At 36.8% G+C, this 461,373-nt stretch carries 365 protein-coding genes, 5 pseudogenes, 6 riboswitches and 1 other annotated feature (1 of these 377 cut by a window edge); of the genes and pseudogenes, 293 read left to right on the top strand and 77 right to left on the bottom strand.

All coding sequences use genetic code 11. The features are described from left to right. From HZI73_RS25580 to HZI73_RS25570, 3 genes are all read left to right on the top strand, one after another. Nucleotides 1–704, top strand: the 3' end of a protein-coding gene (locus HZI73_RS25580) for an efflux RND transporter permease subunit (protein WP_212696159.1). The gene continues 1,324 nt to the left of window position 1, outside the view; only the last 704 of its 2,028 coding nucleotides appear in the window; its start codon lies off the left edge, out of view; its stop codon occupies nucleotides 702–704. Between the two features lie 5 nt (nucleotides 705–709). Further along, entirely contained in the window at nucleotides 710–2,317 is a 1,608-nt protein-coding gene (locus HZI73_RS25575; RefSeq protein WP_212696158.1) for a methyl-accepting chemotaxis protein, read from the top strand. A 212-nt stretch (nucleotides 2,318–2,529) separates the two neighbouring features. Continuing rightward, the gene (locus HZI73_RS25570) at nucleotides 2,530–3,603 is read left to right on the top strand and encodes a M23 family metallopeptidase (protein ID WP_212696157.1); all 1,074 of its coding nucleotides are present in this window, start codon (nucleotides 2,530–2,532) and stop codon (nucleotides 3,601–3,603) included. Nucleotides 3,604–3,803: 200 nt separating this feature from the next. Here HZI73_RS25570 and HZI73_RS25565 read toward each other — a convergent pair whose 3' ends face one another. Together HZI73_RS25565 and HZI73_RS25560 are read right to left on the bottom strand one after the other, a co-directional pair. Further along, complete coding sequence (locus HZI73_RS25565) at nucleotides 3,804–5,111, bottom strand: helix-turn-helix domain-containing protein (RefSeq protein ID WP_212696156.1); 1,308 nt, start codon at nucleotides 5,109–5,111, stop codon at nucleotides 3,804–3,806. Next, entirely contained in the window at nucleotides 5,096–6,112 is a 1,017-nt protein-coding gene (locus tag HZI73_RS25560; protein ID WP_212696155.1) for a cache domain-containing protein, read from the bottom strand. The genes HZI73_RS25565 and HZI73_RS25560 overlap by 16 nt, the downstream gene beginning before the upstream one ends. A gap of 259 nt (nucleotides 6,113–6,371) precedes the next feature. On the opposite strand from HZI73_RS25560, the gene HZI73_RS25555 reads away from it, so the two are divergent. The 5 genes from HZI73_RS25555 to HZI73_RS25535 all read left to right on the top strand — a co-directional run bounded on the left by HZI73_RS25555 (nucleotide 6,372) and on the right by HZI73_RS25535 (nucleotide 16,359). Next, the gene (locus HZI73_RS25555) at nucleotides 6,372–7,373 is read left to right on the top strand and encodes an ABC transporter permease (RefSeq protein ID WP_246552291.1); all 1,002 of its coding nucleotides are present in this window, start codon (nucleotides 6,372–6,374) and stop codon (nucleotides 7,371–7,373) included. Between the two features lie 9 nt (nucleotides 7,374–7,382). Beyond that, nucleotides 7,383–8,258, top strand: a complete 876-nt coding sequence (locus HZI73_RS25550) for a carbohydrate ABC transporter permease (RefSeq protein ID WP_212696154.1) — start codon at nucleotides 7,383–7,385, stop codon at nucleotides 8,256–8,258. Between the two features lie 100 nt (nucleotides 8,259–8,358). Then, on the top strand, nucleotides 8,359–9,996 hold the full coding sequence (locus HZI73_RS25545) for an extracellular solute-binding protein (protein ID WP_212696153.1): 1,638 nt from the start codon (nucleotides 8,359–8,361) through the stop codon (nucleotides 9,994–9,996). 96 nt (nucleotides 9,997–10,092) lie between these two features. Then, nucleotides 10,093–12,303, top strand: a complete 2,211-nt coding sequence (locus tag HZI73_RS25540) for an agarase (RefSeq protein WP_212696152.1) — start codon at nucleotides 10,093–10,095, stop codon at nucleotides 12,301–12,303. Between the two features lie 456 nt (nucleotides 12,304–12,759). Next, entirely contained in the window at nucleotides 12,760–16,359 is a 3,600-nt protein-coding gene (locus tag HZI73_RS25535) for an Ig-like domain-containing protein (RefSeq protein ID WP_212696151.1), read from the top strand. Nucleotides 16,360–16,595: 236 nt separating this feature from the next. On the opposite strand, the gene HZI73_RS25530 is transcribed toward HZI73_RS25535, so the two are convergent. The 3 genes from HZI73_RS25530 to HZI73_RS25520 form a co-directional block, all read right to left on the bottom strand. Continuing rightward, nucleotides 16,596–19,064, bottom strand: coding sequence for a glycoside hydrolase family 2 TIM barrel-domain containing protein (locus HZI73_RS25530; protein ID WP_212696150.1), 2,469 nt, complete (start codon nucleotides 19,062–19,064; stop codon nucleotides 16,596–16,598). Nucleotides 19,065–19,119: 55 nt separating this feature from the next. Continuing rightward, a complete protein-coding gene (locus HZI73_RS25525; RefSeq protein ID WP_212696149.1) occupies nucleotides 19,120–21,483 on the bottom strand; it encodes a glycoside hydrolase family 2 protein in 2,364 nt (787 codons plus the stop codon). 167 nt (nucleotides 21,484–21,650) lie between these two features. Continuing rightward, nucleotides 21,651–22,868, bottom strand: coding sequence for a response regulator transcription factor (locus HZI73_RS25520; protein ID WP_212696148.1), 1,218 nt, complete (start codon nucleotides 22,866–22,868; stop codon nucleotides 21,651–21,653). A 223-nt stretch (nucleotides 22,869–23,091) separates the two neighbouring features. On the opposite strand from HZI73_RS25520, the gene HZI73_RS25515 reads away from it, so the two are divergent. The 9 genes from HZI73_RS25515 to HZI73_RS25475 all read left to right on the top strand — a co-directional run bounded on the left by HZI73_RS25515 (nucleotide 23,092) and on the right by HZI73_RS25475 (nucleotide 32,745). Continuing rightward, the gene (locus HZI73_RS25515; protein ID WP_246552289.1) at nucleotides 23,092–24,240 is read left to right on the top strand and encodes a CaiB/BaiF CoA transferase family protein; all 1,149 of its coding nucleotides are present in this window, start codon (nucleotides 23,092–23,094) and stop codon (nucleotides 24,238–24,240) included. Nucleotides 24,241–24,252: 12 nt separating this feature from the next. After that, a complete protein-coding gene (locus HZI73_RS25510) occupies nucleotides 24,253–25,404 on the top strand; it encodes an extracellular solute-binding protein (RefSeq protein WP_212696147.1) in 1,152 nt (383 codons plus the stop codon). A gap of 86 nt (nucleotides 25,405–25,490) precedes the next feature. Beyond that, a complete protein-coding gene (locus tag HZI73_RS25505) occupies nucleotides 25,491–26,255 on the top strand; it encodes an enoyl-CoA hydratase/isomerase family protein (RefSeq protein ID WP_212696146.1) in 765 nt (254 codons plus the stop codon). 11 nt (nucleotides 26,256–26,266) lie between these two features. Beyond that, the gene (locus HZI73_RS25500; protein ID WP_212696145.1) at nucleotides 26,267–27,484 is read left to right on the top strand and encodes a CaiB/BaiF CoA transferase family protein; all 1,218 of its coding nucleotides are present in this window, start codon (nucleotides 26,267–26,269) and stop codon (nucleotides 27,482–27,484) included. Nucleotides 27,485–27,831: 347 nt separating this feature from the next. Next, nucleotides 27,832–29,376: a sugar ABC transporter ATP-binding protein gene (locus HZI73_RS25495; RefSeq protein ID WP_212696144.1), complete on the top strand. Its 1,545-nt coding sequence runs from the start codon at nucleotides 27,832–27,834 to the stop codon at nucleotides 29,374–29,376. After that, nucleotides 29,348–30,346 carry an ABC transporter permease gene (locus HZI73_RS25490; RefSeq protein ID WP_212696143.1) on the top strand — a complete coding sequence of 333 codons (999 nt, stop codon included), beginning with the start codon at nucleotides 29,348–29,350 and terminating at the stop codon, nucleotides 30,344–30,346. The genes HZI73_RS25495 and HZI73_RS25490 overlap by 29 nt, the downstream gene beginning before the upstream one ends. A gap of 51 nt (nucleotides 30,347–30,397) precedes the next feature. Continuing rightward, nucleotides 30,398–31,360, top strand: coding sequence for a sugar ABC transporter substrate-binding protein (locus tag HZI73_RS25485; protein ID WP_212696142.1), 963 nt, complete (start codon nucleotides 30,398–30,400; stop codon nucleotides 31,358–31,360). 24 nt (nucleotides 31,361–31,384) lie between these two features. Continuing rightward, the gene (locus tag HZI73_RS25480; RefSeq protein ID WP_212696141.1) at nucleotides 31,385–32,374 is read left to right on the top strand and encodes an ABC transporter permease; all 990 of its coding nucleotides are present in this window, start codon (nucleotides 31,385–31,387) and stop codon (nucleotides 32,372–32,374) included. Between the two features lie 38 nt (nucleotides 32,375–32,412). Further along, nucleotides 32,413–32,745: a Dabb family protein gene (locus tag HZI73_RS25475; RefSeq protein ID WP_212696140.1), complete on the top strand. Its 333-nt coding sequence runs from the start codon at nucleotides 32,413–32,415 to the stop codon at nucleotides 32,743–32,745. A gap of 53 nt (nucleotides 32,746–32,798) precedes the next feature. On the opposite strand, the gene HZI73_RS25470 is transcribed toward HZI73_RS25475, so the two are convergent. Together HZI73_RS25470 and HZI73_RS25465 are read right to left on the bottom strand one after the other, a co-directional pair. Beyond that, nucleotides 32,799–34,433 carry a response regulator gene (locus tag HZI73_RS25470; RefSeq protein ID WP_212696139.1) on the bottom strand — a complete coding sequence of 545 codons (1,635 nt, stop codon included), beginning with the start codon at nucleotides 34,431–34,433 and terminating at the stop codon, nucleotides 32,799–32,801. Beyond that, a complete protein-coding gene (locus HZI73_RS25465; protein WP_212696138.1) occupies nucleotides 34,411–36,207 on the bottom strand; it encodes a cache domain-containing sensor histidine kinase in 1,797 nt (598 codons plus the stop codon). The genes HZI73_RS25470 and HZI73_RS25465 overlap by 23 nt, the downstream gene beginning before the upstream one ends. Before the next feature lie 221 nt (nucleotides 36,208–36,428). Between HZI73_RS25465 and HZI73_RS25460 the strand changes: the two genes are divergently transcribed. The 7 genes from HZI73_RS25460 to HZI73_RS25430 all read left to right on the top strand — a co-directional run bounded on the left by HZI73_RS25460 (nucleotide 36,429) and on the right by HZI73_RS25430 (nucleotide 44,811). After that, nucleotides 36,429–37,589, top strand: a complete 1,161-nt coding sequence (locus HZI73_RS25460) for an ABC transporter substrate-binding protein (protein WP_212696137.1) — start codon at nucleotides 36,429–36,431, stop codon at nucleotides 37,587–37,589. 418 nt (nucleotides 37,590–38,007) lie between these two features. Next, on the top strand, nucleotides 38,008–39,021 hold the full coding sequence (locus tag HZI73_RS25455) for a zinc-dependent alcohol dehydrogenase (protein ID WP_212696136.1): 1,014 nt from the start codon (nucleotides 38,008–38,010) through the stop codon (nucleotides 39,019–39,021). 27 nt (nucleotides 39,022–39,048) lie between these two features. Continuing rightward, nucleotides 39,049–39,810 (top strand): 2-dehydro-3-deoxy-D-gluconate 5-dehydrogenase KduD, encoded by a 762-nt coding sequence (kduD, locus tag HZI73_RS25450; protein ID WP_212696135.1) that lies wholly within the window; start codon nucleotides 39,049–39,051, stop codon nucleotides 39,808–39,810. Nucleotides 39,811–40,437: 627 nt separating this feature from the next. Further along, on the top strand, nucleotides 40,438–41,658 hold the full coding sequence (gene ilvA / locus HZI73_RS25445; protein ID WP_212696134.1) for a threonine ammonia-lyase: 1,221 nt from the start codon (nucleotides 40,438–40,440) through the stop codon (nucleotides 41,656–41,658). 202 nt (nucleotides 41,659–41,860) lie between these two features. Continuing rightward, the gene (locus HZI73_RS25440; protein ID WP_212696133.1) at nucleotides 41,861–42,259 is read left to right on the top strand and encodes a bactofilin family protein; all 399 of its coding nucleotides are present in this window, start codon (nucleotides 41,861–41,863) and stop codon (nucleotides 42,257–42,259) included. Nucleotides 42,260–42,457: 198 nt separating this feature from the next. Continuing rightward, a complete protein-coding gene (locus HZI73_RS25435) occupies nucleotides 42,458–43,993 on the top strand; it encodes a S1C family serine protease (protein WP_212696132.1) in 1,536 nt (511 codons plus the stop codon). Between the two features lie 314 nt (nucleotides 43,994–44,307). Further along, complete coding sequence (locus HZI73_RS25430) at nucleotides 44,308–44,811, top strand: hypothetical protein (protein WP_212696131.1); 504 nt, start codon at nucleotides 44,308–44,310, stop codon at nucleotides 44,809–44,811. Between the two features lie 17 nt (nucleotides 44,812–44,828). Here the strand turns inward: HZI73_RS25430 and mutY are convergent, their stop codons facing one another. Next, nucleotides 44,829–45,908 (bottom strand): A/G-specific adenine glycosylase, encoded by a 1,080-nt coding sequence (mutY, locus tag HZI73_RS25425; protein WP_212696130.1) that lies wholly within the window; start codon nucleotides 45,906–45,908, stop codon nucleotides 44,829–44,831. A gap of 363 nt (nucleotides 45,909–46,271) precedes the next feature. On the opposite strand from mutY, the gene HZI73_RS25420 reads away from it, so the two are divergent. The 10 genes from HZI73_RS25420 to HZI73_RS25385 all read left to right on the top strand — a co-directional run bounded on the left by HZI73_RS25420 (nucleotide 46,272) and on the right by HZI73_RS25385 (nucleotide 57,337). Then, entirely contained in the window at nucleotides 46,272–46,694 is a 423-nt protein-coding gene (locus HZI73_RS25420) for a hypothetical protein (protein ID WP_212696129.1), read from the top strand. Nucleotides 46,695–47,211: 517 nt separating this feature from the next. Next, nucleotides 47,212–48,153, top strand: coding sequence for a 3'-5' exoribonuclease YhaM family protein (locus HZI73_RS25415; protein ID WP_212696128.1), 942 nt, complete (start codon nucleotides 47,212–47,214; stop codon nucleotides 48,151–48,153). A gap of 128 nt (nucleotides 48,154–48,281) precedes the next feature. Continuing rightward, on the top strand, nucleotides 48,282–48,839 hold the full coding sequence (locus HZI73_RS25410; RefSeq protein ID WP_212696127.1) for a GNAT family N-acetyltransferase: 558 nt from the start codon (nucleotides 48,282–48,284) through the stop codon (nucleotides 48,837–48,839). A 97-nt stretch (nucleotides 48,840–48,936) separates the two neighbouring features. Continuing rightward, a complete protein-coding gene (gene rlmD / locus HZI73_RS25405; protein WP_212696126.1) occupies nucleotides 48,937–50,346 on the top strand; it encodes a 23S rRNA (uracil(1939)-C(5))-methyltransferase RlmD in 1,410 nt (469 codons plus the stop codon). A 174-nt stretch (nucleotides 50,347–50,520) separates the two neighbouring features. Then, nucleotides 50,521–51,702: a DUF5780 domain-containing protein gene (locus tag HZI73_RS25400; RefSeq protein WP_212696125.1), complete on the top strand. Its 1,182-nt coding sequence runs from the start codon at nucleotides 50,521–50,523 to the stop codon at nucleotides 51,700–51,702. A 335-nt stretch (nucleotides 51,703–52,037) separates the two neighbouring features. Beyond that, nucleotides 52,038–52,463: a DUF6597 domain-containing transcriptional factor gene (locus HZI73_RS26600; RefSeq protein ID WP_246552287.1), complete on the top strand. Its 426-nt coding sequence runs from the start codon at nucleotides 52,038–52,040 to the stop codon at nucleotides 52,461–52,463. After that, nucleotides 52,417–54,828, top strand: a complete 2,412-nt coding sequence (locus tag HZI73_RS26595) for a M56 family metallopeptidase (RefSeq protein ID WP_246552286.1) — start codon at nucleotides 52,417–52,419, stop codon at nucleotides 54,826–54,828. Before HZI73_RS26600 ends, HZI73_RS26595 begins: the two co-directional genes overlap by 47 nt. 337 nt (nucleotides 54,829–55,165) lie before the next feature. Further along, nucleotides 55,166–56,446: an MBL fold metallo-hydrolase gene (locus tag HZI73_RS26590; RefSeq protein ID WP_246552284.1), complete on the top strand. Its 1,281-nt coding sequence runs from the start codon at nucleotides 55,166–55,168 to the stop codon at nucleotides 56,444–56,446. Nucleotides 56,447–56,831: 385 nt separating this feature from the next. Further along, nucleotides 56,832–56,963 carry a hypothetical protein gene (locus HZI73_RS26790; RefSeq protein ID WP_330619660.1) on the top strand — a complete coding sequence of 44 codons (132 nt, stop codon included), beginning with the start codon at nucleotides 56,832–56,834 and terminating at the stop codon, nucleotides 56,961–56,963. Continuing rightward, nucleotides 56,903–57,337: a KilA-N domain-containing protein gene (locus HZI73_RS25385; RefSeq protein ID WP_330619759.1), complete on the top strand. Its 435-nt coding sequence runs from the start codon at nucleotides 56,903–56,905 to the stop codon at nucleotides 57,335–57,337. The genes HZI73_RS26790 and HZI73_RS25385 overlap by 61 nt, the downstream gene beginning before the upstream one ends. Before the next feature lie 34 nt (nucleotides 57,338–57,371). Here HZI73_RS25385 and HZI73_RS25380 read toward each other — a convergent pair whose 3' ends face one another. The 3 genes from HZI73_RS25380 to HZI73_RS25370 are packed head-to-tail and all read right to left on the bottom strand — an operon-like array spanning nucleotide 57,372 to nucleotide 59,540. Next, nucleotides 57,372–58,004 (bottom strand): TetR/AcrR family transcriptional regulator, encoded by a 633-nt coding sequence (locus tag HZI73_RS25380; protein WP_212696124.1) that lies wholly within the window; start codon nucleotides 58,002–58,004, stop codon nucleotides 57,372–57,374. Nucleotides 58,005–58,006: 2 nt separating this feature from the next. After that, a complete protein-coding gene (locus HZI73_RS25375; RefSeq protein ID WP_212696123.1) occupies nucleotides 58,007–58,573 on the bottom strand; it encodes a hypothetical protein in 567 nt (188 codons plus the stop codon). Continuing rightward, nucleotides 58,563–59,540 (bottom strand): alpha/beta fold hydrolase, encoded by a 978-nt coding sequence (locus HZI73_RS25370; protein ID WP_212696122.1) that lies wholly within the window; start codon nucleotides 59,538–59,540, stop codon nucleotides 58,563–58,565. The genes HZI73_RS25375 and HZI73_RS25370 overlap by 11 nt, the downstream gene beginning before the upstream one ends. 683 nt (nucleotides 59,541–60,223) lie before the next feature. Between HZI73_RS25370 and HZI73_RS25365 the strand changes: the two genes are divergently transcribed. After that, nucleotides 60,224–61,843 (top strand): extracellular solute-binding protein, encoded by a 1,620-nt coding sequence (locus HZI73_RS25365; protein WP_212696121.1) that lies wholly within the window; start codon nucleotides 60,224–60,226, stop codon nucleotides 61,841–61,843. 71 nt (nucleotides 61,844–61,914) lie between these two features. After that, nucleotides 61,915–64,161 carry a glycoside hydrolase family 95 protein gene (locus tag HZI73_RS25360; protein WP_212696120.1) on the top strand — a complete coding sequence of 749 codons (2,247 nt, stop codon included), beginning with the start codon at nucleotides 61,915–61,917 and terminating at the stop codon, nucleotides 64,159–64,161. On the opposite strand, the gene HZI73_RS25355 is transcribed toward HZI73_RS25360, so the two are convergent. The 4 genes from HZI73_RS25355 to HZI73_RS25340 form a co-directional block, all read right to left on the bottom strand. After that, a complete protein-coding gene (locus HZI73_RS25355) occupies nucleotides 64,118–66,403 on the bottom strand; it encodes an AraC family transcriptional regulator (RefSeq protein ID WP_212696119.1) in 2,286 nt (761 codons plus the stop codon). The two genes, HZI73_RS25360 and HZI73_RS25355, sit on opposite strands and share 44 nt — an antisense overlap. 274 nt (nucleotides 66,404–66,677) lie before the next feature. Further along, a complete protein-coding gene (locus HZI73_RS25350) occupies nucleotides 66,678–69,431 on the bottom strand; it encodes a YDG domain-containing protein (RefSeq protein WP_212696118.1) in 2,754 nt (917 codons plus the stop codon). A 58-nt stretch (nucleotides 69,432–69,489) separates the two neighbouring features. After that, complete coding sequence (locus tag HZI73_RS25345; protein WP_212696117.1) at nucleotides 69,490–70,383, bottom strand: carbohydrate ABC transporter permease; 894 nt, start codon at nucleotides 70,381–70,383, stop codon at nucleotides 69,490–69,492. Nucleotides 70,384–70,395: 12 nt separating this feature from the next. Continuing rightward, the gene (locus HZI73_RS25340) at nucleotides 70,396–71,337 is read right to left on the bottom strand and encodes an ABC transporter permease (RefSeq protein WP_212696116.1); all 942 of its coding nucleotides are present in this window, start codon (nucleotides 71,335–71,337) and stop codon (nucleotides 70,396–70,398) included. A gap of 323 nt (nucleotides 71,338–71,660) precedes the next feature. Here HZI73_RS25340 and HZI73_RS25335 point away from each other — a divergent pair, with 323 nt between their 5' ends. Further along, entirely contained in the window at nucleotides 71,661–73,181 is a 1,521-nt protein-coding gene (locus tag HZI73_RS25335) for a sulfatase family protein (protein ID WP_212696115.1), read from the top strand. Between the two features lie 133 nt (nucleotides 73,182–73,314). Here HZI73_RS25335 and HZI73_RS25330 read toward each other — a convergent pair whose 3' ends face one another. Further along, entirely contained in the window at nucleotides 73,315–74,652 is a 1,338-nt protein-coding gene (locus HZI73_RS25330) for an MATE family efflux transporter (RefSeq protein ID WP_212696114.1), read from the bottom strand. 314 nt (nucleotides 74,653–74,966) lie between these two features. On the opposite strand from HZI73_RS25330, the gene HZI73_RS25325 reads away from it, so the two are divergent. The 4 genes from HZI73_RS25325 (at nucleotide 74,967) to HZI73_RS25310 (ending at nucleotide 78,873) form a co-directional block, all read left to right on the top strand. Next, nucleotides 74,967–75,920, top strand: coding sequence for an SDR family oxidoreductase (locus HZI73_RS25325; protein WP_212696113.1), 954 nt, complete (start codon nucleotides 74,967–74,969; stop codon nucleotides 75,918–75,920). A gap of 22 nt (nucleotides 75,921–75,942) precedes the next feature. Next, nucleotides 75,943–76,926 carry an AraC family transcriptional regulator gene (locus HZI73_RS25320; RefSeq protein ID WP_212696112.1) on the top strand — a complete coding sequence of 328 codons (984 nt, stop codon included), beginning with the start codon at nucleotides 75,943–75,945 and terminating at the stop codon, nucleotides 76,924–76,926. 317 nt (nucleotides 76,927–77,243) lie between these two features. Then, complete coding sequence (locus HZI73_RS25315; RefSeq protein WP_246552282.1) at nucleotides 77,244–77,690, top strand: pyridoxamine 5'-phosphate oxidase family protein; 447 nt, start codon at nucleotides 77,244–77,246, stop codon at nucleotides 77,688–77,690. Between the two features lie 91 nt (nucleotides 77,691–77,781). Further along, a complete protein-coding gene (locus HZI73_RS25310; protein WP_212696111.1) occupies nucleotides 77,782–78,873 on the top strand; it encodes a hypothetical protein in 1,092 nt (363 codons plus the stop codon). 143 nt (nucleotides 78,874–79,016) lie between these two features. On the opposite strand, the gene HZI73_RS25305 is transcribed toward HZI73_RS25310, so the two are convergent. Together HZI73_RS25305 and HZI73_RS25300 are read right to left on the bottom strand one after the other, a co-directional pair. Continuing rightward, a complete protein-coding gene (locus HZI73_RS25305; RefSeq protein ID WP_212696110.1) occupies nucleotides 79,017–80,030 on the bottom strand; it encodes an alpha/beta fold hydrolase in 1,014 nt (337 codons plus the stop codon). A gap of 24 nt (nucleotides 80,031–80,054) precedes the next feature. Beyond that, entirely contained in the window at nucleotides 80,055–80,984 is a 930-nt protein-coding gene (locus HZI73_RS25300) for a helix-turn-helix transcriptional regulator (protein WP_212696109.1), read from the bottom strand. 379 nt (nucleotides 80,985–81,363) lie between these two features. Here HZI73_RS25300 and HZI73_RS25295 point away from each other — a divergent pair, with 379 nt between their 5' ends. The 16 genes and pseudogenes from HZI73_RS25295 (at nucleotide 81,364) to HZI73_RS25220 (ending at nucleotide 98,875) form a co-directional block, all read left to right on the top strand. Then, nucleotides 81,364–81,531 carry a hypothetical protein gene (locus HZI73_RS25295; protein WP_212696108.1) on the top strand — a complete coding sequence of 56 codons (168 nt, stop codon included), beginning with the start codon at nucleotides 81,364–81,366 and terminating at the stop codon, nucleotides 81,529–81,531. Nucleotides 81,532–82,052: 521 nt separating this feature from the next. Then, complete coding sequence (gene erm / locus HZI73_RS25290; protein WP_212696107.1) at nucleotides 82,053–82,949, top strand: 23S ribosomal RNA methyltransferase Erm; 897 nt, start codon at nucleotides 82,053–82,055, stop codon at nucleotides 82,947–82,949. Between the two features lie 145 nt (nucleotides 82,950–83,094). After that, complete coding sequence (locus HZI73_RS25285; protein WP_212696106.1) at nucleotides 83,095–84,561, top strand: helix-turn-helix transcriptional regulator; 1,467 nt, start codon at nucleotides 83,095–83,097, stop codon at nucleotides 84,559–84,561. A gap of 639 nt (nucleotides 84,562–85,200) precedes the next feature. Beyond that, nucleotides 85,201–85,875 (top strand): hypothetical protein, encoded by a 675-nt coding sequence (locus HZI73_RS25280; RefSeq protein WP_212696105.1) that lies wholly within the window; start codon nucleotides 85,201–85,203, stop codon nucleotides 85,873–85,875. Between the two features lie 97 nt (nucleotides 85,876–85,972). Further along, the gene (locus HZI73_RS25275) at nucleotides 85,973–86,584 is read left to right on the top strand and encodes a hypothetical protein (protein ID WP_212696104.1); all 612 of its coding nucleotides are present in this window, start codon (nucleotides 85,973–85,975) and stop codon (nucleotides 86,582–86,584) included. A gap of 456 nt (nucleotides 86,585–87,040) precedes the next feature. Next, entirely contained in the window at nucleotides 87,041–87,382 is a 342-nt protein-coding gene (locus HZI73_RS26930) for a DUF3427 domain-containing protein (protein WP_281418839.1), read from the top strand. A 156-nt stretch (nucleotides 87,383–87,538) separates the two neighbouring features. Continuing rightward, entirely contained in the window at nucleotides 87,539–87,715 is a 177-nt protein-coding gene (locus HZI73_RS25265; RefSeq protein ID WP_246552278.1) for a ribbon-helix-helix domain-containing protein, read from the top strand. 120 nt (nucleotides 87,716–87,835) lie between these two features. Further along, nucleotides 87,836–88,126, top strand: a complete 291-nt coding sequence (locus HZI73_RS25260; protein ID WP_212696102.1) for a hypothetical protein — start codon at nucleotides 87,836–87,838, stop codon at nucleotides 88,124–88,126. Between the two features lie 194 nt (nucleotides 88,127–88,320). After that, nucleotides 88,321–88,611, top strand: a complete 291-nt coding sequence (locus HZI73_RS25255) for a MarR family transcriptional regulator (RefSeq protein ID WP_212696101.1) — start codon at nucleotides 88,321–88,323, stop codon at nucleotides 88,609–88,611. A gap of 440 nt (nucleotides 88,612–89,051) precedes the next feature. After that, complete coding sequence (locus tag HZI73_RS25250) at nucleotides 89,052–91,025, top strand: ATP-dependent helicase (RefSeq protein ID WP_212696100.1); 1,974 nt, start codon at nucleotides 89,052–89,054, stop codon at nucleotides 91,023–91,025. 17 nt (nucleotides 91,026–91,042) lie between these two features. Beyond that, the gene (locus HZI73_RS25245) at nucleotides 91,043–91,393 is read left to right on the top strand and encodes a DUF2200 domain-containing protein (protein ID WP_212696099.1); all 351 of its coding nucleotides are present in this window, start codon (nucleotides 91,043–91,045) and stop codon (nucleotides 91,391–91,393) included. Nucleotides 91,394–91,886: 493 nt separating this feature from the next. Next, nucleotides 91,887–94,283, top strand: coding sequence for a WD40/YVTN/BNR-like repeat-containing protein (locus HZI73_RS25240; protein WP_212696098.1), 2,397 nt, complete (start codon nucleotides 91,887–91,889; stop codon nucleotides 94,281–94,283). Between the two features lie 11 nt (nucleotides 94,284–94,294). Then, a pseudogene (locus tag HZI73_RS26925) lies at nucleotides 94,295–94,558 on the top strand (cellulose binding domain-containing protein); the annotation flags it as partial. A gap of 530 nt (nucleotides 94,559–95,088) precedes the next feature. Beyond that, nucleotides 95,089–96,018 (top strand): ABC transporter permease, encoded by a 930-nt coding sequence (locus HZI73_RS25230; RefSeq protein WP_212696097.1) that lies wholly within the window; start codon nucleotides 95,089–95,091, stop codon nucleotides 96,016–96,018. 10 nt (nucleotides 96,019–96,028) lie between these two features. Further along, complete coding sequence (locus HZI73_RS25225; RefSeq protein WP_212696096.1) at nucleotides 96,029–96,952, top strand: carbohydrate ABC transporter permease; 924 nt, start codon at nucleotides 96,029–96,031, stop codon at nucleotides 96,950–96,952. A 486-nt stretch (nucleotides 96,953–97,438) separates the two neighbouring features. Next, nucleotides 97,439–98,875 (top strand): type 2 periplasmic-binding domain-containing protein, encoded by a 1,437-nt coding sequence (locus HZI73_RS25220; RefSeq protein WP_246552277.1) that lies wholly within the window; start codon nucleotides 97,439–97,441, stop codon nucleotides 98,873–98,875. A 90-nt stretch (nucleotides 98,876–98,965) separates the two neighbouring features. Here HZI73_RS25220 and HZI73_RS25215 read toward each other — a convergent pair whose 3' ends face one another. Further along, complete coding sequence (locus HZI73_RS25215; RefSeq protein ID WP_212696095.1) at nucleotides 98,966–100,507, bottom strand: response regulator; 1,542 nt, start codon at nucleotides 100,505–100,507, stop codon at nucleotides 98,966–98,968. Continuing rightward, nucleotides 100,501–102,246 (bottom strand): sensor histidine kinase, encoded by a 1,746-nt coding sequence (locus HZI73_RS25210; RefSeq protein ID WP_212696094.1) that lies wholly within the window; start codon nucleotides 102,244–102,246, stop codon nucleotides 100,501–100,503. The genes HZI73_RS25215 and HZI73_RS25210 overlap by 7 nt, the downstream gene beginning before the upstream one ends. A gap of 214 nt (nucleotides 102,247–102,460) precedes the next feature. On the opposite strand from HZI73_RS25210, the gene yicI reads away from it, so the two are divergent. From yicI to HZI73_RS25080, 26 genes and pseudogenes are all read left to right on the top strand, one after another. Then, nucleotides 102,461–104,788 (top strand): alpha-xylosidase, encoded by a 2,328-nt coding sequence (gene yicI, locus HZI73_RS25205; RefSeq protein WP_212696093.1) that lies wholly within the window; start codon nucleotides 102,461–102,463, stop codon nucleotides 104,786–104,788. 142 nt (nucleotides 104,789–104,930) lie between these two features. Next, nucleotides 104,931–106,916, top strand: a complete 1,986-nt coding sequence (locus tag HZI73_RS25200) for an alpha-glucuronidase family glycosyl hydrolase (RefSeq protein WP_212696092.1) — start codon at nucleotides 104,931–104,933, stop codon at nucleotides 106,914–106,916. Nucleotides 106,917–107,317: 401 nt separating this feature from the next. Continuing rightward, nucleotides 107,318–107,917 (top strand): DUF6273 domain-containing protein, encoded by a 600-nt coding sequence (locus HZI73_RS25195; RefSeq protein ID WP_330619656.1) that lies wholly within the window; start codon nucleotides 107,318–107,320, stop codon nucleotides 107,915–107,917. A gap of 173 nt (nucleotides 107,918–108,090) precedes the next feature. Then, the gene (locus HZI73_RS25190) at nucleotides 108,091–109,884 is read left to right on the top strand and encodes a cache domain-containing sensor histidine kinase (RefSeq protein ID WP_212696090.1); all 1,794 of its coding nucleotides are present in this window, start codon (nucleotides 108,091–108,093) and stop codon (nucleotides 109,882–109,884) included. Beyond that, a complete protein-coding gene (locus HZI73_RS25185) occupies nucleotides 109,877–111,526 on the top strand; it encodes a response regulator (RefSeq protein WP_212696089.1) in 1,650 nt (549 codons plus the stop codon). Before HZI73_RS25190 ends, HZI73_RS25185 begins: the two co-directional genes overlap by 8 nt. A 105-nt stretch (nucleotides 111,527–111,631) precedes the next feature. Next, nucleotides 111,632–112,978, top strand: coding sequence for an extracellular solute-binding protein (locus HZI73_RS25180; RefSeq protein ID WP_212696088.1), 1,347 nt, complete (start codon nucleotides 111,632–111,634; stop codon nucleotides 112,976–112,978). 122 nt (nucleotides 112,979–113,100) lie between these two features. Further along, the gene (locus HZI73_RS25175) at nucleotides 113,101–113,988 is read left to right on the top strand and encodes a carbohydrate ABC transporter permease (protein ID WP_212696087.1); all 888 of its coding nucleotides are present in this window, start codon (nucleotides 113,101–113,103) and stop codon (nucleotides 113,986–113,988) included. Between the two features lie 13 nt (nucleotides 113,989–114,001). Then, nucleotides 114,002–114,841 carry a carbohydrate ABC transporter permease gene (locus HZI73_RS25170; protein ID WP_330619655.1) on the top strand — a complete coding sequence of 280 codons (840 nt, stop codon included), beginning with the start codon at nucleotides 114,002–114,004 and terminating at the stop codon, nucleotides 114,839–114,841. 70 nt (nucleotides 114,842–114,911) lie between these two features. Beyond that, nucleotides 114,912–117,290 carry a GH36-type glycosyl hydrolase domain-containing protein gene (locus HZI73_RS25165; protein ID WP_212696086.1) on the top strand — a complete coding sequence of 793 codons (2,379 nt, stop codon included), beginning with the start codon at nucleotides 114,912–114,914 and terminating at the stop codon, nucleotides 117,288–117,290. 12 nt (nucleotides 117,291–117,302) lie between these two features. Further along, nucleotides 117,303–118,019 carry a hypothetical protein gene (locus HZI73_RS25160; RefSeq protein WP_212696085.1) on the top strand — a complete coding sequence of 239 codons (717 nt, stop codon included), beginning with the start codon at nucleotides 117,303–117,305 and terminating at the stop codon, nucleotides 118,017–118,019. A 33-nt stretch (nucleotides 118,020–118,052) separates the two neighbouring features. Beyond that, nucleotides 118,053–119,033, top strand: coding sequence for an aldo/keto reductase (locus HZI73_RS25155; RefSeq protein WP_212696084.1), 981 nt, complete (start codon nucleotides 118,053–118,055; stop codon nucleotides 119,031–119,033). A 119-nt stretch (nucleotides 119,034–119,152) separates the two neighbouring features. Then, nucleotides 119,153–120,313 carry an AGE family epimerase/isomerase gene (locus HZI73_RS25150; RefSeq protein WP_212696083.1) on the top strand — a complete coding sequence of 387 codons (1,161 nt, stop codon included), beginning with the start codon at nucleotides 119,153–119,155 and terminating at the stop codon, nucleotides 120,311–120,313. 515 nt (nucleotides 120,314–120,828) lie between these two features. Then, nucleotides 120,829–121,737, top strand: coding sequence for an ABC transporter permease (locus tag HZI73_RS25145; protein WP_246552276.1), 909 nt, complete (start codon nucleotides 120,829–120,831; stop codon nucleotides 121,735–121,737). A 29-nt stretch (nucleotides 121,738–121,766) separates the two neighbouring features. Next, nucleotides 121,767–122,654 (top strand): carbohydrate ABC transporter permease, encoded by an 888-nt coding sequence (locus HZI73_RS25140; protein WP_212696081.1) that lies wholly within the window; start codon nucleotides 121,767–121,769, stop codon nucleotides 122,652–122,654. Between the two features lie 38 nt (nucleotides 122,655–122,692). Further along, the gene (locus HZI73_RS25135) at nucleotides 122,693–124,330 is read left to right on the top strand and encodes an extracellular solute-binding protein (RefSeq protein WP_212696080.1); all 1,638 of its coding nucleotides are present in this window, start codon (nucleotides 122,693–122,695) and stop codon (nucleotides 124,328–124,330) included. A 108-nt stretch (nucleotides 124,331–124,438) separates the two neighbouring features. Then, the gene (locus HZI73_RS25130; protein WP_212696079.1) at nucleotides 124,439–126,712 is read left to right on the top strand and encodes a helix-turn-helix domain-containing protein; all 2,274 of its coding nucleotides are present in this window, start codon (nucleotides 124,439–124,441) and stop codon (nucleotides 126,710–126,712) included. 161 nt (nucleotides 126,713–126,873) lie between these two features. Then, complete coding sequence (locus tag HZI73_RS25125) at nucleotides 126,874–128,838, top strand: SDR family NAD(P)-dependent oxidoreductase (RefSeq protein WP_212696078.1); 1,965 nt, start codon at nucleotides 126,874–126,876, stop codon at nucleotides 128,836–128,838. Nucleotides 128,839–128,983: 145 nt separating this feature from the next. Further along, entirely contained in the window at nucleotides 128,984–129,727 is a 744-nt protein-coding gene (locus tag HZI73_RS25120) for a GNAT family N-acetyltransferase (protein ID WP_212696077.1), read from the top strand. Between the two features lie 125 nt (nucleotides 129,728–129,852). Then, nucleotides 129,853–129,933 (top strand): annotated as a pseudogene (locus tag HZI73_RS26835) (methionine adenosyltransferase domain-containing protein); the annotation flags it as partial. Nucleotides 129,934–130,184: 251 nt separating this feature from the next. Next, nucleotides 130,185–131,207, top strand: coding sequence for a LacI family DNA-binding transcriptional regulator (locus tag HZI73_RS25110; protein ID WP_212696076.1), 1,023 nt, complete (start codon nucleotides 130,185–130,187; stop codon nucleotides 131,205–131,207). A gap of 628 nt (nucleotides 131,208–131,835) precedes the next feature. Continuing rightward, nucleotides 131,836–133,098, top strand: a complete 1,263-nt coding sequence (locus HZI73_RS25105) for a uroporphyrinogen decarboxylase family protein (RefSeq protein ID WP_212696075.1) — start codon at nucleotides 131,836–131,838, stop codon at nucleotides 133,096–133,098. 57 nt (nucleotides 133,099–133,155) lie between these two features. Next, nucleotides 133,156–134,226, top strand: coding sequence for a sugar ABC transporter substrate-binding protein (locus HZI73_RS25100; protein WP_212696074.1), 1,071 nt, complete (start codon nucleotides 133,156–133,158; stop codon nucleotides 134,224–134,226). A 7-nt stretch (nucleotides 134,227–134,233) separates the two neighbouring features. Next, a complete protein-coding gene (locus HZI73_RS25095; protein WP_212696073.1) occupies nucleotides 134,234–135,427 on the top strand; it encodes a uroporphyrinogen decarboxylase family protein in 1,194 nt (397 codons plus the stop codon). 80 nt (nucleotides 135,428–135,507) lie between these two features. Further along, the gene (locus tag HZI73_RS25090; RefSeq protein ID WP_212696072.1) at nucleotides 135,508–136,473 is read left to right on the top strand and encodes an ABC transporter permease; all 966 of its coding nucleotides are present in this window, start codon (nucleotides 135,508–135,510) and stop codon (nucleotides 136,471–136,473) included. A gap of 8 nt (nucleotides 136,474–136,481) precedes the next feature. Beyond that, nucleotides 136,482–137,978, top strand: a complete 1,497-nt coding sequence (locus tag HZI73_RS25085) for a sugar ABC transporter ATP-binding protein (protein ID WP_212696071.1) — start codon at nucleotides 136,482–136,484, stop codon at nucleotides 137,976–137,978. Nucleotides 137,979–137,985: 7 nt separating this feature from the next. After that, a complete protein-coding gene (locus HZI73_RS25080) occupies nucleotides 137,986–139,017 on the top strand; it encodes an aldose 1-epimerase family protein (protein WP_212696070.1) in 1,032 nt (343 codons plus the stop codon). 359 nt (nucleotides 139,018–139,376) lie between these two features. On the opposite strand, the pseudogene HZI73_RS26580 reads toward HZI73_RS25080, so the two are convergent. The 3 genes and pseudogenes from HZI73_RS26580 to HZI73_RS25065 all read right to left on the bottom strand — a co-directional run. Then, nucleotides 139,377–139,682, bottom strand: a pseudogene (locus HZI73_RS26580) (CPBP family intramembrane glutamic endopeptidase); the annotation flags it as partial. Between the two features lie 507 nt (nucleotides 139,683–140,189). Then, complete coding sequence (locus tag HZI73_RS25070) at nucleotides 140,190–141,404, bottom strand: MerR family transcriptional regulator (RefSeq protein WP_212696069.1); 1,215 nt, start codon at nucleotides 141,402–141,404, stop codon at nucleotides 140,190–140,192. Between the two features lie 102 nt (nucleotides 141,405–141,506). Beyond that, complete coding sequence (locus HZI73_RS25065) at nucleotides 141,507–141,704, bottom strand: hypothetical protein (protein WP_212696068.1); 198 nt, start codon at nucleotides 141,702–141,704, stop codon at nucleotides 141,507–141,509. A gap of 162 nt (nucleotides 141,705–141,866) precedes the next feature. Between HZI73_RS25065 and HZI73_RS25060 the strand changes: the two genes are divergently transcribed. The 11 genes from HZI73_RS25060 to HZI73_RS26785 all read left to right on the top strand — a co-directional run bounded on the left by HZI73_RS25060 (nucleotide 141,867) and on the right by HZI73_RS26785 (nucleotide 160,767). Continuing rightward, nucleotides 141,867–142,790, top strand: coding sequence for a hypothetical protein (locus HZI73_RS25060; RefSeq protein WP_212696067.1), 924 nt, complete (start codon nucleotides 141,867–141,869; stop codon nucleotides 142,788–142,790). 386 nt (nucleotides 142,791–143,176) lie between these two features. After that, nucleotides 143,177–143,491 (top strand): hypothetical protein, encoded by a 315-nt coding sequence (locus HZI73_RS25055; protein ID WP_212696066.1) that lies wholly within the window; start codon nucleotides 143,177–143,179, stop codon nucleotides 143,489–143,491. Between the two features lie 227 nt (nucleotides 143,492–143,718). Next, nucleotides 143,719–145,299, top strand: coding sequence for a response regulator transcription factor (locus HZI73_RS25050; RefSeq protein WP_212696065.1), 1,581 nt, complete (start codon nucleotides 143,719–143,721; stop codon nucleotides 145,297–145,299). 7 nt (nucleotides 145,300–145,306) lie between these two features. Further along, nucleotides 145,307–147,121 (top strand): sensor histidine kinase, encoded by a 1,815-nt coding sequence (locus HZI73_RS25045; RefSeq protein ID WP_212696064.1) that lies wholly within the window; start codon nucleotides 145,307–145,309, stop codon nucleotides 147,119–147,121. Between the two features lie 497 nt (nucleotides 147,122–147,618). Continuing rightward, nucleotides 147,619–148,530 carry an ABC transporter permease gene (locus tag HZI73_RS25040; RefSeq protein ID WP_212696063.1) on the top strand — a complete coding sequence of 304 codons (912 nt, stop codon included), beginning with the start codon at nucleotides 147,619–147,621 and terminating at the stop codon, nucleotides 148,528–148,530. Next, the gene (locus HZI73_RS25035; RefSeq protein WP_246552558.1) at nucleotides 148,530–149,429 is read left to right on the top strand and encodes a carbohydrate ABC transporter permease; all 900 of its coding nucleotides are present in this window, start codon (nucleotides 148,530–148,532) and stop codon (nucleotides 149,427–149,429) included. The genes HZI73_RS25040 and HZI73_RS25035 overlap by 1 nt, the downstream gene beginning before the upstream one ends. A gap of 92 nt (nucleotides 149,430–149,521) precedes the next feature. After that, nucleotides 149,522–151,135, top strand: a complete 1,614-nt coding sequence (locus tag HZI73_RS25030; protein ID WP_212696061.1) for an extracellular solute-binding protein — start codon at nucleotides 149,522–149,524, stop codon at nucleotides 151,133–151,135. A gap of 102 nt (nucleotides 151,136–151,237) precedes the next feature. Next, nucleotides 151,238–153,325 carry a stalk domain-containing protein gene (locus HZI73_RS25025; protein ID WP_212696060.1) on the top strand — a complete coding sequence of 696 codons (2,088 nt, stop codon included), beginning with the start codon at nucleotides 151,238–151,240 and terminating at the stop codon, nucleotides 153,323–153,325. Between the two features lie 45 nt (nucleotides 153,326–153,370). After that, nucleotides 153,371–157,240, top strand: coding sequence for a golvesin C-terminal-like domain-containing protein (locus HZI73_RS25020; protein ID WP_212696059.1), 3,870 nt, complete (start codon nucleotides 153,371–153,373; stop codon nucleotides 157,238–157,240). Between the two features lie 86 nt (nucleotides 157,241–157,326). Next, entirely contained in the window at nucleotides 157,327–158,352 is a 1,026-nt protein-coding gene (locus HZI73_RS25015; protein ID WP_212696058.1) for a glycoside hydrolase family protein, read from the top strand. Nucleotides 158,353–158,472: 120 nt separating this feature from the next. After that, nucleotides 158,473–160,767: an RtcB family protein gene (locus tag HZI73_RS26785; RefSeq protein WP_212696057.1), complete on the top strand. Its 2,295-nt coding sequence runs from the start codon at nucleotides 158,473–158,475 to the stop codon at nucleotides 160,765–160,767. Nucleotides 160,768–160,872: 105 nt separating this feature from the next. Here HZI73_RS26785 and HZI73_RS25005 read toward each other — a convergent pair whose 3' ends face one another. Further along, on the bottom strand, nucleotides 160,873–161,508 hold the full coding sequence (locus HZI73_RS25005) for a TetR/AcrR family transcriptional regulator (RefSeq protein ID WP_212696056.1): 636 nt from the start codon (nucleotides 161,506–161,508) through the stop codon (nucleotides 160,873–160,875). Between the two features lie 217 nt (nucleotides 161,509–161,725). Here HZI73_RS25005 and HZI73_RS25000 point away from each other — a divergent pair, with 217 nt between their 5' ends. Then, nucleotides 161,726–162,949, top strand: a complete 1,224-nt coding sequence (locus HZI73_RS25000) for an aldo/keto reductase (protein WP_212696055.1) — start codon at nucleotides 161,726–161,728, stop codon at nucleotides 162,947–162,949. Nucleotides 162,950–163,057: 108 nt separating this feature from the next. Here HZI73_RS25000 and HZI73_RS24995 read toward each other — a convergent pair whose 3' ends face one another. Next, on the bottom strand, nucleotides 163,058–164,551 hold the full coding sequence (locus HZI73_RS24995; RefSeq protein ID WP_212696054.1) for an NlpC/P60 family protein: 1,494 nt from the start codon (nucleotides 164,549–164,551) through the stop codon (nucleotides 163,058–163,060). Nucleotides 164,552–164,882: 331 nt separating this feature from the next. Continuing rightward, entirely contained in the window at nucleotides 164,883–165,824 is a 942-nt protein-coding gene (locus tag HZI73_RS24990; RefSeq protein WP_212696053.1) for a helix-turn-helix transcriptional regulator, read from the bottom strand. 91 nt (nucleotides 165,825–165,915) lie between these two features. On the opposite strand from HZI73_RS24990, the gene HZI73_RS24985 reads away from it, so the two are divergent. Further along, nucleotides 165,916–166,332, top strand: coding sequence for a pyridoxamine 5'-phosphate oxidase family protein (locus HZI73_RS24985; protein WP_212696052.1), 417 nt, complete (start codon nucleotides 165,916–165,918; stop codon nucleotides 166,330–166,332). Between the two features lie 175 nt (nucleotides 166,333–166,507). Here the strand turns inward: HZI73_RS24985 and HZI73_RS24980 are convergent, their stop codons facing one another. After that, entirely contained in the window at nucleotides 166,508–167,188 is a 681-nt protein-coding gene (locus HZI73_RS24980) for a glycerophosphodiester phosphodiesterase (protein ID WP_212696051.1), read from the bottom strand. Between the two features lie 208 nt (nucleotides 167,189–167,396). On the opposite strand from HZI73_RS24980, the gene HZI73_RS24975 reads away from it, so the two are divergent. From HZI73_RS24975 to HZI73_RS24905, 15 genes are all read left to right on the top strand, one after another. Continuing rightward, nucleotides 167,397–168,233, top strand: a complete 837-nt coding sequence (locus HZI73_RS24975; RefSeq protein WP_212696050.1) for an ABC transporter permease — start codon at nucleotides 167,397–167,399, stop codon at nucleotides 168,231–168,233. Nucleotides 168,234–168,243: 10 nt separating this feature from the next. Then, nucleotides 168,244–169,197: an ABC transporter ATP-binding protein gene (locus HZI73_RS24970; protein WP_212696049.1), complete on the top strand. Its 954-nt coding sequence runs from the start codon at nucleotides 168,244–168,246 to the stop codon at nucleotides 169,195–169,197. 59 nt (nucleotides 169,198–169,256) lie between these two features. After that, complete coding sequence (locus HZI73_RS24965; protein ID WP_212696048.1) at nucleotides 169,257–170,390, top strand: extracellular solute-binding protein; 1,134 nt, start codon at nucleotides 169,257–169,259, stop codon at nucleotides 170,388–170,390. 15 nt (nucleotides 170,391–170,405) lie between these two features. After that, nucleotides 170,406–171,248: an ABC transporter permease gene (locus HZI73_RS24960; protein ID WP_212696047.1), complete on the top strand. Its 843-nt coding sequence runs from the start codon at nucleotides 170,406–170,408 to the stop codon at nucleotides 171,246–171,248. Nucleotides 171,249–171,366: 118 nt separating this feature from the next. Next, nucleotides 171,367–172,080, top strand: a complete 714-nt coding sequence (locus HZI73_RS24955) for a GntR family transcriptional regulator (protein ID WP_212696046.1) — start codon at nucleotides 171,367–171,369, stop codon at nucleotides 172,078–172,080. Between the two features lie 77 nt (nucleotides 172,081–172,157). After that, complete coding sequence (locus tag HZI73_RS24950) at nucleotides 172,158–172,865, top strand: DUF5131 family protein (protein ID WP_212696045.1); 708 nt, start codon at nucleotides 172,158–172,160, stop codon at nucleotides 172,863–172,865. Between the two features lie 275 nt (nucleotides 172,866–173,140). Continuing rightward, nucleotides 173,141–174,103, top strand: coding sequence for an ABC transporter substrate-binding protein (locus HZI73_RS24945; RefSeq protein ID WP_212696044.1), 963 nt, complete (start codon nucleotides 173,141–173,143; stop codon nucleotides 174,101–174,103). A gap of 51 nt (nucleotides 174,104–174,154) precedes the next feature. Next, complete coding sequence (locus HZI73_RS24940; protein ID WP_408648289.1) at nucleotides 174,155–175,054, top strand: ABC transporter permease; 900 nt, start codon at nucleotides 174,155–174,157, stop codon at nucleotides 175,052–175,054. A gap of 1 nt (nucleotide 175,055) precedes the next feature. Continuing rightward, a complete protein-coding gene (locus HZI73_RS24935; RefSeq protein WP_212696043.1) occupies nucleotides 175,056–175,850 on the top strand; it encodes an ABC transporter ATP-binding protein in 795 nt (264 codons plus the stop codon). 679 nt (nucleotides 175,851–176,529) lie between these two features. Then, complete coding sequence (locus HZI73_RS24930; RefSeq protein ID WP_212696042.1) at nucleotides 176,530–178,761, top strand: response regulator transcription factor; 2,232 nt, start codon at nucleotides 176,530–176,532, stop codon at nucleotides 178,759–178,761. 145 nt (nucleotides 178,762–178,906) lie between these two features. After that, nucleotides 178,907–180,508, top strand: coding sequence for a type 2 periplasmic-binding domain-containing protein (locus HZI73_RS24925; protein WP_212696041.1), 1,602 nt, complete (start codon nucleotides 178,907–178,909; stop codon nucleotides 180,506–180,508). Nucleotides 180,509–180,644: 136 nt separating this feature from the next. Next, the gene (locus tag HZI73_RS24920) at nucleotides 180,645–181,550 is read left to right on the top strand and encodes an ABC transporter permease (RefSeq protein WP_212696040.1); all 906 of its coding nucleotides are present in this window, start codon (nucleotides 180,645–180,647) and stop codon (nucleotides 181,548–181,550) included. 39 nt (nucleotides 181,551–181,589) lie between these two features. Beyond that, complete coding sequence (locus tag HZI73_RS24915) at nucleotides 181,590–182,459, top strand: carbohydrate ABC transporter permease (RefSeq protein WP_212696039.1); 870 nt, start codon at nucleotides 181,590–181,592, stop codon at nucleotides 182,457–182,459. A 7-nt stretch (nucleotides 182,460–182,466) separates the two neighbouring features. Beyond that, entirely contained in the window at nucleotides 182,467–183,432 is a 966-nt protein-coding gene (locus HZI73_RS24910) for a glycoside hydrolase family protein (RefSeq protein WP_212696038.1), read from the top strand. A 105-nt stretch (nucleotides 183,433–183,537) separates the two neighbouring features. Further along, entirely contained in the window at nucleotides 183,538–184,920 is a 1,383-nt protein-coding gene (locus HZI73_RS24905; protein WP_212696037.1) for a sulfatase-like hydrolase/transferase, read from the top strand. Nucleotides 184,921–185,216: 296 nt separating this feature from the next. Here HZI73_RS24905 and HZI73_RS24900 read toward each other — a convergent pair whose 3' ends face one another. Continuing rightward, a complete protein-coding gene (locus HZI73_RS24900) occupies nucleotides 185,217–185,786 on the bottom strand; it encodes a TetR/AcrR family transcriptional regulator (protein ID WP_212696036.1) in 570 nt (189 codons plus the stop codon). A 251-nt stretch (nucleotides 185,787–186,037) separates the two neighbouring features. On the opposite strand from HZI73_RS24900, the gene HZI73_RS24895 reads away from it, so the two are divergent. The 7 genes from HZI73_RS24895 (at nucleotide 186,038) to HZI73_RS24865 (ending at nucleotide 197,188) form a co-directional block, all read left to right on the top strand. Next, complete coding sequence (locus tag HZI73_RS24895) at nucleotides 186,038–187,012, top strand: NmrA family NAD(P)-binding protein (protein WP_212696035.1); 975 nt, start codon at nucleotides 186,038–186,040, stop codon at nucleotides 187,010–187,012. Nucleotides 187,013–187,276: 264 nt separating this feature from the next. After that, a complete protein-coding gene (locus HZI73_RS24890) occupies nucleotides 187,277–188,830 on the top strand; it encodes a DUF4489 domain-containing protein (RefSeq protein WP_212696034.1) in 1,554 nt (517 codons plus the stop codon). A gap of 36 nt (nucleotides 188,831–188,866) precedes the next feature. After that, nucleotides 188,867–189,733: a phosphotransferase gene (locus HZI73_RS24885; protein ID WP_212696033.1), complete on the top strand. Its 867-nt coding sequence runs from the start codon at nucleotides 188,867–188,869 to the stop codon at nucleotides 189,731–189,733. Nucleotides 189,734–189,975: 242 nt separating this feature from the next. Continuing rightward, a complete protein-coding gene (locus HZI73_RS24880) occupies nucleotides 189,976–190,380 on the top strand; it encodes a hypothetical protein (protein ID WP_212696032.1) in 405 nt (134 codons plus the stop codon). Between the two features lie 51 nt (nucleotides 190,381–190,431). Next, nucleotides 190,432–195,345: a DUF4132 domain-containing protein gene (locus HZI73_RS24875; protein ID WP_212696031.1), complete on the top strand. Its 4,914-nt coding sequence runs from the start codon at nucleotides 190,432–190,434 to the stop codon at nucleotides 195,343–195,345. A gap of 116 nt (nucleotides 195,346–195,461) precedes the next feature. Continuing rightward, the gene (locus HZI73_RS24870) at nucleotides 195,462–196,658 is read left to right on the top strand and encodes a macrolide family glycosyltransferase (protein ID WP_212696030.1); all 1,197 of its coding nucleotides are present in this window, start codon (nucleotides 195,462–195,464) and stop codon (nucleotides 196,656–196,658) included. Next, nucleotides 196,649–197,188, top strand: coding sequence for a PadR family transcriptional regulator (locus HZI73_RS24865; RefSeq protein WP_212696029.1), 540 nt, complete (start codon nucleotides 196,649–196,651; stop codon nucleotides 197,186–197,188). Before HZI73_RS24870 ends, HZI73_RS24865 begins: the two co-directional genes overlap by 10 nt. Before the next feature lie 91 nt (nucleotides 197,189–197,279). Here HZI73_RS24865 and HZI73_RS24860 read toward each other — a convergent pair whose 3' ends face one another. From HZI73_RS24860 to HZI73_RS24840, 5 genes are all read right to left on the bottom strand, one after another. Next, complete coding sequence (locus HZI73_RS24860; protein WP_212696028.1) at nucleotides 197,280–198,863, bottom strand: ABC transporter substrate-binding protein; 1,584 nt, start codon at nucleotides 198,861–198,863, stop codon at nucleotides 197,280–197,282. A gap of 80 nt (nucleotides 198,864–198,943) precedes the next feature. After that, on the bottom strand, nucleotides 198,944–200,593 hold the full coding sequence (locus tag HZI73_RS24855) for an ABC transporter ATP-binding protein (RefSeq protein ID WP_212696027.1): 1,650 nt from the start codon (nucleotides 200,591–200,593) through the stop codon (nucleotides 198,944–198,946). Beyond that, nucleotides 200,590–201,441 (bottom strand): ABC transporter permease, encoded by an 852-nt coding sequence (locus HZI73_RS24850; RefSeq protein WP_212696026.1) that lies wholly within the window; start codon nucleotides 201,439–201,441, stop codon nucleotides 200,590–200,592. The genes HZI73_RS24855 and HZI73_RS24850 overlap by 4 nt, the downstream gene beginning before the upstream one ends. A gap of 82 nt (nucleotides 201,442–201,523) precedes the next feature. Beyond that, a complete protein-coding gene (locus HZI73_RS24845) occupies nucleotides 201,524–202,489 on the bottom strand; it encodes an ABC transporter permease (RefSeq protein ID WP_212696025.1) in 966 nt (321 codons plus the stop codon). A gap of 151 nt (nucleotides 202,490–202,640) precedes the next feature. Continuing rightward, nucleotides 202,641–202,818, bottom strand: a riboswitch (cobalamin riboswitch). A gap of 325 nt (nucleotides 202,819–203,143) precedes the next feature. Continuing rightward, on the bottom strand, nucleotides 203,144–203,971 hold the full coding sequence (locus HZI73_RS24840) for a helix-turn-helix domain-containing protein (protein WP_212696024.1): 828 nt from the start codon (nucleotides 203,969–203,971) through the stop codon (nucleotides 203,144–203,146). A gap of 171 nt (nucleotides 203,972–204,142) precedes the next feature. On the opposite strand from HZI73_RS24840, the gene HZI73_RS24835 reads away from it, so the two are divergent. Continuing rightward, complete coding sequence (locus HZI73_RS24835) at nucleotides 204,143–205,936, top strand: arylsulfatase (RefSeq protein ID WP_212696023.1); 1,794 nt, start codon at nucleotides 204,143–204,145, stop codon at nucleotides 205,934–205,936. Nucleotides 205,937–205,967: 31 nt separating this feature from the next. On the opposite strand, the gene HZI73_RS24830 is transcribed toward HZI73_RS24835, so the two are convergent. Next, nucleotides 205,968–206,813, bottom strand: a complete 846-nt coding sequence (locus HZI73_RS24830) for a PocR ligand-binding domain-containing protein (RefSeq protein WP_212696022.1) — start codon at nucleotides 206,811–206,813, stop codon at nucleotides 205,968–205,970. Nucleotides 206,814–206,939: 126 nt separating this feature from the next. Between HZI73_RS24830 and HZI73_RS24825 the strand changes: the two genes are divergently transcribed. From HZI73_RS24825 to HZI73_RS24735, 19 genes are all read left to right on the top strand, one after another. Further along, nucleotides 206,940–208,427, top strand: a complete 1,488-nt coding sequence (locus HZI73_RS24825; RefSeq protein WP_212696021.1) for an FGGY-family carbohydrate kinase — start codon at nucleotides 206,940–206,942, stop codon at nucleotides 208,425–208,427. Between the two features lie 38 nt (nucleotides 208,428–208,465). After that, entirely contained in the window at nucleotides 208,466–209,866 is a 1,401-nt protein-coding gene (locus tag HZI73_RS24820) for an L-fucose/L-arabinose isomerase family protein (protein ID WP_212696020.1), read from the top strand. Nucleotides 209,867–209,926: 60 nt separating this feature from the next. Then, complete coding sequence (locus HZI73_RS24815; RefSeq protein WP_212696019.1) at nucleotides 209,927–210,778, top strand: class II fructose-bisphosphate aldolase; 852 nt, start codon at nucleotides 209,927–209,929, stop codon at nucleotides 210,776–210,778. Nucleotides 210,779–211,064: 286 nt separating this feature from the next. Continuing rightward, nucleotides 211,065–212,654 carry an ABC transporter substrate-binding protein gene (locus HZI73_RS24810; RefSeq protein ID WP_212696018.1) on the top strand — a complete coding sequence of 530 codons (1,590 nt, stop codon included), beginning with the start codon at nucleotides 211,065–211,067 and terminating at the stop codon, nucleotides 212,652–212,654. A gap of 3 nt (nucleotides 212,655–212,657) precedes the next feature. Beyond that, on the top strand, nucleotides 212,658–213,584 hold the full coding sequence (gene nikB / locus HZI73_RS24805; RefSeq protein WP_212696017.1) for a nickel ABC transporter permease: 927 nt from the start codon (nucleotides 212,658–212,660) through the stop codon (nucleotides 213,582–213,584). Nucleotides 213,585–213,597: 13 nt separating this feature from the next. After that, the gene (locus HZI73_RS24800; protein ID WP_212696016.1) at nucleotides 213,598–214,440 is read left to right on the top strand and encodes an ABC transporter permease; all 843 of its coding nucleotides are present in this window, start codon (nucleotides 213,598–213,600) and stop codon (nucleotides 214,438–214,440) included. A 1-nt stretch (nucleotide 214,441) separates the two neighbouring features. Continuing rightward, complete coding sequence (locus tag HZI73_RS24795) at nucleotides 214,442–215,215, top strand: ATP-binding cassette domain-containing protein (protein WP_212696015.1); 774 nt, start codon at nucleotides 214,442–214,444, stop codon at nucleotides 215,213–215,215. 19 nt (nucleotides 215,216–215,234) lie between these two features. Next, on the top strand, nucleotides 215,235–216,050 hold the full coding sequence (locus HZI73_RS24790; protein ID WP_212696014.1) for an ABC transporter ATP-binding protein: 816 nt from the start codon (nucleotides 215,235–215,237) through the stop codon (nucleotides 216,048–216,050). Continuing rightward, nucleotides 216,038–216,865, top strand: coding sequence for a hypothetical protein (locus HZI73_RS24785; RefSeq protein WP_212696013.1), 828 nt, complete (start codon nucleotides 216,038–216,040; stop codon nucleotides 216,863–216,865). The genes HZI73_RS24790 and HZI73_RS24785 overlap by 13 nt, the downstream gene beginning before the upstream one ends. A 14-nt stretch (nucleotides 216,866–216,879) precedes the next feature. Then, nucleotides 216,880–217,677, top strand: a complete 798-nt coding sequence (locus tag HZI73_RS24780; RefSeq protein WP_212696012.1) for an RlmF-related methyltransferase — start codon at nucleotides 216,880–216,882, stop codon at nucleotides 217,675–217,677. A 20-nt stretch (nucleotides 217,678–217,697) separates the two neighbouring features. Further along, nucleotides 217,698–218,834 (top strand): PLP-dependent aminotransferase family protein, encoded by a 1,137-nt coding sequence (locus HZI73_RS24775; RefSeq protein WP_212696011.1) that lies wholly within the window; start codon nucleotides 217,698–217,700, stop codon nucleotides 218,832–218,834. 22 nt (nucleotides 218,835–218,856) lie between these two features. After that, a complete protein-coding gene (locus HZI73_RS24770) occupies nucleotides 218,857–219,864 on the top strand; it encodes an ATP phosphoribosyltransferase regulatory subunit (protein WP_212696010.1) in 1,008 nt (335 codons plus the stop codon). Between the two features lie 123 nt (nucleotides 219,865–219,987). Beyond that, complete coding sequence (locus tag HZI73_RS24765; RefSeq protein ID WP_246552274.1) at nucleotides 219,988–221,367, top strand: MATE family efflux transporter; 1,380 nt, start codon at nucleotides 219,988–219,990, stop codon at nucleotides 221,365–221,367. A gap of 167 nt (nucleotides 221,368–221,534) precedes the next feature. Further along, nucleotides 221,535–222,779: an MFS transporter gene (locus tag HZI73_RS24760; RefSeq protein ID WP_212696009.1), complete on the top strand. Its 1,245-nt coding sequence runs from the start codon at nucleotides 221,535–221,537 to the stop codon at nucleotides 222,777–222,779. A gap of 22 nt (nucleotides 222,780–222,801) precedes the next feature. Then, on the top strand, nucleotides 222,802–223,218 hold the full coding sequence (locus HZI73_RS24755; RefSeq protein WP_212696008.1) for a MarR family winged helix-turn-helix transcriptional regulator: 417 nt from the start codon (nucleotides 222,802–222,804) through the stop codon (nucleotides 223,216–223,218). Between the two features lie 153 nt (nucleotides 223,219–223,371). Continuing rightward, on the top strand, nucleotides 223,372–224,169 hold the full coding sequence (locus HZI73_RS24750) for an aminoglycoside phosphotransferase/kinase family protein (protein ID WP_212696007.1): 798 nt from the start codon (nucleotides 223,372–223,374) through the stop codon (nucleotides 224,167–224,169). A gap of 368 nt (nucleotides 224,170–224,537) precedes the next feature. Next, a complete protein-coding gene (locus tag HZI73_RS24745; RefSeq protein ID WP_212696006.1) occupies nucleotides 224,538–224,864 on the top strand; it encodes a hypothetical protein in 327 nt (108 codons plus the stop codon). A gap of 74 nt (nucleotides 224,865–224,938) precedes the next feature. Next, nucleotides 224,939–225,271, top strand: a complete 333-nt coding sequence (locus tag HZI73_RS24740) for a DUF1475 family protein (protein ID WP_212696005.1) — start codon at nucleotides 224,939–224,941, stop codon at nucleotides 225,269–225,271. A gap of 26 nt (nucleotides 225,272–225,297) precedes the next feature. Then, the gene (locus HZI73_RS24735) at nucleotides 225,298–226,281 is read left to right on the top strand and encodes a hypothetical protein (RefSeq protein ID WP_212696004.1); all 984 of its coding nucleotides are present in this window, start codon (nucleotides 225,298–225,300) and stop codon (nucleotides 226,279–226,281) included. Nucleotides 226,282–226,486: 205 nt separating this feature from the next. Here the strand turns inward: HZI73_RS24735 and HZI73_RS24730 are convergent, their stop codons facing one another. The 4 genes from HZI73_RS24730 to HZI73_RS24715 form a co-directional block, all read right to left on the bottom strand. After that, entirely contained in the window at nucleotides 226,487–227,404 is a 918-nt protein-coding gene (locus tag HZI73_RS24730) for an EFR1 family ferrodoxin (protein ID WP_212696003.1), read from the bottom strand. 8 nt (nucleotides 227,405–227,412) lie between these two features. Further along, entirely contained in the window at nucleotides 227,413–227,904 is a 492-nt protein-coding gene (locus HZI73_RS24725; RefSeq protein WP_212696002.1) for a hypothetical protein, read from the bottom strand. Next, nucleotides 227,891–228,439: a TetR/AcrR family transcriptional regulator gene (locus HZI73_RS24720; protein WP_212696001.1), complete on the bottom strand. Its 549-nt coding sequence runs from the start codon at nucleotides 228,437–228,439 to the stop codon at nucleotides 227,891–227,893. The genes HZI73_RS24725 and HZI73_RS24720 overlap by 14 nt, the downstream gene beginning before the upstream one ends. Nucleotides 228,440–228,574: 135 nt before the next feature. Then, entirely contained in the window at nucleotides 228,575–230,815 is a 2,241-nt protein-coding gene (locus HZI73_RS24715; RefSeq protein WP_212696000.1) for an FAD-dependent oxidoreductase, read from the bottom strand. Nucleotides 230,816–230,998: 183 nt separating this feature from the next. On the opposite strand from HZI73_RS24715, the gene HZI73_RS24710 reads away from it, so the two are divergent. The 10 genes from HZI73_RS24710 to HZI73_RS24665 all read left to right on the top strand — a co-directional run bounded on the left by HZI73_RS24710 (nucleotide 230,999) and on the right by HZI73_RS24665 (nucleotide 243,112). Then, nucleotides 230,999–231,826 carry a helix-turn-helix domain-containing protein gene (locus HZI73_RS24710; protein WP_212695999.1) on the top strand — a complete coding sequence of 276 codons (828 nt, stop codon included), beginning with the start codon at nucleotides 230,999–231,001 and terminating at the stop codon, nucleotides 231,824–231,826. A gap of 118 nt (nucleotides 231,827–231,944) precedes the next feature. Then, complete coding sequence (locus tag HZI73_RS24705) at nucleotides 231,945–232,907, top strand: helix-turn-helix domain-containing protein (RefSeq protein WP_212695998.1); 963 nt, start codon at nucleotides 231,945–231,947, stop codon at nucleotides 232,905–232,907. A 264-nt stretch (nucleotides 232,908–233,171) separates the two neighbouring features. Continuing rightward, the gene (locus HZI73_RS24700; RefSeq protein ID WP_212695997.1) at nucleotides 233,172–234,302 is read left to right on the top strand and encodes an acyltransferase family protein; all 1,131 of its coding nucleotides are present in this window, start codon (nucleotides 233,172–233,174) and stop codon (nucleotides 234,300–234,302) included. 137 nt (nucleotides 234,303–234,439) lie between these two features. Beyond that, nucleotides 234,440–235,039 carry a TetR/AcrR family transcriptional regulator gene (locus HZI73_RS24695; protein ID WP_212695996.1) on the top strand — a complete coding sequence of 200 codons (600 nt, stop codon included), beginning with the start codon at nucleotides 234,440–234,442 and terminating at the stop codon, nucleotides 235,037–235,039. A gap of 27 nt (nucleotides 235,040–235,066) precedes the next feature. Continuing rightward, entirely contained in the window at nucleotides 235,067–235,582 is a 516-nt protein-coding gene (locus HZI73_RS24690) for a hypothetical protein (protein WP_212695995.1), read from the top strand. 232 nt (nucleotides 235,583–235,814) lie between these two features. After that, on the top strand, nucleotides 235,815–238,037 hold the full coding sequence (locus HZI73_RS24685) for a helix-turn-helix transcriptional regulator (protein ID WP_212695994.1): 2,223 nt from the start codon (nucleotides 235,815–235,817) through the stop codon (nucleotides 238,035–238,037). A gap of 222 nt (nucleotides 238,038–238,259) precedes the next feature. Continuing rightward, nucleotides 238,260–239,183, top strand: coding sequence for an ABC transporter permease (locus tag HZI73_RS24680; RefSeq protein ID WP_212695993.1), 924 nt, complete (start codon nucleotides 238,260–238,262; stop codon nucleotides 239,181–239,183). Between the two features lie 12 nt (nucleotides 239,184–239,195). Next, a complete protein-coding gene (locus tag HZI73_RS24675; RefSeq protein ID WP_212695992.1) occupies nucleotides 239,196–240,059 on the top strand; it encodes a carbohydrate ABC transporter permease in 864 nt (287 codons plus the stop codon). Nucleotides 240,060–240,090: 31 nt separating this feature from the next. Beyond that, nucleotides 240,091–241,710, top strand: coding sequence for an extracellular solute-binding protein (locus HZI73_RS24670; RefSeq protein WP_212695991.1), 1,620 nt, complete (start codon nucleotides 240,091–240,093; stop codon nucleotides 241,708–241,710). A 208-nt stretch (nucleotides 241,711–241,918) separates the two neighbouring features. Further along, nucleotides 241,919–243,112 (top strand): anaerobic nitric oxide reductase flavorubredoxin, encoded by a 1,194-nt coding sequence (locus HZI73_RS24665; protein WP_212695990.1) that lies wholly within the window; start codon nucleotides 241,919–241,921, stop codon nucleotides 243,110–243,112. Nucleotides 243,113–243,189: 77 nt separating this feature from the next. Here HZI73_RS24665 and HZI73_RS24660 read toward each other — a convergent pair whose 3' ends face one another. After that, on the bottom strand, nucleotides 243,190–244,119 hold the full coding sequence (locus HZI73_RS24660) for a sugar-binding transcriptional regulator (RefSeq protein WP_212695989.1): 930 nt from the start codon (nucleotides 244,117–244,119) through the stop codon (nucleotides 243,190–243,192). 305 nt (nucleotides 244,120–244,424) lie between these two features. Here HZI73_RS24660 and HZI73_RS24655 point away from each other — a divergent pair, with 305 nt between their 5' ends. From HZI73_RS24655 to HZI73_RS24580, 16 genes are all read left to right on the top strand, one after another. After that, nucleotides 244,425–245,633 carry an ABC transporter substrate-binding protein gene (locus tag HZI73_RS24655; protein WP_212695988.1) on the top strand — a complete coding sequence of 403 codons (1,209 nt, stop codon included), beginning with the start codon at nucleotides 244,425–244,427 and terminating at the stop codon, nucleotides 245,631–245,633. Between the two features lie 163 nt (nucleotides 245,634–245,796). Then, complete coding sequence (locus HZI73_RS24650) at nucleotides 245,797–246,588, top strand: ABC transporter permease (RefSeq protein ID WP_246552273.1); 792 nt, start codon at nucleotides 245,797–245,799, stop codon at nucleotides 246,586–246,588. After that, nucleotides 246,589–247,419 (top strand): ABC transporter permease, encoded by an 831-nt coding sequence (locus tag HZI73_RS24645; RefSeq protein WP_212695987.1) that lies wholly within the window; start codon nucleotides 246,589–246,591, stop codon nucleotides 247,417–247,419. It abuts the gene before it with no gap. Further along, nucleotides 247,392–248,162 (top strand): ABC transporter ATP-binding protein, encoded by a 771-nt coding sequence (locus tag HZI73_RS24640; RefSeq protein WP_212695986.1) that lies wholly within the window; start codon nucleotides 247,392–247,394, stop codon nucleotides 248,160–248,162. The genes HZI73_RS24645 and HZI73_RS24640 overlap by 28 nt, the downstream gene beginning before the upstream one ends. Before the next feature lie 10 nt (nucleotides 248,163–248,172). Continuing rightward, nucleotides 248,173–248,925 (top strand): ABC transporter ATP-binding protein, encoded by a 753-nt coding sequence (locus HZI73_RS24635; protein ID WP_212695985.1) that lies wholly within the window; start codon nucleotides 248,173–248,175, stop codon nucleotides 248,923–248,925. A gap of 34 nt (nucleotides 248,926–248,959) precedes the next feature. Continuing rightward, complete coding sequence (locus tag HZI73_RS24630) at nucleotides 248,960–250,465, top strand: sulfatase-like hydrolase/transferase (protein ID WP_281418836.1); 1,506 nt, start codon at nucleotides 248,960–248,962, stop codon at nucleotides 250,463–250,465. 60 nt (nucleotides 250,466–250,525) lie between these two features. After that, nucleotides 250,526–251,503 carry a thiamine pyrophosphate-dependent dehydrogenase E1 component subunit alpha gene (locus HZI73_RS24625; protein ID WP_212695984.1) on the top strand — a complete coding sequence of 326 codons (978 nt, stop codon included), beginning with the start codon at nucleotides 250,526–250,528 and terminating at the stop codon, nucleotides 251,501–251,503. A gap of 82 nt (nucleotides 251,504–251,585) precedes the next feature. Further along, a complete protein-coding gene (locus tag HZI73_RS24620; RefSeq protein WP_212695983.1) occupies nucleotides 251,586–252,602 on the top strand; it encodes an alpha-ketoacid dehydrogenase subunit beta in 1,017 nt (338 codons plus the stop codon). A gap of 32 nt (nucleotides 252,603–252,634) precedes the next feature. Continuing rightward, the gene (locus tag HZI73_RS24615) at nucleotides 252,635–253,570 is read left to right on the top strand and encodes an NAD(P)-dependent oxidoreductase (RefSeq protein WP_212695982.1); all 936 of its coding nucleotides are present in this window, start codon (nucleotides 252,635–252,637) and stop codon (nucleotides 253,568–253,570) included. Nucleotides 253,571–253,591: 21 nt separating this feature from the next. Next, the gene (locus HZI73_RS24610) at nucleotides 253,592–254,269 is read left to right on the top strand and encodes a class II aldolase/adducin family protein (RefSeq protein WP_212695981.1); all 678 of its coding nucleotides are present in this window, start codon (nucleotides 253,592–253,594) and stop codon (nucleotides 254,267–254,269) included. A 50-nt stretch (nucleotides 254,270–254,319) separates the two neighbouring features. Continuing rightward, complete coding sequence (locus HZI73_RS24605) at nucleotides 254,320–255,753, top strand: FGGY family carbohydrate kinase (RefSeq protein ID WP_212695980.1); 1,434 nt, start codon at nucleotides 254,320–254,322, stop codon at nucleotides 255,751–255,753. 217 nt (nucleotides 255,754–255,970) lie between these two features. Next, nucleotides 255,971–257,500 carry a GTP pyrophosphokinase gene (locus HZI73_RS24600; protein ID WP_212695979.1) on the top strand — a complete coding sequence of 510 codons (1,530 nt, stop codon included), beginning with the start codon at nucleotides 255,971–255,973 and terminating at the stop codon, nucleotides 257,498–257,500. A gap of 86 nt (nucleotides 257,501–257,586) precedes the next feature. Beyond that, nucleotides 257,587–258,459 carry an AAA family ATPase gene (locus HZI73_RS24595; RefSeq protein WP_212695978.1) on the top strand — a complete coding sequence of 291 codons (873 nt, stop codon included), beginning with the start codon at nucleotides 257,587–257,589 and terminating at the stop codon, nucleotides 258,457–258,459. Between the two features lie 194 nt (nucleotides 258,460–258,653). Beyond that, complete coding sequence (locus HZI73_RS24590) at nucleotides 258,654–259,706, top strand: carcinine hydrolase/isopenicillin-N N-acyltransferase family protein (RefSeq protein WP_212695977.1); 1,053 nt, start codon at nucleotides 258,654–258,656, stop codon at nucleotides 259,704–259,706. A 104-nt stretch (nucleotides 259,707–259,810) separates the two neighbouring features. Continuing rightward, nucleotides 259,811–260,052 (top strand) — a binding site (T-box leader). Between the two features lie 204 nt (nucleotides 260,053–260,256). Continuing rightward, the gene (locus HZI73_RS24585; protein WP_212695976.1) at nucleotides 260,257–262,044 is read left to right on the top strand and encodes an alanine--tRNA ligase; all 1,788 of its coding nucleotides are present in this window, start codon (nucleotides 260,257–260,259) and stop codon (nucleotides 262,042–262,044) included. 257 nt (nucleotides 262,045–262,301) lie between these two features. After that, nucleotides 262,302–263,012, top strand: coding sequence for an alpha/beta fold hydrolase (locus HZI73_RS24580; RefSeq protein ID WP_212695975.1), 711 nt, complete (start codon nucleotides 262,302–262,304; stop codon nucleotides 263,010–263,012). A gap of 89 nt (nucleotides 263,013–263,101) precedes the next feature. Here HZI73_RS24580 and HZI73_RS24575 read toward each other — a convergent pair whose 3' ends face one another. The 4 genes from HZI73_RS24575 to HZI73_RS24560 form a co-directional block, all read right to left on the bottom strand. Continuing rightward, nucleotides 263,102–264,001 (bottom strand): glycyl-radical enzyme activating protein, encoded by a 900-nt coding sequence (locus HZI73_RS24575; protein WP_212695974.1) that lies wholly within the window; start codon nucleotides 263,999–264,001, stop codon nucleotides 263,102–263,104. Nucleotides 264,002–264,010: 9 nt separating this feature from the next. Then, nucleotides 264,011–266,275: a pyruvate formate lyase family protein gene (locus HZI73_RS24570; RefSeq protein WP_212695973.1), complete on the bottom strand. Its 2,265-nt coding sequence runs from the start codon at nucleotides 266,273–266,275 to the stop codon at nucleotides 264,011–264,013. Nucleotides 266,276–266,401: 126 nt separating this feature from the next. Further along, on the bottom strand, nucleotides 266,402–267,232 hold the full coding sequence (locus tag HZI73_RS24565; RefSeq protein ID WP_212695972.1) for a helix-turn-helix domain-containing protein: 831 nt from the start codon (nucleotides 267,230–267,232) through the stop codon (nucleotides 266,402–266,404). A 15-nt stretch (nucleotides 267,233–267,247) separates the two neighbouring features. Next, nucleotides 267,248–268,135: a sugar phosphate isomerase/epimerase family protein gene (locus tag HZI73_RS24560; RefSeq protein ID WP_212695971.1), complete on the bottom strand. Its 888-nt coding sequence runs from the start codon at nucleotides 268,133–268,135 to the stop codon at nucleotides 267,248–267,250. Nucleotides 268,136–268,396: 261 nt separating this feature from the next. Between HZI73_RS24560 and HZI73_RS24555 the strand changes: the two genes are divergently transcribed. From HZI73_RS24555 to HZI73_RS24510, 10 genes are all read left to right on the top strand, one after another. Next, nucleotides 268,397–269,221, top strand: a complete 825-nt coding sequence (locus tag HZI73_RS24555; RefSeq protein WP_212695970.1) for an epoxyqueuosine reductase — start codon at nucleotides 268,397–268,399, stop codon at nucleotides 269,219–269,221. Nucleotides 269,222–269,330: 109 nt separating this feature from the next. Next, a complete protein-coding gene (locus HZI73_RS24550) occupies nucleotides 269,331–270,188 on the top strand; it encodes an AraC family transcriptional regulator (protein WP_212695969.1) in 858 nt (285 codons plus the stop codon). 120 nt (nucleotides 270,189–270,308) lie between these two features. Beyond that, nucleotides 270,309–270,797 (top strand): hypothetical protein, encoded by a 489-nt coding sequence (locus HZI73_RS24545; protein WP_246552271.1) that lies wholly within the window; start codon nucleotides 270,309–270,311, stop codon nucleotides 270,795–270,797. Between the two features lie 278 nt (nucleotides 270,798–271,075). Then, nucleotides 271,076–272,371, top strand: a complete 1,296-nt coding sequence (locus HZI73_RS24540; protein ID WP_212695968.1) for an ABC transporter substrate-binding protein — start codon at nucleotides 271,076–271,078, stop codon at nucleotides 272,369–272,371. Nucleotides 272,372–272,449: 78 nt separating this feature from the next. Then, on the top strand, nucleotides 272,450–273,406 hold the full coding sequence (locus HZI73_RS24535) for a carbohydrate ABC transporter permease (protein ID WP_246552269.1): 957 nt from the start codon (nucleotides 272,450–272,452) through the stop codon (nucleotides 273,404–273,406). After that, complete coding sequence (locus HZI73_RS24530; protein WP_212695967.1) at nucleotides 273,406–274,254, top strand: carbohydrate ABC transporter permease; 849 nt, start codon at nucleotides 273,406–273,408, stop codon at nucleotides 274,252–274,254. Before HZI73_RS24535 ends, HZI73_RS24530 begins: the two co-directional genes overlap by 1 nt. 19 nt (nucleotides 274,255–274,273) lie before the next feature. Continuing rightward, nucleotides 274,274–276,193 carry a glycoside hydrolase family 36 protein gene (locus HZI73_RS24525; RefSeq protein ID WP_212695966.1) on the top strand — a complete coding sequence of 640 codons (1,920 nt, stop codon included), beginning with the start codon at nucleotides 274,274–274,276 and terminating at the stop codon, nucleotides 276,191–276,193. Nucleotides 276,194–276,320: 127 nt separating this feature from the next. Further along, nucleotides 276,321–278,090, top strand: coding sequence for a sensor histidine kinase (locus HZI73_RS24520; RefSeq protein WP_212695965.1), 1,770 nt, complete (start codon nucleotides 276,321–276,323; stop codon nucleotides 278,088–278,090). Continuing rightward, nucleotides 278,065–279,660: a response regulator transcription factor gene (locus tag HZI73_RS24515; RefSeq protein WP_212695964.1), complete on the top strand. Its 1,596-nt coding sequence runs from the start codon at nucleotides 278,065–278,067 to the stop codon at nucleotides 279,658–279,660. Before HZI73_RS24520 ends, HZI73_RS24515 begins: the two co-directional genes overlap by 26 nt. An 18-nt stretch (nucleotides 279,661–279,678) precedes the next feature. Continuing rightward, the gene (locus tag HZI73_RS24510; protein WP_212695963.1) at nucleotides 279,679–280,404 is read left to right on the top strand and encodes a DUF624 domain-containing protein; all 726 of its coding nucleotides are present in this window, start codon (nucleotides 279,679–279,681) and stop codon (nucleotides 280,402–280,404) included. Between the two features lie 155 nt (nucleotides 280,405–280,559). Here the strand turns inward: HZI73_RS24510 and chrA are convergent, their stop codons facing one another. Then, a complete protein-coding gene (gene chrA, locus HZI73_RS24505; protein WP_212695962.1) occupies nucleotides 280,560–281,759 on the bottom strand; it encodes a chromate efflux transporter in 1,200 nt (399 codons plus the stop codon). A 546-nt stretch (nucleotides 281,760–282,305) separates the two neighbouring features. Here chrA and HZI73_RS24500 point away from each other — a divergent pair. The 3 genes from HZI73_RS24500 (at nucleotide 282,306) to HZI73_RS24490 (ending at nucleotide 285,454) form a co-directional block, all read left to right on the top strand. After that, nucleotides 282,306–282,740, top strand: a complete 435-nt coding sequence (locus HZI73_RS24500; protein WP_212695961.1) for a hypothetical protein — start codon at nucleotides 282,306–282,308, stop codon at nucleotides 282,738–282,740. A 267-nt stretch (nucleotides 282,741–283,007) separates the two neighbouring features. Beyond that, nucleotides 283,008–284,501, top strand: coding sequence for a methyl-accepting chemotaxis protein (locus HZI73_RS24495; RefSeq protein WP_212695960.1), 1,494 nt, complete (start codon nucleotides 283,008–283,010; stop codon nucleotides 284,499–284,501). Between the two features lie 71 nt (nucleotides 284,502–284,572). Next, on the top strand, nucleotides 284,573–285,454 hold the full coding sequence (locus HZI73_RS24490; RefSeq protein ID WP_212695959.1) for a DMT family transporter: 882 nt from the start codon (nucleotides 284,573–284,575) through the stop codon (nucleotides 285,452–285,454). A 96-nt stretch (nucleotides 285,455–285,550) separates the two neighbouring features. Here the strand turns inward: HZI73_RS24490 and HZI73_RS24485 are convergent, their stop codons facing one another. After that, entirely contained in the window at nucleotides 285,551–286,201 is a 651-nt protein-coding gene (locus tag HZI73_RS24485) for a TetR/AcrR family transcriptional regulator (protein ID WP_212695958.1), read from the bottom strand. Nucleotides 286,202–286,431: 230 nt separating this feature from the next. On the opposite strand from HZI73_RS24485, the gene HZI73_RS24480 reads away from it, so the two are divergent. From HZI73_RS24480 to amrA, 3 genes are all read left to right on the top strand, one after another. Next, nucleotides 286,432–287,214: an SDR family NAD(P)-dependent oxidoreductase gene (locus HZI73_RS24480; protein ID WP_212695957.1), complete on the top strand. Its 783-nt coding sequence runs from the start codon at nucleotides 286,432–286,434 to the stop codon at nucleotides 287,212–287,214. Between the two features lie 141 nt (nucleotides 287,215–287,355). Next, a complete protein-coding gene (gene amrS, locus HZI73_RS24475; RefSeq protein ID WP_212695956.1) occupies nucleotides 287,356–288,201 on the top strand; it encodes an AmmeMemoRadiSam system radical SAM enzyme in 846 nt (281 codons plus the stop codon). 126 nt (nucleotides 288,202–288,327) lie between these two features. Further along, a complete protein-coding gene (gene amrA / locus HZI73_RS24470) occupies nucleotides 288,328–289,758 on the top strand; it encodes an AmmeMemoRadiSam system protein A (RefSeq protein ID WP_212695955.1) in 1,431 nt (476 codons plus the stop codon). A gap of 361 nt (nucleotides 289,759–290,119) precedes the next feature. Here the strand turns inward: amrA and HZI73_RS24465 are convergent, their stop codons facing one another. Together HZI73_RS24465 and HZI73_RS24460 are read right to left on the bottom strand one after the other, a co-directional pair. Further along, on the bottom strand, nucleotides 290,120–291,184 hold the full coding sequence (locus tag HZI73_RS24465; RefSeq protein ID WP_212695954.1) for a serine hydrolase domain-containing protein: 1,065 nt from the start codon (nucleotides 291,182–291,184) through the stop codon (nucleotides 290,120–290,122). Continuing rightward, nucleotides 291,184–293,610, bottom strand: a complete 2,427-nt coding sequence (locus tag HZI73_RS24460; RefSeq protein WP_212695953.1) for an excinuclease ABC subunit UvrA — start codon at nucleotides 293,608–293,610, stop codon at nucleotides 291,184–291,186. Before HZI73_RS24460 ends, HZI73_RS24465 begins: the two co-directional genes overlap by 1 nt. A gap of 371 nt (nucleotides 293,611–293,981) precedes the next feature. Here HZI73_RS24460 and HZI73_RS24455 point away from each other — a divergent pair, with 371 nt between their 5' ends. The 17 genes from HZI73_RS24455 (at nucleotide 293,982) to HZI73_RS24375 (ending at nucleotide 319,017) form a co-directional block, all read left to right on the top strand. Continuing rightward, entirely contained in the window at nucleotides 293,982–295,244 is a 1,263-nt protein-coding gene (locus tag HZI73_RS24455; protein WP_212695952.1) for an acetate/propionate family kinase, read from the top strand. Nucleotides 295,245–295,445: 201 nt separating this feature from the next. Then, nucleotides 295,446–297,749 carry a helix-turn-helix domain-containing protein gene (locus tag HZI73_RS24450; RefSeq protein WP_212695951.1) on the top strand — a complete coding sequence of 768 codons (2,304 nt, stop codon included), beginning with the start codon at nucleotides 295,446–295,448 and terminating at the stop codon, nucleotides 297,747–297,749. Between the two features lie 196 nt (nucleotides 297,750–297,945). Continuing rightward, nucleotides 297,946–299,571 (top strand): type 2 periplasmic-binding domain-containing protein, encoded by a 1,626-nt coding sequence (locus tag HZI73_RS24445; protein ID WP_212695950.1) that lies wholly within the window; start codon nucleotides 297,946–297,948, stop codon nucleotides 299,569–299,571. A gap of 29 nt (nucleotides 299,572–299,600) precedes the next feature. After that, entirely contained in the window at nucleotides 299,601–300,563 is a 963-nt protein-coding gene (locus tag HZI73_RS24440; protein ID WP_212695949.1) for an ABC transporter permease, read from the top strand. 12 nt (nucleotides 300,564–300,575) lie between these two features. Continuing rightward, nucleotides 300,576–301,448: a carbohydrate ABC transporter permease gene (locus tag HZI73_RS24435; protein WP_212695948.1), complete on the top strand. Its 873-nt coding sequence runs from the start codon at nucleotides 300,576–300,578 to the stop codon at nucleotides 301,446–301,448. Between the two features lie 59 nt (nucleotides 301,449–301,507). Continuing rightward, nucleotides 301,508–302,959 (top strand): sulfatase family protein, encoded by a 1,452-nt coding sequence (locus HZI73_RS24430; protein WP_212695947.1) that lies wholly within the window; start codon nucleotides 301,508–301,510, stop codon nucleotides 302,957–302,959. Between the two features lies 1 nt (nucleotide 302,960). Beyond that, nucleotides 302,961–305,171, top strand: a complete 2,211-nt coding sequence (locus HZI73_RS24425; protein ID WP_212695946.1) for an FAD-dependent oxidoreductase — start codon at nucleotides 302,961–302,963, stop codon at nucleotides 305,169–305,171. Between the two features lie 100 nt (nucleotides 305,172–305,271). Next, a complete protein-coding gene (locus tag HZI73_RS24420) occupies nucleotides 305,272–308,079 on the top strand; it encodes a PQQ-binding-like beta-propeller repeat protein (protein ID WP_212695945.1) in 2,808 nt (935 codons plus the stop codon). A gap of 256 nt (nucleotides 308,080–308,335) precedes the next feature. After that, entirely contained in the window at nucleotides 308,336–310,150 is a 1,815-nt protein-coding gene (locus HZI73_RS24415) for a sensor histidine kinase (RefSeq protein WP_246552556.1), read from the top strand. Then, nucleotides 310,128–311,711 carry a response regulator transcription factor gene (locus HZI73_RS24410; RefSeq protein ID WP_212695943.1) on the top strand — a complete coding sequence of 528 codons (1,584 nt, stop codon included), beginning with the start codon at nucleotides 310,128–310,130 and terminating at the stop codon, nucleotides 311,709–311,711. Before HZI73_RS24415 ends, HZI73_RS24410 begins: the two co-directional genes overlap by 23 nt. A gap of 23 nt (nucleotides 311,712–311,734) precedes the next feature. Further along, nucleotides 311,735–313,072: an ABC transporter substrate-binding protein gene (locus tag HZI73_RS24405; RefSeq protein ID WP_212695942.1), complete on the top strand. Its 1,338-nt coding sequence runs from the start codon at nucleotides 311,735–311,737 to the stop codon at nucleotides 313,070–313,072. A gap of 310 nt (nucleotides 313,073–313,382) precedes the next feature. Further along, nucleotides 313,383–314,756, top strand: a complete 1,374-nt coding sequence (locus tag HZI73_RS24400) for an ABC transporter substrate-binding protein (protein WP_212695941.1) — start codon at nucleotides 313,383–313,385, stop codon at nucleotides 314,754–314,756. Nucleotides 314,757–314,802: 46 nt separating this feature from the next. After that, nucleotides 314,803–315,687 (top strand): carbohydrate ABC transporter permease, encoded by an 885-nt coding sequence (locus tag HZI73_RS24395; protein ID WP_212695940.1) that lies wholly within the window; start codon nucleotides 314,803–314,805, stop codon nucleotides 315,685–315,687. After that, a complete protein-coding gene (locus tag HZI73_RS24390; protein ID WP_212695939.1) occupies nucleotides 315,674–316,516 on the top strand; it encodes a carbohydrate ABC transporter permease in 843 nt (280 codons plus the stop codon). Before HZI73_RS24395 ends, HZI73_RS24390 begins: the two co-directional genes overlap by 14 nt. Before the next feature lie 49 nt (nucleotides 316,517–316,565). Then, nucleotides 316,566–317,726 carry a galactonate dehydratase gene (gene dgoD, locus HZI73_RS24385; RefSeq protein WP_212695938.1) on the top strand — a complete coding sequence of 387 codons (1,161 nt, stop codon included), beginning with the start codon at nucleotides 316,566–316,568 and terminating at the stop codon, nucleotides 317,724–317,726. 39 nt (nucleotides 317,727–317,765) lie between these two features. Then, the gene (locus HZI73_RS24380; protein WP_212695937.1) at nucleotides 317,766–318,422 is read left to right on the top strand and encodes a bifunctional 4-hydroxy-2-oxoglutarate aldolase/2-dehydro-3-deoxy-phosphogluconate aldolase; all 657 of its coding nucleotides are present in this window, start codon (nucleotides 317,766–317,768) and stop codon (nucleotides 318,420–318,422) included. Between the two features lie 157 nt (nucleotides 318,423–318,579). Beyond that, a complete protein-coding gene (locus tag HZI73_RS24375) occupies nucleotides 318,580–319,017 on the top strand; it encodes a DUF3788 domain-containing protein (protein ID WP_212695936.1) in 438 nt (145 codons plus the stop codon). Between the two features lie 208 nt (nucleotides 319,018–319,225). On the opposite strand, the gene HZI73_RS24370 is transcribed toward HZI73_RS24375, so the two are convergent. After that, complete coding sequence (locus tag HZI73_RS24370; RefSeq protein ID WP_212695935.1) at nucleotides 319,226–320,296, bottom strand: uroporphyrinogen decarboxylase family protein; 1,071 nt, start codon at nucleotides 320,294–320,296, stop codon at nucleotides 319,226–319,228. A 193-nt stretch (nucleotides 320,297–320,489) separates the two neighbouring features. Here HZI73_RS24370 and HZI73_RS24365 point away from each other — a divergent pair, with 193 nt between their 5' ends. From HZI73_RS24365 to HZI73_RS24330, 8 genes are all read left to right on the top strand, one after another. Further along, the gene (locus tag HZI73_RS24365) at nucleotides 320,490–321,137 is read left to right on the top strand and encodes a hypothetical protein (RefSeq protein WP_212695934.1); all 648 of its coding nucleotides are present in this window, start codon (nucleotides 320,490–320,492) and stop codon (nucleotides 321,135–321,137) included. A gap of 110 nt (nucleotides 321,138–321,247) precedes the next feature. Next, the gene (locus HZI73_RS24360; RefSeq protein WP_212695933.1) at nucleotides 321,248–322,045 is read left to right on the top strand and encodes an AraC family transcriptional regulator; all 798 of its coding nucleotides are present in this window, start codon (nucleotides 321,248–321,250) and stop codon (nucleotides 322,043–322,045) included. 92 nt (nucleotides 322,046–322,137) lie between these two features. Further along, nucleotides 322,138–322,311, top strand: a riboswitch (cobalamin riboswitch). A 187-nt stretch (nucleotides 322,312–322,498) separates the two neighbouring features. Continuing rightward, nucleotides 322,499–323,446, top strand: a complete 948-nt coding sequence (gene nikB, locus HZI73_RS24355; RefSeq protein ID WP_212695932.1) for a nickel ABC transporter permease — start codon at nucleotides 322,499–322,501, stop codon at nucleotides 323,444–323,446. Continuing rightward, nucleotides 323,436–324,251, top strand: coding sequence for a nickel transporter permease (nikC, locus tag HZI73_RS24350; protein WP_212695931.1), 816 nt, complete (start codon nucleotides 323,436–323,438; stop codon nucleotides 324,249–324,251). Before nikB (HZI73_RS24355) ends, nikC begins: the two co-directional genes overlap by 11 nt. 62 nt (nucleotides 324,252–324,313) lie before the next feature. After that, nucleotides 324,314–325,867 (top strand): ABC transporter substrate-binding protein, encoded by a 1,554-nt coding sequence (locus HZI73_RS24345; protein ID WP_212695930.1) that lies wholly within the window; start codon nucleotides 324,314–324,316, stop codon nucleotides 325,865–325,867. Between the two features lie 16 nt (nucleotides 325,868–325,883). Then, nucleotides 325,884–326,666, top strand: coding sequence for an ABC transporter ATP-binding protein (locus HZI73_RS24340; RefSeq protein ID WP_212695929.1), 783 nt, complete (start codon nucleotides 325,884–325,886; stop codon nucleotides 326,664–326,666). Nucleotides 326,667–326,670: 4 nt separating this feature from the next. Continuing rightward, nucleotides 326,671–327,474, top strand: coding sequence for an ABC transporter ATP-binding protein (locus HZI73_RS24335; RefSeq protein WP_212695928.1), 804 nt, complete (start codon nucleotides 326,671–326,673; stop codon nucleotides 327,472–327,474). A gap of 8 nt (nucleotides 327,475–327,482) precedes the next feature. Then, nucleotides 327,483–328,256: a sirohydrochlorin cobaltochelatase gene (locus tag HZI73_RS24330; protein WP_212695927.1), complete on the top strand. Its 774-nt coding sequence runs from the start codon at nucleotides 327,483–327,485 to the stop codon at nucleotides 328,254–328,256. 44 nt (nucleotides 328,257–328,300) lie between these two features. On the opposite strand, the gene HZI73_RS24325 is transcribed toward HZI73_RS24330, so the two are convergent. Further along, the gene (locus HZI73_RS24325; RefSeq protein WP_212695926.1) at nucleotides 328,301–328,666 is read right to left on the bottom strand and encodes a winged helix-turn-helix transcriptional regulator; all 366 of its coding nucleotides are present in this window, start codon (nucleotides 328,664–328,666) and stop codon (nucleotides 328,301–328,303) included. A gap of 156 nt (nucleotides 328,667–328,822) precedes the next feature. Here HZI73_RS24325 and HZI73_RS24320 point away from each other — a divergent pair, with 156 nt between their 5' ends. Next, nucleotides 328,823–329,347: a nitroreductase family protein gene (locus tag HZI73_RS24320; protein ID WP_212695925.1), complete on the top strand. Its 525-nt coding sequence runs from the start codon at nucleotides 328,823–328,825 to the stop codon at nucleotides 329,345–329,347. Nucleotides 329,348–329,430: 83 nt separating this feature from the next. On the opposite strand, the gene HZI73_RS24315 is transcribed toward HZI73_RS24320, so the two are convergent. Both HZI73_RS24315 and dmpI read right to left on the bottom strand, forming a co-directional pair. Further along, the gene (locus HZI73_RS24315) at nucleotides 329,431–330,243 is read right to left on the bottom strand and encodes an AraC family transcriptional regulator (RefSeq protein WP_212695924.1); all 813 of its coding nucleotides are present in this window, start codon (nucleotides 330,241–330,243) and stop codon (nucleotides 329,431–329,433) included. Nucleotides 330,244–330,480: 237 nt separating this feature from the next. After that, a complete protein-coding gene (gene dmpI / locus HZI73_RS24310) occupies nucleotides 330,481–330,669 on the bottom strand; it encodes a 4-oxalocrotonate tautomerase DmpI (protein WP_212698923.1) in 189 nt (62 codons plus the stop codon). A gap of 304 nt (nucleotides 330,670–330,973) precedes the next feature. Between dmpI and HZI73_RS24305 the strand changes: the two genes are divergently transcribed. The 7 genes from HZI73_RS24305 to HZI73_RS24275 all read left to right on the top strand — a co-directional run bounded on the left by HZI73_RS24305 (nucleotide 330,974) and on the right by HZI73_RS24275 (nucleotide 337,006). Then, the gene (locus HZI73_RS24305; RefSeq protein ID WP_212695923.1) at nucleotides 330,974–331,852 is read left to right on the top strand and encodes an SMP-30/gluconolactonase/LRE family protein; all 879 of its coding nucleotides are present in this window, start codon (nucleotides 330,974–330,976) and stop codon (nucleotides 331,850–331,852) included. A 148-nt stretch (nucleotides 331,853–332,000) separates the two neighbouring features. Beyond that, nucleotides 332,001–333,539, top strand: a complete 1,539-nt coding sequence (locus HZI73_RS24300) for a glycoside hydrolase family 43 protein (protein ID WP_212695922.1) — start codon at nucleotides 332,001–332,003, stop codon at nucleotides 333,537–333,539. Nucleotides 333,540–333,636: 97 nt separating this feature from the next. Further along, on the top strand, nucleotides 333,637–334,371 hold the full coding sequence (locus HZI73_RS24295) for a GNAT family N-acetyltransferase (RefSeq protein WP_212695921.1): 735 nt from the start codon (nucleotides 333,637–333,639) through the stop codon (nucleotides 334,369–334,371). Nucleotides 334,372–334,379: 8 nt separating this feature from the next. Beyond that, the gene (locus HZI73_RS24290) at nucleotides 334,380–334,937 is read left to right on the top strand and encodes a CDP-alcohol phosphatidyltransferase family protein (RefSeq protein ID WP_246552267.1); all 558 of its coding nucleotides are present in this window, start codon (nucleotides 334,380–334,382) and stop codon (nucleotides 334,935–334,937) included. A 142-nt stretch (nucleotides 334,938–335,079) separates the two neighbouring features. Beyond that, nucleotides 335,080–335,529 (top strand): pyridoxamine 5'-phosphate oxidase family protein, encoded by a 450-nt coding sequence (locus tag HZI73_RS24285; protein WP_212695919.1) that lies wholly within the window; start codon nucleotides 335,080–335,082, stop codon nucleotides 335,527–335,529. Between the two features lie 62 nt (nucleotides 335,530–335,591). Next, a complete protein-coding gene (locus HZI73_RS24280; RefSeq protein WP_212695918.1) occupies nucleotides 335,592–336,134 on the top strand; it encodes a TetR/AcrR family transcriptional regulator in 543 nt (180 codons plus the stop codon). A 248-nt stretch (nucleotides 336,135–336,382) separates the two neighbouring features. Continuing rightward, nucleotides 336,383–337,006 carry a hypothetical protein gene (locus HZI73_RS24275; RefSeq protein ID WP_212695917.1) on the top strand — a complete coding sequence of 208 codons (624 nt, stop codon included), beginning with the start codon at nucleotides 336,383–336,385 and terminating at the stop codon, nucleotides 337,004–337,006. A 200-nt stretch (nucleotides 337,007–337,206) separates the two neighbouring features. On the opposite strand, the gene HZI73_RS24270 is transcribed toward HZI73_RS24275, so the two are convergent. After that, entirely contained in the window at nucleotides 337,207–337,860 is a 654-nt protein-coding gene (locus HZI73_RS24270; protein ID WP_212695916.1) for a (Fe-S)-binding protein, read from the bottom strand. A 226-nt stretch (nucleotides 337,861–338,086) separates the two neighbouring features. Here HZI73_RS24270 and HZI73_RS24265 point away from each other — a divergent pair, with 226 nt between their 5' ends. After that, on the top strand, nucleotides 338,087–338,878 hold the full coding sequence (locus HZI73_RS24265) for a hypothetical protein (protein ID WP_212695915.1): 792 nt from the start codon (nucleotides 338,087–338,089) through the stop codon (nucleotides 338,876–338,878). A 105-nt stretch (nucleotides 338,879–338,983) separates the two neighbouring features. Here the strand turns inward: HZI73_RS24265 and HZI73_RS24260 are convergent, their stop codons facing one another. Further along, entirely contained in the window at nucleotides 338,984–339,793 is an 810-nt protein-coding gene (locus HZI73_RS24260; RefSeq protein ID WP_212695914.1) for an alpha/beta fold hydrolase, read from the bottom strand. A gap of 12 nt (nucleotides 339,794–339,805) precedes the next feature. Continuing rightward, on the bottom strand, nucleotides 339,806–340,429 hold the full coding sequence (locus HZI73_RS24255) for a TetR/AcrR family transcriptional regulator (protein WP_212695913.1): 624 nt from the start codon (nucleotides 340,427–340,429) through the stop codon (nucleotides 339,806–339,808). Between the two features lie 251 nt (nucleotides 340,430–340,680). Between HZI73_RS24255 and HZI73_RS24250 the strand changes: the two genes are divergently transcribed. The 4 genes from HZI73_RS24250 to HZI73_RS24235 all read left to right on the top strand — a co-directional run bounded on the left by HZI73_RS24250 (nucleotide 340,681) and on the right by HZI73_RS24235 (nucleotide 344,768). Next, nucleotides 340,681–341,310: a LiaF domain-containing protein gene (locus HZI73_RS24250; RefSeq protein ID WP_212695912.1), complete on the top strand. Its 630-nt coding sequence runs from the start codon at nucleotides 340,681–340,683 to the stop codon at nucleotides 341,308–341,310. A gap of 621 nt (nucleotides 341,311–341,931) precedes the next feature. After that, entirely contained in the window at nucleotides 341,932–343,212 is a 1,281-nt protein-coding gene (locus HZI73_RS24245; RefSeq protein ID WP_212695911.1) for an MFS transporter, read from the top strand. Between the two features lie 82 nt (nucleotides 343,213–343,294). Continuing rightward, nucleotides 343,295–344,245 (top strand): effector binding domain-containing protein, encoded by a 951-nt coding sequence (locus HZI73_RS24240; protein WP_212695910.1) that lies wholly within the window; start codon nucleotides 343,295–343,297, stop codon nucleotides 344,243–344,245. 61 nt (nucleotides 344,246–344,306) lie between these two features. After that, on the top strand, nucleotides 344,307–344,768 hold the full coding sequence (locus HZI73_RS24235; RefSeq protein WP_212695909.1) for a GNAT family N-acetyltransferase: 462 nt from the start codon (nucleotides 344,307–344,309) through the stop codon (nucleotides 344,766–344,768). An 88-nt stretch (nucleotides 344,769–344,856) separates the two neighbouring features. Here HZI73_RS24235 and HZI73_RS24230 read toward each other — a convergent pair whose 3' ends face one another. Further along, on the bottom strand, nucleotides 344,857–346,872 hold the full coding sequence (locus tag HZI73_RS24230; RefSeq protein ID WP_212695908.1) for an SPFH domain-containing protein: 2,016 nt from the start codon (nucleotides 346,870–346,872) through the stop codon (nucleotides 344,857–344,859). A gap of 348 nt (nucleotides 346,873–347,220) precedes the next feature. Continuing rightward, nucleotides 347,221–347,352, bottom strand: a riboswitch (cyclic di-AMP (ydaO/yuaA leader). 196 nt (nucleotides 347,353–347,548) lie between these two features. On the opposite strand from HZI73_RS24230, the gene HZI73_RS24225 reads away from it, so the two are divergent. The 3 genes from HZI73_RS24225 (at nucleotide 347,549) to HZI73_RS24215 (ending at nucleotide 351,533) form a co-directional block, all read left to right on the top strand. Continuing rightward, entirely contained in the window at nucleotides 347,549–349,357 is a 1,809-nt protein-coding gene (locus HZI73_RS24225; protein ID WP_212695907.1) for a MutS-related protein, read from the top strand. A gap of 114 nt (nucleotides 349,358–349,471) precedes the next feature. Then, the gene (locus tag HZI73_RS24220; protein WP_212695906.1) at nucleotides 349,472–350,755 is read left to right on the top strand and encodes a transglutaminase domain-containing protein; all 1,284 of its coding nucleotides are present in this window, start codon (nucleotides 349,472–349,474) and stop codon (nucleotides 350,753–350,755) included. A gap of 109 nt (nucleotides 350,756–350,864) precedes the next feature. Then, a complete protein-coding gene (locus tag HZI73_RS24215) occupies nucleotides 350,865–351,533 on the top strand; it encodes a YukJ family protein (RefSeq protein ID WP_212695905.1) in 669 nt (222 codons plus the stop codon). Between the two features lie 194 nt (nucleotides 351,534–351,727). Here HZI73_RS24215 and HZI73_RS24210 read toward each other — a convergent pair whose 3' ends face one another. After that, complete coding sequence (locus HZI73_RS24210; RefSeq protein ID WP_212695904.1) at nucleotides 351,728–352,411, bottom strand: metal-dependent hydrolase; 684 nt, start codon at nucleotides 352,409–352,411, stop codon at nucleotides 351,728–351,730. A 32-nt stretch (nucleotides 352,412–352,443) separates the two neighbouring features. Beyond that, nucleotides 352,444–352,998: an SPOR domain-containing protein gene (locus HZI73_RS24205; RefSeq protein ID WP_212695903.1), complete on the bottom strand. Its 555-nt coding sequence runs from the start codon at nucleotides 352,996–352,998 to the stop codon at nucleotides 352,444–352,446. A 343-nt stretch (nucleotides 352,999–353,341) separates the two neighbouring features. On the opposite strand from HZI73_RS24205, the gene HZI73_RS24200 reads away from it, so the two are divergent. From HZI73_RS24200 to HZI73_RS24180, 5 genes are all read left to right on the top strand, one after another. After that, on the top strand, nucleotides 353,342–354,619 hold the full coding sequence (locus HZI73_RS24200) for a DUF4225 domain-containing protein (RefSeq protein WP_212695902.1): 1,278 nt from the start codon (nucleotides 353,342–353,344) through the stop codon (nucleotides 354,617–354,619). Beyond that, nucleotides 354,612–354,920, top strand: a complete 309-nt coding sequence (locus HZI73_RS24195; protein WP_212695901.1) for a hypothetical protein — start codon at nucleotides 354,612–354,614, stop codon at nucleotides 354,918–354,920. Before HZI73_RS24200 ends, HZI73_RS24195 begins: the two co-directional genes overlap by 8 nt. A 266-nt stretch (nucleotides 354,921–355,186) precedes the next feature. Continuing rightward, nucleotides 355,187–356,194 (top strand): aspartate--ammonia ligase, encoded by a 1,008-nt coding sequence (gene asnA, locus HZI73_RS24190; RefSeq protein ID WP_212695900.1) that lies wholly within the window; start codon nucleotides 355,187–355,189, stop codon nucleotides 356,192–356,194. A 252-nt stretch (nucleotides 356,195–356,446) separates the two neighbouring features. Then, nucleotides 356,447–357,325 (top strand): hypothetical protein, encoded by an 879-nt coding sequence (locus HZI73_RS24185; protein WP_212695899.1) that lies wholly within the window; start codon nucleotides 356,447–356,449, stop codon nucleotides 357,323–357,325. A gap of 205 nt (nucleotides 357,326–357,530) precedes the next feature. Further along, nucleotides 357,531–358,409: a hypothetical protein gene (locus HZI73_RS24180; protein WP_212695898.1), complete on the top strand. Its 879-nt coding sequence runs from the start codon at nucleotides 357,531–357,533 to the stop codon at nucleotides 358,407–358,409. Between the two features lie 86 nt (nucleotides 358,410–358,495). Here the strand turns inward: HZI73_RS24180 and HZI73_RS24175 are convergent, their stop codons facing one another. Continuing rightward, on the bottom strand, nucleotides 358,496–359,041 hold the full coding sequence (locus HZI73_RS24175; RefSeq protein WP_212695897.1) for a hypothetical protein: 546 nt from the start codon (nucleotides 359,039–359,041) through the stop codon (nucleotides 358,496–358,498). Between the two features lie 378 nt (nucleotides 359,042–359,419). Here HZI73_RS24175 and HZI73_RS24170 point away from each other — a divergent pair, with 378 nt between their 5' ends. Next, the gene (locus HZI73_RS24170; protein WP_212695896.1) at nucleotides 359,420–361,051 is read left to right on the top strand and encodes an amidohydrolase; all 1,632 of its coding nucleotides are present in this window, start codon (nucleotides 359,420–359,422) and stop codon (nucleotides 361,049–361,051) included. Nucleotides 361,052–362,297: 1,246 nt separating this feature from the next. Here the strand turns inward: HZI73_RS24170 and HZI73_RS24165 are convergent. Further along, on the bottom strand, nucleotides 362,298–363,203 hold the full coding sequence (locus HZI73_RS24165) for a helix-turn-helix transcriptional regulator (RefSeq protein WP_212695895.1): 906 nt from the start codon (nucleotides 363,201–363,203) through the stop codon (nucleotides 362,298–362,300). 142 nt (nucleotides 363,204–363,345) lie between these two features. On the opposite strand from HZI73_RS24165, the gene HZI73_RS24160 reads away from it, so the two are divergent. After that, nucleotides 363,346–364,824, top strand: a complete 1,479-nt coding sequence (locus HZI73_RS24160) for a sulfatase-like hydrolase/transferase (protein ID WP_212695894.1) — start codon at nucleotides 363,346–363,348, stop codon at nucleotides 364,822–364,824. A 121-nt stretch (nucleotides 364,825–364,945) separates the two neighbouring features. Here the strand turns inward: HZI73_RS24160 and HZI73_RS24155 are convergent, their stop codons facing one another. Both HZI73_RS24155 and pyrB read right to left on the bottom strand, forming a co-directional pair. Next, nucleotides 364,946–365,368 carry an aspartate carbamoyltransferase regulatory subunit gene (locus HZI73_RS24155; protein WP_212695893.1) on the bottom strand — a complete coding sequence of 141 codons (423 nt, stop codon included), beginning with the start codon at nucleotides 365,366–365,368 and terminating at the stop codon, nucleotides 364,946–364,948. Then, nucleotides 365,361–366,290, bottom strand: coding sequence for an aspartate carbamoyltransferase (pyrB, locus tag HZI73_RS24150; RefSeq protein ID WP_212695892.1), 930 nt, complete (start codon nucleotides 366,288–366,290; stop codon nucleotides 365,361–365,363). Before pyrB ends, HZI73_RS24155 begins: the two co-directional genes overlap by 8 nt. 660 nt (nucleotides 366,291–366,950) lie before the next feature. On the opposite strand from pyrB, the gene HZI73_RS24145 reads away from it, so the two are divergent. From HZI73_RS24145 to HZI73_RS24120, 6 genes are all read left to right on the top strand, one after another. After that, the gene (locus tag HZI73_RS24145) at nucleotides 366,951–368,135 is read left to right on the top strand and encodes a sensor histidine kinase (RefSeq protein WP_212695891.1); all 1,185 of its coding nucleotides are present in this window, start codon (nucleotides 366,951–366,953) and stop codon (nucleotides 368,133–368,135) included. A 54-nt stretch (nucleotides 368,136–368,189) separates the two neighbouring features. Next, nucleotides 368,190–368,834: a response regulator transcription factor gene (locus tag HZI73_RS24140; protein ID WP_330619652.1), complete on the top strand. Its 645-nt coding sequence runs from the start codon at nucleotides 368,190–368,192 to the stop codon at nucleotides 368,832–368,834. 169 nt (nucleotides 368,835–369,003) lie between these two features. Beyond that, the gene (locus HZI73_RS24135; protein WP_212695889.1) at nucleotides 369,004–369,954 is read left to right on the top strand and encodes a hypothetical protein; all 951 of its coding nucleotides are present in this window, start codon (nucleotides 369,004–369,006) and stop codon (nucleotides 369,952–369,954) included. Further along, nucleotides 369,927–370,862 carry an ABC transporter ATP-binding protein gene (locus tag HZI73_RS24130; RefSeq protein WP_212695888.1) on the top strand — a complete coding sequence of 312 codons (936 nt, stop codon included), beginning with the start codon at nucleotides 369,927–369,929 and terminating at the stop codon, nucleotides 370,860–370,862. The genes HZI73_RS24135 and HZI73_RS24130 overlap by 28 nt, the downstream gene beginning before the upstream one ends. Nucleotides 370,863–370,889: 27 nt before the next feature. Beyond that, nucleotides 370,890–372,233: an ABC transporter permease gene (locus tag HZI73_RS24125; protein ID WP_212695887.1), complete on the top strand. Its 1,344-nt coding sequence runs from the start codon at nucleotides 370,890–370,892 to the stop codon at nucleotides 372,231–372,233. A gap of 1 nt (nucleotide 372,234) precedes the next feature. After that, on the top strand, nucleotides 372,235–373,398 hold the full coding sequence (locus HZI73_RS24120; RefSeq protein ID WP_212695886.1) for an ABC transporter permease: 1,164 nt from the start codon (nucleotides 372,235–372,237) through the stop codon (nucleotides 373,396–373,398). 101 nt (nucleotides 373,399–373,499) lie between these two features. On the opposite strand, the gene HZI73_RS24115 is transcribed toward HZI73_RS24120, so the two are convergent. After that, nucleotides 373,500–374,357, bottom strand: a complete 858-nt coding sequence (locus HZI73_RS24115) for a helix-turn-helix domain-containing protein (protein ID WP_212695885.1) — start codon at nucleotides 374,355–374,357, stop codon at nucleotides 373,500–373,502. Nucleotides 374,358–374,529: 172 nt separating this feature from the next. On the opposite strand from HZI73_RS24115, the gene HZI73_RS24110 reads away from it, so the two are divergent. From HZI73_RS24110 to HZI73_RS24090, 5 genes are all read left to right on the top strand, one after another. Beyond that, on the top strand, nucleotides 374,530–375,552 hold the full coding sequence (locus HZI73_RS24110) for a Gfo/Idh/MocA family protein (RefSeq protein ID WP_212695884.1): 1,023 nt from the start codon (nucleotides 374,530–374,532) through the stop codon (nucleotides 375,550–375,552). A gap of 68 nt (nucleotides 375,553–375,620) precedes the next feature. Then, nucleotides 375,621–376,472 (top strand): sugar phosphate isomerase/epimerase family protein, encoded by an 852-nt coding sequence (locus tag HZI73_RS24105; RefSeq protein WP_246552266.1) that lies wholly within the window; start codon nucleotides 375,621–375,623, stop codon nucleotides 376,470–376,472. Nucleotides 376,473–376,524: 52 nt separating this feature from the next. Next, nucleotides 376,525–377,685, top strand: a complete 1,161-nt coding sequence (locus HZI73_RS24100) for a Gfo/Idh/MocA family protein (protein WP_212695883.1) — start codon at nucleotides 376,525–376,527, stop codon at nucleotides 377,683–377,685. A gap of 90 nt (nucleotides 377,686–377,775) precedes the next feature. Beyond that, nucleotides 377,776–378,537, top strand: coding sequence for a sugar phosphate isomerase/epimerase family protein (locus HZI73_RS24095; RefSeq protein WP_212695882.1), 762 nt, complete (start codon nucleotides 377,776–377,778; stop codon nucleotides 378,535–378,537). A 605-nt stretch (nucleotides 378,538–379,142) separates the two neighbouring features. After that, nucleotides 379,143–379,727, top strand: a complete 585-nt coding sequence (locus HZI73_RS24090) for a TetR/AcrR family transcriptional regulator (protein WP_212695881.1) — start codon at nucleotides 379,143–379,145, stop codon at nucleotides 379,725–379,727. A gap of 74 nt (nucleotides 379,728–379,801) precedes the next feature. Here the strand turns inward: HZI73_RS24090 and HZI73_RS24085 are convergent, their stop codons facing one another. Beyond that, nucleotides 379,802–380,566, bottom strand: a complete 765-nt coding sequence (locus HZI73_RS24085; RefSeq protein WP_212695880.1) for a transposase — start codon at nucleotides 380,564–380,566, stop codon at nucleotides 379,802–379,804. Between the two features lie 373 nt (nucleotides 380,567–380,939). Here HZI73_RS24085 and HZI73_RS24080 point away from each other — a divergent pair, with 373 nt between their 5' ends. Further along, nucleotides 380,940–381,695, top strand: a complete 756-nt coding sequence (locus HZI73_RS24080; protein ID WP_212695879.1) for an exodeoxyribonuclease III — start codon at nucleotides 380,940–380,942, stop codon at nucleotides 381,693–381,695. A gap of 240 nt (nucleotides 381,696–381,935) precedes the next feature. Here HZI73_RS24080 and HZI73_RS24075 read toward each other — a convergent pair whose 3' ends face one another. Continuing rightward, the gene (locus tag HZI73_RS24075) at nucleotides 381,936–383,372 is read right to left on the bottom strand and encodes an alpha/beta hydrolase family protein (RefSeq protein ID WP_212695878.1); all 1,437 of its coding nucleotides are present in this window, start codon (nucleotides 383,370–383,372) and stop codon (nucleotides 381,936–381,938) included. Between the two features lie 228 nt (nucleotides 383,373–383,600). On the opposite strand from HZI73_RS24075, the gene HZI73_RS24070 reads away from it, so the two are divergent. Next, entirely contained in the window at nucleotides 383,601–384,890 is a 1,290-nt protein-coding gene (locus tag HZI73_RS24070) for a MerR family transcriptional regulator (RefSeq protein ID WP_212695877.1), read from the top strand. 113 nt (nucleotides 384,891–385,003) lie between these two features. On the opposite strand, the gene HZI73_RS24065 is transcribed toward HZI73_RS24070, so the two are convergent. The 5 genes from HZI73_RS24065 to HZI73_RS24045 form a co-directional block, all read right to left on the bottom strand. Continuing rightward, nucleotides 385,004–386,251, bottom strand: a complete 1,248-nt coding sequence (locus HZI73_RS24065) for an FAD-dependent oxidoreductase (RefSeq protein WP_212695876.1) — start codon at nucleotides 386,249–386,251, stop codon at nucleotides 385,004–385,006. A gap of 55 nt (nucleotides 386,252–386,306) precedes the next feature. Then, a complete protein-coding gene (locus HZI73_RS24060; RefSeq protein WP_212695875.1) occupies nucleotides 386,307–386,864 on the bottom strand; it encodes a YeeE/YedE thiosulfate transporter family protein in 558 nt (185 codons plus the stop codon). Nucleotides 386,865–386,938: 74 nt separating this feature from the next. Next, the gene (locus tag HZI73_RS24055) at nucleotides 386,939–387,166 is read right to left on the bottom strand and encodes a sulfurtransferase TusA family protein (protein WP_212695874.1); all 228 of its coding nucleotides are present in this window, start codon (nucleotides 387,164–387,166) and stop codon (nucleotides 386,939–386,941) included. 88 nt (nucleotides 387,167–387,254) lie between these two features. Then, entirely contained in the window at nucleotides 387,255–387,482 is a 228-nt protein-coding gene (locus HZI73_RS24050) for a sulfurtransferase TusA family protein (RefSeq protein WP_212695874.1), read from the bottom strand. Between the two features lie 67 nt (nucleotides 387,483–387,549). Beyond that, nucleotides 387,550–388,248 (bottom strand): YeeE/YedE thiosulfate transporter family protein, encoded by a 699-nt coding sequence (locus tag HZI73_RS24045; protein ID WP_212695873.1) that lies wholly within the window; start codon nucleotides 388,246–388,248, stop codon nucleotides 387,550–387,552. 383 nt (nucleotides 388,249–388,631) lie between these two features. Between HZI73_RS24045 and HZI73_RS24040 the strand changes: the two genes are divergently transcribed. Beyond that, complete coding sequence (locus HZI73_RS24040) at nucleotides 388,632–389,531, top strand: LysR family transcriptional regulator (RefSeq protein WP_212695872.1); 900 nt, start codon at nucleotides 388,632–388,634, stop codon at nucleotides 389,529–389,531. Here HZI73_RS24040 and HZI73_RS24035 read toward each other — a convergent pair. Next, entirely contained in the window at nucleotides 389,528–389,746 is a 219-nt protein-coding gene (locus tag HZI73_RS24035; RefSeq protein ID WP_212695871.1) for a sulfurtransferase TusA family protein, read from the bottom strand. The two genes, HZI73_RS24040 and HZI73_RS24035, sit on opposite strands and share 4 nt — an antisense overlap. Before the next feature lie 185 nt (nucleotides 389,747–389,931). On the opposite strand from HZI73_RS24035, the gene rffA reads away from it, so the two are divergent. From rffA to HZI73_RS24010, 5 genes are all read left to right on the top strand, one after another. Beyond that, the gene (gene rffA / locus HZI73_RS24030; RefSeq protein ID WP_212695870.1) at nucleotides 389,932–391,122 is read left to right on the top strand and encodes a dTDP-4-amino-4,6-dideoxygalactose transaminase; all 1,191 of its coding nucleotides are present in this window, start codon (nucleotides 389,932–389,934) and stop codon (nucleotides 391,120–391,122) included. Continuing rightward, a complete protein-coding gene (locus HZI73_RS24025; RefSeq protein WP_212695869.1) occupies nucleotides 391,094–391,831 on the top strand; it encodes a glycosyltransferase family 2 protein in 738 nt (245 codons plus the stop codon). The genes rffA and HZI73_RS24025 overlap by 29 nt, the downstream gene beginning before the upstream one ends. A gap of 147 nt (nucleotides 391,832–391,978) precedes the next feature. After that, nucleotides 391,979–393,235 carry an ATP-grasp domain-containing protein gene (locus HZI73_RS24020; protein WP_212695868.1) on the top strand — a complete coding sequence of 419 codons (1,257 nt, stop codon included), beginning with the start codon at nucleotides 391,979–391,981 and terminating at the stop codon, nucleotides 393,233–393,235. 4 nt (nucleotides 393,236–393,239) lie between these two features. Next, nucleotides 393,240–394,172, top strand: a complete 933-nt coding sequence (locus HZI73_RS24015) for an ABC transporter substrate-binding protein (RefSeq protein WP_212695867.1) — start codon at nucleotides 393,240–393,242, stop codon at nucleotides 394,170–394,172. 4 nt (nucleotides 394,173–394,176) lie between these two features. After that, on the top strand, nucleotides 394,177–394,941 hold the full coding sequence (locus tag HZI73_RS24010; RefSeq protein ID WP_212695866.1) for an ABC transporter permease: 765 nt from the start codon (nucleotides 394,177–394,179) through the stop codon (nucleotides 394,939–394,941). A gap of 46 nt (nucleotides 394,942–394,987) precedes the next feature. On the opposite strand, the gene HZI73_RS24005 is transcribed toward HZI73_RS24010, so the two are convergent. Further along, the gene (locus HZI73_RS24005) at nucleotides 394,988–396,604 is read right to left on the bottom strand and encodes a phospholipid carrier-dependent glycosyltransferase (protein WP_212695865.1); all 1,617 of its coding nucleotides are present in this window, start codon (nucleotides 396,602–396,604) and stop codon (nucleotides 394,988–394,990) included. 552 nt (nucleotides 396,605–397,156) lie between these two features. Here HZI73_RS24005 and HZI73_RS24000 point away from each other — a divergent pair. Continuing rightward, on the top strand, nucleotides 397,157–398,068 hold the full coding sequence (locus tag HZI73_RS24000) for a sulfurtransferase (RefSeq protein WP_212695864.1): 912 nt from the start codon (nucleotides 397,157–397,159) through the stop codon (nucleotides 398,066–398,068). 33 nt (nucleotides 398,069–398,101) lie between these two features. Then, entirely contained in the window at nucleotides 398,102–399,910 is a 1,809-nt protein-coding gene (locus HZI73_RS26565) for a rhodanese-like domain-containing protein (RefSeq protein WP_246552265.1), read from the top strand. A gap of 240 nt (nucleotides 399,911–400,150) precedes the next feature. Here the strand turns inward: HZI73_RS26565 and HZI73_RS23990 are convergent, their stop codons facing one another. Next, complete coding sequence (locus HZI73_RS23990; RefSeq protein ID WP_212695863.1) at nucleotides 400,151–400,699, bottom strand: 4Fe-4S binding protein; 549 nt, start codon at nucleotides 400,697–400,699, stop codon at nucleotides 400,151–400,153. Nucleotides 400,700–401,026: 327 nt separating this feature from the next. Here HZI73_RS23990 and HZI73_RS23985 point away from each other — a divergent pair, with 327 nt between their 5' ends. The 11 genes from HZI73_RS23985 (at nucleotide 401,027) to HZI73_RS23935 (ending at nucleotide 415,233) form a co-directional block, all read left to right on the top strand. Beyond that, the gene (locus HZI73_RS23985) at nucleotides 401,027–402,502 is read left to right on the top strand and encodes a sensor domain-containing diguanylate cyclase (protein WP_212695862.1); all 1,476 of its coding nucleotides are present in this window, start codon (nucleotides 401,027–401,029) and stop codon (nucleotides 402,500–402,502) included. A 121-nt stretch (nucleotides 402,503–402,623) separates the two neighbouring features. Beyond that, nucleotides 402,624–403,592 (top strand): LacI family DNA-binding transcriptional regulator, encoded by a 969-nt coding sequence (locus HZI73_RS23980; RefSeq protein ID WP_212695861.1) that lies wholly within the window; start codon nucleotides 402,624–402,626, stop codon nucleotides 403,590–403,592. Nucleotides 403,593–403,806: 214 nt separating this feature from the next. Continuing rightward, complete coding sequence (locus HZI73_RS23975; RefSeq protein ID WP_212695860.1) at nucleotides 403,807–405,030, top strand: ABC transporter substrate-binding protein; 1,224 nt, start codon at nucleotides 403,807–403,809, stop codon at nucleotides 405,028–405,030. A gap of 234 nt (nucleotides 405,031–405,264) precedes the next feature. Then, nucleotides 405,265–406,140, top strand: a complete 876-nt coding sequence (locus HZI73_RS23970) for a carbohydrate ABC transporter permease (protein ID WP_212695859.1) — start codon at nucleotides 405,265–405,267, stop codon at nucleotides 406,138–406,140. Then, nucleotides 406,140–406,976, top strand: a complete 837-nt coding sequence (locus tag HZI73_RS23965) for a carbohydrate ABC transporter permease (RefSeq protein WP_212695858.1) — start codon at nucleotides 406,140–406,142, stop codon at nucleotides 406,974–406,976. Before HZI73_RS23970 ends, HZI73_RS23965 begins: the two co-directional genes overlap by 1 nt. A 53-nt stretch (nucleotides 406,977–407,029) precedes the next feature. Continuing rightward, the gene (locus HZI73_RS23960; RefSeq protein WP_212695857.1) at nucleotides 407,030–409,303 is read left to right on the top strand and encodes a glycoside hydrolase family 65 protein; all 2,274 of its coding nucleotides are present in this window, start codon (nucleotides 407,030–407,032) and stop codon (nucleotides 409,301–409,303) included. 1,523 nt (nucleotides 409,304–410,826) lie between these two features. Beyond that, on the top strand, nucleotides 410,827–411,594 hold the full coding sequence (locus HZI73_RS23955; protein ID WP_212695856.1) for a hypothetical protein: 768 nt from the start codon (nucleotides 410,827–410,829) through the stop codon (nucleotides 411,592–411,594). A gap of 28 nt (nucleotides 411,595–411,622) precedes the next feature. Further along, entirely contained in the window at nucleotides 411,623–412,225 is a 603-nt protein-coding gene (locus tag HZI73_RS23950; protein WP_212695855.1) for a TetR/AcrR family transcriptional regulator, read from the top strand. Between the two features lie 28 nt (nucleotides 412,226–412,253). Next, on the top strand, nucleotides 412,254–413,285 hold the full coding sequence (locus tag HZI73_RS23945; RefSeq protein WP_212695854.1) for an amidohydrolase family protein: 1,032 nt from the start codon (nucleotides 412,254–412,256) through the stop codon (nucleotides 413,283–413,285). 250 nt (nucleotides 413,286–413,535) lie between these two features. Beyond that, nucleotides 413,536–413,901, top strand: coding sequence for a BlaI/MecI/CopY family transcriptional regulator (locus HZI73_RS23940; protein WP_212695853.1), 366 nt, complete (start codon nucleotides 413,536–413,538; stop codon nucleotides 413,899–413,901). 6 nt (nucleotides 413,902–413,907) lie between these two features. After that, nucleotides 413,908–415,233 carry a M56 family metallopeptidase gene (locus tag HZI73_RS23935; protein ID WP_212695852.1) on the top strand — a complete coding sequence of 442 codons (1,326 nt, stop codon included), beginning with the start codon at nucleotides 413,908–413,910 and terminating at the stop codon, nucleotides 415,231–415,233. A 178-nt stretch (nucleotides 415,234–415,411) separates the two neighbouring features. Here HZI73_RS23935 and HZI73_RS23930 read toward each other — a convergent pair whose 3' ends face one another. Next, entirely contained in the window at nucleotides 415,412–416,152 is a 741-nt protein-coding gene (locus HZI73_RS23930) for a sugar phosphate isomerase/epimerase family protein (protein WP_212695851.1), read from the bottom strand. An 886-nt stretch (nucleotides 416,153–417,038) separates the two neighbouring features. Here HZI73_RS23930 and HZI73_RS23925 point away from each other — a divergent pair. The 6 genes from HZI73_RS23925 (at nucleotide 417,039) to HZI73_RS23900 (ending at nucleotide 424,312) form a co-directional block, all read left to right on the top strand. Further along, entirely contained in the window at nucleotides 417,039–418,640 is a 1,602-nt protein-coding gene (locus HZI73_RS23925) for a complex I subunit 5 family protein (protein WP_212695850.1), read from the top strand. Between the two features lie 256 nt (nucleotides 418,641–418,896). Next, nucleotides 418,897–420,168 carry a DUF1576 domain-containing protein gene (locus tag HZI73_RS23920; protein WP_212695849.1) on the top strand — a complete coding sequence of 424 codons (1,272 nt, stop codon included), beginning with the start codon at nucleotides 418,897–418,899 and terminating at the stop codon, nucleotides 420,166–420,168. An 8-nt stretch (nucleotides 420,169–420,176) separates the two neighbouring features. Next, nucleotides 420,177–420,521, top strand: a complete 345-nt coding sequence (locus HZI73_RS23915) for a hypothetical protein (RefSeq protein ID WP_212695848.1) — start codon at nucleotides 420,177–420,179, stop codon at nucleotides 420,519–420,521. A gap of 181 nt (nucleotides 420,522–420,702) precedes the next feature. Next, on the top strand, nucleotides 420,703–421,065 hold the full coding sequence (locus HZI73_RS23910) for a DUF2294 domain-containing protein (RefSeq protein WP_212695847.1): 363 nt from the start codon (nucleotides 420,703–420,705) through the stop codon (nucleotides 421,063–421,065). A 125-nt stretch (nucleotides 421,066–421,190) separates the two neighbouring features. Beyond that, nucleotides 421,191–423,065, top strand: coding sequence for a DUF4914 family protein (locus tag HZI73_RS23905; protein WP_330619649.1), 1,875 nt, complete (start codon nucleotides 421,191–421,193; stop codon nucleotides 423,063–423,065). A gap of 11 nt (nucleotides 423,066–423,076) precedes the next feature. Further along, complete coding sequence (locus HZI73_RS23900; protein ID WP_212695846.1) at nucleotides 423,077–424,312, top strand: L-lactate MFS transporter; 1,236 nt, start codon at nucleotides 423,077–423,079, stop codon at nucleotides 424,310–424,312. A gap of 85 nt (nucleotides 424,313–424,397) precedes the next feature. Here HZI73_RS23900 and HZI73_RS23895 read toward each other — a convergent pair whose 3' ends face one another. Next, on the bottom strand, nucleotides 424,398–425,468 hold the full coding sequence (locus HZI73_RS23895; RefSeq protein ID WP_212695845.1) for an FUSC family protein: 1,071 nt from the start codon (nucleotides 425,466–425,468) through the stop codon (nucleotides 424,398–424,400). Nucleotides 425,469–425,697: 229 nt separating this feature from the next. Here HZI73_RS23895 and HZI73_RS23890 point away from each other — a divergent pair, with 229 nt between their 5' ends. The 5 genes from HZI73_RS23890 (at nucleotide 425,698) to HZI73_RS23870 (ending at nucleotide 432,894) form a co-directional block, all read left to right on the top strand. Then, nucleotides 425,698–426,885, top strand: a complete 1,188-nt coding sequence (locus HZI73_RS23890; protein WP_212695844.1) for a hypothetical protein — start codon at nucleotides 425,698–425,700, stop codon at nucleotides 426,883–426,885. Between the two features lie 124 nt (nucleotides 426,886–427,009). Then, nucleotides 427,010–427,708: a response regulator transcription factor gene (locus HZI73_RS23885; RefSeq protein ID WP_212695843.1), complete on the top strand. Its 699-nt coding sequence runs from the start codon at nucleotides 427,010–427,012 to the stop codon at nucleotides 427,706–427,708. Continuing rightward, nucleotides 427,696–429,513, top strand: coding sequence for a sensor histidine kinase (locus tag HZI73_RS23880; RefSeq protein ID WP_212695842.1), 1,818 nt, complete (start codon nucleotides 427,696–427,698; stop codon nucleotides 429,511–429,513). The genes HZI73_RS23885 and HZI73_RS23880 overlap by 13 nt, the downstream gene beginning before the upstream one ends. A 1,004-nt stretch (nucleotides 429,514–430,517) precedes the next feature. After that, complete coding sequence (locus HZI73_RS23875) at nucleotides 430,518–430,868, top strand: ArsR/SmtB family transcription factor (RefSeq protein ID WP_281418833.1); 351 nt, start codon at nucleotides 430,518–430,520, stop codon at nucleotides 430,866–430,868. 43 nt (nucleotides 430,869–430,911) lie between these two features. Further along, on the top strand, nucleotides 430,912–432,894 hold the full coding sequence (locus tag HZI73_RS23870) for a heavy metal translocating P-type ATPase (protein WP_212695841.1): 1,983 nt from the start codon (nucleotides 430,912–430,914) through the stop codon (nucleotides 432,892–432,894). A gap of 230 nt (nucleotides 432,895–433,124) precedes the next feature. On the opposite strand, the gene HZI73_RS23865 is transcribed toward HZI73_RS23870, so the two are convergent. Further along, the gene (locus tag HZI73_RS23865; protein WP_212695840.1) at nucleotides 433,125–434,297 is read right to left on the bottom strand and encodes an AraC family transcriptional regulator; all 1,173 of its coding nucleotides are present in this window, start codon (nucleotides 434,295–434,297) and stop codon (nucleotides 433,125–433,127) included. 373 nt (nucleotides 434,298–434,670) lie between these two features. Here HZI73_RS23865 and HZI73_RS23860 point away from each other — a divergent pair, with 373 nt between their 5' ends. The 12 genes from HZI73_RS23860 (at nucleotide 434,671) to ribH (ending at nucleotide 448,646) form a co-directional block, all read left to right on the top strand. After that, the gene (locus HZI73_RS23860) at nucleotides 434,671–435,756 is read left to right on the top strand and encodes a GHMP family kinase ATP-binding protein (RefSeq protein ID WP_212695839.1); all 1,086 of its coding nucleotides are present in this window, start codon (nucleotides 434,671–434,673) and stop codon (nucleotides 435,754–435,756) included. A 50-nt stretch (nucleotides 435,757–435,806) separates the two neighbouring features. Beyond that, a complete protein-coding gene (locus HZI73_RS23855) occupies nucleotides 435,807–436,541 on the top strand; it encodes a sugar phosphate nucleotidyltransferase (protein WP_212695838.1) in 735 nt (244 codons plus the stop codon). 24 nt (nucleotides 436,542–436,565) lie between these two features. Beyond that, nucleotides 436,566–437,966: a phosphoglucomutase/phosphomannomutase family protein gene (locus HZI73_RS23850; protein WP_212698919.1), complete on the top strand. Its 1,401-nt coding sequence runs from the start codon at nucleotides 436,566–436,568 to the stop codon at nucleotides 437,964–437,966. A gap of 17 nt (nucleotides 437,967–437,983) precedes the next feature. Continuing rightward, nucleotides 437,984–438,997, top strand: a complete 1,014-nt coding sequence (gene galE, locus HZI73_RS23845) for a UDP-glucose 4-epimerase GalE (protein WP_212698918.1) — start codon at nucleotides 437,984–437,986, stop codon at nucleotides 438,995–438,997. Nucleotides 438,998–439,504: 507 nt separating this feature from the next. Beyond that, nucleotides 439,505–440,320, top strand: a complete 816-nt coding sequence (locus HZI73_RS23840) for a divergent polysaccharide deacetylase family protein (RefSeq protein WP_212695837.1) — start codon at nucleotides 439,505–439,507, stop codon at nucleotides 440,318–440,320. A gap of 241 nt (nucleotides 440,321–440,561) precedes the next feature. Beyond that, nucleotides 440,562–440,733: riboswitch (cobalamin riboswitch) on the top strand. A gap of 202 nt (nucleotides 440,734–440,935) precedes the next feature. Beyond that, nucleotides 440,936–442,423 carry a cobyric acid synthase gene (locus HZI73_RS23835; RefSeq protein WP_212695836.1) on the top strand — a complete coding sequence of 496 codons (1,488 nt, stop codon included), beginning with the start codon at nucleotides 440,936–440,938 and terminating at the stop codon, nucleotides 442,421–442,423. Between the two features lie 125 nt (nucleotides 442,424–442,548). Continuing rightward, nucleotides 442,549–443,499 (top strand): adenosylcobinamide-phosphate synthase CbiB, encoded by a 951-nt coding sequence (gene cbiB, locus HZI73_RS23830; protein ID WP_212695835.1) that lies wholly within the window; start codon nucleotides 442,549–442,551, stop codon nucleotides 443,497–443,499. A gap of 9 nt (nucleotides 443,500–443,508) precedes the next feature. Beyond that, nucleotides 443,509–444,582 carry a threonine-phosphate decarboxylase CobD gene (gene cobD / locus HZI73_RS23825; RefSeq protein ID WP_212695834.1) on the top strand — a complete coding sequence of 358 codons (1,074 nt, stop codon included), beginning with the start codon at nucleotides 443,509–443,511 and terminating at the stop codon, nucleotides 444,580–444,582. A gap of 110 nt (nucleotides 444,583–444,692) precedes the next feature. Then, a riboswitch (FMN riboswitch) is annotated at nucleotides 444,693–444,805 on the top strand. Nucleotides 444,806–445,077: 272 nt separating this feature from the next. After that, nucleotides 445,078–446,211, top strand: a complete 1,134-nt coding sequence (ribD, locus tag HZI73_RS23820; RefSeq protein WP_281418832.1) for a bifunctional diaminohydroxyphosphoribosylaminopyrimidine deaminase/5-amino-6-(5-phosphoribosylamino)uracil reductase RibD — start codon at nucleotides 445,078–445,080, stop codon at nucleotides 446,209–446,211. Nucleotide 446,212: 1 nt separating this feature from the next. Then, on the top strand, nucleotides 446,213–446,860 hold the full coding sequence (ribE, locus tag HZI73_RS23815; protein ID WP_212695833.1) for a riboflavin synthase: 648 nt from the start codon (nucleotides 446,213–446,215) through the stop codon (nucleotides 446,858–446,860). Between the two features lie 20 nt (nucleotides 446,861–446,880). Continuing rightward, complete coding sequence (locus HZI73_RS23810; RefSeq protein ID WP_212695832.1) at nucleotides 446,881–448,077, top strand: bifunctional 3,4-dihydroxy-2-butanone-4-phosphate synthase/GTP cyclohydrolase II; 1,197 nt, start codon at nucleotides 446,881–446,883, stop codon at nucleotides 448,075–448,077. A gap of 107 nt (nucleotides 448,078–448,184) precedes the next feature. Beyond that, on the top strand, nucleotides 448,185–448,646 hold the full coding sequence (ribH, locus tag HZI73_RS23805) for a 6,7-dimethyl-8-ribityllumazine synthase (RefSeq protein WP_212695831.1): 462 nt from the start codon (nucleotides 448,185–448,187) through the stop codon (nucleotides 448,644–448,646). 123 nt (nucleotides 448,647–448,769) lie between these two features. Here ribH and HZI73_RS23800 read toward each other — a convergent pair whose 3' ends face one another. After that, nucleotides 448,770–449,216, bottom strand: coding sequence for an Lrp/AsnC family transcriptional regulator (locus tag HZI73_RS23800; protein ID WP_212695830.1), 447 nt, complete (start codon nucleotides 449,214–449,216; stop codon nucleotides 448,770–448,772). Between the two features lie 814 nt (nucleotides 449,217–450,030). Between HZI73_RS23800 and HZI73_RS23795 the strand changes: the two genes are divergently transcribed. The 3 genes from HZI73_RS23795 (at nucleotide 450,031) to HZI73_RS23785 (ending at nucleotide 454,240) form a co-directional block, all read left to right on the top strand. Next, complete coding sequence (locus HZI73_RS23795; RefSeq protein ID WP_212695829.1) at nucleotides 450,031–451,290, top strand: Glu/Leu/Phe/Val family dehydrogenase; 1,260 nt, start codon at nucleotides 450,031–450,033, stop codon at nucleotides 451,288–451,290. Between the two features lie 403 nt (nucleotides 451,291–451,693). Continuing rightward, entirely contained in the window at nucleotides 451,694–451,945 is a 252-nt protein-coding gene (locus tag HZI73_RS23790; RefSeq protein WP_212695828.1) for a hypothetical protein, read from the top strand. A gap of 249 nt (nucleotides 451,946–452,194) precedes the next feature. Beyond that, nucleotides 452,195–454,240 carry an alpha-L-fucosidase gene (locus HZI73_RS23785; RefSeq protein ID WP_212695827.1) on the top strand — a complete coding sequence of 682 codons (2,046 nt, stop codon included), beginning with the start codon at nucleotides 452,195–452,197 and terminating at the stop codon, nucleotides 454,238–454,240. 181 nt (nucleotides 454,241–454,421) lie between these two features. Here HZI73_RS23785 and HZI73_RS23780 read toward each other — a convergent pair whose 3' ends face one another. After that, nucleotides 454,422–455,840, bottom strand: a complete 1,419-nt coding sequence (locus HZI73_RS23780) for an alpha/beta fold hydrolase (protein WP_212695826.1) — start codon at nucleotides 455,838–455,840, stop codon at nucleotides 454,422–454,424. A gap of 229 nt (nucleotides 455,841–456,069) precedes the next feature. Continuing rightward, nucleotides 456,070–456,244: riboswitch (cobalamin riboswitch) on the top strand. Nucleotides 456,245–456,360: 116 nt separating this feature from the next. Between HZI73_RS23780 and cobU the strand changes: the two genes are divergently transcribed. The 7 genes and pseudogenes from cobU to HZI73_RS26915 all read left to right on the top strand — a co-directional run. Next, nucleotides 456,361–456,921 carry a bifunctional adenosylcobinamide kinase/adenosylcobinamide-phosphate guanylyltransferase gene (gene cobU / locus HZI73_RS23775; protein ID WP_212695825.1) on the top strand — a complete coding sequence of 187 codons (561 nt, stop codon included), beginning with the start codon at nucleotides 456,361–456,363 and terminating at the stop codon, nucleotides 456,919–456,921. Between the two features lie 6 nt (nucleotides 456,922–456,927). Next, nucleotides 456,928–457,665, top strand: a complete 738-nt coding sequence (gene cobS, locus HZI73_RS23770) for an adenosylcobinamide-GDP ribazoletransferase (protein WP_212695824.1) — start codon at nucleotides 456,928–456,930, stop codon at nucleotides 457,663–457,665. Between the two features lie 78 nt (nucleotides 457,666–457,743). After that, nucleotides 457,744–458,331 (top strand): histidine phosphatase family protein, encoded by a 588-nt coding sequence (locus HZI73_RS23765; protein ID WP_212695823.1) that lies wholly within the window; start codon nucleotides 457,744–457,746, stop codon nucleotides 458,329–458,331. A 19-nt stretch (nucleotides 458,332–458,350) separates the two neighbouring features. Continuing rightward, complete coding sequence (locus tag HZI73_RS23760) at nucleotides 458,351–459,103, top strand: AIR synthase related protein (RefSeq protein WP_212695822.1); 753 nt, start codon at nucleotides 458,351–458,353, stop codon at nucleotides 459,101–459,103. A 192-nt stretch (nucleotides 459,104–459,295) separates the two neighbouring features. Continuing rightward, a complete protein-coding gene (locus tag HZI73_RS23755; RefSeq protein WP_212695821.1) occupies nucleotides 459,296–459,622 on the top strand; it encodes a cupin domain-containing protein in 327 nt (108 codons plus the stop codon). Between the two features lie 249 nt (nucleotides 459,623–459,871). Beyond that, a pseudogene (locus HZI73_RS26920) lies at nucleotides 459,872–460,798 on the top strand (ABC-F family ATP-binding cassette domain-containing protein); the annotation flags it as partial. A 36-nt stretch (nucleotides 460,799–460,834) separates the two neighbouring features. Continuing rightward, nucleotides 460,835–461,308, top strand: a pseudogene (locus HZI73_RS26915) (ATP-binding cassette domain-containing protein); the annotation flags it as partial. Nucleotides 461,309–461,373: the final 65 nt, after the last annotated feature.

Below are 461,373 nucleotides of genomic sequence, written 5' to 3'. Positions count from 1 at the left end.
AAGCCTTTATACCTGAAGAAGTAATCCATCAGTATACCACCGATCAGTATGCCTATTACATGGTGGAGCTCATTGGTGGTCGAGAAGACCAGATAACCCTTCAGACCATTGATGAACTGGATCAAATATCCCAAAAATATTTCGATGATTATTACATCACAGGTGATACCCAGGCTGTTAAAGACCTGAGTGACGTAACACCTGATGATTTTGTGAAAGTATCCATTGCATCGGTTATCATTATTTTTATTATTTTAATGCTTACCTTTAAGTCCATTAAGTTTCCCATCCTTTTAGTATTGGTTATTCAATTAGGTATATGGATTAATTTATCCATCACTTATTTTATGGGCACCAGCATTAATTTTATCTCCTACATTATCATTAGTGCCATACAGTTAGGGGCCACTATTGATTATGCTATTTTACTGACAGATAAATACCGTCATTTCAGTAAAAAAATGCCGAACATAGATGCTGTAAAACAAGCGGTTCATAAATCTGGGCAATCCATACTGGTCAGTGCCATGATTATATTATCAGCCTGTTTATGTGTTCACTACATGACTTCTAATGTAGCAGTAGGCGAAGTCACCTTACTCATCGGGAGAGGTGCCGTTATTAGTACCATCTTAGTTATTCTGTTATTACCCGCACTATTTGTGATCACCAAGAAAAAGAAACATAGCCATAAGAGAGGGTGAATGAAGTGAAAAAAATAGCTTTTTTATTAATCAGTCTACTATCATTAACCATGATACGTCCAGTGTACGCACAAGTTAGTAAACATGAAAGTATCTACATCAAGTTAAACCATGATGGAACCATGGACCATACAACGGTGGTGAATCGTTTACATGGCAGTACAGATGAAGCGGTCATTGTGGATTACGGTTCTTATAAATCTGTTAAGAGTCTTATGGATGATACGGTTGGTCTAATTGAAGGCAACAGAATCACTTGGCCAGCAGATGTACTGACAAAGGATTTTTACTACGAAGGTGAGTTAGAGGATATTCAACTGCCTCATGGCTATCACATTACCTACTATCTGAATGATGAACCTATACAAGCAAGTCAATTAGCCGGTAAAAGCGGCCAGTTTATGTTAAAAATAAGTGTTGATAAGAATAAAGGGTATCAAGCTGATATGGATTTCAGTACCCAAATACAAGTGGCATTGGATTTGGATAAATTCTCAGATGTACGCATGAATAGCGGTAATGTGGTCACCGTAGGTAAGACATTAACCGTTAATTACATGCTGTTACCAGACCAAACAGGAGAGTTCATCTTAGAGGCTGTGGTTCAAAATCTGGAGCTTAGCCCCATCATCATGACCCTGGTTCCTTTTGACATGACTGTTCCAGGGGATATACAAGAAGGCATTGATGGTATAGGTGATATGGCAGATGGGTCCAATGAATTAGTAGAAAAAACGACAGACTTACAGGAAGGTATCCAGTCTGTTACAGATGCTGTTTATGATTTGTCTAAGGGTGCAAAAGGACTAATGACAGGTGCAGAGCAAGTGGAGGAAGGATTGCAAGAGGCAACAGAAGGTATCACCAGCTTTCAAGATCAGTCTACCCAGATGGTCACATCGGTTCATGAACTGGTAACGGGCATTGGCTCAGCACAAGCAAGTGTGGAACAGCTTACAGGTGGTTACAGCAGTATTAAAGAAAACATGGATAACTTATTAGAAGGTAAAGAGCAAACCTTAGCTTTGGCACAAAACATGATCGCCAGTGGTGTTGAAGACAATATCAACTTAGGTCATCAACTCATCGCACAGATGGAAGCTTATACCCAGATGGCTATATCCATGGAGCAATTGAATGCAGGACTCCATACCTATGTAGCTGGTATAAACAAAGTAGAAACAGGCATGAAAGCTTATCATCAGCAAGTTAGTCAATTGCCAAGTCAAGTAGGTCAATTAACCACAGGATTACAACATTTACATGGAGGAACCCATGACTTATCAAAAGGCATAAAAGCGTTGCACAAAGGTGCCAGTCAGTTAAACCAGCAGACCAAGGAACTGCCATCCCATATGCATCAATTACAGGATGGACAAAAAGAACTGCACAGTGGCATTGCAACCATCCATGAGAAAGTGAATGCTTATGAATCCCTTACAGCCCGAGAGGGAACACGTTCTTCTTTTGTGGATTTAGGTAATCCAATCGAAACAAACACCCAGCTCATTATACAGACACCTCCTATTCGATTGGAAAAGAAAGAAATTATACCTCATGTTGCAGAAGAGAAAAAAACCTTTTGGGACAGAGTCTTAGATTTATTTCGGTAGCATGTGAATAGACTTAGCTCCATGGAACCAGCCCCCTATAAGTTTTCTAGGCGGTTGGTTTTATTTTTGTCAATTTATTAAAATAATTAAATTTTTATTACAAAAGTATTACTAATTATGCTATAATAAGGTTACTGCGTAAAGCTATAAGTTTAAAAATGATAGAGCATAATAGGTTAATGGCTCGTAAATAGAAGGTGGGGATAGCTCGCATGAGTTTCAGGACTAGGAAGAAAAACAAAGAACATAAGCTAAGTTGTAAATCGTATATTACCTTTGTTATTATTTCTGATCCAACGAAAAATCCAATAACCATTAAAATTCCTAAATGGATTAGGTTTCCTCTACTGGCTAGTCTAGTGGCAATGGTTATATGGGTTACGGCTGTTAATGGCAATGTTGCAGACGCTAATAATCAAAAAGTAGCTGCTACACGAAAACTACAAGAAAATACATATGAAAACAGCCATAAGGACGAGAAAATTTCACAGTTAACCAACGAAGGTATTGACAAAGAAACGAAATTACAACAATTGACAGAATCCCAAAGAAGGCTCTTGAATCAGTTAAATACATTACAGCAGAAAAAAGAAGAAATTGATTCAAAACTCAACAATACAGAAAAGACCACGGAAACACAGCCCATAGGGGCTATAGAATTAGATGCAATCGATATAAATACCAAGGAATTTACAGCTGCTAGGAGTCCTATACTTGCTGTAACATCTTTAAGTACAGTGGCAAATGTACCTGTATTGGAACTGGACTTTAATGATAAAGCCGATTCCCTTATGGAACAGATAAAAAACACCACACAAATGCTTGAGGATGAGACAAAGACGTATGCACAATTAGAAGAAAAAATAGATGAGATGATTCCTTATTGGGAAGCTTACCCATCCATATTGCCTCTAAAAAGTACCCGTGTGACGAGTCCTTTTGGATGGCGTAAAAACCCATTTGGTGGAAGAAGTTCCGAATATCATCGAGGTGTAGACTTAAAGGCATCGAGTGGAACAAGTGTGTATGCCACTGGAAGAGGTAAGGTTATTTTTGCTGGTTATGATTCCATATATGGAAGGCTTGTTATTGTGGATCATGGTTATGGTATCACTACAAAATATGGACATAACTCCCGTTTACTTGTTAAACAAGGTGATGTGGTATGTCGCGGCGATAAAATTGCTAAGTCAGGCAGCACAGGTAGAAGCAGTGGACCTCATGTGCATTATGGGGTATTAATTAATGGTGAACCACAAAATCCATTGAATTATATTAAAAAATAATGTTTTATTGAAAAGAGATAGGATCCAGCAGGCATTCATATAAAATGTTAAAAAAGTGAACGCTCTTTGTTTTTCTTACGAACAAAGGAGTGTTCACTTTTTTTATCTTATAGGTGAGCTCTCATATGTGCTAAGGAAACTCTAATCATTACATCCACTTTGCGGAACGAGGCATAGTTCCGTTCGTTACTCTACAAGGGTTATCTATGTAATTTACGATATTCTGTAGGGGTAACGCCTTCAAGGATTTTGAACTTACGTATAAAAGGATGGCGGCTGTTAAAACCTACTTCTTCCGCAATGGAGCTAATACTGTTTTTGGTATTGAGCAGCAACTCTTTTGATTTTTCTATGCGCAATGAAGAGATATAGTCTTGAAATGAAATACCCAATACTTTTTTGATGTATTTGGACATGTATTTGGCACTCTTACCAAAATGCTCTGCAATGGCATCCAGATAGATTTCATGGTTGTAATGGGTATCCAGGTATTGTTTAATGTTGGCTATATCATGGACTTCATTTGATTTTGCGTATAAGTCAATGGTTTTTAAGAATACTTTTTTGATGTAATGGTAGAGTTCATCTACAGGCAAATCACCTACTTGAGAACTGATGTTAATATAATCCTCTCCCATAATATCGTAGATATTCAAATGCTTACGATTAATGACCCTGACGGCTGTGTTATAGAGTTGTAAGTATAGTTCTTTCAGTCCATGACAGCCAATATGCTCCTCTATATTTTTATTTATAATCCGATCGTAATGTGACAGCACTTTTTCCTTATTGCCTTGAAGGAGAAAATTAATCATTTGGTTGTCTTCTTCAATGGAATAATGGGAACTGGTGATATTTTCATCTTGTGGTGAGTAAGTGCGTACCATGGATGTGGTCATGTATATAATCTGGGAATTGGCTTGCCTTGCTTCATTGTATGATTTTTTTAGACCATTAAGGCCTTCGTACAAGTTGCCTACACCACTATGAACAATCATCATGTCATCGTTCACATCTAAGCTTTTATGGTATTTTAGAATACTTGCGGCTAATTTTGATTTTTCACTTGGGGTAGGTATGTTTAAAATAACACAAATTTGATTAACGGCGACAGAAAATACATAGCGGTTTTCGATGGTCGAAAAGGCTTCATTGGCTATGAGGAAACTACCCTGGCAGATGGCATTGTATTCGGCTTTACTATGGGTCTCAAAGAAACCTTCTTGAAAATTAAGGGTGGAATGAATCACAATAAAAAATTTATTTGGAAAAGTGAAATCGTAATGGGATAAGAAATGGGTGACATCATCTTCTCGTAATATCTCATTGTCATCAAATAAACTAAGTAAATAGCGTTCACACACGTAAGGTATAGCAAGGTGCAGGTCTTCTTTTAATTTTTTGTTATCATTAATAATCCTTTGGACACTTTGATTTAAAAAATCCAAATCATTGCGAATAGGTGTATCGTTTTCTAATGTATAATTTTCTCTTAGACGTAACGCCACACTGTGAATAGGTGTATATATTTTCCTACTAATAAGAAGCTTAACAAGATAACAATCACGATACCAATAAAAAAGAGTATCAACGGCACCATTAATACGGAAAAGGATTCACGGGTCAAATCGGAATAAGGTGTTATGGCACAAATGGCATTATTGGTTTGATGATTTTTATTGGTGACCACAAGATACCGTCTACCTTCTATATGGATCGTCGAAATATCTCTCTGAAGATTGGATTCCGACATCTGAATCATCTGTTTGTCTGTTAAGGACAATGTAATGGATGAATCTGAACGAATAACAACTTCATCTGCGCTGTTGTAAAGGAAAATAATACTGTTGTTGGATAACCGATTTTCATTGAAGAGATTCACCATATATGGATTATCCAAATTCACCACCAACAGGTTGTTGTACGTGGTGTCAGGAGAAGAAAATTGGACGATGGGAATGATTTCTCTTCGATTACCATTGACCGTATTGGTGACATAACTGGGGGAGAAAATGGTATATTTCTGCTGCTGATCTTCAAGTTTCAGCCAAAAATCCTTTGGATAATCGTCATAATGGCACACAAGATTGAAATATTCATTGATGGAGCTTGTTCCTGAACTGCTAATGATAAGATTATCTTTCTTATTAATAATAAAAACACTGTTAATGTAGGATTTTGTTCGATGAAATTTTTGTAAGGCATCTACGGATTGGGTGATGTTTGTAAAATCATCGTATTTGAGTCCTCTATTTGTTGTCAGTACATTTTCTAAGTCATTAGAAATAGAAAACATGGCAGTTGTGTGATGGATTTCTTCTAATGTGGTTTCGATGGTCTTTGACAAATTTTTTAATTTATGGTTGTAGGCTTCACGGGTTTTAGATTGCAATACATTTAAATAATAGGTATTGGTTAAGAGTAAAAAAATAAAAGCGGATATAATAGCCCAAATAAAATAGATGAAGATGGTATTAAATAAGTTATTCTTCCTATTTATTCTAAACATGGTGTCCATCTCCTTTGAATGTATCTAATTCTATTATAAGAGAGGGTATAGAATGGGTCAATGGTATAAAATTCGCCTTTTGTTATAATAGTCGTTTGTTATACCAACTATCGCTTTCTTATAAGAAGGTGGAAAATTACAACAATGAAAACCTCACTTATTATATCAAGGTGGAAGATTACAACTTTTCACATAAAAATTATCGTGCTACTATCAAGCCGTACATATGAGGACCTTAATACGACAAGGAGTGATAAAGTTGGCAGTAAATGACAGTATTATCGATTCGAAAACCCAGAGAATCGATCTTGCAAAGGATAAGGCAAAGGTTAAAAAAAAGCGAAATGATAGAAAATTGATGTTTAGACAGATGAAAAAGGATTACCGATTATATCTTTTACTTCTTTTACCGATCATCTATTTTATTATCTTTAAATATGTGCCCATGTATGGTGTAACAATTGCTTTTAAAAGGTTTAAGCCTGGAGGGTCTTTGTTATCAGGTGAGTGGGTAGGTTGGTTATACTTTAGGATGTTGTTAAAAGATTCTTCTTTTTGGACTGCTTTTAAAAACACCTTTATTTTAAGTTTCAGTGCATTAATTATAGGTTTTCCTATTCCCATCATTTTTGCTTTACTATTAAATGAAGTCAGAAACAACGGACGAAAACGTGTGATACAAACCATCACTTATTTACCAAGATTCTTGTCAACGGTTGTTGTTGTATCCATGTTATCAAATCTCTTATCACCATCAACAGGTATTATTAACAAAATGATTGAGTTTTTTGGAGGCAAAAGCGTTTACTTTATGAATGAATCCTCTTGGTTTAGACCCATCTATATTATTTCCGATATATGGCAGTTTATGGGATGGAATGCCATTCTCTATATTGCGGCACTATCAGGTGTTGACCAACATTTATATGAAGCTGCCAAAATTGATGGTGCTAATAAGTGGAAACAAATGATTCATGTGACCCTACCAGGTATTATGCCAACCATTGTGATTACGTTGATATTAGCAGTGGGTAATACCTTAAACATTGGTTTTGAAAAAGTACTGTTAATGTACAATCCGAATATCTATGATACAGCAGATATTCTACAAACCTATATCTATCGTTTAGGTCTTGCTTCATCCATACCAAGGTTCAGTAGTGCAACAGCAGCAGGCTTATTCCAAGCTGTCATTTGCTTAACCATGCTGTGGACAACAAATCGACTAGCCAAAAAATATTCAGATTATAGTTTATGGTAGGAGGAAATCATGTCTAGAATATTCAATTATAAAAACTTTTTAAAATTAAACAGTGGTATCATGCTGTTGCTTGTAGCCATAACGTTGTTCCCTTTTATCTATATGCTAGCGGTTTCTTTTAGTAGTTCAAGAGCTGTCTTAGCAGGAGAGGTTATTTTTTTTCCTGTTGATTTTAACTTCACAGCATACACACACATGCTCAAACAATCCCAATTTTGGACTGCTTATAAAAATACCATTATTTATACGTCTGTAGGTACCAGTTTAAGTCTTGTATTGACCATTATGTGTGCTTATCCTTTATCAAAAAAGAACCTCATTGGTGGAAGCATCATCATGAAAGTGATTATTTTTACCATGTTTTTTTCAGGGGGCTTAATTCCTAACTTTATCTTGATAAGGGATCTGAACTTATATGATAAAATGTGGGCCATGGTACTGCCAGGAGCCATCAGTGCTTACAATGTGATGATTATGAAGACCTTTTTCCAAGGAATTCCAGAAGAATTAAAAGAAGCCGCAAGGATAGATGGACTGACAGATATAGGCGTTTTGATAAAGATTGTTTTGCCTTTATCAAAGCCCATTATTGCAACCATTGGACTGTTCGTAGCCGTATGGTTATGGAATGAATGGTTTATTTCACTCATCTACTTTAAAACGGATGCCAAACGACCAGTTGCCATGTACCTTCGTAACATTGTACTAGGTGCCATGAATACCATCAAAAATGGAAAAGAAGTGGATTCTACAGCTGCAAAAACAGTTCCACAAACATTACAGGCTTCAACCATTATGTTGACAAGTATTCCTATTTTATGTGTCTATCCCTTTGTTCAAAAGTATTTTACAAAGGGCATACTCATAGGGTCTGTTAAGGGTTAATGTATTGCTATTATTTGCTTATATGCCATAAGGCTAAGAGCATTGTATAATAGATGAGATTACACATCTCGGTTATATCAAAAGGAATGGAGGACATACAATGAAAAAAATGAAATGGTTTAAAAAAGGGGGGGCATTGATTTTAGTTTTGGTAATGCTTGCATTAACAGCGTGTGGAACTAAAAACAATGACACAGAACAAGCAGATTCAGGGACATCACAACCTGACACAAATGATAACCAAGACTCATCAAATGACGACACCAATACAGAGCAGCAAGAAGAGGCAACACTTGGTGATAAGCCGTTAACATTTACCATGTTATACGAAGACAATGCCAATTACCCGTATAAAGAAGACTGGTTTGTGTTAACAGAGATAAAAGAACGGCTTAATGTTGATTTAAAGCTTGAAGCTGTACCTGGGTCTGATTATGCTGCTCGTCGAACAGTGGTGTTTAACTCAGGCGAAATGCCAGATATTATATCCAAAACATTTAATTCAGACATATCATCCTACATATCAAGTGGTTTATTTCTACCCATCAGTGATTATGTGGACCGTATGCCTAACTACAAAGCTTTTATTGACAAGTACGATTACCACCCAGACTTAGATAATGCCCGTGAAATTGATGGCAAATACTATATGCTGCCTATTAACTGCAACACCCAGAGAATTAACAGTCATGGATGGCTTATTCGTATGGATCAACTTGATGAATATGGCATTAAGATGCCTACAACCATGGAAGAAGTTTATGAGGCTTGTAAAACTTGGAAAGAGCATAATCCAGATGCTTACCCTATGACCAATCGTTTTGGTTCGCCTAATATCCTGTCTAAAATATCCCAAGCATTCAATACCAATGCAGGCTGGAATATTGGTAACATGTTTAGATACCAAGAAGATAACGATAATTTTGAGTTTGTGCCAACAAGCGATGCGTATAAGGAAATGCTCATGTGGTTTAACAAAATGTATCAAGAAGAATTATTAGATGTTGAATTCACAACCTTAGACAGTACGGTCTATGAAGAAAGAGCTAAAAACGGAGAACAATTTATTATGATCGATTGGATCGGTAATGAAAATCGTTATAACAGAGACGGTCCTACGCAATCTGGTAACGAGAATTTCAACATTCAACCGATGATGCCGCCGAAAGGTCCCTGGGGACATTATTCAGGTGGTGAAGTAGCAAAATACGAACAAGGCTGGGTCATCAATGCTGCTGTTGCTAAGCGTGAGGATTTCCCAGAATTCTTAGCCTTTATCGATTGGTTCTATTCAGATGAAGCAGCTGAGTTATTAACTTTTGGTATTGAAGGCGAAACCTTCAAAGTATTAGAAGATGGTCGAAAAGAGTATATGGATCTTGATTTTGACTACACAGCAGAATATGGTATTAATCAAAACTGTTTAACACCAAGAAGAGATAATGACCAATTCGCTTCTAATAAGACGAAATTTGTGGTTGATTTATTTGCTGAAATGAATGAAAAAGGGGTATTCAAACCTAACCAGCCTTCCATTATTCTATCGGATATGGAAAAAGAAGAAGAAGGTTTCTATCGTTCCACATTAAACGACTACATCAATCAAATGAATGAAAGATTTATCTTTGGTGTAGAATCCTTTGATAATTGGGACGCATTTGTTGCAGAATGTGAAGCCAAAGGTAGAAACGAATTACATGAGCTCTATAACAAAGCATGGGAAAAACAAAATCAATAGAAATACATGAGTTTACTTAAGATGAGACCGTTTTATTAACTAGAATAGATGCGAACTTGAAAAACGTCTACTATAATTAATAAAAGGAGTAAAGGTATGCAATTAAAACATGGAATGAAAAAAGGAGTTACTCTATTTTTGGTATTATTTCTAATCATGGGATTCTATACAGGTCTCATAGAAGTTCAAGCAGAAACAGGTGTCAGTTTCCCAAAGGTTTCATTTGAAACAGGTGAGAATACACCCTATTATAATGGACAATCGAACACCGTATCAGTTGTATCAAACAATGGCAATACCGATGGTACAAAAGCGCTAAAGGTTGACTATGCCACAGGCTCTTACCCAGGTATTCTATTCATGCCTGCATCGGGTACAGCTTGGGATTTTGGTAATGATAAGGGGTTAGCTTTTAGCGTGAAGAACCCCATGACGAGAAATCTGGTACTTTATATCAAATTCAATGCAAAAAACAAGCAGACTGGTGCGGCTCAAGAAACAATTTATAGGGCTACTATTCCTGCTAATCAGCAAACCACAGTTATTGCTGCACAAAATAAACTGCCAGAGTTAGGGATGTTATACAATCCTCCTTATGGAGATGGTATCATAGCGGATTATGGATGGGGAACAGCCAATATGGATAATTGCTACGTGACCCAAATCACATTTTTCTTGATGAACAACACCCAGACATCCACCTTGATCTTTGATCATCTGCGGGCTGTTACCAACCCAACCATTAGTTATGCCTATCTCAATGGTATTTTGGATACTTATGGCCAGTATACCAAGCAAAATTGGTCAGGCAAAATTACCTCTAATAATCAGTTAACAGCTATCGCGGCCAGTGAGCAAACCACATTAACCAATCAGCTCAATGATATGCAGTCCAGTACTAATTTTAGTAAATATGGTGGTTATAAGAATGCATCTTTAAGACAGGCGGCCACTGGACATTTTTATGTAAAGAAAATCAATAACAAATGGTCATTTGTCGACCCAGAAGGCTATCCCTATATAGCAACAGGCATTGATATTATCAGATTAGGTGATGCCAGTACTTGGATAACAGGACGACAAAGTATGTTTTCCAATATCCCAAGCAAAACAGGCAGCTTAGGGGACCACTATACCAGAGTGAATAAAGGTGTGCGTTCTCCACTTAATTTAGCATCTGGGGATGCGTTTAATTTCTATACGGCCAATTTAGAACGTAAATATGGTCAGGATTATAAGAATAAGTGGAAAGAAATCGCTTTAAAACGTTTCAAAGCTTGGGGCTTTACATCCTTGGGATGCTGGTCTGATCCAGATATGTTTTTTGGTAAAGGTAATATCAATCAGATGTCTTATGCGGCCAATGGCTGGACAAAAACCTTTAACCCTGCAACAGACCATGCGGAAATATTTAATGGTAATCCATACTGGGGTAATGTACCAGACCCCTACGATCCAAAGTTCAAAACCAATGCAGAGAATATGGCAACTGATCTGAAAAATAGAGGTGTTAACGAAGACCCTTGGTGCATCGGTGTTTACGTAGATAATGAAATACCATGGGGACATGGCAGTGACCCTAATGGACGCTATTTACTCATAAAAGAGATTTTCAAAATGAACGGTTCAAGTACAACAGCTTATGCCAAAAGAGCCATGGTGGACTTCTTGAAATGGAAATATAACAACAGTATCTCATCCTTAAATACAGCATGGGGAACCAGTATTTCATCTTGGAGTGTGCTGACAGCTGCCTATACAGGTACAATTGGTGATAATGCCGATCTATTGTATCAAATAGCAGATAAGTATTTCAAAATCATACATGATGTATTGGAAGAAAAATTACCCGATAAATTATATCTAGGTGCAAGGTTTGCTAATTGGGGCGTAGGTAATGAAGTGGCACAAGCTTGTGCTAATTACGCAGATGTGGTGAGCTATAATTGTTATAAAGATGATATTAACCAGAGCTTCATAACCACAGGGTCACATGATAAACCCACTATCATTGGAGAATTCCATTTTAATGCCAGTGACCACGGACAATTTGCTCCAGGTTTATGCCCTGTAGGTACTCAAAGTGCTAGAGGTTCATCCTACGATACCTATATGCGAAGTGTTCTTGCCGATTCAAAATGTGTGGGCGCTCAATGGTTCCAATACTATGACCAGCCTACCCTAGGTCGAGCATGGGACGGCGAAAATTCCAATACAGGATTTGTCGATGTAACAGACCAACCTTATGAACCATTAGTCAATGCAGTAAGAAATATTCATAAACAATTGTATCAGCTTAAGTTTTAGCATAGGTTCTATCTGTGAACATATATAACGATGTACAAATGATGTGCATATCACATCCATAGGTGTTTTTAGGAAGGGATTGCCAAGAAATGACTTATTTCCCACAATCCCTTCCTTTACACATTATGGTATGTTTTATACTCACCAGATTTCTTAATTTTACATAATGTCCTTCATTCGCAATTGTTATCTTCCCTAAGGTTGCAGACCATTTCTTATTAAAATATTCTGAATATTTACTCTTGATTGAAAATAACATAAACACATTATTTATTCTTATTGACAGAAATCCAAACAAGAAATTAACATAAACAATGAATCAAATATGGTGGATACATAAGAAAGTATCCTACAATAAAAGCTTAAACAGCTAAGTTTAAGCGAATGTGTTCTACAAAATAATAACCAAATGTTGAAAGATGTGAGGTTAATGTCAATGATAAAGGAGTAAAAAATATGCGTTTAAAAAAAGCAGCCGCACTTTTGTTGGTCATTATATTGATGATCTCAAATAAGGTTATGGTGAGCCATGCAGGGACAGGCAGTCAAATGCCGTCAATTTCTTTTGAACAGAATGAAAACCTAGACTTCATGCGTGTTTATCATGGGGCAACGACACAGTTTACAACACAAGGGGTTATAGGCGGTACAAGAGCATTACTGGTCAATACAGGAACGCTGGATACAAACTATGGAGGCATCAGGTTTGATATGAATGAGCCATTTAATTGGGGAGATAATGCAGTATTCAAAGCGTATCTCACCAATCCCAACCATGAAGATATTCAGATTAGAATCGATGTGAAAGATACTAGCAATAACAGACGAATCAATTATTTTACCCTTCCTGCTAACAGTTCAAGATCAATTACCATTGATAATTTAGGTCCACAAACCCCCAACTTTTCTGGAGCAGATGGCTGGTGGGGAGCTGATAACGGTATCGACCAGGCAAACATTGATTTGTTTGAGATATACCTATGGGAAGAAAGACCCGGATTAACGGCAACCTCATTTATTGTGGATCATATAACGACGCAGGCAGAAATCACCCCAATCGTTACATTAGATCAAACAACAGCAACCATTGATAAGGAACAAGGAACAGCATTACAGTTAACAGCAACCGTAATGCCTGACGCTATTACAGATAAAACGGTCACTTGGTCATCCAGTAATATTTCTGTTGCAACCGTTGATCAAAGCGGTCAGGTCACAGCAAAAGGGAATGGTCATGCTATCATTACAGCCACTTCCAATGAAGATCATACTAAAAAGGCTACATGTGCCGTAACAGTCATTGGTTTTGCAGAAACCATCATACCCTATATGAACCGACTTTCATTTGAGGATCAAGAAACATCAGCAACATTGGTAGAAAACAACAGTACGACGAATAGGGTGTCGAACAATGGGATTACCCATGGTTCAAAAGCTTTAGATGTCCTATTCAACACAGGTTCGTCTTCTATCGATTTTGTTCCTGTTGATGACAAGCCTTGGGTAATCAGCAGCAATGCATGTCTGACTTTCTCAGCAAAAAGCCAAGTGTCAAGTCCTTTTGACCTCTATGTAACCGTTGGCCTTATTGATCCAGAAACAGGTACAACAAATCAGCAGGTCAATAAGATTTCAGTTGTGCCTAATGAACAGATGAAAATCACAACGGCCTACAATATATCACAGGGCGATCTGGCTATTCGGAGTTTTAGTGATATGAATGGCAGTGGTGTGACTGCCACATCCCTTGTAAGTGGTCCTGGAAATATTGGGGGTTATCATATCACAAAGATAACATTCGGGGTTAATCAAGCATCTGCGGGTATGCGTTTCATTCTTGATAGTGTCAAAACCGTGGATGATGCAACACGGGTTAAGCTTGGCAACTACTACTATCTGGATAAATATGGTCAGAGCAATTATATCGATTATGACGAAAAAATACATCATGACCAAGAGCTTCTGGATGCAGAAGCCAACGAACAGATGCAGCTGGATACATGGATAGCAGAACTTGAAGCCAATGCTTCTCGTAACCAGTTCGGTGGCTGGAGAAATGAAGCCCTTAAACAGGCATCAACGGGTAGATTCTATGTGAAGAAAGTGGAAGGTCAGTGGATGATGATTGACCCTGAAGGTTATCCTTACCTTTCAACAGGTCTTGATGTTATCCGATATGGCGACCAGAACACATGGGTAGCAGGTAGAGAACCCATGTTCGAAAACTTACCTGACCGCAATGGCCAATTCTCAGAGCATTTTTCTAACCTTAGTGGATGTCCAGTATCACCGGATGGTTCCAATGAAACCAATCTGGGTATTAACTTCTACACCATCAACCTGGAGAAAAAATACGGTGATGACTGGCTTGAAAAATGGAAGAGCAATGCCATCAAGCGAACCAAAGCCTGGGGATTCACGTCACTGGGATGTTGGTCTCTTCCATCCATTGCTTTTGGTAAAGGGAACCAAGTTAAAACGCCTTATGCCGCTAACTTCTGGGTAACCGGCACCCATGCGAAACTTAGCCTTGATGGTCCAGGATGGGGACATCTATCCGATCCTTTTGATCCTCAGTTTGAGCATGATGTTTATGACGGTGCAATGGCATTAAGAGACGCTGGCGTGGATAGAGACCCTTGGTGTATTGGTGTATTCGTTGATAACGAGATTCACTGGGGCAGTCAAGAAGGTAAATATCTGATATGGTCAACCTTTGTGCATTCTGATGCTTACACCTCACCTGCTTATACCAAGCGTGCACTTATTGATTGGCTGAAAGAAAAATACAACAACGATATCAATAATCTAAATACAGCATGGGGTTCCTCATTGAACAGTTTTGATGATTTCTTACCAAGCTATACAGGACCGGTTGGTGTTCAAGATACAACAGAAATGTTTGAATATATCGCTGAGAAATATTATAAAACCGTACATGATATCTGCGAAAGAGTCCTTCCAAATACCATGTATCTTGGTTCAAGGTTCGCTGACTGGGGTTGCCCACAAGGTATCGCAGCCATAGCAGCTAAGTATTGTGATATTGTCAGTTATAACAGCTACAAGACCCACCCTATTCAAAACTGGATGGAGCTGGATACCTTTGATAAACCAATCATGATTGGGGAATTTCATATGAATACATGTGAACGAGGTGCTATTACGAGAGGTCTTGTGCCCGTTTGGCCCCAAGATAGAGAACGGATGGTTGCAGATTACTTAGACGATATCGAAGATAACAACAAGCTTGTTGGTATTCACTGGTTCCAGTACTTCGATGAACCCATACTCGGTCGTGGATGGGATGGTGAGAACTCGGATACAGGATTTGTTGATGTTACAGACCAGCCATATCCATCACTTGTTAATGCCGCAAGATCAGTCCACAGCACCATGTATGAAAACAAATTCGCAGGTAGTCAAGTGGTCATTAACCCAAAACCTCCGGTGGATCCTGTTTTTCCTGATAAGGAATCTGAAGAACCAGAGCCACTTCCACCAATTCCTGTGATTGTTGTTCCTGAATTTGCAGGACTTACTTTTGAAGGTAATGATACATCTGTTTATCGATTATCAAACGCCACAGCATCATCGGCACAGGTTGTAACAGGTACGGGTGTAACACAAGGCTCCAAAGCCCTTAAATACACCGTATCTAATCTAAACAAAAGCGGCAACGGTGTCTACTCCAACCTTATCCTAGCTTCCCCAGGCGTGTTTGGCCTAAATATGTCAGATGGCATCAGCTATGATGTAACCAATCCAGGCAGTGTACCTGTACAGCTTCGTATCAATATCCACAGCAATGGTGCCATAGCCACTTACTATTATACCGTTGAACCAGGTGAAACAAGACACATTGATATGGTAGAAGCGGGTCCTTGTGCCATGGATGTTTCTAACCCAAGACATGGGTACTGGGGTCTTGATAATGGTATATTCTATAACAGTATGAACGGTGTAAGTTTCTATATTTGGGAAGATTCACCCGGTTTAATCAATGAAACAAGTGCCGCACTTATATTTGATAACATACAAGCCATTAAGAATTAGTCCTCATCATAAGGAGCTGTCTCATCAAAGCAATTATACTGGCTAGAAGTTTTTGCAAACGATAAGAGGTTAAGCTTTTCAGGCCCCTAAACGTCCATGTTTAGAGGGCCTGCGCTTTTCGCTTAACCTCTTATAGTTTCCTACGATATTGACGTTATTTTGCTTTAATGAGGCAGCTCCATTTTAAGACTCATTGACTAAAACGTCATAAGGATATCGTTGCTATAGATATTTAGTTATTGTATATGAAGATCAGCTACCGAGCTGGTAATTCCCTGTGATGATGCCGTTATGCGAACAAGACCTTTTATATCCTGTGCTTGAAGGAGCATTAAGCATCGCCCTTCATGGGTATTGATTTGTGTACTTTGGAAGTTCTGAGTGCTGGCATAATAACCATTATCAACCCCTAAGATGCGGCAATCACCTTCCACATGAAAGTCAATGACAGCTTCTCTACATCGTATGGGATGATGCTGGCCATCCACTAATTGTGCTGTCACATGGACAACATCTTCTTTGTTCGCATGGATGACATCTTTGTCCATCAGCAGTTCAATACCTGTTATGTCACCGGTTGTTATAAGGGATGTATCTGTTGATGGCCCTTTATCATTATAGCCTACAGCAGTTAATTGACCACTGGAAAAGGGTACAGCCCATTTCATAATATGGTCATCGAATGCCTCCAAAGCTTTTCGACCTAATGATGTATCGTTAAGGAACAATTCCACTTCTTGACAATTGGTGTACACTTCCACAACAGTTTCTTCACCTTCGGTGTAGTTCCAATAAGGATTGGTCGTATGCCAATACCATAAACGCTGTTCCCAGCCTCCTTGGGTGGTATCTTCTAATACCCCAGATGCATTAGGCTTAAAAATAGAATTACTGGCTTTTTGGGTATAGATGGCGATAACGGGCTCCTCTAACCATAAGCTTTTCATCATATGGTAAGAAGGTTTTTCAAAACCGGCTAAGTTCAGCAAACCGGAATGGGTGGATTTTTTTGGCCATGCGTTATGGCTTTCTCCAAGATAGTCAATGCCCGTCCATATATAAATACCTGAGATAAAAGGTCTATCCAATACGGCTTTCCATTCGTGCCATTGGCCTAGGTTTTCAGTTCCCATCATGATTTTATCCGGGTAAGCTTCATGTAAAAAATCATACATAATCCGACGGTAACTGTAACCGACCATATCCATAGCATCTGTGGCACCTGCCGCATGACTGCCACTTGGTAAGATACAGTTAGCGATAACAGGTCTTGTGGTATCAAGTGCCTTAGTCCAGTCCGACAGTTTCTGGGCTGTTTTTTCAATGGTATACGTTTCTTTGGAGAGTTGTTGATACCGCTCTTTAATTTTCTCAGGACCATAAGGCGGTTGTGTCCAGAAGTAATTGCCGCTGGCGTCCGCATCAAAATAGCCAGTTGCCTTAATAACAGGGGCATAGGGCCATTCAATTTCATTTCCAATACTCCATTGTATAATACATGGATGATTCCGATCACGAATCATGATATCATGCAAATCTTTCTCAGCCCACTTTTGGAAGTCTTCCGCATAACCTCTTGATATATAGTCATCGTGACGCTCATATGTATTAAGCCGTTTGTCCTTAGGGTTATCCCACTCATCAAAAAACTCATTTTGAACCAACAAACCAAGTCTGTCACATAAGTCAAGGAATTCTTCGGAAGGAGGGTTATGGGCACATCGTATAGCATTGCAGCCGCCTTCCATGAGTTTTTTAAGTCTTCGTTCCCATACGCCCATTGGTACAGCAGCACCGACGATACCACCATCGTGATGGAGACATACCCCTTTAATCAATCTATTGGTACCATTGATAAAGAAGCCTTCATTCACATCAAAACGGATGGAACGTATACCAAATGAGGTGGTGTAGCTTTGAATCTTATCAGCGTCCTTGTATAAGGAAGTGGTTATCTGGTAGACATTCGGCTTTAAAACATCCCATAATAAAGGTGAAGTGACTGTTATATCCATAGCAATGTTTTTCTGGGATTCATGGGGAACATGAAAAGTACCGTTGACTTCAGCAATCTTTTTACCATGAGGGTCCATGATTTCGTGTACCATCTTAAAGGTACTGTCATGGGCAGCATCATTAGCAACAGTTACGTCTACATGGACAGTTGCTTGGTCATGATCAATCACAGGTGTAGTCACATAGGTGCCGCCAAATGGTATGTATAAGGGTTCCACAACCATCATTTTGACTTTTCGGTAGATACCCGAACCTGTATACCACCGACTGTCTGCATAACGGCTATGGTCCACACGAACAGCAATCACATTGTCTTCACCTTGTGGTCTTAGGTAGTCTGTTACATTAATGGTAATAGGTACATAGCCATAAGGTCTATGGGTTACTTCTTGGCCATTAACAAAGATGGTGGCATGGTTATAAATACCGTCAAAATTCAATAACACCGAGCATGGATCACTATCTTCAGGTGTCATGAAATGCTTTCTGTACCAGCCTATACCACCAGGTAAATATCCGGTACAGCCCTCTCCTAAGTCCTCATCAAATGGAAATTCAACACTCCAATCATGAGGTAGATCCATCATGCGCCAATGGGTATCATCAACGGACATTTTTTCTAACGAACTTTCACCAGAAAGCAAGAATTTCCAGTGGTCATTAAAATCCATGATTTGACCTTTCATCATAAAACTCCTTTCTTTCAGCATAACTCAAACATGGGTTACACCCATGTTTGATAGACTAATAGTTAAAATCATTGTCCCATTTTTCAGGGAAATAGCGGTAGAACCCAGGGTATTTTGCCGCACGTTCATCCGCTTCAACACGCATGGCTTTACAGCGGGCTTTGGCTTCTGCCTGATCGCCGATTAATAATGTATAAGCGTTTTCTGATAGTTTGCGTCCCTGTTGATCGGTTAACCATACATGAACGTCAAAGGTACTTCCTTGAGGTGTTTCACATGTGATATCCACGAACTTTTTAGAACTCATGCCATCAATGACTGAAAGTGCTATGGCATCTTCTTTTAGCTTTTGCTGTTGCTCATCATATATAGCATAATGTAGCGTCGTGTTATCATAAGCATGATATAAATCATTAACAACCCATAATGAGGCTTTGAATGTTTCGTTCTGCCATCTGCGTTTCTCAAAGGCTAAACTGACTAAGAGAGGATTATAGGTTCGCTTTACATCCTCAAAGCAGCTTTTCTTTTGACCATAGTAATCCACAATACCCCATTTAATATCTGGCCAATGTGTTATAAAGTGACACAAAGCCACACCGCTGTTATAAGGTTTTCTTCTGCGGTAATGTTCAAGGGCATACTGTAGAATAATACCATGTGCTTGTTGGGTTGCTTCAACAAATGTTTCCAGGGAATCCATTTTCTCATCATCAAAGACTTCCACATTTAATATTTTGAGATAATCAATATCTGCCCAGTGGTAAGCCCAGCTCATACCTATTGGCCATAATTCATCTTCGGGTATGAATTTCTTAAGACTTTCAACATTGGGGGCTGAGGCTGCTGTTAATTCTGGAACGATACAGCAGTCAAGGGATGGGTAAAATTCTTCCATGAATACATGCCCTGCCCCATAATAGTGTTCATTGGCATGCTGTGATTCTTTTGATTTATAGCCCATTTTAATACCTGTTCCATTACTAAGAGGTGATGCTAAGCCGTAAGGTGTATTGGTGTATTTTTTAATTGCTTCACCCAGCATGGCCATTAATTTTTTATTACCGCTTACAGCATGGGCATCTGTAAAGGATACTTCTTCACCGCCCATCCAAAAGATAGCTGAAGGGTGATTACGGCGTTCCTTGACAATGTCCATACAAGCATCAACCATTTCATGAGCAAAAGGTAATTCTTTTCGAATCACATTAGTAGAGAAAGTAAAGTTGGTCCATACGGTGATACCCAGCTCATCACATAATGTATAGAATACAGGGGTTTCTGGTGGATGCCAGCCAAATATTCTTAAGTGGTTGATGTTGGCTTCTTTGACCATATGGAGCAATTTTTCGTATTTTTCATCACTGTTTTTACCATAGAGAAGGGAAGGTTGACCACCCCAGCATGCAGCACGTAAATAAGTCTTTTTACCATTGATAACAAAGGTCCATGGATTTTCTGCCTCATCTTCTGAATAACCAGGGTTCATGGCCATCTCTACCTGCCTTATACCAAAGGTTTCTTTTATTTCGTCCACCAGATAATCTTGCTCATATACTTGTAAGGTGAGGGTATGGAGATGCTGTTCACCCATGTCCCATGGCCACCAGAGGTTAGCATCTTCTATAGGCACTTGAAATGCAATTTTGTTTTCACCAGAACAGATTAACTTTTCGGATGATAGGACGATGGGTTGTGTGTTACAATTCTTGCCTTCTATGATGAGTTGGACGGTTTTTAGGGATGATTCAGCGACTAAATTGTCGATAATGGCGTCAACGGTTACCATAGCGTCCGTGCCATTCACTTGGGATTCAATCCTTAGGTCTTGAAGGGTGACAGCATCATGGGCGATCACATGAATAGGACGCCAGATACCAAAAGGTACGTTACCTGTATGGTAATCCCCATTATAGTTAAATTTCATGCCGGATACCCGTTCAAAATTACGTGGTGGGGGATCCAATTTGATTAATAAGATGTTGGAACCACCATGCCATTGTTCAAAGTTTACATAGCGGTTAATTTGGAAGGAGAAGGGGGAAAACATACCCTCATGACTGCCAAGTTCATAACCATTAAACCAGACAGTACAGCTATGGTCCACGCCTTCAAATAGAATATCGATCCATTGACCTTCCATTTCTTTTGGTATATTAAACTTACACATATACCAGTATTCCTGTTCCTGTACCCACTTTAATTTGTGCATGTTCTGACCATAGAAGGGGTCATCAATTTCCCCTACACGTTGTAAGTCCGTATAAGGGTCTCCGGGAATGGATACATAGTTCCAGTTAAAAGCGGCACCTTGACGTTCACAAGGAATTTTATGGAATTCCTCTTTTATGCCTTGGCCAGGTCGTATATGTTCACATTGCCATTTTTCCTTTGATAAATCTAACTGTATTCTTGCCATATTATCCTCCTTAACTTGTGATAAAACAATCATAACAAGTAATAGGGAAGATAAACATGAAGGGAATGTTGAATATCTTTCTTTTTGTTATTTCCAGTAAGGAAAAAATAAGATAACCTTCAAAAAAATAAAGTTTTTATATAAAATCTTTCTTTTTATTGGATAGACTACCCATTAGTAGGAGGGGATTTTCTGTATTGGGTTGGGGACATGCCCATTTTCTGCTTGAATAATTTAGAAAAATAATTTTCATTTGGATAACCAACAAGCTGTGCTATTTCCACAACATGCAGTGTGGTGGTTGTCAGTAATTCTCTGGCTTTGGTTAAACGGTAATCAATGAGGTAATTCTTATAGGTTTGTCCCGTTTCTGATTTGAAAAATGTACTGAAATAAGAAGGGGTTAGATTCACTTCAACAGCTAAATCATCAGCTTTTATATCGTCAGCATAATGCTTTTCAATGTATGCTTTAATGGTTTTAATATAAATATTTTCCGTAGAATCGTTGTTCTTCATGGGCTTCATGGCTTGTTGATAGTTTTGGAAACATTCTTTATAAGCCGTTGCAATATTAGCAACACCAATGTAGGCATTACTTGCGTAGACAGAAAAAGGTACTTGAAAGTTAACCTCCATTAAGTGGGTCACATGGCTTTTGAAATGATGAATGATATCATGTGGGTTCATATGACGTGAAAAGTCCACATTATAGATACAGACCAACTCATCTAATCCATTTTCACAGAGATAGACATTTTTATTGATAAATTTGTGTTTAAAAAAATGAGCTAATGTTTGTATATCCTCCGTTTGGGACATCCCTTCTAATTTAACCATCAGTATAATGAATTGATTATAGGGAAATTGAATCCCATAGTGCTGTAAGGTAGCAGGAGATAAAACATTTTTTTTATTCCAGCCGCATAACAGTTTTCTTAAGAACTGCTGTTTAGCTGCGTTAAGGATGTCTTTTTGAATGTCGAGTTTAAGGTTGGCGTTTTCTTCAGGAAGGGTAAATAGGGTCTGACTGTAGTGATTCAAGCGGTCGATGAGATCATCGGTTTGAAAGTTTTCCGTTGACATCACATCCAATACCCCTAGGTTATGGAGGAAAGCATGATTAAAAGCATGGATATCAGCACTTAAAATAACCAACTGACAAGGGTAAGATTTTAAGTGTTCTATAACAGAGGTATTATCCTCGGTTTTAAAAGGTAGTTCAACAAACACTAATTTGGGTTTAGAAGCTTCGATCTTAACCAAAGCTTCGGAAAGAGAAGCCGCTTGATCAATAATGGTATAGCCAAACTTTTCCCAAAAAATAGAGTAGCTGATACCCACTCGGGTTAAGGTTTTTTCAGAAACAATCAACACGTGAATCATGTTATCACATCCTGTTATCTAACCGTTACTATCTATAACGTATTATTTTTGAGTGTACAATATTTTACTTTATAAGTCAATGAAAATTGTCTTCATTGAAAGGATATGAAGATAGTTTACAGATAAAGAAAAAAAGTTGAGGTTTTATGAAAGAATGTTCATTCCAATATAACAACGGGTATGCTAGCATCAGGTATAAAAGGTTATAAAGAAAGGTGAATGCATGATGAAAATGTTAGATGGACTCTTGGTCCTTGATTTTAGTCAATATTTATCTGGCCCATGGGCAGCCATGCGATTAGCAGACCTTGGCGCACGGGTTATTAAAATTGAAAGTCCTAAAGGAGGCGATGGCAGCAGGCGGCTAACCCTTAAAAATATCCTTATTGATGGAGACAGCAGTGTGTTTCACTCCATGAATCGAAATAAAGAAAGTTACATAGCTAATCTGAAAGACGAAACCGATTTGAATAAGGTAAAAAAGCTTATTGAAAAGGCGGATATCATGATTTGTAACTTTCGACCAGGCATCATGGAAAAACTGCATCTGGGTTATGAACAGGTGAAGCAGCTTAACCCTAAGATGATCTATGCTGCTATTACCGGTTATGGCAGTGAAGGACCATGGACTGATAAGCCTGGTCAGGACTTATTATTACAGTCTGTTACAGGCATTCCTTACTTGAATGGTAATCAGCAAGATATGCCAGTTCCTGTAGGGCTGGCTGTTGTTGATATGTTTACAAGTGCTAACACGGTCCAGGCCATACTCGCTGCTGTGATTCACCGCTATCAAACAGGAAAAGGTGCTTTCCTTGAAATGAGTATGATTGAGGCGGCTCTTGATTATCAGTTTGAGGTGGTCACCACCTATCTTAATGATGGTGGTGAACTACCGGTCAGATCATCGGTTAATAATGCTCACCCTTATGTGGCGGCACCTTATGGTATCTATCAGACAAAGGATCGTTATCTTGCCCTTTCTATGGGTTCCATTGTACAGCTGGGTGAACTCCTTGAATGTGAAGCATTGACAGCCTACACAGACCCTAAGTCATGGCACACGCAACGGGATGAGATAAAAGAAATCTTAGTGTCCCATTTGATGACAAGGACCACGAAGGAGTGGCTTAGTGTGTTGGAACCTGCTGATTATTGGTGTTCTGCCGTTTATAACATGGAAGAAATATTGCATCATGAAGCCATGACCCATGTGGATATGATTCAAGAAGTAAAACGAGATAATGGCACATGTCTTAGAACCACACGATGTCCTATTCGCATGAATGGCAAAAAATTATTTGCAGAAAAAGCTGCGCCACGTTTAGGTGCTGATACCGATGCCATTAACCAAGAGTTTAGCTTAATATAGGGAGGATTGACCATGAAATTAAAAGGCATGACTTGGTCTCATGACCGAGGCTTGAAGCCGCTTATAAAAGCAGCTAGCGCATTTCAAAAGCTGCATTCAAAGGTTGACATAACATGGGATGCCCGGTCTTTAGCAGATTTTGAATTGTACCCGCTTAACAAGCTGGCAGCAGCCTATGACTTTATGATGATTGACCATCCACATATTGGTACGGCTTATGCACAGAAGCTATTGCTGCCATTAGATGAACTGCTTCCAACATCATTCATCGCCGACCAAGAAAAAAACAGTGTAGGGCTGAGTCATAAGAGCTATTATTGGAAAGGCCACCAATGGGCTTTGGCAGCAGATGCTGCGGCTCAGTTTAGCGCCTATCGCCAAGACTTACTGGATACATGGGATATCCTGCCACCTGTTACATGGCAAGATGTATTGAGGTTAGGGGAATACCTGCCTGATGGATACGTAATGGGGATACCATTTGTACCCATTCATGCCTATTCAAGCTTTTTTTCGCTATGCGCTCAATTATCACCAGAGCCATTCTGGAGTAATGGTCAACCCCTCAGCATTGATGTCGGTGTCCGTGTACTTCAACTTCTAAGAAAATTGATGGGTGTTGTGGACCAAGATTCTTATGATATGGATCCCATTCAATTACTGGATAAAATGGCACATGACGACAAATTGGTTTATTGTCCCTTGGTCTATGGATACAGTACCTATTCCCTAGAAGGCTTTGCCAAGAGGCGTATTAAGTTTAATGCCATGCCTTCGGATACAGGTAGACCTAATGGGAGCATGATTGGCGGTGTAGGCCTTGCCATTTCATCCCAATGCAAACATCCTGAAATAGCTGCACAATTCCTTGGGTTCACGCTAAGTGGGGAATTCCAATGCCATGGTTATGTGGATCATTTTGGACAGCCTGGTTACAGAAGCGCGTGGTTAGATGAACATGTGAATGAACAAGCCATGAATTTTTATCATGATACGCTAACCACCATGGATCTTGGTTCCATGCGTCCTCGATTTGACGGGTACATAGGCTTTCAGGAAAAAGCAGGAAACATGATTCGAGGGTTCTTTATGGATGAAAGAAAAGATGATGAGGCGTTTATCCATACATTGAATGGGTTATTTTTAGACGTGTATACCCATTAATTGGATGATCATGTCTATTGCATTGTTTTCTATCTATAATATAGACGACGTAATATAAAATATGAGAGTAGAGGAAGGTGTATCATATGGAAGGCGATATTGTATATCAGGTAATGGAGCATGTAGGGTATATCACCATAAGCCGTGTTCATAAAATGAATGCCATCACAAAAGCTATGGCTGAGAAGCTGCAAGAGGTAGCAGACAAGGTTAACAAGGATGCCAACGTCAGGGTTGTGGTCTTATCCGGTGATGGTGAAAAGAGTTTTTCAACAGGCAGTGATATCAAGTTGCTTCACCAATACGGGAATCCTTGGGAACTGAGGAACCGTCAAGATTATTGTAAAGCTATTCGTTCCATCAGGAAACCTGTTATTGCAAAGATAAAGGGCTATGCCCTTGGTGGAGGATTCGAGCTTGTATTGGCATCAGACATTCGTGTTGCGGTGGAGGAAGCAAAATTTGCAGCGTCAGAAGTGAAGCACGGCTGGATTTCAGGCAGTGGCCTCATTCAGATTTTAGCCCGCAATATAGGCTATAATAAAGCGGCAAAACTTGTGTTGACAGGTGCAATGGTTGATGCTGTTGAGGGTCAGCGATTAGGTTTTATTAACGATGTGGTCAGTTTGGTAAACATTGATGCCTTTGTAGAGGATATGGCAAAAGCCATGACTGCATTATCCCCCATGGCACTTCAGCTTGCAAAGCAGGATTTAATCAATTCGCAAAATACACCCTTAGACATGGGCTTACAGTATGAAAATGATTTATTTGCTTTCAGTTTCACAACAGAGGACAGTAGAGAAGGTTTACAAGCTTTTCAAGAAAAACGACAACCAAATTTTAAGTAGAGGGATAGCAGATGAATGAGACACATGTTAACGGTGCCTTAAAAGGCATAAAAATCCTTGATTTTAGTCAACTCTTAGCTGGTCCCTATGGGGCCATGATGTTAGGGGATATGGGAGCAGAAGTGATAAAAATTGAACGTATAGAAACCGGTGATCTCTATCGAGGTATGACTTTTGGCAACCAATACATCCATGGTCAGGTTTCGCCAACGTTTCTTGCATGGAATCGAAATAAACAATCCCTATCCATGGATTTGAAAGATCCTCAAGTAAAAGAGGTCATCTATGACATGGTAAAACAATCAGATGTCATAATTCATAATTTCAGACCAGGTGTCATGGAAAAACTGGGTTACGGGTATGATGTTTGTCGGCAGTTGAACAAGGGTATTATCTATGCCAGTAATTCGGGTTTTGGTGAAACAGGACCTTATGCGGAGCGGCCAGGTCAAGATTTATTGGCTCAAGGCTTATCAGGTATTATGAGTTTAATTGGCCGAAAAGGTTCGCCGCCAACACCATTAGGAACAGGTATTGCGGATCATCTAGCAGCCTATCATATGGTCTATGGTATTTTAACGGCCTTGTATTATCGTGAAAAAACAGGATTAGGCCAGAAAGTGCAGGTGAATCTATTTGCTTCCATGTTAGCATTTATGAACCAAGAGATGCTGACCATCATGAATACAGATATCCAAGTGAATAAGCCGAATTCAGGTATTGGGTTACCTTTTTTAGAAGCGCCTTATGGTGTTTATGCATGTAGAGATGGCTACATCACCATTGCCATGAATGATTTTACAAAGCTTGTGAAAGTATTAGGCAACGATGAACTCCTTAAGTATCAAACCCAAGAGGCATTATACAACAACAGAGATACCATCTTTCATGCAATTGAAGCCATAACATCAAAAAAATCAAAAGCCCATTGGCTGAAAGTGATGCTTGATGAAGATTTGTGGGTTTCTGAGGTTAAGGATATTCGGGATGTTGAACATGATCCACAAGTGAAACATATGGAGATGATGACCACCTATCACCATGAAGAAGCAGGTGAAATTAAGGTGGTAGGTCCTGCTGTGACCATGAGTGAAACACCAGCTGATATTACACAGCCGCCACCCATGGTTGGTGAGCATAGTGTTGCAATACTTAAGAGGTATGGGGTTGATGAGCATGTGATTCAGTCCATGATTGACCGGTCTGTGGTATATACAAGTAGATGTTAAGAACCGCTAATTCGTATCATCCCATGTAGCGCCCATTGTCCGTCTACGCCCATATTATAATCGTTGGATAAAGAATAGAAATATAAAAACCAGCAACGGAAGTTGAGTGTATACCATATAGGGTGTTAATCAACTCTCGTTGCTTTTGTCGCTTTCATGCTAAAATGGAGGCGACCCTATCCTACCTATTGATAGGGTTATCTTATGAAAGTATTGTGAATTATTAACTTTCTTTTGAGATATCTTCATTCTTTTTTGTGCATATTGACAATGAATACATTGGGGTCTATAATGTACTTATTGGAAACATTGTTAATTGTTGACAATTAACGAAAGGAGTGTGAGAAATGTCAAATGGTGTAGATCCTCCGATTCTATCGGTGAGGAACCTAAAAAAATCATTTTCAGGAAAAACAGTCGTTGATGGGGTTTCTTTTGATATCTATCCTGGAGAGATTATTGCTTTGGTTGGTGAAAATGGGGCGGGGAAATCAACAACAAAGAATATGTTATGCGGATTGCTCAAACCAGATGCTGGTGAGGTGTTCATTCAAGGTGAAAAGGTGGAGCATATTGTAGGTTATGACCATGGTATATCAGCTGTTCATCAGGAGCTAAGCTTGTTTCAGAGCTTAACGGTTGCAGCCAATATATGCATGACACAGCTGCCTGGGTCGGCTGCCCGTGTGAACTGGAAAGAAGCTGATGACATAGCCCAAGAACAACTGGCTTATTTAGGCATTGATATTGATACAAAAGCCACAGTAGAATCATTGGGAGCAGGGAAGCAACAGGTGGTGGAAATTGCAAAAGCCTTATTAAGAGCAGATAAACTCTTAATATTAGATGAGCCAACCACGTCCTTGACTGCGCCAGAGAGAGCTAAACTATTTCATATTATGGATAATTTAAAAGCAAAAGGTGTATCCATGATTTTTATATCCCACTTTATGGATGAGATTTACAAAGTTAGTGATCGGTACATTGTTTTAAGAGATGGGAAACAAGTGGGGCAAGGAGATATCGATAAGATGCCTAGAAACCAATTAGAAGCCTTAATGGTTGGTCGGACCCTTGCAGAATCAAAAATTGAACTGCATGAACCAGAAGATGAAGAGGCTTTAAGGGTTGAACACTTATCATCTTATGATTTTCATGATATTAATTTTACTGTTAGAAAAGGAGAAATCCTTGGCATAGCAGGCTTAATGGGAGCTGGCAGAACAGAAGTGGCAGAAGCCATCTTTGGTATTAGAAAAGCCAAGGGATGTGTGTACATAAAAGGTGAGCAGATCTCACCTGTGACCATTGCCAATATGATGCATCACCATGTGTGTTACGTGACAGAAGATAGGAAGACCAGAGGTATCTTTTCCAATCGCTCAGTTCGGGAAAATATCACAGCGGCCAATATAGGTGGTTTTGTTAGGCGAAAGATAAAAGGATTGGGTTTTAATAAAGAAACAGAGATGTCCCAAACAGTCATTGACAGCATGAAGGTAGCACTGCCTCACATGGAATCCAGAATAAGTAATTTAAGCGGCGGTAATCAACAGAAAGTACTTCTCGGTAGGTGGCTGGCTACAGAACCAGAGGTCATTATTTTTGATGAGCCCACAAAAGGTGTTGATATTGGGGCAAAATTTGATATCCATAACATGATTGTGGATTTGGCTAAGAGGGGTGCAGCTGTTTTGCTTGTATCGTCTGATTTGCCGGAACTCCTTGACTTAACCCATCGGCTTTTGGTCATGCGAACAGGACATTTAGTGGGCAGTTTTCATCGAAAAGATTATGATGCAGTCAACATAATATCTCTAGCAGCAAGTTCTGCCTACGAAAAGAAAACGAAGGAGAATGCATATGGCGATCATGAAGAATCTGTTGTTTAGAGGTAAGTGGGTTGCTATTACAGCAGCAACCATTTTATTAGCACTTCTGCTGGCTGTTTTATCCCCTGTTTTCCTTAGTGTGTCCAATATTCAAGGGGTCTTAATTCAAGCCAGTGTTACAGGTATTATGGCAATGGGCATGACGTTTATTATACTCACAAGTGGTATTGATATATCTGTAGGGGCAATCTTATATTTTACAGCAGCATTATTTGCTAAGCTCGTTGAAATCAGTACCCCTATTCCCTTGGCTTTTGGGGCGGCAATTTTGTGTGCTTCCCTGTTAGGTACGTTGAATGGCTTTTTAGTGGTAACATTCAGTATGAGTCCATTGATAACAACCTTGGCCACCTACACCATGTACAGGGGAATGGCCATTCACCTTACATCAGCCCAAAACATCCCTGTACCGAGAGCATTTGGCTTTCTAGGCAATGGAAAAATATACGGGATTCCTGTACCCATCTTACTATTTGCCCTTATCTTTTTCATAGGGTTATATCTACTTGGAAAAACAAGATTTGGCATCTATGTGATGGCTCTTGGGAATTCGGTAGAGGCTGCCAGGGAATCCAATCTGCCCGTTAAAAAGATAACCATGGGGGCTTATTTTCTAGGGGGTATTACAACCAGTATCTCCGCTCTTATTCTGCTAGCTCGTGTTGGAGGGTTACAGTCTGGTATGGGTATTGGCATTGAGTTCACAGTCATTGCAGCAGTTGTTCTGGGAGGTACCAAGCTGTCAGGGGGTTCAGGTACGATTATTGGTAGTGCTGTAGGCGCGATTTTTTTAGTACTCATTGATAACGGCCTAAATCTCATCCAAGCTTCCCCTTATATCTATGACATTGTTAAAGGAACGGTACTGTTAACGGCGGTTATCGTTGATAAAGTCTCCATAGAACGACAAAAGAAACAGTTACATCTGCAAAAGGCACTAAGGATTCAGGGTGTTGGTTTAGAGGTTTAATGGTATCAATTAAGACATAGAGATATGTCTATATAAAAGGAGGAGATATGTTTGAAGAAAGTAGTAGCGACAATACTTGTTGTCATGTTGTTCGTAGCAGTTATGGGTGGGTGTAGTAAGAAAGAAACCAAGAAAACCATTGGTATTTCCGTTGACCAGCTATTTGAAAGCAGGGTCGGTGTTATTGACGCTGCAAAAGCTGAACTTGATAAAAATGGTTATTCGTACATTGAAGTCGTAGCCGATGGTGACCCACAAACACAAAATGCACAGATTCAATCACTGATTAACCAGAAAGTAGACGCTATTTTAGTATGTGCTGTAGATCAAAATACCATAGAGACTGCTCTCCTTGCAGCTAAAAAAGCAAAGATACCCGTTGTAGCTTATGATCGGGATTTACCAGAAAGCGAAGCCATTGATAGTTTTGTTGGTCCAGACTCCATTGCTGATGGTGTTGAAGCAGGTACATACATGGCAGAACAACTGAAAGATGAAAATGGTAAAGTGGTTGTTCTGGAATTATTGGGTGCCTTAAATGACCAGAATGGTATTGATCGAAGCAAAGGTTTTAACGAAGCCATGGCGGCATTAGCTCATGTTGAAATCGTGGCCATGCCGACGGATTGGGATTCAGCCAAAGCATTGTCAGCAACGCAAAATGCATTCCAAGCCAATCCTGATATTAAAGCTATCTTTGCCGCAACAGATACACAAATACCCAGTATTGAGACGGTACTCACCGATTTAGGAAAAATGAACAAGGTTGGTGAAGAAGGTCATGTTATTGTATGTGGGATTAATGGCAGTAACGATGGTTATGAGGCAACAGCGAATGGTATTGCAGACGGTATTGTTGTGATGGACCTAAAAACAACGGGTGAAACAGCGGCTCAACATGCAATCGCCTTAATAAAAGGTGAAGAAATAGAGGAAAAAGTTGTCATTCCAGGTATCTTCTATACAACAGAAAACATTGAAGCCAATAAAGATACCATCTGGGGTGCAAAATAGTAAAGGAAATTAGGTGTAATGAACATGGATAGGTATAGCATGACCAACAAACCGCAATCTAAAATCATTCGTTATATAGTATCTGCATTCAGACGTTATCCCACCATCCCTATTATATTAAGCTTGCTTGTTACGTTTTCACTATTAGCTCCTTATTTTTTGACAGGTAGCAATATGAAAACCATCATGGCAACCAATGCCGTCATTATGATTGCAGCCATTGGTCAAACCATGGTATTACTCACAGGCGGCATTGATTTATCCATTTCAACGGTTATCAGTGCCAGCGCTATCCTGTCAGGTATTGTCATGGCAGCTACTGGTCAAATCATTCTAGGATTGCTGACAGCCATTGGGGTTGGATTAACCTTTGGGTTGATTAATGGCATGCTGGTAGGCTATTGTGGCTTAACACCATTCATAACAACAATGGGAACACAATTAGTAGCTCGGGGTATGGCTTTTGTATTATCTCGGGGAATTGCTATTAAAGGAACGCCAAGAGGGATGATTGATTTTGGGTTTGGTGAATTACTGGGTATTCCTTATGTGACCATGGTAAGCCTTATATTACTTGTGGTTAGTTCTATTATGGTAACACAGACCACATGGGGAAGAAAGGTTATCTTATTTGGCAGTAACAGGATATCAGCAAAGTATGCTGGACTAAACACGAAGAAAATTGAAATGAGTGTATATGTTCTATCGGGGGTATTTGCCGGCATAGCTGGTATGATTAGCATAGCTAATCTTGGTAATGCTCTTCCAGGAGTTGGCGATACCATTTTATTAATGATTATCGGCGGTGTTGTTCTTGGAGGAACCAATATGAATGGTGGAGAAGGTTCCATATCACGGACAATTCTGGGCGTTGGGTTATTGGCTATCATGACAAATGGATTAAACATGCTGGGCATTCCATTTTATGACCAGCTCATCATACAAGGTATTCTAATCTTTGTTGGTAATGGTTTAGCCATGAAATTCAGCAGTAAATCTGATTTAGCCCTATAACATTAGATGTAAAATAATAAAGAATGGTGGTGAAATGAGTGAAAGTAAATAAACCGATTATCCATAGTGCTGCATTTATATTAAAACATGACAAGGGATCAGACGAAGAAGCAGCCTTTATGGTTAAAGCTTGGGATATGCTGGCCTGTATTCCTGGGGTGAAGGATTTTAGAATTCTAGAAATTATAAATGACAGCAATCCCTACGACTATGAATTGGAAATGAGATTTGATAACGAAGAACAATTAGAAGCGTATAAAGCCCATCCAAACCATTGGGATCAAGTCAATAAAAAAGGTTTTGTGGAAGAAGTCTGGGTCAAAGAAGTAAAGGATTTTCTCGAAAAAGATACAGTAGTCATCAGAAAATAATCTAAGTGATGTGATTCATAATAAAAACTACCTTTTGGTCATTCCCATGTCCATTAGGTAGTTTTGTTGTTCTTTTTATTCAGGCTGTTCCGGTAGTTGGAAGGTGAAATGCCTGTTTTCTTTTTAAACAAGGTACTAAAGTAGGTAGGCGTATTATACCCTACCATGTAGGAGATTTCATAAGTCATATAATCCGTTGTTTCAAAGAGCTTCTTAGCATGGTGGATCCGTATATCTGTTAAGTAATTAATAAAGGATTTACCTGTTTCTTTTTTGAACATGGTACTGAAATAGCATACTCCCATGTTTACTTTTTCAGCTACTTGGTGCAAGGTTATATCATAAGCATTATAGTGCTTCTCAATATAGACAATGGCTTCTTTAATGCGGGTGTCATAAGACGTTGCGTTTTGATTTTGGAGATAGTCAGCGGATTGCATAAGCAGGTCATATATGGTAGGCTGGATGTCAAAAATATTTTGTGATAGAGCAAGCTTTTTATAGAGTAATAACGGGTCATCATATATATCGCTGATGGATAAATTATAGGTGTTAAGGAGACTGATAATCTCAGTAAATATGGTTGTAGCAAACATGGTGATATAGATGGATAAGTTATAACCGCTATCCACAATGTTGTCTATAATGTTGTCCATATAGGTAGTTATGGCTTGCGCCTCTTCATTTTTCATGTAGTGAACAAATTCATCCTGTTGGAATCCAATGGTGGCATAACGCATTTCTTGGCTGCTGTTTTGGGATATACGTGGCGTCTCCTCATAGGAAATGGTACGATTATAGCCTTTAACAAAACGTTGATTAGCAGCTTGGGAAGCTTGCTGATAGGCAGTTGGCAGACTTTCAAGATGCTTTAATATGCGACTATAGGCAATAGTAATGGTGTGCTTAAATTGTGTATCCAATTTCTGCCTTAATTGATGGATAATCTTGTCCTTTCGCATGACGACTTCGTTAGAGGTTATACCGTTAATAACCAGTATGGCATCGCCTCCATTGCCCTCAAAGATAAATTGTTTTTTGGATGGTGGTGTGACGTCCTTGATTAAACCATAAAAATGACGATGCAGTTCGTTGATTTGGTCAAAGGTATAATCGGCAATGGTAAGATGATAATTGTCAATTTGAAGGTAGATGACAGCATAATGGTGATCTAGAATATCCGTTAAGGCATAAGAGGATAATTTACTGGCTGCATCAACCATAGCCAGTTTATGCAGCATAATGGATTCAATGACCCGTGTCTGTAAATGAAAAAGGTCTTCTGCAGGTATGGACTTGGTGTTTACTTTGTTTAAGGTGTAGTCATACTTTATTTTTGAAAGAATCTTTTGAAAATATTCCAAATCAAAGGGCTTAAGAATAAAATCATAGACACCTAACTGCAAGGCTTTTTGCGCATAATGAAATTCATCATGGCCACTGATGATGATAATAAAAGCATGAGGAAGCATAGGCTTCACATATTCAATTAATTCAAGACCCGTCATAAAAGGCATACGAATATCCGTTATAATCACATCAGGATGTGTCCGTTGCAATAGGCCAATGGCTTCTTCACCATCTTTTGCAGACCCAACCAGTTCAAAACCCATGTCTTTCCATGGAATCATGGATTCTAAGCCTTCTCGTATTAAGTCCTCATCATCAATGATAACTGTTTTTAGCATCTTTTTCATCTCCCATATATTTTGGCAGGGTCACAATGGCAGTGGTTCCTTTTCCCAGTTCACTTTCGTATGTCAGACTATAGTTGTTGCCGAAGTATAGTTTGATTCGGTCATGAACGTTTTTAATACCGTACATGGTGACACCACTGTCTGTATTGGTTTCAAAAGATTGATGAATAGCATGAAGGGTTTCTTTAGTCATGCCAAGTCCTGTATCAGACACTTTGAAGATGATCTTATCCTGTGATGCGTAACCTTCTATGGCTATATGTCCTCCATCTCTTTTTAATTTGATACCATGGTAAATGGCATTTTCTACAAGAGGCTGTAACAACAGCTTTAAGGTTTTGTATTGGTAGATATCTTCCGATACACGAATATCATAATCAAAATGTGTCCGATAGCGATATTTTTGAATCATTAAGTAACTGGTCACATGGTCAATTTCTTCTTCAATGGTAATGATATGTTTGCCCCGGCTTAAACTGATTCGAAATAACCTTGTCATGGAGGTTACCACATCAATAATATCTTTGTATTGCTGCATTCTGGCAAGCCAGACCACCGAATCCAGTGTGTTGTACAAAAAGTGGGGATTAATCTGGGATTGAAGGGCTTTAAATTCATATTTTCTAAGTTGCTGCTGTTCCTGAACAACGGTTTTCATGGACTTGGTGAGATGTTTGGTCATGGTGTTGAACCCTTTGGTTAACGCTCCCATTTCATCGTTATAATAGACCTTTGCATGTACATCCAGATGACCTGATTCCACTGCTTTCATTTGGTGGAGCATATGGTGGATGGGCGTTGTTATGGTTCCTGCTATTCGTTTTGAAACATAGTAAGTCAGTACGATGATAAGAACAACAAGGCATATCAGAAAGATAATAGCCAACGTGTTGTTTGTATCCATAGGGTTAGGAGATACAATGCCAATGATGCTCCAATGGTGGATGGGCAGGGGTTTTCTTAGGAGTTGTTTTTTTTGATCATTTATTGTAAGGGTTATAGGCTCATAATCCTTTGCCAGATCCAAAGCATTCTTGATGGTTCGTGCATCCCTATCATGGATACCATTAGAACCCATCATCATAGTATGGTGATCATCTAGAACAATAATCTGTTCCATGTTATCCATTGGGTATTGTAAGATGTCATCCATGACCTTCATGTCCATGTCCATGTATACGATACCTAGAAGTTCACTGTTTTCTTTATGAACAATAGGAACACCGAGGGATATAGCTATGTTATCATTAGTTTCTATAGCTAAGGCATGGGTAGGTGTGGAGAACCAAGTAGGCTCAGTGGTCTTTTTAATACGTTGATACCACCAGGCCTGTGTAACATCATCATGAGTCCTTTCTTCATGGTGACTTCCATAAGCAGTTAGGTTCTGACTTAGGATATAGATACCCGATAGATGATCATTGTAAGTCTGCTTGTGATGAAGATAAGTATCTATGTCATAGACGTTGCTTATAGCGTCATCAACAGCTTCATGGGTTAATGCATGATGAATGATGGGGTCATTGGCTATTTCCAAAGCAGTTGATTCAGCCATTTCAACAAGGGATTGCAATCTTATGTCTATATGATGCAAGGCAGATTCACTTAATGTTAAATAACTTTCCTTTGATGCGCGTAAGGTGTTAACTATCCATACACTACCAATAATAAGCAAAGGGATAATGCCAGCCATGAGGCAGGAGATGGTTATTCTCTTTTGAATGGATAGGTTTCTTTTACATGTCTTCAGCTTTTTTTTCATCATGTTAACCAACCTTTATGGAGTACGCTATTTGCTCCTATATGTTTGTCCATATATTTGTTCTATTATACGCCATTTAGAAAGTTTTTTAAATACAATGCATAAGAAAACAAAAAAAATTGAAACCATCAAAATAATTTTAATGGTGATTGTGGCCATTGTTCTGTATAATACTATTAAAGGACTTGATATGTTGTTTTAACAGCATGGGATAAGGAGGAGCAATGACCATATTAAAAGGTTTAACTTGGAATAATCATTGGCATACAGATACCATAGCAGCATTATCCAATTTATTCGAAGTTAACAATCCAGATAGTCGAATTGAATGGTGCTATCGCTCATTGGATGCCTATCATAGCGAGTTATTTAGCGCTAATGTGAATCATTATGATATTGTGTTGTTTAAAAACCTGCACATGGCATCCATTATATCAACAGGTATATTGATGCCTCTTGAAGATATTATTCATGAAAGTACCATTAATAACTTAAAGAAACATGCCGTGGGCAATAGTTTTAAAGCATACGCACAAGGCGGGCATCAGTATGGACTGCCTTTTACCGTAACATCTCTCGTTGGTGCCTATCGGGCAGATTTAATGGAGAATCTGGGAATGGATGTACCCAAAACATGGATGGAAGTACTCCATTTTTGTAAAGCACTGCCCAATAAAATGCGGGTAATGATGTCCTTAAAACCTTGGAATCTATATGATGCATTTCGCTGTTATATAGGTGGTTTTCATAGAGGACATGCCGAGGCATTTATAATTGGCGAAACAGAAGTCAGTGAGGCATTAGCTTTTTTTGAAGAACTGATTCACTATATTGACCCAAGCGGTTTTCATATGTCCATGCTTGAACTGTATAGTCGTATGAGCTCTGTAGACGATATTGTTTATACACCTATGATTATAGGGAATGCTAATTATAGTAAGGATGGCTACCGAAAAAACTTGATTGATTTTTGTGATATACCGGCTCATCATGAACAGGTAACCAATGGCATTTTCTATAGCAGTGGCTTAGGTATTACCATAGAATCCAAACACAAAGACATGGCAGCAGATTTTCTGAGGATGATTACGTCAAAAGAGGTGCAAGATCACATGATTGTTGATTTTGATGGACATCCCCTCTATAAAGAACGATGGTTTAATAAAGAAAATAATCAACAAACAAATCGATACTTTATCAACACCTATGAATCGGTCAATCATGCCGTTAATCCTTCCGTCATAAAAGGGGATGATGAAAAAAGGCTGGAAATAGGTACGGTTATTTGGCATTATCTGAAATCAAGAAAAGCAAACCGTCCCCAATTGGTAACAGCATTAACTCAACTGATGAACGCATATGAAAAACAGATTATATGGCATTGATTCTATTCATCTTATGGCTACCATGAGATGATTTTTTTTATCCAAAATTAAGTAAGGTCTCTGAATTAAGCATATAAAACAGAAGTATTTTTATTGGGGTAAGGATGTTTTATTAACGAAAAAAACTTTCCATAGGATGTTTTTCTGTTGAACCATATTCAATAGAAACAGCAGCATATGTATGGAGATAATTTGTCATGCCTAATTTTACCATGAAGCATAGAAAAAAAGTTAAGCATAAAAGAAAAACAATTAATTGTATATTGTTGACAATATACAATTAATATTATATGATAAGGATATGTTAATGATTAACGATACATCGTATAGAATAACTTTTTTAAGTAATGAATGAATAAGTCATGTGATGGATGATATTTAAGGATGACAAAGATAGGATAAAGAAAGGAAAAGATATATGACAGCAACACGATATGAAGGAAACAAAAAGATTTCGGTTGTAGAAGGTTGTAAAAAGGCACCAAAAGCCAATGAAGTAACCGTAGAAATTGCTTATTCAGGTATATGCGGTACGGACTTACATATTTTCCATGGTGTCATGGATGAAAGAGTTGGAAAACCACATATTATGGGACATGAGTGTTCTGGGGTCATTGAGGCTGTAGGAAGTGATGTATCCGGTTTAAGTATTGGTGATAAAGTTGTTGTTAGACCTCTTGATCCATGTGGTGCGTGCTATGCATGTCAACATGGTATGAGCCATATTTGTTACAACTTAAACTTCATGGGTGTTGATACAGATGGTTCCATGCAGTCTTACTGGACTGTACCTGCCTCAACCATTCATAAAATCCCACAAGATATGGATTTAAAAAATGCAGCATTAGTAGAGCCTGTAGCTGTAGCTGTTCACGATGTGAACCGTTCTGGATTAAAAGCAGGTGATAAAGCTGTTGTCATCGGTGGTGGTCCTATTGGGATTTTGGTAGCATTAGTTGCTAAAAGCTTTGGTGCGGATGTGGTTATTTCCGAGATTAACCCATTCCGATTAGGATTTGCTAAGGATTTAGGTATTGATACGGTGAACCCAACTGAGAAAGACTTGGTAACTTATGTCAATACATGGACGGATGGTGTTGGTGCCGACGTATGCTTTGAAGTATCCGGTTCAAAACCAGGTGCTATGGTCATGACAGAAGTCGTTAAAACAAGAGGTAAAGTGGTGCTTGTGGGCATCTACGGCCAACCTGCAGAAGTTAACTTAAAACAAATGTGGTTAAGAGAAGTGGAATTAATTGGGGCAAGAGTATATGAAGATATTGATTATGACTTGGCCATTGATTTAGTGGCTAAGAATGACTATTCTTTTGATAAGCTCATTACAAAAGTAGCACCTTTGGAAGAACTACAAGACATACTTGATGGCATGGATACGGATCAGCAAGGCATGAAAGTGCTCGTTAAGTGTTAGAAAAAATATAAGTGGTGGAGGAAAAACATGATATTAGATCAATTTAATTTAGATGGTAAAGTTGCCATTGTAACAGGTGCAAGTACAGGACTTGGTCAAGGTATGACATTAGGTTTATTGGAAGCAGGAGCCACAGTTGTAGGTGTTGATTATGTGGAAATGACAGATACAGCCAAGTTAGCAGAAGAAAGAGGGGCTGTTTTCCACGGTATCGTTGCCAACTTAATGACAACAGACCCAATAGAAGGCATTATAGCGGAGACAGTTAGTAAATTTGGTCAATTAAACATATTGGTTAACAACGCAGGTATTATTCGTCGAGAAGATGCCATTAATTTCAAGGAAACAGATTGGGATGATGTGTTAAATCTGAACTTAAAAACGGTCTTCTTCTTTGCACAGGCAGCGGCTAAGCAATTTATTAAACAAGGTACACCAGGTAACATCATTAGTGTTGCTTCCATGTTGTCGTTCCAAGGTGGTATTCGTGTACCTTCCTACACCGCAAGTAAATCAGGTGTTATGGGTATTACACGTGCGATGGCAAATGAATGGGCAAAACATGATATTAACGTTAACGCCATTGCACCCGGTTACATGGCTACAAATAATACAGCTGCCCTTCGGGCAGATCAGGCAAGAAATAAGGCGATTCTAGAACGAATTCCATCAGGTCGTTGGGGTAACATTGAAGACTTACAAGGTGCAGTGGTATTTTTAGCATCAGATGCTTCACGATACGTACAAGGTTATACAATGGCTGTTGATGGTGGTTGGTTAGCAAGGTAGTTGATAGGAAGAACATCGTGCTTCATCCTAAGTAATCTTAGGAAATGATTAAGCTTGATGATGGTGATTGTACTTCATTATGCTATGATAAACAGTCACGATAAAAGGAATAGTGATAGTTATAGATGCACCCCTTATATATTGGTGAATAAGCAATATATAAGGGGTGCTTTTCTGTATCTTATATGAATATCGTTGAAATAAGGATATAAACTACAAGTATTTTTATATGAGTTAAGGTACTTCTTAACGAAAACAACTTGGCAAGACGCTATGTCATGGTATTGTTCTATTAATATCCTATCTTAGGTATAATTGCTTAAGGATAAAGGACTAAAACTAAATAATTAGGATAATCCTAAAAAAATATGCTATAATGTATGAAGCAATAAGAAGCATACAATACCAATGGAACATAAGGTTGAGATAGAGATATTAAGATTGAATACAGTTGGGGCCATCTTATGAAAGCAATAATCTCTTTTATCTTCATATTAATATGGATATGATTTGCTTTGATGAGACAGTCCTAATATCAGGTCTAAAATGACCATGCTTACATATTAGAATCTTATGCCATGCATAGGATTCTCTTGTTGAGCACATGATGACTAGGAGGATAACAACATGACGGACTTTAATAGCACAGCACAACACACCATGGATTTTGATGCTGCAAAAGAAAGATTAAAAGGTATTATTTATGAAACAACCTTAATAGGCAGTAAGATTTTTAGTAAGGAATGCGGTAATAATGTTTACATAAAACCAGAGAATCTACAAGCAACTGGCGCTTTTAAAATAAGAGGTGCTTACAATAAAATCAGTAAGTTATCCCTTGAGGAAAGAAACAAAGGGCTTATTGCATCATCGGCAGGGAATCACGCCCAGGGAGTAGCCTTAGCTGCTCATAAGTTAGGTGTTCACGCTACCATTGTTATGCCAAAGTCCACACCCCTTATCAAAATAGAAGCCACTAAAAAGTATGGTGCCAAGGTGATTCTTCATGGTGATTGTTATGATGAAGCTTATCAAAAAGCCATGGCACTTAAAAAAGAAAATGGCTATATTTTTGTCCATCCATTTAATGATGCTGATGTGATAGAAGGACAAGGCACCATTGGTCTGGAGATTATGGATGAGTTAGATGCTGTGGATTATGTCCTTGTACCTATTGGTGGTGGTGGACTCATTAGTGGTATAGCGAAAGCCATTAAAGAGAGAAAACCAGAAGTCAAAATCATTGGTGTAGAGCCAGAAGGTGCTATGGCCATGAAAAAATCCCTGGATAAAAATACCATTATATGTCTGGATGATGTCCATACCATAGCAGATGGTGTAGCTGTTAAAAAACCTGGCGATATGACCTTTGCCATGATTCAAGAATATGTAGACGACATCATCACGGTATCGGATTTTGAGATTATGGAAGCCTGTTTATTATTATTGGAAAAACATAAATTAGTCGGTGAAAATGCAGGGGTATTATCCCTTGCTGCCCTAAAAAAATTAAAGATAAAAGATAAGCATGTAGTCAGTGTGGTCAGTGGTGGTAATATTGATGTACTAACCATGTCTGCCATGATAAATAAAGGTCTCTGCTATCGAGGTCGCATTCTGTGTTTCTCAGTAGATTTGACGGATAAGCCAGGAGAGCTATTAAAAATATCTGAGATATTAGCGGGCATTCATGCCAATGTGATTAAGCTTGACCATAATCAATTAAAAGAAGTGGATCGTTTTATGGAGGTTGAGCTTGAAATTACCGTTGAGACCAATGGTCATGAGCATATCGAAGCCATTTTAAGTGTTTTAAAAGATAAAGGTTATGATGTAAAAGTAAAATAAGAGGTGTTGTTATCTGTGAACAATGGACTATAAACTCCGTCATAGGTATCATGGGAAAGCCATGTGTAATTAGTGTAGAAGTACTAAAAAGAAGATGATATTTTCATGGAATTATGGTATGATATAAAGAAGGAAAAATGTACTTGATCGAATTTTGTTATAGAAATACTTGATAAATATTTGGAATAAGGAGACTATACACATGAAACAAAAGAAAAAAGCTAGCTATGACAAGCCAGCAACCATTATCGGTAAAGAAACCATATTAGAATCAGCGACATTAAAATCTAAGAGTTCAGTACAAGTTAATGGGAAGTTTTATGGAGACATGGAGATCGAAGCCAGTTTAGTTGTTGGGGAAAGTGGTTATATTGAGGGAAATGTTGTGTCAGATTTCTTATTGGTAGCTGGACAGATTCAAGGAAACCTTAACATCACAGGTCAATTGCATCTCACAAAGACAAGTCGTGTTTCCGGCGATATACATACAAGTAGTATCATCATTGACGAAGGTGCTTTAATTGATGGTAATTGTCACATGAAGCATCGCCAGTCTTTACCTCAGCCAGAGAACGACATGTTGGAGAAAAAAAATAAATAAAGATGCCCTATTGCCATCTATATAGCCATTAAGTGTAGATGGTTTTTAATTGTTGTTAAATCATTCAAAATTATTAACAGTGTGTTCATATTTTATTCAAACATAATGCGTATAATCTATAATATAGAAAGCGAAAATAAGTATAAAAGCAGGCCACTTTTATGACTAAGAGAAAAATGAATTTGGAGGATAAAGCGTATGAGTGAATTCAAAGATTATCATGACAACAATTTACATTCTAATCCCAAACCAGAGCCAGATGACAGACCAATTAATGAAACAGTTAATCATACAGGTACACAAACAAATAACTTTACAGATGATAGAGAAGATGACAACATATCAAGAACACAACCTACTTATCATAGACAGGAACAAGAAGCATATAGGCATGATAACAAAGCACATGGCGTAGAGCATGATTACGTGCCTGTACAAAGCAGACAACAAACCTATCAAAGTCATTGCTTTAAAGAGACAGTTAAAAATGACCGAAAGACGCGAAAGCCTTATGTATTTAGAAAAGTTGTAGCATTCTTACTCATTGCTGTGTTATGCGGCGGGGCTTTTCAAGTGGGATCGGTTTTTACCAAACCAATTGTAGAGAAATATCTTGGGTCAGATACCAATGACAAATCCAATGATTCCAATTTTTCTTTTGAAGACGATACAAACCTAACAAGAACCACTACCGATGCAAATGGTGACAATAACTTACAAGAATTAGATAGTAGATTAACGGATACATCCAAAAACTATTATGTATCACCTGTCATTGAGATTGCTGAAAATGTAAGGCCATCCATCGTGACCATTATCACAACGGTGTCATCAAGAGATTGGTTTAATAATCAATTTGATCAACCAGGCGCAGCAGGGTCAGGCATTATTTTCAAGGAGACGGATGAAGACATTTTAATCGTGACCAACTTTCATGTCATTGACAATGCTAAGAAGGTGGATATTTCCTTTAATGAATCTGAAAGTGTCTCTGCTAGTTTAGTAGGGTATGAACCAGATTATGATTTGGCCGTACTATCTGTTGCTAAAAAAGACATGAAAAAAGACATATTAGATAATATTCGTATTGCCACTCTTGGCGACTCAAGTAAACTAAAAGTGGGTGAATTAGCCGTTGCTATTGGTAATCCATTAGGTAAAGGTGATACCGTTACAGTGGGTTATATTAGCGCTCTTAACCGTTCACTGGGCTCTGTTGATAAAAATGTTCAATATATCCAAACAGATGCAGCCATAAACCCTGGTAACAGCGGTGGTGCTTTAGTCAATTCAAAAAGTGAAGTTATCGGTATTAACAGCATTAAGTTAGCATCTACCGAAGTAGAAGGTATGGGATTTGCTATACCTATTACAGAAGCTAAGGATGTTATTGAAGATATTATGAACCAAGTCAAACGTCCTGTACTGGGTATCAGTGGTATAAATATCAATGAAAGTATGGCAGAAGCTTATAACATTCCAATTGGTGTACTTGTTAAACAAGTAGAGCCTAATAGTGGGGCTGATAAAGGTGGTATTCAACCTGAAGATATTATTTTTGAATTTAATGGCGTCACCATCTTCAACTTTGATGAGTTATCCGCTGAATTGGAGAAATATGAAGTTGGTGATACAGTCAGTGTAAAAGTTAACCGTAAACAAGGTAATAAGTTTGTACAGATTCCATTAAAGGTTAAATTATCCGATAGAAGAAGTATTACTTTGCAGCCATAAGGAAATTGTGTGATATAAGACATATCACATGATGGCAAAGTTTATTTATGAAAAATGAGATAGAATAAATGTTATAAGATAAATGAGGGACTGTTGCATAACAGTCCCCTTTGTTTATCTATAGGAAAGTTCTCAATTTAACAAATGAGATAGAATCATTTTCATTTGTGCTAATGAAACTTTCCTAACGGACAAATCCCCTTTGCGGAACGAGGCGTAGCCTCTTTTGCTCGTTGTTTTTTATTTGTCCTGTAGTATAATGATACTGATGTCTTTGTAGCTATTAACATGTTTTTAATATATTGAGGAGCTTTATGTATAAAAAAGTAATCATTAATGACAAAATGCAAAAAGGATATTACCATTTAACAGAACCCATTGGGGAGAATTTTGATCCTATTTTTACACCAGATCTTTCCCCAAAGAAAATGCTGGAATTGGGTGTTTTTGGAGGCAAATACTTAACGGATTGTACGGAGGAATTTCCTTCTGAATGGTTTGATCATGCCAAATTATCACCATCCCATAAAAACGTTCAGCTCAATTACTTTCAAGTTGATGCCTCACTGCCCTTAAGCCATTGGCAACGAAAAGGCTGGATTCACCCTGCTGACCCGAGAGGCTGGTTCCAATGGTATTGCCGTTATTATCATGGACGTAGGCTTCCTGAGGAAGACCAGCGACAAATAAAGCGTTGGAAAGCCATGAAAAGACATATAGGGGCTATTAAAAAGAATTGCATGCCTTATGACCTTACCTGCCGGAAAAAACAACGTCAAGCTTTACTCCACTGGGCTTACGACAGTAGAAAGCTATAGTCATGGGTCTTTTCATATTACATATGTACGATTAATTTTTTAAATGCAGTGGGTAAAGGAAAATCCGATTCTTTGGTGAGGTCGATCCACTCAACTTGAGGAAAGTGGGGTCTAACTTTATGGTCAATGTCAAAAGCATAGAGTGTCATATGCCAAGTACGATGGGAAAATACATGCTTGGCTTTTTTTATTTCCCCAGTGGGTTTAACCTTAACACCAAGAAACTCTTCCAGTTCATCATGAATACTCATACCATCTTGAAGTGCTTCGTCTCTTTTCACAATAGGAAATCCCCATAAGTCAGCTAGGAGGCCTTCACTTGAACGTTTTACAATAAGTGTATGATGATCATGTCGGACCAAAGCCACTTCCATTTCAAGAGGAATATTCTTCTGTCGCTTCTTTTTAACGGGTAAATCTTTTTGCCTTAGTGATGCCTTAGCTCGACATAATGCATGAATGGGACAAGCTTCACACCGAGGATTTTTAGGGGTGCATATCGTAGCACCAAGTTCCATAAGGGCTTGGTTAAAGTGACGGCTATCTTCTGGCAGCAGTGCTTTTGCCATATGTTCAAAAGCTTTTCTGGTTTTCATATCCCCAATATCACGATCGTCATTAAATACCCGAGAAAATACCCGAAGTACATTGCCATCAACAGCAGGTACAGGTAGATTATAAGCGATGCTCATTACAGCACCAGCGGTATAAGGACCTATACCAGGCAGTTTTAATGTTTCAGCATAAGTGGTTGGAAAGGCACCATCATAATCCAGCATCATTACCTGAGCGGCTTGTTTGAGGCGTTTAGCACGAGAATAGTAACCTAAACCTTCCCAAGCTTTTAACACCTGCTCCTCATCTGCTCCTGCAAGAGCTTCAATGGTAGGAAAGGTGACCATGAATCGATTGAAATAGTCAATGACTGTATCCACTTGTGTTTGCTGTAACATGACTTCAGATATCCATATACGATAGGGGTCATGGTTTTTACGCCAGGGCAAATCACGTTTATTTTGTTGATACCAAGTAAGTAGAGCTCCTGCAAGAGCTTTTCCATGTTCTTCTATGTAGGGTAAATGGTCTATGTTTTTCATCAGTTAGTCTCGCTTTCTATGATTATATGTATCACGTTAATTATTATCGATAACCGTCATATGCAATATATTATATCATGAAATAGGTATAAACTCATTCACTAAACTTATCCAAAATCTGCTAAAAAACGCCCATATGTCGTCTATTCAAGAACAAGATTTTGAGTATACAAAAGCATGATTCGTAAACGATCTTATTCATATAAGAACTAGAGGAACTTAAAGATAAAACTAGAAAATAATTAACTTATAAATTTAATATGACATGCTATTGTCATATTGCATCTCCTATAATGAAGATACACTAAAAAAGGAGATGAGGTTAATGGATTATGAAATCAATAAACTAGGAGAATTGTTATTATGGGAATTATGATATTATTTTTGGTCATTGGTGGCGGTATGTCTTGTGGTATTTTTTACATGATCTATGGGAAAAAAAGAAAGCAAGATAAATTGTCTAGCAGCTTATTCATCAAGCTACCGCTTGTATTTGGCATCATTAACTCAATAATGGCTATCAGTTTTTTTCTACTATATTTATATGACTCGACTTTGTTTATAAATGAAGAAAATATAGTCTGGAATTTTGCTACAGTTTTGTTTACATTATTTACAATATATTTTTATATACTAGCACCGCTTATATCCATTGGCGAGTTAATGGTCACAATGCTGTTAAAAAGAGATGGTATAATAAGTTTGAAGTACTTTTATATGAGTATAACAACAAATGCCATAGCTTGTATTACGTTGCTTACATTGACATATATTATATTCAATTAGCAATGAAGAAAGTAATATGGAGATCATAGCAGTAGATTTAAACAACTTCGATTATTACTTTGATGGTTGTTCCCATAGGGATACATATGTCATTGATGAAGAGTACTCAATGAGATAATATGCTATATGAAATAAACAAAATATAGCCTGAAGACTTTAATGAAATGAATAGTTGTATAAAAATAAATATTGGAAGTTAAAAGATGGGGCTGTCTCATTGAAGCAATTTCGTTGGCTAGAAGTTTTTTACAATTATTGACGTATTTTGCTTTGATGAAACAGCCCTATTTTTTGTTTTATAAATTCGAAAGGAAGGAATAAGCGTTGGCTTGATGTTTTTTTTGATACAGTAAGATTATTGGATTTTTCAACTTAAAAACATTGATAAGCTTTTCTTTTTTTTTCAAGCAAAATAGGGTATAATGTAAAGGAAATACAGAAAAAAGGGTTATTTCAATCGATATATAGGTGAAATACTATACTTGGTATAGTTGTTTGGTATTGAAAGGAGTTTTATATGCGTTACATAGCAGACCTGAGAGAAGGCGAACAGGTACAGGAACATTACCTGTGTGTGAATAAGCAAGTTTTAAAAACAAGGGCAGGAAAAACATATTATTCATTAAAATTACAAGATAAAACTGGTGTTGTAGATGCTAAGATATGGGATCTTAATGACGGTATCAATGATTTTAATGAACATGAGTATATTAAGATTGATGCCCTAGTTATTACATTTCAAAATTCAATACAGTTGAATATTCGACGATTACGTAAAAGCAGCGAGGGTGAATATGACCCAAGAGAATACATACCTGTATCCAATCGTGATATCGGTGAGATGTATGAAGAATTACTGGTTTATGTACATGCCATTGAAAATAAATATTTGAGCACCTTAGTGAAGAAATTTTTCATAGAAGACAGAGACTTTATTAGTATTTTTAAAAGCCATACGGCTGCTAAGACCATGCACCACAGTTATCTAGGTGGCCTACTGGAACATACCTTATGTGTACTGAATATGTGTGAGTTTTTGGCTAATCAATACACGATGATTAACAAAGACATTCTCTATACAGCAGCACTCTTCCATGATGTTGGTAAGATGAACGAGTTATCAGCTTTTCCAATTATTGAATACACAGACCCGGGACAGCTTCTTGGGCATATTGTGATTACCATTGAGTGGATTAGCGATGAAATAAGACAGATTGTAGGATTTCCTGATGCATTAGGCAACATGGTGAAGCATTGTATATTGGCTCATCATGGGGAACTGGAATACGGATCTCCTAAGAAACCCCAGACCATAGAAGCATTGGCCCTTCATTTTGCAGATAATTGTGATGCAAAGCTGCGTACATTTACAGATTTACTTGAAGGCAGCGAGGTAGAAGGTAACTGGCTAGGTTTTCAGCGAATCTTTGATTCAAATGTGAGAAGAACAAAATTCTAAGATTAATGTATACGAGAGAATCATAACATAAGAAGTGTCAGATACCAATAGATGTGATGAATAAACCCCTAGCCAAATGCATGCAGTTAGGGGTTTTAAAATACATGAAGATGAGGAGATAGGTAAACATGCTGATTGAAACAAAAAGATTAAAGGTGAGAACATTTAAGCTAGAAGATTGGCAGGATCTTCAAGAATATGTATCCCAAAAATCGGTGATGACTTATGAGAGGGATTGGGACACTTCAGATGCATCTTGTCAGGAGAAAGTTAAGTATTTTTCCGAGGGTGATACCATGTGGGCCGTTGAATTAAAAGATATAGGTAAGATGATTGGGCACGTGTATTTTGGTCAAGTACAGCCCAAGGATTTTATGGAATGGACCATCGGTTATATCTTCAATCCAAAGTTCTATGGTAATGGGTATGCCACAGAAGCCGCCAAAGCAGTCATGCAGTATGGTTTTGATGAACTTGGCGTCCATCGGGTATTTGCAAAATGCAACCCTGATAATACACCCTCATGGAAATTATTAGAGCGTTTATCCATGGAACGAGAAGGTTGTAGTATGAAACGTGTTTGTTTTATAAAAGATGAGAAGGGACAACCTATATGGTGGGATGAATATCAATATGCCATTTTACAAGAAGAATGGCCCGTATTTTCATGCACAGTGCATAAGTAGAAAAGATATTTACTTAGCCTGTTTTATGGATAACGGAATATGTTATGGCGAATGAAGTAAGCCATCAAGCTAAATAAAAGAGTTAAGGATGACAATCATGAAAAAAAATAATCAAGCATTACCTGTTGTAAAAAATGAATATTACCACATGACCATTGATGATTTGGGTATTCATGGTGAAGGTATTGGTAAAATAAACGGCTATACCCTATTTGTTGATGGTGCCTTACCAGGAGAAAAGGTTAAAGTAAAAGTCATTAAAACCAAAAAAAATTATGGTTATGGTAAACTTATAGAAATTGTAAAACCTTCAGAACATCGAAGGGACCCAGTATGTCCCATTGCAAAGCGTTGCGGCGGGTGTCAGATACAACATCTCTCTTACAAGGCTCAATTGGCATATAAGCGAAAAAAGATTGTAGACCTGTTAGAGCGTATCGGTGGTATGAAAGATGTGGTTGTCAACGAGACCATAGGTATGGACGACCCTTACTATTATCGCAATAAAGTGCAATTTCCCGTTGGTGAGGCAATGGATGGGGGTATAGATATTGGTTTTTATGCCATGCGCAGCCATCAGATTGTCACAACGGATACATGTTATATTCAACAGCCTGTTAATGGGACCATTATAGAAACCATAAAAGCCCATATGTTGACTTATGGCATTCCACCTTATAGTGAACATCGTCATCAAGGGCTTGTTCGACATATTGTTACAAGAATAAGCCATCATACCAATGAAATCATGGTAGGTATCGTTATAAATGGTCATAAGTTGCCTCATGAAGAAGAGCTTGTTACCAGCTTACAACAGATTGAGCAGGTATCAGGTATCTATGTGAGTATGAATAAAGAGAAAACTAATGTGATTATGGGCAAAACCATTAGGATGTTATGGGGCCAAGAAACCATAACGGATTATATCGGTGCTATTGCTTTTCGGATATCACCATTATCCTTCTATCAAGTAAATCCGATACAAACGGAGAAACTCTATAACATGGTTTTAGCGTATGCCGATTTAACTGGCGAAGAAGTTGTGTGGGATGCTTATTGTGGTATTGGTACCATATCCTTATTCTTAGCAAAGCATTGCAAAAAGGTTCTAGGAGTGGAGATCGTGCCAGAAGCCATCCAAGATGCTAAGGAGAATGCCAGACTTAGTGGTATCACCAATGCAGAATTCCATGTGGGAAAAGCTGAACGAGTGATTACGGAGCAATTCCAAGATGGTGTGAAAGCAGATGTTATCGTAGTGGATCCTCCTAGAAAGGGGTGCGATAAAGAGTTGTTGGATACGATTATAGCTATGGAGCCAAAGCGTGTGGTGTATGTGTCTTGTGATCCTGGGACTATGGCAAGGGATGTGAGGGTTTTGTGTGATGGTGGATATGCGGTTAGGGAAGTGCAGGGGGTTGATATGTTTCCGCATACGGTGCATACAGAAACTATCTGCCTTTTGAAGAACAGTAAATCGTCAGATTACTTGTATATAGACAATTAGTAATATTCACAAGTGAAAATGTTTTTCTTTAAGTAATATTATTGAAGATTATGACCGTTAAGCTTTGCATTATCTAAATAGTTAGAAGAACATCGCTATGGAAATATTTGACATAATAAGTCGAATAGTGCTATAATTGCTTCGTTAAAAAATAAAGATAGTGAGGAGTATCGTATGAAAAAAAGGTTTAGTTTGGTTATTATTTCATTATTTATTTGTTTTATTTTAGTGGCATGTGGTAGTGAAAAGAAGCAAGAGGTAATGAATAGTTCAGTAAAAGAAACAAATAGCAGACCTGAAGAGACAAAAGTGGAAGATAATGAGACGAGTAAGAAGCAGGATAGTGTGGATAAACAAGTTAGTGATGAGCCAAAAGACAGTGCAAAGACAATGACGCTTCAAGAATTTGGAGAATTATTGAAGGCATTGCCTGTCTCTATAATTTCAACAGAATATGTGGTACAAAGTGAAGAGTATAAGTCTTTATATCCTGATATGTTACAAGCAGTAATAAAAAATAACACTGAAAAAGATATAAGAAATGCTGTAATTGCATTTGTAGCTTGGGATGAAAATGACTTACCGTTAAAGATAAAAGGAGATATGGATTTTAATAATCCAGACTATCTACGAGAAGTTAATTATTCAGATATAAACCTTGTAGGAGGTGCAACATTTGGAGAAGAAAGTGGTTTTTCAATAGATAGTGCGATAGGAGTAGACACATTTGAAGCAATAGTAATAAGTTATGAAACGTTTGAAGGTGAAAAATGGAAAAATCCTTATTATGATGAATTTAAAACAGTATATGAAGGGCAGAAACTTAGTGATGACATGACTGTAGAGGTTGTTATAGAATCGAATACATCACTTGTAACGTCTAGAAAGAATAATTCAGATAAAAAGCCATCTATGGCACAAAATGAATTAGAAGAATTATTGAAGGCATTGCCTATCACTATAATTTCAACAGAATACGTGGTGCAAAGTGAAGAGTATAAGTCTTTATATCCTGATATGTTACAAGCAGTAATAAAAAATAATACTGAAAAAGATATAAGAGATGCTGTGATTGCATTTGTAGCTTGGGATGAAAATGGCTTACCGTTAAAGATAAAAGGAGATATGGATTTTAATGATCCAGACTATCTACGAGAAATTAATTATTCAGATATAAACCTTGTAGGAGGTGCAACATTTGGAGAAGAAAGTGGCTTTTCAATAGATAGTGCGATAGGAGTAGACACATTTGAGGCAATAGTAGTAAGTTATGAAACGTTTGAAGATGAAAAATGGGAAAATCCTTATTATGATGAATTTAAAGAGCTATATGTAAATGTGAAGAGAAATCAATAGTAAGTAATAATTTAAAAACAAGATTTGAGTTTACTGATTTGGTAGTGATAGTCTAGATTCCAATCATTGGAATAATGTTAAATAAATTTTGAGGTAATCTAGGACATCCTAGATTGCCTTTTTTGCAAGGCATGGTTTCAATCTTAAGGATCAAACGGAATTACTCTTTTAATAATCTCATTGATATATAGTAAAATATCCTTACACGAGGGGACAAGTACGCATTCTCGATACATTTACCTTCTACACAAGACATTGTGAGAGCATAGTTCTGTTACAGAGGAAATAAACAAATAAAACTAAATAATTTAATATAATATTAAAGGTAGAAAGACATGTATTATGAAATTAAGCCAAACAATATACTTAAAGATTATATAGAAAGCTATTGGGTAATGAAAGATATAAAAGAAGATTATTCGTCAGTGGTTGAGCCAGATGGATGTTTTGATATAGTTATTTACTTCTTTGATGATAGAAATAAAGTTTTACTTACTGGAATATGGGAAAAGCCTATTATAGTTAATTCATATAAAGATGTCTCTGTACTTGGTGTCAGGTTTTACCATATTAGTATAAATCTTTTTTTCGACTATAAGATTAATGAGCTAAAAATTTTATGGGGTGTGGTGGCCTTTCGCCTTATAATAACATTCTCATTTGAGAGTATGCTTAGTCTTTTGCCACGAAATACAAAAACTGTACCCATCCCACATGATATCATCTATCAGCAAAGTCCACAGATTAATAGAAGCAGTTGATTCATTTGTAAGTCAATCACTTCCCTTACCGACTGTTGGGGCTAGTGCAAATCCATTGCAGATTTATGTGGAAATAGGGGCATATGTTTGGATTTTCGGTATAATAGCATTGCTTGTTTATAGCTTTGTTTCTATTTTGAGCTTATATAAACAGCTTAAAAGCGCACAACTAATTGAGAAGAATATCTTTGAAGCTAACAATTTGAAAATACCTTTTGTACTTGGATTGGTGCGTCCTAAGATATATTTGCCAGTTGGACTTAGTGCCACTGAAAGAAGCTATATTTTGCTACACGAACAGACCCATATTCAACGGAAAGATCATATGATTAAGATATTAGCCTTCTTAATATTGTCCATACACTGGTTTAATCCTCTTGTGTGGGTTTCGTTTATATTGATGAGTAAGGATATGGAGCTTTCTTGTGACGAAAGAGTATTAAAAGAAATGGATGAAGATATAAAAAAGCCTTATGCTAATTCATTATTGTCACTTGCTACCAGAAAGCCTATTTATAATGGAAGTCCACTTGCCTTTGGAGAGGGAAATGTAAAAGGGAGAATTAAAAACGTGTTAAATTATAGAAAACCAAGGTTTTGGGTGATTGTTGTTGCTTTAGTTGTAGCTATAGTAGTTTCCATTGGTTTGTTTACCGACCCAATTACAGTTAAAGAAGATAATAACAGTCTTACCTCACAGCTTTTAAAAAATAAAACCGAGTATGTAGGTGATAACTCAAAGGTTGGAAGTATTATCTCATTATTAACATTTTCTAAAAACATAACTTATGATTCCTTTGAGCTTTTTACTGATAGTAAGCCTTTTTCAATAACTGTCAATCTAAAAACAGATACAGAAACCAGAAATTTATATAGTGGTGAAGCAAATCAGCAACAGTTTCAAGATAATGCTATGATTATGTTTGCTCTGATTGGAAACGTAGAATATATTAATTTCAACCTAGATGATGGATTAATCCCATATTCTATGCAGTACACACGAGAATGGGCGAATGATCAATATGGAAAAAATGTGCGTGATTTTGCCAAAAGCAAAGAAGAATTTAGCAAGCTGATTAATGGCAATATGCTATTGGAAACAAATGAAGACATTAAAAAGTTTGTAGAAGACGATTTAGATAATAATAATATAAACAAACCAAATGAAATTAAATTTGGTTTCTATGAATGTCAGTATGATGAAACCAATTATTGGATAAGGTTGGAAAGAGATTTTACATGTCAATGGGGGATTTTTAACATAAGTTACGTTCATGATGGAGAATATGATATTGTTAATGAAAAAGTGCTGCTACATGTAGAAGAATTTGATCTTGTTTTGAAAATAAACGAAAATAATACCTTGGAAATCATTGAGGCTGAAAATGAAGATTGGATAGGAGATTTGTACATATGGCGTAAAAATAGCCTTGAGCCAACTATACCCATATGGTCGGTTAATCAGAACATAGGCGCTGATATGGCTTTTCTTGACTTTGCTTCTGATGATATTGTGATTTTCCACGGTTATTTCGGACTATTTGTATATGATATTAAATCACGACAAATTATACGTAGCCTAGACTTAAAGCCTTTAAAGTGTAATTACACTCAAGGAGATTATTATTGTGATGTTTCTGTCAGCATGGATGGAAATATAGTGCAATTACACCCTATGAACAGTAAAAATATGTTCGTATATACCGTATCAGATAATACATTATATGAAAAAACATATAAGCCAATGGATAAACCATTTAGCAGTCAGTTTGTTTCCATAGATGAAGTGATTAATTCAAAAAAGTTTGGCAATTATAGTTTTGAAGTTGTAAGATTCGACACAGGCGAGTATGGGTATCTACAAACTTCAGATTGGACGCTTGGCTCACTCACCTATGTACGTGGCGATATGGTTTACACGTTGTTTACTGAAAAAGAATCAGACAAAAGCGATACCTTATCTGATAAAATAACTGACTGGGAACCTACAACATATGAAACGGTCAACAACTTTGATGGCGTTACTATGACTCTAAAGGAGGGGACAGCTTCATCTATTAGTTTGACATTAGTAATTGAGAATAACTCGAGTAGTTACTGTACATATGGTGAATACTTCTGGTTGGAAAAGAAAATTAATGGAAGTTGGTATCAGGTTCCTGTAGCTATTGATGGCGATTACGCATTTCATGATATTGGCTATGATTTGGCTTCTGGTGATAATAGGGAATTGAAAGTTGATTGGGGCTGGCTTTATGGAGATCTGGATAATGGTGAATACCGCATTGTGAAAGATATACTGGATTTTAGAAGCACTGGGGATTATGACAAATACTATTTGACAGCAGGGTTTACAGTTGATTAACTGACCAAAATTAAAAAATGATTGCAAGACTAAATTCAGTTAAGGGGATAAAATTGGGAAGTTAACTTAGATAAAAACCATTAAAGTAGTTCTGTTTGTAGATTCAATAGAATCTTAAAGTTTTACATAGTAAAAATCTTGACAGTCTCATAGACGTTTGTTAAAATTGGGTTAACTCTATAAGGGAGTAGCTATGGGAAACCAAAATAAGATCAACATACTGGAGGAATCCTGGTCTTATTTACTTTAATAACTATTAATGGAGCGAGACTTATGGATTAATTGGTGTTTTACGCCATTTAATCTATAGGTCTCTTTTTATTTGGAAGGAGATCATATGTATAGCGGAAATGTTGAGTTTGTTCTACCTTTAGTGATTTTATTAATCAGCATAACAGGTTTTATGGTGGCAAAACTATTTCAACACAGAAAAAAAGGTATAAAGTCTGCCTATAGAGTAAAAGCACAGCGCTTACAAGACTATTATAAACATTTGAGGGAGGATCTAGATAGTATATGCATGGGCACAGAGTATTGTAAAATTTGCAGTGGTGAATCCTGTATAATTGGACATGCCAAAAATCATATCAATGCAATTATTGAAGAGAAAGAAACAAAGATAACTAATATTGAAGAGATATCAACCATCAAAAGGAAACCTTTTTCACACGAAAAAGCAATGGATAGTCTTGTTGACACATTGTGCTTACTTGGAGATATTCAAGATTATTCAGCAATCGAAACAGTCCACATAATGCGAAAGAAAATGGAAATAATCTTATTTGGCACAGATATTGAAAAGTATGAATACTTTGATGAATATATTGAAAAGGTTATGACGGTTGATAAAGAGTTAGGAAAGGAAGTACGTAGACAGTTCAATTTAAGAAAACCAATTGATCAAAGAATTATAAATGTCGGAAATAGAATTAGTAATGTATATTTAGTTGAATCAAATGAAGGATACATACTCATTGATACTGGTTATAAGGAGTATTTGGAAACATTTAAAAGTGAGCTTAGTAAAAACAATATAAGTCTTAATGACATTGCATATATATTTATCACTCATGCTCATGATGACCATGTTGGATTCCTATATCAGCTGATGGAAGAAACCACAGCAAAAATTATTATTAATCATAAGTCAGTGAATCAGTTAGAAAAGGGACAAAACTCTTTTGATGGTGGTTGCAGTAGTCGATTGGCATGGTTTTTCTGTCAAGTTATGAAGTTAGTAGGAAAGGGTGAACATAGATTTCAACCAATCATAGTGAGCGATAGATTTTTAATCATTGATGACCATAATAGAGAAAAGATTGAAGAACGTCTTTCAGCAAAAATTATAGATCTACCAGGACATACACATGATTCAATTGGTTTGTTATTTGATGACGAAATATTGTTTTCAGGTGATGCTGTGATGAATGGATTGCCAAGTCTTCATCATATAATCATTTGGATAGAAGATATGCTCGAATACAAAAAAAGCTGGCAAAAGATGATGACGATTGATTATAAAAAAGTCTATCCTGCACATGGGAAGCCGATTTCAAAAAATAATATTATTTCAAATTATAAAAGTCTTAAGAAAATCAAATTATACAGATTATCTTGATATAAAGGAGAAGAAAATGCCAATCAATACATGATTAAGGGGTTACTCAAAAGATTTTAACGGGTTTACCAATGAAGAAAATAGGTAAGGTCAAATTTGTAATGATACAATTTGAAGCGTGCATAGAAATGATGTATAATTTTCTATAAGAGAAAATAAGTAAAAATGTTTTAAATATCAGAAACTAAGATATGGTAAAATAGATAGAAAGTAATTTATTTGGTAAATAAACTAACTGGATATAGGACTAAAAACATTGATAATATTAACGGATGTTGCATTACTCAAGTTGTCCAGTGATATATAAAAAAATGGAGTGAGTTGCTTATGACTTTAATAAATCAAGAAGACTATATATCGCTAACGGACATGTTAAGAGCAAAGGATGGAGATTTCTTTATTTCTGACTGGCTTAGAAACAGAAATACAGTCTAGTATCTTGGAATATGGGAAAGAATTCATAACCCAGATTTTAATTATGGCGAATTCGCCACAATTAGAAGTCAAGCAGGATTAAATAGTTATAAAATAAGTGTTAAAGAGTGGGTTTGTAAAACTAATGCAATAGGTTTAATGGCAAAGGCAGGAAGATACGGTGGTACTTATGCTCATAAAGATATTGCATTTGAATTTGGAATGTGGATTAGTGCAGAGTTTAAGATATACCTAATTAAGGAATTTCAGCGACTAAAAGAGCAGGAGCAAATTCAAATAGGATGGGACATAAAAAGAAATATTGCTAAGATTAATTATCGTATACATACAGATGCAATAAAAGAAAACTTAATACCTGATGAATTAAGCAGTAAGCAGAAAAATATCATCTATGCTTCAGAGGCGGATGTACTTAATATGACTTTGTTTGGAATGACAGCGAAGATGAAAAGTTAATATATTCCTAAAATTAATATATCCACCAATCAACTTAGTGCTTTAGTGCGTGGCAAAAGAACTGGATATGCTTTATCATATAAGATCTAATCTGTTCAGTATCTTCATCAGTAACCACATAGTTTTCTAATAATAGATAGTTTTCGTAGTATGAGTATATTTGAAAACTATGGAATTCATAGGCTAAAAATTCTGGGTCGTCATGCTGGATGATATCTTTTTCTATCAGGATGGAGAATAGCTCAATGAGTTTTTGCCGTGCAGTTAAAAGGAATACATTTATAAAATGTTCTCTTATTTTTGGATGACTTAATTGGTTTTGGGATAATATCTTTAGTATTTTTATCATATCCTCTGAGCTGAACATATTTAAAGAAGTTGTAAGAGCCATTTCTAAAATCATCTCTAAGGGTGTATCTTTTGAGATTTCACATGGATCTACACCTGCTATTTTATTGTCATATTCCTTTTCGTTGAAATAATTTTGATACTCTAATATACCACTGAGGATATCTTCTTTACCTGAAAAATGATTATATATTGAGCTGCCTTTTATCCCAACATGTTTGGCTATTTCTCGAATAGTGACATTTGAATAGCCTTTTTCGGCAAATAAGTCAAGGGCAGTGGTAAGAATTTTATTTTTTGTATCATTATCATATATCATAATTAATTCCTTTCTTTTTTCTTAGCTTTGAAGATACTATTTTTAATGGTAGCTATGATTGAAACAAAAAGCCCTAGTGATATCAGTGGGCCAAATATATAGAATTTTATTAGAGTAAAGGCTGTTTTTAAGAAAGCAAGTACTTGGATTTCTGTTGGATATAGTAAGACTAGTGCCAGCATGCTCAAATTCTCCAATATATCTACAACAGCGACCAATGATAATAGATTAAGCTTTTGCAAAGGATTATCCTGCTTAAATCCTCTTTTGGTCAACCAAGAAAATAAATAAGCCAGAAAGAAAAAGTATGTTATAGGCAATGCTAGATCCCAAGTGAAGTGGAAAAACATTTGTTGCCTTTGACCTTCTGTTCCCCACTGATCAAGAATCTGATAGATGTCATCAGATGAGTAAAATTGGAGTTCATCTAGAGAAGCCATGTCTGTTATCTGAAAATAACTCTCAAAAGCCGGGAGCGACATAAATAGCGCAACCATGATGGCTAGGAGAAGAAATATTTTCCATAGTTTACTTTGATTAATTAATGTATTTGATAGTTTATTTAGCATGTGTGCCTCCTATAGTTTGGTTTATAAATTCTTCAATATCGTTCTTTATTAGATCATCCATATTGTATAAAAAATGTCCGGCATCATAATATTGAACTTGAGTATTTGTTAAATGAGATTGCAGATTTAGTATGCCTTCTTCAGGGATACTTGTATCATAGGTCCCTCTTAGGACTAATGTCGGAGTATCGATTTGGTGATCAAAAAAATCTGGTTCATTAATAGCGGGATTAGATTGATAAAAATCAAAGACAATACCATCTAGTTTTGAAGTAATTGGCAAGGAACCCAAAAAGTAATCGTCGATGATATCAGATTTTTGCTCATTGGTTAGTAGATCATATTTTTTTTCACCAACGAAGCTCTTTATAAACAATGCATCACCAAAGGTTCTCAAAGTCCACCAGTACAAAAAGTCATTGCCAAAGATCAGCTTAGCAGCAGCTTTAGGTGGAGCTGACATCACTTCATCATAGGGTAGGTTTGAAGATTGTAAGATAAGCCCAAGCGTTCTGTTAGGATACATATCAGCAAATTTGATAGCAGATGTACCACCGGCTGAATTACCAAACACAAAAACTTCATCTATTGATAAATGGTCAAGAAGCTCATTGTAAATTTCACATTGAATTGCAACCGTAGGACTGTCAGGAATATCAGAATCAGAATATCCCATACGGGAGACGATGATATATTGATAACCATCGGGAAAGTAGCGTTCGACTATTCCAAGACCTTGGTCAACATCACCGGTTACGCCATGAAGAATCAGTATACTTGGTCCGATGCCAAAGGTAGTATATTCAATCTTGCCATAGGATAAATTGAATATTTCACTTTGATGTATATTTAGTTGTTCATTCTCTGATGCATTCTTTGTGAATGAGCGATATTGGATGTAGTTGATCACAAAGTAGATAACAATCAATACTATTAACAAGATGATGAATTTCATTGGTTTTTTCATTAATTCCTCCTTATGATCATATATAATAAAGCCGAGCAGCTCTCAAACTAACACTGTTAGCTTGTAGGTCTATTGTAACTAACACTGTTAGTTTTGTCAATAGGAAATATCATGATATAATAAAAAAAGTCACTTTTATAGCAAGTATAATGTATTTCTGGTCGATGGCGGCTACACAACAGATCAGATCATCCCTGTGGATATGTTCCCGCAAACAGCTCATCCGCATTAATGATTGAATAGTTAAAAAATTAGTGCCAAAGATTAGTTTAATAAGACAAATGTTAGGTTTAATGGCAAAGGCATGAATAGACAACTCATTAAAAACGGCCAGACTCATAATTATATGAGTTTTGTAGGCTGTTTTTTTTTGCATGAAAAAAGATTACGGCTAATTCATCTTCCCCAGTTATAGCCCTGTTAAAGAAACATTAAGATGAACAGTAAACTTTTAAACTTCAAGGAAGTCTAACTAAGATTGCAAATGAAAAAGATACATGTGCTAAAATAATATGCATAGTGCTAAAATCCTTATAAATAGCAATTTGACAGTACTAAGAAAAACGCACATAAACTATAAGTTTTGTACATTTCATTAGTGGCGCAGATGGTCTATGATGAAATAGATAGGTATTGGTATGCACAATACAAGTTTCATAATACATTATATTAGGAGGGCACTTATGAGAAACAAAATGATAGCATTATGTATGGTATGGGCATTGGCTTTAACAATGTTTAGTGGATGTGGTAAGCGTAGTGATACAAATGAAACGGCCAATGGAGAGATAAAGGTTCAAGATAACGATGATAAAGGTAGTGATGAATCTACAGAAGTTAAGGAAAGAGCACCGCTAAATATTGCGGTAGTACTTAGAGATGCAGAAGTTAGTCCAGCTGAAGTAGAATTGTATAAAGAGTTGGAAGCAGAGACGGGTGTAAAAATTAATTGGCAAACATCACAAAACAATGGTTGGGAAGAAAAACGTTCTCTTCTATTTGCTAGTGGTGACTTACCAGATGCATTTTTTGGAAATGGCATCTTAACAGATGACGAAGTGCTTAAATATGGTTCCCAAGGAATGTTAATTCCTATTGAAGATTATATTACTCCAGAATTGACACCTAATTTGGTAGAGCTGTTTAATAAATACCCAGAATATAAAAAAGGTATCACAGCACCAGATGGACATATATATAGTTTACCTCAAATTTCAGGTGGATTTACATGTACGACACAGTTTCCTCTTTATATTAATAAGGAGTGGTTAGAAGCTGTAAGTATGGAGATGCCAACAACAACAGAAGAATTAAAGGCTGTATTGACAGCATTTAAAGAGCAAGATGCAAATGGTAATGGCAACTCAGAAGATGAAATACCCTATTCATTTAATGACGGTTTAGGATATGCATCAGATTTATTTGGTGCCTTTGGTATTCAGGATGATTTCAATACACATATTGATTTAGTTGAGGGTAAAGTTATTTACACAGCAGCACAACCAGAATACAAACAAGCAATTCAGTATTTCAATGGTTTATTTGAAGAAGGTCTTATTGATGAAGAAGCTTTCACCCATGATTCTAAAGCATTCTCATCAAAGCTTAAATCAGAGGAAAGAAGAGTTGGTGTTTTCCAAACTTGGCGAAGTACAGGCTGGGCTAACGATGTGAAGAAAGATGACTATATTCCAGTGCCACCCCTTGTTGGTCCAAACGGCCATCAGAGTTGGCCATTAATGCAATTTGGTCTTACTAGCAAAGGGTCATTTGCAATTACACACTTAGCAGAAGATGTTGAGTACATGATGGCATGGGTTGATAACGTATATGAACCAGTATTCACAATGCAAGCATCAGGTGCTTTAAAAATCGGCATCCACATTGAAGATACAGATGGTGATGGTGTTTACGAGACGAAAGAAAAAGCTACAAGAGAGAATAGAACGGGTCAAGTACCACAAGGGTTTGAACGTATTAGTGCCTTTACAGATGATTTAGTATGGATGCTTAAAGATAAGCCAGCACATATGATAGAAAAGAATCTGTTAGATGAGGCTTATAATGGTTATCATAAGATGGAATATTATCCAAAAGTATTCTTTACCATTGAAGAAGTTGAAGAATTAGCAGTTCTTAAAACCGACATTATTGGTTATACAGATGAGATGTATGCTAGATGGATGCAAATGGGTGGTATTGAAGATCAATGGGATGCTTACCTTAAAAAACTTAATGATATGGGCTTACAAAGATTAATAGAAATACATGAAGCAGCACTTCAAAGATATAATGAAAATTAGAACGGGGCTTTAAAATAATAAAGGTGCTTTGGCTCTGGTCAGAGCACCTTTAATAGTAGGGGTATAAGTAGATGAATAAAGAATTATGGTATAAACAGCCTGCTAAACAGTGGGAAGAGGCTTTGCCAATTGGTAATGGACGACTTGGCGCAATGGTTTGTGGCCATGTTAAAGAAGAAGTGATTTATTTAAATGAAGATTCGATATGGTATGGTGGACCCAAGAAACGTACAAATAAAGATACGAAAGCCTATTTACCCAAAATAAGACAATTATTATTTGATGGCGAATTAAAAAAAGCAGAGTACTTAGCTAAAATGGCAATGACGTCTAGCCCTAAATATCTGAATCCTTATCTGCCTTTAGGAGAATTAAGAATGTTTTTTGCTGAGCACGAGGATCAAGTAAAAAATTATAAGAGAATATTAGATCTTTCTGATGCCACTGTTCAATCACACTATCTGATCAATGGCGTTACGTATTCAAGGGAGATGTTTTCAAGTATAGAGGACGAAGTCATGGTTATGAAGTTGACTGCTGATAAAAAAGGCGCATTAACATTTTGTGCAAACCTAAATAGACGACCTTATGAAGAAATTTTAGAGGTAGTTGCTGAAGATAGTGTTGCTTATCATGGAACTTGTGGCGTAGATGGCGTGACATTCACAGCTTTGTTAAAGATTGTTCCCATTGGTGGTAAAGTTTCTCATATCGGTGATTTTATTTCTGTAGAAGATGCAGATGAGGCGCTGATATTTATTGCTGCAAATAGTACATACCGTGTAGCGGATACGCTAATGGCTTGCGTGAATCAAATAGATGCTGTATATCATAAACCTTATGAACAACTAAAAACGAGACATAAGGACAGTTATAAAAATCAATTTGATCGTGTAGAGTTAGAGCTTGGAAAGATTGAGGCGAGAACGTCAGACTTACCAACAGATGAAAGATTAGCGTCATTTAATGGATCAGATCTTGGACTCATTGAAACTTATTTTAATTATGGGCGATATTTGCTGATTGCCAGTTCACAACCAGGAACATTACCAGCCAACTTACAAGGTATATGGAACCACGGGTATACACCTGCATGGGAATCTAAATATACGATTAATATAAATGCTCAAATGAATTATTGGCCGTCGGAAGTGTGTCATTTATCCGAATGTCATGAACCGTTGTTTGATTTAATGGAACGACTGGTTGTCAATGGACGTAGGGTAGCTAAGGAAGTTTATGGTTGTAGAGGTTTCATGGCTCATCACAACACGAATCACTGGGGAGATGCTGACTGTGAAGGTATATTAGCGAATTCTCCCTTTTGGCAAATGGGTGGTGCATGGTTATGTCTACATCTATGGGAACATTATGCTTATTCCATGGACGAAACATTCCTAGCCAACAAAGCGCTTCCAATGATGAAAGAAGCGTCTCGATTTATTTTGGATTACATGGTAGAAAGTCCAGAAGGTTACTTGGTTACAGGCCCAACGGTGTCGCCAGAAAATGATTATATAGTATCAAATGGTCATTCAGGCGCTCTATGTATGGGGCCTTCAATGGATACACAGATTACAAGAGAACTGTTCAATAAGTGTATGGAAGGGGCATCTGTTTTAGAGGATGAAGATTCGATCTATGAAGAAATGAAGAATGCCCTAAAGAAAATGCCAGACATTAAATTAGGGAAACATGGGCAGATTATGGAATGGGCAGTTGATTATGATGAAGTAGAAGTTGGACACCGTCATATATCACATTTATTTGCATTATATCCAGGGACACAGATTAGTAAAAAGAAAACACCTAAGTTATATGAAGGTGCTAAGAAAACGTTAGAACGACGTTTGTCAGCTGGAGGGGGTCATACAGGATGGAGTAGAGCCTGGATTATAATGTTTTATGCACGATTACATGCTGGTGACACAGCCTATGAGAATATGATTGCCTTATTAAACCAATCCACCTATCCTAATTTATTTGATTGTCATCCACCGTTCCAAATTGATGGGAATTTTGGTGCTACGGCAGCTATAGCAGAGATGTTGATACAAAGTCATGAAGAATACATTGAAATGCTTCCAGGTTTACCAACATTGTGGGAGTGCGGTTCTGTTAAAGGTCTTAAGGCAAGAGGTGGCTATACAGTTGATATAAGTTGGAGTGAAGGGGCGATCACAACAATAAGTATCGTAAGCCTAAAAACAACGGAGTGTAAAATGGTTATTAATGGAAAGCGTAGGAAAATTAAACTTACAGCAGGTGAGACAACTAAGTTATGTCTTGATACAATTCACGATACTGTCCAGGTGTAAGTTCGTGGAACTGTTTAAAACGACGTATAAAACTTGATACATTGGTATAACCGATCTCAGTACATATTTCTTTGATTGGTAGTGTACTATTTATAAGATAATTACTGGCGGCATTCATCCGATAACGCGTTACAGATTCAAGGATGTTTTCGCCAGTATTTTCTTTGTAAAAAGAGCTGAGGTTAGAAGCCTGTTTATGGAAATGGTCAGCCATTAATTGAAGTGAAAAATCAGGTGATGAATAGTTGACGGATATGTATTGTTTTAGGGAGTCTACATATCGTATATGCTCTTTTGTAGAACTTTTGCTCAAAGCAGAACACACATCATAGCTAATTAACGTCACTAATTCAATAATTTTATGAATCGATTCGTATTTGGTTATGGCAATGATGTCTGGGTATTTGTTAAAAAGTTCATCATGATTTTGGCCAAGACTTTCATAGCTATGTACAACAGTACTAATAATCTCATAGCATATGCTTCTGCCTATGAAAATAGGTATGTTTTTAGTTTGTATTTGTGCCACAATATTGTTTAAAGCATTGTCAACATCCTTTGGAAAACCTCTTCTAATAGCTAATTTAAATTGTTCAAGTTCAGCATAAGGATAAGTTGAAGCCTGTTCTATGTTATCAACAAGATTATCGTATTGAATAAGGGACCCATTACCTATCATTAAGCGATAATCTATAGCGGTCGATGCACCCATATATGATCTTGGGAGATTGCTCAAGTTATCTGTTAGAGAACCTAGGCCAAAAGTAATATCACGTTGCCATTTTTCGTTAAGGTTCTTGTGTATTTGATGTAGTTCATCTAAGACATTTTCCTTAAACCCTTCTTGCAAGAGAATAAGGATTGTTATCGTATAACGAATATTGTTTTCGGTGCATAATAACTGTAGGTATGTGCCGCTTTTTTCTTCGATATCATGCATTAAGTCATTTTTTATAAAATGCCAGTCGTCTTGTTCATCTTGACCTATATGAGCCATCACAATAGCATAGTCCGTAATCTGCGGATTCATAATTTTCATGAGTAGCGATCGGTCCAGATGTTCTCTTACCATTGGCTGTCCAGAGATAAGCTGTCCGATAAGATAAGCTTTGGCAGCAATGAAGTTGTCATCAAGGGCTTCATTTAATGCCACATTTTGGCTTGAAAGTGAAAGAATAGCTCCTTCAATATCCTTAAGTTCACTACCATTGGGGTTTGTGTTACCATCGATAAAGTCCTTAGACAATGTTTGTAATTTTTTGATAGGACTATAGTTAAGTGTCATAAAAATAGAAATAGCCAACAACCCAAAAAGTAATAGGCAAATAACAATGATCAGAAATCGTCTTTGTGTATGAATTGCTACAGCTAAAGCTTCATCAACAGGCGTAAAACAATAATATTGCCAACCAGTTGTCTCAGATGTTGTATAGGTCATTAGATAATCATCACCATTAATTTTGTGGATTGTTGAAGGGGCTACTTGATCATGAGATTCTATAAGGGCTCTGTATGTTGTATCACTTTTAGAAAACTCAGGTATAACATGGGTAATCAGTTGATTATTTGAATCCAGTATATAATTAGCGTATATGTCACTTTGAAAAGTGGTTTGAATTTGTGACATGATGCTTTTTTCGTCCACAAAGAAAGCTAGGCTGCCATAATGGCCATAGCCGGAATAAGTAAGCCCACGGACAACAATTGAGCAGTGTGTTGGAATGGTTTCCCCATACAAATTAAGGGTGATACCGGAGGCTGTAATCCCTGTACCTGGGTTTTCCATGGTCTCAATGAGTTCACGAGTTGAATAATTTTCAAATATGAACACATTGTCAAATGTATAATCAAGTACAAATGAGCCGGAAGAAGCGTAAACATACTTGTCATCATTGTAGTGAAGTAGAATGTTATGAATAAATGGATTGACAGCCGTATAGCGTCTAAGTTGGTTAATGCGGTCTTTTGCATAATTGGGATTTTCGATATAGGTAAAAGGAGCAAACTGTGTACCAATATTAACTTGATTAACAACAGCATCTATTTGGTTCATTTCACTGCTAATATTTTTTTCAAGAGAAGTTAACTGAGATTGGCTGTTTCTTATAAGCTCTTCTTTTAATATGGTGTTAAATAAAAACTGATATAAAACTATGAAAATCAAGACAGGTAGAAAAAAGAGAAAAATATAGGAGATAAGATTGCGTTTATAATATGATAAGCGTCTATTAATAGTCAACATAAAACCCCCTTCATTAAAACGTACTTAGGGACGCCATGAATACATTTGAACAATGAAAGTTTATCATAATCTGTTGAGAGAGGCTATAAGTAATGAAAAAATGCTAAGCTATATAAAAAATGTCAACTAAAAAAGAGAAGAGAAATCGGTTATTCACGATACTCTTCTCTTACTTATATCACTATCGGAGTTTGGCTGTGTCGTTACTAAAGAGGTGAATGATTATTATCGTTGCCGCTATTGTCCTAAGTTTGTTACTTGTGTTCGTATCACCTTAATCGGAAGTATCTTCAATAACAACGGGATAGAAGGTTCCACCAATCGGTGCTGGGTATTCATCTTTAGGTACGAAGTTCGTATATTTATCTGCTGGTTTTACATAGAAGGGACCAACATAAACAATATTCTCTTCACTCCAAGGATGCTTAATTGACTGATTGTTTTGAGTCACTCTATTGTTAAGTATGTAGTTAAGTTCTTCGGATATCTGATGTTGAATGGACCAAGGACCCATTATAGCTACATAGCCATCTCTAATACCACGACTACTGAACACGCTGTCTGTACCATCAAGTATTGGAAAATCATAGTATTCTGGATAACCAAGGGATGAGTACTTACCAGTTCGTTCTATTTCATCGTTAGGTCCTGGAAGGTAGATCTCATTATTTTCAATAAGGTTGTTACCTAAATCCTTATGATGAAAGGATACTTCTTGTCGAAATACATTGTCATACACCACATTGTATTCTGCTGTTCCAGCTTGAATAGAGAAGTGTCTTAAGTGTGTTACCAAACATCCTGTCATAAGGTTATTATGACCTGCTATGATGAAGTATGCAGCACCGCCACCACCTTTGTTAAATGCGCCATTACTGTATACATTTGAGAAGGTGTTGTTGTATCCTGAGCAATTGACCGTTTGGCGATATCCGTTGATCACACTGACTGTGTGTAACCAACAGTTATGTGTTGTTTTGTCGAAGAGTAAAATACTTGTATTTGTATCGACTTCAACTAATGCATGGTCGTTCCAGTCTTCTCTTGGCTTTCCAAGACAACCTTCGAAGACAAGATTTTCTAGACCAGCATTCTCAGATCCTACGACGGTATCGCCATCCATTGTTGCAAATAACACGGCATGACCTCTGTAAGGGTCTAACATAGCATCATTTGCTGCAACATAGAGAATAACCTTTCCAGCTTCTTCACCTCTTAGGACGATGTTAGATGGGATAAAGATAGGCTTATCTAAGTAATAATAACCATTCTCAAGGGTAATAATGCCACCACCTGCTGCAGCAACTTCATCGATTTTACTTTGAATGTCATCTGATTTTGTTGCACCTTGAAGGGCAGTATCAGCAACTTGGCCATGGACTTTTGCATCTTTTGCTTCAAAACCAATGGTGTAGCTTCTACTTGGCACAGCTTCTGGTTTCTCTAATAAATCCGTTGTAAGTTTTGCTTTGTTAAGAGCCCAACTATCTGATACAGGTATACCACCTTCAACACCTGCCTTGATCCACTCTTCCATTTGTGGGTATTTGGGGTCTAATTTAGACAAATCAAATGTTGCCCCAGTATCACCAATACCAGGGGTTCTACTTTCTGCTTCTAATGTAATATTTGCTGTCACGGTACATTCCTCTATTTCATATAAGTAGTTACCAGCATCTCTTCCTGAAAGGGTAATGTTGGTGACATAGACAGTTTTTCCTTCGCCTATTTCAGGAGAATCAAATAGTGCATTATAATTGGCAGATACTTGATCACCTGTTACAACACCGTCAAATACAAATGAGACTCTAGCATTTGTTTCACCATCATATACTTTGTTAATACCTTTTACAGTTGCTGTTATGGTAACGGGGTTAATAGTTCCTTGGATGTGTTCTGGAAATACTGCTTGGTATTTGTAAGAATCGGTTCCTGTTATTAAGATATCCTTTATAGACAGAGTTTTGTTTTCACCAACAGCTTTATCTGCAAATTGAGTTGTATAGCTTAATTGTACGTTGTCAGTAGAGTCGATACCTTCTATATGTGCAACTAAATCAGCGACATCTGTACCGTCATAGTTACGTTCATATGCATCAAAAGTAACAGTGATATCTTTGACACTTTCAATGACTGTATAAGTACTGGGAGATACATAGTCTACACCATTAACAGTCATCACAACTTTAAGTGTTTTTCCTACACAATTATCGGTTATAGTAAAATCTTTTTCCTCTGAAACCACTACTTCTTCAGTTCCATTACATGCAATCCACTTATAGGAGACAACATCTTCATCATTTACATGGAATGCATTGGAAGTTAGGGTATTCCCTACAACAGGCACACCCGTCATTTCCACATATGGATCATAATCAACAGCTATGGTCCAATGAATATCATCTATCATGATATTTGGATAGACAACCTTTCCGTTACCTTGGGTATAAGAGTTAGACTCCCCGATGAATTTAATGACAACATCTCCTTCGAATTGAGGCATCTCATCACTAGCTTCCCAAGTGTATGTATAGACTCGAGTTGGCACGGCTATGACCCGATCAAATTGCTCGGCACCTATTTCAACATCATTAATATATACAGAGAATTTTCGGTCTTTACCGCTTCCCCATTTACCTGTTCCGTATGAAAAAGATAGTTTTGATAAGCCATTACTAATGGTATCCGATATAAGCACACCATTATTGGCTGAATCCGGGTCGGATGGTAAAGAGACACTTGTTCCGAAAGCAGGGTCTGCATACGCAAGTCCTGTTCCTGTTATGCCATTAGCCTTACCTTCCAATGTCCATGTAAACCCTGGAATCGCTGCACTAGCATATGTTCCAAGACCACTTGTGGTAAGTTCAGAAAAATCTTCAATAAACTCTCTTTGATATGCATAGGCTGCAATAGATGGATTTGAATGGACAGTTTCTTCAGCAGATACTGTCAACCAATTCCCGACTGCTAGATTAACGAGCATTAATAAACAGATTAAGATGGACGTTACGCTTTTACTTTTCATTTCCTTTCTCCTTGTAAAATTAGGTGGGGGATGAATTCCCCCTGTAGTTTATAAGTTACTAACCTTTAACAGAACCGATCATCACTCCTTTAACAAAGTATTTTTGTAGGAACGGATACACCATAAGAATCGGTAAAGAGGATACAATGATGAGTCCGTATTTGATAAGTTCCACGAGACGTTGTTGTTTAATGACTTCTTCAACGTCAAGAAGTTCCATGTCTGCTGAAGCTTCAACTAAGATTGAACGTAAGAACAATTGTAATGGGTACAGTTCACCGTCCCGTAAGTAAATAAGAGCTCTAAAGTAATCGTTCCAGTGGAACACACCATAATAAAGTCCAAGAACGGCAATAATGGCTTTTGATAGAGGCAATACTATTTGAAAAAAGTATTGAAAATGTGTACAACCATCAATCACTGCTGCTTCATAGAGCTCCTTCGATAAAGAGGATCTAATAAAGGTACGAGCTAATATAATGTTAAAGACACTGACTGAGCCAAGTAGAATCATAATGAAGGGTGTGTTCGTTAAGTTAATCTTCTTCATCCAAAGGTAAGTTGGAATAAGTCCACCATTAAAATAAAGCGTGATCATTAAGAAAAACATAATGAAACGTCCGCTTTTAAAGTCACGAATAGATAGTGTATAGGCCACCATCATTGTGATAATGATACCGATACCAGACCCACTCAATGCATAGATAATTGTGTTGCGATAGCCAATCCATAAATCATTATGATGAAAGAGTAATGCAAATCCTTCAAATGTTGTTTTTTTGGGAAGAAGAATTACCTGTCCTGTGTTTACCATTGTAGGGTCTGAAAAAGAGGCAATGATAATGAAGTATAATGGATACGCAACGCCTAGACCGATAAGGCCAAGGATGATGTAAATCATAATGTCTACGGTTTTATCACTTGCTCCAGTAGATGCTTTTTGTTTTGTCATAAGGACTCCTTTCTACCAGAGACTGGTTTCAGTAACTTTTCTTGAAATACGGTTAACAGTAACAAGTAAAATGATGTTAATGATCGTGTTAAAAAGTCCAATGGCTGCGGAGTAACTATACTGTGCATCAAGGAGACCAACTTTGTAAATATAGGTTGCAATAATCTCAGAAGACTCTAAGTTCAATGGGTTTTGCATAAGGTACGTTTTCTGAAATCCCACATTCATGATACGGCCAACATTCATAATCAGCAAAATGACGGCTGTAGGCATGATGGATGGCATATCAATGTACCTGATTAAATGCCATTTGTTTGCACCATCTATTCGAGCGGCTTCGTAAAGAGATGGACTAATAGAGGAAAGGGATGCTAAATAAATGACGGCGCCCCAGCCTGCACTCTGCCAAACACCTGTAAACACATAGATGGTTTTGAAATAAGCAGGTTCTGCCATAAAATTAATACGTTCTAATCCAGTCCATGCAATCATATGATTGATAATGCCACTTTGAGGTGATAGGAATAGCAGGATGATTCCGACCATAACAACCACAGAAATGAAGTGAGGGGCATAGGTTAAAGTTTGAATGAATTTCTTATACTTTTGGTTTTTTGTTTGATTAAGCAGTAATGCTAAAATAATAGGTGCTGGGAAACCGACTGCCAGTTGGTAGAAACTGATACCCAGTGTATTGGTAATAAGTCGCCCAAATTGGTAAGATGTGAAAAAGCGTTCAAAATGTTTAAAGCCTACCCATGGACTACCCAAGATGCCTTTGAATGCAATAAAATCTTTAAAGGCTATCTGTACACCATACATAGGGATATAATGAAAAATAATAAAGTACACGATGGCCGGTAAAGCCAGTAACCATAACTGATATTTTTTCTTCAGATGCTTGACAAGTTTTGAACCGACACTTGGCTTTGGTTTTGCCTGAGTCATTTCCATAATGTTCCTCCTACATTCCGGTCATAGTGATTTCGTATCCGGATTTCAAAAGTGATTTTTGGATTGTGTTTTATGAATGCGCATTCATTGCCTTGAATTCATCATAACAACAAAGGAGATTGCATGTAAATGAGCATAACTTTTATAGAGTGTGCGATTTTTAAAAGCTGTAGTTGCAAAGGTGAGAGAAGGATAAAAAGAAATATCTATACCGGAAAATAATTACTGTATACCTTTATTAATTATGGTTATTACATTTCTACTTAAGATAGGTTAACATGATTTAGTGAAGGACAAAACATATTATTTAAGGAGTGACAGTTATGATGAAAAAACCAAATATTGTTTATGTATTTCCCGATCAATACAGAATCCATGCTATGGGATTTTGGCGTAAACCAGAATATAGAGATGCCCTTAGGGGTGTATCGGACCCAGTTCACACCCCTAATCTTGATAAGTTTGCTGATGAAAGTATTGTATTAACTCAGGCAGTTAGTACATGTCCTCTGTGTAGTCCTTATAGAGGTATGCTTTTTTCTGGTAGGTATCCAGAGCAAAATGGTGTGAAACATAATTGTAATAACATGAGAACAGATTCACTAAGAGAAGATATCACATGCTTGACAGACGTGTTAGCTGATGAAGGATATAATGTGGGGTATATTGGTAAGTGGCACTTGGATATGCCTGTGCCAAATTGCGATGCAAAAGGAAACTATATGGTAGAGAATGGGACCCATTTTCCAGATGGGTCTAAGCTTGGAGATGTAGACTTAACAGATAGTGCTAATTTATATCATTGCTGCTGGAAGGCTGTTACGCCAGAGAGCAGAAGACACCGGATTGATTACTGGCATAATTACGGTGTAAATGATTGGCGTCAAACCACTCAATATAGAGATACAGATAATAAGCGTTATACAGTGAATAAATGGGCCGCTGCCGCAGATGGTGATTTAGCAGTTTCATATATCCATAATGATCAGGGGCAAAGGAATGAAGATAATCCATTCTTTCTATGTGTTGGTATTAACCCACCTCACAACCCATATACAGAAAAAGAACATACAGATATGGAGATGTTTGATAAATACTATTCTGAAGAAAGAGTTCCGGATATATGGCATCTTTTAAATAGACCTAATGTGCCTGAAAATGCTGAAGCTATAAATTTTGTACGTTATTATTTCTCATCAGTGACAGGTATAGACAGGCAGTTTGGTCGCATTATAGAAGCATTAGAATCAAAAGGAGAACTTGAGAATACGATTGTTGTTTTCTCATCAGACCACGGAGAGATGATGGGTGGTCATAATCTTGGGGCTAAGAATCTCCCTCATGAAGAGTCTTATTTGATTCCATTTATTCTTAGGTATCCAAGAGCTGTAAGTCATAGATTAGAAGATTTGAAGATGGCTGGTCCAGATGTGATGCCAACATTGCTTGGTCTAGCAGGGCTTAAAGAGAGTATACCCATGGACCTTGACGGTACGGATTATTCAGAGATATTTATTAAAGGAGAAGAAGCTAAGATAGAAAAGCCAAAGTCGTCCCTCTATATTTATGATTATCCAGAATGTCAGCGTAAAGGGGTTCGAACGGATCGGTATACTTTTGTCATTGAACGAGATGAACAGGGAAATATGAACAAATCCTATATCTTTGATAATGAAGCTGACCCATATCAAATGAATAATCTTGACTTTGAAGACTTAAGTCATGAAACGTTAGAATTTCTGAAAAAGGAACTTGGATACTGGCTTCAAAAGGCCGGTGATCAATGGTATCAAGATAGAGTGTTCGAGGATTTTATTAACTATGAGTCAGTAGAGATTTCTTAACAAGTATAGGATGCCTCCTATGTACATACAATTAAAAGATAATCAAGCAGTAAAAATACTTTAGTTTATAGAGTAAATTTACTGCTTTTCTATGAATTTAAATATATGAAAATGGTATAGCTGTAAAGTAAAATTACGGCTTGTTATACTCAAGTCTATTAACGACAATTCTATAATAAGCAAAAAATAGTATAGACATAATAAATGAAATTACGGGATACGATAATCCTAAAAACTCTATTGTAGGATTATAAGGGAATATTACAAATATCCATAAAAGTCTAAGCCCTACGCTTCCAAATAAGCCCAGTAACATAGGCATAATCGATTTTCCAAGTCCTCTAACGGCTTGAGAAAGAAGATATTGTGGTATTGTGACAATATACATAGGGATGACAAAAAGTAAAATATTGGCACTCGTTGCAACCACTTCTTGATCTGTTGTAAACATGGATAATAAGGTAAATCGATTAAGGATAAATACAGCAATAATGATTGGCATCATCATGTATCCTATAATGGTTATTTGTTTTACAGACTTTTTAACCCTATCAATTTTACCAGCACCAAGATTTTGCCCTACGAAGGTTATAACAGAGCCAGATAATGCACTTATAAAGGCATCCACTATTCCGTCTAACTTTATATAGGCACTCCATGCTGCAACCGTCATTGTGCTAAATGTATTAACGGTGCTTTGCACTGCCATATTTGAAAAGCTTGCTAATATGCTTTGTATACCAGCAGGAATACCTAAAATAGCTACATCTTTCATCAGAGGAAAATCTACACTTAATTTATAATGCTCTGTATTTTCAAGGGATCTTAATAGCAGTATGAAGAGTAACACAGCGCTTACACCTTGTGAAAAAACGGTAGCAATGGCTACACCAAAAACGCCTAATCCAAGCACTAAGGCAAGCAAAAGATCCAAAATAATGTTTAAAATGCTACAGAACATGAGTATGTATAATGGTCTTTTTGAATCGCCCATTGCACGTAAAATGCCAGTAAATAAGTTATAGATAACACAGAATAGGATACCGTACAAATATGTCTTTAGATATGTATTTGATAAATCAATATTATCTTTCGGAGTACCCATTAGATTTAAAAATTCAAATGAGAACACGATTCCTATAATGGAGAATATAAGACCAAGGCATACAAAAAGTAATGTTCCATTAAATATGATTGCTTTCAGTTTTTTGAAGTTTTTTTCACCATAACTACGTGAAGCATAGGCAGTTACACCTATTGAAATACCAATAAAAAAATTAGTAATCATGGCTATATACTTGGCGGCAGATCCTCCTACAGCAGCAAGTTCTGCTGTACCTAGCCCTCTTCCAACGATAACAGCATCAACGATTGTATATAAATGTTGAAAGAACGTTCCGAAAAGAATAGGTATAAAAAATAATATGGCTTGTTTCCATATTGTACCTTCTGTAATTTTATTGTTCATCATAAGTCCTACTTTGTTATTTATTATTTATGTAGAATGATACGCGTTGCTAGTTTAATCAGATTAGCATAATTAAAATTTTATGTCAATAAAAAAACATGTTATATTGATAATGATAATCATTTATTATACAAAAGCAAATATTGAATCTGCTTATGAAACTTAAAAAAGAGCATCATTTAATGGCATCATTTGATGACATGTTGGCATGGATTGGGGTTAAAAAATTTTCCGAAAGTTGATATACTTAAACCATTATAAGAGACTGGTTAGAAATGAAGCAAAAAACGAGATAAATAAAATGGGAGGTATACAGCATGGCTAGAAAAAAATTATGGATTGATAATACAACTAAGAATAAGAATTTAAAAGGAAAAACATTTATTGTTACAGGAGCAAATTCAGGTGTTGGTCTAGAAACGACAAGACAATTAATTAAACAAGGTGCCCATGTAGTTATGGCGTGTAGAAGAGTTGAAGCAGGTGAAAAAGTAGCTGAGGCGTTTAAAAGTTTACGAGGTAGTTATGAAGTCATGAAACTTGATTTAGCAGATTTAGAATCAGTTAGAGGTTTTGTTAAAAAATTTTTGGGCAAATATAATACATTGTATGGTCTAGATTGTAATGCTGGTATGGTTTCAATGGGCAGAGAAGTTACAAGAACAAAAGATGGGTTTGAAATGTCGATTGGTGTTAGCTACTTTGGGCATTTTCTTTTAACAGAGTCTTTATTAGATATTCTTAAAAAGAGTGCGCCATCGAGAATCGTATTATTATCTTCATGTGTACACGCTGGCAGACCAGATAATAGACCATATGTTCATTTAGATGACTTAAACTATAAAAAAAGAGTTTACAATGCAATGCATGCATACTCAGAGGCAAAGGTTGCAAATGTTTTATATGCACTAGAACTATCAAGAAGGTTAGAAGGCACAAATGTTTCAGCTTTTTCAGTACATCCAGGATGGGCAAGGTCTAATTTTGGTAAAGAAAATACCTTTATGAGAATCATTAGTCCAATTATGGCACCTTTTATTCGGTCCATGACTGATTCAAATGAGGAGTCTGCCCAAACGTCACTAAATTGTTTAATATCGGATGAAGCAGTTAAACATTCAGGCTCTTATTTTAGTCAGAGCAGCGTATTATATCGAGATAAGGCTTGTAAAGATGGTGGATGGCCTTTAACATCACCAAATCCACATGCAAAAGATATAAAAGTTGCAAAAGATCTAGTGAATAAAACATATAAAATTGTTGGGTTATAATAAGAAGATAGGAGTGGTGAACTTGTTTTATAACATAAATTTTGATAAGGACAGTAGACAAATGTTTGAGCGTATAGGTATTGATTTAGACATTTTCTTAAGAGAAGCAGGTATTCCTCCAAGAGCTGTTAATGATAATAAGTTCCAACTCACCTCGGACCAATATAAGAGACTAATAGAAGCAATGGATGAGTATATGAATGATAGGTTTATTGTAGAAATATCAAAAGTCGATTCGGTTGCCTCTTTTAATCCAGAGTTTTTTGCAGGATTATGTGCTGAAAATGGATTAGAGTGCATTAGGAGAATATCAAAATATAAAAAGATTGTTGCACCCATTCAAATGAGTTTAGTTGAAGATAATGAAAGCGTATCCATATCCTATGTATTCAATGATGGGACACCGGTACCACGCATGATGTTTGTTCACGCTCAAATAAGTATCTTATCTATTATTAGAAAAGGAACAGGTATAGAAGCATTAAAACCAAAAAAAATTAGTGGATCATTTGAATATCCAATAGAAGCAGTTGAGTATTTTAATCGAACACCATCCATCATAAGTGAAGGTAATGCGATTGTTTTTAGCAAAGAAGACTTAATGCGACCATTCATTACAAAAAATAATAGAATGTGGGATTACTTGGAGAATGAACTTAATCATAGATTGAGAGAAATGGAAGTTGATCAAAGTTTTTCTGCTATAGTAAGGCGTACATTATTGGAACTTTTGCCTTCAGGTATTAGTGATGCAGAAAAGATATCATTTGAACTGGGTGTGAGCAAAAGAACGCTCCAAAGAAGGCTAAAAGAAGAAAACACGTCGTTTAATGAACAATTAAACCATATAAGAGAACTAATGGTAAGAAATTACTTGAAAATGGATATGAGTTTAGATGAAATAGCTTTTCTAGTTAACTATTCAGATGCTAAATCATTATCAAGAGCTTTTAAAGTATGGACTGGAATGAGTGTGACGGATTATCGTAGTGAACTTTCAAATTGACAATTATAACTGGCCTAGATGCAAGAGGTTTCTGTTTAAGATTAGGAGCAACTATTCATAAATAAGTAGATTCGTTAATATCAAAGGGAAATAAAACGTTTAAACGGATTTTAAAATAAGAATAATATTATTCTTGACTCTTCCTTTGGGTAATGCTTTATACTAAGGATTGAAAGCATAAATTTTGAACTTGACGAAGACCGCAACATTAAGTTCAATATGCCTTATTTATATGAAGATGAAAGAGGTAGTGTCTAGAAAAAATAATATTATTGGAGGAATGTAAAATGAGCAAATAGGACGATGCAATTAAACTAATGGAAGAGCGTTGCGGAAACGATAAAGAGGTAATTATTGGCCTTGCGACAGTAGCATTATGTACGAACGCAGATGGTAATCCCCGTCCTGCTGTCCGCATGGTATGCGCTTATTATGAAGACGGTGTATTTTATGTTTCCACCGACGCAACAAAAAATAAAAGCTTGCAAATTGAGAAGAACAACGAAGTTTCTGTCTGCGGGTTGGATTGGTTTGCTTTCCAGGGCATAGCTGAAAATCTCGGTTGGGTAAAGGATAATAAGAATGCAAAAATCAGAGCGAAGTTCAAAAAAGTCTTCGGCTGGTTCGATGAGGTTGGCGACGAGGACAATCCCAACTCAATCGTTATGCGTATCACACTGACAGAAGGTACCATTATTGACAATGAAAAAAAATACGGTAAAAGTATATATGAAATCAATCTTATGAATAAAGTGGTAAAATAAGGGTATTTTATTACTCGGCTTCTATGGTGTATTGCTTAATCCTGATGTATAATTTATTTTAAGGTAAAACAGGATGGAGGGAGAGTTTGTTATGGAAAAAACAATGGGGGACTTGGCAAAATTCTTGAAGCAACTATTACCGGCGAATATGCCTAAAATATATACAATCAATTCTATGTACACAGATATTTCACACGAAGAGGACATACGAAACGGCGTTCTTGCTTTTAGAGATTTCCTACATCGATTATACGATGGTTTAATCGCTGACAATAGTTTATGTGACATACCCATAAAAGGTAAGAAAAAGTTTTCAGACGAAACAACTTTGACGGTAGAATATCCATTTATGAACAATATTAGAAGTATATTACTAAATATAGGTCAGCATGGCATATTATCTGAGACAGGTGATTCACTGTTGGTTAATGGCTGGGATTTACTTAGTGCTAAAAGATCCCTTAATAAAAATTCAACTGCAAAAATTTCAGATCCCCAAATGCTTAAAAGCATGCGGTTTCTGACTGAATGCGGTATTGATTTTGATGGTATCGACTTGAGCATGAAAAAACCTGATATATCAAAAATTGAAGCAATACAAATTACATATCCTGATTATCCCATTATGATAAAAGGCTGGAAAGCTTTGGCGATTGCCCAGAATGAGCTATCATACCGTAAAAATGATGATATTTTACTCCGATGCGATTACAGGGCGCTGAAAAATGAGGAAGTAGAAGTCGCCTCTGTTTTGACAGACTTTGTCTATCCGTTGTCTGCGCCTTTGAAAGAATTCGTCTTAAAATTACATCAACATTATCTGGATTTAGGAATGAAATGCAAGGTAGATTTAAGATTTTTATGTGTTCATTTAATCTACATGTATAAAGGTAAAGCAATATGGAGGTTTTCCACATCTTTACATAACGGTTACCGTATGATCCTTAAGACAAAAAATACCTCAAAATATGATGATGTAATTAAGAAGTTTCCAGGGGTTTTACAGGAAAAGATTGCTAAAGGATATGGATGTGATAGAAAAAATGGCAGCGGTCATGGCAATTGCCAAAAAGGATGTGAAGGGTTTCGTTTTTCTTTGAATGAATCATTGCTTGATATAAGTCAGGAATTAGCAATGTGGCTAGATAGCGAGCTGGCAAGTATGCAAAAAAAGAAGAGGTAGAAGCATTCTTGACATTAATTAATAATGTGGATTTGATTATAACCGAGTATAGTATAGAACAGCGTCCTCTTATTAACTATAGAGGACGCTGTTTGCAGATATTTTGGAGACAGTATTGTAAATCTGTATAACCCAGGTGAAAATCAAAGATAATCCCATTGTTCCAACCATTTTATAATGGCTTGGTTTGTTTCTACTGGCTTTTCTTGCTGAATCCAATGACCACAATCTAGATTTACTATTTCAACATTAGGTACGAACTCTGCTAGGTTTTCAGACTTAGCAACGCTATCTCGGTCACCATAAATCATGAGAGTGGGCTGTTGGATGATAGGGTCCACGTCAGCCAATAAGTGCCAGTTGCGATCAAGGTTTCTGTACCAATTTATACTCCCCGTGAACCCTGTTGATTCAAAGGCATCCACAAAAACTGCCAGTTCCCTGTCACTCATGATGGGTTCACCAAATGCTGTTTCTTCTCTGGCCAGATTGATCAACGCCATACCCGGTTGTGGCTCTCTGAATGGCACATTCTTTCTATACAAGTTGCGAAGAAATTGGGATGTATTTTCTTCGAATACAGCGTCTGCCTCGCCTGGCTTTCGATTAAAGTGTACAAAATAGTTGTCAGCGCCAAATATATCTTCCATGAACTGGAGCCAAGGTTTTTCTCCTCGATCCATGTAAGGTAAGCTCAGGTTTATCACTTTAGATACACGGTTTGGATGCAATAAGGTCAGTCCCCAAACAACAAATGCACCCCAATCATGACCGACAAAGATGGCATCTTCGTATCCGTAGTGATTAAGAAGCGCGATGAGATCACCCGACAAGTGTTCAATGTCATAATCGGTTACTTCAGTCGGACTAGATGAGTTGCCATAACCCCTTTGGTTTGGCACGATGACATGATAGCCTGCTTTGACAAGGACGGGCACCTGATGGCGCCAAGAAAAGGCATGTTCTGGCCAACCGTGACAGAGTACAATCGGTTTTCCTGCATTTTGTTGACCTGCTTCAAAGACTTCAAGTTCCACACCGTTGACTGAAATATGGGTAGGCTTGGGAAAAACAATTTTATTAATCATTATATTACCTCCTATACTAACTATAGTAAAAACTGTTACAACTAGTAGTATAGAATAGTGGTGTGACACCAGTATGGCAGGTTTGAAAAAAATTTATTGATATTTTTCATGCATCGATCTTATTCTAGATGCAACAGCTCGTCGCACTCTTTCAGGACCTAACACTTCTACGTGTTCACCAAAACTGAATATCAATGCGAAATACCATTCCTTCTCTGGAAATTGAGCAGTCACAATCAGTTCACCTGTGTTCAGAGTTTCAATATTTTCTTTGTCAAAAATGTCTTCAACTCGGGTTCTTACCTGGGGTACGAATTTTAAGGTAATGCTGGTCAAAGACACCTGCTCCTTTGATGCCTCTTCAATTTCTTGATATGACTTGTCTCTACGTTTGAATAGTACATCTTCAACCTGCAAATCAATAATACGTGAAATTCTGAATACCCTGAAATCTGTTTTTAAGTGACAATAGCCAAACAGGTACCATGTATAACCTTTAAAGATTAATGACATGGGTTCTATCTGTCTTGTACTTGTTTCGTTTGCATAGTTTCGATATATAATTGTAATCAATTGTGATTGGGTGATAGCATTTCGGATACTTTTGACCAGTTGTTTCTGTCTTGAGGTATATACCCAAGGCTGCATACCAATTATGATTTGCTCCATATGCAGGTCAAGATGATGCGTTTCATCCTGTGGAATAAGATTACGCAGTTTTTCTATGGATGATTCAAGCTCAACATCCTCAAGAGTTGTGTTCACACCCTTAAGCGTTGAGAGTATGGAACACAAATTGTTAAGTGTCAACAACTGATGGTTTAATTTATAATTCTCCATAATACCAAAACCACCATTGTTCCCAGGGTATGATATAATGGGAATACCAGCCATATTAATAGCTTCAATGTCTCTGTAAACCGTTCGAACGGAAACTTCAAACTTTTCCGCAAGTTCTTTTGCCGATATTCGACTTCTATTAAGTAATATAACAATGATTGTAAGCATACGATCTATTTTCATATTTATCTCCTTAATAAATGTTTGGGATATCTAGAGTAAATAGCATTCTTGCCAAAACGTTTTTTACATAATATGCTTATAATTCGTTGAACATCTTGATACCATGTAATATCTATAATATATTTATTATCTTGCTGATATCTTTTTATCCATAACCATTACATACTAGTAAAATTTAGCTATTTCAATTTAACCTATCATCTAAAATAATAAATGTCAAGCCATTGTTAACTTTCCCGATTAACATGACAACCTATATTTTTGCTTTGAAACACCAACTAGTAAAGGTCAATAGAATACTTTTAGACTGGAATTAGTCTTACAGAATAATTGAAAGACATAACAGGGCAGTATATTGCATTAAATAACAAATGGGTAGATGAGTAAAAGAACAATCCAAAGAAGGCTAAAAGAAGAAGACACAACTTTTAATGAACAATTAAACCATGTAAAAGAACTAATGGTAAGAAATTACTTTTATATAGAAAACATTATCTTTATCACAGAAGTAAATAAAAAGCTTATAACGCTACGATATAAGTGGTGAAGATGTGATAAAATAGCGAGAAAAATAGGATTCAACACAGCATATACCAAAGAAAACATTTCTTAAACATCGTGATAATAGTTGGATTGATAAATGTATATAATCATGTTATAATGTTTTTAAATTATAGGAAGGAGAGTTGCAAAATGGGTATATGTACAATAAGAATTCGTCATTTAGTTGTTAAATAAATACAACTAAATAAATTTAATGTAAGGTAAATGGTCTTTAGGCTTTATTTGTTATGCCTTATATTAGTGGATTCTTATAATGAAAACCCATGTAGCTAACTATAATATAATTTAAAATTGCTATATCTCTAATAGAAGGGATATTTGTGTCTTTTTAGTATGTCTAATGGACTGAGCAGTAAAATTATTAACTGTTGTAAATCACAAAAAAATATTAATAAATTTAGGAAGCTATAGATGGATATTTTATTCATTTATAGCTTTTTTTGTTATCTTGGATATTCAATATACATGAATCCACATCAAAAATTATTTTAAGGAGTGGATTTAATGTTTAATAAAAATAATCAGATCAGATTGAAGGATTCACAAAATTTTTTGCGTAGTAAAAAATTAGTAACTGAATTGATAGAAGAAAGCAATATAAGCGAGTATAATATAGTCATTGAAATTGGGGGAGGTAAAGGTATTATTACGGAACAATTGGTAAAAAGGTGCAGGAGGTTATATGTTATAGAATATGACTTTGATTTATATAAAAGCTTAAAGGATAAATTCTATGATATAAAAAACATTAAAATAATACATGGAGATTTCTTAGAATTTAAATTGCCAGTGGAATATAAATATAAGATTTTCTCAAGTATTCCTTATAATATTACGGCAGCTATTTTGTCAAAATTAACATCTGCTACCAATCCTCCCGAAGATATATATATTGTTGTTCAAAGGGAAGCAGCAAAGAAATATGCAGGTAACCCCTATAATAGAGAAAGTATGCAATCCTTACTTCTGAAGCCATATTTTGATATTAATATTATAAGAAATCTTAAAAGAACTGATTTCAAGCCAGTGCCTAGTATTGATAGTGTGTTTATGTGTATTAAAAGAAGGGAGAATATATTAGTAAAAAAAGATTGGAAAGATTTATACTTAGACTTTATTGCATATATCTTCAGTAATATAGGAAAAGATATGAAAAGCAGATGTAAAGGTATTTTTTCTTATAAACAGATGAAGAGGCTATCTAATGATATTGGATTTCAAATTACAGATAGCCCAACCTGTCTAAGTCACGAGCAATGGTTAAAAGTGTTCCAATATTATATAATAGGGGTGTCAGATGAAAAGAAAGAACGGATCAATAATGCATACTTGAATCTTATAAAAGAACAAAATAAAATAGATAAATTATATCGAAGTAGAAAATTAACAAAAGAACTTTAAAGATGGCAAGAGAATACGTATCCTACATAAAAAGAGTATTGATTCATTAACCATACCATGTGGGGCAGAGGACAAAACTCCGTATTTTAAGACATGATTTTAGACGAATGATATTGTATAATAATATTTGGAGGAGGGTGGTTTTATGAATTGGATACAAAGCTTATCTAAAGCTATTAATTATGTCGAAAATCACTTAAGTGAAGACATTAGTATAGATGAAATAGCAAGCCAAGTCTATTCATCAAGTTCACATTTTCAATTTGTTTTTCATGTAGTGATGGGCATGACCATCGGCGAGTACATTCGTAATAGACGACTAAGCTGTGCTGCCCAGGATTTGTTGCAGTCAAATAGTAAAATGATTGATGTAGCTATGCGTTATCAGTATGATTCCAGGGAAAGCTTTTCTAAGGCGTTTAAACGCTTTCACGGGGTTCCACCGTCGAAAGTGCAGCTGAGGAAGGTTAAGATATTTCATCCATTGTCTATTAACGTTACCATTAAAGGAGGTTTTGATATGTCACGTCATCTGATTGACGAATTCTATTGGAATGATATTGAAGAACAAAAGGACGAGAAACTGACTGGTGAAGAGAAATATAAAAGAATTGTTAGCTGGGCAGGCAAAGCAAGAGGGCAAAATCCAAGTGTTTTTGATGCATTGACCGAATGGGTACTGGATGATTCTCAATGGAGTGAGGAAAAACTGGCTGAAAACGAGCAAATTTTAATGCAGGGTGTGTTTGGGCGATTCAAAGAGCAAAATGCACAACTTCGGACGTACTTATCAGAATTAGAGCCATCGGGTGTGGTAAACCCTGCAGCGTTTAAGGCACTAGATCGATTTGATAATGAGCTTTCAGGACTTTCTCATGACAAGGGGTTGCAAGAGGTTGTAGCTCAGGTATTTGCTGATTTTTCTGCCATGGAAGATCCCAGTATACGAGAGCAAATTGCAGGAAATAAAACAGGACCTACAGGTACCAATAGTGTAGATCTATATGGATATATCAATCACTTAAAGGACTGCGATGCGGGTGTCCAGTGGGCGCTTTTCATGCCAGATGTAGTTGAGAAGCAACAAAATGGCTTCAAAGTGGACAGCTTTGAATACAAAAAAATGCCTGCCATGCGATTCATAGGGAAGGAAGTCGATGACTTAGCCAATACAGAAACTCGTAAAGGGTTTTTCGCCATTCTGGACACGATGAACGCGTATAAATCTGATCTTGGCTATGATGTTCTGTTTATGCACCATTACGGATTAGGCGTAGACGTTGGTCCATGGCATGGTGTTTGGGGACGTTTTATGCGGGCAGATACCCCTGTACCGGAAGGTTTTCTCTATTTCGACTTCATCCCCCAAAGCGATGGCAAGGTGGGAGCTCCATACATTTCTCAATTTGCGTATGCAACATTCTCCGGCGATATGGATGCTATGCATAAACGCGAAGGTTATGACTGCGATGCCATGTACGATGTCACTAGAAACATTATGCTTGGTGAGGGGGTTAATATTCCCTACCCAGATAAATATTGGACTGCGGAAGTATTTCTTAATGGATGCGATAAATATAGTACGGCTTTTATGTTTAGTGCAGAACTGTAAAAGTTCTTGGGGAGCAAGGATTTAAGTTCTAGAGGAATGGGAAAGAATATTGAAGAAAACTGATACTGAAGAATTATACACTAATTTATTTGATGGATTATGAACTATGTCAACAGGTGTGCTTGAGTAAATTCTATATGAATAGTAATTGTTATATGAAAGAGTCTACAAATTATGTAGGCTCTTATTATTTAATGATTGTTATGGAGAATTCACCAAAGACTATATTGGATTTTATTGTCAAATGATTTATCGTCGTTTAATGGAGGGAGTACGAGTCAGCTAGTTTTTTATTCGGTAATATTTTTTAAACAGTCTTACAACCCTTGATTTAAATTAAGATTAGATAGGAAATATTCTTTCAATAGGAAAAATTTATTTGTTAGACATGAGTAAGTATGAAATATTTATTACTGTATGAAATATTTATTTTTTTATTGATTTTTCTATTGGCTAAGGTACAATTAGGTTTATAAATAAATAAAGGAGGGTAGATGAATAGTAACAGTGCACGGTATGATGACGACTTCAAGAAGATATTCCTGACTTCTAAATTTTGGTGAACATACTTATGTAAGTCTCGAAAACCAATATACATATAAGGAAGGAAACTACAGTGAATAATAAGGAGAGAGTAAAATGAAAAAAAATATTTTAATGTTGATACTAATCATTTCATTATTTTTGAGTATGGGTAACTTATCAGTAACTGCGAATGATGTAACATCAATAAAAGTAGAACGTGAAGTAGAAAGAGAAAAGGCCCTAGAAAAACTATATGAACGTCAAGAAAAATCAGGTTACTATAAGTTGGTTGAGGGTGAAAAATCCAATTCATACGAAGAAGTTGATTTAACCCTGTTGTCTGATAGCGAGCTTCAGGGTATTGTCGATGATTTGAATTCTAAATCAAAATTAATTACATGTACAGTTTATCCTACCAAAGAATCTATGCTTCAAGACACAAATAGAGGTAGTAGTGCTTATCTAATGACGTTCACACCAACATATAGCTATACAAATGGACTTGTGGTTATGCAAGGTACAGTAAAACTTCATGATGGAGGAGACATTTCCTCTTGGATTACTCGTATTGATGGTTATGTTTCTGCATCTAATGTATTTTCAGCAGATGATACTTGGATTACAGGAAAAAACTATTTGCCACTGGATACTTTTTATGTATATGAAGAATTACATCTTTATCATACATCTAATGTAACGATGTATTTTGTTGATGGTTCAATAACTGTAACAACCACTAACACAACACCAGGATACTTAGGAATTTATCATGAAGCCGATTTGTGGTAAGATTCATAATTCGGAACTTAAAAAATACTTATGTTCTATTAAGAAATCAAAATTGTGTGAAACTAAGAGATATGATACTAGGATAGTTAATCCTAAGATGGATGAAATTATATCCAAAGATTCTTATGTTCAATTTCTTTTATTTCAACTAGTCACCAATTTCGACAAAGGAAGCCTTGATCACAAAGCTAATTTCAAAATTGTCTATGATTGTGGTCAAGAAGAATTTGAAGAAAGTGCACTTGTACAATTATTAAGTATTTTTAATACAGTCATGGTAAACTATTATGGAGACCATATAGAAGTCATTTGCGTTATTACAGAATCAGATCATATGACAAATATAATTAGTATCTTTATGAATTTATATGATAGGAAATTATTAAATCCTTTCATAATGTCTTTTATTAATTTACTAGATAAACAAAACACTCCTTCTCATGGAGATGATATTTATTTATTATATAAAGATAATCTAGACTTAGATAATCTTTCACTATCCTCAGAAGAAGAACTATTTTTGAGAATGCTAAAGGTACAAGTTGATTTTAGTCGTCCATATTTTATGTTTTACTGTCACGGTTTCAATGAAATAACATTAGCAAGAGATAACTTGCTTGCAAAGCTGTATTTTGCATGTAAGAATATTTTAATTCTATCTAGTAATGATTCACTTGATTCATTATGTTTGTTGTTAACAAGGTCATAGCAAATTGAATTTTGTCTTTGTAACAAAAATTCTTTCCTTGACCTCGGTCAGAGGCAAGCTATCTAATCGTTTAACTTTTCCTTTTGGAAAAGTTTCGGTAAGTACCTTGTTTCGCAAGAATTATTAAATAATTCTTGTTGAAAGTAAGCAAAAATAAAATACTATATATAAGTACCCTCTGTTTCATTGTAAATTTAGGGTGCTTTTTTGTCCTTTAACTTATTAAAATTCTATTAAAATCATCATAAAATCGGGACAACCCTTCTTTAAAATCACTTTAGAAGTAGGGGGTATCTTTTACGTAATTGTTTTCATTTAACAAATTTACTTAGTCATAAGTGTATTGGGTATTAGCACAATTCTTTATTTCCTGTCATAACTTCAACACTGCACTTGTCATGTTCCATTATACTATTTTAAGTCATAGTGCTAATGGAGATTTATTAGCTGGATTTATTGTTTATAACTCTAAATAAGTCAGAGAAAAACTTTAGTGAGTCAACCATGTATGAAGACTATGCAATAAGTGACAGACTTTTTCACTGGCAATCGCAAAGTAGAACATCAGATACATCATCTACCGGTCAAAGATATATCAACCAAAGAAATAATGATACGACTGTGTTACTTTTTGTAAGAGAGTATAAATCAGAGAATGGGATAACGTCACCGTACTACTTCTTGGGTAAAGCTAATTATGTATCTCATAGTGGTAGCAAACCTATTAATATAGTATGGGAGCTTGAAGAAAAAATACCTGTTAAAATACATAAAATGAGCAATAAGAATGTGGGGTAGAGGAAGAGAATGTATAATTGGTTTATTTATAATTTCTAAAACTTGATTGTGATAAATGATTTATATGTAAAAGGGTTGATGTGAAAATTCTTATTGATATTTTGGGCTACATATTATATACTTATTATGGGCTACAAAATAGTAGGAGGTGAATATGTGCCTAAGAAAGTAGGCAGACCAACTGATAATCCTAAAGGCAAACCTATTCATGTAAGGCTTGATAACAAAAGTAATGAAATTCTAAAGGAATATTGTGAAGAATATAAAGTTAGTAGAGCCGAAGGAATTAGACGTGGGATAAGCAAGTTGGAAAGCGACTTAAAAAACAAATAGAAAGAAGCGGTGAAAGCCCATCAAGCAATTACACCACTTCTCCCAGACCACTAACCTAAATAGCGGTAAATCCATTATACCCTGTTTAAGATAGTAATACAAGAATTGGAGGTATAATTCATGGCAGATATAAATGAACATTTTAGTTTCTTTGCATCACAAATGCTAGCGGAAGCGTATAAAGAATTCAGCAGAACGGATTTAGAATATCAAGAAATTGAATGTTACTTAAATGTACATTCTAAGAAGTTTTATAAAATACTTAGTTCGTTAAGTAAAGAAGATAGAGAATTTACAGAGGAATATATAAGTAAGCAATCCTTGGAAGCTAATTGTGCTAATGAAAGCTTGTATATTGCAGGTTATATGGATTGTGTGAAATTACTGAAAGAAATTGGAGTATTATCATAAGATTGTCTTAAGTTTAAACCGATAGAACATAAAATGTTTTATCGGTTTATTAGCTTGAATAGCTTCTTTCATACTGACGTTTGTGACTCAATGTTTTGTTGTTGTACATTAAGAAGATATTTTTATATGTACTGATATTATTGGCATATGCGATTGCTAGTAATACAATATTATCAGTTGAGAAGATAGCTTTTATGACAAAAGTAATTGTAAAAAATAATGCAGAACGCTATGAGTATATAAATGAGCACATAAATGAACATATAAATGAGCATATAAATGAGCATATAAAATTAAACAGATATGAAAGATTAGTATTAGATGCAATAGCCAATAATCCTAAAATTAATCAAAATAAGTTAAGTGAAATTTTAGGAGTGTCTAAATCCACAGTAAGGAGAGTTACAGATTCGTTAAAGGAGAAAAACATAATAGAACGAGTAGGTTCATCTAAAGGTGGTTATTGGAGAATAATTCAAGATTAGAAGGTCTAATTGAATTCATTAAGAAAAAAAATGAATGGATTGAATCCTATAAAGGATAATAAGACTATCCTTTGTCGTAGTTTATCTGACGGTTTTTCTTGCTTTCTATCACTCGTTGTGTTAGAAGTGATAGAAACTGATAGAAAGAGTGTTATATGAGATTATATGAAAACGAAACGGTTGAATTAATAGAAATCCATAACTCTAATTTAAATAAAAAATGTTGCCTTTGCAAAAACAAATGATGATAATCCTCAAATTCAAAAACGTCCACACTTTGTCATTTGTGTGGACGTTTTTGAATAATAAAGCTAAGAACGCTAAGATACGTTTAAGGAATAAACTTCTATTCAACAATTTTCATTTACCATCTACTTATTTTCCACTTTATATGCTATAATAAGAACAAACGTTCTTGAAAAGAGTGAAGAGGAATGTATATGAGATCAAATGACGAAATTCGTAATTCAATAGAAGCTTTTTCAGCGAGAGAGTTAACAGAACTTGAAGACTCTTTAAGTGATAACTGGTATCTTGAAAAATTAAATATAGGTCAGAAGATTGCAGCCACTCGCAAAGAGGGGAATTTCCTTGTCATAGCAGGACCGGGTACTGGCAAAACACATACATTAGCTTATCGAGTACTTCATATGATAAAAACAGGTACGGATCTAAGTAAAGTAGTTGTCATTACCTTTACAAGAAAAGCCGGCAATGAGCTAAAGTATAGAATTAATCAACTCATGCCCAATACAGAATTAGGTTTTGTTGGCACATTCCATGGCTTTGCTAATCATATATCACAGATGAATGGCAAGCAATCACCCATATCAAAATTTCGATTGTTGGATGCTGAAGACGATCGCCAAGTTCATAGCCTTGTTATGACAGACTATAGAGGCTTTAGCAAACCTATTCGTGCTGGTCGTATACAAAAACTTATCTCTTATTGTGTCAATACGGATATGACACCCCAGGAATATATTAAGAAATTCGATTTGCGAAACTTGATGGATGACGGTGATGCTATTGAAGCATATAGGAAAGTATATGAACGCTATAAAGTGGAACACATGTTAGCTAACTATGATGATATGATTTTGAAAATCAGTCATTTTATGGATCATAAAGAGAATCGTCTACCATTACCATACAAATACCTTATGATTGATGAGTACCAGGATACAAATAAAATGCAGTTGGATTTTATCAAAAAACTTAACATACCCAATGTGATGGCTATAGGTGATGATTTTCAAGGGATTTATTCCTTTAGAGGAGCAGACCATAAGATTATTTTAAACTTTTATCGTGACTTTGAAGATGCAAAGATGATAAAGCTGACCAGGAATTACCGATCTGTTCCTGAGATTGTGAATCGGGTCAACCAGACAGTTGAAGCTTCAAAACTTGGGTATCAAAAGGTTTTAATTTCAGCAAAAGACATGTCTGGTTATGTAGAAGTAGTACCAGGTAATACACTGGAAAGTCATCGGGACTTTGTGATATCAAAAATTAAAGAAAAGCCTGAAGAAAGTCATGCATTGATTTATCGCTATAACAAGCACAGAACGGTTTTTGAAAAAGCCTTGATTAACGAGGGTATTGATTATGCGGTTTATGGTGGTGTCCGTCTGTTGGAGAGAAAGCATATAAAGGATGTACTGGCTTTTCTTATGGTATATCTGAATCGCAGGGATGTAGTCAGCTATAATCGGATATTAACCATTTATCCCGGAATTGGTCCAAAGACGGCGAAAAGGCTAATGAAATATGAACTTAAGGATACGGATAGGCTTAATGATGAAAAGACTGCTTTTGTAGGACAAGTTAGAGACATACTGACAACAACAGTGAATAAGGATGAGCTGTTATCTCTCGTGATTAAACTCTATATGTCCATTTACGATCTTATCGAGTCAGACTATTATACCGTAAGTGATGTTAAAGATGACTTTCAACTGCTTACAGATTTACTGCAAAGTTATGAGTCATTGGAAAATTTCATCATCAATCTTATTTTGGACCCTGTTGTTGACCTAAAAAAGGGGAAAAACCCTAAGGTTATACTGACTACCATTCATTCTGCAAAAGGTCTTGAGTTTGAGAATGTCTATTACTTTCACTCTCATGATTGGTACAAAAATTATGATCTTGAACAGACAGAAGAAGACCGCCGATTGTTTTATGTGGGCATATCCAGAGCAAAAAATAATCTCTATGTTTTTGATCATACGGATGTACCACGTCCTTTTGAAAGTATTCTGAAAGACTTTGAAAAAATAGATATGGCAAGCGTTTCCGATGATTCCTCAGACCCAGAAGAGGCCAATGATGTTGAGACTGAGAAAGATGAAAAGAAGGAACAATCAAATGTGATAAAGGTTGATTTTGGCAGTGGAAAACGAAAATGAGAAAGGAGAATTTCAAAATGGATAATTCAAGAGTTTTTGCAATGTCTTTTTCAAAAATCTATCCTATGTATATACAAAAGGCAGAGAAAAAAGGAAAAACTAAGGAAGAAGTAAATGAAATCATTTATTGGCTAACGGGTTATGATGAACTTGGATTACAACAACAAATCGATAAAGAAGTGAATTTTGAAGAGTTCTTTAACCAAGCACCTTGTATGAATCCCAATGTTTCACTCATCAAAGGCGTCATTTGTGGATACAGAGTGGAAGACATAGAAGATAAATTGATGCAGCAGATTCGCTATTTAGATAAGTTAATTGATGAGTTAGCCAGAGGTAAAAAAATGGAGAAAATATTAAGGAAATAAATACTTGCATTATAATGAGAAATTGGTTAAGGTGTTGAGAAATCAGCACTTTTTTATTTGCAACCATTGCAATATACGCTGTGGTTTGAAAGCATTCCATCCCCATTATTATGTTTGATTTCTTGTGTATATTTTTTACCTGATATTATGTCTAATTTTTACTGTATATTTATGACATAACATAAGATATAATTTATTTAAATATTTTTTCAATTTGATATTATAATTTTATACAAGCTCACGTGACTAAAGTTATATAACTTGTAACAAAATTGAAAATATAAGTTTTATAAGGTACATTCTAAAAATACGATGTTGCAAATACTTGCAAGTGTTTCATATGCATTTTTAATTTATCATTATGAATTGATAAATTTCTGCTTAGCACTACAGCAAAGTATTTCTTATTATGAAATTCATACATATCAGAAGCATCAAATTGAAAAAGTGTTCTACAAATATGTTTAATACAAAATAAAGAGGTGAATAGTTTATGCTGAAAAAAGTTTCAAAAAAACTAAGTGTAGTTCTTTTAATGGTTATGTTGATTACCAGCTCAGTAAATGCTTTTACCACAGAAGAGTACGTCTGGCAAAATGTAAAGACAGGCACAGGCGGTGGTTTTGTACCCGGGATTATATTCAATACTTCAGAAGAAAATTTAATTTATACCCGTACTGATATCGGTGGTGCATATCGCTGGGACCAAATGAACGAAAGCTGGATTCCACTTACCGATTGGGTAGGCTTTGTAGATTGGAATAAAAATGGTGTTGATGCCTTAGCAACAGATCCCATTGACACCAACCGTGTATACATGGCAGTTGGAACGTATACAAATGATTGGGATACTAATGGTCATATTTTACGTTCAACAGACAAAGGGGATACCTGGGAGAGTACGCCCTTACCATTCAAAGTCGGAGGAAATATGCCGGGTCGTTCTATGGGAGAACGTTTAATGATTGATCCTAATGATAATAGCATCATTTATTTTGGCGCTCGTAGTGGGAATGGACTTTGGAAAAGTACTGATTACGGTGTAACCTGGTCAAAAGTTACCAGCTTTACCCAAACAGGTACTTATATTCCACGCCCTGGTCAAGAATACGGTGGTGACCCGACGGGGATTGCCTGGATTACTTTTGATCCAAGCACAGGCACTTTAGGCAATGCGACACAAACGATCTATGTTGGTGTCGCTGATCAAGGCAATTGTATTTTCCGTAGTACTGATGCCGGTGTTACCTGGGAGGCCATTCCAGGTCAACCTATTGGATATTTACCGCATCACGGAGTGCTTTCTTCTACCGGAAAACTCTATATAAGCTATAGTGACGGTTGCGGCCCTTATGATGGTAGTAAAGGTGATGTATGGAAGTTTGATGCTTCTGGCGGTACATGGACGAATATAAGTCCTGTTCCTTCAAGCAGCAGTGATAATCATTATGGATATGGCGGTCTTGCAGTAGATGCTCAAAGTCCCAATACGATTATGGTAGCAACGCTAAATGCATGGTGGCCTGATGAAATTATTTTTCGCAGTACAGACGGTGGGTCAACATGGACTAGGATATGGGATTTTGGTGTCTATCCAAATCGAATTAACAGGTACACCCATGATATTTCAGCTGCCCCATGGCTAACTTTTAATTCTCAAGCCCAGCTTCCTGAAGTTACTCCAAAGTTAGGATGGATGATTGGTGATCTTGAAATTGACCCGTTTAATTCCAACCGTATGATGTATGGTACCGGTGCTACTATTTACGGTACCGATAATCTGAATAACTGGGACAGTGGTACTATTAATATAGAAGTAAAAGGTGTGGGTATGGAAGAAACAGCTGTATTATCAGTTATCAGTCCTCCGTCAGGAGCCCATTTACTAAGTGGTCTTGGCGATATAGGCGGTTTTCGTCATGATGATATAACGCAAGTGCCTTCAATGATGTATACTAGTCCTCTTTTTCTTACTACAACCAGCATGGACTATGCAGAACTAGACCCAAACATAATCGTTCGTGTAGGAAATGTAGATAGACAATATAGCACAAACAAGGCTTCAGGGTTCTCCAATGATGGAGGAACAAGTTGGTTCGAGGGAGCTACCGAACCCAACGGAACTACCACGGGAGGCATGACAGCTATTGCAGCCGACGGAAGTTCAGTAGTTTGGAGTCCGAATGGTACAGCTTCAGTTTGCTATTCAACAGATAATGGTGTCTCATGGACTGCTTGTAGTGGTCTTCCTGCACAATCCAGTGTAGCTTCTGACCGTGTTAATCCTGATAAATTCTATGGGTTTTCAGCTGGAGACTTTTATGTAAGTACTGACGGGGGGGTAAGTTTTACTAAAACGCCAGCCACAGGCTTGCCAGTAGCAGCATCAATATTGCATTCATCTCCTGAGTCAGGAGCCACCCAATTTAAGGCTATGCCTGGGGTTGAAGGTGATATTTGGTTTGTTGGCGGTGACAAAGATGGTGAACATGGCATATGGCATTCTACTGACTCAGGCCAAAGTTTTACAAAACTTTCTAATGTACAGGAAGCTGATGTTATTGGTTTTGGGAAAGCTGCTAACGGACAAAATTACATGGCATTATATACTTCTGCAAAAATTGATGGTGTACGTGGAATATTCCGCTCCATTGATGCCGGTTCTTCATGGGTTAGAATCAATGACGACCTTCACCAGTACGCAAGAACGAATATGTGTATATCTGGTGATCCGAGGATTTATGGACGTGTTTATCTTGGAACAAATGGTCGTGGAGTAGTCTATGGAGATACTGCTATAACTTCACCGACTCCTGCACCTACTACAACCTCTGCTCCAACAGCAACACCTACCCCTACTCCAAATCCTTTAGCAGGCGATATAAAGTAAAAGAATATAATGGTACAACATCATCAACTACACAGAGTATTAGCCCTAAACTTATTATAGAAAATACAGGTTCTATCGATATAAGTCTTTCCAATGTAACAATACGTTATTACTATACTATTGATGGTGAAAAAGATAAAGTCATAAATTTATCACTTACCACACAAGCCTCGACTCGCAAAATAATTTTATTTCAACTGAGAACCAGATCATATAACTTATCCAAAATATTAAGGGGTATTAAAAAACCCCTTCAGACTGTCGACAAAGTCTAAAACCGGCAACGGTCATATAGTATGAGTTAGCTAAAGGTAAAACAATGCAGAAAAAATTAAGGAAATAAATGCTTATTTGTTATGCGTATAATAAGAACTTAGTTAAGGTGTTGATAAATCAGCACCTTTTTATTTGACATAATATGTCTATTGCAATAGGCTGCACAATTTCTATTGCAATAGGCTTAAGTGAGAGGAAATCCTTAATGAGAAAAGTAATTCAACTATGACTCATGTTAATATTGTATGATGTTTTCCAGCCATTGCTCATACAGTTCAGATCAATCATGCTACCGAAAAGTGGCATTTTATTAGGATTAGTACTTATGAAATCAACCATACAGTGCCTACAATAGTAAAACAGTGGAACTGGTCAACAGAATAAATTCATTTTATGTTACCATAAAAAATGGATATCTTTTTTTGGGTGTAGTGTTCCTACAATTTAAGGTGTATCTGTAAAGGCGTTTCATTGATATGATTGTATCAAGTTCAGAATAACAAATAACCTTGGGAAAGGAGCTAACATCATGAGACCCATAGGAATAAAGAAACAGAAACGAAGGCAGTCAATCAAACTTTTTCTCTTGATCGTACCGTTTCTTGTACTTACACTACTTTTTGCATATTATCCGCTGTATGGGTGGGTGTATTCTCTATATGATTACAGACCGCCGTTGACTCTTGCACAATCCGAGTTTGTAGGATTCAAATGGTTCAGGTATCTCTTTCAGAGTAAAGGGCAGATTAACCAACTGTTGCAGGTTCTTAAGAATACATTCATTATGAGCGGTTTAAATATCGCTACATCCATATTGCCGTTAATCTTTGCCATTATGCTCAATGAAATCAAATCTAAAAAGTTCAAAAGCATTGTCCAGACACTGACAACACTGCCTAACTTCATTGGTTGGGTGCTTGTGTATTCAGTTGCCTTTGCTCTTTTCTCAACCACAGGTATGATGAATTCTATCCTAATGGACTTGAATATCATCACAGAACCCATTAAGATTCTTGATAGTGGTGACTATACCTACTTCAAGATGCTGGCATGGTCTCTATGGAAAGGCCTTGGGTGGGGGGCAATACTCTATCTGGCAGCCATTGCAGGTACGGACCAAGAACTCTATGAGGCGGCAAGAGTGGATGGGGCACACCGTTTTCACCTAATGCGCCATATCACACTGCCGGCCCTCCTTCCCACATTTTTTGTATTGCTGATGCTTTCAGTAGCTAATTTTCTTAATAACGGCATGGATCAGTACTTCGTATTTCAGAATGCCTTCAATCGTGATAAGATACAGGTTCTTGACCTTTATGTCTATAACCTAGGTCTTGGAAGTAACAATTCCATTCCTCTTGCCACAGCTATCAGTATACTGAAATCTGTCGTATCAGTAACACTTTTAATCGTTGTGAATACACTGTCCAAACGTGTCAGAGGCAGGTCCATCGTATAAGGAGATTATTATGGAAAAAAATATTCGTGTTGGCAGCAATAGGTATACAGTTGTCGATATTCTGTTTAATGTGTTCAATTACATTGGGTTTATTATTTTTACCCTATTATGTGTGTATCCCTTTTATTATTTGATTATCAATACCATCAGTGCTAATAACCTTTCGGCCAATGGACTGATTAACTTTTTTCCGAAGAACATACACTTTGAGAATTACGTGGAGATTCTGAAGCTGGACGGTCTTGCCAGAGCCGCCTGGGTATCCATTGGGAGAACTGTTATCGGCACCACGCTTACTGTTATTGCGTCTGGATTTCTTGGATTCATGTTTACTCAGGAAAAAATGTGGAGGAGAAAGTTCTGGTATCGGTTCATGGTCATCACCATGTACTTCAATGCGGGTCTGATTCCAATGTTTTTAACAATGCGGAATCTTCAACTGACCAATACCTTCTGGGTTTATGTGATACCGACTGTGGTGCAGCCCTTCTATATCATATTGGTGAAGACCTTTGTGGAATCCACACCAAAATCACTCCAGGAAGCCGCAGAGATTGATGGTGCAGGAATTTTGACCATCTATGCAAGGGTGATCTTCCCACTGACAAAACCGATTCTTGCAACCATTGCCATATTCTCAGCAGTTGGTCAGTGGAACGCATTCTACGATACCTTGATCTATGTAACGGATCAAAAGCTGTACTCTCTTCAGTACCAGCTGTACACCTTTCTTAATCAGGCCAACTCCCTAGCGATGCTGATTAAGAGCAATGGTACCATAGGACAGAGTATGGAGGCACTTGCTAAACAACAGACACCAACATCCATACGTATGACAATTTCTGTTATTGTTGTACTTCCCATTCTGTTCATTTATCCCATATTCCAACGCTACTTCGTGAAAGGTATTATGATTGGATCGGTAAAAGGATAAAATCAGTTTATAAGTAAAGCGTTATATAATGGACATATGGGTTAAATCCAATGTTATAAATGGTTGATTGAGCCACTGATTTAAATTCAAAAGGAGGATGTATTAACGATGAAAGTAAAAATGAACAAACTTGTCAGCATTATGCTCATTGGGGTTCTTGCCATGAGTCTCTTCACAGGGTGTAGGGGAAATAGTGAAGGAGACAAAGCTGCTGATTCTGACAAAGCAACAGCCACGAAGGATAATGAAACCAAATCAGGTGGAAAGAGTTCTACTTCAGAAGGGAAGGCAGATTATGAGGAGTTCCTGACTGTCGATGTGTTCTGTTCTCAGGCAAACTATCAGGGGCTACAAGTAGGATGGTTTGGTGAGGTGGTCAAAGAGAAATTCAATATGGAATTGAACATCATCGCACCTAATGTTGCCGGTGGTGGTGATACGTTGTTTCAAACCCGCTCCGCAGCAGGCAACCTAGGAGATATTGTCATGATTGGATCAGAGAACGGAAGGCTTGAGGATACTGTCAGAGCAGATCTGTTGTTGGATATGAGCAAAATGACTAATCTGATGCCCAATGTTATGAAGTACACAGGCGCGATAGAGAAGCTTCAGAATCTTACAGGTAATGATGAAAGCATTTATGCTGTCCCTTCAAGGGTATCCGCCTATCCACCAACTGAGCCAAGTCAAGGTGCAGAGCCGACTTTTGGCCCATACCTTCGATGGGATTTATATCAGGCTGTGGGGTCACCTGAGTTAACCACTCTTGAGAATCTACTGCCGGTACTAAAAGAAATGCAGGAAATGGAACCTACTTCAGAATCTGGTCAAAAAACGTATGCCTTTTCACTTTTTAAGGACTGGGATGGCAATATGATGATGAAAGCCAAGCAGCCAACCTGTTTCTACGGCTATGATGAGTTAGGATTCATCCTGTCAAAGGCTGATGGTTCTGATGACCAGAACATTATTGATGATGATTCTATGTATGTCAGGGCTTTGAAACTGTATTTTGAAGCCAATCAAATGGGTCTAGTAGATCCTGAATCAACAACCCAAGGCTGGGATACCGTGTACAGCAAATATGAGGACGGTGCAGTCATCTTTGCGCCCTGGCCATGGCTTGGCCAGGCTGCATATAATACGACAGAACGTCTTAATGCAGGCAAAGGCTTCATGATGGCACCCATTGATGATATGAAAATCTTCTCTTCTGGAGCAACACCAACTGGTGACAAATACGTAGTGGGTATCGGTTCACAAGCACAGGATCCAGAAAGAATGGCAGCTTTTATTGATTGGCTTTATTCTCCTGAAGGTATCATGATGAGTACTGCTCAGACAGGGAGTACCTGTGGCCCTGAAGGGCTTACATGGGAGATGGTGAATGGTCGTCCCGAACTGACAGAATTCGGTGTTCAGGCAATGTTAGAAGGCGGTACGGATATGCCTGAAGATTGGGGCGGAGGAAGTTGGAACGATGGTGTCAGCCAGTTGAACTACACATCCGTACTACCTAAAGACATCAATCCTGTCAATGGTTTCCCATATGACTTCAAGCTTTGGGAGTCCTATATCGAATTGACTTCCACACCCGTCCATAAATCATGGCAAGAAGCGGTTGGAGCACTATCAACCTTCGAATACCTTAGGGAACATGATCAGATACTAGTAGCACCTGGAACGGATTATATTTCACCTGCAGAGCCTTGGGAAATTAGCACCCTTAGAGCTCAGGTTAAAGCTGTGATTGTAGAGGGTTCCTGGAAAATGGTATTTGCCAGCGACGAGGCTGAATTCTACGCTCTCCTTAAGGATATGCAGGATACGGTTTATGAACTTGGCTATGAAGAAGTACTTAACTATGACCTAAACATTGCCAAAGAGCAAAGTGCAGCAAGAGATAAGGCAAGAAATCAATAGTATTCAGCGATATAATTAAACACCATAACAGGAGGTAGCTGTAAGTTCAGCCACCTCCTGTTTATGAAGAAAACCTATAATGCGTAAGTTTCAGTCTACATGGATGTTACGTTTAGACCGGAATTCGTTGGGGGTGCACCCGTTGTAACTTTTGAATTTCAGGTGGAAATAATCCACGTTCTTGTATCCCACCTTTTGAGACACTTCATAGACCTTATACCCTTCGTCCAGAAGAAGCCCTTTGGCCTTCTCGGTTCTAATACTGTGAAGATAGTCGTTGAAGCTCATCCCTGCATTCTTGTTGAAGATCTTACCTAAATAAGAGCCGTTGTAACCGAATTTGGGTGCTAGGGTTTTCAGTTTAATATCTTCGCTATAGTGATGCTTTATATACTCAATGATATCATCCACAATATGCTCACTACTGAAATTACTGATAGCACCAATCATTCTTGTGATTTCATTGCTGATAAAACTTAGTATATCCTTCAGAACGTCATAGTTGTGAATCTGTTGAATGATTTCAGCGTTGGTAAGGAAATCCAAACCGTTCCCTCCGTAGTCCTTTTGGAACGCATGAACAATGTACAGATACATGCCTGTCAGGAAACTTTTGATGAATTCAACACTGTTGCCGGAATTCAGAAGTTTTGCCTGCAGTTCTTGTATCTGATGCTTACTTTCCCTTACTTTGTGGAGCTTGATATGCTCATAAAAGCTTTGACCAAATTGTCTGGAATGTTCTGCTGTGAACATTACCTTCAGATCTGACGGAGCAGGCAAATCATCACTGTCAGCGATGAAGCTTTGCTCTTCGAAAAAGAACCTGCGTTCATGGACAGCCAGTGCTTCATGATAGGAGTAATAGATGTCGTTGATACCCGTCACCACATTGCCGGCATTGATGAAGTATGATGTATTTTTCTCATTTGTATGGCGGTCTTTGAAGGCATAGAATCTTCCAATGATAAATTCTCCCTTAAGAAGAATCACCTCTAAGGATTCAATCTTCAATTGCTCGATATAGTTGCTGGTAATTGGAATGTTCAGATGGCTGCAGAAATCAGCAAAGGGTCCGGAGGATGATTCAAGTGCACCTATGATGAGAATCTGATAGAGATCTGTCTGGAGATTCAGATCACCTAGAGAGTATTCAAAACTTGCCAGACTTTTTCTTTCATTTCGGATCATTTCCTCCAGTATCTTGCGCTTTGCCTTCTCTTGGTAGTAGGAAAGGTGTTCCGTATGAAGTTTTTTCTTCTGAAGGATCTGCCGTATGTTCATGACAGCTTTGTACAGGTCTTCTTCCTCAATGGGCTTGGTCAGGTAGAAATCCACATGGCATTTGATGGCTGCTTGGGCATATTTGAACTCTGAATAGCCACTTAGTATGATGATTCTGCCAGTAAAACCATCTTCTCTCAACTGACCGGCAAGGTCAAGCCCCTGTAGTTTAGGCATCTGTATATCAAGAAGAACAAGGTCTGGATTCAAAGTGCCAATATCATTGTAGGCTGTAAGACCATTGTTGGCTTCTCCGCAGACTTCAAAACCCAGTTCCTTCCAATTAATAATTTTCTTAAGCCCTTGTCTGACGATATCCTCGTCATCAGCAATGTATACTGTCAGCATGATTGCTCCTCCTTTCTGTGGGGAATCTTGAAAGTGATGGATGTTCCTTCATCTAATGTTGATACGATTGTCAGTCCGTAGTCATCACCATAGTATAATTTCAGTCTTTGATGTATGTTGTAAAGGCCAAAGCTGGAGGTAGACGGGTGGTCTATGTGAGTGAGTTTCGCTAAGAGTCCTTCCAACGTGTTTTTATCCATACCACAGCCATTATCTTTAACGCTAATACTGACCACGTCATCCTCATCTCTAACCATGATAGAGATTGTACCATTTTCCAGTGTCTCCCCATGCCCATGGATGAAGGCATTCTCTACAATAGGTTGAATCATCAGTGGAAGAATCATGATGTTGTCGGGATTCAGTGTGCTGTCTAGGTGAATACAATGGTTGATACGATTTGCAAACCTCAGCTTCTGAATTTCCAGATAAATCTGGATGTAATCCAGTTCATTTGTCAACGTAGTAGCTTCTCCCGTGGACTCCAAGTTATAGCGCATATATTTGCCCAGTTGTTTCACGGCATTGGCAACGTCCATATCATCCATACTAAAGGCTTTCATCCGAATGGTCTCTAAGGTGTTGTAAAGGAAATGAGGGTTGATTTTGCTAGAAAGAATCTCCATTTCCATCTTCTGCTGATGGTTGATCAGTTCCTGCTCTTTGATTCGAGCATCAAAGATGGCATTGTCCCGTTCTTCGATGGAACGGATCATAACCTTCAGGTCCCTGAACAGATCTACCAGTTCATCATTTCCCTTGAAAGTCTCCATAATATTATAATCGCCATCGGTAACACGGTGCATTTCACGTCTCAGAGTATCTACTCGATTGGTTAGTTGCCTGGTGAAATTGATGATAATCCAGCTTGGTATGAGTATGCTCAGGCATACGATTAGCAGTGTCCAAAGCTGGATACGGCGGATACGGTCCAGAGCGTGATGGTCCGAAGAAAAGACATATATGCTGTCGTCGGATTTGACTGGTTTGATGGTAGATACCTCCATAAGACCACGCCAGTTATACAAACTGCTGATGCCAGAGAATTTGAAGAATTTCTCGTTGCTGTAATCATGGAATGTCAGAGAATCACCAGTATTACCCCAGGTAGAGAAGAATACAGGGTCATTGTTGACGGTGATATCTACATCCAGTTGATTATTATCCATGCGGTTCTTTAGGTAATTAATGTCAATGGATATAATCAGAACAGCATCCCACTGACTTCTGGGCACATTGATTGCATACATGAGCTGTAGTTCCACCAAAGGGACATTCATGCTATTCATCTCCTCGGTCACCTGCCAATAGTATCCAGGCCGATTTACGTGATGGTTGTACCAGGGATCATCCGTATCAACAACAGTGATATGGTCTGTGGATATGAGACTGGCATTATCCGTGTACAAGGTTATTCGTCCAACTTCTGTATGCCTACTAAAATATTCACTCAAAACAGTGATTTGTTTCATCTGGTTACGAGCTTCCACTTCATTCTCATAGCTTTTACTAATCAGCTGCATTAGGTCATCATTCTCTCCAATGATCTCTGCAATATTGGTGATTGAGGTGGTGACTTCAAAAATAATGGATCTGATTCTCAGATTGTCAGATATGAGCATTTCCTCATGATGGCCATAAAGCATGTTGTAATTGTTGTAAAGAAGATAGGAGCCGATAGCGATAACCGGTATGAGTAATACAATGATGAATACCCTGTTTAATTGTTTTTTTAGCATCAGGCTCTCCTTTTGAGTAGTTAATGTATAGACTTGTATGCGTTCTAAGTACATTATACAGGAATACAACACTTAAGTATACCAGCATAAATGGTACAGAAGTAAATAGATATTCTAGATTTTTTATAGTTGATCAAAATGAATTTTTATTGTTGTACTCTCATAAGTATTGATTTAGAATTAACATAATAATAGATATACGAGGAGGTTTGCTATGAAATTCAGTAATGGTAGATGGCTTATGAGAAAAGGGGTAACCCCTTACTATACCAACGAAGCAAGAGATATCAAAGTGACAGATAGGGAAGTCACCGTCTATGCACCCTTTCAACAGGTACACCATAGAGGTAATACACTCAGAGGACCTCTATTTACCCTGTCAATCACATCACCTGCTGAGGATGTTATCAGCCTTAGGATTATTCATTTTAAGAAAAAATCGAAGAAGCCTGTTTTTGATACTCAGAATAAACAACTGCCCCTTAACGTCTCTGATACAAATGATTTTTATGAGATTGGGGCAGGGAAGACTGCAATGAGAATTTACAGGAATGGGTGGAAGATTGAATACATGTACAAAGGTAAAATGATCACCTACAGTGGATTCAGAGGTCTTGGCATGATGGACACAGATGAGGGTGGCAGGTACATGTGTGAAAACCTTAATATCGGTATTGATGAGAAAATCTACGGTCTTGGTGAGCGTTTCACACCCCTTATCAGAAACGGCCAGACGGTGGATATATGGAACGAAGATGGCGGTACAGGGTCCGAACAGTCCTATAAAAATATCCCTTTCTATTTGTCCAATAAAGGCTATGGACTCTTTGTCAATGACCCAGGGAAAGTGTCTTTTGAAATAGGTTCAGAAAAAGTATCAAAGGTTCAATTCTCTGTGGCCGGTGAAGAGCTTGAATATATGTTCATTCCTGGTGACACCCCAAAAGAGATTCTTTCAAAATATACGGACATCACGGGAAAACCAGGTCTTCCGCCGGCATGGAGTTTTGGTCTGTGGCTGACGACTTCCTTCACGACAGATTACGATGAAGAGACAGTAACCTCATTTGTCGACGGTATGCTTGAAAGGGATATACCGCTGCATACGTTTCACTTTGACTGTTTCTGGATGAATGAATACGAGTGGTGCAACTTCACTTGGGACAGCTGTGTCTTTCCTGACCCTTATGGTATGATTAAGCGCCTCAAAGCTAAAGGACTTCATATCTGTGTTTGGATTAACCCTTACATTGGGCAGAAATCGCCACTGTATGATGAAGGTCTTGAGAAGGACTATTTTATTAGAACAACAGACGGTAATCCATGGCAATGGGATTTATGGCAGCCAGGTATGGCTATCGTGGACTTCACCAATCCCAAAGCCACGGCTTGGTATGTGAGCCATTTGGAAAAACTGTTGGATATGGGTGTTGATTCCTTCAAAACAGACTTTGGTGAGAGAATCCCTACTGAGAATATCTTTTACCATGATGGTTCTGACCCTGTAAAGATGCACAATTACTACGCTTATTTATATAACAGGGTTGTGTATGACCTCCTTGAAAAAAAACTTGGCAAGTATCAGTCCGTGCTGTTTGCCCGTTCAGGCTCAGTGGGTTCTCAGAAATTTCCCGTCCATTGGGGTGGAGACTGTACATCCCAGTACGAATCCATGGCTGAAAGTCTTCGGGGTGGTCTGAGTCTGTCCATGTCCGGATTCGGCTTCTGGAGCCATGATATTGGCGGATTTGAAAGCACCTCTACCAGTGACGTTTATAAACGCTGGGCAGCCTTTGGTTTATTATCCAGTCACTCACGGCTTCATGGATCTAACTCCTACAGAGTGCCATGGCTATATGATGAAGAGAGTGTGGATGTCCTCAGAAGCTTTGTGAAATTGAAATGCAGACTCATGCCCTATCTTTACAGTCAGGCCAATATGACAGCTATCAGCGGTATTCCCATGATGCGTTCTATGTTCTTGGAACATCCAGAAGATCCTATTGCTCAGATTGTTGACAGACAGTACTATCTGGGAGATGCAGTCATGGTTGCGCCTGTGTTCAATCCAGAAGGGGACTGTCAATATTACCTTCCTCATGGTACGTATACACACTTGCTGACCAATGAGAAGCACCAAGGCGGTAAGTATTTTAATGAAAATTTTAATTATTTCAGTCTGCCTCTGTATGTTAAGCCTAATACGATTCTACCCATGGGACAGGATGATTCAAGACCGGACTACGATTATCTGGAGAACATCTCCTATCATGTGTTTGAAGTAAATGACGGTGCGGAAATTGCTTTAGATGTTTATAACACGAAGAATCAGGTAGAGGATCATGTGACTTTGGAGAAAACGGATAATACAATGCTTATAACGAGAAACAGTAAAAAACCAGCAACCATTGTTCTAAGGAATATTGGGGAAATAGAGGAAGCAACTGTTCCAGTTGATCCTTGTGAGTTGGGCGTTATCCTGACACTTGGTACTGACGACCAGAAAGTTTCCATTCAGCTAAAAAGGAGTACGACATGTTAACTTATTTCCAATTGACAGAACTTATGAACCTGTTGACCTTGGGAGAGAGATAGACCATGAACAGAATATTGGTAGAGAAACTTAAACAGCGGACAGTAGACGTTGTCAGTAAGATGATCCTTCAAGAAAGAGAGGTACTGATATGAACTGGGAACAGGCATGGTTGAAATATGAGCAGGATGAGACAGGGACATATGCATCCTTCCTCTCAAGTATTACGTTGAAGGGACATTCTGAAGTCCTTGACACCGCAGTCAAAGAACTTCAACTTGCTGCGGCTGCTATGTATGGCATAATACCTCATGTGAATGAAAGTGAAAAGATTCCCCATGAGGGCATACATTTGGTTGTTGGCGATAACGACATGGCGATAGGTACAGAAGGGTACAAGATTGAAAGCTACGGCGGACTGATTACCGTATACGGAGAGTCTGATGTCGGTGTGCTCTATGGTGTGTTTGGTGTCCTGAGACTTATGAGATCAGGTGGTATTCCAGATGGTTATCAAGGGGTTGAAATACCAGATAATCCTCTTAGAATGCTGAATCACTGGGACAATATGGATGGTAGCATCGAACGTGGTTACAGCGGTGAATCCTTCTTCTTCAAGAGCGGTGAGGTTATTGTCAGTGAGCGAATTATGGATTATACCAGGCTCAATGCATCCATTGGTATCAACGGTGTGGTCATCAACAACGTGAATGTGGCAGGGGCCGCCATTGACCTGATAACAGAAAAATACAGAGAACCATTAAAAACCTATTCAGATATCTTCAGAGCTCACGGTATCAAGCTGTATCTGAGTCTGGACTATGCAGCACCTATGGACATCGGTGGTTTAGACACCTGTGACCCTCTGGATGAGCAAGTTATCACATGGTGGCAAAGGACTCTGGATGCCTTATACAGTGAACTGCCGGATATGGGTGGATTCCTGATCAAGGCCGATTCCGAAGGCAGACCGGGGCCCTTCTCATATGGCAGAACCCATGCAGAAGGAGCCAATATGCTCGGTAAAATTGTGGCACCATACGGTGGTATCATTCTATGGCGCTGCTTTGTCTACAACTGCACACAGGATTGGAGGGATACCACTCAGGATAGAGCCAGTGCAAGTTATGATCATTTTATACCTCTTGACGGTGCTTTTGATGATAACGTGATTCTTCAGATTAAGAACGGCCCTATGGATTTTCAGGTCAGGGAACCTGTATCACCTCTGTTAGGTGCCATGAAGGCAACCAATCAGGTGTTGGAATTCCAGGCTGCTCAGGAATATACGGGACAGCAGAGACATGTCTGCTATCTTGTACCCATGTGGAAAGAGGTACTTGATTTCAGGACTCACTGTGCTTCAGAGAATGATAGGGTCCGTGATGTGGTGGCTGGAAGGACATACGCCATGAAACACTCCGGTATCGCAGCTGTAGCCAATACCGGTAACGACAGCAACTGGACAGGGCATGATCTTGCAGCAGCCAATTATTACGGTTTTGGTCGGCTCATATGGAAGACCTCTCTGACATCTGAAGAGATTGCAGAGGAATGGGTATGTCAGACATTTAACAGAGAAGCGGTAGATGTCATCTGTAATATGCTTATGAAATCATGGCCGGCCTATGAGAAGTATACCAGTCCCCTAGGTATCGGCTGGATGGTGAATCCGGGGCATCATTACGGCCCCAATGTGGACGGTTATGAGTATGACATGTTTGGTACATACCACAGAGCAGACCATTTGGCCATGGGAGTTGACAGGACCGAAGCAGGCACCGGCTACATAGATCAGTATTTTCCTAAAAATAAAAGGATGTACAGCAGTACGGTTACCTGTCCAGAGTCATTACTGCTTTTCTTTCACAGGATTCCATACAGTTATCAGCTGTCTACTGGAAAGACATTAATCCAGCATATCTATGATGCCCATTATGAAGGGGTTGAAACGGTTTCGGAAATGTTGGAACAGTGGACTGCTCTAGAAGGAACAGTGGAAGCTTTGCCTTATATGCGGGTGAAAAAGCGTTTGGAACATCAGCTTGATCATGCAGGTCTGTGGCGTGATGTGGTAAACAGCTATTTTTACCGCAAGACGCTTATTGAAGACGAAAAGGGTAGGAAGCTCTATTAAAGATAAAAAGATTACACATAGGTGCAGTATAATCTTCATTCTTTCAGAAAGAGAGACTTGACTCAAAGCAATGTTTATAAAGAAAACGGTAAGAGTCTATGAATAATTGTGTATAGACACAAATCCTTCTAGATTATGATATAATACATAATATCTAGGAGGATTTTTGTATGCCAAGAGTGTGTCAAGCTAAGTTGGTCATTTACTAGTGGTGCTATACATATACAATCCGTTATAAAATTAATTAAAATTTTCTATTGACTTTAACGTGGCGTCAACCTGTATGCTTATCTTGAGACTAGCTAGTAAAAGTAATAGAAAATTGTACATAATGTTGCTTAAAATTTGCATGCCAATTAAGGAGAAGGAGAAGATCAATGGAAGAATTTAATATCGGTCAGGTGATACAATTTGGTGGTTATGACTGGCGCATTCTTGACATTAAAAATGATGTGGCTCTGATTATAACCGAGTATATTATAGAACAACGCTCTTACCATAACGCTTATAAACATATAACATGGGCTGACTGCTCGTTAAGACAATATCTGAATGGAGAATTTTATAACACATTCAACACAACTGATCAATCAAGAATAATTCCGGTAGCAATTAAAAATCTTGACAATCAGTGGTATGGTTCAAAAGCCGGAGCAGATACACAAGACAGCATCTTCTTATTAAGTATTGAGGAAGTTGCATGCAGATATTTTGGAGACAGCAGCGAAAAACTATATAACCCTGGTAAAAATCAAAGATATTGGCTTCAAAGAAAAGATGAAAATAACCGTAAGCGAATAGCAAGACTTGAGGCTAATAGAGAAAGCGTTTGGTGGTGGTGGCTTCGGTCGCCTGGCCGAGATAATTTAAAAGGCGTGTACATCCATGGTGACGGTAATATAGGTATCCAAGGCAACAATGTATTGAGAGGCAACAGGAGCGATGGCAGATGTACAGGCGGTGTCCGTCCAGCTTTATGGCTGAAGCTGAAATCACAATAGATAAGCAGACAACTGAAAATAAGAATTTCGAAGCTACCTCGAATTAGGATAAGCCTATTAGAGGTAGCTTTTTTAAAACCTTTGAAAAAACTAGAAAAAATAACTATAATAAAGATAAGCATACTATGGAAGATAGGTTGAAATGATACATTTTTTTGAAAGAAGGCTAAAAAATGGACTGGTTGAAAACAATTTTAAATAAATTTGAAGGCCTAAGAATTAGGACTAAGATACTGATGTTCTACTTTATACTGGTGCTGCTGAGTGTTGGCATAAGTATCTCTTTATATATCAATATGACAAATCGATATATTGAAAATACAATCTATGAGTTAAGTATAAGTAAAATAAATACGAACAATAAAAGTATTGAACTTCTAATTGAAGACATCAATAATTTTTCTAAAGAGTTAATATCGGATATTGCTATTCAACGAAATCTAGAAATTGATAACAAGAGTAGTGCTTCACACCATGAAATAGAAAAAATATTAGCAGCCTCTATTATATTTGATGAAAAAATTTCCTCTGTCTATGTGTTTGATAATGAAGGGAACAGTTATTCATCTGAAAAACAAACCTATAAAGATATCGTTTTAGAAGATATTAAAAAAATTAGTTGGTATCAAGAAGCCTTAGAGAAAAAAGGCGGATACATTCTTAATTTAAATGGCGGAGGACTCATTAATGAGGATCGGACAAACTATTTCACTTTCATTAGAGTGATTAATAACAATAAAAACCATCAACCTATTGGGCTTATGATGATCAACATAAAAGAAAGTACCGTATTAAATGTGTTAAACTTAGGGGAAAATGAGCAAGTGCTTATTAAAATAGAGAATGATGCCTACTCAACCATGGAAGATGAGCAATCAATAGCGTACATTCATGACAAAGATTACATGAATAGATTAAATCATGAACAAATATTTTATGAGGAAATTACCATTGCTCGTACAACATACAGTATGACAGGGTTTTTTAATAAAAAGTATGGTTGGAAAATACTTAAAATGGTCCCCAATGAAGGCCGGTCATCCATGGTTAACAGCTTTAATGGCGTGATTATTAGCATTATTTTCATTAATGGTGTATTGATTATTTATGGTTCTTTCTTTATTGCAAGGTATATTACCAATCCCATTGTTAAACTAACGTCACTTATGCACGATGTTGAAGAAGGAAAGTTTGAATCCATTAATGTAAGCGAGCATCATGATGAAATCGGCAGTCTTAAAGCTGGCTATAACTATATGATTGTCACAATTAAAGCGTTAATCGATAAAGTCATAAAAGAGCAACAAACAATTAAAAAAGCAGAACTGCGGGTAGTCATGGAACAAATCAAACCACATTTTATGTACAATACGCTAGATTCTATTAGTTCTTTAATTATGCTAAATAGAACAGATGAAGCTTACAACAGTTTAGTAGCCCTTTCAAAATTTTACCGCTCAAGTTTAAGTGATGGAAAGCTTGTCATAACCATCTCCAAAGAACTGGATATCATTAAAAACTATTTGTTTATACAAAATATACGATATAATCATTTATTTGAAGTGGAAATAGATGTTGACGAAAACATCATGGATTTTAAAATACCAAAGCTTATCTTGCAGCCGCTAATAGAAAATAGCCTGTATCACGGGATTAGACCTATGGGAATGGAGGGGTTAATCAAAATTATTGGAAAACAAGAAGGTGATTCTATAACACTAATCGTTGAAGATAACGGTTGCGGTATGAACAATGCTCAGCTTGAGCACATTCGACAAATGGTGGTTTACATAAAAAATCAGCAAAGTGAGCAAGGTGAGGACATGAAAAAAATAAGTGTAGGCATTCCAGCAACAATAAGAAGAATACATCATATGTTTGGAGCAGAAAGTAGGTTTATCATTGATAGCACCAATAGAGGCACTATCATTACTATTATTCTGCCTTTGGAGGTGCAAAATGACTAAAGAGCGATTACATGTTGTGATTGTTGACGATGAATACTTAATTCGTGAATTACTAAGTGAAAAAGTTAATTGGGAAAGTGTGGGTTGTAAGCTGGTTCTAAAAGCATCAAGTGCATTAGAAGTATATGATTATATGGATGAACACCCAATCGATATATTAATCACAGACATTAATATGCCAATCATTGATGGGTTGGCCATGGCCAAGAAGATTAAAGAGAATGATAGTAGCATAAAAATTGTTGTTTTAACAGGGTATGATGACTTTGAATACGCTAAAACAGGTATCGACATTGGCATAGAAGGCTACATATTAAAGCCTATAGACTATGAAGAGATTGAAACGGTTGTTAAAAAAATGGTTGCTGATATTTATGATGAACTTGAGAAAAAAATTGCCTATGATATCTTGTTGGAAAGAATTGAAAACGAGAAAGCGTATATGAGAGAGCGCATTTTTTTGAAGCTTATTTCCCAAAAAGTTGCTATAGAGCCCATCAATGAGTATGGTGAGCTGTATGACATACCCGTTGAATCTGAACATCATCAAATTGGCATGATTGACTTTTTTTCTAAAAATAGCGACAATGGGTCTAAAATAGAGGCGTATAAAAGCATGTTAAAGGGTAAGATCATCCTTGAAGAAATCATTGGAGCAAGACAAGAAAGTCAGCAAGTATATCTTTTTTCAGATGTGAATAACATGCTGTATATCTATAATGCAAATAGTCATTTTAATATGGTAACTGTCTTGAATTATTATGTTAAAGTGTTAAATCAAAGTGGTATCAAGGATATGATTATTGGTATCAGTACCATGAAGGATAACATTACGAAGTTATATGACGCTGCCTTTGAAGCCAAACAGGCGTTGCAAATGGGTAGAATACAAGGGAATGATACGATTTTCTCTATGGATGACATGGGAATCATGAATGAAGTGGATTTAGATGAGACATATTTTACAGAGGAGCTTGAGCAATTAAAATTTTACATTAAAGCTGGACTCGTAAAGGAAGCCATTGAAACAGTTGAAACCTTGTTTAGAAGAATTAGTGACTGCATTCGATGTATGGAGCATCAAAGAGAACCATTCTTTCGATTTCAGATAACCCGCATTATTTCCAATTTGGAATTTCTCACCTTATCCCTGGATAAAAATATTCAAAACTGTTTAAATGAATCAAAGAAATTTAAAGAACTGCATGATTTTGGAAATGTTTATCAGGTCGTTACATTGAGTAAAGGAGAAAGCTTTGTTAAAGCCTATGTTACACAAATGGTCACAGCGATTAATAGGTATAAACGTAACTTAGATACGGATATTATTGCTAAAGTCGATCGGTATATTGTTGAGCATTTATCGGATGCTGAGTTAAGCTTAAAGGGATGTGCAAAAACTTTTTTTATGAACCCAAGCTATCTTTCAAGAATATACAAACAGAAAAAAGGTCTATCTTTTAAGGAACAAATTATAAAGTTACGAATGGAAAAAGCCATGGAGCGATTGAGAAACAAAGAATTGAAGGTATATGAAGTTGCCAATGAAGTCGGTATTATTGATCCTAACTACTTTAGTTTATGTTTCAAAAAGTATATGAAAATGTCCGTTACGGAATATAGAAAAAATATTACTGAATAAATCAAGTAAAATTATTATAGAATTATGTAAAATTACTCTATTCCAACTTGAATCTTCATTCGTTATTATATAGGTGACAATAAAATAGTAAATGGAGGGAAAAACATGGGTGGTTTTAACAAATGTAAGAAAAAGTTTGCAGCACTTTTTTTATGCTTCGTTGTGGTATTAGGAATTGTTGGATGTGGTCCTAAAAAGGCACAAACAGATACGCCAAGTGCAGCAGGCGAAAAAGAGGGAAAAACGAATAATACGCAGCCAGCTAAAGAAGAAAAAGTGTCGTTAGATGTATGGCATCTTTGGACCATTGAGAATGATGGGAATGCAGTATCCTTTAACAGAGCGCTAGAGCAGTATCAGGCTGAGCATCCTAACGTAACCATTAATATTGATGCCACAGAAAATGAGGCTTATAAAACGAAAATCAAAACAGCAATTTCAGCGAATGAAGCACCAGACGTCTTTTTTACTTGGGGAGCTGGCTTTGCAAAACCTTTTGTGGATGCAGGGCAAGTTGCAAAGATAACCGATTATCTAGACGAAGCAGCCTTAAAAAATCTTCAAATGGCTTCAGCAAATAACTTTATGTATGATGGTGCATTATATGGATTGCCTTATAGTTCATGGGTAGGTGTATTATACTGCAATGAAGAGATGTTTAATGAAGCAGGTGTCAAGATTCCAGAGACATATGATGAACTTATGACAGCCATTGAAGTTTTTAATGGGAAAGGTATTGTACCCATCACTGTAGGGGCGAAGGATGCATGGAATGCTATGTTCTTCCAAAATATAGCCTCCATTCGTACAGCTGGTACAGAACTATCAACACAAGCCCTTATGAAGGAAGCATCTTATGATCAGCAAGCTTTTGCAGATGGTGCTCAAATGGTACTCGACCTTGTTGAAGCAGATGCATTTGACCCTTCATGTTTAGCATTTTCTTATGATGAAGCAAAAATTGCCCTTTTGAATGGTGAATGCCCCATGATGTATCAAGGTAGCTGGCTGGCAGCGGAAATTCAAAATGAAGAGATATCACTGGTTAAAGATAAAGTTGTAGCAGTCAATTTCCCTGCTTTGGAAGGTAGCGCATACAATAATCAATTTTTAGGTGGTGCCATAGAGGGTCTTGTGGTAAGTGAAAAATGTGAACATAAGAAAGTAGCAGCCGAATTTGTGGCCTACATTACGGAAGCAATGGCAAAAGAATCTTTCTTGCAAGGATCAGGAATCCCAGTATGGGATATTGATGCAGGTGATGCGTCCGTTGACCCATTAGTACAACAAATTGTAGATTTAGCTTATGGATCAGACGGTTATGTGGTAGCATGGGATACATTCCTAAGCGGTGCTGATGTGACAACCCATTTATCCCTAGTACAAGATTTATTTGCACAAGCTAAAACAGCAGATGAATTTGTAAAAGGCATGCAAGCGTTAAATGAATAGGGAATAAAGTAGCAATTTTAAATGACATAACACATATTGTATAAGTTTAACAAGATGTTTCTCATCATGAGGCATCTTGTTATAACTTTACACAGCGTATTAACATCGTGTAGGAGGACCGTATGGATCGAATATTATCCAATAAAAAATATATATTTCTGTTTGTATTTCCAGCATTTTTGTTATTTGTGACAACCATTATGATACCCATTGCATATTCTGGATACTTAAGTACTCTTGATTGGAATGGCTATAGTGAGAAAGTATTTATTGGGTTTGAAAATTACAAAAATCTCTTTGCAGATTTTCCTGAAGGGTTTACAATTGGGGTGAAAAACTCCCTGTTACTTGCCTTATTATCCATATTTATACAAGTACCTATCGCACTTATTCTTGCCATCGTTATATCTAAGGGTTTGAAAGGTGAAAAGTTTTTTAGAACAGTGTACTTCATCCCTGTTATTATTTCCACAACCGTTATTGGGCAATTATGGCTAAAAGTATATCAACCTAAATATGGTGTATTGAACTATTTATTATCAGCAATAGGGCTAGACAATCTTAAACAATCTTGGTTAGCTTCAACTGAAACAGCCTTGGCATGTGTTTTCTTTGTCTGTGTTTGGCAGTATATTGGGTATCATATGTTGTTACTGTATTCAGCCATTAAATCAATACCTAAAACGATACTTGAAGCAGCCAGAGTAGACGGTGCAAGTAACCTTCAAATCGCTAGGCACATCACCATTCCGTTGATTAAGCCTATGATAAAAGTATGTGTAACCTTTGCACTTATTGGTTCCTTGAAGACATTTGACCTGATTTATGTGCTGACAAAAGGTGGACCTGTTCATTCTACTGAAGTGCCAACGACGATTATGTATCGCGTATTATTATCTGAAAATAATTATGGACTAGGCAGTGCAATGGCAATATTTATTGTGATTGAGTGTCTGTTATTTACTGTGTTCATTCAAAGAGGCTTTAAAGCAGAAGCACATACATATTAGGGGGGGCTTAGAAGTGCATATTATCCATAAAATAAGAAAAAAGAAATATGTGTCCTATATCATTTTAATGCTCATTGCATTCATTCAAATATATCCTTTGTTCTGGCTGTTAACTTTTTCACTGAAATCTAACTTAGAAATTTTTGGTGCCAATCCCATGGCATTGCCAGAAAAGTTTATGATTTCTAATTATACCAATGTACTGGTTAATGGGAACTTGATACAATACTTATTAAATAGTTCTTTTGTAACAGTGGTAACCATTATTTTTTCTAACATATTATCAGCTATGGCGGCATATGCTATTGCTAGAATGAAATGGCGATTTAAAGGTAGTATGTTGACTTTTTTCTTGCTTGGGTTAATGATTCCCATGCAAGCCATCTTATTACCCTTATTTCTTATGATGAAGAAAACAGGTGCTTATAATACCCACATGGCATTGATATTACCGTATACAGCGTTTGCTATTCCAATGGCTATCTTCATATTTGTAGGATTTTTTCAAACCATTCCAAAAGAAATGGAAGAATCTGCATTTATGGACGGCGCTAACTTATTCCAAATTTTTAGAAGGATTATGTTGCCCCTTATAAAACCGGCCATTGCAACCGTTTCTATTTTCACTTTTCTAGCTTGCTGGAATGAGTTAATGTTTGCCATTACTTTTATTAGCAAAGAAGAAGTGAAGACATTAACAGTTGGCATAATGGGCATGGTTGGCATGTATGCCACCCGGTGGGGAGAGTTAGGTGCAGGACTGGTTGTTGCAACGTTACCTACAGTGATCATTTACATATTCATGAGCAACGAAGTGGAAAAAAGCTTTACAACAGGTGCCGTTAAGGGATAGGGTGATAATAGAAGTTCCACCTTACAGGCAGACAGTATTAGACATTGATGCAACTAAATAGGAGGATTTTATGAAATTAGAAAGGAAAATGCACTTTAGTAAGGATGGTAAAAGATATCATCTACGGGATCAGAAAATCATGCCAAAGGCTGACACATTTTTATGGAATAACAGTGTGTTGGCCCATGTAACGGCCATGGGGTTTTCACAAACACAATTTATGCAGCCAGAACCAACCATGTATTCCCATGCGCCACAAAAGTCTGAGAAGGCAGCTATGGCCCCAGAACCACAATATTTTGACCATCATCCTGGACGTTTTTTTTATTTGAAGAATCACGACACCCAGTCCATATTTTCAGCACCATCGATGCCTATGAACATGGAATTAGATGTGTATGACTTTGAACCTGGTTTGTCGGATGTGAGATGGACGGCTGAAAAAGATGGTATGGAAGTGGTGATTCAGTTTGCATTACCCTATGGTGATGATGTGGTAGAACTTTGGAAAGTTACCGTTAGGAACAAAAAAGATGAACCACAAAAAGTATCCTTATACCCATACTTTCCTGTAGGATTTCCCTCTTGGATGAATACAGAAGGTCATTATGATGACGAATTGGGTGGCATGCTAGCCTATGCCTTAACCCCTTACAGAAAATTAAAAGACTACGACAAAGTGAAGCAGATGAAGGATTATGTCTATTTTATTGCCCATGTGAAACCGGTTACATGGGAAGCTAACTCGGCAAAGTTTGAAGGCTATGGTGGCTTAAGAAATCCTGATGGCATTAGGCATGAGGGTTTATCCTGTACAGAAGCATCTTATGAAACAACAATTTGTGCCATGGAACATGTGTTAGAGCTTAGTCCTTATGAATCTAAAACCATATATTTTATTTTTGGTCCAGCCAATAACAGAGATGAAGTACTTACCATGAAGAATAAATACTTATATCCAAACGCTATCAATGACGCTGTTGAACAATTTAATAACCTGTATGAAGAAAACAAAGGTTGTATTCAGATTCAAACACCTGATGAAACCGTTAATAACTTTATAAACCACTGGATAATTAAGCAGATTGTATATCATGCGAAAACCTTAAGAATGGTAACCGATCCTCAAACGAGAAATCATATTCAAGACACCATGGCTATGACTTATTTGGACCCAGGCCATGTGAAAGACTTATATAAGTTAGCCCTTAGTCAACAAAGTATTAATGGTGAAATGCCTGATGGCATTCTACTGACAGAGGATGCAGAACTTAAGTATGTGAACCAAGTCCCACATAGAGATCACTGTGTTTGGGCGGCTTTTGCCATTGGTGCCTATTTAGATGAAACAAATGATGTTGGGTTTTTAGATGAAAAAGTCCCCTATGCAGATGACGAAACACCTGAAACAGTTTATAAACATGTTTGTAAAGGCATTGAATGGTTAATTCTTGACCGTTCAGAACGTGGATTATCCTATATTGGTCAAGGAGACTGGAATGACCCTATGAACATGGTTGGTTACAAGGGTAGGGGTGAATCGGTATGGCTTTCTCAAGCAACTGTTTACGCTATGAAAGTTTGGCTGCCTATTTGTCAATTTTTTAAAGATCATAAAAGGGTTCGTACATTCGAATCAATCGTTCAGTCCATGAACGACACATTAAATCATGTTGCATGGGATGGTTGCTGGTATGCTCGTGGATTTAACGATGATGGAGAAGCTTTTGGTGTATCGACAGATGATGAAGGGCAGATATTTTTAAACACACAATCCTTTGGTATTTTGTGTGGAGCGGCATCAGGAGAGCGTTTAGACCTCCTTGTTAATGCTGTAGAGGAACGATTAACAACCCCATATGGTGTCACGTTGCTTGCCCCAAGTTATACCTATATGCATGAAAAAATAGGTCGTGTAACCCAAAAACACCCGAGTACAGCAGAAAACGGTTCCATTTATTGCCATGCCAATGCCTTTTATACTTATGCACTGTACGAAAAAGGATATGGTCAAAAAGCCTATGATATATTGCGTACACTAATACCAGGTCCTGATGAACATGACATGAAGCAACGGGAACATTTGCCCCTTTACATACCAAACTATTATCGTGGAGCCCATAACGAAAGAGTCATTGGAAAATCCAGTCATCTCATGAACACAGGCTCCTTGCCATGGATTTATAGATGTTTTGTTGAAGGTTTATTTGGACTTAAAGGAAAAAAGAACGGACTTAAAATTGAACCTCAGCTGCCTAAAGCATTTAAAGATGTATCCTTGACGAGAGTGTTTCGCGGTAAGACGTTGAACATTGACATGCATCAAAAAGAAGGGATGAAGGTAACTGAAATTATACTAAATGGTAACAAGGTAGCAGGTAATATGGTAACCATGGAGGCAATGAAAGTCAACAACGACATCATTGTCAATTGTCCACTAACAAAATAGGGAGGGAAAACGATGAAACATTATGCAATTATGGAGTATATGAAGGTTGTGAACAGGCTGCAAGATGTGTACATCAAAACGGAAGAAGCGTGGAAAGGTGTTCACAAAAGAAGATTGGATGAAGGTATTATTTCAGGCTGGTATCTGTACAAAGTACATTATGCTTATGAAGGTGCTAGACACAACTATGTAACCATCAATACCTATGATGATTTTTCAAGATTAAGCAATGTATATCCAAGACACATGGTAGCAGAAGCAGACCCTGAAAAAGGTTACGATGGGTTCGAAGATATGACAGAAGACAGCAGAAAGAAAATGTTTTCTGAACTGAGTAAATTAATCGATTCTTGTGGGCCAATTGATAAGACCCTTACCAATAGTAAATACCTAAAAGTGGCTTTTATGACGGTTGATGAATGTCATAAAGACAAATACGCTGCTATGGAAAATAAAGTGTGGAAAAAAGCACATCAATACTTAGTCGATCAAGGCATTCAAGACTGGTGGGCATTATACGAGTTAGAGTTTCCACATGGAACCAGCGTTGGCTATCAGTATATTACCGTAAGTGCTGTTAGCGATTTTGATAAATTACAAGAACTAGATTACTGGGGCGCTTACAAAGCTTGCTATCCTGATGGTGATTTTGATGGGGATTATGCAAAAACATTGGCATTACGTCAATGTGAACGAGCTGAGTTATGGGAGCTTATTGATGTTTTATAACCATCATTCTGTAAAATGTAATGGAGGAATAACATGAAAACAAAACGCGTAAGTAAAATTGATTGGGATTTTAGTGTATTAGGATTTGGCTGTTGGGGTGCATCAGGCAAAGGTAACTGGACAAATCATACGGATGATGATCAAATCAGAGCCATTCAAAAAGCAATGGCATTGGGTATTAATTTTTTTGATGTTGCCCCAATTTATGGCTTTGGTCATGCGGAAGAGGTTCTTGGTAAAGCCATCAAAGGTCACAGGGATGAGATTTTTATCGCTTCAAAAGTAGGATTACCTTGGACGAAAGACTTTGATGGTTATAACGATGTGTCCGCTAAAAATATCATGAGAGAAATTGATGATAGTTTAAAACGACTGGATGTAGACTATGTTGATTTATATCAAGTACATTGGCCAACAGACAAAGATGTACCATTAGAAGAGACCATTGAAGCCATGGCAAAAATTAAAGCTTCAGGTAAAGCTAAGTATATTGGACTCAGTAACTATTCTATTTCAGATTTAGAAAAAGCAAGCGAGATTGTAGAGATTGCCTCCATGCAAGGTTTATTCAACATGCTGGAACTTGATGCAGATGCATATCATAACATTCCACTTCAATACCGTGTAAACAGTGAGGTTTTACCAGCCGTCATTGAGAAAGGTATGGCTTTCCTGCCCTATTCACCTTTATTCCAAGGTTTATTAACTGGAAAGATCACATCTGAAACAGTTTTTGGAACGAACGATGTGAGAAATCAAAATCCTAAGTTACAGGGTAAACAACGATTAAATCACTTAAAAGCTATAGACGAGATTCTAAAATTACCAGCATTAGAAGGTAAAGCCATTGCAGAAGTAGCAGTGAATTACTTGGTTGCAAAAAAAGGTATCACATCTGTTATTGCTACGCAAGCTAACGAATCAGAAGTATTAGCCAATGTAAAAGCCTTAGAATGGGAAATGAGTCAAGAGACTTTATTATCCATTGAAAAAATTGTAAAAGAAAAGCTATAACAGCTTATAGCGTTAAAGCAGACATTTGATGGTTAATCAAAAAATTAATCTTAACCGAAATAGTCATACACTAAGAACAAGTCACATAGCACGGATAGTTTAGAAAGTGGAGGCATATAATGGTCAATAAAATTCATAAAATAATGAGAAACAATGTACGTTTTTTCCTTGATCATGCTTATGATGACAGAAATAAGGTGTTTTACAGCGAAGTTGATAATGGCGGTACGGTGCAGAATACAAATATCCATATTATTGGATTAAGTCGTTTAGTCTATGGCTTGATGGAAGCTTCATCTGTGATGCATGAATCAGATGAAGAAATGAGAAAGAAAGCCTATGAGGCAGTTATGTTCATTAAGAAATATATGATTGGAAAAGATAAATACGGACCCTATTTCATACCAACAGTTAATGAGAAAGGTGAGCCTCATCTACATGATGGGTTAAATATATGGGAGCAGTCCTATGGTTTCAATGGTCTCGTTACATACTATGAAAAGACCCATAATCCAGATATTCTAGAAATGATTCATGAACTATTTGATGCCTATGTTAAGCGGTTTCATGATGATGAAAAAGGTGGATTTGTCTTTAACTATTCGTTAGACAAGGATAAAGATTATGACAGCAAGTGTCTACAAACTATTATGTATCCAGTTACTTCTTTTCTAGGAAGGTTATATCTTGTGGATGTGATAAATCAAGAAAAGTATGAACCATGGCTGAAAGAGGCTTATAAATTAGGCCATAAGTACTTATATGATTTTAGAAATAATACGATAAAAGTAACGCTAGACAGACATTTCAATGATGTTGGGGATAAGGAAGTATTGCCTGGTCATTTCTTCCAATTGGCTTGGTTCTTTATGAGTAGTAAGAAGTATAAGGCATTATTGGGAGACAAAAACCTATATGCTTATGGCTATTATATCTATCTAGAAACATTAAAAAAACCATGGATGAAAGAAGCTTTAACAAAAGGCTTACCAGAATCTATTAACCCCGAAACAGGGGAAGCAGCCAGTTCAAAAAGAATTTGGTGGGAACATTCAGAATGGATTAATGCCATGTGTCATCTTAATATAGTACCTTTTGACAAAGTCCGGCAAGTGCTTCAACTGTTTGAAAAAATGTTTGTTGATTATGACAAAGGCTGTGAATTTTTCGCTGTCAATGAACAAGGAGAGCCTGAGGACATGTTAAAGGGCGATCTAGGTAAATCATCTTATCATACCATAGAGATGTGTAAATTTATTCTAGATAGACTATCGTCGTAACGTTAGTATCAAGAGTTTATCATGATAAACATGTGATATTTGTTAGAAATGATATTCCCTTTGACTGTGGTTGAAGGGGATTTTTTCTTTGTATTTGTATTGTAATAATAAGTATACGTATCTTAAGGGATGTTACACACAGTAACATCTCTTTTTTTATCTTACAAAAAAGTTTCTCAATATAGCATATGACATAGGAGCATTCATAAGCGTCAAGGATACTTTCTTAAGGGAACAACTTGCTTCCCAAGACGCTTCGTAGTCACTTTGTACTGAACAGAAGGAATGAATATACGGTATGGTTTGGTGCCTACATTTTTTATTCCCATACCCTCATAATTTAAAAAAATATCCTGTAAAGCCAGTGTTTTCATAGCATTCAGAGTGTTATTAAAAAATGTGTACCTTCGGATTAAACATTGGAGATATACACAAAAGTCCGTGACATGTATGATGGATGTACAGGTAAGGGCTGACAGAAAAGACCTTATTAAAACAATATGGAGGAACACACAATGGTATTAAGAGTGAAAAAACATATGGCAAAACAGTACCAGCTATATCTGATGATACTGCCTGCGGTCATCTATTTTTTGATTTTCCATTATGGGCCCATGTATGGGATTCAAATTGCCTTTAAAGACTTTCGACCCATTGATGGTATAACAGGAAGTCCATGGGTAGGAATTAAGTATTTTGAGAGATTTTTTAAGTCCTACCAATTCTGGAGGGTTCTTAGAAACACGCTGCTATTAAGTGTGTTTCAGTTAGCGGCTGGGTTCCCAGTACCGATTATCATGGCTCTGCTTCTGAATCAGGTTAAGAACATGAAGTTTAAGAAATTGGTTCAGACAGTAACCTATGCACCTCATTTCATATCCATTGTGGTTTTGGTGGGGATGCTCAATGTGTTTCTGTCACCTAGCACAGGATTGGTCAATCATGTTATTCGATTGTTTGGTGGTGAAGCCGTTTACTTCATTGGAAAACCTGAGTATTTTAGAACAATCTTTGTTGCATCAGGTATCTGGCAGAATGCAGGATGGGGAACAATCATCTATCTGGCAGCACTGGCAGGTGTGGGGCCTGAGCTATATGAAGCTGCAAAGGTGGACGGTGCCTCCAAGCTTCAGATTATCAGACATGTAGATGTACCGAGTATTGCTCCAACGATTATCATTCTGCTGATCATGAATCTTGGCCGAATCATGAATGTAGGTTTTCAGAAAGCTTTTCTTTTACAAAACCCATTGAATGCTGAGACATCAGAAATCATTCAAACTTACATGTATAAGGTAGGTTTGCTACAGATGGAATTCGAGTACTCCACTGCCGTCAGTCTTTTCAATACACTCATCAATGTAGTGCTGTTGCTGACTGCCAATAGAATTGCCAAAAAGTTCTCTGAGAACAGTCTGTGGTAACAGACATGATGGTGAGAAAGGATAAATAAATGATAAAAACAAATGTTTTAAATGATGATAAAGTATTTGATATTGTAAAGACTGTGATATTGGTCACAGCATTGCTCTTGGTGATGTATCCATTATACTTCATCATCATAGCGTCTATATCTGATGGAACGGCCATCAATACGGGTAATGTCTGGTTCCTGCCCAAAGGAATCAATTTGGAAGGGTATCATAGAATACTTAAGGATGACATGATCTGGATCGGTTACCGCAACACCATCGTCTACACCGTTGTCGGTACAAGCATTAACCTTGTGCTGACCATATTGCTTGCATATCCATTATCCAGAAAAGATTTCTCCATTGGAAAATACGTGATGATATTTTTGATGATTACCATGTATTTTAACGGCGGGCTAATCCCAAGATATCTGCAAGTGAAGAATATCGGTTTGATGGATACATGGCTTGTCATGGTCCTGTTGAATTCGGTAAATGTTTTCAATGTGATTATTGCCAGGAGCTTCCTGAAGAGCAGTATTCCTGAGACCCTCTATGAGGCAGCCGTTCTGGACGGTTGCAGTCACGCAACCTATCTGGTAAAGGTGGTATTGCCACTGTCAAAACCCATTATCGCTGTTTTGCTGCTCTATTATGGTATTGCTCACTGGAACGAGTTTTTTACAGGATTGATCTATCTAAAGAATGAAAAACTGTATCCGCTGCAGCTGATTTTAAGGTCCATACTCATTGAGAATCAGATGCAGGATGCCATGGTGGAGGATTTAAGTGATACCAATCAAAAGGACATTGGTGAACTGATTAAATACGGTATCATCATCGTTTCGAGCCTTCCGGTGCTGGTCATCTACCCATTTCTGCAAAAGTATTTTGTACAGGGTGTCATGATTGGTTCCGTTAAAGGATAAATTGTAGTAAAATCAAAGAGAAGGAGACTGGTATAGAAATGAAAAGAAAAATTACAGCATGGGTATGGGTCATGGTTTTGACCATGACAATGTCATTAACAGGGTGTGGTCAGAGGGCAACAGATCGTGTTGACAATTCAACCAATCTATCAAGTGAAAAAAATGCAGGTCATGCATCTAAAGAGTCAGATGATGTAGGAACTTCAATGCTTCATGAAGAAGGACTGCCGATTGTTAAAGAACCGGTGACACTTAGGATTGCAGCCAAGAAAAGAGAAACCATTGTTAAACCCTTTGAAGAATTGGCATACATAAAGGCAATAGAAGACGCCACCAACGTCCATATTGAATGGGATGTCACACCTGAGAACAGTTGGAAAGAAAAAAAGAATTTGATGATTGCCAGTGGCGACTGGCCTGATGCTTTCTGGGGTGCCTATGTCATTGAGGACAGCGAAGTCATCAAATTGGCGGCTGAGGGGGTTTTCATGCCTCTTGAGGACCTTATTGAAGAACATGCTCCAAATATCAAAAAGCTCATAGACGAAACACCAGGGCTTAGAGAGTACATCACTGCACCAGATGGTCATATTTATGCTATACCATCTATCAATGCTACCCAGAATATAGTGCCCAGTTCCCAGTTCATCAACAAAGCGTGGCTTGATGAAGTAGGGATGGATGTACCAAAGACAACAGAAGAATTCTATGAAATGCTTAAGGCATTCAAAGAAATTGCTGGTGAAGGTGAAGTACCGTTCACATTCATGTATGATAATAACGTGACTGGTATTAACGGTATGTTCGGCTCCTTTGGTATTTCGGATAATGGAGGAAAAATGACAGTCGTTAATCAAGAAGTTGTTTATACGCCAACCAGAGAAGCGTATAAGGAAGCCATTATGTTCTTTCATAAACTCTATGAAGAAGGCCTGTTGGATGTTGAAGCCTTTTCACAGAACATGCCTGTATACAAGTCTAAGCTGACTAATAAAACAGTAGGTGGTGCAAGCTTCTGGTCACTTCAATGGTTGTTTGGTAGTAGTTGGAGAGAGTCTGGGTATGTTTACATGCCACCTCTTGAAGGTCCAAATGGTGACTATGGTTATACCTATAACGCAACAGCTTACCTCAAAGGAAAAGGCGGATTTGCCATAACAACAGTCTGCAAAGATCCTGTGGTAGCCATGAAGTGGATAGACTATATTGCAACGCCTGAAGTGGGCCATGGCTTATTCAGAGGTGACACCATGGTCAAAGGTGAAGATGGCATATACCGTGAAGCCAACATTCCTGAAGGTATGAGCAATGATGAGTTTAGACATGCAGAATCTACTGGTGCAAACAGTTTCCATCAAATTTCGGAAGAATTCTATGAACATGTTGAGATGGGTGATGGTCATATTGAGAAACATGAATACGACATGTTGGCACTGGAACATAAGACAAATCCATTTTTACCACCCTATTATCTGGAGCCAGAAGATGCTCTAAGAGTTGCAGAGATACGTGGAGACCTTGATACACTTGTAAAAGAGAAGACGGCAATTTGGCTTCTAGAAGGAGGTATTGAAGAGGAATGGGAAGAGTTTCAAAAGCAAATGAAGCTAATGGGTGTTGAGGAAATGCTCGACATTCACAATACCCGTTACACTGCATTTGGCCAATCAAATTGATTGGTTGCTCATTGACCTAATAGTTGTTAAAGCAGAAAGCATACATGTCAGATTTCTCTGATGTGTATGCTTACAGCCTTTTTCCCTAACCATCAAGGAGGAGTCATAATGAGTCGTTGGTATAACAAAATGAGCTATTATTACAAATACCTTTTCTCCTATCTTCTATTATTGGTGATACCATTGCTGGTCATTGGTATTTATGTTGATGCAAACCTCCTGGATACCCTTGAAAAAGAAGTCTTGACCAATGAATTGAACGCTCTTTATCAAGTGAAAGAAAGCTTTGATACGGACATGCTTCAATTGAGCAAAATCAGCAATGCCATATTTTTGGAAACTTTCGAATCCACAACGCGTTTTGCTGACGATCCTCTAAGATATGTTGAACTGATTGAGGATATGAACATTCTTGCCATAACCAATCCATTGATTCAAGAGATGTTTTATTATTATAAGGAGGATAATTATGTCATATCATCGACAGGTTCTATTCCCGTTGACCTTTTCTTTAATAAGTATTTTGATTTTGATGCTTGGGATAGGAAAGCATTCATGGATAAAGTCAAAAACATAGAAAAACCATTTGTCAGACCTAAAGAAACAATCCGCTCAATCGAGAGTATGGCGTATGAAGCTGTCACTTATTTTTTTCCACTGAATCGGACCACAGGTAAGTACTATGGTGCGGTATTTTTTACAGTGCCTGGTCCCTTGGTTGAAGAAAAGTTACAAAGCATCATGAATATTAACAACAAATTCACCTTTGTTTTGGATGCTGACAACAATAGGATAGCTTCATCACCCGGTGGTGAAGCCTTGATTATGAATGAGTTTCAAAATTTTATGGGAATAGATATCAAGGAAGATGCCATGTATACAGATGATCGAATTGTGATTAATGGTGTATGGTACTATGCTGTATTGATTCAGTCAAATGAAACCGGGTGGAAATTTATCACGTTAACACCTGAATCCAGTATTTCTGAGAAAGTAAAAGATCTGAAGTGGGGATTCCTGCTGGGCCTTTGTTTAATAGCTTGTTTAGGGGTGGCTTTTATATTCTTGGCCATGAGAATCAATTACAGCCCCATCAAACGCCTGAAAAGTTTTTCCCAGAGCATTTCACAAGATACCATTGAAGACAGTGGCGAGTTGGAGGTCATTCGACGGTCTCTCGACTATCTTTCAAGCCAAAACACATTACTGTCAGATGCAGTGGCCCTTTCCAGCAAAGCAAGCCGACAGCTATTGATTATGGAGCTTCTTCGAGGTGTACAGCCCAAGGAGCAGATACTCTATGAGATGGCAGAGCGTTATAACATTGAGGTGGATAAAGGGTGTATGGTAGCAACGATACACATCAATAGAGATTACCAGTTGTCTGAGGCTAGGGGTGAGGTTATAGCCAGTGCAAGAGAGGTGCTGGAAGAATCCGTATCGGTCTATGAATGTCAGCAGTTGGATTGCTGGAAGATTACCCTGCTCATCAATCTGGAGGAACAGGATTATCCAGCAGTACTAGAGAGTCTCCAGCAGCTTCAGATAGAGCTGCGAGAGGATTCCAACCTGTCAACAGCCATAGGTTTATCCAATCTTCATGAATCCATCGACTTTGCGCCGAAAGCCTTTCTGGAAGCATCAACAGCCATTGATTACAGGCTGGTCAAGGGTAACGATAACGTCATTTCTTACGATAATATTGTTATTAAGGAAGCCTCCCTGAGCACCTATCCAAAAGAGAATTTGATGAAGATCAGTACCTACCTAATGGCTGGTGATATCATTGCTATCAAAAAGGAACTGGATTCCATCATTCACTATATCAAACATCAAAACACGCCGATTTTTGTGGTCAGAGGGCTTTGTTTCGATATCATCAACCTGATCTATCATGCAAGTGAAAATATGCTGAAGGCCTTCGATGATACGGAACTGGATATTCCGGATGCATTCACCTTGTCCGACTATGATACTGTAGATGACCTTGTCAATATTGTTATTGTGATGAGTCGTGATCTCTGTGAAAGAATCATCAAACAGAAGGACAAAGAAGAGCTTGGGCTCATTCACGATATGGTAAACTATATTATGTGTAACTATACGGACACAGAGTTCTCACTTGCTGGCATGGCAGACCATTTCGGAATGTATCAGTCTGCACTGAGTGCATATTTCAAAGATAAGACAGACCAAACAATCCTAAACTATGTGACCAGAATCAAGATGCAAAGGGCTACGGAGCTCCTTGAGACAACGGATATGAACATGAATAAGATTGCATGGGCAGTAGGCTATAGTAACACCAACAGCTTCATCAGGCGGTTCAAGCAATGGCATAACATAACACCAGGTGAGTATAGAAAACAGCATAAATCTTAATTGAGACGGTGGTATTCCTATTGAACAGCATATGCAACTATCAAGACAGGCTGTAATGAATCAAGCGATTTATTGATAATATAAGGAATATGATGTTTGAAGGAAGATACAGCCAAGAATGGTATAATGAAAAATTTTTAATTAAGAAAGCGAGGATTAATATGAAAAACTTAGGAGGTAAAACAGCCCTTATAACCGGTGCTTCAAGAGGCATCGGTCAGCAGATTGCTATTGGGCTTGCCATGGTAGGCTGTGACGTCATCATTCACGCCAGCAGGATGGAAAATCTTAATGAGACAGAGGCATTATTAATGGACTATGGCATCCATGTTTATAAGATTGCCGCTGACCTAAGTCATCCCGTCATGGTGCAGAACATGCTTGAACAAATGGATGAACAGTACCCTCAAGTAGATATCATCTATAACAATGCGGCCATGTCATGTAAACCACAGGATCATTACCAGCTTGACCGTCAGCTGATGGACAAGATCATGGAAGTTAATGTCTATTCCCTGATCACCATTTGTAATCATTATTTACCGAAGATGCAGGAACAGAGGTATGGGCGTATCATCAACTTTACGTCTGGCATTAACCGTCAGCCTGCTCTTGAACCCTATGCAATCAGCAAAGGAGCAGTCGATAAATATACCAAGGACATGGCTGTATTGCTTGAGGGCTCCAATGTGCTCATGAACTTGATAACACCAGGATGGGTCAGGACTGCTATGGGAGGCTCCGAAGCCACATTGGATGTGGGTGACGTACTGCCGGGCGTACTGGTTCCAGCATTGCTTGAGGAAGGCGGACCATGTGGTACATTATTCAATGTGCCAGCTTATGTTGGGTTGACAATTGATGCCGTTATGCAGGAAACAGAACATGCATTTCCATGGATTATGCCGGACAAGAAGCCACTCCACCGACCACTTAGCGCCGCCATAAACAGGTTATATGATGTTTACGGTAAGCGTGGTGATAATGAAAATGAATTCTACTCCATTTTTAAATACACGAAGGTTACTGGTATTGGAAACCAGGCAGGTATCACGAGAAGAGACCCTTCCAAAGTGCTTAGAATCAATGGCAAATACTATGTGTGGTACACACTAAGGCATACCAAGCCCCCTAAATGGAACAATGGGGATGACGAAACACCATCTTCTGACTGGGACTTGTCAGATATCGGGTATGCTGTAAGTGATGATGGCATTCACTGGGAAGAGAAAGGTATTGCCGTTGCCCGTCCACCAAAAGGAACAGTTGGTGACAGGTCTTTGGCCACACCAGATGTGATGGTTGCTGAGGGCAAATACTATCTGATTTATCAGGCTTATACCGGGTATTATTGGGAAGAGTCTACCAAGTATAGGGATGCAATTATTGCAGCTTATCCAGAACAAGATGGTTCCAGTTATCACTGGGATTTCTGTTGTGCCTCTATGGCCTGGGCAGATTCTCCGGAGGGTCCATGGACACGGTTAGATAAGCCTGTTATTGACCGAGGCAATGTTCACGAATGGGACAATACTTGTATCCATGACCCATATCTGATTAAGTTTAATGGTAAATACTGCCTCTATTATAAATCCGATTCCCATATCATCAATGACAACTGTCTGAAAACTTCTCAGCAGGGAGTTGCCTTTGCAGACAGCCCTATGGGACCCTATACCAAATCGGCATATAATCCTGTTCTAATCTCCGGTCATGAGACTTTTGTCTACCCATACAAAGACGGTGTTGTAGCCATCGCAACCTTTGACGGACCTGAGAAGAACACCTGCCAGTTCTCAAAAGATGGTGTGAATTTCGAGATAAAAGGTCATCTTGGGCTCATACCTACAGCAGCAGGTCCTTTTAATCCCGATGCTTTTGCAGATAATGGGGATGCTCAAGGTATTACATGGGGTATGTGTCATATGAGGAAGGCAGATGGCTCAGGCTTCTATCTGGCCAGATTTGACTGTGACCTTTCTCAGAAGAACCTGCACCCAGAACTTAAAAAAGACAGGTTCATCATGAATGAAACCACGTACTGGCAACCTTATGCAGAAACGGATGTCAACATGGTGAATAAATTTCAGGCAGATATGAAGGCTGTGGATGTTGATACAATTTGAGCAAACTTGACATAGACCAAAATACATTATAATATAAGAAAATTTAAAAGAATCCCAAATTATGTTTGACAAGATTAAATCAAAGAGCAATAATAAAATAGGAGTATGGTCTGAATAATAACTTTAATCTAAAGGGAGAGTGAATATGGTAACTGAATTTGTGAACTTAACAACAGAAAACCTTGATAATGAGCATCTAAGCTGTATTATTCGCGTTAGAAAGCCCCATCAAGGTGTTGAGTTAAAGCGGCAATGGCTTTCAGATCGACTAAAGGAAGGTCATGTCTTTAGAAAGTTAAATGTAAAGGCTCCCGTTTTTATAGAATATGCTCCTCTTGAAACAGCTTGGGTTCCCATAAATGGTGATAATTATTATTACTTGTATTGCTTATGGTGTGGTCAAAAAGGAAAAGGGTATGCTAGTTCGCTCATGGAGTATTGTTTGGCTGATGCCAAAGAAAAAGGTAAATCTGGTATTTGTATGCTGGGATCAAAAAAACAAAAAGCTTGGCTTTCTAATCAAGCATTTGCGAAGAAGTTTGGCTTTGAGGTCGTTGATTCTACCGATAATGGCTATGAATTGCTTGCACTTTCTTTTGACGGAACAAAGCCAAGGTTCGCAGAAAATGCTAAAAGGTATGAAATGGATAATAAAGAGCTAACCATTTACTATGATATGCAATGTCCCTTTGTCCCTGAAAGGATTGAACTGATTAAACAGTATTGTGAATTAAATGATATCCCTGTATCCTTCATTCAAGTGGATACGCTGGAAAAAGCAAAGGAATTGCCTTGTGTTTTCAATAACTGGGGTGTGTTTTATAAAGGAAAATTTGAAACAGTGAATTTGCTGGATGTGGCTTCCTTAAGGAGGATACTTAAAAAGTAAGGGGCAATAACAAGTTTACTTCGTTGTTAAGTGAGTTGATATCAGCGAATATTTGAGGCAGAACAGGTCAAATTTACACCGACCATACTTCTGCCCTTTTTGAGTGTGTAAAAAACGTCTGTAAAAGGTATGTAGGCAAAAATATTGCCGTAGCAGGATTAGCTTATATATGTGAGATTCAATTATCTTATGCAATAGGTATTGCATAACCTATATCAATATGCGTAGAGGTACACGCCATGCCCTTGCGGTTTTAATCTCAATTCATAGCTGCTTGCAAGCATAGGTAAAAGTGTCATTAATAGCCTTTTGAAGTCTCTTGTTGATTTAAAAATGCCCATAAATCAAGCGTTAGCCCCGATGTTACAAAAAGGTATTGACATAATATAATTTGAGAGATATAATATAAATACAAGTTAACGTGCACGTGCACGGAGTGATATACGCTGGGGGTACTATGAGAGTTACGATCAAACAAATTGCAGATTTGGCAGGCGTATCAAGAGGTACTGTCGATAAGGTGCTTAACAACAGAGTCGGTGTAAGTGAAGAAGTGAAAAGACGGGTTCAAAGGATTGCAAACGAGTTAGGATATAGACCAAATATCATTGGTAAAGCATTGTCTTTTCAAAAGAGACCCATAGTCATCGGTGTGGTTATTCCAGTGAAGAGTAATCCATTTTTTACTGAAATAACAGAAGGTATCTATAAGGCCTATGAAGATTTTAAAGATTTTGGCCTAAAAATCGAGATGCGTGAGACAGATCATTTAAACAGTCAAGAACAACTGGATGTTCTCAATGAATTTCATAAAATGAAGGTGAATGGTATTGCAGTGCCTGCACTGGATGATACCATCATTAAGAATAAAATCAATGAATTGGTATCAGATAATATACAAGTTGTTACATTTGCTTCAGATATACATAATTCCAATAGATTGTGCTTTGTAGGACAAGATTTGTACAAGAGTGGACAGGTAGCGGGTGTATTGATGGCAAAGTTACTTAGGAATAAAGGGAATGTGGCAATTATTACAGGATCTTTCAATATGTTAGCACATAATGATAGAATTGAAGGTTTTCAAAGTATAGTTGATACATTACCCGACATTAAAATAATTGATATAGTAGAATGTTTAGATGAAGACTACATTGCACATGAGGTAACCAATGCAGTGATAGAAAAGCATAAAGACATTGATGGGTTTTATATAGCAGCAGCAGGCATAAAAGGATTTAGTCAAAGTATTGAAGCGCATAATTATAAGGATAAAGCCATTATTTCATATGATTTGACTGAAACAACTAAAGTATTATTGAGGAATGATGTCATTGACTTTACAATAACCCAAGAACCAATTGAACAGGGGTATAAAGTCATAGAATTATTATTTGAGTATGTATTTAAAGGGATTGTACCAAAAGAAGATTTTATTAAGGTGAAGATTAGAATTATTACAAAAGAAAATATGGATTAGCTCCAATAAACGATTGATATGTGTAACATAAATTTTAGTCGAATTGAGCAATACTAATGTATCGAAAGATACATTAATATTTGATATTTACGTGCTCGTGCACGTAAAGTAGCATTCTGGTAATAGTCACATAACGCATAGTTATTACTTATTGTAGCATAACAATAAGATTTCCATAAAACGTAGATTAATATGGTCAGTCATTTAAGATGAGGCCTCTACCGTATCAAAGGAATAAAGTTGGTCTTTGGCTAACAATCCAAAAAATTCAAAGAAATAAAGAAAAAAATCAATAAGGGCTTATTGCTTTGCTTAGTGATGCATTGGATAAAGTCCGTGTCTCGTAAAACGCTTAAAGCTAAATAATATGAGTCTTTCATGGTTGGATATTAATCCTTCTGATTCTAGCAAAATGAGCAATAATGAAAGGCATCATATACATCCATTTCTTAGTATCTATAAATGACTATTAGGTCAATAATCTGACTATCATATAAATCAAGTTGCAACATAAATAAGATTTATCCTTGATCACTAATCGTATAGAATAATTGAAACATAGGGAATAAATCAAGTAAATAATGAAGCTTAATAGAGCTTCTAAATATAGTATGCGAGGAGATTTGAAATGAATTCTAGAGAACGACTTATCAAGACGATTAATCACCAAGAGACAGACCAAATTGTTACAGACTTAGGCAGCACATTAGTAACAGGTATTTCCGCATCAGCATTAGCCAAATTAAGAAAACATCTTGGGCTGAAGGATGAGTGGGTTAAAGTACATGAGCCATTTCAACTTTTGGGCTATGTTGAAGAAGACTTAAGAAGAAGGTTGTCCATTGACGTTGTAGGTGTATCAGGACCAGTGACTATGTTTGGTTACAAGAATGAAGGATGGAAACAGTGGAAGATGCCAGATGGCACCAATGTTCTGGTAGGTAAAGAATTCAATACAACCATTGATGAAAAAGGCAACACACTCATCTATCCTCAGGGAGATACATCCGTTGAGCCAAGTGGCAAATTACCTAAAGAGGGTTTCTATTTTGATGGTCTTGTTCGACAAAAAGAAATTATCCCCGAAAAGCTGAATGGTAAAAAAGATTATGGTGATGATTTTAAGATCATGAATGATGATGATCTACGTTACATTGAAGAACAAATCAACCACTATTATTACAATACAGACTATGGCATCAATCTTGGGAATTTTGTTGCTGGGTTAGGTGATTTTGCACCACTTACAGGACCAGGATTAAAAGAAACTAGGGGGATACGGGATGTAGAAGAGTGGTTAATTGCCCATTATCTATACCCTAATTATATACATGAGATTTTTGACTATCAGACTGAAATAGCCCTTAAAAATCTTCAATTATTAAAAGAAGCAACTGGAAAGAAAGCACAAATCATTCAAATTAGTGGTACTGATTTTGGCACACAGCAGTGTGAAATTATGTCTCCCGATACATTTAGAGAATTCTACAAGCCATACTATACAAAACTCAATAAATGGGTTCACGAAAATACCGAATGGAAAACATTTTATCACTGTTGTGGATCTGTCGTTAAACTACTGGATGATTTTGTTGATATGGGTATAGATATCTTAAACCCCGTTCAGTGTTCTGCTAAAGGCATGGAGGCACAATTTTTAAAAGATAATTATGGGGATAAATTTGTTTTCTGGGGTGGTGGCGTTGATACACAACATACCTTGCCATTTGGGACACCAGATGAAGTTTCTAAAGAAGTGACCAATAGATTGGAAATATTTTCTAAAGGTGGAGGATTCGTCTTTAATCCCATACATAATATTCAGGGTCCAACACCGGTTGAGAACATCGTTGCCATGTTTGATGCCGTACAAGCATTTAACAAAAAATAAATCTCAAGTCTATTAGCCGGAAAATAGACTTTTGATAATATTTTTAAGGAGGATGAAATGACAAAAAAAATTTTAGCGTGGGTGGTTTTACTGGTACTAGTTGTAAGCGTGGGTGGTTGTGCTGCGTCCAAGAAAGAGGAAAAAGGTACTGAGACAAAGGAAAGTGATAGCCAAGAAGTAGGTACGAAAGAACCTGTTCAAGTCGATATACCATTACCAGCTGGGGGAAACGTTAAAGCAGAAGTAGTAGCAGATGAAGAACTGAGGATAGCCTTTTTATCATTTCAGAATAATCCCTTCTGGAATGCTATTAAAGAAGGTAATTTGGAAGCTGGAAAATACCTTGAGAATTATAACACCCAAGTGGATTATATTGTAATGGGTGAGGAGTTAACCTCAGCAAAAGTTACAGCAGCAATTGATGCAGCAATTACAAAGGAGTACGATGCCATTGTTGTGGTGCCAATATTTGATGGTGTTGAAGTATTTACTGACAAAGCTATTGATGCTGGTATTGCAGTTGGTAACTATTGTGCTGAGGGACCTAATCCAGGTAATCGTATGTTCTTCTATGGGCAAAATGGTTATGCAGCTGGTCAATTGGCTGGTGAGTTACTCCAGCAACATACCGACAGTGTAGGCAAAGTGGGTGTCATTACAGGTGTATTTGGTGCACCGATTCATGATGCAAGAATGAACGGAGCACTGGACTATTTAAAAGAAAACTGTCCGGATATCGAGATAATTGGACCTTTTGAGAATAAGGATAAAGGTGAAACAGCTTATAGCCAAACAATGGATATGTTAACGGCAAATCCAGAACTGAAAATGGTCTATGTTACAGCAGGTGGACCCTTTGGCGCAGCAAAGGCAATTCAAGATTTAGGCTTAACAGGTGAAGTCGGCGTTATTGCATACGACCACATTCCAGATAATCTGGATTATGTAAAAAGTGGTGAGATATTAGGACTTATTAACCAAGACCCCTTTGGTCAAGGTTTTGATACCGTAGTCATCATGCACAACTATTTAACAACAGGTAAGAAACCTGAAAGCACTTTTATCGAAGCAGCTTTAGATGTCGTTACACCAGATGATGTTGGAGAGTTTTACCCAAGGTATAAGTAACCGTTAGTTGAATACAAAAATTGCTATAGGGCTATGCCCTATAGCAAGCATGATGGAGGAAAAAATGATATCTAGAGAAAGAGTTAGATTAGCACTACAACATATAGAGCCAGATAGAGTACCCATTGATGTAGGCGGTGATTTGCATAATGGTTTACATGATGTTGCGTACAAGAATTTATTAGCGTACTTAGGTGAAGAAGACGAGATTGTCTATTATGATCAGATGCAACACTTGGCTAAGGTGAAAGAGTCTGTTTTGGAGAGATTACAGAGTGATACACGATACATATTTGCCAAAGGAGGTAAAGGCTTTGAGATTAGCATCCAAGAAGATGGCACTTGGGTAGACGAATGGGGTGTTAAACGTAAGAATGTTGGTTTATACGATGAAGCAGTAGAATTTCCATTAGAAGGATGTACTTATGAGGATGTACTTGCATATGAATTACCAGATCCAAGAGATCCAGCAAGGTTCCAAGGCTTGAGGGAACAAGCGAAAGAGCTTTATGAAAACACAGATTATGCTTTGATTGGTGGTAGTGCAGCATCACTGTTCTTTTTAAGTTCAGAATTAATTGGTTTTGAAGAATACATGTTGAAAATTGCCCTTGATCGAAAGACGATTGAAACCCTTGTTCAACGTGTACTAGAGTATCAAATAGCTTTTTTTGACGGATACTTAGACGCTATTGGCGATTACATTGAGATGGTTTGGCTGGGGGATGATTGGGGAACTCAAATGGCACCGATAATGAGCCCTGTCGTGTTTCGAGAAATTTTTGTGAGCCGTTATAAGCAATTGGTTGATTTCATTAAAAGTAAAGCAGACGTTAAAGTAGCACTCCATTCATGTGGTTGTATTGATTGGGCATTAAATGATTTGGCTGAGGCAGGCATTGATGTGATTCATCCACTTCAAGGAGATGCAGAAGGATTGTTAGACCCCGTTAAGATTCAAGAAGACTTTGGAAGTAAATGGGTTGTCTATTCAAATCTTAAAAATCAGACTGTGTTACCAAACGGAACAGTGGAAGATGTTTATGAGGATGTTAGAACGAAGATTGAAGCATTGGCACCGGGTGGAGGATATATCATGTCTGGCGGTCATAATTTTCAGGCGGATGTACCACCAGAGAATATAATGGCGATTATTGATGCCACAGTTAAGTATGGCACATATCCAATTAAGCCTAGGTAAAGGGTGACATAATCCTATTCAGATCATACTAAATATTACAGGAGATAGAGGTTGAATAAATGCGTGAGATTGGTTATAGAATGAAAAAAAGAAGTACGTCTATAGATTCGTTAAAAAATCTTTTTAGAATCAGGGAGTTTGGTGTACTCGTTGCACTTATCCTCCTGTGTGTATTTTTATCCTTTGCAAGCCCATATTTCTTGAAACCCATGAACATATTTAATGTGTTAAGACAGATATCGATTATTGGTATCCTAGCTGTAGGTCAATGTTTGGTCATTATTATAGGATGTCTTGACCTATCTGCGGGAACGACAATGGGACTAATGGGTGTTCTTTGTGCCATTTTTATCGGTTTTGGTATACCGCCTATTGTAGCGTTCGTATTGGTTATTGCTTCTGGCGCACTCATAGGTACAGTGAACGGTCTATTGGTAACACGCTTTGGTGTTAATGCCTTCATTGTTACATTGGGTATGCAATATATTGCGAGATCAGTGGCACTTCTTATAACTGGCGGTATACCAGTCAAAATGGATAGTCCATTGGCATTTCTTGGCGGGGGCTATATTGGTGCTGTGCCTATGTCCGTCATCATCATGGGGGCTATTGTGTTATTAGGTTGGCTTTTTTCAACAAAAACGTTACTTGGGCGCAATATTTTTATTGTAGGCAGTAATGAGAAAGCAGCTAAATTATCTGGTATTAGAGCAGGTAATGTTAAGATGATGGTTTTCATTATTATGGGTAGTTTAGCAGGTTTGTCAGGTATTATTTTAACAGGAATGCTAAAGACGGCAGAACCATCAGCTGGTCTAGGATATGAGCTTGAAGCTATTGCTGCAGTCATTATTGGAGGGACTTCTTTATCAGGTGGCGAAGGCTCAATATTTGGTGCAATAATCGGAGCAGCATTAATGGGTGTGCTGAAAAATGGCTTTGTACTCCTGGGTGTTTCCGGGTACTGGCAGATGTTTGCACTAGGTGTGGTGATTATTATGGCGGTACTTGTTGATAGTATGAATACGATGAAAAGTTCTTGTTAGGGGGATTTATGGGTAAAAAAGTATTAGAAACGAAATCAATTATAAAACGATTTCCTGGTGTCACAGCACTTGAAGATGTAAGCTTCTGTCTTTACGAAGGGGAAGTACATGCATTAATAGGGGAGAATGGTGCAGGAAAGTCTACTTTGATGAACATACTTTCTGGCGTTTTTACGCCTTGTACAGGCAATATTTTTATGTTTGAAGAAGAAGTTGTTTTTAAAGATTCTAAGGCGGCTTATGAAAAAGGCTTATCCATGATCCATCAAGAACTGGCTCTAGCTTGTTCTGTCAGTGTGGCTGAAAATGTTTTTTTGGGGCGACTTAAAAAAAATAGATTGGGTCTAGTGGACAATAAAAAGATGGAACGAGAATGTCAGAAAATTTTTGATAAATACAACATTAAGCATATTAATCCTTCGGAAAAGGTGAAGCATCTTAGTACATCGAAGATGCAGCTTGTTGAAATTGCAAAAGCCCTTTCTAGAGAAAGCAAAATCATCATTATGGATGAACCAACAGCTTCATTGACAAAGTCAGAAGTAGAAAATCTTTTAGATGTCATTCGGGTGCTTAAAGAAAAAGGCGTTGCCATCATCTATATCTCACATCGGTTAGATGAGGTTGAAGAAATAGCTGATCGTATTACAGTGTTTAGGGATGGACAGTTAATTAAAACAATGGTTAACGAAGGTATTTCAACGAAAGAAATGGCCCAGTTAATGGTGGGTAGAGAATTAGATGATTCTTATAATAGATGCCATCAGCATCATGAGTATCAACAAGAAATTGTACTAAAGGTCAGTGGTCTTAAAAATAAAAATATTCATGATGTGAATTTTGAACTGCATAAGGGAGAAATCCTTGGATTAACAGGTCTTGTAGGTTCAGGGCGTACAGAAGTTGTAGAAGCCATTTTTGGTAAGGATTCTCTAGATGAAGGAACAATAACCATTAAGAATCAAGTCGTTCGTATTAGGGATTCACGAGATGCCATTGAATGTGGTATAGGGTTAGTTCCTGAGGGTAGAAAGACACAGGGATTATTTCTTAATCGTTCAGTGAAAGAGAATATATCCATATTGAATCTACAGTATAATGGTGGCATGATTAATCAAAAAAAGGAAAATAGTAACGTTGCTGAGCTCATTAAGAAATTCAATGTCAAAACGCCAAATCATGAGCAAAAGATTCAGTATTTATCAGGTGGCAATCAGCAAAAGGCAGTTATTGCAAGATGTTTGCTGAATAAGCCGGAGATTCTTATACTGGATGAACCCACACACGGAGTGGATATTGGTGCAAAAATGGAGATATACCAGATTATTGATGAACTGGCTGCATCAGGCGTATCAATCATTCTTATATCATCTGAAATGCAAGAAATTTTAATGATGTGTGACCGTGTACTGGTTATGCACAATGGAACAATTAACGGGACACTTAGCAAAGAAGACGTTGAACAGGAAAAAATAGTACTGTTAGCAACGGATCAAGTTAGGTAGGTAAAATATGATTATAGGCAGTAAATCATACACAAAAGAAACAATCAGACACTATGTAGGCGATCTCTCTCAGATTGCTGGAGCTAGAGTCTCTCGATTGACAGATGGTAAGGCGGATGGTGTCAAAACAATTGAAGTGAACACCGGTTCAGGTCTCGTATTTACAATTTTACCGGATCGGTGTATGGATATTGCATGGGCAACATTTAATGGTCAGTCATTAACACACATTACAAAGTCTGGCATTGTTTCAAGTAAGTACTATGACAGTAATGGCAACGCGTGGTTTCGTTCTTATTTTGCCGGCTTGTTAACCACCTGTGGTCTAAGGAATACAGGTGCTGCATGTGTCGACAAGGGTGAAGCTTTTGGTCTTCACGGTCGTATTGGGAACACGCCAGCAGAAAAAGTTGCTATTAACGAGTACTGGGAAAAGGATGATTATTACATTGAAATAACGGGTTATATAAGAGAAGCTGTGTTTTATGGCGAGCATCTAGAACTAAAACGAACAATCAAAGTGAAAGTTGGTGAACCGAAGATTATGGTTCATGATGAGGTGACTAATCTAGGTTATAAGGAAGAGCCTCTATTTCTTTTATATCATACAAATTATGGTTTTCCTTTAATCAGTGATAAAACAACACTTGAATTAGATACCATAGAAGTAGATTGCTATGATGAAGCAGCAACTGCGGGGATTAACGATTATAAGCGTTTTCAAGTACCTACTAAAGGATACATCCGTCAAGTTTTTCTCCACAAATTGAGAAAGACAAAGGATGGTCAATCAAGGGTAGCAATCTTAAATGATGATTTAGTAGGATTTAGAGGCGTGACGCTCACATACAGTGCTGATACATTACCAGAATTCTTTGAATTCAAAATGATGGACTTCACAGATTATCAGCTTGGTCTTGAACCGAGTAATTGCCTACCAATGGGTCGTCAACAGGAACGAGAGCAGAATCGAATAAAGTTGATCAAGCCCAATGAAACAATTCACTATGCGTTGGAATATGCCATAGTACTAGAATAATACATGAATTAAATGAATTGGGGCAGTCGGAAAATGAGTAATTTCTGACTGCCTGTGTGTTATATCTTCGCTTTAACTGACCATTTAACATATGGTCAGCTTTCATCCGCATAAACATCTGTGTCTGTCTTAGAATAGCTATTTTTATCGTTTCCCTTACATGTAAAAGCTGATGCATATTTTTTTAATCCCAATTGTTCACCAGATTTTAATATAAATATCAATGCAATAACAACAAGTACCAATATAAAATTATCCATTACATTTAATAATATCATCTTAACTTCACTATTTACAGTTAACACCTCATCAGTATTTATGCCAACATATGCAAATAAAAGTCCAAAAAAGAAATTAAAAAAGGTATGAAATACTATTGCGGTAAATGTAGAACGCTCAGATCTATTATATATATATGTCATGATAATTGAAGTAGCTATAGTCATAATAATAAACTTAAAGAAATAATTTCCCATAAGTATATTTAGCATGCTTTGAGAGGAGGAAGTTATAAAGAACAGAGGAATATGCCAAATTCCCCAAACAAAACCTAACAAGATACTTGCTTTTAGTGGGGAGTAGTGTATTTGCAATTTGTCAAGTATATAGCCTCTCCATGCAACTTCCTCAGGAAAAGTGTTGAAAGCAATTAAAAATGGAATCATGATAACAATAGATGAGAGATAGCTAACACACATCTCTATGTTTGGTGTGTGATTTAAACTAATAAACGTATACCCAATAGCTACAATTACTGTACCTATTGGTATTAGAAAAGTAAGAAGATTGATGCTGATAGGATTTTTAACTTTTATGCATCGCTTAAGAAATTGTTTTAATGTTGTTTCGTTATCTTTTTTAACAAATGCTAGCGTAACAAATAGTGGTTGAAATGGACCAAGAAACAAAAATACATAATAAAGTGTACCTGTTAAATTTAAAATTGGTATTGCAAACCAAAAGATATAGGTTAGCCCTAATACGGTTAAAAAATAAACGATTATATTGGTTTTTTTATTTGTTTTCATATGTACTCCCTTTAGAGATAGATTTAGTTAAATATGAGATAGTTAAGATACTCATTGTACTAACATAATCTATCATATGGGGCTAAGACCATGTCAATAAAGAAAAAGATATGAATTTATTTAAATCAATCAAAAACATTGGGCTTACCCAATGTTTTTCTCTCCAAACAATCCATATGAAAACATAATATCATCTTCATTAAGGTAATCCTCACCTTTTCCTCCATTTTCAACATAACCAAACTCCAATTTTGAATGAATTGAGATGTTTAGATCATTGAAGTATTGGTCATGATTGTTAATATTATATAAGAATCTGCTTTCAGGTGGTATTGGACTATTGTTATTAAATCTCTTTACATAACCATAAGTACCAATAAGGGAATAGTTCTTTGCTAATTTACTTTCAATACTAATCAATGGGAATTCTGATAACATAGCTGATCCATTAGTTGATCCGAAAATATCAAATACAATATTTTGGGTGTGATTTTTCAAGGGTAAATTTAAGAAATTACAAGATATAAATAGAAAGTCACATAAATTATCATGCTTCTCTATAATTTTTTTGCATTGTTTTAGATAAACTAAATTAAAATCTACAGCAGTATATAAATTAATATTTTTAATTAAGTCATTAATATTTGTATAACCATATCCTCTACCAATCCCAACATCCAAAAGATTACCTTTCAGTTTATCAAAAGGAACTTTTGAGCGTAACCACTTATTTAATTTTGACATAAGCCTAAGATAGGAATTATCTACACCTTCAAAGTACTCTAAATCATCTTTTAAATTTTTATATTCAATAATTTCATCCTCTGCAATGATAATGCCATCATTAATTGTATATTTTTTACCACAGCTACATTGAAGAAATCCATTCATTACTTGATTTCTCACAATTTCCTTTGTACTAAGTTCTAATTCTCCCCCACACATTCCACATTCAAGCATATCTAAGTACTTTATATTAACACCAATCCTTGTATCTTCATTATCAAGCAGAGTAACACTGTTATCAATTTCTAAATCAATTTTTATTAAAATATTATTCAATCTTTTTATTTCTTTAATAACATCTTCTTTTTTATTCGTATAAATATTTAATAAATAATCTAGCTCTCTTTTTGTGCTCATTCTACAAGTTCTCTTATATTGAAATATTTTTCTGATTTCCTCAAGTGTAAAATCTAGATTTTTTAGCTTTCGTACTTTTTCTAAGTCCTGAGAACAATCTTCTGTAAAATAATAGTGGCTTCCTTTTTTAAATGGTGTAATTAAATCTAATTCCATATAATGCCTGATTGTATCAATAGTAGTTTTATGTTTTTTTGAAAAATCTCCGATTTTCATTTTGGCCTCCTCAATAACTTAAATATATTAATAATTCTATTACTAGTATATCACTTAATTAGTGTGCTTCCGATATTCGTCAATGATTGCCAAGTTATTATTTTAAACAATTTTAGCATCAATTACGCAATTTCTTTTTTCTATGTAAACATAACACCTCTTTATCAAGAAGGCTTTCATTAGATTTGGAACAGAAAATTTCGCTTTCATCTGCCGACCTTCCGCACCTATGACAGAAGTAAGTATTTTTATGTCATCAATCAATATTGACTCACCGTTATTGTTGGTTTTTAATTCCAAGATTTTCTCCTTTTGTTTCCTTGATATTAAGTATAAACCGTTACAGGGTGTACATGTCAAGGAGTAATTAATAAATATTAAGTGGGTCAATCGACCTTGAATGATTTATTTGTATTCGTTATACTTAATCTAGTTACATAAACCATTTAAAAAGGAGCAGATATGAACAAGATAACGAGTAGAATACTTACAAAAATTGGCGACATGGATTTACTTAAAAAGATTATAAGCTTACCAAAATCAGAGTTTAATTCGTTAATGTTAGAAATATTTAAAATGCAAATGGAAGATACTAGTCCTAAAGATGTACTAAAAGCATATGAAATAAATCGTTTTGTTAAACCAAGTGAAATAGATTCTATGGCATATAGCTTATTTGAATACCATGTTTTAAGGATTGCTAAATCACTAGATTTTGAAAACATACTATTATCTCCATCAGCACCTCTTGGCAGTTGCTCTGCTTTTGGATGTGTTAATCAATACAATGTTCTAAGTGCTGTTAGAGGCACAGAAACACTAGCTGATCCATCTAATATGTTAGCTATTATTATTGCAGATAAGATAAAAAATAAAACTTTAGCACAAGATATCACCCATACGCTCACAACAACTAGAGTAGTAAGAGCACAACCTATTCCTGATATCAAAGGATTTTATGCACATTTTGGAGTGCTTTGCATGGTTTCACATGGGAAAGATGTGGGCTTGTATATGTGTGAAACTAATCTTATAAGTAAACACGTAGAATATGTTAAGAAACTATTGATGGAACAGGAACAATCTTTGCTAGAAATATCAGTAGAATTTAGAAAAAGAAATGGCTATAAGGATAGTGATGGTTTACTAAAAAAAATAGCAGAACTAATGGAGCTTCAATTTCCAGATATGAATACTATTTTTGATTACTCAGATAGTGATAACAATTATTATAAAGGTGTAAACTATAAAATTTATATTATTAAAGATGGTGAAAAGATTGAATTAGGTGATGGTGGTTTTGTAGACTGGATATCACAAATGACAGGGAGTAAAAAGGAGCGTTGCTTAATCACAGGAATTGGAATTGATAGATTTATAGTATAATAGGAGGAAATAATGATTGAATTAAAAAAAATGGATTATGGATTATGATAATTGAAAAATCAAATAAAAATGTTATAAGTACAATCTTTACTGGTGAAGTAACATCATGAGTTTTGGATATGTGAGTTAATTCAGGCACGTTGTGCGGGTATTAATAAGCTTATCGAAAAGAAGAAAATGATAGTGAATAATCATAGTATGAATAAATAGAACTGGGGCTTGGTTAGGACGTTAAGTCATGACCTTTACTACATTAGTGGTATAAGACGAGCATATGCGAAGTTTAAGCACTCTAACTCTTAATTGAGCTGGAGTGCTTTTTTTTGAGAAAGTGAGGAAGAAGATGACAGACTGGAAAGAACACCACATCTTATTTTGCATCATTAATGGATGCAGATGATGAGGATTGTCCAATACGGCGCCAGGTATTACCTTCTCTTGATGAAACAAAGAATGTCTACGGCTTAGACAACTATTTAGTTTGGAAAGAAAACAGAGCTACAGAAGAAAACAGACCAGATTCTATAGCAAGACAGTATAAGGATAGAGTAGCATTTACCGTTGTTGATGTTTGTGGAATTTATTGTAGGCATTGTTTCAGAAAAGAATTGGTAGTAGATCAAGACTTATCACTTCGGTTTGATGTTGATGAAGGTATCAAATGGATTATAAAAAATGGACCAATTGGGAATGGCAACTAAAGAATAAATAGAATAACTTCAATAGAAAAAGTAGAGGATATCTTAGATACAGAGATAGAATTGGTGAATAGAACAGGGGGTGTTTTGCTTATATAGGAATAAATGTTACATTTGGAATTTATCACATAAGATGCTACAATATAAGTAATTGTAAATAGGATTAAGCATTGTTAGGCGTACAAAAGAACTGTAGGTAGACCTGAATGACTTCATACAAGGAGAATAAAATGTATAGTTTGATAATTGTAGATGATGAGTATATTAGTAGAAATGGGCTTAGACAAATCATTGATTGGCAGTCCCTCGGATTCAGTGTCAAAGGTATATTTGAAGATGGTAAAGATGCTATGGAATATCTAAAAGGAAACCCAGTGGATGTTATTCTAACAGATATTCGTATGGCGAATGTATCAGGTCTAGATCTTGCTCAGTATGTGAAGGAGCATTGTCCTGACGTAGAAGTGGTTTTTATGAGTGCTTATCGAGAATTTGAATACGCTCAATCAGCCATTCGGTTGAACGTGTTTAACTATGTGATTAAGCCCATAGCCGTGAGTGAAATTACACATGTTTTTAACAGTTTGTTTAAGAAATTAGAAAGTTTTCGCCAGCAGACCCAGAAAAATGACCATTATATGGCCTTGTTAAAAGAGTTAAAGCAGGAAATATTTATTGGCGTTTCTATGGGGGCAATTAATTCAGAAGAAGAAATGTCCAAAAGAATTAAGAAAATAGACAAGCATATGGAATTAGAAGGAACGCCTTGTGGACTCATCAACATGACATTAGATGAAAAAACGGTAGAACGTTTTTTGAATGAAATATGGATCTATGGTGTGGACACCATGTCAACAGCACTATCTAATTTCTTGAATTTTGAAGAGAACCAATTGGAATACTATGTGTTAAGCCAGATGAAAACCAAAACAGAGCTTTTTGCAATAAGCAAAGGGGTTATGGAAGAAAGTGTCTTTAAAGACCTTTTAAAAAGAGAAACCCACAAAGCATCCAATAATATTAAAAGTTTTCTTGGCTTAGATGTAAAGTTCACCACGCCGGTGTGTTATTCAAATGCGTATAGGTATTTAAGGGCAGTAAATGAGGAGCAAATCCAAGAGATTGAACCGATAAGCAACAAGGAATCATTCGATGAGAGTCTATTCAAAAATCAGGAAAACATGTTGTTTACTTACCTGATGAGTGGTGAAACAAATCTCTGTAGAACATTGTTCATGAAAATGCTCAGGCGATTAGATGGATTGGGCATTCAGGGAATACGGAATTATTTTGTTTCATTAATGATAAAACTGGATGAACAGAATCTGCTGCCTGACAATTATAAAGTATCAGTCGTCCATTCAACCATCGATTATTCCCAGCTCTTTGATTTGACATCTATCGATGATTTTTATCACTGGGGATTGGTACTCTTTGATCAAATCTCAACGGATTATTTACATTCAGATGAAGAAGGTGTGAACCTTTTACATAAGGCAACCATTAATAAAGCGAAAGGCTATATTAACGAACATGTTTATAGCGATATCTCTCTTAATGAAGTGGCAGACTATGTTCACTTAAGTCCCGTCTATTTTAGCAGGTTGTTTAAAGAAGTGGAAGGCATGAATTATATTAACTATATTGTAGCGGCAAGAATCAAGAAGAGTCAGGAACTACTCAAGAACCCTTCTCTTAAAATTTATGAAATCAGTGAAATGGTCGGGTATCAAAATGTCAGGTATTTTTACAAAATATATAAGAACTTTACTGGAGAGACACCTACACAGTATCGAAAAAAATGCAGGTGATAGATACATGAAAAATAGTGACTATAGTATATGGAAAACCATTGTTGAGTATCGGCAAAATAGTATTTTTACACGTTTTTTTAGTTTTATATTGATTATATTAGCGACTGTTTTGATTGGTGTCAGTATATCCATCTTCTATTCTTACAACCAAAGTTTGGATGATGAAAGGGTGACCCTTAATGATAAATCCATTGATAGACTTAAAGATGTGTTAGATTTTATGTTAACGGGTTCTGATGATTTATCCCTTAGAATTTCTCAGAATCTAGTCATCAAGGATTTATTGATGAAGAGTAAGGAAGGCCAGTGGAGTAGTGATACAATTGAAGCAATCAACCGAACCGTCAAAGCGATCTCCATACACGCCACGGATTATATTGATGAAGTGGGCGTCTATGTATATGCCAACAAGATGTTCATATCATCAGAGGGGTTAATTGACATCCATTATGATGCATCAAAGGATTCATGGCAGAGCTATGTGAAGCAGGATTTAAGTCCTTGGGGAAGTTTTGTGTATGCAGAGTCATCTGATTTTAATGAAGATAAAGATGGGGAGCAGGGGAATAATCGTGTAGAGAATTTAGTGATGTTAAGGGCATTAACGTTAAATGGGAAGACGAAAGGGATCGTATTTATAAGAATTGGATTAGACCATATTGAAAGTTTCTATGACTATGACAATGCCAATACATCCGATACAATCATGATAGTGGATGGTGATGGCACCGTTAAATACGCCAACAATAAAGCGCTACTTGGAAATAACATTCAAGGTATGGACGACTTTCACAAAATGAAGCCTGATTTCGCTACAAGGTATTATCGAACTGAAAATAAAAAATTATTAGTATCCGCTAGAATGGCAAACTACAATGATTATGTGTATCTACTTGCAAAATCCATTAGTTTAGAAGAAGCACAAAAGAAAATAGTCTTTGTACTCATCATCATTATTTGCGTGAGTATTGTTGTGGCTATGCTTCTTTCTGCTATTATGTCCTATTATATGTATCGCCCATTCAGATATATCATTCGAAGAATTAATAATGTAGGTAACATGCCATTGAAAGATTCGGTGAGTGAATTAGGAGAATTAAAGTATATTGTTACCAGGTTTATGAATAATCATAAGAACCAGTTAGACCTTACCGATCAACTTCACGAATCCATGGACCAACTGAAATTAGCTCAGACATTGGCTCTCCAATCTCAAATTAATCCACATTTCTTACACAATACATTGAACGATATTACCATCATGGCCTTGCAGTTGACAGGTGAAGAGAATGATGTGTCAAAAAGTATTCGCAATCTATCGGATATGCTGCGTATTTCTTTTCAGTCCAAAGATCTTTTGATTCCTGTTAGGGTGGAACTTGAACATGTAAGAAGTTATTTAGACATAGAAAGGATGAGGTATCCTGGTAAATTTAGTGTGACATGGGAGATTGAAGAAGATATTTTAGATTGTGTGATGGTAAAAACGGTATTACAGCCTCTTGTTGAGAACGCCATTCATCATGGTTTGAAAGATAAAAGAAAAGATGGTTTGATCACCATAAAAGGAGAACGTTCAATGGATCATATGATGTTTTGGATTAAAGATAATGGGGGAGGCATGGAGTCCAAGCAATTAGATACGCTATTGAACGCTATTGCTTCTCGTCATATTAAATTCGGCAGTCATATTGGCATAGCCAATGTGCACACGAAAATAGGTATCATTTTTGGAGCAGACTATGGTCTCACAATAAAAAGTCAATTAGGCATTGGAACGGAGATACAAGTGACCCTTCCAGCCATTAAAAATGAATAAATGTAGATAGTAACGATCGTAACACCTGAGTCATAGGATTCAGGTGTTTTTTTGTGGTATAGGAAAGTACGGTATCTTGCTCGCAATGGATCCTACTTTTCTATACCGCCTGAAACGTATGCAAAGCATACTTTTCTTGTTGGACACGAAAGTTCTCCTATCCAACAAGAAAAAAAGAATTGAATTTATGCGCAGATATTTCTCGTGAACGAGAAAATCTTGATGCGCAGTACAAAAATAACTTCTGAAAATGCAAGTTACTGCTAAAATAAAGCGTGACGAAGTCACTTTTGTACTGTGCATGATGCTAAGTATAAAAAATGAATACTATGAGAATAAAAAAAGTGACGTTTAGCGTAAGGGTAAAAGAAATGAGTAAAAAAGGTGAACCATATTCTCTAATCAAGACATTATGTTAGGCATTGATTTTCGATACAATAAATGTAAATAAAGAGATTAGGAGTGTTCAAATGAGTGACATATCAAGAAGGACAAGGATGAAGAAGAACTTGCATGATATCATGAAACACAAATGGCTTTATGCTTTTTTGCTGCCATCAATACTGATATTATTCATCTTCAAGTACTTGCCAATGTTAGGGAATATCATAGCATTTAAAGATTATAGCATTAATACAGGTATCATTGATAGTCCATGGGTGGGACTTAAGCACTTCAAATATTTGCTTTTTGAATCTTCAGAGTTCTGGGGAGTCTTTAAGAATACAATCATCATTACTTTCTATCGCATTATTGTTGGATTTCCAGCTCCCATCATTCTAGCTCTTCTATTGAACGAAATTAGGCTTATAAGAGCCAAAAAAGTAGCTCAGACAATTGTATATCTGCCCCACTTTATTTCGTGGGTAGTTATCGCTGGGATTTTCCAGTTTCTTTTAACGGTTAACGGTGGTCCAGTGAACACGGTTTTAGGGATGTTTGGTGCGGAGCCTATCCCGTTTTTACAGAGTAAAGAATGGTTTAGAGGCATTTTGGTTGGTAGTAGCCTATTCAAAGAGGCAGGTTATGGAACAGTTATTTATATGGCAGCCTTGACGGGGATTGACCAGCAGCTCTATGAAGCGGCAAAGATAGATGGTGCGAACAGGTGGAAGTGTCTTCTGAAAATTACCATTCCTGGCATTATGCCAACGGCAGTTATCGTATTAATTATTAGTGTAGGCTCAACCATTAGAACAGGATTTGAGCAAGTGTTGTTATTTATCAGTTCACCTGTATTCGAAGTAGGTGACATCCTTCAGACATATGTCTATAGAACGGGTCTTCAGATGGGAAGGTTCAGCTATGCCTCAGCTATTGGGATGTTTGAATCCATCATTGCTTTAGTTTTGATATTAACAACCAATAAGATTGCAAAATCCATGAGAGAGGAAGGTGGTTTGTGGTGATGGGTAAAGTTTCCGTCAAAAAAATATCATGGAGTGACCTATCCCTGGTGATAACATCCTATGGTTTGGTGTTCCTAGTCTGTGTCATCATGTTGTATCCATTTATGAATGTGATTGCTGTAGCCTTTAGTAGTCATACAGCTTTTTTGAAAAATCCATTGATGATTTTTCCTCAAGATCTAAATTTCGATGCTTTTCGTATTGTATTTAGTAGTCCATTAATGTACAAAAGTTATGGCAATACTTTATTTGTAACCATTGTGGGGACTGTATTATCCCTATTCTTAATGACACTGACTGCTTATCCTTTATCAAGACCTGAGCTAAAAGGTAAAAAGATATTTATGACCTACTATTTAGTTGTATTTGTTTTCAGTGCAGGGATTATACCGAGTTTCCTAGTCATGAAAGGCATTGGGCTTTATAACACGTTGTGGGCTTTGATATTTCCATCTATACTGCCTATTTACTATTTAATACTTATGAAAAGCTTTTTTGAATCCATACCCAATAGCCTTGTAGAGTCAGCAAGAGTCGATGGTGCATCAGAAATTCATACATTTTTAAAAATTATCTTACCATTATCAAAGCCTGCACTAGCGGCTATTGGATTATTTCAAGCAGTACTTTATTGGAACAGTTATTTTCAAGGCGTTGTTTATATTCGAGATATTGACAAATGGCCTCTTCAGTTATATCTTAGACAGATTATCATGGCAGCTGATGCAGCTTTTTCATCAGCAGGCGGTAACCTGGCAGAGTTAGAACCAGATGCCGTACCAGCCGTATCCATTCAATATGCTTCATTAATTGTGGTGATTTTACCCATTATCATGGTTTATCCATTTATTCAGAAGTATTTTGTCAAAGGCGTCATGGTAGGGGCAGTAAAAGGTTAACAGTCAATAATACTTTATCGTTGATGTGTTGAAGCATGCAACAGAGTAAGTATTATGTTAAAGTTAAATAATCAGAGAGAAGGAGAAGAGAAATGAAAAAATTAGGAGTCATGCTAATGGTAGTTGTGCTGACAATATCCATGTTGGCAGGGTGTGGTCAAACATCTGAAAAGGATAGTGGTTCAAATGGTGAAAAAGTTAGTGGGAATTCAGTAGCTGACGGAAACGATAACAACGCCAAGAACAACAAACCTGTTAAAATTCGTTTGATGGCGAATATGGGGACACCTGAGAACACACTTATTGGAAGAAATACTCTTGCAATGATTGAAGAAAAATTCAATGTAGAACTTGAAATTGAAGTACCCCCATCAGCAAATTATGCAGAAAGACTTCAATTAACCTTTGTATCCGGTGATTTACCAGATGCTATATTATTCGATAATGCCAAAGATACGTTACTTAAAGATGCCGCTTCAGTAGGCAGTATTGTTCCAATTAATACGTTTATTGAAAGTGCAGAAAACATTAAAGCTTATACACTTGAATCAAGCTGGAATGCATTTAAGTTGCTTGAAGATGACCAAGTCTTTGGTATTCCAAGATCATCTGTTGTACGTGCTGATGGGTTTGCCATTAGAAAAGATTGGCTTGACGCTATTGGGATTGATTTAGTGGAAGGCGAACCCATTACACTTGAAAAGTTCAATGAAATCAACAGGAAGTTCAAAACAGATGACCCTGATGGCAATGGTGTAGATGATACCTATGGTTTAGCCTTGTCAGCAACACCTACTGGAGAAATGGTCAGTCTATTTGGAAATTCTGATGTTATTGGGGGAGCTTTTGGCGTTCTGGGATGGCAAAAAGCTGATAGTGGCTCATATGAGTACATGGACATGCGGTTAGATAAAGACACTACCAAGTTCAAAGCCTATCTTCAATATTTACAAGATGAATATACAGCAGGTTATTTTGATGTTGAGTGGCCAATACTTAAGAACAATCAGTTAACAACAAAATTTGTTCAAGGGACATACGGTATGATGGTTACTTTCCCAGGTCATGTGAAGTTAAGAATTAACAAAGCTTTAGAACTTAATCCCGACGCTGAAATGATTTATATCCCAGGTATTATTAACGAAGAGTATGGAAAAGTTGTTGGTGGTACCATGGCATCAGGTGCTTGGGGAGGATGGGCTATAACGAAGAGCGCAGAAAATCCTCAACTGGTTGTTGACATTCTTGACTATATGTTATCTGATGATTTCTACTACGAACAATTGTTATGGGGTGGAGAAGGCGTTGGTTTTGAAATGGTTGATGGTCAACCATCACCTCTAGATCCTTATATGGAAAAAGGTGAAGGTATTGGATGGAACGGTCGATTTGTAAGGCGAGCTGGGGATGCACAGATATTCCTTAACTTAAGTTTAAGTCCAGACGAAAAAGCGAAAGTACAGAGTCACATTGATATGGCTATTGCTAGTGTCATGCCTTCAATTGGTGGTGACTATGTACCAAATGCAGCTCTTGAACCAGCGTACATTGATTATTCAACAACCATGAATAATACCGTTACACAGATTATACTTGGCGAATTAAGTGTTGATGCATACGATGAGGCACTTGCAAAATGGTATGAAAAAGGTGGTTCAGACTATGTGGAACAAATGAATGCCTATATTGAAAAATCCTTGAAATAACAGGTATCGAACAGGTATCATCCTGCAACAGGTCAGCGATGGCTTGTTGCAGGTTTATTTTATTTGTAGCCTACAATTTTTGATGATGGAGGTACCAGGAGGATGAAAGCAGATTCATATTTTAAACCTCATCCACAATATATGCTGGCTTTTGAAGAGGATTTTCATGATAAAAAACACGTTGAGGAAAGGTGGATTTACAGAGAGGGAGAAAGGTTAGGTGGTTTGAACGAAGAAGAGAACGTTACCATTGCTAATGGTTTAACTGTTCGTATGGATTATAAAACCATAGAGGATCAAGTCGTATACACAGGTGGAGGCTTGATCAGCAAAGATTTATTTGGTTACGGTTATTATGAAGTAAAAGGTACACTTTTTGGCGGTACAGGCGGGCTGCATTCATCCTTTTGGTCAATGGGCATGGGTGGAGGTGATGGGGTCACAATGCCAAAGAAAAATATCATCTTAGAAATTGATGGCTATGAGGTAGATTCTGGTAGACCCAGCCTCATTGGTACGAATCTTCATTATTACATTGGTGGACAGAAAACCATAGGAGGGCAAATTGGGACCTTGGATTATGAGCCGTTTGATACATCAAAAGAATCTTTTGTTCTAGGTTATGAGTGGCTTCCAAATCAACTGAATTGGTATCTTAATGGTACTTTGATTCGACGTATAAAAAATCCCAAATTCTATGGGCCACAAAATGTATGGTTAACGGCTCTCGCAAGTGATTACTTTGATAGACATATTTGTCTTGAAAGTCTGCCAGGGGAATCATCCTGGGCGTATTTTCGCTATTATAATTTACCTCTCAATGGTGTCAATATGGTGGTTAATTCAAGCTTTGAGTATGTGGACCCACAGGATACATCCATACCAATTGGTTGGTATAAAAGCGGCAATCAACCAGAGGCTTCAATGGTGTTACAGACAGATATGGCTTATGATGGGGATTATGTACTGCGACATTATCATGAACAGGACTATGACGTCAACACATGGCTTAAAATATCTTTTCTTCCAGCTGGCACATACACATTTGAAGCAAAAGTGAAAACAACAGACAGCAAAGGTCATACCATTGTGATTTCAAGTGAACATTTACAAACGTACAAATTATCCGTCCCTAGTGATGATAACAACCAATGGCAGACGGTCTTGTTGAAGGATATAGGCATAACATCTGGAGAATGCAAGATCATGTTTAATTCCAAAGCGGATGCTGGTAGTGAGCTATGGATTGATTGTGTCACATTACAGCAAGTCGATGGTGAAGAGACGTATACAGATGTAACGACTTTCGATGGAGAGATTGAAAAACCATATTTGAATCTTGGTGAAATTCGTGTTGGTCCACATGGTGATAGCGGGTATTATGTTGAAAGCGGTAACCATTGGCAGAATAGTGGCTTAGCTGGTTTATTAGGTGGTAGTAGATGTTGTTTGACTGCTAATGAACCAACCGTCGTCTATAGACCAGGTATAGAAGAACCAGGTCAATATCATGTATGGTTCTACAATGTTTGCTATGAGAACAGAGCAGAAGCCATACAAGTGGACATTCATCATACAAAAGGGTGTACCCGTAAACAACTATCCCAAAAAAGTGACTCAACTCATATCCATCTAGGTTATTTTGCGTTGGATAAATCGTCTTATGTAAACCTGCATAGTTTAACAAAGAATGAAGAAGAGTTCCTATCTGCTGAATCCGTTATCTTTGAGAAGGATAATACGAGAGAAGTGCGTCAAATATTAGATCAAAGTATATTAATGAAAGTAGGTAGTCATAAGCTTCTTTCATCTGGTGTACCTGTGAAAATTAACTATAGGCAGAAGGTCATAAAAGTTAATGACACGGTGATGGTACCTCTTAATGAGATGATGGCAGTATTCGGTGCAGGGACTATAGAAATGGATGAAGAAGAGCATATAACCATTTTTTATCAAGATTATATGATTCGGTTTAAGATAGGTTCATATGATTTTTACTATAAGAAGAATAAGCAAGAAATGAAGGAAAGGTGTCAGCGAATCAACGATGGCATATATGTGCCCCTTAAAGCTTTAGTTGAAGCTTTTGGAAGGATACTAAACTATACCGATCATTATTGTTTAATTACGATGGATCGGGTAAACACAAATACCGACTTTAATTGTTTGCATAAATTAGGACATTTATAATGTATTTTTCATAATTTAATAAGAATGATAAAGGAAGGGTATACGATGATAAAAAAAATGATGGTACGAACACTGGGATTAATTCTAGTCCTTAATCAATTAAGTGGTTTTAATATGGAAGTTAATGCTCAGGCTTCACCTAATAGCGTTGAAAGGAATCAAGTAACACCCATCATCACAACAACTGAAATTAACAATGTTAGTGATAGTGGTGAAATAACCGTTGATACCAGCATTTATGCAAATGATGTTGAATCGGTTAAGGGAAAGACCGTCACCTTTGTGGTGAAAGAAAACAGTGTAGTATTAGACACTATCTATGCGGATAATCAAATCATAACTGGAACAGAAGGTATAAGAGAAGATAGTGGTCAATACTACTATGATATTCCAGTAACATTTTATTCTAGCCGAATAGGTCTTGCAGATGAAGATATTACTTATACAGTGACCGTCGGTGTAGATGACCAAACGGCGGAAACTACCATTGTGGTAAAAAATACATGGAATCCTAATTTACCAACAGCAGTGATTATTGATAATGTGGATGAAGGCTTTACATCTGCACCTACTGTTACCTTTGGTGTCAGTACAACAGGTGGTTCAACATTTCCAACTCGACATGGTGTTAATCACCTCTATAGTAAGTCAGCGGATGGTTATGGAAGGTGGACACCAACTTTAGAACCTGGTAGCTATAGGGTGTTACTCAACCGATTAATCCATTCTGGGAATACGACAAAGGCTACAGCAACAGTTGTTGCAGGTGGTGAGACACATACTCAAGATGTGAATCTAGCAAGTGGTAATCATGGCTACATGAACCTTGGTATTTACACCTTCACAGGTTCTGGAGATGAATATTTAGAATTACATAACGACAGCAGTGTCAGACAATTAAGACTTGATTCAGCCAAATTCGTTGTGGATTTGCCTGCACCACCTCAAGCGACAGAGTTAGTCGTGGAGCCAAAAACGGAGAGTTACAGCGTGAAAGATACCCTCGTATGTGGTTATGATTATTCAGATGATAATGGTGATGTGGAAGCAGGAAGCCAATATCGTTTATTACGGGCAACCCATTTAGCTTCTAAAAACTGGGAGCTCATAACATCAGGAACGGTAACGGGTAATGATGATTTACACTATGTTCTTGCTAGTGGTGACGAAGGCCATTACATTAAGTTAGAAATAACACCAAAAAATAATAGTGCTACATATCCTAATGGGTATACCAGGTCCTATGTTGTTGGAAAGCTAGTGGCCCCAGCACTTCCCGAAGCAGCCCCAGTGGCAACCCATGTAAATATACAAGGCGACCCCTTTTTACTAAGTCGAATCAACGGTTCATATACATATACGGATGTGAATAATGACAAAGAAGACGGCACAACATTTGAATGGGTTACCTCAGATAGCAATACTGTAGATGCAGAGTGGACGGTTGTGAAAAGTGGTGAGACCCTTGATAACAAACTCATGCAATACATTACGGCTAATGGTGATTGTGGTAAATATATAAAACTAAGAATCACACCTAAAAATAAAGCGACTCAACTGAGTGTTGGTGACATGGTAGAAAGTAATGTCATCGGACCAATAGACAGCACCTATATTATTGACAATGCAAGTCTTAAGAACTATTATGAGAGTGAGAACTTTGGTTCAAGTTCATATGGTGGTAAGTCTTATCAGGGCAGTCATCGATGGAATCAAATAAAAGGTGTTCATTGTAAATGGTATATGACAGGGACATTGGTAGGGGAATATAAGGTATCTTACTATTATCCAGCCTATCATGATAACAATGTACTTATGCCAGGCATTGAAATTGGCTCTGGTAACAATGTGCAGCATAGCGGTTTGCTGGATTTTACAGGTTTTACATCAGAAAATAACGGTACATGGATTGAACTAGGGACTTTTAAGTTCAGACCTGACGAAGAAGCTTATGTGAAGCTGATTAACACCACGGGTAAAGTCATACGAGCCGATGCAGTAAAATTTGAGCGCATGGGTGATTATGATGTATTACCTGATATTAAGAATCTTCAATTTGGTGGCAGTCTAGCACCTGGACACACATTAAAAGGAACCTATGATTATATGGATATAAATGGTGACCTAGAAGATGGTACCACTTATAAGTGGCTTCGTGGGGAACATAAAAACACAGATCAATGGGTTGAAGTGGGTGCTGGGACAACAACGGCTATGGATACCATTACATATACGTTACAACAAGAGGATCGTCATCAATACATAAAGCTGGTTGTAACACCACAAAATGCTAATGGCGTTGGTGCCAGTGATGAAGTGATGATGGGACCTGTTGCAGAGAATGATCAAGCACCTGAAGCGAGAGCTGTAACACTAAATGGAAAGCCATGGATTGATTATACGTTAACAGCAACTTATGATTATTATGATGCTAACTTTGACAGCGAAGGTGAAAGCATGTATGCATGGTATTATACGGATGATTATGACGAAATTGAAAAACATGAACAAAAAGATGATAAAGAAGACGATGATGATGACGACGAAGACGAAGATGACGATGATGATGACGATGAAGACGACGAAGATGATGATGACGATGATGATAACGACAAAACTTCTGGCTGGGTGTTAATTGAGTCTGGTCTAGTTCATTCACTTGAAGACATCACCAAAGTAATTACCAGCGACTATAAAGATAAATACATTAAGGTAGGCATAACACCTAAGAATGAGCAACTCAATGGCCATGGTGAAGAAGTATTTTCCCAGGTTATTGGTCCATTCAAGAAGCAAATTGTTAAACCACAATTAGCTCATGTCCATGTCACTGGACAGATGGTTAATGCTGAAAATATCAAAGGTGTGGCGATAGACGGTAAGATTGAAGCTGCCTATACATACACACATGAACTGAATTATAATGAAAACCTTGACGCAACGCAATATCAGTGGTATGTAGGGAACACTGCTAACGGAGCATTTGAGAAAATTAGCGGGGCAACTTCACCAACTTTTACACCTACGGAAGAAGTAGCAGGCAGATACATCAAGCTAAGTGTCATCGCTGCATCCGTTGACGGACAAATAAGTGATGAAGTCTTTTCAGAAGCTCTGCCTGTCAATTGGCGATTAGCTTTTGTAGACGAGTTTGACTATGTAGCCGTGGATGGTTATAGTGCCAACTTAACCGATAAGTGGATTGTGGATTCAGCCCATAGAGTCTTAGGGAATCCAGTCACACACAGTGCCAGAATACCAGAGAATGTGGAAGTGTCAGATGGTCTGTTCAAAATTCATACTAGAAAAGAACATCTTGATAAATATCCCTTTGAACATACTTGGACTACTGGTAATGTGATGACAAGAGAGACCATGATGAAGTATGGTTATTATGAAGCGTCCTACAAGCTTGCAGAAGCCACAGGCTTAAATCAGAGTTTCTGGGCAATGACTCAAAATGGGCTTTATGAATCACCTAAATTCTTAGAGCTTGACTTTAATGAAGGTCATTATCCTTATGAACTATCAACCAATTTACATTGGCATGGAAAAGATGAGAATGGTAAACCGCTGCGTTTGACCAACCATCATATGTATTATCCATTAGGAACGGGTGAAGCAACCTTTGGCAACCAATTTGTTAAAATTGGTGGTATGTTACGTGAAAATAATGGTATTGATCCATGGGATTCACCTGAGAACAGTGATACGTATCAAGTATTCGTTAATGATGAACTGATTAGAAGTACGAAGAGTATTCCATATGATCCAGATTTCCTTAAAATCTATTTATCTGTAGCTGTATTACCAGGATTTGCTGGCTACTTGGATGAAGAGGCTGCGGATGGTTCCATTATGGAAGTCGATTATGTGAGATACTATACACCAATTGACATGTTGGAAAATAAATAATCATGTCAGTAACAAGTAGGCGTTAGGCATGTATCCATGAGCCATGAGCTTATGGATAAGTTAAACGAAAGAGAGATGGATTGTATATGGATTTTAATAAAATGATGATGCCAGCAAGTAAGACTGCAGTATTTCAAGAAGAAGGTTATAAAGTATGGGGGGCTACATTAACAAAGTGTGATGATGGTCAATACCATTTGCTTTATAGCCGCTGGAAAGAGGAATTTGGTCATGGTGCTTGGGTATCACATAGTGAGATTGCCTATGCTGTTGGGGAAACACCTTTTGGGCCATTTGAACCCAAAGGGGCTGTTATAAGTGGACGGGGTGATGGGTATTGGGATGGTAGTAGTATTCATAACCCTACCGTTATCAAAGTCAAAGGAAAATACTATATGTATTATATGGGAACTTATGGGATGGATCCATGTAAAGTGATTGATCACGAAGACCCTGAATGGTGGGTTTACCGTAATAATCAAAGAGTTGGTGTTGCATGGGCAGATCATCCATCAGGTCCTTGGCATCGATTGGATCAACCGGTTATCGATGTGACGAAAGACTCCTATGACCATTTGATGACCAGTAATCCTTCTGCTGCTCTCATGCCTGATGGTCGCATTTTGATGGTTTATAAGGCAGTAGGCAATGGTGACATGCCAAAAGGTGGACCTGTTATTTGTGGTGTTGCTATTGCAGAAGACCCTTTAGGGCCTTTTGAGAAAGCGGATAAACCGATCATGCAAAATCCAGAAAATGATTGGTCTGTTGAGGACCCTTTCATCTGGTATGGCGATGGTAAGTACTATGCTTTGGTTAAAGATTTTCAGGGATACTTCACCAAATCAGATGTGCATTCCACAGCTTTATTTGAATCAGATAATGGGATGGATTGGTTTCCGGGAAATAATCCTTTTGCTTTTGACATTCACTTCACTTGGTCGGATGGTGAAAAGGAAGATCTTGCTTGGCTAGAACGCCCACAGTTATACATAGAAAATGGACAGCCAAAAGTACTTTTGTGTGCAGCAGCTGTTGATAACGAGAAGCAGGATAGCTTCAATGTCCAGATTCCTCTAAAAAACTTTGAAAACAAGGGTACTACGTTATAAATCAATTTAAGCATGCTCGAAGAGCATGCTTTTTTAATCACATCTGTTCCCAGGTTTTTTTCTGAAATAGGACCAGCAATATGATACAATTAAAACAAATAACGTAAAAGAGGATGACCTATGCCAAGAAAAAAATATGACAAACCAAATAAAACCATACAATGTATAAGACTTCTCAAAATCCTTAAATCTAAGAAATATGTTAAGAAGGCGGAGATTGCATATTTACTTGGAGAAGAAACAACAAGAAATATAAATAACTATAAGAATACTTTATATGGTGCAGGTTATCCAATTGGTTATAAATCAGGTAAATATGGAGGATATTATCTGGAGTTTGATGCCATGCTTCCAAGCATGAAGATGAATGACATCCAACTAAAATTACTTGGCACGGCATATGAGTACCTCTTAAAAGAAAGCAATGTACCCAATAAAAAAACATTACTTGATTATCTAGGGAATGCATTTTTAGAAAATGAACAGACTAAACATAACGAAGCGTTAGCACTCTATGGTCATTTTCCATTAAGCATGCCTTCAGAGGAAATTGAAAGAAGATATTATATCATCCAGACGGCCATTGATTCCAAAAGGAAAGTGAAAATATTATACAAAGGCTATAATAAAGACAGTTACCATATTATTCATCCCTATAAGTTATTTAAATATACCAACTGGATTGTTTTTGCTTATGATGAAAGCATAAAACATATGCTTTCAAGTTTTAATAAGTTTAAATTACACAGGATGATTGACATTGAATTATTAAAGGATGGGTATACGATAGACAGTCATTATAAAGAAGAAGCCTTTTTTGATAAAGAAGGAGCCAAAGAACATGTTACCCATGTCAAATTAAAAGTATATGGAAGAATGGGCCGTATGTTAGAAGAAAAGGTTTATGGGCAAAATCAAGTGGTTAGATGCCTTGATTCCAACATGCATATCTATCTCTTTGAAGCCGATATGAGAAACACTCTGGTCATAAAAAAGTTTATTCTTTCCTTTGGTTCAAGATGTGAAGTCATTGAACCAAAAGAACTTAGAGAAGAAATAATCGCTGATGCAAAGAAAACCCTTCACTACTACGAAAAATATGAAAAAAAATTAAAGGTTTATTTAACTGAACAATCTTTATGTAACAATAGGGGTTATAATGGCATCAGAAAGCATAAAGAAGGGGCAGATAAAATGATTATTAGAGGAAAATATAATGAAGCCATTGTCTATACAGATGTGATTGAAGAAGGTGCAATGACCCAGATTAAAGAATTATGTGATATTGAATCTTTTTCTAACGCTAAGATTCGCATCATGCCAGATGTCCATGCTGGAAAAGGATGTGTCATTGGTTTCACAGCTAATCTAGGAGAAAAAGTGATACCCAATATTGTTGGTGTAGACATAGGATGTGGTATGTTAACGGTGAAATTAGGGAAAGTTGACATGGCTTTAGAGCAATTAGATGAGTTTATCCATCACAACATACCAAACGGAAAAGCCATCAATCAACATAAGCAAGTGGATTTTGTGCCAGTACTGGAACAATTAAAACTACTTAAAGATGCGCGACAGGATTTAAAAAAATGGAATCGTGCCATCGGCTCTCTTGGAGGCGGCAATCATTTCATAGAAGTGAATAGGGATGAGGATAAGAACAAATATCTTGTGATTCATTCAGGATCTAGAAATCTAGGATATGTTGTTGCCAACCACTATCAGAAACAAGCCATTGGATACCATTCTGGCTATAATGATGAATTCATTAAATGTAAACAAGCGTTGATTGAATCATACAAAAGCGAAGGAAGAAGAAAAGAGATTCAAGATGCAATCGTAGAACTAAGGACAACGTTCTACAAAGATAAAGAACTTCCTGACGACATGTGCTACTTAGAAGGTGAAAAAAGAGAAGAATATCTCCATGATATGGCTATATGTCAACAGTTTGCAGAACTTAATAGACAGACAATGGCAGATAAAATTTTGACACATATGTTTGGCCATTGTGAATTTGAAAGTTTCCATACAACCCATAACTACATTGATTTTGACGATAACATTGTAAGAAAAGGTGCAATAAAGGCTTCAAAAAATACAGAAGTATTAATACCCATTAATATGCGTGATGGTTCAATACTGGCTGTAGGTAAAGGGAATGATGACTGGAACGATTCCGCTCCACATGGAGCAGGAAGACTAATGTCAAGAACCAGAGCTTTTGAGCTTATCGCATTCAAGGCATTTAAAGAAGAGATGGCAGGTATCTATTCCACATCCGTCACGCCCAAAACCATTGATGAATCCCCCATGGCTTATAAATCCATGGAAGATATTGTGGATCATATTGGTGATACAGTTGATATTAAAGGGATATTGAAACCCATTTACAACTTTAAGTCTCAAAATTAAACCGATAGTGTATAAAATTGAAGATACGAGTAACAATCATTACCTTTAAAGAGAAGGTAAGCGTCTGTTAAATGGTGTACTTTTAAAGACTTAGTAGCGTTGTAACTACAATTCAGACGCTAATGCATACAATCCTTTGTAACACATCGTACCAAAATCTACGGGATGAAAGTCAATACCTGAGTTTTTTATGGCTTCTTTTTGCTTCTGAGTAATATTGGTTGTTGGATATAAACCTGATACAAAGCAGTATAACGTGTAAAAAAAGGTACGTTTTGAATCATCATCTGAATCTGGAAAGTACTTATCTATACTGGTTATCAATGGTCGCATTAAGCCTGTTAATTCAGACTTGAATGCGGTCAGCTTTTCTAAACTGCAATTCTTTTCCAATATTGAGTAAAGGATGGACATTAATTGAAGCATCCGCGTATTATTTACAAATGTATTTGTTAATTCATGACAGTAATGCTCTTTTGATAACACGTCATGTGTCTCTATAATGAAATGGACATCCGAAGACCAAGTTTTAATATCTTCAAGAAGAAGGTCCAGAAGGATTTCTTCCTTAGTTTTGTAGTAGGTGTATATGGTTGATCGAACAAAAGAGGTTATCTCACTGACTGCTTTAAAATGTACACCATCAATACCTGACTCGTCATACAACGTTGCACATGCTTTTAATATCTCTTTTTTTCTTTCTTGTCTTTGCTCGTTAGTCCTTGCACGTTCAAATCTCATTCATTTCACCTCGTTGCTATTGTACCATGATTTTCAATAATTTTCAAAAATAGTTGACACAGTGTCTGTAAAAACATATAATAAGTTTATAGACACTGTGTCAACTAAAAAGTGATATAAGTATACCCTAATTGTAGTAGTCATGAATGGTGCAAAAAACGGATAGGATGTTAATATCCTAACGTTTATTTATTCGACGATTGAAGGAGGTTGTGATATGCAATATAGGAAATTAGTAAATGATGGGGAAGATTTATCGGTCTTAGGATATGGATGTATGCGTTTCCCTAGTAAAAATGGTAGAATTGATAAGGAAAAAACAGAGAAACAATTGCTATATGCCTATGAGAATGGCGTTAACTATTATGATACAGCTTATCCATATCATAATGGTAAAAGTGAAGTGATATTAGGTGAGTTTATTAAGAAGCATGATCTTAGAGATAAAGTATACATAGCTGACAAGCTTCCCACCTTCTTCATAACAAAATCCCAACAGATTCAAAAATATTTTGACACCCAGTTGGAAAGACTTAGCACCGATTATATTGATTACTATCTTATGCATATGCTTGATAGCTTAACATCATGGGAAAAACTGAAAAGGTTAGGCATTATTGATTTTATAAAGGAAAAGAAGGAAAGTGGGCAAATCAAACATATCGGATTTTCTTTTCACGGGAGACCAGAAGAATTTATAAAGATTCTTGACGATTACGATTGGGAGTTTTGTCAAATTCAGTTTAATTATTTAGATGAGTATAATCAAGCAGGATTGGCAGGGCTAAAGAAAGCTTATGAAAAAGGAATAGGCGTTGTTATCATGGAACCTTTGCGTGGTGGGAACTTAGCGGCAAAAGCGCCGGATAAAGTGAAGAAGAAATTTGATGAATACAGCGAAAAAAGATCAGCAGCTTTCTGGGCGCTTAGATGGATTTGGAACCATAAAGAAGTGGGTGTTGTTCTTAGTGGTATGAATGTGGATGAACATATTGAAGAGAACATTAAGGTTGCAAATTTGACAACAGCTAACAGTATGTCAGAAGAAGAGATTGAGATTGTGGATGAAGTTAAGGAAATATATAGACACCTGATGAAGGTACCCTGCACAGGTTGTAATTACTGTATGCCTTGTCCATTTGGAGTGGCTATTCCCTCCATATTCAGTGAGTATAATGATAAGTATTTTTTTAACAGCAGACTGTCCCAGCTTCAATATATAGGCCGTGTACTTGGCGTATTTGGTGCAAGTAAATCGGGAGCAAACCTTTGTACGGCGTGTGGAAAGTGTGAGAAACATTGTCCTCAAAACATACAAATAAGAAAAGAGCTCAAAAATGCACATAAAGAGCTTGATAGTAAGGTGATAAAACTTATTGTTAAAATAGCTATGAAATTCATAGGATTAAAGGGAACAAAGAAGAAGCGTAGTGGGATTTGAAAAAGACGGTAAACAAAGCTATAAAATAATAAAGATAGCCTTCTATGATTTTACACGATCGATAGAAGGCCATTTAGTCATTGGTTTATAAAACTCTTATGTAGTACCTTATTCTATTCCCCAATAGAACAGATTACCTTTTGTCAGTGCATGGATATATAATTCATGGCTGTTATTATATAAGTCTAGGGAGGTAAGTGCTACTTGTTCAAGTACGTAAGGAACAATCACGTTGTCATCATTCATATAATTGACCTTGATCACATCATGTATAATATAATGTCTTTGTTCATGTTGCCCCACATACAGCATAACATGACCATCAAAATATATGGCGGTACCTGGTTTCATGGTTTCTAGAAGTTTTAACTTATCGGTTGTATTTTCAAAATCATAAATTAACCCCGTTGTAGGCACTTGCTGGCCTGCATTCCTTGGAAGGGTGATCCCAAAGGATCTAAAGATGTCCATAATGAACGCTGAACAGTCTCTGGCATTATTATCGCCACCCCAACCATAGATTTCGCCATAGAATTTGAACGCTTGATTCATAATATTTTTTATTGTATAGTCGAGGTACCCTACGTTGACATCACTTTTTTTTGATATTTTAGCATACCTAATTTCCATCATACCGTTTTCATTTCTTATGGGTCTCTTAATAATATAGTGATTTTTTGCTTTATTTTTATGTATACTGGATGGTAATACTTTCACATAAGGTATCCTAACACCCATATCGTATTGAATTTTACTAGGGCATCTATGATCATCACAACGTCCAATGCCTCGTGCATAAACTTTATCACCTGTAACAACTAAAAAATCATCACATGATGTGAGGTCAAGTATTTCTTGTTTTTCAGCAATAGCAATATCTTCCACAGGAATCCACCCATAATAATTATATGTCGCTGCAAAATACCATTCGCCATCTCTACTTGTATGGAAAATAGCTATTGGTTCCATGGTATAGGCTGCTGTTTCTAAAAAACGATCAAGGTCTTGTTTTTCACTGGTCTTATATGCTTTATCATAGGTTGGCCAAGTTCTAATCTGAGTTCTTTTTACAGCTATACCATATGTTATGGGGGTGTTTTCTTCAATGCTTTCTTCATTCATATTATGTATTAATTGATCATAATACGCCTGAGTGAGTAATTGTCCTTCACTGTTATACCTTTTGTATTGTGATATTTTACTTATATTGTTTATTTCTTCAATTAACCAACTTTTTGTTACAGACTCGCCTAATGAAAATATATCCACTAAATAATCTAAGTTGTTGATATTCTCTTTATTTAGTGCTTGGATTTTTTCTATGGGCTGAATGATATCATTAGGATGCTCAACTTTATCGGTCCAAAATGAAGCATAAAGCATATCTTCTGTCACATGAGGAAGGTCATAATTTAAGATAGGGTTATTACATGTAACTTTTTTCTTACTAATTTCTTGTACATTTTGTTCTTGATTAGTTTCCGGTGGAGTTGAAGCAAATAGCTTTCCAGTAGGCAATATTAAAACAATCATTAAAGAAAAAATTAGCATCCTATTCATTTTTTTAAACCGCCATAACTCAAAACACTTACTTTTTTTCATTTGTAGTCCCTCACTTTCTTTTGTTAACTATATACCCTTAGATATTACTGATAATAAAAACATAACTAATAATTTGTTACTGAATTAATCACTCCTATCTTTTGTCTAGCCTATATTTGCAAAAGAAATAAAAAATTGCAACAAGGGAATTGTAACACTTATGGCTTACCGAGTCAATTGTTTCAGTTAAAAATAAAATTAAAAGAAAATAAACTGATATATAAAAAAATTTAGAGTTTTTATATAATAAAACAATGCAAAAAAGCTAAAATGATCGTTCAATTAATGAACTACAATTTAGCTTTTTTATAGTATCCTTATATCATATATCCTATAGTGTTTTAAAATGGTTAACGAGTAATGCCATTCTACTGACAATTAGATTTTTAAGAGCTGTCGGTTCTATATGGGTGATGGCATCCCCATACATTATAAAATATTTTGCAATAAAATCTTCTTCATCTTTGTTATAAAAACCCTCTATCCTATATTGTCCGTTTTCAGAATGCAGTTTCATGGATGGATAATTCTCTTTATAAAATAAATCCACGCCTTTTGAGGTAATATTAACACTGAATGCTGTAGCTCCACGTTGCTTATATATGGTATGTGAACAAGATTGTAATGCATGTAAAGGTTGAGGTTGGTATGCACGTGTTACCTCCAATGCTATGATTTTATCACACCTAAAAACTTGCCGATTACCTGTTTCGTAATTAAGTGCTGTTGTATACCACTGACCATATTTTGAACGCATATCATAAAACTGTACAATGTAACATGTTTCTATTTCTTGCTTTGTGTATGTCACCCTACATACGTCTTCATACATGGCTGCTTCTAAAATATCTTTCAGGAACGGAGTGATATTGGGCTGCTTGGAAACTTGTAATCTCAAAATGGTTTCCATTTTGGATAACGCATCCACGTATTTTTCAGAAAGACATTTTTGAAATTTTTGTTTTAAGGTGGTGAAATTTAATTGAAAAGGTGTTGTTTGGTAATCATCTAAAGTAAGCATTGAAAAATACAAGGCATACATTTCATCTATTGTAAAAACAATGGGTGATAATAACTTATTATCTAAGATGACGTACTTGCCGTGCCGGCCTTTTTCAGAGTAGATTGGCATACCAATTTCTTCTAATGATTGTATATCCCTCAATGCAGTGCTCTTAGATATGTTGTATTTATGCATTAAATCTTTGAGATTGAAATATTTTTTGCCGTTAAGATAGACCATCATATCATAGATTCTTTCTGACTTTCTCATATGAGCCCCTTTCTTAATTTAAAAGTATCATTAATTGACACCTTTATAGACTATACTATCATTATGAAAAAGTAAAGGAGATAGATAAAATATGCATACAGAAAAAGAATTTCTTCGGATCATGAACAGTCAACATGACATGGCTTTAGCAACCAGTGTAGATGGTGTGGCAAACGTTAGAATAGTGAATTTCTACTATGATGAAACATCAAAAAAAATCTTCTTTTCCACTTTTAAGGACAATAATAAAGTGAAAGAGTTTGAGCAAAACAATAACATTGCCATCACAACAATACCTCATATGGGAACGGAACATGTGAAATTGAAGGGTAAGGTTCAAAAGAGTGAACTTACCATTTATGATTTGAAAAATGAGTTCGTAAACAAAATAGAAGATTATAGAGAAACCATTGAGCAAATGGGGCAATACTTGGCACTATATGAGATTGTATTTGAAAAAGCAGTGGTTATACTGGATTTTGAAGATAAAGGTAATTATTGCGTATAACGTTTAGTTATGAAACATACTGGAAGTTTAAACCATTCTTTAAAACCGAATCCTTCAAAAAAGCAGACAATGGATAGGTTAAATGATTTACTAGGATATAATCTAACAAATGAAGGGACTCTAGCATGCTAGAGTCCCTTCATTTGTTAGAAAGAAAATAAACATTTATATTATATTAGCTATTAGCTGCTCCTTCCAAAAATGCTTCAATATTATTGGTTGTAAGACGATCAACACCTAATGTAGCGCACATCTTTATATCCTTTATGTTATCCACTGTCCAAACGGATAGGGGAATATGATATTTATTTTTTAAATCAATGATTTCTTGGCTTAGAGCACAATAATGAATGTTGAAACCATCACAATTAGATAGCTTATAGCCCTCCTCTAGATTTTTCAATAAATCTTCCTTCGTTTTAGTGTAACCATGTTCGTTTATAAAGACAATAAGTTCGGGATAAGCTTTTTTAACAAGACAAGCAAGGTCAGCATCTAGCCCTGTTAGATGGTGTCTTTTTTTATAGCCATAACCCACGATTAATCTATGAAGAATGGGTATAACTTTTATATCTTTAATATCAAAATTGATATGAATGGATGTTGGGGATAAAATGGTTAATACCTTTTCAACGGTTAAGACGTGAGAAGGCAAATCCTCAAAACGAGATTGAGAAATGAAGATGCCTCCTTCTGCAATACAATCATCATGTTCTAAAACAGCAACTCTATCTTTCGTTAATCGGACATCAATTTCTAAACAGTCAATGGGTAATTGTGAAGCCGCTAGAATACTTTCAAGCTTATTATCTTCATAGCCGGAAAAACCACTATGTGCCGTTACTTTTACAGTCATTTTCAACATCTCCTTTTACAAATATTCCTTTATTATAATATATAGTCGTCTAGAGGTCTATTAAATATATGTTAGAAATTGTTAATAGCTGTTGCATTTTGTAACATTTCTGTAAACATTGTTAAGGGTAAGTTCCATGCATTGACACACTAAAGCGTCGTTGCTAGAATGACGGTGTATTCACAAAACATGTAAGGAAGGTAACCCAATGAGACATAAAATAAACAATAAATCGATGATTAATAGGATAAAAATCATAATCGGCAGCTTAGTGGTAGCATCATTAATGTTTTTCTTTTTCTTTCCAATCGTTAACCTTTTTGTTGATGCTTTTCGAAGTGACTTAGCCAATAATCAGTATCTACCACAGAATTGGTCTGTAAAATGGTTTTCGTATGTGTTAGACAGACCAGGTGTTGTTGGTTCGTTTGTTATGTCCTTCTTAGTGGCGATTGTCACAACAGTGGTTTCTATGTGTATCTGTATTCCAGCAGCATATTCTTTTGCACGCTTTAATTTTGTAGGTAAAAAATTATGCTATTTTTCTTTTCTACTGTCTAATGCCTTTCCAAGAATAGGACTTTACGCCAGCATAGGTGTTATGTTTTATAAATTAAATCTAATGGGAACATTTGCAGGGGTCATTATTATTCATGTGATTAATTCCTTAATGATGATGATATGGATTAGCAGTACTTCCTTTAAAAGTGTAAGCATGGATCAAGAAGAGGCCGCAAAAGATGTTGGGGCTGGTCCAATAAGAACATTCTTCTATGTGACACTTCCGCTAGCTTGGCCAGGCATCATGGTTGCATCTCTCTTTACTTTTTTAGGCTCTATGGAAGAGGGGGCAGGCACACTATTAGTTGGGCTGCCCAATATTAAAACGTTACCTGTGGAAATGTATTCGGTTATTTTTGATTATCCGGGTACAGCAGGAGCTGCACTTGCTCTAATGCTTCTTGTACCCATTATTGTAATACTGGTTATCGCCATTAAGTTATTAGGGGCAAAATCAATTTTAGATAGTATGAAAATAAATTAGAGGTGAAAAAATGGATAAGCTTGTTGTAAAAAATATCAATAAAGTATTTGAAAATGGTGATGGCATTCGAGATATTTCCTTTAAAGTGAAAAAAGGGGAGTTTGTGACGTTGCTTGGGCCTTCTGGATGTGGGAAAACGACTATTTTACGAGCAATAGGCGGGTTTAATCAAATTGATTCAGGAAGTATAGCATTAGATAACCAAGAGATACATCATATTAAGCCTGAGAATCGACCTACATCCATGGTGTTTCAGAGTTATAATCTATGGCCTCATATGAACATATACAGAAATCTAGCTTTTGGACTTAAAATCAGAAAAATGAAGAAAAAAGATATGGATAAAAAAATAAAGGATACATTGGATATGTTACATATTCGCGACCAGATAAAAAAATACCCGAAACAATTATCAGGAGGGCAAAAGCAACGGGTTGCCATAGCAAGGTCTTTGGTATTAGAGCCTTCCGTTTTACTTCTTGATGAACCTTTCTCCGCATTGGATGCTAAGATTAGAAAGGAAATGAGGAAAGAGATTAAAAGGATTCAGTTGGAAACGGGTATTACCATTGTATTTGTTACCCACGACCAAGAAGAGGCAATGGGTCTTTCGGATCGGATTATCGTGATGAATAAAGGTACCATCGAGCAAATAGGTACACCCAATGAAGTTTATGAGAATCCCAGTACATATTTTGTCGCTAATTTTATGGGAGAGATGAATTTTCTTCAGGTGAATGGTCAACGTATAGGGTTTAGACCAGAAGATATTGTGATAGAGGAACAAGGGATGTATCGAGCAACAATCATAGCGTCAACCCTTGTTGGGCATTATGTATCCGTGGACTGTATGATACATGATGAGAAAGTGGTACTTTATGTTTCAAAAGAGTTGTCAACAGTTTGTCAAAAAGGCAATGAGATTGGATTTTCAGTAACCAATGAACATGTGTATGCAAGCTAATCGTAGGATATAAAAAGCAATGGTGCTTCTTATATATTTTTAAGAAAAGGAGATCAATCATGAAAAAAATTACAAGTTTAATGCTAATGTTACTGTTAATGATTTCTGTAGTAGGATGTGGAACGGAACAAACAAGTAATAAAAGTAAAGTTAATGTGTATATCGGTGGCTCTGATAATGTAAGGGCTAACTGGGAGAAGTTTAAAGAGGCATTTGAAGCACAAGACGATTCTGTAGACATTAATATTGTCTATGTTGCATCAGGAACGGGTGGACAAAGTGGTGTCGATCGACTTCTTGCAGCTGAAAAAGCTGGTGAAAAAAATGTTGATATTGATATTATGGATATTTCAGATGGAGACCTTATTAAAATTGTGAAAGAAGCCGGTGAAGATGCCTTAGTGACAATTGATGAAAAATTGGTTCCAAATTTAAAGAATGTGGTCGCATTCCCAGCGGTTAATGCACACAAGGCTATGGCTTACAGAGGTAGCACAGTTGTTCTTGCTTATAATGCAGATGCAGTAAAAGAAGTGCCTAAAACAGTTGAAGACATGTACAGTTATATTAAGTCACACCCTCAAAGATTTGCCTATTGTGAGCCAGGCTCTGGTGGTTCAGGGGATTCATTTTTAGTTACAACCATCTATAATAAGCTTCCTGAAGAAGCCATTCATTCAGATGATACCAAGTGGCAAGACCAATGGAATACAGGTTTTGATATATTAAAAGAGCTTCACCCATACATGTATAAAACAGCAGGTAGCATTCACTACCCATTCAAAAACCAAGGTGCACTGGACCTGCTTATAAGTGGTGAAATTGATATGACCCCCATGTGGAATGACATGTTAATGGAACAAAAAGCTAACGGATTGGTTCCAGAGAGTATTATGATGACACAGTTAGAACCATCATTTACAGGTGGACTTGCCAATGTGGTTATTCCTTCAAAAAGTCAACACGTTAAAGCTGCTGCAAAAGTACTTAATTTCTTATCATCACCAGATGGACAAGAAGTATTTGTTTCCAACATGTATGCTATTCCTGTTATTGATACAGATTTACTGAACAAAGATGTCGTTGATAAGTTAGCAGGGTTAGAGGTATCCAAGTACAGAACCTATTCAATCGGTGAACTAAGCACAGAACTCAAAAAGCAGTGGCACGAAAAAATAGCAACCATAGAGTAATTAGGAGCAAATAATATGCTAAAAAAAAGAAATATAGGACATCTTAAAGGTATTATTTTTGTACTGCCCTCGTGTATCATGGTTGTCCTATTTATTGTATTTCCAGTTATAGAATCTACTTTATTAAGTTTTACTAATCAGAGTACACAGCAAATGGATTTTTCTAATTACCATGTTTTCTTCAGTACAAAATCATATCTATCAAGTGTTTTCTATACAGTACGAATTGTACTGATAACCGTGATTTTAAATGTGATGATCAGTTTATTGTTAGCTCTTTATTTGCGATTTGACAAGAGTAAAATTTCCTCTATAATTGCCGCTATTCTACCCGTACCTAAGTTTATTCCAGGTATTGTAGCTGTATATGCTTTTATGACAATCATCAAAAACATGGGAGCCCTAACACGACTTTCAAACAGCCTTTTTGGGTTTGCATTTAGACCGGATATCTTACATACATCTACAGGCATTATTATGATGAATTTATGGTTTAATGTGCCCTTTTCAACACTACTTATTGGTGCTGCTTTACAAGGGTTGAACGATTCATTAATAGAAAGTGCAAGAGATGTTGGTGCTAGTCGACTTAAAGTTCTAAAAGATATTATTTTACCAAGTATTTCAGGTACGTTATTGTTGGTCATTACGTTCTGTTTTATTGGAAACATCGGTGGATTTACCACCCCATTTTTAATGGGTGAGAACAAAGTTAAAATGCTTGGTGTCGAATTATTTAATGAGTTCTCAGTCTACTATAATAATTATATGGCGGCTACCATATCCACCATACTCTTTGTATTATCCAGTGTTGTGAGTATCTATTACATGAAAGTAAGCTTAAAAAAAGATGTATAACACGTCATAGTATAAGTAAGCAAATCTTCATCATAGGATGTGGTATGAAGATTTGCTTTATTGATTACTTATACTTATAATGATAGTAAGGCTAAAAAAAGATGAATGAGGTTATATAATGAGAAAAGGAACAGATGGCATTATTTTAGAACTAAAACGTCTTATTGAGAATGAGACATTTAAACTTAATGAAAAACTTCCTCCTGAAAATGATATGGCTAAGTTATTTGGTGTTAGCCGTGTAACATATAGAGTAGCAGTAAAGCATTTGGAAGCAGAAGGTAAGCTTTTTGTAAAGCATGGCGTAGGCACTTTTGTGGTGAATCCATTACCTGTTATTGAAAGTGATGTGCAAAAACTAGAGAGCATTGGGGCCATGATACGACATGCTGGTTTTAAAGAGCATGAAAAACAGGAAGCTTTAGATTTTGTTAGCTGTAAAGAATCCATAGCCAAACAGTTACAAATAGCACCTCATTCTACAGTGGTTAAATTAGAAAGATATCGTATAGTTAACCATGAACCGGTTGTCTATTCCATGAATTATATGCCCTATCATCTTGTAGGCAAAGCATTTGAAGATAATCAGTTTTCGGGTTCTCTCTTTCGATTTCTAATGTTTCACTGTAATATAAATATCTTATGTGCAGATTCCGAATTCTGCGCTTCTGCTCCTGGTGATTCAAATGCAAAAAAACTTATTTCAAGTGGAAAAGAGAGCGTTATCTTATTAAAACAATTACATTATGATCAGAATAACATACCTGTTCTATATTCCTACGATTATCTTCGGAATGATATCTTTAAGTTTCAAATACGTCGTAGGATATAAAAAAAGGGCATTATAGACGGTTAAGACTTTAAAAATATAGTAAACCAGATAAGAGAATAGAACAAAGAGGTGTAGACATGGCGATGTGGAATCCGTGGCGAGGTTGCCATAAATATAGTGAAGGTTGTAAATACTGTTATATTCACAAAGGCGATCGTAAAAGAAATGTAGATACCAACCGGATTAAACGGTCAAGCAAATTTAATATGCCAATTGTAAAAAATAAATCAGGAGAATATAAAATGAAATCCGGGCAGACGGTGTTTCTATGTTTTTCCACGGACTTTCTCATTGAAGAGGCTGATCCTTGGCGTCCAGAATGTTGGAAAATCATAAAAGAGCGTTCTGATTTACACTTTACTTTTTTAACCAAAAGAATTGAACGGTTTATGGCATGTATGCCAGAGGATTGGGAACATGGATATGAGAATGTGACCGTAGGTTGTACAATCGAAAATCAAGATAGGGCAGATGATCGACTATCCCTGTTCTCTACTTTGCCCATTAAACATAAAAATATTATTTGCCAACCTTTAATTGAAAGAGTAGATGTAGAAAAGTATCTGAGCAATGTGGAATTAGTTGTAGTAGGTGGTGAGTCCGATAGACATGCACGACCCCTTGACTATGATTGGGTGCTTGATATTAGAGAACAGTGTATCCGAAAAAATGTACATTTCGAATTTAGGCAGTGTGGTTCGCATTTTATTAAAGATGGGAAAAGATATAAGTTAGCTGTTAAAGATTTGTGTAGTCAAGCAAGAAAAGCCAATATAAATACCTAGTCATTTCTTAAAAATTGCCATGGAGAGAAATGTGAAATGATGGATATCATACGTTAAATGAAATAGTGTCTATGCATGTAAGAGAGTGAAATAAATTTATTTCGCTCTCTTTCTTCATTAATAGGGGCATGATAAATAGGTTGTTGAATAGGTTGTCAGTGCTTTAACACTGTTATGTATCAATGCTTTTATACGTTGACAGAATAAAGCTTATAGGCTATAATGTTTAATTACTTATATATCAATTAAAGGACGAGTACATAGGAGGATTAGAAATGAAAGGTATTAAAAAAGTAAGTGCATTAATCATGACTATCATGATGATGATTTCTTTGGTTGCATGTGGGGAGAAGTCTGATTCGGTATACAAAATTGGCGTTGTTCAACTTGTGCAACATGATGCTCTTGATGCAGCAACAGAAGGTTTTCAAGCTGCCTTAACAGAAAAATTAGGTGAGCAGGTTGAATTTGACATACAAAACGGACAAGGAGATAGTGCCACATGTTCCACAATTGTGAACTCTTTTGTATCCAATAATGTTGATCTTATTATGGCCAATGCAACACCGGCTTTACAAGCCGCAGCATCAGGTACGTTAGATATTCCCATTCTCGGAACATCCATTACGGACTATGGTACAGCATTAGAAATGGAGATGAAGGATGGACTAACAGGAAGAAATATATCTGGAACCTCAGATCTTGCGCCTTTAGATGAGCAGGCAATCATGATCATGAAGTGGTTCCCAAAAGCCGAGAATATTGGTATTCTATATTGCTCAGCAGAAGCCAACTCTGCTTTTCAAGTGAAAATGGTAAAAGAGGAATTGGAATCACTTGGACGTACTGTTAAGGAATATACATTTGTGGATTCCAATGACGTTGCTGCTGTGGCAACAAAAGCTGCAGAAGAATCGGATGTTATCTACATACCAACAGATAACACTGCGGCAAGCAACGCAAGTATTATTGATAATATTTGTCGTCCTGCAGGGGTTCCGATTATTGCAGGTGAAGCTGGAATTTGTGCTGGATGCGGTGTTGCGACTTTATCCATTAGTTATTATGACATTGGTTACGAAACAGGTCTAATGGCTTATGAGATACTGGCTAATGATGCAGATATTTCTAAAATGGAAATAAAATACTCACCAAAAATTACAAAATTATATAATGCTGCAATATGTAAAGAACTAGGCCTTACAATTCCAGAAGGCTATGAAGCACTTGAACAGTAAAATACATCGGAGGTTGTTATTGTGGATATTTTTGTGTCGTTAATGAATGCAATGCCTGGAGCAATTGCTCTAGGTCTGATATGGGGAATCATGGCCATTGGTGTATTTATTACTTATAAAGTGCTCGATGTTGCCGATCTGACTGTAGATGGCACCATGTGTACTGGAGGAGCCGTTTTTATCATGATGATGATAGGTGGCCACAGCATTTTCATGAGTATGTTGGTAGCCACTGGAGTTGGTATGATAGCGGGGATGGTAACGGGTATATTACATACATTTATGGGGATTCCAGCGATTTTATCAGGTATATTAACACAATTAGGGTTGTATTCAGTTAACCTTGCTATTATGGGAAAAGCCAATCAAGGTATTAGTGGGCTGAATTATGATTTGTTGGTATCCTTGTTAAAAATACGTAACGTTGCATTTTTTGAGAACACAATTTATCGTTTGGTTCTTTGTAGTATTATTATCATTGCAATCTTATACTGGTTCTTTGGAACGGAGATTGGCAGCTCCATGAGAGCAACAGGAAATAATCAAAATATGAGTCGTGCTCAGGGCATTAATACGAATCTTACCATTGTGTTGGGATTAATGTTATCCAATGGATTGGTTGCTTTCTCCAGTGCTTTGTTAGCCCAATACCAAGGATTTGCAGATGTTAATATGGGACGTGGAGCCATTGTTATTGGTCTTGCAGCTGTTATTATAGGCGAAGTCGTACTAGGCAGGATATTCCATAATTTTGCTCTACGGCTAGTGTCTGTCGTAGCAGGAGGTATTATTTACTACATTGTGTTACAGTTTGTTATTCAATTAGGGATTAATACAAACTACTTGAAATTGTTAACGGCTGTGGTTGTAGCTGTGTTCTTGGCCGTACCTCATTGGAAAAAGAGAATGATTTATAGTCCGATGCTTAAGAAATTGAAAGGGGTTAAATGATATGTTAGTTGTTCAGGATATATTTAAAACATTTAATCCAGGGACTATTAATGAGAAAAGAGCTCTTGATGGTGTCTCCATTACATTAAATGAAGGCGATTTTGTCACGGTCATCGGTGGCAACGGCGCAGGTAAATCAACGCTTCTCAATGCCTTAGCAGGTGTGTGGCCCATTGATTCAGGTAAGATTCTCATTGATAATGTAGATATTACCATGATGCAGGAACATAAAAGAGCCAAGTACCTTGGACGTGTTTTTCAAGATCCAATGATGGGGACTGCTGCCGGCATGGAGATTGATGAGAACTTAGCCCTTGCAAATCGTAGAGGTAAATTTAGGGGGCTTCGATCAGGTATAACAACGAAAGAGAAAGCCAAATATAAGGAACTTCTTAAATCTCTAGATTTAGGACTAGAAGAGCGTATGACTTCAAAAGTAGGTCTGCTATCAGGTGGGCAAAGACAGGCATTAACGTTATTAATGGCATCGTTGAAAAAACCCAAGCTTCTTTTATTGGATGAGCATACAGCAGCGCTAGATCCGAAAACAGCGGCAAAAGTTCTTGAAACGACTGAGAAAATTGTAAAGAAGGACACGATTACAACATTGATGATTACCCATAATATGAAACAAGCTATTGCCCATGGTAATCGACTTATTATGATGAATAAAGGAAGAATTATTTTTGATATAAGCGGAGAAGAAAAGATGCAATTAACCGTAGACGATCTTCTTCAAAAGTTTGCAGAAGTAAGTGGTCAAGAATTAGCAAATGACCGCATGATGTTAAGTTAATAGCTAGAAAGGTATGTCCTCAAAATATAACATGAATATTTTGGGGGCATTTTTTATCTAATGGATAAATGAATTATAAAGTATCCAATAATTTTATGAGAGTAACAACATTATTCTCAGGCTGTCGACAAAGTCTAAAACCGACAACGGTCATATAGTAAACCATATATAGTGATAATAAATGAACGTTACGTTTGTTGCTCTTATCTGTTCTAAGGGATAGCAACAAGCCGTAAAGGTCATTTATTATCACTATATATGGTTTTTCTTTTTTTACCACTCTTAAGCCAGTAAAAACCCCGACTTTAGCCTATAAATTTTAGGATATGTATTACAAAGTTAATACGTTAACGTTTTATGGATAGCATAATTAACGTGTTTACATTATAATCGTGGATAAATGAAACGTACTAAAAATTGACTTCATAGCAAAGAGTTGACATTTTGAAATAATTGGCTATGATTATCATGAAAAGAGAGTGTACATAGCTCTAAATTCTTGATATATTGTATATGTAGAAGATTAATCTTAAAGCATATGGACAATGCTCATAATTTAGGAAAAGTTCGTATACTTCTTAAATGAGATTTTTTAAAGCCAAGTTAATCATTTAACTGGATTAAATGATGTAAATGATGAGTAGTCAATTAAAAGCTCTAGTACTAAGTGAGGAATTTTATGAAAAAAAACGACTTATTGCTGAAGTATTTTCTAAAAACATTCATGTCTTATTTTATTGCAGTTATCATTCCTGTGGTGATTTTTTGTACAATTTACATCCGTTCAACAATACCAACAATTAATGAAGAGCAGCTTGAAATCTATACGAAAAGTGTGGAGGCTGATGCAAAGAGAATCTCGGATACGGTAGGCAAGATTAATAGTTACCTTTTGCTGCTTAATGCATCCAAAGAGTTACAGGAAATAGAGAGCAGCAGCTATGAAAACGTTCTTTATTCTTATTCATGGTTAATGGATAATCTGATTTTATTCAAAAGGAATAATGAAATCATTGACAGAGCCGGTGTCTATGTGGCTAATTCTGGGAAGCTGATTACATCTGATTCCAGAATTGAGCAGTTGGATGATGTCATGGAGAAGGAACTTATTGTTGATTTTGTTGAAAAAGGTTATAGGTGGCATTTTTATAACCGAGAGCCCAAGATCTATTTAGCAACAGTTTTGCCGAGGATGAACTATGATGATGATATCATTGTGATTTTTGAGTTCGATCCAAATAGGATGCTTGAATCAGAGGACAGTGAGAACTTGATGTTGCTGTATGAAAACGGACAGGTGTTATTTGCTGGAAATGAAACCATGGTTACGGCAGATATAGACCAGAGTTATGTGACTTCAGGCGAAGAGATAGGCATTCGTGATGAAAAACAGTATATTATTGCCTATAAGACGGCTGAACCGTATAAAATAACAATTCTGCGCACATATGGCAATGAGAGTCTCAAAAGTATTTTAAGAAACAGTATCTATTTTGCACTTTCTATCATCTTGATTCTAATGGTGGTGTCAATCGGTATGGCTTATGTTCTAGCAAAACAACAGGTCAAACCCATTGTAAAAATTAGTGAAAAGTTGTATAAGGCAGAAACTGTTGTGAATGATGAATTTTCCCTGAAAGGCAGTATCTTTGATAAGATAGAAGCTTCTTTCAGAAGGCTCCAAAGCGAGAATAAGGACTATATACATAAGCTTGTGGAGAACAGAAATATAGTCAAGGAACAGTTGCTTAGGGAGCTATTATGGGGACGTGTTAATCATAAAGATAAGATTGCCGATTATCTTAAATCTGTTGATGTAATCCATGAAGATAAAAGCAAAGACTATATCCTTATCAACTTTAGAATTGCAGAGAATATTCCAAGTGATGCACCCATTGAAGCATCAGAGATAGCTGTAATTGTAAAAAGCAGCATTGAAAAACACCTGTTTAGTCAGTTGGAAGTGGTAGGAGGCGTTATCATTGAAATGAAGCAGATTGTCTTTCTGATCAATGGGCAATCGGGTATTCGCGATATTGAATTAGAAGAGAAGATTAGCAACATTGTCAAGGAGATAGGCAAGGTCATAATGGAACAGAATCATATCTATATCAGGACCATTGTGTCATATCCCATGGATGAGGTCAGAGAGCTTAACAGCGTTTTTATGCAGATTAGAAGATTGTTATCAGGAACAGACATCAAGAATGACAGTATCCGATTCCTTAGAAAGGAACTGGATGAAGATGATACCTATATTGAATACTATAAAACGAATCTGGTTCAGAATATCCAACGTGGTGATATATTCAGTGCTCAGAACCTTCTTAAAGAAATATTCAATCTGGATCAGAGGATATGCCTTGGAAAAAGGAAGACAAATTATATATTGATGATGCTCAACAGTATTATCACGACGCTTATGGAAAACAATAACTTATTGGAAGAACACTGTTTAAGTGTCATGGATATCATTTTTGATAATGAGATTGGTTTTACAGAAAAGTGTGACAAGATCTCCAATGCTGTTGTAGCCATGACCACAAAGTGCATGGAAAGTACGCTTCGTAATGACCATAATGCTTATGTTTATAATGCAGTTGAATATATCAATAAGAATTATGAGCAAAACATTGATCTGACTCAGATAGCGGATTATATAGGCATCAACACCTCTTATTTTAGTAGGGTATTCAAGAGTGATATGAATATGACGCCACTGCAGTATATCACCATGGTAAGAATCAACAAAGCAAAAGAGTTACTTGCAGGCTCTAATGACAGCATCAAAGAGATTGCTGAACAAGTGGGCTATCTGGACAGCCGGAGTTTCATAAGATTTTTCAAAAAAATGGACAACTGTACACCAGGCCAGTACAGAAAGAACTTGATAAAGAATAAAGGCGTGTAAATAATAAAGTGACACCTATCAAAAAACTGTAAACATGCAATAAATGGCTATGTTTATCAGAAATAGACAGTATACAGAGTGAATAAGCTTATGATAAGTTGAGTGTGCAGCAACAAAATTGAATGACTTAGACGGAGGTTTGCAAATGAGAAAATGGAGGAAGGTTTTGCAGTTATCAATTAAGCTTTTTGCTTTGGTGCTTGTTCTTACAATGACAGTCACTTTGTTGGCCGCATGTAAGACTGAAGATGCAGCCAATACTGGGGGGAGTAGTACCGAGAAAGATAAGTCAGAAGAATCAGATGGCATGAAAGATGTAAAGTATACGGTAATGATAAGACAGGGGATTGCCGATTATCCACCAGATGGAGGTATCGCAAAACAATGGCTTTTTGATGCATGGGAAAGTGAACTTGGGATAACCAATACGGATTATGAAGTCATTATTACACCTAATTCGGATTATAAAACCAAACTCAATGCAATGATTGCCGGTGGGGATATTCCAGACTTCTTTGATATTGATGTGTCGGATCTGCGGATGTATGTTGAAAATGATATGGTTGTTCCCATAGACGAAATGGTTGATCAGATGCCAGAATATAAAAAAATGCTGGAATCTGTTGGCTCCAAACTCAGCTATGATAATTTTATGATTGACGGACAGCACTATGGATTTATTCGACCTGCGCTGCCGGGTCCACTCAATGCAGAAGGAACAGAAGGGGTTATTGTTCGTAAAGACTGGCTTGAGAATGTAGGCATGGAAGAACCTACGACACTTGAGGAGCTTCACGATGTTTTGTATGCGTTCACTTACAATGATCCAGATAAAAATGGGGCAGATGATACCTATGGTATCGGTGGTGATAGAAAGAATATGTTCTCATCTGTTTTTGGAGCTTATGGTCTATATCTAAAAGGGATCAACTCTTGGGTGGAAGTAGACGGTAAACTGGTACACGCAACGGTTATGCCTCAAGCAAAAGAGGCGATTGCTGTATTGAGACAATGGTATAGTGAAGGTATCATTGACCCCGACAAATTTGTTATCGAAGCAAAACAGGCAAAAGACAAGTATATCGGTGAAAAATTCGGTGTGTGGGAGCAGTCAATCTGGTGGGCTAACGATGCCAGAACAGCATGGGAGGAAAGTGGTCAGGAAGGTAAAACATGTGCATTCATCAAACCTGTTTCAGGACCGGAAGGTAAGTTTGGATTCCCTGTAGCGCCTGTTAAGACTCAGGCAAGAGTTTTATCAAAGCATGCTTTCGAGAAAAAGGATCCTGAGAGATTTGCAGAAATTCTTAACTTGATGTCAACAGACTCCCCTAAAGGATTAAGACTGACACAATATGGTCTTGAAGGTGAGTATTATGATTATGACGCATCGACTGATACATTTACGGTACATCCTATGGACCAATCCATGTATCAACTGGGATTCAGTAATCCAATTCGCTGGATTGACGTTGTGGACAGAAGATGGATCCCTGACAGTGATCAAAGGAAGGTAGATTTTGGTGTCAGTAATGACACAAATAACTGGTTGCTCTCAGAATTCTATGGCTCAGTTCCAGCAATGGTAGATTATCCTGACCTTTATGACAAGCTTTGGATGGAGTACTTCACAAAGATTGTGACAGGTGCATCGGAGCTTGATGAATGGGACACATATGTTGAGAAGTTCTACAAGCAAGGCGGTCAGGAGTTGACAGACCAGGTCAACGAAGCTGTGAATAAATAATGAAGAAATAGAGGCTATTAACGTATTTGGCTTTAATGAAATAGCCTCTTTACTTATGCAGGAATGGGATTCCATTCATTTAGCATTAGCTTAACAGAGGAAGAACGTGAATGAGCATTGAAAGGATGTAGTTAATATGTTTCAAACCATAAAGGGATCCCAGAAGCATTTTAAGCGATATGGACCCATCTACTTGCTGGCGTTACCAGGGATTGTTCTTATGATTGTGTTTAGATACCTGCCCATGGCAGGGTTGTCACTGGCATTCACCAATTTTACAGCTGGTATGCGTCTGCCTGACGTTACTTGGGTAGGCTTTAAATGGTTTAGAATACTGTTCGCAGGTGATGAATTTTCTGGCGTGGTGATGAATACACTGATTATCAGTTTTGCTAAATTGATATTTAGTTTTCCAGCACCAATTATTTTGGCAATACTGCTCAATGAAATGAAAAGCAACAAAATGAAGAGAGGATTTCAGACCGTGCTGTATCTTCCGCACTTTTTGGCATGGACAGTACTTGCAGGTATCTTGTTTACACTGATGTCACCACAGACAGGTATTGTAGGGTATTTTGGGCTCAAGGAATCCGTATTTCTGAACTCTAATATGTTCAGACCACTACTTGTTGTGTCGGATATATGGAAAACATCCGGCTGGGGTACTATCGTATATCTTGCTGCAATCTCAGGTATTGATCCTAATCTCTATGAGGCAGCCATGATTGACGGTGCCAATCGTTTTCAGAGGATCCGTTACATTCTGATACCATCTATCATGAAAACAGCTGTCATTCTTCTGATTCTTAAAATTGGTCACATTCTTGATGCAGGTTTTGACCAGGTATTCATGCTGTACAATCCTGCAGTCTATGATGTAGGAGACATACTTGGAACATATGTATTCAGAACGGCAATGTCTCAGGGGAGATTTGCACTGGCAACAGCATCTGGTCTGTTTAAGTCTTTTGTTGGTTTGACACTGATTATCAGTTCTAATTTTCTGGCTAAGCGGGTTGATAAAGATGCAGGTTTGTTCTAAGTCGGTGGGTACAGCAAAAGTGATGGAAGGATGGGTATCATGAAAGTAAAAGGATTAAGGAAAAAGATAAAAATTTTTGATAAGGTCAATTATTTGTTTTTTATGGTTATTGGCTTAGTTATGGTATATCCGCTGTGGCATCAATTAATGTTGTCAATTAGTGATAATTTCAAAGCCAAAAGCGGAGGCTTTTTCTTTGTTCCAAGAGGTTTTGATCTGTCAGGTTATGAAGTTATTATGTCAAGTCGCTACATCTGGGTGGCATTTAGAAACAGTCTGCTCATTACAGTTGTAGGGGTAGTGATAGCACTATTCGTAAATTGTGGTTTAGCTTATATGCTCTCAAAAAGTGAAATAAAGGGTACAAAAATCATAACATTTCTTGTGTTGTTTACGTTTATATTCAATGGCGGGATGATTCCTACCTATGTTGTCGTCAAACAAGTGGGGCTAATCAACTCCTTATGGGCTTTGATATTACCTATCACTTTTGCGCCGTATAATATCATCATTATTAGAAGCTTTTTTAAGAATCTACCTATTTCACTGGAAGAATCAGCGTTTCTTGATGGCGCTAATTATGCACAGATATATTTTAAGATTGTGTTGCCACTATCAAAGCCTGTCATTGCAACAATAGCCATATGGACAGCTGTTAATCTGTGGAATAACTATATGAACGGACTTTTATATATACATGAAAAGAGTAAATATATCCTGCCGCTGCTGGTACGGGATATTGTCATCGGAGCGTCTGATATGGCAAATGTGGAAGTCATGCAAACGGTCAATGCGGATGTCATTAATGCAGCAACCATTGTCATTGCTACGGTGCCGATTCTTATTGTGTATCCGTTTTTACAGAAGTATTTTACAAAAGGCATTATGTTGGGATCAGTGAAAGGATAATATAACAATGAAAGAGAAAAAAATGGTGAGAACACCACTATATCGAGACCCTCTATCGGATGGTGCAGCAGATCCAACAATCATATATAATGTTCAGGAACAATCATGGTGGATGGTCTATACGCAGCGAAGAGCAGCACGTGCAGTTCCAGGTGTATCTGCCTCACATGGGTCAGCTCTTGGTATTGCATCCAGCACTGACGGAGAAATATGGAATTATAGAGGGACATTAAACCTGAACGTTGAAAAGGGGCATAACACCTATTGGGCTCCCGAAATTATTTATGATGCTAAAAAAGCCACCTATCATATGTATGTCACTTATGTTCAGGGCGTACCATCATGGTGGGGCGAATCGGAAAGAAGCGGTATCGTTCATATGGTCAGCACCAATTTATGGGATTGGGACTATATCGGATTTATCGGCGGTGAAAACAGCCAGCTCATCGATGTATGTATACACCCGCTAAAGGACGGTGGTTACCGCATGTGGTACAGAAACTCTCTCAAAGGCTGTATCATTTGTTCAAGAGACAGTACAGACCTGTATAGTTGGTCAGATGAAAAGGTTGTGCTAGACGATGTTAAAGCAGAAGGTCCCAATGTTTTTGCGTTTAAAGGATACTATTGGATGGTGACAGATCCTGTAGGCATTCGGCAGGGGTTGGCTGTCTACAGGAGTGATGATCTTGAGCACTTCCAAAGACAGAAAAATATTCTTCATGATAGCAGTTCAAGGGATTTGGATAATTCAGTTGGACGCCATCCGGATATCTTGATTCACAAGGATGAAGCATATATTTTCTATTTTACACAACCATACAAAGATTACTCCAAAAAACTTAATCGCCATACCATTGTACCTATTGATGAGAATCGATGTGTCATACAGGTAGCTAGGCTACAGGTGGAAGATGGTCAATTGATTTGCGACCGAAATGGTGAATTTGAACTTCATTTAAAAATTTCATAGAGGAAAAATAATCTATATAAGAGCATTAGTGAGGCAAGGTGGCATACAGTTATAGGTACTTCCGAAATGATCACATAACAATAAAGGTAAAAAAGGTGAAAAAATATGAGTAAACAACCGAATATCATTTTATTTTTTTCTGATCAGCAACGATGGGATACAGTAGGCCTCTATGGGCAAAAGCTTGATGTGACACCCAATTTGGACAAGATGGGAATGGAGGGCGTACGTTTTGAATACGCTTTTACACCACAGCCTGTTTGTGGTCCTGCAAGAGCCTGTATCCAAACAGGTCAATACGCAACACAACATGGTTCATACAGGAATGGCATTGCATTAAAAGATCGTGAGGATCTGCTTGCCAAGCGATTCAATAAAGCAGGGTATGAAACTGCATATATAGGAAAGTGGCATTTAGCAACTACAGATGGGAATTCAAGGGAGGATATTGGTGAATTGTTCAATTATTGTACTAAGCCAATTCCAGAAAAATACCGAGGCGGTTATAAGGATTATTGGGTTGCGTCAGATGTGCTTGAATTCACTTCTCATGGTTATGGTGGTCATATGTTCGATATGGATATGAACCAAAGAGAAATCAAAGGATACAGAGCGGACGGAACAACAGATTTTGCTTTAGAATATCTGAGGGTCAGAAATAAGAATAAACCTTTCTTCATGATGGTTTCCTATATAGAACCACACCATCAAAATGACCGGAATACCTATGAGGGTCCAAACGGTTCAAAAGACAAGTTCAAAGATTTTGAAACACCTGGTGATCTGGTTGGTACTGAAGGTAACTGGCGGGAAAACTATCCAGATTATCTTGGATGCTGTAACAGTTTGGATTACAATTTGGGTCGTATAAGGGATGAGATAGAGAAACAAGGGATTGAAGAAGAGACGATCATTCTCTATTTCAGTGACCACGGGTCTCATTTCAAAACACGGAACAGAGAATACAAACGTTCATGCCACGATGCCAGCATTAGGATACCAATGATTATATATGGCCCAGGATTCACTGGTGGAAAGGTGTGTCAGGAGCTGGTAAGTCTCATAGACATACCAAAGACCATATTAAGCTCAGCAGGGATTAATCAGGATGGTATGGAGGGTCATGACCTGAACCTTATATTAAAAGGAGATACAGAAGACTGGCCTGACAGTATTTTTACTCAGATTAGTGAAAACCATGTAGGACGTTGTATCAGAACCAAAGAATGGAAATATTCAGTGGCTTCACCGGATGCAGATGGTAACCTTGATATGTGCAGTAACAACTATGTGGAGTCTCATCTATATGATCTAAAGAATGACCCATATGAGCTGAAAAATCTTATCGATGACAAGTCATACACTGCAATTAGGACAGAGCTGAAGAAGAAGCTGATAGATAAAATGCAACAGATTGGTGAAGGTGAAGTGCAGATACTGCCTTATCAAGAGGGTATCCTCTGTGGTGTTGCAGAGGTCTTCAGATAGTCAACGAAGAACCATAATTAAAGCGACTACGAGGGCATGTACATAAGATGATAAGAGAAAAACGAGTTGTTGTATTCCTTCACTTGCATGCAAGATGAATCGTAACCTATATGGACGTATTAAGAAAATATAGTCAAAACAATTAATTCCGCTTTAAGATATTAGGGCGGAATTTATTGTTATTAAAAGAGATTTAAGATGCCTAAATCTGTTTAACCACGTTTGTTTGTCTTTATTATCTCAGAAGCATCATCCTTAAGGTTGGTGGTGAATTGTGGTTGCAAGTAATTGATTATTTAGATCGAATGTTCCTCGATAATTAAATTAATATGCTTTGCAGATTTTTGCATGATAGTTATAATCGTTTCAGTAGGGGTATCCATGTTGCACTCATTCCATTTGAATAATACCATATAGATACCTCCTACAATGAAATGTATCCGATACTGATTACGCTCATCAAGTTCTTGATAGTTCTTTTCTTTCGCATAAAATCGCCCAATGTACTCTGAGAATTGAGTAAGCGCTTTATGTTGAAGCCCAGCGTTAAGCAAAGCCGTAAAAAATACTTCATTCTCCTCAAAAGCCTTAACAAGTTTGTGGATAACTATATCTAAAAATGGATCCTTTTCTTGTTCTAAATCCAGTTCAGATTCATCAAATATTTCCCGATGAATGTCATTCATTTTAGAGAGAAGGATATCATCTTTACTGTCATAGATTCGATAAAAAGACTGCCTCGCAATATCGGATTTTTCAGTGAGTTCAGTAATGCTAATATCGCCATAATCCTTTGATTTCATCAGTTCCATTAAACCTTCATATAACCATAACCTTGTTCGTTTTGATCGTCTATCCTGTTTCATAAAAACCATTACTCCTCACGCACAAATATTTTTTCTACATGATAGCATATATACATACATATGACAATCTTCAAGTTGTAAAAGTGTTGTATAACAAAATTGCCTTGACAGATGAAACGATTCCTGATATAGTTTTTACAAAAGGGTGTCAAGTGTCACTTAAGTGACTAATGTCTCAATTTGAATGATGTGTTATAATGGGTCAAGTTTTATGTTGAGATGGATTTCACAATATGTTAAGGAGGAATGTTATGAAATACTTAGTAACTGGATGTGATGGACAACTTGGAGGAAGAATTGCTAAAATCATGTCTGAAAAAGTAGCACCTGAGGCATTAGTAGTAGCTTGTCCTTTTCCAGAAAGACTTAGTGAGGATAAAAGAGCGTATTGGAACAAATTAGGCGTTGACATAAGAAGCGCAAATTACGACCATAAAGAAGAAATGGTCAAAAGCTTTAGCGATATCGATAGATTGATTATTATATCCACCATAACCATTGGAGATATACGTAGGCAACAGCATAGAAATGCAGTTGATGCAGCTGTAGAAGCAGGTGTTAAACATATCACGTATACGTCCTATCTAGGAGCAAGCGACCCAAGATACCAACATGTGTATGTGACACCAGATCATACGTATACAGAGAGTTATATTAAAGACAAACTGAAAGACACCGATGTTAACTATAACTTTATGAGAAACAACTTTTACTTAGAAAACATTGTAGCGGCATTACCTGTACTTGCTATGCACAGTAATTACGAATGGCATACTTTAGCACAAGATGGCAAAGCAACATGTGTCCCTAAGGATGATAGTGCTAAGCTTGCGGCAGCACTGCTTCTTGGTAAAGGTGAAGATAATATTGCTTATACTGCTTGTGGTAAAGAACAAGTATCCATAAAACAAATCATTGAATTAATCAATGAAATTTCAAATGTTGAATTCAAATATGTTCCCGTAGATACGGAAGGTATGTATGCCTATGCAGCAGCATTAGGTATACCAAAAGAATCAACAGATGATTTCTCAAAATCACCCTTTCCTTGGTGTGCAACAGATATTGTTACCAGCGAACAGTGCATTAGAGATGGAATGTTTAACGTGATATCAGATGATATTGAAACCGTTACAGGTGAAGAACGTCGGTCTGTTAGGGACCTTATTGAAGAAAATAAATATGTTTACCAGCAAAAAGTTGGGAAATGGGACGACATAAAATAGAAGCAATGTATTCATTAAAGAGGGAGGATTATTCTCCCTCTTTTTTTAATCTCAAGGAAGCCAATTAAGCATATGAAATAGGGGGATTTTCATATGTTTTTAGGTTTGGAATAAATGTATGAAAGATATCAACCATATCCATCACTGATTTTCCAAAAATCACATATGATATAAGAGGACGAAGTGTGCTTAATACGAAGTTTCTATTTAAAGTACACTTTAATCATATGATTAATAAAATATAATGGATATGGAGGAATATATGTGATTAATCGTGATTGTAAAAGGGAGAAAATGCATGGATCTGATAAAGACTGTATATCATGTATGCCACAGCATACGAAACCCAAAAAGATACTATTAGAATGTGGTGAAGGAACTGGCAGCACCACTTTTACTTCAATTAATGAGTCACCTTTTCAGTTAGCCCACATAACCGTTGATACAACATGTTTATGTAAACCGGAAGTCGTCATAAAATTTACGAGTCTTGTATGTATGGATAACCTAGCAGAAGAAATAGAAACGGGAACCGTTCGATTAAAATATGAATTATTTAGAGCTTGTGATCAAGAAGAACCTGTAGCACTGGGTACATGGTTGTATGAACAAATCAACGCACTTTCCATTGGCTTTGATACCCAAGAAGAGTCATTTAGTTTTATGTTTTGTGAAAGTACAAGCTGCCATAGATGTTGTGAATATTTTGTGGTGGTTACACCTCTTGACATTACCAATGCTACGGTAACCGTAAGCAATGGAAGGATGGCGGCATTATCCCAATCCATGCATGATACGTTAGAAAAACAACATCAGGTTAATACGAAGGATTATCTAAAAAAAGAAAAGCATCCTAAGCCTAGAGAAATATTATCCGTATGTGGAAGTGGAAATGGAAGTGCATCTTATCGAGTACCAATTGCTCAACCACTACCAACTGGAATAGCTCATGCTTCAGTGGATACCACTTGTTTAACAAAGCCTAAGGTATTTCTTGAGTTTGCATGTAATATTGCTCTGATTTCTACTTTTGATTTACGTTTGCAATTTGAACTGTTTCGGGTATGTGATAAAGGAGAACCGGTGTCACTAGGAGTCTGGAGATTTGAAAGAGTGGGTGGCGCATTTGAACTTGGAGGAGAATTTATAGAGAAAGTCTTTAATTTCATATTTTGTGAACATAAGTCACCATCTAGCTGCTGCGATTATTTTGTCATGCTTACAGCGAATGAAATAACTACAGAAGCTGTTGTGTTTGATGTGGTTGTGGATAATGCTCGATTACATGTTTTTGCTCAAGATTCATGGGATTATGCTGAGGAAGATAAAGCGTACAGTCAAAAACAGGACGCTATTGACTGCATACCAAAACATCCGAAACCTAGTAAGGCAATACTGGAATGTGGTAGTGGTGTTGGGAATGTAACGTTCAATCAATCTTCTACGGAAAGAACGCAAATAGGGCAAGTTTCCATTGATACAACCTGTTTATGCAAACCTGCCGTATACATTGAATTCTCAAGTAATATAGGTTTTGAACTACAATCAAATGAATTAGAGGCGTTATTACAGCTACAAATTGAGTTATTCAAAACCTGTGACAATAGAGGTCCTGTACCAATAGGGGTATGGGTAGTTGAAGTTTTTGACGTCATTGAAAAGGGTACAGGTGCATTCCAATTTATATCTTGCGACTGTGAAACTTGCCCAGGATGTTGTGATTATTTTGTCACCGCTACACCTATTGGTGCCGAAGCAAGTACTACTATCATTACAGTTAGTGATATTAAAATAGCTGCGTTAGCTCAAGAGAGTTAATAGAATAGAATTAAACTGAATGGATAGAGATGCAAAGTGAATAGTTATCATGTAAAAAGAAAGAGAAATATAGAAAAAGGTATAAAAATAAATGAAGGTCTTTGTGCTGAGATTTTTGAGTGGGAGGATCGTCATAAAATTATTAAGCTGGCAAAGAATATAAATAGCCATCATGACATGCAATTAGAGTATTTAAATAGCCAAGTTGCTTGGAATAATGGGGTGCCCATACCACAACCCTTTGAATTGATATATATTGATGGTCGTCCTGGGATTGTATCTGAACGCATATATGGCACCACATTGATGCAATATTTTCAAAGACAGTGGATAAATAATACCCTTGGCAAAAATGATGTCATGCAATTTAGTCATAAAGAGATTGCCCAAATGACAGCTAGGATGTTATATAAAACACATAATGTATCTGTTGAGAATATGCCATCCCAAAGAGACACTATAACAAATGCTATCAAACATGCAAAACATCTAACTGCTTCAGAGTTAGAATCAGTTGTTAATATGTTGAACAGTATTCCCAAAAAACAACAATTATGCCACGGTGATCTTAATCTGAATAATATCATGATTAGAAATAATGAAGCTATATTAATCGATTGGATGCACGCTTCAATGGGTAATCCAGCAGCTGACTTAGCAGAATTTATTCTAATGATAAAATACGGTGAATTGCCATTAAAAGACCCTATACGAGAAATAATCATTGAAACCTTAATAGACGAGTATACGAAGTTGTCTAATATCACACTCAAAATGATAGATAATTGGATGCTGCCTGTTGCGGTTCGCAGAAGGTCTTTGGGTATTCTACCCTTTGTTGAGAAACGAAAACTTAGTGCTGAAATTAGAGAACGACTTAAAAAGTATACGTCTATCAAATGAAGAATTCCACTGTTATCGTGGAATTTTTTTTGTCTTATCCTCTTTTTGAAGTGGTAATTTTACATTTTACAATAATATATTATAATGGTAAGTAGTAGGATAAAGTGGGCAAGTCATACTTATTACATGTCTAAGTTAAAATTTAAAAGGATTAATCAAAATATTTAGACATAATCATGGTCATAGCCATTAATAAATGGACAATAGTCTTTAAAAAAGACACTAAAAACAAAGGGGATAAAATGAAAGTAAACATCATGTTAAAATCATCCAATAAAACAAGGGGCATACAGCCTGTTCCATACACAATTAATAATAAGATTAACATCCTTCAAGACCTTATCCATAATTTAGTAGATATCGAGATAGATAAATATGAGCATAAAGAATTGCAAGTGTTGTCACAAGAAGATATTGACCGCATGCTTATAAATGGAAAGGTGAGCTTTGGTTTTCAATACAGAGCGAATAATAAAATTGATAGAAAACATGCCAAAAAAGTTGCTTCCTTAGCTTTTCAAGATGGATTATATGCGGTTTTCATAGGTAACCAAGAAATTGTAGACCTATCAAGTGCAATCCATTTAAAAGAAAACGATAGCATCACATTTATACGTTTTACAATGCTTGCAGGAAGGTATTTTTAATATTAGAGGCTTAATAAATCATAATGAATCCCATCTAAAAAGGAGATAAAAATGGAAAAAACCATGAGAGAATTTCAACGGGAACTAGAAGATAAAAGCTATGAAGAAGTAAAGAATAGGGATCAGAATATGTATGTGTCTCTATGCGCTATCGAACAGGTAGATCTTTATGCATATAGAGCCATTCACCAACAAGAGATGTCTGTGCTTAATAGAATGCGTCACCTGAAAGACCTCCATCCAAAAACAAAAGAAGAACTCCTTCATGTGGATGTCATGTTGTTTTATTATAACAAGCTTCATGGATTGCATCGAAAAATGTTTGACACCTATTTAGACTTATTAAAAGAAATAGGGAGTGCTGAGAACTATTATTTTAGAGCTTACAGAAAAGAAGACTGCTATACGGATATTTTTAAACTATATAAAGTGTTAAAAGATTTTTTTACCTATCAAGAAGCTGGACTTGATATTTGTCAGCATTTAAAAGGGAAAATGTATTTTAAACAAGATTATGATTATATGGGTTATCGGTACTATGGCACACTTTTTTCTATGCCTGAAGGGGATGAAGCACTGGAAATTATATCACGTATGATCTATGAAAATGAAAATCTAAAAAACTTTTCCCGTACCATGATATCGGGTATGTTAATGTCCAACAATACAAAAGCTCACGACATGGTGATGGATTTACTCAAGTCTGCCAGACAGTCAGAAGGGCTAAGGTCATCCATTGTTGAATCCATTGATCTGGGACATGTGAATACCTACGCAAGGTTTATCAAGTATATCTATGAAGAGAATCTTACACGTTTTTCTTCAGTTAAGAGGGCTTTTATGTGCTTTACAGGACTTGACTATCAAATAGAAGAAAAGAGGAACTTGGATGTTGTAGCAAAAGGTGTGTATGCATGTATCGTTAACAAAGAGACGGATAAATATCTACAATCAAAATCTGCCTTAGACATATATATAGGTCTATATGCAACGGCTTGCTTTAAATTTGAAGATGCTATGTGCTATATTTTAAAGCATTTTAAGGAAGCAAAAGACTATGAGAAAGCCGTCTATCTATTCTTCATCGAAAACTGCAAGCTGCAAGTTCCATCAGATCTAATCGTACATGCATTAACAGAAACGGCTAATGAAAACATAAAAGCGTTAGTGTTTTACCTTAACATAGATGTCACTTTTGCTAGTGATACACATAAAAAAGAATACATTGACGCTTATTGTGATTATTTAGATAGCACAAAAAAAATACCCCCAAAATATAGGATGTTTGCATATGAAAAAGAACGCCGAATCAATAAAAGCCACCACGCCATGGGTATCCTAACAAGTCTATGTGATGAGACAGATTATGGGTATGAAAGGGTATATAGACATTTTGAAAAATATCCATATCGGGTCAATCTTGTTTATACTTCTATTAAGCATCCCATGATGAGAGAAACCCTCATTAAGTTATTAGGCTCAAATAGTGCAAATATACGCGATTCCGCATTTGAGACCATAACAAAGTTAAACCTACAATTAACGCCTGATGAATACCAATTAATTGCCTCCTTCTTAAAAACCAAAAGAAGTGATGCAAGAAAGCATATAACATCGTTGTTTACCCAGGCAAATGAAGATATTATTATAGCCTGTTCCAAAACCTTGTTAAAGGATAAAAATCAAGAAAAACAAAGCGGGGCCATCAGTATATTGATGGATAATTATGATCGCATTAAACATCATGATGATTACGAAGAAGTGACCAAAATACTTAAGGTAAAAGACTTTGTAGAAAATCTTAGTGCAGATGTAGACAAATTGATAGGTGAAGAAATCATTGAAAAAGCTAAGGGAACAACAGCACATGATTTTTATGACAAAGCTTATGAGGTTGTATTAGAAGAATTAACCTATGACGAAAAACGTATTGAAAAATTAAAAATTAATAGCGCCAATAAAAAAAGATTAGCAGAGATCTATCATGATGTAAAAGACATTCATGAAAAGCATATAGGCGAAGAAATGACACTTATCGATGGTGATGGCAGTAAAAAAGTGATCAAATATGGCTATGCTCAGGGCTACTCCAACAGAGGGTTACTAAAAATGGATTACCAATGGGATACGCATCTTAAAAAACATGAAAATATTATGTTTAGAGATGAGGTCTTACAACTTTTAAATAAATATTCAAATGAAGAATTATTGCTTTTTCAATATTTTGCTTCCTTCGCTGATTATTATTATTATCAAAGCATGTATAATAAAAAGAAATTGGATAAAATACACGCTTATATAGACAAACACTATTATCCCAACATAAAACAAATAGTGACACAAGAAGAAGATACCTGTGCTCATTGGAGAAATCTAGATTTTGTTTTGGATGTACTTTTAGACTACAAAAAGGATGTATTAAAAGAAGATATTTGTTATGAATATCGGGACATATTTATTCATTATTGTGCATTTGTTTATAAAGATGAGAATGCCAAAGAAGGCAACCAAGAGACGGATTCTTTATTTACAAATCAAGATAATATGTTTTTAAGAACTACTTATTTACAAGAATTCGCCTTTTATAAAGAGCAGGGTAGAGATAGAGGATTTGCATTCAAAAATGATCAATATGCTTTTCACGTTTATATGAAAGTGAATAATGTTGGACGTCTACATATGCATTATGACTTATTGCTCCACTTTATAGATAAGGGATATCTCAAAAAGGACTACTTGTATCAATGTGCTTTAAACACGGAAGTTCTTAAAAACAATGGTTATGCTAAGTCATCCCTATCAAAAGACATATTCACGTTTATTGACCATAAAATTAAAAATAGAAAATCAAACCCTATCATTGATGAAATATATGATACGGTCGTACCCATTATGCTAGAAAAAGAACTTGATAGAACAGAACTTGATACAGAATATAGCCATGTGTTGAGTGCACTGAATGTATTTAAAGGCAGTCATATCTTTTTAAAAACTATTTTTAAGTTAGGTAAAGGTAAACTTCATCGAGGTTACTACTATGAAAATGGCGGTAAGAAGGTTCAGTTTTCTTCCATCATCAGTAAAGTTATACCACTGGAAACCGATAATCAGGAAGTATTTAATGGGCTGGTTAAAGCCTATGGAATCAGTAACGAAAAACTTCTGGAATGTACCATGTATAACCTAAGATTTGTAGATTTTACAGAAAGCTACCTGAATATGCCTGGGCTTAAAAAGGCAGCATATTATTTTAAAGCCCATATGAATGATATATTGAGTGATGAAGAAAAGAAGATTGTAAGAAGATACACAGACATTGATTTTACTGACCTTCAAAATGGACAAATGGACCTTAACTGGTTTAAAGAAAGTTATAAAGTGTTGGGTAAAGAGAAATTTAATCTGCTTTATGAAAGTGCAAAATATATTACCGATGGTGCAAAACATAAAAGAGCCCAGTATTTTGCTGATGCCGTATTGGGAAAACTTAAATTAAAAGACATAGAAAGCAGAATAAACGATAAGCGTCATCAAGACATGATTCTTGCTTACGGTCTATTACCACTTAGAGGGAATAAACATCATGCTTGCCTTAAGCGTTATAAGCGACTACAGTTATTCCTAAAAGAAAGTAAACAGTTTGGTGCTCAAAAAAGACAATCAGAAAAACTTAAAGTAGCCATTGCTATCAATAACCTTGCAAGGAACGATGGTTTTAATGACGTTAATCGATTCATATGGCATATGGAAACAGCATTAATCGATGAAGTGAGAGAGGTGTTTGAGCCCAAGCAAGTAGGTGAAATAGATGTTTACATTTCCATTGAGAATCCTCAGAAACCAGAAATTGTCGTGAGCAAGCAACATAAAAAGCTTAAGAGTATACCTGCATCCTACAAAAAGGATGCATATATTAAAATGCTTCGTGAGGTAAAAAAAGATTTAAAAGACCAATATGCACGTGCTAGAAATACATTAGAAGAAGCCATGATTAATGAAGATGTATTTACCAGTAGCGAGTTAAAAGCTTTGTACCAGCACCCCATTATTGGAAGCATTTTGCAGGAGCTTTTATTGACGTGCAGAGATCATATTGGGTTTTACACCATAGATGGGGTCCTTAAAACACTTAAAAAAGATATAGAGCTGGATGACCAGGATACACTTACTATCACCCACCCTATTCATCTTAAAGAAAACGGCAATTGGGTGCAGTGGCAACATTACATGTTGGAGAATGCCATAAAACAGCCATTTAAACAAGTGTTTAGGGAACTATATGTTATGACGGATGATGAATTAAAAAACGATGGATTTACGAATCGGTTTGCTGGCTATCAGATAGAAGGGAAAAAGATGCTTGGTATTATGAAATCAAGAGGTTGGATGATTAACGACTATGATGGCTTTGAAAAAGTGAATCATAAGAGCAATGTAAGAGTGGATATGTATTGTTATGCAGATTGGTTCATGCCTTCAGAAGTAGAAAGCCCTAGTCTGGAAAAAGTCATGTTTATGGATAATAAAACGGATAAAACCGTGGCTATGAGCAGCCTATCGCCAGTCTTGTTTTCAGAGACCATGCGAGATATTGACCTTGTCGTAAGTGTTGCTTATGTAGGAGGCGTTGATGTACTTCTTAACCATACCACCATGGAGATGCGAAAGAGAATACTTGAGCATAATTTAGCACTATTTCATGTAAATGATTATAGCTTTGATAAAAATCATATAAATATTGTTGGTACTTATGGGCATTATTCTGTTCACCTTGGCAGCGGCACGATACACATGCAAGGCAAAGGCATGCTACCTGTCTTTCCAGTTCATGCTCAACAGAGAGGTCATATTTTCTTACCATTTGTAGACGAAGACCCTAAGACAGCAGAGATTATTTCCAAAGTTTTAATGCTGGCAAGTGATGATAAGATTAAAGATCCAAGTGTTTTAATGCACTTGAGATAGGCTGTGGAATGAGGCGTAGCCTCTTTTGATTGTATAAGTTTGCATAAAGATATTTGACTTTTATATCACTCTGATATATTATAAATGTATCAGAGTGATATAGAAGGAGGAGAGAAATGAATATATTATTTATCAATGCAAATTTACACGGACATATTAACCCAACACTAGAGTTGGTTAAAAAACTTGCTGAACGAGGGAATCATATTCACTATTTTTGTTCAGATACATTTTCAGAGCAAGTAACAAAAGCTGGAGGAAACCATATTGGGTTCAGTAGTAAGTTGGATATGTTTTTCAAATCATACAAACCAACAGATCGGCATCCTTTTTTTATGTTGATGGAATATGTACTTCTATATGACGAAATCTTGCTCCCAGAAATATTAAGTCTTTTAGAGAAAAAATCATATGGGTTAATTATTTGTGACTCTATTTTTGGAGGGGCTTGTTTTCTAGAGCAAATCACGGAAATTCCCATCGTATGTTCTCACTCATCTTTTGCCATGAGTAAATCCCCTATGCCACACCACATGCTTGTAGCAGACTCACATCCTCAATTAGATCATTGTTACCAAATATTATATAGAATATGTCAAACACATGGTATGAACGAACCAACTTTAGAGCAAGTTTTTATAAGCAAAGGGGATTTAAATATTGTATATACAACACATAATTTCAATGGTGATCCTAAAGTGAATGCACCAGAGTATTTGTTTGCAGGACCATCTATGAATCGGTTACAAGATGGAGAACACATCGATTTTTCAGTAGTTGGTAACAGAACACCCATCTATATTTCTCTTGGAAGTCTCAATACCAAGTATTTGGCGTTCTATAAAACATGTATTTCTGCATTACGTGATACAGATTATTATGTGTTCATGTCCATAGGAAAGAAGTGTGATGCTTCACAATTAGGTGATATGCCACTTAATTTCTGTGTAAAAGACTTCTTGCCACAACTTAACATATTAAAGCATTCAAAAGCATTTATAACCCATGCAGGATTTAATAGCGTCAATGAAGCATTATATTATGGCGTTCCTATGCTGGCTCTACCTTTAGTAAATGATCAACATATGGTAGCGAAGCGTATCACATCCATGCAATTAGGTATAACAGGCAATATGAAAGAAGTATCTTCTGATCAGTTGAGAGACACATTGAAGACACTTCTTACCGATAAAGTCATTAATCAAAATGTTATGCGTATATCTCAGGAAATGCAAAATGGTCATAATCATGATATAATAGCAGAAAAGATTGAAGCATATGCTGAAAGAAAGAAGGCAAGTACATGTCCGTAAAAAATAAATCAATATATGCAATATTAGGCATTCTAAACATATTACCAAGCAGTGGTTATGACATTAAAAAATATTGTGATAATGTTCTATCAGGCTTTTGGAATGAAAATTTTGGTCACATCTATCCCACATTAAAAAAAATGTTAGCAGATGGGACCATTGAAATAATGTCTAAAGGAAAGAATGAGAAAAAAATACAATATAAAATAACATCAAGAGGAGAGCAAGCGTTAGACCATTGGTTTTTAGAAGAAACAAAGCTACAACCCGTACGATCTGAATTCATGCTCAAGCTTTTTTTTTCCAGTCATCAACCTAAAGAAAAAGTTCTCCAAATGATAGAGAAGTATAAAAAAGTGCATCAGGACAAGTTAGAGAAATATCGTGTCATGGAGATGGATCTGGAAAAGGGTATTGAAGACATATCCAGTGAACGTGCGAAATATATTAAAGCCACATTAAGGAGCGGCATCTTGTCACATGAAGCAACAATACGCTGGTGTAACGAGACAATAGAAGAAATATGTTAAAAAATAAGCCACGCCATACAAAACGTGGCTTACTCCATAAGGGTTAAATTGAACCAAATGGATATTTAGAATCCTTAGGATTGAGCTATTGTTATTTGATAAAACTCATTTTATTCGGTGCTAAAGGAATACCGATAGATAAACCGTCTTCTGTAAAATATAAATCCACTTTGCCATTATGAGCATAAACAAATTTAGAAAAATAAAGTTGGTAAGAGGGTAATTCTTCGGCATACACTTTTTGTAATGCTTTTAAAAGCCCATGTCTTTCTTCTGTATTAACAGCTGAAAGTTGTTGTTTTAAAAGATTATTCAGTTCTACTGACTGATCATATTGATCACTTGTAGCAGATTTACCAAGAATATCTCTATTTAAGAAAATAGGGTCACCAATAGCTGCACTTTCAACAACGGATATATCAAAATCTCGGCTTATAAGCATTTGGTCCGCTATTTGAATATCTTGATAAACAGCTTCTGCTTTGATACCTGCATGCCGTAATTGTTCTACAATGATATCCACATCGCGTCTAACGCGTTCGTGACCTAGAACTTTCAATCCCAGTATCTTTCCATCTTTTTTATAATAGTCTCCTTCTTTTATGTAGCCCAATTGTTTAAGTATTTGTGCTCCTTTTTCAAGATCAAAAGTGTATTGCTGTACACCTTCCTCAAAATAGCTGCTTTTACTGGGGAATATACCTGCATTGCCTTTAAAGGCATGACCTCTGTGAGCAATATCAATAATATTATCTCGGTTAATGAAATAGGCGATGGCATGCCGGAATTCTTTTTGATTAAAGGGGGCTTTATCATGATTAAAAGCCAGTTTTTTAAAGGTAGCTATATCACGAATAATTGTAATATCTTTATCCTTAAATAACTGCTCAGCATCACCATTTGTAAAAATCGCATCAACTTTACCTTGCAGTAAAGCTTGTGGCTGCATTTGAGGATTCATATGAAAATATTGAAGCTTTTCTACAATGGGGCAGCCTTGATAATAATCTTTAAATGCCTCATAGACATATTCACCTTTTTCACCATTATAAGCTACTAACTTGAAAGGACCGCTACCAATTGTAGCTAATTCAGACAAGTCATGACGTGGATCATCGATATTCTTGTAAATATGTTCAGGTAATATAGGCATACTCCCTGCAATATTACCATAGAAGGGTGCCCATTTTTCTTTTAGCTTAAAGGTAACTTGATGTTCAGAGTTAGAGACAACCCTATCAATGGGTTTAATATTCATCCAAGGAATAGGATGCTCTTTCATATATTCAACAGTAAAAACAATGTCATTTGCTGTGATGGGTGTACCATCATGCCACGTAGCACTATCCTGTAAGTCAAACGTATAGGTATTTTCTTTTTCATTATATGCCCATTTCTTAGCTAAAGCAGGAATAAAGTCACCTTCTTCATTCTTCCATATAAGGGTATCAAAGATGTAGTTCATACGCATAAATCCAGGTCCTCTAGGGATTAATCCATAAGGTGTAGGGTATCCCCAATCACCCGTTCCATCGGGGATAACATATGTTTCTATCAGGTTATTTTCCATGCTCTGGACAGTCCCTTTACCAACTTTTTTACCACATCCTTCTGTTATCAGCATCATGACCAATAATGCAAATAATAAAGTTAAATGTAATACTTTTTTATGCATTTTATAATCCTCCTTGTTATATCACACCTACTAAAAATAGGGTGAAAAATGAATATGAAAATCTTCCTAAAAAGATAATCTTAAAATATTTGGGGAGCTGCTTGGATAAGATTTTTTGTATAAGGATGGTTGGGCGTATGCGTAATGATAGCAGAATGACCACTTTCTATGATTTCCCCATCTTTTAATACGAGCATCTTATCACTTATTTTTCGTGCTAAAGCAATATTATGGGTGATAAAAAGTAATGTAAGACCTCGCTTCTCTTGAAGTTCCATAAATAATTTCATAATTTTTGCTTGTACACTGACATCTAAGGCTGAAGTCGCTTCATCAGCAATTAATAATTTTGGCTGTAGAATCAAAGCTCTTGCTATGGCAACTCTTTGACTTTCGCCTCCACTTAGCTCATAAGGAACACGTCTAAGAAAACGTTCATCTGTAGGTAAATGCACTTCTTCTAAAGCATCCAGCACTTTTTCTCTCTTTTGCTCCTTAGTTCCCATATGAAAGATGTCTAAAGGTTCCTTTACAGCTCGCAACGTATCAAAGTGTCGATTAATGGATGCCAGGGGGTTTTGATAAATGATTTGAACCTGTTTATAAAAAGCCTTATGGTGGCGAACCTCTTTTCCGCAATAAAATAACTTGCCGCTATTCATTTCTTCCAAACCCATGATGCACTTGGCAAGAGTTGTTTTTCCACTGCCGCTTTCACCAACAACGGCTAATGATTCACCTTCGTATACGTTAAAATTAAGCGCTTTTAATACGGTAGTCTTTTGATATTTTTTTGTGATGTTTTCACCTCTAAGTAGAGACATAATACCACCTCGATGACAGGCAATCATACGCCCTTGAATGTCTCTCAATTTAGGTATTTCCTTAGAACAAAGGGTTTGTTTTTGAGTGCATCTGTTAGCAAAGGGACATCCATTTTGTGATGGTTGTATATGCCCCCGTATACCTTGTAAATCTTTTGTGGTGGACATATTGGGATATGCTCGTAATAGACCTCTTGTATAAGGATGTTTTGGTATAGTTAGAATTTTGCTGGCTGCACCTTGTTCCACAACATGACCCCCATATAAAACCACAACGTCTTCTGCTAAACTTCGAGAAACAGAAAAATCATGGGTGATTAAAATTACGGTTTTATCAGCTGCTACTTTTTTGATAAGCTGAATCATGTCTTGCTTTGTTAAGGGGTCTAGGGCAGAAGTAGGTTCATCTAATATGAGGACTTCTGGGTCATTAGCAAGGGCCATTGCCAATAGCACTTTTTGAATCTGGCCACCACTTAATTGGGCTGGATAAGTAAGATGATAGCTTTCACTTATACCTACCTGTAAGAGCAACGCTATTGAACGTTGAATGGCCTCTTTGATAGAACAATAACCATGGCTAATCATAGATTCTTTAACTTGTTCCAGTATGTTGACTGTTGGGTTTAGAAGATCACCTGTATTTTGAAAAACGATGCTTGTTGTATTCCAGCGATACTCTTTCATCTTTTCTTTGGAATACTCTAAAATATTTTGACCATTGACAATGATGTTGCCACTTATTTGTCCTTTGCTTAATCCCATTAACCCAAGCCCAAGACTTGTCTTTCCAGTACCTGATTCACCGATGATAGCTGTAATGCTGTTTTTTTTAAATCTTAAATTAATGCCCTGTATGATGTTGTCATCCCCATAGGCAATATTGACGTCTTTTATGTGTATCACGATATATCTTCCTCCAAGTCAATGCTTTTACGATTTTCTACCGAATAACCCATATAGGATAATGCAAGTAAAAATAAAGAAAGCGTTATGCCTACAGGTAACAACCACCATTTCCAAACCTCTAAATAAGTAAAGGACATGGCATTGCTCATTATTTTTCCAAAGCTAACGACTTCAGGTGCTACTAATCCCAAATAAGAAAAGCTGGCTTCCATAAAAACAGCCATCCTAACATTGCGAATAAAAATAGATAATAGAAGGGGGGAGATGTTAGGAATAATGTGTTTTCTTAAGAGATACATGTTGTTAGCACCAAAGGTTCTAGCTGTTGTTACGGGCAAATCTTTACTACAGATGAGTGCTTGAGAACGCAAAACTTTTAGTGGACCCTGCCAATTTAACATACTGATGATGACAATCAAGGTGATGAGGTTAGGACGTATATAAGAGGCAACTAGTAAGCAGATGATAAATTCTGGAAGTGCTAAAAATATATCACAGATCCTTAAAATGAACCGATCCAAAAGTCCACCTGTTAGGGCTGATAAAATACCTAAAAAGCCTGAAATAGATGTTGCAATTACCCCAACAGACAAGCTAATGAACATAGAAGTCCGTAATCCAAACAGAAGTCTGGAAAAAATATCTTGTCCCATATCGTTTGTTCCTAGGAGATGAATCAATGAAGGTTTAAGAAACACTTCTTTTGTAGAACAAGAGGGTGAGGGTAAGTTCATAAAAGGTACAATCATCACCACCAGTGAAAATAATACCAATAGACAAGTCCCCATTAACATACACTTATCTTTCAAAATTATCTTGATAGCTATCTTTTTTGTCATATCCATACGGAACTTCCTATCCTCTCATACGGGATAAACAAAAGGAAAGGGTCATAATTTCATAACACAATTCATGCTTATCCGTGGGTTAAAATTGTTTACGACTATATGTAAATTGAATGGATTCTGCTAGTCCATTCATCAGAAGCACCATAAATGCTACTATGAGAAAAACACCTTGTAAAACGGGATAATCTCTGGCTTTTACAGCCTCAAAAATGAGACTTCCAAGTCCAGGATAGGCAAAAACAACTTCAATTAGCAGTACCCCCACAAACATTCTTCCCATCATGATTGCAGACAGGGTTAATAGTGTTATAAAGCAGTTCTTGCCTAAATAACGATGTTTAATCAGTCTATCCTTTAATCCTTTTGCCACAGCGGTACCCATAAATGTTCTTTTACTTATGGATATGGCGGTACTTCTTGTTAATAAATACATGTTTGATACTTCGGAAATAACAAGGGTTATAACAGGGAGAACCATATGTACCATTATATCTTTTACTCGAGTCAGACCTGTAAAGGTTGAACAAGGTGTTTCACATCCTCCCATAGGCAGCCAGCCAAGATAGATACTAAAAAACAATAATAAAAGCATACCTAAAAAAAATTGTGGAAATCCACTTATAAACATCATGGCACTTAACAGAATCTTATCCATGGGCTTGCCATGATGATAGCTGCTTTCTATGCCAGTGACATAACCTATGCCTATAGATATCAGCATGCTAGTAACGATTAAAGCCAGTGTCCAAGGTAAATGTAAACGTAAGAGGTCTATTACTTTTTTCTTATAGAAGTAAGAATAACCAAAATCAAATTGAACAATTGACTTGAGATAACGAACGAGTTGTATGGTAATGGGCTTGTCTAATTGAAATTCTTCAAGTAATTGCTGATGCATTTCCGGTGTCATGTCATAGACTACTTGTTCTCCAGCCAGAGCTGTTACAGGGTCACCTGGCAGTAATCTTGGTAGCATAAAGTTTAATAAAACAAGACATACAAAGGCTATACAATAATCCTTGAAAGTTTTAAACTGTTTTTTCACTTCAAAAACTCCTTCAAATGTGCTAACCAATCATAAAAAAACCACCCTGTTAAAGGTGGTTAAGCATTGACAAATTTAATCATATATACAATGCAAATAGAATCTTTTCATCATATCATTTAAATTTGAACAACAAAACTTCCCACCGAAGTCTTCATTCTGAAAAAAGGCAGGTCTCCTGACTTGCAGCTTAACTTACTCTCAAACCTTCCCAGTAGATACCAGTGGTTTATATGATTTCATAACTGCTTACAGTAGCGGGGGCTGTAACGGACTTTCACCGTTTTCCCTATTATCTCTTGTTGAGCACCTTATTTTCTTTTTTTCATGGATATGTATTTAACTAACATCAAGACATATGATATCATGCTTGCAATATGCATGTAGTATGCTTATTATTAACACTGTTGCTTTGTCATCTAAGCGAATCAGCAAATATCAAAATACATTCTTGTAGATTATAATATATTCTATTAAAAAAAACTGTAGCTATAGACACACATTTGGTAAAAATTATGGATTTTATATGCATAGTACTAGACATAAGGTTTTATCATAATCCGTAAAGGAATATAAACATGAAGGACTTTAGAACATGGCAAAACCATGTATAGGGATTTCAGTATCATTCTAGAGTAATCATGATAAGTGTCATCAGTCTTGTTGTAAGGGCATTTGTTTCATGAATGCACTAGGGGATAAGCTGGTGAACTTTTTGAACACTCGACTGAAATAATAGGGATTGGGATAGCCGAGAACCTCACTCATCTGTGAGATGTTCATGGACCCGTCTTCCATATATGCAATAGCTTTTTGAATCTTTAAGCTGTTAAAATGATGATTAATGGTTGTGCCGGTTTGGGCTTTATAGCACTTCCCGATATAGCTATAATCCATGTTTATTTTAGCAGCTATTTTATGTGCATCAAATGTGCTGTGAAGTTGGAGCATCAGAAGTTCATTGACTTTCTTAACAAGCATCTCACTACCCGAATGATGATGGGGTGGGTTAGCAAGAATAGTGTAGAAAATGCTCGTAAGTTCAGCAGCTAAATGGGGTATTTTATAGGGGTTAGAGGCATGATACAGATGATACATGGACTCTAGTTTCTGAAATAGATGTTGCTGATTGCTCATGGTTGTTAGTTGAGGCAATGCATAACATGGGATGTCTGGGCAGGATTCTTGAACGGTTTTACCTAAGGTATCATAGGAGAAAGACACCCAGAACCATGTTGTGCCTATAGGCATATAGGTTTGACTATAATGATGTTTACCTGATTGCCTAAAGAAAACTTGTCCTTCTTTTGCAGCATAGTGTCGGTCTTCTTCACTCACATAAAATGTACCCTTAAGAACAAAAATCAGATAGTTGATATGTGCAATCTGGTTCACATGAATTCTTGGTTTTTTTAACGTTATTTTCCCTACTGCTGACACGTTAGGGAGTTGATTAGCATAAAACTTAATAGCTGACGACATAATGGTCATGGCTCCTTCTTGAATGATGGATGAATCGTAATGTTATCAGTATACATGATAAAGACGAAAAAAGATATGAATTTAGGTGAATGACATGTTATGAAAAGATGATAAGGTGTATAATCATCACTAATAAGCTAGTCATTAAGAATGGATATAGAGGAGATAAGAATGAATGATGTTAAAAAGAAGCATGTCATATTAATTGTTACAGACGATCAAGGGTATGGGGATATTGGCGCTCATGGCAATCCATGGTTGAAGACCCCTAATCTGGATAAGCTCCATGACACATCCATTTCCTTGGAAAGTTTTCATACCGATCCTCTATGTGCACCAACCAGAGCTGCATTAATGTCAGGAAGATATTCTTTTGGAGCGGGCGTTTATTCAACACTCAACGGTCGTTTTTATATGAAACCTGACCTGTATACCATGGCAGATTACTTTAAAGCAGGTGGCTATAGGACGGGTATGTTTGGTAAATGGCATTTAGGGGATACCTATCCCTATCACCCACACCAACGTGGTTTTGATGTGGCTCACTCATTTGGCGGTGGTGTTATTGGTGAAATACCGGATTATTGGAACAACGATTATTATGATGATACTTATTTAGTCAATGGTGTACCCACAAAATTTCAAGGTTACTGTACCGACAATTGGTTTAGCTCTGCCATGACTTTTATGGATGATGCTATTCATGCAGATCAACCATTTTTTTGCTATATACCAACCAATGCTCCTCACGGGCCATTTAATGTTGATCCAGCATATTATGATAAGTATATACAGGCTGGTGTACCTGAAAAAAGAGCAAAATTCTTTGGAATGATTGAATCCATTGATGAGAATATAGGTCGATTGGTGGCATATCTAAAAGAACGAAAAGTCTATGATAACACCATTATCACATTCTTTGGCGATAATGGCACAGCCACAGGATGCAGTATTGATCAAGAAGGGCATCTCTTAGATGGTTATAACGCAAACATGCGTGGGAAAAAAGGTTCAACTTATGAAGGGGCTCATAGAAATGCGTGTTTTATAACTACGCCGGGCAATGTTCTTGGAAAATCGCGACAAGTCTATGGCTTAACAACGCATTTTGACTTATTAACCACGTATATTGACTTATGTCACTTACCTAAGCTGGATGCATATGACCAGTTAGATGGTATCAGTATGTATGGGGCATTATCCAGAGGTGAAACCCATCTTAATCAAGGACGTACGTTAGTTATTCATAATATGCAGCGGGATATGCCTCAAAAGTATAAAGACTATACGGTATTACGCGATACAACAAGACTTGTTAGACCATTAACCCTTGAAAGTAATCCTTTTGCTACAGGAAATTTTGGTTCACCTGCAACCATAGAACCGGAAATCTATGATATTGAAAAAGACCCTTCTGAAAGGTATGATATTTATAAAGATAACGTAATATTAGCTAACGAACTCACCTTGTATTATGAAGATTGGTATGATGCAAGGGTGGATGATGCTATGATATACAGCCCCATGTACATTAGGAAAGAAGAAGAGACAAAGTTAACATGTCACGGGTGGCACGATTGCGTCGCCATGTGCTTTTCACAACGCCATACACGAGAAGGTATTGATGGTACAGGTTTTTGGGCCATACGTGTTGTGGATTCTGGAGAATATGCCATTGAACTCCGACGTTGGCCGAGAGAATCTCAATTATCAATCTGTGCATCATGTAAGGGAGAAAGTGGAACGGATAGGAAAGAGGATAAGCCAGAAGGCAGAGCTTATAAGGTGGTTAAAGCACTTGTTGATGTCTGTGGACAGCGTCAGGAACGTGATGTTTCATTGGAAGATAAAAGCGTTGTATTTATCATGCATCTTGAGAAAGGTGATTATAACATGCGAACGCGATTTATTAATGAAGACTTAACCTACATAGGGGCCTACTATGTGTATATAAGAAAGCAATAAAATTAGTTGATTACTCTAGGCGTATGCTCATTCAAACAGGAAGTGTGTTGCCCTTTCTAAAATCTTTGGGGGTAACGCCTGTTTCTTTTTTGAATACCTTTGTAAAATAATTATAGTCATAGATCCCCACCAAGTCTGCAATTTCGTATATTGGAAGATCCGTATCCATAAGGTATTCTTTGGCTCTTTGCAAACGAATCTGTGTAATATGTTTAGCAATACCCATACCATAACTTTGATTAGCAATGTCATAAAGCTTTGTTTTACCGATTTGAAACTGATTGCAGATAAGGGGCACAGACAAGTCGTTCCTAAGATTTTCTCCAATAAAAACATCGATTTTTTGTGGGAGAGAGTCTTTTTTTAGTACCAATTTATGGCTGGAGTAGAGATAGCTGGCACAGATTTTCATCATATGAGCGGAAGAATTAATCACATTTTGATGCACATTTCTTTTGTTGTCAAAGGCAATTTTTAAAGCCGTGAGATCCACATCATGCGCCTTCATGGACTCTGAGATTTCATGCCATAATGCATGTCTATCCTTAGTGGTCAATACTTGACCTAACATGATATATCCAATAATGGTTTGGTCTGCAAAGATGGGTACGATAGCCTCTGTTAAACCAGCGTGACAGGCATAAATATGGAGAGACTTCTGTTGTTTGCATTGAATGAATGCGTTGTAGTCACATAGCGTACATTTCTTATGCATGGCAACGTCGTTACGAATGATACGACAATAAGTGGATAAACGATCAGGATAAGAAGCAATTTCGTGAAAACCATCATCAAAGATGGCAATACGCATTTTTGTGAGGTTGTAATAATCCACCAACAGGTTTTTGAGATCGTTAATATTGAATAATAGATTCATACCATCACCACTCCGGACAAAATTACTATTATTAGAACAAACTTATCTATAAGTATACAGGGATTTGTTGTATTGTCAATAGTATAGAGATGCACTATTGAGAAAAAGAGAGCGAGGATAGATAGGATGACAGTTGCTGGTATCGACATTGGAACAACAGGTTGTAAATGTACCATTTACAATGATAAAGGTCAGTTAATAAGTGAATCATATGAAGCGTATAAGTCAGACATATCCCCTGAAATGCATAAAATAAGCCCATCTGTTGTATGGGAAAAGGTTCAGGAGGTGATAGGTGATGCTGTTAAGCATGTAACCGATTTAAAAGGAATTGGTGTAACATCTTTTGGTGAAGCGGCAGTTCTATTGGACATAAATCATGAGCCCGTATGGGATTCACTGTTGTTTTCCGATCCAAATGGAAGAGAAGAATGCCAACATCTTATCCATCATTTTGGAACAGAGTATCTGAACAAAATTACAGGTTTATGTCCAGATATCATGTACACCATCGTTAAACTCATGTGGCTTAAAAACAATCAACCCAAGGTCTTTGAAAAATGTAAGAGAATCTGTCTTTTTGAAGATTACATTGTCTATAAGTTAAGCGGCATTTTTCAGATTGATCATTCTCTGGCAGCAAGAACGATGGCCTTTAATGTACATACTTTGATGTGGGATGAGGCTATCTTATCGTTTGCAGGTATTGACAAGTCAATGTTACCTAAGGTTGTTCCTATTGGTACAACTGCTGGACCCATTAAGACACCATTGGCAAAGGCGTTAGGCATTAATGAAAAAACGCTTATCGTGTCAGGGTGTCATGACCAAATTGCCGCGGCTATTGGAACAGGTGTCTACAAAGAAGGCATGGTTGTTGATGGTACAGGTACGGTTGAATGCATGACCAGTATTTATCATAACCGTGATGTGGATGAAAGGTTATTACACAGAGGGAACTTTGCAAGAATGCCTTTCCTTCATGATTTACATGTCACGTATGCGTTTTCGTTTACAGGTGGCGCATTGTTGAAGTGGTACAGAGAAAAAATAGGTGCCCTAGAAGCCAAAGCAAACAAAAAAGAGGATCAAAGTGACTATGATTACTTTAATGCACAAGTGGATAATACCAAACCAACAGGTCTCTTGATTTTACCTTATTTTGCAGGTGCAGGTACGCCTTATATGGATATGGAAGCAAAAGGTACTATCCTAGGGTTAACCCTGGATACAACAAAAGAGGATCTTTACAAAGGTCTAATGGAAGGTGTGACATATGAAATGCGGCTGAATTTGGAACGGCTATCCCAGGCGGGAGTACACGTTGATTGTATTAGAGCTACAGGTGGTGGCGCAACGTCAGAAATCTGGCTTCAGATGAAAGCAGATATCTTAAAAAAACCAGTCACATCGTTAGGTGCAGCTCAATCAGGCACCTTAGGCTGTGTCATGTTGGCTGGGATTGCATGTGGGATGTTTAACTCCATAGAAGAAGCGGAATCAATCTTTGTCACATTGCATAAAACATATTACCCCAATGAAGGAATGAGTGCTCTATATGATGATTTATATGAAAAGTACAAAAAGATATACCCAGCAATCAAAAACATATAGAAGTAAATAATACATGTCAACAGTTAAGGAGGACAACAATGAAGACGACATTCGCATTATTTTTTGGAAACAGGGGCTTTATGCCTGAAGAACTAATTCTTGATGCAAGACGGGAAGTGGCTGAAGCGGTATCAAAAGCAGGTTGCAACTATTTGATGATAGATGAAAGTGCAACCCAATATGGTGCCGTAGAAACAAGGGATGAAGGCAGAATCTATGCCAAATGGTTGGAAGAACACAAAGGAGAATTTGACGGGGTCATCCTGTCTATGCCTATATTTATTGATGAAAATGGTGCCATTACAGCCCTTGAACAGACAGGTGTACCTATCTTAATGCAAGCCTATCCAGATGAAATTGGCAAAATGGGCTTTTCAACCCGTCGAGATGCTTATTGTGGAAAATTTAGTGTAACAGATGTGTTTGAACAATATCAAGTACCCTATACCTTACTGGGGTCACATGTGGTACATCCCTCATCCGATGCGTTTAACCAGACCTTAAAAGATTTCGCGGCAATCTGCCGGGTTGTAAAAGGTATGCGTCATTTCAATGTTGGTTGTATTGGTGCAAGGACAACAGCCTTTAAAACGGTCAGATATGATGAAGTAACCGTTCAACGATATGGTATCACCATTGAATCCTTTGATTTGTCAGACCTGATTCATAAAGTTCAGCATATGAACAGCAATCTTGATAAAGTCGTACACAAGAAAGAAGTCCTTCAACAGTATTCCGACTTTTCACGTGTACCTGCTCACCAAATGGATAATCTGGCAAAAGTGGCAGTTGTAATCGATGACTATATTGAAACCTATCAATTGGATGCCATCACACTACGATGCTGGATCGAAATGCAGCAGATCTTGCACGTAAGCCCATGTGTTATCCTTGGGGAACTGAATGATCGAGGTATTGCGGCTTCCTGCGAGATGGACTTATGTTCTGCCATCACCATGAGAGCCATGTATTTAGCCTCAGAGCAAGCCACAGCTTGTCTGGATTGGAACAATAATTATGGTGATGAGGTTGACAAGGTTGTACTTTTCCATTGTGGACCTGTTCCAACATCATTAATGACCACTAAGGGGTGTATAACGGATCACAAAATGATTGCCAAGACTGCTCCAGATACAGGGTGGGGAACAAATGAGGGTCGCATTCGCTCCTTTCCAATGACGTATTCCAATTGTAAGACAGAGGACGGTAAGCTGTATATGTATGTAAGCGAAGGTGAATTCACAGAAGATGTCATTGAAGACGGTTTCTTCGGATGCGGTGGCGTAGCACATATTGAAGCATTGGAAAGTAAGCTCAGAAAATTAGCAAGAAATGGATTTAAACATCATACAACAGTTGGTGTAGGTAAAATGAAACATATACTTGAAGAAGCATTTAAACATTATCTTAAATATGACGTCATAGACATTGATTCCTAGAAGGTGTTTGGCGGCTAAAAACAATCTATCAAATAAAGTGACAGGAATGGAGGAAATAAAATGTTAGTGACCATGAAAGAAATACTGGATATAGCAGAGGAACGTCATAGTGCTGTAGGGGCATTTAATAGTCCTAATCTAGAGATTATCATGGCTGTTATTGCAGCGGCAGAAAAAAACAAACAGCCTGTTATGTTAACCCATGCTGAAGTACACGAAAGTGTCATGCCCATACACATCATCGGTCCCATTATGCTTCATATTGCAAAACAAGCCAAAGTACCTGTATGTGTCCATTTAGATCATGGTGATACCCTTACGTATATTGAAAAAGCACTAGAAATTGGCTTCACGTCCATTATGTATGATGGGTCATTATTATCCTATAAAGAGAATGTAGTACATACGAAAAAGGCTGTTGCTTTAGCGAGAAAATACGGTGCCAGTATTGAAGCCGAGATGGGTATATTAGGTGGAAGAGAATCAGGAAGTACACCCACAGAACGACCCATAGAAGATATGTATACAGATCCCCATGATGCTGCAAGGTTTGTTAAGGAAACTGGTATCGATGCTCTAGCAGCATCATTTGGAACAGCTCATGGCTTTTACACCACAACGCCTAAGTTGGATTTTGAGCGAATTAAGAAAATAAAAGAGTTAGTCCACATTCCTTTGGTGATGCATGGTGGGTCAGGGGTTAGCCCAGCAGATTATAAGACAGCCATTTCACTTGGTATACGTAAAATTAATTATTATTCCTATATGGCACGTGCAGGTGTTGAAGCCATAAAAACATTGCTTGCGAAGGAGGATGTACAATTTTTCCCAGACCTTGCCCTAGCCGCAACGAAGAAAATGGAGGAAGATGTCAGCAGAGCAATGCAAGTATTTGGAAACAAGTCAATATAGGCGTATTCACATTGTAAATGATTATTGAGGTTGGAAAAGTGACTCAACTTTTTCTCCTGCCCTATATTTACATAAAACTTCATCCAATTTTTATTAAATTTTTATTGTTCAAAGAATAAGCAATAATGCACATTTGCTCATTCTTGTAGTGATAATAATAATCATTATCATTGACAAGTATTCCATTAAATGTTAATATTAAAACCGTCTTAAACTTAGACTCGTTTAATCTATAGTGATGATTTTATTCATTCAAAAGAACTTAATGCTAAATGAGGAGGATTTCATGAAAAGAATTGGTTTAATGCAAGTTATTTGTGTATCAGTTTTTTTAATGTTAGTTGGTTGCTCATCAGCTGAACAGGAAGAAAATACTGTAGCACACGCAGAAGGTACAGGAGCTTCTACTACCGTTGAGAAAGGGGCAAAAAACGAGGATTCAAAAGAACAGGAAAAGAAGATTTTGAATATAGGCGTACAGTATTCACCCAGTTCCTTAGATACACACAAGGGCTATAGTGGATGGCATACAAGTACTTATGGTATTACAGAAACACTTTTTAAAGTAGGAGATGATTTTTCTCTTGAGCCATTATTAGCTGAAAGTGGTAGTGCAGATGGCCTTGTTTGGACAATTCTACTTAAAGATAATGTTCAATTTTCTAATGGTGATCCATTGGTGGCAGATATGGTGGTTCGCAATATTATGCGTGTTGCTGCTGAAAACCCAAGATTTGCTTATTTAGCTGACTTTACATATGAAGTGGTAGATGATAAGACTTTTACGATTGCAAGTGAAATTCCTTTTCCTACCATGCTGAATACGTTGTCAAGTTGTGAAATGGGTATGCTTCATTTAGACAAAATAACAGATTTTGATAATGGGATTATTGCAACAGGTCCCTTTGTTGTAGAGTCTTTTGAATCCCAAGAAAAAACCACACTCCTAAGAAATGAAAACTATTGGGATGGTGATGTTGTCTTACATAAAGCTGTATTTTATCGTATACCAGATCCAGACACATTATTAATGGCAATGCAAAATGGCGAAATTGATTGCTATAACGGTGTTAATGCAGCAGCCATGGAGATTTTTAGTGCAGACCCAGCAGCTTATAATCTGGTAACCGTTCCAGCAACACGCCTTCAAATGTATTTTTTAAATCAAGAAAGATTGAATGACAAAGTACGTGCAGCCATTAACTTAACGGTGAATGCAGAAGATATTGTATCTTACTTAGGTGGTACAGTGAGTGCAACAGCAGGTCCATTTAGTGCTTCAAGTGCATATGGTAAGGTGCATAAGCCGTCTGTAGATACAGAAGCTGCCATTACTTTACTTGAAGAAGATGGATATGTACGAAACAGCGGAGGTTATTTTGAGAAAGATGGCAAGGTACTCGAAGTTAACATCGCTTATTACCCTGGTCGTTCTCTAGATGTATTGGCAACAATTATGCAGGAGCAATTAAAGCATATTGGTATACAATCTGTTTTAACCAGTGAAGAAAAACCGGATAGCACTTATATTGCAACAAGAGATTTTGATATTGCGTTATACAGTATGAATGCAGACCTATCTGGTGATCCGGCATATTTCATTACGAATACGTTAAAAGATGGTGCCTATTATGATGTTGCTGGTTTTGATAATGCAGATTGTGAAGCATTAATTACAAAATTGACCAGTGAAATGGATACAGCAAAGCGAGCAGAATTAGCGAACCAAATTATTCAAATCACCATAGATGACAACGCATTTGGTTATGTTGCAATTTTCAATAAGTCAACAGTACTGAGCTCAGGTGTTTCTGGTTTTGCAGAAACAAGTCCATTTGATTTCTATGGCATTGATGCTAAGACGGATAAAGAATAACATATGGCTCAGTATGTGATAAAAAGGTTGTTACAGTTAATTCCTATTTTATTTGGGGTATCCATTCTTACATTTGCATTGCTTTATATGGCACCTGGCGATCCTGCTCAACAACGCTTAAGATTCAATGGTGTTATCGTTTCAGAAGACATATTACATGACATGAGACATGAAATGGGTTTAGATAAACCTTTTGGGATACAGTATGGTACTTGGTTGTTCAAGTTGTTGCAGGGAGATATGGGTACCAGCTATAAAGATGGTATAAACGTGTCGAATAAGCTGTGGGAAGCATTTGGATACACCCTGCTTTTATCCAGCTTAAGCATGGGATTATCTATTCTAATAGCTTTTCCATTAGGTGTATACACGGCTATACGTCAAGGTCGTGTCACAGATAATATCATTCGGATGATTAGTTTTATGGGTAATAGTGTGCCTAACTTTTTAATTTGTATTTTACTCATGTATTTCTTATGCATTCGTTATAAATGGTTTCCTATTATCGCACAGAATAATATACAAGGACTGCTATTGCCTACATTATCCCTTTCGATTCCTATGTGCAGCCGTCTACTGCGACAAGTACGTACAGAAATGTTGGAACAATTGAATAAAGATTATATTGCAAGCACAAGAGTTCGAGGTGTAAAAGAGGGTTATATTCTCTTCTTTAACGCCTTGAGAAATGCACTGCCAGGCATCATAACGGTTGTTGGTTTATCCATTGGTACGTTACTTGGTGGTAGTGTGGTCATCGAGAATATTTTTATGTGGCCAGGGATTGGCAAGTTAGTGATGGAGGCAATTGTCAATCGTGACTATCCAGTGGTACAAGGTTTTGTCATACTTACCGCTGCCATGTATGTGATCACGAATTTAGTGATTGATATAAGTTATAGGTATTTGGATCCAAGAATTAAGCCATAAAAGTGAGGATAATATGCAAGGAATTTATGAGAAAAGAGTATATACAAAAAGAACACGTGTAAAAAATCGTTTTGTATTGTTGTTGTGCATTGCTGCAATTTTCCTTGTTGTCAGCTTATTAGCGCCGCTCATTGTACCCAATGATCCTTTCAAAAACGATGCCACGGCTATTCGTTCTAAGCCAAATCAACACTATATCATGGGAACAGATAATTATGGACGTTGTGTCTTTAGTCGTGTGTTGATGGGGGCGAGAACCAGTATTGGTGCCACATTGATACTCGTAAGCATCACTTTTATCGTGGGTACTTTTATAGGTCTTTTGTGTGGCTATTATGGTGGGGTGCTTGATAGTATCATTATGCGCTTAATTGACATCTTATTGTCCATACCTCAAATGGTTTTAGCCATAGCAGTAGCAGGTATTTTAGGAGGGGGTATGGCCAACGCTATGATTGCTCTGGGCTTTACCAGTTGGATTCTTTATGCGCGATTGGCTAAGAGTCAAACACTTTCAGCTAGGCAGGAAGAGTATGTCTATGCAGCCCGTTTAGGAGGACATGGTGGGCTCTATATTATGGTAAGGCATATACTACCCAATATCGCTGGACCTTTATTGGTAAATGCCACCATTCAAATGGGCACCATGCTCATTGGGTTTGCAGGTTTGTCTTTCTTAGGTCTTGGCGTGCAAGTTCCCCAAGCAGAGTGGGGAAGCATGATTAGTGAATCTAGGGCCTATATTCAGTTAGCACCGTGGACGGTTATGGCGCCGGGAACAGCAGTGGTATTGACTGCTTTATTATTTAATTATCTAGGCGATACAGCCCGAGACTTGTTGGAGGTTAAAGGTTAGTATGTCAAAGGAAAACATATTAGAAATACAGAATCTACAATTAAATTATGGTAGTACTTGTGTTGGTAAACATATTACCTTATCCCTTAGCAAAGGCGAGAGCCTTGGTATTGCAGGTGAAAGTGGTTCCGGAAAAAGCACGTTACTAAAAGCAATTGTCGACCCTGAAAGTTACGGTGTTACCGTGGAAAAAGGGCGAATTCAGTATAAAGGGATGATGGTGTCTGAATGGACACCAGCAGAACGACAGAAAATTAAAGGAACAGAAATTGGCATGATTCTTCAGAATCCATACACAAACTTTAACCCAATACGACCTTATAAAAAACAATTTGCTGAAACTTTGAAGAGTCACAATATGTGGCAGGGAAAGAAGTCTATAAGTGCTATACAAGCTTTGTTTAAGCAATTAGGACTTGATGATGGTAGGCGTATTTTATCCAGTTGCCCTTATGAAATGAGCGGTGGGATGAACCAGCGTATTTCCATTGTTGTATCCATGATGTTGCAGCCATCATTGATATTGGCTGATGAGCCAACGAGTGCATTAGATGCAGCAAGTCAAGCACAAGTAGTAGAAGAACTGTGGCACTTAAGAAAAATGTCAGAACTGTCTATGATCATGGTCTCTCATAATTTATCAATGATTGCACAGATATGTGATACGGTTGCCATTATGCATAAAGGACAAATTGTTGAATTTGGTGATATCAGAGAGGTTCTACTGGCGCCAAAGCATTGGTATACAAACCAATTATTAAAAGCAATTCCTTAAATGAGTGGAGGAAAAAGCAATGAATAGCCCAGAACCGTTGCTGAAGGTCCAGGGAATTTCCAAGACTTTTAAACGCAACAAACATACAGTAGCAGCATTAAAACCAACGACACTTCAACTGTTTGAAGGTGAGATTCTAGGTGTTATTGGAGAAAGTGGTAGCGGCAAAAGTACATTATTAAAGTTGTTAACAGGATTAGAACAACCTACAGATGGCCATGTTCAGCTGCTGGGAAGAGACATTACCCATTTACGTAGCAAAGGGGCAGAATATATCTATCAAAATATACAGATGGTTTTTCAGAATCCTATTGCTTCATTTAACCCCCGTCGGAAGCTAAGGACTTCGATTCTAGAGAATATGAGACGGCTACGCCCATCCATGTCTTTGAAGGCGTGTAATCAAGAAATAGACAAACTATTAGAACGGGTTAAGATATTACCAGGATTAGCAGACAGATACCCTCATCATTTAAGTGGTGGTCAGTGTCAAAGAATTGCTATCGCAAGAGCTCTTTCAATACAACCCAAGATACTCCTTTGTGATGAAATAACAAGTGCCCTAGATGTTCTTGTGCAAGCCGAAGTTATCCAATTACTTCAGGAGTTAAATCGGGAACTTGGTGTGACAATCATTTTTGTCAGTCATGATTTGTCCCTAACCTGCAATTTTTGTGAGCGGGTGATGGTGATGTATCAAGGACAGTGTATTGAACACGGTATGGCACAGGCGTTAGTGAAGGATCCAAAGGAAGCGTACACCAGAACCCTAATGGCTATGTCTAAAGATTTGGTGACCATTTTGACAAGGGAGAACCGACCATGGAGAAAATAAAGTTTGTAAAAATGAATCCCAATAAGAATGCAACGGTTTTAGTATTAGACGAACATCCTCGAAATCAATACCCTAAGCTGTCAAAAACATTGATGGCACTAGAATCCGTGTATGCAGAACAAGTGGGGTTTATTGAAAAAGCTAATAATCGGGAAGCTGACTATCGGTTACAAATGATGGGTGGTGAATTTTGTGCAAATGCGGCAGCTTCTCTTAGCGTTTATATGGCTTACAATGAAGAACTGCAAGTAGGAGAGAAGACACAGTGTACACTTGAAGTATCAGGTAGTGACACTTTAGTAAAATGCTACACTAAAAGGTTAAAGAAAGGCTTTCGTACCAAGATTACAATGCCTTGTCCTTTACATATTCAAGATGAGGTGGTGGATTATAAGGGACGACTTATGGAAATTGGCTGTGTTGACTATGCAGATGCATGTCAGCGTATTGTCTATGACGATCATGTACACCCTCAACCGAAAGCATTAGTCAAATACATTCTGCATCATGGTATGGGGAATGATTACACAATAAAAGGCGTAACACTGTGTAATACGGATAATTTGAGTATCACACCGCTCATTTATGTAAAAGAAACAGATACAGAAATTTGGGAAAATAGTTGTGGTATTGCCTCAGCATCCTTAGCCGCCTATATGGCCAATAAACAGGAAAAGAGTACAGCACTTCGTATCATTCAGCCATCAGGTGATTATATTTTAGCAGAGGCAATATATGATAAAGGATGTATTAAACAGGTTACCATAGAGGAAGATGTTTTTATATCTGCTATAGGGACTGCGTTTATTGAGTAAGAGGAGGATAAGTAGTGGTTAATTCAAAAGTAAGTAGTTTGTTAGGCACGTTAGATGGATTTATCAATCGATTTTCAGACATTAATTCACAGCACGATAGTGGAGTAAACGCCGCGGCTGACTTAGAAATGGCACTAGAAGAATACACCACGTTTATTTTAGATGACAATTATCGACAGACATGGGATACATTCATTGATCCCCAAAAAACAGAAATTAAAAAAAGAATTCATGCTATACGAAGAGAATCTGCTCATTGTGTATGGAAGATGGAAAAATACAGAGCCGAAACGCTGATACATGCCAATGATGCACCAGCAGATTATTTTAAAAATGTTGAAGGGTGTATAGAAGAAGAGTTTGGCAAATTTGTCGTTGATGAGCATGCACGCATTCTGTTAATAGGCGTAGGCGCCTTTCCAATGACACCACTTACGATTGCTAAAAACACAGGTGCTAAAGTTGTTGGTATCGACATTGATGATGAGGCTGTAGACTATGCAAAAAAAGTGCTGCATCTTTTAGGGAAAGATTTAGATATAGAGGTGAACACCCAGAGTTATAAAGATTTGGCCTATGTCAAAGAAGCCACACACATTATTATTGCGTCCACTATTCCTGAAAAATTGGAGATTCTTCGTGATCTTTATCCGTTGACCAATGATGATGTTGTGGTATCGATACGTTATGGCAATGGCTTTAAGTCTTTATTTAATTATCCTTTAATAGAGGCCCAAAAAGGGCCATGGCGTGAAGCTGACAGCATTCACTTCAATGATAATGTATTTGATGTGGTTATGTTTAAAAAGTAAGTCTTTGGAGGATAGAGGATATGTTTATAGAACGAATTACCCAAATGCTTGAGATGAGAGATATTCAGAATAGATATTGTGATAGTTATGGACAACAACCCTACAATGTGTCAAGCTGGCTCTCTTCTCCTGAATACGCAATGACCATGCGCTCAAAAATAGAAATGCCTGAGATAAATACGTTAGAGTATGTCTATACCTATTCCATGGATAAGCACATCCTTGATGGGGTGAAGGCAAAGCTTGATCCAAGAACAGGTGATGAAATGGGGATTACTTTTGTTGATAACGGTACACAGGCCATCATCACTTTGGTTAACATGATTAAGCAACATCAGTATAAAAAGATATGCATTATCAATCCCGCCTATTTTTCTATTGCCCAGGCCTTAAAAGCTTTTGAGATAGCATATGATGAGGTCAATCTAATAAGGGAAAATGGTCAGTATATCTTGCCATTTGAAACCTTAGTAGAATCGGAGTACGATGTTATCTGGTTGACGTCACCTATATTTTCTACAAGTGTTTATCACGGTCCTGAAATCGAAGAGATGATGCACACATTAATGGATATGGGGACATTGATTATATCCGATGAATGTTTTTGTGTATCAGGCAATGAACTCCTTCGGCGAGTGAGTAACAGAGATAATTTTATTGCCATATACTCCCCTCATAAATCGTTGTGTCTAAACACGTTTAAGTTTGCGGCTATTGTTTATCCCCAGCGCTTTGATATGTTTATCGAACATTGGGTAGATGTATTAACAGGTAATTTACCAGCGTCTTCACTAAGTGCAATAACGCATTTTCTAAGCCCAAATTATAATGACTGCTTACAGGCATATGAAGCATTTATGGTCACTGCTCATAAGGAAGTAATAAAAATTATACAATCAAAGATTAATGTAGAAAGTGATGAGATTGAAACAGGTTCCCTTATGACACTTTATTTTAACAATTTAACCTTTGATCAGATTAAATCCCATTCATTTATAGAAGAGGTTATTAACAGTACAGGCAAAGCTTTTTATCCTTCATTTCTCAATGGTCTTGATGAAACCTTTGGATTTGCATTTAGAATCAACCTTGCTTTATGCAATCAGACATTTTTAGCATCACTGGATCAATTGGTGTGTCATTTGTCGGCAAAGTAAATACGAGAAAAGGAGAAAAAATATGTTTATTAGCGGTTCAAAAGAATGGATGGGGAAAAATGCCCATACATTCTTATCTATTCGAACAGTATTAGAAAAAAAATTATTATCTCTTGATTTTGACTATTTTTATGGTGGCATTATTTCAAAACGTTCCATTTACGAAAATCATCTACATATACTGGGTGCAAATTTTCCTGAAATTTTTATCGATTTCTTGTTTAGGGATAAAAGTTATATATTGTCACCGGAGTACACTTTTCGTGTGTATGAGTATTTACATCGTAACAACTTACTTAATACAGAAAATAAGATATTCTATTCTCAAGAAATGATGAGAAATGAATCTCATAAAGATATAGAAGAAGGGAAGACCTTTTCATTTTGGCAAATTGGCTATGAAGTATTTGGGCAAGATGATACAGCGTTGTCCATTGAGTCCATCAAAACATTGTATAGATGTTTACAGGGGTTGCCACTTGAAGACTATTATTTTAGAGTGACGAATAAGCAGATTTTTAAAGGGTTGTGTCAGCAGTATGGTGTTGACAACATGCTAGACGTTTCAATGCTAATCGATAGATGTCATGAAGATGGGGACAGATTTTACAAAAAATTCACGAAACAAGGAGGTAATCCAGCTTTTGCAAAGAAACTCCGATATCTTATGAAGCTGTCTGGTGAACGACGGCTGACCTTTGATATTTTGAGAAAGACAGTAGATGATGCATCGGCATTGGATGCCATTGACCATTTAAAAATTATATACGATACCTTTAGTAAAATCTGTGGAAAAGAGTCCATTGTTCTTGTGCCTTATATGCCAAAGACATGGGATGCATACACGACGATTATCTATGATGCACGTGTCCCAGGCTACGATAAAGCCATTGCAGGCGGTGGAAATCTACTCATCGATCCATCGAATCCCAATTGTACCCATAGTGGGGCTGGTATTGGCGTAACCCGTATTGCAGAGTATTTAATTACCAAGGGTTATTCCATAGAGTCTATAGAATCAGCAAGTTAAATGTAAGCGTTAAGGAGGTGCAACCAAAGATACTCGTGGTTATAATGCTATGAACCATGCAAATGAGGCGATGACACGTATTAAGTTAACTTTTGAATAACAATAAAAAACATAGGTGATGATGTGGAAGCAAGTAAAAGAAAACATAACGTAGAAGGAAATAAAAGAAAATATGATTTAACAGAAGGTGTTGTTTGGCAAAAAGTAGTACTGTTTGCCATGCCAATTTTGTTTGGTATTGTGTTACAGTCTCTATATGCAACAGTGGATGCCATTATTATAGGACGTTTCGCAGGGAAAGAGGCTTTAGCAGCTATAGAGTCTGTTTATACCCTGACGAAATTACCCGTTAATTTTTTTGTAGGTCTTTCAACAGGAGCAACGATTATCATTTCTCAGTATTTTGGTGCAAAAAAATTAAAAGAGGTGTCAAATGCTTGTCATACAGCGTTGTTGTTTGCATTTGTTGGCGGGCTTTTGTTATCGATTATAGCGGTTATTATTGCACCATTTTTTATTAAGCTTTTAAAAGTACCAGCAGAGATTTATGATCAAGCCCTTACATATGTGATTATCTTTTTTAGTGGGTTGGCAGCATCCATGACTTACAACATTGGTGCAGGGATTTTTAGGGCATTAGGGAATTCAAAGACACCATTCTACTTTTTAATAATAGCCAATATCATTAACATTGCTTTAGATATATTACTAGTAGCATCATTCGGTCTAGGGATTGTTGGTGCGGGACTGGCAACAGTATTGTCACAATTTATCTGTGGGGTTTTAATCGTAATTGCTCTTATGCGTACCGATTTGCCGTGTAAAATATACTTACGTAAAATACGATTCAATAGGATCTGTTTACAGGAGTTTATGCGACTAGGATTACCAGTAGGCATTCAATCAACACTGTATCCTGTCTCAAATATGATTATACAAACCAGTATCAATACCTTTGGGATTAATAGTATTGCCGCATGGGCTGTATCGGGTAAGTTGGACTTTTTAGTCTGGTATGTTTCAGACGCTTTTTGCACGACGATTTCAACTTTTGTAGCCCAAAATTATGGTGCTGGACAATATGACCGTGCTAAGAAGGGTGTCGTTGTAGGTGCTTCAATCGCTGTCTTATTAGTGGGGCTAGTAAGTGTAGGATTATATTTTTGGCACGTACCATTAGGTCGTCTTTTGGTTACAGATAATGATGTCATTCAGATTCTGTCACAAATCATGTTCTTATTTGCACCACTATATGTATTATATGTCTTAGGTGCAGTAATGCCTGGTGCTATTCGTGGTATGGGAGAATCATTTAGGCCAATGATAATTACACTCTTTGGTTCCTGCTTATGCCGTGTACTATGGATACTCTTCATTGTACCATTTCGACCAACCCTTATGATGGTGCTAAGTTGTTATCCTGTGTCGTGGGGGATTACCTCGGTATTATTTTTGTTGTTCTATCGAGGTTATGTACCCAAGTTGAGGAATCAAGAGGCATAAGATTATTTCTAACAATAAAATAGCATTGATACACTAGTCAATAATCTGATGCAGAGTATTGGCTAGTTTTATGTTTGCAGGTTTTATCACTTGACAAAAACGGAGGTGTCGTTTACAATATCCAATATGTTAGTTAGAACAAACTAACTAAATAAAAGGAGGTAATTATGACACTTATTAAGAAAAAACACAGCAATTTTATTTTATATTTACTCGGTCATAACACATCTATTCTTGGTGATATTATACTTATGACAGGTTTTGCTCTGTACATTATGAAAAAAACTGGCTCTACCATGCAGTTTAGTATAACAATAGCTATTTCATTTATACCAAGGATATTGATTTCTCCTTATGCAGGGGTTATTGTGGACCGCTTAAATAAGAAAAAAATGGTCATACTTCTTGACCTTATTCGAGGGCTCTGGTTAATGGTACTTTGGTATATTAGTCTTCATGCACAACTGAGTATACAATCCATCTATATAACGCTCATATTCTTTTCGGTGTGTGATTGTTTCTTTGGACCAGCATTTAGTACAATTTATCCAAGAATCGTACATAAGGATTTCTTGTCAAAAGGCAATGCAATATCCAACACCATTACAAGTATTACGAATACCCTAAGTCCTCTAGTTGCAAGTCTTATCTATACAGGTTGGGGGCTATCCATACTATTACTTTTTGATGCTATGACGTTCATCATTTCTGCTTTTACGGAGTTCAATTTGTACTTTGAAGACGTTATCGTAAAAAAAACAGGGAAAATCTTCTTTGAATTTAAAGAAGGTATAATGATGATTAAATCAAACCGTCGATTAAGATCTCTCTTACTTAACGGAAATCTGACCCATTTGTTCTTATTTCCCTTTATTGAAGCCGGTGTTGTTTTCCTGTTATTTGTTATGTTTAAAGCACCGGATGTTCATTATGGTATTGTCAGAAGTTGTATATCAGGGGGAGCTATCTTCTCAGGGTTCATTGCTATTCAATATCAAAAGAAAAAAGGGATTGCAGATAATATCAATAGAGGCATCATATGGATGATTGGCGCAGTCGCTTTATTTATGTTACTGATATTTAATGGTTTTCGTGATATACTAGACACAACGGAATATTTCCCTGTCATCTATCTATCCATTGTATGTTTTATGGTGTTTTTTGCTTTTAGTTTTTATGGCGTGTTTTTCAGAAGTTTCTACCAATCAGAAGTATCTTCTACTATGTTAGGTAGGTTCATATCGATTATGATTATGACATTTGCTGTGTCACGACTTGTTGGTATGTTAGTGTATGGATACTTACTTGAGAAAGGTTACTTAACCACCGCGTTAGTGATACTTTTTGTTGGTATGATGCTAAAACTGGTTGTACATATTCCGTTTCTTAAAGCTGAAAAAGCTTTGGATTAGCCTAGAAGGAGGAATTTGAATATTGGAACTGAATCAAGTACTTGATGAATTAACAAGTAAAATGTCCAGCATTATAAAAAAACATAAGGAAAGAGCCATCACCAAAGAAGCGCTTTCCGAAATAACCTATACCCAATTTAATCTTATATATTGTATTCGAGAAACCAGCAACGCTACCATAACAAGCTTAGCTGAAGCCCTTGACTTAACAAAACCAACATTGACAGCAGCAGTTCATAAGTTAATCAAGCTTGGACTGGTGGAAAAACAAGCTTCTAAAAAAGATAAAAGAGTTCAATATATTGAGTTAACACCAAAAGGTGAAAGTATTGGTAATGCAGAGATGAATGCTTATAATGAATGTATTGATTTGATGCGAGAAAAACTTGGTGATGATTTTAATACGTTTGAAGGTATGTTAAGGCGATTATATGACTAATCCGTATAGTTGTCTTTTTCTTCATAAATTTAAATTTATTTAAAAAGGGGTTAAATTGTATTGGACCACAAATAGTAAGGAATTAAGTTTGAGGGAATGTTCATATGAGCTATATGATTATTTCTTTAGCTGCATCATGCAAGGAGGAATAATATGATACCAAATAGAGTACTAAAGAGTTTTAGGGTAGATAAAGTTGGTGTGCCTTTAGAAGGAGGGCAATCTACATCCGTTAAGTATGGAGATATTGTAATCAAGCCAATTGAGGATGAGCATTATTATAATTATTCATCCAATATATTCTACCATTTAGATAACCATGGTTATAGAATTTCAAGACCTATTAAAAATAATCAAGGACAATTTGTTATAGATAATTATGGAGCATCAAGATATGAGCCTGGTAAGCATGATTTATCACGTATTGAAGATATTTTAGAGGTTTCAGAATTATTGCATCGCGATTTAAAGGGATTGAATATCAAGCATGTACCTGTGTTTGAAAACCCTTGGGCTAAGGCTCAAGAAGTTTTATGGAGAGATGCTAAGTTGCCGCATCATTGGGATGATAAAGTGTATGAGATTATTTGTCCTATGTTACAGCAATTAAAAAAGCTAGAGGTTGAGTATCAACTTATACATAGCGATTTAGGGGGAAATGTTTTGTTTTGTGAAGGCAAGGAACCCCTTGTAATTGATTTTTCTCCGACATTTGCTCCCTTAGGTTATGCAGATGCCATTATAATTAGCGATAATATTGCTTGGGACGGTTTGGCAATGAGCACATTGAAACGACTTAATAAATACAAAGATTACAAAGAATACATAAAATTTGCAGTAGCGTTTAGAGTACTAACAATTGCTTTTTTTGAATGTGGCGTAGAACGATTAGAAGAGGAGTACAATACTTATAAGTCCATTTGGCAGTATGCTACAAGTAGCAGTTCATAAGTTAATCAAACTTGACTGGTGGAACAACAAGCTTCTAAACAGATTAAGCGTTAAAATTGGTGATGATTTTAATACCTTTGAAGATATAAGACGATGATATGACTAGTCATGATAATCGTCTTTTTTCTTAACATATATTACTACTACTATTCCAAGAATTATGATGTTATCCTATTAATTGAAATGACATTTAACAAGTGATTAACAAGAAATGTTAACAGCCAGTTTATGAGAGTTAGACCTTAGACAACAGGGCAATTCAGTGATATAATGAGGAGAGTTAGCCATATTTTTTTCGAGTATGTATCGTAAACAAGGACAAAAGTGGATTAATCAATTTAAAGAATTTGTGGAGGGACAATAACATCATGACAAGAGACGACGTGTTAAAGATATACGATGAGCTGGTAGAAAGATGTCCACGATTTGAAAGAAAAGGTAAAACAATGCCGTATACATCAGCTAACGGCTATATGTTTTCTCAGCTTAATAAAGATGGGGAAATTGGTATGCGGTTTTCAAAAGAAACCCAAATGCGGTATATGAAAGAATTAGAAACAAGTTATTTTAAATCCTATGGGGCTGTCATGAAGGGGTACATCGTAATCCCAGAGGCTATGTTAACAGATTTAGACAAGTTAGTGGACTATCTAAATGAAAGTTATGACTATGTGATAGGACTTGAACCTAAATAGTGGTTAAGTCATATAAGAAAGAAGCATAAAGAACCATTACTAAAGAATAAGATTCTAATAAGGAGGTGTTATCCATGAACATGAAAATACCAAAAATATTAACATGGATTGGCTTAGGTGCTATGACGGTGGGTCTGATTAATGGTTTTGTGAATGGTGATTTTTTGAAAGACGGCAAAGCATTATTGTCAAACCCTTGGGGTGTGATGTCCATGATTGATTTATATGTTGGCTTTACACTCTTTTCCATATGGATTGTATACCGTGAAAAACATCTGTTGAAATCGGTTATATGGACCATATTGATGATGGTTCTAGGATTTTTTACCGGTTGTATCTATGTCTTAATCGCTTTATATGAAAGTAAAGGGGATTGGAATAAGTTTTTTAAAGGAAGAAGAGCTTAATAAACCGTAAAGAAATGAGGCATAACATGAAAAAAGAATGGAAAATGTTCTGGTTTGGTATTTTAATCAGTATTGGTTTTGTAGCCGTCATTGGTGTTTTGGGTTATCGTTTTGATTCGATAGAATTGTTACCTGATCAAGGTGCGTCTTGGTATTATTGGAAACTTCCCAATAAAGAGTTTTGGCCTCGATTAACAGCCTGGGCATTCTATATTATCCATCAATTACTGGTATGGTTATTGATCTATGCAGCCCAATTTGGCGACAGAGAGAAAAGAAAGAAACACAGAAATCAACTGATTATTGTTAACATATTTTTTATTGCGTTACATATCTTACAAAGTCATATATGGTACGATGGGTTAGCACAAGACGTACCGGTTTTTAGTTCACAAGGGTCTGTTATTGTGATGCTTATTCTGATCATTATTATGGATAGTCAAAGAAGAGGTATTTTCTTTGGTAAAAAAGTGAAGCGTCTGCCTATTATCGGAAGTTTAAAAGAACCTGTTACATTCATTAGAAAATATCATGGATACTTCATTTCCTGGGCCATTGTCTATACTTTTTGGTATCATCCAACGGTGGCAACCAGTGGCCATTTGGTAGGATTTTTCTATATGTTCTTGTTGTTTATCCAGCTTTCCATGATATACACCCCGGTTCATATGAACAAATATTGGATGTTTACCTTAGAAGTATTGGTTCTTTTTCATGGTACCATGGTTGCCATTGGGCAGCAGAATAATATGTGGCCCATGTTTTTATTTGGATTTGCAACCATGGCAGTGGTTACTCAAATCTATGGTTTAGGGTTACCCAAATGGTTATTGCGAACCATACAAGCCATATACTTGATTGGTGTGATTGTTGTATTTGGCGGCTTTACTGGTCACAAAACAATTGATCAAGTACATCAAGTGTTATGGATACCTATTATTGAATATCTCGTCGTATTTGTGGTTTTATATGGTGTAGGCGGCATACAAAAGTTAGTCAAAAGAGATTAATGCCCATGCTCTATCCATAACATATGATTCTTGCAGATATAACAGTATAAAAACCTATATAAGAGGGGTCTCATAAAAGCAAAATAACGTCAATAACGTAGCCAACAAAATTGCTTTTTAAGAGACAGCCCGTAGATATAGGTTTTTATGCCATAAAATAAAAAGTTGTAAACGACATCTTCTCATGTTGGTTTAAAAGGGTTACTTAGATTTCAGGTTTTCCCTTATGGGTTAACCAGTACTTTATGGTGTTTCTCTTCCATTTTCTAGTAATCTTATTAAATTGATGCCAATAAGGATTATGACCAACAGCAGATGCTTCATACAGTCTGTCACGTAGTGCAAAAGTATATTGGTTATGGTCCTTTGTTAAAACACCAAAAGATATGGCATTTTTTGGGCAATGATGCATACAGCGAAGACAGTGTAAACAAGCAGTATTATCTACAATGGTCATGTTCCCATTTTGTTGAAGAAGATTCTGGTCGGGGCAACTACGTGAACATAATCCACAACCTATACATCTATTTTTATCAATCTGAAGCTTAGGGTATTTGGTTATTTCAATATCCGCAACGATTTTACGTCGTAATGCATGAAATAAGCTTGGCTTATGAGGCAGGATTTCATTACTATGACGGCATGCTTGTATCATGTTTTCAGCGAATGCTGTAATTTTTTCGTCTATATGATCTTCAAAAAACATAACAGATTTGTATGCATAATCTGTTTCATGCCTTCTTGCAGAAATACCCGATGATGGTGCTTTAAAACTTCTTTCACCTATACATATAAACCTAGTGGAATCCATTTTTTTTGAAAAATCATAAGTTGCATCCCCAGTAAAACGTGCATACGTTGTGAATTGAAAGTATTTACAGCTTTTTGCATGCTTATGAATAATCGGTAGCACACGGTTAAATATCTCTGGGTAAGAGAATTTATAGATGGGATACCCAAAGCCAACGAGTTCCTTCGATAAGTTGAGTTGACGTAGCTTGTCTGTATCCTCTATGGATATAAGCTGGACATGATGTTTCATGAACTGAAAAGCGTTTTGTAGTTTTTGTGCAACAAGTTGTGTATTGCCTGTTCCAGAAAAGTAAAAAACGGTTATCTTCATGGTTACTCCTACTGACAACTGTTGGCTATTTTAGACTCAATGATCTGTCCAGTTGCCTTATCGTATATTTTGTAGCGTATGGCATAGGGTTTTGATCGTCTTCTCATAAACCTGACGGCATAAGACCTTGCATATTTTGTTGCTAATTCTGCTGTTTCCCATTCATATCGTCCACTAAATGTTTTTTCTTGCTCATTGACGAGGAATTTTTTTGCACAAAAACCAGGTAATCCTGTAAAAAAAGGCAGGGTATACTTTGTTCTTTTCTTAATGGTATCTACAGGCATTTTACTTGAATGAAAGATGATTTCAAAGATAACATGACCTTCTTTAGGGGTTTTGTCTTTTTTTAATATGCTGATTTCTTTGAATACATAGTGGGGGTACTTACCGTGTATGCGTAATGTAGACCCTATATTTTGGTTTATATCCATTATGCGGTTTGATAATTGCAATACCATGAAGTTTATAAATGAAGAGATCGGGTTATACATTAACATTATTTTTATCTCCTTGAATGATACCGTTTAATAACAAATCAATGCTTTCTCTTAATTTTATGGATAATGTATCAGGATTGTTTTTGGCGTAGTATAGGATGAACGCTTGTACCGCTTCAACGATGGCCATGTCCTTGATTTCAGTTCTTACAATCCCCAACGTTTTTCCTTTCTGGATAAATTTGATGATTTCATAGGAAAACTCTTCACGTTTTTGAAATATCGTTTTTTCAATAGAAGGATAGTGTTTATAGATATCTTTTATTATCTTTGATTGCATTTTTGTTACTAACTCTGGGAATATGTGGAGTATTATATGGATACCAGAGTTAAAATCAGCTGTATGATTTAACTGATCAGCTAATTCTTTTTGGGTTTCTTTGATGTAGTCAACAAGAGCAGCTTCTATGAGGCTTTCTTTGGAGTTCATGTATTTGTATAGTGTTCGCTTTGTAATGCCAACCTCCTTTGCGAATTCATCCATATTCCAACCTCTGATGCCATACTCAAAAATAAATGCCTTGGCTGTCTTCAATATTCTTTTTTTAATTGTTACATTTTCGCTATATACCATGTATACTATTATAGGCTATGCAGTATACCTTGTCAATAAGTATTTATCAATAGTTGGTAGACACATAGCACATGATGGTCTTCGTTACTGAACAGGTTAATACACGTTTACTTCATACACACCAAATCTTGTGGAGCCATTAGTGGCAGTCATTTTAATATTAATGGTATCTGCTGTCACACCATCAAATGTTAGATGATTGACCCGTTGATAATTTCCTTCTACAGTTGCAATGACTTGATCAGAGCCTTCATAAGATGCGATAACTTGGTAATCCTTAACAAGTTCTGGGATTGCATTAAAATCATAATGGATTTCTAGGTTGTCATAGAAGAAGTTAAGGTCTGAATCAAAAGTTAAGGTCATCTGGCGTATGACTTTTGGTTCATCAAATGTCATGTTTATCCATGCCTCCTTACTAGGACGTGATAACCATAGATTAGGAAGGCGGTAGTTTCGACTGTAACCGTTAATGAGTGATTTTGGACCGTAGATATTGGTAGGATCATCGTATTGAAAGCAAAGTGTATCTTGAGATTTTACCCATAATGAACGCCTTATGTGGTGTGTTTCGATGCTGGTGAATGTGGTGTGTTCAGGTAGTGGTTTTTGGATTAGCGTGATGATACCATTCATTTTCTCGTGATTAAAACCAAGGCTTAGTTTGGGATTTGGTATGAGTTTAATCATGACTTTACCAGCTGAGGTGGCGCAATCAGCAGGAAGGGAAATCCATCTAAAGGTATCATCAGCGGTTAGGTGCATGCTACTTTGTTTTATACATGCTTTAGGGGAATAGTTTTCTTTTTTATTAGGTGTCCATATCTCATAAACTAATGCCGTATCCTCATGAGCCTTTACATACAGATTAAGGCATTCAAGGTGAGAAGCTACTGGAAGGATAAGGCCAATAGGTTCATCTAGAGACTTACTATGTGTCATGGCCATGTTTTCTGTTGCTTGAGTAGATGAAACCTGAATAGTTGCTTGTTTTGCTAAGTCAGATGTGTCTTGATTTTTATTATCAAAGAAACATAGGTCGTTGTGTAAGAGTTCTTGTTTGAGTTCATGGAGGCGTTCTTCAGAAAGTGCCCTTGGTGTCATATGATATGTATGCATAAGGCTTGCGGCAATACCTAAAGACTGGCCTAGAACGCCTAGGGTAGCCATAACTCTGGTAGAACCAAAAGCAACATGGGTGGTGGACATGCAGCGACCAGCAAGAAGTAAATTCGGCACGTTAACAGAAAAACATGAACGGTAAGGGATGGCATAGACACCTTCTAATACGTAATGGTTGGTCATTATATCCGTTGAAAAGAAGCCTTCCATGGCATGCAAATCAATGGACCATCCCCCATAGCCAATGGTATCATCAAATGCATGTTGCTGAACAATATCATTTTCATTCAATATATAATCACCAACGAATCTTCTGGATTCACGTTTACCTGGAATGGGACTCATATAGGTTATGTCATGACGGGATGCATCATATTGACCACTATTTTTAATATGATCCCAAATGCCCCATACAAGTTGACGATGTTGATGCATGATGGCTTCAGCGCCATTAACTGGATGATGCTCATGCCCAGTCTCATAGAACCATTGCATACGATAGTGTTCAAAACGTGTAGAATGAGGGTTTCTATCTGGAATTTGACGGTAGTTTAATGCATCTTCAATGGGAACATCCTGGGCAAAATTTGGTCGGGTAAAAGGAGCTGGCCTTGTTGTATCTACGGAGTAGAAGGATAACGTACTCAGAAGTGTTTTGTCGTCAGGTTCATCAGGAGCTATACGCTCGTTAAATTCATCCTTACCTTCTCGGCCCATTCTAAACTCAGCACCTGCAAGATAACCAACTGTACCGTCACCGGTGTTATCCATGAAAAGTGGGCTCTCGAATTTGAACCTCTTTTCAGAACCACTTTGGGAACCCTCAATACTTGTGATGAGGTGATCAGATGTTGTATGTACTTCATCAATATTGGTATTTAGGAACAATGAAATATTTTCTTCTTTTAGAACAAAATCAAGAAGCACTGTATGCCATAGGTAAGGGTTACCTTGCGGGTTCCTATACAGGTTTTCAAGTCGGATTTCTTCAATAATACCTGTTTCTCTCGCATAAAAATTGAATTCACAAGCACCGTCTGCACCACAAATATCAATACGTATTTCTGGACTTGCATTACCTCCTAGAAACCCTCTGTTATTAATGAGGGCAACTTTTAGCCCACTTCTTGCAGCTTGAATAGCAGCACAAATACCTGGCATTCCAGCCCCTGCAATGGTTAAATCACTTGTAATGGTCTTTAACTTAATGCGCATAGCAGCACACTCCTTTTCTTTTATTTTTTTATATGCTATGATTAACATATCTTATACTAACAATTATAAAACCCCTATAATACAATTGAAATATCTTATAATGAATAAAACATATCTTATAACGACTTTATGGAAATCGGTATAGAGAGTTCACAAACAAGGATTATGTGAAAGGTTGATCGTATGAATGAAATCATGATTGAGAGGCATCATTTACCCCAAGTATTAACGGTGGGTAAATTTAATGTGGAAGAACCATGGATACATCGGGTAAGGCATTTAAATATTAATACCATGTTGGTTATAGTTGAAGGTAAGCTTTTAATATGTGAGGATGGTATGGATTATGAAGTGCCAAAGAATCATATATTTTTCTTTAAAGCCGGTTGTAAGCAGTGGGGGAAAAGAACCATAAAACCTCCAGCAAAGTGGTATTGGGTTTCCTTTTTACCCATTGCTATGCCATTAGAAGGGCAAGTGATAAAAATGCCTAAAATAGTTGCTTTCGATTGCCCTCATGCCATTTTTTCACATATGGAAACCATGGAGCAAATTTATTTAAACCATGATGCTTTTTATAAGGAACAATTGAATGGCATGCTTTATGAGCTTTTCTTCAAATGGCTATTAAGTAGCCAAAGAATGCAGGAAGAATCATCATCAGAAAGTATCTCAGATAAAGTCATGCTTATCCTAAAGAGAGAAATTAGAAATCAGTTTTCCACAGAGCTTATTGCCAATCAATTAGGCATGAATTATAGCTACATAGGCAGAAAGTTCAAAAGTGAAACGGGAAAAACCATTTTGGAAGCCTACCAAGAACTGAAAATCAGAAGTGCCATTGATCTATTAACGTTTGAAACCCTAAATATTTCAGAAGTTAGTGATATCTTGGGCTATCCCAATCCCTATTATTTTAGCCGTGTGTTCAAAAATGTAACAGGGCTATCACCAAGAGACTATTTAAAGCAGATGTATCAACCAACAGTCAATCAAGAGGATAAGGGGTAATGATAGTTGTGTTTGGTGTCCCGTCTGGGAACTTGTGTATTGCTTACAAGAAAGCATTATGATATACTTCTTTAAAGAATGTGGAACAAATTATCCAGTAGAATTCGGAGTAGATGGTATGAAACACGTTATATTATTGCTATATATCATGTCTTTTGTCCCTGGCATAGGGGTCATTTCATTAGGCATTTTTTTGCATTTAAAGGATAAGAAACCTATTTTAAAGTATTTGCTCTATGTAGATTCTTTTTTATTAGCTTTTGCTGTGGTTGATAATTTTAATTATTACTTTGCTATTAATTTAACCATATATCCAGAGTTATTAATAACGATTATCATGATTGGCTTATTAGTTATAGGCTTAGGCTTTGTTTATTACTTAACAAAATTTACATATGAACTTATTCACTTAACCTTTGTAAAATATAAAAAAATTACCTATTTTACATTTTCTGTTACCATCCTATTAATTAGTGTTCTATTGGTATATACGTTATATACACAAAATATAATTGAAGGCGATATTGCCATTCACATTGGTTTTTTTATATCCAATATATTTATAGCCTTAGGGGTATCCTACAATGCTATTGTCTTGTTTAGCAATAAGGACAAAATTGATATACGATTTAAAACTCAAATAAACAGGATGTATAGCGTAGCAGCCATTATTATACCGGTATCTATTTTTATGAATATAATGGATTTTTTTGTTAACTTTAGATATGCCATACCTCTATCACCGATTGCTTTTTTTCTTATTAATCTTGTTGGTATGAGTGCACTTAGACAATTATTCATTAAAAAAGAACTAGTAGGGGATGATTATGGACGAGACAATGATCATAATAATGAGCAGGAACAGGCCATCACACATATTTTAAGTCAATACCCTATTACAGAAAGAGAATCAGAAATAATTAGTCTGATTAATGAAGGCTTAACTAACCAGAAGATCGGAGAAATATTGTTTATTTCACCAAATACAGTTAAGAATCATATCTATAGTATCTATAGAAAAATGGGTATAAAAAATAGATATGAGCTTATGCGTTTATTATCTCAAAATAAATCGTTATAAAAATAAAGAAATAACAGTGATTCACCCATTACAGAGGACGGTTATGTAAGATTAATGAAGTTGTAGAAAGCAAACATATTAAATCTTACATAGCCGTCCTCTGCGATGTTTATAGGCTATAGTACGGGTTTCCTATATGTGATAAAATGAGCATTTTATAAGAATAGGAGCGTATTACTATTGTGTTTTTTCCATAACTTTTATTATAATCTCTGTTGTATGATTAATCACACTTAATAAAATGAATACAGGAGGGAAACAAATATGACAAAAAGAAATAGATATCTTTATGTGGATAATTTAAGATTGGCTATGATTATGTTAGTTGTTATGGTACATCTTGCAGTAACCTATAGTGGTATTGGAGGATGGTACTATTATGAGGCAAGAGATTTGAACAACGTATCACAATTGATTTTCCTTTTTTTTGGAAGTTTTACGCAAAGTTATTTTATGGGTTTTTTATTTCTTCTAGCTGGTTACTTTGTACCATATGCCTATAATAAAAAAGGGTTTGTGAATTTTATTAAAGGAAGGTTATTTAGGTTGGGTCTACCAACATTACTGTACATGCTAATTATTCATCCTTTAACCATTAGTATTATTACAGAAAAATTCAAGATGAATGATTATGTTAATTATGTGCTGACGTTGGATTTTGTTGGTGGCTCGGGACCACTTTGGTTTGCTTTGGCACTCTTAATATTTTCGATGATATATGCCTTTACTAGGATTATAATGGATAATTTGAGAAGAAATAGCGGTATAAAAGCAGAGAAAAAAATACCTCATACAAAACAAATTGTGAGTCTAATAGTTATTATATCAATAGGTGCTTTTCTAATCAGACTTATTCAGCCCATTGATACAAGTATACTTAATATGCAATTATGTTATTTTGCACAATATATTGTCCTTTTTCTTATAGGTATAAAGGCGTATCGATACAATTGGTTTGAGAAAATTCAGTACTTAAAGGGAATCAAATGGCTAAAAGCAGCTATGACCATTGGCGTTGTCTTTTGGATTGGGGTTCTTGTTCTTGGAGGTGCTTTGCGTGGAGAACTTGATGTTTTCAAGGGAGGGCTTCATTGGCAAAGTCTTGCTTATGCTATTTGGGAATCATTTACAGGGGTTAGCATGTCAATTGGGTTGATTGCATTGTTTAAAGAGAAATTCAATCTCCAAAATAGGTTACTAAGCGTTTTATCAGATAACGCTTTCGCAGTGTATGTTTTTCATGCACCCATAATCGTATTCATTACTTTTAGTTTGAGGGGGATATACATAGAGCCATTATTAAAATTTGTATTAACAAGTTTAATATGTCTCCCTACCTGCTTTTTAGTAGCATTTATCCTTAAGAAGATGCCTATGCTTAATAAAATTATTTAATAAGATTGATGAAGTGTTTGGGGTTTATATGGATGAACTTTCATGTTGACAAATTACCAAATATAAATTAAAATATAACAGTGTTATAAAATATAAAACAATGTAATAAAAATAAACCATTGTAATGAGGTAAGGCCATGACATTAAGCAAAGAAGAAAAAAAGCAGCTTAAATCAGAGCGAATAAAAAGGGTTTTTGCAACAACAGCAAAAGAAATCATTGAAGGACAGGGTGTGTTTGAGGTGTCCGTTAGGAAAGTAGCAGAACAGTCAGGTTATTCCCTTGGTACGATTTATAATCATTTTGAAAATCTTGATGAATTGCTATGGTTAACGCGTACTTTAATGATAGAAGATATTAACCATTACTTTTTAGATTCCAGGTTAGTTATTCAGAATGATAATGATCTGAAACTGCTGTTTAGAAAATTTATGGATTATTTCATCAATAAACCCAATGTCTATTACTTTTTTTATTGCCATCCACTGAACAAAGAACATAAAAAAGATGAATCCGACATATTAAAAAATCCCCAGGTGAAGATGCAATTTGCACAGACTTTTTCTTATCTTATAGAGCAGAAAACCTATACGGAAGACGACATTATGAAAATTTCATGGACTATTATTTATGCTATATATGGTCTGTTGACACTATATATCAGTGGTAATGATACATTAACCAAAGAACAAGTTTATGAACATTTAGACAATACCATTGATTTACTTTTGAACTAAAAATTAATTCTTTGAAAGGAGTTTTTTATGCCAGGCGTAGCACATATCGGCGTTGGATTTGCCGCAAAAAAGATTGCAAAAGATGTACCAGTCGGTTATTTGGTTTTAGCTGCTGAAGCAGTCGACTTGGTTTTTATGGGTTTATGGGTAGCTGGTATAGAGAAGTCGCCAACAGATACAATGGCAGGTTATGCGGACTTTTCACATAGTGTTGTATCAGGCTTCATCTTAGCTGGTGTTGGTGCATTACTTACATGGCTCATATCTAAAAATAAGCGAACAACAGCCATTATTGCTGGATTAATTCTAAGTCATACCTTAATGGATATCATTGCAGCACCCAAACTTGCCTTTTTCCCAAATGATACAAAGATGCCCCTATTTCCAGGAAGCAGTATAAGTCTTGGGCTTGGCGTTTGGAAGTATTATTGGTTAGCTCAGTTTCTTGAATATGGCATTCTGGGAGGTGGGATAATCATGTATCTACTTACATTAAAAAAGAGAAGGCATATGAATATGAACCCAGAAAGTTGTCCTGAATAGGGCAACTTTTTTAGGTATAAGCATATTACACCTATTGAAAAGGCATTGCGCTCTAATAAAATAAAGATAAAGTGACAGTTTTGCTCAGTTAACGTGATGATATGTGATATAATGATGACAGAGTTCTAAGAAAATAGATGCTTCTTTCATACAATATGAAGCGTAGTTTATGCGAAAGAAATACCACTATCATTTCTAATTCTAAACTATACGGATTAATGAGGTCAAAAACATGAAAAGAGTAAGGATAAAATCTATTTATGTCAGAATGATTCTATCAATGAGCATTCTCATTATGTTACCAATTATATTTAGTGCCGTTATGGGCTACCATGCAAATGATAGAATTGTAGAAAAAGTCAATAAAACAAATCATATCTTATTATCCCATTTTAAAAAAAGCACCGATGATATTTTGGATGAGATGACTCGCCTTAGAATGAAAACAATCAATAATAACCGTCTGATCCAAATGATAGGATTCTCATATCCCTTATCTTCAGAGGAAAGATGGTCTATTAATAATTTTGTAGAAGAGTTGAATCAGTATACTTTTGGTTATGATTATTTATATGAATACTACATTTATATTGAATCTATGGAATCAATCGTTGGTGCCAGAAATTTTAGGAGTACGGAAGATTTCTACATCTTTGATCTTAAGAGCGACAACTATACATATCTGAGTTGGTTAGATCTATTAAAAAGAAGACATAACCGCTATTTTGTTGAAGATCATAAACTTATTTATATAACAACCTTACCTATTTACTCTGGAAGAGACTTGAAAGGTAATGTTTATCAATCCATAGACACTGAAAGGGTATTAGCTATGAGCATCGTTAATGATACGGAACTTAGTGGGGATTTTTTTGTTCTATCGCAGAACAATGCTATTTTATATCGTTCAAAGTACTTTGACACAACGTTAGATTTCAAAGGATTTAATTTTGGAGATACAAATAATATGCTCTATACAAATAGTGACGGTAAGGCGTATTATATTGCATTTGATGAGTCGGATGTGTCTCGCTTTAAATATGTGTATGCTATTTCAAAAGATGAATTGGACTTAGAATCAAAACGTTTTAGCCTTATATTGTTATTAGGGATGCTGATATACTTATTATTAGGTATTGTGGTAGGGTATTTGACCATAAGAGGCAATTATAGACCTATTAGCAAAATCATTAATCGCCTAAATAAAAATAAAGTCTCTGGGGTAAATGAATTTGAAGTCATTGATGAATCCATAAAATTATTGCTTTCTGATTATAATGATGCATTGAACCTGATCTCTAAACAAGATCAAGTCTACCATAAAGAGTATCTGAAAAAACGATTAAGTGGAAGTGATAATATACATGAACCGAAGAGCAATACATTTTTGTATGATCATTTTTTGGTAGGTATTATCATTATTAATGAGATTGATGCGTCCATATTTAATCAGCAAAATAATGAGTTGGTTCAGTTTGTCATACAAAATATATGGAATGAATGCCTTCTTCATATGGGAACCATCCATCTCGTTGAGTATAAACAATTGCTGGTTGGCATCGTGAACTATGAGTCTCTAAAAGGCAATGAGGATTATGCAAGGATTATTGATGGGTTAAAACAAGGCTTAGGGTATATGGACGATGAATTAGGCTTATCATTAACCCTTGTACTCAGTGAAGCACATGCAAATAAGGAAACTATTTCCATAGCCTATGAAGAAGCTGTTGAAATACTTGATTTTAAATATATACTTGGAGAGGTTGATATCATCGAATATACCTCCATTAAAAGTCGTTTAAAATCCAATAAAACATTGGGGCTGGACGAAGTAGAGATTAAGTTAAAGAAATGGTTGAAAAAGGGTGATGTGCAACATGCCATAAAAGAAGTAGATTTACTTTTTGACCAATGCTTTAAAACAGATACAATTTCACCAAGACAGGTGCGATTGTTCTTAATGCAATTGAATGGTATGCTTATTCGGCTATTTGATTACTTAAATGTGCACATGGAGGATGAAATTTTTGATAAGCTGAATTGGTTTGACGATAAATTACATCACCATAGTTATTTACAGGTTAAAAATGACGTGATAGACATGATTCAATTATTAGGTACCATAAACAAGGATACAACCAACGAGTTTATTATAGGTATTCATCATTATATAAAAAGTAAATATATGAACCCTAACCTTAATATTTCAATTATAGGTGATGAATTTGGAATGAATCCATTTTATATTTCAAAATTATACAAAGAAGAATTCGGCGAAGGTATTCTTGAAACCATTATGAACATTAGAATCCATGAAGCAAAAAAATTGCTTAGGGATTATAACGTTGAAACCGTTGCTAGAAAAGTAGGTTATAGCAATGTACGCAGTTTTACTAGAGGGTTTAAAAAAGTAACTAACACCACACCAGGAAAGTTTAAAAAAGATAATCAGTAAATAGAGAAATGGACAATATTGAAAATTACTAGGAATTTCAATATTGTCTTTTTTTTATGCACACCTTTATAATCAAGGGTTTCAAGCCTGTATAATGACAGAAGTGCAGATGTTAATTTTGACCATAGAATTATGCAATAGTCTACTATATGATGAATGCAAGTAAGCACCGTCAGTCATCTAGAATATTGATCCATGGAAAAAAAGGAGTGGTTGAAAAATATGTCAATATCCATTAAGAAAAATAACTTTAAAAAATCAATATTGAAAAGGTGGCAATTATACGTCATGCTCGTTCCCGTTATCTTGTTCTATATCTTTTTTGTCTATAGACCTTTATGGGGATTGCAGATTGCGTTTAAGGATTACAGTGTCTTCAAAGGCTTACAAGGAAGTGAATGGGCTGGTTTAAAACATTTCGAATTATTATTTTCTAATGGGGAGTTTCCCAGAAAAATTTGGAATACGTTGATTATTAATGTCTATGGTCTCATTATTGGATTCCCTATTCCTATTCTTTTAGCGCTGCTTCTCAATGAAGTAAAGCATAAATTATTTAAGAAAACGGTCCAGACGATTACCTATCTGCCTCATTTCATATCCATTGTTGTTATTGCAGGTATGGTGACTAACTTTTTGTCCCCAAGTACAGGTATTGTCAATACGATTATAGCGTGGTTAGGATTCGAAAAAATCTACTTTTTAATTGATCCTAAATATTTTAGAGGGATTTTTACGGGGATGAATATTTGGAAAAACGCTGGATTTGGAGCCATTGTTTATATTGCCGCCTTATCAGGGATAGATCAAGAACTATATGAGGCGGCTAAAATTGACGGAGCAAGTCGTCTTAAACAGACACTGCATGTGACACTTCCTGGTATTCTACCAACCATTACCATCATGTTAATCCTTAGAATTGGAGCCATGTTAAATGTAGGATTTGAATCCATTATACTCTTATACCAACCTGCAACGTACAGTACAGCGGATGTGATATCAACTTATGTGTATCGATTAGGTCTTGAAGAAGCAAGATATGACTTTGCAACAGCTGTAGGGTTGTTTAATTCAGTTGTTTCACTTGTGTTAGTCTCTATTGCCAATTTTACAAGTAAAAAATTGTCCGATACATCGTTGTGGTAAGGAGGGAAGTTCATGAAATTATCAAGAGGCGAAAAAATATTTCAAGTGTTCAACTATATCTTGCTAACCTTGGTTGCAATAGCAACCTTATATCCTGTTATTTATGTTCTATCAGCATCCATAAGTGCAGGTGATGCGGTAACTTCGGGTAGAGTAGTATTATTTCCCATTGATATTACCTTTGATGCTTATCAAGCAGTTTTTAATGAGGAATCCATTTGGTTAGGGTATAGAAATACCATTTTTTATACCTTAGTAGGTACGTTGGTTAATCTTTTAGTGACCATTGCAGGTGCCTATCCATTATCCAAAAAAGATTTACCTGGGAGAAAATATATCAATATTTTTGTGATTATCACCATGTGGCTAAATGCAGGTATTATCCCCTTTTATCTGAATCTAAGAGAATTGAATTTACTGGATTTAAGAATAACAATTATTATAGCTTTTGCTTGTTCCACCTTTAATCTTATTTTGCTTCGCACATTTTTTCAAAGTATTCCAAAGTCACTGGAGGAAGCAGCAAAAGTTGATGGAGCTAGTGATTTTTATGTTTTGGTGAGACTATTCTTACCTTTATCAAAACCAGCAATAGCAACAATCGGCTTGTTTTATGCCATAAGCCGCTGGAATGGCTATTTTTGGGCCATGATTATCTTTAGAGATTCTTCAAAGGTTCCCTTGCAAGTTATCTTAAAGAAAATGATTGTGGAGATGACCTATTTAACGGAAAATATGGATCTGGGTGTAAACATGTCTTTGGAAAGCTTTATATATACAACAATCATGGTATCAATTATCCCCATGATGATTATCTATCCATTCATTCAGAAATATTTTACCAAAGGAATGATGGTAGGTGCAATCAAAGGGTAAATAATTTATAATAGAAAATGGAGGTAGTGTTATGAAAAAGCTAATGTATGTGGGTTTTGTATGTGTACTGATGGTTTTGGTTGTGGGATGTGGCAATACGAAGAAGGATTCAAAAGAAGTGACGAAAGAGCGGGTTGAATCAGGTAGTAAGCTAGAAGAAAACCAGGAAACAGATAAAGACAATGAAGAAACAGACCAAGAAAATGATCCCAGTTATTATGTAGAAGAAGGGGCACAGCTGTCCGTATTTGGTTATTCAGGTTGGAACTGGGGAGATACCTTTAATGAAGAATGGGCAATAGTACCTGTGTTTAAAGAAAAAACTAATATTGATCTTAAAGGGTTTCTGAGTGATACAGCAACGGATGGTGAGCAGGCGTATAACCTTATGCTAGCCTCAGGGGAATTGGCGGATCTTATCTTTAATACAAGAAAGAATATTATGAGAGATGCTCAGGATGGAGCATTTGTAGAATTGACCGACCTCATTGAGGAACATGGCCCAAATATTAAGAAATTCTTTGAGGAAAAACCACTAGCCTATAAACGTTCACTATCACCAGACGGGAGTATATATATGATTCCTGGTCAAAGTGGTGGTACAGCTGCCACTGGATTCTTTATACGCCAAGACTGGTTAGATAACCTTGGTCTTGAAGTACCCACAACGGTTGATGAATTCCATGATGTATTATTAGCCTTTAAAACCGAAGATGCAAATGGAAATGGTGACCCGTCAGATGAAATACCATTCTTTGCAAGGGGAGATGCTGTTTTACAAGATGAGCTTACATGCATGTGGGGGGCAAGAAACGGCTTCTATGAAAAAGATGGGAAAATTGTATATGGTGCCTATCAACCAGAATATCTGGAAGCCATGACTCACTTATCCATTTGGTATCAGGAAGGCATTATTGATGCGGAGATATTTACAAGGGGAAGTAAATCGAGAGATATTTTACTTGGTAATAATACGGGTGGGTCCACCGTGGACTGGTTTGGTAGTACATCCAGCTATAATGAGAAATTGAAAGATGACATTCCGGGCTTTAGCTTTATGCCAATATTACCCCCGGCAACTAAAGAAGGCGTTGTGACCGCAAATAAAAAGCGTGGTTCAGGTAACAGTAGTGGTGGTGCAATTGGTATTACGACGAAAGACCCTGTGGCAGCAATGAAAGCACTTGATTTCTTGTTCTCAGAAGAGGGAAGAATTTTAGCAAACTTTGGTGTTGAAGGAGAAGATTATACCATGGTAGATGGGAAACCCATGTTTACCGAAGAAACCTTGAGTCAGGACAATGTTTTATCCCATTTGCGTAAACGTGGTATTCAGTTCGGTTGGTCTTTCCATCAAGATTTTGAATATGAAAAACAATGGGTCACTGAAGTGGCAATTGAAGGTATGGATATGTACATCAATGCAGGTATTCTTGCTGCTGAAGCACCATTTATTGACCTTACAACAGATGAACAGGCAAGGGTCAATGAATTGTTGACACCTATACAATCTTATGTAGATGAACAAAGGCAACTTTGGATATTAGGTGTAAAATCTATTGATGATACAAAGGATGACTATATTGCGAAATTAAAAGAGTTAGGTATTGAAGAAGTTCTGGACATTCAAAACACCGCTTACAACAGATAGTACATCGATAAAAGAAGAATCTCAATGAGAGATTCTTTTTTTACGCATTATACATGAGGATAGATGGTGTTGGAGGAAGGATTCTTTTCGGGAATAGGGTGCTGTTTACTAAGACAAAATATATGATATAATCTAAGATATAAATTAAAGATTAGTTCAAGCATTCGTCTATACAATAGTAGAGATAGAATAATAAGGAGGATTGTACGTGAAAAAATTAATTAAGAATAATGTGGATTGGGTGGGTAAAATTGATTGGGAATTACGCAAATTTCATGGTGAAGAGTATTCCACTTACAACGGTTCAAGCTATAATGCCTATTTAATAAGAGAAGAGAAAAATGTATTGATTGATACCGTTTGGCTGCCCTATGCAGATGAATTTGTTCAAAATCTGGAATCTGAAATTGACTTGAATACCATTGATTATATTGTGATCAATCACGGTGAAATGGATCATAGCGGTTCTTTACCAAAACTCATGGAGAAAATACCCCATACACCTATATATTGTACAGCCAATGCGGTCAAATCTTTGAAGGGACAATATCACAAGGATTGGAATTTTAATGTGGTGAAAACAGATGATACACTGGATATAGGTAATGGAAAATCGTTGGTATTTGTTGAAATGCGTATGTTGCATTGGCCAGACAGTATGGCTACTTATCTTACAAAAGATAATATTTTATTTAGTAATGACGCCTTTGGACAGCATTATGCGTCGGAGCACCTGTTCAACGACTTATCGGACCAGTGTGTGTTGTATCAGGAAGCATTGAAATATTATGCCAATATTTTAACACCTTTTAATAAAATCCTTAAAAGAAAATTGGATGAAGTCATGAGCCTTAATCTTGATATTGATATCATTGCTACAAGCCATGGTGTTATATGGCGAGATAATCCCATGCAAATAATTGAAAAATATCAACAATGGTGTGATCAATACCAAGAAAATCAGATTACCATCCTCTATGATACCATGTGGAATGGTACGAAGCATACAGCTGAAATGATTGCTGAAGGCATACGCATGGCTGATTCTGAAGTGGTGGTGAAAGTTTTCAATGTAGCAAAAAGTGATGATAACGATTTAGCAGCAGAAGTGTTTAAGTCTAAGGCTATTGCTGTTGGATCACCCACAGTCTCTAACAGTATGTTAAGAGCCTTAATGGGCTTCTTACACTATTTGAAGGAATTGAAGTTCCAGAACAAGAAAGCAGCTGCTTTTGGATGTTACGGCTGGAGTGGTGAATCCCCTAAAGAGATACATGCAATGCTTGAAGATGCTGGGTTTGAATTGATCTCAGAACCATTAAAGGTTAATTGGAACCTAACAGATGAAACGAAAGAGCAGGCTATTGAACTTGGAAAAACAATAGCTCGTCATACCATGTAATCAAAAACTAAAATAATAAATTTGTGTAAAACTAAAATAGCCTTCTAGAATAATAATTTCTAGAAGGCTATCATGGTTTAGTCCAGATCTAATATAGCTTTTGCTGTATTTGTATTCGTAATAGCAATGTTGATAATATGATGTTTAAGGGCTACCTTTAACACATTTGCTTTTTTAGAATTGTAGACAATAGCTATTCTCCTTGTTGTCGCTAAAAAATCTTTCATGGATATACCGATAATCTTTTCTTCTATTTCTTCAATGGGGAATTCACCTTTTTCGTTAAAAAAGTGAAAACCAATATCCGCTATTGTTCTCTTATACAAAGAGTCAATATCTAAGAAATCATAAGCCTTTAAGTATTTAGCATTATCATTGGTTTTATTGCAACCAATGCCAGTAATGATTGTATCTACTTTTTTTAGAGCGGATAATGTTGTCTTAATGGATGGGTCATTCTCAAGTGCTATTTTACTCTTTATATCCTTAACCAGTAATGGTGATGGTAAAAACAAAGGTTTTGAGTCAAGTGCGCTTGCATAAAGCCGGGTAATGCTGGTCTCTTCAAAATCATTTGTAAACCCATTTAATTGAATGATTGAAAGGTTGGGTCGCTTAAATGAATTTTGCAACATTGTTCCTAAGTTATAGGTTGTAAAACCACCCCCAACGCCCAGAATACCTTTATAAGGCAACACATCATCCAAGTAGTCTACAAGGTGATTACTAATGGTGCCATCTTTATCATCGGTGATGAAACAATCCACAAGATTGAATCGCTGAATCATTTCATTCTCTAATACTGAATTTCTAAAATTATCTTTTTCATCCACAATGGTAATCTTAACAATGCCAAGTTTCCTTGCTTCAGACAGATAATGGCCAACAGAAGATCGTCCTATTTTTAGTTCCTTAGCAATATCGTTTTGACTCATGTTTTGCATATAGTACATTCTGGATATCTTTGTTAATATTTTTGTTTTTGCTCTTATTTTTGATGCGTTCATCTAATCACCTTTATATAGAGTATGTAGATATTAAATATAAATCTTAGAAAATGCTTTGTCAAGCTTAAAAGAGCAGCTAGGGTGAATTTGGTTAAAAATACTAAAAAATGCTTCTTTAAATTCCTATAAATAGACAAAAGTTCAAGTAAATGGTGGGATGCTTGTTATAATAGGTGCGATTGGCTTAAATAAAATGAGGATTTTACTAGAAATTTGTTGACATCTAATAGAAAAGAGCGTATAATCAAAAACAAGCAAAGGCTAAAAAACAAGCAAATGCTAATAAATGAAAAGGAAGGGTTATTATGGAAAATAAGTTGAAAAAGGTCGTTAGTGGGTTACTCATTATTTGCTTATTATTATTTTCATTGACAGCGTGTCGTTCTGAGAAAACGGAATCAAGTCATGATTCAGGCAATGAGTCAAAGAATCATGCAAGTGATGACGCGGAATCAAAAGAAGATACTTTAGCAAGTAAAATTTATGGTGCCATTGAACCGCTTTCATCCAATGAAAAATTAATCATTGGCTCCTTAAGTGGTGCACCTCATGGTTTCACAGAACACTTGATTGAAAAACTTGGTGGATACGAATATGCAAATTTGGATACGGATGTGATTGTGTTTGGTAATGGACCTATCATGGTTGAAGCAATGGCATCTGAATCATGTGATGTTGGGCTTTACGGTCTTGGCGGCGTTATTTCAGGTACCATAGGCCAAGGAATCATCAATATTGGACCTGGTTCAAGAGACTATGACGGGTTGATGATATTTGCTCCTAATGATTCGCCAATTGTTCAAGCTGGGCAAACATTAGAAGACTCACCGGGTGTCTATGGAACAGCTGAATTATGGAAAGGTCAAGAAGTATTCTGTCCAGTTGGCACAACGCTTTATTATACGTTAATTAAAGGTATCGAAAAGTTTGGATTAACGGCTGATGACATCCTTGTTACCCATATGACACCTGAAAATACAAATACAGCATTAAGAGCTGGAAAATGTGAAGTCGGAGGACTTTGGGGTGCATTTTCTTACAACGATATTAATGAAAATTTTACACCTGTTATAAGAGCAGGGGATGTAGGTGTTAACCTAATAACCAACTATGCGGCAACGCCATCTGCATTAAAAAATAAACGGGATGCGGTCAAAAAATGGATGGAACTCTATTTTGTAACCATTGATTGGATTAACGAATCCGATGAAAATCTTGACCAAGCCGTTGAATGGTTTCTAGAATGGAACAAAGACAACGGCATCACAAGTTCAGAATTTGAAATCAGAACGATGTTTGAAGTGAGCGACTGTTATACATTAGAAGAAGCCTATGAGATTATTAATACACCAAGTAAGAATGGGGAATATTCGAAATTTGTTGAATGGACCATTGATCCACTTAAATTCTTCGTGGAGATAGGAAATTATGATGATGAAGATGTAGAAGACATACTTCAACCTCAATATTGGGATACCACATTGCTTGAGGAAATTTATAAAGAACATAACTAAGAACAAGGGTTTAATGTAAGATTCACATGACATCAATCCAAAGTAATACATATATGGCATAAGAGTATGGGGTAATTAAAGTGATTGATGTCATTTTCTTGAAACCATCAAGAAGGAAAGGAGAAGTGTGATATGGTATATGGCTGTCTCGCGCAAAAACTTTATGAAAGAAAAAACGGATAGTAGACTATTTAAACTATATGATACATTATTACCTTATATCGTCGTATTAATATTCCTGCTTTTCTGGCAACTATCCATTCGTGCTGGATGGGTGTCATCCAAAAAATTAGCACCACCTTTGGACGTGTTGATGACATTTATTAATAAGTTGAGTAATACAAGACCAGATGGAGCAACACTACAAGTCAATATTTTGCAAAGCTTAAAACTATCATTATCAGGACTTTTTTTAGGCGTTGCAATTGGGACACCCCTTGGTCTATTAATGGGATGGTACAAACCCATTGAAAGGATTGTCAAACCCATATTTGAACTTCTTAGACCGATACCTGCCATTGCTTGGATTCCATTAACAATTCTATGGATAGGTGTAGGCGATCCTGCAAAAATCATGATTATTTTCTTTTCTGCCTTTGTTCCTTGTGTCTTGAACTCACAATCAGGCATAAAACAATCCAAACAAGTACTCATAAATTTGGCTAAGACATTTGGTGCCAGTAATTTTGAAAGCTTTGTAAGGATTGGTATACCTTCTGCTATGCCAATGGTATTCGCTGGTGTTAGGATAGCCCTCGGTAATGCTTGGGCCACATTGGTTGCTGCAGAGTTATTAGCAGCTAATGCAGGATTAGGGTATATGATTACATTAGGAAGACAATTTGGAAAACCAGATTTAATCATTCTAGGTATGGTTGTCATTGGTGTCTTAGGATTTCTCTTTACGTATACGTTTGAAAAAGTAGAAAAGAAATTGTTGGGGTGGAGGTTATAAATGGTGAATAGGATAAATAGGCGAACCTTAAATCGAAAAAAATTAAAAGGCAATTATGCTTTGAGAGATATTATCGTTAACATTTTACCAGTAGTCTCCATCTTTGGTCTTATCCTGCTATGGAATTTTGCTGCCCGATATGCCTCTGAGGTTACACCATCACCATCAGATGTGTGGAATAGATTTATATTACTGTTTCATGAACCCATTAGTGGTCTTGGTCTATTTGGGCATGTGGGTATCAGCTTGAAAAGGGTGCTTATTGCGTTATTATTTTCCAGTATCATTGGTATTATTTTAGGTGTTTTTATTGGATGGAATCGAACATTTAGAAGAACCATAGGTACGCTATTTGAGATTATAAGACCCATACCTCCAATTGCATGGCTGCCATTAGTCGTGATGTTGTTTGGTATTGGCGAATTTCCTAAGATATTAATTGTGTTTTATGGTACATTAATGCCTATCGTTATTAACACGTATACGGGTATAAAAATGGTGGATTCATTATTAATTGATGTAGGGAAATCCTTTCAAGGCAATCATAAACAACTGTTATGGGAAATTGCCATACCTTCATCTTTACCTAATGTCATGGCAGGTTTGAGAAATGCTGTTGGAGCAGGATGGGGCGTTGTATTGGCGGCAGAGATGATTGGAGCAAAACAAGGTGTTGGATTCTTGGTTCAAAGAGCCATGGAATTTTATGATCCTGCTTTAATTTTTGTTGGGATAATTGCAATAGGTGTTGTTGGGGCACTGTTGTCTGCGATTATTGAAATAATTGAAAGGAGGGTTTGTCCATGGGCTTACAAGAGGGAGCAAGATTAGAAGTAAATAATATATCAAAAACGTTTGTTGAGAAAAAGTCAGCACATGAAGTGGTAAGAGATGTATCATTCTCCGTTTACAATAATGAGTTTTTAGTTATATTAGGACCAGGCTATTGTGGTAAAACAGTTTTACTGAATATGATGATGAATTTGATTAAACCAGATTCAGGCGACATCATACTCGATGGTCATGTATTAACAGAAGAAAATATGGGGAATAAATTTGCAATGGTATTTCAGTTATTAGGTTTAATGCCATGGAAAACAGTCATGGATAATGTGATTTTAGGTCTTAAGTTTAGAGGGCAAAAAAAACAAGAGAGTGAAAAAGTGGCACAGAAATATATTGATTTAGTAGGGTTAAATGGTTTTGAAAAGAACTTACCACATGAGTTATCTGGAGGTATGAAGCAAAGGGTTGGTATTGCTAGAGCATATGCTAATAATCCAGAAATACTTGTGATGGATGAGCCTTTTGGTCAATTGGATGCTCAAACAAGATACAGTATGCAAGATGAGATAACCAGGATTTGGGAGCAGGATAAGAGAACGGTTATATTTGTTACCAATAATATTGAGGAAGCTGTGTATTTGGGTGACCGGATTATTCTTCTAACGGAATGTCCTGCAAGAGTAAAAGAAATCTATAACATCGATATACCTCGTCCTAGAAAAACAACAGATCCAAGATTTTTGGAACTCAGAAAAATAATATCAGATAATACAGATTTGGCACTTTAGGAGGTTTTATATGAAGCATAACAATGAATTAGCAAAAGTTCAAGTCTGTGATTTGAGCAAGAATTTTGGCTCCTTGAAAGTTCTAGAAAACTTGAATTTTAGTATTAAAAGAGGCGAATTTGTTGTTGTTGTAGGGCCAACAGGTTGTGGAAAGACAACATTTTTGAATTTGCTAACACGATTAATTCAGCCATCATCAGGAGAATTATACATTGATGGTGAACCTGCAGATCCCAAACAGCATAGTTTGTCATTTGCTTTTCAAGAGCCTTCAGCAATACCTTGGTTGAATGTTGAAGACAATTTAAAATTTGGACTTAAAATCAAGCGATACCCAAAGGATGAAATAAAAAAAAGAGTCGAACAAATGTTAAAACTCTTGGGCCTGGAAAAATTTAGACGTTCCTATCCAAGTCAGATGTCTGTTAGTAGTGTTCAAAGGGTTATTATTGGTAGAGCATTTATTACCTATCCTGATTTGCTATTGATGGATGAACCTTATGGTCAAATGGATATAAAGATGAGATTCTATCTTGAAGCTGAAGTCTTGAGGATATGGAAAGAGCTTGGTACAACAGTTGTATTTATTACACACAATATTGAAGAAGCTACTTACTTAGCTGAAAGAGTCTTGATTCTTTCAAATAAACCAACGTCGATAAAAGAGGAAGTAAAGATTGATTTACCACATCCTAGAGATTTTACAGATCCAGAATTTGTGAAGATAAGGGAGTACATTACGGAGCAGATTAAGTGGTGGTAAACAGTTTGCTAACCTACGAGAAAGGAGAACCTTTTTGAAGAATAAAAAAGTAATACTCATTATGACAGATACCCAAAGATGGGATATGATTAGCTGCGCAAGAGATACAGGGTTACAGACACCTAATATTGATAAATTAGCTGCTAATGGTATACGATTTAACAAAGCTTATACCACACAAGCAGTATGCCAGCCGGCAAGAGCTGGAATCTTCACGGGTATGTATCCTAACGCGTGTGGCAGTTGGACCAATGTGGTTGGATTGGGGGATGATATCCATACCATTGGTGAAAGACTACAAGACAAGGGCGTACATACGGCATTTATTGGAAAATGGCATCTAGATGGCGGCGATTACTTTGGACTTGGTAAAAGTCCAAAAGGCTGGGATGCACATTACTGGTTTGATATGCGGAATTACTTGCATGAAATGAGTGATGAAGACAGGATGTTATCCAGAGATCCTAAGAATATGGAGACACATGATTTTAGCGAAGATTTTACCTTTGCTCATAAATGCACTGACAGAGCTATCGATTTTTTAGAGAATCATGGTGAAGAAGATTTTTTTCTGACACTATCCTATGATGAACCCCATCTACCATGTATATGTCCAAGAGAATATTATGAGAAGTACGAAGACTACACATTTCCTAAAAGTGAAAATCTCAAAGATGATTTAACCAATAAACCAGACTTTCAAAAATATTGGGCAGGTGAAAGACTGTATCTGGATAAAGATAAACTGCAATTAGAGGACAAGTATTTCTTCGGTTGTAATGAGTTTGTGGACTATGAAATTGGTCGGGTGTTGGATAAAATTGAAGAATTGGTTCCTGACGCCATCGTCATGTACACATCCGATCACGGGACCATGATGTATTCCCATTCCTTAACATTAAAAGGTCCATCAGGTTATGACGAAATTAACAGGATCCCATTCATCATTAAAGGCAAAGATGTGCCTCAGAATATTGTTGATAATGCACCTGTGTCCCATATTGATATTGCACCCACTATATTTGATTTATTTAACCTAAAAATACCCAGTGTTTTTGCTGGTAATAGTCTTTTGCCTCAAATTGAAGGCAACGTTAAACAAGTGAATGAACAAGTATTTTTCGAATTTGGTCGATTTGAAAGAGATCATGATTGTTTTGGAGGATTACAGATCATGCGGGCAGCATTTGATGGTCGCTATAAACTGGTCATTAACTTACTTTCTACAGATGAATTATATGATACCCTTACAGATCCTGGTGAAATGAATAATTTAATTTTAGATGAAGAAACTAAAGCTATTAGAAACAAACTTCATCAGGCAATATTAAATAATATGGATGAGCATAGAGATTTATTCAGAGGGTATTATTGGGACAGAAGACCTTGGAATGAAAATGCCGCAGAACCCCAATGGTATGATGGTTTAACCAGGCAGAGAGAAGATGAAGAGTACGAAGAAAGACAGTATGCATTCTTTTCTGGATTACCCATGGAAACGGCAATTCGTGAAATTCATGTCAGGTCATTTTTCTCATAAATGTATGCAAGATAAAAAAGCAAGAAAGGAGTAATGGTTTCTGTACCATTAAATAATGATATGAAAAAACAAGAATTAATTACAGCATATAAAAGAATGAATCGGATAAGAAAATTTGGAGAATATGTACATGAAAGCACCACCAATAAAAGATCTATAGAAACACCTTTTGTAGGTATTATGCATATCCAAACAGGGGAAGAAGGTTATTCATGCGCTTTAATACCACAGTTAAGAGATGATGATTATTTATCAACCACCTATAGAAATCATGCCCATACCCTAGCTAGGGGCATGGATTTGAAAGGCTTAGCTGCTGAAGTTTGTGGAAGAGTAACGGGTGTGTGTAAAGGTAGAGCAGGCAACATGCATGCTGTTGACCAAAATCTCAATTTTATAGCGGGTTTTGGTATTATTGGTGCCGGTTTACCATCTACTTGTGGCACAGCCTTAGCTTCAAAAATTAAAGAAACGGATCAAATCTCTGTTGCTTTTTTTGGTGATGGTGCAATGGCTCAAGGTGCTGTCCATGAATCTCTAAACATTGCAAGTGTGTTCAAATTACCCGTTTTATTTGTTAATAACAACAATCATTATGCCATGTCCACACCTTCTAAAAATAATTTGGCTACTGAAAGTACCATCAATTATGCGAAAGGATATGCTATGAAAACCTATCATTGTGATGGCATGGATTTCTTTGAATCTTACGATGTGGCAAAAGAAGCCATTGATTATGTACGTTCTGGTTTTGGACCTTGTTTTATTGAATATGACTGTTATCGGTATGGAGGACAATTTGAAGGTGATCCTCAAGATTATAAACTTCAGGAAGAAGTGGACTACTATATGGCAAAAGACCCTCTAAAGCGCTTTAGAGAAGGCGCTATTGAGCGAGGGCTATTAACCGCTGAGGAACTGGATAGCATTGAGAAATTAGTTGATCAAGAGGTGGAAGAGGCCATGGCGTTTGCACTTAATAGTGAAAAAGTTGGACCAGAAGATATTGTCCGTGATACTTATGCAGATGTATATTAGACCGAGACCTACTAGAAATAATCAAATGAAAGGAATGGGCATGGCTGATTTGCCATGATTACAAAATTAGGAGGTAAATCTAATGGAAAGAATGATGAAAACAAAAGATGCTATCAATGAAGCAATCGCTCAGGAAATGAGACGTGATGAGACGGTTATTATATTGGGTGAAGATATAGCTGGTGGTGCAACCAATAAAGGTTTTGAAAATAAAAGTGGTCTGGGTGGAGCCTATGGTGTAACGGCAGGCCTAGTTGAAGAGTTTGGAAGAAAGAGGGTCATTGATACACCTATTTCTGAAACAGCTTTTTTAGGTATGGGCATTGGTGCTGCATTTGCTGGATTAAAGCCGATTATTGAAATCATGTATGTTGATTTTATAGGCGTGTGTTACGACCAACTGTATAATCAAGCAGCAAAAATGTTCTATTTATATGGCGGTCAGAATCCAATACCACTGGTTCTTCGTATGCCTGTTGGGGCAGGATATCAAGCAGGGGCAGAACATTCTCAAACGTTGTATTCACTTTTTGCGTCTATCCCTGGATTAAAAGTGGTTACACCTTCTAATGCTTATGATGCAAAAGGCTTAATGCTTCAGGCAATTAAAGACAAGGACCCTGTTGTTTTCTTAGAACATAAAAGAATATACATGATGGAAAGTCATGTGCCAGAAGAGATGGAAGCCATACCATTTGGAAAAGCATCTATTAAACGATCTGGAGATGACGTAACGATTATTGCCGTTCACAATATGGTCAATTATGCACTAGAAGCGGCAGAAAAGCTTCAAGAAAAGGGTATTGGCGTTGAAGTTATCGATCCAAGAACCATCAGTCCTCTTGATTTAGATACGATAATTGAATCAGTCAAGAAGACAGGTCGTGTGTTGGTTACAGATGAAGGTTATCCAAGATGTGGGCTTTCATCAGATATTGCAGCTCAAGTGACAGAACAGGCGTTTGACGCATTAAAAGCACCTGTAAAAACAGTAACGCCACCTCATGCACATATTCCATATCTAAAAGAGTTGGAAAAAATATGGGTACCTAGTGCGGATAAAATTGCAGTTGTTGCTGAAGAACTGTATAACAGTTAGAGATAATAGCATGACTTTGAAAGGAATAAAATATGAAAATATTAATTACGTCAGAATTTAGTCATGAAGGTATTCAAACGGTAGAGAACTTATTTGGAGAAGTGGTATATGACCCATGGACAACAAGAGATGATGCATATACCACGGAAGAAATTTCTAAAAAATTGCAAGACGGTCATTATGATGGCTTAATCACAGAACTGGATCAGATAACGGAGAAAGTTTTTTTAGATAATCCTGATTTGAAGTTTATAGGCGATTGTAGAGGTAATCCTGTAAACATTGACATGAAGGTAGCCAATACATTAAATATACCGGTGTTTACGACACCTGGTAGAAATGCCCAAGCTGTTGCAGAGTTACTTGTCGGTATGCTTATTGGCTTTTACCGGCATCTGCTTCCAGCAGTTGATTACGCCAAAAATCGATGGCATGATAAGGTACCCTATGCTTATTATCAATTCAGGGGAAACGAAGTTCATGGGAAGTCCATAGGGTTTGTGGGTTTTGGAGCAATTGGAAAAATTACTGCTGATATTTTAAGTAGTTTTGGCACCCATATTAAAGTTTATGACCCTTATGTGAATAACTGTACATATGAAATGGTGGAACTCCCTGAGCTATTTGAAACCTGTGATATTATATCCATTCACTTACCTGTCAATCATGAAACGAAAGGCATGATTGATAAGGGATTATTAGATTTAATGAAAGAAAATGCAGTACTAATCAATACATCAAGAGCGGCAGTTATGGATTATGCTTATATGTATGAGATTTTATCGAACAATAAGATTAAAGGAGCTATATTAGATGTGTTTGATCATGAACCTCCTGAGGCTTTAGGGAATAAGATTATTGGACTAGAGAATGTTTTGGTTACCCCGCACGTGTGTGGTGCTTCATATGAAGTAGTCAATCATCAATCGAATATCATCATTAAACAGATGATGGCACACTTTAACTAAATCAAATCAAAGGAGGACTATATGGGAAATTATGTAAGTGATTGTGAAGCGAAAAGCTTAATCGTTGAAATTGGTAAAAGGATGTATAATAAAGGGTTTGTGAGCGGCAGTGATGGTAATATTACCATTAAAGTAGATGATAATGCTGTTTGGGCAACACCCACAGGTGTTTGTAAAGGGTATATGACTGAGGATATGTTATTAAAACTTGATTTAGATGGTCATATCATTGAAAAGGGTGACTTAAATTCAACATCAGAAATAAAAATGCATTTAAGAGTTTACAAGGAAAATGCAGATATACAAGCTGTTGTACACGCACATCCTCCAATGGGTACAGCTTTTTCTGTGGCTGGTATGCCAATTGATATGCCCATGATGGCTGAAAACGTGGTTTTTCTAGGGGTTATTCCAATTGCTCCCTATGCATTGCCTGGTTCACAAGAAGTACCTGATTCCGTTGCACCATTTTGTAAGGATTACAATGGATGTTTTTTGGCAAACCACGGTACCCTAACATGGGGAGAAAATCCTTTAGAAGCCTATTATCGGCTGGAATCTCTAGAGAATTCTTGTTACATACAAACAACATTGACACAATTAAATAAAATGCAATTATTGACAGAAGAACAAGTCAATGATTTATATGATCTCAGAAAAAGAGCAGGCTTTAAACGCGGTGGTATGATGAAACGATAAATAAAAATGCCATGATGTCACCATGTATCTGTAGAATTGAGGAAAGTAGTATGAGAAAAGGATACCTAGTCATTGATGTTGGTACTGGTAATACCAAGGCAGCAATTGTTACATGTGATGGACAGATTATTTCAGAGCATGTGATGGATACTAATTACATTTATGAGGACGATATGCAATGCCATTTTTCACCGGAAGAGTTTTGGGAAGATATTCTACATGTGGTGGAGCAGTGTGTAGCAGAAGCAAAAGATATACATATTATGAGTATAACGTCTACAAGTATTCGACAAGGCATTATTTTATTAGATGAACAAGGGAAAGGCATTATTGGGCTACCCAACATTGATAACAGAGGCGCATACTTAGAGAGTAGATATGATAAAGAATACATCTATAATAAAACAGGAAAATGGGCAGCAAGATATTTCAGTGCCTTTAAGTTGGTAGCCTATCTTGAAAGTCACCCTGCCACCAGTCATCAAGTGAAAAAGATCGTCAGCATATCGGATTGGATTGGTTACAAGTTTACAGGTGTGTTAAAATATGAGCATACGCAAGCTTGTGAAACTCTTTTATATGACATGGCCACATCAACATGGTCAAAAGAACTTTGTGAGCTGTTTGATGTTGATTTTGCTTTGTTGCCAGAGCTGGTTGAAAGTGCTGCAAAACTGGGTTGTGTCTCTCGTGAGTATTCTTATTTGTTTCCGAATACAGGTGAGATTAATTATATAGTCAGTAGTGCAGACACACAAGTTGCTGCATTTGGTATTGGAGCAAATGTAGGTGATACCATCATAATAGCTGGGACAACCACCCCCATTATATCCATTACCAAGGATTTTATGGTAGATAAACAGAAACGTTGCTGGAGTAACAGGTACATCTACGAACACACCTATGTGTTAGAAGTCAATGCTGGTGTTACGGGATTAAACTATCAAAGGTTTAAACATAATTGTTTGCAAAGCTATACTTATGAAGCGTTAGAGAACAGATATGCTCACATGGATAAGCCTAAAGTTTTAGTTTGTCTATCAACACTTGATTTTGCCACTGCCAGTCCTACAAATAATGGAACCATTCAACTGGAAACACCTATTGATGCTTCACTGGATATGGTTGATTTTGCCTATGGTATCATCTTAGATATAGTGTGTGGTATCAGGCGAAACTTAGATGTGCTGGCCGATATTAATGGTATCATCGGTCCTATTATTGGCGTAGGTGGTGGTTTAAGAAGCCCTCTTATGTGCCAACTCATTGCAGACCTAACACAAAAGCCTTTGCTCATCTATGAAGGTTATGAACAAGGTTCCATTAGAGGATGTGTATTAACGTGCAATAAGTACAATAATGTTGCCTTAAATGCTAGAAAAAAATTGATGACGTATACACCCAAGAATAATAACTGGATTGAAGACTATTTTGTAAAATGGTGTGATGTAAGAGAAAAATCAAATGAAAGTACAGACAGTTAACCTAATATAAACCACATACAGTAACAAAGCATACCCCTATAAAATTTCCATCCCAGCTATGAAAGCTGGGATGTTTTTTTATACATTATTTAGATGGAATAGTTTAAGTAGAAATATATTTTTTCTATACACGATATGATATACTATAAGTATAGAATACTAGAAGATTAACAAAACATAAACAGAGCGTAATAGAGGCCGACGTATAGGAGGAATTATGAAATTAGAACTATTTGGATTTATAAACGATGTGACGAATTATATAGAGAATATTACAGAGGATTTAGAAGAAGCATCTAATGTTATTAAAATTTTTCTAAAAGACTTATTTGATTTAAGCAGTGATGGTTATTTAAATATTAATAGACGGGTAAAATCTGTACCTAGTCTAAAAGAAAAAATACTGAGGAACAATGCTTACAAGGAATTTGATTCATCAGAAGACTTTATCGCTAATCTTTCTGACTTAATTGGTATTCGGATAGAGTGCAGGTTTATTGAAGATGAAAGTAAGATATACGACGTACTAAAAAGATGCTTTAGTATGTGCCACACAGATGGCTATTATTATAACTCCCTCAATAAGAACATTCGACTTGAACTGGATGTACCACAGCCCCAACAGCAAAAAAATGGCTTTGAAATCTACCGAATAGATGGTGTATATGAAGCTGACGATCAATTGTTTAATTTTGAACTGCAGATTAAATCTCTTGTTAATGTATTTTGGGGTGAAATTGAACATAAAATAATCTATAAAAACAACAATTATACCGTTTGGGACAGTTTCTTTAAAGACATTATGGGGTCCATTAACGAAAATCTTTCCATGATTGATAAGCAATTACATATCATTGATGACCAGTTTAAACAATTAAATACCATTAACCCGTCTGTAAGAAAAGATCAGATTGAAACAACGCTGGCAAAAATGATTTATGATATTTTCTCCATAAAAATAAAGCATAGTATTGGTTTCATTGTTGATTTTAGAAAATCATGTGACACCATCATGAAATATATTTTCAGGTCCAATTATGCGGAGAACTTGGAAGACTATAACAAGACATTGGTCAAAACCTTTTCAAGGCTAAACGATATCAGTGAAAATGAAATTGATTTTACCCATGAGATCTTGTTTGAGCGGGAAATAAGATTTGAAGATGAATTCTCCCGCGTTATGGGGGACACAATCATCGGGTCCATTAACAGTGATTTTCAATGGCATATCTTTTTTAGAGTGTTATTTGAAATAGAGCTTGGGAACAATGTGGAAGATTTTGAAACATTTATTGAATTTATTAAACAGCGATTTTGCAAAAATAGAAGTTTTTCTAAGCTCCATGTGTTATTTAACGAGGATGAAGCTGGGGAAATGATTCATCGATTAATGATGACAATTGCTTACACCTTTAAGAAGATTGATGCCATTAACTATATCTATGATACGAGTATAGAGGAAATCAACCATGCACTGGACTATATCGTTGGGCAAATATGTAAAAATATTCAAACATATGAAGAATGGCTTATCTATCAAGATATCTACATCAAGTATTTTGAAGTGAAAATCTTATCCATATTTGAACATAAAATTGAAATAGCAAAAGTAAAGGCATTTCTAGAAAAAGCAAAGCAAGCATCTAACATCGTTGAAATTAGTGAAGATATTCTAGGGTATACCCATGGTTTAGAGTCCCTATCTTTGATAGAAGCGGATCAGGCTTTAAAACTTTTTAAACTATAAGGTGCAAAGCCTAGCTAACGGAGGATATAACATGGGAGTAAGGTGTAACGTATAAAATCCTTCCATTACTATAAGGAGTAGAATCGATGCTATATATAGATACCTTTCAGTTTCCAACTGCTGACCAAGAATTTGACTTTTTATTACAGATAAAAAGAAAATGTTATGATTCTTTTTACCCTTTTAAAGTATTGTCTCTCACAGAATTCGAAAAAATCGAATGTGAGCCTATTACAATTTTGTACGGAGGTAATGGGTGTGGTAAGACAACGGCTCTCAATGTGATTGCAGAAAAAGCAAAGGTATGCAGAGAATCCATTTATAATAGGACCAACTTCTTTGAAGATTATGTGGGTCTATGCAAGATGGAATCCGTGACAGGCATTCCCGAAAAAAGCAGCATCATGACAAGTGATGATGTCTTTGACTACATGTTGAATGTGAGAAACCTAAATGAAGGCATTCATTCAAAAAGAGAAGATTTGTTTGATGAATATTTAAATGCCAAGTATGCAAGATTTCAATTCAAGTCCCTTAAAGACTACGATGAACTAAAAAAAGTGAATGAAGCCAGAAGCAATACACAATCCAACTATGTGAATAGGAACCTGATAGACAATGTCCGGGAACTGTCCAATGGCGAAAGTGCTTATATGTATTTTACGGAAAAGATTGAAGAAAATAAACTGTATCTATTAGATGAGCCAGAAAATAGTTTATCACCTAAGCGCCAATTGGAGCTGGTGAAATTTATTGAGGACTCTGCCAGGTTTTTTGGGTGCCAATTCATTATTTCAACCCATTCACCGTTTATTTTAGCCATAAAGGGCGCTAAAATATACGATATGGATGCCTCACCAGTGGCTGTTCGTAAATGGACAGAGCTTAAAAATGTAAGGCTATTCTATGATTTTTTTAAACAACATGAGAAAGCATTTCTGAAAGGGCAAGATGCTTAAAGAGGTGAACTAACGCATTTTAATTAACAACTATCATCTTCTATAGATGCTATAAATGACCATTGTATGTACATCTGTTGCAGGAATAATATAAGACATCATTAGTAAAGTGAAAAAGCGTAATGCTCATAGCTTTTAAAATAAAAGAAGGTGATCAGATGAAGTATATGGTCTTGTTCGTAATTTTGTTAATCATGTTTATATTAAGACCTTGTAATACCTATGCCTGTACCAGTTTTGCCGTGTATATAGACGACCCGATATATGCAATGAATTTTGATTATGTTCCAAGAGACATTCGGCTAATGGTACAAGAGAAAAATGATACTCATATTTTTTCCATGCACTTTGTAGAAGGTGACTTCAACCCTTATATTACAGGGATGAATGATCAAGGACTTTATATCGGCTTGCAGATGCAGTATCCTACAGAAGAAGGGAAAAGTGAAAAAAATGAAGACGAATTATTCATTGTAGAAATGGGTCACTATGTGTATGAATTAACCAATGTGGATGAAACGCTTCAACGACTTAAAGATAAAAGACTTATTCATCGGCCTGGTTTTACCGTCCATGGGTTAATAGCCGACCCTTTAGGAAATGCAGTTATTGCGGAAGCAGGCCATGAAACAAATGAATACCAGTCCATCAGCGAAGATTTCATCATTATGAGCAATTTTAAACATACTGATTTTCTAAATACTCCTAACGATGAAATAAATGGCGTTGGGGCAGATCGATACAAAAAAGCATATACTTACATCCAAGATCATCAACATGGATTTGATATATATCATGCATTTGAAGGTTTGGAGATGACGGCACAATATGGTGTTTCACCTACTTTATGTTCCATGGTATTTGTACCAAATGAAAAGTGTGTTTACATTGCACTTGAAAGAAACTTTGATGCAATATGGAAAGTTTCTATTGAGGATAAAACCATAGCAACCTATGAAGGTTTTCAGCAAAATATGACATTCCACATACCTTCAGATGGTGTTGTGTCATCAGACTTAATCAATGGTAACTTTGAAAAATATACCCCTTATAACGAAGAAGAAGGTGCTATTACTGTTGATCGTTATGTGGATAATGGTCATGAAAAACAACATGATAACCATACAGAAATTAAGGCCAATGCAACAGAAAAAAAGAAGAATAGCTACACGCCAGCTATCATTATGGGTTTATGTGTAATAGTCATATGCCTTATTTGGTTCATTCTTAAAAGGAAAAAGCAATAAGTAATACGCCGGTATAGGATTATATACGTTATAGATTGAATAAATAAATATCAACATACATTTGACAAAATCCACATTTAGTGTTAAGCTAAAAAAAATTAAACATATAAGCGATGAAGAGAAGGAGTAAATCTACGTGATTGTCCAGAGAGAAGATGGTTGGTGCGAATCTTCACAATCTGTATTTTGAAGCAGTCTCAGAGCTTTGAACCGAAATAATAGTAGGCTTCAACGGAGATCCACCGTTATCAGAGGATAGAGTATCGGTAGAGTTACCTGTACTTAATGAGAGCAGAGATATTCTCTGAATTTAGGTGGTACCACGGATTAATCATTCGCCCTAAGCTATTATAGCTTAGGGCTTTTTTATTGGATAGGAAAGTTCTCCTATCCAATAAAAAAAGAATTGAATTTATGCGCAGATATTTCTCGTGAACGAGAAAATCTTGATGCGCAGTACAAAAATAACTTCTGAAAATGCAAGTCACGGCTAAAATAAAGTGTGACGAAGTCACTTTTGTACTTACAAATTTAAGAAAGGAAGAGGAAAATGACAGCAAATGAATTAAGAAAAATCTATCTAGCATATTACCAAGAAAGGAGACATAAAGTTGTTGCGGCAGCATCTTTAGTACCTGAAAATGATGCAAGTGTATTATATACCACTGCTGGCATGCAGCCTCTGATTCCTTATCTGTTAGGGCAAGAACACCCTATGGGCAAACGTCTTGTTAATGTGCAACGATGTGTAAGAACAGGGGACATTGAAGAAGTAGGTGATGACTATCATTTAACTGTTTTTGAAATGCTTGGGAACTGGTCTTTAGGTGATTATTTTAAAAAAGAAGCCATCACCATGAGTTTTGAATTTCTTACAGACCAGCTGGGTATACCCCTTTCAAAACTTGCAGTTACTGTTCATAAAGGTAATGATCAGGTGCCACAAGATGTAGAAGCAGTGGATACGTGGTTAGCGTTAGGGTTAAAACAGGAACAGATTTACTATTATGGTGATGAGGAAAATTGGTGGAGCCCAGCAGGAGAATCAGGACCATGTGGTCCAGATTCAGAGATGTTTTATGTGAATGACGTCTCAGATTGTAGTGAAACGTGCGGACCTGCTTGTAGCTGTGGTAAATATGTGGAGCTGGGGAATAATGTATTTATGACATACCATAAAGATAAAGATGGTCATCTAACAGAACTTGACCAGAAAAACATTGATGTGGGACTAGGCTTTGAAAGGCTGCTCATCTTAGCAAATAATCTTGAAAATGTTTATGAAACGGACCTGTTTCTACCCATCATTCATAAGCTAGAAGCATTAAGTGGCATCCCATATAATAAGGAATACGAGAAAAGCTTCCGTGTGATCTGTGAACACATTCGAGCAGCTGTCTTTATTTTAGCTGATCCTGCTAAAATTGTACCATCAAATTCGGAGCAAGGCTATACGCTTAGAAGATTAATACGGCGGACCATACGCATGATTCATACAGTAGGCATAGATGAAAATATGTTACTTGATTTGGCAATAGAAGTAATAGAGATATACAAGGAAGCTTATCCAGAAGTTGAGAAATGTAAAGAAAGAATACTCGACCAGCTAGAAAAAGAATATGATAAGTTCAATAATGCCCTTCAAGGCGGCATGAAAATGGCAAACAAATACTTTGGTAAATTGGAAAAAGGTGAGTGTTTAAGTGGTGAGCAAGCATTTAGATTATATGATACCTATGGATTCCCTATTGAGTTTACATTAGAACTTGCAGAAGAAAAAGGAATAGTAGTGGATGTTAAAGGGTTTACGGTTAAGGTTGAAGAACATCAAAAGCAATCCAGGTCTGGTGCAGCAGGTAAATTTAAAGGTGGCTTGGCAGAAAATAATGTAAATAGTGTCAAACTGCACACAGCGACCCATTTACTTAACAGTGGATTACGTCAAGTACTAGGTGACGAAGTTTTTCAATGTGGCAGTCATATCAATGCTGAACGACTTAGATTTGATTTTTCTTTTCATAGAAAAATGACAAGTGATGAGATTAAAGATGTAGAAACTTATGTCAATCAAGCTATACAAGCCCATATGGATGTGACGTGTATGGAAATGACCTTAGAAGAAGCAAAAGCAAGTGGGGCAATAGGTATATTCCATTCAAAATATGGTGATACAGTTAAGGTCTATGAGATACCTGGATACTCACTGGAGATTTGTGGAGGACCCCATGTTGCTAATACCTCAGAACTTGGCTATTTTAAAATTATCAAGGAGCAAAGTTCGTCATCGGGTATTAGAAGAATTAAAGCCATTGTTGATAACTTAGATCTTAAAAAATAGACATAGTTCTATGTATCATTAGATTATGAAACATAAAGACAATATTAACGAAGTAAAAATTGTATGGACGACTAATGAAGTAGTATTTGACACGAAGATAGGGTTATGATATGATGCGAATTATTATGTATGCTATCCCAAGTAAGCTTTATCTATAGGAGGCTACGAATCTCCAAACTTTCAAGATTCCATTTGATGAGATTTCAGATATGTTGATAGACCTATAAAACAGGATTGGAACGAAAGGACAGAATAACATGCATCAAAACATAACAAAATATGTGAACTTAGAGGATATAAAAATAGCGTATCGCGAATATGGAACGGGAAAACCCCTTATTTTACTACATGGGAATTCTCAATCAAAGGTTATCTTTGAGCAACATCAAGTAAGGCATTTTCAGGATTTTCATACCTATGCCATAGATAGCCGTGGTCACGGTGAAAGCATATCTAATGATACGTATTATGCCATTGAACAGTATTGTGATGATGTGATTAGGTTTTGCGAATCCCTAAAAATGAAAGAAGCTTATGTTATGGGGTACAGTGATGGGGCAAATATTGCACTATACCTAGCAAAAAAAAGACCGGATATTTTTGTTAAACTGCTATTAGTATCGCCAAATTACCTAGCTAATGCCACCAAGAGCGTGGAGTTGAAATTAACCAAGGGAACATATCATCTACTAAGATTACTACAGCGTATAGGGTTTTCTGTAAAAAATACTATGATGAGATTTGAATTGATGATTAAGGATATAGGTATAAAAGAAGAAGAACTCAGCAACATCAAGACAAACGTTAGAATTATATATGCGGAAAAAGATATGTTTTACGAAGAACACTTTCAACAGATCCATGACTTGATACCACAATCTTCATTACAATGTATTGCTAATAGTACCCATAAGTCCGTGATAAATAGTAAGGAAATGCTAGAAGATGCTAAAAACTTTTTTGCTTAAAGGAAAGTTCATATATCCAGTAAAAAATGACCGAAGAATGATTCTTTCGGTCATTTTTATAATTGTTATATTTCTATGGCGTGTATTGATTATGACGAAAACGCCATATGCTCCACGCCGTTATCTCTAAAATATTGAAGGCATAAGGCTTTGTCCCCATCAGACATGACTGAAAATTCCTTTTGCTTTATACCCACCTGATGTCCTTTTGATAAGCCAATATTATGATAGGCCATCAGTTCAGCCTTCTCGATAGAAGGATACTTCTTTAAGAGAGCTATAATAGCATCATAGTGATCGTGGTCATCATTCACTGAGGGAATGATAGGACATCTCAAAATCACACGGTTACCATGACGTATAATGCTGTCCAAATGTCGCAATATAACGCTAGTGTCAACACCTGTGCATGCAACAGCCCGTTCGTCATTGGATACCTTATAGTCAAATAGGAATAAATCTGTATACGGAAGAATCTCTTCAAGCTGTTTATCACTTCCATAACCGCTGGTTTCGACACACGTATGGATACCTAATGATTGACACTGAATCAATAGCTCCCTTGTGAATGAGCTTTGCAGGAGAGGTTCGCCACCAGAAATGGTAACGCCCCCTCCTGAATGTTCATAAAATGGTATATCTTTTTTTACAATGGCTATCACATCGTCTACGGTCATGTATTTTCCCGTGATAGACAAAGCCTTTGTGGGACAAGCTTCTACACATCGGCCGCAGCTGGTACATGCATCATAATTCACATGGTGTCTACCATCCTGGAAAACATGGACACCATCGTTGCATACGGCAGCGCAGCTTTGACAGTTAATGCATTTCTTCTCCATGAATCGCAGCTGAGGTTTCATGGATTGAGATTCTGGGTTGTGACACCACTGGCACCTTAGGGGACAGCCTTTTAAGAAAACAGTGGTTCGAATACCAGGACCATCATGTATAGAACATTTTTGTATATCAAATACAATACCTTTCATGGACATCACCTAATAAGCCGTTCTCATTAAAATGTCTTTTTGTGTACCCTCATCAAGATGAATGAACTTAGAGGAAAAACCGCCAACCCGAACCATCAGGTTTTCATATTTCTCTGGGTGAATCATGGCATCTTCCAAATCCTTTTGGTTAACCACTGAAATATTGGTTTGCTGACCACCTAAACGAAAGAAGGTTTTCAGCAAGGCGTTCGTTTTTTCCCGGTTATCATTAAAAAGTGTTGTGGTGAACTTCAAATTATGTGTAGCACCTGCATGAATGGCTGTATCTAACTTGGTCATGGAATTCATTAAGGATGTAATACCTTCCACATCACGACCAGCGTATGCGCCATTTCCATTGGATAACATAGCCTCTTTGTGACGTCCATCAGGTGTAGCACCTGTTCGCTTACCAAGTAAGATATTCATGTTGTTGTTAATCATGACAACCAGGAGTGAATCTAAACGTGTCTTTTCTCTTTGATTTCTTATGCTGTTACAAACATGCTCATGGACCACCACCGCTACATCATCTGCGCCGGTATAGTCGTTGCCGAATTTTTGAGCATTGATTAAGAGCTTTTTCTGGTCTTCATAACCTTCAAAATCAGCACGTAACATGGTCACTAACTGGGTTAAGGTGAAACTTTGTTTTTCATAGACCACTTCTTTAATGGCTGCTAAACTATCGGATGTGGTGATGTTACCATAGGTTTCAATGGTTCCACCCAAATGATAGATACCCCCATCAAATAATGCTTTTCCACGGTTAATACAATCATCATATAGTAGACTGACAAATAAGAAGGAAGTTTCCTCGTTAAGCTTGTCATAAACTAATTCTTTGAATTGGCCACTTTGATCAATGAAAAAATCCAATTGTTGCTTATAACGATGGACCAATTCATCAAAAGTCATATCATCGGTTATCTCACCAAGCTGCAAGCCCATTAACTGCTTGGTTACTGGGTCAATCCCATTATTTAAGGTTAATTCCAAAGCTTTTGGCATGTTAATTAAAATGTTAGGCGTGCCGATACTTTTATTGGCAAGCATATACTCCCCGCATCCAAAGAAACTGTATTGCTCAGCAACTTCTTTGGGTACATCCATGGCGTTCATGGTGGATGACACATTCACATCATCATTATAGAGAATAGGGAATGTAATCCCTTTTCCTAATAGCTCTAATGCACGGTCAAATAAACGTTCATCAAGACCTTCATAGTAGCGTAAGCTTACTTGAGGTAAGTATACAGGACGAATATCAATGGCATCCATGACCACAAGGGCATATTCATCGGCATTCTTGATGGAGCTTCTGCCTTTACCACCAATTAATGCACGACAATCACGTATAAGATTTTCGCCAAAAAGTCTAAATAAAGATATGGTGTAGGATACAGCTTCATCTCTTGTTATGGTTTTATTCTTAATATCGTTTGCATAGAAGTCACCTAAGTATGTATCAATACGTCCTAACTCAGTAGAACCTGTACAGATAGCATAGATGTTGACTAACTGCATGGCTTGATGAAGGGTTTCTGGTTTGTTATCACGAACATGTGTCAAAGAATCTAGTATCTGATTTAATTCTTGTAAACGTTTTTCATCTTTTGTCATGGTAATCAATGATTTGATTTCCTGCATATAAGTATCCATGACATGTTTTACTATATCAATGATGCCAATCAAGGATTCATAGAAGATGACAGCATCTTTATCGGTGGTTTCTTCTATTTTTGTCTCAATCAAGTTAACCAAACCGTTCAAACCATAAGTCAATAATTTATGATAATCTAAGTTTGTACCTGCAATGCGATATAATGGATAAGCAACACCGATTTCCTCGGCATATTGGTCACCAGTCATTGCAAAATCCATTTCCTTCGTAAAAGCCCCTCTAATTTTCGTCACCGTATTTTCATGTTCCCAAAAATCAATAGCGTCTTTTACCTCTTGAATATACTGGGCATCCATGTCTGTATTGCCTTCCAATTCTTCTAACATGGACTTACAATAGAGCATATCGGCACAATATCCTGTTTTATCATAGCCATCCCGTATATAACCTAACATAATGGGATAGAAACCTACTGCGGTAGTAGCAAATCGACCTGCAAACAAATCATGTTCCTGAGTTGGACGCAGGGTGTATGGTATCTGGGTTTTTAAACATTCAAGCTCACGTACAGCTTTATGTTCCTGTTGATATTGTTGATATGTTTTGGTGATATGAAGTTCGCCTTCAAACAATCTATGCTTTTCAAACATGGTTTTCACTCCTTATAGCATGCACTATCCACCTTGAAATGAAGAGAAGATACGCATGGATTAATTGTATCTTCATTATCATCTATTTCAGGAGTAATTTCCAATGTTATCTTGATAAAACATGAACTATATTGATATGGAAAAAATTATGTTATGATTTTTTCTATAATGACTTGGCGTCATACCATATTTTATTTTAAAGAGCCGATTAAAATAGGAAGGGTTTGTAAAACCACAGTCATAGATAATATCAATGATACTATGTTGAGTTGTCATCAATTCATTTGCTGCCTTTGCCAGTCGTAATTCATTGATGAACTCAGAGGGTTTCATATGATAGTGTTTTTTCATCTCTCTGGTAATATGCTCTTGAGATTTCCCGCATAGGGTTATAAATTTGGGTAACCCTTCAATATAATAATGATGGGTTCTTGTTAAATCACAGGCTTTCTTTAACCATGGAGGGATGCATTGGTTAGCCAGTGATGATATGTCTAAATAGATATCACTTAATAAACTTTCAAAGATATATTTTTTGTTGAGTGTGGAAGGCGTATAGCCTAGGAGCGTATCACTTTTTTGAATAAAGTTTTCTATGGCTTGTTTTTTTAAGGTCAAGGGACTGGCGTACAGTGGGTCCATTGATAATGAGTGGGTTTTGATGATACAGTCAAAATAAGATTTATCAATAGCAATATTCCTAAGAATATTTTTACCCTTCCCTTTACCCATAAAATAATGGCGATCCCTAGGAGAAATAAAATGAAAATCTCCATAACCCAATAGCTTTTTTTGTTGGTTAATGTATTCCACGTATTCACCTTCCAGCACAACAAAAAGCTCGTAAAAATTATGTTGATGTATACCTGTACTATGGTCTTTATCCAATGTCATATCTGCTACATATACACCAGAATTATCCTTAACAAACGCATCAATCGTCAGTTCAACAGCCATTGTGTTACCTCCGTCTTATTTGGGATTAGGTATGTACCTTCCGCCTCTGCATTGCTTAAGATAATTCAGAGCATGGACTTGTCCCGTCATCTCCCAGTCATCTCGATATACAGGGTCATGCCAACCTTCAATATCAATTGTTCCCTTATAGTGATGCTGTCTTAAAATACTAATAATAGTCGTCCAGTTGGTATCCCCGAATCCAGGGGTGCGGTCCCATGCAAACTTATGGGGTCCGTTTATACCATGTTTTTTAATGATATCCCAATCAACTGTAGCATCTTTACCATGTAGGTGAAAAATCTTAGGAAGCCACGTCTTTAATTGGGCTATAGGATCAATAAGCTTAACCATTTGATGGCAGGGTTCCCATTGTAGCCCCACATGTTCGTAAGGAAGGGCTTCAAATATAAGTTCCCAAGCATCAGGGGTATGTGCAATGTTATGGTTTCCTCTTTCCCAATTACCGCCCATTTCACAATTTTCAAAAGCTAATCGAACGTTTTTATCTTTAGCGAGGCTGGCAAGAGGATCAAATACCTCTTTAAATAGAGGGATACACCCATCAATGGTCTCATCTTCTATCCGTCCTGTAAAGCCTGCCACAATGTCTGTACCAAAATGATGGGCATGTTCTATAAGCATTTCCCAGCTTCTAATGGCTTGTTGTCTTAGTCCTATATCACGTGACAATGGGTTGCTATAGACACATACTGAAGAGATAACAGCATCTGTATCTTGTAAGATACCCTTAAGTTGTGTTGCCATTTCCTTTAAATCAACGTTTTCTTCAATATGTGAAAAGGTTAAACTGTAACTTTCAAATCCGTACTGCTTAATCTGAGGAATGATACGTAGAGCATCAAAACCATTTACGAGTGTGCCAATTCTTATGTTTTCCATCCTGTTCTCCTTTATGCTTAATCTTGTTCTAAAATACAAGATATCATATTTTGATATGTTGTCAAGTGGCAACATTAATAGCTTTTGTAAAGTTGGAAGTTAGTAAGGAATTAAAGGTATAGATGTATATTTTTATTTTATCTAGATGGATACAGTTGTTTAATAGTATATAGTCTGATAAAATCGTATATAAAGATACGAAAAGGTTAATTGGTGTCTATAAGGAGTTAAAAGTAATTTTCTAATTTAAAGGTGGTAAAGATGCGTCTAAAGAATAATAGTATTGTTATAAATATCATAAATACTTTCGTAAGTAACCAATCTGAAAACTTATATGATGATCCAATTGTTGGTTTTTCTGAAGGTAATGACCCATTATATTTATTTCTAAAACAGGATATTGGTGATTTTTACTGGACGCCATTAGAAGCATATAATCATGAATACTCGTCAACAACGCATACGCAATTGAGTGTCATAAGTTTTGTATTTCCACAAACTAAGAAGACCAAATCATCTAATTTAAAAGAAGACCGTTATCCAAGCTATGAATGGTCAGCAAATAGATTAGAAGGTCAAAACTTTATTAATAATCTCATGAAATATTTAGTGAAAGAGCTAAATATGTTAGGTTATCATGCCATGTCGCCCACTTTACATGAAAACTTCAGAAATATGCAATCAAAGAACTATGGTTATGCCTCGAATTGGTCAGAGAGACATACAGCCTTTATATCTGGATTAGGTACATTTGGATTGAGCGATGGTTTAATTACAAGCGTTGGTAAAGCTCACAGATGTGGGTCAGTCATTGTAAATATGGATTTGATGCCAACTAAAAGAAAGTATGCATCACATGTAGATTATTGCCTATTCTATAATAATGGGACATGTGATGCATGCATAAAAAGATGTCCAGCCAATGCTATTTCAAAAAATGGACATGATAAAATATTATGTAGAACATATCAGCGAGATATCATAAGACCGTATAGTAATAGTAAGCATAACTTAAACACTTCAAGCTGTGGATTATGTCAAGTGGGTGTTCCATGTGAATCTGGAATACCAATCAAGAACTCTTAATATAATCATTACACTATAATCAACCACTAAATATGCCAATAGGTTGGTTTTATTAAATGAGTAATTTTTCTTTAGTATAAAATCAGATTAACATCATGGAGGAATGAATATGGATTGGCTAGATGGATTTCATCAAGCAATACAATACATTGAAGACAATCTGGAAAACCACATGGATCAAAAAAAGCTTTCTCAAAAGGCCAATTGCTCCCTATTCCATTTTAATCGTGTTTTCTCATATGTTGCTGGCATACCACTATCCCAGTATATTCGCAATCGAAAAATGACCCGTGCTGGTTTTGATTTGCAAACCACGGATGAAAAAATTATGGATATTGGGCTAAAATATGGTTATGATTCTCCAACGGCATTTAACCGAGCCTTCAAAGGCGTTCATGGTATGGCTCCTAGTAAAGCCCGAAAAAAAGGGGTTCAGCTAGCCGCATTTCCACCTATTCGTTTGACCATGCATATCAAAGGAAATCAAAAGCTAAACTATAGAATAGAAACAAAAAAAGCTTTTAAAATCGTCGGTGTTCGTCAGCATTATAAGATGGATATTGAAAAGAATTTTGCTGAGGTGCCAAAATTTTGGAGAAGAACGGCCATTAAGGGGACAATACCCAAGATTCTTAAGCTAAATAATGACGACCCCAAAGGACTATTAGGGGTTAGTACGTGTATGAATGGTAAAGATTTTGACTATTATATTGCCGCAGCTACGACTCTTGAGACACCTAAAAAGTTCAATGCATATACCATACCTGAAGGTACATGGGCAATTTTTGAATGTAAAGGACCACTGCCAACAGCCATACAAGAACTGCAAAATCGGATTGTAACGGAATGGTTACCCACGTCTGGCTATGCGTATGCAGATGCACCGGATATCGAAGTTTATTTTGAAGGAAATCAGCAAAGTGCTGATTATCGATGTGACGTTTGGCTGCCCGTTGTACAAAGGTAAGCGTAATCCTGCCTCTCTTTTTTTGCTCTTAAAAAGAGAGGCAGTTATGTGGATAGAATGATACCATAAGGAGATAATAACAGGTTATCGTATTCATGCATAGTAAATGGAGGTCGTTACATGAGTAAACAAGATGATTTAATGGTGGATTTTTTAGATACAGTAGACAAGCAATACAAAGATTTTGTTCAACAGGTCCATGAGTTTTTGCTTCAAAATAGGTGTAGATACAACATTAAATCTGCAAAAAGTGGCTATACGGCATCCTACGTTAATCAGCAAAATAAAAGGACCATAGCCACATTTATTACAAGAAAGTCAGGCATGAAACTTAGACTTTTTCCAGAGCATATTTTACAATACCAAGCATGCCTTAATACATTACCAGACAATATGAAAAAAGATATTAAAAAGGCATCCGTATGTAAGCGGTTAGTTGACCCCAATGCTTGTAACCCTCGTTGTATAAAAGGTTATGAATTTATGATGGATAATGAGGTCTACCAAAAATGCCGTTATTCTGCTTTTCAACACGCTATATGTGATGAAAATAATGGGTTTATGATGACTTTACTTGAGAAAGAAATAGAAGCCAGCAAATGTGCTTAAAACTCGCACATGTCAATTAATGCACTATTTAGGGAGTTGTAAGTGATGATGAATGTCTATCTAAAAAGGATAGGCATTTTTTTCGTCTACCATGAGTTTGTTTTCTCTATTATGAATCAAGTTAAGGGAATTGATTAAGGTAAAGTCATCCTGTCATTGTGAAATACTAACAAAAAATCAAAATCTAACTATTGAGGATAATATATAACCTACAAAGGATATACAAAGCCTATATAAAAGACTATACTTAATGAATAAAAATAAGTTGAGGAGTTGGGATGATGAAAAAAATGGTACACATGATGTTGACTTGTTTAATCGGTTTTAGTTTACTTATGACAGGATGCAGTCAGTCAACAAGTGGTGATGGCGCTAAAGTTGAAAAGTCCATTACGTTAAGACTTGCAACTTGGGACGATGCAGAAGCCGCAAAAAATACACAGATCTTAATTGATGAATTTGAAAAAGAAAACCCAAACATTAAAGTTCAATTTGAACCTACAAGTGATGATTACATGACAAAGCTAAGAACGTCCATTGCCGCAGGCAATCCAGCGGATGTTATGATGGTGGATGAATGGCCAACCTTATATTCTGTTCAGCCATTTGAACCTCTGGATGGGTACTTTGAGTCACAAGACTTTGATTATACCATATATGCCCCATCTGTTCTAAAACTATGGCAGCATGAAGGCAAACAATATGGGATGCCGGCAGATATTAATTTAACAGGATTTTACTACAACAAAAAGCTGTTTGACGAAGCGGGTTTACCTTATCCCGATGAAAACTGGACTTGGTATGATGTGGAAAACTATGCACAGCAATTAACACAAGGTGATGGCCCAGAGAAAACCTATGGTGTGTTTATGCAATCCAATTGGACTGGTGCTGTTGAGCCCATGCTATGGGGTAATGGAAGTTCCCTCATTGATGAAGACAATAATTATAAGGGGGTTATGAATGCTCAAGATACAGTTGAAGCCGTAGAATGGTATACAAGTTTTGAAAAGAACGGTTTATCCCCAAAGTCTGCTACAACCAAAGCAATGGGTGGAGCAGCAGAGATGTTTAAGACAGGTAAAATCGCTCTGATGCTTGGTGGCCATTGGAACCTGCAAAACTTTAAATCCTCTGAGGGTTTTGATATAGAAAATATTGGAACGGTGGGTCTGCCAGCAGGTCCAGGAGGCGTAAAACCAGCAGTTATCTTTAGTGCTGGCTGGCATATATCCAAAGAGTCCAAGCATAAAGAGGCAGCTTTTAAGCTTCTGATAAAAATGTCAGGTAAAGAGGCACAAAAAATGAAAGCGGAAGCAGGTTGGTCATTACCAGCGATACCTTCCTTATTACCAGAACTAGGATTTGAAGATGACCCCCTAAGAAAACCCTTCATTGATATGGCTTACGGTGAAGAGTATACCATTGACCGTTTCTCCATTTATTTTAGTCCCATTGGTAATGCCATTCACGAAGAACTATCCATCGCATTAGAAAAAGTTATTCTGGATAAAGCAGATGCTAAAACGGCACTGGATGATGCCGTTAAGAATATTGAAAATATGGAAAAATGATCGAACAATAGAGGTGCATAGAGCTGCTTATTACAAGCAGTTCTATCATCTAATCATTTGCAAAAGGATGGAAAGATAGTGAGAAAACGCATTCAAAAAAAACAAAAAGAACCAAGGCATCAACAATCTATCAGCCAAAGAAAGAAAAAATATGCAGCCTTTGAAGGTTATTTGTTTATAGCACCTTGGATTTTAGGTTTTTTATTCTTTCAAATTGGACCCATGTTATTTTCTTTTATCATGTCCTTTACAGGTTGGAAAATGATCAATGTGCCCCAATTTGTAGGGTTAAAGAATTACGAAAACATTTTTTTTCATGATGAGATTTTTATAACCTCCATACAGGTCACGTTAAAATACGTATTTTTTTCAGTAACCCTTTCATTAGTGGTTTCATTAATGCTTGCCTTACTGTTGAATTCTAAGTTAAAGGGGATGTATCTCTTTAGAACACTATTTTACATACCCTCTGTGGTATCTGGGGTTGCTCTTTCTCTGGTTTGGGTTTGGTTTTTAAATGGCGATTTTGGTATATTGAATTTTATTCTGTCAGCAATAGGGATTCAAGGACCCGATTGGTTAGGGGATCCATCCTATGCGTTATGGTCATTGATTATGATGAGTGTCTTTGGTGTTGGCGGCACCATGGTGATTTTTTTGGCAGGACTTCAAAACATACCCCAATATTTATACGAGTCTGCAATGATTGATGGTGCCAATGGTTTTCAAAAATTTTATAAAGTTACATTACCCATTTTAAGCCCCACAATTTTATTTAATATGATCACCATGATTATAGGTGCTTTTAGAACATTTACCCAAGTGTATATTATTACAGATGGTAGTGGCGGACCATTAAATGCTACCATGCTCTATGCATTATATCTCTATAAAAAGGCTTTTAAGTATATGGAAATGGGTTATGCATCAGCATTAGCTTGGATATTATTTGCCATTATACTTGTACTCACCTTGATTATCTTTAAGTTTTCCAAGTATTGGGTGTATTACGAAGCAGAACAGGAGAAACGATAATGACTATGAAGAAATCACAAAAAAAGAAAATGAATACCACCGTTCGCTATTTGTTGTTAATAAGCATTTCAGCCATCTTCTTGTTCCCTTTTTTTTGGATGGTGAGTACATCATTAAAAATCGATAGTGATATTTTTGCCTATCCGCCTAAGCTGCTTCCATCACCCATGAAAATCAAGAATTACATAGAAGCTTGGAATTCTCAAAACTTTACGTTATATACCTTTAATACCATAAAAATAACGGGATTTTCTATTCTCTTTAGCGTTGCATCTTCAGCTCTTGTTGCTTTTGGTTTTGCACGGTTAAGATTTCCAGGAAGGAACATACTATTTATAGTTGTTCTTGCAACCATGATGATACCAGCAGAGGTGCAGACAATTCCCTTATATATCGAATTTAAATATTTAGGATGGATTAATTCACATCTGTCCTTGATTGTACCCAAACTATTTGGTAATGCATTTTTTATTTTTCTAATCCGTCAATTTATGATGGGCATTCCAAGAGAACTTGACGAAGCTGCAAAACTAGATGGATGTAATCATTTTCAGATATTCTATCGCATCATGCTGCCACTGTTAGTCCCTGTGCTTACAACATGTATCATCTTCCAATTTCTTTGGAGTTGGAATGATTTTTTTGGACCGTTAATATTCTTACAAACAAGGGATACATGGACATTTTCATTGGGGGTAGCAGCATTTAAAAATGAAGTCTACGGGCGTGTCATATGGAATCAAATGATGGCCATTGCTACCATCTATTCCATTATACCACTACTGGTGTTCTTTTTTAGCCAAGATAAACTAATCGGTGGTATAGCAACAACAGGTTCAAAGAATTAAAATAGGAGGTGTTATCAAGATGGCCATAACCGTTGAAGTGAATAAAGCAGGGAGTTTTAATATAAAAGGTCCTCATTTGATCATAAGGGATTGCTTTCCTGGCGTTAATAGAAGACCCATCCATCCCTTACAGGTAAGTTTAATTGAAGGTGATGGGGTATATACCTTAACCTATACAATGGATGCATGCGTTATCGTGTTAAAAATAAGTGCTGTGGACTCAAAGGAAATGGTGATAGAATCGTCTATCATTCAGAAAGGGAAGACATGGGATTGGTTTCATCCCATATGTTATGGGGAGATTGAAGGATTCCACGGTGTTTTCAGGCAAGGATTAGGAATGGGAGGACCATCCGGTTACTTATCATTGAAGACAATTGTGAAGGACCATACAAAAATCGAAAGTTATGGTATTGTAGGGCTTTCTGATAGTCATAAACAACATATGATCATCTATGGTGATCAACATGATCGATTTGTGAACAGTTATCACTTAGATTTTCTTAACGGAGACACAACGAGAGTGGTCATGAATGCTGGCTATAGGCTGGAGCGATTAAACCATGAGAAGATCACATTCCCTAAGATGCACATGGCAATAACCTCTGAGCTAGAAGAAGGGTTAACATCAGCTGCAAAGCATATTGCTGAGAATATGGATGCTAGAACATCTCTAGAACCCTTATATCATTGGTGTTCGTGGTACTATTTATACAATAATTTGAGTCATGAAATACTAAGGGATTATCTCAAAGGTTTTTCCCAACAACAACCTGCCATTCCATTAAAGTATATGCAGATTGATGCAGGCTATTTCCCTGCCGCAGGCGATTGGTTAACACCAAATCATCTATGGCCAGATGGCATGAAGGCGGCATGTGATGACATTATAGCCAATGATTACAAACCAGGTATTTGGATTGGTCCTTATATGGTAGGCAATCAGAGTAAACTTTACAAAACACATCCCGATTGGATTCTATATGATTTAGATGGTCAACCTGTTATACCCATGAAATTTTATAACGAACCTCAGATATGGGGATACCTTGATGAAGAATATTTCGTTTTGGATACAAGTCACCCAGATGCCATGGCATACATCAGGCAAGTTTTTCGAACATTTAAAGAAATGGGCATTGTCTTTTTTAAAACGGATTTTATGAAGTTTGGATTCCAAGACAGCAGTAAAGTGAAGCGGCATACCCCTGGTAAGACATCTGTGGAGTATTTTAGAGATTTATTAAAGGTTATTCGTGAAGAAATTGGTGAAGAGAGCTATTGGCTAGGATGTATTGCACCATTCTTACCTTTTATTGGTTATGCGGATGGTATGCGTGTTGGGGGAGACGTTGGGGCTCAATGGAAAGAAGATGATTTTGGCCCTATCAATATGATTCGCGAAATTCCAGCAGTTAATTATTTCAATCATGTGTATTGGCAAAATGACCCAGATGCCATGATGTTAAGAGACTTCCATATCTTCTTAAATGAAACGGAAGTCGAATCCTTAACCTTGTTACAAGCTGTATCAGGAGGGGTGGTATGCACATCGGACCCACTACATGAAATCGCCAAAACACGTGTTGATCTCTTTCGATTGGTTGAACCCAGAGGTAAGTTTAAAACAAAAGTGTTATACTTGGATAGCGAGACAAAAGAAACAGTGCTCATTAATGAAATAGAAAAAGATGCAACATATAATATCTTTATATTTAACCCAACCGAAGAATGGATGACAAGGGAGCTTTTGTTAAGTGAAGTCGTTGGTGTATCTGATCTGTATGTCAGAGCCTATAAAGCTGAAACAATTGACAACCATTGCTGCAAGTCCATTGTTGCCCGAGTTGAACCCCATGGATGCAAGCTCTTTTTTGTATCAAAAGAGAAGCATTTGCAACAGCCAGTATCCAATATATGGTCTTGGTATAGTGAATAAAAAGTATGATTCTCATGGATGTGCTTTACTTGTAAAGCCTGTATAATTCATGTATACTTATGATAAACTGTAGATGGTGTTCACTGAGATGATGGTGAAGGGAATTCACGACATGTTATTTAAGCCTATGACATTGACATTTAGACGAAAAATATTGATATTTTATATTCTGCTGGTTGTATTTCCTTTACTCGTTATCTCAAGTGTCATTATATCCAAAGTTTCAGATGTGCTGTATACAAAAGAAGAGTATATAGCAGGCAATAAAATTACACAGATAAAAGATAAATTAGATGCTTATTGTGAGGGTGTTGAAAGCTTATCTTATGACATTACGTTTAATAAAGAAATGCAGGAAATTGTTAAAAAAGAGTATGACCCTTATCGCTTTGCCTTTCACAATAGCGAATATATGACATTCACCAACTTGTTCGGTATCAATCGGATGGAAGACCATCAAGTACTTTTTCTAAAACTGCAAAATAATCACAAACAAGATGTATTTTCTATCGGTTCATTGCATCGTTCAGTTCCTGTTCTAGAAGCTGAATTCATGAACAATCCACACAACTATTTATGGACAGACGTCTACAAAAGCTTACTGTACAAGCCCAGTGAAACAATTAATGTCCTATCTTTTTACAGGAAAATAATAGACCCCAATCGATTCCGGGAGCTGGGTATGCTTAGAATTGATATTCAAGAAAGTACCCTAAGGCATCTTTATCATAACGACTTATGGTCACCTAATAAATTAGTGTTCATTCTTAATAACAATGGGCAAGTGCTATCCTCTAATCGTGTAGATTACATCGCATCCAATATGGAACACATCGTTCAAGACAGAGAGACCATTAATCATCAAAAAATATATATTGTTGACGGTATCGATTATTTAGTGGTATCCAAAAAATTAGATACGGGTCCATGGGAACTTGTTTGGTTAATACCTACCCATGATTTTGATGGTGAAATTGATGCAGTAAAAAATTACATCAACATTATTTTGATCACCATGATTATATTTGCCATCGTATTATCCAGTCTATTTTCTAAATCCATTACAAAACCCATTCATCGCTTAACCCATACCATGCAGGAAGTTAAGGATGGTAATCTGAATGTTCAGTTTATATCCAAATCAAATGATGAAATAAAGGTGTTAGGTAATCGGTTTAATGAAATGATTTCACAAATCAACCTTCTGATGGATAGGTTATATGCCATGAAGGCTGAAAAAGAAATTTCAGAATCGCTATACTTACAATCCCAAATTAATCCTCACTTTTTATACAATACATTAGATAGTATAAGATGGATGGCAAGACAAAATAAAGATTTTGAAGTAAGCTTTCAGTTAGAAGCTCTATCCAATCTTTTTAGACACATGTTGAACGAGGGGAATATCTTCACCCGCTTTAGAGATGAGCTGCAACACCTTGATGATTATATGAAAATTCAATTGAAAAGATTCGAAGGTCACATTCAATTAGAAGTGGATGTTGATGATGATTTATTGGACCTTTATACAATCAATTTATTGTTACAGCCATTAGTTGAAAATGCCATCATTCATGGTCTGGAGCATAAAATAGGAGGGGGGGAAATAACGGTAAAAGGCTATTCTCTAGGTGATATTTTAGTAATAGAAGTCATGGATAATGGTGTGGGTACAGACCAAGACACGGTACGCCAGCTCATGGATTCAGACATGGATACAGATAAAGGGCTTTTGCTTCGAAACTTAAATAAACGCATAAAATTATACTTTGGTGATGATTACGGGATAGCGTTTTATAGTCAGGTTGGTCATGGTACGACGGTTAAACTGATATTACCGAAACAACAAAGTATTCCAAAATGGAGAGATTATGTTGAGATTATTAATCGTAGATGATGAAAAGCAGATTCGTGAAGGATTGGGTAACACCATAAACTGGAAAGATGTAGGTATCGAGCATGTATATACGGCAGCTAATGGCTATGAGGCATTCAAAGTTGTATGCGATAAGAAACCACATATTATTATCACAGATATAAGGATGCCTGTTATGGATGGTCTTGAGTTATGTCAATTGGTTAAAGAGGCGTATCCTTCTATTAAGATTATCCTTTTAAGCGGGTATTCTGATTTTAGTTATGCGAAACAAGGCATTGTCATCGGTGTCAATAACTATTTTACAAAGCCGGTCAATATTGAGACCCTATTGGTGTTTGTACAAACCTTAGTATCGGATATTAAGCGAGAGCAAATAGAAAAAAATACCTTTAAGCAGAAAATATTCACCTATTTATCCATGAATGAAGAACAAGAGTCTACGGCCATTCTGAATCAGTTGTGTTTACAAGAGAACATACCACGTCATAAAAATCGATTGTTTTGTATCATGGTTGAATTTGATCAATATGAAAACCTCGAAACAGATTATGATAAGGCAACACGATTAAGTATCAAACGTACCATAAAAAAAGTTGTGTGTGAAACATTTACAGAGCCCATGCATAGCTTTCACTTTTCTTCACAACAAGATAACCAATTAGCTTTTTATGTCTTCTGTAACACCTATGATCATGTTCAAGCATTCAAAGATGAGGTGACACATCGAGTAGAAGAAATACGATCTCTAGTGGAGCAAGAGCAATTGTCCTTAACCTTTGGCATTAGTAAAACCTATTCTAAGTTTAACTTTCAAAAAGCTTTCTTAGATGCTAAGGATTGTTTAGCGTATAAGTTCTTTATGGGTTATGGTAAACTTATTTTCTCAGAATCCATGGACCAAGACCCATTCAAAACCCACAAAAAAATAACGTTAAATCATGACGATATCGCTCAAGGCATTAAAGCACTGAGCTATGAAAAATTAATACAGGGTGTACAAAGTCTATTTGATGCAATAAGAACAGCATCAGATGCGGATGAAGTGAAGGGTTTTTTGACCTATCTTATAGGTGCCATTGGTAATGAAATGAAGACCATCTATAAGCAAATGCATATCATTGATGACATGGTAGAGGGTTATTGTTCGAAGATAAAGCAAAGTGAAACCATTATGGATTGCTTCAACATTGTAGAAACCTTTTGCATCGATGGTTTAGAAAAAAGTAATCATAATCTTATCCATTCAAACAATAATCTAATTGGTATAGCCCTTGATTACATGCATAAAAATTATCGCGACCACATATCCATTGAGACGGTTTCACATTATATTGATAGAAACGCCAATTATTTTTGCCATCTGTTTAAAAAGGAAACGGGTGTGTCTATACAAGACTATATCAATGCCATTAGAATAAAGCAATCCAAACAATTATTGAAGAATACTTCCCTTATGGCATATGAAATTGCAGATCAAGTTGGTTTTAGTAGTTACAAATATTATTATAATTGCTTTAAGAAAAATGTAGGTCTAACACCTACTCAGTATAGAAATAAGACATTTCATGCAGATACAAAATACATATAAAGAGGAGATGTGTCATAGATGGGACCACATCATGGTACCAAAATAGAAAAATCTATAGGTTCATTGGCATGGCAGCTAACAAAGCATGTATCAACATGTTGTGGGATAGGCGTCGTATTTTTTCTATGCAATGTTCATATCCTTTTTCCCTTATTGATATCACATGATTTAAAAAGAATCACGGACTTAGGTCTATTAGCACCTGTTCTATTCATCACAGTGCCACCAGCTTATACGGCAGTTTTGTATACCGTTCACCGCTTCTTACAAGGTGATGATACATGGACAGTCATTATTTTTTTGAGGGCATATAAAAGTAAGTTCAAGCAAGCCTTTTTGATAGGATTAATGGTGATATTTATGCTTACCAGCTTGTATGTGTATGGCGTTTTGTTAATAAGCTATGGTGCTCCTATTTTCTTGCGTGCTGTTCCTTATGGGTTGATGCTCTTTATTGTGTTGATGGCTATTCAAGTATTTCCAATGATAGCTCATGGGACTATGGCAACCTATGCTTTATTTAAATTAGCTCTGTACTATACAATCAAAAGGGTCTACATACCAGTGCTTATGCTGTTATGTTGTTTTATCAGTTTATTCTTGTTTGATGTGATGCCCCTTTCCATTGTTGTTTCACCTGTCGTTATGGCGTATATTCAAATGGTATTGTATAGACCCATCTATAAAGAGATTCGCTATAATAATGAAAGGGAAAATGACAGCCCTCCCACGTCACATACTTAGTCATATCAACTATCCAACTGCAACATCTCTATAGACAAATCTATAATCAGCTCTTCCAATGCCTTAGCCTCAAGAAGATAATGGGCTATTTTCTTGAGGCTAAGGCTTACATATACAATCAAACATGTCTTTACTCATGTGCTATGTACAGATGGCTATATAAGAAAACCAGCGATTAGAACCAGTACAACAATCAAAGGTGTCGGCAGTTTTCTTGTTAGAAGGAGTGCAACGGTAAGCAAGGTAACGAGTATATTATCTATCATGAATCCGCTCTTTTGCATTAAAATGACGGCAGATACGGAAATTAAACCACCAGCCACAGCGTTAATACCTTTCAAAGAAACTTTTATGCCTCGAATCTTCTTAAGATTTTCCCATATGGGATAAATAAAATAAATGAGAAGTAGACCTGGTAAAAAGATACCGATACCGCCGGCAATGGAGCCAAATACTTGGGTTAATGTACTGCCACCTCGAGCAGCCATGCCCCCTGCATAAGCGCTAAAACTAAACATTGGACCAGGTAAACCTTGTACCAGCCCATAACCCGTTAGAAATTCTTGATTGGTTAAAAAGTGATTAATATCAACCAGCTCACTGTGCATGACAGGCACCACTACCTGACCACCGCCAAAAACCAAGTAGCCATAGCGGTAAAATCTTTCAAACAGTTGGAGAATTCGGTTATCCCATATCATAACGGCAACAAGGCTGCCAATGGCAAAGGTAGCAAAAGCAATGAAATAAGGCCATGGCGGGTCTAATTTGATACGATTCCAAATGTTTTTTTCGCCAGATGTCATAACGCTAACCACACCACCTAAGATTAACACCAAAGGAAAAATCCATGGGTCTCGAATGAAATAGGTGGTTATACCGCCCATCAGCAGTAGAAACAATGATAGTCGATCAACAATGACTTTCTTGCCTATTCTAAAAGCAGCAACAATGATAAAACCAACGGCCATTGGTCCGATGTACCGTAGACCATCTTGTGACACATTTATACGGTCTAAGAATAGGTATAGAAATGAAAGTAAGCTCATAATCGTTAGAACAGGTAACGCCCATACCAACATGGTCAAGAAGGCTAACAGTGGTCCACCTGTTTTATAACCAATTGCAACAATGGTTTGTGTACTGGTTGGTCCTGGTAGGATGCTGCAAAGAGCAATCAGTTCCACCAATTCTTCTTCACGTAGGTAATCTTTTTTGATGACCATTTGATCGGTAAAAACACCATAGTGGGCTTCAGGTCCACCATATGCCCCAAGCGAGCAGATTAAGACATCTTTTAAATAGCTGCCCCAACGAACTTGGTGTGTACTTTTATCTAATGATTCTTTTTTCATATATATTTCCCTCCTTACTGAGATTTTTTTTATCATTAAAGTGTTATCTTTACATACACCATAGATACATATCGTTACGCCGTATAATATCGAATATCGATATCGTTTATCGATATTAATAGTATACACGAAATTAATCAATCTTGCAAGACATTTTTCCTATCAAAGGGTTGTATGAACAATTGAAGGATAACGTCATTAACATGAAAAAGAATCTGTTATGATCAGTTAATGGATTATGTCTAGAAAAAATATAAAAAAACGAGTACTCATTATAAATAAATATTGAATAAGCATATAAAAAATAATAAAAAAGCCAAATAGATATAACAAATAACAAATAAATACATGTATTCTTGTTGCACAGTCAGCTATAATGAAAGGCACAATCAGCTAACACCAAGTAAAACAAAAATTCAAGAATTGACCCCATAATACTGCTATGGACTAGCTTGTTGACATTTAAATGTACAGGACATGAGATACACATCATGGATTAACGCAATGTTTTTGGTTACTCATTTAAATGTTAAAGGAGGCATGTGTATGCGCGTATCAAAAAGGTTAATAACAATAGCACTTGCACTGATCATAATCGGTGCAGGCTCCACGGTGATTGCAGCTCCTGTGACACCTAGTGGTAATGTGTACAAAGAATTTATTGTGGCTGGATGTACCTATGAATCAAATTTTTATGTTGCACCAGATGGGTTTATGTTTTATGGAATCGGCGGTCGCTATGATGACATGGATGGCGTCGTTGTCCGTATCAATGTTCATTATGTAAACAACTCAGGACAGACAACTTTTATGACCATAAAAACGGTATCCGATACCTTTACCCAGAGTTTGAATTTTAGCGATCATCTCAATAATTACAGCATTGGACCACCAGCAGGTTATACAATCTCTAAAATAGAAGCCAAAACAAGCATTACAAAAAATGGTTCCACAACGACTGGAAGTTCATTTATTGACTAAAATAAAGGTTAGATAAAGCGGTTCAAGTACCATACTTGTACCGCTTTATTTTGCGGCCAGTTAGGTAAAATGTATCATGATGATATGTAGCGTTATATTTAATAACTTGACTTTAAAGCTTTAAGGTATTAATATAGTAAAGAGGACAAAGGCGTCTTTTAATGATTCCTATGTCCTTTTTTGCATATTTTTATTGAATAAATGGATAGAGTATAGGTTATAAATCATATAATTTTTCGATAGATACAGAAGAAGGAGCGTGTATGGATGCAAAGCCTAAAGGATTTATTAAAAGAGCTGGAAAACGATATTGAACGTGAGATTGGCAAAGAAATTAGAATGGAATACTTTAGAGGAAAGGAAAAACGTATCGCCCAGGTTATAGCTAAATTTCAGCACCATCTTTTATCACAGCTATTTAGTATGGAAGTGGTGGAATCACAGATTAACCAATCATCTGAGGATATTATTCGAACCATTGCACTTCAAAAAGAGACATCCGATCATATGATGGCAACGTCGTTACAGCTAAGGTCTGCTAACGATGAAGGGAAGAAAAAAGTCAGTCATTCTTTGGACGTAGCCAAAGAAATTATGGAAAGTACAAATCAATTAAAATCATCCTCCATAGGTCTTACAGATACCACAAACAAAGCAAAAAATACAGTGGATACCCAGATAAGTGAAGTCTATGATATCATCAATAAGATTAAAAAGGTGTCACTCACGTCTCAAGAAACAGTAACGTCCATAACGGATTTGGGGGATGCCATCATTAAGATTTCAAACATACTGGAATCGGTTCAGACATTCTATAAGCAAACCAAATTACTGGCTTTGAATGCTTCCATTGAATCTGCTCGTGCAGGGGAGGCGGGTAAGGGATTTGCTATTGTAGCGGAGGAAATACGTAACCTTGCAGAAGGCAGTGCCAAGTCTATTGATGAGATTGTAGATATCATGAAAAATATTGATGAACTGATTGACTTAGTCAAAGACAATTCCCATGAAGAGCGTATTGAAATTGAATCAACGGTGACATCGGCAGAAAAGGTGAATAGCAGCTTATCAGAGATTACAGATGCTTTTAGTCATATCGAACATAATCTTTGCATTATGAATCAGGCCCTTGATCACAATAATCAATTAACAGAATCCGTTAATACCAGTTTAAGTGCAACAGAGAAAGCATTTGCCAAAGTAACAGAAGAAATAGAAAGGATTAATGATGATATCAACAGACAATATCATCATACAGATAAGATCAGTGCCATTGAACTGATTCTTAAGGATATATCCAAGAGTCTTGAAATAATTACCCACAAATATCATTTGAATCTTCTGTCTAAGGCTAAAGAAAAAATAGAGGAGCAAAGTCAATCCATCATACAAACCATGGAAGAAAAAGTCATTGAACAACTATTATTAGAAGGTACGGTCAATGACTCCATGGAAGTACATCACCAAGGAAAACATCAACAGATATTAGATAATGTATTATCTGATATGCCTAACATTGAAGCCATATGGACCAATACCTTATCAGGTGAATTTATTTATTCCAACCCACCAGCAGGTATAAAAAATGCTTCCATAAGAAACTGGTTTCATGAGAGCCGAAAAGGTTGTAACTATATTTCTGATCCTTATATTTCTGGTATATCCAAATCCCCATGCATCACCATAAGCTTGCCCATTAAACATAACGGCATGGTAAAAGGCATACTGGGTATCGATGTGCAAATTGGATTCAAGGTATAAATATGTCAGGTTATACTTGTTAATGGATAATAGATAGCGTATAATGAATCTCAGAAATTGAGGTGTAGAAGATGGACAACAAACCAAAAGCCGTACTGTTTATGTTAATTTCAGCAATAGCCTTTGCAATCATGCAGACCATGGTTAAATTAGCTGGTGATATACCAACCTTTGAGAAAGTTTTATTTCGGAATTTAGTAAGTTTATGCGTAGCCTTGTATGTGATGTACCGTACCAAGACACCATTTTTTGGTAAGAAAGAGCATCAGAAATATTTGTTGGGAAGAGCTTTTCTAGGATTGGGAGGCGTCACATTTTATTTTTATGCCATTCATCATTTAATCATGGCAGACGCCGCAATGCTGAACAAGCTGTCTCCCTTTTTTGTCACTATTTTTGCTTCACTTTTTCTAAAAGAAAAGCTGAGTAAGATTCAAATACCAGCGCTGATCATCGTATTTGTGGGAGCCATGCTCATTATTAAACCGCAATTTAGTTTAGAAATCTTACCGACGGCTGCTGGCCTTCTTTCTGCTATATGTGCTGGAGGGGCTTATACCATCGTACGTTTGTTGAAAAATAAAGAAAACCCATCTACCATCGTTTTTTACTTTTCCTTTGTCTCTGTGATTGTCATGATTCCATTGAGCATCATTAATTTTCAAATGCCCGTGGGCATGCAGTGGGTGTATTTGATTGGGACAGGAATCTTTGCTGCAATGGGTCAATATGGGTTGACAATTGCCTATAAATATGCGCCAGCATCTGAAGTATCCATTTATATCTATACCAGTATTATTTTTTCTGCCATAATGGGCTTTCTATTGTGGGGAGAATTACCAGGCTTACTTAGTTTGTTAGGTAGTGTGCTCATTATTGTAACAGCTGTTGTTCTATATTTGCATCAAACGAATCATTGGGGTAAATCAACAGCTGAGAGCAACAACATGTGAAATTTTATGATGATGAAAAAGGTTAATGGTTTTACGAATATAAAAGCCCTGATTACAGATGAAGGAATCAGGGCTTTATTGTGCTATTTAAACAGTTTATATTTTTGAAAGTTTGATACCATTAATCAATAACACAATAGCATCGCTCATGGAGTCTACAAAATTTGGGAAGGTATAATTGTAATTAGAAAGTTTTGCGGCTTCAATCTGATTTTTTGTAGGGTTACAGATGGCATATCTAGCAATAATCATAGAAAAGGAATAATCAAATAACTTACCTATCTCAGCTTGGGTAAATTCAGGAAAATTATGTGTAAATATACGAAACATGATATGATTAACCTCTACAAGATAATTCTTAAATGTAATCAAAATAGCTGTATGAGCATTTTGCTCAATGATTGTAAATAACAACGATACCAGCTTTAAAAATCTGGGATGGTTATTCAGTACCATGGCCCATTTTTTAGCAAATGACTTGGTATCCAGCTTTTCTTCCAGTATTAATTCTTCTTTCATTTCTTCCAATAATACTTTGAATTCGTCTATGATAATATAAATATAGATATCTTCTTTGGATGAAATATATTTATAGAGATTACCCCGTGTAAAATTGATTTCTTTTCCAATTTTTGATAAAGAAATCTCATGATAGGGTATTTTATCAAATAGTCTAATAGCGGCTTCTTTTATTTGTTTTAACCTAATTTCTTTATTTTCTTTGCTTCTAGCACGTTCAAAAGTCATGTCATCACCTCGCCTTATGAGTAGAGTATACCATATGCTTGTATGTTAAGCAACAATATGAATGTTATAATGTATTTTTATAGGGTTATAGTCTAAAAAAATCATAAAAATATCTTGACAAGTAACGATGTGTCACTTATAATGAAAATGCATAAGTAACATGTTGTTAATAAAATGAGAGTGATCATAGATTTATGTAGGATAGTGAAATAATGAAAGGAGATAAACTTATGAAAAAGACAGCACTTATTACAGGGGCATCAAGTGGTATTGGAAAGGAACTGGCACGAATACATGCATCAAAAGGCGGGAATGTTATTATTGTAGCCAGACGTCAAGATAAGCTTTTAGAACTTAAAAAAGAACTGGAAGAGAAATACAAAATCCATGTGATGGTCATCATAAAAGATTTGACCAACCCAGAATCCGCTTATGAAGTCTACAATGAAATAAAAACAGCAGGGGTAGAAGTAGATTATCTGATTAATAATGCAGGCTTTGGTGGACGAGGTAAGTTTCATGAAAGAAAATGGGAACAAGACCTTGCCATGATTAATCTAAATATCGTTGCCTTAACAGCATTAACCCGCTTATTCTTACCAGATTTTATTAAAAGAAACAAGGGAAGGATTTTAAATACATCATCAACAGCATCCCTAATGCCAGGCCCGTTACAAGCCGTATACTATGCTACAAAAGCCTATGTAACATCCTTTAGTAATGCCATTTCAGAAGAGCTGTATGACACGAACATAACCGTAACAGCCTTACTGCCGGGAGCTACAGAATCTGAATTTGCAAAAACATCAGGTATGGATAAAACCAGCCTGTTTGCAAAGACAAGCAGCGCTTATGCCGTTGCAAGTGCCGGATACGAGGGCATGTTAGCAGGTAAATTAAATGTTAAGGCAGGTCTTACTTTTGCTCAACGTATCCTATTAAGAATGGCACCAGTACTACCTAAAAAAATGCTGCTAAAGCAAATTCGAATAGCCCAGGAGGTTAAGGGATAAGCAGTTGGTGCTTCATCATAAATAAGTTACATGCCGAGGGATGGTTCTTTTAGTTATAAAGAGCCATCCCTATGATTAGGTATTGAGTAAATGGCTATTATACCTTAATATATAATTAAAAGGTAGAATAGGGGTACGTATATGAAAGAAGCATTATGTTATGCAAAAGAAAAAGATATGAAAGTACATTGTTTTTTATGTCCGCATCATTGCCGTATAAAAGAAGGGAATAAAGGTCTGTGTGATGTTCGGGAAAATATAAGGGGTACGTTATACACATTAAATTATGGAGAACTGAGTGCTATTGATATAGACCCCATTGAGAAAAAACCTTTATACGGTTTTATGACGGGTACAAAAACCTTATCCATTGGTAGTTATGGATGTAATTTTAGGTGCAGTTTCTGTCAAAATTATAGTATTGCAAAAGAGCTGCCATCAACAGTCTATAAATCCCCAGATGACATGGTATCATTAGCTATAGAAAGTAAGGTACCTTCCATATCCTTTACGTATAATGAACCCACCATTTTCTATGAGTATATGCTGGATACAGCTAAGTTGGCTAAAGCAAAAGGTTTGAAAACAATCATGGTTACCAATGGTTTTATCACACAAGAAGCGCTTGAACAGTTGCTGCCTTATTTGGATGCTATGAATATTGATTTAAAAACCTTTGACAACAACACTTATAGAAAGTTTTGTAATGGTGAGCTGGAACCTGTTAAAGCAACCATAAAAATTGCTTACAAACATGTGCATGTTGAGGTGACGACACTGGTGGTGACGGATATGAATGATAACCAAGAGGAGTTAACTGCTTTATGTAAGTGGCTAGGGGGTGTTGATCATAATATAATATTACACTTGTCACGGTATTTTCCAAGGTATAAGTACCATGCCCCTGAAACAGATACAGGATTTTTATGGGATATTGGTGAAGAAGCAAGGAAGTATTTGAAACATGTGTATATCGGTAATGTTTAATACCGTTATTTCCAAGATAGCTATGTAGGATTAAATAAGCGTATGTGTAGTTGGTTATCATAATGTTATACTAAAGGGTATAGAAAATAGATGAATGATGAATCGTGATAGGAAGGAGCATGACACATGGATGCATTAAAAAGAATTATGTTTGCACCCCACCCACCCATACTTATACATGAAATTGGTCAAGGGAGAGAAAGAGAAGCCTCTCAGACCTTGGATGGCTTAACGAAAGTGGCAGAGCTTATAGGTGACATCCAACCCAAACTACTGATTACCATAACCCCTCATGGTAATGTATTCAACAATGGTATATGCATACTTAATGAAAAGGAAGTTACAGGTCACTTTGGTATGTTTGGTGCTCATGCTATCCATATGGAGAAATCCATTGATTTAGGTTTTAATGAACAGTTAGAAAAGGCATTCATTAAGCATGACATATCTTATCTCTTACTGGATCAAGAGTCAGCCAAAGACTATGGTGTAGAGGTAGCGTTAGACCATGGCTGCATGGTACCCTATCATTTTATCGATCAAGTCTATAGGGATTATCAGATTATTCATATCACAGTGGGACTACTAAGTTTAAAGGCACTTTATCAAATAGGTGTTATTATTGGTGAGGTTGTTGAGAAGTATGGGGAAGATACGGTTATTTTAGCCAGTGGCGATTTATCACATGCACTAAAATCAGATGGTCCCTACAACTATCATCCAGATGGACCAACGTTTGACCAACTCCTTGTGGAATCGCTGGAAAATAGTGATTATGAGGCATTATTAACCATGGATTATAAGCTCCACGAAAATGCTCAAGTTTGCGGCCTAAGAAGCTTTATCATGGCATTAGGTGCTGTGGACCTTGTAGAAAGCACATCAGAGGTATTTTCCTATGAAGGACCCTTTGGTGTGGGTTACTTAACAGGGCAAGTTCATATTTTGAACAAAAAATTAGAGAGTTTGCTAGAAAAAGTGAACCGTGTTAAAGCAGATAAAATGGTGGAAATATTTGATAGAGAAGAGGATTATATCAAGCTGGCAAGAGCATCTATAAACGCATGGGTTAAAGAGCATAAAACCTTAGACTGGGATGCGTTTAAGGACAAGTTACAGCCACATGTTGTGGAACGGCTTGAGAATAATCGAGCAGGAGCGTTCGTTTCAATTCATAAAGACCACCAATTAAGAGGCTGTATAGGTACCATACAAGCAACACAAGACACCCTTGCTCAGGAAATCATCCATAATGCTGTTTCAGCCGCATCATCTGATTTTCGTTTTAGCCCTGTTCAAGAAAGGGAGTGCTACGATTTAGAGGTTAAAGTAGATATATTACATGAGATTGAGCCCATTCAGAATAAGGACCAATTAGATGTGAGCAAGTATGGTGTCATTGTAGAAAAAGCCCATAAAAGAGGGCTGCTGCTACCCAATCTTGATGGTGTAGATTCTATTCATCAGCAGATAAATATAGCCAAGCAAAAAGCTGGTATAGAACAACATGAAGACGCACAATTGTACCGATTTGAAGTAGAGAGGCATGAGATATAAGAGTAAAAAAAGATAGATGCGGTATAGCTATCCATACCCTTATTGAAAGGGTATAACCTATACTTTCCATGGTTTTACTTGTGGAAACGCATCTACTTTTTTTATTGTTTAATTTCATGATTTTATATCATAGTTGGGGCTGTCTCATAAAAGCAAAAAAACGTCAATATCGTAGGCAACTATAAGAGGTTAAGCGAAAAGCGCAGCCATGGACGGCGAGACCCCTGTTCAAGCAACATTGACATGTTGCACTACTAAACACGGACGTTTAGGGGTCTGAAAAGCTTAACCTCTTATAGTTGCCAGAAACTTCTAGCCAACAAAATTGCTATGAGACAGCCCCTTAATGATAAACTTACATTTAATCAAGAATAGCAGGAAGAATATATGTCTCAAAAAGCGGCCAGCGGTCAATGGGTTTTCTACCTATTTTGCCTGCGATTGCAACAACCAGATCTTTCTCTGGAACACAGCATATAACATTACCACCATCGCCCAGTGCTAGGTAGATGGACATACCCTTTTCTTCTCGAATCCACCATAGATAACCATACTTAGCTAGGGACTCGTCAATCATTACTTCAGCATGAGGCGTAGTGGATGCATCAATCCATGCCTTTGATATAATCTGTTTATTATCCCACATACCACCGTTTAAATATAAAAAACCAAAACGTGCCATGTCTCTAGGTGTTATGGTTAGTCCAAAGCCTCCAATGGAGTTGCCTTTTGGGTCCTTGAGCCATCCTGTTGCATGATTACCAAACACATCATCCAGTGAAAATGTTTTCATGTCATGATCTGGTATATCTCTCATACCCAGTGGACCACATAAGTGTTCATTGGCAAATGCCCTGGCACACCTACCTGTCGTCTGGGTGATGATGGCTGAAAGCAGGTGTGTACCAGCAGTACTATACTGAAACATACCAGACTGTCCTTTACCACCCATCTGATTAAGGATATAGGTGACCCAATCCCTCTGCCTTCTCAGTCGATCAAGAGGTTCTTGACCCCCTTGATTGCCTTTCCATGAAAAGGTAAAAGGTGCAGTCATGGTGAGCAGGTGTTTAAGGGTTACGGTCTTTTTACGTATATCATGAGTAACATAGTCAGGAAAAAAGTGCAATACTTTTTGGTCGATACTTGGTATATAGCCTGAATCAACAGCCATACCAATTAATGCAGATGTAAAACTTTTAGTCACAGATGCAACACGGTGGGCATCACAAGGACCATAGCCATGATAATATCTTTCAAAGGCGATGTATCCATCCTTAACCATAACAATACCATGAATATTTTTATGTTGAGAGGAGATGATGTGATCAAGGTCAGAGAGTTTTTTTGAATCGATACCGACAGAAGCTGGTTCTGTAGTCCGCCATGCCTCTGTGGGCCAATAATCTCTTTTAACCGTTCCCATTATAAATACCTCCCGATTATGGATTGTGCATGTTGTTTGAGTTCTTTGGGCTGACCTTCTGCTATGAGCATCCCGCCTTCGGCACCTCCCTCAGGACCCAGTTCAATCAACCAGTCACAAGATGCAAGTACAATAGGATCATGTTCAATGATTAGGACAGAATTTCCTTTTGCTATGAGTTCATCTAATAATTGAATAAGCTTGGCTGTGTCATATAAACTTAGACCTGTAGTGGGTTCATCTAGCACATACAGTATCTTTCCCTTACGACGTTTACCAATTTCTTTGGCCAGTTTGATTCTCTGGGCTTCGCCTCCGCTAAAGGTAGGGGTGGGTTGACCGAGTTTGATATAGCCCATACCAATGCGTTCCATCACTTTTAGTATCTTAATCATGCCTTGTTCCTCTTCAAAGAAGGTGATCGCTTCTGAAACACTCATGTCAAGGACATCATATATATTTTTACCTTTGTATGTCACAGATAAAGCTTCATGACTGTATCTTTTTCCATGACATGCTTTGCATGTTGTATGGGTACTGAAATTACCCCCCAGCCAAATGGTTTCCTTACCGCTGCCTCCGCATTCAGAACAGGCGCCTTTTGAGTTAAAGGAAAAATGGCCGGCAGATAAGTGCTGTGCTATAGCCTTGGGCTGCCTAGCAAACAACTTGCGTATTTTATCCCAGATACCTATATAGGTTGCAGGGTTGGAGTTCATATTGCGACCAATAGGTGCTTGTGATACTTCTGCATAGCCAGTGATATGCTTAGCACCTTCTAGTTTATCCGCCAATGTTTTAACCATAGGCCTATCCATAGCTTCATCATTTTCTGCAATATCTGACGTGTCTTTTTCTCCTTGACCGTGAAAATAGGTTCTGAGGAGAGGCACAAGGGTATCTGAAATAAGGGAACTTTTACCGCTTCCTGACATACCCGCTATGCCCACCAAAGCACCTAATGGGAAGGATACAGTAACATCCTTTAGATTATTTGTTTTAGCATGGGAAATGGTAATACAGGGTGTTGCTTTATCCATGACAATTTGTTGTCTGGTTGTTCTCATAGGCATGGGCGCTTGACCTGAAAGGTACTGACCCGTTATGGAATCCTGACACTTAAGTAGACCTTCCACATTGCCCTGATAGATGACTTGACCGCCTTCTATACCTGCCTTTGGACCTATGTCAATCACATGCTCTGCCAGTTGAATCATGTGCTTGTCGTGTTCAACAACAATAACCGTGTTACCGATTGCCTTAAGCTCTTGAATGGACTTAAAAAGGTCACTTTTTTCGCATTCATGGAGACCTGCTGTTGGTTCATCAAGAATATATATCAGTGAATCCATCTTAGAATCCAGATGAGCATTCAGAAAGAGTCGCTGTATTTCGCCGCCGCTTAATGTAGGCATTTCTCTATACAAGGAAAGGTGACCCAGTCGGTATTTTATTAAATGGCTTGTTTTACGCAGGATATCCTTAAGGAGATTTTTCCCCAGTGGTGTTAATGTGTCAGATGTGAGCAAAATCTCTAGGAATCCATGCAATTCGGTGATTGTCATCTTACCTAGCTCACCAATATGCTTACCGTTTAAATGCACGTGACGAGCTTCTTCTCCAATGCGATAGCCTTGGCACTCCGAACATGTGGACATCTGATAGATACCACCCATATCGTCACCCTGTCGATAGAGTCGTCCTTTAAAAAGTCTTGACAGACAATAGCTGCGTTTTTCTTGATTACTGGTCACATGATGACCATAAATTATGTCTTCCTTGACTTCATCGGGTAGTGATGAAAAGGGCATAGCCATATAGTCCTTAAATCGCTTGGATAGCAAGCGCTTATAACCAGGGGTTAATCCGACGGTTTCAAAAACCTGACGGAGGGTTGTCTGGTCATTGGGAACCAGTTTTTCCATGTTAATTTCAAAATATGACCCTCGTCCAGAACATTTTATGCACATGCCATTGGGATGGTTATAGGAGAAATAGTTGGCTTGCAAACGCTCCTCCACTTGGCCGCATGTTTCACAAATAAGTTTGTCATTTACAGGTGTTCCACAAGAGAAACAGGATATTTTACCTTCTCTTGCATATAATAAGCCCAGCATATTTAAAAGATGGGTTCTGGAACCGACAGTTGAACGTGAATTGCTTTGACGGATGATGCTCTGTTGGACAGCAATGGTAGGACCAATACCGGATATACTATCAAATTTATCTTCATCATCCATTTTTGACAGTATGCCTAGAGACTGTAAGTATTGTCGGCGTCCTTCTTCAAAGATAATATCAAAGACAAGACTGGATTTGCCTGATCCGCTGACACCTGTTGCTACGATAAGTTTGTTTTTAGGGATGGCAATATCAATGTCCTTTAAGTTATGCACTTGGGCACCTTTTACTGTAATATTTTTCATAAAATCACTCTTTCGTCATTTGGTAGTCGATAGTTATGAGAGCTCATCATGACCATGAAGTGATTGTATCAGAGGATAAATCACTATGTCAATATATTTTTTAAAAATTTTTAAAAAATTAGAAATAATTACTAATAATATATTGAATATAAAAATAAATATAAAATTTATATAAAATATAATATTTTATATTTAAATAATTATATACAATTCATATCATCTACTTGGAATCGAATAGAAGAAAATACAGTCTCAAAAAATGCTGACCTAACAAATGAGAAGGATAAAATTCACCGTAGACAGGAACAAGACGAATTGATAAAATAGATAATGACAGGTTTGACTATAACGACAATAATACGGAGGCTTATATGGGAAGTTTTATTCTAGCATTGAATTGTGGAAGTTCCTCCCTCAAATTCACATTATTTGCAATGGAGGCAGGACATAAACTTAAAAGTATCATGGAGGGTGTTGTTGAAGAGATTGGTAATCCCCAGCGTAGCAGAATCAAGATGGTTGTTGATCATGACAAGCAAGTGATCGATATGCCGCTGCCAACGCACCATGAAGCATTATTAGCAGTATTTGATAAATTCTATGAACACGATATCGCTAAAACAGATATCAAAGGGGTTGGTCATCGTGTGGTTCACGGTGGAACACAGTATAACAGCAGTGTGTTAATTGATGAACACGTCATTGAAACCATTAGGGAACTATTCCCTATAGCACCACTTCATAATCCACCTAATCTTTTAGGCATTGAAGTTGCTATTGAATTGTTACCTGGGGTGCCGCAAGTGGCAGTATTCGATACAGCATTTCATGCATCACTTCCAGAGTATGCATATCGATACGCCATTCCAGAAGCATGGTACAAGGACTTTGATGTGAGAACCTATGGCTTCCATGGTACATCACATATGTATGTGGCCAAACGTGGAGCAAAATTCCTTGGTGTAGATTATCACAGATTCAACGGCATCACAGCCCATCTAGGAAATGGTTGCAGCTTAACGAAGATTGAACATGGTATGTCTGTGGATACCAGTATGGGCTTTACACCTCTTGAAGGTGTAATCATGGGAACACGATCAGGTGATATTGACCCAGCTGTCATTAGTCATGTGGTGGACAACCTGATGAAAAAAGAGGGCATTGAGCATGAAGAGGCCTTCAAAAAAGTCATGCATGCCCTTAACAAGGAAAGCGGTCTTAAGGCTCTGGGTGGCACCAATATGATGCAAGATATCAGAGTAAAAGCCCAAGCAGGTGACGTGGAAGCTGAAACCGTTGTAGCCATCTATGCCTATCGTATAGCCAAATATATCGGGGCTTACTGGGCTACCTTACCTTCTTGTGAAGCACTTATCTTTACAGCTGGTTTAGGCGAAAACGAAGGTTATGTACGTAAAAAGATTTTAGGTTTCCTAAGCAATATTCAGATCGAAGTGGACGATGAGCGAAACGCTGATCGTAAAATAGAAGTCCAGATTGGCAAGTCTGAAAAGAACAACTTATCCGTACTTGTGATTCCAACAGATGAAGAATCGGTCATTGGATACGATACACTATACATTGGACATCTTGGTGAAGGTGCGCCAGATGTATATCCTTTTGAATTGGACTAACATCATTGGTTAATTCTTATAAACATGCTATTACAGCTTCAAAGGGTCGCATAAAAATGTTTATAAACCGTCATTTCAACTGTTGAAAGGGCGGTTTATTATAACTTTATAGCAAAAAATAACCTCAAGAATACCCATTTTATTTTAGTTAAAATAAGACTTAGTATGGATATGAAAAGATGATTTACTAGGAGGAATATCATGTTACATAGGGGTATCAAGAAAAGGTATCACAGTTTTCTCACATCCTTTTTATCGTACTATTTTATGATCTTAATGATTCCTGTTTTTGTTGGTGCAGGACTCTATTATTATAATGTTAAAGTGATTGAGGAAGAAGTAACGGCAGCTAATAAATTGGTGATGAATCAATTAAAACAATCCATTGACCAACGCTTACATACGGTCAAGATGTTTACGCTGCAACTGGAATCAGATGATAATTTGCGTGGGATTATGAATACAAAGCGTGATTTTGATAAGTACTATCACTATTCGCTAATTAATCTAACCAATAACTTTCTTGCCTACACAGTAGCCAATGATATGATTGATAATTTCTTTGTTTATTTTAGAAACACAGGCTCTATTCTAACGCCCTATGGACATAGCACGTTGGAAGGTATGACAGATAATGCCTTTTATGGTGCTACATGGTATTTTCCTGATTGGGTAAGAAGTTTGAAAAAAGAATATCGAGAAGAAATAAGGCCTATCTATGTTGAAAACACCAAGAAAATTAGTAGTATTGTCTATATGCAATCATTGCCATTTATTCGTAAAATCGAACATAAAGCCAATGTTTTTATAAAACTCAATAATGACTATTTTGTGGACATTATTAATAACATGGGCGAATTTAATGAATGGCAGGCCAGTGTGGCTATTATGGATGAGCAGGATAACATTCTCTATGCATATGGTGCCATGGATTTTACTCATGATGTGCTATCTCATATTCAAGAAGATGGGGAAGGACGTATCCATGAAAATAATCAGGAAGATTACTATACCTATACGGTGAGTTCCGATGAAATTAATTGGCGCTATTTTATTGTTATTCCTGCATCAACCTTCAAAAAACCGATCATAGGAGGACATGTGATAGCACTATTAAGTTTACTGGTTATTATCATCATGAGTATCGTTGCCATTGTTCTTATTAAGAAGAAAAGATATGACCCATTATTATCCACAATTGAGTTACTAAGAGAAGACTCATCAACGCCATTTGGAAGTATGGATAATGCTTTTGAATCGCTGAAGTCCTATGCTATAGAAACCAAAGAGAAACAAGAAAGATTGGAAAAGAATGTGTTGCAAAATAAAGATTATATGCAGAAGTACTTCCTAATTCGGCTCATCACTCAGGCGTTTAGGGATAAAGAAGAATACATGAGGTTAATGGATTTTTATGGCGTGAAGCTTCCAGGCACCTATTCAAATGTTGTGATGTTCTACATGCATACTGATGACAATGTCACTGGCAATGCTCATGATATGTTTTTAGCTTTTATGGAGCAGTTAAAAAATGATTTTATGGATACCTTTAGGGACCATAGGGGTAATTCAGAAATCTATCCGATTTATTTTAATGGTATGATTGTGGCACTTGTTAATTACTCAGAAGATGTCTACAGAAACAACGGTTTTCGAAGGTGGCTTGAAACATTTAGCAAAGACATAGTAGACTTAGACATCCATATTGCAGTCAGTAAACGCAAGGTGGATATAGAGAATATTCATAAAGCTTATGAAGAAGCACTCCACGCACTGGAGCAAAACATCGTATTTGGGAAAAAGGGTATTATTCATTATGATGGTGACCAAGAACATAAAAGGAGCCATGAAATCAAATACTACCAACATGAAGCCAATTTTGTTCGCATGTTAGAAAATGGGGAGTACGGTAAAGCTAAAAATATCATTAATAATCTATTTAACTTAGTCTTGAAAAACCAGAATCCTAAAATTAACATTGTCAAATGTAGGATGTTTGGTATTATTAATATTCTAATGAATAGCATTGATAAAGATGGTATGAATTCTGAAATGATTTCATTTGAAGAAGTTTATGAGAAACTGACAAACTTCCAGACCATTGAAGCGTTACGTGAGGCTATTATTGACTTATTAACATTAATTGAAGTGGATGTTAAGAAAAACCATTCAGGACAAGTGAAACATATTATGTCAGAAATAGACGTATACATTCAAAAACATTACATGGATCAGGAACTATCGGTGTCACAATTAGCGAACCATTTTCATATGGATATCTATGAGCTATCAAGAAAATATAAAAAGTTAACAGGTACGAATCTATCTGATGCCATTCATCTGGTTCGATTAGGAAAAGCCAAGACTGCACTCAATCAGTCCAATGAAACCATTAAAGAGATAGCAGTTAAGTACGGTTACCTCAATAGCGATGTTTTTATAAGAGTATTTAAAAGATATGAAGGTATAACACCTGGGAAGTATAGAAAAAATAGTCAATATTAGCAAAAGCAAAATGATACGATGCTGCAAATTCAGTAGATTTGCAGTTTTTTTGCGTATTTAAGGCAGTCTGTCGTTAAAAAATCATAGAAGAATGGTTTAAAATAGCTGATTTACGATTAAGGTGAAACTTGGTACATTATAGCCATGGAAACATTCATCTAAAATTAACTTAATGAAACTTAGGAGGTATTACAGTATGAACATGAAACGAACAATTGTTTTATTTCTGGTAATGGTGCTTGGTTTATCCTTGGTTGCTTGTCAAGGCAAGAAGGTAAGTGAGTCTGGCTCACTTCAAGGTACGCCATCGTCGAACGTTCAACCAGATGGTAGAATTGGAGATGGCAATACAACATTTAAGTTTTGGCGGTCCATCAACGCAAGAACAGCTAAAGTCATGGATAGTCATAATGACCATCCTTATTATGACATCTTAGCTGAAGCAACAGGCGTTCGGCCCAAATTTATAAACCCTCCCATTGGCCAGGAAGAACAACAATTGAATCTAGTACTCAGTTCAGCTAAATTGCCAGATGCAATCCATATAAGTCTTCAAAAACATTATAGAGGCGGTGTTGACGCTGCTGTAGATGATGGTATTATTCTCAAGAACATGACAGAATTGATTAAAGCCAATGCACCCAACTACATGGCTATTATAAATGCAGATGAATCCGTAAGAAAAGACAGCTACACCGATGACGGCAATCTTATCTCATTTGGTGCAATCATACCAGACCCTGAAATGCGGGGGTTGAGCTTTTTTGGACCTATGGTTAATGAGAAATACTTAAAGGAGACGGGTCTTGATGCACCTGTAACCATTGCAGATTGGGAAGAACTGCTAACAGCATTTAAAGAAAATGGTGTCAAAATTCCTTTATCATGGAGTGCAAAAAATGGATTAGAAGGCTTATGGGATGCTTTTTCAGGTGCTTACGGTGTACCATCTGGCTCCACCTTCTTTCAAGTTGACGGCGTTGTGAAATATGGTCCTATAGAAGAAGGTTACAAAGATTATATCATGTTAATGCGGGATTGGTACAGCAAAGGTTTAATTGATCCAGATTATGTATCAAGAGATTTGAATAAGCATATTAAACCCATGTTGGTAAGTGGTGAATTAGCAACAACCATTGGTCATTTGAGTTACTTTAATTCCTTGGTCAAGGTAGCAGAAGTGGATAATAAAGAACTGATATTAAAAGCTTTACCTTACCCCGTATTAAATGAAGGGGATAGGGTACATCTTAGACATTACGTACCCAATGTTAAAGATGAGGGAACATTCATAACGTCAAGTGCAAATGACCCTTTAACCATTATTAAGTATGTGGACTTTTTATACAGTGAGCAAGGCAGAGAGCTTATTTACTGGGGACAGGAAGGTATTACATTCAATTATAAAGAAGATGGTTCAAGAGCGTTTACAGATTACATTAACAATAACCCTGACGGTGTTTCCCGGCCTGATGCTAACCGCCAACTCTTATTTCGAGATTTAAATACCTATTGGGACTGGGGTGACCAACAGTACATGTATAGTTTACCTACCCAACAAGATGGCTGGGAACAATGGATGAAAGCAGATTTCGCATATGCCTTACCAACAAGTATGACGCCAACCTTAGAAGAAGGCGAAAAGACGGCCAATATAATGAGTGAAGTAGATACTTATGTGGAAGAAATGGTGACAAAATTTATCATGGGAATAGAACCTATAGAGAATTATGATAAATTCGTTGCCAATATCAAAAAATTAGGTATTGTTGAAGTGATTGGATACCAACAGTCTGCACTCAATCGATACAATAAGCGATAGGATACGAAGGGTGAACTAGGAGGCAAAACATGGCAGAGCTATCGAAGACCGTTAAGCTTGAAAAAACGAAGCATAAGAAAACGACTATACGCGCAAAAATTGCAGAAGATTTTAAGAAACATCGAACAATCTATATCATGGTCATTCCCGTATTGTTATACTATCTTATTTTTCACTATGGTCCAATGTTTGGTATCGTCATTGCATTCAAAGATTATCGACCAGGTAGAGGGATTTGGGGCAGCGATTGGGTAGGTATGAAGCATTTTATAGATTTTTTGACCAGCCAGTACTTTTGGCGGTTGGTAAAAAATACACTGTTCATTAATTTTTATAATTTATTGATTGGTTTTCCAGCGCCTATTATCTTAGCATTACTGCTAAATGAAGTCAGAAGCAGAAAATTTAAGAGAACCGTTCAAACAGTGACTTACATGCCCCATTTTATATCGGCTGTAGTGGTGGCAGGGATTATCGTTGACTTAGTTGGAACCGATGGACTTATCAATGATTTATTAGCCTTTATAGGCTTTCAGAGGAAGAATCTACTAGCTGTATCTGCCTTATTTCGACCTATATTTGTAGGCAGTAATATTTGGCAGAACATTGGATGGGGAACCATTATTTACTTGGCAGCGTTATCAGGTATCAATCCTAACTTATATGAAGCTGCTGATATTGATGGAGCCGGTCGTTTCAAAAAAATATGGCATGTGACATTACCTGGCATCGCACCAACAATCACCATTTTACTCATTATGCGAATTGGTAGAATGATGCACCTTGGATGGGAAAAAATAATTCTTCTCTACAACCCTATTATCTATGATACAGCAGATGTCATATCAACTTTTGTGTATAGAAGAGGTTTAGAAGAAGCCGACTTTAGCTATTCAACAGCAGTTGGGCTATTTAATGCCATCATTAATTTTAGTCTATTAATCATGGCTAATAAAGTGAGTAAAAAATTAAGCGAGACCAGCTTATGGTAGGAGGCAATTCATATGGTAAACAGAAAAAAAATAAGTATATTTGATGTGGTGAATTATGTCATGTTAACCATGTTGTGTGTCACTACCCTATATCCTGTTCTCTATGTCCTCTTTGCATCAATTAGTGACCCAGCATTATTTCAAGCCCATCGAGGGGTACTATTGAAACCTCTTGGCTTTACCATTGAAGCTTATCGGCTGGTTATGAAAACACCTGCGGTAACAACAGGTTACCTCAATACCCTGTTTTATGTGATTGTAGGAACATCCATTAATCTTTTCATGACATCCTTAGGGGCTTATGTGCTTGCCCAGAAGGACTTGTACTTAGGTAAGATTCTAACCTTGATTGTTATCTTTACCATGCAATTTTCGGGGGGACTTATTCCTACCTATTGGGTTGTCAGCAGCCTGTTAGGTACGTCAAGACTCACATTACTGCTGCCAACAGCCATTACCACAACCAATCTCATCATTATGCGCACTTCTTTTGCAGCCATTCCATCCAGTTTAATGGAATCTGCTAAGATTGATGGTGCCAGTGAAGTGCATGTATTGACAAAAATTATTTTACCTTTGGTTAAACCAACCATTGCCGTTATGGCTTTATATTATGGCGTTGCACATTGGAATCAATGGTTTCAAGCGTTAATTTACTTACGTGACCGTGACTTTTTCCCATTACAGCTCTTTCTAAGAGAAATTGTTTTACAAAGCCGACTGGACGAAGCCAACATGGGTATTGATATTGATGTGTCAGCAGATATTGGTCAAATCATTAAGTACGCCACAATCATGGTTTCCATTATACCTGTATTTTGCATCTATCCATTTATACAAAAATTCTTTGTTAAAGGTGTGATGATTGGAGCTATAAAAGGTTAATAATGCCAATAACGACAAGATACTGTCATCGTGATAGATGATGGTGGGAGAGGAGCAAGATGAAAGACAAATTAAATATTCTATTTGCTATTGCAGATGATGCATCCCATATGGGTGCTTATGGCCATAAATTTGTCCATACACCTCATGTGGACCAACTAGCAAAAACAGGGGTTCTATTTAACAACGCTTTTACAACGAATCCCAAATGTGCGCCTTCAAGAGCAAGTATATTAACGGGTATGCACACATGGCAGTTAAAAGAGGCATGTACACATTTCTGTTATTTTCCCAATGATTTTCATTTATATCCTGATTTATTGGAAGAGGCCGGTTATCATATTGGTTATACAGGAAAAGGCTGGGGACCAGGCAATTGGGAAAGAAGCGGATTAATACGTAATCCTGCTGGTAACGCGTATAACAAAATGACATTGACACCTCCTGAACATTCGCTCATCAGCACCATTGATTATGTCCGTAATTTTGATATGTTTTTGGAAGCTAGGGAAGACGGTCAACCGTTCTGTTTTTGGTACGGTTGCAAAGAACCACATCGTAAATACATAGAGGGTGAAGGCGTCTATCACGGTAAAAAGTTAGAAGATGTAACCGTTCCAGCTTATTTTCCTGACAACGATAAAGTTCGAAGTGACCTGTGCGATTATGCTTTTGAAATTGACTGGTTTGACAAGCAATTAGGCGGTATCATCAACAAACTAGAGGAAATCGGTGAAATGGACAATACGGTCATCGTTGTGACATCGGACAATGGCGCACCATTTCCAAGAATTAAAGGTCAAATGTATGAACAAGACTTAAACCTACCTTTAATCATCAGTTGTCCAGCCTTTAAAGGCAATCGGGTAATAGACGATTTAGTCAGTTTTATTGATTTTGCACCTACATTTTTGGACATTGCAGGTTTAGATATACCAAAAGAAATGCCAGGAAAGAGTCTTCTAGATGTGTTGCTTTCAGAGAGAGACGGATTTGTTAATCCACAGAGAAATAGAGCCTATATGGGAAGAGAAAGGCACGATATGGGAAGAGCAGAAGATAAAGGATATCCTGTAAGGTGCATCCGGACACCTGACTATTTATATATTCATAATTTTGAACCATCACGATACCCGTCCGGCAATCCTGAAACGTATTATACCAACTGTGCTAATTGTCCTACCAAAGAGGAAATATTACACCTGCATGCAAAAGGGGACAACTGCTATTATAACTATACTTTTGGCTTACGCCCTCAAGAAGAGCTATATGCTATAAAAAAAGATCCAGAATGTATGGAGAATCTGGCTCAAAATAAAGATTATGACGTCTTAAAAAAGGCATTGTACTTGGAACTTAAAGAAAAACTCATAGAAACAAGAGATCCTAGGATTTTAGGGAATGGTGATGTGTTTGAATCCTATGCATATGCCAAGGATGCCAAACATTCGTGGGCTCATCATCTTACTGGCGATTGGGTAAGAATGGGTGGTTATGTAAAGGAGACATAATATGGAAATCATAACAAGTGAATTAACAGTCATTGGCGGTGGCATGGCTGGTATGACAGCGGCCATTGCAGCAGCAAGAAAAGGCTTAAAAGTTACATTGGTAAATAATCGTCCAGTTTTAGGCGGGAATCATAGCAGTGAGCTTCGTGTCCATTATAATGGTTCATCTCATTCAATATCTTATTATGCCAGAGAAGCAGGCATATCGGATGAGATTAAGCTGGAAATCTTTAAGTATAATCCAAGGTATAACACAAAAGATGATTATGAATTAACAGATATGGCATTATTGGAGATGGTTAGACGAGAACCTCATATCACATTGTTTTCAAACACAGAAGCCTATGATGTCAGCATGGATAATGGAAATATAATGGCTGTCTATGGCAGGCAACTAAGAACAGAAAAAGAATACCTTTTCAAAAGCCCTTTATTTGTGGACGCTTCAGGTGATGGAACGATTGCTCATGCAGCTGGTGCCCTATATACAGTGGGGAGAGAATCCAAAGATGCCTATGATGAAAGCCTTGCAGTAGATGAAGCTGACCATAAGGTGATGGGAAGTTGTATTCTCTTCAAAGTAGGTCGAGAGAATAAGAAAATACCCTATGTAAAACCAGCCTTTGCCTATGACTATCATAATGATGACATATTAAAATGGTTTATTCGACCAGAAACAGGTAGAAAAGTTAGAGAAAACATCGATGAAATTGATGGTATCTGGTGGCTGTCCTATGGTGGTGAGCTGGATACCATTCAAGATGACAATGCCATCACATTAGAGCTTAGAAAACTAGTCTATGGCTATTGGGACTATGTAAAGAACAGTGGCCAATTTGATGATGTGGATAATCTGTATTTGAAATGGGTAGCATCCATGCCTGGTAAACGGGAATCTAGAAGATTCTATGGGGATTATGTGCTCAATCAAAAGGATATTGAGAATAAAGTTGTATTTGAAGATGCTGTATCCGTAGCAGGTTGGTCCCTTGATATTCATGATGTGGGGGGGATATATGGTCATGGCAGACCGTCTCAGTTTGGATTCGTTCCAGGGTTATACCAAGTACCATACCGTATGATGTATTCTAAGAATATCCATAATTTATTTTTAGCAGGACGTATTACCAGCGCTACCCATGTTGCATTGGGTTCAATAAGAGTTCAACAGACATTGTCAGCCATGGCCCAAGCTGTTGGAACAGCAGCTGCCCTATCCATCAAACATCAAGTCATGCCAAGAAACATACGTGATAAGCCATATATGAAAGAGTTACAACAGGTGTTACAACGAGATGGACAGTATATTCTTGGCATGAAGGAAGACGTAGGCTATGTTAAAGATGCTCACATAACATCTTCATCAGTAAGATTAATGGAGAACACCAAGGTTACTGATTATGTGACTTTAGATAAAAACTTCTGTCTTGTGCTGCCAACAACGACAGAAACGTTGGAAAGTGTTGACATAAAATTAAAGAACAAGACAGAACGAGAGCAACTGCTTCATGTTGCTGTATTTGGTGGTGAACATGTTGAGAATTACTTTCCCGATTATAAGGTAAAGGAAATCCATGTCTCCGTAGATGGCAATTTTGATGGATGGTTGACATTACCCCTTCAATGTAGTCGTTCAAAAGATATGAAACATTATATTATATTGATGAAACATGAAGCACTTAACGTTTATGTATCAAAAGAACGTATCACTGGAGCGCCTACATTGATTTTTGATGAAAGGAGTGAGCATAAAATTAAAAGATTCATTGAGAAGCTTCCCTTAAATGACGAAGTATCTCGATGTATTGGTTTTAGAAACATAACACCGTCGCAGCACCTATATGCAGCAGAAAATGTTGCAAATGGTTTTTCTAGACCCTATGGATTACCCCATGTATGGGTTTCAGAAGAGGAAGAACATCCATGGCTAGAAATCACCTTTCCTTCACCGAAAAATATTGAAGAAATTCAGATTATCTTTAATCCACAGATGGAGACCAACAACTTTAGTTCACCTATTAGACAACTTGTAAAGGACTATAAGATAGACATCATTACACATGATAACTCAATATGTAAAGTCATAAGAAATAATTACCAAGGATTGAACAGATTTATGGAAACCTATGACAATGTGACAACCATACGGTTTACTTTTGAGAATACTTATGGCGCACGTTATATTGAAGTATTTGGTGTGAAGGTGTTTTAGTAAGATTCTTACGTATTGACAAGGTTGTCGAAAACCCAGTTGTTAAAAGAGTGAAACAAATGGGTAGGTTGATAGTAGGTAGAATTAAGGAGGAGAAGTCATGATGCGTTGTAATAAAAAATATAGGTTAGTTGTCTTTTTATCACTGGTTATGTTAGCTAGTTTTATGTTTAGTGGTATGCCCGTAGATGGGGCTGATAGGATAGACCCTGTTGAAGAGGGCGTATTTGCTCAAACCCAAAAGGAGGCAACAACTCAACATAGTGAAGTATTAACGGGATTTTCAACAGGAAGTCATATATATCATGTTAAACCCGCAACCCTTAAGAATGGTATTAGAGGTGTTGTAGGAGCAGCATATGATGGTAAAGTACTTGGATATAGTGCTGACGGAAAACGCTTATGGTCAAGTCAAGCAGGGGAATCTTTTCCATACGATCTCTTTGTTGATGATATTGATGGTGATGGCAAAGATGAAAGTATGATTGCTTCTAGTGATGGTACATTGTATGTTTTAAATCATAAGGGTCGCTTGTTATGGTCATATACAACCCCTGCACCTCTTTATAATGTTTGCACGGTACAAGGAAATGATGGTAAGAAATATATCATAACCGGTGGTATTGATAAGCATATTTATAAGCTTTCTGCTACAGGCACTAAAGTTGATGCATATGTGCCTGACGATAGTAGTAACAAGCAAGCTGGAGTGGTTCGACATGTGATATCAGGTGATATGTATGGAACAGGAAAAGAATATGTTATTGCTGTTATCACATATTCTGTTAACCGCACCAACCTGATGATGATGCTGGACCCAGATGATATGTCCAAGCCTGTATGGGTAACGGATTTCAACGATTTGGATTTAAAAGCCAAGAAGAAGTTTATTGGCCGTTGTATGGTGCAAGATATCAACAAGGATGGTAAATGTGAGATACTCTTACCCTATTATAGTTCTAAACAGACGAGAGGGGAAATGGCTGTTTTCAACAGTGAAGGTGGTTTTATTGAAAATCATGAATCAACAGCTTTTAACGATCAGCTAAGAAGTCGTGATTATAGAATGGCACAGCTTTCTTATGTGAATATTCCTTCCATGTCCGATGAGTATGTATTATTGTTTTTTGCAAGTGATATTCTCGTTCGAAATTTAGATGGTGAAGTTAGAGCTATCTATTCAGCGCCAGCTTCTTTTGCAGGAGGGGAATTTGACCCTGAAACCAATACCTATTATATGGCAAGTGATATTTCTGGTGGTGATGCAATCTATGCCTTGAAACTAGATAACGACCATTGGGGAGAAGCTTTTGAAAATATACAACAAGTGGGAAGGATAAAAGAGATTCAAGGGAATATACGTACCCTGGATGAACAAATTGATGCATTTGTCATGCCTTCTTATCAACAATCTATTTCGAAGGATCATCTTATTTCTTTAAATCATATTGATCCTAAAATAGAAAGCGCACTGACCAATGATGCCATACATTTTCCTAAAAATTATCTTTGGACAGAAGACTATGATCGTTCATCTTTGTCCGAATATTGGGCTACCCATAAAGATAAGAGGAAAAAATATGACATGACAGCAGAGCAAATTATTGCAGAAGCAACGAGGTTAGAAGCAGAAGGTCAAGATTTTACCGTGTGGGCAGGGCATACAACGGATCCATTTTATTTCTCCATGTCCACAGCAGAAGAAATTTTAAAGGCTGCCCCAAACCATTTTAAGATGTTTATCTTCTCAGAATTTGCAAAAAGTGATGAGAACATGGATTATGCCATTAAGAATCGGTTAATACCACTGGCTGAACTTTGTCAGCAATATGGTACGGCAAAGGTATTCTTCCGAAATAAAAACATTTTTTGGACAGGAACGTTCTACAACCCAATCTGGGCACAGCTCTATAATGAAAAATACAAAGATGTATTGATTATTTCAACAGAAGATACCAACACCAGAACAGCAGAATTAAGCCTCGCTGGCCGAATGGGTATCTGGTTAACGGGAGCAGTTGATAACTGGGGCACCCGAATGGTTGAGGATAATGCATCCTATAATCGCCAATATGAATGGAGTTCACAAAAAACACAAAGTCATTATATGCGAAACATGGTATACCATATGTCCCAAGGCGCTAAATATCTACAGAATTTCGTATTACCGGAGAATGATCAGACGATTCCTATCTACAAAATGATCGATAAAGGCATACTGATAACGCCAGAAAGAGAGGATATATTGTCTATTCCAGATGTTGCTTTGGCAATGAAATCCCCTGATGAAGGTTACGTTGAACATGGTGAAAATGGTCATAATATTGCTCTTTTTGATCCAACATATGATGAAAAATACGTTTTTGATCAACTAGACTGCTATTGGGCAGGGTATCCTACTGCTAAACATGATTTTTCAAACTATGGCTATGGTGTAAAACACAGAATGAGTAACTTTTTGCCCAATACATATTACGGTATGATTCCTATTCTACCTGACGACTATGACATTGAAGGCAGTCGGTTTGTGGATAAGATTACCACAGATGGGAAATACTTTTATGACGAAAATGATACAAAACAAGACCCCGATATCTACAGAAAGACAGTTGTAAAAAAACTTAATCAAGCTAGAAAGCGCATGCCTGTTGTGGTGGAGGGCGATGTAGCATGGACGGTTGTACGTATAGATAATAGTCATTTAAGAATCTATATACTGGATTCAGGTTATGTTAATCCCGAAGAGCGTCAAGCGACCATCAAGCTTCAAAACATGAATGGTACGAAAGCTAAAAATATACTTACTCAGGAAACTTTGAAAATAAAAAACAACACCATTCATGTAACGGTACCAGCAGGTGTATTTAGTATAGTAGATGTGACTTTTTCGAATACAACTAACCATTAACAGTACCAATTTAATCCCCCTTCTATCTACTGGTTTTAGATAGAAGGGGGATAATCTTATGTATAACATGGAAACATGAATACATCTGGTTTTTAACGTTATCCATTCGCTATGTTTATTATTTTCAATAGTCATGATATAATTTTTATAAAAACTGAGTAAATTTCTCTATGGTTAAAAAGGCACTGAACCTGTAAACTATATGGCATTGACATATACTATATAGATATTATTCAGAGAGGATGGTTAAGTGAAAATGAGACTGTATCGGTTTAAGCACGTTCAAACCAAAATGCTGTTGGTTATTCTCATTTTTCTTGTATTGCCTCTATTAATCATTTCTTATCGTTATTCCAAGACTACGGAAGATATTCTTCGTGAACAGATTAAGAAAGAAAATGCTAGAGATTTAGAACAGTTGAACAAGGTCATTGAAGACGAATTGGATAAAGTGGTCAAAGCTATGAACTTTTTTGCCATTAATAAGCAGGTGAAAGAGGTGCTTTTTAATGGAACCCCGTCCATTGAGGCAGATGAATGGGAAAAGCTACAGCACTATTATAAGAATTATCTGGTGATCAATGATAGTTTTAACATCGCTAGAGAAACCATATTGTCGGAGTATAACAATACCCTCACCCTTTTTGATTTTCAGAACAATATATATACATCGCTTCCTAAGAGAAATTCCGATAAAGATATAGCTTGGCGCGAACAAACATGGTTTGCAGATAGTATGAAGGATAAAGGTTACCAGTCTTGGGTTTTTCACTGGGATCATGATAAGCATGTCTACCTCATTACGTTAGCCCGATTGATTAATGAAAGTGCTGAACTGTCTTGGCGGGGTGTCATGACCATTACTTATGAAGAGCAGGATTTGATTTATGACCTGCTGACGGGAGAAAACGATGACAACATATTAGTTGTTGATAAAGGGGGTACGGTGGTTAGTGATGTTGAGCGGGAGCACATTGGTACAAACTTGGCTGCAAAACCCTATGTTAATGCTATTTTGTATAAGAATCGTAATCATTTTAGTTATGAAGAAGATGGAAATCATCAATTCATCAGTTACACAAAAAATAGTTTGACAGGTTGGTATCTGATTAAGGTCAGTAATTATGAAAATCTATTCTCTCAAGTCATTGACCAGAGGAGCAAGAATCTGATTCTCCTTCTTGGTGTATTGCTGATATTTATTATTATCAGTTACATTCTGATTTACAGTATTACCCTTCCATTAAAAAAGTTAATGCTCCAGATGCAAGATGTTGAGCAGGGGAAATTTGATCTGACGGTTCCCGTTAAGGGTAGAGATGAAATCGCTCAGTTGGGAAAGCGATTTAACATAACCATACATCAAATCAATCAATTGATTAGAAATATTCAGCAAGAAAAGGAGAAAGAGAAAGCATTGATGCTGCAAGTGCTGTATGCACAGATTAATCCTCATTTTTTATTCAATACCTTGAATACCATTAAATGGATAGCCGTTATCAATCAAGCCCCTAATGTGGCAGACCTGATTGCATCCCTTGGCAGGTTGCTGGAAATGAGCATAGGCAAAATGAACGAATGCATACCCATTGGTGATGAGATTGAAAATATCAACAGTTATCTTAATATCCAAAAAGCCAGATACAATCAACAGTTCACCATGTCCATTACCTTACAAGAAGGTATTAAAACATGGATGGTTCCCAAACTCATTCTTCAGCCCTTAGTTGAAAATACTTTGATTCATGGTATAAAAGGACAAGAGGAGAAAAACATTCATATTGAGATCAAAGGGTATATAGAGGATGAAAACTTGTGTTTTAGGGTTGAAGATAACGGGGTGGGCGTGGAGCCAGAACATCTAAAACAGTTGGTTGCATCCATGGAAAAAAATGAAACAAAAGGCAGGTATAGTGGTATTGGTCTGGGGAATGTACATCAACGCATCAAATTGATGTTTGGTGAGGCATATGGTTTAAAGCTTTTCAGCCAAATAGGAAAGGGTATCAAAATAACAATTGTATTACCAATCATCAGGGAGGCAGATTATGACAAAAGTGCTGATAGTTGACGATGAATTGTTGGTTAGGGTGGGTATAAAATCATCAATCGATTGGGGGCAACATTATTTTGAAGTCATTGGTGAGGCCAGTAATGGAAAAGAAGCGATGGCCATATTAAGGCAGGAAGAAGTCCATATTGTACTCCTTGACATTGAGATGCCTGTTATGAACGGCATTGAGGTATTGAAGGCGATTAAAGATGAGGCTATCGATGTGAAAGTCATCATCCTTAGTTGTCATGAGGATTTTATCTATGCTCAACAAGCACTACGGCTTGGCGCAGTTGATTATATACTAAAGCTTTCTGTTAATTCACAAAAGCTGCTGGAACTGCTGCTTACTGTACAACAATCCATACGATCCGCTATAGGTGACGAGAAAACAATGAGTCTTCAGGAAGAATGGCAGAGAATTGCCAGTGATGAATGTCCATTGGATTTGGACCTGCTTCAGAAAAAGGGAAGTAAGCTCACGAGCAGTGAAGGGTGTCTTATGTTGTTTACAGTGGATACATGTACGAAGAGAAAACCAGCCAGTTCCCCATCGGATCGACGGCTTTTTGCTCAATCGGTCATGAACCTTACGTCGGAAATCATTAATGACTATGGTACAGGAGATGTGTTTCGTCTGGATGATTTACATTATGTGGGTGTCATGAATGCCAAGGTGATGTTGCAAAATAAGCTTAGTAACATGTTAGAAGACTTGCAGAAAGCCCTTAGTCGTTATATGCAAATCACGGTTTCTGTAGCCTTGAACGCTAGAGCCATAGATTTACAAGACTTTAAAAAGGCTCTAGACGCTTTAGATAAGGTTAATGAGAAACGATTTATTCATGGACCTGAATCCATTCTGTATGAGGCAAGCAGTAAGAAAGACGGTCTCATAGAGCATGATAAATTATTATTTGACACAACAATGGAACGCAACCTTGAAAGGGCTATAGAATACGGAGATGCGCAACAAGCAGCTGATGTCTGGAAGCAATATTTTCATGATGTGTCTGAAGCAAGCATGTCTTTTGTTCGACAAACATTCAATGGGGATCTGGATGAAATGCTTCATGTGTATTCAAAAGAACTGAAATTATATCACCAGCAGTTTCAGGATATAACAGGTTATGATGGTATAGCAGAAAGGTCAGAACTAAGACATTTTGAATACATGCACCAGACAATGGATTGGTTTGAAAGGTTTAACACGTTGTATTTTAAGCATCTCAAGGTAATGAGAGACGATACATTGGACAAGGATATTAAAGGATGTCTTGATTATATCCAGAACCATTATAGCCATGATATAACCGTCTCCTTCTTAGCAGAACGTCTAAACATGTCTGCCAGTTATTTCGGTTCCCTGTTTAAGAAGAAAGTAGGGGTTAATGTGACCCATTATCTCACGGATTACCGAATGGAGATGGCTAAGATTTTACTTCGAACCACGGATAAGTCCATCACACAAATAAGTGATGAAATCGGTTATGATAACATTTATTATTTCAGTAACGTGTTTAAGAAGAAGTTTAACATGAGTCCAAACGTTTACCGAAAGCAATTAAAAAGTAGTTGAATCTTTCATAGGGGTGTGGTTTTATGAAATATGTCAAGGGTGTTATCTTTATGGTGGTGTTCTTTATGGTGACAGGGTGTACGGATACTGAACACCAAGAAACCACAGAGTCAGATTTCCAGAAAGAAACAGAGATATCAGCTAAAAAGGTGGTTCTTAAGGTGCTTTCTACAACGATTGTAGAAAGTCCAGAAAAAGAACTTGAACAACAACTAGCTGAAACATTCATGGCTGCAAACAAAGATATTGTCATCGAGTACATTGGTGTACCCATTAATAATGTTTCCACCCAACTATCCACCTTGGCCATTGAAGATAATATGCCCGATATATTTGTCAATCTCCCAGAATTTCGGAATAAACTATATGACCTTGATATCATAGCTGATTTAAGGCGTTTCTTTGACGATTCTTTCCTAGAACAAATTTATCCAGAATTGATGATTGAAGCCATTCAAGATGAGGAAATGGTTTTTTTACCATGGTCCATGGTATCCATGGGTGTTATTTACAGAACGGACTGGTTTGAAGAAAAAAAGTTAACGGTTCCAAAAGATTGGTCAGCTTTTCTGGAAGTTGCTAAAGCGTTAACAGAAGACACCAATGGAGATGGTGTTATCGACCGATGGGGTTTGGCATTAGTGGGTGCTAAAAATAATTCAGGGGCAGTTCGGTTCACCAATGTATTGAGATCATTTGGAGCTTATGAGCTTCGATACGCTGACCACCAGTGGGTAACAGATATGGATAGTCCTGAAGGTATTGCTGCTTTGACCTATTATGGTGAACTTTATACCAAACACAAAGTCGTACCACCTGGACCTGTTGAGGTCAGTTATGAAGAAGCCATTGAATGGATGAAAAATGAAAAGACAGCCATGATGATAACCGGTTCACACGCCATGGCTTCCATATTGGCAAAGAATCCAGGTTTAAAAGGAAAGCTGGGTAGTTTCTTAATACCCATGGGCAGCCAGCATACATCAACCTTGGGCATTCATGGCTACTCCATTGCAAAAACAAGTCCCCATAAAGAAGAAGCTGTACGATTCTTAAGGTTTCTTCTAGAAAAGGATAACCAGATCCGTTGGTTCGAGCAAACAGGAAGAATACCTTCTACCGTATATGCAGGAGAAGTTGTGTTAGGCAGAGATGATGCATATAGTGGTTTCTATGAAGCTTTTCAATATATTGAACCCTTTCCTAGAGTTAGCTATTATGCAGATATGCCTGATATTCTGGGTCAAGCTTATCAACAGGTCTTAACGGAGAGTCAAGAGCCTAGAATAGCAGCCAAAGAAGCAGCCAATAGAATCAGACAAATTATTGATAATTCCAATATAAAAAATGAACAGGAATGACCATCATATCAAGAACCGCAATCATGTGGTTCTTTTTTTGACCTCATTATAAAAAAATCAAGGTTTTTTATAAATGACGCTTTCACCTGTGAAAAATTATGTGTTTAAATTGAATAATTATAAATAGTGCGACCGTCAACTCATTTATCCGCCATATACTTTCATCTATAATAATGACATCAAATAGATGATAAACGATAGGCCCAGTGATTTAGCATGTCCATGGTATGGCATCAAAGAATGGGGGTATATGGGGGCGTTAAATCATGTAGCATCTATTTTGTATAACTTATTAAGGAGGAGAAGAAAGATGACAAAAGTAAGAAAACAAATATTAAGTATACTCTTAATACTCATGATGGCAGTGTTTCTATTTAGTGGTTGCAGTAATGATTCAGGAAAAGGTAGTAAAGAAACATCGGATGATACCATGAGTCAAGGAGAAAAGAAACCAGGGGATGAACAAGATAAGGCTGAGAAGGAAGTTGTTATCAATATTCTATCAGGAACGATCACAGAAGGTGTTGAGGGCGAACTTGAGCAAGCCATGGCAGACGCTTACATGGCACAACATCCCAATATTAAGATTCATTACATAGGTACACCTTCCAACGAACTCACGAAGAAGATGACAGCATATATTACCAATAATGACTTGCCAGATGCATTTACCATGCTTCCTGACTTTTTCCCAAAAGCAGTAGAATTAGGCATTCTAGAAGATATTCGACCTTACCTAACGGATGAGTACTTTGATGGTTTTCTAGAAAGCGCTCTGGCCGATGTTATGGTGGGTGATGAAATGGCAAGATTCCCATGGTTCTCCGTACCAAGTGCGGTAATCTATCGAACCGATTGGCTGGAAGAGACCGGTATGGCAGTACCAACAACTTGGGATGCCTTTTTAGATGTTTCAAAAGCCATGACAAAAGATACGGATGGGAATGGCAAAATAGATAGATGGGGCTTTAGCATGGTCGGGACAAACAATGGTTCTGGTACGTCTCGATTTATGAACATCGCTAGGAACTTTGGATGTGAAGACGCTACTTATGCAGATGGTAAGTGGAAAACAACCTTAGATACCCCAGCATTTAAAGAAGCCCTTAAGTTCTTTACCGATTTACACACTGTACATCAGGTCGTACCTCCAGGACCAACAGAAACAGGCTATACAGAAGCTGTTAACTATCTGGCAACTGAAAAGACAGGCATGATGATTACCGGTTCTAATGGTATGGGGCTATTACTGAATAAGAACCCTGACCTTGATGGGAAATTAGGTAGTTTCTTAATACCTGAAAAAGAGAATGCCGTTGGCGCTTCAGCTGGTGTTATGGGTTATTCGGTGTCAAAGACGTCAGAACATAAGGAAATCGTTATTGACTATCTCAAATTTATGAATACGTCCAAATATGCTATTGATTTTGCTCAAAAAACGGGCCGATTACCTGTAAGGAAGGAAAGTACATCTGCTCCTATCTTCAACGAACCAACATACAAAGGTTTCATACAAGCCTTAGATAAAGTATACATACCTGAAAAATACCCCATGTATCAGCAGATGATTGATGCGGTAGGTTTGGCGTACACGAATATCATGGCCAATGGTGTATCTGTAGATGAAGCCATAGACTACCTCATGAGCAGAAATGAAGAATTGTTGCTTGAAGTGAATAATTAAGCCTCTCATTTAACGTGTAAAAAGAGTTTGTAAAAGGAGATTTGTAATGGCTATCATGATGAAACAGAAAAGACGGCTGGGCGCGTATGTCTATATTTTCCCTGCACTTTTATTTATGGTTGGATTAAGAATATACCCACTCCTTAGGGGATTGTACATTAGTTTCTACAAGACAGACCTTATCAGCCGTTGGGACTTTATCGGGTTCCAGAACTATATAAAGGTACTTGTAAACAAACAGTTTTATACATCCATATTACTGACATTGAAGTTTACGGTGTTTGTGGTGGCAGGACACTTTATCATTGGATTCCTGCTATCCCATATATTAAACAAGGATATAAAAGGTATTACTTTTTTTAGAGCAATCCTTATACTGCCTTGGGTGATCCCAGAATCTGTCATTGCCATGACTTTCAAGTGGCTTCTTAATCCTTTATATGGCCTGATTAATCAGACCCTCATGAGCCTGTCTTTGATATCGGAACCCATATCTTGGCTAGGGGATGGTGATTTTGCTTTTGTAGCTGTTGTATTGGCTTGTATCTGGAAGGGATTTCCCATGATTATGGTGATTTTGTTAGCAGGTCTACAGAATATTAATCAGGATTTATATGAAGCAGCAGATATTGATGGGGCAACGGGTATGAAAAAGTTCATCTATATCACCCTTCCAAGTCTTAAAGGTGTTATTTATACGGCACTGGTGCTGGATATCATCTGGTGGTTCAAACACTATACCATTGTTTGGGTACTGACTCAGGGTGGACCCGGCTCTGCCACGTCACTTATCAGTATTGATATTTATAAGCGAAGCTTTGAATATTTTGAGTTTGGTGCAGGATCATCGGTAGCCATTGTTGTATTTACCATAATATTTGTGATAAAATATGTGATGGAAAGAGGGTTTAAGATAAATGTTGACAGCTAAAAGGAGTCGTAGCATTAAAAACCTTGGTCATTATACCATTTTAATCATTTTTTCTTTTTTTGTATTGGTCCCTATCTTATGGATGGTGTCTACAGCCATTAAAACAGAGGCAGAAACATTTTCACTTCCATTAAGGTGGATACCCGAGCAGCCGACTTTTGGAGCATTCAAACGTATTCTTATTGAATATCCCTTTGGAACCCAATTCAAAAATAGTTTTATTAACGCTTCATTGTCAACGGTGATTACCCTTATCTGCTCAACGTTGGCAGGCTATGGTATAACCAGGTTTAAGTTTAAGGGGAAAAAGACCTTTATGTCATTTTTATTGGTAAGCCAGATGTTTCCTGCTGTTATGTTATTGGTACCTTTTTACACCATACTTAGACGTTTTGATATGATTAACACCCATGTGGGTATTGTTTTTGTATACATATCCATGGCCTTATCCTTTTCTACTTGGATGATGACCAGTTTTTTCAATGATATACCCCGTTCACTAGATGAAGCAGCTACCATCGATGGGTGCAGCAAATTCCAAGTTTTTTTAAAAGTCATCATGCCTTTAACCATGCCAGGCATGACGTCCGTAGCTATCTATGCATTCATAATGGGTTGGAATGATTTTCTTTTTGCATCCACACTCATTACACATAATCATATGAAGACACTCACCGTGGGTATTGCAGAATTCAGTGGTCAGTATAATGTGCTCTGGAATGATTTAATGGCGGCATCCATTGTAGCCAGTATCCCATTAATTATCATGTTCACATTCTTCCAGAAATACTTTATTAGTGGCATGACAGCAGGAGCAGTCAAGCAGTAACATGTAAAGTTAAAAAAGTTAATCATAACTTAAGAAAGGATGATGTGACTTGAAAATCACCAAACTGGAAACATTTCATGTAAAACCAAGATGGCTGTTTTTGAAAATTTCTACAGATGAAGGTATCGTTGGTTTTGGTGAACCTGTCATTGAAGGTAAAAGCAAAATTGTGGAAGCAGCGGTTCACAACATGGGGAAAATGATAATAGGGAAAAATCCGTGTGACATAGAACGTCTATGGCAGATGATGTATAGGGGTTCATTCTATCGCGGTGGACCCATCATGGTAAGTGCCATAAGTGGTATTGAACAGGCTTTATGGGATATCAAAGGCAAGTATCATGAAATGCCTGTCTATGAGATGTTAGGTGGAAAGGTTCGAGATAAAATACGTGTATACCCACATATTGATGGTGACTATCCAAATACAGGCGATACCAGCACAGAAAAATTCGTTGCATGTGCCTTGAAAAGACAAGCAGAAGGATTCAATTTCTTGAAACTGGGTTTACCGGATCGACCCACTGACTATCTGGAAAGTCCAAAAAGACTAGATGAATATGTAGACAAATTCCATAAAATAAGAGAAGCTGTAGGGGATGAAATGGACCTTGCCATTGATTGTCATGGCAGGATGTCACCTGCTATGGCCATTCGCTTCTGTAAGGCACTGGAACCCTATCATCCAGTCTTTATTGAGGAACCTGTACTGCCTGAAAATGTAGATGCTTTGGTAAAAGTAAAAGAAGCCACGTCCATACCCATTGCAGCAGGTGAAAGACTTTACACCAAATGGGGATTTCGAGAAATCATCGAAAAACAAGCTGTTGCTATTGTTCAGCCAGATTGTTGTCATGCTGGCGGTATACTAGAAGTGAGAAAGATTGCAACCATGGCAGAAGCCTATTACGCAGGGATTGCGCCACATAATCCATTGGGACCCATTTCCTTAGCTGCTTGCCTTCAAGTGGATGCATGTACACCTAATTTTGTCATTCAAGAATTCCCTTGTATGGATAATGGTTGGGATAGAGGCGTAAAATATTTGAAAAAACCTTTTGAGGTCATTGGAGGTTATATGGATGTTCCAAAAGGTCATGGCCTTGGTATTGAGGTGAATGAAGAAATGATTCAGGAAATGGCGTATGATGGTGAATGGGAAAACCCCATGTTTTTCAATCCTGACGATCAAGCGATAGCAGATTGGTAATACAGGTCACCATCATATCAAGCAATAGGAGGTCAAAATATGTCTATATTAGAACAAATCAAGAAGGACAGAATCATTGCCATTATAAGAGGCATTGAACAAGATAAACTACTTGATACATGTCACGCATTGTATGCAGGCGGTATAAGGATGATAGAAGTCACTTTTAATCAGGCAAGTGCTACAGGTAACCAAGAGACCTATGAAGCAATTAAGTCTATTTCAAAAGCTCTAGGTGATAAAGTATGTGTTGGCGCCGGTACAGTCATGACAATAGAACAAGTGGAACTTGCTGCAAAAGCTCATGCAAAGTATATGATATCCCCCAATATGAACAAAACCATTATTAAGAGAATCCTTGAATTGGGAGCAGCACCAATTCCTGGCGTATTGACACCAACTGAGATTGTAGATGCATACGAAGCGGGTGCAGAAGCCGTAAAAATTTTTCCGATTGCTAAGATGGGTGGTGTGGATTATTTGAGAGACATTACCGCACCCCTTAACCATATTCCTTTATTAGCCGTTGGAGGGGTTGACATGGATACCATCGGTGATTATATAGAGGCAGGAGCCATGGGGGTTGGACTAGGGTCTAATCTTGTGGATAAGGCACTGATTCGTGAAAATCGATTTGAGGCATTAACCATGTTGGCAAGAAAATTCGTTGAGCATGCCATGAAGACTTCATGTTAGTGCATGGCATGGATTGAATCATGATAACGTTCAATGAGAAAGAGCATTAAATATGACAAGCTGTTGTCAGATAACATCCATTATAATGTGTTTATAGGCATTACAACAATAAAAAATAGGGCTGTTGTAATGGCTATAACAATAATGGAGGTGTAACATGGCATATGAACGCATGTTAAATAAGTTAAAACAACCATCAGCACATGAAATGGGGCAATTAATAGGAAATCGAGTGAACTTGTGGGAGAATATACACAAGTATGTAAAGGAACACTATGATTTTAAGCCAGAATTATCCTTCTTTGGTAAGAAGCACGGTTGGTCCATACGTTATAGAAAGAGTGGTAAAACACTATGTTATTTTTTTCCTGAAGAAAATGCTTTTTCTATATTAATTGTATTAGGTGCAAAAGAATCAGCCAAAGTTGAAGGGGTTAAACAACAATTAAATGAATCGGTTAGGGCAATATTTAATCATACAGAACAGTTACACGATGGAAGATGGATGTGGATTAGAGTTCTGGAAAAATCGGATATCGATGCATTCCTTCTATTACTTCATGCAAAGAAAAAACCAAAGACGACTTTAGCGTAATCGTTCATATCATGAAGGGTAAAAAAACCTAGGTTAATCAATTAGCTTGTATTGATTAATCTAGGTTTTTTATTTTATAAAGACCCATCTCATTAATTTCATCAACCATTTAAATAGGTGGACTATAGACCGGCTAAGGTAACACGGTATAATCAATAAATGGTATATCTTCACAGATTGAGGATAAACGAGATAACCCTCAGAAGGTTTAAGCCTTTACCAACTGAGAAATCATCTTAAATTTCTCTTCATCAACACCAGGTGGACAACTGTCACTGTTAGCCAGTATATAACGACTGCCTTTCATGGCAGATAGCAGCTCAGTTACATATTGTTCTAAGGCATTCATAGGAAGATTCAGGAGTTTGGTAGGCTCAATGCCCCCAATGATAGCTATATGATCTGGTAGTACAGCCCTTGCATCAACAATCTCAATATCGCCTGTTGGTGGTGGACTGATGGACTCGAGCACATCAATGTTTGAGTCTGCAATATGTGACATAACACCTTTTAGATGACCACAGGCATGATGTATTAATAATTTATCATGAGCATGAATGATATCACCCCACTGGTCAATTTCAGGTTTAATGTATTGCTCAAATATGCTAGGGCTAATGTTGGTTGTTGATGTATCTTCATAAAAGATAAAGCCCTCAGCTGATGATTTGCTACTTAATTCAACCATCTGTTTATTCTTATGGTTCATAGCCGATAAACACGCTTCTACGATATCTGGATAGTCAAAGGTTGCATAAGTTAAGTCAATGGTTCCACACCAGTGTTCCAGCAAAGATTGATAAGAGGTTTTTGCCATAACCCCTACAACAGGTAAATATAAACCATCATTTCCCAAACAAGCTTTATCTTTTTCAAAGGCAGAGATATTTTCTTCAAAGGTGATATGCTCGTATATATATTGCAGTGTTTTAAAATCCTCCTGTGATCGAACGGGATGAGTGGTGAGATACCATGTATTCCCCGTATCTGAATAGGTATGTAATAATGTTAGAGTACCTACAGGGGTGGTGTAACGGGTTTCTTTCATGTTACCTTTTACATTGGTACTTATGTCACAATGTTGATAGATGGGTTTGGCTAAGACATGAGAACCCCGAAAAAGCGGGTCAGCTCCAATGGATTGGTAATAGTTAAATTGACCCTTTTGTTTGATTGCTTCGTCTAGAAAATCCCAGTAATAGGCTAAAAAAGGCGCCCAGGGAATCCGATCAACCTCTTTTCCATAGATACTGTTGAGTAATCTCTCTTTTGGTTTCATGTGCATAACCTCACTTTCTATTTTAGGTTTATTGTACATGATGATAGAAGCTAAATACCATTTACAATATCATGATAAATTTGTATAATATCACCATAATGGATCCTCTAGATTAACCAGTAAGATTCTAGGTGGAACAAATAAAGGGTTCATGCGTCTAATAAGGGAAAGTCAAGGTAGGAGGGTTTTACATATGGAAGTGAAAGGATTATGGATGAAGTATATGTTTTTTGCATTAGTATTATCACTTAATATGTTAACAAGAGATGCATTGCCATTAAAGAGTACAAGGAGCCCTAATGTTCATGAATTAATGCAATCAGTACCTATGTGTACCATGTATTTCAAAGGGTCTGACCAGCATTGGAAAGGGGAGTATCAAGTCATAAATCAGGGAAAGCATAAACGGACACAATTACATCTCTATCGCATGTTTAAAGGTAGCAATACAGGCACTTTTAAATATATCATTGAAACTCCAAAAGGACCTATTATGGGTGAAAAAGCATTGACAGAGGGGAATAAATACACGGTTGAAGAGCTTCTTTTCTTTGAAAAGGATACTGCAATAAAAGTAGTGATTGAATGGGAGCATAAAAGATCAACATTGATATTGACAAATAGAATAACAGATGACGTCATCTTACCTGAAAAAGCATTGCAAAATTTTATGGATGCATTTGAAAATATAAAAGATATATCAAAAATTGATTTTTCAGATTTTAGAGGGAAAAAATGGTATGTTTCTTATTGGGAATCTAATGGTTTAGGAGGAAGCTCCTGTACAGTTCCAATCGATGCATTAACAGGGGAAGTAGGGCATCCCATGTGCACACAATAAACCATAATAAAGTTATGTTAATAATGGTTCATACACGCATATTCGTCAGGAATTAATATTTCTACTGAAAATACATTTACAACATCAACCTTAACTTGTATAATATCACCATGAAACGTTTTTTGAATAATAAAAGATGGGATATTATTGTCTCAAATAAAGCGGAATGTATGCCAGAATGGGACTGGTATACCAAAAAGAACAATTGGATAGGGTATCACTTATGGTACGTTGAATCAGGAGAAGCCACTGTAGAGACCAATGGTCGTATTACAAAACTGCTAGAAGGCGATGTCTATTTGTTTAATCTATTACAGGCTCATTATTGCCAACACAACCCGGATAAGCCATTAACGGTTTTAACCGTTTATTTTAGAGAAAGCGAGGGATTGCACCAGAATTATGGCCAGCATTTGGGCTCAACAAAGCTGATATACGATAATCCAATGTTTGTAAGAAAGCTGTTTGAGAATCTTAGAGCTGATTTCAAATCCGGTAATAGAGAAGAAGCATTAATCTGGCTTAATGCCATATTAAGTGAGCAGCTGCTCCAATTAAAAACAAGTGAAGTGAGCCGGATTAAGAAAATCGTGAATAGCATTAACAACAAACCAACTTACCCCTATACGCTGAGTTACTTAGCCAATCAATGCGGCTATTCAATCAATCACTTCTTACGATTATTTAAACAGGAAATAGGTGTTACACCTATGACTTATTGTCTTCAGGTGAAGATGAATTTGGCAAAACACTATATCTTATATAGTAATTATACCATCAATGAAATTGCAATCTTATGTGGATACAAGGATGTTGCCTATTTCTCAAAGCAATTTAAACAACTATCAGGTATGAGTCCATCGGTCTTTAGAAATGCTTTTATGACCCAACCAGATCAAACGAAATGATCATTAAGAAAAAGCATAAAAATTTACAAAAATTTATAAGAAAGACTTTTGACAAATTTTGTCTAAGGTGATAAACTGTTATCAATAAAAATGAATAGGGAAGATTTTATGGTGCTCATCATGAGAGAATAGGGAAAAAGGTGTAAGACCTTTGCAGCCCCCGCTACTGTAAGCATGACGAAATTCGTATACCACTGTCTGAGGATGGGAAGGTGAAGAGTAGGGTGATTGTAAGCCAGGAGACCTGCCATAAATGGACTCATACAACTTCGGAGGGAAGTCTGTTTGCTTTATGCGTTCTTCAGGTATATGAACTTTAGATACTCGATGTTAATTGGAGCATATACATATAAGCAAGGGATACTTTTGTCAAGGGTATCTCTTTTTTGTTTAGAAAAATACCCCATATCATGTCGTATTTGGTGTAAATAATAAGAAAACGGTGGAATGAGCATGAGAAAATACATTATAAGTAGAGGCATACAACTCATAATCGTGATGCTGCTGGCATCTTTTATTACCTTTTTATTGACATATATCAGCCCAAGTGATCCAGCTGAAATGATGTTAACGGCTCATGATGTTATACCAACAGAAGAATTATTAGAAAAAACGAGAGAGGAAATGGGACTTAATGACCCATTTATCGTACAGTATGGCAATTGGTTGATTGGTGTATTAAGAGGCAACTTAGGTTATTCATCTTCTGAAAGAGAACAAGTAGCAGTGGTCTTAGGTAGCCGGATGTTAATGACCATCCGGTTAGCGGTAGCTGCTATCGTGTTGTTAATTGTTTTTTCTCTTTCATTAGGGGTGTTATCTGCAGTTAAAATTCATACGTTCATTGATCAGGTGATTAAGGGCATTTCTTTTGCAGGCATATCCATGCCAAGTTTTTGGTTAGGGTTGATATTAATCTATTACTTTGTTGTGAAGCAGCGTTGGTTTACCATAACAAATCCATACGATCTTAATAGTGTTATACTACCAGCCTTAACGTTAGCGATACCATTATCTGGACGCTACATTCGCCAAATCAGGGCGGCAGTATTGGAACAGTACACAGAAGATTATGTGGTGGGGGCAAGAGCCCGAGGTATTCATGAAATGAGAATAATGAAGAAGCATATATTACCCAATGCCCTAAAGAGCATCATTACCTTACTGGGCTTATCCATTGCTGTTCTCTTAGGAGGTACCGTTATTGTTGAAAATATTTTTTCTTGGCCGGGTCTAGGTTCCATGGCACTTAATGCCGTCACCTATAGGGATTACGCCTTGTTGCAGGGTTATGTATTATTTATGGCATTTATCTATGTAAGCATTAACTTCTTAGTCGATGTGACAACACAGTTACTTGACCCAAGAGTTCGGTTAGGAGGCTATCAAGATGACGTTTAAAAGAAAGAAAGTCTTTTTTGTGATGATTGCTTCCATTGCTGTTCTAGCCATTATTTTTTCAATGATTGCACCCTTATTAGCACCCAATGACCCATTAGCAACGGACTTTGCCAATATCTTACAGGAGCCCAGTGAACAATACCCTTTTGGGACAGATCAGGTAGGAAGGTGCATTTATTCAAGAATCTTACATGGTGCTCGTGTATCGCTTGGAACAACGATTTTATTATTGGGTATTATCTTCGTTTTAGGTTTAACCCTGGGCATTGTTTCTGGATTAGCAGGAGGATTTGTGGATACAGCCATCATGCGGATGGCTGACACAGTATTGGCATTTCCTGATATTGTGTTTGCCATTGCCATTGTAGGTGTATTAGGACAAGGCATGAAATATACCATCATAGCGCTATCCATTATCTGGTGGACCAAGTATGCACGATTAACAAGAACCCTGGTATTGGATATAAAAGATAGGGAGTACATACATGCAGCTGTGATGGGTGGTGCCAGCAAGTTGAAAGTGATTAGGGTCTACATCTTACCTAATATAATATCCCCCTTGATTGTGAAGTTTGCATTAGATATTGGTGGGATGATGTTATCCTTAGCAGGCCTATCCTTTCTTGGATTAGGTGTTCAACCCCCAACACCCGAATGGGGAAATATGTTAAATGAAGGCAGAGACTACCTGCAAACAGCATCGTGGTTGTTAATCTATCCTGGATTAGCCATCTTTATCGTGGTTTCCATATTCAATATGCTTGGGGATGCCATAAGAGATATCTTAGATCCAAAGCATGTATAAATGACCAATATATAATCGTTTAAATAGGTTTATCATCAATAAGTGATAAGAAGGAGAAGGAAATGAAAAAACTAGTAAGCATCTTGATCATTATCAGTGTCCTATGTATGGGATGTACAGGACAAAGTCGTCAACAACAGGTCAATCAAAATGGCGCAGGTGAAGCCGCACAGGAAAAAGTGTTGAACATGGCAGTGTTTTGGTTTGACAGTAATCTTGAACCCACTGAAGGCTGGAATGGTTGGGCGTTAACACGATGTGGTATTGGAGAGAACCTGGTTCAAGTGGATGAAAACCTTGAATTCAAACCCGTTATTGCTGCATCTTATGAGCAAGTGGATGAGCTGACAACCATCTTTCAGATAAGAGAAAATGTCACATTCCATAATGGTCATGTGGTGGATGCCAAAGCTTGTAAGGCGTCTATTGAGAGAGCTTTAGACATATCCGATCGGGATGACGTAAAATTCCCTGTAGAATCCATCACCGCAGAAGGGCAAACATTAACCATTAAGACCACTATACCCTATGCAACCCTCATTAACAATTTAGCAGACCCGGTTTTTGTCATTGTGGATGCATCAGTGGCTGATGATGAGCAGTTTAAATTCAAGCCGATTACAACAGGTGCATTCAAAGTAGAGACCTTTACGCCCAGTGTTGGTATGACGCTCCATAAGCATACATCCCATTGGAGTGGTGATATTGGTGTGGATGTGGTCAATGTGAAATACATACAGGATGCTTCAACACGTACCATGACATTGCAATCTGGTGAAATTGATTTAGCGACTCAAGTGAGTCCAAAGGATCTGGCTTTATTTGAAAACGATGATCATTATGTGGTCCAAAAAGGACCCAATCTAAGGGTGTTCCTTTTAAGAATTAATATGGACAAACCCTACATGAAGCATTTGGCGTTTAGACAAGCACTATGTTACGGTATCGATAAAGCCACCTATGCAAGTCAAATCGTTAAGGGTATTCCAGCTAAAGGACCTTTTAATGATATGCTGCCTTTTCATGTGAAGGAAGACGATGCCTACCCTTATAATCCAGAAAAAGCAAATGAACTATTGGATCAATTGAACATGGTTGATACAGATGGGGATGGTATTCGAGAAATGAATGGGGAAAACATGATCCTTACCTATATATCAAGATCAAATCATGGTAATGATGCCAATAACATTGGTATGGCCATGCAATCTCAATATAGGGAAATTGGTCTAGGTGTGGACATTGTTCAAGTAGAGAACTATGCAGATATAGCCAGTTCAGGCGAGTATGATTTATTATGGGAGCGATGGACTTCTGCCCCTACGGCTGACCCTCAATATTTTCTGGAAGCCAGCTATAAAACAGACAGCTCAGGCAATTATGGACATTACAGCAATCAAGACTTAGATAAGGTCTGTCTAGCACTGGATAAGGAACTGAATAAGGATTCAAGACATAGGTTGGGTGCTGAAGGTGCTAAGATTTTGATGGACGATGTGGCTTCTATTTTCTTATATTATCAAGAAGGAACCATTGTGACCAACAAAAATGTAGGTGGTGTTTACCGATTTATTTCAGAAGTCTATTATATTGATGACCGGGTAACCATGGAATGATTGGGGTTAAGACAAGATGAGAAAACTACTTGAAGTGAAATCCCTCACCGTACACTATCCTGGCGAGGGAAATGTCATTGAAGACATTAATTTAACCATTGGTTATAAAGAAATTATAGGTATTGTTGGTGAAAGCGGTAGTGGTAAAACAACGTTGGTTCGAACCATCATGAATCTGCTGTCACCTCTAGCAGAAATCCGATCAGGGGAAATATATTTTGAAGGGAAGAATATCCGCCATTACAATAAAGAACAGTGGCGAAGCTTACGTGGCAATGACATGGCTATGATTTTTCAAAACCCAGGTTCTTACTTTAATCCCATTATGAGGATAGGCAAACAATTCGTCGAATGTATTCAAAGCCATAAAAAGCTATCTAAGGTAGAGGCGTTAGATTTAGCCAAAGAAACATTAGTGAAAATGAATCTTCATGAGACGGATAGGGTCATGAATGCTTACCCATTCCAACTAAGTGGCGGCATGAAGCAGAGGGTTGCTATTGCAATGGCTTTAGCTTTGGAACCCAAATTAATATGTGCAGATGAACCAACCAGTGCCTTAGACGTTCTTACACAAAAACAGATCATGGATGAGTTAATGCTTCTGAGAGAGCATTTTCATACCAGTATTATCATGGTAACCCATAACATGGGTGGTGCAGCTTATATGTCTGATAAAATGATGGTGATGCGCAATGGCAGCGTGGTTGAGCATGATAAAACAGACAAAGTCATGACACAGCCAAGCACAATCTATACACAGGAGTTATTGGCGGCCATACCTCACATGAAAGGATGATGATATGAAAGAAAATGCGATTCTTGAGTTAAAAGGAATTGGTAAACAATATCGAGACCATAAGGGTGACTATGTAAAGGTGGTTGAGGACGTTAACCTGATAATTAAGCCAGGTGAGTGTATCGGATTAGTTGGCGAAAGTGGTTGCGGGAAAAGTACATTGGCAAGAATCATATCGCATTTAACCCAGGCCTCAGAAGGTGCTATGTTTTTTAAGGGAGAAGATATCACCCACTTACAAAGAAAAAATCTAAAACAATATTATAAACAGGTTCAAATGATTTTTCAAAACCCATTGGATACATTTAGTTCAAGGATGACCATGGGGCAATATTTAGCAGAACCTTTTATTAATTTCCAACGCATGCCTAAACGAGAAGCCTATGCTCATGCAAAAGCATTGCTTCAGATGGTTAATCTTGAAAGCCATTGCATGAAGAAATACCCTAATGAACTCAGTGGAGGCCAACTGCAAAGAATTGTCATTGCTAGGGCAATGGGTATTAAGCCAAGTCTTATTATATGTGATGAATGTACATCGGCCCTTGATGTATCCATACAAAAAGACATCATAGAACTGCTGTTTGATATGAAGGCGCAGCAGAACTATGCCAGTCTTTTTATCACACATGATATAGCTCTGGCTGAAAACATCTGTGATCGCATATATATCATGTATGAAGGTAAGCTTGTGGACATGCTAGCAAGTAAAAACATCATGGCAGAAGCCAAGCACCCATACACCAAAACACTCTTAAATTCTGTACTTACCCTAAATAATTATACGCAAAAAGTAAAGGTATCATAGAGGAGGACATGATGAAAAAAGGAATATTAGTCGTTAGCTTTGGAACGTCTTATCCAGCCACAAGAAAAAAGTGTATTGAATCCATAGAAAAAAAAATTGAAGAGAGCTATTCGGATTATCAGGTAAGGCGTGCTTTTACATCCAACATGATTATTAAAAAATTAAAAGAACGAGACGATATCCATGTGGATACACCCCTAGAAGCGCTGGGAAAAATGGTTGATTCCGGCATGGAAGAAATTTATGTGCAGCCCTTACATATTATTCCAGGTTATGAATACGAAAAGGTGAGAAATGCTGTGATTCGTATGCGGCATCGAACGAAAGGAAAGATCAGCTTAGGTCTTCCATTATTGTATGAAGAAAGGCATTATGATGAAGTCATTGACGGGTTATTGAATACTTTACCAGAAGAAAAAGAGCATGAAGGTATTCTATTCATGGGTCATGGTACGGAACATTTTGCAAACGCCTGCTACAGTATGCTGCAAAATAAAATAAAGGATAGAAGAGATGATATACTCCTGGCCAACGTAGAGGGCTATCCTGAAATAGACCATGTGATTCATAAGATAGAAAATACATATAAGAAGATGACATTGGTACCCTTAATGATGGTAGCAGGGGATCATGCCATAAACGATATGGCAGGGGAAGAAGATTCCTATAAGGCATTGCTAGAAGAAAAACATATTCAGGTAAACTGTCAATTAAAAGGACTTGGGGAGAGAGAAGAAATACAGCATATCTTTCTTCAACGTATTGCCGAGATGATGGGATAATACCCACTTGTAATGAGTATTCCCATGTTTACCTTAAGGTCCAATCAATGAGTGGTAAGTTCATTGGGTGTACAAGGCGTTGTGGCATTATGTTTTTCTAAATACGTATTACCCCAATCCAGCATGGCGGTTAAGATTGGCGTGATGCTTTTCCCAAAATCTGTCAACGTGTATTCCACCTTTGGGGGGACAACGGGATAAACCTTTCGGTTGATTAAGCCATGAGCCTCTAATTCTCTTAATTGCTGTGTAAGCATCTTGGGTGTTGCCTGTGGAATAAGTTTACTTAATTGATTGAAACGTAGGGTTTCATTGATAAGATGCCATAAAATAAGGGATTTATATTTGCCACCAATAAGCGCCAAAGTGGCTTCAATGGGACAGTTAAAGTTATCCATGGATTGTTTCATCGTATTCTTACCTCTTTTCTTTACAGTATCATTTTGGGTAGTATAGCACTTAAAAGTGCATACTTGAATAAATGATAATTATAGTTATAATAATACCATAGGTTGATAAAAAATCAACCATACGTAAAAAATGGAGAATGAAGGGAAGGAAGAATAATGGATTTTTTAGCATTAGCAAAAAAGCGATATTCTGTAAGAAAATACACATCCGACAAAGTAGAAGATAGTAAAGTGGCTACAATTTTAGAAGCCGGTCGGATTGCACCAACAGGTGCTAATAAACAGCCACATCATCTTATTGTTCTTAGGAAAGAAGAAGGATTAAAGAAGATCAGCAAAGCTGCCAATGTCTATGACGCACCGCTTGTCATCATGGTATGTAGTCATAAGGAAGGATCATGGGTTAGACCATTTGATGGGAAATCATTGATGGATATTGATGCAAGTATTGTGACGGATCATATGATGTTGCAAGCAACAGCATTAGGGCTTGGCAGTGTTTGGATTGATTATTTTAAACCGGATGTGATTAAAGAAGTTTTTGACCTGCCAGATTATCTAGAGCCCATTAATCTTCTTGCTATTGGTTATGCAAGTGAAGAACCACTATCACCAGACCGGCATCAAGAGACCCGTAAGCCTCTGGATGAAATCGTATCCTATGAAGGGTTTGAAAAATAAAATAGCCATACATGAATGATGGAAACAGTTAGTTTTAACGTTGCATGTTAAACTAACTGTTTTTTATAACCGTTAGAGAAATATTAGCTATCACAATCAAAATGTGATTTGAGAGCTGGTTTATCCGATTGGAAATCTCTAGGCGCATAGCCTGTATAACCTTTAAAATTCTTAACAAAATGAGGTTGGTCATAATAACCGTTTCTATACGAAATATCTGTTAGGCTGGATTCATTACCAGATATAATATCTCTAGCACATTCTTCAAATCTTACGATATTCATAAATCTTTTAGGACTAACACCAATATATTTGCTAAATAAACGCTCTAACTTTCGAGTGGATAACCCATTCCTTTCACAATAAGTCTGAATATGTGGCAGATCGGATGCCATGAAATTTTCGATGATGCTACACTCATCGAGTTCTTCTTCTGTAGCACGAACACTTTTCATCAAGGATTTTTCCATTTGCTTAATAAAGGATGAGGGGTTATGAAATTGTGCAATATGAGCAGACAGTTCTTGGCAAAGCATGGTGTTTGTTTCTCTTAAATTAACGATGCGATCAACATATTGTCCCATGGGTTTTTTCGTAAAGAAGTAAAACCCCCATGGTGTATAGGTAATACCAAACGACCGTAGTCGTCCCCATTGGGTAATTTTTGACGCATGCTCCCTGATGCCATGAAAATGTATGTTTTCTGGCTTACATAAGTTAGGATCTTCCCCATAAATACATGGATTTCCTATGTTCATAATTAAATCAACATGATCCATAGGGAGCAATAAATTCTGGCTAATGGTTATGTTTTCATCATTATTCACATACCAATAATGGCGAATGAAAGGCTTGAGCGATGGATCCACCTCATTAAAAAATCGTATCTTAAACACCTGTAGCTCCCCCCTTTTATATTTCAAAATGAAGCATCTATCATGATATACCTACAGTATAACATGAATGAAAGGATTGTGCTGATCACGTAACATCACAATCTTCTATAAACAGTATCTGTTATGTCAACTTCACCCTATATGTATACCAGAAAAGTAGAAATAGCCATTTTATCATGATAGAATAGCTGCTCCTACTTTTTAGGGTTTGAATTACTGGGTTATCTTATGCATCTATTATTTATGCATCTCGGATAGTTGAACACCACCAACACCAAAATTATCAGCATCTCCTTCGGAGATAATGACAGTAAAATGTTGTTCAGGTATGTTGGTTGTTTCACTCATAGCCTTTGTTACCTTCTCAATGAGTTCTTTCTTAACTTCTTTTGATGTTAATCCCATATCAATTTTTATAACGGGCATATTCACATAACCTTCCTTCTATTATTTTATGGATTGCTGGGTATCATAGGGGCATATCATCTATCCTCTTTTTTGGTGTAAGGAACACTTCCAAAATAGGATAGTTTTATTTTATAGGATGATGAGGTATAATACTTGTAAAAACACGACGGCGTAACATGATGATTAGCATATTCATCATGGAAAAAGGTATGTTAGGACATGCTATGAGAATGATCATTTAGTATTTTACAACGGTTAGATGATGACATACAATAGAAAGGTATGGATTTTATTATAGCGTGACGTCAAGGAGGCAATATGTATGAATGAGCCAGATTTAATATTAGATTTAAAAGCAACATTAGGTGAGGGTCCATGCTGGGACCATAAAGCTCAAGTATTGTATTGGGTTGATTGTTTAGCCAACCACATACATCAGTACAATCCAGAGACGACAATCAACACCACCATGATAACGGGTAAAAACGTGGGATGTGTTGCTGTAGCAAAATCTGGAGGTCTTGTGGGAGCTCTTGAAGATGGGTTTTACCATATTGACTTTGAGAAGCGTCATATGACACATCTATTAGACCCAGAAGCGCATTTGCCCCATAATCGGTTTAACGATGGAAAATGTGATAGTGAAGGACGATTATGGGCAGGAACCATGAGCAAAGATGAACAGGATCAAGAACCTCGTGGAAGTCTTTATGTACTGAATATATCCTGTCAGGTGCAAAAAGTCCTCGACAATGTGAGGATTTCCAATGGTATAGCTTGGAGTCTTGATAATAAAACCATGTATTACATTGATACACCCACGAAGAAAATAGCAGCCTTTGATTTTGAGGCTCAATCGGGTCAACTAAGCAATAAACGTTATGTTATTGAAATACCAGAGGGAGCAGGACACCCAGATGGCATGTGTATGGATTCTGAGGGGATGCTGTGGGTAGCAATGTGGGGAGGTTATGCTGTAAACCGTTTTAATCCCTTTACAGGGAAATTACTGGAAAAAGTTCATGTACCTGTGTGCAATGTGACGTCCTGTGCTTTTGGAGGTAAGAATCTGGATGAGCTTTATATCACAACAGCCAGCATAGGTGTAGATGAGCATGTAAAAGCGAAACAGCCATTTGCAGGTGGGTTGTTTAGGGTTAGACCTGGTGTTAAGGGTTTACCAATGCATACATTTGGGTAGTAGATAGGGCATTAATAGCTGGATTTTGAGATCATCTTCGTTACGAATAGTATCATGTAGAGCCTTTATATAGAAAAGAAAATAAGGTATAATAACCATAAAAAAGTTGCGCGATAATACGTTGCAATTTTAAAAAGGAGGCAAGCTCATGGAGTATACAAATCCTATTATATCTGGATTTTATCCCGACCCTAGTATCTGTCGTGTGGACGATTGGTATTATTTAGTAACCAGTACTTTTGAATATTTTCCAGGTGTGCCGTTATTTAAAAGTAAAGATTTAGTCCATTGGCAACAGATAGGTCATTGCCTAACAAGAACATCACAACTTAATCTAACTAAAGTTAGAAAATCAGCAGGAATCTTTGCACCTACTATCCGACACCATCATGGACGCTATTATATGGTGACAACCAATATTGGTAAAGGTGGTAATTTTTATGTGTACACCGATGATATTCATGGCGAATGGTCGGACCCTATATGGGTAAACATAGGTGGTATTGACCCCACATTATTTTTTGACAAGAATGGGAAAACCTATATCGTCACCAATGAAGGTACAGATGCTTTTTTTGGACATATTGTTCTTGCTGAGATAGATATTGAAACTGGGACATTATTAACAGAAACCAAAGAGTTATGGACGGGTACAGGTGGAGCATATGTGGAGGCTCCTCATTTATACTATCGTCATGGGTGGTACTATTTAATGGTTGCAGAAGGAGGTACTTCGTATGGCCATATGGAGACCATAGCTCGATCAAAATCCATATGGGGACCCTATGAAAGTTGTCCTCACAATCCCATTATCACTCATCGGGAATCAGCAGGCAATCCTATTCAAGCAACAGGTCATGGCGATCTTGTTGAAGATAATCATGGTAATTGGTGGTTTGTTTTTCTCGGTATACGCCCAACTGCTGAAGGATGGCATCATCTTGGTAGAGAGACTTTCTTAGCACCAGTTACATGGACCAATGACGGATGGCCTGTTATTAATGAAGGTAGAGAGATTGACATACATATGACTGTTGAACGTCCATTTACAGAAGTAATACTGGAGAATGAACCTTCAAGAGATACTTTTAAATCTTCCAATATGAAGATGTATTGGAATACTATTCGTAACCCCCAAAAAGCCAATTACCAGTTAAATCATGAGCAGGGTAAGCTAATTTTAACAGGTACACCTGTCACACTAAGTGAGGTGGATTCACCGACATTTTTAGGGAGAAGACAGAAGCATTTTGACTGCTTAGCCATGACATCAGTAGAACCAGGGACAATGAAAAATGGCGATGAGGCAGGCTTAACTGTTTTTTACAGCGACGAACACCACTATGAGATTGCTATCGTGCAATGCAACAATCAGAGATATCTACAGATCAAAAAAACAGTTGGTGATATCTTTGTGGTTGATTACCAAGAAGAAATCCACATGAAAGAAGATCAACCAATTGTTTTGGCTGTTAAAGGTGACAAACACCATTATGCTTTTGGATGGGGGACCTCAGAGACATCAATACAGTACGTTGGAACAGGACGTACGCAATTAATATCTACAGAAGTAGCCAAGGGGAAATTTACTGGAACTTACATGGGCATGTATGTGGTATCACATGCAGAAACAAAAGTGTCCTTTAATTGGTTTGACTATCAACCCATTGAAAAAAAACTTACTTAACAATGGGTAAAACGTAACTTTATACATAATAAATAGAACATGAAAACGAGAAAAAGCTGTCTCACTCAATGGATATTTAGCTTAAAGGAGTGAAATCATGATAAGGTTTATTGAAGAATTATCCATGAATGCATGGCCATCTTTACACACATATGTGTATGATGGATGGGTACTTAGGGTTTCAGGTGGCTACACAAAGCGAGCCAATTCAATTAACCCGTTATATCCTTCCCAGATAGATTTGAAGGATAAAATTGACTACTGCAAAAGGTTTTATAACGAGCTTGATTTGCCCACAATATATAAAATGACAGCAAATAGTCACTTAGTCAACTTGGATAATACACTAGAAGCTCTAGGCTATAATAAAGTTGATGATACAGCTGTTAGGGTATTAGACTTGGAGGCATGTAACCCTGTGATTCAACCAACAACAGATGTCGCATTTTCATTAGAAAAAGAATGGGTTAATGGGTACATCAAGAATACAAATATTCAAAAAGAAAGTACCAAGACAGTATTAAAGACCATGTTGAATAGCATTATCGGCAAAACCATATGGGTGCTACATAAGGAAGAAGGAAAAGCTGTGGCTTTTGGGTATGGTGTTGTGGATAAGGGGTATGTGGGTATTTTTGATATTCATGTGAATATATCTTATCGAGGTAAGGGTTATGGGAAAGCTGTTATGCATAAACTCATTGCGGAAGCTAAGAGATTAGGGGCTAATCATGCTTACTTACAAGTGGTTGTAGGTAATAAGGTTGCTGAAAACCTATATGATCAGTTAGGATTTAAAGAGATATACCGCTATTGGTATAGAAAACTATAATGGGTCCAATGAAGAGACATATACCCAACATACTATCAGGACTTCGCATACTGTTAGCCATCATGTTAACGGTAATAGAACCATTTAGTACCGAGTTTTGGTTAACCTATGTCATATGTGGGCTTAGTGACATGGTTGATGGCTATATTGCCAGAAAAACCAATACAACCAGTAAATTAGGCGCCTTACTAGATAGTATTGCTGATATGCTATTACTAAGTGTCATGCTCATCATTTTTGTGCCCCTATTAACCCTGCCAATAGGCTTAATTGTATGGATTGCAGCCATAGGTGTCATCAGGTTGGTGGCGGTGGTTACTGCTTATTGGAAATATCATACATTTGCTATCCTACATACCTATGCCAATAAATTGGTTGGCTTACTGTTATTCATATTTCCATTTCTGTACAAGATAATGGATGTGACGATTTTAGGTACGATTATCTGTATCATAGCAAGTATTTCTGCTATTGAAGAACTGGCTATACATGTGACATCGGATACGTTAATTAGGGATATAAAAGGTATTGGTTTAATGAATCTCGATATGAAAAAGAAGGGATAAAGGAGTATCCAGTAGACCATGGATACGCAAAATATAATAAGCATCCTTTGTTATAAAAAACCATTTGACAAACAAGTGGTTTATCCTTTATAATAAGTATACGACCGGTCTAATATTAAAAATATGCGGAGGACAAATTATTATGAGAAATAAGGTTAAGGATATTCTTGAGCAACATGAACTATTAAGATTGGCTACTTTAGATAATAGCGGATTCCCTAATGTAAGATCCGTTGATTTTGCTATTGACCAAGAAAATGAATCACATATTTATTTTACGACATTTAATAACACCAGAAAAGTTGCTGAATTAAAAGAAGATAATCGTGTATACGTTGTGGTAGATAAGCCAGCTATGAATATCCAAGAATTAGCACAAGTGAAATATATAAGAGCCAATGGTAAAGCTTTCAAGGTCGAGCAGCCAGAAGAAATGCAAAAAGCTATGGGTCTTTTAATGCAAAAATATCCATTCCTACAAGAGTTACCTGGTGACCCATCTATGATGAGCGTCTATCGCATAGAATTGAATGAGGTAGAAGTGACAGATAACAGCTTAGGTTTTGGTCACGTGGATAAGTATAATTATTAAAAATTGACAAGTGGAAATCTTATTAGTTATAATAAACACCAGAGAAAGTGTATGGTGATTATATGAATAAGAGAGAAGCAATTATCATGACGGCAGCTCGTTTAATTCATGAACAGGGCTACCATCATGTAGGTATAAAAAGTATATTGGATGAACTATCCATTCCTAAGGGCTCTTTTTATCATTATTTTAAGAGTAAGGAAGAGCTAGGCTTGGCGATTATTGAGTTGTATATTAAAGATACCTCTTATGGCATGAGTCAAAGTGATAACACCATTGCAGGCATAAAGCAATTTTTTAATATCTTTTTTAATCGTTTGGTTGAGCTGGAGCTTAAAAGAGGATGTCCCTTTGGAAATCTGGTTGTGGAGTTATCGGATGAGAATGAATCCTTTCGGTTGAAGCTTTTGGAGCTATACAACGTGATGACGTCTTGGATAACAGACATATTGAAGGGTGAAGCCATTGAATATCCTGATGAAAAAGCAAAGGCACTGTTTGCTGCTTTTGAAGGGACCATGTTGGCATCCAAATTAGAGAAGGATCCCATTCATTTTGAGATATTTAATCAATACACGTTTCCTGCAATCATTCAAGCAAAATAAATATAAAACACGTAACGAGAGAGGTTATGCATACATGTATAAACCTCTTTATCGTCTTATAGATAAGTCTTTAACTTAGCATGTTAAGTAAAAGCATTTTTATATGCGTCAAGGACACTTTCTTAACACAATAACTTGCTTCCCAAGACGCCACATAGTCCCTTTGTTTTTTAGATGTGTGGTATAATAAAGTCAAGCAATTGTGAAGCATAATAAGAATAATGGTCAACGAGAGAGGAGAAATGGTGATGAATATCAATAAGCTAAAGGAAGCAGAAAGAACATTTTTCATGGAATACCCACAGGGCTTTGATACACCTGAAATGGTTGAAATGAGCAAGAAGCATAAGATGGACAAACTTGTGGATTTTGCGAAAGAGAGTTTTAAGCCCTCCGCATTCAATCAAGTAGAGGAAACAGCAGAAAACATGGTCAAAATGGTGACTCGTTCTTCTATGGTATCACTGTTTGAAAAACCTAAGTTTCGTGATGCAGTAAGAGGTATGCGTATAGATAACAAAAAGATTCTTGTTGCAGGATTAAAAGAATTGATTCATGGTGATGAAGAGAAGGGATTTAATCAGCTTCTTGACATATTGTCTGAATATAAATTAGCGAAATGGACCTTGTTAACCGTTTTTCGCTGCTATTATTATCCAGACAAAGATTTATTATTCAAACCAACAACCGTTAAGAATGTCATTAAGAAATATGAGCTGGAGGGGCTTACTTACAAACCAAGGCCAAGTTACGATTTCTTTGTGACATATCGTGAGAACATTAATGCTATGAAACAACAAGTAGATGCTTCATTAGCACCTAACAATGCTGCATTCTCAGGTTTTCTAATGATGACCATGGGAACAGAATAAGATGGTAATGGATAAGCATGCAAATGTCTGTTGCAAACATGGTTATTATAGGTGGATATTTGCTATGGACATGTGTTGCATGGGGCTGTCACATGAATGAAATTTTACTGGCTAGAGGTTTTTGGAAACGATAAAAGCTTAACCTCTTATCATTTCCTACACATTGACGTTATTTTGTTTTCGTGATAAAGCCCCATGGTTTAATGAGCTTCTATATATTGATTCAATTCTTTATGCCAAGTGTCTGGCTCAAAGGTACCGATGGTTGTGGGCATGTTAAATAATAGATCAAGTATATGGCGAGGTTTTTTACCACCGATATACATGGATTTAATGCAGGAAATACAATAGACAACCACATGATCACAAGGCATGTTACGTGCTCTTTTTTTCATTTGTTCCTTCACATGGTCAACTGGGATTTTTCCATAAAAGCTGTCACCACAGCAGATAGACTTGGTACCTGTGTTTTCGGGTTCGATTACTTGGATATGCATTTTTTTCAGTAATTTTCTTATGGCTCTATGTACTCTTTTCTCTGAACGGGTAGGACAAGCATCTTGAATAGACATTTCTAAACCTTTATAATCTGGAAAAGGAAATGTTGCACTTTCAGCTAATATTTCCCATAGAGTTATGGTTGTTATACCCTCATAAAGTGTTCGAAATCTTTTATCACATCCTGAACAGGTGTTAATAATCAATGTATCTTTTTCTAAGCAAGGGTTGTGTTTGCAGCATATATGATGTGCTTGAATAGGACCTCTTGTGGAATTTAAAAAGGTGTGTACTTTCTTGGCAAGTTCCGGTTGGTAGATCATAAGCCCACAACCAGGCGCATAGACTTGTTTCATTGGTATACCTCCCTATGTTTGCTCCTTGGTAAGATGTTATCATCATATACTAATCTTAGGTAAATGAAAAGCGATTTTCGGTCATGACATCGTATATGTCGTTAGTAAAGCGATTACAGCTTATGACGTCTATACAATATGTACACAATGGATGGAACTTTTTTGTCAACCATAGCGTCTCATATACATAACTAGAAAAAGCCTAAGCAAAAGGAGTATGAATAAGATGAAGAAAATAATAACAATAGCATTGATTTTATTCGTTGCATCACAGATATTAACCGGGTGTACACATGATAAAGACAAAGCCAATGAAGGTAATACTTCTACACCTGATTCAGTCGACAATCATGGAGAAAACGATGCATCAACAGACTTGAAGAAGTATGACATTGTCGGTACAATTCATGCAATAAGAGAGGGGACAGTATCCATACTATCAGGTGATACCATGAAAGACTATACCCATGTGGAAGGCATTGAAAAGTGTTATGTTGGCGAAACAGTAGGTATTATAAAAAAGGACAAGGATTATACCGTTGAAAAAATTAAGATGGACTTTACGGTACGGCATACCACCATGGGAGACACCATAAAAAGAGTAGAAGGCACCATCAAAGAAATGACAGATCAGCAAGTAGTTATCGCATCTACGGATGGTGATATAACACTTACTATCAGTGAGCCATTAACAAGTAAAGTTGGCGATCGTCTTATGGTTGACTATATCGTTAATGGTGACAATATACTCTACCATGTATACCTGAAAGATTCAGCTATGACCTTAAATGTGGATAAAATTGACCGCATTGATGCAACAGGTGAAATGATGCTCATGACAAAAGATAAGGACGGTATGGAATATCATGTAATCATTCTATCGAGTACGGTTGTTGATTTTAATCTTTCTGAATTGGAAGCTGGTGATGTCATAGATGTATATGCTGAAGTCATTAGGGAGAAGTATCCTGCTGAAGTGGATGCAAAGATGGTTATGCGAGTAGAAAAAGAAGAATAATGAATAAAAACGCTGATGATATGGATAGCAATAAGGAATAGTTCGGGGAGAACTATTCCTTATTGCTATTTGTTAGGGTGTTTTATACTGTATAGCCTACATCGGCTACATATCCAATAGAAAGTCTATGACTTGCTGATTGAAATCTTTTGTTTCTTCGTAAGCACCGTGACCAAGATCTTTATAGATGACTAATCGACTACCTTCTATCTGATGAGCCATTTCTTCAGATGAATTTTTTCCAACAACTTGGTCGCTATCACCGCCGATGACCAGTGTTGGACACGTAATTTTAGGAAGTTCATCATAAGCTTGATGGTGCATGCAAGCTTTTGCTTGTATTAGAAAGCGATCATAAGCTTTTGGCTTGCCCATCCTGCTGATAATGGGGTAAAAAGGTCTGTATTTCTTCAGATGTTTATCGGTAAAGGTTTTCTCCATGGTGTCAATCATAAGGGACTGATAGTCACGGTTTTCAGCCATTCTAATCCAGCTTTTTACCACACCCTGAAGAGTTTCATTTTGATTTGAAACAGATACTCCAATCACAAGCTTTTGTACGATTTCCGGATAGTCAATGGCTAAGTGCTGAGCAATCATGCCGCCTTGGGATACACCCATGAGGTAGACATTTTTAAGGCCTAGTTTTACCATGACTTGATATTGGTCCCGTGCCATATCCCGTGTGCTGTATCCTTCTTTTAGATGATTTTTTCTGCTGAACACATAAACGGTAAAATCTTTGGTAAATTGCTTGTAATAATTGGCGAGTACGAATGCTTGACCTTTTACGGTTTTCAGCCCGTCGCTTAGCCCTGGAAGAATAATGAGTGGCGTTTGTCCACGTCCAAAAACCACATAATCCATATGGGTATCACCCATGTTTATTTTTTTCCCTTTTCCATGGTAGAACATGATATAACCTCCTTATTCTTTGCATATGCCTTCTTTTAATATGGTCATGTATTCCTGAAGCTCTTTTAAATACCTATCTTTTATAGAATCAATCCCTTCATTACCTGCTATATCCTTCATAAAGGATGCATTAAAGCCTTCTAACAGCCACCTTAACATATCAAGTATTTTATTCTTATTCCATTTGTAGCCGTTCATGTTTATATCTTGAAATAAGGTGTAATAAAAGCTGTTACCCATTACTTGATATTTTTTAATGGTCTTTTTATAGATGTCACTTTGGTCGTCAATGAAAGCTTTTTTTATCAGCTTATACGCCATAGGATGATGCATATACCAAGTGAATTCAATGTCAGCATAGGTGGCGACTCTTTCAAAGAAATCATTAGGAAGGGTGGTTATTGCTTCTTTGGAACTATCTAAGAAACGTTGTATGCTATCATCTAGAATATAAAAATATAAATCTTCCTTGTTGGTAAAATATTTAAAGAGACTGCCTTTACTTATACCAGCTCTTTTCACGATATTATTGGTGGAACTCTCGGAATAACTATTTTCTGCAAATTCCTGAAGGGCTTCCTGGGTGATTTTTAATCGTTTTTCTTGATCGAGAGCGTTAAAAAGTTGTGTTGGCATGTCTATTCCTCCTTAGAGACCAGGTGGTCACTGATTGTTGTGAAAATGGTGACCAATTGGTCACTGACGATATTATAGCATAATCATTCTTCTTTTTCAATAGCATTTTTATGTAAATAAGTCATGTTTAGGATAATTTTTGGATATGCTACATAATATAAACTTAATATTATAGTGATTTACATTCCTAGTGTAACTGGGTTATAATAGAATAATGAAATATTTGGAAAAAACTTAAAGGAGGAATGGTCATGGGATTCATAAAAAAAGCATTAAAAATTTCAGCTGTTGCAGGAGCATCCTATGGAGGATTTAGAGTCTTTAAAAAGTATCAGGAATTAAAAGAGAATTATAAGGAAGTCTTTTTATTCAAAACAAAAGAAAAAGCTTATGAAGAAGATGAGTATGAAGGCGGTTCATATGCAGCCATGTTCTCAGTTCTTGAGATGGACTTATCCGAGGCTGTCATTGAAGAAGATGAAATTACCATTGATATCTATGGTCTATGTAGTGTCATAGAAATCAAAGTTCCAGAAGGCTGGCAGATTGAGATGCAAGGTTCCAGCAGTAAGGCTGTAGTTGAAAATGGACTTTCATCAGATGAGCCAGAAAGTGAAGAAGAAGAAATAGAAAAAATTGTGAACGATTTAGAAGATAAACCAACGGTGTATATCAATTATAAATTAACAGGAGCTGTACTTTCTGTAAATGAAAAGAAAGAAGAAGCAGATGAAGATTACGAAGACTTTGAAGTTGATGATGAAGAGACAGAAGAAGTTATAGAAGATGAAGATACGGATGTAACCGTTGAAGTGCGTAACGAAGATGAAGGTTCAACGGTAGAAGTTATTGTAGAAAAAGATGAAGAAGAAAAAGAATAATTCAAACATCGTATTGTTGACCAATAGATTTTAATTGAATCGCAAAAATAGGAAGTAAGTTGAATGTCCAAAGAGGATTATTCAACTTTTTCTTTGCATTTTAATAGATATTTTTAAAACAAATCTGTTTGGAACATCCCCCAATAGGTTTCAAAAGAATGATGTGCTATGGCATAAAAATCATTGCAAATTTCATTACAATCCTTTATAATGGAACATATGTTCGTAAGCGCGGTTGTATTTTTTGCTTGACAACTTAGCAAAGGTAGTGCATGATATATGGAATACACTTTTTTATCTTACTAGGAAATGCCCATGAAATGCATATGCAAGGTATGATAACAATACCGAGTGGAAATAGTAAAGGGGAATATGGAGCTGCGAGCCACGGACAAACGGCGCGTTCAGCATGGGTTCAAGCAACTTTTACAAGTTGCACTATTAAACATGGACGTTTAATCTGCTGACGTAATATTCCCCTTTACTATTGGAACGACTGTTGTTACGTTTAATTTCGTGGAAAGTCCTTGAATTTAGCCTATGAAATAGAAGTATTTTCAAAGACATTAAGGATACGTTTCTTAGACAGTGGATTAGACATAGAAGGGGAGGAGACGTAACATGTTTAGAGTATTTATTAACTCATTCACCCAGTACAAAGGCTTACCAAGAGAGGTATACATACTGGCTATACAACGATTTGTTAATTCCGTTGGTGGCTTTGTTCATGCATTCCTATTGATGTTTCTAACCAAACGAATAGGTCTTGAAAAAGATGCTGCTGGTTTATACATGACCTTTTCTGCTTTTGCAGGTATACCAGGTACCATCATCTCAGGTTTTCTTGTAGACCGTTATAGCAGAAAGACGATCTTACTTGCATCAAGGGCAGCCTCTGCCATGATACTTTTTTCCTGTGGTTTTCTTGGTAACAGTATGATGATTACCTATTTAATCATTGCTTCCAGCTTTTTGTGGAGTTTCTCCGCTCCAGCAAGTTCTGCTATGGTAGCAGATTTAACAACACCTGAGAACCGAAAACAGAGTTTTTCATTATTGTATTTAGGTATGAATTTAGGCTTGGCATTTGGATTTATGTTAGCAGGGTTTTTATTTGAGAATTATACGAGCTGGTTATTCTGGGGTGATGGTCTTACATCCATGTTAAGTTTATTATTGGTTGTCTTTTTTATTAAAGATACGCGACCAAGTAGAGAACAGATTGAAGCCATCAATAACTCCAAACGAGAAGGGGAAAAAGAAGAAAAAAGCAATATTTTTGTTGCGTTAATTAGAAGACCTTTTCTTGTTGCATTTGTGATCATTAATTCCATTTTAGGGTTTGTCTATTTTCAACATGGTTTTGTTATGCCCCTTCACTTAGAAGAATTATTTATTAATCAAGGTACGAAATTATTTGGAAGTGTGATGACAGCGAACACCATCATTGTTATTCTATTTACACCTATACTGATGCATCTGACAAAAAATATAAAACCCATCATTAATGTGGGTATTGCCGCTATCACTTACATCATTGGATTTGGTATGCTAACATTTTCAACTACTCTATGGCCTTTTTATGTAACTGTGTTCATATGGACATCTGGTGAAATCATTGCCACGGTGAATACAGGTGTCTATATATCCAACCATTCACCCGTTAACCACCGGGGCAGATTTAATTCCATGATTGGTTTTATACAACATGCTGGACGGGCATCATCACCTGCACTTATGGGCATGTTCCTTGTAGGAAAACCCAGTGCCACAGGTTGGGTATTAACTGCAGCTGTTGCAATCATTGCACTGGTACTGCTAGCTATCTTGTTTATCAAAGAGCAACAGTACAAGCATAAGGCCAATAGATCATTGGCATTTAAAGAAGAGGATGTAGCATAACGTACTAAGAAAACAAAAAAAGAGTTGACCTTTACGCCACGTAAGGGTGTACCATGTTTTTAGAGAGAAGGAGGCATAGCTAATGATGCAGATAGGAGAAGTCTCCAAGACTTATCATATATCTAATCGGACTCTTAGGTACTGGGAAGAAAAGCGGATATTAACAAGTATTCGTAAATGTAATGGATACAGATATTATGATGATGTTTGTATTCGAAGAATTAAGCAAATTTTATTCCTAAGAAAATTGAAAGTGCCCGTACAAGATATTGAATGTATTTTTAAGACAAAAGCACTTCATGTGGCCATTGAAGTGCTCACAAAGCATCTTGAAGAAACCCGAGAAGAAGCAAAGTCTTTGGAAGCTTTAAGTCTTGTTTTAGAACGTTTAATTAGCATGATACAATCTCAGCAGGATATTAAAGGTGCTCTTGCTTATATGGAAGAATCGGAAGACGGTTTAGTAACTGCATTAAAAGATGCTCTCCAAATATCCCTCTCTGAAAGGATGGGTATGATGAATCACATAAAACCCAATGAAGCACTCCACGTACGACTTGTACAATTACCAAGGATGATCTTTGCAGCATATCAAGTAGAAAGTAATCATCCAGAGGACGACTGTACCAAAGTCATGGATGCCTTTATTCAGAAACATCAACTGGACCAAAAAGTGGGTTTTAGACATTTTGGATTTAATAATCCTGAGCCAACCAAAGATAATCCAGTATATGGTTATGAGATGTGGGCGACCATACCAAGAGAATTGGAAGTGCCATCACCACTTGTTCGGAAAGAATTTTCTGGTGGACTCTTTGCTGCTATTCCCACCAAAATGAATGAAATTGGAGAACGTTGGGGGCAGTTGTGTGAATGGGCTAAACAGAATGAGGATTTTGTAATCGATTGGTCACCAGAGTATGATCGAAGAGGTTTGGAAGAATGTATCGACTATGCTTTCTTTATGCGAGAGGATATTGATTTTAGCCTGAAACAGTTGGACCTATTATTGCCTGTTAAACGGAAATCATAAATAATGACGAAAGGTAGTTAAACATGTGTTTCATTGGCACAAAAGGATGGAGGGGTGTAAGATGATTGAACTAGAGGAATTAAAAAAAGAAGACTTACCAATGATGACAGAAATAGCCATTAAAGCATTTCAGGATGATAAAAACACGTATGGTGATTATCCACCGTTAATTGATATGGAGCATCATACGATACGTTTTATTGATAACGGCTTATCCTTCAAAATATTAAAAAAAGGTCAAGTAATTGGTGGGATCATGGTTTTTAACCATCACAATGGCACCTATACGTTGGGCTCTATTTTTATTGATCCTGCATATCAGAATAAAGGTATCGGTCAACAGACTATTCGTTTAATTGAAGCAAAGTGTCCAGATGCAACCACATGGAAGTTGGATACGCCTTATCGTAGTTACAGAAATCATCATGTATACGAGAAAATGGGGTATGTGAAGACGGGTGAAGTCATGCCCAATAAAAAGAACCCTGAATTCAAATTATTTTTGTATGAAAAATCAATGTGATCAAGAAAGATGTAACAGGAAGACGCCTCAGTATGGGATATAACCTACTGAGGCGTCTTATTGCGCTTATTGCGTATGGATTAACGATTTACTTGGTTTTTTCACGTGCCTGTTGTTTACCCTTCATTTTGTTTTCATGTGTTTCTTTATGGGATTCTTTGTGTAATAATTGCTCTTTAAAGGCTTGTAAGTCAGCGGACATGTTGCGGTTATCCGAATCATGATGATCGTCATCAAATTCCTTAGCCAATAGAAGTGTGATAAATGCTTCCAATGGATTTATGTTGCCAGAACCCTCTCCGCCCATGTTTACCAAGGTATTTGGTACAACTTGTATGCTGCCATTCTCAATAGCTGCCGTATACTTGGTGACAATATCTTGTAAGACTTGATATTTTGGTCCACCATATGCTTTAACTTGTTCATGAATAGCGATGGCTTTACCAATACCCATCTTAGCTTCTTTTTCGGATTCTGCAATGGCTAAAGCTTTAATTTTCTCCGCGTCATGTAAGGAACGTTGATAAGCGGCTTTACCAGCATTATCTTGAACTTCTATGTTGATTTCAGATTGGGTTAAGGCTTTTTGTTGTTCTGCCTTTGATTGAGCTTCTTTTAATTCACGTTCTTTCACAGCCGCTTTTTGTTGTTGGTTATAGGTTTCTATCTGTTCCATAGCCACTTGCCGGTCTCGTAATTGATCTAAAATAATCTCAATTTTATTATCCTTTTTTGATGAAGAGGGGGTACCTATGAGGACCTCTTCAAGCTCAATGTTATAATGCTGGAATTTAACCTTCATCTGGGTAGCAGCCATGTCTTGAATCTCGCTTCTTTCCTGTAAAAGTTCAATTAAAGTCTTACTTTGACCAATGTTCTTAAAGTAAGCCGATACCATGGGGTCTAAGGTTTGATCAACCAGCATTTTAATGTCCCCGAAGCGTTGAATCACAAAAGGTGCTTTCCGATAGTCAATATGTAAGACTACAGATAAAGGTAAAGATGGTTCAAAAGCATCCTTGGTAATAAGATTAACCTCTTTTAGGTTAGAGTCAAAAAGATGTTCCCCGCCTTCATTGGAAATCCACTTTAAGATGATGTTGGTAGTAGGTACTTCAACAATTTTACCTGCATAGGTATTAAAAGCGTATTTACCTGGTGTTAATGGGTCTTTCCATACACCTCTAAAGCCTTTTTTAACCAACTCACCGTGTTTATATTCTTCTCCAGATGCATCTTCACCATGTTCCCCAATATAGGAGATAACCACACCAACACTACCAACAGGTATCACCGTTTTGTCAATTAATTCAATGGTTGCAAACATCCGATTAATAAAATAAGTTCCCTCGGTCAAGACTTGATATTGACGACCTCGATAACCACCAGCAGCTAGAAATTTTGTGATATCTTGGAAATTATTATGATAGGTGGCTGTTTGCATGCTGTCATCCCCTACTGTTGGAGCAACGATGTGATCTTGGGAGAGGGATGGTCCATCGTGCACGGTGACAATACCTAGCATATCGTCGACACCTTTAATGATAATGGGTGTAAAGCCTTGACGTTCATGAATCTTGTCAGCCATTTTCTGAATGGTGGCAGCATCACTCTTTTCAAGTGGAAGGCTGTAAATATGCTCTTTTGTAATGATCACAAACTGAGCTAAATTAAAAGCATAGGTACCTTCACGGATAATGGAACGTTGAATACCTTTTTGTCCACCGTGATTGATAAAACCTATAACATCTTGAAAGTTATTGCATGCATCCACCACACGGCCTAGAGTCTGTGTCTCAGGCAAAGGTTCACCATCTCTTGCAAACACATAAGCGATCTCACCTTGAGGTACAGTGACCAGTGGACAGATATGCACCCGATACATCAGCGGTGTTAGAAAATGAACACCACCACGTAACACATAAGGTTGAAAACCTGCTTCTTTGTTCAATGCAATAATTTTCTCATCCAATGATCCACTTCGTGACCACCATTTTTCTACAACTGCTACCCGGTTATTGGGAATTACTCGAAACCCAATAAGCCATAGTGCACCTAAGATAACCACTATACATCCCACAATTATCAATATTGCTTGTAACATATTACCCCTTCTTTCCTGGAAATACGCCCCTCATCCATCTATCAGGATGCGGCTTCTCATCAAACAGAATCACGCTTTGATCGTTACTTTGTCGTTATTCTCTATATAAAATAATCTAAAAACCCTGCCTAATGAAGAAGCGTTAAACCTTAATGGTGCGGTTGTCGTACTTATTATAAGTTGAAGACTATTCCCAATGGAAAGAACTCAACTTACGGAATCAAGGTAATATGTTAAAGCCATAGCTTTTAGGTTATGGTTAACATAATAGAGTAAAAAAAGACAACAAAAAAACTCTAAGGAGTACTTAGAGTCTTGGTAAGTCTTTATGATAGATTCCAATAACAAGCGTACTCTCTTTCAACGCTGACGAGGTTAGCTGTCGGGCTCGGACTGAAAGAGTATCCTATCCATTATACAATGGAATTCGCCCCAAAAAGGTGGGTCCCCCGCTTCTTACGAATTAAGCATGTGCTATTAAATTATGACTTAATAATACTCCTTTGACAAAAAAGTGTCAATGATAAAAACTAACAATCATAACGTAGTTTATTACATATTAAATGAACAATATGCACAAATGATGATTGGGGAAATCGCACATTTATGGCTTTAAAAAAAAGCATATATATGATATGGTAGTAATGATGAAAATGGAATTATGGGAGGTTATACGATGAGCCCGAAAAGGGAGTATAAAAATCAAAGAAAACATTATGAAGAAGTTTTAGAAGAACTAAAAAAGAGAAGTAATCGATACAGTAATATGCGTTTAATCCTATTACTTGCAGGGATTATCTTTGCACTTTGGATGTATGAGCAGAAAAATTATGTTTATGTTATTGCGGGGCTATGTGTTACCCTTGTTGTATTTATAGGTTTAGTGGTCATGCATCATAAGGTTAATCGAAAAAAAACATTGGCCCAAGCCATGTACGATATTAACGCTTATGGCATAAATCATATCATTGGTCAATGGGGTGACAATGAGCTATCGGGAGCCATGTACGTGGATGAACATCATGCTTTTTCATACGATCTTGATTTGTTTGGAAAACGTTCGTTGTTTCAGTGGATGAATCATACCAACACGCCTATTGGAGAAAAAAAATTAAGGGATGCACTTGTTCGTCCTCATAAGACGAAAGAAAACATCGTAAAACGCCAAGAAGCTGTAACAGAACTTGCTTCGAAGATGAAATGGGTCCAGAACTTTCGTGCTGTGGGCATGATGGAAAAAAAGAAGCCCATTGAAGATGAGACAGAATTGATTAAATGGGGAAAGAAAGTGGATGCATTCTACTTAAAAAAACCTTTAAAATGGTTCATTAGGTTAATGCCTTTTATCACCATTCCTAGTATTATCATGGCGTTTATCATACCGGGTATTATGAAACATGTTGCATTTATTGCCTTTCTGATACAAACGGGCATCGTGGTTTTTCATTTTTTTACAAAAAGCAGTCCTTTAATTGCCGTTGGGAACTATCGAAAACAAATACAGGTCTATGAACAGATGATCCGTTTGTTTGAGGAAGAAACATTTGAAACACCTTTGCTGCAAGACTTAAAAAGAAAATTAAAGTATCGAGATAAAAAAACCGCATCCATGCAAATAAAAAAGCTGGACCAGATTATGGATATGATTAGTTTGAGGTATTTCCAATTTTATCTTTTATTTGATATATTGACTTTTTGGGATTATCATTGTATGTTTGCTCTTGAAGGATGGAAGGCAAAATATGGACAGGCATTGGATCGATGGTTAGATGTGCTAGGCGAGCTGGAATCTTTATGTAGTATTGCCACCATTACCTATGAACAGCCCCAATGGGTGATGCCTACCATTTATCATAAGCGTGAAATCATGGCAGAAGCCATGGGACATCCCCTAATACATGAGGAAGAACGTGTATGTAACAGTGTTATTTTTGGAAAAGAGCGCACTTCTTTACTGATTACGGGTTCTAACATGTCAGGTAAAAGTACATTTTTACGTACCATTGGCATCAACATGATACTTGCTTATGCAGGAGCACCTGTATGTGCTCAATATTTTCATTGTCCTATTATGGATATATACACCTCCATGCGGGTAAAAGATGATATTGATAATAAGGTATCTTCTTTTTATGCGGAGTTAATACGCATAAAAAGAATCATCCAAGCAGCCAATGAAGGTAAGCATATCTTTTATCTATTGGATGAGATTTTCAAGGGTACCAATTCAAGGGATAGACATATTGGTGCTAAAACACTGATTAAAAAATTAGCTGAAGGACCTACATTAGGCCTGGTGTCCACACATGATTTGGAGTTAGCGGAATTAGCGGATGAACCCCATTCAAAAATAGCTAATTATCATTTTCAAGAGTTTTATAAAGGGGACAAGATCTATTTTGATTATACCTTGTATCCAGGTGTTTCGGATACCTTTAATGCGGTTTATCTCATGAGACAGATCGGTATTCATATTACAAAATAGATGCTCATAGAATAACTCTTTAACAAGGATGGTCCATGATTGTTTTCTTTGTAGGCTTTGCAGCGTAATGAGGAGAGAGCATGAACTTAGATGCTGGTGTGAGGAGAGGGTTATATGATTAAAGGGATAAAACGTATAGTTGGGGCTATAATATGGACTGCTGTTTTGTGGTTTGTGCTACAAATTGCACATGGTATCACCGATACAAGAAGAGACATGGATGATGTTGCTGGGAATAATCCTACGGATATAGAAGTGGAGAGTATGGATACCCTGCCTGTTGCTGAGACGGTTCCCCATGCATTAGCTAAGCAATCACGGGAGAGTAAACAGGTTAAAGAGAATGAAATGGATGCTCAGGAACAGCATCAATATGCAAAGCAGTTTCTTTCTGCTGACGGCCAATTGGTTTATAATGACTTATTCATCAATATCTTGAATCATAACACAGAGTCTTTTGAAGTGGCTGTTGTTGGAAAAGATGAATTTACACAAGCTTACACAGCGTTAATGCATGATGCACCAGAGATTTTTTATGTGAAGTCTTTTGTGTATTATATGGATAAACATGACAGGATACAGTCGGCTAGGATTATCTATAATGTGACGAAAGAAGAACGTGAACGAAAAGAAAAAGAAATGGAAATTGTGGTGAATGAGCTCCTAGGAAAAGTCCAGCATAAATGGGGAGATTATGAGAAGGTTAAATATCTCTACGATACCATTATCCAAAGAACAACTTATGATCTTAACGCCCCTGATCATCAAAATATATACAGTGTGTTAGTGGGGCGTCGTTCCGTATGTGCAGGTTATGCCCGGACATTACAATATCTTATGCATCAACTGGATATGGTATCCATCTATGTAACAGGTTTTGCCCTAAATACGGACGGTAGCAATATCGGTCATGCATGGAATTTGGTAAAAATGGATGATGAGTACTATCATGTAGACGCTACTTGGGGTGATCCCATGTTTCAAATGAAACATGCCCATAAAGATTATATTGGGTACGCCTATTTTGGTATGTCGTCGGAGGATTTGGCGAGAACACATGTTGTGGATATGGACTACCCTTTACCCCCAGCAGAAGGCATTTTGAACAATTACTATGTTAAGGAAAAACTACTCGTAGACCAGACATCAGCTGGTGGGTTTCTATTACAGGCACTTATCCATGGCAGCGGTGTAGGGCAGAGAGTCTATTCCATGAAATGTGTGGAGGGTTATGATACCATTATTGAAGATATCTTTAAGAACGGGTACATTAACAAACTCATTAGACAAGCTAATGACTCTGTTTCTAGACCTTATGCGGATGTACAAGCCATTTACCCTTCCCCAGAAGCCAAAATCATTGACTTCATCTTGGATTTTAAGGATGAAACACCGTAAATGTGTGCATTAAACGTATTGCTTTACACATTATTTATCCATTGCTTTGGTTTCAAGTTTTTTGTATAATAGAATAAATATCTTGACGACTGATGGAGAGGAGAACAGCATGAGTTTACAGACCTATGGTGTGTTAAAGTGTAAGGTTATTGCCACAAAACAGGAACGGGATAAGAAACGTCCCCATTATCAAGTGCATGTACGAGCTGGTCAAGAAGATTATCGTATATCCGTTAATATAAAATCTTATGATGTGTTATCAGAAGTACTTTTTTATACAGATGAAAATTTTACCCATGAGGTAACACAAGAGATTAAGCGTTTACCTTATGGTTTTTTTTATAGTCAGTATTGCACCATTGATTATGTACGAAGTGAACTTGGGTTCACCCGTGAATCCATGAAAAATATTCCTCATGATCGACATGGACCGAATAATGACTTAAATGAAAAATTAAATCACTATGTGATCGATGCCATTGAAAGGGATGCGGACCTTTACGTCTTTGGCACAAGGTGGAAAAGCAATAATTATTGCAAAGAAGATAGGATTTTTCGTTTTCAGCCTGCTATGGGTATGCATGATATTCATATGAATCAAGGCAATGTGAGGCATTGGAAAAATGATGATGGTATATTTCAAGACGGTTGTTTATTATTTCATTATCCCAGTCGTGATCATTGGATTGGCATCTTTTTAGCCTTTCAATCACAATCATGGGACACGGATGACTGTATGGGTCATCGCTTAAAAAGGGCTAAGAAACACATTAATTAACCCATGTAGCATGTGGTGGATTTATATAGATTTTGTAATAAATAAGAGGTTGCTTAACGCTGGCCTCTTATTTTGGTTAATGATTCATTCTCTATTTACTTTACGCCACCATACGATATGAAAGGATTACGTACAATAGCTTTTATGGTTGTTATGTAAGTCATCACAAGGTCTCTTATTGTCCACACAGTAGTTTAGATAGAAATGATGTCCCCTGTGTTCATGACATGAACAGGGTAAGCAGCCTTATCTGCAAAGGCATAAGGGTCAGCCTGAATGGGTGGAAAGGTGTTATAGTGCATGGGTATAATGGCTTTTGGCTGAACAAAGTCAGCAGCTCTTACGGCATCGTCCATATCCATGGTAAAATTACCGCCAATAGGCAGCATGGCTATGTCAACATGCTCCATTTCAAGTAGCTGCATATCCATTGTTAGACCTGTATCACCAGCATGGTATATTTTCTTATTGTCATGTTCAATGAGAAAACCACAAGGTGTGCCGCCAGAATAGATCTGGCCTTCTTCCGTCATGATACCTGATCCATGAAGGGCAGGTGTCATTTTGATAATAACCCCATCAACGATAGCCCGACCGCCTATATGCATAGGATGGACAGAAATACCGTCATGATGCATGGTCAAGTAATTAGCCAGTTCAAAATTGGTCACAATTTTAGCACCGGTTTTTTGAGCTAGTGTAACGGCGTCCCCTAGATGATCCCCGTGTGCATGGGTTACAAATATATGTGTCAGGTGCTCAAAGCCATCTAAACCTATCTGGCTTGCAGCATTACCCGTTATAAAAGGGTCGATGATGGCTTGATAATCGCCACTTTCAAGATAAAAGGCTGAATGCCCCAAAAACGTTATATTCATCCTATCTCCTCCTTATTTAGATAACATAGGGTTTATTCATAGGTAATAAAACTGTCATAGCCAGCACTTTTTAATGCATTCTGTTTAATGGTTGCATTTTTTTTCAATGAATATGTACCTGTAATTACCCGATAACCGCCATTCGTAGCTGCAGCATAAGCGTCAAAATCCTTTTCTTTTAGGGTTTTAACCATTTTATCTGCATTAGCTTTATTGGCATATGAACCAGCAATAACCCGGTAATAACTTTTGGATTTGGTTGTTTGAGACGTGCTTGTCTTAGTAGTCGTCTTCGTGGTCTCTGAGGCAGACTCGGATGCCTCCTCTTTCTGTTCATCTAATTGGGTTGTTAAGTCATCAACCTTCTGACTTAACGTACTAATTTCTTTATTGTTATTATCCAGTTGAGATTCTAAAGAGTCTATTTTGTCCATGGCGTCAGCTAATTCTTGTTTAGTGGTGTCATCTACATTGTCCACGGTATCACCAGTTGTTGGTTCATTTGGTATGTCTGACTCTTTTTTTGAACACCCTGCAACAGCTAATGTACATAATAATAATGTAATTATCAATCGTTTCTTCATCATTTAACTCCTCCTCTTTGAGTAAATAATTAATAGGTTGGTAGATAATGGTACATCTTAGATTATAAAGCAGTAGACTGTCGATTACAATAATAAGATAGTCTTGTTTAAGAGAGGCAAAGAAAAATGCTGTATTTTGACGATGTATGACGATGGAAACTACTTAGATAGAGTAACAATGAGGATATATGTATTGTAATATGCATTTTATCCTTTTATATGTGCATTCTGTCAAGATTTATTGAACAAGTTGTGAAAATAAGATAACCTGATGATAGGAATAATAATAAAAGTTAAACGAATAGTCATATCATCAGAAATATGATAAACTATAGGGGAGGTTAATATGTCTGAATTATTCATTAGATTAAACAGGGTGCAAGAAAAAGAGAGTAAATTATTTGGTATCGCTTCCAACATATCAAGGATTCAAAATGATCTTGTATCAGTAAGAAATGGCCTATCACCAGAGGTTATACAAAGATTAACGATTCGAGGACAGTTTCAAAGGATAAACCACCATCTAAGTAGACTTGAAGTGGATATGCATAAGGTAGGAAATTTTCTAGGCGAGTCGGTTAACCATTACATAAAAGCAGAAGAAAGACTAGCATTAGAAATGAAGCGACTGTCAATGGTTGGGCTGAATCATACCGATAGTATAAGACCAACAATGATGAATCATAACCAAGTATATGTCAATAAGAAACAATCTGGTTTTCTCGACTGGGTTGGCGCTGGTATTCAGTCGGGTATTGACCATATTGGCGATTTCTTTAAAAAGACTGGTCAGGTCATTAATAACGCATGCAAACAGGCGGAAGATTTACTTCAAGATGCCACAGAATTCCTTAACTCAAAAATTGAAACCTTTGCCGCCTATAGTACGGAGATATATCTAAAAGCGAGAGATACATGGATATCATGGAAAGACGATGTAAGTGATTTCTTTCAAGAGAATTGGGAAAGTCTAAAAACCTGGGCAAGTGGTGTTGAATGGGGAGAAGTAGGGATTGGTACACTACAGTTGATTGGTGGTGTATTAGAGACAGCAGCAGGACTTACCATTGCCACAGCAACTTCAGCAACAGGCATCGGTATTGCAGGGGGGCTTTATATGTCTGTTGATGGCGTAAGTAATGCTTCAGGGGGTTTTACAAGGATCATTAATGGTTTTAAAGGAAACAAAGATGGAGATACAGGAAATTTTATGAAAGCAGGTTATAAGCAATTAAGTTCTTTTTTAGGCTTTAAGGAAGAGTATGGCGAAGTTTTTTACAATGGAACCCAGCTCGTTATTGGAGTGATTTCATTGGCATCAGGTCTGAAAGACTTGCCTAAAGCTTCCATTGATATGTATAAGAGCTTTATTGGCTATACAAAAGTAAGCCAAGGTGCTAAGACTTTTTCATATTTCACCAGGGAAGGCAGTACGTTAGCCAAGTTTGTGTATACAAACGGTGGATTGCTGGTAAGGTCCACCAACATATACTTGGATAAATTAGCATGTGGTTTATCGCTTATTGGTGTGGATATTTTTAATATTTCAACGTTATTTAATCAAGATCAAGAGGAAAAAGATGATGACATCATCATCAACGAAAGGACTATTTTATATGAGTAAGAAACGCTTGACATATTTTCTAATAGCTTATGTATTGGGTTATATCATGAGCTTGTTAAACTCAGGGGTTCCTAACCTCTATTACTTGATACCCATTAAGCTATTTTCAGTAGTGATGATGCTTGTATTTGGTCATTTGTTTTACTTCATCTTGGAAGAAAAGAGCCAGATTTTTGCAGCAACTTTTAGGTGCATTAAATATGTTGTCATAAGTGTGGTGTTGATTCTTGCAGTGACGTTATTTTCAGATTACATGTTAGCATCTCATCATATAGATATAACACCTTTTATAGGCATATAAATTCGCGTAAAATTATATAAGGAAAAGGCGAAACTTGACAAACACATAAGATATGCTTATGATGAAGTGTGAAATTGGTGCATGCATGTGATAGTTTGGACTTTTAATCACAAGAAAATATATGAAATTGACAAGTTGATGTTTACTTTTTATGGATATCATGGTTTAATGTAATAAATAAATAAAGCGATAACGTAGTAAACAAGCGAATCAACTTGATATGCTTGATACATATAAAACAATGTTAAACATGACAAGGAGGCAACATGAAACGATTAATGATTATTAACGGATATGACTCATTAATGAGTTTAATGGAAACAGAAATTGCAATTAAAGAGACAAAAGACTATTTTGAAAAAGCTTTAGCCCGTGCATTGAATCTTACTCGTGTATCGGCACCACTTTTTGTTTTACCTGAAACAGGACTTAACGATAATCTTAATGGGTTTGAGCGTCCTGTAAGTTTTGACATACAAGAGACAGGCAAAGTAGCAGAGATTGTGCATTCCTTAGCAAAATGGAAGCGAATGGCTCTGTATCGATATAAAGTTCAACCGGATAATGGAATCTACACGGATATGAATGCCATTCGCCGTGATGAAGAGCTGGACAACCTGCATTCCATCTATGTGGATCAATGGGATTGGGAAAAGGTAATGACCAAACAACAACGCCATGAAAGTTACTTAAAAGAGGTTGTTAATAGAATCTATGGTGTATTTCGAGATACGGAGAGCTATCTCTATGAAAAATACCCTTTCCTTGGTAAGCATTTACCAGAAAAATTGACGTTCTTGACCACCCAAGAATTAGAAGATAAATATCCTGATCTTACACCTTCTGAAAGAGAAGACAGGGCTGCCAAAGAACATTTCGCCATATTCATTATGAAAATAGGAGGGGCATTGAAGTCAGGTGAAAAACATGATGGACGAGCACCAGATTATGATGATTGGGAGCTTAATGGTGACATTGTATTCTGGAATCCTGTTCTTAACCGAGCCTTTGAACTATCATCCATGGGTATCCGTGTGGATGAAGATGCCCTTGAAAAGCAATTGGTGATGGCAGGAGAAGAAAAACGAAAAACATTAGCTTTCCACTCTATGATTCTTGATAACGTATTACCTTATACAATCGGTGGTGGCATCGGTCAATCAAGAATGTGTATGTATTTCTTGAGAAAAGCCCATATTGGAGAAGTTCAAGCAAGTATCTGGCCTCAAGAAATGATAAAAGACTGTGAAAATGCAGGGATTAATTTATTATAAGATATCAAGTAAGATAATGGCACAAAAATTAAAATAGTGTATGCATTAGATATTATAAGAAAAGGGAGCTGTCTCATAGAAGCCATTCTGTTGGCTAGTAGACATCCCCTTTTTTCTTGCCCAGGCGCACCTGTTTATGAACTTATACGTATAGATACATGGAACGATGACATCATGATTACGAGTAACAAAAATGATAGACTTACTTATAATGATAGTAAGTCGTAATAATGTTGTCTGGGAGAGATGTATATGGATATGTTTGATTGTGGGATTTATTCCTTTGTGAATACGATGACCATGGATACCATGAAGTATTGGGCTAAGAATTCCTATCAACACATTGATGTTCTATTATATTCTGCTATGCCATATGATGCCGCTTTATCGGAAAGCTACAATAAGGAAATGAAGCGATTACATGATGCCTTTCAAGCCATTCATGAAGAACTGAATCCTGCTAACCGAGAAAGAATTATCTATCATATGGTTAAAAGATTCTTAACACTTAATGATCATTTTGTGACCCTGCTAGAGCGGTTAAAATTTGAAGGGTTTAATGGTTACCCCATTTTATACCAGCTGACATACCATATTTTATATGAACAAATGTATGTGAGCGAAATTTTTAAACCATTGTTGAATACACGCTATGTTCAGCCTCAAGATGTCTTAATTCATGCTGACTTTAGAAGAGGAGGATTAGGTACCAATCCGTTACAGTGCATTTATGGGCAACTGTATTTTTGGAGTATCATAGGTGCTGAGCATCCTTCCATTATCATGAATATAAGTCCAGCTGAAATGAGGCAATTACCTGAAGAAACCATAGATGAATTAGATAACATGACCCATCTGTTTAATCGCATCAACTATAAACTAACGCAGATATATCCAAAACTTAATAAAGAAAATTTACGTATGGTAATAAAGGAGTTTGATACACTCAACAAAGAATTTTTGAAGATATTAGAAAAGCTTTCCAAGAATAACCGCTATTTACCTCAGGCCGTTAGGAAACGTCTTCCTGACATATTCTTTGGTATTTTGGAACACATTATCAAGGAACATGAGTATGCAGAAGACCTATGTGATAGGATTCTGAAAGGTATATACGGTCACAATCATTAATGTAGAAGACATATCTTCTGCATTTTTTTCGTTTTCTAAGAAAGTTCTCCTGAATTAAGCATTTGAAATAGAAGCGGTATTAACCTTTATTTTTAGCAGCAAGAGTGTAAATCCTAAGAGAGACTGAATTGTAGTTGTCACAAATAAGCTAGACTTTCCTATAATAGTATTAAGTCTATATATTGTTGTCATAGGAGAGATGCTTATGGATATGTTTGACTGTGGGATATATTCTTTTGTGAACAGTATTACCATTGAGACAATCAGATTTTGGGCCAAGAATTCTTACGAGCATATTGAGGTCTTATTGAATTCTGCTGAGCCAAACGGTGCAATTTTACAAAAAAGCTTTGAAGATGAGATGAAACGCCTGTTTACATCCTTTCAAAGTATTTACAATGACCTTGGGGAGGTTAAACGAGATACCAATGTCTATTACATGGTAAAAAGATTTCTATCTGTAAATGACCATTTAATAGCATTACTTGAGCGGTTGAAGTTTGAAGGTTATAATGGGTTCCCGATACTCTATGAAGCTACATATCATTTTCTGTACGAACAAATGTATGTAAAAGAAATATTCAAACCACTCATGTATACGCGAGATGTTCATCCACAAGATGTGGTGATGCATGCAAGCTTTAGAAGAATGGGACTGGGTACTAATCCTCTACAGTGTATTTATGGACAGATATATTTTTGGAGTATGATTGGAGCAGAACACCCATCTTTGGTTATGAATGTGGCGCCTGATGAAATGAAACAATTACCTAAGAGTACCGTTAAAGAGTTCAAACACATCACCAATAGATTTAACAACGTAGCTTATGCATTATCATCCATCTATCCCAAGCTCAATAACCAAAATCTGTTGGCTGTCCTAGAAGACTTACGGGTACTCAATCGTGATTTCTTAAATTTTCTTTCGAATTTCAAGAATAATCCTCAGTACTTACCGCCATTTCTAAAAAGGCAGCTACCAGAATTATTCTTTGGTGTGCTTGAGCATATTATTGATGAGCATCAATATGTTGAAGGATTGGTTAAAAAAATCATGAAAAGTCAGTACGGTCAAGATGTATAAGGATATAAAAACACGGATTAGTGAAAAACCGTCTTCTCTTAGATTCTAGGGGATAAAGACGGTTTTATTTGCATGTTACAAAAGAGTTAAACCAATCGATTCAGGTCACTTAAAACATCTTGATACACATGAGGCTCTAGCTTTTTCTTTAAAATCTTAATAAAGCTTGAAAAACCTGTCAGGGACATTGTATATAGCGTCATTTTGGTTACGTCTGTATGCAAAAATAATCCAGAAGAAAATCGACCATACTTGATTTTCTTTATTTCTTGCCACCGGATTACTTTTTCTTTACCAAATATGTTGTAATGGGTAATAACCTCCTCGGTAACTTCCACTTTATAGTTTTTAACCATTAATAAAAGTGGAATACTCAGTGTAAAGACAAGCACATTAATACCTAGAATATTAAACACCTCTGATTGGGATGTGATATCCGGTATATCCATGATTGTAGCGATAACAGCTAATACAATAACAATAACTGCTATAATGCCATATAATTTGTTGACTCTTAAAATGATGGTATTGTCCTTAATAAGTGGTTGCTTTTTATTGGATATTTCCAAAAACCTCATCATTAAAAAAAGAAAAATTATCAATAAGATAATTGAAACGGGATTATCCATCATGATCCTCCTCATGTATTATTTATCTATACGATTACTTGTCTAAATAGAATACCAATTAAAAGAGCTTCATAACACTTTACATAGCTATAGTATAGCCTAGGAAAGGGTATATTATCATGTAGATGGTTGTATCTGTTTATTAATTCCTCTTTTTTAACTTTTATTTTAGGGAATTAGCGCGTATAATAAGCATAGATAATCATCATAAATCAATGGGATTAATGTGTCAGTATCAGAGGCAATTTTCATGTTCTTTATGAAAAAGGCAAGTATGTGACAATTTATGGATGAACAGCATGCATGGCTTTCTTGATTAAACCCATGCATGATAAGATTAAACACCAATCATATGAATAATTAGGTGAAAGGGGGAGTATCATGGATGTTATATTGTATAATGGAGCCGTTTTAACTATGAACAAAAATCAGCCATATGCCAGTGCTGTATCTGTATTGGGCAACAAAATTGCAAATGTAGGCGACGATACATCTGTATTAGCAGATCAAACAGCCGACACACAATTGATTAACTTGCATGGTAAAACGTTATTACCTGGATTTAACGATAGTCATATGCATTTATTGAACTTTGCACATGTAAGCGATATGTTATCACTTGTTGGGGTAACATCTATTGAAAGTATTATTCAAGAAGGGAAGCAATATGCAGCCCAAGCAACACAATCAGAAGGGTGGATAAGAGGTCGAGGGTGGAATCAGAATGTATTTGATAAACCAAGATTATTAAACCGTCATGATTTGGATCAGATTAGTAGGGACAGACCCATCTGTTTCGTAAGGGCTTGTGGACATGTTCTTGTGGTTAACTCCTATGCGTTAAATATGCTTGGCATTAGTGGGCATACATCTCAAGTAGAAGGAGGACATTTTGATCTTGACGAAACAGGCCAACCAACAGGGGTATTTCGAGAAAATGCCATGGGTTTAATCTATGACCACATGCCAGCACCTTCTGTCGAAACCATTAAAAACATGATTGTTAAAGCTTGCAGGTTAGCCATAAAAGAAGGGATTACATCCATTCAAACCGATGACTTGGATACATTCTCTCATCAACATACATACCAGGTGCTTCAAGCTTATGAAGAATTGAATCAGGAGAATCGACTTCCTGTAAGAATATATCAGCAGTGCTTACTTGGCAATTTAGAACAATTTCAGACCTTTTTAGAACGGGGATATCGTACGGGTCAAGGTGATGCATTCTTTCGCATAGGACCCCTTAAAATCTTAGCAGACGGTTCTCTGGGGGCACGAACGGCTTATCTATCACAGCCATATGCAGATGACCAGGGTACTTATGGCATTGGTAAGCTGACGCAAGATGAACTAGATGCCATGGTTATGACTGCACATGAACACCATATGCAGATTGCCATTCATTGTATTGGGGATGAGATCATGAACATGTCATTCAAAAGCTTTGAGAAAGCATTAAAGAAGCTGCCCAAACACAATCATCGTCATGGGATTGTACATAGCCAGATAACAACAAAGGCATTATTAGAAGCATTTAGGGAACTAGATGTACTGGCATATATTCAACCCATCTTTCTAGATTCAGATATTCCCATTGTAGAAGAACGCATTGGTAAGGAGAGGGCTAAGACCACTTATAATTTTAAAAGGATGTTGGATATGGGTGTTCATACACCCTACAGCTCGGATTGTCCGGTTGAACCTTTTGATGTGTTACCTGGTGTTTATTGTGCCATTACTCGAAAAACATTAGATGGGTATCCAGAGAATGGATGGTTGCCTGAACAAAAAGTGAGTGTAGAAGAAGCACTTTATAATTTCACAAAAGAAGGGGCTTATGCGTCTTTTGAAGAGCATATGAAAGGTTCCATTGAAAAAGACATGTTAGCAGACTTAGTTGTACTAGACCAAGATGTGACAGGGGTACCCGATGAAAAAGTTAAAGATGTAAAAGTCATCTTAACCATGATAGATGGTAAGGTGGTCTACGAATACAAGGGTAATAGATAATACTCATGGACGTAATGTAAGCGTTACACATGAAGCGATACAAAAAATAATATCGTATAAATAAGACGTAAGCTATGCAAATCTTTACCGTAGCTTACTTTTTTTGTTGAAATATCTAATGATAGGACTTTATGCTTGGTAATAGGTCGGTTCTATTCATCTTAATCCTATTCATGATAAAGTGAAAGTATAAATAATGGTGATATTGAGCTTGATTATTATAAGAGGTATAGATACATGATCTTAATAAGTTTGTAATAATTGATGTGGATAAGACAATACATTTGCTTGATTACATCTTTGTAATATAACTAATGATTATATAAAAAAAGATATTATATGATAAAAAATATCTTTTTTTTATTATAAATGATCATGAGTAAAGTTATTTTTCTATGTTAATTCTACAATTAAACGCTATTTTATCGTAATAATTACTTAAAGATTGTAAATAAATGTTAATATAATAAGAAATACTGTAATAATTAGTTAACAATTTAGTAATAAATTAAAGGGGAATGTATGCTATGATGAAATTGTCTTTTTATTCCACTTACACAATTAACGTATTGAAGAATCATGCATGATAAGATGTACTCTAAAGCCAGCTTTAGAAACCAATCATCATGAAATGACTCAAACAACACAATGCATGATATTGAAGGGAGGAATAACATGGTAAGAAGGCATGGTGTAAAGGACATACGTGTTTAAAACGGTGATTGGAATACAAACTCGTTACGGTATCGTGTATGACTTTAGTGCTATGTGTCGTAATTCATGCACAAGTTGTCAACGTGCATGGCAGGGGTTTATATCGTGTAGATGATAAGGTTATTGTTAACACATATTTGAGGATAAAGTTTATTGAGGGATAAGTCAGTGCGTATAACTTAAGCCACATAAAGTTATACATATAAAGAGATAAAAATAACCCTGATGCAAAAAAGATTGTATCAAGCGGCGGGTTAACTTGTAGCAAACAGATAACCAAATGAATGCTATCTACGCTAATTGCTCAGCAATTAGGCTTATTAGAAGCCACCAAACCACTATTTCCATATACACCGTCTTATAGCCCATCATAGGGTAATGAGTATCCTCTACCTGTTAATGGAAATAGTGGTGGTTATAACAATGGTCCATAGGACCATTTACCAAAGGATTTAATTATGGTTGTCCATAGGATAATCGTAATTAATGTATATAAATAGATCAATAGACCAGAGAACCCATGACAGCCATATCATGGGTTCTTTGGGTGTTGCTTTCGATAAGTAGTGGGAGAGACACCTACTACTTTTTTGAACACTTTGGAATAATAAGTGCGATCTGTAAAACCGTACATTTCTGCTATGGTTTCAATGGCATAATGGGTGTTGGTCAGTAAGTTTTTGGAGGAGTCCACTTTACATTGGCGAATATAGGCTTTGAGGGTTTGCTTACGCTTGGACTTAAAGAGTCGTGTTAAGGTATCAGGGTGATAATGAAAATGCTTTGCTAATTCACCAACAGTCATATGACGATAGATATTTCCTTGAATGTACTGCTCTATACGCATGATAAAGTCTTCTTGTTGACCGTCATGGTAATCGGATTTGTCACGTTTGGATAATTTGGCGATCATGTCCAAAATCAGTGTTAGAAGAATCTGTTTGCACTGTAATTGCCATCCATAGGGTTTCTTATCATGAAACCTATATAAGGAACGAAATAATTGTAAGGGTTCTATAAGAGGGTCCACATGAAAGAAAGAGGGCAATGTATAATGAGGCATAATTTCAATGACAGGCCTTGGAATAGAATAAAGATGCATATCCGTCATGGTACTTAGCCAAGGTTTTTCATGAACAATGGCACTAATTTTTTGCTGATAAGGGTACTGGACAAAATCAAAGTGTACCCAATATGCTTCGACGTGACGCGTAGGAACAAGAAATCGATGAAGGGTATCTGGTGGTATAATAGCTACTTGGCCATGATTGATAGTAACGGATTTATTGGGATAATCAATGATAAACTGTCCAGCCTCACAATAGATGAATTCATAATCCAGAATAATACGGTAAGGCAAGACATCCATAGGGGCTTCCTGGATACCAGCTTTTCTTATTATGGGGTTAATATCATTAATGGCAAGAACATGTTTCATGGGCTAACCTCCTTATCTTTACTATCTATTATATCGGAAAATGGCACATTTGTATCGAAATAATGGGTAGTTTTTCATTTGTTTTTTTGATACGCTTAAAACAACAAAAATGAAAGTATTCATAACTTGAAAGGTGGTCTATATGGAGAAGAAACAAATAGTACTGATTATGACGGATACCCAGCGGAAAGACATGCTTAGTGTTTATAATAAGCAGGAAGATATGCATACACCCAATCTGGATAAACTGGCTAAGACTGGAAAAAGGTTTGAAAAGGCTTATACCTGCCAACCTGTGTGTGGACCAGCCCGTTCAGCTTTATTTACAGGTACATATCCTCATACCAATGGCATGGTTGCCAACAGTATGGCATTTAATGGCCATACTAGGACCATAGGTCAACACCTAAGTGAGGCGGCAATTCATAGTGCTTATATAGGAAAATGGCACTTGGATGGGGGCGATTATTTTGGTGATGGCGTATGCCCTGATGGTTGGGATGCTGACTATTGGTATGATATGTGTAATTATCTAGAGGAAATGAATGATGATGACCGTTATCGTTCAAGACAATTTGGCACTTGTTTTGAAGGTGAGGGTATTCAAGAGACCTTTACCTATGCCCATAAATGTACGGAAAAAGCCATGGATTTTATCAAGAAGAATAAGGATAAAGACTATTTTCTTGTGGTTTCTTATGATGAACCTCATCACCCATTCCTATCGCCACAAGGCTACTTTGAGCCCTTTGAAGGTAAGTCCTATTTAGAAAAAGCAAATCAAGACATGGATTTATCCAGCTTGCCGGAACATGTTCAAGTATGGGCAAAGTCCTGTGGTGGAGGTAAAGGTGATGTGCGTGGTTTGTTAGGATGTAATGCCTATGTGGATTATGAAATTGGTCATTTAATGGGTTGCATTGAAGACCATGCAGAGCATGCCATGGTCATCTATACGTCAGATCATGGTGATTCATTAGGTTCTCATGGCATTAACAGCAAAGGTCCAGCTATGTATGATGAAATTACCAATATACCGTTTATCATGGCGTGGAAAGATAATATTCCAGAAGAAACCATCGATGATTTGCCTGCGTCTCATATTGACGTGGTACCTACGGTATTGGATTATTTTGATATTGAGAAGCCTCTGTATTTAACAGGGAGTAGTTTAATACCTCGGGTATTGGGTAAAGAAAGTAAAGATACCAAAGCATTCATTGAGTTTACCCGGTATGAAATAGACCATGATGGATTTGGTGGTTACCAGCCTATTCGCTCAGTGGTAGATAAGCGTTTTAAGCTTGTTATTAGTTTAATGACACAAGATGAACTCTATGATATGGAAAAGGACCCACAGGAAATGCATAATCTTATTGGTGATCCTCAATACCATGGGATTCGTAATGAGCTCCATGATGCCATTTTACAATGGATGGATGAAACCAGGGACCCATATAGAGGTTATTATTGGGAGAGACGACCTTGGCGAGAAGATGCACCTGAAGCCACTTGGGATCATCATGGCATGACAAGGCAACGGTATACGCGAACAGATGAAGTGAGGCAGTTGGATTATAGTACAGGGTTAGCAATTACAGAATTTACACGTCCAAAATAAACCTTACGTGAAAAGGCTATCTATGGGAATTCATAGACAGCCTTTTCTTTGGGAGATTGTTGAGATATTCCAAGAATATACTCATATATATGTGACTCGGTATAAGCGGATTGCGTGTTTCTTATAGAGAAGTACGCGTATCACAGAATTCACATTTATATTCTTTTTTTTCTGGGTCTACCAAGGTAAAGAGTATGTTGTCAATGTGTTCAATGGTGGATACACACCTTGGGTTTTTACAAGTGAGTATGCCTTCAACTTGTTCAGGAACGGATAATTTAATTTTATCCACTACCTTTTCATCTTCGATGATGGTGATGGTCAATCCTGGGTCAATAAGCCCAAGAATATTTAAGTCAAAATCAATGACATTATCAATTTTTATCAGGTCTTTCTTACCTAGTTTATTCGAACATACATTTTTAATCAATGCCGTTGTGTAATTGGCTTGGTCTAATTTTAATTCTTTATAGATTTTGTAACCAAGACCTGCTTTAATGTGGTCAATGACAATACCTCTTTTTATACCGTTTATTTTAAGCATGCAAATCCCCTCCTAAGCCAAGTAGCTTCACAATCAGTGCCATTCTTACATACATACCATATTTTGCTTGGTTAAAATAGATAGCCCTTGGATCTTGGTCCACTTCTGTATGGATTTCATCAACACGGGGTAATGGATGCATGATGATCATATCTTCTTTTGCATGCTCTAATTTCTTTTGATCCAATATATAATAGCCTTTTAAGCGTAAGTAATCTTCTTCATTAAAGAAACGTTCTTTCTGAATACGAGTCATATAGAGGATATCAAGTTCTGGCATAGCGTCTTCTAAACTTGACGTACGGTCATAAGGATGGTCACCCAGTTCTTCAATGATGTATGGTGGGATTTCCAGTTCAGGCGGCGCAATAAATACGAACTTCATATGCTCATAGCGGGATAAGGCTTTTACAAGTGAGTGTACCGTTCTTCCGAATTTTAGATCGCCGCATAACCCAATCACATTGTTGGATATGCTTTTTCGATAGGACCTGATGGTGAGTAGATCCGTTAAGGTCTGAGTAGGGTGTTGGTGTCCACCATCACCAGCATTAATGACAGGAATTGTTGCGTGTTTAGATGCTAATTTAGGAGCACCTTCTTTTGGGTGGCGCATCACAGCAATATCTGCGTAACAGCCTATGGTTCTAATGGTATCACCGATGCTTTCGCCTTTTGATACAGATGACGAGTTTGGTTCAGAAAAACCAATGATTTCGCCACCTAATCGTAACATAGCAGCTTCAAAGCTAAAGCGTGTACGTGTGGATGGTTCATAAAAGAGTGTAGCTAATAAGTGACCTTTACATGTATCGCTATATTTTTTGGGATCTTGAATGATGGCATCCGCTAATGTAAAGATCGCTTCTAATTCCTCAATGGTTAAATCACCTGGTTCGATTAAATGTTTTCCTTTCAACATCTTATAGCCTCCTTTTTAGCATCACGGTACTAGATTAAAGGTTGTTTAGATTCTACAGGCACCTAAAGGATAGCAGAACAAAGCAACGACGTCGCGTTCTACAAAGTGGATTTATCCGTAGAAAAGTTTCCTTGGCACAAACGAGACGCTCCTAATCTCATGTGTTAAATTTCCTATAGGATAAAAAAACCTTCCTCATAGAAGGAAGGTGTATCATCATAATCTAAGTTAATAGCCATATAAAATCTGTATACGGTTACACAGCATACAGTTATGTCTCATTAACCACTTTATGTCACCTTCCTAGTCTCTCTTGGACTAGATTAAAGATACCTTTTCAACTACAATAACATGTATCAAGGGGTAAGTCAAGCAATAATTCTTTAAGTTTTTTAGGAGGATATATGTCAATAAAAAAGCCTAAAAATACATGTTGCAACCATGTCTAGTCTTGCTATTGCATAGGCGGTCTAAAGCCACTAATTTTTCTAAATGAACAACTGGTTTTATGATGTCACTTTTTTTGTTGAAAGGCAAGAATAAATAACAAAAACTTACATTTATCTATAGAAGGCAACCAAAATGATATAGATTAATTGAAATCTATGGGAAGGTAGCTTATAATTGTAACATGTGAGTATAGAAGGGTGGGTGATAACGATGCTGAATCGTAAATATTGGGTATATTACTTCATGCATATACCGACAATCATCATATTCTATTTTGCTTTTTCATATGAGGATGCTAGAGGAAGTCGATACAGTTTATTGCTGATTCTCTTTGGCGTTTTTATTTTATTATCCATTCTTCAGAAATTTTGCAAGACAAAAGTAACCATTTTTATGTTGCTCATGCTCAAAGTCGTTATGATAGCCCTCATTGAATTGAATTCTAAATTCGCTATTAATTACTTCATACATGCACTCTACTTAAGTGTGATGATTGAATCCACTTTTTTTCTAACATTGAGAAAAGTTCTTATGATTGGCGGTCTGGTTTTTATAGCATCCATGTACAAATTTGTAAGTGTACTCATGATTAACCCCAGTTTTTCCAATATGTCTCAGATGTTTTTATTTGCACTCATCAATATTCTTGTCATGGTGGTCATGGGATTTGCTAAATATCATAAAGAAGAAGAAAAAAAAGTGCATGAGCTCTACCATAAACTCCTGGAGGCCCATAAGCAATTGCAACATTATGCAGACCGTATTAAGGCGTTAACCGTTGTAGAAGAAAGGAACCGTATTGCGAGAGATCTTCATGATACATTAGGGCATGACTTGACGGGTCTTATTATGCAGCTGGAAATGACAAGTACTATGTTAGAAGATGATGTGGATGCAGCCAAAACACTCATGGAACAATCAAAACATACCTCCAGAGAGAGTTTAAAAAAAGTAAGGCAAATCGTTCATACCTTTAAAGAAGCCCATAAGGTGGATAGGAACCTTGATGAAATTCATGGTCTGGTACAGGATTTTGCTTCCAAAACAGGTGCTGCCATAAACCTTCATATAACCGGAGAAAAAATAACCTTGTTACCTGAAGTGTATATTACATTGTATCGCATCATACAAGAGGCCATGACCAATGCCATAAGACATGGAAAAGCAGACATGATTCATATTCGTATTCATCTTGATGATAAAAAATTGACGTTTCACATAGAAGATAATGGCAGAGGATGTAAACTGTTAGAAGAAGGCTATGGTCTGCAAGGCATGCGTGAGCGGGTTGCTTTATTAGGCGGTACCCTAAGTTATACCCATAAAAAAGGTTTTGTCATTGATGGTACATTATTATTAGAGGTGTACCAAGAAACAAAAATGATTAACCCATAAATAGGATAAAACAACAAAGGCAAGACATTATATGAAAGGGAGGAGGTATTGTTATTGATTAACGTATTATTAGTAGATGATCAAGATATCATACTACAAGGGCTTAGCATGATTCTTGGAAAAGCCAATGACATGACCATTGTAGGAGCAGTTAGAAATGGCCAAGAAGCCATTAATAAGTGCAAAACCGAGAATGTGGATATTGTTTTAATGGATATACGCATGCCTGTGGTGAATGGTGTGGAAGCAACCCAATCCATCAAGGCATCTAACCCGGATATAAAAGTCATCATGTTAACAACCTTTCAAGACGATGAGTATATCTTTAATTCTTTGAAATATGGTGCATCTGGCTATCTATTAAAAGATGCTATGCCAACAGAAATTTCAGAGGCCATACGAACGGTTTATCATGGGGGTACATTAATTAACCCGACAGTGGCAACGAAGATCGTGAATCAGTTTAAAAAAATAGCAGGGGAAGAAGAACAGGCGTCTTCAATGGATATCGAACAGCTAACAATACGAGAAAAAGACATTTGTAAATTACTTGCAGAAGGGCATAATAACAAAGAAATAGCTAACGTTCTTTTTTTGAGTGAAGGAACAGTTAAAAATCACATCACCAATATTTTATCCAAGCTACAACTAAGGGATAGAACCCAATTGGCCATATTCGCTGTTAAAAATAAATTGTAACAGGCATCAGGATATAAAATATGCAAAAAGTCATGGGTGGTTATGACAAAGGTGACATGTCATTTGCACACAAATAAGGTATATTCATTATAGAGCCATTCAACCAATGTTTTCCAAGGAGTAGGGATAAACATAAATGTTTGTATTAAAAATGAGGAAGGTGTTTATAATGAAAAAAATAGTTGTTGTCATGATGCTGATGGCGGTCATGTCGGTCACAGGATGTTCTCAGAAGGCTTATGAAGACTATATAAAAGCATCAGAAAAAACACAAGCATATAAAAGCGGCAAGACGTCCATACATGTATCCTCCAAAGTCACATTTGGCGAAGATCAGTTGAGCATTGATGAAATTGCAGAAATGTCCGAGTATAATGACTTACGATTTGATATGACCCTGCAATATAATATGGATGAAAAGAAAATTGCTGCAGATATGTATACCAATATTGGCGGAGCAGGGATGGATTATCATTATTATCAAGAGGGTGAAAAACGCTATGTGCGTTTACCCATTATCAAAAAGTTTCTTATTGTTGAGGATAATGCTAAGCAGACCAGTAACCCTTTTGCAGGCATATCCAGCAGATGGTTAAACATGTTAGAAGAAGAAGATGTGGTACAAGGTGAAAATACCATTATTGATTCTGCTGAAGGTCAGGTAAAGGCAAAAGTGGTGACCATTTCTTTAACAGAGAACCAGTTGAAAATCTTTGGTAATGAAGTGATAACGTTATTGATGAGCGACGGCTTTATTGAGAATTATTTGGAATCTAATATGGATAGAGAAGAACTTGTCAGCATGATGAAGTCTGGTATAGAACATACAGACATTAAGGATTTTCAATTGACCATTTATATTGATTTTGATGGTTATGTGATTAAAGAAACATTATCCATGTGTCTTGATATGGAAGAAATCTCTAATGGGAAAATGGAAACCATGGATATTATCGTAGAAAAGCAAAACTGGGAAATAGGAAAAGAGCAGGACATTGTCTTACCAGAAATGAAAGAAGAAGACGTCATTGAAATGGAAGGCCTAGAAAGTATGGACGACATACCCTGGTCATTAAAAATAGGAGGCAAGACATGGGAATTTTACAAGTACGAGAAATAAAAAAGTATTTTAAGCAAATCAAAGCAGTAGATAATATTTCATTTGATATTAACAAAGGTGAAATCTTAGGACTTCTAGGACCTAATGGTGCTGGTAAATCCACCACTATTTCCATGATTTCTACGCTGATTAAACCCGATAGCGGTACGATTTTGTATCAAGATAAGGATATTATTAAAAAACCACAGGCCATACAAAAAAAACTGGGTTATGTACCCCAAGAAATTGCACTATACCCCAATCTTAATGGTCGAGAAAACCTTGAGTTCTGGGGGAGAGCATATGGTTTAAATGGTAAGCTTCTGAAGCAAAGAATTAAAGAAGTATCAGAAATTATAGGCATTACAGAACGTCTAGGCAGTAAAGTGGATAATTACTCAGGAGGTATGAAGCGAAGGCTGAATATCGGTGCAGCACTTCTTCATAAACCCGAACTCATTATTATGGATGAACCTACCGTAGGTATTGACCCTCAGTCAAGAAAACATATTCTTGATACGGTATTAGCATTGAATAAGGAAGGCATGACCGTCATCTATACCAGTCATTATATGGAAGAGGTAGAATACCTCTGTAATACCATCTGTATTATGGATAATGGAAAAATCATTGCAAAAGGTACCAAAGAAGAGTTAGTAGGGCTCATTAATGATGAAAAGCAGATTCATATTAAAATTGATACCATAAATGAAACGTTGTTGCAATCCATAAAGGACATAGAAGATGTCAACGATGTAACGACTCATGAAGATACCATTGTGGTAAAAGTTCAAAAAAGCAAGCAGGTCTTTAAACGTATCATTGATGTACTGAGTCAAACCAGTACAGAAATCCATGCAGTGGACATAAAGGAACCTAACTTAGAGGCAGTCTTTCTCCATCTGACTGGAAAAGCACTAAGGGATTAGGCACAAGAAAGAAGGTGTATACGTATCATGAAGATAGGCTATATTCTTCAAAAGGATGTTAAGAAAATTTTATATGATAAAAAGTTACTCATTATTATACTGATTATGCCTATTGTGCTGATGACCATCTTGGGATTTTCCTTAAATAGCATGTTTGGTGTAAGTGAGCGCTCCATCAGTGGTATCAAAATAGCAGTGGTCAAGAATTATAACCCAGAGGTTGACCTAACACGTTTTGAAAAAAATATACAATCAGGTACTATTTCTATGGGAATAGATGATGACACAAAAAAGTTATTATTGGAAGCCATGGATGAACTTGATCCGGAAGAGATTTTCTTTCAGTTTTTAGAGAGTGATAATATCAAGGACATTATGTCCTATACCATTGAAAATGAAACCACAGCCAGGGAGATGTTGAAAAACAAAGAAGTAGATGCAGTGGTCATACTTCCAGATGGCTACCTCTATCACAGCTATATGAATTTTTTGACACCCTCTAGAAATATTGTGGAAACCCAGGTACTGAAACGAACCAGTAATCAGTTAAAAGGTGGTATTGTTGAAGCACTGGTAGATGGATTTGCACAATCTATGAACAACAATGCGTTAAGCAAAGTCATCACAATGGACACCATATTAGCGTATACAGAGGAAGATAAAATATATGAAGTAGCAGCAGATATTGCCCAGAAAACCATGATGTCTGTCATCGATACGGATATGGACATTAAGCAAGTGGGTATCGAAGAGAAAAAACAGCTGACCAGTTTTCAGTATTATGCAGCAGCCATTATGGCCATGTTTATACTCTATAGTGCAGGCTACGGCGGCCGTCAAATCTTAGAAGAGAAAAAAGAGATTACGTTACAGAGAAATCAAGTAGCAGGTGTTTCCTTTCAGAAGATCCTCACCAGTACATTTCTGATGATATGCATTGTAGCCATATTACAATCTGTTGTGATGATTGCGTATTCTAGATGGGTACTAAAAATCTATTGGGGCAATTGGGGATTAGTCGCCATAACTGTTCTGTTAAGCAGCTTTACAGTAGCCAGTATTGGTTTACTAGTAGCCGCTATAACATTTAGAAGCAATAATTTTCGCATTGCTAACATCTTTGAATCGGCAATTATTCAAGTCATGGCATTGTTAGGTGGCAGTTTCTTACCTGTTGAGATTCTACCAAAATTCATGCAGGATCTATCCTATCTTGCCATTAATGGTATAGCCATTAAAATGTATACAGGGATTATGGAAGGGGCATCACTTCACGATTTAACGCAATACATGGGTATACTGGGTGTTATGAGCCTCGTATTCCTTGTCTTAGCAACAGTGGTCCTAAAGAACCGAAGGGAGGCTATTTAATATGTGGGCAATGATACGTGTTAAACTCCTGGATTATAAAAAACAATTACCCATCTTACTGGGCTTTGTTGCCATGATGCTTATCTTTACTGCTATTTTTGGTATTGCTTTTTCCGGTGGCCAATATAGGCCCCAAGCTTATATTGTCAATCAGGCAAGTAATGAAGATGCTGCATTATTAATCGAGCGGGTACAAGAATCACCATTGATGGCATTTACGGTACTATCCTATGATGATGCCGTTCAGAGGTTAGAAAACTCAAAAGGGGTAGGCGCAATACTCATCGAAGATACAGACCAATTTATTCAAGTTGGTATTATATCAACGAAACCAAGCAATGAGACGGTGATGTTACAGAACATTCTAAGAGGTCAGATGAGTACATTGGTGAACGATATACAACTAGGTGATAACATCTATAGCTATTTAATCGATAAAGGTGTAGCGGTTCAGAAAAATGTGCTAAAACAAGAGGTCAGTGGTGAGATGAATACCCTACGAAACAGCAAGGTTTATTATAAAACCCAAACATCCTTTATTGATGGTGAAAATACAAATACAGGGTATAGTAATTTGAAGCATTCCTTAACAGGTTTCACCATATTCTTTTCCATGTTTCTCACCTTTTTCGGTATAGGTAGTATTGTGGATGAAAAAGTGAATTTTGTATGGCAGCGACAGTTAGTTTCGCCTATAAGCCATCTATCTATACTAGCTGGCAATCTGGTGGTGGCGTTACTGGTGGGTATGGCCAATGTGTTTGTCATGATTTATGGTGGAAAATTTGTCTTCAAAATGGATTGGGGAAACAGTGATTTGGGTGTGGTCCTTATCCTAGCCGCTTTTGTTTTTGCTTCCACTTGTCTGGGGTTAGTCGTGGCTTCATTGGTTAAGAATATGCAGCAACTATCCTCCATCACACCTGTTATCATTGTCAGTACTTCTATGCTAGGTGGTTGTATGTGGCCTCTTGAGATGATTCAATCCAAGGCATTGTTGACCATTGCTAATTTTACACCTCAGAAATGGGCTGTAGAAGGTATAGAGAAAATGATTATGTATGGCCGGGGCTTTGATGTGGCCATCTTGCCAATTGTCGTGTTGTTAGGTATGGGCTGTGTGTTTTTAGCCATAGGTACTTATTTAGTAAAATTACAGCGCTAGATATTGTCTGTGTAGATGGTGATACCCTGTATACATGACATGGTTTTTTTATAGTAATCAAGGATGTGCAGCATCGTGAACATATATTCATGATGCTGCATTTATTTAATTTGAACATGGTTTTGAACATATTGCTTGGGTGATAAACCTACAATTCTTTTGAATTTCTTATAGAAGTTTGAGTAATCATTAAAACCCACTAAATAGCATATTTGGGTAATGGGAATACCCTCAAGAAGCAGGTGTTTTGCTTTTTCTAACCGCTGTAAATGCTGATATTCCAAAATGGTCATGTTAAACCTCTTTTTGAAAGCATGGCAGAGATAATATTTATTGATAAAGTATTTTTCGGATAAAAAGTCTAACGTAATGGTTTGTTCCATGTGGTTCACAATGTATTTCTGAATGGTCCACAGTAGTTCATTCTCTTGGTCTAGGCTTTTTTGTTGTAGGTGCTCGTGTTCATGAACAATATTGTTCAGTTGTGTAATCAATTGCAACAATAAGGTTTTGACCATGATCGTATTGGATTTTGGGTAAGGATGTCCATAAAAACGATCAATTTCTTTAAAATAGTGGATAAGATCATACTGTAGAACATCATTGGATTTAATGATATTATGGTGACCTGACTGCCGACTGTCAAATAAATCCATAGGGTGGTCTTCACCAATAAAAATGTCTTTTAGAAAGTCTTTTCTAAATTGAATAATCTTCCGTTCATAGATACCATTTGTTCGGGTAGACGGCTTGTGGGCTTCATGTTTATTCGTCATGACTAAATCATACTTATGAAGTTCATAGTGATGTCCATTAATGATGTAATTGATATTATCCGATACGCAGAGATAGAGTTCATACAGATTATGAGTATGTACGAATATCTTATATTCCCCAACGGATTTTGAATGAAAATAGATAAAATCCGGTTTTTGATTGGTTTCTTGATATTGATTCATCGTTCACCCTCCTTTACACATCACCTAAATATATTATAAAGCAATATTTGCAATATGGAAAGCAAAAATGTCATAGAATTATAAGGTATTATATACTATGATGGGGTTGTAAGAGAAAGGTATACATCAAGTATGTGTCTCAATAGAACAACACAATCGTGGAGGGAAGCAAATGGAGCAGCATATAATGGGCGTAGCGGTTATTGGATGTGGTATTATCGCCAATAACCATATACAATCAATCTTGGAAATGGAACAGGCAGAACTTTTATACCTGGTGGATGTTGACGAACCAAAAGCAAAGGCTTTGGCCAAGACGTATGGATGTGACTATGGTGTGGATATAGACGAAGTATTACAGGACGATAGGGTTCAAGTGGTGCATATTCTAACACCTCATTATCTTCATTATCCTATGACAAAGAAAGCAATTGAAGCAGGTAAACATGTGGTACTGGAGAAACCCGTTACCATTCATGTTGAAGATGCAAGGGATCTGGAGCGATTAGCCAAAAGACATCATAGGCAAGTGGCTACCGTGTTTCAGAACCGCTTGAATCCTTCTTCAATAGAAGCAAAGCACTTGATTAATTCAGATCAATTAGGTGCTATTAAAGGCATAAAAGCTGTTGTAACATGGTCACGGGATAGTGCTTATTATGAGCAGGCAGATTGGCGGGGAAAATGGAAAACAGAAGGAGGGGGACTACTCATTAACCAAGCCATACATGTCCTGGACCTTATGCGATGGCTAGGTGGTCCTATGAAGAAAATAAAAGGTCATATGGATACACGCTTATTAGAAGATTACATTGAAGTAGACGATACAGCAGAGGCTACCATTACCTATGACAGTGGAGCTGTTGGTATTTTTTATGGCACCAATAATTATGTGGACAATTCAGCAATTGAAATGGAAATTCTGGGAGAAAAAGCTAAGCTCAGGTTGATGGATAATGGATTATGGTTAGACAAAGGCCAAGGTTATAGACAGATCATACATGATGAAAAAGTAAGAAATGGAAAATCCTACTGGGGTAATAGTCATGGATTATTGATTAAGAAGGCTTATGAGGCTATTGTGAAGGGGGACAAAATAGCTACAGATATCTCAGAAGGTTTAAAGACCTTGGAAATCGTTCAAGGCATCTATCAGTCCAGTAAGACTGGAGAGGACTACTATTTTAAACACTAAACAATATATGCAATATATAAATAATATATAAGACAGCATAATATGTATAAAAATCCAAGGAGGAGATCATGATGAGTCAATTTATACTATCAGGTTTTTCAGATGAAGCATCCAATGAGCTAGAAGGACAATTAGAGGTATTAGCATCCCATGATATGGAATATATGGAGATGCGGGGTGTAAATGATAAGAATGTAGCGGATCTAACTTTAGAAGAGGCGAGAGCTGTAAAGGGTGAATTAGATGCCAGAGGCATTCATTTATCAGCAATAGGGTCACCACTTGGCAAGATTAAGATTACAGATGACTTTGAACCTCATTTAGCTTTATTTAAACATGTCTTAGCATTGGCAAAAATTTTCGAGACAACATACATCCGTATGTTTAGTTTCTTTATACCAGAAGGTGAAGAGGCTGATCAATATAAGGATGAGGTTATTGCTAGATGGCAAGCTTTTTTAGATGCTGCAAAAGGTACAGACATTGTTTTATTACATGAAAATGAGAAAGACATCTATGGGGATACAGCAGAACGTTGTTATACGTTAGTGAAGGCTCTTGGTAGTGACCAGTTTAAATTAATCTTTGACTTTGCTAATTTTGTACAATGTGATGTGGATACCCTTCAGGCCTATGCATTATTAAAAGATGATGTGGTCTATTTCCATATAAAAGATGCCTTATACGCAGGCCATAAGGTTGTTCCAGCAGGCTATGGTGATGGACAGGTAGAAGTTATTCTTCGTGAAGCTAAAGAAAGAGGATTTCAAGGATTTTTATCATTAGAGCCTCATTTAGGTAATTTTAAGGGGTTTGCAGAACTTGAAAATAATCAAGTTGAAGAAGCCATGGATGAGAGTGGACCAGGGAAATTTGGTGTAGCTGTTACAGCTTTAAAAGAATTATTAGAAAGAGTATAAGGCTAGCTGTTTGTACATATAAGGGATACATGAAAATAATGGAGGATATGACATGGGTAAAAAAGTTCGTTTTTGCATCATTGGGTTTGGTAACATGGGGACGGCACATACGTCTAATTTATATCATGATAACGTACCAGGAGCAGAAGTTTACGCAGTATGTGACAATGATCCTGCAAAATTAGAGAAATGTAAAGACTTGTATGAGGACATTATACGATACAGTGATTATCATGAGATGTTAAAAGATGATAACATTGATGCTGTTTTTGTTGCAACTCCTCATTATGACCATCCAGTTATAGCTATTGATGCCATAAAAGCAGGAAAGCATGTACTGATTGAAAAGCCAGCAGGCGTTTATACAAAAGCTGTTCGTGAAATGAATGAGGTAGCTGAGGCAAGTGATCGGGTGTTTGGCATCATGTACAATCAGCGAACCAAAGGGTTTTACCGTAAGGTGAAAGAGTTGGTAGACAGCGGTGAGTTAGGTGAGATTCGACGTGTCAACTGGATTATTACCAATTGGTATCGCTCTCAGAGTTATTACGATTCTGGTGGCTGGCGTGCCACTTGGGCTGGTGAAGGTGGAGGGGTTCTATTAAATCAAGACCCTCATCAACTAGATTTATGGCAATGGATATGTGGTATGCCCAAAAGGGTTCGTGCTTTCTGCCAGTTTGGTAAGATGCATGATATTGAAGTGGAAGATGATGTCACTGCCTATATGGAGTATGATAATGGTGCTACAGGCGTGTTCATTACATCCACAAGTGATACCCCAGGTACCAATCGATTAGAAATTACTGGTGATCGTGGAAAGATTGTCATTGAAGACAATAAGGTTACTTTCTGGCGATTAAGAGTACCCGAGAGGGAATTCAATGAAACTTTCACAGGTGGGTTTGGTGAACCAGAGTGTTGGAAATGTGAGATACCTCCTGCTAAGAAAATTGTTGAAGACCATGTAGGTATCCTGATTAATTTTACAGATGCCATCTTAAAGGGGACAACATTACTTGCACCAGGGGTAGAAGGTATTCACGGTCTAACCTTATCTAATGCGATGCATCTCTCGAGTTGGATTGATGGTTGGGTTGATTTACCAATGGATGAGGACCTCTATTATGAGAAATTACAGCAACGTATTCAAGATTCTAAGTTTGTTAAAGAAGCTAAAAAGGTCACGTTAGATGTGGATGGCACTTTTTAAATTGCCTAAGTAGGCAGGAATAAATAGTCTTGTTGATTAGGGTAATATTTTATAGATGATATCCATAAAGAAATCAAGGAGGAAAAGCAGATGAAAATAGCAGCACAATTATATTCTGTTCATCAATATCTTGGCAACAAAGAAGATATGCGCATGACCTTTAAAAAGGTCAAGGAAATGGGCTATGATTATATACAACTTTCAGGTGCAGGTTATATGGATCAAGAGAAAGCAGACTATGTGGCATCATTATTAAAGGAATATAATCTGACAATATGCGTTACACACATGAGTTATGAACAACTGGATCAAGAACTTGATAGCCTCATTAACTACCACAAACTGTGGGGCTGTAATTACATAGGTATTGGCTCAATGCCAACAACATATCGCAATAAAGAAGGCTATAGCCATTTTGCCACATGGGCAAATAGCATTGGAAGCGAATTGGCGAAGCATGGCTTAACCTTTGTCTATCATAACCATCGTTTTGAATTTGAACGCTATGACGGTAAAACAGGATTAGCTATACTGGCAGAAGGGTTTAATGACTATGTACAGTTCTTACTGGATACCTATTGGGTACAGGCTGGAGGAGCTAACCCTGTAGAGCTTATTAACCAGCTGGCAGGCAAAGTGGATGTGGTTCATTTTAAGGACTTTGGTATAGTCAATGATAAAGCCATTTTTGCCGAAGTCGGCTCTGGCAACTTAAACTGGAATAAAATCATAGAAGCCTGTCAAAAAGCCGGTGTTAAGTATGCCGCAGTTGAACGAGACTCTGGCGAAGTGGATGCCTTTGACAGCCTAGCAATCAGTAGAAAATATTTAAAAAATACCCATAATTTATAAAGTTGTTGACAAATTCCTATTTTTGTGGTTTTATATATAACGACCAGTAACATAAAAAATCCAACCATAAAAAAGAGAATCCTGTCTAACCACCACGATTCTCTTTTTTTATGACAAGGGGACGTTTCGTTTGTCATATTTTTACTCTATAGCATTTCAAGTACTGTCTTTAACCTATTATGTTAATACATGCATTTACTTATTCTAGGTATTACTTTGTATTACTATATAGTGAACGGTAACTATTTCTTCTTTATGATTTTTAATTAATCCAATAACTATTAGTTGACGTAATGTATATGACAAGGGGACGTTTCGTTTGTCATATTTTTACTCTAGCATTTCAAATACTGTCTTTAACCTATTATGTTAATACATGTATCAATTTATTCTAGGTATTATTTTGGTATTACTATATAGAGAGCAGTAACTTTTTCTCTTAATTAATCCTATAACTATTAGTTGATTCATTAACGTAATGGTTGACTTGACTTTATTTAAAACATGACAAACGAAACGTCCCCTTGTCATTTGACGGAAAACATATAGTGTGTTAGCATTGTTACAGTGACAATGTTACCAGATAATAGATTGGAGGAGCATATTTGAGTAGATATGGAGAAGATAAAAGACGTTTGGAGTTTTTAAAAGTTATATCCAATTATCTAGAAGAGGTTGGATTATTAGAGTTCAGTTTTAGAGGTGCAGCAAAGGTTGCAGGTGTATCACCTATGACATTAGTTCGCTATTTTAATAATAGAGATGGTTTACTTGATGCGTTATTGGAACACTCCGTTGAATCCTATATTCATTATGCAGAGAACAGCTGGCCAGGGCAATTAATCAATAGCCCAATTGAATCGGTGCGGGAGTTAATATCCGATTTAGGCAGTGACATCTATGACATCGAGAGTAAAAAGCTTTGGATTCAGTTAATTTTACTTGCAGAATCGCCTAATGCACCTACTGTAATGAAAAAAAGATACTTGAATCTTTATTACATGAGTAGGGACTATATTATAAAACTTCTTGTAGCCCAAGGATTATCAAATGAAAGAGCAACCCAAATAGGCAGTGCCTTAAATAGCTTTTCAAATGGCATCTATCGGGATTACTATATCCACAGAAACAAGGAAATGGCTCGCTCAAGTTTTAAAATAATGCTAACTTGGCTCCAACAAGAAATATGACAAGGGGACGTTTCGTCTGTCATATTTCTCGTTAATCAATTTTTCTAAAATGATTAGTACATTAAAAGAGATGTTTAACTTGATGTCTTTTTGTAAGCTTTTTCAATAATGCCCCTTCCGATACCAAGAATTCTACTCAATTGTCGTATGCTGACATCTGCTTCTTTTTTTATATCAACAATTATCTTATCTCTGTCGCTTTTTGGCAAATGACTTACTTCATTTAACGCATAACGATTTTTTAGTAATTCAATGATTTCTTTGTCTGTGTATCTTATTTTTTGATTAAAGTCTAAACATGTATCGTTATTAGGCTGAAGCATATAGGTCTTGAAACTCTTTTTATTCATAAAATACTGTCTAGTAATGTCTGTTTCTATGGCTACACTTTTGCTATCATAAGCATCAATATACAGATTATAGCTACTCCATGCATATTGTGATAGGGTTTGGAGAGACATTGCTTTCATAGGGTTTTGATGAATATATCGAAGCACGACAAGAAAATATGCTTCACTTTCAACCACTTCGCTTGTGTATCTGTTTTGGAATAGATGGCCTGTTCTACCATATTTATTGTTGTGCCATTGTACATAACTAACTGTTATACGCTTAATACTGGTGCCAATTTCTTCATTTTCTTTGATTAAAAGGTGCACGTGATTATCCATAAGACAATAAGCATATAAAGAAAATCCCCCTGATTCTTTAGCTTTCATAAGGGTTTTTAAAAATTTAGTACGATCATCATCGTCGATAAAAATATGACGTTGGTCTATTCCGCGTAACATAATATGATAGATACCCGTTTTACTTTTTCTACGTTTTTCTCTTGACATTATTCATCACCTATTAAAAATGTAACATGATTGTTAAAATATGTCAAACAAAAGATAAACATGTCACTCTTTGTCAAGCAAATATGACAAGCGAAACGTCCCCGTGTCATGAAAATATGTCAAACAAAAGATAATCATGTCACTCTTTGTCAAGCGAATATGACAAGCGAAACGTCCCCGTGTCATGAAGGAAATATGACAAACGAAACGTCCCCTTGTCATGGGGATGGAAAAATTATAGAGAAATGTCACATGTTGTAGCATTGACACATGGTGGGGGTTCATTTAAAATGATATTATGGTAGTGGTGTGTTATTTTTTGTATGGAAAAGTTGTAAGGAACATAGAAAAATAGCTTAGAAAGGGAGAACATATGAAACTCATATCTTGGAATGTAAACGGTATAAGAGCCTGTGTCAGAAAGGGTTTCTTAGACTTCTTTAACGATGCAGATGCGTATATTATGTGTCTGCAAGAAACCAAAATCTCTGAAGGACAAATTGAATTAGAATTGGATGGGTACCATCAGTATTTTAACTATGCCGATAAAAAAGGTTATTCAGGGACAGCTATCTTGACAAAAGAAGAGCCTATTCAGGTTACCTATGATATTGGTATTGATGAGCATGATCATGAAGGACGCGTTATTACAGCAGAATATGATGCTTTCTATTTGGTGACAGTCTATACCCCTAACAGCCAAAGAGGATTAGCAAGGCTTGATTACCGTATGAAGTGGGAGGACGATTTTAGAGCTTATATATTAGGTCTAGAAGACAAGAAGCCTGTGATTATTTGTGGTGATATGAATGTGGCTCATGAAGAAATTGATATAAAAAATCCCAAGTCCAACAAAAAAAATGCGGGATTTACCATGGAAGAACGGAATCAAATGACCAATCTATTAGAAGCAGGTTATATTGATTCGTTTCGTTATTTCTATCCGGACCTAGAAGGGGCTTATAGTTGGTGGTCGTACATAGGTAAGGCCCGAGATAGAAATGTGGGATGGCGTCTTGATTATTTCCAAGTGTCTAAAAAACTTGAAGATAAACTAGAAGGAGCAAGCATTCTATCGGAAGTGATGGGTTCTGACCATTGTCCCGTTGTATTAGAACTTAAAGCTTAGCTAATTTGGAGATTTTATAAAAGATAAGGGCATTATGCGTCATGCATAATCCCTTATTTTTTATCTTATAGGCTATTTCTCTGAATATAGCATATGAAATAAAAGCGTTTTCATATGCATCAAGGATACTTCCTATCAGAAACTACTTGCTTCGGAAGACGCCACATGAGTCCCTTGGTTCATAGCTTTATTTCTCGGGAAATACTTCAGTACCTTGCTTAAATTGTGGTACAATAGTTTTTATCTATATTCTATATGTACTTCTTCATAAGGATTATGGTTTTCCAAAAGTGGTGCATGTTCTCCTTTAAGATGTTTATTAAAAAATGAAAGAATACAGTCATTCATGATGGTTTGCATATGATAGCCATTGGTATCACCAAGAATGCCCATCCACTTGTAAATTGGCGAATGGATAGATATATCCGTAAAACTATAGTGTTGTGTACCAACAATCCTCACATTATACATGGGTTGGTCTGGGTGATAACCTACAAGGAGGGTCTCACTACTGAAGGGGGTATGCATAAGCATAAAAGGTTGCGAAATGACATGTTCCCTTATATCACCAAACTGTCCACCATCCATATTAATACCTGCTTTAAAGCGTTTATCCATGACGAGGGTTTTACCAGCAGTAGCCCCTCCAAAAGAATGCCCAAAGATACCCAGTCTATCCATATCTAGTTTATGTTGGAACATATTCTTTATATCACCTCTATTTAATTTTTCAAGCTCATTGGTAATGAAAAGGGTGTCATTCGTCCATATGTCAATGCGCTCATGACTAATGATACCGTTATCAAGTAATGAACGAAAGCCAAATGCTTCCCCATGTTTATCAATAATCTCTTTGTCCATGAAGCTGCTTAATTCTCCATAGAATAAATCCGTGTGTTTTTTGCTTAAGGGTATAATCTGATTATGAGGAAATTCCACAGAAACGGCTTCGTAGGTATGACCAATACTGAAAACAATATAACCATGACTTGCAAGTTCTTCCATCTGAATGGTGTTTTGTCTTGTATTACCTGTATACCCGTGAGAAAATAGTATCACAGGATATTTATCTTCTTGCCTACTGATAGGAGCATCCTGATAACTATGTGTATCAATAAGGGTTAGATAGTTGTGACCAAAGGGCATTGGTATTATGTGCTGTAATGTCCCAGCTAATTCTTTATTCGGATAATATTTCACCGGTTTCTGGCCATCAACTGTTTCAGCAGGATACCATACTTGTACAGAAAGCTCCCGATAATCTGATGGTTCATCCGTCAGTGTTTCAAGGCGAGAGGTATCTATAAAATGCAATAACGTTGTTCCAATGGCATATGAACCTGTAGGCTTAGGCATGGTGAAAACAGGTATGCAGAGTGGGGGTAAGAGAGAAACAATCAAAAGAACCACCATCACAACCATCCATGTATATTTTAGTTTTTTACTTTTATTAAAGGCTTTTTTTGCAGCTGGTAAAAAGTACATACCCATCACAACACCTGCAAAAATATATGCTGGTAACATCTGCATACGATAACCTTCAATGACAACACTCAGTAAGCAAAAGAGTAGGGTGACAGAAGGTAATTGCCATGTTACTCTTTCTTTTTTTGCTAGAAAAAAGTTCATCAGTGATAAACCTATGAAAATAAGCGTACATATTTCAAATAATCTCATGATACGGCCTCCTTCTATAAAAAGTTTTATTTATTATAGGTAGTGAAGTTAACTTCATGTCAACAAGAAATATAAACTTTCTATCGTAGATAAACATAACCTTATATGAACCCTTGTTCTTTTGCTGTAATTATGGGTATAATTATACAAGTATGACTAGTGAATTCTAGATATGCATACATGATATAAAAGAGTAGGATGCTATTTTGCATAATTGGAGGATACAAAATGTACATAGGAGAATTCTCAAAGAAACTTGGTGTATCTGCCGACACGGTACGCTATTATATAAATATAGGTCTTTTACTGCCTCAGAAAAGAAACCACAAGTATTATTTTCTAGAGGATAATATAGACGTCATGAAAGAAATACTACGCTATAAACGTTTAAATTTTACACTGGATGAAATTGGTCAACTGTTGCATATTAAGAATGCATTCTTCAACATTAACCAAGCCAATCAAAAGTATGTTTTAGATCTTCTTATGGATAAGCAACAAGTTATCAAAGAGGAAATTCATCAACTTGAGAGTTGCTATAATAGCTTACAAGAAAAAATAGATAAGGTAAAACAAGTGGATGTAACAGAAGTGAATTCCATAGGTATACCTGTTAATTTTATTCACAATTTAGTTTGTCCCCATTGCGGTAAGTCATGGGATACAATTGAGAAGGATAAAACACCTTATATCCATCATGGTGCTCTACAATGTTCATGTGGTTATGCTATGCAAATAAAGGATGGCATCATCATCACACAGCCCTTGGAAGATGTCACTGAAGAAAACCATACAAACATCATAGACAACATGCAGCAGCATCTAGGCGACTATTATCAAAATCAAGATAGTGGTTACCATAAAATAATGAATCAAATGCAAATAGTCACCAATCAATGCTTACTTGAGCATATTAAGCATAAAAAAGTAATCGTAAGTATGGGGATTAGCCCTTACAAAATCCTTAAAAATATCGTGGAAAACTTAGACCAAGATGCTTATTATATTATCCTTGACCATCGTTACCATTATTTAAAGTACATAAAGCAACATATAGATGTTATGGAGCATAGACATCATGTTATTTTTATTTATGGTGATAGGGAAAAACTACCTTTAAAACACCATATAGCTGATCTTATGATTGACTTGTTTTATACGGATGTATTAGCTTTACATACACATTATCGAGATCTTCATTTGTGGAAAACCTATTTACACCCTCAGGGTACTTATTACACATATTATTGTACCATCAAGCCACATACCAAAACGGCATGGGTAAACCAATGGGATTTGAAGAAGAATTATCTGCTTGAACACATAAGAAAAGAATTTAGAGATCATGGATTCAAAGAAAATGAACGTACGCATGTTTGCTCACTGCCATTACAGTCTATTTTTTATGAAGGGATTTCAGACATTGAAAAGGAATTGATCCATACCATCAATCCAACAGATTCTGTTCACATCTATTCAGATGTCTATACTTTAGAAGCATCATGTCCATCCACATAAAAAAAAGTAGTATTAGGATTGTATGACGAAGTCAATGTATGTATCCTGACCCGTAAACAAATCCTATATACTACTATTACCATATATTTATTGGGATGGTTAAATGGTTAACGTTAGGAAGCGCTTAATGCGCTGTTAAGTGCCTGTACAAGGGTGTCTTCTGTAAAGTCTTTAATATGTTTCTCATAGATAGCACCATCTTTTGTAATCACGACAGCTGGGAATTCAGTTATATCTAAACAGTCTGAGATACCTGTTGATTTATAAACATCCACGCGATTAACAGCAATCTTATCACCAAAGAAAGCTTCAATCTTTTCAATTTCTCCTAAAAATTCTCGGGATGAGGCATCAATAGCATTGTAAATGTAGTTCAAGCCAGGTTTTTCATCCTGCATAATGACACATTCAAATGTCTCATGTTCAGCAATGTATTTTTCAGCGGCATAACCAGCAATCGCACCATCACCTACAGCTGTAGCCACTTGTTTTAACCATTTTTCTCGCACATCACCACAAGCAAAAACACCATCAATGTTGGTTTTCATTTTCTCATCGGTTAAAATATAGCCTTGCTTTGTTAAATTGATCTGATCTTTGAAAATCTCTGTATTGGGAATGTACCCAATGAATTCAAAGCAATTATCACATGAAACAGGTATTAATTCACCTGTTTTAAGATTCTTCAGCATAACCGTATCCAGATGATCTTCTCCTTCAAAGGAATCCACAACCGTATTCCAGATAAATTCCATTTTAGGATTTTTAAGAGCCGCTTCTTTAGCAATCTCATTACAATCCATGATGCCTTCATTATGCATAACGGACACAATCACTTTACTGGCAAACTTGGTTAAGAACATACCTTCTTCAATGGCTGCATCACCACTACCAATCACCACAACCACTTTATCAGTATTTGCTGCGGCATCACATGTTGCACAGAAGGAAATACCTTTGTCAAAGAGGTAATCTTCTTCATTTTTTGCTTTGGTAATTCTTGGACGACCACCTGTTGCTAAAATAACTGATTTGGCGATAAATTTATTTCTAAACGTTTCAACAACCTTTTCATCACCTTCAAGGTCAACACTTTTTACGTCGGTTAACTTGAATTTTACGCCCATTTTTTCAGCTTGTTTCTTCATTTGATTTGTAATGTCTTCACCTTTTGGGCTATTAGGGAAGCCAGGATAATTTTCAACTTCATTGGTGTAAGTAGCGAGACCACCCACTAGAGCTTTTTCAATTAAAAGTGTGCTTAATCGAGCTCTTGCAGAATAGATGGCAGCCGTAAGACCTGCTGCGCCACCGCCAATAACAACAACATCATAATTCTCTACCCGTTTCTCTCTTGGCATGACCAATCCTCCATTTTATATCTGTTTATCGAAAGCTAAGTTTTTATGTAGCTTACTACATGAAAAACTTAACAAGTAATTTACTACCAACAACAGCTCCAAAAAACATAGCAATGGCAAATACCCATCCAGATAAGGAAAGTGAAGCAATACCGCTGAATAAGGCACCAATGTTACAGCCAGCGGCAATACGCGCACCATAACCCATTAGCAGACCACCTATGATGGCTGCAATCACTTGTTTTTTAGATTTGATTTTTTTGAATTTAAATTGTGATGCAAGTAGTGTAGCCAATAATGCACCAAAGATAATACCAACATTACGCATGGTACCTGGGTCATTTAAAAACCCGTTATTTAGTGTTGCTTGAGCACCATCACTACTGAAATAGTACCATTTATCAACGCTGCCACCAACAGCTTCATAGAGCCAAGCACCCCAGTTAGCAAAGACACCGGATACACCCCATGGGTTACCTGTGGTCGCTAAGGTTACGATTTGGAATAATGAAAGTAAAATAGCACCTGTTAGGTATGGCCAAGCATCTTTCAACCATTTTTTATAGAATTCATTCTTACTTACTTTTACAAAGTATTCTTTAAAAGCACTCAAAATGACACCTCCGTATAAGGCTTTGTTTTCTTATTTTATAAATGCGTGCAGCTCACATAATAATGAGCCATTTATTAGTGGGTTTTTTCAATGATAACTTCCCACTCACCGTCATCTACTTCTTCAACTTCCACATTGTGACCATCTTTACGGGCCCACTCTGGAACGTTTTTCATGGCACAGCTATGGTCGATTTGTACAATGAGTACATCCCCAACAGCCATTTCTTTTAATTTATTTTGAGCCTTTACTAAAGGCACTGGACAAGCTTCACCTAGACAATCGATAACAACTTCATTCATAATATGTTTCCTCCTGTATTGTTTTTATGATAATAACATGATGTATGACTATGATAACCATACATGGATATAGGATAAGATACGTTGATTAGTGAGTTTTTTCGATGATAACTTCCCACTCACCGTCATCTACTTCTTCAACTTCTACATTATGACCATCTTTACGTGCCCACTCTGGAACGTTTTTCATGGCACAGCTGTGGTCGATTTGTACAATAAGGACATCTCCAACAGCCATTTCTTTTAATTTATTTTGAGCCTTTACTAAAGGTACTGGGCAAGCTTCGCCTAAACAATCGATAACAACTTCATTCATAATATGCTTCCTCCTCATTGAGATTTATTTTTATTCGTTATATATGACATAAGTGTTGCAATAAACATTACTGATTGGTTTTCGCTCTTTCATATTTTACGGCAGCTATGTAAAGGAATAAAATCACCAATAACTGCACCACAACAGCACCAAACCAACCAAACACGTCTGGTAAGAAAATACGAGGACCTTTGCTGATAAAGAATTCTTTCCAAAAACCAAAATGATTCGCACCTAATAGTGAACCAATGACGAAGAAGGAAAGTGCAATTAATTGCATCCAGAAACCTTCACCAACACGCATAAGCGTCCCAGAAGCACAACCGCCTGCAATGACCATACCGATTCCAAAAAGAAAGGCGCCAATGACAGTTGCTAAACTAATGGGTGCTACATACCCCATACCTGGAATAGGCAGACCGCTTCTAAAAGCACCGTATTTAATAGCTGTAAAACCAATGGTTGTAATAGCAAAAGCTATTAAAACAGCTCGTGTAATGGATGTACTACCTGTTAGGTAGGGGTCTCGCATAGAAGCTGTAAAACAAAATCTAGCTTTTTGTAAAATAAAACCAAATGCAATCCCAGTCATCCAAAATAAAAATGTATTATTGGTTTGTAAACTTAACAGTACACCAATAACGGCAATAACAATTAAAACAAGAATACCAACAGGTATCTGATTTTTCTTTGGTTTTCTCCTTGCTCTTGCACGAGAAGAAGAAGGACTTCTTTGAATAGAAGAAGCTGTTCCATTTGCGCTCATGGTAAACACTCCTTATAATTGTTTTATGAAATAAGATTGTTGCGTTTTTAACAATTTCCCAATTCCTATAATAGCATAAATATTTTCACATGTAATATGCACTTTACTAATACAGTATTAATAATTTTGATAGCATAGAGGTTAATTATTATGTCCAACTATGTTAAAATAGAATATATTACAATACAAGTGAAGATTTTATACCTTTTGAAGGTAATGGAAATGCAATAGGAATGAGGGATTCCCTTAAAAACATGGTAAAAAGGTACCAGTAACTACCATGGTTTGAACATGGATAATCTTATTGCAAATTTTTGTTGTGTGTTTTATAGTAAAGCATATAGTTATTAGTTAAAATGATAACAAAGTGATGGAGGGATCATATGCATTTAGAGTCCTTAAAGTATTTTAGAGAAGTTGCATCGGAAAAAAGCATTTCAAAAGTTGCAAAGAAATCCTATATTTCTCAGTCAGCACTCAGTCAACTCATACAGAAACTAGAAGAAGACTTTGGCTATAAACTCTTAAATCGAAGCAACAAAGGGGTTGCCCTTACGGAATTGGGAGAAATCGTACTAAAATATTCCAACAACATTATCAGAAACTATGAAACCATGGTGGAAGAACTGGAGACCACTGTGAAACAGCATAATAAAGTGAGAATTAATGGGACATGGTCTTTGGTTACCTATTCGTTACCATGTGTTATTTATAAAATTAAGAAAAAATATCCCAATCACCAATACGAACTCATAGCAAGTACTAGGGAAGATACCATCACGGACGTGCAAAACGATATATGTGACTTTGGTATTATTAATGACGCCCTAGACCCTGAACATAATCTGTTTACGTATCCTATGGGTAAAGAAAAAATTGTCCTTATTGCTCCTGGTAAATATAATATTCCACAAAAGATAAAATTAGAAGACTTATTACATTATGATATGATTATGTGTAACAGTAATAACAACATTCATAAAAACCTAGAAGAAGCTCTTAAGACCATCGATAAAAAAGTAGATGATCTGAATATTATTTTCAATGCAACAACAGATGGAGCTGTAAAATTGGCAGTAAGCAACGGCTACGGTCTAGCCTTTGTGCCCTATGAATCCATTAAACATGAGCTCTACGAAAAAACCGTTAAGGTCATTGATATTGAAGATGTGAGCCTTGATTACGACTTGTATTTAATCAGTAAAAAGCTGGGTCAGTTATCCAAAGCAAGAAAAGAATCCATTGAGTATTTTATTGAAATTGGTCCAAAAAGCTTTTGCTAAGGCTTTGTAACGGTGATTTCCCATACACCATTGATGACCTCGTCGCAGATATAAGAACAATCGGACTTACCAAAGTAATCTTTGAGAGATTCAATCACACAGCTATGGTCTGTCACCAGCATAAACGATTCTCCAGAGGCGATCTGTTGCAGTTCTTTTTTCGCTTTTAATAATGGAATGGGGCAATAATCGCCAAAACAGTCTATTTTTTCCATGGGATTCACTCCTTCATGTGTAACATGTATAATGAGATTATACCACATAACATGAAAAATCTAAATATACCAATAAGGTGGTAATTAATGAGAGTTTTTTAAGAACTTTACAACAGTAATAACCAAGTGATGACCACCAAAATAATTCCCATACCTAAATAATAATGACAGAGGTGACAAGCAACATGACGATATCTTTTCATGAACCTTACAAGGCAGGTCAAGCATTAGACTATATAAAACACGTGATAGAGAGTGGTAAAACAAGTGGTGATGGTAACTATACCTATAAGTGTCAAAGCTTATTAAAAAAGAGGTTGAACGCACATCATGTCTTAATGACCACTTCTTGTACCCATGCAATGGAAATGGCGTTGCATTTGATTGGTCTTCAAGAAGAAGATGAAGTGATTATGCCCTCTTATACCTTTCCTTCAACAGCGAATAGTGTGTTGCTGCAGAAAGGAAAAGTGGTATTTACAGAAGTGAGTCGTGATGATTGTTGTATGGATGTTAGCCGTATAGAAGAGAAAATAACCCCCAAGACAAAAGCCATCATGGTGGTGCATTATGGCGGTAACGCCTGTGATATGGATACCATTATGGGAATAGCTAGACAACATAACCTCTATGTGATTGAAGATGCTGCTCAAGGCTTTTTGAGTACCTATAAAGGACGAGCTCTAGGAACCATTGGTCACTTTGGCTGTTATAGTTTTCATGAGACGAAGAACATATCAGCTGGGGAAGGTGGGGCATTAGCTATTAATACCCTTGCTCCAGATGTCATCAAAAGAGCAGAATATATACGTCAAAAAGGAACCAACCGTCAGGATTACTGCCTAGGTGAAGTGGATTTCTATCAATGGGTGGATATAGGGTCCAGCTTCTGCCCATCAGACATATTAATGGCTTATCTCTATGCACAACTGGAGCAAGCAGATGTTATACAAGCCCTTAGAAGCAAGGTGTTTAATGCTTATCAAAAGTTACTAGAAGAGATTCATTCCGATAAAATTGCCCATTATGCTACAGGTAATGCATTTGGTGAATCCAATGCACATATTTTTTATATCATCTTTAAAAAGCCCACCTATGCTACATTTTTTATAGAACATTTGAAAGAAAAGGGCATACCGGCCTATACCCATTTTGTACCATTACACGCAAGTCAAATGGGCCAATCACTGGGTTATCAACCAGATGATTTCAAATTAGAGATAGCACTACATCAACAGTTAGTACGTTTACCCCTTTATCCAGGTATGACAGAAGCAACGCAACACCATATAAAAACTGCTGTAAGGGAAGTACTGGATGCACTTGATCATAGAGAGGATATGCCGGATGATATCAATCGTTATTCCTGTATATAACAGTGAAAAAACCATTACCAAACTATGTCAAAATATTATCAAAGTCATGACAGACCACGAACAGGCTTTTGAAATTGTACTGGTAGATGATAGAAGTCATGACCAGAGTTATCAAAAGATGCTGGTTTTATCAAAAACCCATCAACAGATTACCAGCATAAGGCTAAAAGAAAACTATGGACAGCAGAATGCATTACTCTGTGGTCTACGTTATGCCAAAGGGGATTATGTGGTCACCATGGATGATGATTGTCAACAGGACCCTGAGGATATCATCTTATTATTAAATATGCTGAAACAAGGCTATGATGTGGTCTACGGGATTCCTTATGAAAACAGTAAAAAGCAGTATCGGCATAGGGGTACACAATTGAAAGAATTTATTTTTAGAACCCTTTTAGGCAAGCCCAAAGATATCAAATTAACCTCTTATCGGATCATGAATAAAGATATTGTGGAAAAAATAAAAAAAGAAACCGTATCCCATGTCTATTTATCAGCTACCATCTTAAAGCATACAAATAATATTGGTAATAAAAAAGTAAGGTATTATGACCGTGTCTATGGCCAGTCCAATTATACCTTAAAAAAGTTAATCCATCTATTGCTCCATGTGGTAATCTATTATGGACAGGTACCTTTTTTTAGACGACTTCGTCAACAGAAGCCCCAATACATTGTGGATGAAATGATTAATGATTTCAAATGATGTAACACTCATAAAAAGCTACTTCACAGTTAATAGGTGTTTATGTTCATACTGACAGCTTGCCGTATCACACGACAATAGCTTATGATATAATAGTAAGAAGCATGTCAGGGTGACAAGGATGTTGATGTTGGAAGGAAAATGATAATGAAATTAATGATTTTAGGTGCATCAGGTGCTCAACTTAATGCTATAAGGCGCTCTATGGAAATGGGTTATCATGTTGTAGCATCAGATTACAACACCCATTCCCCTGGTAAGCAGATTGCCAATGAAAGCGGATTAGCCAGCACCTTTGATGTTGAAGCTACGCTAAAAGTAGCCCAATCATGTGCGATAGATGGTATTATGACCACAGGAACGGATCAGCCGGTTTATGTGGTTAATCGGGTGGCTGCAGCCCTTCATTTACCCCATTTTTTAAGTGTGGATTCAGCCTACAAGGTGACCAATAAGCGCCCTATGAAAGAAACTTTTTCACAAGCGGATATTCCTACACCGGATTATCGGTTTATTACAGAAGATTTTACAGATGAGGCCTTAGAAGGCTTGGCTTTTCCTGTTGTTGTGAAACCCCTAGATTCCCAAGGGCAGAGGGGTATCTATAAATGTCACACCATTCAAGAGGTACGTCAGCATTTTCATCAGGTGATTCAACATTCTAGAGAAGAGAGTATATTGGTTGAAAGCTACTATAAAAACGATGAGATTACCATCAGCGGATGGGTAAAGCATGGACAGGCTAACATATTAACCATTACAGACCGTGTCACTTTTGAAGATGATAAACATATTGGTATATGCACATCCCATGAATTTCCATCCAAGCATTATGCGGCATATAAGGACGAATTCACGGCGTTAACTAACCGTATTGTGGACGTGTTTAACATCATGGAAGGTCCCATTTACTTTCAGCTATTTGTTGGAAATGAGGGCATTAAGGTTAATGAGATTGCTTGTCGTATTGGAGGCGCCTATGAAGATGAGTTTATCCCTTATATTACAGGGGTTGACCTCTTAAAAATGGTGATTGATGGCACCATGGGTAAAACCATTGACTATGCACCTCTTGATCGGTATCACATGGATAGCAATACACAGCATCTATCGGTACAGTTGTTTTTTGCAGAAGCTGGTAAAATTCATTACCTTACAGACCGGGAGCAGATTCTTAAGCTAAAAGGCGTCGTTAATGTGAATTACAATTATAAAGAAGGGGAGCTTATTCGTCACTTAGAAAATGCGTCACAGCGAGCAGGATATGTTATTGTTACTGGAGAAAGCAGAGAAAACTTGTTGGAACATATCCAAGAGCTCTATGATCAGATGCTTATGTTAGATGACAAGGGGAAAAATATGATTATAAATAGGAAGATTTATGGAGAATCTATTGGAGGGTAACACCATGATCAAGATAAAATACACCTTGTTAATTGTTGGAATATTGCTTTTAACAGCATGTGGAAAGAAAGCAGACCAGACAGTTAAGATTGCTCAACAATATGGTCTAGCTTATGCACCGATACAGATTATGAAGGAAAAAGGTTTTCTAGAAGAAGAACTGCCAGATAAGACCATTGAGTGGGTCAAGTTAGCCAATACAGCAGCTATTCGAGAAGCCGTATTAGCAGATAATCTAGACGTAGGATTCATGGGTATTCCTCCCTTTTTGATTGCTTTAGATAAAGGCATGGAATGGAAGATGATGACAGGGCTATCAGAGAGTCCTCTTGGGTTAATTACCAATGATAACAGCATCAAGACATTAAGTGATTTTATAAAAACCGATAAAATAGCCCTGCCACAACCAGGAAGCATTCAGCATATATTGCTGGCCATGGCCTGTGAAAGGGTGTTAGGTAAAGCAGATGCTCTCGACCAGCAATTAGTATCCATGAAACATCCCGATGGTTTTCAGGCGCTCATGGCTAAGCAGGATGTGAAGGCACATTTTACTTCACCGCCCTATTTGCTTATGGCGTTAGCCGAAGAACAAAATCATATGGTTATAAGTGGTGAAGAAGCCATGGGCAGTCCTTTTACGTTTATTGTGGGCGCATGTACACAGGATTTCTATGACAACAATCAAGAAGCCTATCAAGGGCTGCAAAAAGCCATTAAGCGCTCAATGGACTATATGGTTGAACACCAAGAGGAAAGCCTTGAATTATTAATGACACATTATGACTTAGATAAAGAGACATTAAAAAGCTACCTGGAGTATGAAGGTATGGTATACAGCTCCGAGATCAAAGGTGTAGAAAAGTTCATTGATTTTATGGTTAGACATGGGTATTTGGATAAGACTTATGAATTAGAAGACGTCATATGGGAGTAGTTGGATGAAGAGAATATATGTACACCGTTTAATATGGTTTGTCATGGTGATTGTCATATGGGAAGTGACTTATTCTACCAATCGATTTGCTAAACAGATATTTCCCTCAATTTGGCAAATACTTCAGTCCATGGTGGATGATTTTGCTAAAGGAGATTTGTTGATGCAGATTGGATTTTCCCTGCTCATCATTCTAAAAGGGCTGTTTATTGCCATGATAGCTGCTATCCTTTTAAGTTTTCTGGATTATTTTTATAAGTATTTTAGTAACTTATTAGATACCTTGATCGGTATACTTCATCCTTTACCAGGAATAGCATTATTACCACTGGTTATTATCTGGTTTGGCATTGGGGAGAATGCTATTCTTCTCATCATCATTCATGCTGCTGTATGGCCCATGACCATTAATATTAAAACAGGCTTTAAATCAGTGGATAAGACCTATATTGAGATTGGAAAAAATCTAGGGATGAACATATGGCAGATTTTTTATTACGTGTTAATGCCTCTGAGCTTCTTGCATGTTCTAGCCAGTCTTAAAATCGGTTGGTCCAGAGCTTGGCGAGGACTAATCAGTGCGGAGATGGTTTTTGGAGCCATTGGTCCTTTTGGTGGATTAGGTTGGTTTATATTTCAGAAACGTGTCTTCATGGATACTGCTGGCATGTATGGCGGATTGGTCATCATTATTCTCATAGGTGTTCTCATGGAAGATTTTGTTTTTGGTAAAGCCGAGCGGTGGTTTGACGCAGCCTTACACGGTTAAATACCATCAATAAGATAATGGAAGTTATGTTAAAGCATACGAAAAATTACCTCTTAACCTTATAAATGCGTATTTCCCAATCATAATCAAACATATACCTTGGTATACGGATACCGTAAACTGGATTGGTAAAGGTGGCCACTAAGGTACACGATTCATCAATGTATGCCAACATATCCTCATAATACGCATTGTCTTCACCATACAGAACCTGCCAACTGGGGTTCCGATGCAGATAATCCAATTCTTCGGTATAGATAATATAGGCGATGCTATTGCGTTCTATATACTGGCTAAAGGTCAAATGGTTTTCTTTAAGATAGGCAAGATTACGATAATCGTATAAAGCACCGTTTTCAAAATAGAATTCCATATTAAGGTTGCCAAGGGTCTTGGCAGATGGAGGAATAACTGAAAGCTCCTGCGAAAAATCTTGATAATCATGGGTCATATAAGGTTTCATTTCCCGGTAACTGCTATACCCTGATAAGAGAATACAGACCATTAAAACCCATGGGAGTAACCTTTGAATCTGTTTCAATCGTCTAAGTAGTACCATGCCTAATACATAAAAGAATGGGAAGATAAAAATAATGCTGGTCTGATTATACCGCCCGATAAGGATAGAACCCACCGTAATACCCAGTACACACAGTAAACAATCCAGAACCACTTTATAGGAACGTGTGACCAATAAGTGAATAATTGCCACTAGGAAAATGAGAGCAAATAGGATAAGATAAGGTTGTATGGGTGGTGTATAATATGTACCACTCACACCTTGATATAGCTTGATGTAGTACTTTGGTAATGCAAAGAGTTTATCCAAAAGAGTAGAGGTGACACCAAGGGTATCCCCATACTGGGTATAATGAAAGATAAAATCCTTGTCTCCTATAAAGCTTAGGCTAACGAATAACCCTCCCATGATACCGGTGGTCATGATCAGTAGCATAAGGTCACGAAATTTTTTGTTATGACGTAAAATGTCTACGAGATAAAGCATACCAAATGTCACAGCTACAAGGAAACTATTGGGATGTATGCCAATAGATAAACCAATAATGATGCCTAATACTATATGTGGATTGATTCGAAGGTAAATACTCTGTAACCATGATCTTGTTTTTTTCTGTATGGTTAAAGTATCAGAATCATGCGTGTGCAAACACCTTTCCTTATGGTTCATATAATGAACAAAAGCCAGCAAGAAGAAAAAGACCATGACAATTTCCTGTCTAGCGAAACGGGAAGCATAGAGGAACTGTATGTTTAAGCTTAATAGTAGGGTCGCTCCAAGAGCATAGCCATATGAAGCTAATGCTTTCACACATATTTTATAAAAAAGCATTAATGACAATAAACCAACGATTAAAGAAAGTAACCTCACCGAAAAGACCTGATACCCAAATAACAGAATAAAAGGCATTTGCATCATGTGAAAGATTATTTTTATACTATGGGGAAATCGAGGATACAGGTCAAAAAATGTTTCTGTTGCATAGATGGATTTTGTTGCCATCATTTGGCGTGATAATCCACTAAGCCAAGGTTCATCCGAGTGTACAAAAGGAAATAAATCCAAGTTGGTGATTTGAATGATGCCATATATAAGCAAGTAGATGACTAAAAGGTAGGTATATGTTTTTTTTGATATTTTCATAACGATTTTCATCCTTATTTCTTTCATATATTTAACAACCAACAAATAATGCTTATTACATGCATTATGGGTTTTCCCGTACATCTTCCATTGGGGCTGTCTCATAAAAGCAAAATAACGTCAATATCGTAGGCAACTATAAGAGGTTAAGCGTAAAGCGCAGCCATGGACGGCGGAGCGCAGACCCTCTAAACACGGACGTTTAGGGGTCTGAAAAGCTTAACCTCTTATAGTTGCCAGAAACTTCTAGCCAACAAAATTGTTTTTTAAGAGACAGCCCCTATTATATCATACCACGATTATCTCCATACCACACATGTTAAATGATGAATTTATAGGATATTTCCCTTTACTTGTCTATTCAACTATCAGATGTTATATCAGTAAAACTTATAACCATAGTAAATGTTGATACTATATAATAGCTTTATAGGAAAAAAGTTGTTGAAATTAACGATTTCCCAATTGTATATTATTTAACAATCTTTTTCGAAAACTAACTTATCATTAACAAATAATGCTCTTGTGGCGTTATATAGGAGGTTTTAAAGCATGAAGCCAGAAACGAAACAGAGAAGAGGTGTCTTCATTCCTCTGCTTATTGTGTTTGTTTTGCTTTTTACAGCTTGTAACAGTACAAGTTATAAGGGTAGTGATGGTATTGTAGAACCAAGTGAAGTTGCAGAAAGTATGGATAATAGTCAAGTCATTGTTATCGATGCCCGTTCACCAGAAGACTATGCAAAAGGTCATCTCCAAGGGGCTGTATGTATTACAGCAGGTGAATTGACGATTGCTGATCCAGTAAAAGGTATGCTAGCTCCAAAAGAGCAGATTGAAAAAGTGCTAAGTGAAAAAGGCATTTCCAATGATAGCATCTTATACATATACGATAACAGCAAAGGCGTCTATGCATCCCGTCTATGGTGGGCCCTTAAGGTATATGGTCACGATCAAGTAAAAGTCATTAATAATGGACAAAAAGGCTTAGAATTAGCCAATCTCCCTATGACATTAGATGTGCCTGATTTACCAGCTACAACGTATCAAGCAAAAGATGCTAATCTTAGTATGATTGCAACCAAAGAAGACGTCATAAAAGTAACTGAAAGTGATAACAGTGATGTTAAAATAGTGGATGTTCGTAGTCAAGCCGAGTTTGATGAAGGCGCTATACCAGGGGCAATCTTATACCCTCACACTAAAAATCTGTATAGTGATGGTACATTCAAATCAGCTCGTGATACGTATTTATTTTACAAAGATTTAGGATTGGAAAAAGACGATCCCATTATTCTCTATTGTAAATCATCTTTCCGCGCTACTCAAACAGTACTTGTGCTTGAAGAAGCTGGGTACACCGATGTAAAAGTGTATGATGGTGCATGGTTAGAGTGGTCTGCTGGAGATATGCCAACAGAGAAAGAAGAAAAGAAAACACCAAGTGTTCAGGATGCTTCATAAAAATTATAAAGCGTTTCATATGGAGGGAACAACATGAAAAAATTCAACAAGTTAATAGCATTACTATTAATGGTTGTAATGGTATTAGCCATTGCAGGTTGTGGTTCTAAAAAAGACGATTCAGCAAGCTCAATGGATTTGACACAAGGCTCAGATACGTCAGATGCATCAAAAGAAGAACCAAGTGATGATGATGCTCAAAAAGAAGAACAACCAGCTTTTTCCATAGATGATGGTGTGACAGCTTATTTTGCAAACATGCCTAAACACATCTATAAAATTGGCCAACAAGATTTTATTGATAAAGTAAAAGCCGGCGATGACATGGTTGTTGTGGATATTCGTACAGCAGAAGATTATAAAAAGGGTCATGTGAAAGGCTCTTATAGTGCACCTTGGGGACCAGCCATTGCAGAGAACATCACCAAAATAGCCCAAGACAAAGAAGTATTCATTTACTGTTATTCCGGTCAAACAGCAGGGCAAGCAGTGATGACTCTTAACTTAGCAGGTATCAATGCAAGAAGTGTGAACTTAGGTTTTAACTTTGGTATATCAAAAGTTGAAGGTTATGAAGCAGTGATTGAAGAGACAGAACACGCATTTGGTTCAGAAACATATGATGTGCCGCAAGAAGTACAAGATGCTTTAACCGCATACTATAATGGTTTAGCAGATGTAAAGGAAACCACATTCAAAAACTATAAAGTATCGGAAGATAACTTAAAGGCTATGATCGATAATCAAGAAGACTTCTACTTATTATCCATTAGAAAAGCAGACCACTTTGCTGAAGGGCACATTGAAGGTGCTAAGAATATCCCTTGGGGAGCGGGCATGGAAAAAGAATTTGCCAGCCTTCCAAAAGATAAACCAATCGTGGTTTACTGTTATACAGGTCAAACAGCAGGGCAAACAGTAGCAGGACTTCGTTTATTAGGCTATGATGCAGTTTCATTAAACGGTGGCATCGGTATGGAAGCTAATGCACCTCTTGGATGGATTAACAAAGGTTATGAAACTGTAGGTGGTGTGGTTAAAGCAGGTGTTAATGCTCATTTTGCAAACATGCCAAAGCATATTTATAAAATTAGTCAACAAGATTTTGTGGATAAAGTAAAAGCTGGTGACGATATGGTTGTTGTGGATATCCGTACAGCAGAAGACTATAAAAAAGGGCATGTAAAAGACGCTTATAGCGCACCTTGGGGACCAGCCATTGCAGAGAACATTACCAAAATAGCCCAAGACAAAGAAGTATTTATTTACTGTTATTCCGGTCAAACAGCGGGGCAAGCAGTGATGACCCTTAACTTAGCAGGTATCAATGCAAGAAGCGTGAACTTAGGTTTTAACTTTGGTATATCAAAAGTTGAAGGTTATGAAGAAGTGATTGAAGAGACAGAACACGCATTTGGTTCAGAAACCTATGATGTACCGCAAGAAGTACAAGATGCTTTAACGGCATACTATAATGGTTTAGCAGATGTAAAAGAAACCACATTCAAAAACTATAAAGTATCCGAAGATAACTTAAAGGCCATGATCGATAATGGGGAAGACTTCTACTTGTTATCCATTAGAAAAGCCGACCACTTTGCTGAAGGACACATTAAAGGTGCGAACAATATTCCTTGGGGAGCAGGCATGGAAAAAGAATTTGCCAGCCTTCCTAAAGATAAGACAATCGTGGTTTACTGTTATACAGGTCAAACAGCAGGTCAAACAGTAGCAGGACTTCGTTTATTAGGTTATGATGCGGTTTCATTAAACGGTGGTATTGGCATGGAAGCCAACGCACCTCTTGGATGGCTTAATAAAGGTTATGAAGTTGTAAAATAGAACCTATAAGCATCCCATGAAAAGGTTGTTCTCACATCTATTATTTATATAAAACAACATGACACTACTCTAGGGGTTATAGGCTCCTAGAGTAGTTCATTATTAGCATATTTATTGTTTTAGTTTATGTCAACGTATAGTTGATGTGTATTAGGAGAACTACTATACAGATCCTATAAGGTTATCTCTTATACATATAGTATGGTTTATTTTTAAAGTAATGCGTTTCACTGCTTATAGCTATTGACTTGCATCACATACGGTCTTCACACCTTTTAGTTTTAATGCCTGTTCCTTATTCTTCTTATCTTGAGCTTGTTTAATTAATCCCGAACCATGGCCCATAGGGCATATCTGGCACCAGCTTCTGGGTTTGAAAACGACACCGATGACAACACCTACAATAAAGGATGATAGCATAAAGCGGTAGAAAACCTTAGCTATAACGGAAAAATGAAAACCATGGCTGACGATAGCATAGGTTAAAACCGATGTAAATACCGTTAACATAATCGCTAGGATAATATTTTTAGCTTTTTTTGTTCGTAGCCATTTGGGTAAAGTATGACCTAATGATATTTTAGCTAAGAATTTACCTAAAAATGAACCTCTTGGGCAATATTTTGAACAATGGACTTTACCTCTACCACGAAGGGCATGATAGATAGGGGCGCCCATACATACGGTTCCAAGAATACCAAATCGAAGGTCAATGATACCAAGTATAAAAAAAGTAATGATAATGATATAACTCCAGCCCATATGGCTTTTCCGATGATTTTTTTTCATAATAACACTCCTTGACGACTTTATTTCTTGACAACTTTTTACGTTGAATAAAAAGTTTCAAGATGCATTATAAATATCTATATAACATTATATTCAAATATTACGATATGTCAACCAAAAAAGTAAAAAAAATAAAAAAATATCTTTTTTTATCATGGATTTTATATGAGAAATAAGATACATATTCCCCTTAGACTTGTAAAATAATGGGTGTTATTACCTGTTAAAGGTTGAGAAAACTGTTTAATTATGTTAAAATATAGTATGCTTATGATTCTATAGACCTATAAGGGGTAGTATAAAACGACTAGTTGGGGAGTGGTGAATATGCCCAAGAAAATTAGAAGTCATGTCAACATAAAAGTGGTTTTACGAAGCTTAATACTCATATTTGTTGTATTTGTTATCTCTTCTATTATCATGTATCAAAGAACATATGAAAAATTCGAAACCAACTTATCTAAAGAAATAGCATTACAATCACAGCTTGTTAATCATGCTATTTTTGATTATTTTGATCATAATCGATTAACGGTAGACCTATTAGCATTCAATGAGGATATCACCGTTTATTTACAAGAGGTTAAAACAAGAGAAGACATGTACCAACACCCCCTGTATAAAAAAATTCAGCGGATGCTAAAAAAAATAGCAGCTTCTAATAAGTATGCATCATCCTATTTATGGATTGCACATGAAGAAGCTAATTTTTATTTTGGTTATAATAGCTACAACGATTTGAGTACATATGATATAAAAACAAGACCTTGGCGAGAGGAAGCCCTTAACTCCAAGGATACAGTCTTAACAGAGCCTTACAACGATTACGGCTCACACCAGCAGGTATTATCAGCTGTTAAGACCATAAGAGATGGTGAAAAAATTATTGGGTTTATTGGTATAGATATGAAATTAATCAATCTACCAGAGATCATGCAGAGTTATGTTTTAGGGGAAAACGGTATTAATTTCTTAGTCAATTATGGCAATGATTACATTTACTCACCAGCAGGGTCATGGGATGATGACTTTCAAAAGTCTTTAATGGAGAAAGTTGATCATAAACGGAAATATCCAAAGAGACTTCAGCAAATTACCCATGAAGGAAAACCCTATTTTGTTTACTATAATCAATTGGAAATAAATAACTGGGGTATTATTCAATTAATTGACAAGCATGAATTTACAGATGGTCTTTATAATTTTTTGAGACTTATCTGGGTGATATTCTTTGTTGCTGGGCTATTGCTATTAGGTATCATCATTAAAGAAGGTGTATCCCATAAATTATTAGAAAATACGCTCCGCAACCAAGCAAGAACCGATGCACTTACAGGCTCTAATAACCGAGGCTACTTTATGGAACTCGCATTGGATAAGTTTCATGTAGCTAAATTGGAAAACAGACCATATAATTTCTTCATGATTGATATTGATTATTTTAAAAGTGTCAATGATAATTATGGTCATCATGTAGGGGATATTGTTCTCGAAAACATGGCGAAATTAAGTGTCCATTCCTTAGGTGAACATGCTATCTTTGGACGTCTTGGTGGTGAAGAATTTGCTGCTGTTATTCTGGATATTGATAAAGAGGCAGCGCTTCTGGCAGCAGAGAGACTTAGAAAACAAATATCGGAAATGGATATTATCACAGAATGTGGCAATATTAATATCAATGTGAGTATCGGCTTAACTTGGATGACAGAAGATGACCAAGAACTTGAAGATATCCTTAAGCGAGCAGACCAAGCCATGTATGAAGCCAAACGAAGTGGTCGAAACAAAGTGAAATTAAAATAGGTAAAAATTTTTATATCGACATAGCCATAGAAAACATGCTACAATTATGCAATGAGGTAATTGGCGCATGTTTTTATATGGAGCAATTGCCCACTAGAAAGATAAATGAAGGTGACCCCATATGGTAAGTATCAAAGATGTGGCAAAAAAAGCCAAGGTGTCCATATCAACGGTTTCTAATGCTTTAAACGGCAGAGCTAATGTAAGTGAGGAAACACGGCAGCGAATTATTGACATAGCCAACGACATGAATTATTATCCCAACACCATGGCAAGAAATCTGAAAGTAAAAAAGACAAAAACAATTGCCTTTTGTTTTAGTCAATTTGACCGAAATTTTTATTTCCAAATCATCAAAGGCATCAATGATTGTGTCATTAATCATGGGTATGATTTAATCATCTGTGCTCATCATTCCATTGAAAAGTTCTTACGTAATGGTTTTGTTGATGGGGCATTGGTCAATGACAAAAATGTATCCGATGAATTGATTTTATCAACAGCAAGTAAAGATTTACCCATTGTTTTACTAGACCGTGAATTAAAAGGTCAACATATCTATCCTGTGGTGGTCAATAATTATCTGGCCATGGAGCAACTTGTAAAAGAGCTTATTATGAAGGGCTACAAAAAGTTCTCCTACGTATCCGGCATTGAAAGTACACAGGATAATATTGAACGGTTTGAAGGTATGCGTGATACCTTAAGAGATCACAACATTACTTTTTTACAAAAACATTATTATCATGGTGATTTTACAGAAATTAGTGGCTATCAAGCAGCAAGACTTATGATGATCAGCAAAGATATACCAGAAGTGGTCATATGTGCTAATGATGACATGGCGATAGGTGTTGTCAAGGCTTTCAAGGAAATGGGTATAAATATCCCAGAGGATGTCAGTGTTGTAGGTTTTGATGATATTGAGTTATCAAGTATATTAGAACCCCATATCACAACCATATCCGTTCCCAAGTATGAATGGGGCATCTATGCAGCAACCATTCTGTTTCGTGTCCTGGATGGTGAAAGGCATGTGGTACCAAATAAAATCATTGCCCAAACAAAGTGGCGTCAAACAACCAGGTAAAAAAATTTACCTAGCTTATAAAACGTTTTACAAAGATGTAAATAAAAATCGAATAATGTCATAGGTAAATCTGGAAATACATGTATAAAGCACAAAAAAGAAATGAATTTTACTATACTATTAGTGAAAATATATAAAAAAATAGTTGACATTCCCTTTTACAAGTGATAAGATTTCTATATAAATAGTAAAACGTTTTATAGGAGGGCAAAAGATGATAAAAAAAATCAGTGTATTGTTATTAGTAGTAGCAGTTCTATCCACAACGATGATAGGTTGTCAGTCTAAAAAAGATAAAGATGTTACCATAACAGTTTTCCAATCAAAGGTGGAGATTACGGAACAGCTTGAAAAATTAGCCAAAGAGTATACGGATATGACCGATGGCGTGAAAGTAGAAGTATGGGGTACATCAGGTGATGATTATGCAACACAGCTTCAGACAAAGCTTGGTGCTGGTCAAGGACCAACCATTCTTTCTCCTGGTGTAGGTACTACCGCAGAGAGTATTAGTGGTTACCTGTATGATCTTTCCAATGAAGATTTCGTGAAACATATTGCACCTGGTATGGAAGTTAAGAGCAAAGATGGTAAATTAATTGGGGTACCCTATGGCGTAGAAGGTTATGGTTTTGTGTATAACAAATCATTAGTGGATGCTTCACAGATGACAGATTTTGCTTCATTTGAAAGCACTGTTAAAGCCTTAAAAGAATCAGGTGTGCAACCAGTTAGTTTATCCAGTGAATCCTATTTCTTGATTGCGCATATTCTCAATGTACCTTTTGCACTTCAAGATGACCCAGAGGGATTCATTGCAAGCTTGAACGATGGCAGTAAAAAAATGAGTGAGGATCCAGTTTTTGAAGAATGGGCTACCTTCATGGAAGTGATTCGAGCTGAAGGAACGAATCCTCTAGAAGTACAATATGATGTGCAAACAGGTGATTTTGCAACAGCTAAGACAGCCATGATTCATCAAGGAAACTGGGCATATGTTATGTTTACTGATTATAATGTTGATTTTGAAATGGGTATCTTACCCATGCCAGTAAAAGGCAATGATAAGATTAGCGTTGGTATTCCTAACTCATGGGGTGTGAATGCAGGTGCTTCAGATGAAGAAATTGAGGCAGGGCTTGCTTTCCTTAACTGGTTATTTACAAGTGAAGAAGGTATTTCTTATATTATAGACGCGTTTGGTTTTATTCCAGCGATGACCAATATGAAGACAGATTCACTTGATCCATTAGGTAAAGATGTGGCTCATTATACCGCTGAAGGTAAAACATTACCTTGGATGTTTAGCTTATGGCCAGATGGTGTCATTAACAATGACTTCTTCCCAGCAACTCAGAAGTTCTTTTCCGATAAGGACATGACAGGCAGTGAGCTGTTAAACATGTTAGATGCAGCTTGGGAAAAAGCAGCACAATAATTTATTCTATGATGTATCATAAATAGCGTATGGCAGATGACTGGTTGAAAGGGCTTAGGCTTTTTCAACCAGAATATTGTAATAGAGCTTGTATAGCATGGTGAGAAGGCATAGGCAGGGATGAAACTGGTATGCCGAAGGTAATGGTTTAACCGATATGGGCTAGATATGACTGCTATAGAGTTGTATTATGATATAAGAGACGTTTAGAGCAATGTAATAAAGGAGGAAATCATGAAAAAAAGTAATAAAAAGATGTGGTTTGCTATTTTTACATTCCCAACGATATTTATCTTCCTAACAGTTGTTGTTATTCCTTTTATTATGGGTATATTCTATTCTTTTTTTGAATGGGATGGCATTGTACTCCATGAAAAGAAGTTTGTTGGGTTTGGCAATTATATCAAGATGTTTTCAGATACCCGATTAGGCGATTCCATATGGCTGACCATTATCTATACGTTGATAGCAGGTTTGATTATTAATGTATTAGGTCTAGCTTTAGCATTGTTAGTGACCCAGAAGTTAAGGGTTAAAAATACCTTAAGAACCATGTTCTTTATGCCCAACTTAATCGGTGGTCTTATTTTAGGATTTATCTGGCGCTTTATATTCATGGAAGTGTTTAAACAGATTGGTGAAGTGACTGGATTTGATGCCGTATTTTTCAACTGGGTGTTAGATGAGCGATTTGCTCTATTAGCCATTGTGGTGGTAAGTACTTGGCAGATGGCAGGGTACATTATGATTATCTACATCACAGGTATCCAGAGCATTCCTGGTGAATTACTTGAAGCAGCTAAAGTAGATGGCGCAGGCTATTTCCAACGGTTAAAAGCCATCATGTTCCCACTGCTTGCACCAGCTTTTACCATTAGTTTGTTTTTAAGCCTATCCAACTCTTTTAAGATATACGATGTTAACCTATCCTTAACCCAAGGGGGACCCTTTAATTCCACAGAAATGTTCGCCATGAACGTTTATAATGAGATTTTTAGTTATAAAAACTTTGGCTATGGCCAGTCCAAGGCTGTTGTCTTCTTTTTCTTTGTTGCTTTGATCACATTGGTTCAAGTTTATTTTAGTAAGAAAAGGGAGGTGGAAATGTAATGGGTAAAACAAAAAAAATAATCATTGAAATCTTGGCTGTTATCGTAGGTATTATTTACCTATCACCCGTATACATTATGGTTGTTAATGCCTTTAAGAATCGAGCTGAAATGTATGAAAGTGTATTAAGTCTACCCAGTACAATTAGTTTTGAGTATTTTAGAACAGCCATGAGTAAGATGAGTTATCTGAATGCATTTATGAATTCACTTTTTGTAACGGTTATCAGTATTGGTATTATTGTGGTTTTGTCATCCATGACAGCATGGATGCTCGTTCGTACAAAGCATGTGATCAGTAAAGTTATCTTCTTTACATTTATTGCAACCATGCTTATTCCTTTTCAAGCGGTTATGATGCCACTCATGCAGGTCATGGGGTTTGTGACCAACAATACGTTCCTAAGTATGTTAAATACACGATTTGGCCTGATTTATATGTATGTGGGATTTGGTTCCAGTATGGCCGTTTTCCTATTCCATGGCTTCATTAAGAGTATTCCGACTTCTCTTGAGGAAGCAGCCACCATTGACGGCTGTAATAAATGGAAAACATTCTGGAAGATTATTTTTCCAGTGCTGAAACCAACAACGGTTACGGTTATTATTCTTGACTTGATATGGATATGGAATGACTTCTTACTCCCATCACTTGTCTTATCTGATAAGGGACTTAGAACCATACCCCTATCAACGTTCTATTTCTTTGGGGAGTTTACCATCCAATGGAATTTAGCCATGGCAGGTCTAGTATTAACCATTATCCCTGTTATTATCTTCTATATGCTTGCGCAAAAGCACATTATAAAAGGGGTAACAGCTGGAGCTATCAAGTAAGGATAGCATGTCACATAGTAGGAAGCTTAATGAATGATAGGAAGTGAAGCAACATGCATAACATAGATGTCTGGGGGATTAAGGAAGATGCTTTAGACCCCAACAACTATCCGTTACATGAGACCTTATTTGCCCTAGGTAACGGGTATATTGGAACAAGAGGCAATTTCGAGGAAGGTACGTCATTTGGTGGTCATGATGGCACGTTTATCAATGGTTTTTATGATTATTATGATTTAACCTATGGTGAAAAGTACAACGGGTACCCTCATCGAAGTCATGCCATGCTCAATGTAACAGATGGTAAACGAACGGCTATCTTCATCCAAGGTGAAAAACTGGATTTGGCCACAGGTACCATTGACGATTATGAACGCCATATTAACTTTAGGGAAGGGATACTTATACGTTCATTTAAGTGGACTTCCTCTAAAGGGTATACGGTGGCGTACCGTAGTGAAAGGTTGCTGAGTTTGGATAACAAGCACCTGATGTTAAATAAACTCACCTTAACACCTCTTAACTTTGACGGCGATATCACATTGGTTTCATCTTTAGATGGTGACGTAACCAATATTACCAAAGCTGACGACCCAAGAATTGGCGTAGAGTTTCAGGGCGATGAACTAAGGGTCGTTAAAACGCAGATTACCCATGAGCTAGGTGAACTTGTTTCAAAAACAAAATCATCTGAACTTGGATTAATCACTTTAATGAAGCATCGTTTGATATATGATGGGCAGATACAACGTACCCTAGAGCAAAAAGATAAGTTCATTGCACATCACTATACCCTAGCAGCCACAAACAACAAGGCAATCACCTTGGAAAAATATGTCACCTATCATACTTACGAGAATACTCAACATGAACAGATGGATAGTGCATCAAAAAAGTGTATAGAAGAAGCTTACAACCTAGGTTACCATGCCTATGTTGTGAAGCAAAAAGCGTATCTCCATTCATTTTGGGAGCATGCAGATGTTGAAATTAAAGGTGATGATGCCACATTACAAGGTATACGGTTTAACATGTTTCATTTGCTGCAATCCGTTGGTCGTGATGGTTATACCAACATAGCGGCAAAAGGCTTGACAGGAGAAGGCTATGAAGGGCATTATTTCTGGGATACGGAGATCTACATACTGCCTTTCTTTATCTACACCAACCCGAATATAGCCAAAAAACTGGTGGAATACCGATACCATCTATTAGATGCAGCTAGAAAAAGACGTGAAGACATGCAATATAAAAAAGGTGCTTTATACCCATGGCGTACCATTAATGGTGAGGAATGTTCAGCGTATTATCCAGCAGGTACAGCTCAATACCATATTAATGCGGATATTGCATATACCGTCTGTAAGTATGTGGAAGCAACCAATGATGAAGCTTTTCTTGTGGAAGCAGGGCTTGAGATGCTGATTGAGACAGCAAGATTATGGTTACAGATTGGACATTACAATGACCAAGAAGCATTTCATATATGTTGTGTAACAGGACCAGATGAATACACAGCAGTGGTTAATAACAATGTCTATACCAATCTCATGGCAGCACATAACCTTAGGAATGCTTATGAAGCTGCTAAGCAGATCGAGAAAAAGTACCCTAAAGAGTATCAAGCATTAGTGGATAAGATTGGTTTAGACTCACAAGAATTACAAGATTTTGATAAAGCTTCTAAGAAGATGTATGTACCCTATGACCACAAGCGTAAATTGTACCCACAGGATGATAGTTTTTTCCAAAAACCACTTTGGGATTTTGAAAGAAGCAAAGATAAACGACCAATTCTTATGCATTATCATCCTTTGAATATTTATCGTGCTCAGGTTTGTAAACAGGCTGATTTAATTCTTCTTGAATTTTTATTAGGTCATCAGTTTGATCAGGAACAGAAGAAACGCGATTATGATTACTACGAAAAGATTACAACCCATGATTCTTCATTATCCACATGTATTTTCAGTATCATGGCTAATGAGTTAGGTTATTATGATAAAGGGTATGATTATTTTATCCATTCAGCCAGGACAGATATTGATGACATGCATCATAATACAACAGCAGGTGTGCATACTGCGAATATGGCAGGTACATGGTTGTCGATAGTTTTTGGTTTTGGTGGCATGCGTGAAGTAGATGGGGAGTTGCATTTTAATGCTCATTTACCACAACAGTGGGATAGTTACAGTTTTCATATTACTTTTAAGGATAGAAGGATTAGGGTTAAGGTGGATGGTGATGGGGTTCATTTTGTGTTGTTAGAGGGTGAGCCGTTAAAGGTTTATGATAAGGGGGAAGCGTTGGTTATAAGTAAGTAGAGGATGGGTTGTCTTGTGTTAGTGCATGAGGCGGCTCTTTTTTTGTGGCTGGAGATAGAGAGAAAGAGATTTTGGGTAGAGCGTTGTGGGTTAAGAGGACATGTTGTGGTGGGGACATAGGGGCTAATAGAAAGGGAACATAGTGTATATTGCTTGCCTTTCCTTGAGGGGCGAGCCGGTCAGCGCAAAATCCACTATGTTCCCTTTGTTGTGGCTAAAGATAGAGAGAAAGAGATTTTGGGGTAGTGCGTTGTGGGTCAGAAAAACGTTTTGTAGAGGGGAGATGGTGGCTAATAGAAAGGGAAAATAGTGTATTTTACTTGCCTTTCCTTGGGGGGCGAGCCGGTCAGCGTAAAATCCACTATATTCCCTTTGTTGTGGCTAGAGATAGTAAGAAAGAGATTATAGGGTAGTGCGTTGTGGGTTAAAAGGACATGTTGTGGTGGGGAGATTTGGGCTAATAGGAAGGGAAAATAGTGTATTTTGCTTGCCTTTCCTTGAGGAGCGAGCCGGTCTGCGCAAAATCCACTATATTCCCTTTGTTGTGGTTAGAGATAGAGAGAAAAAGATTTTAGGGTAGTGCGTTGTGGGTAAGAAAAGAATGTTGTAGAGGGGAAATGGTGGCTAGTAGAAGGTAATATATTAGATTCAGCTTGCCTTTCCTTGAGGGGCAAGCAGGTCAGCACTGAATCAACTATATTACCTTTGTTATAAGCTAATGCATAGTTGATATTGCAAGTGTTACAAAGTGGAGAATTAAAAAAACACAAACAGTAAGATGAAATCCTAAATAATAAAATAACCATTACCCAAATGAGAAACTAATCAACACAGCACGCATGAGAGAAAAGGGGTATATAATGGGTTTAACGCAGACCGGCTCGCATCCCAAGGAAAGGCAAGTTAAACCCATTATATACCCCTTGTACCAGCCCTAAACTCATAACATCTAAAAACGCTCAACAAGCAGTACATATATCTTGTAGCATAGAATATAACAAAAACAGTAATAACAAAATTCCAAATAATAAAAATATCATTTCCCAAAAGAAAAACTAATCACCATAACACGTATGAGAGCAAAGGGGTATATGATAGGTTTAACGCAGACCGGCTCGCACCTCAAGGAAAGGCAAGTTAAACCTATCATATACCCCTTATAATAGCCCTAAACTCATAAACACAACAACACTGAACAAGTAGTACATAAAATCTTGCAGCATAGCAAAAATTAAAATAAAAACAATAATAACGAAATCCCTTATATTAGCCCAAAACTCTTAACCCCCTCAACAACACATCATCCATCCCATAACTTAATCACCACAAATCAAAAAATATACCACCACAGCATTGACAATCACAATAAACCATGTTAATATGACCATAAGTCATATGACTAATAGTCACAAATGATTTTAAAACGTAATCAAGACATACAAAGGGGGGAGTCTACTTCAGCATTACATTGTACTTAAAAAAAACCATAAAAAACATTGTAATATGCAAAGGAGGCAGTTAGAATGAAAAATAGAAATAACAGTTATTGGAAAGATGTTGTTATGGCAACAGTTATCGCAGGTATCGGTTATTGGATTCTATCATCAGCAACCCAAACAGGTCTTGTGGATATCAGCATAGAAGCTCTTTTGTTTTTTACAGGAAGTATGATAGCTTTTTGGGGATTTTCTAAATCAGGTAGAACTGTAAATCCCTATTTTAAGAAATTCCAGCTGTTTTATGGAATCACCTATTTAACAGCGGTTATTTCATTCTGTATAGCCATATACTACTATATTGGCAACCCAGAAGTTATTGAAGTTGGACTTGAAGAAGCAACAAGTAATAATTTGCTTATGGTGATGAGTTCGATTAAGTCCCTTACGTTTGTTTTCTTAATTATTGCATGGGTTTATTTTACGAAGCATCTAGACATTGATGCAACAAAGAAGAAAAAAATAGCCATGTTTTTTGTAGGGTTTTTCCTATACCTAGGGGGATCCATCATCATCTATTTTATGACCGATGATATGAATGTCATATCCCTTGGTGTTATTGTGGGTATTGTTATCGGTATATTTGCCATCATAGCTCTGGATAAAAGAACCCGTTACTTGACAATGGTTTTTGTTATCTACAGCAGTATTCATCTCATTGAATTTTACATGATGGGTAAGGGAGAAGCGTTAACAACAGGTTTTAATAATGTGGTTTATTGGTGGGTAACAGTGTTGTACGTCCTTGAAATTAGACGATGGATTGTGAAGGCGTTAAGCAAAACATCCGTTTAACGTCATTAAAAATTGGAGGGAGATAAATATGCCAAAAGATACGTTTTTTAATTTGTCAGAAGAGAAAAGACAACGTATTATTGATGCAGCAGTTCTTGAGTTTTCTAAAAGCCATTATAACAAAGTCACCATTGATGGTATTGTAGGATGTGCAGAAATACCGAAAGGAAGTTTTTATCAGTATTTTGAAAATAAGGATGATTTGTATACCTATACGTTCAGTCAGATTGGTGATCGGAAAAAAGATACATTAGAAAAAACCGAGCAATATATAGATACTTTAACTTTTAGAGAGTATTTACTAAAAATGTTGGAAGATGCGACGGAGTTTGAAGATGAAGATCTTGTACTTATTCAATTAAAGGATAAGTTCATGAACGAATGCCCTCAAGAAGTCCGAAGAAAAGTGTTAAAAAATGAAATACCCAAAAGCTACCGACTGCTTGAGAAAGTGCTAACGGCCTATATCCAAAAAGGTGAATTAAAAGAGGATTTGGATGTGAAGGTGGCCGCCTATATCATTACCACTTGTATAGTGAATTTGGAGAACTTTGAATTTGATGAAAATGAAAATATGCATGATGTGGTGATTCGTATATTTAATGTACTCATGGGTAACTTAAGTAAATAGGGTGCTGACCATGAATGGAGGTCTTTATATGACAAAGCAAGAATTTGTTAAGCAAGAACGCTATTTAAAGTTAAATGATGAAGGGGATTTTATAATTGACTATGATGGAAAGCTTGATATTATTGATTTTCATACCCATATGTCTAACGTACTTCCTCTAAAAGTTGTTGATCCTAATACAAAAGGTAATAAGGTGGCGTATAAAACTCTTCCACCCATTGAAAAAATGGATTTATCCGTGCCTTATTGGACGAAGATTGATGTGAATGAAAAACGTAAAGGTATATGGTCAGTTATTAAGTTTTCTCTTGACGGCTATAGCATTTTTAAAGATATGGCCAATGGAGGAACCTATGAGAATTGTTTTCGGTCACAACAGGAGAATAGCATTAAGCATAACGTGGTCCTTCCTCTTAGTACAAAGAAAAGTGACCGTTCCATGGAGGCTCTAAAGCTTGCAAAGGAATTTCCGGAGCGATTCACAGCATTTTGCTCGGTACATCCTCAGGATCCTCAAATGGAAGAAAAAATTAAGCGATACAAAAAACTTGGCTTTAAAGGACTGAAACTCAAAATTAGCGATATGGAGCTTAAAGATGATTTTGAACCGCTTATCCAATTGCTAAAAGCTTGTTACAGCGTTGATTTTACAGTTTTATTACACACCGGTTCATTAACCCATATCAAACAGGAAAATACATCCAATACCATGTGGAAGTTAATAAAATCTACACGGGTAGAACTGTTCGGCGATTTATTAAAACATTTACCACATGATTTTAAGTTTGTGTTTGGTCATAGCGGTATTGCTGAGTATCAGCTTGTGGCAAAATATATGAAAGCATTTCCTGGAAGTTACGCAGAATTATCGTGTCAATCAGCAGATAGTATCCGTTATTTAATGGAAGAGGTGGGATACGAAAGATTAATATTTGGGTCTGATTGGCCTGCACTTCCTCAAGCCATAACACTTTCTAGAGTGTTAATCGCAACAGAACATGACGATGAAGCAAGGAATCACATGTTATATAAAAATGCTAAGAAGCTTTTGGGTCTATAGTGATCTGTCGTTTTATTATCAGCAATAATAGTTGTTATAAGAAGACAATCAATATGCAAGGGTTAGTCCATAAATAGTTTTTTAGAATGGTTTCTAGGTAAAACACGTTCTTTTGCTATCCATGGATTAACCCTCTATTTGGTTAAAAGCATAAAAATTTTGAAAATTTCTCAGGCTTTTCTTGACAAAAGGGGACCACAATCGTAAACTAATAGTATATGATTTTATTAACACCAAAGGAGCGTTATACATGAAAAAACTAAGTGAATCCGAATGGATGGTTATGAAGGTGTTATGGGAACGTCCGCATATCACACTAAAAGAAATTACCGCTTTGTTAGATGATAGCGAATGGAGTTATTCTACTATACGTACATTGGTGTCCCGATTAGTTAAAAAGGGAGCTGTATCAGCTGATAAAACCACAGGTAATTTTAAGTACTACCCAATTGCTGAAGAGTCAGAATGCAAACAGCAAGAGGCTCAAAAATTTCTATCGAGAGTGTTTGATGGGTCCATATCGATGATGGTATCAACTTTAGTGATGGATAGTAATCTATCAGAAGATGAACAAAAGGAGCTTATGGATATCATAGAAAAAATTGATGGGGAGTGATAATAGGTGAATGTTTTACTGGATATGACAATAACAGGTAGTATAACAGCTATTATCCTTCTTATCATAAAACGTATATTCAAAAATAAGTTATCCCCTAAATGGCAGTTTTATATATGGGCAATCCTGCTTATACGATTATTGATTCCTAGTCTCCCAGAAAGTGATGCCAGCTTATTTAAGAATATACCTTCATCTGACCAAGCAATCGTAAAAGAGTACGACTATCGCTTACAAGAATCCGTTAAAATATATTATAGTCCTAGTGGTAATGGGCAACAGTTCATTACATTAAATAGTAACATGCTTGATCGTATTATGAAGATTTGGTTAATAGGTGTTGCACTATCAGCATCTTATTTTATACTTGTTTATATGGTATTTTTTATACGTGTAAATCGACTAAAAACATGCGAAAATAAGGACATCAAGCTGCTGTTTAAGAGGTGTAAGAGTACGTTACATATAACAAAAGACATTGAGATACTAAGTGGATATCCTACCCCTATGTTGACGGGTATATTTAGACCTAAGATTATGATACCTGAGGGGTATACCATGGATGAAATGCGTCAGATATTTTTTCATGAGTTATGCCATGTAAAATATGGGGATGTGTTTTATAATTTATTAAATACCGTTCTACTATGCGTGCAATGGTTTAATCCCATCATGTGGATTGCCACGTTTACCATTAGGAGAGATATGGAACTTCTCTGTGATCAACGGGTGTTGGAGATCACGAGTAATCGAAAACTCTATGCAAAAGTCCTTCTAAAAACAGCATTACGTAAAAGTAAATTTATCCCATGTACCACATCCATTCAAAACGGCGAAAAAGAAATTAAAAAACGTATTAAGTTTATTGCCAGTAAACGAAAAAATAAGTTAATGTATACCATTATTGCAGTTATTGTCATGATGGTTGTCAGTTTAATATGTCTTACAAATGGAAAAGAGAGTCAAGCATCACCAACACATCATGCGAATTCTGTAACCACTGAGAGGGAAGTCGATGAGGACAGTAATCTTATCTATGTTGTACGTAAAAAATATGCGCCAAACGGCCATGAAAATAATGCATATTTTGAAGTGAACTATTATGATATTGATGAAAAAGATGTGAATCTAGCCTCCGATAATACCTTGCTGGAATATATAGAATATGAAAAGCTCATTAAAAGAAATCAAGAAAAAACATCCGAAGACATCATAGGCGAAGATCAATATATCTATGAAAAAACCATTAAGAGTTTAGAGGATAGAGATATGACCGTCTACTCCAAGAAAAAGGGTGATGGTACATTGGTAAAAAAGATCATTATACCGTAGCCATGATGTTATAGAAGGCGATTCATGCATTAGAATCTTGCAGATATAAGTAGGATGAAGTTTATAGGGAATAGTAAATTTATATAAAAAAAGAGGAGCCTATCATGATGAACCATGACTGCTCCTCTTTTATGTTATAACAAGTGTCCCAGTGAACCACATATGAAGCATATGATTCTTATAGCGATTGTAGGTATTGAATACTCTGGGTAATGTTGGTCATACCATCTGGTTGTGGTTGGTCATTCTCCACAATTGCCCATGGGCAGTTGATGGCTTCAGCTTTTTTGAGAATAGCAGGTATATCCATGAACCCTTCGCCAATAGCTGCAAAAGTCATTTCACCATCCAGCTCCTGCATATCTTTAATATGTATACGTCTAATCAATGACCCATTTGCATCCATATATGGAAGGACTTCTAGGCCGGCTCGTTTTACCCAATGTGTATCCAGCTCCATGAGCATATGGCTTTCTCTTGTCAACTGAAATAACAGGTCAAGACCGTACATGTCGCCGATTTTCTCAAACTCATGATGATGGTTATGATATAAGAAGGTTAACCCCACTGCTTCTAAACGTTTTCCAATGGTGTTAAGTCGGTCGGCTAAGTGGCGAAGTTCTTCTTCTGTATCCCACGTAGCCCAAGGACAGATAATCACATCGTTTCCAATGGCCTTATTGTAAGCGATGACTTCTTCTAAATCATCTTCTAGAGCCTCCAACATGATATGATGTCCTACAACCTCCAGTTGAAGACGATTGAGATGATTTTTTAACACTTCAGAGGATAAACCATAGGTGCCAGCCAGTTCAACACCTTCATAACCTAGAGCTGCAACTTTTTCTAATGTACCCACAAAATCTTCTTGACATTCTTCTCGTACGGTATAGAGCTGCACTGCAATTTTTGGAATCATAATGTCTCCTTTCTCGTATATGTATACGATTACAAATATAATGTTGTTGACCCAAAATATAACTATGTATAAAATACTTATAACTTTATAATATATCGTCAACTAACAACTGTCAAGACTTAGATGGTATATTATGTAATCCGTTACATTATGAATGCTATTTTTTAAATTGTGACACTTAAAAAGGTTGCCATAAAGGATGAGTTATGTTATCATAGGATTAATATGGGAGGGGACTCTGATGGATGGATAATCCAGTGTGAGCCACTTCATAAGTAAAACTGATTTAGCCTTTTTTTGATATGTAAAGATATGTAATGATAGAATGAGTTGGAAGACTATTGAATGGTAGATAACCAGTCACATGTAAGTCAACGTTCACTTTAATGAGTAAGTGAATGTTGACTTTTTTATTTTCTTAATATGAAAAGTATCTGAATTTAGCATATGAAAAACCACCTAATTAAGCCTGAAAAATGACTTATTTTTTATGTCAAAAGGTTTATAACATAATTTAGATGGATGTTTGTTTTATAAGTGTTCATGACGGTAAAAGTGGATTAGATATTAAACTACTGATGGTATATATAACCTATATACAAAACTTGTTTTGTTGCCAACAAGAGAGTTCTTCCCACATCAGTAGTTTAATATCTAATGCCACATTTACTTGTGGTACGTCAATATGGTATAATAATGTTATCTTAGCTAACAGGAGATGTTAAGTTCATGATAAAAGGATGGTCTCTTATGAGAAGATTAGTCATAGCTGTTATAATCGTTATCTTTTTTCTATTTATTTTTTCACAAAGAATCATTGCTCCTTGGTAGGTCATTGAGCGTTAATGATGCCATGGTTACGTGATGATGATTAAGGGAAGGAAAGATGTCCATGCAGTTGTATTGGTTTGTTCTACTACCGATCATGATTGCCTTACTTGGATATATATGCACAGGAATAAACAGGAAATACCTTATACTTTTTTCGCAAATCATTTATTTGGTCATGGCAGTGAATACCTTAGTTCAAGTGCATATGACTGGACAACTTATTAATACATTAGGGAATTATCCTAGAGGTATAAGCATAACCCTAAGAGCAGATGCCATTACAGCTGTGTTTGTGCTGTTAAATGTCTTTCTGTTTTCGGTTATGCTACTATTTAATTTTCATAAGCACTACATGAATAAACTCTTTTTATTTCTTTTTTTAGTCTTAGAAGGACTTATTAACGGTATCTTTTTATCTGGAGATTTGTTTAACCTATACGTTCTTATAGAAGTATCGACAATTGTTGTAAGTATTCTTATTATGTATAAAAGAGATACACAATCCATCTATGATGGTATGATTTATCTCTTCACTAATCTTCTATCCATGACATTCTTCTTGTTTGGTATTGGTTATATCTATAAAATATTTGGTGTCCTTGATATGCAGCTTATAAAGGATAGTATGCCCCTCGTAACACATTCAAAAAGTTTACTTCTGCCCTACGCATTTCTGTTGACAGCCGTAGGATTTAAATCAGCTATTATGCCCTTGTTTAGTTGGTTACCAAGAGCTCATGGCACACCGTCAGCCCCCTCTATTGTCTCAGCCATTTTATCTGGGCTGTATGTGAAAGGCGGCATTTACTTATTTATAAGAATGCAAGATGTGTTTCAGTTTAACATTGAAACCCATCAAATCTACATCATCATGGGTCTACTTACGGGTATATTTGGGTTTGTCTTAGCTGTATCCCAAGATGATATAAAACTTATTTTAGCCTATAGCACCATCAGTCAGATTGGTCTGATTTTAGTAGGTGTATCCATGAAGAATGACTATAGTTATTGGGGCAGTATGTATCACATTGTTAATCATGCCATCAGTAAATCAACGTTATTCTTAGCCGCGGGTATCATTATTGAGACATATAAAACAAGAAATATAAGGGAAATCAGAGGTGTGTTTAGGCGCATGCCCTTTATAGCATGTATTATCATTTTTGCCATATTAGGAATAACGGGTGCTCCCCTTTTTGGAAGTAGTATATCAAAATATTACATTCAAAAAGGCAATCTCACATCCAATGTGATAGAAATGAGCTTAATCTTTATTAACTTAGGGACCATTGTGACCTATATCAAATATGCAGCCATGTTATTTGGTAAGAGTGATGATACAAGTACCATGACATGGAATCAGAAGCTCTCATTGAGCGTATTAGCCAGCATTTGCTTATTAGGTGGGGTTCTAGGACCAGTGATTATTAATATGCTGTTTAATGTATCATTAAGCGTTAAGATAGGCGATTATTTGATTAAAAGCACAATCTATCTTGTAAGTATTCTGATAGGTTTTATATTTTATAGATATGTATATAAACACATGGGTGTATTAAAAAAGATTCGCGATATTGAACTGAATTTTAACCAAATTGTATTGCTTATTGCCAGTTTTTTTGTGTTCCAATTAGTGTATCTGCACATGACCCTTTAACATGTGACTAGAAACCCGATACAAGGTAGTGCTGCAAGAAAATGGAGTAGCCTTATTTAGTCCATAAATTATCAGTTATCAAGGAATATTATATGCTTCATGGTAAAAGATAAAAAAATGGGATTAGATGAAAATGTATATTAAGAAAGCTTTTAAAATCCATTGATAAAATGTCAAGATTGTGATAAGATTAACAAGGCTATATTTGTTTTATTTGATGCAAGTGAATTAAATATAGAGTATGGGGTGGGAATTGATGCAACTATATCAAATTCAAGAAAAGGAATTGCATAAAGAACAGAAGTTACTGATTCTTCTTATGTTTCCCATTAGTTTTATGATATTTGGAATTGGTATAAGTGTGTACCAAGCTGATTTTAACACATTAGCTAAAGGTGTTGTCGATATCATTGTCTCACCAACAATCCTTTTAACAGATTTTTTAGCTATAGGAGGAATAGGGGCGGCTTTTGTCAATGCTGCGGTTATTGGTTTCTTTAATTTGTATTTATTGGCCTATTATAAATTGAGAATAAATGGTTTATTGATAGCAGCTTTCATGACCGTTATTGGATTTGCTTTTTTTGGTAAGAACCTCTTTAATGTAATCCCCATTTATCTGGGGGGATATATGTATACTAAATATCAAAGAATTGCATTCAAAGATAGTATATTGGTCATCATGTTTGCTACAGCCTTGGCCCCCATTATCAGTGAAATCAGTTTTGGTGATATATTGCCTACATATATAGCTTTACCTTTTGGTATTATTGTTGGGATATTTATTGGATTTATCATTGTGCCTCTTTCGACGCAAATGTTGAAATTTCATGATGGTTTTAATCTCTATAATATTGGCTTTGCATCTGGGATTCTAGGAACAGTTTTAACAAGCATATTTAGAAGTTTTAAGATTGAAATTGAACCTGTAAGTATCATTTATAAAAATAATAGCTGGCTGATTGTCGGTTTACTTATATTTTTATTTTGTTATTTAATGATCATAGGTCTTTATGTTAATCGACACGTGTTTAAACATTTTACAGAAGTATTTAAGTATAAAGGAAGACTTGTAACCGATTTTACTCATTTAGTTGGGTACGGTATAACATTTTTTAACATGGGCATCATGGGACTTTTGTGCATAATATATGTGATTATGGTGAAAGGTGTTATTAACGGGCCTGTTATGGCAGGGATATTTACGGTTGTGGGATTCTCCGCTTTTGGTAAACATCTAAAAAATTGTTTTCCAATTGTACTTGGGGTTTTTATTACTTCTCTTGTTCTGGGATATGACCTATCTTCTACAGGTATGATTATTTCATTATTATTTTCTACAACGCTTGCTCCTATTGCTGGGTCTTATGGTATTGGTATTGGTATCGTGGCAGGTATGATGCATTTAATGTTGGTAACAAATGTTGGCGTCATTCACGGAGGTATTAACCTATACAATAATGGTTTTGCAGGAGGTATCGTTGCAGGATTTATAATACCTATTGTAGATGCTTTCAAAAGGGAGTGATATCGACTATGCAACATGAGATTAAAAAAATTACCCGAATCGTTGATGAAATGCTTACCATGTTTATGATGACTGGAACCCATGAAATGGATGTACGTATTCAAAAAGAACAAGACAAAACATCCATTTATTTTACCCAATATGGTTCTACTTTTGATGATGACTACATTGAGCAGCTAGAAAATAATCTGAATATACAGAGACAATGTGAAGTTGAAGGGTATTATTGGCAATTGACAGGTGAAAATGACATGGATGAGCAATTATTCTTGGTTGGTGCTATGATTGACCAAGTTATTATTGAAAAAGAAGAAGGAAAGCTTTCTATTGAATTAGTAAGATTTAACCCCTAGAACATGGTCTTATGAAGACTTGGGAAAATGTAGATATAATGCAAGATATAAATAAAAATCTTGCAAACGTTGGATTCGTATGGTATTATTTTAATGAAAAAGCAAGGAAGGGTTGTAAGATGGATTTGTCCAGCTTGAACCAAGCCTAATACGCTTTTTCATATGAATAGGAGATATATTTATGACAAAAGGACAGACAGAAGCCAAAATATGTGAAGTCGTCACCCGTTTTGAGGCCGATTATATGGGAAGAGGTCCTAGACGCATTAATGCAAAAATTATGGATGATGTTGTTTTTGTAAGACAATGGGGATTCTTGACGGCTGCGGAGCAATTGCTTGCAGAAACCCATGATGGCACGGAGCTGATAAAGAAGATTCGGTCCCGTCTTTTTGAGAAGGCCAATTCACAATTTAGACAAGCAATTAATGAAGTCATTCCTTCAAATATCATAAGTATTCATTCTGATGTGAGTACCATTACGGCAGAGAAAATCGTTGTGGTTACTTTTGATGAAAACATTGAAATAAAGTTTAATAAATAAAATTATTTAAATTTATATAGAGATACTTGGAAGACAAATTAAAAGGTTTTTAACCAGTTAAAAGTAAGCCAAAATTCGCGTTAACCAGACGTGAATTTTGGCTTGCTTTTTTTAGAAGGAGGAATATGATGAGTGTATTTGATTTATCAAGATTTAAAGTAAACGAAGATGTGAAGGCTATATTAGATTCAGCTTCAAAAGTGACAGTACCCAAAAGTAGAAAACATCTACTTGATCTAGCGACTGGTGGCGGACAATCCGTCTTTAAAGTGAATTATATGGTTGATGGAATGGGCTTAGTTGAGGAAGCGACCGTTACTAAGTGTAAAAATGGAGCATCTGTTAATTACCTTGAAGAGTATATGAGACGACGTGATCCAGATTGTATGCTTATTGGGGATAACAAACATACAGATAAGACCCGATACAAAGAACGTTACGGTGATGAGTTTGATGGGGTAAGACGAGAAACTTATGAATGGCTGAAAAAGCAAGAGTTAATTGTCATGCCTTTATATGCTGGAGATAATGAATTCGGTTCTCCTACCCTACTTATTTGTCCAATCAATGCTGCCTTTTTTGCAGCAGGGCTAGCTGATTTACAAGGGTTTATTCCAGAAGCTGAAATCGGTGAAACTTTTGAGCCAAGAGCAATTATCTATTTAGCACCACCTTTTAGACATACACATTTTGATGGCAAGCAAGTGGTTGTCCACAATCGACTTGAAGATGTTCATGAAATCTTTTCATTTAATTTATATCCAGGACCAAGTGCCAAAAAAGGAATCTATGGTGTCCTATTGAATATTGGTGAGCTTGAAAACTGGACAACGGTTCATGCATCAACAGTAAAAGTAACCACACCTTATGATAACTCTCTGATTATCATGCACGAAGGTGCTAGTGGTGGTGGAAAAAGTGAAATGATTGAAGAGGTACATCGCGAGGTAGACGGTAGTATACTCTTTGCTGAAAGTATCGTAACTAACGAGCGTATATACTTGGATATCGCAGACACCTGTGATTTGAATCCAATAACAGATGATATGGCTATGTGTCATCCAGAGCTGCAAAATAATAGAAAATTAGTGGTTAAAGATGCTGAAGCGGGATGGTTTTTAAGATTTAACCATATTACAGAATATGGTACATCACCACAGCATGAAAAACTTTGTATACATCCAAAAGAACCTTTAATATTCTTAAACATGGATGCTTCTCCTGATTCTACCATTCTTATATGGGATCATATTGAAGATGCTCCAGGTAAACCTTGCCCTAACCCAAGGGTTATTATGCCAAGAGATTTCGTACCTGGTGTGGTTTCAGAACCTGTTGAAATTGATGTACGTAGCTTTGGTGTACGAACACCAGCGTGTACAAAATCCAATCCAACTTATGGTATTATCGGATGCATACATGTATTACCTCCTGCATTAGCTTGGATATGGCGATTAGTTGCTCCTAGAGGGCATGCTAACCCCAGTATTACAGACTCAGAAGGTATGACCAGTGAAGGTGTAGGTTCTTATTGGCCATTTGCTACAGGTAAAATGGTGGACCAAGCGAATTTATTGTTAGAGCAAATTATGAACACACCAAGTACAAGATATGTCTTGATTCCAAACCAGCATATTGGTGCTTATGAAGTTGGCTTTAATCCACAATGGATTGTAAGAGAATACTTAGCTCGAAAAGGTAGTGCTAAGTTTAAACCAGAACAATTAGAAAAATCACGTTGTTCATTATTAGGGTATTCTTTGAAGCGATTAAGAGTTGATGGCTATACCATTCCTCAAGGTTTATTACAGCCAAATCACCAGCTAGGTGTAGGTGAAGAAGCTTACGATGAAGGTGCTGCTATACTGAAAGATTTCTTCAAACGTGAAATTACTAAATTTAACACAGAAGATTTATTGCCTCTTGGAAGAGACATCATCAACTGTTTCCTTAATGATGGTACAGTGGAAGATTACGTGAAATTAATACCAATGAAATAAGGAGTATACCTATGAAGAACCATATACAGAACAGTATAAGCCGTTCAAGTGATCATGATGGTTATCGAAGATGGATGCTTGTTATTCTAGGGATGATTATGTTTATCTGCTTAGGTACAGTCTATTCATGGAGTGTGTTTAAGACACCTATAGAAGAGTTGTATAACATTAACGCCGCTATAAGCGGACTACCCTATTTAGTTTTTTTGTTGATGTATACCGCATCTATGGTTATAACGGGTAGGATGATTGACCGTGTTGACCCTCGAATAATGATTATAATCGGTGGTCTCATGGTAGGTGTAGGGTGGATTCTATCTGGAGTGGCTGTATCCTTTAGTATGATTGTACTGTCCTACGGTGTCCTTTCCGGTGCTGGCGTAGGTATTGCTTATGGTCCTCCTATAAAAGTTATATCCAGTAGTTTTGTAAAAAAACCGGGTGTAGCCTTAGGCTTATTGCTTGCAGGGTTTGGTTTATCACCATTAATAACAGCTCCAATAACGAAACAGCTTATTAATCAAATAGGTATCCATGATACATTTATTGCAGTAGGGGTTTTCTTCATTGTAGTGATACCTCTATTGGGATTATGTTTTAAGAAACCTCAAGTACAGGAACAACACGTAAAGATTCAGAGCAAGATGACGGAAGATTCAAGTGTACGTGCACTGATTAGGAATACCAAATTTCAAGGATTATGGTTATGTTTTGTGATCGGTACCACCATTGGTCTGATGATTATTGGTATATCCAGCCAGATTGGTGAAGAGCTCTTTGGCATTGACACCAATACAACGGCGACCCTATTGGCTATTTTTGCAATATTTAATGCAGTTGGACGTCCTCTTTTTGGTTGGATTACAGATAGATATAGTCCGTTTATAGCAGCAATGGTTTCATTTATACTTATTTTTATTTCGGCTTTACTCATGTATGCTGCCACAGACTATCGAATCGTACTTTATGTTATAACCCTATCGATTTTCTGGATGAACTTAGGTGCATGGCTTTCCATTGCACCAACCACCATAGCCATGTATTTTGGTGAAGCCAACTACAGTCGAAATTATGGTGTGTTGTTTACGGCGTATGGTATAGGTGCAGTGATAGGAACACCTATGGCCGGTTTAATTCGTACACAGTTTGGTAGTTATAAATATGTTTTTATACCCATCATGTTTTTAGCTGTTAAGGGTATAATCATTGCTCTATTTACCATAAGAAATAAAAAGAAATTAACCTAATAAAAAATAGTATCATCCTCTACATAATACCCCATGAACATTGGATATCATCCATGAACATGGGGTATTTTATATGGACGATTATTTATACATGCAATGTTAACAGTTCCTCATGGATTGTGGATAAGTTTTCAGAGATGGACTTTACATTGTGGATAATACGATGATTGACCAAGTGATGATCTTCACATGGTTGAACACGATTTTTATGAAGCACCTGCTCTATATCATGGACATTTTTATTATGCTCAAAATAATTAGCAAAAGTCTTCACAAGTACGATGCAGTCTTCCATAAGTTCAATGACTTGAGCGTCTGCTTTTACCGTCTGTTCACCTAACAAACTATAACTTGTATCATAGAGTAAGTGGGTAATGTTTCTTAGGGAAGTTATAACCTGTTTTAAAGCCTTATTGTAAGCCAGTTTAGAGGGTAGGTGTAATTTTTTCTTAAACGCATATTCCTTTTCTTTATCCGTTAACAACGAAAAAAGCGAATCAATATCATTAAACGTATGGGGCAAATTATTTTTGGCTTCTAAGATGATGGATGAATTACCTTTAGCCAGACCATCTTTTACCAGACTAAAATGTGTAGCTATAGCGTGTAAAAGGTAGGCGATACGCTTTTCTTCCATTCTTCGATATGAGAACAGGGAGAAGATAAAATTAAACAATATAGCCACAGCAACACCGGTTCCCAGGGCTGTTATACGTAGTTGAAAGGTCAGGTAAGCACTCGGTAAGCCGGCGGCGTCCAACTGCACATACTGGGTCATGTAAATAGCTGTAAATAAAGCAACAACGGATACCACTTTCCAATTGATTTTTAAAGAAACAAATAAGGTCAGTGCGATGGATAAAGCTACAGTCCATATGTTAATACCAAATAAGGTAATGATTAAAGCCGTTAAAATAGCCCCTAATGTGGTAGCATAGATTTGATCCAAGCCACTACGTATACCTGTTATGGTCACAGGCTCTAGGGTCAATAGAAGTCCAAAAAGCAATGAAATCATGTCTTTTTGCAATAATGGAATAAATGAAGCGATGGCATAAGCTGTCATGACAGATAAAAATGTTTTAAATATGTAAAGCTTGGAATCAAATAACCATGCTTCTTTTTTAAAGCTAAAAAATGAAAGCAGTTTTTTCATGGTGTCTCTCCTTTTAATGTTCTAAAAGGTCTTAAACCTCTTATTTTATTAATGCGCTATATTACTTTATATCAAACAAGCAAATTTTACAATATGTTTTTTAAAAATATGTGATTTTAAATGATCGTATAACTCACATAGGTTTCAAAAGTCTTTCACATGGTTTACACACCATAACGCTATACTAGACTCATGCAACACTATAAATATTATATGGAGGTTATATCGTATGAACATCAAAAAAGGTATTATCACAGGAGCTATGGCACTATTATTAGGAGCATCTTCGTTAACAAATGTTTATGCAGAACCAGACAAACAAGCGAATAATATGGCAATCATGATGGACACAGAATGGAACTTCGAAATATTTAGCCAGTCATTTAAGAAAGACATATCCAAGGAAGAGCTAAAAAAAGCCCAAGGTCTTTTTGACAAAGCGACAAAATTAGAAGAGGATGCATCAACGTATTGGGAACAGTTATATGCTCTTGATGTATTTGGCGAAACAAAATGGGGGACAATAGAACATAATATGGCTTGTGAAACCATCATTCCTGACATGTCTTTCGAAGAATTTGCAAAAATATTTAAGAAAGATGTGAAGGCTGAGGACTTAAAAAAGGCAGAAGAATTATTTGATAAAGCAAATGCGTTAGATAAGGAAGAAAAATATGAAGAGGCTGCTAAAGTATGGGATGATTTCTATGCCCTTGACCTTTTTAAAGATTTCAACGTGTCTTATTATATTGCTGTGACACCTACCTTTGAGGAATTTGCTAAAGCTTTTAAAAAAGATGTGACACCAGAAGTGAAAAAAGAGGCAAAAGCCATATATGAAAAAATATTACAACTTGAAAAAGAAGAGAAGTATGACGAAGTGAAAGATCTCTGGGATTCCCTTTATAAACTTGATTTATTTGAAGGAACCGTAGCATTCACCAATAAAGCTGTTGTAACGGACTTGAAAAAAGATGGAAAAGAAGCAGATATACAGAATGCAGAGGTGGTGTTTAATCAACCGCTGATAGTAGAAAAAGCTGGTGACTATACAGTATCTGCTGGTAAGTTAAAGGCTGTTGATAACTTGAATGTGGTGACCATTGAAAGTGTTTTAGTAAATGAAGATATGGAGATAATTTCTTTAGATGATCTTGACAAGTTAAATAAAGTTGAAGTAGACGACTATCATGTATACATGACCAATGCAACCGTTCCATATGAACATCCTACATTTGATGCGTTCGCTAAAGATTTTAAAAAGGATGTTAAGCCAGAAATCCTAAAGCAGGCAAAAACCCTTTATGAAAAAGCAGTAGCAGCAGAAAAAGAAGCCATGGAAACATGGCAACAATTAGAAGAAATGGATCTATATCCAAAGGCTGTGGAGTATACTGAGGAACAAACAGAAGAGTAATCATAGCACATAACCCATAAAAATAGCTACTCGAGTATGGGGATAAATGGTATACTTAAGCAGGGTATACCATTTTCACATGGATGACCTTACGAATGTAATAGGATTAAGGAGCTTATACAGCATGAATATATTAGTTGTTGAAGATGAAAAAAGAATGCGTGAAATTATCTGCGATTATTTTGAAATGGACGGTTTTACGGTCTTTCAAGCAGAAGACGGTATTGAAGCTATGCATCTCTTTGATAAGGAGACCATTGATTTAGTACTACTGGATATTATGATGCCAGGTCTGGATGGATGGTCCGTGTGTCGACGCATTCGAAAAAAATCCAAAGTGCTTATTGTGATTTTAAGTGCTAGAAGTGATGAAGACGATAAATTACTGGGCTTTGAACTGGGTGCTGACGAATACGTCACAAAACCTTTTAGCCCAAAAGTATTAGTCGCACGGGTAAAAACATTACTCAATCGCTTCCAAACAACAACTAATGAAAAAGAGAATGGACATGGTGGTACCATTATCAAGAATGAAATCAAGATAGATCAAGATGCTTATGCGGTAAAAGTTAAAGATATGGACATTATTCTGAATAGAAAAGAATACGATGTCTTGTTATATCTCATAAGAAACGAGGGGATTGTTTTGAATAGAGAACGCATTATTGAGAGTATCTGGGGCTATGATTACATAGGTGATGGACGTGTAGTGGATACCAATATTAAAACCATTCGTAAAAAATTAGGGGATGCTTCAAAATACATTCACACCGTTGTTGGTGTAGGCTATAAGTTTGAGGTGACGCCTTCATGCATAAAATAAAAAAATCCAAATCCATTGTTGTACGGACATTTCTTATCTCATTTATTGCCATGATGAGTTTAATAACCCTTGTATTAGCTATACAAAGCCTTTACATTGATCATTTTTATATGGACAGAAAAATTAATCAAGCCATCCATAATTTGAATGATTTTGCAGAGGAGTATAAGGAGCAAAATTGGCAGATTCAAGAATTAACGAAGCAAATTAATAAGTTCATTCGTGTTAATAATGCGAATTTAACCGTTAATGGGTTTAATTATAGTTATGCAGATGCCAGTAACATTTCAGCATTATTGGTGGATTACATGTTAACCATTGACTTAGATGGTGGATATTACGATGTTTACTTAGATGAAAAAGCCTTAGACCAAGCATTTAATGGTGAAATACCCTATAAAAATCAAGAAATTAGCATTCAAGGGATACTCTACCATAATCAGCAGACTGTTAACGCCCAGTCCATTAATAATGTGACCATTGAAAACCCGAGCAGTATCATCGTGGAAAATGCTGAGCCAGTAGAAGGTAAGGATACAGCAAAAAAAACCTCATATGCAGGTACTGCTGTTATCGCTGATGTTAGTAAAATTTCTGAGAACATCACCATAAATATGAATTCATTACTTTATACAGAAAGAGACATTCAAGATATCATGGTGTATTATGAGACACAATACAGCACAAAAAATAATGTCTATTATACCATTACTGATATGCCTTATGTAGCCATAAAAGCAGTCCATCTTGTAAAACTTATCAGCATGGAAGATGGCAAAAAAAATGTCATCGAAGTGAATGCATCCCTACAACCTGTTAATGAAGCTGTTTCAGCACTGAGAGATTATGCCCCTTTCTTTTATCTGATGGCCATGTTAATATCCATCGCTATTGCACTGGTCTATTCAAGGATGGTTTCTAGACCTCTTGTGACGTTAACCCATATAGCGGATAAAATGGCCAACATGGATTTCACCATCAAGTCACCACTAAAAGGTGAAGATGAGTTAGGTGTTTTATCCAATAGCTTGAACATACTATCCTGCAATCTGGACCATGCGCTTTCGGAGTTAAAAGAAGCCAACAAACAGCTGGTACTTGATATGGAAAAAGAAAAGAAACAAGAACAAGTGCGAAAAGAGTTTGTGGCCAATGTCTCCCATGAATTAAAGACACCTCTTGGTATCATCAAAGGCTTTGCTGAAGGTATTAAAGATGGCATCAAAAAAGAAAAAAGTGATTATTACATGGATGTTATATTAGATGAAATTGAAAAAATGAACGCACTCATTTTGGATATGTTAGAATTATCAAAGATAGAAGCAGGGCAAGATACATTACAAGAAGTATTTAATGTGAAAAAGCTCATTGAAAAAACAGTTAAGATACTAGAGATACCTATACAGAAAAAACAGCTTAAGATAAGTATAGAGGGGGATTATACGGCTGTACAGGGTGTGAAATTTCAAATTGACCAAGTCATTGTCAATCTACTAAGCAATGCAGTTAAGTATGGTAGAGAGGGAACGGAAATTATCGTAACCGGTGACATAAGAGATGGGAATCATTATATTTCCATCTACAATGAAGGTAATCAATTAACGGAAGAAGAGTTAGAAAGCATCTGGTTAAGATTCTATAAATTAGATAAATCTCACCATAGAGAAAGTGGAGGGACAGGGCTTGGTCTGGCCATCGTCAAAGCTATTCTTGAAGGGCATGGTAGTGACTATGGTGTGATGAATGATAAAAATGGGATAACGTTTTATTTTGAGTTGAAAATAGCTGAAGATGGAAGGATATAGATAGGAAGGAAAAGCGCTGATGGGGATTGGTGCTTTTTCTGTGTGGGGAAATGTGTTATGTAAGTTTTGGTAGGTATTGTTTTGGGGAATGTTGGGGTTAGTGGTGGGGGATTCCGTAAATGCTATCACCCTAATATATTTGGAGGCTGGAGGTTTTGGTAAGGTGCTATAGGTGATGCTTTTCCTTTCCCTAAACGTCCGTGTTTAGAGGAAAGGCGCTTAGTCGTCCTGACACGCTTGCCGCATCACCTATAGCACCTTACTTTGATATTGACGTTGATATATTAGGGTGATAGCATTTACTGGTTGCGTGGAAGGTTTAGATGAGTGCCGTTTTTATGCTTGTTCACTATGGTGATTAACTTCTTGTCAGTTGGTTATAAGGTCTTTTTGCATTAAAGGATAAAATCTAACATATTCTTCACTCGAAAAGTTCCGGAATAACTTTTCAAAATCTTTAAAAGTAAATAAAATGATTACATCTCATACCCCATAAAAACTTTTCTACACAAATAATACATAGCCCCTCCACACTACCCTAGTAGATGGATAGGACTTCGGAAAATCCGCGACTTTTAAATAATCATTAGAAAACCTTAGAGAATGGAAAGATGGATTCCGTTAAAAAACTTAAGTGTTTGAAGCGTCAGCAAGTTTTAAGTTTTAGGAATCCATCTTGGAATGAACTTAGATTTTCTTTGATTATTTAACAGAAGCGAATTTTCCGAAGTCCTATCCATCTACGGCCGTCTTGTATATAACCAATACCAAAACCAATTCTTTTACACATTCTTTAGTAACCAATTAATAATCAAGTCTATAATTTACAACAGTCTTATACTCTATCTCACCACATATAATCCCCAACCCCATTCAACATTCACCTATCGTTAAATAAAAAAAATTGAAATCCTTATTGCCTTTTTTTAAACCTAGTGCTATACTAATATTAAATTAACATATGAACAATTATTCATATGTTAAAATGAAAAAGAGGTGATTGGATGCAAAAAGAAGATAAAAAGCCGTGCTGTAGAGATGAGAAGTTCGTAGAAGAAGTACAAAGAATTATGGACGATGAAGAAACCATCTATTTTCTAGCCGACTTTTTCAAGAATTTTGGTGACAGTTCTAGGCTAAGAATCATGGGTGCTCTATTTAATGGTGAAATGTGCGTTGGTACCATTGCAGAAGTATTGAACATGACACAATCCGCAGTATCCCATCAATTAAGAGTACTAAAAAGCAGCCGTTTAGTGAAAGCAAGAAAAGAAGGTAAGCTGGTCTACTATTCATTGAACGATGAACATATTAAGATCATCTACAAAATGGGAATTGAACACATATTAGAATAATGAATTTATAGAGAAATAAGTGTGTAAGAAAGGAAGTATCCATATGGGAGAACGGCTAACAGATGATATTGCTACCTGTGGATGTGGTAACAATAACTGTTCAAATAACAAACAAAATATGTATGAAGAATATCACCACAATGATGGTCATCACGGTCATGACCACAATCACCAAGAATTTACTAAAAGAGATATTATTGAATTTTTTCTTGCCTTAGGACTGTTTATAAGTGGTTTGGTCTTAAAGGTTGACGAACCCATCAAAGTTGGATTGTTTGTTGCAGCCTATATCATTGCAGGGCGTAACATTGTCATAGAGGCTGTAAAAGGCATTTTTTCAGGGAAGTTTTTAGATGAGAATTTCTTAATGACCATTGCATCCATTACAGCATTTATCATAGGCGAACATCCAGAAGGTACAGCTGTAATTCTATTTTACCGAGTAGGAGAATTATTTGAGGGAATGGCTGTCAATAAATCCAAGAATTCCATAGAAGAATTATTGAACATTAAACCGGATATTGCCCATGTCAAAGTCGGTGATACCTTTAAAGATGTAGCACCTGAAAAAGTGAATGTGGATGATATCATCATGGTCAAACCAGGTGAGAAAATTCCCATTGACGGTGAAGTGGTGGAGGGTGTATCCGCTATTGATACATCGGTTATTACAGGAGAATCTCTACCCCGTGAAGCAGTTGCAGGAACGGAAGTCTATAGTGGTTCCATTAACTTATCCGGAGCTATTACAGTCCGTGTGACGAAAGCATTTAGTGATTCAACTGTTGCTAAGATCTTAAAACTGGTTAAGGAAGCTAACCAACAAAAAGCAAATACAGAAAAATTCATTACCAAGTTTGCAAAATATTACACACCAATTGTTGTGGGTATAGCCGTTCTGGTTGCGCTTATTCCGCCACTGGTTATTGGTGAAGCATTGAGTACTTGGGTTGGTCGAGCGGCAATCTTCCTGGTTGTTTCTTGTCCTTGTGCGCTTGTCATATCCATACCCCTTGGTTACTTTGGCGGTATTGGCGGCGCATCTCGATATGGTATTTTGGTTAAAGGTGGTAATTACCTAGAAGCCATGCGTCATATGAAGTGCGTTGTGTTTGATAAAACAGGCACCATTACCAAAGGTATATTTAAAGTAACGGATGTATATGTGACCAGTGAAGAAGTGGATAGAAATGAACTGATAAAGATAGCTGCTCATATGGAACACTTTTCCAATCATCCCATTGCCGTTTCCATTGTTAAAGAGTACGGGCAGACCATTGATGAGAATCTTATAAAGGATATAAGTGAAATAGCAGGGAAAGGTTTGAAAGCAACCTATAACAATGCTCTTGTAGCTGTTGGTAATAAAAAACTCATGGAACAAGAGGGTATAAGGGTTAAGCCCATGGAAACCAGTGTAGGTACGAAGGTCTATGTGGCAAGGGATAACCAATTACTTGGTGTCATCCTTATTGCTGATACACTAAAAAAAGATTCCATTGAGGCCATTAAAGCCCTTAAACAATATGGTGTCGAAGATGTTATTATGCTAACAGGCGATCATGAGGATGTAGCCAAGGAGATTGCAGGAAAAGTTGGCATCACCAAGTATTACAGTGAGCTACTACCTCATGAAAAAGTAACACGACTGGAAGAGGTTATGCAGAAAGCAGGTAAAAAAGATACGGTCGTCTTTGTGGGTGATGGGATTAATGATGCACCTGTACTGGCAAGAGCTGATGTGGGTATTGCAATGGGAGCTGTAGGATCAGATGCAGCCATTGAAGCAGCCGATGTGGTACTGATGTCCGATGAGTTATCCAGTATAGTCAATGCCATTAAAATATCACGAAATACCAATAAGATTGTCTGGCAAAACATTATCTTTGCATTGGGTACAAAAGTTATCATTATGATTCTAGCGACTTTTGGGTTTGCAAACATGTGGATGGCTATCTTTGCTGATGTAGGTGTTGCGATTATAGCTATTTTAAATGCTATTCGAGCATTAAAACTAAAAGGATAGTTATTCATTATACCAAGTAATTAAATAGGCGTTCAAATTACATCAATAGTGATGACTTAACCTTATGCACAGGTAGAGTTATCACTATTTTTATTATCCTTCTCGAGCTATTGCAGCTATTCTCACATTGTTAACAGTTGCAGTGGTTGGTTGCTGGTAGGGTCTAGCAGTTCAATGCATGTTACAATTACTTGATAGAAATGATGATATATAGAAAAGTTACCGCTCTATTATTTTTTAATTGATTTACTATAAATAAGGGGACTAATATCATAATGCTTTTTAAATTGCTTAGAAAAATAGTGAATCGATCCAAAGCCTAGAATTTCTGCAATTTGTGTTAGGCTTAGCTCTGTTGACTTGATATAAGCTTTACTTTTTTCTAACCGATAGTGGGTCATGTAATCCACAATGGTTACGCCCATCACATGCTTAAATATACGGGAGAGATAGGATGGGCTAATAGAAACTTCCTGGGCTAACATATCGATCGTAATTTTCTCATTAATATGCCCATAGATATAAGCTAGAGCCTTGTTGACTAAGGTATTATTGGTATTCACCTGCATGGAAGAATGTAATTGCTTAAGGGTGTTTTTCTTGGTCAGGCTGCGCATAAAGGTAATAATAAACTCCTTCAGATAACATATAATGAGGTCGGCACTGTAAAGCCCATACTCATTTTTTTCATGGACAATTTGCTCAAGAATTTCTCTTAGTTCTTGGGAACAGCTAAACACCTGATGTTTAAAAATATCTTCCTTAGGCGAATCCAAATCAAAGGTGATGGTTAGAAAAGATATAGGGGAAGAGGCGTTATTTTTCTGAGTATGGTATTGATTAGGTGCGTAGAAAATAAAATCACCTTGTTGTAAGGTATAAGGTTTATCATCAATTCTAGTCAATAATTCACCTTGGTCCACATAGGTTAATTCCCAGAAATCATGTTTTTCACCTTTATAGGTAAAAGAAGCATCAAACTCCTGATAAAACAATGTGTAGATTTTATCAATTTTAAAAATACTCTTCATATCTGGCGAGAAATCCAGACGGGTATTTTTGGTTTGTTTCCTGGTGGCTTTAAAGTTGTATGTGATGTTAATTTTACAGCCACTATAGACAGGTGTGACTTTATAAAACACATTAGGAGCGAGCATAACACATTTGTCCAAAAAGAAGGTTACTGAATCATGACCGGGTATATAAACATATAAAAGAGCGGTACCCCCTTCAATATCCATGATGGTGTCATGGGTATGGTCTATATAAAAGGAATGAAGATCAAAAGACGTTATCATCTTCGTGATGGCCTTATAATCTTTTTCTTTAGGTATAGCGTGATAGGGTTTTTGGGCTATTCTGCCATATTCTGCAAATGATAATTTGGTAATATTTTTTATCATAGTTTATTCCCTTTCATCTAGGCATGAAACATAATCAAGAATCCTTTATTGATGGTTTTATAATTCCAGCTGATAGGATGGCTCTATTAAGACAGTTCTTTCTTAAATAGCGTGAGCAGATTTAGTGTTCCCATATATTGTACCTTATATTATTGGATTAGACAAACATAATTCAGGATTATACAAATACAATCATCTATGAGTGGTTTACAATAAACCTATGCAATCAACGAACACTTTAATAGGGTTACAAAGGCATGAACATAGAAGGAGTTGTCTCATAAAAAGCAATTTTGTTGTCTACGATATTAACGTTATGCTGCTTTTATGAGACAGCCCCTTACAAAATAGATGATAAAGGAGAAGAAGAACAATGAAAGTATCTGTTTCAACCCCAAGTCGTATTTGTTTATTTGGCGAACATCAAGATTATCTTAATCTAGAGGTTATTGCTTCAGCTATTAATCTTAGGTTCCGAGCACAAGGCGTAAAGCGGGAGGACCGAATTATCCATGTCAGGTTAAAAGGTGAACATATTGAAAGAGAAGAAATCATTGATTTAGATAAGCCTATAACCTATGACCATAATCGAGACTATATTAAAAGTGCCATCAATGTGTTAAGGCGCAAAGGGTATGGCATAACATCCGGTTATGATATCCATATGGATTCGGATATTCCTATTGGTAAAGGGATGTGTTCTTCTACAACCATGACAGTGGTCTTCATTAAAGTGCTTCTTGAACTGATGAATCATCCTGATAAACATGATCCGGAAAAAATAGCTTTATTAGCCTTTGATGCAGAAGTAGCAGAGTTCAATGAGCCAGGTGGTCTCATGGACCATTACGCGTCAGCCTATGGGGGACTTTTACACTTAACATTTAATAAAGAGAAAACGTGTGTTAACCCTTTGCAAACGGAAATCCCTGGGTGTTTTATCTTATTTGATTCATTGGAAGATAAACAAACAACAAAAGTTCTGGCAAGTGCCAAATTTCCTGTACTTGAAGCCATTCATGAGCTTGGAGAATATGGCATTTCCAGTATTCGTGATTTTGTAGAAAACGAAGATTATTTGATGTATCTAGAAAAACTATCGCTAGCAAGACAAGTGAAAGTAAAAGCGAATATTGATAATTATAAAACATTAAAAGAGGCAGAAAAGATGTTTGCCAGCGGTAACATTGATTCAGAGCGGTTAGGTGAATTACTAAAAAGACACCATGGTAATCTGAGAGACGGATTAGGCATATCCACATCAAAGATTGAAGAAATTCTAAATACAGCTTATGAAAATGGTGCATTAGGCGGTAAAATCAATGGTTCTGGTGGTGGTGGATGTTGCTACGTCTATGCACATGAAGCTGACAGTCAGAAAATCTTAGATGCTGTTTGTGATAAAGGTTACTGGGGCGTTATTCTTAAGCAGGATTCAGGGGTTCGTGTGGATAAATAGCATATCGCAGTTTGATAGCAGGTTACAAGCATAAAAGGAGGATGACATACATGAAAGCAATCGTACTAGGAGCAGGAAAAGGGACACGATTACAATCTGAACAATACAACATGCCAAAAGTACTACGTAAGGCTAATGGTAAACCATTGCTTCAATATGTTCTAGAAGCACTGAATTTTCTAAAAGAAGAAGATATGACCATTGTGGTTGGTTATAAAAAAGAGATGGTCTACGATGCCATCAAGGGCAATTATCAATTTGCCACACAAGACAAGCAGTTAGGAACGGGTCATGCAGTCCTTGTAACAGAAGATGTATTCAAAGGTTACAAAGGACCTATATTGGTAGCTTATGGTGATATGCCTTTATACAAGCGAAGTACCTATGAAAAAATGTTTGAGATACACGACAGTGAAAAGGCGACCTGTACGGTATTAACTGCAGTTATCGATGATCCACCAGCCTATGGACGTATCATTAGAAATACAGACAATCAAATGATAGGCGTTATAGAAGCCAAAGATTGTACCAAGGAGCAGTTAGCTATAAAAGAACTGAATGTTGGCGTCTATGTTTTTGACAGTGAATTCCTTTTTGAAAACCTGAAAAGTTTAAAAAATGATAACATCCAACAGGAATATTATTTAACAGATATACCAAAAATGGTCATGGAGCAAGATAAGAAATTAGTGACCCATACCATCTATCATACCAACGAAGTATACGGTGTGAATACAGTGGAAGAACTTGAATTTTGTGAACGTGTATTAAAAAATCAGCCCTAGACAGAATGGAAAGGAATGAGACAGATGATTAAATTTGGAACAGGTGGATGGCGAGCCATCATAGGTGACGAATTTGTAAAAACCAATATTCAGCTTCTAACACAAGCTTTAGCCAATAAAATGATAAAAGAAGAAACCAAGTCTTTTGTGATTGGTTACGATCGACGATTCTTGTCCGATCGGAGTGCTCAGTGGATGTCAGAAGTATTAGCAGGCAATGGCATTCAAGTTTATTTTATTAACCGTATAGCACCAACACCCATGGTGATGTACAGTGTAAAAGCCTTGAATCTTCAATATGGAGCAGCAGTAACAGCCAGTCATAATCCAGCCGATTACAACGGTATTAAGATCTTCACAGAAGGTGGAAGAGATGCCGGTAAGGACGTGACAGATGACATTGAACATTATATGGAAGATGTAAAAGACATTCAGTTAATCCCCTTTGATAAAGCTCTTGAAAAGGGCACTGTAATGATATATAATCCTTTTAATGATTACATTGACACCATCATTAACCTTGTTGATCTGGAAGCCATTAAGAAAAAGCAGTTAAAAATATTGCTTGATCCCATGTATGGTGTGTCCAAGACATCCCTTCAAACCATTCTTATGACGGCTCGCTGTGAAGTGGATTTAATCCATGACCGTCATGATACCCTATTTGGCGGCAGACTGCCTTCACCAAGTGCTAAGACATTAGGACGTCTGAAGAACGAAGTAGTAGAAAAAGGCTATGACTTAGGGATTGGAACAGATGGCGATGCTGACCGTCTGGGTATTATTGATGAAAAAGGCAATTTCATTCATCCCAACGCTATTATGGCATTATTGTATTACTACTTATTAAAGTATAAAAATTGGCGTGGACCAGTCGTACGAAACTTGGCAACAACACATCTATTGGATAAGATTGCAGAAGGCTTTGGTGAATCATGCTATGAAGTACCTGTAGGGTTTAAGCATATTAGTTCTAAGATGGAAGAGACAGATGCCCTTATTGGTGGAGAAAGCAGCGGTGGTTTAACCATTCGGGGACATATCAAAGGCAAGGATGGGGTGTTTGCAGCATCTCTATTAGTGGAGATGATTAGCGTAACCAATAAACATCTATCCAAATTATTAGATGATATTCATGAGCAGTTCGGTAAATTTGACATGGTAGAAGACAGTTTTGATTTTAAAGTAGAAGATAAAGAGCGTTTATTAAACTTGCTTTACACCCATAAAAAAATACCTGAATTTAGCTATGAAGTGGATCGTGTCAGCTATATGGATGGGGTTAAAGTATTCTTCAAAAATGGTGGATGGATCATTGCACGTTTTTCAGGAACAGAACCACTTCTTCGTGTTTTTGCTGAGATGGATAGTATGGATAAAGCAAAACAGGTAAGTGAAGAAATGAAGGCATTTTTAGATATCTAAGAGAGTGAGGTTAGATGATGCATATATTAGTCACCGGTGGGGCTGGGTATATTGGTAGTCATACAGTTGTACAATTACTTCATGCAGGTTATGAGGTGATTATTGTGGACAACTTCTCCAATAGTAAACCAGAATCCATCAAACGTATTCAAGAATTAGCTGGAAAGTCCGTAACATTTTATGAAGTGGATCTATTAGATACAGAAGCACTTGAAAAGGTTTTTAAAGCCCATACACTGGAAGCTGTCATTCATTTTGCAGGGCTAAAAGCAGTAGGTGAGTCCGTATCCATACCCATCAAATATTACCATAATAATATAACGGGCACCCTAGTGCTGTGTGAACTCATGAAAAAATACCAAGTAAAGAAGATGGTATTCAGTTCATCTGCTACCGTCTATGGTATGCACAATGTATCACCATTAACAGAAGACCTCCCGTTAAGTACCACCAACCCTTACGGCAGCACCAAAATGATGATCGAACAGATTCTACAGGATATCCATGTATCCGACCCAAGCTTTAGCATAGCACTTCTTCGCTACTTTAACCCTATAGGTGCTCATGCCAGCGGCCGTATAGGCGAAGACCCCAACGGCATACCCAATAACCTCATGCCCTATATCACACAGGTGGCCATCGGCAAACGAGAAAAATTAAGTATCTATGGCAATGACTACAACACGCATGATGGCACAGGCGTCAGAGACTATATCCATGTAGAAGACTTAGCTAACGGCCATCTAAAAGCCCTAGAAAAAGTCATCACATCACCAGGCATTGACGCCTACAACCTAGGCACAGGTAAAGGCGTCAGCGTCCTTGATGTGGTGCACAACTTTGAAAAAGCCACAGGCGTTACTATCCCCTACACCATAACACCCAGACGACCAGGCGATATTGCTACCTGCTACGCAGACCCATCTAAAGCACTATCAGCTCTCGGCTGGAAAGCCAAGAAAAGTCTCGAAGACATGTGCCGAGATTCATGGCGCTGGCAAACCAATAACCCCAATGGTTATGATGTATAGCCCTACATCATAACAGTGAATTATTATTTCAGACTAACCATAATACAAAATACAACCCCATACATCATAAGCACATACAAACATCAACATACACTGGCTAAAACTACGGTTTTTACTAACCAGCGTGTGGCACACAAACAAAAACGATCTATGGTCATCATGAACGATTTTTACGGCTTGTTGCCATTCCTTTAAACCCAATAAAGCAACAAACGTAACGTGAGTGAATGATGACCATCGATCGTTTCACTCAACTTCCGTTGTCCACTAACCCCTTCTTTTTCTTATCAATCTCATAAAAATCCATTCTAATAACCTGCATAAAACACCCATATATCTTAATTTTAATCTTGCCCATTTTTTTATGCTATCCCTCTCAAAACTAATAACTATACCCATTAGCATGATACAATCCTTTACCCCTAACAAACAATATACACAATCATATAATAAGTGGACGCTACCTATAATATAATAAAACAAGACAATTTAGAAAGCATGACGTCCATGAAAAAATTATATCTCATTAAAATCAATCGAAAAGTATTAATTGTCATCCTGATGATTATACTTCATCTCATCGCGTATATGATTCTATACAATGTCAATACCATACGATGCAGTATTCAAAATACCAGTGGAAAATTAGCCATTATCATAGATGATTTTGGGCAAACCCGTGAAGGCGTAGAAGAAATGATGACCATTGATGAACATCTAACCTTTGCTGTCATGCCCTTTATGGAATTTACCAAAGAAGATGCCATCAAGGCGAAAGACTTAGGATATGAAGTGATTATCCACCTGCCCATGGAAGCAAAGGGTGGCAGCCTTAGTTGGCTTGGACCCCGCCCCATCCTATGCAACATGAAGAAAAATGAAGTTAGAAAAGTGGTAGAAGATGCAGTAGCAGATGTACCCTATGCTATTGGTGCTAATATTCATATGGGCTCAAAAGCCTGCTGCCAAGAAGAAATTATGGAAAGCATTTTTGAAGTGGTGAAAGAAAAGAGACTCTATTATTTTGTAGACAGTCGCACATCCAATAAAACAGTAGCCAAGAAAAAAGCTGATGAAATGGGTGTCTTATGTTATGATAACAACGTTTTTTTAGATGGGCAAAAACCCAAGAGTCACATGATTAAGCGGTTAAGAAAAGCAGGAGACTTGGCTTTAAAAAAAGGTCAGGCAATAGCCATTGGTCATGTAGGTATTGAAGGCGGCGTAGCTATGGCAGAGGCAATCGAGGAGATGCGGGAGGAATTTGCTGAACGGCGTATAGAATTGGTGTTTGTATCCGAATTGGATGATGATGTCTATTAACACCATATTGTTCATCAAATACTTAGGGTTTATTCTTAACTTGTACGTAGATTACTTAAGCCATCATTGTTATGCGTTATATCTTTCATGTTTGCTAAATATTAGCTATGCTTAAATAATATAAGTATTTATTGATTTTGTTGCTAGAATAGCATATAATGGGTTAAGAGTATGACGTAAATTGAATAATGAGGCTGTCACATAAAAACATGATATACACGTTATTTCGTTTGGATGAGACAGCCCAAGAAGCACACTAAGTTGCAAGGAAGCTGGTGAAAGTCCAGCACAGCCACCGCTACTGTATGTACTAACTCATGCGCAGGAAACCACTGAATAGGTTGCTATTTGGGAAGGATGTGCATCAGGTTTGAGGTATAAGTCAGGATACTTGTCTAGGGTGCTAACCATCCCAATTGCGAGTGGAAATATGGGTTTGTTTTTATACTTTCTTTGATGATATGACATAAGCAAAAGCATTATCATAGCATCCTTTCTTAAGACAAATCCATCATATATCCTTCCATGAATAACTGAATAATAATAAACTTGATGGTGTTGCATCTTCTAAGGAACATGCCTTCCATCCAGCAAGATGAAAGTGGAGTGAATACAATGAGTCATAATATCATGTTTCAAGGAACTGGTTCCACAGTAGGAAAGAGTATCTTAACGGCAGCATTATGCCGTATACTAAATGATGATGGTGTATCCGTTGCGCCTTTTAAATCACAGAACATGGCCCTTAACTCATTTGTTACAAAAGATGGTAAAGAAATGGGAAGAGCACAAGTGGTACAAGCAGAAGCAGCAAGGGTTGAACCACATGTAGCCATGAATCCAATATTGTTAAAACCCACAAGTGATGTGGGCAGTCAGGTTATACTTAATGGTAAGATACATAAAAATATGACTGCAAGTGAGTATTTTAGTCTTAAAAAAACCTTCAAGGAAGAGATCATGAATGCCTATCACCAGTTAGAAGAGACGTATGACGTGATTGTCATAGAAGGAGCAGGAAGTCCGGCAGAAATTAACCTAAGGGAAAACGATGTTGTCAACATGGGCATGGCTGACATGGTGGATGCTCCAGTCATTCTAATTGGTGATATTGATAAGGGTGGGGTGTTTGCTTCCATCTATGGCACAGTTATGCTTTTGGAACCAGAAGAAAGAAAACGCATCAAAGGATACATCATTAACAAGTTCCGTGGGGATGTGAACATTCTTCAGCCGGGAATCGATATGTTCTATGAGAAATTACAATTACCTTGTCTGGGTGTTATTCCTTATGAACCTCTGAAAATAGATGATGAGGATAGTGTAACGGAACGATTTGACCGTCAGGAAGAGGCGGCAATCATCATTGGTGTTATACGTTTGCCTTATATGTCTAACTTCACTGATTTTACTGTTTTTGAATTAGAAGACGATGTGACAGTAAGATACATAAAAGATGAAAAGGATTTTCAAGGCATTGATTTGTTAGTCATACCTGGCAGTAAGAGCACCATTAAAGATATGGCTTATCTCCATAACTCGGCCATGAAAGAAGGCATTTATCGTGCTCATAGAAGACAAGTACCCATCATCGGTATCTGTGGCGGTTACCAGATGCTAGGGGATACCATAGAAGATGAAAAAGGTGTAGAAACGGCCATGTCCAGTATTAATGGATTAGGCTTGCTGCATATGGCAACTCATATGGAAGAAATCAAGCAAACCACCCAAGTAAAAGGAAGGCTGCTGACCACATCACCTTTTGGAGCGGATCATCAGCATCTTCTAGTGGGTGGCTATGAGATACATATGGGCAAGACAGAATTACTGGATGGATGTGAGCCTTTTATCCAGTTGGAAGATGGCCGTTGTGATGGTGCAATTAGTGAGCGCAAGGACGTTATGGGCACTTATCTCCATGGTATATTTGATAACGATGAATGGCGCAATCTTATCTTGAATGATATACGAGAGAAAAAAGGTTTAGAAAAAAGAACCGATGTGGATTTTGCCAAGGAAAAAGACATGGAGTACGATAAGCTGGCTAAGCTTGTTCGAGAGCATATGGATATGGATGCCATTAAGGAGATTATCTATAAATAATGGATACGGATGGTGTATAGGATAACAATACATCAAAAGTATGGTAGAGAATACAAGGTGTTTCATGGTGTTTTTGACAGAATAGAAGCCAGTAAAGAGGTGTAGACGTGGTAAAAGCAATCAGCATGATAGGCATAGCAATGGCATTAGACTTAATCTTCGGTGATCCTGTTAGGATCCCTCATCCCATTATCTATATAGGGAAATTAATCAGTTGGCTAGAGAAGCGTATCCGAAAAAGCAGGATACCCCTTAAAATAGGTGGTTTTCTACTATTATTGGGAACAGTAGGGGTAACAGCAGGTGTCATCACCCTTTTGTTGCAATTGGGTTATGGGATACACCCTTATGTGAAAGACCTGATGACCATCTATCTTCTTTATACATCTTTAGCAGCTAAATGCCTTAAGGATGAGGTACTAAAAGTATGGAAAGCCTTGGAACAACAAGATTTGATTCTGGCAAGGAAACAACTCTCCTACTTAGTAGGGCGAGATACAGAATCCCTTACGCGAGATGAAGTTATCCGTGGAGCAGTGGAAACGGCGGCTGAGAACACGGTGGATGGTGTATTAGGGCCACTTCTATTCATGGGTTTAGGCATGTTATGGGGCATACCTGTCCAGAGTGTATTTATCTATAAAGCCGTTAACACATTGGATTCCATGGTAGGCTATCAGCAAGCACATTATAAGGCTATCGGTTATGCATCAGCTAAAACCGATGACTTATTTAATTACATACCAGCCCGAGTAGGGAGTATATGCATGCTCATTGGTGGCGGTATTCTGGGTTATGATTTCGCCCATGGATGGAAGATATTATGGCGGGACCGACGTAATCATAAGAGTCCTAATTGCGGCTATCCAGAATCTGCTGTAGCTGGTTTATTAAGGATTCAGATAGGTGGTACCAACACTTATTTTCATGAGGTGGTCATGAAACCCACTATTGGTGATCATGACCGGGTATTAGAACCCGACCATATGAAGAAAACCATTGGTATCATGTACATGTCAGAGTTCGTCACCTTATTGCTCATGATAGGACTTGGTATCTTACTAATAAAATTATAATGTACATGAATGGATCTTGTAATGGATCTTGGAAGGAATGAGGACATGAATAAGCATGGTGGTTATCATGGGAAAAGAGATGTGATGGATTATAGTGTGAATATTAATCCTCTGGGGTTACCAGAGACCATAAGGGAAACGATGATAGCTTCTATAGATGATATGGTAAAGTATCCAGATATATCGGGAGCAGGAGCAAGAAAAGCCATAGCAGAATACGAAGGTATTGATCCTAGGAGCCTCATAATGGGCAATGGAGCCAGTGAGTTAATCTATCTGTTTGCACGAGCCGTGAAACCCAAGAAAGTACTCATTATCCAACCTACCTTTAATGAGTATGAACGGGCATTTCGATTAGCAGGAAGTCAAATTGAAGCCTTTGAATTAAGTGTAAACAGCGGATTTCAAATAGACATACAAGCATTTGAAAAGGCATTGGAAGGGTATCAACCAGATGTGGTTGTGTTATGTAACCCTAATAACCCAACGGGTCAATATATACCCCTAACGGAACTAGAAGCCTGTGTTAACCTCATAGAACACTATAGAAGCTTTTTATTTCTGGATGAATCCTTTATTGAATTTACAGGACAACCATCGATTATCAAACATATGGCTTGCGAAAGAGTCTTTTCTCTACGATCTATGACGAAGTATTATGCTGTTCCTGGACTAAGAATTGGATATGGTGTATCCCATGACGGTGTTATTCAACAACTAGAAGCTTATAAAGAACCGTGGACCATGAATGGTCTTGCACTACAAGTTGTACCAGCAATGATTCATGACGACGTCTTCCATAAACAAGTTCGCCAATGGATGGTAACCGAACATCCGCGGATGTATCAAGCACTAAGCGCCATTCAAAAACTAGATGTCATCCACAGTCGAACAAATTTTTTCTTATGTCAATTACAGGATATGTCTGGTTATGAACTGAATGTGAAACTTGAATCTAAGGGAGCCCATGTAAGGGTATGTGATGATTTTACGGGGTTAGGTGAGCGTTATATACGTATTGCCTTACGCTTACAGGAAGATAATGTTCGACTTGTTAAATGGCTACAAGAGGTCTTATACTAAAGTTTTACACTTTTTTTCATACTATCATGATTATTATACGTGTAACATCCATGATAGAGTACTTGATTAATTCAAGCACTTATGCTATACTAATCTACAATTGAATAATAGAAATCCTTCAGGGCAGGGTGTAATTCCCGACCGGCGGTAATAGTCCGCGAGCGCAAGCTGACTTGGTGTAATTCCAAGACCGACAGTAAAGTCTGGATGAGAGAAGGCATAACATAAGCTTAATTGAATCATATTGGAAACTTTGTTTGATTAAGCGGTGTTCATTAAGTTAATTCTTATATGCATATATAACCTTGGAGATAGTTAATCTTCAAGGTTTTTTAGTTATTCTAAACATAGCAGCAACCCTATGTGATGACATATCCATTTGGGTTAAGTCTGTTCGTGTAAGCCCGTTATACGGCTCTATCTCTCATCTATTGATATTTTCTGTATCCCAATGATTTCTATCTGTTCTATATGTTAAGGAAGGAGGTAGAATGATTGGAAAAAACCATTCAAAACCAGTTACAAGAACAACAGTCACAAGCCCATTATTACATGAAGCGAGCCATTATGTTGGCCAAAAAAGGCATGGGCTATACCAATCCTAATCCCATGGTTGGAGCTGTCATTGTAAAAGACGGTAACATCATTGGTGAAGGTTATCACAAGACCTATGGGACAGCACATGCAGAGGTTCATGCATTGAACAATTGCAAAGTAAACCCAGAAGGTGCCACCATGTACGTCACTTTAGAACCTTGTTCACATATTGGAAAAACGCCCCCTTGCGTGGATGCCATTATTGGTCATGGCATTAATGAAGTTGTTATTGGCATGATTGACCCTAATCCCCTTGTAGCAGGTAAAGGCGTGCAAAAACTTCAGAACCAAGGTATTGACGTTACATACGGAATGCTTGAATCAGAAGTGAAGTCTCTCAATCGCATGTTTATGAAGTACGTCACAACCAAGCAGCCCTATTGCATTTTAAAATCAGCCATGACCCTTGATGGTAAGATTGCCACGAAAATAGGTGATTCTCAGTGGGTTACAGGTGAATTAGCAAGGCAGCATGTCCATGAACTCAGACATCAAATGTCGGGTATCATGGTGGGGATCGGTACAGTTTTAGCCGATAACCCTCGATTAACCACACGTTTACGAAAAAGAAAAGGGAAAAATCCCATAAGAATTATTCTGGATACCACATGTCGGATACCTTTAGATGCTGCGTTACTAAGAGAAGAAGGGAAAACGATTATCTGTACGGGGAACCATGCATCTCCACTCAAGATAAAAAAGCTACAGGAAATGGGTGTTGAGGTCTATATGAGCAATGAAAGAGATGGACGATTGGATATGGCATGCATCATGGATTATCTTGGTGATCGTGGCATAGATAGTGTGTTGATTGAAGGTGGCAGTTCTGTCAGCAGTAGTGCCCTTGAAGCCGGTGTTGTGGATGAAGTGATGATGTTTATAGCACCCAAAATCATTGGTGGGAAACATGCCAAATCACCAGTAGGAGGAGAAGGGGTAGCTTGGATGCGGGATGCTATAGGTCTTGTGGACATTGAGATTGAGACCTTAGGGACAGATATTTTAATCAAAGGAAAAGTAGAGGAGGCATGATATGTTTACTGGTTTAGTGGAAGAGATTGGTACCATTGGTGCCATGGTAAAAGGAAAACAATCTTCAAGTATAACCATCCACGCAGACACCGTTCTAGAGGATGTGAAACTTGGTGACAGTATAGCGGTGAATGGTATCTGCTTAACGGTAACAGGTTTCACAAAAGACACATTTAGCGTAGATGCTATGCCAGAAACCATGCATATGACCACCCTCCATAAGCTTAAGGTACATGATCAAGTACATTTAGAGCGGGCGTTACAAGTTGGGGGGCGTCTAGGAGGTCACATGGTGTCGGGTCATATTGATGGTATAGGCATCATACGAGGTTTTATAAAAGAAGACAACGCTGTCAGAATGACAGTAGCTGTGCCTAGCCATCTGCAAAAATATATGGTGCATAAAGGTTCTATTGCTATGGATGGGGTGAGTTTAACCATTACAACAGTGAAGGCTGCATCCTTTCAAGTAGGTATTATCCCCATGACTGGGCAAGTTACATTATTACTACAGAAAAAAATGGGTGATAAGGTCAACATTGAGTGTGATATGATGGGGAAATATGTGGAGAAATTATATGAGACAACGTATGAAAAGCAAGTGAAATCCTTAGACGAAGATTATCTTCGGTTAAATGGTTTTATATAAAGCATAGAGAGGTGAGGCACATGGCATTACATGGAATTGAAGAAGCAATAGCGGATATTAAAGCAGGACGAATGGTCATTGTAGTGGATGATGAACATCGAGAAAATGAAGGTGATCTGGTGATGGCAGCCGAAAAAGTGACACCTGAAGCCATTAATTTCATGGTAACCCATGGGAGGGGTATCGTCTGTATGCCCATGGAAGAAGAAAGGTTAGAAGCATTGGGTATACCTAGGATGGTACAACGAAATACAGACCCAAAAGAGACAGCTTTTACAGTCTCTGTTGATTTTCATAAGGCACATACAGGGGTTTCAGCAGAAGAACGATGTGAAACAATTCGTCAACTTCTTAATGAGGACAATACAAAGGAATCCTTTACACGTCCAGGTCACATTTTTCCACTCATTGCTAAAAAGGGTGGTGTGCTGGTAAGGGATGGTCATACAGAAGCTGCCGTTGATTTATCCCGATTAGCAGGCTTATATCCAGCAGGTGTCATCTGTGAAATTATGAAAGAAGATGGCACCATGGCTAGACTCAATGATTTATTAGCATATGGTCAACAGCATGATTTGAACATTATATCTATAAAAGAGCTGATAGCTTATCGACAACAGCATGAGCAACTAACCCAGCGGGTAGCTCAAGCGTCATTACCGACTAAATATGGTGTGTTCAACATAATGGGTTATGAACATCAAGTCACGGGTGAAGAACACATTGCATTGATTAAAGGTGATGTAGCAAAGGATGAAGCTGTTTTAGTTCGTATTCATTCAGAGTGCCTAACTGGGGATGTGTTGGGATCGGCCCGATGTGACTGTGGTGATCAATTAGAAGAAGCCATGAAACGTATAGACCATGAAGGAAAAGGTGTCATTGTTTATATGCGTCAAGAAGGAAGGGGGATTGGCTTAATCAACAAGTTAAGAGCGTATGCCCTTCAAGATGAAGGGCTTGATACGGTAGATGCCAATCTGGCTTTAGGTTTTCAAGAAGACCTAAGGGAGTATGGTATAAGTGCTCAGATTTTAAAAGACTTGGGTATTGGTCAAGTGAGGTTGATGACCAATAATCCGGATAAAATTCATGGATTAGAAAAGTATGGCATTAAGGTGACAGAGAGAATACCCCTAGAGTTACCCCATCACAAAGATAATGTGTATTATTTAAAGGTTAAGAAGGAAAGAATGGGGCATTTATTACATTTGTAGGCGTGATGTCCATAAAAGCAGTTTGCCAGACGCTTGTGATGAGATAGCACTAATAGACGGTTATCAAGCAGTACATGAAATAAAAATATAAGAAAAGAGGCAGAGGTATGATAACACATGAAGGAAAATTAGTTGGAACAGGTATGAAGGTTGGTATCATTGTAGGGCGATTTAATGGTTTTATTTCAACAAAGCTATTGGAAGGTGCCATGGATGCCTTAATTCGCCATGGTGTTTTGGAAGAAGATGTGATGACAGCATGGTCGCCAGGAGCTTTTGAGATACCACTTATAGCTAAAAAGATGGCAAAATCAAAAAAATATGATGCCATTGTATGTCTGGGAGCAGTTATTCGAGGAGCCACAGCACATTTTGATTATGTAGCTGGTGAAGTATCCAAAGGCATTGCCCATGTATCCCTTGAAACAGAAGTACCTGTTATATTTGGTGTATTGACAACAGACAGCCTTGAACAGGCCATTGAAAGAGCAGGAACAAAAGCTGGTAATAAAGGCTTTGATGCTGCTATGGCAGCTATTGAAATGGCTAACTTGTTAAGACAGTTATAAGGATAATAAAAGAGCTATCCCATCAGAAGCATCATTTTCTATAGGAAAATGCTTCATGAGATAGCTCTTTTGGTTGACACGTTCTACTGTTGCTAGGTGTCAATACCTAACATGTGAATTGTCTTATGTAGCTTCACGTTCATAGTTTAACGATTTAAATTCAATAGGACTGGATAAAATAATAAGCGTTTCCGTACTACCATAGTTCTGAATCTTACCAATAAGGAACTCAAGGTCAGATGTATCATTACATAATGCCTTTATTGTCATGGAATATTTTCCAGTTACATGATGACATTCTACAATGTTTTTGTTATCCTGTACTAATTGTAAGAACTCTTTGCGTTTAGATGTTTTTATAGAAATATTAATGATTGCTTTAACCGTTTTTCCTAATTTCTTAGGATCTACTATGGCTCTATACCCAATTATAAGGCCATTTTTTTCTAGCTTTCTAACCCTTTCAGCTACAGCAGGTGGTGTTAAAGACACTTTCTCTGCTAGTATTTTCATGGGCATTCTTCCATCATCTTGCAAATACTTAATGATATCGTAGTCGGTTGAATCCATGCCATCCCTCCTATAAGTAAAATAATACCTTCTCCAAGGAGATCATCATTATAGGTTACCCGCATTGAATAGCCAAAATATGCATTAGCAAACTTGGATAAACTTATTAAAAGAAGTTAAGGGGTTATTTTACAAAGGTCATCTCCTTGTTTGAATAAGTTTGCAAAAGGTTGACCCTTCCTTTTACAATATAAACTTTAGTTTATAAATTCATTATAACAGAAATGAAACAATAAATCATCAGGTAAAAATACTTAAATGCCATAAGATTGTAAATAATATGTGCACATAATATTTCTTGCCAATCATAAGGGAAACAGCTGTTAGTAGTAGCTATTAGAAACACTGTAAATATAAGGATTTATGGGACTTTGAGAGGATTTTTGAAGGATGAAAAATCTAAATGGACAACTTTCTATAATTAAGAAAAATAACTTTAGAGACTTATTTGTAAAAGTTGATTTCTTGTTAAGTTATTTAAAAAAACAATTAGGGGGAAAATGTACACAAAAAATAAATATAGTGTTAAGATACAACTAGAGAGAGTAACATTCAATCAGATTTAGACATCACGCTGACACATACGCACATCATGTACATAAGATAGGGTACCATAGAGAGCGTTTCTCAATATACGCCTTTATGGTAATTAATGGTTTTGAGAAGATTCATCGTTATAATGGAAGGTACTTTAACACACTATAAGTATACAATTATTTATTCGCCACTAAGGATAAATAATGAAATGGTGAAAATTCGCAAATGGTTTATGGAGAATGGTATTTAAATAATTATGGTTAGGAGGCATATGCATATGTCAGAAAAAACGCTTAATCCTTTTAAGATTGCACAATTGCAGCTCAAAGAAGCATGCGATGCATTGGGGGAAGAAGATGCAGTCTACGAGTTGCTTAGCGAACCTGAAAAAGTATTAGAAGTGACCATACCAGTGAAGATGGATGATGGCACAACGAAACTTTTTACAGGATATCGTGTGCAGCATAATGACGCATCTGGTCCTACAAAAGGAGGCATAAGGTTTCATCCTGGTGTAACCAAAGATGAAGTAAAAGCGTTAGCAACTTGGATGACCTTCAAATGTGGGGTTGTGGGTTTACCATACGGTGGCGCAAAAGGTGGCGTAATCGTAGATCCATCCAAGCTTTCCAAGCGTGAGTTAGAAAGATTGTCAAGAGGCTATGTTCGAGCTATTGCTCCTATTATTGGCGAAAGAAGAGACATTCCTGCTCCTGATGTGAACACAAATGGACAGACAATGGCATGGATGGTTGATGAATATTCTAGTCTAAGAGGTATTGGGCAGACGTTACCTGCTTCATTTACAGGAAAACCTGTCGAGTTTGGTGGATGTCTTGCTAGAAAAGAAGCAACAGGTTATGGTGTTGTACTTATGCTTAGAGAAGCAGCAAAGTACAGAGGCATGGATATTAAAGATATGCGGGTAGCCGTTCAAGGATTTGGTAATGTGGGTAGTTTTGCTGCTATGTATGCCCAATCTTTTGGAGCAAAAGTTGTAGCTGTATCTGATGTATCATGTTGCTTATATAATAAAGATGGTTTAGATGTGAACGATCTAATGGAATATGTAGAAACAAACAAGACTTTATCTGGCTATAGTGGTCAGTGTGAAGAATTAGATAGAGAAGAAATATTTGGTGTAGAATGTGATGGTTTTGCTCCTTGTGCTCTTGAAAATGCTATAACGAGCCAAAATGTTAGAAAGATGAAAGCTAAGATTATATCCGAAGGAGCTAACGGTCCTACGACACCAGAAGCAGAAGAATATTTGCTAAAGAATGATGTATTGATTATTCCTGATATTCTTGCTAATGCTGGCGGTGTTATTGTTTCCTATTTTGAATGGGTTCAAAATCTACACAATTATTATTGGCGTTTTGATGAAGTACAAGAGAAACAAGAAGTAAAAATGGTTGATGCTTTCATGAAAGTAACAAAAGCCATGGAAGAGCGACATGTGGACATGAGAAAGGCTGCTTATTTAGTAGCGATTAAGAGTCTTGCAATGCCTATGAGACTCAGAGGTTGGTTTTAATCATTAACTAAGGAACGATCTGCAATGAATACAGTCTTTAACTATTTTAAGGACACGTTAAATTGTTCATAAGCAAATCGGTACCCTAGATATGTGCTAGAATAATGAGCAATCTAGACGTTCCATAGTTAAATTTTTAGTGATAGATATAGTCTTCCTTAAGCATTAACTGCTGATAACTGTGACGATATTTATGAGAATAAATATTACTATTAGTGGTTAATTACAAATTTTCGCACCAAGCATATGCTTGGTGCTTTTTGTGTGCATTCAGCATGGGTATAATCCATAGGTTAAAATTTTTATGTTAAATCTTCTTTATGTGCATGGGTTAAGGGATTTTGGATAACCTATAGATAAACAATGGACTTTGTGTTTAAAATACGAAAAAGGAAGGTTTGCTATGAAAACAATTTTGGGTATAAAAGTGAGTAACAGATTAGAGGAAGTCGACCGTATGCAGGATATTCTAACGGAACAAGGCAGTATAATCAAAACACGTTTGGGATTGCATCAACAAGAAAAGGGATATAATTCTAAAGAAGGCATTATTCTACTTGAGTTAGATGAAGATACAGAGGATAATTGTCAAGTATTAGAGAAGTCTTTGGAGACTATTGAAGGCATTCAAGTAAGTAAGATGACTTTTTCTTAGTAGACGATACTGAAAAATATATTTTATATAAATAATTGAAAATGAAAGGGGTTATATGATAATATAGATTATGGATTAAAAGTGAAAATTCTTGAAATTATTCCTTAGGATGTTTTGTAAGAGGATAAAAGAAGTCATTAATGGACGAGAATTTTAACAGGTACTCTGATAGAATATGATAACAAGACAGGTTGCACCAGAATAACAAAAGAGACTACCTTTGGGTAGCCTTTTTAAAGGAGGGAAAGAATGAATTGGTACAACGCACATCCGAGAAAAATACATTTTGACATGCACTCACCTAAGAGGATAAAGGACATAGGAAAAGGATTTGATGCAAAGGCTTATGGAGATCAGGTGAAAAATAGTGGTGCTGATGCAGTGGTGGTGTTTGCTAAATGCGCTTATGGTTATACATACTTTGACAATAATTTTTTACCAATGCATCCAGGATTGATTAGAAAAGATCTGTTTGGGGATATACGTACCGCACTTTTGGATAAAGACATTGAGACCATAGCATATTTCTCTACATCTAGTCAGACCATTGAGATGGAGACATTGCATCCTGAATGGATTGCACAAGACATAGAAGGAGAATTTATTCATCATGAAATGGATTCAGAAATTGCTATGGTATGTATGAATAGTGATTATTGGCAGAAGGCGTTCATTCCGATGATAAGGCAAATTGTTGAGAAATATGGCATTAGTGGAATTTGGATGGATGGGTATTATCAGCTGCTCAATAAGACTTGTTATTGTGAAAGATGTCGTAAAGACTATGGCCATCCAATTCCTGTTGAAAAAGATGACCCTAATTGGCGTTCTTATTATCATTATGTACATAAAAAGATCAATCATATCCTTCAAACCATTAAAAATGAAGTGATTGAAGTTAATCCAAAATGTTGTATCGGTGGTGACTGGATTGGGTCAGTCATGTGGGGGGATGTGGTACCACATGCAATCGATTTTTTTAGTTGTGATGTCCCTGGACGTAATGGCTCATTTAATACAGCTTATGCATCGTCAGCTTGGTCTTGGCGTTCTTTACCAATGGATGTGTACAGTGAACGCATGTATTGGTGGCAAGATTTTAACACGAGACCCGTGTCATCCGTAATACGAGATCAAGCAATAACCATTGCTTCTGGGGGTATTTGGATGATTGGCGATGTGATAGCACCCTACGCAATGAAGATTGATTCAGAGAAAAGTCGATTCTATAAAATGGTATTCGATAGCTTGGAACGACTCTATAAAGAGACTAGAGAAGGTCGCTCAACAGCAGAAATTGCAGTGCTGCTTAGTGTAGAAGATACAAGGAATTATGGAGATCATTGGAATGTACAAGAAAGTAAACACAAGGGTATGTATTCGGCAATAGTGGAAGCAGGATTTCCAGCCCATAGCCTCTTCGAAAGTGACCTAAAAGAGCACCTCAAATATTACAATGTCCTTGCAATATCAGAAGCACAATTCCTAAGTGTTGATGCTATAAAAGCCATTAAAGCATTTGTTGCTGTTGGAGGTAAATTACTTATCGTTGGGTCTATTCCAGCTGTGTTAGATCCAGAGTGTTATGTAGACGATAACGTGGTTCTTGATAGAAGTGACTTTGAATCGCTGACTGGGACAAAGTGGTTTGGAAGATATGAAAAAGATGTTAGTTTTTTTGATGTTAGGGGCACTTTGATGTCAGATTTATGGGGTGAAGGGATGTTTAAATTGCCTGAAAGTGTTAGTGGCAAAGCTGTTAAATCTGGACCAAATGGTGCTAAAGTATTATGTCACATGACTAAGGTTGGCAGCAGTTTTCAGATCGGTGCATCCGTGCCAGGAGAATTATCTGAGGATGTTGCATTTTCTGTAAATAGCTATGGTAAAGGAACAGTTATGTTTGCAGCTCAACCCTTATCAAGTAATGCATGGGAAAATGGGCATGTTGGTAGTTATCATGCAATTCAAAGCCTTATTAAAGCACTGCTTGTAGAGCCGGAATATTCTTTGATTGGACCTTCTAATGCTCAGGTGTTTCTAATGCGTGGTTGTAAAGATACTTACACGATAGTTTCCCATCAACAACCTGCACAGAAAGCGGCATTTAGACAAATGATGAGGCCATCTACCACTACAGGTTGCAAGCTTAGGATTAAAGGACGTATTGTTAAAGCCGTGGATAGTTTAACGGGTACAGAACTTACCAGCGACTTTTTAGATGGTTATACAACTATTCTTGTACCTGAATACACATTGTTCGCCACTATTGGAGTGGAGAGATGCAAGGCGTAGCGTTTAAAATTAATTGATCCGTTTTATTCGTTTATATTACCTGTTAACGTTAATAGACCCATATATCATGTTAACCAATGCCCTTGTATACGTTCATTTTTGAACAGCTTTTTGGATAATCAGCAGGGGGCAAAGGTTCTTATTATAACATAATAGATGGGTCTTTATCTTGACTTAGTTTTTACTTATTTTTTATAAAGACTGCAATATCATCAATAACAGCACTGTCTACAGTGGATGGAATGGCATATTCATCAGGTCCAGGCGTACCTTCACCCTTGAAGAAAAGGTGATTAAGACCTTCGTAGAGTTTAAAGGTTACATTGTCCATATCCGATAAGCCTTCTTTGTAAAGGTTAAATTCATCCACGGTTACTTGATAATCTCTGCTGCCTTGAAGAATCAACAGTGGTTGCTTTATGGATTTGGCAAGGTCTACAGGATCATAGTCTTTTAGGTCAAGCCAATAGGCTTTTGATATACCCCCAAGTTCTTGAATGGTATAATGACTTGTTTCATCTAAATTTCTTACTTTTTCTACAACGGAAGCATAGTAATCTATACTGGCTTGTTCTTCATCTGTAACCTTACCGTCTAGATTAGCTAAATAAGGAATCTGATATTCTAAAAGGTCTTCTAAAGGGCTGGCAGAACCAGCTAACATGATATAACCAGTTGCATCAGGCACTTTCTCAGCAATTCGAGGCATCAAGTAGCCTCCAAGGCTATGACCTAGAATATAAATAGATGATTCTATGTTTTTTTCTTTTTCCAAATAGTCATAGGCATAAGCTGCGTCATCAATGGTTTCTCCATATACCGTTAATGTTTCTGCCACTTCCATCATTTTTTGGCTATGCTCGAAAGTCCTTTTGTTATAGCGAAGAACACCAATACCTTGTTCACCTAGTGCATAGGCAATGTCTTTAAAAGGGCTATTAGGACCGATATTTTCATCCATATCGTTAGGACCGGACCCATGAACCAGAATAAGAACAGGATAGTCCGTAGCATCCTTAGGATAAGTTAAGGCTCCAGTTAAAGGATAGTCATCACTGCCAAAGGTTACGGATTCTTCAATTACATTATCCGGTAGTTTTTTCTCATTGTAGGGTACAAAGTTAAAACCTGCGATGGTTTTGTCTTCGTTAAAGACAACTTTGGTTAGTAATGTAGTATTTTCAAATTTCGTCACCATATTAACAATATGATAACCTTGTTCTTCGGTTTCATAGGTTGACTGAATCTCCTCAAATTGACCTGCCGCACCTAAGATTTGTTGTGATATTGTTTCCAAGGTTTCTTCTGTTAATTGACCAGCTAAAACAGCATCCAGAGCAAAGTCGGATAACAATTTTTTATAGTCGCCTTGTATAAATGTATCTAGAAAGCTTTTGGAGATGTCTTCAAGTGAGCCTTCATTTTTAGTGGTTTTGTCGTTAGTGTTCGTAGCGTCCTCAGGCGTATTAGCTTCTTCTTCTGTATTGTTATCTTGTTCATTAGCAGGTGGTGTGGTGTCTTCTGAATCGCCGTTGTTATTGCTCTGACACCCTGTGATGGTAATCAATACAGTCAATAAAATACATAGTAATTTTTTCATAATTATCACTCCCTCATGTTGTGTTGTGATGCCATAAGCAGGTTATTTTACTTATAATATCGCAACATTTTAAAATGGTTATTAAATAATTAGATAAACATCTAATTACAACATCAGTATAACGAATTAAAGATTCTTTGTCAAGGCATCTTGGGATATATCTTATTTTACAAAGCTTTTATGATGACATGTCTTTTATGGATTGCTTTTATAGACAAAGTAGCCTATAATAGAATTATTGATTTTAGGTTTAAGGAAGCTGGTGAAAGACCAGCACAGCCACCGCTACTGTGTTTACTACTGATGTATAAGATGCCACTGAATATGACAGGATATTATTTGGGAAGGCCATGCATTAGGTTTGATGTATAAGTCAGGATACTTACCTAGAATAGATGTTGCATCCCAAATTGCGTGTGGAAATAGGGGTTTGTTTTTATGCTTTTTTAGGAAATAGATGATAGATATAGGCATAAGCATGCTTAAAGATAGAGTAAATAAAAAATGGGAGTGATTTCGTATGCGTATGACAGTGGTTACAGGTGGTGCTCGAAGTGGAAAGAGTACCTATGCAGAACAATTGGCCAAAGAAAGAGGTCGACATATTGGTTATATTGCTACAGCTGTGGTAACCGACCAAGATATGGAAGAACGTATTAACCGCCATAAAATGTCAAGACCAAAAGAGTGGACAACTATTGAGCAGTATCGGGATTTTGATGCATTAGATGATGGGTTATTAGAAGGTAGAGATCTGTTCTTACTGGATTGTGTAACAACCATGGTGACTAACCTGATGTTTGATGAAGACATGGATTACGATACCTGTAGTAATGAAGCCATTCAAAAGGTGGAAGACTATATTTTTGCAGAAATAGAAAAGCTCCTTCAACGAATGGAAGAAGAACAGAAACAATTAATTGTTGTCACCAATGAAGTGGGTATGGGTTTGGTACCAGCCTATCGACTGGGCAGTATTTTTCGTGATATAGCAGGTCGTGTCAATCAATATCTGGCAACCCGAGCTGATGAAGTATATTTCATGATTTCATCCATTCCCATGAAAATAAAAGGAGCTTGATAGGTTATGAAAGGTTTTATTCTCATGTTAACCTTTATGACAAGGTTTCCTGTGAATTATTATTTTGAATTTAATCGAAGCGATTTTATAAAAGGTATTAAATACATGCCCATTATTGGGCTAATTGTAGGCGCATGCTTGTATCCCATTACTTTTATAAACGGTAAGGTTGATCCCAGTGTCTTTGCAATCCTTGTGTTAATGGTGTATCTCATGATTACAGGTGGGTTACATCTTGATGGATTAGCAGATGTCAGTGACGGGCTGCTTAGTTGTAGAGACAAAGAGCGTATGTTTGAAATTATGAAAGATAGCCGCATTGGTGCCTTTGGTGTTATTGCCCTTATTTTCTACTTTATAAGTATGACGGTGCTGCTTGGCCTAAGTGAAGCTACGACAATTCTGCTTTTTCCACTAGTTGGCAGGTCGATTGCGATGATGGTATGTTCCGTAAGCAAATATGCACGTTTAGCTGGTCTTGGTAAAGACGTTGTGGATGAAACAACCTATAGGCATGGTATTGGAGCTGCCCTTTTTGTGATACTGATGATTATAGGGTTAAAACAATATATTTTGTTAGGTGGGTTTGTCATTACCAGTATTATTGTTGGGTGTTTAGTTAGAAGCATACATAAAAAGTTGGATGGCATCACTGGGGATGTTGTGGGGATGACCATTGAAAGCTCCCAAGTTATCTTTTTATTGAGTACCTATCTGTTAAATCAACTGATGATGGTTCAGTAAGCTATAGATTGTAGATGATGAGTCCATGTATCTTGACTTAGGCTTTTTGATGTTCACATGATAAGTTTGGAGGTTTGTATGAATTTTATCTTGATAAGGCATGGTGAAACACATGCCAACGTAGAAAAACGTATATATGGCGTGAGTCATTCACCCTTTACAGACCATGGTAAGCAGCAAATTAAGGGGATTTTACAATACATACAACATAAATCTGTGGATTGTATCTATACGAGTCCAATGGAACGCACTCAGGTCATGGCAAGTGAGATGGTAAAGCATTTAGGCGTTAGTCTTGAAGTGGTATATGCTCTTGGGGAAATGAATTATGGTATTTTTGAAGGCCTGACGCCTGATGAGGCCATGGATAAGTACCCCAAGGAATATGTGTTGTTTATGAAAGAATACGAGGCGTATGTTATCCCAAATGGTGAGAACTCTATGGACTTTGATCAGAGGGTTATGAGCTTTTTAGATAAGATAAAGGATGAAGAAGGTACATGTATCTGTGTTACCCATGGGGGTGTTATGCGGATAGCTGTTATGCATTTGCTGGGACTTTCTAGTGAGGAACGATGGCATTTTAAAATTGAACCTGGGATGATTATGGAATTGGAATACAACAAAGGTTATGGTAGACTGATTCACATGATCACACCCTATTAACTTAAGAAGGGACTATTTTATGATAAAAAAATTTCGAGATATCACAATGATAGAAATAGATGACCAACATATGCTTACGGTGGCGTGTGATTCATGTGGTGGTATTGGAAATAAAGCGCATGATTTGGTACAAGTAAGTCCATATATAACAGGTTATTATACGGCGTGTGTAGCATTAGCTGAAACCATTGCGCTAGGCTCATGGCCTATAACGGTTGTAAATACGTTATCCGTTGAAATGAATGATACAGGAAAAACCATTCTGGATGGTATTGGTGATGCATTAGATGAGATTGGCATAGATAGGGAAACCATGTTGACAGGGAGTACGGAGGAAAATATACCTGTTACCGTTACCGGTATGGGGATAACGGTAATTGGTAAGTTGAATAGTAGCTTTACCTACCCACGAGCAAAACCAGGCAATATAGCTGTGGTGGTTGGCTTACCCAAGGTCGGGGATGATGTGGTTAACGATCAAGGAGAAATCATGAATCTTCCAACCATGGTGAAACTCAGAAAAACAGATTTTATTCAGGATATCTTACCCGTTGGTTCTAAAGGAATCGGCTATGAAGCATTAGAAATGGCTCGAACAGGAGGACTAACTTTCTGCCCAAAAGAACAGCTAGCAATGGATATGGAACAATCAGCTGGACCTGCTACTTGTGCTGTAGTGGCTCTGGACGGTCAGTATCTGGATACACTGATTGAACAAGTGGATTTACCTGTCCATGTTATTGGGCAATTTATAAAACAAAATACCATGTAATATACAATAAAATGCATGATAAGAAGATAATCGCTTTTCATGGAATAAATGTTAGGAGAAAGCAACATATTTATTGTCTATTTAATAAAGCCGTAACATATATTACCGAATCAGCCGTTTATATGTAGTATAATATATTAGTAAATTGATATATATAAATATATAGCATATAATCGAAAGAGAGGTAATAGCATGATAGAAAAATTATATCACTATAGCACAGAAGATGAAACAGCGGTTGAAAAGATCATTATGGATGATAATGTGCATTATATCCATATGGTTTTTAATAAAGATAAAGGATTGCCAGAACATTTTTCTAATTCCAATGTGTATATGACGATTATCAGAGGCGTTCTATCCATTCAGTTAGACGATCAAGACATCCACAAATATTCCAAAGGGGATATTATTCAGATTCCTTACCAAACCAAGATGAATGTGAAAAATCTCCATGAAGAAGTACTTGAGCTTATTGTCATAAAAGCACCTGCACCACCTCATTATCAAGCTAAGTAGTAGCATGAACCCTAATGAGTTAAAATGATTATGTCATGATGTGAGCAATGCTTGATGGCTATGATTGGATTAACGCGTGTCGTTTCAATACAGATTAACGATGAACTGCATTCTATCAATGGATAGGATGCAGTTTTTAGTATATGTCGTATTTATTTGAGAATATTTGATGATGTGGTGTTGGTACAAGGAGCAAGGTATGATATAATCGATACAGATAAATCGTTAGGCGACGTATAGAAGAAGTTAATGAGAACAGATATTTTAGTAGACAGGCAGGTTATAAACCATATGAACATATTATCAGCAGAGAATCTTACAAAGCGGTATTCAGAGAAAGTCTTATTTCATCAGATATCTTTTGGTATTGACCATGATGATAAAATAGGTTTAATCGGTGTTAATGGCACAGGTAAAACGACCCTTCTTAAAACCATCGTTGGTAGGGAATCACTGGACGAGGGCGTCCTTGTAACAGGACGAGATGTGACCATTGGGTATTTACCACAGAACCCTGAGTTTGATGGTGAAACAACAGTATTGAACCACATTTTTCAAGGGGAAAGTCCCATAATGGCCCTTATTCGAGACTATGAGCATGTTGTTCAAGCTCTTGAAGAAGATGCTGGCAATGAGGTCACACAACAACAGTTGACGGCTCTTAACAGTAAAATGGATGCCATGGATGCATGGAAGATTGAAAGTGAGGCCAAAAGCATATTAACCAAGTTAGGTATCTACAATTATGATGCAAAAATAGGTACTTTATCTGGTGGGCAACGTCGGCGTGTGGCTCTTGCAGCAGCTCTTATTCAACCTTGTGACTTGTTGATCTTAGATGAGCCAACCAACCATATTGATGATACATTGATTAAATGGTTGGAGGACTATTTAAATGGCCGCCAAGGAGCGCTTTTAATGATTACCCATGATCGCTATTTTCTAGATCGTGTCACCAACACGATTTGGGAGTTAGACCAGAGTTGCCTCTATCGTTATGAGGGTAATTACAGCGTTTTTCTAGAAAAACGTGCAGAACGAGAACAAGAGGTTATTCGAAAAGAAATAAAGCGAAGAAATATGTTCCGTACCGAATTAGAATGGATTCGAACAGGTGCTAGAGCAAGGAGTACAAAGCAAAAGGCTAGAATCGATCGTTTTGAGCAATTGAAAGAAGCCAAGGTGGACCTTCGAAAAGACAATCTGGACATCATGGTAGGGTCAAGACGGTTAGGTAAAAAAATCGTTTGCTTAGACCATGTATCCAAGTCTTTTGACAATCAAGTGGTTATTAGCGATTTTGAATATACCGTTCTAAAGGATGACCGAATTGGTATCATCGGGGCCAATGGGCAAGGTAAATCCACTTTATTAAACCTAATAGCCGAGAAATTTCAACCGGATGAAGGTCAGGTGGATAAAGGGGATACCGTTGTTGTAGGGTATTATTCTCAAGAAAATGAAGACATGGATGAGAACCTAAAAGTCATAGAATATATTAGGGAAGTGGCAGAATACATCACCACGAAAGATCATATGCAAATAACTGCTTCCCAGATGTTAGAGCGTTTTCTATTTTCAAAGGAAATGCAATATACGCGTATTGACCGATTATCGGGTGGCGAACGAAGAAGACTCTATTTATTACGGGTCCTCATGGGCAATCCCAATGTGCTTTTACTGGATGAGCCAACCAACGACTTGGATATTCAAACCTTAACCATACTAGAAGAATACATTCAGCATTTTGA

It is taken from the genome of Vallitalea pronyensis (genome assembly GCF_018141445.1).
Lineage (GTDB): Bacteria > Bacillota > Clostridia > Lachnospirales > Vallitaleaceae > Vallitalea > Vallitalea pronyensis.
The sequence above is the reverse complement of the archived record's forward strand: the minus strand, read 5'-3'. Positions and strand labels throughout refer to the sequence as shown.

Excerpts from the sequence above, each read along its gene's own strand:
- HZI73_RS23975 (WP_212695860.1), top strand. The coding sequence starts at position 403,807 with ATGATAAAAAAAATCAGTGTATTGTTATTAGTAGTAGCAGTTCTATCC.
- HZI73_RS25200 (WP_212696092.1), top strand. The coding sequence starts at position 104,931 with ATGAACTGGGAACAGGCATGGTTGAAATATGAGCAGGATGAGACAGGG.
- HZI73_RS24685 (WP_212695994.1), top strand. The coding sequence starts at position 235,815 with ATGAAAAGAGTAAGGATAAAATCTATTTATGTCAGAATGATTCTATCA.
- HZI73_RS23865 (WP_212695840.1), bottom strand. The coding sequence starts at position 434,297 with ATGATAAAAAATATTACCAAATTATCATTTGCAGAATATGGCAGAATA.
- HZI73_RS24405 (WP_212695942.1), top strand. The coding sequence starts at position 311,735 with ATGAAATATGTCAAGGGTGTTATCTTTATGGTGGTGTTCTTTATGGTG.
- HZI73_RS24270 (WP_212695916.1), bottom strand. The coding sequence starts at position 337,860 with ATGAAACAAGTCTATGCGCCTGGTTGTGGGCTTATGATCTACCAACCG.
- HZI73_RS24230 (WP_212695908.1), bottom strand. The coding sequence starts at position 346,872 with ATGTTACAAGCAATATTGATAATTGTGGGATGTATAGTGGTTATCTTA.
- HZI73_RS24410 (WP_212695943.1), top strand. The coding sequence starts at position 310,128 with ATGACAAAAGTGCTGATAGTTGACGATGAATTGTTGGTTAGGGTGGGT.
- erm (WP_212696107.1), top strand. The coding sequence starts at position 82,053 with ATGTTTAATAAAAATAATCAGATCAGATTGAAGGATTCACAAAATTTT.
- HZI73_RS24065 (WP_212695876.1), bottom strand. The coding sequence starts at position 386,251 with ATGCCAAGAGAGAAACGGGTAGAGAATTATGATGTTGTTGTTATTGGC.
- HZI73_RS24075 (WP_212695878.1), bottom strand. The coding sequence starts at position 383,372 with ATGAGATTATTTGAAATATGTACGCTTATTTTCATAGGTTTATCACTG.
- HZI73_RS25510 (WP_212696147.1), top strand. The coding sequence starts at position 24,253 with ATGAAATTAAAAGGCATGACTTGGTCTCATGACCGAGGCTTGAAGCCG.
- HZI73_RS24735 (WP_212696004.1), top strand. The coding sequence starts at position 225,298 with ATGAAAAAAGAATGGAAAATGTTCTGGTTTGGTATTTTAATCAGTATT.
- HZI73_RS24710 (WP_212695999.1), top strand. The coding sequence starts at position 230,999 with ATGAATGAAATCATGATTGAGAGGCATCATTTACCCCAAGTATTAACG.
- kduD (WP_212696135.1), top strand. The coding sequence starts at position 39,049 with ATGATATTAGATCAATTTAATTTAGATGGTAAAGTTGCCATTGTAACA.
- HZI73_RS25360 (WP_212696120.1), top strand. The coding sequence starts at position 61,915 with ATGAATAAAGAATTATGGTATAAACAGCCTGCTAAACAGTGGGAAGAG.
- HZI73_RS24290 (WP_246552267.1), top strand. The coding sequence starts at position 334,380 with ATGAAGAGACATATACCCAACATACTATCAGGACTTCGCATACTGTTA.
- HZI73_RS23875 (WP_281418833.1), top strand. The coding sequence starts at position 430,518 with ATGCAAAAAGAAGATAAAAAGCCGTGCTGTAGAGATGAGAAGTTCGTA.
- HZI73_RS24870 (WP_212696030.1), top strand. The coding sequence starts at position 195,462 with ATGAATATATTATTTATCAATGCAAATTTACACGGACATATTAACCCA.
- HZI73_RS25030 (WP_212696061.1), top strand. The coding sequence starts at position 149,522 with ATGAAAAAATTAGGAGTCATGCTAATGGTAGTTGTGCTGACAATATCC.
- HZI73_RS25150 (WP_212696083.1), top strand. The coding sequence starts at position 119,153 with ATGGTCAATAAAATTCATAAAATAATGAGAAACAATGTACGTTTTTTC.
- HZI73_RS24900 (WP_212696036.1), bottom strand. The coding sequence starts at position 185,786 with ATGAAACAGGATAGACGATCAAAACGAACAAGGTTATGGTTATATGAA.
- HZI73_RS24825 (WP_212696021.1), top strand. The coding sequence starts at position 206,940 with ATGACAGTTGCTGGTATCGACATTGGAACAACAGGTTGTAAATGTACC.
- HZI73_RS25070 (WP_212696069.1), bottom strand. The coding sequence starts at position 141,404 with ATGAAAATCGGAGATTTTTCAAAAAAACATAAAACTACTATTGATACA.
- HZI73_RS24100 (WP_212695883.1), top strand. The coding sequence starts at position 376,525 with ATGGGTAAAAAAGTTCGTTTTTGCATCATTGGGTTTGGTAACATGGGG.
- HZI73_RS25045 (WP_212696064.1), top strand. The coding sequence starts at position 145,307 with ATGAAAAATAGTGACTATAGTATATGGAAAACCATTGTTGAGTATCGG.
- HZI73_RS25560 (WP_212696155.1), bottom strand. The coding sequence starts at position 6,112 with ATGTTTAGAATAAATAGGAAGAATAACTTATTTAATACCATCTTCATC.
- ribE (WP_212695833.1), top strand. The coding sequence starts at position 446,213 with ATGTTTACTGGTTTAGTGGAAGAGATTGGTACCATTGGTGCCATGGTA.
- HZI73_RS24530 (WP_212695967.1), top strand. The coding sequence starts at position 273,406 with ATGACTATGAAGAAATCACAAAAAAAGAAAATGAATACCACCGTTCGC.
- HZI73_RS23980 (WP_212695861.1), top strand. The coding sequence starts at position 402,624 with ATGGTAAGTATCAAAGATGTGGCAAAAAAAGCCAAGGTGTCCATATCA.
- HZI73_RS24510 (WP_212695963.1), top strand. The coding sequence starts at position 279,679 with ATGGGACCACATCATGGTACCAAAATAGAAAAATCTATAGGTTCATTG.
- HZI73_RS24050 (WP_212695874.1), bottom strand. The coding sequence starts at position 387,482 with ATGAATGAAGTTGTTATCGATTGTTTAGGCGAAGCTTGCCCAGTACCT.
- HZI73_RS25155 (WP_212696084.1), top strand. The coding sequence starts at position 118,053 with ATGAAAACAAAACGCGTAAGTAAAATTGATTGGGATTTTAGTGTATTA.
- HZI73_RS24520 (WP_212695965.1), top strand. The coding sequence starts at position 276,321 with ATGACATTGACATTTAGACGAAAAATATTGATATTTTATATTCTGCTG.
- HZI73_RS25415 (WP_212696128.1), top strand. The coding sequence starts at position 47,212 with ATGCGTTACATAGCAGACCTGAGAGAAGGCGAACAGGTACAGGAACAT.
- HZI73_RS24955 (WP_212696046.1), top strand. The coding sequence starts at position 171,367 with ATGAGAAAAGGAACAGATGGCATTATTTTAGAACTAAAACGTCTTATT.
- HZI73_RS25015 (WP_212696058.1), top strand. The coding sequence starts at position 157,327 with ATGGATTTTAATAAAATGATGATGCCAGCAAGTAAGACTGCAGTATTT.
- HZI73_RS24175 (WP_212695897.1), bottom strand. The coding sequence starts at position 359,041 with ATGATGGATAATCCCGTTTCAATTATCTTATTGATAATTTTTCTTTTT.
- HZI73_RS24440 (WP_212695949.1), top strand. The coding sequence starts at position 299,601 with ATGGCAGAGCTATCGAAGACCGTTAAGCTTGAAAAAACGAAGCATAAG.
- HZI73_RS25465 (WP_212696138.1), bottom strand. The coding sequence starts at position 36,207 with ATGATGAAAAAAAAGCTGAAGACATGTAAAAGAAACCTATCCATTCAA.
- HZI73_RS23955 (WP_212695856.1), top strand. The coding sequence starts at position 410,827 with ATGAAAAATAGAAATAACAGTTATTGGAAAGATGTTGTTATGGCAACA.
- HZI73_RS24000 (WP_212695864.1), top strand. The coding sequence starts at position 397,157 with ATGAAGCCAGAAACGAAACAGAGAAGAGGTGTCTTCATTCCTCTGCTT.
- HZI73_RS25050 (WP_212696065.1), top strand. The coding sequence starts at position 143,719 with ATGTATAGTTTGATAATTGTAGATGATGAGTATATTAGTAGAAATGGG.
- HZI73_RS25005 (WP_212696056.1), bottom strand. The coding sequence starts at position 161,508 with ATGAGATTTGAACGTGCAAGGACTAACGAGCAAAGACAAGAAAGAAAA.
- HZI73_RS24715 (WP_212696000.1), bottom strand. The coding sequence starts at position 230,815 with ATGCGCATTAAGTTAAAGACCATTACAAGTGATTTAACCATTGCAGGG.
- HZI73_RS25100 (WP_212696074.1), top strand. The coding sequence starts at position 133,156 with ATGACAAAAAAAATTTTAGCGTGGGTGGTTTTACTGGTACTAGTTGTA.
- HZI73_RS23890 (WP_212695844.1), top strand. The coding sequence starts at position 425,698 with ATGAACATCAAAAAAGGTATTATCACAGGAGCTATGGCACTATTATTA.
- HZI73_RS25225 (WP_212696096.1), top strand. The coding sequence starts at position 96,029 with ATGGAAAAAAATATTCGTGTTGGCAGCAATAGGTATACAGTTGTCGAT.
- HZI73_RS24865 (WP_212696029.1), top strand. The coding sequence starts at position 196,649 with ATGTCCGTAAAAAATAAATCAATATATGCAATATTAGGCATTCTAAAC.
- amrS (WP_212695956.1), top strand. The coding sequence starts at position 287,356 with ATGAAAGAAGCATTATGTTATGCAAAAGAAAAAGATATGAAAGTACAT.
- HZI73_RS24745 (WP_212696006.1), top strand. The coding sequence starts at position 224,538 with ATGACAAGAGACGACGTGTTAAAGATATACGATGAGCTGGTAGAAAGA.
- HZI73_RS25215 (WP_212696095.1), bottom strand. The coding sequence starts at position 100,507 with ATGCTGACAGTATACATTGCTGATGACGAGGATATCGTCAGACAAGGG.
- HZI73_RS24690 (WP_212695995.1), top strand. The coding sequence starts at position 235,067 with ATGCCAGGCGTAGCACATATCGGCGTTGGATTTGCCGCAAAAAAGATT.
- HZI73_RS24490 (WP_212695959.1), top strand. The coding sequence starts at position 284,573 with ATGGACAACAAACCAAAAGCCGTACTGTTTATGTTAATTTCAGCAATA.
- HZI73_RS24725 (WP_212696002.1), bottom strand. The coding sequence starts at position 227,904 with ATGTTAATGTATAACCCGATCTCTTCATTTATAAACTTCATGGTATTG.
- HZI73_RS25420 (WP_212696129.1), top strand. The coding sequence starts at position 46,272 with ATGGGAATTATGATATTATTTTTGGTCATTGGTGGCGGTATGTCTTGT.
- HZI73_RS25285 (WP_212696106.1), top strand. The coding sequence starts at position 83,095 with ATGAATTGGATACAAAGCTTATCTAAAGCTATTAATTATGTCGAAAAT.
- HZI73_RS25315 (WP_246552282.1), top strand. The coding sequence starts at position 77,244 with ATGGAAGAGCGTTGCGGAAACGATAAAGAGGTAATTATTGGCCTTGCG.
- ribH (WP_212695831.1), top strand. The coding sequence starts at position 448,185 with ATGATAACACATGAAGGAAAATTAGTTGGAACAGGTATGAAGGTTGGT.
- HZI73_RS24905 (WP_212696037.1), top strand. The coding sequence starts at position 183,538 with ATGAGTAAACAACCGAATATCATTTTATTTTTTTCTGATCAGCAACGA.
- HZI73_RS24605 (WP_212695980.1), top strand. The coding sequence starts at position 254,320 with ATGAGAAAAGGATACCTAGTCATTGATGTTGGTACTGGTAATACCAAG.
- HZI73_RS24550 (WP_212695969.1), top strand. The coding sequence starts at position 269,331 with ATGGATTGGCTAGATGGATTTCATCAAGCAATACAATACATTGAAGAC.
- HZI73_RS24750 (WP_212696007.1), top strand. The coding sequence starts at position 223,372 with ATGATACCAAATAGAGTACTAAAGAGTTTTAGGGTAGATAAAGTTGGT.
- HZI73_RS24675 (WP_212695992.1), top strand. The coding sequence starts at position 239,196 with ATGAAATTATCAAGAGGCGAAAAAATATTTCAAGTGTTCAACTATATC.
- HZI73_RS24130 (WP_212695888.1), top strand. The coding sequence starts at position 369,927 with ATGGGAATTTTACAAGTACGAGAAATAAAAAAGTATTTTAAGCAAATC.
- HZI73_RS25080 (WP_212696070.1), top strand. The coding sequence starts at position 137,986 with ATGATTATAGGCAGTAAATCATACACAAAAGAAACAATCAGACACTAT.
- HZI73_RS24120 (WP_212695886.1), top strand. The coding sequence starts at position 372,235 with ATGTGGGCAATGATACGTGTTAAACTCCTGGATTATAAAAAACAATTA.
- HZI73_RS24185 (WP_212695899.1), top strand. The coding sequence starts at position 356,447 with ATGGATATGTTTGATTGTGGGATTTATTCCTTTGTGAATACGATGACC.
- HZI73_RS24305 (WP_212695923.1), top strand. The coding sequence starts at position 330,974 with ATGAATGAGCCAGATTTAATATTAGATTTAAAAGCAACATTAGGTGAG.
- HZI73_RS24635 (WP_212695985.1), top strand. The coding sequence starts at position 248,173 with ATGAAGCATAACAATGAATTAGCAAAAGTTCAAGTCTGTGATTTGAGC.
- HZI73_RS24280 (WP_212695918.1), top strand. The coding sequence starts at position 335,592 with ATGAATAAGAGAGAAGCAATTATCATGACGGCAGCTCGTTTAATTCAT.
- HZI73_RS25020 (WP_212696059.1), top strand. The coding sequence starts at position 153,371 with ATGATAAAAAAAATGATGGTACGAACACTGGGATTAATTCTAGTCCTT.
- HZI73_RS25035 (WP_246552558.1), top strand. The coding sequence starts at position 148,530 with ATGGGTAAAGTTTCCGTCAAAAAAATATCATGGAGTGACCTATCCCTG.
- HZI73_RS24390 (WP_212695939.1), top strand. The coding sequence starts at position 315,674 with ATGTTGACAGCTAAAAGGAGTCGTAGCATTAAAAACCTTGGTCATTAT.
- HZI73_RS25300 (WP_212696109.1), bottom strand. The coding sequence starts at position 80,984 with ATGAAAATAGATCGTATGCTTACAATCATTGTTATATTACTTAATAGA.
- HZI73_RS23855 (WP_212695838.1), top strand. The coding sequence starts at position 435,807 with ATGAAAGCAATCGTACTAGGAGCAGGAAAAGGGACACGATTACAATCT.
- HZI73_RS24480 (WP_212695957.1), top strand. The coding sequence starts at position 286,432 with ATGAAAAAGACAGCACTTATTACAGGGGCATCAAGTGGTATTGGAAAG.
- HZI73_RS24700 (WP_212695997.1), top strand. The coding sequence starts at position 233,172 with ATGACAAAAAGAAATAGATATCTTTATGTGGATAATTTAAGATTGGCT.
- HZI73_RS25520 (WP_212696148.1), bottom strand. The coding sequence starts at position 22,868 with ATGATTCACGTGTTGATTGTTTCTGAAAAAACCTTAACCCGAGTGGGT.
- HZI73_RS25525 (WP_212696149.1), bottom strand. The coding sequence starts at position 21,483 with ATGGCAAGAATACAGTTAGATTTATCAAAGGAAAAATGGCAATGTGAA.
- HZI73_RS25440 (WP_212696133.1), top strand. The coding sequence starts at position 41,861 with ATGAAACAAAAGAAAAAAGCTAGCTATGACAAGCCAGCAACCATTATC.
- HZI73_RS24325 (WP_212695926.1), bottom strand. The coding sequence starts at position 328,666 with ATGAAACAATCCATGGATAACTTTAACTGTCCCATTGAAGCCACTTTG.
- HZI73_RS25410 (WP_212696127.1), top strand. The coding sequence starts at position 48,282 with ATGCTGATTGAAACAAAAAGATTAAAGGTGAGAACATTTAAGCTAGAA.
- HZI73_RS24625 (WP_212695984.1), top strand. The coding sequence starts at position 250,526 with ATGAAAAAACAAGAATTAATTACAGCATATAAAAGAATGAATCGGATA.
- HZI73_RS24375 (WP_212695936.1), top strand. The coding sequence starts at position 318,580 with ATGGCATATGAACGCATGTTAAATAAGTTAAAACAACCATCAGCACAT.
- HZI73_RS24360 (WP_212695933.1), top strand. The coding sequence starts at position 321,248 with ATGAAACGTTTTTTGAATAATAAAAGATGGGATATTATTGTCTCAAAT.
- HZI73_RS25280 (WP_212696105.1), top strand. The coding sequence starts at position 85,201 with ATGAAAAAAAATATTTTAATGTTGATACTAATCATTTCATTATTTTTG.
- HZI73_RS24500 (WP_212695961.1), top strand. The coding sequence starts at position 282,306 with ATGCGCGTATCAAAAAGGTTAATAACAATAGCACTTGCACTGATCATA.
- HZI73_RS25530 (WP_212696150.1), bottom strand. The coding sequence starts at position 19,064 with ATGATGAAAGGTCAAATCATGGATTTTAATGACCACTGGAAATTCTTG.
- HZI73_RS24250 (WP_212695912.1), top strand. The coding sequence starts at position 340,681 with ATGGGATTCATAAAAAAAGCATTAAAAATTTCAGCTGTTGCAGGAGCA.
- HZI73_RS24380 (WP_212695937.1), top strand. The coding sequence starts at position 317,766 with ATGTCTATATTAGAACAAATCAAGAAGGACAGAATCATTGCCATTATA.
- HZI73_RS24285 (WP_212695919.1), top strand. The coding sequence starts at position 335,080 with ATGAGAAATAAGGTTAAGGATATTCTTGAGCAACATGAACTATTAAGA.
- HZI73_RS25185 (WP_212696089.1), top strand. The coding sequence starts at position 109,877 with ATGACTAAAGAGCGATTACATGTTGTGATTGTTGACGATGAATACTTA.
- HZI73_RS25400 (WP_212696125.1), top strand. The coding sequence starts at position 50,521 with ATGAAAAAAAGGTTTAGTTTGGTTATTATTTCATTATTTATTTGTTTT.
- HZI73_RS24915 (WP_212696039.1), top strand. The coding sequence starts at position 181,590 with ATGAAAGTAAAAGGATTAAGGAAAAAGATAAAAATTTTTGATAAGGTC.
- HZI73_RS24770 (WP_212696010.1), top strand. The coding sequence starts at position 218,857 with ATGTTTATTAGCGGTTCAAAAGAATGGATGGGGAAAAATGCCCATACA.
- HZI73_RS24255 (WP_212695913.1), bottom strand. The coding sequence starts at position 340,429 with ATGCCAACACAACTTTTTAACGCTCTCGATCAAGAAAAACGATTAAAA.
- yicI (WP_212696093.1), top strand. The coding sequence starts at position 102,461 with ATGAAATTCAGTAATGGTAGATGGCTTATGAGAAAAGGGGTAACCCCT.
- HZI73_RS24980 (WP_212696051.1), bottom strand. The coding sequence starts at position 167,188 with ATGACTGTAAAAGTAACGGCACATAGTGGTTTTTCCGGCTATGAAGAT.
- HZI73_RS24080 (WP_212695879.1), top strand. The coding sequence starts at position 380,940 with ATGAAACTCATATCTTGGAATGTAAACGGTATAAGAGCCTGTGTCAGA.
- HZI73_RS24875 (WP_212696031.1), top strand. The coding sequence starts at position 190,432 with ATGGAAAAAACCATGAGAGAATTTCAACGGGAACTAGAAGATAAAAGC.
- HZI73_RS24055 (WP_212695874.1), bottom strand. The coding sequence starts at position 387,166 with ATGAATGAAGTTGTTATCGATTGTCTAGGTGAAGCTTGTCCAGTGCCT.
- HZI73_RS24220 (WP_212695906.1), top strand. The coding sequence starts at position 349,472 with ATGATTAAAGGGATAAAACGTATAGTTGGGGCTATAATATGGACTGCT.
- HZI73_RS24760 (WP_212696009.1), top strand. The coding sequence starts at position 221,535 with ATGACACTTATTAAGAAAAAACACAGCAATTTTATTTTATATTTACTC.
- HZI73_RS24880 (WP_212696032.1), top strand. The coding sequence starts at position 189,976 with ATGAAAGTAAACATCATGTTAAAATCATCCAATAAAACAAGGGGCATA.
- HZI73_RS24705 (WP_212695998.1), top strand. The coding sequence starts at position 231,945 with ATGAAACACGTTATATTATTGCTATATATCATGTCTTTTGTCCCTGGC.
- HZI73_RS24145 (WP_212695891.1), top strand. The coding sequence starts at position 366,951 with ATGCTGAATCGTAAATATTGGGTATATTACTTCATGCATATACCGACA.
- HZI73_RS24205 (WP_212695903.1), bottom strand. The coding sequence starts at position 352,998 with ATGATGAAGAAACGATTGATAATTACATTATTATTATGTACATTAGCT.
- HZI73_RS24860 (WP_212696028.1), bottom strand. The coding sequence starts at position 198,863 with ATGCATAAAAAAGTATTACATTTAACTTTATTATTTGCATTATTGGTC.
- HZI73_RS23945 (WP_212695854.1), top strand. The coding sequence starts at position 412,254 with ATGACAAAGCAAGAATTTGTTAAGCAAGAACGCTATTTAAAGTTAAAT.
- HZI73_RS23835 (WP_212695836.1), top strand. The coding sequence starts at position 440,936 with ATGAGTCATAATATCATGTTTCAAGGAACTGGTTCCACAGTAGGAAAG.
- HZI73_RS24775 (WP_212696011.1), top strand. The coding sequence starts at position 217,698 with ATGTTTATAGAACGAATTACCCAAATGCTTGAGATGAGAGATATTCAG.
- HZI73_RS24415 (WP_246552556.1), top strand. The coding sequence starts at position 308,336 with ATGAGACTGTATCGGTTTAAGCACGTTCAAACCAAAATGCTGTTGGTT.
- HZI73_RS24365 (WP_212695934.1), top strand. The coding sequence starts at position 320,490 with ATGGAAGTGAAAGGATTATGGATGAAGTATATGTTTTTTGCATTAGTA.
- HZI73_RS24025 (WP_212695869.1), top strand. The coding sequence starts at position 391,094 with ATGATATCAATCGTTATTCCTGTATATAACAGTGAAAAAACCATTACC.
- HZI73_RS25355 (WP_212696119.1), bottom strand. The coding sequence starts at position 66,403 with ATGTTGACTATTAATAGACGCTTATCATATTATAAACGCAATCTTATC.
- HZI73_RS24945 (WP_212696044.1), top strand. The coding sequence starts at position 173,141 with ATGAAAGGTATTAAAAAAGTAAGTGCATTAATCATGACTATCATGATG.
- HZI73_RS25090 (WP_212696072.1), top strand. The coding sequence starts at position 135,508 with ATGAAAAAAAGAAGTACGTCTATAGATTCGTTAAAAAATCTTTTTAGA.
- HZI73_RS26790 (WP_330619660.1), top strand. The coding sequence starts at position 56,832 with ATGGAGATTTCTTTATTTCTGACTGGCTTAGAAACAGAAATACAGTCT.
- HZI73_RS23885 (WP_212695843.1), top strand. The coding sequence starts at position 427,010 with ATGAATATATTAGTTGTTGAAGATGAAAAAAGAATGCGTGAAATTATC.
- HZI73_RS25025 (WP_212696060.1), top strand. The coding sequence starts at position 151,238 with ATGAAAGCAGATTCATATTTTAAACCTCATCCACAATATATGCTGGCT.
- HZI73_RS26600 (WP_246552287.1), top strand. The coding sequence starts at position 52,038 with ATGTATTATGAAATTAAGCCAAACAATATACTTAAAGATTATATAGAA.
- HZI73_RS24035 (WP_212695871.1), bottom strand. The coding sequence starts at position 389,746 with ATGGAAAAAATAGACTGTTTTGGCGATTATTGCCCCATTCCATTATTA.
- HZI73_RS25325 (WP_212696113.1), top strand. The coding sequence starts at position 74,967 with ATGGCTAGAAAAAAATTATGGATTGATAATACAACTAAGAATAAGAAT.
- HZI73_RS25495 (WP_212696144.1), top strand. The coding sequence starts at position 27,832 with ATGTCAAATGGTGTAGATCCTCCGATTCTATCGGTGAGGAACCTAAAA.
- chrA (WP_212695962.1), bottom strand. The coding sequence starts at position 281,759 with ATGAAAAAAGAATCATTAGATAAAAGTACACACCAAGTTCGTTGGGGC.
- HZI73_RS24695 (WP_212695996.1), top strand. The coding sequence starts at position 234,440 with ATGACATTAAGCAAAGAAGAAAAAAAGCAGCTTAAATCAGAGCGAATA.
- HZI73_RS24045 (WP_212695873.1), bottom strand. The coding sequence starts at position 388,248 with ATGAGCGCAAATGGAACAGCTTCTTCTATTCAAAGAAGTCCTTCTTCT.
- HZI73_RS24580 (WP_212695975.1), top strand. The coding sequence starts at position 262,302 with ATGCATCAAAACATAACAAAATATGTGAACTTAGAGGATATAAAAATA.
- HZI73_RS25175 (WP_212696087.1), top strand. The coding sequence starts at position 113,101 with ATGGATCGAATATTATCCAATAAAAAATATATATTTCTGTTTGTATTT.
- HZI73_RS24300 (WP_212695922.1), top strand. The coding sequence starts at position 332,001 with ATGGAGTATACAAATCCTATTATATCTGGATTTTATCCCGACCCTAGT.
- HZI73_RS24435 (WP_212695948.1), top strand. The coding sequence starts at position 300,576 with ATGGTAAACAGAAAAAAAATAAGTATATTTGATGTGGTGAATTATGTC.
- HZI73_RS24655 (WP_212695988.1), top strand. The coding sequence starts at position 244,425 with ATGGAAAATAAGTTGAAAAAGGTCGTTAGTGGGTTACTCATTATTTGC.
- HZI73_RS24970 (WP_212696049.1), top strand. The coding sequence starts at position 168,244 with ATGGATAAGCTTGTTGTAAAAAATATCAATAAAGTATTTGAAAATGGT.
- HZI73_RS26785 (WP_212696057.1), top strand. The coding sequence starts at position 158,473 with ATGCCAAGAAAAAAATATGACAAACCAAATAAAACCATACAATGTATA.
- HZI73_RS23990 (WP_212695863.1), bottom strand. The coding sequence starts at position 400,699 with ATGAAAAAAAATCATCGGAAAAGCCATATGGGCTGGAGTTATATCATT.
- HZI73_RS23900 (WP_212695846.1), top strand. The coding sequence starts at position 423,077 with ATGAAGAACCATATACAGAACAGTATAAGCCGTTCAAGTGATCATGAT.
- HZI73_RS24950 (WP_212696045.1), top strand. The coding sequence starts at position 172,158 with ATGGCGATGTGGAATCCGTGGCGAGGTTGCCATAAATATAGTGAAGGT.
- HZI73_RS25505 (WP_212696146.1), top strand. The coding sequence starts at position 25,491 with ATGGAAGGCGATATTGTATATCAGGTAATGGAGCATGTAGGGTATATC.
- HZI73_RS24995 (WP_212696054.1), bottom strand. The coding sequence starts at position 164,551 with ATGAAAAAAAGTAAGTGTTTTGAGTTATGGCGGTTTAAAAAAATGAAT.
- HZI73_RS25120 (WP_212696077.1), top strand. The coding sequence starts at position 128,984 with ATGGTAACTGAATTTGTGAACTTAACAACAGAAAACCTTGATAATGAG.
- HZI73_RS24180 (WP_212695898.1), top strand. The coding sequence starts at position 357,531 with ATGGATATGTTTGACTGTGGGATATATTCTTTTGTGAACAGTATTACC.
- HZI73_RS24420 (WP_212695945.1), top strand. The coding sequence starts at position 305,272 with ATGATGCGTTGTAATAAAAAATATAGGTTAGTTGTCTTTTTATCACTG.
- HZI73_RS24835 (WP_212696023.1), top strand. The coding sequence starts at position 204,143 with ATGAATGATGTTAAAAAGAAGCATGTCATATTAATTGTTACAGACGAT.
- HZI73_RS26590 (WP_246552284.1), top strand. The coding sequence starts at position 55,166 with ATGTATAGCGGAAATGTTGAGTTTGTTCTACCTTTAGTGATTTTATTA.
- HZI73_RS26595 (WP_246552286.1), top strand. The coding sequence starts at position 52,417 with ATGATATCATCTATCAGCAAAGTCCACAGATTAATAGAAGCAGTTGAT.
- HZI73_RS24820 (WP_212696020.1), top strand. The coding sequence starts at position 208,466 with ATGAAGACGACATTCGCATTATTTTTTGGAAACAGGGGCTTTATGCCT.
- HZI73_RS24460 (WP_212695953.1), bottom strand. The coding sequence starts at position 293,610 with ATGAAAAATATTACAGTAAAAGGTGCCCAAGTGCATAACTTAAAGGAC.
- HZI73_RS24110 (WP_212695884.1), top strand. The coding sequence starts at position 374,530 with ATGGAGCAGCATATAATGGGCGTAGCGGTTATTGGATGTGGTATTATC.
- HZI73_RS24195 (WP_212695901.1), top strand. The coding sequence starts at position 354,612 with ATGAGTAAGAAACGCTTGACATATTTTCTAATAGCTTATGTATTGGGT.
- HZI73_RS25515 (WP_246552289.1), top strand. The coding sequence starts at position 23,092 with ATGATGAAAATGTTAGATGGACTCTTGGTCCTTGATTTTAGTCAATAT.
- HZI73_RS25330 (WP_212696114.1), bottom strand. The coding sequence starts at position 74,652 with ATGATGAACAATAAAATTACAGAAGGTACAATATGGAAACAAGCCATA.
- HZI73_RS24990 (WP_212696053.1), bottom strand. The coding sequence starts at position 165,824 with ATGAGAAAGTCAGAAAGAATCTATGATATGATGGTCTATCTTAACGGC.
- HZI73_RS25130 (WP_212696079.1), top strand. The coding sequence starts at position 124,439 with ATGAGTCGTTGGTATAACAAAATGAGCTATTATTACAAATACCTTTTC.
- HZI73_RS25310 (WP_212696111.1), top strand. The coding sequence starts at position 77,782 with ATGGAAAAAACAATGGGGGACTTGGCAAAATTCTTGAAGCAACTATTA.
- HZI73_RS24135 (WP_212695889.1), top strand. The coding sequence starts at position 369,004 with ATGAAAAAAATAGTTGTTGTCATGATGCTGATGGCGGTCATGTCGGTC.
- HZI73_RS24525 (WP_212695966.1), top strand. The coding sequence starts at position 274,274 with ATGGCCATAACCGTTGAAGTGAATAAAGCAGGGAGTTTTAATATAAAA.
- HZI73_RS23930 (WP_212695851.1), bottom strand. The coding sequence starts at position 416,152 with ATGATTCCAAAAATTGCAGTGCAGCTCTATACCGTACGAGAAGAATGT.
- HZI73_RS25180 (WP_212696088.1), top strand. The coding sequence starts at position 111,632 with ATGGGTGGTTTTAACAAATGTAAGAAAAAGTTTGCAGCACTTTTTTTA.
- HZI73_RS24565 (WP_212695972.1), bottom strand. The coding sequence starts at position 267,232 with ATGGCTGTTGAACTGACGATTGATGCGTTTGTTAAGGATAATTCTGGT.
- HZI73_RS25370 (WP_212696122.1), bottom strand. The coding sequence starts at position 59,540 with ATGAAAAAACCAATGAAATTCATCATCTTGTTAATAGTATTGATTGTT.
- HZI73_RS24930 (WP_212696042.1), top strand. The coding sequence starts at position 176,530 with ATGAAAAAAAACGACTTATTGCTGAAGTATTTTCTAAAAACATTCATG.
- HZI73_RS25345 (WP_212696117.1), bottom strand. The coding sequence starts at position 70,383 with ATGACAAAACAAAAAGCATCTACTGGAGCAAGTGATAAAACCGTAGAC.
- HZI73_RS26565 (WP_246552265.1), top strand. The coding sequence starts at position 398,102 with ATGAAAAAATTCAACAAGTTAATAGCATTACTATTAATGGTTGTAATG.
- HZI73_RS25435 (WP_212696132.1), top strand. The coding sequence starts at position 42,458 with ATGAGTGAATTCAAAGATTATCATGACAACAATTTACATTCTAATCCC.
- HZI73_RS25455 (WP_212696136.1), top strand. The coding sequence starts at position 38,008 with ATGACAGCAACACGATATGAAGGAAACAAAAAGATTTCGGTTGTAGAA.
- HZI73_RS24225 (WP_212695907.1), top strand. The coding sequence starts at position 347,549 with ATGAGCCCGAAAAGGGAGTATAAAAATCAAAGAAAACATTATGAAGAA.
- HZI73_RS23780 (WP_212695826.1), bottom strand. The coding sequence starts at position 455,840 with ATGAAAAAATTACTATGTATTTTATTGACTGTATTGATTACCATCACA.
- HZI73_RS25160 (WP_212696085.1), top strand. The coding sequence starts at position 117,303 with ATGAAACATTATGCAATTATGGAGTATATGAAGGTTGTGAACAGGCTG.
- HZI73_RS25460 (WP_212696137.1), top strand. The coding sequence starts at position 36,429 with ATGACCATATTAAAAGGTTTAACTTGGAATAATCATTGGCATACAGAT.
- HZI73_RS23850 (WP_212698919.1), top strand. The coding sequence starts at position 436,566 with ATGATTAAATTTGGAACAGGTGGATGGCGAGCCATCATAGGTGACGAA.
- HZI73_RS23800 (WP_212695830.1), bottom strand. The coding sequence starts at position 449,216 with ATGGATTCAACCGACTACGATATCATTAAGTATTTGCAAGATGATGGA.
- HZI73_RS25220 (WP_246552277.1), top strand. The coding sequence starts at position 97,439 with ATGATTGGATCAGAGAACGGAAGGCTTGAGGATACTGTCAGAGCAGAT.
- HZI73_RS24330 (WP_212695927.1), top strand. The coding sequence starts at position 327,483 with ATGATGAAAAAAGGAATATTAGTCGTTAGCTTTGGAACGTCTTATCCA.
- HZI73_RS25245 (WP_212696099.1), top strand. The coding sequence starts at position 91,043 with ATGGATAATTCAAGAGTTTTTGCAATGTCTTTTTCAAAAATCTATCCT.
- HZI73_RS25540 (WP_212696152.1), top strand. The coding sequence starts at position 10,093 with ATGCAATTAAAACATGGAATGAAAAAAGGAGTTACTCTATTTTTGGTA.
- HZI73_RS24265 (WP_212695915.1), top strand. The coding sequence starts at position 338,087 with ATGAAGAAAATAATAACAATAGCATTGATTTTATTCGTTGCATCACAG.
- HZI73_RS25480 (WP_212696141.1), top strand. The coding sequence starts at position 31,385 with ATGGATAGGTATAGCATGACCAACAAACCGCAATCTAAAATCATTCGT.
- HZI73_RS24115 (WP_212695885.1), bottom strand. The coding sequence starts at position 374,357 with ATGAATCAATATCAAGAAACCAATCAAAAACCGGATTTTATCTATTTT.
- HZI73_RS25140 (WP_212696081.1), top strand. The coding sequence starts at position 121,767 with ATGATAAAAACAAATGTTTTAAATGATGATAAAGTATTTGATATTGTA.
- HZI73_RS25240 (WP_212696098.1), top strand. The coding sequence starts at position 91,887 with ATGCTGAAAAAAGTTTCAAAAAAACTAAGTGTAGTTCTTTTAATGGTT.
- HZI73_RS25340 (WP_212696116.1), bottom strand. The coding sequence starts at position 71,337 with ATGGAAATGACTCAGGCAAAACCAAAGCCAAGTGTCGGTTCAAAACTT.
- HZI73_RS25165 (WP_212696086.1), top strand. The coding sequence starts at position 114,912 with ATGAAATTAGAAAGGAAAATGCACTTTAGTAAGGATGGTAAAAGATAT.
- HZI73_RS23985 (WP_212695862.1), top strand. The coding sequence starts at position 401,027 with ATGCCCAAGAAAATTAGAAGTCATGTCAACATAAAAGTGGTTTTACGA.
- cobU (WP_212695825.1), top strand. The coding sequence starts at position 456,361 with ATGCGTATGACAGTGGTTACAGGTGGTGCTCGAAGTGGAAAGAGTACC.
- HZI73_RS24295 (WP_212695921.1), top strand. The coding sequence starts at position 333,637 with ATGATAAGGTTTATTGAAGAATTATCCATGAATGCATGGCCATCTTTA.
- mutY (WP_212696130.1), bottom strand. The coding sequence starts at position 45,908 with ATGAAAAACATAGACCATTTACCCTACATAGAAGAACATGGAAAAGCT.
- HZI73_RS24640 (WP_212695986.1), top strand. The coding sequence starts at position 247,392 with ATGGGCTTACAAGAGGGAGCAAGATTAGAAGTAAATAATATATCAAAA.
- HZI73_RS24645 (WP_212695987.1), top strand. The coding sequence starts at position 246,589 with ATGGTGAATAGGATAAATAGGCGAACCTTAAATCGAAAAAAATTAAAA.
- HZI73_RS23760 (WP_212695822.1), top strand. The coding sequence starts at position 458,351 with ATGATAAAAAAATTTCGAGATATCACAATGATAGAAATAGATGACCAA.
- HZI73_RS23860 (WP_212695839.1), top strand. The coding sequence starts at position 434,671 with ATGAAAGTATCTGTTTCAACCCCAAGTCGTATTTGTTTATTTGGCGAA.
- HZI73_RS24730 (WP_212696003.1), bottom strand. The coding sequence starts at position 227,404 with ATGAAGATAACCGTTTTTTACTTTTCTGGAACAGGCAATACACAACTT.
- HZI73_RS24515 (WP_212695964.1), top strand. The coding sequence starts at position 278,065 with ATGTTGAGATTATTAATCGTAGATGATGAAAAGCAGATTCGTGAAGGA.
- HZI73_RS25210 (WP_212696094.1), bottom strand. The coding sequence starts at position 102,246 with ATGCTAAAAAAACAATTAAACAGGGTATTCATCATTGTATTACTCATA.
- HZI73_RS23940 (WP_212695853.1), top strand. The coding sequence starts at position 413,536 with ATGAAAAAACTAAGTGAATCCGAATGGATGGTTATGAAGGTGTTATGG.
- HZI73_RS24245 (WP_212695911.1), top strand. The coding sequence starts at position 341,932 with ATGTTTAGAGTATTTATTAACTCATTCACCCAGTACAAAGGCTTACCA.
- HZI73_RS24840 (WP_212696024.1), bottom strand. The coding sequence starts at position 203,971 with ATGTCGTCAGCTATTAAGTTTTATGCTAATCAACTCCCTAACGTGTCA.
- HZI73_RS24155 (WP_212695893.1), bottom strand. The coding sequence starts at position 365,368 with ATGCTTAAAATAAACGGTATAAAAAGAGGTATTGTCATTGACCACATT.
- HZI73_RS24815 (WP_212696019.1), top strand. The coding sequence starts at position 209,927 with ATGTTAGTGACCATGAAAGAAATACTGGATATAGCAGAGGAACGTCAT.
- HZI73_RS25060 (WP_212696067.1), top strand. The coding sequence starts at position 141,867 with ATGAACAAGATAACGAGTAGAATACTTACAAAAATTGGCGACATGGAT.
- HZI73_RS23960 (WP_212695857.1), top strand. The coding sequence starts at position 407,030 with ATGCATAACATAGATGTCTGGGGGATTAAGGAAGATGCTTTAGACCCC.
- HZI73_RS25000 (WP_212696055.1), top strand. The coding sequence starts at position 161,726 with ATGCAATATAGGAAATTAGTAAATGATGGGGAAGATTTATCGGTCTTA.
- HZI73_RS24940 (WP_408648289.1), top strand. The coding sequence starts at position 174,155 with ATGCCTGGAGCAATTGCTCTAGGTCTGATATGGGGAATCATGGCCATT.
- HZI73_RS25570 (WP_212696157.1), top strand. The coding sequence starts at position 2,530 with ATGAGTTTCAGGACTAGGAAGAAAAACAAAGAACATAAGCTAAGTTGT.
- HZI73_RS24400 (WP_212695941.1), top strand. The coding sequence starts at position 313,383 with ATGACAAAAGTAAGAAAACAAATATTAAGTATACTCTTAATACTCATG.
- HZI73_RS23840 (WP_212695837.1), top strand. The coding sequence starts at position 439,505 with ATGAAAAAATTATATCTCATTAAAATCAATCGAAAAGTATTAATTGTC.
- HZI73_RS24370 (WP_212695935.1), bottom strand. The coding sequence starts at position 320,296 with ATGAAACCAAAAGAGAGATTACTCAACAGTATCTATGGAAAAGAGGTT.
- HZI73_RS24395 (WP_212695940.1), top strand. The coding sequence starts at position 314,803 with ATGGCTATCATGATGAAACAGAAAAGACGGCTGGGCGCGTATGTCTAT.
- HZI73_RS24595 (WP_212695978.1), top strand. The coding sequence starts at position 257,587 with ATGCTATATATAGATACCTTTCAGTTTCCAACTGCTGACCAAGAATTT.
- HZI73_RS24800 (WP_212696016.1), top strand. The coding sequence starts at position 213,598 with ATGCAAGGAATTTATGAGAAAAGAGTATATACAAAAAGAACACGTGTA.
- HZI73_RS25125 (WP_212696078.1), top strand. The coding sequence starts at position 126,874 with ATGAAAAACTTAGGAGGTAAAACAGCCCTTATAACCGGTGCTTCAAGA.
- amrA (WP_212695955.1), top strand. The coding sequence starts at position 288,328 with ATGGATGCATTAAAAAGAATTATGTTTGCACCCCACCCACCCATACTT.
- HZI73_RS24910 (WP_212696038.1), top strand. The coding sequence starts at position 182,467 with ATGAAAGAGAAAAAAATGGTGAGAACACCACTATATCGAGACCCTCTA.
- rffA (WP_212695870.1), top strand. The coding sequence starts at position 389,932 with ATGACGATATCTTTTCATGAACCTTACAAGGCAGGTCAAGCATTAGAC.
- HZI73_RS24040 (WP_212695872.1), top strand. The coding sequence starts at position 388,632 with ATGCATTTAGAGTCCTTAAAGTATTTTAGAGAAGTTGCATCGGAAAAA.
- HZI73_RS24005 (WP_212695865.1), bottom strand. The coding sequence starts at position 396,604 with ATGAAAATATCAAAAAAAACATATACCTACCTTTTAGTCATCTACTTG.
- HZI73_RS25085 (WP_212696071.1), top strand. The coding sequence starts at position 136,482 with ATGGGTAAAAAAGTATTAGAAACGAAATCAATTATAAAACGATTTCCT.
- HZI73_RS25490 (WP_212696143.1), top strand. The coding sequence starts at position 29,348 with ATGGCGATCATGAAGAATCTGTTGTTTAGAGGTAAGTGGGTTGCTATT.
- HZI73_RS24935 (WP_212696043.1), top strand. The coding sequence starts at position 175,056 with ATGTTAGTTGTTCAGGATATATTTAAAACATTTAATCCAGGGACTATT.
- ilvA (WP_212696134.1), top strand. The coding sequence starts at position 40,438 with ATGACGGACTTTAATAGCACAGCACAACACACCATGGATTTTGATGCT.
- HZI73_RS24895 (WP_212696035.1), top strand. The coding sequence starts at position 186,038 with ATGAAATACTTAGTAACTGGATGTGATGGACAACTTGGAGGAAGAATT.
- HZI73_RS24010 (WP_212695866.1), top strand. The coding sequence starts at position 394,177 with ATGAAGAGAATATATGTACACCGTTTAATATGGTTTGTCATGGTGATT.
- HZI73_RS24575 (WP_212695974.1), bottom strand. The coding sequence starts at position 264,001 with ATGAAAGGTATTGTATTTGATATACAAAAATGTTCTATACATGATGGT.
- HZI73_RS23920 (WP_212695849.1), top strand. The coding sequence starts at position 418,897 with ATGCAACTATATCAAATTCAAGAAAAGGAATTGCATAAAGAACAGAAG.
- HZI73_RS23870 (WP_212695841.1), top strand. The coding sequence starts at position 430,912 with ATGGGAGAACGGCTAACAGATGATATTGCTACCTGTGGATGTGGTAAC.
- HZI73_RS25105 (WP_212696075.1), top strand. The coding sequence starts at position 131,836 with ATGAATTCTAGAGAACGACTTATCAAGACGATTAATCACCAAGAGACA.
- HZI73_RS24425 (WP_212695946.1), top strand. The coding sequence starts at position 302,961 with ATGGAAATCATAACAAGTGAATTAACAGTCATTGGCGGTGGCATGGCT.
- dmpI (WP_212698923.1), bottom strand. The coding sequence starts at position 330,669 with ATGCCCGTTATAAAAATTGATATGGGATTAACATCAAAAGAAGTTAAG.
- HZI73_RS24740 (WP_212696005.1), top strand. The coding sequence starts at position 224,939 with ATGAACATGAAAATACCAAAAATATTAACATGGATTGGCTTAGGTGCT.
- HZI73_RS24450 (WP_212695951.1), top strand. The coding sequence starts at position 295,446 with ATGTTACATAGGGGTATCAAGAAAAGGTATCACAGTTTTCTCACATCC.
- HZI73_RS23790 (WP_212695828.1), top strand. The coding sequence starts at position 451,694 with ATGAAAACAATTTTGGGTATAAAAGTGAGTAACAGATTAGAGGAAGTC.
- HZI73_RS24785 (WP_212696013.1), top strand. The coding sequence starts at position 216,038 with ATGGAGAAAATAAAGTTTGTAAAAATGAATCCCAATAAGAATGCAACG.
- HZI73_RS23905 (WP_330619649.1), top strand. The coding sequence starts at position 421,191 with ATGATGAGTGTATTTGATTTATCAAGATTTAAAGTAAACGAAGATGTG.
- HZI73_RS24790 (WP_212696014.1), top strand. The coding sequence starts at position 215,235 with ATGAATAGCCCAGAACCGTTGCTGAAGGTCCAGGGAATTTCCAAGACT.
- HZI73_RS24200 (WP_212695902.1), top strand. The coding sequence starts at position 353,342 with ATGTCTGAATTATTCATTAGATTAAACAGGGTGCAAGAAAAAGAGAGT.
- HZI73_RS25550 (WP_212696154.1), top strand. The coding sequence starts at position 7,383 with ATGTCTAGAATATTCAATTATAAAAACTTTTTAAAATTAAACAGTGGT.
- HZI73_RS24160 (WP_212695894.1), top strand. The coding sequence starts at position 363,346 with ATGGAGAAGAAACAAATAGTACTGATTATGACGGATACCCAGCGGAAA.
- HZI73_RS25350 (WP_212696118.1), bottom strand. The coding sequence starts at position 69,431 with ATGAAAAGTAAAAGCGTAACGTCCATCTTAATCTGTTTATTAATGCTC.
- cobD (WP_212695834.1), top strand. The coding sequence starts at position 443,509 with ATGGATCTTGTAATGGATCTTGGAAGGAATGAGGACATGAATAAGCAT.
- HZI73_RS24975 (WP_212696050.1), top strand. The coding sequence starts at position 167,397 with ATGAGACATAAAATAAACAATAAATCGATGATTAATAGGATAAAAATC.
- nikB (WP_212696017.1), top strand. The coding sequence starts at position 212,658 with ATGGCTCAGTATGTGATAAAAAGGTTGTTACAGTTAATTCCTATTTTA.
- HZI73_RS24495 (WP_212695960.1), top strand. The coding sequence starts at position 283,008 with ATGCAAAGCCTAAAGGATTTATTAAAAGAGCTGGAAAACGATATTGAA.
- HZI73_RS24210 (WP_212695904.1), bottom strand. The coding sequence starts at position 352,411 with ATGAATATAACGTTTTTGGGGCATTCAGCCTTTTATCTTGAAAGTGGC.
- HZI73_RS24830 (WP_212696022.1), bottom strand. The coding sequence starts at position 206,813 with ATGAATCTATTATTCAATATTAACGATCTCAAAAACCTGTTGGTGGAT.
- HZI73_RS23810 (WP_212695832.1), top strand. The coding sequence starts at position 446,881 with ATGGCATTACATGGAATTGAAGAAGCAATAGCGGATATTAAAGCAGGA.
- pyrB (WP_212695892.1), bottom strand. The coding sequence starts at position 366,290 with ATGTTGAAAGGAAAACATTTAATCGAACCAGGTGATTTAACCATTGAG.
- HZI73_RS25250 (WP_212696100.1), top strand. The coding sequence starts at position 89,052 with ATGAGATCAAATGACGAAATTCGTAATTCAATAGAAGCTTTTTCAGCG.
- cbiB (WP_212695835.1), top strand. The coding sequence starts at position 442,549 with ATGATAGGCATAGCAATGGCATTAGACTTAATCTTCGGTGATCCTGTT.
- HZI73_RS25255 (WP_212696101.1), top strand. The coding sequence starts at position 88,321 with ATGACAAAAGTAATTGTAAAAAATAATGCAGAACGCTATGAGTATATA.
- HZI73_RS23970 (WP_212695859.1), top strand. The coding sequence starts at position 405,265 with ATGAAAAAAAGTAATAAAAAGATGTGGTTTGCTATTTTTACATTCCCA.
- HZI73_RS24105 (WP_246552266.1), top strand. The coding sequence starts at position 375,621 with ATGATGAGTCAATTTATACTATCAGGTTTTTCAGATGAAGCATCCAAT.
- cobS (WP_212695824.1), top strand. The coding sequence starts at position 456,928 with ATGAAAGGTTTTATTCTCATGTTAACCTTTATGACAAGGTTTCCTGTG.
- HZI73_RS24070 (WP_212695877.1), top strand. The coding sequence starts at position 383,601 with ATGTACATAGGAGAATTCTCAAAGAAACTTGGTGTATCTGCCGACACG.
- HZI73_RS24795 (WP_212696015.1), top strand. The coding sequence starts at position 214,442 with ATGTCAAAGGAAAACATATTAGAAATACAGAATCTACAATTAAATTAT.
- HZI73_RS24240 (WP_212695910.1), top strand. The coding sequence starts at position 343,295 with ATGATGCAGATAGGAGAAGTCTCCAAGACTTATCATATATCTAATCGG.
- nikB (WP_212695932.1), top strand. The coding sequence starts at position 322,499 with ATGAGAAAATACATTATAAGTAGAGGCATACAACTCATAATCGTGATG.
- HZI73_RS24590 (WP_212695977.1), top strand. The coding sequence starts at position 258,654 with ATGTTTATATTAAGACCTTGTAATACCTATGCCTGTACCAGTTTTGCC.
- HZI73_RS23965 (WP_212695858.1), top strand. The coding sequence starts at position 406,140 with ATGGGTAAAACAAAAAAAATAATCATTGAAATCTTGGCTGTTATCGTA.
- HZI73_RS24170 (WP_212695896.1), top strand. The coding sequence starts at position 359,420 with ATGGATGTTATATTGTATAATGGAGCCGTTTTAACTATGAACAAAAAT.
- HZI73_RS24610 (WP_212695981.1), top strand. The coding sequence starts at position 253,592 with ATGGGAAATTATGTAAGTGATTGTGAAGCGAAAAGCTTAATCGTTGAA.
- HZI73_RS24560 (WP_212695971.1), bottom strand. The coding sequence starts at position 268,135 with ATGGAAAACATAAGAATTGGCACACTCGTAAATGGTTTTGATGCTCTA.
- HZI73_RS23915 (WP_212695848.1), top strand. The coding sequence starts at position 420,177 with ATGCAACATGAGATTAAAAAAATTACCCGAATCGTTGATGAAATGCTT.
- HZI73_RS24545 (WP_246552271.1), top strand. The coding sequence starts at position 270,309 with ATGAGTAAACAAGATGATTTAATGGTGGATTTTTTAGATACAGTAGAC.
- HZI73_RS24345 (WP_212695930.1), top strand. The coding sequence starts at position 324,314 with ATGAAAAAACTAGTAAGCATCTTGATCATTATCAGTGTCCTATGTATG.
- HZI73_RS24465 (WP_212695954.1), bottom strand. The coding sequence starts at position 291,184 with ATGGGAACGGTTAAAAGAGATTATTGGCCCACAGAGGCATGGCGGACT.
- HZI73_RS23910 (WP_212695847.1), top strand. The coding sequence starts at position 420,703 with ATGACAAAAGGACAGACAGAAGCCAAAATATGTGAAGTCGTCACCCGT.
- HZI73_RS24430 (WP_212695947.1), top strand. The coding sequence starts at position 301,508 with ATGAAAGACAAATTAAATATTCTATTTGCTATTGCAGATGATGCATCC.
- HZI73_RS24020 (WP_212695868.1), top strand. The coding sequence starts at position 391,979 with ATGAAATTAATGATTTTAGGTGCATCAGGTGCTCAACTTAATGCTATA.
- HZI73_RS24555 (WP_212695970.1), top strand. The coding sequence starts at position 268,397 with ATGCGTCTAAAGAATAATAGTATTGTTATAAATATCATAAATACTTTC.
- HZI73_RS24600 (WP_212695979.1), top strand. The coding sequence starts at position 255,971 with ATGAAATTAGAACTATTTGGATTTATAAACGATGTGACGAATTATATA.
- HZI73_RS24445 (WP_212695950.1), top strand. The coding sequence starts at position 297,946 with ATGAACATGAAACGAACAATTGTTTTATTTCTGGTAATGGTGCTTGGT.
- HZI73_RS25190 (WP_212696090.1), top strand. The coding sequence starts at position 108,091 with ATGGACTGGTTGAAAACAATTTTAAATAAATTTGAAGGCCTAAGAATT.
- HZI73_RS24985 (WP_212696052.1), top strand. The coding sequence starts at position 165,916 with ATGCATACAGAAAAAGAATTTCTTCGGATCATGAACAGTCAACATGAC.
- HZI73_RS24650 (WP_246552273.1), top strand. The coding sequence starts at position 245,797 with ATGAAAGAAAAAACGGATAGTAGACTATTTAAACTATATGATACATTA.
- HZI73_RS24810 (WP_212696018.1), top strand. The coding sequence starts at position 211,065 with ATGAAAAGAATTGGTTTAATGCAAGTTATTTGTGTATCAGTTTTTTTA.
- HZI73_RS25535 (WP_212696151.1), top strand. The coding sequence starts at position 12,760 with ATGCGTTTAAAAAAAGCAGCCGCACTTTTGTTGGTCATTATATTGATG.
- HZI73_RS23895 (WP_212695845.1), bottom strand. The coding sequence starts at position 425,468 with ATGAAAAAACTGCTTTCATTTTTTAGCTTTAAAAAAGAAGCATGGTTA.
- HZI73_RS23785 (WP_212695827.1), top strand. The coding sequence starts at position 452,195 with ATGAATTGGTACAACGCACATCCGAGAAAAATACATTTTGACATGCAC.
- HZI73_RS24540 (WP_212695968.1), top strand. The coding sequence starts at position 271,076 with ATGATGAAAAAAATGGTACACATGATGTTGACTTGTTTAATCGGTTTT.
- rlmD (WP_212696126.1), top strand. The coding sequence starts at position 48,937 with ATGAAAAAAAATAATCAAGCATTACCTGTTGTAAAAAATGAATATTAC.
- HZI73_RS23755 (WP_212695821.1), top strand. The coding sequence starts at position 459,296 with ATGATAGAAAAATTATATCACTATAGCACAGAAGATGAAACAGCGGTT.
- HZI73_RS24965 (WP_212696048.1), top strand. The coding sequence starts at position 169,257 with ATGAAAAAAATTACAAGTTTAATGCTAATGTTACTGTTAATGATTTCT.
- HZI73_RS25470 (WP_212696139.1), bottom strand. The coding sequence starts at position 34,433 with ATGCTAAAAACAGTTATCATTGATGATGAGGACTTAATACGAGAAGGC.
- HZI73_RS24335 (WP_212695928.1), top strand. The coding sequence starts at position 326,671 with ATGAAAGAAAATGCGATTCTTGAGTTAAAAGGAATTGGTAAACAATAT.
- HZI73_RS23950 (WP_212695855.1), top strand. The coding sequence starts at position 411,623 with ATGCCAAAAGATACGTTTTTTAATTTGTCAGAAGAGAAAAGACAACGT.
- HZI73_RS25110 (WP_212696076.1), top strand. The coding sequence starts at position 130,185 with ATGAGAGTTACGATCAAACAAATTGCAGATTTGGCAGGCGTATCAAGA.
- HZI73_RS25375 (WP_212696123.1), bottom strand. The coding sequence starts at position 58,573 with ATGCTAAATAAACTATCAAATACATTAATTAATCAAAGTAAACTATGG.
- HZI73_RS24085 (WP_212695880.1), bottom strand. The coding sequence starts at position 380,566 with ATGTCAAGAGAAAAACGTAGAAAAAGTAAAACGGGTATCTATCATATT.
- HZI73_RS24920 (WP_212696040.1), top strand. The coding sequence starts at position 180,645 with ATGTTTCAAACCATAAAGGGATCCCAGAAGCATTTTAAGCGATATGGA.
- HZI73_RS24215 (WP_212695905.1), top strand. The coding sequence starts at position 350,865 with ATGAGTTTACAGACCTATGGTGTGTTAAAGTGTAAGGTTATTGCCACA.
- HZI73_RS24660 (WP_212695989.1), bottom strand. The coding sequence starts at position 244,119 with ATGAACGCATCAAAAATAAGAGCAAAAACAAAAATATTAACAAAGATA.
- HZI73_RS23925 (WP_212695850.1), top strand. The coding sequence starts at position 417,039 with ATGTCCATGCAGTTGTATTGGTTTGTTCTACTACCGATCATGATTGCC.
- HZI73_RS25295 (WP_212696108.1), top strand. The coding sequence starts at position 81,364 with ATGAGTAAAAGAACAATCCAAAGAAGGCTAAAAGAAGAAGACACAACT.
- HZI73_RS25380 (WP_212696124.1), bottom strand. The coding sequence starts at position 58,004 with ATGATATATGATAATGATACAAAAAATAAAATTCTTACCACTGCCCTT.
- HZI73_RS24015 (WP_212695867.1), top strand. The coding sequence starts at position 393,240 with ATGATCAAGATAAAATACACCTTGTTAATTGTTGGAATATTGCTTTTA.
- HZI73_RS24275 (WP_212695917.1), top strand. The coding sequence starts at position 336,383 with ATGAATATCAATAAGCTAAAGGAAGCAGAAAGAACATTTTTCATGGAA.
- HZI73_RS23880 (WP_212695842.1), top strand. The coding sequence starts at position 427,696 with ATGCATAAAATAAAAAAATCCAAATCCATTGTTGTACGGACATTTCTT.
- HZI73_RS23795 (WP_212695829.1), top strand. The coding sequence starts at position 450,031 with ATGTCAGAAAAAACGCTTAATCCTTTTAAGATTGCACAATTGCAGCTC.
- HZI73_RS25500 (WP_212696145.1), top strand. The coding sequence starts at position 26,267 with ATGAATGAGACACATGTTAACGGTGCCTTAAAAGGCATAAAAATCCTT.
- HZI73_RS25055 (WP_212696066.1), top strand. The coding sequence starts at position 143,177 with ATGGATGCAGATGATGAGGATTGTCCAATACGGCGCCAGGTATTACCT.
- HZI73_RS24165 (WP_212695895.1), bottom strand. The coding sequence starts at position 363,203 with ATGAAACATGTTCTTGCCATTAATGATATTAACCCCATAATAAGAAAA.
- HZI73_RS25365 (WP_212696121.1), top strand. The coding sequence starts at position 60,224 with ATGAGAAACAAAATGATAGCATTATGTATGGTATGGGCATTGGCTTTA.
- HZI73_RS24585 (WP_212695976.1), top strand. The coding sequence starts at position 260,257 with ATGACAGCAAATGAATTAAGAAAAATCTATCTAGCATATTACCAAGAA.
- HZI73_RS25430 (WP_212696131.1), top strand. The coding sequence starts at position 44,308 with ATGTATAAAAAAGTAATCATTAATGACAAAATGCAAAAAGGATATTAC.
- HZI73_RS25135 (WP_212696080.1), top strand. The coding sequence starts at position 122,693 with ATGAAAAGAAAAATTACAGCATGGGTATGGGTCATGGTTTTGACCATG.
- HZI73_RS24960 (WP_212696047.1), top strand. The coding sequence starts at position 170,406 with ATGCTAAAAAAAAGAAATATAGGACATCTTAAAGGTATTATTTTTGTA.
- HZI73_RS25040 (WP_212696063.1), top strand. The coding sequence starts at position 147,619 with ATGAAGAAGAACTTGCATGATATCATGAAACACAAATGGCTTTATGCT.
- HZI73_RS24260 (WP_212695914.1), bottom strand. The coding sequence starts at position 339,793 with ATGTTCTACCATGGAAAAGGGAAAAAAATAAACATGGGTGATACCCAT.
- HZI73_RS25260 (WP_212696102.1), top strand. The coding sequence starts at position 87,836 with ATGGCAGATATAAATGAACATTTTAGTTTCTTTGCATCACAAATGCTA.
- HZI73_RS24680 (WP_212695993.1), top strand. The coding sequence starts at position 238,260 with ATGTCAATATCCATTAAGAAAAATAACTTTAAAAAATCAATATTGAAA.
- HZI73_RS24340 (WP_212695929.1), top strand. The coding sequence starts at position 325,884 with ATGAGAAAACTACTTGAAGTGAAATCCCTCACCGTACACTATCCTGGC.
- HZI73_RS24620 (WP_212695983.1), top strand. The coding sequence starts at position 251,586 with ATGGAAAGAATGATGAAAACAAAAGATGCTATCAATGAAGCAATCGCT.
- HZI73_RS25275 (WP_212696104.1), top strand. The coding sequence starts at position 85,973 with ATGGATGAAATTATATCCAAAGATTCTTATGTTCAATTTCTTTTATTT.
- HZI73_RS25545 (WP_212696153.1), top strand. The coding sequence starts at position 8,359 with ATGAAAAAAATGAAATGGTTTAAAAAAGGGGGGGCATTGATTTTAGTT.
- HZI73_RS25335 (WP_212696115.1), top strand. The coding sequence starts at position 71,661 with ATGATGAAAAAACCAAATATTGTTTATGTATTTCCCGATCAATACAGA.
- HZI73_RS25145 (WP_246552276.1), top strand. The coding sequence starts at position 120,829 with ATGGTATTAAGAGTGAAAAAACATATGGCAAAACAGTACCAGCTATAT.
- HZI73_RS24850 (WP_212696026.1), bottom strand. The coding sequence starts at position 201,441 with ATGGATATGACAAAAAAGATAGCTATCAAGATAATTTTGAAAGATAAG.
- HZI73_RS25230 (WP_212696097.1), top strand. The coding sequence starts at position 95,089 with ATGAGACCCATAGGAATAAAGAAACAGAAACGAAGGCAGTCAATCAAA.
- HZI73_RS24485 (WP_212695958.1), bottom strand. The coding sequence starts at position 286,201 with ATGACTTTTGAACGTGCTAGAAGCAAAGAAAATAAAGAAATTAGGTTA.
- HZI73_RS24455 (WP_212695952.1), top strand. The coding sequence starts at position 293,982 with ATGGGAAGTTTTATTCTAGCATTGAATTGTGGAAGTTCCTCCCTCAAA.
- HZI73_RS24125 (WP_212695887.1), top strand. The coding sequence starts at position 370,890 with ATGAAGATAGGCTATATTCTTCAAAAGGATGTTAAGAAAATTTTATAT.
- HZI73_RS24615 (WP_212695982.1), top strand. The coding sequence starts at position 252,635 with ATGAAAATATTAATTACGTCAGAATTTAGTCATGAAGGTATTCAAACG.
- HZI73_RS24670 (WP_212695991.1), top strand. The coding sequence starts at position 240,091 with ATGAAAAAGCTAATGTATGTGGGTTTTGTATGTGTACTGATGGTTTTG.
- nikC (WP_212695931.1), top strand. The coding sequence starts at position 323,436 with ATGACGTTTAAAAGAAAGAAAGTCTTTTTTGTGATGATTGCTTCCATT.
- galE (WP_212698918.1), top strand. The coding sequence starts at position 437,984 with ATGCATATATTAGTCACCGGTGGGGCTGGGTATATTGGTAGTCATACA.
- HZI73_RS24095 (WP_212695882.1), top strand. The coding sequence starts at position 377,776 with ATGAAAATAGCAGCACAATTATATTCTGTTCATCAATATCTTGGCAAC.
- HZI73_RS23765 (WP_212695823.1), top strand. The coding sequence starts at position 457,744 with ATGAATTTTATCTTGATAAGGCATGGTGAAACACATGCCAACGTAGAA.
- HZI73_RS24925 (WP_212696041.1), top strand. The coding sequence starts at position 178,907 with ATGAGAAAATGGAGGAAGGTTTTGCAGTTATCAATTAAGCTTTTTGCT.
- HZI73_RS24320 (WP_212695925.1), top strand. The coding sequence starts at position 328,823 with ATGGATTTTTTAGCATTAGCAAAAAAGCGATATTCTGTAAGAAAATAC.
- asnA (WP_212695900.1), top strand. The coding sequence starts at position 355,187 with ATGAAACGATTAATGATTATTAACGGATATGACTCATTAATGAGTTTA.
- HZI73_RS24235 (WP_212695909.1), top strand. The coding sequence starts at position 344,307 with ATGATTGAACTAGAGGAATTAAAAAAAGAAGACTTACCAATGATGACA.
- HZI73_RS24570 (WP_212695973.1), bottom strand. The coding sequence starts at position 266,275 with ATGTTTGAAAAGCATAGATTGTTTGAAGGCGAACTTCATATCACCAAA.